This is a genomic window from Stutzerimonas chloritidismutans, assembly GCF_051486945.1.
Classification (GTDB): Bacteria; Pseudomonadota; Gammaproteobacteria; order Pseudomonadales; family Pseudomonadaceae; genus Stutzerimonas; species Stutzerimonas chloritidismutans_B.
This window is the reverse complement of sequence record NZ_JAHVDX010000002.1, coordinates 56427-507030: the sequence shown is the minus strand read 5'-3', so window position 1 is coordinate 507030 and position 450604 is coordinate 56427. Positions and strand designations below refer to the sequence as shown.

Here is a 450604-nt window from a genome sequence, read left to right as displayed (position 1 = left end):
CAGCAGCGCCTCGGGAATTGAGTGGGTGATGAACAGCACCGTCTTCGGGCGCTGGGTCCAGATGCGCAACAGCTCGAGGCTCAGCTCGTCGCGGGTCAGGGCGTCGAGCGCCGAGAAGGGCTCGTCCATCAGCAGGATTTCCGGGTCATGTAGCAGCGCACGGGCAATGGCAGCGCGTTGCTGCATGCCGCCGGACAGCTCGTCCGGGCGTTTACCGCCGAACTCCTGGAGCCCGACGGTTTCCAGCAGCTCTTCGGCGCGCAGGATTTCCTGCGCCGTCACGCGGCCGTACTTGTGACGCATGGGGAAGGTCAGGTTGTCGCGAATGTTCAACCAGGGCAGTAGGGTCGGCTTCTGGAACACGATGCCGATTTCATCGCGCGGACCGGTGACCGGCTTACCGTAGATGCTCACCTCGCCGTGGGTCGGTTTGACCAGCCCGGCCAGCACCCGCAGCAAGGTCGACTTGCCACAGCCGGACGGGCCGATGACGGCGATGAACTCATGCCGGCCGATGCCGAAGCTGGCGCTGTCCAGCGCCGTCACCTCGCTGCCGTCGGAGGAGGTGAAGACCTGGGTGACGCCATCGAAAACGATGCTCGGGTGGCTGGCTTGCAGGGCGGCGTTCATCGGGCTCACTCGGCAAAGCGCGCATCGATGGCCGTAGCCGGATCAAGGCTATCCAGCGCGAGCCCCTGGGCGCGGGCGACCCAGTCCCAAGTGGTTGCCAGGCGCTTGGCGTCGAAGCCCTGGCCTTCGGCGTCACGGATCTCGTTCTTCATCAAGGGTACGGAAGCGGCGAACTGTTCCTCGGCCTGCTGCTGATCAACGTCCGGCACCATTTTCTTCAGCGCAGCTGCCGCAGCAGCTGGGTCGGCGATGGCATTGGCGTTGGCCTGCAGGTAGGCCTTGACGAAACGCTTGGCCAGGTCCGGGTTGCTCTGCAGGAAGCGCTGCGAGGCGACCAGCGAGAGGCCATAGCCCTCGAACCCGTATTCGGACCAGGGCAGGATCTTCAGCTGCTTGTCCGCTTCCCCCAGCGCGCGCTCGAAGCCCGGCGCGACGGGGATCCAATTGATGGTGGCATCCACTTTGCCGGTGGCAAGCATGGGCGCGAGTGCCCCGGGGTCGAGCTTGAGCAGCTTGACGCTGTCCGCCGCGATGCCGTTGCGTTCTAGCAGCAGCGGCCAGACGACATTGGATGCGGAGAAGGTGGGGGTCGCGACCGTCTTGCCGACGATATCGCTGAAGCTTTCGATGCCTGCGCCTTCGGTGGTGAAGAAGGCGTCCGGCTGTTTGTTGTAGATCGGCGCGACGGCCACGACCGGCACGTCGCCTTGGGCCTTGGCCTGCAGCACCGAGGCCAGCCCGGCGGAGCCGAAGTCCGCGCTGGCCGTTGCCAGTTTGGTGACCACATCACTGCCGCCACGGGCGCTGGCAATCTCGACCTCGATCCCTTCGGCGGCGAACAACCCCTGCTCGACACCCAGGTAGATGGCGGCTTTGTCGCCTGCCGGCAACCAGTCGTTGAGCCAGCGAACCTTGTCTGCGGCCAGTGCGGATTGAGACAGCAATGCCAGCAGGGCGCTGGCGACGAGGGTGTGCTTGAGCATGCAGTGCATCCTTGAAGTCGGTTGGCTTCAAACCGTATGCAATAAGCGCGTCAGAATTGGCCTCGTCTCGTACACAAAATGTCGCTTCTCACTGCTAAGCCGCAGCGGGCGCGGTCTTCCGGCAGACTGCGGATAATTGCCGCAGCCGTGAAACGCTTCGGAATGAGGCCTGCTCTGCACCGTTTGAGAGCGGATTGAACCGGCCCTTGCGTTATCCGGGAGCAGGGGAGGCTAGCGGGCCTTGTCGTGCCCATCACGCGCTTCGATCTCGAAGGCGATGCTCCAGTTGTGCAGCGGATAGGGCTTGCCGACCAGCGCCTCGATGTTCGCTTCGGCGGGCATGCCCTGATCGGGCCGGTACTCGTAGTGGGCGTCCGCCAGGGTCGGATCGCTGTCGCGCAGCTCGCCGGCGCCGCCGGTTTCGTGGCTGGCGTAGCGAATCGTCGGTGCACCGTCCAAGTCGCGCGCCACAACCAGCCGGACCACCGTGTCCGCCACCGCCTTGATCGATTCCACCGGCACCTTGCCCTGCTTGTCGGTCAGCACGAAGCCGTAGTTCTCGATCATCCGTTGCTGGTGCGCGATGTAGGGTTCCTCGAACGCCAGGGGCGGATGCGGCACATGGAAATCGATGAACACTTCACGGCCTTCGACTGTCGCACCGATGGGCGACAGCGGCACCCAGCCGCGGCGTTCCACCACCACCTGGTGATAGACCTTACCGAGCATCTGGCCGACCCACCGGTAACCGTTGGCAGAGAGATGAGTGCCCTTGTCGACATAGGGGTAGACCGGCCCGGCGAGATACCAGCCCGGTTCCTCTTGCGCCAACTCCCACTGCGCCATGCCAATATCGAGGCTGCCATTGACGACCGATGTCTTGGCGTCGGTTTGGTAGCTGATGAATGCCGGCATACGTGGCTGGCCGATGGCTTTGGCGGTGTCTTCGTTCAGGTCCGCCCGAAGCTGGCGCGCCATCTTCTTGTAGGTAGCCTTGTCGTTGATACCGCCTTGCACCTCGGCATAGTCGTATTCGCCCTGCAGCCAGAAGAACGCGCTGAGCGCATAACGCCCGCCTTGGGCCTCGGCGACCTGCCGAGCCTGGTCGACGGCCTGCAGCACCCGGCGATATTCGTGTGTACCGCCCGTCTTCGACAGTTGCGCGATGGAGCGCCCCGACGTCGCTGCGTTGCTGGCGACAAGCACATGTTCCGGATCGGAATCGATGCCCTTGCCTTCGAGATAAAGCCGGCGCGCCAGATTCAGCGCGCCGACCTCGACCGATTCGCCTTCGTCCTGGGCGTGTTTGTCGAGCGCGGCCACCTCTTCTTCGGTCAGCAAAACCTTAGGGTCGCTCTTGCGTTGCACCACCGCCCGGAGCGGCTTGAACGTGGCGCCGCCGACGGGCACGAAGCGGTCCCCGCTATAGGTGGCCGAGCGGGTGGCATCGCCCAGCATCAGGTTGTCGTAGCGCGGCGTGGTGCTCAGGGCCGGCCAGCCCTCGGCTGCAGAGGCCAGTGACTGGCCAAACGTGATGACATGGTTGTAGGTCGCGCTCAGCGCGGGCGCGCGGTCGCTGCCGGCTTCGACGCGCTGCGCGGTGAGGCGCTTGTTGCGGGCGTCACGCTCGGCCAGGTCGTAACCGGCCAGTGCGGTCGTGGAAGCGAACAGCAGGGCGCCGAGCAAAGCGGCAGAACAGGAGCGAATCGGGTGCGCGAGGGGCATGGAAGGTCCTTCTGTCGAAACGGGCGAGCCGTGTAGGCCACTGGCTGGTGTTCGACGGCTCGCCTGGCCATGAGTTCGCCGCGCCTGCATGCCGATCAAGGGCGGCACGGCTGCGGCCCGCATGTGGCCTGGCCTGGGGGCGCCGGCACGCAACAGGTTGCAACCATTGCCCCTTGGATCCCCTGGCAAGCTGGCCCATGATCAGCCTTTGCCTGTCGCGGTGACCTCCATGGCCTCACGTCCATCGGCTTCCTCCCTTGGCCGCCTGCTGCGGCTGGGCGGCACTGGCGCGCGGATCGCCGGCAACCTTGCTTTTCAGCGCATCACCCCTGGCAAGGCGCGCATCGACTGGGAGCCGGTCGGCACCTTGCTCGGTGACACCCTCGGGCAGATGAAGGGTCCCGTCCTCAAGCTCGGCCAGCAGGCTTCGCAATGGCAGGACCTGTTGCCGCCACCCGTTAGTGCCGCGCTGGCGCGCTTGCAGAATCAGGTGCCATCGCTCCCTTACGACTCTCTCAAGCCCCACCTGCAAGGGCTCTATGCGGGCCAGCTCGACGCGCTTTTCGAGCACATCGAGCCGCAACCCGCTGCTGCCGCGTCGCTAGGGCAGGTGCACCGGGCACGCGACCGGCAGGGGCGGGCGCTGATTATGAAGATCCAGTACCCCGGCATTCGCGCAATTTGCGACGCCGACTTGCGCCAGCTACGACGGCTGATGCCACTGGGGCGCCTGTTCGGCACACCCGCGTCACGCCTGGAGGCGGTGTACACCGAGCTCAAACGCGCCATTGACGAGGAACTCCACTACGACGCCGAGCGCGCCCATCTCGATGCCTTTCGCGATCACTTCGCCGATTGGCCCAATCTTCGTCTCCCTTTCGCAGCCGCTGAACTGTGCCGCCCGGGTGTGCTGGTGCTGGAGGATGTACCAGGCCGCTCGATGGCCGACGTGGAACGGGCGCTGCCGGAGACTCGCCAGCGGCTGGCCGAAACCCTCTGCAACTGGTTGGCCGAGCAGGCGTTCGGGCTGCAACGGCTGCATGCCGACCCACATCCCGGCAACCTCGCCTGGACCGACGCCGGTGAGCTGGTGGTCTATGACTTCGGCAGCGTGGTGCGCCTGGAACCTCGCCTGCTGGCCGGCTACGTGCAGATATTCGAAGCATTGCGCGGCCCATCGAGCGAGGCGCTGGAGGCCGGCTTTCAGGCACTCGGCGGGCGGCAACCGGGCAGCCAGCCGCCGCACGGCCTGTACCGCCGTATTCATCTGTTGCTTCACCCACTGCTGCAACCGGGTGCGCAATGGGATTTTCGCGGCGCTGCGCTGCACCAGCGGCTGTCCGAACTCTTTCCGCTGATGATGTCCGCGCTGGGCAGCCTGCAACCGGCGTCCGGTACGCTGCTCGTCAACCGCACCCTCGAAGGGCATTACTGGAATCTCTATCGACTGGGTGCCTGCTTGCCCATCGCCGACCTGCTTGCCGAGCACATCACGCGCTGGGCCCGGACCTGACTGGAGACGATGAATGCGGATGGATTCCTTACCCAACGGCTTTCGCGCCCTGGTGATCGGCGCCTCTGGTGGAATCGGTGCTGCTCTGGTCGCGCAGTTGCAGGGCGATGCGCGCTGCGCTGAGGTGATTGCGCTCGGCCGTACCACCTCGCCCAGGCTGGATCTCACCGATCCGGCCAGCATCGAGCGGGCCGCGAGCGCGGTGGCCGGGCAGGGGCCGTTCCACCTGATCGTCCACGCCGCCGGCGTGCTCCATGGCGCTGACTTCATGCCGGAAAAGCGCCTCGCCGACCTCAACCAGGAGCAATTGCTCGCGACCTTCCAGGTCAACACCTTCGGCCCGGCGCTGGTGCTACGCCACTTTTGCCCGCTGCTCGACCGCCAGCGCGGCGTGCTCGCCATGCTCTCGGCCAAAGTCGGCAGCATTGGCGACAACCGCCTTGGCGGCTGGTACAGCTACCGCGCCTCCAAAGCCGCGTTGAACATGCTGATCAAAACCGCCGCCATCGAAGTGCGCCGCACCCAACCCAACGCCGTCCTCCTCGCCCTCCATCCCGGCACCGTCAACTCACGCCTCTCCCACCCTTTCCGCGGCGCCGAAATCGGCCGCCCAGCCACAGACGCGGCGCAGAACCTCCTGCGGGTTATCGATGGCTTGGGGCCGGAGGCGAGTGGTGGCTTCTATGCGTACAGCGGCGAGGGGTTGCCTTGGTAGGGAAGGGCGGTCGCGCTTGATGTTGTGTTTGCGTGGGAGATGTAAACGGGCAGCTTTCGGCCAGAAGCGGTCATTGAGCATTTACGAAACGAAGGAAGATTCCGACTTCCAACTCCATGGCGAATTGGATCTCGTTGGGGCTGACCATAAATGCAATGCGCGATGAAGATCACCGCAACGCTCTAATCCGTCCGCTACAGTGGCCTGCCGTGATCCAACGGATCCATTTCTGGACGAAACCACGAGAAGGACTCTCATGTCAGGCAAACCCGCAGCTCGCCTGAGCGACCCAACCTCCTGCCCGGTCCCCGGACATGGCACGCCGGCCATCACGTCCGGCTCCCCGGATGTGCTGTTCAATAACCTCCCCGCTGCGCGCCTTGGAGATGCTGCTGGCTGTGGCCAGGCCATATCCGGTGCTGTCTCTTCCACCGTATTTATCAACGGCAAGAATGCGGCGATGCTAGACAGCACGCTGAGCCATGGCGGAGTAATCATCGGCGGATCGGGTGATGTGCTGATTGGTGATACGGTTATCACGTCGCCCTTCACCGCCCCGCCACCTCTGGCGACCGACAAATGGATCAGCTTTCAGATTCCGGCAACTGAGTGCTACGCCGGCTGGAAGTGCATCGCCCACTTTGATGACGGATCTAGCCTTGATGGCGTCATCGGCAGCGACAACCGAGTAGCCTTTAGCAATCTCTCGGGGTCAATCTGCACCCGCGTTGAGATCCCCGTACCAGAGGCTGGCGAGCAGCCCGCCGTAACGGACAAGCTGCTCGCTATCATCTTTGAGAGTAGCCAGGTATGACGGAAAGCATTGAGGTACTTGGCCAATACCAGACTCAGAGCGCTCACACCCTGCCTGGCTCGCCACTCGACGAGGCCCTCGCCAGCATGGAAGGCGTGGCGACAAGATTCTCACTTGATGCCATTAGGGACGCGCAGACACGCGCCAGCTACGCCGCAAACATCAAGCGGATATCCGCTCAGGTACGGTCGGATGTGGCAGCAGGCAAGATAAGCAGCCAGGCAGGGGTCGAGTTCTGCCACGAGATGCGCAACAAAATCATGGCGGAGCACCGCAAGCTGACTTCGGCTACCGGGCTCGCCAAAGCACAGCAGCACAAGCAAACTCCACCAACCCTGCCTGAACTATTCGAAAAGTACGCCACCCGCAAGTTTGGTAAGCCCTACGAGGCGCTCACGATCGAGCAAAAGCGGCAGATCCACTATGAAGTCCTTGAATCCTCTGGCCGGGACAACGCCAAGTTTACAAAGGGCTCGGATCGCCTGCGCATCATGGGCAAGGTAGGCATCATGGTCACTGCGGCATTTGCAACATACGAGATCCTCAATGCTGATAACAAGGTAAAGGAGACTGCACGCCAAGGCATGATTATCGGCGCCGGCGCTGCTGGCGGGTTTCTCGCAGGCCTTGGCGTCTCGCTCGTCTGCGGCCCTGGCGCTCCTTTCTGTGCTATTGCCTTGGTACTTGCAGGCAGTGCAGCTGGCGGAGTTGCAGGCAGCCTGGCGGCCGATGCCCTAGATGACGAACTCGAGGAGCTCTCCAAGTGGGAAGTGTTTTGACACACGACGACAAAGTTCGTTTATGGTCGGCGCTTTCGGACGTCTTCATCGACAACGAGATCGATTATCCGGCAATAGCACGGGAGGTGGCAGGATACGACCGTGCTGCGGTAAAGGAAGCCTTCTTCGAGGAGGTGGCACCCGTCTGCTACTCGAACATGCAGGCACCTATACCACCGATATGGACGGCATTCGACAGCACCCGTCTTGCCGATACCATTGACAGCAACCAGCAGGCTCGTCGGACTTACAGATTCCACCGCATGCGCCACAAAGTTCTTGTCGCCTACCTGCGTTTTCGACTTCGTGGGGAGTGGAGTCGAATCGAGCGAGAGCTGGAAGGACATGATTTGCAAAGGACTAGCTGAGGTCTGTATGACTGCGCTGGCGTGCTGCGCATCGAGCCGACCCTGGCCGTCTCGCCCCCCGGGCGCTTTCATCGCTAACCCAAAGAGGTGATCACGAGAGCACTGGCCGCAACCGGCCAAGAGCGGCCGGTCAGCAGAAGATATATCTGTGAACAACGCGCGCAGCCGCGCCAGCTATCTGAAGTACTGGCTATAGCGCGAGGCCGCCGACAGCGACGGCAGGTTGTCGGCGGCGGCGCTTGCGACGATATAACTCTCTAGCCTACCGGCTGCAACTCGCTGAAGTCGGGCGCAACCAGTACCTTGTGCCCCGACGACCGCTGACGCATGCGCTGAAGATAGGCCGCGAGCCCTGGTCGCCCGGCCAACCATTCCCGCCTTGGCATGCGCGTCAGGTAGTCAAGCATCGGGGTCAGCAAGGCGTCAGCCAGGCTATAGCGGGGGCCACAGAAGAAGTCCCGTTTGCCGAGTTCGCCATCTAGCATAGCTAGGGTCCGGTCGACGGCCTGCTCTGCTTCAGCCAGCGCGGGGCCGGCGAGCGGTTTGGCAACGCGCGGGCCGAAGACTTGTAGCAGGTAGCGGCGAATGAGACAGGTATCCACCGTGGTGATCAGTGCGCTGGCCCACTGATCGACCAGGGTTTGGCTAGCGGCATCTTCCGGCTTCAACGAGCTGTCGGGAAATGTTCGGTCGAGATAGCCGCAGATCGCCAGGGTTTCGAAAACTCTGTTCCCGTCATGCAGGAGTACCGGCACCTGGCCGAAAGGATGCAAGGCGAAGTGCTCGGCGCTGCGCAGGGGCACAGGCAGGCCGTCGACGCTCATCCCGCTGCCGGCCGTTATTCCTTTTTCCAGGCAATACAGGCGCACGCTGCGTACCAGCGTGCTGAAAGCGGGGCCATAGATATGTAGAGCCATCGTAAAGCTTCCTTCTTCGGAGAGAGGCGTGCATGCTGCCAAGTCGCACTGTATGTTCAAGAACATAATTCGGAGGACTCTCGATGGCTTGGCCAGAAAACCGTTGCGATCAGACCAAGGAACGCATTCTCGACAGCGCAGCCCGGCTGTTCTCGCTGCGCGGCTTCGATGCGGTAGGGATCGACGAAATAATGGAAGACGCCGGTCTGACGCGCGGGGCGTTCTACCACCACTTCCGCAGCAAGGCGGAACTCTACGGCCAAGCCATCGCCCACGCTGCCCGAGTAGGCGCCGCGCACTTCGACACCTTGGGCGAACAAGGCCTGAGCAGGCTGGTGGACGGCTATCTACAGAACGACCACGCGCAAGGAGGCAACCCGCGCTGCCCTCTGGCGTTCATGGCCATCGACGTGGCGCTGCAGAAAGACCCCGTTCGGCAAAGCTACACGCGCACTTTCAGCGGCTTTGTCGAGCGCCTGCAAGCCGCATTGCCGGTGAGCGCCGGAAGCAGAGAACAGGCGCTGCAGCTGGCTGTGATGATGGTCGGCGGAGTGACACTGGCACGTGCGTTGGACGACGTGGAGCTCAGCGAGGAGTTACTCGCCGCGTGCCGCGGGCGCAGTCGGGCAATGCTAGAGAGACCTTCACAGTAGCGGCGTCCGACCGTGGCCAGGGCGACAGACCGAAATATTGGTCGAGATCTGCCGCCATGACCGGCCGCTTAGGGCGTTTCAGCCGAATTCGACAGGCTGCTCCTGGCCGATAGCTGACGGTCATGGCTATCAGCAAAAGCGCGGCGCAAATACATGCGGGGCAAACTCCCGGTCAGCTGTCATGGCGCTAATGCCAGCGTTCAGCGTTCAGCGTTCCGCAGCGTGCGACCGCAGCCGCGATAACCTTAGACATGAATCAACCGATCTAACCGGCGAAACCGAAGTACCAAACGGCCACCGGGACAGCGGACAACAACACAAGCGATGCAAGGATCAGCGCTCCGTCCCGCGTCAGCAGGCCGGCGGCAAACAGCGCGATCACGGCCGAGGCGATGGAGCCCGACGTCGGAATAATTTCCATGAACGGCATGAACAGCGTCAGACACAGCACCAGGATCAACGGCAACCAGAGCCATGGGCGCTGACTGAGGAAGGTCAGCCGCGCTTTCAGAAATCGTTCGACGAAATGCACCGGCTTGCGCAACCAGCCGATGCCTTTGCAGAGCTTCTGGCTGGACATCCGCCTGCGGGTGATGAAGCCCGGCAACCAGAGGCAGTTGCGCCCGGCAATCATCTGCACGACAAGGATGAAGACGACCGTAGCGACGACCGCTGTGATGCCCGGTATGGCGCTCGCCGGGGAGGTGGAGATGAGCGAAAACACAAGCATCAGCGAAGCAAAGGAGTGTTGCCCGAGCCGCTCGATCACTTCTGATACCGCTATGCTCTCGCCGTGGATCGAGCTCTCAAGTTGATCGAGAACGTCACTGAGGGCATGTGTTTCCTCTGCCATAAGTTACTCCGCCGAGTTGCATGAAATCGAAGGCCAGAACGACTGTGCTTTGGCGGAAGCCCGCCGCTGTCAGCGGCCGTGACCGCAGCGTTCCGCTATCGCCGAGGCTGATACAGAGGCCCGCAGGCGACAAAACCCTCGAACCCGATGGCAAGGGTTTGCGAAGCCGTTCGGAGCGAATGCGTTCTGTCGATGCCTTCCGAACCCCTTGGGCTGCATCCTGAGTGAGTGCCTCATTGGTATGTCTGATTACGCAACCGCTCAGGAATTCCGGCCCGAGGGCCTAAGTCCCACGGTAGAACCCGGAGCTGGGCGGGCCTTTCCGCTTTGTCTGCGCAACTGGGTTTTTCGAGCAGACGTTAGGACTCGGCCTAGGAACACGGATCCTTCGATTGGCCGCCTGGACCGGAACCAGCAATCGGTCAGGCGGTTTGGGCTGACTGGAGACAGCTGCCGAAGGCTGCTGCGGCCAAAGGCAGACACTCGTATCGAGGTCGGGCGCTTGGATTACTTCACTGATGACCCGGGTTAAGCCAATCCAGCGCTCATCAGTGTGATGACACAAAAGGCGACTGTGTCCGTGGAGCGGGCAACTCGTATGCTGCTTTCATCCACGTAACCTCGGCGAGGGGAGTGCGGCCAAAGAGGCGCTTGAAGTCGCGGCTGAATTGCGAGGCGCTTTCATAACCGACCAGAAATGCAGCCTTGGCTGCCGTGATGTCGTTACGCAGCATCAATAGCCGCGCTTGGTGCAGCCGTGTGGATTTGAGGTATTGAATGGGCGAGGAGTCGGTCACTTTGCGAAAGTGAAGGTGAAAGTTGGGCACGCTCATCTGCGCTTCTTGGGCCAGGGTTTCGACGTTCAAACGCTCCTGATAGCAGCAGTGGATCTTGTGAATGGCGCGCGTCACTTTGCCGAATTGGCCCTGCTGGGCGATGGCCGCGCGCAGGGTGCCGCCCTGGTCGCCGGTGAGAATGCGGTAATACAGTTCGCGCAGCATGGCCTGGCCGAGAATCTGCGCATCAGTGCTATCAGCCATCACCTGCAGGAAACGTAGGGTCGACTGGCGCAGTGGCTCATCCATGGGCGAGGCGTACATGCCCATCGGTTCGGCCATGGTGAAGCCACGCACCTCATCCACTTGCTGGATCAGCTCGGCGGCCAGGGTGAAGTCCAGCCGCAGGTAGACCGCCAGCATTGGCTCCGCTTCGCTGGCGTCCGTCTCCATGGTGAAGGGCACCGGTACCGATACGACCAGATAATGCTGGGCGTCGTAAACGTAAACCTCATCCCCTAGATAGCCGCGTTTCTGCCCCTGGCAGAGGATGACGATTCCGGGCTCGTAAAGCACCGGTGTGCGTGTCAATGGGCGGTTGGAGCGTAAAAAACGCACATCATCCAGCGGGCTCAGGTTGTAGCCCTCGAGCGGCGCCAGCCGGCTCATCAGCTGCACCATTTCAACGGTAATCGGGTCTTGGTTCTCGGCCATCGGCTGCCCTGTTTTTTCCCTTCAATGCTCAACCATCGATGGAACAGCTGAGCGCCTGCCATTGCTCAATACTCTCGGCCGAGCGCCGTAGCTTGTCACGCACCAGCGCCAGTGCATCACTGCCTAGCAGCAGGTGGGTCGGCGGGCTGGGGCTGGCGATAATCGCCAACATGGCGCGCGCGGCTTTCTGTGGGTCGCCCAATTGGTGGCCGCTCTTCTCCTCGCGGGCTTTGCGCACCGGGTTGAAGCTCGCATCGTAATCGCTGATGCTTCGCGGCGTGCGCTGCATCGAGCGCCCCGCCCAATCCGTACGAAACGAGCCTGGCGCTATGGCGGTGACGAAGATATTGAACGGCGCCAGCTCCTGGCTCAGGGTGTCGGAAATACCTTCCAGCGCGAATTTACTGCCGCAGTAATAGGCGATACCCGGCATGGTGATGTAGCCGCCCATGGAGGTGATATTGAGGATATGCCCCGACCGCCGCTGGCGAAAATAGGGCACGAAAGCTTTGGTAACCGCTACCGCGCCAAACACGTTCACGTCGAATTGCTGGCGCATCGCTTCAAGCGATGACTCTTCGAACACGCCTTCGTGACCATAGCCGGCATTATTGACCAGCACATCCACTGGGCCATGCTGGGCCTCCACCGTGGTGGCGACGGCATCGACCGCATCGAAGTGGGTCACGTCCAGCACCACGGCATGGGCCCGCTCCGGGCACAGTGCCTCGAAGGCCGCGCGGGCCGATTCACTGCGAACAGTGCCGATGACTCGGTGGCCCTGAGCGAGCGCCTCCTTGGCCAGGGCCTGACCGAAGCCGCTGCTGACGCCGGTGATAAACAGGGTTTTGACTGCACTCATGGGGCGGGCTCCTGAGAGATAGGGTGCAGCCATGCTAGGAAGGGGAGGTTTGTTGCGCTATGCCATATCGGCTCTAGTCATTGCCTATTCCTATCAGTAGGGTTCGGCACGCCGCGGATCGCTTGTTTAGGCAAACGCAGTACCTGGGCCGTTACGCCCACTCATAGCAATTCAGCCCTTTCCTTCCTCCCCACGCTCAACGACTGACCCGCGCAGTTCCGCCGAAAAGGCCTGCTGCTGGTCAGGCGCCTCGGCACCTCGCCCGAACCTCTGCGTTCGGCCGGGTTCAGTTTTAAGAGCAGTCACAGCTACGGCAATGAATCGCTGAGCTGAGCTTTAACGTACCCCGCGTGCAGTGCCACGCGCCGAACGAGGAGAGAGCTTTTGCAGAAGTCCCCGGGACGCACGGAGCCTCATGGAAACCAGCGACCCTCCTGTAGCAGCAGGCAAAGCACGATCAGAGGGTTCGATATCGATTTCTACGACGGGTCGAATGCCGAGCTCATCGACCATGTCATCACGGCGAGCGGGCGTGCGTTCAGCTATATCGTCACGCCGAACGTGAACCATGTGGTCCGGCTCGAAGACGACACTGAACTGCGCCGCGCCTATGCCGCGGCGAGCCACCGGATTTGCGACAGCCAAGTGTTGAAACGCTTGATGGCATTGCTGCGTACCCCGGTGCCGGAGGTAATCCCCGGCAGCAACCTGACCGGAGAATTGATGGACATTGCCGAGGCGAGGGCGTGGCGCGTGACGGTGATTGGCAGTGACGCCACGGAAATGCGAACGATGCGTCGGCGATACCCGAACGTGACGTTCTTGCATCACAACCCCCCGATGGGGTTCTTCGACCACCCGCAGGAGGTTCAGGCGTGCCTGGACTTCGTCATCGACCACCCCGCCGAGCTGGTGGTGCTTGCCGTCGGCTGCCCGCGGCAGGAAATCCTGGGGCATTTGATCCAGGAAGATGGGCGAGCACGAGGGGTTGGACTGTGTGTCGGAGCATCGATTGACTTCCTCTCCGGCAAGGTCAAGCGGGCGCCGAGATGGATGCAACGGATGTCACTCGAATGGCTGCACCGGATGTGTACCGAGCCGCGGCGGCTGGCAAAGCGCTACGCCAACGATGCGGTGCGCATGGTCCCCATTCTGTACCGGCAGTTTCGATGACCTGCCTGGACCTGGCGATTCGCTCATGACAGCGCGACGAGCGCCAGAGCGGGCCTCGCCTTGGCTATTGCTGTCGAGAGGCTAGCGAGGCTGGTTGCGGATTGGTCGATGGCCGTGGCCGCATGCGATTTTTCTCCCTCAACCCGGCCTCGGCACCCCCTTTTCCAGCCGTGGGCACAGCCATTCGACGAAGGCTCGCACCCGCGGCGACAGTTGTAAGGCGTGCGGGTAGACCAGCTGGATGGGCAGGTCGTCCGGTTCGTAGTCCTTCAGCACTCTCACCAGGCTGCCGTCGGCCAGTTCGTCGGCGACCTGGTAGTGCATCAGCCGCGTGATGCCCAGGCCTTGAACGCAGGCGAGGCTGGCGGTGCGGATCTGGTTAGTCGTCAGGCGTGGGGTGATTTCCTCGGGATGGTCCTTGCCGTCGAGACGGTAGTACCAATGGCGCCCCTGGGCAGCGAAGGCGATGCAGGGGTGCTGTCTCAGTTCAGCCGGGGTGTCGATGGCCGGGGCGGCGTTCAGGTAGGCGGGACTGGCGCATGTGACCAGCCGGGTGGTGCCAATCTGGCGCGCCACCATGGCCGAATCGGGCAGGCGGCCAATGCGCAGGGCGAGGTCTAGCCCTTCGTCAAGCAGCGGCACGATCACATCGTTCAGGCTCAACTCGACCCGCATCTGCGGATGCTCCATGAGGAAGGCGTTGACCAGCGGCGCGATGTAACGTTGGCCGAACTCCACCGGGGCAGTGAGGCGCAGCAGGCCGCGCACGGCGCCGTCGCTCGTCTCCAGCCGCTGCTCCATGTCGGCGAACTCGGCCAATATCCGCCGGCTCCAGGCCAGATACTCGGCGCCCTCGTCGGTAAGGGCCATGCGCCGGGTGCTGCGGTTCAGCAGGCGTATACCCAGCTGGCGTTCGAGCGCGGCGAGCGAGCGCACCACCGACGCCACAGATTGCCCACTGGCATCGGCGGCCGAACTCAGGCTGCCGTTATCGACGATGCGTACGAAGTTGGCCATTGCCTTGAGCTTGTCCATTGCCACCTGCGGATTTGTGCGATTGCTGCATAGATGTTGTCAGGTCGGCGGCATAGGTGAAACGCCCCCACCGGCTGACACTGTCAGGGCCCTATAGTCACTGGAGTGTCGCACATGACCCAATCATCCAGCCCCGCCCGGATCCTCGCCTACGACCACATCGGCATCCGGGTCAGCGATCGAAACCGCGTGATGGCCTTTTATCAGGCGCTGGGCTTCGTCGAAAGCGCGAGCTTTCCGCTGTTCGAAGCCAACGAAATGCTCAGCGCGGATGGCGTACGCATCAATTTGATCTTCAACGGCGCCCGGTCACCCGACGCGCACAACCCACTGCTGGATGCGCCGATAAAGCGGCCCGGCATGACCCACCCTGCGTTCATCGTCGATGACCTCGATGCGCTTCAGCACTGGCTGGGCGAGCGAGACATCGTCATCACCGAGGGGCCGCATGCCATTGGCCCGAGGCGCGTTGCGCTGTTCATCCGCGACCCGGATGGCAACGTCCTTGAATTCAATCAACTCGTTTGAGAGGTACACCATGAAACTCTATGACGTGGAAGCATCCGGCAACTGCTACAAAGTACGGATGTTCGCCTCGCTGGCGGATATTGGGCTCGATCTGGTGCCTGTGGATTTCGCCAGCGGCGCGCACAAAAAACCGCCACTGTCGGAACTCAACCCGCTGGAGCAAGTGCCCGTCCTCGAGGATGACGGCTACGTGATCCGCGATTCACAGGCCATTCTGGTCTACCTTGCCGCGACCTATGGCGGCCTGGCCTGGTGGCCGGACCACGGCCGTGGGCAAGCCGACATCGTGCAGTGGCTGTCCTTTGCCGCTAATGAGGTCCAGCACAGCCTTTGTGCCGCGCGGCTGGTGCAGAAGTTTGGCTATCCGCTTGACCAGGAGGCGGCGCTGGCGAAAGCGCCGGCTGTGCTCGAGCTGCTGGATGAGCATCTACAGCGCCACGACTGGCTGGCGATCAGCCGGCCGACTATCGCCGACTGCGCGGTCTACCCCTACGTCGTGCTGGCGCCGGAAGGCGATGTCGATCTTGCGCCGTATGCAAACGTCGCGCGCTGGATGGCCCGCATCGAGCGTCTGCCGGGCTACCTGCCCAAGCCTTGATTGCTCAGCGTCGTAAACAGCTCAGGGATGCCGAAGCTCGCGCTTGGCATCCCTGAGTGCTGCCGCTCGTTTACTCGTCGCGCAGGAACTTCAGCAGGTCCTGATTCAGTTGGTCCTTATGGGTGTCCGCCAGGCCATGTGGGGCGCCCTTGTAGATGATGAGCTTGGCGTCTTTGATGAGCGCCGCCGAGGCCTTGCCGGAGGTTTCGATCGGTACGATCTGGTCATCGTCGCCGTGGACCACCAGGGTAGGAACGTCGAACTTCGCGAGGTCCGGCCTGAAGTCCGTCGCGGAGAAGGCGGCGATGGAATCGTAGGTGTTCTTCGCGCCGGCCATCATGCCCTGCCGCCAGAACGACTGGATCCGGCCTTGCGAGGGTTCGGCGCCGGGGCGGTTGTAGCCGAAGAACGGCCCAGAGGCGATGTCCAGATACAGCTGGGAGCGGTCCTCGTTGGAAGCCTTGCGCAGCCCGTCGAAGACTGACAGGGGCAGCCCGTTCGGGTTGCTGTCTGTCTTCAGCATGATCGGTGGAACGGCGCTGATCAGCGCGGCTTTCTTGACCAGGCGAGTGCCATGCCTGCCGATGTAACGGGCCACCTCGCCACCGCCGGTGGAGAAGCCAACCAGGGTCACATCCTTCACGTTCAGCGCGTCAATCACCGCCGCGAGGTCGTCCGCGTAGTGGTCCATGTCGTTGCCATCCCAAGGCTGGCTGGAGCGGCCATGCCCGCGGCGGTCATGCGCAATGACGCGGTAGCCTTTGTCTGCCAGAAATTGCATCTGCGATTCCCAGCTGTCCGAGCTGAGCGGCCAGCCGTGGCTGAACATAACGACCTGACCGTTCTTGGGGCCCCAGTCCTTGTAGTACAGCTCCACCCCGTCTTGAGTGGTCACGGTACTGGCCGAGCGAGCGGCCTCGTTCAAGGAGTCAGCGGCCAGCGCCATGACGGGCAGGGCTGCGGTTGCGAATACTGCAAGGGCGTTGCGCGGGGATTTGTTCATGGTCTGTTCCTCTCGTTCAGCAAGGTTGTAGGTGGTGTTGCGTTGACGGGAGACAGTATCTAGGGCTATACGATACGGAAACTCGCTTTTTGTCCTTAATTCTTAACGGATCGTATTTGATGGTTGATCGATTGGCTGGCCTGCTGGGGCATTTCGCCGTCAGCGCCCGTACCTTCCAGGCGGGGCCTCTCTGTGGCATCAACACCCTGGATGGCGACCTTCCGTATGGGCAGTTGCACCTTTTGAAGCAGGGCAGGGCGGAGGTGTGGCATGGCAATGCGCGGGTGCATTGCCTCGATGGGCCTACATTGCTGTTTTATCCCCGGCCACATGCGCATCGGTTCGTGACCGACGCCGAACATGGCGCCGAGTTCGTGTGCGCCCATATCGCCTTTGAAGGCGACGCAGCCAACCCGCTCGCCAGGGCGTTGCCCACATGCGTGTGCCTTCCTCTTGCTGAGCTACCCGATAGCGTGCCGGTGCTGTCGTTGCTGTTCGCCGAGGCAGAGGCCAGCAATTGCGGGCGTCAGGCCATGCTGGATCGTCTGTTCGAGGTGCTATTGATCCAGCTGTTGAGGCAATTGATGGAGAACGGCAGCACACAGGTCGGTTTGCTCGCGGGCCTCGCTCACCAACAATTGCGGCGGGCGATCGCGGCGATCCACCAGGCGCCGGAACGGAACTGGTCCGTTGAAACGCTGGCGGCCGAGGCGGGGATGTCGCGAAGCGTGTTCGCGAATCGGTTTCGTGACGCGGTGGGCGAGACGCCGGCGAGCTATCTGCAGCGCTGGCGAATCGGGTTGGTTCAGAAGTGGTTGTTGAACGGCCAGCCCCTCCGCCTGATCGCCGATGAAGCGGGTTACAGCGGGGAGGCTGCGCTTTCGCGCGCGTTCAAATCCCAATGCGGGGTATCGCCCCGGGTATGGCTCAATCAGCAGCGGGCGGATGCGACGGGCAGGTGAATGTGCCCGGTATTGCGGTCCGATCCGCCGCCCCCCATCCGTCAGCGCTGGGTGACCGTTGCGGTGTTGAAGGCGCCGCTCTGTGAGATCACGGCCGTGTCGGTGCCCGTGCCGATGTTATAGGTGCCCGGGATCAGGAATGCGCGATTGCCGGTGCCGGTCTGGTCGATGATGCCGGGTATCGCCGATCGCCCAGGTGCTGCGCTGTGAGGCTTCGAACAGGCTGTTGGAGCTGGACTGGGCGATGTCGAGCAGGTTGGCGCTGCCGTCCCGGTGAATGTCGAAAAGAATTGCGCTCGCCGTTGGATTCGCCAGTCACGTAATCGCTGGGGCCGCCTTGCCCGGCAGCCGGTTGTCGTTGACGGTCATCTGCGGGCGCGTCGGTCTGTGCAAACCCTGACGCTTTCTGGTCTGATTGAAACCATCCGTTTCGGTACCCCTAGCCTCAAAGGTCGTCATGTCACTGGAAAAACTTACTCGACAAGCGCTTGAGGCTGAGGTGCTACATCTGCGTGCTGCGCTCGCCGAGCGTGAGCAGGAAATTGGCCCATCAGAATTCATTGATGCCGCTATACGCGGAACTGGCGGCCGGAGCGGGATCGAACCGGCGTACGTTTCGACTGACCGCGAAGGGAGCGTCACCTGTTGGAGCGCCGACGCTGAGCGTATTTTCGGCTGGCCCGCCGAACTGATTGTGGGGCACAGCGTTGAGCGAATCCTGACGCCAAACGACCGAGCCGAGCGCGTGGCCGAGTTTGAGATGCGAAAGGCATTGGAGACTGGACTCGCTGCAGGGCATCGCTATCTCCTGCGTAAGGATGGCGAGCGTCTGTGGGCGGCGATCGAGATTTCGCCCACGCGGGACGAGGACAGCCTACACACAGGCTTTCTCTGGATGCTGCATGAGCCTGCAGGCGCCCAGGCAGCCGGTTCGGATGCCGACGAGGCCCATGAACGTTACCGGTTGGCTACCAAAGCGACCAATGACGCGGTTTGGGACTGGGACCTGCATTCGAACCACGTCATCTGGAACGAGGCGTTAGGCACCGCCTACGGCCACCAGCTAAGTGAGGTTGGCAGCTCAGGGGAATGGTGGGTTGCGCATATCCACCCGGAAGATCGGGAGCGTATCCATTCCTCTATCCACGCTGTCATCCATGGCAGCGGAACGACATGGAGCGGTGAATATCGTTTCCTGCGCAGCGATGGTTCGTATGCGGACGTGTTGGATCGCGGCCAGGTTATACGGGATGTTAGCGGGCGGGCTGTCCGCATGATCGGGGCAATGCTCGATCTCACCCGTATGCGAGCTGCAGAGACAGCACTGCGTGATAGCGAAGAGCGATTCCGAACGATCCTGGAAACGATCGACGCGGCCTTTGCAATCGTTCAGGTGAAGTTCGATGATCTTGATCGCCCGGTCAACTATCGCTTCGTCGATGTGAACCCTGCCTTTGAACGGCAAGCCGGCGTCGACCTGCGTGGCAAATGGGTAACAGAGTTCGCGCCGGATCTTGAGCAGTTCTGGTTCGACACCTATGGGCGTGTCGCCAGGACTGGAGAGCCCGCAAATTTTGAAAACTACGCTCAAGCCTTTAGCCGATGGTTCGATGTCCGGGCGGTTCGCGTGGGCGACCCGGCGGACCGTCAGATTGCCATTCTGTTTAGCGATGTCACCCAGCGACGTAGCGCCGAAGAAAGGCTCAAAGTCAGCGAATCCATTGCTCGAGAGAACGTTCAACGGGTTCAGCTTGCGCTTGCAGCCGGTGCAATCATCGGTACCTGGAACTGGGATTTGCCAACCGATCGCTTCACGGTGGACGAAGGCTTCGCACGAGCCTTCGGTCTTGACCCTGCCTTGGGGCGGACAGGCCTGAGCCTTGAGCAAATCATCGCGACCGTACACCCGGAGGATCGGGACGGACTGATTACGGCGATCAACGGAGTTATTGCACGCGGAGGCGCCTATGCCCATCAGTACCGGGTTCGCCGCGCCAACGGTAAATACTACTGGATCGAAGCAAACGGACGTGTCGACCACGACGACAACGGCACGCCGCAAAATTTTCCCGGGGTCCTGATCGATGTAGAAGACAGGCGATCCATCGAGGCTGAGCGCGACCGGGCCACTGCTGCGCTGCGTGCTTTAAACGATACGCTGGAGCAGCGCGTAGCCGAGCGGACAGCAGAGCTGATCCAAGCGGAAGAAAAGCTGCGCCAGTCTCAGAAAATGGAGGCGGTCGGCCAACTGACCGGAGGGCTCGCGCATGACTTCAATAACCTGCTTGCCGGTATAACCGGTGCGCTTGAGCTGACCAGCCTGCGCATATCGCAGGGTCGAACAAACGAGGTCGACCGTTATCTGCACGCGGCGCAAGGGGCCGCGAGACGCGCCGCTGCGCTGACGCATCGGCTCCTGGCCTTCTCTCGACGCCAAACCCTGGACCCGCAGCCGATCGATGTGAATGTGCTGGTCGATGGAATGATCGAGCTTGTCCAGCGTAGTGTCGGGCCGAGCATTGTTGTGACGACAACAAGCGCTGCGGATCTATGGCCGGCTTTCGTGGATGCAAGTCAGCTGGAAAATGCAGTGCTGAATCTTTGCATCAACTCCCGCGACGCCATGCCGGACGGCGGACGCATCACCATCGAAACGGCCAATCACTGCCTCAATGCGGATGAGGCTAAGGCCTATGAGCTGCCTGAAGGTGAATACCTGTCGGTGAGCGTCACGGATATTGGCACCGGCATGACTCCCGAGCTCATAGCCAAGGCTTTTGATCCATTTTTCACAACGAAACCAATTGGCCAGGGCACCGGTCTTGGCCTCTCGATGATCTATGGGTTCGCCAAACAGTCTGGGGGCCAGGTGCGCGTGGACTCTCAGGTTGGAAAGGGAACCACGATGCGGATCTACCTACCGCGTTACCACGGCAGCGCCAGCACCAGCGTTGCGGGACCAGGTAAGTCGGTGAGCGCCCCGACACCGGCCTATGGAACCATACTGATCGTGGACGACGAGCCTACGGTTCGCCTGCTGCTCATGGATGCACTAGGAGACCTTGGTTACACACTTCTGGAAGCCTGCGACAGTGTATCGGGGTTGGAAATCCTGAGATCCGGGGTGAGCATCGACTTATTGATCACCGATGTAGGCTTGCCCGGTGGGATGAACGGCCGCCAGATGGCCGACGCCGGACGAGAAGTCCGGCCAGACTTGCGAACCCTCTTTATTACCGGCTACGCAGAAAACGCGGCACTCGGGGATAGCTCTATAGGGCCGGGGATGCAAGTGCTTACGAAGCCGTTTGCAATCGAGACGCTCGTTTCGCGGGTTCTGAAGCTATTGCGTTCCTAGGCACCGGTGGTATCGCAGAGGCGGAGTCGCTCGACCGGCAATCAATCGAACATGCCAGTCGGCCCTGATCATGGGTCAAATATCTGTATATCCATACAGATATTTCTTGCCTGCCGCTGCCTCGCTGCGCATGCTGTACGGCACGTAACGACTCAGTGAAGACCGATGCGGCTGTTTCTCTGCGAAAAACCCTCTCAGGCCAAGGACATTGCCAAGGTGCTGGGCGCCACGCGGCGTGGGGATGGGTGCTGGACCGGCGATGGCGTGACAGTGACCTGGTGCATCGGGCACCTGCTCGAAACCGCGCCGCCTGACAGCTACGACGCCCGCTACAAGCGCTGGGTGCTGACCGATCTGCCCATCGTGCCTGAGCGCTGGAAGATGGAGGTCAAGGCCAAGACCGCCAGCCAGTACAAGGCGGTCAAGCGCCTGCTCGGGCAGGCCAGTGAACTGGTTATCGCGACTGACGCCGACCGCGAGGGCGAAATGATCGCGCGGGAGCTGGTCGAGCACTGTCGCTACCGCGGGCCGGTCCAGCGCCTCTGGCTTTCGGCACTGGACGATGCCTCGATCCGTAAGGCGCTCGGCGCGCTCAAGCCGGGCGCCGAGACCTTCAACCTCTACCAGTCTGCATTGGGACGCTCGCGGGCCGACTGGCTCATTGGCATGAACATGAGCCGGCTGTTCACCCTGCTCGGTAGGCAGTCCGGCTATCAGGGTGTGCTGCCGGTGGGGCGCGTGCAGACGCCGACGCTGCGGCTGGTGGTCGACCGGGATCGGAGCATCGCCGATTTCGTCCCGCAGCCGTTCTGGACGATCGAGGTGCAGTTGCTCGGCGAGCAAGCCGAGCCTTTCACCGCGCAGTGGCGAGCGCCGGAGACGGCCTGTGATGAGCAGGGCCGCTGCCTCGATCCGCGCCTGGCCCGCAGCGCCGAAGAGGCCATGCGCGCGGTTGGCTCGGCGCACCTGGTCAAGCTCAAGACCGAACGCCTGCGCGAGCCGGCACCGCTGCCGTTCGATCTGGGCACGCTGCAGGAAATCTGTTCCAAGCGCCTGGGGCTGGGCGCTCAGGAGACGCTCGACATCGCCCAGACGTTGTACGAGACACACAAGCTGATCACCTACCCGCGCAGTGATTGCGGTTATCTGCCGGTGAGCCAGCACAGCGAGGCGCCGGCGATCCTGCGCGCATTGGCGCAGGCTGATCCGGGGCTGGCCGACCTGCAACCGCATCTTGAGCCCGGGCGGCGTTCACGCGCCTGGAACGATGCCAAGGTCGGTGCGCACCACGGCATCATTCCGACCGCGGCGGCGCGTGGTTTCGAGCGGCTGGTGGGCAAACCACGTGCGGTCTACGCGCTGATCCGCGCGCGTTACCTTGCACAGTTCTTACCCAATCACGAATTCGACCGCACCCAGGCGGATTTCGACTGCGCCGGCCAGGCACTGCGTGCGGTCGGCAAACAAATCGTCGAGCCGGGTTGGAAGCGGGCGATGCCTGAAGCCTTGGCGCGAGGCCGCGAAGCGCCTGAGCCACAGCGCTTGCCTGTTATGCGCGAAGGCATGTCGTGCCCGATCTTCGACATCCACCTGAAGGACCTCTGGACCCAGCCGCCCAAGCCATACACCGAAGGCGACTTGATCAAGGCCATGAAGAATGTCGCCAAGCTGGTGGACGACCCACGGCTCAAGCAAAAGCTCAAGGACACGACCGGTATCGGCACCGAAGCGACTCGGGCCGGCATTATCCAGGGCCTGCTCGACCGCGGTTACCTGATCAAGCAAGGCAAGGCGCTGAGCGCGACCCCAGCGGCTTTCAGCCTGATCGACGCGGTGCCGCGTGCGATCGCCGATCCGGGCACCACGGCTATTTGGGAACAGGCACTGGACATGGTCCAGAGCGGCGAGATGAGCCTGGATGAATTCGTCGCCAAGCAATCGGCGTGGATGAGCAAGCAGGTCGAGCGGTGCAAGGGCGTTCGCCTGACGATCAGTGGCCCGGCCATGCCGGCCGGTCGCGCCGCACCCTGGAAGAAGAAGCGCAAGGGTGGCAAGACGGGCGCCCGTAGCCGTCGCACGGCGAAGACAGCCAGCCCGGCCTGACGGCCCCGCTGCAGATGGCGGGGTTCGGGTTTAGAATGCGCGGCTTTTCCAAACGGCCTTTGCCATGAACCTCAATGCTCTTGCCACCCTCCGCGAACACCTGATCCAGGCGCTATCGCAGGTGCCGGACGAAGCCCGGCGACTCTTCCATGGCCGAGGGCGCTGCTGGGCGGGGCTGGAGCAGGTGACGGTCGATTGGTTGCAGGGCGTGGTGCTGGTCTCGTTGTTTCGTCAGCCGGCAGAGGCTGAACTCGAGGCGTTGATCCATATGCTGATCGCGCTCACCGAAGGCCAGCCGTGGCAGGCAAGTGGGGCGCATACCTTGCTGCTGCAGCATCGCTACCTGCCAGACAGCCACATGCAGCGGCTGGTCGGTGAGCCGGTCGAGGAGTGGGTGATCAACGAAGGCGGGCTACGCTTCAAGCTGGACCTTGGCATCAAGCAGAACAACGGCTTGTTTCTCGATATGCGCTACGGCCGGCGCTGGGTTCGTGAGCAGGCCCGTGGCAAACATGTGCTGAATTTGTTCGCTTATACCTGTGGCTTTTCCGTAGCGGCCATTGCCGGCGGCGCCGAGCGAGTGGTCAACCTGGACATGGCGCGAGCCGCGTTGAGCCGCGGGCGCGACAACCACCGCCTCAACGCGCATGACCTGGAGGAGGTCGCGTTCCTTGGGCACGAACTCTTCAGGTCGTGGGGTAAGGTCAAGAAGTTAGGCCCATACGACCTGGTAATCATCGACCCGCCATCGTTTCAAAAAGGCAGCTTCGCGCTAAGCCGGGACTACGCCAAAATTCTGCGGCGCCTGCCCGAGTTGCTGACCGCTACCGGCACCGTGCTCGCCTGCATCAACGACCCGGACACTGGGCCGGACTTTCTCGTCCAGGGCGTGGCCGCCGAAGCGCCAGAACTCCGGTTCGTCGAGCGGCTGGCCAACCCCCCGGAATTCCCCGATATCAGCGCTAACAGCGGTCTCAAGGCGCTGGTGTTCAGGCGCCAGCCCTGAGCCAGGCGACGACACCGCTCATGCCTCAGGCGGTGGCGTCAACCCGCAGCCCTTGAGAATGATGCGGATGAGGTTCTCGGTCGCCAGGGCATAGTCGCTGCGGGTCATGCGCTTGTTACCCGTAACGCGCTGGATCTGGTGGGAGAAGTCAGCGTAGTGCTGCGTGGCGCTCCAGATCAGAAAGATCAGGTGTGTCGGGTCCACCGGGTCCATCTTGCCGGCGGCGATCCAGGCCTCGAACACGGCAGCGCGGCCACGGAACCAGTTGCGGTAGTCCTGGTTGAAGTGCTCGGACAGGCATTCGCAACCACTGATGACCTCCATCGCGAAAATCTTCGAAGCCTCCGGGTTGCGTCGTGAAAACTCCATTTTGATGCGGATGTAGTCAGCCAGCGCTTGTGCCGGGTCGTCATCGACAGTCAGGTCATCGAAGGCCGTATCCCAGAGCTCAAGGATGTGGCGCATGACCTCGACGTATAGTCCGAGCTTGCTGGTGAAGTAGTAATGCAGATTGGCCTTCGGCAGCCCGGCACGCAGGGCGATGGCGCTCATGCTGGTGCCCTTGAAGCCGTGACGGGCGAACTCTTCCGCGGCGGCGGTGAGGATCGTCTCTTCGTTCTTCTGACGAATGCGTCCTGCGGGTTTTCCGGTGGAGGTATAGATCGGCAATGTCGCTTCGTTCTTGTTCATGGTCCCTTGCCCCTGAGCAGTGGCGTCCGGCCGCCACCGTGCTGATCAATGATGCCTGATGGGGAGGGGCGACGATAACCGGCTCGCTGCGGTCGCTGAGCCGAACCAACATAGATGCTTTGGCCTGACGACAGGCCGCCCACGAGAAGCTGAGTTGCGGCAAGCGGTGGGGGAGTCGCGCCCCGCGAGAGAGCCGGCCACCGGCCGGCCCGACTTCTGCGATGGCCGAGCTCAACGCTCGGCCGGCCCGCAGGCGCGCGTTTAGAAATGCGCCTTGACGATGAAGTTGGTCACGTTGTTATCGGTGTTGAAGGCGCTGCTGTCCTCGATGCCGTACTTGTTCGACCAGTAGTCGTACTCGACACCGACATAAAGCGTGCCGGGGGTATAGTCCAGCGCCTTGCCCAGGTCGTATTTCACTTGCGGGTTGAAGTGGAAGTTCTTGGCGAGGTAGTCGCCCTTGGACTTGGAACCGGCGTCGTTGACGACCCAGTCGATGTAACCGTCGATCAGGATGTCGGACTTGCCGACTGGGACGGTGATCGCCCAGGTCGGGGTGATCTGCCATTGGCCGCCCGGCTTGCCGGTGATGCCGTCGGGCTTGCGGTAATAGGTGTTGATCGCCAGGCGGTCGAAGCCGGGCACCTTCAGGTCGACGGCCGGGCCGAGCAGGTAGTTGCGGTTGCGGCCTTCGCCACGCTCGTAGGTGGCCGAGAGCAGAATGTCGGTCACCGGACCGAAGGAGAGGTCGGCCCCGGTGAGCTTGCCGAGCGACAGGCGCGGGCTGAATTCGCCGTAGTAGGTGTGGCCTTCGCCGCCGGACAGGCCGTTGTACCACTTGTTATCGACGAACAGGAACATGTCGCCCCAGGTCCAGCCACTGGCGTGTTCGAAGGTAATGGTCTGCTGGATTTCGCCGGCGTCTACGGCGAAATTCTTGCCGTACAGGTAGGTCAGGCTGTTGTTCTGCCACAACATCGGCGCGGCCATGGCGTGGCCGCTGAGGATCAACCCGGCCGCGAGCGCGGCGGTGGTGAGGCTGCGTTTCATCGTGTGCTCCTTGGGGTGCAGTTGAGACTGCTTGTAGTAGTTGTCCAAGCGGTCAGGCTTTGCTCGTAAAGCAATGCCCGCGCCAAGTGATAAGGCGCAGCGTAAATAACACAGAAGCCCTGATTTTTCATGGAATTAAGCAGGCGGCAACGCCGCAGGGCGGGGCCTGATGGGGCGTGAATTCCTGACCAATGCCTCAAATAAGCGGAGCGGGCCGTGGGGCTGCTCCGTTTTGGGGCGACGCTGAACGCGAGGAGGGGGGTAACCCGCCACCAGTGAAGGGCGACGGGCGGGTCAGTGCCTGATGGTCAGTGTTTGATCGTCAGGATCGGATGGTCAGAGCTTGGTAGGCATGCTGCGGTACTTGGCCAGCGCGTCCTTGACGGAGGGGGAGCTGTCGGCGGTTTGCCAGAGGCGGCGGTCCACGCCCTGCGCGATCAAGTGCGCGACGGCGGCCTCGATGGCCGACAGCACGCAGAGCTGAGCGGGCTCATTGGTGGTGTAGCCGGCTTCGGCCTCGAGCAGCTCCTTGAACTCGATGAACTTGTAAACGTTGGCGTTGCGTCCGATCGAGTAGATCGTCTTGGTGGTCATGACATTGGACAAGACCTGGCCGCTGCGCACGTCTACCGCTCGCAGGTTCACCGTGACCTGGTCGACCCGGTATTCCTGCGAGACACCAATGCCCAAGTAGCGCGCACCCTGGCCGCCACTGCGCACATTGGTTTCGTACGCGACGATGGCGCCTTCCATGATGATGTTCGCCGCCAGCAGCGATGGCAGCTCGTTCTGAATGTTCGGTGCTACGTCGGGCTTGGCCTGCGAGGCGCGGATGATCTTGCGCTCGGTAAGTACGTTCTGCAGCCCTTCGCGTTCCAGCACGATGAACCAGCCGCTGGCCTGCATGGCATCGACGAGCATGCTCGCCGCACCCTGCGTGACGGCAGTAGAGAACGAGCTGGCCGGGCTCGGCTTGTATTGCCCGGTCTGGTCCCGGAAGCCATACACAGCGGCGACCAGCGGACCCTTGGGGCGCGGTAATTCGAGCAGGTCTTGGTAAGTGGAGGTACGTGGGGTAAGGGTTGGGGTTTCCTGGTCGGCGGGCATCGGATCACGCACGGCACAACCTTGCAGCAGGGCCATCATCCCCATGGCGACAATTAGGCTTCTCATGGCCTTTAGTTGCTCCTAGTCAGTTCTGTCCGATCACGATCTCGGAGGTCTCGCCGGTCAAGCGGTCGGTAATGTTCACCACCAGATTGCCCAGGTCGTCGTTGATGATGCTGACGATGAAATCGTCGGTGGTGATCGAGCCGGTCTTGCCATCGCGCACGTCGCCGAGCAGGTCCGACAGCAGGCGCGACTCGAGCTGGCTGGTGAAGCGGTCCAGCGCCGAGGTGCCGGTCAGCGACGAGCGATCGAGCGCGTTCGGGTCCTTGGTGTCGTTCTGCGCCTGGGCGTTGCCGAGCAGCCAGGCGCCGTTGAGCGGGTTGCCGCCGAACGACGGGTTGACGGGGGAGTAGACCAGTTCGGTCGCGCCGACGCTGGTGCTGAGCAACAGGCAGGCCAGCAGGCCGGCGGGAGGGTGGAGCCGGGTCATGACAGGTCCTTCGCTAGGTCGGGGATGAGATCAAACGATGCTTGGACTTCTTTACGTTTTTTCGCACGCAACCAGTTGGCATGCTGCCGGCGTGCCCTGATGGCATTGAGCGTTGCGGCTTCGCGCGGGTTGCTGGCAATCGCCAGAGGCCTGCTGAACAGGCCCGCCCCCCGCGCGAGGGTCGTCAAGCCAGGGCCTCGGCAACGTGGCCGAGCACCAGGGATGCGCCCTGTGCACGGTTGGACGCCCCCAGTTTGCCAAGAGCGTTATGGATGTGGCTCTTGATGGTGTGGGTGCTCAGGTGCAGGCGCTCGGCAATTTCGGCGTTCGACAGGCCTTTGCCGGCGAGCGCGAGGATCTGCTTCTCGCGTTCGGACAGGTCGTCGATGGCGCGCGAGGCGCTGGTGAGTTCGCGGTAGCGGCCGAGCAGCTTCTCCATGAGAGCGCGGGGCAGCCAGTCGCCGCCTTCGAGGATGGTGGCGATGCCGCGCTGCAAGATGCTGCGGCTGGTCGAGGGATAGAACACGCCTCGGATCCAGGGGTGCCGGACGAGCAGGGTGCGGGCCTGATCCGGTTGCGCGTTGATCAGCGCGGTCGGCACGTCACGCAGCTGGCGCAGCAGGCGTTCGCACTCCGGGCCGGCGAAGCTGGCGACATCGATCAGCACCAGGTCCATGTCCGGCTGGCCACGCAGAACGGTACTGCGGTTCATGCGCAGTTGCGGCAGCTCGTGCAGGTATTGGCGCAGGGCGGTGTCCAGGACTTCGCTGTGGGACAACAGAGTGACTCGAGAGGGGGTGGATACGAGAGCGGAGCACGCTTTATCGATCATGAGCATTTCCTTTGCATGATGGGCACACCGGTGAAGCCGGTAATCCTTGCCGCGGTCGGTCGGCTCCGACAATTCTCCCCGAAACCTAGTTCAGTGTCGTGACAATAAAAAGTCGAAAATGAGAAGCTTCGCCAGTTTTCCGACGAGCTGCATGTGGATCCTCGACGGGCTTCGCCTGGTGGCTGGGATGAGAGCCGTCTAGAGTGGGAGTTTCCGGCGGGTTTTGTGGAGTGGGGCGGTCATGAGCGACGCAACGTATTGGTGGGTGTTCTTTTCGGCGGCGATAGCGTTGAACATCGCACCGGGGCCGGACCTAATGTTCGTACTGTCGCGTACGCTCAGTGGCGGCCGCCGCATCGGTGTGGCCTCGGCGTGCGGGGTGTGCAGCGGCGCGTTGGTGCATGTGGTCGCCGCGGCGCTGGGCCTCTCGGCAATCCTGGCGACCTCGGCCCTCGCCTTCACAGTCGTCAAATACGTGGGCGCTGCCTACTTGCTCTACCTGGGTATTCAGACGCTGCGTTCGGCTGGCGGCCAGTTCAGCCTGCGCCCAGCGCCGCGCACCAACGGCTGGCAGGCGTATCGGCAGGGTATTCTCGTCGACATCCTCAATCCCAAGGCGGCGATCTTCTTCATGGCGTTTCTGCCGCAGTTCGTGCGACCCGAGCAGGGCGCTGTCGCCACGCAGCTACTGGTGCTCGGCGTGCTGGTAGTGCTGGTGGCGATCGTCATCGAGTGTTCGCTGGTGCTGCTGGTGGCTCGGGCGAGTTCGGCGTTGCGGGGCAATCAGCGGCTCCGCCTCTGGCTGGATCGGGTGCTCGGCTCCGTGTTGGTCGGGTTGGGCATCCGGCTGGGGCTGAGCGAACGGGCCTGATCTTCTCGGCGTTTGCGGGGCGTTGGGCCTGTGAAAAGCTGTGAAATATGACAGTTCTGCGTTGAGCGGTGCGGATCACGTTGCTTCAATGACCCGACACCCGCGGACATGAGAGCTGTTCATGCCCGGCTTCGACTCGGACCGATCGATAAGGACGTCCACGGCGCAGATGACCCGCGTTTAGTTCGCTCTGATGACAGTGGCCAGGCTCGTCTCTCGAAGTTGTCATGCGCACCTCGTTCCACCCCCCGGGAGCCCCGCGCCATGAGCAAAACCGATCCAGTCGTCCCTAGCGAAACCCTGCCCAACACCCTCGTAAACCCGCTGCTCGGGGTCTTCGAAACCATCCTCAAGCGTGCCGACGAGAACAAGGGGCGCGATGAGCGGCGCGAAGAAATCCTCGAGGATCGCGGCCCCTATCTGGATAACAAACCGCCCCTGGCGGAAAACGACTTCACGCTCGACAAGGACGACATCGCTAATGTCGACGACCATTGGCAGGCGCGCACTGGTGATCGGCTGCTGCTCTGGGACGACATGCTCCTCGTCACCGATAAGGACGGGAAAGAGGTGCTGATCCATCCAGATCTGCACCCAGAGTTGCACAAGCAGGCCAAGGCCATGCTCGATGGCGGTGAGGTCGAGGGCGGGCCAGCCTGGGAAAAGGCCGGTTTATCGGAGGAACACAGCAAATGGTTGGGGCAATACGAGGCCCGTGGCTTCGAGGTGGTTGAGCCGGGTGATTCGCTTCCGGAGCTTGGTTCGCTGCGCTTCATCGGCCCTGGTTTTCTCGACATGGATGCGGCCGTGTACTTCGACACGGGCTTCAATTTGACCGTCGCGGAGGAAGGCGACGGCTTTCTCTTCGAGCATGGCACGGCGATGTTCGAGACAGCCGATGGCAAGCGTTACGCCGTCTCGAAGGAGTACAACGCCGAGGCCTACGAAGAGCTGAAGAAGATGGACGCTCAGCAAAAGGCGATCATGGAAAAGATCGACGACGAAGGCTTTACCGTCTTGCAGCCTGACCAAGACACCCCCGTCATTACCGGCGACTCGAAAGTCGAAACCTTGGCCGATGGCGTCAAGGCCATCGAGGTGCCGGGGCGCGGCAAGTTCATCGTGATCGAGAGCCTTACCCCGGAACAGTTCGCGACCCTGCATGGCGATCAGGTCGAGGGGCAGCAGTCCAGCGCAGACGACGTGTTCAAGGACAAAGACCTGCCGACGGCCGAGGAAACCGACCTGATGCGGGCCAAGACCACCGAAAAGGACAAGACGGTCGGCGAGCTCTACTACGAAAAGCTCAAGGAGGCCTACAAGGACGAGCCGGAAGATTCGGACAAGGCCAAATACCTGCGCTTGCTCGAAGCCCAGGCGACGCTCAGCGGTGGCTTCAAGTACCTGCCCTACACCACTAACCGCAATGCCTTCGGTACGGGAGACAACACCTCCTACCTGCCGGATCAGGTCGAAATGGATCCGGCCGACATGCGCGGCCTGATGGACGAGAACGCCCTGGGCGAGGAACTGCTGCGGCTGGCGAACGAGCCGGAGATCATCGAGGACAACGAGAAGTTCTTCAAAGAAGCGGTAGACAAGGTCAAGGACAAGGACGAGCTGCGCGACAAGATCGCCGACACCATGCGCGACCCCGAATACCAGGAGGCGCTCGAAGAGCTGAAGGCGGACGGCAAGGGCGAAGTCGCCGAGGCGCGTTACGCCAGTGACATGCAGTCGCTGCGCGCGCTCGACCCTGACCTGGCCGAACAGATCGATATCGAACTCAAGTTCGGCGTGCCTATCGAGCAACTCAACGAGATATTCGAAGACGGCGCCGAGGGCGTCGGATCCGAGAACATCGACAAGGCCACGAGCGACGTCGTCACCACCATGATCGCGACCACGATGTCGACAGTGTTCGGCTCCAAGCGCGGTTCGGACATTTTCAATTACTACTTCGGTGGCGGTAAGGAGAAGGGTCAGGAAAAGCTGGAGCTCAAGCCCAGCGAACAGAAAATGGTCGAGAACCTGACCAACGCCAGGCCGGCCATCGAGGAGGTCGTGCGCGACCGCGCCGTGGCCAACCTCAACGACCCCAGTGCCCAGCCCAAGCCCATCACCGGCGACGAGCTGAACAAGGCCATGGACAAGGCCAAGATTCCGCTGGATCAGCGCGGCGGTGTCGGTGGCGTGCTTGGCTCGCTGGCCAAGCATGGCGTGCTGAGTTCATCGGCCGGGATGCTGGGCATGGTCGCCGGTATCTACAAGATGTCTGATGGCGGGCTGAACTTCGGCGAAACCGCGGCGGAGCGGATCGAGGTAGCGCGCAACTTCCTGTCATTCGTTGGTGTGCTGGCGCCAACGGCCACCATGGTCACCGGCGCCTTCGACCAAATGTTCAAGAACGCCGGGCTTGCCGACGCGCTGGGCATCGGCAAGGACCTGCGCGAGACCGTGTGGGACAAACGCCACCCGCCGAAAAAGCCGGACCTCACCACCGACATCCCCCTGGAGATGCTCGACCCCACGCTGGGCTCGCCCGATAAGAAGCCACAGATCGAGAACCCCGACTTCGGCAAGCCCTTCACGCCAGAGAATTTCTGGGAGGCCTTCGATAACCGCCTGACCGCCTCGCGACCCGCGTTGGAAGACACCATCACCGCGTTACCGGATGACCAGCGTGATCGCGTCAGCAACCACGTCGATGCCATCAGCAACAACGCCCCGGATGCGGACTCGGTGCGCAAGAACCAGCGCATGCAGTGGATCGGCGGTGCGCTGTCGGCCATCGGCGGCATGGCCGACTCGGCCGGTGGCATCCTGGATATCGTGCTGGGCGGTATGGGGCTGGACAAGCTCATCAAGGAAGGCGGCACGCCCGAGGAATTCGCGGCCAAGGGCTTGCAGATCGGCGCCGGCGCGTTCGGCACCGGCATGGGCATTACCGGCATCGCGGCGGCCTTTGGCGTGGGCGGCGCGGCCATTGCGTCCTCGGTATTGGGTGCGGCGGGCTCGGTGATCGGCCTGATCGCCGCGATCATCGGCGGCGTAACGGCGATGAAACGCGACGAGAAGACAGCCGAAGGCGTGCGCGACTTCTTCCGCGGGCTGGAGAAGGACGGCGTGCTGGAAGAAGGTTGGGGGGACAAGCTCAACTACTTGATCCACGTGCGCTATGAGCACAACTACACCTTCCTGAAGAACAACGAGCAGTATCGCGAGTGGTTCCCCGACTCCATGCCCGTGTGGGAAGCGCAGCCCGAACACTTCAAGGAATTCACCGAGAAGGTCGAGAAGGACAAGCGCATTGGAGATGACTGGTTCCGAGACACCACCAAGGACCTGGTCGTGCACAGCAGCCGCTTCGACAAGGCGTTCTACGAGGAGCACAAGGACAAGATCGACCTCATCACCGACAGCTGGGATGACTGGGAAGGCAGCGACGATATCGTCAGCGACAAGGATTTCGAGAAGTTGCTCAGCGGCAAGCATGAGGCCACCGAGGAGCAACGTGAGGCCGTGCGTTTTCTGATGGAGCACTCAGAATTCTTCGAGTTTCTCGATACCATCCGGTATCACTCCAACAACACCAGGGAGGACGGCAAGATCAGCCGTCGCGATCTGGACAAGTGGCTCGATCAGGTGCGCTGAGCCATTCTGACGGCTCGAACGAACGCGGCGCCTGTACGGCACAGTGCGCCGCGATGACCACTCGCTCCGCTCGTTCGACCGCTTGCCCCTGCCGAGGAACGCCCTTCATCTCGTAAGGGTCATTGCAAAGGATTTCGCCTCGGTATGCCCGTCACCGTGAGAAAACGCCGCCTCCGACGCCTATTGCTGCCCGTGCTGGCCCTGCTGCTGGTGCTCGGCTGCGGTTACGTCACCTTCGTCATCGGCGAGCATGCGGGTATCGAGCGGCTAGCCGAAAGTGGCGAGCGCCAGTTGGAGTTGCACGCCCGCGCCGTCGAGAGCGAGATCAGCAAGTACATCTACCTGCCCAGCCTGCTGGAGCTGGATGAGGGGGTTCGGCAGCTGTTGCAGCAACCCGGCGACCGCGGGCGCCAGCGCGAGGTCAATCGCTACCTGCAGGGGTTGAACGAGCGGGGCGGTAGCCTGGCGGTGTACGTGCTCGACCGCACCGGCCATGTGGTCGCGACAAGCAACTGGCTCGCGCCGGACAGCTACATGGGCGAGGACCTGTCGTTTCGCCCCTACTACCAGGACGCCATCGCCGGCCTGCCCGGGCGCTTCTACGGCATCGGCAGCACTCGGGGCGAAGCTGGGTACTACCTCGCGCACGGGTTGGCCGACCCGCAAGGCAGCATCTACGGTGTGGCCGTGGTGAAGGTGCGGCTCGACACCCTGGAACAGCGCTGGAAACGTGCGCAGGTGGATGCATACATCAGCGACGAGAACGGCGTGATCATCCTGTCTAGCGACCCGGCGATGCGGCTCAAGTCGATCCGCCCGCTGAGCCTCGCGACCCGTGAGCGTCTGGCCAACAGCCTGCAGTATTCCTGGTGGCGGCTGGACGAACTGCGGCTGCGTGAGCGCGATTCGCTCGGCGACGGCCTGGAGCAGGTCCGCTACGACGACAGCCTGCACGATGCGGCGAGCGCCCCGCTGGACTACCTGTCGCAAAGCCTGCCGCTCGAGGACACGCCCTGGCACCTGACCCTGCTGGCGCCGCTTGAGGACGAGCGCCGCAATGCGCTGAGCAACGCCATGCTGGCCGCGGCCGGCTGTGCCTTGTTGATCGTGCTGTTGATCGTCTGGAACCAGCGCCGCAAGGTAATCAGCACCCGGCTCGATGCACGCGAAGCGCTCGAGCGTGCCAACCGCGAGCTGGAGCTGCGCATCGACGTGCGCACCGCCGACCTCTGTGCCACCAACGAACGCCTCAAGGCCGAGATTCGCGAGCGCCTGCAGGCCGAGCAGACCTTGCGCCTGGCGCAGGACGAATTGGTCCGCTCCGGCAAGCTGGCGGTCATTGGCCAGATGTCGACCAATCTCGCCCACGAGATCAACCAGCCGCTGGCGGCGCTGCGCACGCTCTCGGCCAACGCAGTGCGCTTTCTGCAGCGCGGCGCGATCGAAACGGCCAGTACCAATCTCGAATCCATCAGCGAGCTGGTCGACCGCATTGGCAAGATCACCGGCAGCCTGCGTTCATTCGCGCGCGGCACTGATGATACGGGCCATGCCCAGTTGCACACGGCGATCGAGGCGTCCCTGCTAATGCTGCACCCACGCCTCGAAGCGGTGCGCCCTGAGGTTACGCACGACTACGAGCCGGTGACGCTGCCCATCGACCAGACACGCCTGGAGCAGATCCTCGTCAACCTCATCGCCAACGCCCTCGATGCACTGCGCGGTCAGCCCGAGCCGCGGCTGTGGTTGACCGGCCGGGAGCAGGGCGACGAATACCTCGTCGAGGTGCGCGACAACGGCCCGGGCATCCCGCCGCAGGCGCGCGATCACTTGTTCGAACTCTTCTACACCACCAAGCCCGGCGATGCCGGCCTTGGGCTGGGGCTGACCTTGTCGGCGAGCCTCGCGGCCGCTGCCAACGGCACCCTGGCCGTCACTCATCCGCCAGGGGGAGGTGCCGCGTTCATTCTCACCCTGCCGCGGGTCACGCAATGCTCGAGCCCGGATAGCCGCGCCTCATGACCGAAACCCTCACCGTTCTGATCGTTGAAGACGACCCCCACGTACTGCTCGGCTGCCGCCAGGCGCTGGAGCTCGAAGACATCGCCTGTATCGGCGTCGGCAGCGCCGAAGAGGCGCTCAAGCGAGTCGGCCGCGACTTTCCCGGGATCGTCATCAGCGATATCCGGCTGCCACGCATGGATGGCCTGCAATTGCTCGAGCGCCTCCACCAGGATGATCCGACCCTGCCGGTGGTACTGATCACTGGCCACGGGGACATCGGCATGGCGGTCGGCGCGATGCGCAACGGCGCCTATGACTTCATCGAAAAACCGTTCTCGCCCGAGCGGCTGGTGGAGGTGGCACGTCGCGCGCTCGAACAGCGCGGGCTGGCCCGCGAAGTTTCGCAGTTGCGTCGACACCTCGCCGGCCGTCAGGCACTGGAGCAACGCATCATCGGTCGCTCGCCTGCCATCGAAGCACTGCGTGAACTCATTACCAACGTGGCCGACACCGATGCCAACGTGCTCATCGTCGGCGAGACCGGCACCGGCAAAGAGCTGATTGCCCGCTGCCTGCACGACAGCAGCGGACGGCGCGGGCGGCCTTACGTGGCGCTCAACTGCGGTGGCCTGCCGGAGAACCTGTTCGAGAGCGAAATCTTCGGTCATGAGGCCCACGCGTTCACCGGGGCGACCAAACGGCGCATCGGCAAGATGGAGTACGCCAACGGCGGCACCCTATTTCTCGACGAGATCGAGAGCATGCCGCTGAACCTGCAGATCAAGCTGCTGCGGGTGCTGCAGGAGCATTGCCTGGAACGGCTCGGCTCCAACGAATCCATCACGCTGGACTGCCGCATCATCGCCGCCACCAAGGCGGACCTCGCCGAGATGGGCCGCGCCGGGGAGTTTCGCAGCGACCTCTATTACCGACTCGACGTGGTCACCTTGGAGCTGCCGCCGCTGCGTGAGCGGCGCGAGGACATCGCGTTGCTGTTCGAGCATTTCCTTCAGCAATCGGCTCTAAGATTCGATCGCCAGGCGCCGGAGCTCGACCGGCCGACGCTGGCCGCGTTGTTGGCCCACGACTGGCCTGGCAACGTGCGTGAGTTGCGCAACGTTGCCGAACGTTTCGCCCTCGGATTGCCCATCTTCAAGAAGCCCGGTCAGCTCGGCGACGTGCCGGCGCCCGGTTTCAGCGAAGCCGTGGAAGCCTTCGAGCGCAGCCTGCTGGCGGCGGCGCTGGAGCGCCATGGCGGCAACCTCAGCCAGGCAAGTGTGGCGTTGCGGCTGGCCAAGACGACGCTCTTCGACAAGGTCAAGAAGTACGGCCTGCAATAGGCCGGCGCAGCTCGAGCGTAAGGCGGTTTATTGACGCCTGCGCAATCGGCCACGCTAAGTGATTGCTCGCAAAGGCATAGCTTCATGAGCTTTCACAACCTTTCACAACAGGCGGCCTGCGCCTGCTTCTAGGATGAAATCACTGCGGTAGATCAAGCCCGTCACGAGCGGGCGGCGACCTGCGGCGGTAACGCGATGCACCCGCATCACCTCATCTGCAAACGCCTTTCAAATTCTCAGGAGACACCGATGAGCACTACTCCCCCAGTGAGCAGCGGCAACACCGACGCAGCAATTGCCAAGATGGAAGCTGTGTTCGACATGGCAATTGAGAAGTCCGCCAAGATCACCGAGATCACCACGGCGAAAAAAGCTGAGCTCGACGCCACCAAGCAGCGTCCTCAGAACTGACCTGGGCGCGTGGGCGGTGCCTTGGCATCGCCTGCGCGTTTCTCGTCAACGGCTGCGGCGCGGCAGCTCGCCGCACGCAGCTTCAGGTTCCGCCCTCGCGTGTCGGCTCGACGCGCCTGGTTTCGATAGGTGATCCAGATGACAGCCATGGCTTCCATCCCGTCAGGTATCGACCACCATCACACCCCGACGCTCAACGTGCTCGAAGGGGTGCACCAGGGCGTATCGCTTCCGCTGGACATGGCGACCTGCAGCATCGGCGCGGGTCAACAATCGGATCTGGTACTCGGGGACGCGGGTGTCGCCGAGCTTCATGTGACGCTGCGGTTGACGGCGCGTCATGTCTCGGTGGAGGCGCTGGGCGGTGACGTCCGGGTCACCACCGCTAACGGCCGCAGTGTGGCGGTCGAGCAGGGCAGCGGGTACCGCGCCCAACTGCCACTGGAACTCAGCATTGGCGAAGCGCGGTTGAAGCTCGAGGCACCAGCCCGAGCCAGCGAAGCCGCCTCCACGCCGGCTTGGAATGGCACCCTGCAATGGGTGATGGCCATTTTGTTCATGACGCTCGGGGCCGGCGCGCTGGCCGTGTTGCGCGAAGACGCAGCGCCCCTCCAGGCTCACCTGGCCGTCGAATCGGCACTGACCACTCCCGCGGCGCAGCGCCCCTCGCTCGATCAGGTTCGCGACGAGCTCGAGCGCGACGCCCGTGCGGCGGGGCTCGACGCGCTGGACATCCGCCAGCAGGGCGGCCAGCTACGTGCTCAGGGCAGCCTGACGGCGGAACAGCACCAACGCTGGGCCGCACTGCAACGAGCCTTCGACGTTCGCCACGGCCGCCACGTGCCGCTGCATAGCGATATCAGCCTTCGCGAGCCGTTCAAGCGCCCCGAAGTGCGCTTCCAGGCCGTTTGGTTTGGTGACAACCCTTACGTAATCGACGCCACTGGCGGGCACCTGTACCCCGGCGCGGCGCTGGAAGGCGGCTGGACACTGCAATCGATCGACGCGGATCGGGTCGTGCTCGGCCGTGGCGATGAGCGTTTCGCCTTCACCTTGAACACCGAAGCGGACGAGGGTTGAGCATGAGGCTCGATCCCGCGCTGTCTACCGCGCCGGTTCGTCCGGCGGGTGAGCCGGCGCGCACCGACTCGGCCCGCCGCGCTGCCGATTTCGAGGCCTTGCTCAAGCACCGTGGCGCGGGCGACCGCTTTTCGCTGCAGCGTGACCTGCAACAACTGGGCGAGGTCGGTAGCCTCGATCCGTCGCTGTTTTCCGGCTCGCGTGCGCTCGAATTGCTCGAGCATGCACGTGAACACCTCCTGCCGGCCTTGCAGGCCGACCCGCAGACCCTCGCGCTAGCCGACGCGGTGATCGCACAGGAAATCGAATGGCGCCAGTTGCTCGATGGTTATCGGCAGGAGGAACTGGCGTGATGTCGAGCCGTGATCGTGAGGCCGCACGGCTGCTCCAGGGCCTGGGCGAAATCTACCAGCGCGGCGGCCAGCCGCAGAAGGCGCTGGTGATGTTCCTGCTGGCCAGCCAGGCGCTGTCGGACGATGCCGCCTTGCTGCGCAACCTGGTGATCGCCTTCACTGCGCAGGGTGACGGAACGCGCGCCTTGCGCGCGCTGGAGCGGTTGGTCGTGCTCGAAGGTGAGACGCCTGCGAGCCTGTTGCTGCGCAGCCGCGCCTGCTGGCATGCCGGCCAACAGGAAGAAGCCCGCGACTGTTTCCAGCACTACCTCAGGGAGCGCCAGCGTCAATGAACCTGACCGCCCGACTCAACGGCCTGGCCCGGCTCGCCGCGCAGCGCACAGATGTGGTCATCGCAGCCTTCATGCTGATGGCCGTGACCATGATGATCATCCCGCTGCCCACCTACCTGGTGGATCTGCTGATCGGGACCAACATCGCGCTGAGCATCCTCATCCTGATCGTGGCCTTCTACATCACCCGTGCGGTCGAGCTGTCCGCGCTGCCGCCGCTGATCCTGCTGAGCACGCTGTTCCGCCTGTCGCTGTCGATCACCACCACGCGCCTGATCCTGCTCGATGGCGATGCGGGCAACATCGTCAAGGCATTCGGCGACTTCGTCATCGCCGGCGAGGTGGTGGTCGGCCTGGTGATCTTCCTCATCATCACCGTGGCGCAATTCGTCGTCATCACCAAGGGCGCCGAGCGGGTGGCCGAGGTGGCAGCGCGCTTCACGCTCGACGCCATGCCGGGCAAGCAGATGAGCATCGATAACGACTTGCGCAACGGCGACATCGACCAGGCCACGGCACGCCAGCGTCGTTCGGACCTGGAGCGCGAAAGCCAGCTGTTCGGCGCGATGGACGGGGCGATGAAGTTCGTCAAGGGCGACGCCATCGCCGGCTTGGTGATCCTCGCGGTGAACCTGATCGGCGGGTTGCTGATCGGCATGCTCGATCGCGGCATGGCGTTTTCCGACGCCGTGCATACCTATTCGCTGCTCACCGTTGGTGACGGTCTGATTGCGCAGATTCCGGCGCTGCTGATTTCGGTAGCGGCGGGCACCGTGGTCACGCGGGTCAAAAACGAGGGCAGCGACCAGGACCTGGGCAGCGAGATTTTCCAGCAGCTTGGTTCTAGCGCCCGTGCGATGGGACTCACGGCCGCCATCCTCGCAGGCGTCAGCTTGCTGCCAGGTTTTCCGGCAGCGGTGTTTCTGGGCCTGGCGCTGATCCTGGGGTTGGCGTCCTACCGGTTGTCACGCCGGAGCGCTGCGGCAGCCGAGGCGGAACAACCCGAGACCTTGCCTGAACCCGTTCTGGCCGAGGCCGAGAGCGACGCGCAGCCACTTCCGGCGGCGATGCCGGACAGCCGAGTGCTGCTCACGCTGGGTACTGGGCTCGCTGTCAGGGTGCCGCTGCAACCCATGCAGCAGCGGATCGAAGCGCTGTGCAACGAGTTGCAGGCCGACCTTGGGATCACGTTTCCGGTGCCGGGGCTGTATGTGGAGATGGGCGGTGCGGAGCACCGTTTCAGCGTGGCGCTCGAAGGGGTACCAGTGGCTGAGGGCGAGGTTCCGGCCGGTAACGTGCTGCTGCAGGATGACCCGCTGCATCTCGATTTGCTGAACCTGCCGAGCCAGCAAGCCACGTCGCCACTGACCCGGCGCCCCGCGCACTGGGTCGCCAGCGAGCACGAGCCACAGCTGCAACAGGCCGGCATCGGTTACCTGCGTGCCGACGAATTGCTGCGCGAGGTGCTCGACCGCACCCTGCGCCGCTACGCCGGGGATTTCCTCGGCATCCAGGAGACCCGCCAGCTGCTCGAGCGCATCGAGCCGAGCTATGGCGAGCTGATCAAGGAAGCGTTGCGGCTGGTCTCGTTGCAGCGCATGGCCGAAGCGCTGCGCCTGTTGGTCGAGGAGGGCGTTTCGATCCGCAACCAGCGGGCCCTGCTCGAAGCGATGGTCGAATGGGGCGGGCGCGAGGGTGATGTGGTGCGGCTGGTCGAGCACCTGCGCTCAGCGCTGGCCCGCCAGATCAGCCATCAGCATGCTGATCGCAACCGCGTGATCGCGGCCTGGGTGCTGCAGCCCGAGTCCGAGGAGCGGCTGCGCGGCGCCATGCGCCGCCTCGATGCTGCTCGCGAGATGCTGCCCGAAGAGTTGGTGCGACCGCTCGCGGCCCAGCTCAAGCAAGCCTGTGTCGAGCTGCCGGCAGGCCAGCGTGGCGTGCTGGTGGTGCGCCCGGAACTGCGCCGCTGCATTCGCCGCCTGGCTCTGCGCGAGGACCTCGACGTGAGCGTACTCGCTTACCGTGAGCTGGCGCCGGAGTACAGCTTGCACGTACTCACCAGCCTGGCGCTGCCACAGCCTGTCAGGCCGGACGCTACGCCCCGCAAGACCACACGCCTCGCGAGCGCATCATGACGAACCTTCTACGCTACGCCGCGCTGGCGCTCGCCCTGTTGACCGCCGTTCCGCTGAGCGCGCAGACGATCGGCCGCGGCAGCACCGCAACCGTCGAGCTCGCCGCGGGTGAAGGGCGCGTACTGCGCTTCGACTCGCCGGTGGATTCGGTGCTGGTCGCCGAGCCCGGCATCGCCGACCTGCAGGTGGTCTCGGCCGGCACGATCTACGTGTTCGGCAAGCGTCCCGGGCAGACCAGCCTCATCGCATTGGACGGCCAGGAACGCGAAATTGCCTCGCTGAAACTGTCGGTCAATGCCAATGCGCAACCGGCGTCCCAGGCGATGCGCCAGCTCGCACCAAAGAGCGGCGTCACTGTCCAGGGCGCCGGTGGCCGGCTGATCGCTCGCGGGGAGGCGGGCAGCGTGGCCGAGGCGATCAGCCTCAATGCCCTGATGGACCCGGCCGGCGACGAGCCGGTCAACACCGCGACCGTCAACGGCTCCGCGCAGGTCAACATTCGAGTGCGCTTCGCCGAGGTGTCGCGTGAAGAGCTGCTGCGCTATGGCGTGAACTGGAGCGCGTTGTTCAACAACGGCACCTTTTCCTTTGGCCTGGTGACCAGCAGCGGCCTGACCGGTGCGGCCAATCTGATCAGCGCCGGGGTCAGCTCGGGCAACGTCAACATCGATGCGATGCTGGAGGCGCTGCAAAGCAATGGCGTGCTGGAAATCCTCGCCGAGCCGAACATCACCGCCATGACCGGCGAGACGGCCAGCTTCCTGGCCGGTGGCGAGGTGCCGATTCCGGTGCCGGTGAACAGCGAAATGATCGGCATCGAGTACAAGCCCTACGGTGTTTCGCTGTTGTTCAACCCGACGTTGCTGCCCAGCGGACGGATCGCCCTGCAGGTGCGTCCCGAGGTCAGCAGCCTGATGGGTACTAGCCCGGTGGACATCTCCGGCTTCCGCGTCCCGGCGTTTCGCGTGCGCCGCGCCGATACGCGGGTCGAGGTCGGCAGCGGCCAGACGTTCGCAATCGCCGGGCTGTTCCAGCGCGACAGCAGCCAGGACATCGAGAAGCTGCCGCTGCTCGGTGATATGCCGGTGCTGGGCAACCTGTTCCGCTCCAAGCGCTTCCAGCGCAACGAGACCGAGCTCGTCATCCTCATCACGCCGTATCTGGTCGACCCGGTCCGCCAGCCGTCGCTGGCCACGCCGCTCGATACCGCGCCCGCCATGTCCGGCGAGGTGACCCAGTTGTCTCGCGGCCCCTTCGGGTTCTACGTCCAATGAAGGCGCTGATGCGTGTTCCCGTACCGGCCCTGGTGCTTCTGGGCGCTGTAACTCTGGTGGGCTGCCAGACCCACCTGGAGCCGCGCGCCTATCCACAGGGCTACGCCGGGCTGACCACCGCCGAGGGGCAGCGGCTGCTGCTACCCCAGGCCTGCCTCGCGCCGGTGGTGCCCGATCAGCCGGGAGACGGCACGCCCGCGATGCTGCCGCCCGGCTGCGCGAACGGCCTGAATCTGCTGCAGATGGTGGAGCGTCGTGAGGACCTGCTCGAAGGTCGTGAGACCGGCACAGCCATGGCGGCACCGGTCGGCCGGGCCGCGCAGCTCTATCTGAACGGTGTGCAAACCGAAGAACAGCGGCGCCGGCAACAGGAGCAACAGAGCCAGACCGACACCCGCCGAGGTGCGCAATGAGCCGGTGGCTAGTCGGCCTGGATCAGGCCCAAAGCGCGTGCCTTGGCGGCGGGATCGCTGATCGCCGCGATGCGCTGCGCCTCGGCGATCAGGGCGTCACGCTCGGCGACGGTGGCGTTGTCCAGCGGCAGGCGCGCGGCGCGTTCGGCCTGGCCGCTAAGCACGAGAATCAACAGGGTGTTGCGCTGGTGGCGCGGCTGGATGCGTGGCGAGCGGTCAAGGCCATCGATGGTCGCGAGCGCCTGCTGCGGCTGCGCGTCGAGTGCCTGGGCGAGGGCCAGGTTGTAGCGGGCGTCGAGATCCTCCGGTTCGAGGGCGACCGCTCGGGTGAAGGCGACCTGGGCCGCGCCCGGCTGCCCGCGCAGCACCTCGGCCACGCCGAGCCTGCTGTAGGCGACAGGGCTCTCCAGGCGAGCGGCGGCACTGGCCAAGGTGGTCGCGGCGCGCTCCAGTTCACCCAGGTGCAACAACGCGGTGCCCAGCCCCAGTTGCAGCTCGGCATCGTCTGGCGTCAGTTCCAGCGCCTGCCGGTAGGCCCGTTCGGCGCCGCGTGCGTCGCCGCTGTCGAGGCGCGCCTTGGCCAGATGCTGCCAAGTCGCGGCCGTTGCGCCCGGTTGCTGGGTCGCCTGCTGGTACAGGGAGCTGGCGCTGGCCGGATCGCCGCGGCGCTCGACGTCCTGCGCCAGCTTCATCAAGCGGGCATGGCTGTCGTTGGTAGGCTGCGAGGCGCAGGCGCTGAGCAACAGGGCGAGCAACAACGGGCGGGCAGTATCGAGATTAGGCAAGCGCAGGGCTCCTCAAGTGGCGACGCGGGGGCTGCAGCAGCGGTCCGGGGCCGGATCGGGCGGTCATTGTACAAGCCGCGCCCGGCCAGGCCAGTGCCGCGGCGCCCATTGTTCGCCTCATTGGCCATCGCCGCCTGGCTTGTCGGCGGGCCAGTCGCCGCAGCACCTGAGCCCAGCTGGTACGAGCGACCGTACAACTATGTCGTGATCGACCAAAGCCTGCGCGATGCGCTGGAAGCCTTCGGCCGCAACCTCGGCCTTCCTGTGGTGATCGACAAGAAGGTCGGCGGCAAGGCACCCGGCAACCTGCGTGCCGACAGCGCGGGCGACTTTCTCGATGCGCTGAGTGCCCACGCCGGGCTGACCTGGTTCTACGACGGTGGTGTGCTGCACATCACCCGCGATGAAGACGTCGAGATTCGTCAGTTCACCACCGAGGGCTTCGCGGTCGGCGAACTCGAGCAGGCCCTCGATGACCTGGGTGCCGCCGGCAACCACCTCGCCATTCGCGGCGGTGCCGAGGGTGGCCTGGTGTTGGTGTCCGGCCCACCGCCCTACATGGCGATGGTCGAGCAATGGATCGAACGCCGCCGCCCGCCGCCTGACACGGCCGTGCAAGCGGTATCGCGCGAGCGCGGCGTGCGCGTGTTTCGCGGCAGCAGCAGCGAAGTGAGCAACCCACCGGGCACAGCCCAGACCCCCTGAAAGCGGAGGAAAGTCCATGGCCGTCAATCCAGTCGACAACAGCGTCACCACCCCCACCAGCCCCGAGGCGGAGTTCAACGCGGCGGTAGACAACGCCGAGACCGAGCTCACCGACGCCGAGTTCGAAGAGCAGATGATCGCCGGCGCCATCACCATCGGCGGTCAATTCATCCTCATGCCGATGGCGCAGAACATCCTCAACGAAGCCATGTCCGGCGAGGACGACGAGTAACGGAGGCCCAGCATGACAGCCAGCGCAGCGGGTGCGGCAATCAGTACGGCGACGGGGAGCGAGCAGGCGGTTCAGCAGGCCTCGCAGAACCTGTTCGAGCACATGGCGAGCCAGGCCCAGGGCATGCCCCATGGTGCGAGCCCGAACCAGATCGGCGAGAACCTGATGACCCGGCTCGATGGCTTCATCGACCGCTCGCGCAGCTTCGCCGAACGGGTCGAGGGCTCGATGCCCGGTTCGCCGCCGGTCACGCCGATGACGCCTGCCGAGGCGGCGAGCGTTCCTGCGCCCACCACGGTTGAGGGGCCGCAGGTCAACCAGCTGATGCATTCGCTGAGCCTGATGTTCGACTACTCCATCGAGACCCAGATGGTGGTGCGCGGCGCGACGCAGGTGTCCGGTTCGGCCAACACCCTGCTGCGAGGGCAATGAGATGAGCACGTCGCCCTGGCGCTATGTGCTGGTCGTTGTCCTGGCCCTGCTGCTGCAGGCCTGTGACACCGAGCTGTACACCAACCTCAGCGAACGCGAGGCCAACGGGATGCTGGCCACGCTGCTGCGCGAAGGCATCCCGGCCGAGCGCTCGGTGCGCGATGGGCAGATCACCCTCAGCGTACCGAAGGACCGCTTCGCCGAGGCCATGGCAGTGCTGGATCAGGCAGGGCTTCCGCAGCAGCGTTTTTCCAACATGGGTGAAGTGTTCAAGAACAACGGGCTAGTGGCCTCGCCGGTTCAGGAGCGCGCGCAGATGGTGTACGCGCTGAGCGAGGAGTTGTCGCACACGGTCTCGCAGATCGACGGTGTGGTGTCCGCGCGGGTGCACGTGGTGCTGCCGGACAACGACCTGCTCAAGCGCGTGATCGCACCGTCGTCGGCCTCGGTGCTGGTGCGCTACGAAGCGAGCACAGCGGTGGATCAACTGATCCCGCAGATCAAGACGCTGGTCGCCAACGGCATTTCCGGCCTCAGTTACGAGGGCGTTTCGGTGACCGCGGTCGAGGCGGCCGGGCGCGCGGCCCGGGACAGTCGCCCGCCGATGGTCTCGTTTCTCGGCATCTGGGTGCTGGAGGCGAACCTGGGGCGCGCGCGGTTGATCTTCGGCGTATTGCTGGCGCTGGTGCTCGCACTCGCCGGCGCGCTGGGCTGGCAGTTCTGGCGTGAACGCCAGGGCGGTGGCGTCTACCGCTTGAAGGTGAGCGAATGACGGTCGCCGCGCCGCCGTTGCGCGAACGGTTCATCGCTCCCGCCGCCTGGTTGCCGGCTGAGCGTCTGGCCGCGTGCTTCGCTGGCGCACTGCCTGCCGAGCAGGCATTGGATCTGGCCGCTCAGCCGCGCTTTCAGGCGCGCATGGGGCGGCTGCTTGCCGCGCATTTTCAACTGTCGCACCTGGAGCAGACCGCCGAGTGTGCCGGCGAGGATGACTTGCGGGTGTTGCTTCTGCCGGCCGACGCGTTGGCTCGGTTGCCGCGCTGGTGCGGCGCGGTGCTGCACGGCGCCACCCTGGCGCGGGAGATTCGGCGCGATCAGGTCAACCAGCTGCAGGCACGCCTGGGCCGCGAGCTGTTTACGCTGGCCGTGGCGCACCGGGCGGTCGGCCGCGCGACCCATCTGTTGCTAGATGCCGATGCGCTGGTCGGGGTGATCGACCGTGACGGCCAGGCCTGCGTAGCGTCCTGGCTGCAGTCCCTTGACCCGGCACTACAGGGCTGGGCGCGCCTGGTTCTACATGCGCCGGCTCGCGCCTCGACCGACGCCCAGGCCGGCCAGATCGTCCGCCTGGTCGCCTGGGCGCTCGCCGCTGAACGATCGACCGTCGATGCCTCGTCAACAGAAGCGCTGCCCGCCGGATCGCCAGCCGCCGATACTGACCGGAGCCAGCCATGAGCACACTGCCCACACGCCCGCCCCAGCGCATTCTGCGCAAGCAAGAAGCTGACGCCTGGACCGATGGGTTCGCGCTGCTAGAGGCCGCTCAGGCTCGTATGCGCGAGGTCGAGGCACAGTGCCGAGAGGCCTTGGACGCGGCGCGCCGCGAAGGCTATGCCGCCGGCCGTGCTGAAGGGCTGCAAGCCGCGGCGGAGCGGCTCGCGCGGACCCAGGCGGACATCGATGCCTACTTGGCTGGCCTTGAGCCCGCGCTGGCGGACCTCGCGCTGGACATCACCCGGCGTGTTCTGGGCGATTACCCGCTCGATGAGCGGCTGGCCCTTCTGGCGCGCGCGGCCCTGGCCGAGTTCCGTGATACCCAGGCGCTCGCCCTGGAGGTTCCGCCGACAGGGCTCGAGAGGATTCGTCAGCGACTGGACGAAGCGGGCCTGGCTGGCCTGGCGCTTGTTGCCGATCACACCCTGGCAGCGGGGCAGGCCCGGCTCGTCAGCCCGGCCGCCGCGGTCGAACTGGGTGTCGAGGCGCAATTGCAGGCGCTGCGTGATGCCTTGCTGTCGCAAGATGCAGCGGAGCCGCAGCCATGACCCCGGTGCTGAACGACCTGTTGCCGCGCCTGGCCCAACGCCTGGATCACGCCCAGCCGCGCCCACCGCGCGGGCGCATCCTGAGCATTCGCGGCACGCTGATCCAGGCCAGCGTCGCCTGCGTCAGCATCGGTGAGCTGTGTCACCTGCGCGATCCGCTGAGTGGCCACAGCCTGCAGGCCGAGGTGGTCGGCTTCGACGGGGAGTACGCCATCCTGGCACCGATCGGTTCGCTGGACGGGCTCTCGGGCCGCACGGAAGTTATCGCCAGCGGCGCACGTTTGAGCGTGACGGTGGGCGATGCCCTGCTCGGTCGAGTCGTCAGCCCGCTGGGCGAATGCCTGGACGGCGGCCCCTTGCCGTCGGCCGGGCTGTGCCGCTACCCGCTGCACGCCGAGCCGCCTGCGCCCTTCGCGCGGCAACCGATCGACCAGGCGATGCCGCTGGGCATTCGCGCCATCGACGGGCTGATGACGGTCGCCCGAGGCCAGCGGGTCGGGTTGTTCGGCGAGCCGGGGGTAGGCAAATCCTCGTTGCTGGCAAGCATCGTGAGAGGCTGCGAGGCCGAGGTGATCGTCATCGGTCTGATTGGCGAGCGCGGCCGCGAGGTGCGCGAATTGCTGGAGCTCGGGCTCGATGCCAAGGCGCGGGCGCGCAGCGTGGCGGTTGTCGCGACGTCTGACCGACCGGCGACCGAGCGGGTCAAGGCGGCCTATGTGGCTACCGCCATGGCCGAATACCACCGCGACAAGGGTCGTCACGTGCTGTTGCTGATGGACAGTCTCACGCGTTTTGCTCGCGCTCAACGCGAGATCGGCCTGGCCGTGGGCGAGCCGCCGACGCGCCGGGGCTATCCCCCTTCGTTTTTCTCTGCGCTGCCACGGTTGCTGGAACGTGCCGGGCCGGCTGCGCGCGGCAGCATCACCGCGCTGTACACGGTGCTCACCGAAGGCGAGGCGAGCCTGGACCCAGTCGCCGAGGAGGCCCGCTCGATCCTCGATGGCCACATCGTGCTCAGCGCCGCGCTGGCGCAGCGCGAGCATTTCCCGGCCATCGACGTGCTGCACAGCCGCAGCCGCCTGATGGAGCGAGTCGCCGCCCCGGAGCATCGGCGCATGGCCAGCCGCATCCGTGAGCTGTTGGCGCGTTTCGATGAAGTGGAGCTGCTGATGCGCATCGGTGAATACAGCGCTGGCAGCGACCTCCTGGCTGATGAAGCCATTGCCCGGCGCGCGGCGATCGAGGCCTTTTTGCGCCAGGCCAATGCGGGTTGTACCCAGCAGGACATGCTGCGCCAGATGCGCAAGGTGCTGGCATGACCCCGCGCGACCTGCAGCGCTTGCAGGCGGTGCGCCTGCATCGCGAACAAAAGGCGGCCGCGGCTTGCGCCTTGCAGCGGCAGGCCTGCCTGAAGGCAAATGCGGCACTCGTCGAAGCGCGCGAGCATGCCCAGGCTCGGCATGAGCGGCTCCTGGGCGACGCCGATGCGTTGAATGCCCGGGCTGCGGCCAGCGCGCTGCCGGTGCGCCAGTGGCTGGCGGCACAGGCGGAGGTAGACGCGCAACATGCGCATTACCTGGCTGCGCTGGAGGCGGTCGAGACGGCGCGCCAGGTGCGTTCGCAACACCGGGAACATCAGCTCGAACGGGCGCGTGAGCTGCGCCGCTGCCAACGTCGTGTGCAGGCCTGGGACAGCCTGGTCGACCGGATGCGACGCGAAGGTTTGCGCCTCGATGAGTGCCATGACGAGCAGGAGCAGGGCGAGCGACCCTGGTCATCTCAGGAGGTCATCCAATGATGCTGGCCGAACCCATTCCCGGCCTCGCCGTGCTGCCCTACGTGCCGCGCGATGGCGTCGAGGCGCGCGATCTGGATCTGCATAACCGTTTGCGCCGTCGCCGCCAGTGCGTGGGGCTGGCGTATCGCGGGGAGCCGCTGCACCTGCGATGGCCAGGCGTAGCCCAGCCGGATCAGCACACCGTCACCCTCACGTTGACGCTCGATGGCGAGCCGCTACGCCTGCGTCTGCCGGCCCGATTGCTGGACCTTCCCCCCGCCGTCCCGCCCGGATTGGCCCAGGCGTTGCTGGCCGAACAGGCGCTTCTGGAATTGCTCATGCCCCTCGAAGTGTCGCTCGGCGGCCGGCTCGAGGTGGCCGCGTTCGGCGAGGCGGACGGGCCGGCGCTGTCGCTGCGGCTGCCCATCGACGTGACGCTCGGCGACGCGCCGACCCAAGCTGTCGAATTGCAAATGGGCGCCGCCATGGCGGGCCGCCTGCTCGCCCAGTTCGAAGCCTGCACGGCGGTGCGTCAGGCCTTGGACGACCTGCCGCTGGTGCGCAGCGTCGAGGCGGGCTGGCAATGGTTGACGCTCGCCGAGTGGCGCAGCCTCGTCGCCGGTGACGTGGTCATGCTCGAACACCTCGGCGACGGCGCGCTGCGGCTGTGCATTCAGGCTCAACTGCAGGCGCGTTGCACGCGCAGGGCCGACGGCCTGCAGCTCCAAGAATTCCTACAATCGCCACTGGAGACCTCCATGAACAATCAAGCCGCCGTCGCCCCGGGAGCGGATGCCTCGCTGGATGACCTGCAATTGCAGCTGGTCTGCCAGCTGGGCAGCAGCCAACTGTCGCTCGCCGAATTGCGTGAGCTGGGGGAAGGCAGCGTGTTGCCGCTGGCGGCGCGCGAGCCGGATGCGGTTGACCTGACCGTCAACGGCTGCCGCGTCGGTCGTGGGCAACTGGTGCGCATCGGCGACGGCCTCGGCGTGCGCATCGTCAGTCTCGCGCGCCCATGACCGACTACCAGCCCAACCTCATCGAGATCATCCTGGTCGTCGCGACGATCGGGCTGATCCCGCTTGCGGTGGTGACGCTCACCGGCTTCCTGAAGATTTCGGTGGTGCTGTTCCTCATCCGCAACGCGCTGGGCGTGCAGCAGACGCCGCCCAACCTGGTGCTGTACGGCATCGCGCTGATCCTCTCGGTCTACGTCACCACGCCGCTGATCGGCGACATGTACCGCGCAGTGGAGGGGCGCTCGCTGAGTGTCGAGCGGGTCGATGATCTCAAGGCGCTCGGTGAAGCGGTGCGCGGACCACTGCAGGCGCACCTGTCGCGCTATGCCAACGAATCCGAGCGGCAGTTCTTCATGCAGGCGACCGAGACGATCTGGTCCGAGGAAGCACGAGCGGATCTGGCCGAAGACGACCTGCTGGTACTGATTCCCGCGTTCGTCAGCTCCGAACTGACGCGCGCGTTCGAAATCGGCTTTCTGCTGTACATCCCGTTTCTGGTGATCGATCTGCTGGTGTCCAACGTGCTGATGGCGATGGGGATGATGATGGTCTCGCCGACGCTGATCTCCATTCCCCTGAAAATCTTTCTGTTTGTGGCGTTGAGCGGCTGGTCGCGGCTCATGCACGGGCTGATCCTCAGTTACGGGTGACGCGATGGGCCAGGACGTCTTTCTCTCGGTAATGAACCAGGCGCTGATGACCGTGCTGCTGCTGTCGGCGCCCGCGCTGGGCCTGGCCATTGTCATCGGCCTGGGCGTGGGCCTGATTCAGGCGCTGACGCAGGTGCAGGACCAGACGCTGCCGCAGGCGGTCAAGCTCGTCGGGGTGCTCCTGCTGCTGATCTTCATCGGCCCGGTGCTGTCCGGGCAGGTGGTGGCGCTTGGCGACATGGTGCTGAACAACTTTGCCGCCTGGACTCGCTGACCCATGGATGCCGGCCTCGGTCTCAGCATCGTCGAGGTGGCCTATCCACTGATTTCGGCGGCGGCGCTCGCGGCGGCCCGCGCGCTGGGCGTGGTGATGATCACACCTGCCTTCAACCGCCTCGGGCTGACCGGCATGTTGCGCTCCTGCGTGGCGGTTGCGATCTCGGTACCGATGTTCCTGCCGGTGTTCGCTTCGCTCAGCAGCGGGCCGGAGCAGGGCGGCATGCTGCTTGTCGGCCTGTTGTTGAAGGAGCTGCTGATCGGGCTGACGGTCGGCCTGTTGTTTGGCATCCCTTTTTGGGCAGCAGAGGTCGCCGGCGAATTGATCGATTTGCAGCGGGGCTCGACCATGGCGCAACTGCTCGACCCGCTGTCGAGCGGTGAATCGGGTGTGTCGTCGACGTTGCTGACGGTGACCCTGATCACGCTGTTTTTCATGTCCGGCGGCTTCATCCTGATGGTCGACGGTTACTACCACAGCTACCGCTTCTGGCCGGTGACGTCTTTTACCCCGGTGATCGCCGCGCCTGCCCTGGAGGCCGTGCTGGCGATTCTCGATCAGGTGATGCGCATCGGCGTGCTGCTGGTCGCGCCGCTGATCATCGCGCTGTTGGTGGTCGACATGATGCTCGCCTACCTCGCCAGGATGGCGCCACAGCTGAACATCTTCGACCTGTCGCTGGCGGTGAAGAACCTCATCTTCGCCGTGCTGATGGTGCTGTACGTGGGCTTCTTGATCCCGCTGATGCTCGACCAGCTCAGCGAATTTCGCGGCACCATCGAGCTGCTCAAGACACTGGCAGGCGCCGATGGCTGAACCCAGTGAGGAGAAATCCCAACCGGCAACAGCGAAGAAGCTGCGCGATGCCCGGGATAAAGGCCAGGTCGCCAAAAGCCAGGACATCGTCTCGGCCATGTCGCTGCTGGGCTGCACGTTGTGCCTGGTGGTGCTGGTACCCCGGGCCGAAGCGCAACTGCGCGAGCTGATCGACCTGACCACGCAGATTTACCTCGAGCCGTTCGCCAGCGTCTGGCCGCGGCTGCTTGATGCTGCCGAGCACCTGGTGCTCTCGCTAACGCTGCCGTTGCTGGCCGTGACGGTGGGCATCAGCGTGCTGACCAATGTGATCGGCATGGGCGGCGCACTGTTCTCGGTAGAGCCCGTCAAACCGGACTTCAAGCGCATAAACCCGGTCGAGGGACTCAAGCGCATCTTCGCCATGCGCAACCTGGTGGAGTTTCTCAAGGGGCTGTTCAAGGTCGTCGCGCTGGCGAGCGCCTTTTACGTGATTGGGCGGTTGGCGCTACAGGCGCTGCTGACTTCTTCGCTATGCGGAGCGGGTTGCGTCGAGGGCACGTTCTACGCCTTCCTCACGCCGCTGGTGGTCACGGTGCTGCTGGCGTTTTTGCTGGTCGGTGGTTTCGATGTGCTGATGCAGCGCTGGCTCTTCGCACGCGATATGCGCATGACCCGTTCCGAGCACAAGCGCGAGCGCAAGGACCTGGACGGCGACCCGCTGATCAAGCGTGAGCGGCAGCGCCTGCGGCAGCAGATGCAGGCACTGGGTACGCGCAAGGTCGGGGTCGCACGCGCGACGCTGATGATCGGCAGCGCCGATGGCTGGTTGGTGGGCGTGCGTTACGTGCGGGGCGAGACACCCGTGCCGGTGGTGGTGTGCCGGGTGCAGGGTGGGCAGGCCGGGGCGTTGTTGGGGGAGGCGACGGCGCTGGGCATTGCGCAGGCGTTCAACCCGGCGTTGGGGGCTAGGATTGCCAAGCGGGCGATGGTGGGCGACCCGGTGCCGGATACGACATTTCAGGAGGTCGCGGACCTTTTGGTTGCGGCGAGGCTGATCTAGGAAAGCGTTCCTCATGGAAGCCGAAATGTCTGGACGACGGTTGGCGTTTCAGAGCAATTCGCGAGGTGCTTCGGAGCCTGGCACGCGCAATATACCCGTACTAGCAGGGTGAAACCGCCCCTCACCCCAGCCCTCTCCCAGCAGGGAGAGGGGCGATTCGGTCGGTGCTGAACGTGGTCGATCAGCCATTTGCGGCGCTGCTTAGCGCCCGTTCCGCAAACGGCGAGCGCAGCTGAAAACTAGCTTACCGACAGACGCAACACATCCAGATGCGGTTGCGCCCGTGCTCGCTCCCCCGCCTGCCGCGGGGCGGCCCCAGGGCGGGCCAGTTCGGTTTCCAGTACCTGTCCGGTCTCAGCCGCCAGCTGGCTACCGGCATCCTTCAAGAGGCGCATGTAGTGGTTGGCATAGCGCGCGCTGGCGGCCTTGGCTTCGCCGGCCGCTTCGAGCTTCTGCTGGGCGTAGGCGCGCGTGATTTCGCTCATGCAATAGCGTCGCGCGCTGGCCTGCTTGCGGATGTGCAGCAGTGACTTGTCTACCAGCTGCTCGATCAGCGAGAGCAGGTCGTCCTGCTCGTTGGCGCCCGCCACCACGGCCCGGACTTCACTCAGGGTGAAGGACGCGCGAAACACCGACACTTGGAGCAGCAAAGCCTGTTCGGCCGGTTGCAGTGCGTTGTACGACCAGTCGAGCAGGGCCGCCAGGCTGCCGTGGCGAGGGTCGGCCGTGCGGCGGCCCTTCATCTGCAGGTAACAGGGGCGGTCTAGCAGCTGCGGCAGGTCGCGAAGCCCGCAGGCGTGGACCCGCGCGGCGACGATGTCCAGCGCCAGCGGGTTGCCCTCGAGCTTGCGGCAGATGCGCAGCATGGGGTCGAGGTCGGTCTCCTGCAGGAGGAAGCCAGTGTCGTGAGCGGTCATGCGCTCCACCAGCAGGCGCACGGCGCTGTGGTCGAGCGCTTGTTCGAGGCTCAACGGCTGACCGGGGTCAGGGTAGGCCAGCGGCCCGACCCGACGGACCACTTCGCCTTCGACGTTCAGCGGCTCGCGGCTGGTGATCAGCAGGTGGCAGCCGGGCACCCAGCGCAACAGCATCTGTGCCGTGCTGGCCACCGCATCGAGGCGATGATCGCAGTTGTCCAGCAGCAGGAGGCTACGGGTGCCAGCAGCACGGTTCGCGGCAGATTGGGCAAGTGACTGGTCAGGGCTCAGCAGCGCGGCGATGCGCTCGGCCAGGCTGTCCTGCTCGCCGAGCCGCGAGGCGTCGAGGTAATGAAGCTGGTCGAAGCGTGCGGCGGCTTCGCCATTGAGCAGCGCCAGCGCGACGCTGCTCTTGCCAATGCCACCGGGGCCGGTGAGGGTCACCAGGCGGCGTTCGTGCAGGTCGCTGGCGAGGGTGTCGAGCATCGTCTGTCGACCAACCAATTCGCTGACCAGCGCGGGTACGCCGCTGCGTTCGGCTCGTGTGGTCGGTTCGCTGCTGCTGGCATCCTCGGGCATTACGAAGCGATAACCGCGACCGGGCACGGTGACGATGTAGTTGAAGCCGGTGTCATCGACGAGCACGCGCCGCAGGGCCACGATCTGCGCGCGCAGGTTGCACTCCTCGACGATCACCCGCGGCCAGGCGCGGGCCATGAGCTCTGTTTTCTCGACCAGCTCACCGGCGCGCTCCGTCAAGGCGACGAGCAGGTCCAGGGCGCGGCCGCCCAGCACGATGCGCGCGCCGTTCTTGAGTAGCAGATGTTGATTGGGTAGCAGCGTGAAGGGGCCGAAGCGATAGAAGGTTTCCTGTCCGCAAGTGGGCGGGAGGTCGAAAGTATTGCTCGGGGTCATGCGTACACCGTTTCAGGGTAGGAACACGGATCGGGCTCGAGCGCCACGTACTACGGACCGGATCGGTCACGTTGGCCCGGTGAGACGGCCTTGCTGCTGGCTGCGCCGGCTGGCGAAGCACCGCGAGGCGACGACCGTTCTCTTGTCTGTCTTATGGGGGATTCAAAGCAGAACGCGTGCCAGCCCTCGTGCAAAAACAACGTAATTTAAGTTGCTGATTTTCATGAATTTTGTTTTGGGGGTCGGGCTGCCTTGCCGGGCGGGTTCGCCTGGCCGAACGACGGGTGCGGCTGCGTTCGGAATTCCGAACCGCGTCGTGTCGTCGGGCGGTGCACGAGGCGTACGCGACGCCCCGTGACCGGGCAGCAGCGACGGCGATGCTGCGTCAGCTGTCGAGCTGAGTATCGAGGTTCGCACCGTCCCCCTTGTAGTCCTTGTGCTCGCCGTCCCAGTCGTCCCAGTAGATGCGGCCCTTCTCTTCGAAGAAGGCGTATTCCTCGCTTCGGTAATCGAAGATCGACTGGTCGTCCGGTGCGTCGCGCTGGCCGTATTGCTCGATGTACTCGTCGAGGAATTCGTAGCGCTTTCCGCCGTCGTCGGTCAGCAAGCCGTCGGCATCGAAATCCTTGAACAGGTCGGCCAGTGCGTCCTGGTTGTCCTTCAGGGCATTGTTGAGCTTGATGTCGTGATAGATCGAGAAGCCCAGGGTGACGAACGAGACGATGGCGCCAGCCCAGAAAAACGGCGCGGTCAGCGCGCGGGCCAGTGTCAGGCCGAGTGCATTGCCCAGGCTCGCGCCCGCACCGAGTGTGGTCAGCCCGCCCGCGGCAATGGTTAGCGAGGCTTCGGCGATCAGCGCCTTGTCGCCCTTGGCCTTGTCGAGCTTGAGCGCGCCGATTACCAGGTCCGCCACGCCCGAAAAGCCGTCGCCGATCAGGTTCAGCACCTTCAGTGCCGAGGTGAAGATGCGCGAATTGCGGGTTGCCTCGGGCAGGCCGGAAATGTAGCCGCCGGCTCCACCCTTGTAGCCCTTGAGTACCTCCTTCATCTGGTCCTCGGTGAGGTTGGCGCGGGAGCGCAGGTCCTCGGCGTCCGCCGGGTTGGCGTCGATGATGGCGCGCAGTTGCTCTTGGACTTTGGTACGCGGCGTGTCGGCAGTCTCGCCATCGGCCGGTACCCACTCCGGTGCCGGCGTGCTGCTGCCCGTCCAGATTTCCTGGAAGCTGCGGTCCAGGCCGAGCGTATCCAGTGCGCTCTTCACGGCCGATGAGTCGCGCCCACTGACGTTGTGGAACAGCGTGGTGAAATGCTGGCCCGCACCGATGAAGGAAACGAAATCCCGCGCGATGGAGACGCGCTCCTCGGGTGTATCGGCCAGGGTGCCGCCCTTGCCGGTGAGCTGATAGATGCCGGAGAAAAGCGAGATCATGCCGCCGGCCGATCCCAGCATGCCGACCTTGTTCAGCTGCGCCAGGGTGTTGAGCAGGCCGCCGTCGGTGGCCTTGTCCAGGGCGGTGTAGGTGGGGTTCGTCTTGACCAGCTCGCGCAGGTCGTTCTCGGTGAGGCTGCCGTTGCGGGCTCGATCGCCGAGCTCGACCAACAGCTTGTTCAGGGCGTCGGCGGTCTTGGAATCCTTGAGCAGCTCGTTGATGAACTTGTCGATGCTTTCGACCGTGCGCCGCGGGATGTCCACGCCGGCCTTCTTCAAGGCTGCGAAGAGTGTCTTGAGGGTGTCGGCGGCAGCGACCGAGAGGTTTTCCTGCGAGATGGAGCCGGGGTCGCTGAGGATGTTCGCCAGATCCAGCGTGACGGTATCGAGCTGCAGCTGCTGCAGGAAGGCGTCGGCCTTTTCCGGGTCGATGGCGTGTAGCGAGGCGTAGGTCTTGGCGATGTTGGCCTGGGCGACGTCATCCTTGTTATCGGCCTTGAGCAGCGCCAGGTGGCGCGCATAGTCGGGGCTCATCGCGTCGCGCTCGATGCGCTCGAACACCTCATCCTTGTTCGGCACCTCGTCCAACGCGGCCTTGCGCGCCTTGCCGTGGTCCTCGGTGACGGCTTCGGTCTTGAGCAGTTCCTCGATCCGGGCGTCGAGCTTGTCGCGGTCGATGATGTGTTCGAGGTCGGTTTTGCCGACGTGGGTCAGTGAGCGACCTGAACTGATATCCAGCGAGGTCATGTCGATGCCGCCTTCCAGCGCACCCTTGGCCTGCAGCGCGCGGACCAGTTTGGCGCGGTCGTCGTCGTGCTTGATCGTGCCGGCGTCGATGTCGGCCTTCCAGCTGTCGAGCAGGTTCTGCCAGGTCAGTTCGTCGACCGTCAGGGTGTTGCCGTCCTTGTCCTTCTTACCGGTTTCCAGGGCGCCGATATCGATACCGGTGAAATCGTCGCTGGTGGCCTTCTTGGCGTCGAGAACCTTGTCGTAGAGCGCCTTGTTGCTCAGTTCCGAGACGGCGAACTTGCCTTGCCCCTCGACTTTGAAGGTGACCACGCCGTCCTCGGGGAAGCCGACGTCGTGGATGTGCCCGGCGTCGAAATCCGCTGTGGCACCCGCCGAACCCCAGCCCTCGGCGTTGAGGTCGTTGAGCTTGAAATGGCTCTTGGCGATGGCTTCCACCCTGGCGTATAGCTCGGGCGTCATGAATTTGGAAACCACGACACGTTCGCCATCCTGCGTGGTGTAGGCGATGGCGCCGGTGCTGCCGAGCTCGTTCGTGTAGGCGAAGGTGGCGAAATCGAAGAAAGCGGGCGGATCACCCTCGCGTCTGGCCAGGGCATAGCCCTCGCCGAGGTAACCTTCCACGGCGTCACGCGCCTGTGGGTCTTCCATCAACGCCCGAAGGCGCGACAGGTAATCGAACAGCTCGGGGTTGTCGTGCTTGTGGACGACAACTTTCTCGCCGTCATGCTCGAAGCGAATCAAGTCCTGGCCGACTTCGTTCAACGGGCCGACGGTGGTCCCGCCGGCCGGCGGCCAGACTTCGTTATCGGTGGCGCGGCGGTAGCCGTCCTTTTCGCTCGCGCGGATGCCGTCGAGGATGTCCTTGTGGCCCATGACGTCCTCGAACATCGCGGGGTTGTCGCCCTTGGCCACCACGATCCAGTCGCCGCCCTGGGTCATGCGCAAGCGCACGACCTCGGGCGCGACCTGTTCGATGGCCAGGTAATCGTTGAGGCTGCCGGGGGCCAGGTCGTTGGCGCCGGCACGGCGATAGTCACCGGCAACCGCCTCCTTGACCGCTGTGAGGTTCTCGTAGTCGCGGCAGAGTTGCTCGTACAACTCAGGGCTGACGGCTTGCGACACCGCCACCTTTTCGCCGTCGCGGGTTTCGTAGCGAATGATCCCCGCACCGGTGGTATCCGGCGCTTCGATGTGTTCGTAGTCCTTGAAAGCAGGTGCCTTGTCGCCAGCCTTGGCTTGGTGGTACGGCGCATCGCCGTTGGTTTTTTGCCGCTGCATTGCGGCCTTGATGGCACGGCTGAAGGTGGTTACCGACCCGGAGGGCAGTTCGTCTGCAAGGGGCTGAGCGCGCTGTACGCCTTGGGTTTTCATTGGCCTTGTTTCCAGATCCAGAGGAGTGGATTCAAGCTAGACAGCTGCCGCTTTGTAACTCCGACACTAGCTCATGAAGCACCTTTTCGAGGTCGGCATACTGTGCGTGAAGGGCGTGACACGCGTATTGCAGCGAAGGCTCTGGGCCGGGCATTTGGCTACAGATGGCCGGCTCGGTGCGTGCCGGCCCGGCTGTCGCTCCTGGCCAAAACGCGGCCCCGCTGTTGAACGCAGCCGCGCGGATCGGCCACTAAGATGGTGGGGCGCTTTCGATGCGATGACGCGGCCCAGCCAGAGGAGGAATCATGTCCCTGTATAGCAAGAACACAACCTGCAACCTGATCCCCTGCCTGCGCTATCGCGACGTTCCGGCGGCGCTCCAATGGCTGTGCCGGGTGTTCGATTTCGAACAGCAGCGTGTCGTCGAGGATGTTGAGGTCGGCGTGATCCATGCACAGCTCACGTTCGGTAGCAGCATGCTGATGCTCGGCCCGGTCGCCGACTCGGCCTACGGGCGCCAGGTCCGCCAGCCCGACGAGGTGGGTGGTTACTCAACCCAGAGCACCTATGTCATCGTCAACAGCGCCGACGCGCTTTACACCAAGGCAAAGGCCGCCGGCGCCGAGATCGTCATCGAGCTGAAGGACGAAGACTACGGCGGACGTGGCTTTACCTGCCGCGATCCGGAGGGCCACCTCTGGTCCTTCGGCACCTACGACCCCTGGGCCGAACCTGTCGCCGAGCAGAATGCACCGCGGGGAGACTGCTGATGCGCAACCTGACGCTAGCCGACGGCACCCCGGTGCCGGTCATCGGCCAGGGCACGTGGCACATGGGCGAGGATCCAGCCGCGCGCAGCCGCGAAGTGGCGGCCCTGCGGCTTGGCATCGAGCTGGGCATGACCTTGATCGACACGGCCGAGATGTACGCCGAGGGCGGTGCCGAGGAGGTCGTCGGCCAGGCGATTGCCGGGTGCCGCGAGCAGGTTTTCCTGGTCAGCAAGGTGTACCCGCACAACGCCAGCCGCCAGGGCGTCGCGCAGGCGTGCGAGCGCAGCCTGCGGCGCCTCGGCACGGATTGCCTCGATCTCTACCTGCTGCATTGGCGAGGGCAGTACCCGCTCGCGGAAACGGTAGAGGCGTTCGGGCGGCTCAAGGCCGACGGCAAGATCCGTCGCTGGGGTGTCTCGAATTTCGACCTGGACGACATGCAGGAACTGGGCGAGCCCTGCTGTGCGACGAACCAGGTGCTCTACAACCCTGCCGAGCGCGGCATCGAGTTCGACTTGTTGCCTTGGTGCCAGGCGCAGCGGATGCCAGTCATGGCGTACTGCCCGCTGGGGCAGGGCGGCGACCTGTTGCGCCATCCAGCGATGACTCGCGTGGCGCAACGGCTCGGTGCGGAGCCGGCGCAGGTGGCGCTGGCCTGGGCGCTGCGCCAACCCGGCGTGCTCGTCATCCCAAAGGCATCCAGCGCCGAGCATCTTCGCGCCAATGCGAGGGCCGTCGAACTTCATCTGGCTAATTCGGACGTCGCCGAGCTGGACGCGGCATTCCCGCCGCCGCGTGGTCCTCAGCCGTTGCAGATGGTCTGAACCTGGCCCGCCCGACGAGGGAATGTTGCCTGGCCGGGGCGGTCAGCTATGAACGACAGCAAACCGGAGAGCGAGCATGAAACGATCGAGTCTCGAGGGCGCCTTGGTGGTCATCACCGGCGCTTCCAGCGGTATCGGCCGCGCGGCAGCGCAGGCCTTCGCACGTCAGCGCGCACGGGTAGTGTTGGCGGCGCGGGACGAGCAAGCGCTGCAAGACGCTACCGAGGAATGTCGCGCGCTGGGCGCCGAGGCGTTGGCGGTGCCGACCGACACGACCCTGAGCGACTCGGTCGAGCAGCTGGCCAGTGCCGCGGCCGAGTTCGGCGGCGGGCGCATCGACATCTGGGTCAACAATGCGGGCGTCGGTGCGGTGGGCGCCTTCGACGAAACGCCGCTCGATGCCCATGAACAAGTGGTGCAGACCGATCTGATCGGCTATCTGCGCGGCGCGCACGTGGTGCTGCCGTACTTCAAGCAACAGCGCGAGGGCACGCTGATCAATACGCAGTCGGTGGGTAGCTGGGTGCCGCAACCCTTTGCGGTGGCCTATTCGGCGAGCAAGTTTGGCCTGCGTGGGTTCTCGCATGCGCTGCGCGGCGAACTGGCGCAGTGGCCAGACATCCACGTCTGCGACGTTTATCCCTCGATGGTGGATACGCCCGGGTTCCGGGACGGCGGCAACTATGCCGGGCGCTCCCTGCAGCCGCCGCCACCGCTCTGCGACCCGCGGGAGGTGGCCGATGCGATGGTCGAGCTGGCGCTGCATCCGCGGCATACGACCACCGTGGGCGTGACGGCAATGGTGCTGCGTTTTGCGCATTTCCTCACGCCGGGCTTCGACCTACTGTCCGGCTTGATGACCGGTGCGGCGTTGCGCCGGGCCGATCGGGTGGCGCCTTCGTCGGGCAACCTCTTTCATCCGGCGTTGGGCCAGCGGCGCATCGATGGCGGTTGGCGGCGTGATACGGACCGCCAGCGCACGCTGCTGATCGCAGGTGGCATCGCCGCGGGGTTGGTCGGCCTGTTACTGGCGCGGCGCCGGCGCTGACGGCGGTCAGCGCGGGGGCAGGCAGTCCAGCGAGCTGAGGTCGTTGCGCAGATCCTGCAATTGCTTGTCGATGTGGCGCCGCTGCTCGGCGTTGGTCAGACGATAAAGGTCGACGAGCAGGTCGATGGCGGCCTTTTCCGCGGCGGGGAAGGCCGTGCGGTAGGCTGGCGTCCAGTAGGCTTCGCGGTCCTGCAGCAACCGTGCGATGCGCTCGCCGAAGCCAGGTTCATGCCGCCGGTCGAGCGCGTCACGCAGGGCTTGCTGCCATGCCGCGCGATTCTCCAACCACAAGCGCGTTTGCGGGCCGACCGCATGCGCCCACTGCAGGATGCGCTGGCGTTGGTGCGCATCGGTCGTGCCGGTCCAGCGTTCGACGCGTTCCTGCATGCGTTCGGCGCGCTCGCGGATCTGGTCGGCTTCCGATGGGCCCAGGTATTTTTCCTCGCGTTCGCGCCGGTCTTCTTCCAATGATTCGCTCAGGTCGCTCACCTGGCTGTCATCAAGGTCGGCGAGCAGCTGCACCGTGGTCGGCGTGATTTCCTTGGCGATGGCTTGTACTGCTTCGGTGGCATAGGCGTAGTGCTCGCGCAGTGCGGCTTCGTCGAGCTGCCCATCGCGGACTTGGCCCTGCAGGCGGGCCAGGGTGTCGAGGTAGCCCGGCAGCTGGGTCCGGCAGTGCCAGCCGAGGTGATCGCGCAGCTGCGTGCGAAAGCGCTTCTGCTGGTCGCCGGTCATGTCCAGGTAATCGTTCAGCGTCCAGGGGATCAGCAGGTCGAGGTTGCGGTAGGCCAGGTTCATGCGGCTGCAGCCCGTCAGGGCCAGCAGGGCCACTATCAGCCAGATTAGGGTCCTGCTCGTGGGCGTCTGGAACGGCATGTGCGTCCTCGTGCTGTTTGTGCGCGTGTCAGAGGGCAGTTTTGGATATCCAGTAGAGCCGAACGCCGCGCGGCAGTTCGGTAAAAAGCACTACGCGCTGTTTCGGCGAGTACATCGACAAATGCTGCGGTCCCACGCTTAGGGCCACCGCGCGTGGTGGCGTACTGGCAATTGCAGGAGGTGACCATGCAGACCCAAATTCGGCAACTGACTGGCGATGAAGTCCCGCAGGCCTGGCGTCCGACTTGGGCGACCTGTTGGGTCGTGGAGATGGATGGCCGCGCAATCGCCGGCCCCTATGCGAGCCAGGAGGAGGCGCAGGCCGTGCTCGACGGTGAGAAACCGCCGAAGGTGACCCAGACGCCTACGCCTCGTTAGTGCTCAGAAACACTGGTTTGGGCAGGGCATGAGCCGCTCGGCCATTGGCGGGGGCGGCTCGACAAGCTCGCTGACCAAGTCGACCGCCTTTAGGAAGTCGGGATAGCCGCTTTGTGCAACGTCCAGCCCGGCGTACTCCTCGCGATAGCGCTCGGCTTTGGCCGCATCCGCCTCGTCGATCAGGTAGGGCTCGCTGTAAATCTTGTAGAGCAGCGCTACAGCATGCGGATGGCCCTTGGCGCGGGCAGCCTCGAGTAGTTGCAGCACTTCGGTCGGCTGCGGACCCTGCCGGATCAGGAGCAGGGCCTGGTAGAACTCGATCTCGCCGCGTTCGTCCAGGCCGGCGCTGCGTTCGAGCAGCGCATCGGCCAGTTCATAGCCATCCTCGTCACCGATGGCTATCAGGAACTTGGCCTGGAGCAGGTCATTCTGGTAGAGCAATCGCTCGGATCGACAAGAGCCGCCCGGCTCGTCACAGGGCTGCGGTTGGGAGGCGCACCCGCCCAGTAGCATGAACAATCCGATCGCCAGTGCATTCTTCATTGCTGCCTTGGTCTCTCTGGTTATTAATCGTTGGTCAGCGCGTGTTCTGACTCGCCAGCTTCGCTTGTGTTCATCTGGATTCATTCGGTGACCGCCATAGGGTCCAGTCCGTAGTGGAAAACCAGGATTTGCCACTCCGGATTGCTCGGTAGCGCGTTGACGAACCAGCTGAGGTATTCCTTGACGCTGCTACTCAGTGAATCGGTCATGAGCAGGTGCCGAGAAAACTCATAGAGCGGCCGTGCCGAGACGTGCAGCCGGCCGAGGTCGTGCTGTTTGCGGTAATGGAGCAGCGAGGAGCGGGGGATCAGCAATGTGTGAATGCGCCCATTCAACAGCTTTTCGATATTTTGCAAATCGGAGCGTACGTCCTGACGCCTGACTGACCCATTGGCGACCGCATCCTCGAGCCCGGCGTAGCGATGCCCAAGCACACCGCCGACGGTTTTGCCCTGCAAGGATTCGATGCCCTCGTATTCGAACGCGGTGTCCGGCAATGAGACGAACTCTTGCCGATCGACCAGTAGCGGCTCGGACCAGCTCGCCCTGGCCGTCTGCGCTTCAGTGAAAAACTCGGGCGTCGCCCAGAGCAGCAAGCCCGGCCGGCCCTTCGCCAAGCGCGCATCGATGCGTTTTCGTGGCAGTTCGATCAGCTCGAAGCGGAAGCGACCTGCGTTGGCCGGGTCGTTGTTGAGCAGATCGACGAAGGCGTGTGACAAGCCTTGTTCATCCTTGAGGAGGAAAGGCGGCGATAGGTGATAGGTCCAGACTTCCACGCGTTGCTGCGCAATGCCAAGCAGTGGCAGCAGGCCGAGCGCGAGCAGCAGAGCGAGTCTGTGCATGGACATACCTCAGGCGTGGACGATGTACCAGCGGTGGCTGCCGCGGTGGTGTCATCCGCCGGGCAGCAAGACAAGCATAGGGTGGTATTGGACGTGGCGCGAACGAGGCGGGCGCGATTGTCGAACCGAGCGGTCAGAAACGCTCGTGCTCGCCCAGGTAGCGCCACTCGCCGATGGGCAGCTTCGCCATGGACAGGCGGCCAACGCGGATGCGCTTGCAGGCGCACATCTGCAGCCCCATGGCTTCGCACATCAGCTTCAGGTCACCCGGCTGGTGAGCCTTCACTACCAGGCGCAGCCGGTTTTCGCTTTGCCAGCTGGCCTTGGCCTGAAGTAAGCCATCGCGGTGGGTGATGCCCTTGCCTAAGCGTTCCAGCGCACCGGGTTTCGCGTCGCCGCTGACCTCGACGATGTATTCGTGCTCATGCGGGGTGCGCGTGGCGGTTAACGCGCGAATCACCTCGCGCTGCTGGCTAAAGACCAGCAGCCCGCTGGCTTCGCTCGCCAAGGGCAGGAGAAGAGTCTGCCGGGCGAAATGACGGTCGCGCACGGTCTGGCGCGCATCGTCGGCGCTCCAGCGCGGCGCCTTGGCCAGCTGTTGGTAGATCGGGCCCGCGTCGCTAGGGCAGGGCATGCCGGCTGGTTTGTGCCAAAGCAGTGTCACCGGCGGCACTTCGGCAGCGCTCGCGCCAGGTAGCAATTCGATGCGCTGGTCGAGCACCTTGAAGAACGGCGCCTCGACGATTTCCCCGTCCACGCTGACCCAGCCGCCTTCGATGTAGAGCTCGGCCTCGCGGCGTGAGCAGCCGAGCTGTTCGGCCAGGCGTTTGGACAGGCGGGTGGGTTCGGTCATGGCGGCTCGGCGGGATTGAATGACTGTGCAGCGGAGAAAACCGGGCGAGCCTACCGGGATGGGCTCGCCAGTGCGGTCTGGAGATGTGTCGTCTGGTGAAGAATTACTTGCGGCTGATGGTGATCTGGCGCGACGGGCCTTGAGTCTGGCCGCTAACGCCGGTAGGAATCTTCTGGACCTCGCCGCCGGCCTTGAGAAACGCCGCCATCTGCTCGGCGAGAGACTCGCTGGTTTCGCTGGCGGGTTCGGGTTTGCGTTTGGCGGAAGTGGTCTTGGTGGCCATTCGTTGGGTTCCTGGTGGTCGGTCGAACCGGCCATTATACAGATTTGGTCAATTATTGTTCGATTGTCTTCTCGAAATTGTCAGCGCCGCGCGTTCCCTTGCGGTCGCTCGGATGCCATGCGCTTCAGGGCATGGCGCAGCGACGGCTGCTGCTGAGCAGAAACTTTTGCATGGCGTCCGGGAGCATTCAGGGCGACGGCCGGTCAACAGAGGGTGATCGCCTGCGAGCGGTCGTTCATCCGGCTTGCCGGCAGCATCACGGCATGCCCATAACAAGAACAAGGGAGGAGTCGTGGCGGTCGTCATCAGCGCTGTGCTGTGCATCATTCTCGGTCTTGCGCTCGCCGTCGGCGGGTGGAAGGTCATTGCCCTGGGCGGGACCTGGTATTTCGCCGTGTTGGCGGTAGGCTTCCTGCTGACGGGCGGGTTGCTGCTGGCCAGGCGCCGTGCAGCGCTTTGGGTCTATGCGCTGGTCATGCTGGGCGCGCTGGGCTGGGCGTTGTACGAGGTCGGCTTCGATTGGTGGCAGCTCGCGCCACGCGGCAGCATCATCGTGCCATTCGGTCTCTGGTTGTTGATGCCCTGGGTTGCGCAGCGTCTGGGTTGGCTGCACTTCGGCGCGCGCGCCTGGGGCGGCAGCGCCATTCCGTTGATGATTGCGGTGGCGCTCTGGGGCGCCGCTGGCATCCAGGCGCTTGCCACCGATAGTCATGACTTCAAGGGGATGCTGCCGCCGCCCCTCGCACAGTCCCCGGCACGCGTAGATAAGGTGCCCGACGGAGACTGGCACGCCTATGGCCGAACCCAGCACGGCACGCGCTATTCGCCGCTGGATCAGTTGAATCCAGGCAATGTCGGCCGGCTCGAGAAAGTGTGGCAATTCAACACTGGCGACCAGCGCCGCCCCGGTGACCCGGAGGAGACCACCTACGAAGTCACGCCGCTGAAAGTCGACGACAGCCTGTACCTGTGCACGCCGCACAACCTGGTAATCGCACTCGATGCCGAAACCGGGCAGGAGCGCTGGCGCTTTGATCCCCAGGTGCCGCAATCGACCAACCGGCAGCACCAGACCTGCCGCGGCGTGGCCTATCACCTGGACGAGGCCGCCCCCGCCGAGCAGGTCTGCCGGCAGCGGCTCTACATGCCCACTGCGGATGCCCGCTTGATTGCACTCGACGCCGATACCGGCCAGGTCTGCGAAGGATTCGGCGAGAACGGCGCCATCAACCTTTGGGCGAACATGCCGCACGTCAAAGAGGGCTTTTACTATTCCACCTCGCCGCCGGTCGTGGCGCGCGGGCGGGTGATCATCGGCGGTGCGGTCAATGACAATGTGTCGGTCAACGAGCCGTCCGGCGTGATTCGCGCCTATGACGCCCTGACCGGCGAACTCCTTTGGAACTGGGACCCTGGCAACCCCGAGCGGACCGAGCCGATCCCGGAAAATGAAACGTACAGCGAAAGCACGCCGAACAACTGGAGCATTTCCAGTGCCGACGAAGCGCTCGGTCTGGTCTACGTTCCGCTGGGCAACCAGCTGCCGGACCAGTGGGGCGGTAATCGCAGCGAGAACACCGAACGATTCTCCTCGTCGATCGTGGCGCTGGACATCGAGACCGGAGCGCTGCGCTGGGTCTTCCAGACCGTGCATCACGATCTGTGGGACATGGACGTGCCGGCCCAACCGAGCCTGGTCGATATCGACACCGGTAGCGGTATGGTGCCGGCGCTGGTTGCGCCCACCAAGCAGGGCGACATCTACGTACTCGACCGGCGCACCGGCGAGCCCGTGTTGCCCGTCGAAGAGGTGCCGGCTCCGCAGGGAGCGGCCAAAGGTGACGAGGCCGCTGCGACGCAGCCGGTGTCCGCGCTCACTTACAAACCGCCGAGGCTCGAGGACAAGGACCTGTGGGGCGCGACCGTCATCGACCAGATGATGTGCCATATCCAGTTCAACGGCCTGCGCTACGAAGGGCGCTATACGCCACCTTCCACCCAGGGCACGTTGGTTCATCCGGGCAACTTCGGCGTATTCAATTGGGGCGGCGTAGCGGTCGATCCGGTGCGGCAGATGGTCTTCAGCACGCCAGCGTACCTGCCGTTCACCTCTACGCTGATTCCTCGTGAGAACGACGAGGCCACCTACGTCTCGGACAGTGAGCCTCACCTGAACGAAAACTTCGGCGCGCCCTTCGCGGTGGAGCTGAAACCCTTCGTCTCGCCCATCGGCTTGCCCTGCATCGCGCCGCCGTGGGGTTACGTGGCGGGTGCGGACCTGCGCACCGGGCGCACGCACTGGATGCGCAAGAACGGCACCGTGCGAGACCGCGCGCCTGTCCCGCTACCCTTCAAGATGGGCGTGCCGAGCCTTGGCGGGCCGATGCTGACAGCCGGTGGCGTGGCGTTCCTCAGCGGCACGCTGGACTACTACCTGCGCGCCTATGACGTCACCACCGGCAAGGAGCTCGCCAAGTGGAGGCTGCCCGCTGGCGGCCAGGCCACCCCCATGACCTACCTCAGCCGCACGGGTCGGCAGATGGTCGTGGTGGTGGCAGGCGGGCACGGCTCGCTCGGCACCAAGGCGGGCGATGCAGTGATCGCCTACGCACTGCCCCGATGAAGGACGGCGCCGCGCCCATCGAGGAACGGCGCCGATCACGGGCGCCCTGCTAGAATCGCCGGCTTCGATCAAAGGACCTTTCTTATGGCAGCCATCGGGCGCTTCAACAGCCTGCAAATCGTCAAGCACACCGGGTTTGGCCTCTACCTCGACGGTGGGCCGGATGGCGAAATCCTGTTGCCCAATCGCTACGTGCCGAAGAACCTGCCCACCGAAGTCGACGACTGGCTGAACGTGTTCGTCTACCTCGACAGCGACGACCGGATAATCGCCACGACCGAGAAGCCGAAGGTTCAGGTTGGCGAGTTCGCAAGCCTCAAGGTCAAGGAGATCAACCGGGTCGGGTTGTTTCTCGATTGGGGCCTGTCGAAGGACCTGCTGATGCCGCATTCGGAGGAAAAGCGCCCGCTGCGCGAAGGCGATTACTGCGTCGTATACGTCTACCTCGACAAGCACACGCGGCGCATCACGGCCACCGCGCGTCTGGATCGTTACCTCGATAAGACCCCGCCTCGCTACAGCGTCGGCGAGCCCGTCGACCTGCTCGTGGCCGAGGCGACCGAGCTGGGCCACAAGGCCATCATCAATGGCCGGCACTGGGGGCTGATCCATAAGAACGAAGCCTTCAAATTCCTGCGCAGCGGCATGAGCGAGCGCGGTTTCATCCGCGAAATACGGCCGGACGGCAAAATCAGTCTCAGCTTGCAGCCAGTAGGCAGTGAGGCGGGCGATGCGCTGCAGGCCCTGATTCTTCAGAGGCTGCAGGAAAGTGGCGGCACGCTGCCCTTTAGCGACAAGTCGCCTGCCGACGAGATCGCACGGCACTTCGGTGTCAGCAAAGGCAACTTCAAGAAGGCCATCGGCGGCCTCTACAAAGAGGGCCGCATCCTCATCCATCCAGACCGCATCGAGCGCCGCTGACAGCGTAGGTGCGGGTGGGCCTCCACCGATTCCAACAGACGAAACGCCTTGTTACACCTGCTTCAGGCCAGGCCTGGCGCGGGCTGTTTCGTCGTGTGCGGCTGTTATCGGGCGCCCGGCGCCACTCGCTGCGGAACTCCGCGATTGCATCCGGGTCCAGAAAGGGCGCCTGACCCTGTCTAGGGCGGCCCACGGGACGGATTGCGCATCGAGCGCCGGTGGTTTGGAGGCTACGCGAAAGCTGTGGATAGACATACCGAAACGCCCGATGGGTCCTGGTACCTATTGCAATGCAAACCGCGCCAGGACGGGCGTGCGCTGGAGCATCTGCAGCGCCAAGCGTTCGAGTGCTTCGCCCCGACCTTCACCGCGCAGCGTATGCGTGCGGGCCGGTTGAGGCTGCTTGAGCAGGCACTGTTTCCCGGCTATGTGTTCATCCGCATGGAGGAGGGCGACAACTGGATGCCGCTGCGCTCGACGCGTGGCGTCAATCGCGTGGTGTCCTTTTGCGGCCAGCCCTGCCGGGTGCAGCACGGGATCATCGAGCAACTGAAGGCACGCTGCGCAGGGGGCGAATCCGTGGCGGTGTTCAATCCAGGTGATGCGGTACAGGTCCGCATCGGCGGTGGTGCCGACCTGGATGCGATTTTTCTCTCCATGGATGGGGAAGAGCGAGTGATGTTGCTGTTGAACATGCTCAATCGAGAACAGCAGGTGCAGGTCAGTCTCGCCAACGTGCAGCCCGCTCTCCAGAAGCGGGGCACGGCTTTGCCTTTCTAATAAGAACGATACGAACGTTTCACCTGCCTGCGCCCCTGGGCGCTGTACGGGTGAGGTCTGTCATCGTTCCGGGATGGAAGCATTCATGCCACAGGGGCCGAATCCTGGGGCGGTAGCGTGCCTGAATCCATGGGGCCAGAGCGGATCAGTCGGAGCGATTAATCCCAATGCCACGCGTCGAGCAAAGAAACTGCAACTGTCGGGGATATTTGCGGTCTGTTGCGTGTCTATGCCACCTCACATCGGCCAGGCGTCGTGGTCAGGGTCGCAGGCATGAACAACAATCTATCTCCGAGAAGGGATTCCATATGAGGAACATCACGCTTCCAGGTGTATCGCTACTTTGCCTTGCCGCTGGAAACAGCTGGGCGGCAAACGATCCCCAGGACATTCGCATCGGTGGTTTCGAGTTCACTCCTACGCTGATCGTGCGCGAAAGCTATGACGACAATTTCCGCGGGCTCTCCGATAACGAGCAGTCCTCCTGGGTGACCGGGATCAACCCGACCTTCCTGCTGGGCACCGGTAACCGGAACAGCGAATACGAACTCGAGTATTCCTTCAACAGCGACATCTTCCATTCCGACTCGGATGCCAGTAACACCGACCACCACCTGCGGCTGCGCAGCGCTCTGGAGTTCACCTCGCGGCATCGACTCAGCTGGGGGCTCTCCTACCACCGCGTGGAGGAGACGGCGGACACTGAGATCGAGACCGAGAACGACAAGTACAGCCGCAAGATCGCCCAGGCGGCCTATCGTTTCGGCGCCCGTACCGCGCGCAACCAGCTTGAGTTCGGCGCCCACTACGACCAGTGGCGTTATCACAACAGTGGCAACATCAACGCTACCGAAGACCGCGACAGCCTGATGCTCAACTCCATCTGGTTCCATCGCCTGGGCGGCACGACGCGCTCACTGGTGGAAGTTCGCCACACCGACCATGACTACAAGCTCTCCAGTGCCCGCCGCGACAGCACCAACGTCGCGCTGCTCGGCGGTATGACCTGGGAAGCGACCTCCAAGACCTCCGGCAGCATCAAGCTGGGTGCCGAGCGCAAGAACTTCGACAGTAACGATCGCGAAGACTTCACCAGCCCGATGTGGGAAGTCGGTGTCACCTACAACCCGCGTACCTACTCCACGTTCAGGCTGAACACCCGCCGCGCCTTCGACGAAGGTGATGACGGCGCCAGCACCATCAATGACTGGACTACCGAAGCGATTTGGAACCACGAATGGACCTCGCGTATCGCCACCGAGCTGGAGTACCGCTTCCAAGATCGTGAGTACAAGGGGATCGGCCGGGACGACGACCGCAGTCGCTACCGCGCCGGCCTGATCTGGTCGCCGGATCGCTGGATCGACGTGACCCTCGCGTACATGCGGACCGAGAACGACTCGAGCTTCGCCAGCGAAACCTACGACCGCAACGTTTATCTGCTGAGTTTCGACCTGAGTCTCTGAACCAGGCAGGACGTCCACCAGGATCATGGAGAAGCCAAACATGTGTCATCGCAACCCGTTCAAATGCCTGTTCTTACTGTTGATGCTGGCGTTCACCGCTGGCGCCAACGCCGCCCAGTACCAGTTGGGCTCGGGGGACATCATTCGCGTCAGCGTGCATGGCGAGCCGGACCTGTCGTTCGAAGAAATTCGCCTGACCGACGCCGGCACCTTCACCTTCCCGTTCCTCGGTGAGGTGAATGCCAACGGCAAGACCCCCGGCCAGGTGCGAGACATCCTGGTACAGAAGCTCAAGGACGGCTACCTGATCGATCCGCGTGTCTCGGTCTCGGTCGTCAACTATCGCGAGTTCTACATCTCCGGCGAGGTCAAGAGCCCCGGCGGTTACCCCTATCAGCCCGGGCTCACGCTGGATCGCGCGATCGCACTGGCTGGTGGTCTCACCGAGCGCGCATCGACACGCCGCATGACCATCGTGCGCAGCGCCGAAGGCGGGCGTACGGCAGAGAAAGCAGACATGGACACCCCGGTTCGCCCCGGTGACACGATCAACATCGACGAAGGATTCTTCTGATGAACAGCCCAATCCGCCCGGATCGACCGTGGCAGCGCCCAGCAGGGGCCGCCGCTGACAGCGATTTCATCGATCTGAAAAAGATCTGGCATGCGATCTGGTCACGCAAGTGGGGCATCGTCCTGCTGGTGGCCGCGGTCGCCATCCTGGCCGCGGTCCTGGTCGCGCGCATGACGCCGATCTACAAATCCGTCGCCACGGTGTTGATCGAACACAAGGGGACGCCGGTGCTGTCGTTCCAGCCGACGCCTGACGCTCGCACCGAACTCAGCGAATACCTGCAGACGCAGCTGAGCCTGATGCAGAGCCGCGGCGTTGCCGCCAGGGTGGTGCGTGACCTCAACCTCACCGAGCACCCTGAGTTCGACCTGCGCCAGGTGTCCAAGCCGCTGGTGGATATCGGCGCGATCGTGCGCAGCATCACCGGCGAGGAAAAGGAGCCCTACACCGAAGCCCAGATCATGGATTACGCGACGCGCACGTTCATGGAGCGCACGTCGGTATGGGTCGAAGGCAAGAGCCAGCTGGTTTACCTGTCGGTATCCATGGCGGATCGCCTGACGGCCGCCCAGGCTACCAATCAGCTGGCACAGGCTTACATCGAAGCTCAGCTCGAAGCCAAGGTCGACATGTCGATGACTGCGGCGAGCTGGATGAATGATCGCCTGGTGTCCCTGCGTGAGAACCTGCAGGCTTCCGAGGATCGCCTGCAGGAATACCTGGATGCCGAGGGGCTGGTTGATCTCGAAGGTGTGAGCACCATCAGCGCCAACGAGCTGTCGTTGACCGGCGACCGCATGATCGACGCCCGTCGCCAGCGTGCCGAGGCCGAGAGCCAGTATCGCCAGGTCGAATCCATGCGCAGCCAGGGCTGGGAGCGTCTGGCCAGCGTGCCGGCTGTGCTCGGTCACCCGCTGATCCAGCAGTTCAAGGCAGACCAGGCACATGCCCGGTCACGTGTAGAGGATCTGTCGCGTCGTTATGGCGATCGCCACCCGGCAATGGTATCGGCTCGTTCCGACCTAAATGCCGCCACCGCCAGCTTGCGCCAGCAGGTCGAGCAGGTCGTTGCGAGCATCGAGCGCAACTATCAGCTCGCTGTCGCCAACGAGAATTCGCTGAAGGCGTCCTTCAACGAGAACAAGGGCCGCATCCAGGACATCTCCCGCAAGGAGTTCAAGGTGCGTGACCTGCAGCGCCAGGTCGAGAGCGACCGTGCCCTGTACGACACCTTCATGACCCGCTTGCAGGAAACCACTGCGACGTCCGACCTGAGCACTACCAATGCGCGGATCGTCGACGAAGCCATCCCGCCGGCCGAGCCTTCGGCGCCTAACGGCACGCTCATCATGGCGGTGGCGATCTTCCTGGCGCTTGTTCTGGGTATTGCCCAGGCGATCATCCGCGAGATTCTGGACAATACCTTCAAGAGCTCCGAAGAGGTCGAAGGCAAGCTGAATCTGCCGGTGATGGGCATCGTCCCGCAGGTACCGCGCAAGCTGCGCAAGGAGGTCAGCCATCTGTTCGAACGCAGCGGCGACAAACGCTTCTGCGAGGCCGTGCGGACCATTCGCACCAACCTGCTGCTGAGCGAAACCGGCCAGCCGCGCCAAGTGCTGGTGATCACCTCCACCGCGCCGGGCGAAGGCAAGAGCTCGGTGTCGGCCAACCTGGCCTTCGCGATGGGGCAGTTGCACCGCGTGCTGCTGATCGATGCGGACCTGCGCCGCGCCACACTGGACAAGTCCTTCGACTTCAAGCAGGGCACGCCCGGCCTGGTCAACCTCATTGGTGGCAACGCCAAGCTCGAAGATTGCATCCAGACCGTCGGTAATGTGGACATGATCGCTGCGGGCGCCGTGCCGTCCAACCCGTTGGAGCTCTTGTCCTCGCCGCGCTTTGCCAAACTCATCGAGGCCCTGAAGGCGCGCTACGACCGCATCATCATCGACTCGCCGCCGAGCCAGGCCGTGAGCGACGCCGCCGTTCTGTCCAAGCTGGCCGACGCGGTTATCTACGTGGTCAAGTCCGACAGCACGCTGATTCCGCACGTGCAGAAGGGCGTCAGCCAGCTGCAGAACAGCAGCGCTCCGATCACGGGCGTAGTGCTAAACCACGTGGACGTCGAAAAGGCCCGCAAGAACGGTCAGTTCCGTGGCTATTACGACCACTACGGCTACAGCGAGCAGACGGTCTAACCCGGCTCGCCAGAATCGCCAGGCCCGGTACCGCAACGCGGTCACCGAGGCCCGGCTTGATTGCTGCCTTCATCAACGATTTCTGCCAGCGGCCACCTTCGGGTCGAGCCCTGGCGCGCCCGTATCACGTCTGACTCGAGGAAAGTTGCTATGAACATTACCGTTGTTGGAACCGGCTACGTGGGTCTGGTGACCGGGGCCTGTATCGCCGAAATGGGCAACACGGTCTACTGCGTCGACGTCGACAAAACCAAGATCGAAAACCTGAAGCAGGGCATTCTGCCGATTTACGAGCCGGGCCTCGAAGACATCGTGGTCGAGAACCACTCCTCCGGTCGCCTGCACTTCACCACCTCGCTGGGCGAAGCGGTTGAGCAGTCCGAGGTTTTCTTCATTGCAGTGGGTACGCCCCCCGGTGAGGATGGCTCGGCTGACCTGCGCTACGTGCTCGAGGTGGCCCGGCAGATCGGCGACACCCTGACCGCGCCTGCCATCGTGGTGAACAAGTCCACCGTGCCGGTCGGTACCGCCGATTTGGTCCGCGAAGCAGTCGCCGAGCGACTTGCGGCGCGCGGGCTGGACATCGAATTTTCGGTCGTCTCCAACCCCGAGTTCCTCAAGGAAGGCGCGGCGGTCGACGATTTCATGCACCCGGATCGCATCGTCATCGGTGCCGATAACGACCATGCCCGCCAGGTCATGAGCGCACTCTACGCACCGTTCATCCGCAACCGCCCGCGGACCATGTTCATGGGCGTGCGCGATGCCGAGATGACCAAGTACGCGGCCAACGCCATGCTGGCGACCAAGATCTCCTTCATGAATGAGATCGCCAGCCTTTGCGAGCGCCTGGACGTGGACGTGGAGAACGTACGCCTGGGCATCGGTTCGGACGAACGTATCGGCTACCACTTCATCTACGCCGGCTGCGGCTACGGCGGCTCTTGCTTCCCGAAAGACGTCAAGGCGCTGATCAACATTGCGCACCAGAACGATTTCGAGCCCAAGCTTCTGCAGGCCGTGGAAGCGCGTAACGACCAGCAGAAGCATTCGCTGTTCAACAAGCTGTCCACCCACTTCACCGGTGACTTGGCAGGGCGCACCTTCGCGGTCTGGGGGCTGGCCTTCAAGCCGGGCACCGACGACATGCGCGAAGCACCGAGCGTGGTGCTGATCAACAGCTTGATCAATGCGGGCGCCAAGGTACGGGCCTTCGATCCGGTCGCCCGCGAGACCGCGCGCCGCGAGTTTCCGGAGAATTGGTTTGCCGAGGGCAAGCTGCAGATCGTCGAAGGTCAGTACGAAGCGGCCATCGACGCCGATGCGCTAGTGCTCGTGACCGAGTGGAAGCCGTTCCGCCGCCCGGATTTCCGAGCGCTCAAGCGTCTGCTCAATACGCCGTTGATCATCGATGGCCGTAACCAGTACGACCGCGACCAGGTGAAGCGTGAAGGCTTCAGCTACTACGGCGTCGGCCGTCAGCCGGTGCAGGCCTGAACGGAGCGCGCGTCCCGGTGAGCAGCCTCGACCAGACCAGCGGCCAGCAAAGCATGCCGATTTCACAGCGGCTCTCGGCTTTGCTGCAGGGCAGCCTGCGCAGCCGGCTGTTGCGCAACATCGTCACGGTAGTCAGCGGTACTGCGGGGGCGCAGGCGCTCACGCTGGCCTTCATGCCTGTGATCACGCGCATCTACGGTCCCGAGGCCTATGGCGTACTGGGCACGTTTCTCAGCGTAACCATGATGCTGATACCGGTCGCGGCGCTGACCTATCCGATCGCCATCGTGCTGCCCAAGCGCGACGGCGATGCCCGTGGTCTGGTCCGACTGTCGCTACTGGTCGCCACCTTGCTCACGCTGCTGGTTGCAGTGGTGCTGGGCCTGTTCGGCGATGAGATCGCGGCGCGGCTGGAGATCGGCATCATTCAGCCGTACCTGATGCTGATTCCGCTGGTGATGTTCAGCGCCGCGGCGCTGGAGATCTGCCAGCAATGGCTGTTCCGCACCCAGCGGTTCCGTATCACCGCAAGCGTGGCGGTTGGCCACTCGTTGCTGTTCAACACCCTGCGGACCGTCGCAGGGCTGGTTCAGTCGTCTGCTCTGGTGCTGGTCTGCACCACGGCGCTGCAACAAGCCCTGCATGCCGCCATGCTCGGCCTGACGCTGCTGCGTGCCAAGCCGCATAGCGACAATCACGCAGCGGCGGAAAGCGACAACCGTGCTTCGTTGCGCGAACTTGCGCGGCGGCATGGTGATTTTCCGCTCTATCGCGCGCCAGTAATGCTGATCAACGCGACATCGCAACACCTGCCGACGCTGGTGCTCGCTGCGTTCTTCGGCCCCGCCGTGGCCGGCTTCTTCGCCCTCTGCCGGCAAGCGTTGACCATGCCCACGAACATGATCGGCAAGTCGGTGGCTGACGTGTACTACCCGCGCATCACTCGTGCGATACACGACCGCGAGCCGGTCGCGGCGATGCTGGTCAAGGCGACGGCAGCGCTGGGGTTGGTCGGCCTGGTGCCGTTCTCGATCGTGGTGATCTTCGGCCCTTGGCTGTTCTCGTTCGTCTTCGGCGAGCAGTGGCATGTGGCTGGCGAGTTCGCCCGCTGGATGGCTCTGGCGGAGTATGTCGTGTTCATTTCCCGGCCCTGTGTGGTCGCGGTGCCGGCACTCTCGTTGCAGGGTCGTTTCCTGCTGTTCGAAGTGTTCAGTACCAGTCTGCGCCTGGTAGCGCTGTTTGGTGGTGCAGTGGTGGTCGGCCAGGCGCTGGCTACCGTTCAGGCCTTCGCCGCGGCGAGCATCGTGATTTACTCGTCTCTGGTGGCGATTGTCACGATTGCAGCGCGACGCTGGTACAGGCGCCTTGGAGAATCGGCCACTGCCGATTCGCAACCCGTTTAGTTCACGCGGTATGGATTTCTCAATGACAGCAAACCTGCCCACTATCGTCGTCATCGGCTACAACCGGCCCAAGAGCCTTTCTCGGCTGCTGGCATCGCTGAGCAAGGCGCATTACCCCGCCGGGGACATCCGGCTGGTGATCAGCCTGGATAACTCGGGCACGCTCGAACCCTTGCGTGTCGCCGAGGCTTACGACTGGCCACATGGTGAAAAACGCGTCATCCATCGCGAGAAGCGGATGGGGCTTCGTAATCACGTCCTGGCCTGCGGCGATCTCACCGAGGAGTACGGCGACGTACTGGTGCTCGAGGACGACCTTTTCGTGTCGCCGCACTTTTACGAGTACACGTCCAGGGCGCTGACCTTCTATGCTGATGAGCCACGCGTGGCCGGTATCAGCCTGTACAGCCAGCAGTTCAACCAGACCGCCAATCTGCCATTCACCCCGATCGACGATGGCGAGTCAGATGTGCATTTCATGCAGCTCGCGGCGTCCTGGGGTCAGGCTTGGTCGCGTTCGCATTGGCAGGGGTTCCGCCAGTGGCTCGAAGGCAATGGCACGGATATCACTCGCATCGACGGTATCCCTGGCGACATTCGCAGCTGGCCGGAGTCGTCTTGGCTGAAGCTGTATAACGCCTACATCATCAGCCGCGACCTGTATTTCGTTTACCCGTACCGTTCGCTGACGACCAACTTCGGTGACCCGGGCGAACATTTTTATATCGCCTCGTCGCGCTTCCAGGTACCGATTCAGCAGCAGCGTATCGACTACCAGTTTCCTCGCTTCGAAGCATCGCTGGCCGTCTATGACGCCTTTTGCGAGCTGTCGCCCGGCACGCTGAAGCGCCTGAACCCGAAGCTCGCCAACCATGACTTCACCGTCAATCTGTTCGGCTGCAAGCCTTGCCGCAGCGGCCTGCAATTGACGCGTACGACCAAGCCGGGACTGTGCAGCTTCAGCCTCTCGATGAAGCCCATGGAGCTGAGCGTGCTGCATGACGTAGCGGGCGAGGGCATCTCGCTGATCGACACGGCCGAGGTCGATCCCGCCACGCTGAGCGCGCCGCGGACGCAGTACGACACCTACCGCTTCTTCTACAAATTTCCCTCACTGCCGGTGATTTGCGTCGGCTTCATCGAGCGCCTCCAGATGGCAATTCGCAGCGTTCGGTCGAGCTGACCGCTGAATTTGATTTCCTCTCTCGACGACTAACATAGGTAGCAACATGGAACGAAAGAAAGCGTTGATCACGGGCATCACGGGGCAGGACGGTTCCTACCTCGCCGAGTTGCTGCTGGAAAAGGGCTACGAGGTGCACGGCATCAAGCGCCGCGCTTCGCTGTTCAATACCCAGCGGGTCGACCACATCTATCAGGATCGCCACGAGCAGAGCCAGGACTTCGTACTGCACTACGGCGACTTGACGGATTCGTCGAATCTGACGCGCATCATCCAGGAAGTCCAACCCGATGAGGTTTATAACCTGGGCGCGCAATCGCACGTTGCGGTGAGCTTCGAGTCGCCCGAGTACACCGCCGACGTCGACGGCATGGGCACGCTGCGCATCCTCGAGGCCATCCGCCTGTTGGGGCTGGAAAAGAAGACGCGCTTCTACCAGGCCTCCACCTCAGAGCTGTATGGCCTGGTGCAGGAGATTCCGCAGAAGGAAACCACGCCGTTCTACCCGCGCTCGCCATATGCCGTGGCCAAGCTGTACGCATACTGGATCACGGTGAACTACCGTGAGGCCTATGGCATGTACGCCTGCAACGGGATCCTGTTCAACCACGAATCGCCGCGCCGAGGCGAGACCTTCGTGACCCGCAAGATCACCCGTGGCCTGGCGAACATCGCCCAGGGTCTGGAGAAGCGCCTGTACATGGGCAACCTGGACGCGCTGCGTGACTGGGGCCACGCCAAGGATTACGTGCGCATGCAATGGATGATGCTGCAACAGGAGCAGGCCGAGGACTTCGTGATTGCCACGGGCGTGCAGTACTCGGTACGTGAATTCATCAAGTGGTCGGCGGCCGAGCTGGGTATCCAGCTGCGCTTCGAAGGTAGCGGCGTGGATGAGCGTGCCATCGTCGACAGTGTCGCGGGCGACATGGCGCCGGCACTCCGTCCGGGTGATGTGGTCGTCAGCGTCGATCCACGCTACTTCCGCCCCGCTGAGGTCGAGACGCTGCTCGGCGACCCGACCCGTGCGAAAGAAAAGCTTGGCTGGACACCGGAAATCAGCGTGCAGGAAATGTGCGCCGAGATGGTCCGCGAGGACCTGAAGGTGGCCCGGCGGCACGCCTTGCTCAAAGAGCACGGCTTCGAAATTCCAGTGACATTGGAGAATTGACATGAATCGTGACGCACGCATTTTCGTCGCGGGGCATCGCGGCATGGTGGGCTCGGCCATCGTCCGACGCCTCCAGGCCCTGGGCTACACCAATATCATCACGCGCGGCCGGGAAGAGCTCGATCTGGTCGACCAGGCGGCCGTGAACGCCTTCTTCGCCGAGACGCCGATCGATCAGGTCTACATGGCCTCGGCCAAGGTCGGCGGCATCTACGCGAACAACACTTATCCGGCCGAGTTCATCTATCAGAACCTCATGGTCGAGGCGAACATCATCCACGCCGCGCATTGCAACAATGTGCAGAAGTTGTTGTTCCTCGGCTCCTCGTGTATCTACCCGAAGTTCGCCGAGCAGCCGATGAAAGAAGAGGCCCTGGTCACGGGCGTGCTCGAGCCGACCAACGAGCCCTACGCGGTTGCCAAGATCGCCGGCATCAAGTTGTGCGAGAGCTACAACCGCCAGTACGGCCGTGACTACCGCAGCGTGATGCCGACCAACCTGTACGGGCCGAACGACAACTTCCACCCGGAAAACAGCCATGTCGTACCGGCACTGCTCAAGCGCTTCCATGAAGCCACCCAGCGTGGCGACGACGAAGTGGTGATCTGGGGCAGTGGCAAGCCGCAGCGCGAGTTCCTGCATGTGGATGACATGGCAGCCGCCTGCGTGCACGTGATGGAGCTGGATGACGAGACCTATCAGGCCCACACCCAGCCGATGCTCTCGCACATCAACGTTGGCACCGGCGTCGATTGCAGCATCCGGGAGCTGGCCGAAACCATCTCGCGCGTGACCGAGTATCAGGGCAAGCTGATCTTCGACAGCAGCAAACCCGACGGTACACCCCGCAAGCTCATGGATGTGTCGCGCCTCAAAGCGCTGGGTTGGCAATCGACCATCAGCCTGGAGGATGGGCTGCGCGACGCGTATCGCTGGTTCGTCGAGAACCAGGACAAGGCTCGTCACTGAGTCTCGAATCGGCGACGGTACGCGTTCAGTGTGTCGGTCGCCCGGTTCCGCCGGGCCTGGCGCTCTGACGCCAGATCACTCGGCTGGAAGTGGCGCTGACCGGGTCTTGGGAGCCAAAGCCAGCCATTGCGTGCATGGCGCATGGACCTTTTACGACTCGTTGTTGTCCATCCATGGCACGCGGACCCTGGCGCCAGGATTGCGCCCGGGCGGCACGCCTCGCGGTCGGTTCGCTGTTCGCTACGTCAACTTGGAAATTGGGGAAGCCGCTTGTTAAGGAAAGTGCTGGCGTACAAGAATTTGCTGTTCATCCTGCTCTTGCTGAATTCCGCCTGTTTCTTTTTGACGGACGACAAGCGGGCCGGTGTTCCCTACCTGCGTGAACTCTTCCTGTTGGTGGTGATCGGGGCGACTACCTGCCTCTTCGTCGTGTGGAAATGGGTCTACCAGTCCAGGACCAGCTTGTGGATCATCTGGATGGGCGTCTGCCTGCCGTTGCTGTCCGCCAGCTTGGCATACCTCAATTTTGGCCAGCCACTGGTCTATGGCTTGCTCGAGGAACGGCGATTCTTCGAGTATTTGGTGTTCTTCCCTGTGCTGTTTCTGTTGATCATGGCGAAGCCGACCGAGGAAGAGCTGGGCAAGTATTTCCTTTACGTGGCGCTAATCTGTGCCACGTTCGGCTTTTGTTATTACCTGGGCATCATCCCGCAGAACACGGTGGCCTCGTTCACTGTCGACGACTGGACCCAGTACGAAGATCTGCTACGTCCTGACCGCTATCGCATCGGCTCGGCGTTCGTCACCATCTCCGCGTTCATGCTTATGTACAACCTGCGTGAGCGCGTGACCACGACGAAGGTGTTGATCCTGCTATATCTGGTCGCCTACCTCTGGCTGGTGATGCAGACCCGCCAGACCATGCTGGTTTGGGGGATCGCCGGCCTGTGGATCTTCCGCAAGCGCATCGATTCGCTGATGAAGATGAGCATCCTTGGCATCGTGATGCTGGGTATTTCTTACTTCCTGGTACCTGAGTTCTATATCGCCCAGTACGAGCGTTTTCACGCCTTGCTGTTCGAAGCCACCTCCGGCCCGGGTGTCCGTGACCTAACGGTTGCAACCATCATCGATGCGATCCGGGAAAATAACTTCATCGGCATGGGTGCGTTATCGCTGCAGTGGCAAGGTGGCTTCTCGGCCGTCTACAACTCGCACTTCTATCTCTCGGATGTCGGCATCTTCGGCGTCTATTACCGCTATGGGTTCATGGCATTGGCCGTGCTGCTCATCTATTACTTCGGCTATCTCTGGCTTATGCGACAGGTGCCGAACAAGGGGGCGTTATTGTCCTCGGTCCAGATCGCCTTCGTGTTCGGCATGATGAATTTCATGCTGTCCAATGGCCTGACCTTCGCAGGCGATCTTTACGGCATGGCAGCGGCGTTCTTCGTTTATTACGCCAAGATGCAACGCGCGGATTCTTCTTTCACGTTAAACCCGGGGCAGGTGGATTATGGTCAGTTTCAGTATCGTAACTATAAACTGGAATAACCTGGAGGGCCTCAAGGACACTTACAAGAGCCTGGTCAACCAGACTTATCGCAACTTTCGCTGGATCGTTATCGATGGCGCTTCGAAAGACGGCAGTAGTGAATGGCTCCGTTCTTTGAACGATCCCCACGCCGAGATCACCATCGAACCCGATAAGGGTATTTACGATGCCATGAACAAGGGTCGGCTCCGTGCTGTAGAAACGCCGGGATATACCTTGTTCCTCAATAGTGGCGACTGCCTTGGCGGCCCAGACGTATTGGAACGAATCAATGCGGAACTCGAACGCGCACCCGTTGCGCCGAAGTTCATTTATGGGGATTTCAACCGTAAACATGCAGACGGCTCGCTTGAGCCGGTTACGGCGCGACCAATCGAGCGTGCTCCGCTGGGCCTACCCGCCAGCCATCAGACCATGTATTTCGAAAACGAGCGGTTGCGTGATTATTCCTTCCGCCTCGATTACAAGTTGTCCGCCGACTATTGCTTGTTGCTGGAATTCCTGCAGGGGCTAGACCTGCAGCGGGATGTCATGCAGTTGTCGTTTCCGCTGTGCATATTCGATACGACTGGCGTTTCACACAAACGCCGGTTCGAGGCGATCCGCGAGGACATGGATATCCGCAAGCGTTTCCTCAATTACTCGGCGCTGAATGCATTCGCGCTGTATGTGCTGCACTACGTGCATACCCATACCAAGATGTTGCGCGCCTCCTTGGGGCGCTGATGGGCAAGTCGGTTTTCTGCCTGGTGGGATCCAAACAAGAACAGGGCGCAGGAGCGTGTTCAATGAATTACCGAAGCCTTAGTCATCTGTCTCAGCTGACCAATGTCTATGCCGGCCGGATACCGGCGGACATCGACCTGGTGGTTGGCATTCCCCGAAGTGGCATGCTGGTCGCCAGCATCATTGCGTTGAAGCAGAACCTTCCGCTGACCGATCTTTATTCGTTCCTGCGCAACGATGATCTGAAACGGGGTACGACGCGTAGCTATAAGCACGCCACTCTGGCCAAACCGCAGGATGCGCGGAAGATTCTGCTCGTCGACGACAGTATTTCCTCGGCGAAGTCGATGAATGCTGCGTTGGCCCAAGTGAAGGCCATTTTCGAAAAAGACGTAGTGACGATGGCTGTATTCGCCGAGCGCCGCAACCAGCATCTCGTCGATGTTCACCTAGAGCTGGTTGAGCAACCGCGTGTGTTCGAGTGGAACATCATGCATCACGAGTTTCTGAAACACGCCTGCCTCGACATTGATGGTGTGCTCTGTGTCGATCCCGTCGAAGAGCAGAATGATGACGGCCCGAAATACCGCGAATTCCTTGCATGCACCCGGCCGCTGTTCATTCCCTCTGTGAAGGTAGCGCATCTCGTGACGAGTCGGCTGGAGCTCTATCGCGCCGAGACCGAGGAATGGCTCGCGCGCAATGGCGTGGAATACGGGACTTTGCATATGCTGGATCTGCCATCGGCAGAGGAGCGGCGTCGGCTTGGCATTCACGGCCGGTTCAAGGCCGAGGTGTACGCCAAGCATCCTGAGACCCGTTTGTTCGTCGAGAGCGAGGAGAAGCAGGCCGTCGAGATTATGAAGCTCAGCGGCAAGCCGGTTTATTGCTTGGAAACGAACGAGATGTACGTGCCTGGCCAGTTGCACAACCTAAAGTCCAGTGCGGTACGCAAGGGCTATAGCTTGAAGCGGCGGCTGGCGAGCAAGGTAAAGGCGATGATTGCCAAGTGGTTTCCGTTGTCCTCGGTGACCAAGATTTGAGCAGGCGGGAATCGGCCGATGAAGGTCGATTCCCGGTGAAATTCAGCCTGCATCAGGGCCGATTCTGCTGCAGTTGCCCTTGCCGACATACTTGCGAAGAACGTCCCATTGTGGGCGCTGAGTGCCATCTTTAGCGGGTTCGATAGAAAGCTTGTATTTACCCCATGCCGATCCCGCGGCCCAATAGGTCAAGGGGATACAGTTCTTCTGCAGGTGCGCAAGCAGGTTATCCATCGCTTCGAGCAGGCGCGGCTCATCCGCAGGAATGCCGAACTCACCGATATGGCCTCGTTTGCCGTTCTTCTTTAGCCATTCGATGAAAGGCGTAACGCGTTTGACGCCCAGCATTGTGTCGAAGTCGTCCTCGAGCGGTTCCTTATATTGGCCGTTGCCGTGCTTATCCAGATAAAGATGCGCGGAGAAGATCAAATTGTCGGAGGGGTCTTTCAATTGCAGCAACGGGTCGTTGAACTTGGACCATTTATAGGCACTGGACCAAAAGTTGCCTTCGATCAGCAAAGGGCGATGCGTGTCGTGTTGGCGAATGGCGTCGATGCCCGCTTGTGCGGCGGTTGGCCAATACTTATCCGCACCATGGGGCTCGTTCATGATGTCGTAGGCGTAAAGACCATCGTGATCCTTCCAGCGGTGCGCGACCCGTCCGAGAAAGTCACTGTAAGCCGAGATCGGTACTTCGGGTGTGCCAATGATCTTCTTGCGATACCGGCCATAGTTATGAATGTCCAGGATGACTTGCATGTCGTGCTGGGCGGCTTGATCGAGAAAGGTATCGATCAGTTTGGCGTAAGGTTCTTCCAGATCGCCATTCAGTTCGCTTTGCAGTCGCTCCCAGAGAATCGGGAAACGAACGGTTTCAATACCTTGGTCTTTCCACTTTTGAAGGTAGTTAGCCGAGGGGAAGAAATAGTTTGTATTGTATTTTCCTGGCAGGTGGCCGCTGGAGAATGCGGCTCCGCCTACATTCAGGCCGATCAGATCAATATTTTTTGCCTCGCTTGCGGCACCTCCGACGGTAAGCAAGAGTCCGAGGAGGGTCGTTATTGTCCGGTTCTTGGAATTGCCAGGTGACCTTGTCATTTCACATCCTTTTTTAACCCGTTGGGGAAGGGGTGCCATTTCCGCACTGCTTCGTTTGTCCTGAAGCGGCATGCATTGTTCCGCGGTGCTTTGGCAATTTCCCCGTAACGGTCCAGCGTCGGTCAGCCCGTTTGGCGGCCGACGACACCCTTTTGAAATGCAGACAGAGAAATCCTTATGAAAAAACCGCTTGCCAGAGGAATGGACCCTCTCATAGGGAAGCTGAAACTACTGGACGAGGTGGAGATCGCCGCGTTCATGGCCGAGCTTAAAGGACGTGAATCCCCGACCATCCTTGGTTTTCTCAACCAGCATGGCTACAACATCGCTCAGCGCAATCCAGCGGTGCTCAAGAGTTTCATGCAGGTCAACTATCTGCTGCGAGACGGGATCGGGGTCAAGTTGGCGTGCCAGTTCAACGGTGTCGACCCGAAAGCCAATCTCAACGGATCGGACTTCATCCCCGATCTCATCAACGAGCTGGTAGGTCGGTCAACGGATCAGTACGAACTGTTTGCCATGGGGACTCGCGAGCCTTGGCTCAGCGAGGGGGCGGAAGCGCTGTTCGGCGGAAGGCAATTTCATGCCATCGACGGGTTCCGGCATGCCGAGGATTATCTGAAGTTCTACCAGGCGCACCATGTGCCGGGTCGCTTTCCGATCATCGTGATGGCGATGGGAATGCCGAAGCAGGAACAGGTTGCGCTCTATTTGCAGCAGGCCATGGAAGGGCGTGCATTGCTGATCTGCGGTGGCGCCATCCTCGATTTCGCAGCCCAGCGCTTCCCGCGGGCACCGCTGTTCTTTCGCAAGTTCGGGCTGGAATGGGCGTTCCGGATGCTCATTGAGCCCCGCCGGCTGTTCAAGCGCTACGCGGTGGGGATCCCGGTGTTCTTCTTCTATCTGTTGCGCAATGCGCTGTCCGGTAATCGCCGCGTATCGGGTTGGAACGAACTCAAGCGCGAGCCCTGAGCGGCCGCGCGCATCGATCAGGCGAGGGCGATGGTCCTCGCGCGGTCAGTGCGCCTCGCGCGGTATCACACGTAACGCCATCACCAAGCTGAACAGGTAATGCATCGAGAGCAGTACCGAATAGATCAGCACCACCGATGTGATCGGCAGGTCGATCAGATGGGCAACCGAGAAGCAGGCGACCGTCAAAATCGATCGCTGCACGTTCAGCATGAGCAACAGGCGTTGGCGCTCGAACAGTGACAGCAGGTGCGACGCAGGTGCGTGGATGAACTGGAACAGCAGGTAGATCGCCAGGATCGCCGCCAGCTCTCCAGCCAATTCCCATTGGGCGCCAAATGCCAGGGTAAACAGCCGCTCTCCGAATACCAGTAGCACCAGGGTCGGTGCGATGGACAAGGCGAACAGCCGCTTGACGACTGACCGAGTCACGTTGCGTATGTCTGTCGGCCGCTTGCGGCCCAGCGACGCGATTTCCGCGTAGTACGCCTTGCTGGTGGTATAGCCAAGGAGTTGCATCGGTAGCGCCAATGTCATCAGGGCTAGGCCGAGCTGGCCGGTGGTGCTGGCGTCGTACAGCGCTGCGGTCAAAAGCAGCGGAGACTGGCTGGAGAAGGTCTGCAATAGCTGCGAAGGCAAGCGGTAGAACGGAAAGCTGCGATAGTGCCGAAGCATGGTGTATGCGCGTCGTGGCGTGACATGGCGCCAGTTGCGCCGCATGTCCGCGCTGAACGTACGGACCAGCGTAGTCAATCCCGCGCAGGCACCGGCAACCTGCCCAATTAGCAAGCCAATCGGCATCAGGCCCGCCAATCCCAACGCGATCTTGGCGATCGCGCCCACCACACTCTGCTGCAGTTGCGTGCGTGCAATGCGTGGGTAGGCGCGCCTGCGAACAGCCCATATCAGCAACACTTCATACAAGCCGGCCAGGAAGAGGGCGGCTACCAGCAAGCCTCGGTAGGGTGTGAGCACCTCCATCGAGGCCAGTGCCAGCAGGGAAGGGCCGGCCAGCCAGAGCACGGTCCCGATGAGAACCGTCATTGCCAGCAACAGGCCCATCGAAACCGCCATGAGGGTGACCGCAGCGCCGTCCTTGCTCGGCAGCGGGACGGCCAGCTCATAGCGCAATGTGACCAAGGGGGTCAGGATCAGAAGCAGGGCGGTGAAGACCGACAGGACGCCGAAGTGCTCGGGGCTGTATATCCGCGTGAGAACCTGAATCGAGAGCAGCGCAACGATCTTTGCCAGGCCGTTGCCGATTGCGAGGGTCGCCATGCCCTTGAACACGCGGCCGGACGATCCGCTCGTGAGGCGCTGCAGGGCGCTCGAGAGCCTAGTGTTTAAGTCGATGCTGAACATGAGCGCTCCTCCAACTGAGCCGGCACGCAATGCGTGTGCTGTTCCCTGCAAGCGAATCGTCAATCATTGCACTGCTGTCGTCACCGCACCGGATGGATGCTAAATCCGCTGCATAGGAAGCTGCCCGATCTGCAAAGTTCATCGAACTGCAACATATCGGCAGGCCGCACCCTTCTTTATTCCTTCCGCCCCGTTCCCCTCCGTTGAATGCAACCCAGCCTAGGAATGAATGACGCTTCATTCTGTTCGCGCGGTTGTCCCGCCACGCTTTAGCGGAACCCCTCTATCGGTATAGCTCAGTTCGCCATGGTCAAGCCGTGCGGGTGAGGTATAGGGATGCGGGGACAGGTGCCGCTCGTCCTGGATATGCAGCACCTCGATCCCCTTGAGCTTCAGCACGTCAGAGATCATCGAGCGGTGGCAGCGCCACCAGAGGACCTCCGCGCACATCATTGCGGTGCGGCGAGCCGTGGCCAGCGCCAAGAGCCGGTCCAGCGCGGCGGCGAACTCGGTACTGTCGAGATGCTCGGCGTAACCGCGAAACGACGCGTTGCGCCAGGTGCTGTCCGCCGAGGCGTGGCTGGCCCGGCGACGGCCGCCCAGGCCCTCGAGCCATTGATAGTCGATTGCCTGATCCGCTAGCGCCGTCTCGAGCGCAGCCGAGGTGAACTGCGGTAGCCGTCTCGAACCGGGAAAGCGCCGCACGTCTGCGATCGCCTCGATGCCGTACTGCTGCAGCAGGGCTATGAACGTTTCGACGCTGCGGGTCGAGTGGCCTACCGTCCAGATTCGATCAGGGAGCGTTGCGCTCACTTCACCCGCCCCAGTGCGCTCTCCTTGTGCATCGCGACATGGTCGGTCTTGTCGCTCTTGATCTCGTACTGCGGCTCTTCCGGGCTGGCGTGCCGTTTGTGCCCCATGAACTCCGTGTCTTGGGTATGCACCTTGGTGATATGCCCCGTTACGTGGCCGGCCTCGGAATTCCACCGTACGTGGTCGCCGATCTTGAATTTTTGAGTCGTCATCGTCCGCTCCTTATCAATTTTCACTAGCTGCCGAGGCGGAAAGATCGCTTCCGCTTCCTTCAGCCGACCGGAAAATCGAGCGTCATGCTTTGACCGTTCGTCGGGCTATTCCATAGATGGATCTGTGCTCCCTCACCGCGAAAATTCAAAAATCTGACGCCGGTAGGGAATTAACTAAACGGTTTAAAGGGGCTCGCTTGCTATTAGATGCAATATCAAAGTGCCAGGTATTAATAGCCTATTAATGGCTGGTCAATTTTGTGACGTAGAGTTGGCGATCGAAAGCCGTCAAAAAAATTTTGAGTTCTTTTTTAAACCTATTATAAAGGCGCCACGCAACGGATTGCCGGGTTCCCCACCATGGTAATCCGGCGTCCTTTGCCAAGCGGTTCGTCCGGTTGCGCATAGTCAGCACTCTGCCCAGTAAGCGCCTGAACGACTTAAACAAACCTCCCGCTACTTTTTTAAAGGCTCCGGCCTTTTGAAGTATTAAGTTCCGGAGAGACTCAATGTCTATCAAAGTATTTGCTGGTGCCCCGCGGGCACTCGTTCGTTCCATTGCCCTTGCAACAATCTTCAGCGGTGTGGCCGTTACCGGCCAGGTCACCGCGGCCGAAACGGCCACTACAGCGTCAGCTGCCGCCTTTACTTCCGGCATCAACAAGTTCAACAGCACTGATTTCCTTAACGGTGTATGGCGTCGCGTAGCAGCCGTTTCTGTTCCGGCTACTTCCGCCGCCGTAGCGGCCTTCAAGCCGGGCGTGCAAATCAAGTTCGCCGATGGCCAGGTGCGCAAAATCACCCGCGTCTATAAGGTTGGCGCCAACCTGAGCGTCTATGTCGATGGCGCGCTTCTCGACGGTGCTGTAGTTGGTGCTCCGCGCACCATCAGTACAGTTGTCGCGAGCACTGCTCCGGTTGCCACTGCACCCGTTGTTACCGCACCAGCCGTGACCGCGCCGAGCACATCGACGCCCAGCAACACCTACACCGCGTCGATGAACAGCTTCACCAACACCGACTGGGAAAACGGTATCTACCGCAAGTCGGCAGGTTTCTCGATTCCGGACACCACCTCCAACAAGTCTGCCTTTGTGGTTGGCGCCTCGGTCAAACTGGCTGATGGCCAGGTCCGTAAGGTTGCAGCTGTATATGATGTCGGCGCTCACCTGTCGGTCATGCTGAGCGGCGCTACCCTGTCGGCTGCCAGCGTCGGTTACCCGAAGACCATCAGTGTCGTCTCGGGCACCGCGACCAGCGCGCCGGTCGCTACCACGCCGACGCCTGCACCGACCCCGGCTCCGACACCCGCACCGGCTCCCGTCGTGACCGCACCTGTCGTCAGCGACGGCAGCGGCATCGATCTGGTAGGTGTGAACTTCGGCTCCGGCGTATTCGACCCAGCCAATGTTCCGGGTATCTACAACAAGGGCTACACCTACGCTGACGAGTCTTACTACAAGCGTCACGCAGGGCTTGGCTTCAAGCTCATTCGCCTGGGCTTCCTCTGGGAGCGTATCCAGCCCAAGCTCGGCACCGAGCTGGACGCTGCTGAGCTCGGTCGCATCAAGCAGTCGCTCGACTACGCGCAGAAGTACGGCATCAAGGTCATCCTTGATATGCACAACTACTACCGCTACTACGGCAAGGTCATCAACTCGCCGGAAGTACCCCGCGCGCAGTTCGCTGAAACCTGGCGCAAGATCGCGGTCGCGCTGGCCAAGCACCCGGCCCTGTATGGCTACGGCCTGATGAACGAGCCGTACAACACCGGCAATGGCCTATGGCCGCAGACCGCTCAGGCCGCTGGTCAAGCGATCCGCAAGATCGACCCGAGTACCTGGATCATGATCGCCGGCGACCGTTACTCCAGCGCGTTCCATTGGCAGAAGTACAACACTTCGCTGATCAACGATCCGTGGATGCGTGATCCGAAGAACAACCTAGTCTACGAAGCGCACCAGTACCTGGACTTCGATTACTCGGGCACTTACACCAAGCGTGCCGAAACCTTCGCCCCGATGTTGGGTGTCGAGCGGGTCAAGCCGTGGGTCGAGTGGTTGAAGAAGAACAAGCTGCGTGGCTACATCGGTGAGCACGGCATCCCTGACTTCTCTCCGTCCGCAGTGGTGGCGACCGACAACCTGCTGGCTTACCTCGCTGATAACTGCATCCCGAGCACCTACTGGGCTGCCGGTCCGCGTTGGGGTGAGAACATCATGGCCCTGGACGTGACCAGCGGTAAGCACCGTCCGCAGCTAGCGCCGCTGCAAAAGCACGCCGCTGCGAAGAAGACCTGCTCCACCATCGGTCCGCTGTAACAACAGGATCGAGAAAACAAAAACGGGCCTCTGGCCCGTTTTTTATGCGCCGGTTATTTATCGGTGACAGTCGCTTGTGCAGCTCGTCGGCTACGGTTCGCTTCGTTAAAAAGCCGATCGAGAAGTTGTTGCGATAGTTCGTTAGTTCTGCCGCGCACATTCACGTTTCGCTTGTTTAGTTGCCGCTCCGCTTAAAGCCAGTGATTACGCGGTTTGGCGCGAATCGCTAGGCACATCGCCAGCAAATACGGGGCTCACATGGCCCGTATCGATAACCCTAAAGTTCTGATTCCGAAGCATTTCGCGCCTTCAAAAAGTGTGGAACTCGAAAAAGACCCCCCGGTCACCTTATATGTGCGCACCGAAACTACACAGTTCGCGGTAATCGCAGTTCGCTGTGTTCAACGGACCGTGGTCTTCCGGCCAAGCCATATTAAAAGGTGAATCAAATGACGACACCCGACGAAGAAATTACCGGTTACGGTGGCATGCCCAAGACCGGCCCCGAAAATGCTAATTCGACCAGCACCGGCTCGACGACGTCCGCATCGGGCCACAGCACCTCATCATCGGCTTCAGGCTCCGCTGGCGCGAGTGGTGCCACCGAGGACGCCAAGGCTAAAGCCAGGCAGGTCGCCGATCAGGCTAAAGCCCAAGGTAAAAGCCAGCTCGATGGTTATCGGGAAACCGCAGCCAACGAGATCGAGCGGGTCGCCCAAGGCGCCAAAGCCGCGGCCGAGCAACTGGAGGGGGACGATCGCTTCGGGCTATCTGGCTATGTCTCCAACATGGCCCAGAGCATGGTCCAGCTGTCCGATGACCTGCGCGGCAAGAGCGTCGACGAATTGGTCCAGGACGTGAACCGCCTTGCTCGCAACAACCCTGCACTGTTCATCACCGGCAGCATCGCGCTGGGCTTCGGGCTGACCCGCTTCGCCCGCGCATCGAGCAAGCGCGCCGCGGAGGGGGACTATTCCAGCCATCGCTCGGGCATGTCGTCGTCCAGCCATCAAGGCCATGACAGTCATCATGAGTCGGGCCAGCACGAGCTCAACGACCGGTTGAATACTGGCGAGCCGGGCACCATCGGCAGCGTCAGCAATGCTGGTGTGTCGTCGGCAACCAGCACCTCGCGTGCCGGCGTCGGCACGGGAGCGGCCACCGGCGTTGGTAGCAGCTCGACCGGCAGTGGCGCCAACCTCAGCAACGGCCTGGGCGTGGGCTCCAACCCATCGTCCGGACTCGGTTCCACCACGAACCGCAACGGCAAGGGCACCGATGGAGGGCTATACCCATGAGCGAAGCACGCAAGACACCCCATGTGACGAGCACGCCGGAACCGGCCATGCGCACCGAAAACGATACGTCCGTCGGCGGGCTGCTGCGACAGCTGACCCAGGAAGTACCAGCCCTGATCACGAAAGAGCTGGCGCTGGCCAAGGCCGAAGTCAGCGAATCCATGCGGGCGACCAAAGCGGGCGCGGCGAGTGTCGCCACGGGTGGCGCGGTATTGCTCGGCGGCTTCATCGTGCTGTTGATGTCAGCGGTCTACGGCCTGAGCAAGGTCATGGAACCCTGGCTGGCGGCGCTGATCGTCGGCGGTGTGGTTGTGGTGATCGGGTTGATCATGGTGTCCGCTGGCAAGAAGAAGTTCCAGGCATCTTCGTTCAAGCCCGAGCGCACCATTCACTCGGTCAACAAGGATAAAGAGGCAGTTAGGGGGCATACATCATGAGCACACGTAATCAGATCGATGCCGAGGCGCAGAAAGATCCCGAACAGCTCGAGCGCGAAATCGACCAGAAGCGCGCCGACATCGGCAACATCGTTCATGCGCTAGAAAACAAGCTTTCCCCAGGCGAACTGATCGATACCGCCCTCGGCTACGTCAAGGGCGGCGGCGGAGAGTTCTTTTCCAACCTGAGCAATACCGTGAAGGCCAACCCAGTGCCCACGGTACTGACCTCGATCGGTCTCATCTGGATGATGGCGGGGCAAAACCGTCAACCGCATTCCAATGTGACGACCACCGGATATGCCGGCAGCACGTCGTCCACTGGGCCTTCGATGGGCGAGAAGCTTTCGGCCAAGACGCAGGGGTTGAAACAGCAGGGCGCCGGCATGAAAGAGAAGGCGTCGCAAATGAGCAACAGCGTCTCCGAATCGCTCGGTAATGCTCGGACTCGGGCCAGCGATTCCACCCGCCAGGCCTCGCAGAAGTTGCGGGGTGGGGCTGATCGGGCGCGCGGTGGTTTCAATCAGCTGTTGCAGGAGCAACCGCTGGCCCTCGGCGCGATCGGTATAGCCCTTGGCGCGCTAATGGCTGCCGCTGTACCGCCGACCCGTCGAGAAGACGAGATGCTGGGCGAGCACAGTGATCGCCTGACCGGCCAATTGCGCAGCAAGGCCGAGGAAGGCTACCAGCGCGTTTCGGCGAAAGGCGAAGAGGTTGCCGCGCAGGTCAAACAGGACATGAAAGGTGATAGCAATCGCTCCATGTCCAACTCGACAGCGACCGGAACCGGCTCGACCAGCGCTGGGCTCTAAGCGAGCCAAACGAAGCGACCGAGAATTCGGCTTCGCGGGCTTGAGTCCGCGAAGCCGAAATCCGATAATGCGCGGCGCCGTGCCGGTGTAGCTCAGTAGGTAGAGCAGCGCATTCGTAATGCGAAGGTCGCAGGTTCGACTCCTGTCTCCGGCACCACCGTTATCAAAGGCCTGCAGTGATGCAGGCCTTTTTTATTGGCAGCGATTCGCCTGGCTGAAGGTTGTGCTCGCGCTGTATCGCATCTTCAAGCCTGTCTTTACTGTTCCGACGGGCGGCAATCCTATGGCGCTGGTTTATTGACCTGTGTCAGCAGGCCACAACAAGCCGATCGCAGAATACGCACATCCCAGGAAGGGGCCGGTTGTGTGACTGTTCTCAGCACTGCCGGCAGGGTTACAGGCCCATCAGCCACAACGCTACTAGAACGACTCTGAACCGCTTCGCATCGGCCCGCTGCCGATGACCGAGGCGCGTACAAGTCATGCCTTCGTCACATCTGTAGCTCCGCCGTGCATTCGGAGCTGTGAGGTTCATCATGCTGAAAAATCTTTCTCTGAGCGCCAAGCTCATCCTTATTCTCGTTTTCCCGCTTCTCGGCTTTCTTTGGCTCGCCAGCGTTTATGTCGCTGACAGCTACGGCACGTTGCAGCAGATGGAAAATACCGTCGAGGCGAGTGAAGCGGCACAGACGGTCAGCCAGTTGATCACCGCGCTTCAACGTGAGCGTGGCGCAAGCGGGGTGTACCTCGGCAGCCAGGGTCGGACCATGGCGCAGCGGTTGCCGGGGATACGGCAGGCCACTGACCAGGCCCTTGAAACCGCACGGATACTGGCCGAACGCAACGGTGCGATGATTGGCAATGCCTTGGCCGCACTGGACGAGCTCCAGGCGACGCGTGCTCAGATCGATAAATTTTCCATCAATAACGTCGAGTCGGGCGCTCGGTTCACCGGGTTCATCAAAGCGTTGATCGGCTTTACCTACGCCGTGGAGCACAGCATCGAGGATGCCGCGCTCGCCCGCGCGTTGGGTGGGTTAAACCAGTTCATCGAAATGAAAGAGCGCGCCGGTCGCGAGCGCGCGATGCTTGGTGTGGTGTTCAACCAAGACCGTTTCGATGCGCCCTTGCTGGCGTCGTTCAGCCGCAACCTGGGTGAGTTTTCGGCCTACATGGATGGGTTCCGTCGTGCCGCTAACGAACGCTTTATCCGGGCCCTGGACGAGAAGCTGCAACAACCCAGCGCCCTGGAAGTCGCGCGTTTGCAACGGCTAGCCTTCGACGTCCCGATGGGGCAGAGCCTGGGTATCGACAGCGAGCGCTGGTTCGAGACAGCGACCAGCCGGATCGACCTGATGGGCGAGCTGGAGCAAGCGCTGGCGCAGGACGTCGGTTCGCTGGCCGCCCAGGCGCGAGACGAAGCGCAACGCGCATTGTGGTTCACGCTGGCTGCCGTCGTAGTCGCGTTGCTGGCCGTGGCGTGCCTGTCCTATCTCATCATCCGCAACATCAGGCTGGCCGTGCAGGACGTGAATCGCGCATTGCTCGCGCTCTCGGCGCGGGACCTGACGGCCAAGGCCAGCTACGAAGGCCGGGATGAGTTCGGCGAGATTTCCCGCAACCTCAACCTCATGGCGGTCGAGCTGAACCAAGTTGTCGGCGAGATCAGCAACGCCACCGCACAGGTGGCCACCGCCGCGGAGGAATCGTCCGCCGTGACGGTGCAAACGAGCCAGAGCATCGATCGGCAACGGCAGGGCACCGAGCTGGTGGTGACCGCGATCAATCAGATGAGCGCGACGGTGCGCGACGTGGCCCGAAGCACCAACGATGCGGCCGAGCTGTCGCAGCAGCTCAATACCAATACCGCTCAGGGGCGGGCGGAAGTCGAGACGACCATAGACCTCATCCGCCAGCTGTCGAGCCAGGCCGACCAGACTGCGGGCATCATCGCTGACCTCAAGCGCGAGAGCGATTCCATCTCCTCCGTGCTGGATGTGATCCGCGGCATCGCCGACCAGACGAACCTGCTCGCGCTCAACGCCGCAATCGAGGCCGCACGTGCTGGCGAGCATGGGCGAGGGTTTGCGGTAGTGGCGTCCGAGGTACGCACGCTTGCGCAGAAGACTCAGGAGTCGACCGGCAGCATTCAAGACATGATCGCGAACCTGCAAGGTGGCGCCGATCGCGCGGCGCGCTCGATGCAGGAAACCTTATCCAAGGCGCAGGCCGGCTCGAACAATATCGGGCGGGCTGGCGAATTGCTGGCCGAGATTGCAGACGGGGTCTCGGCCATCAGTGATCGCAACCTGCAGATTGCCACAGCTGCTGAAGAGCAGAGCGCGGTAGCGGAAGACATCAACCGCAACATCGTTGAGATCAATGATGTTGCGATCCAGGTGAGCGCGGGGGCTGAGCAGACTGCCATGACCAGCCTGGAACTGGCGCGGCTGGCTGAACAGCAGCAACAGTTGGTAGGGCGTTTCAAGGTCGCTTGATCGGCACCAGGCGCGAGCTTTCGGCGCCGTGCCCCTCGGCGGATGACGCGTGATTTTTTGTAAGGCGCGGAACGCCGCCCGCTATCGAAGGATGCGGGTGGCGTTTTGTTCAAATGAAGGCCTGCTGGCGGTTGCCTCTTGGCAAACGGTTGCGGCCGGGCAGTTGTGCCAGGCGCTGCTGCCACTCGGCTCGAGGCGACAGCGCGGCGGCGGCGCGTGCTGCTGCTTTGGTTGCGGTGGCGGCTTTCTCTGCCTTCGCCGCCGCCCTCAGCTCTGCCAGGCTCGGTGTCTTGCGTGCCGGTTCGCTCGCCACCTTCTCCGCCGACCGAAGACAAGATTTGCACGAAACCTGAGCCAGGTCCGGCGAGCCGTTCAGGCTCGCGCCGCTGCGCCCACATGCAACGGCATTCTGGGACGCGAGGTAGTGAATGACCACTGTGGTGTCTCCTGCTGCTTTTCGGGGCGCGGGATTCTACACAGTCGTTTGGCTTACGTGGGGATGAATATCCTGCCTGAACAGGTACTTGCAACCGGGCAGCGCAGGCGTGGCGCTGCTCATGCAGAGGCGATCAGCCGAACAGCCCCGCCCCGACATGCGCCGGGACGGATCGCTGGATGACCGGACCAGCCGTCCCTCTAGCCTGCGGTGACCGTTTCCTGCTTGGGTTGCTGGCTTCGGCTCGTTTCGCCACGCGCAGGCGCCTGGTCGTAGAGCGCGACCATGTGGTCAAGGTTAGCCCGCACCCGGGCTTTCATGGCCTCAACCACGGTGTCCAGCTCGGTCCGCTGGGTATCGCCGAAGCTGTTGATGAGGTTGGTGCCGATCTGGCTGATCTGTGGCACTTCGGCGAAGCCGCAAGCGGATTTTGGCACCCAGGTTTCGAGGAAGGCCGATAGCTTGATCACCCGTTGTGGAAGGAGGGCGATCTGCGGGACTGAGTAGGCGAGTGCCGTGATAGCGCCGTGCAGGCTGGTGCCGCAGTACAGCTTGCTGGTCGCGATGCAGCGGATGATGTCTTCAATCTTGCCACTGTCGACGCGGTAGGCGCGTTCGGCGCCGAGCAAGCTTTGCAACTTGTCCAGGGGCTCGTCATCGGAATGCCCAGGCGCCTTGCCAATGGTCAGCAGCGCGATCTTCAGCCCCGTGTTCACGTTCAGTTCGGTCAGCTGCTGAGCGATTGCCTCGATGCGACGCTTGGCATGGTGATCGGATATGTGGAACACGATATGCCCGGGCTCGGCGGCGTCTGCCTGTGGGGTAAAAATGTCGGAAATGAGGATGGCGCTGTCGGGCACCAGGTTGTGCTCGATACCCAGCTTGTCCAGTTCGGCCGAGGTCTCCCGATCCCGCACCGAGACGTAGGTGCAATCCTGCAGGTTGCGCTTGATGGCGGCATGAATCAGTGGCTTCTTGCGGCTGATCTCGTTGCCGCCGACGCTGTTGTACATGACCTTGTAGCCAGGCAGGTCGCGCTCGCCGAGTACCAGCGGAACGTCGGACGGGATGCGGGTGAACATACGGCTCAGGCGGATGAACGCCTTGTGCCCGATCAGGAAAGGGCTGGCCTTGATCGGGTAGTAAATCGCTTGCGGGGCCAGGTAGCCGATGATGCTTTCCCATTGGGCCGTCAAGCATTCGCCGCCGGCGACGATGAGCATCGTCTTCGGTTGGTGACGGGTGGCGTCCAGCGCCTTTTTCAGCGGGACGGTCGGCAGCGCGCCGTAGCTAGACAGGTTGGATTTCTTGGTGGCAGCGATCAGTACCTCGAAGCGGCCGTCCGCCTCCAGGTAGCGCTTGAGGACGATTGCGAAGAGCAGGTCGCCATAGTTGTGCCGGTCATAGGCTCCGTAAGCGATTACGTTTACCCGGTCAGTCATGGCGTCGGACTCCTTTCGATGTTCTTGAACTGCACGTAGAGCAGGGTGTTTTTCAGCGCCAGGGCGATGGCGGTGGCGAAGCACGCACCGTTCACGCCATAGCGCGGGATGAGGATCAGGTTAAGCGTGAGGTTGACCACGCAGGCCATGATGTTGTTGTGCATGTAGCGCCTGTGGTTGCCGGTCATGGTCATGAAGATGCCGAGCGGACCGGCTGCGAGCACGAAGAAATAGCCCAGCGCGAGGACCAGCAGCGGATAGACACCCTGCTCACGGTACTCGGGGCCGAACACGGCAAGGATGTATTCACGCAGCAGGCCGATGCCGGCCAGGATCAGCAGCGCCAGGACCAGCATGTAGCGCGAGTAACGGCGCACGATGCCGAACGCCGCCGAACGGTCGCCCTGGGCCCAGCGACGGGAGATGTCCGGGCCGATGGTGCCGTTGATGATGAACAGCAGGGTGGTCGACAGCGCGGCGATCTTGGCCGCGATGTAGTAGATGCTGACGTCGCTGGCCGAACGCAGCACGCCGAGCAGCAGCGTGTCGGACAGTTCGATCACGCTGTTCATCACGGCGATGAGCATCAGTGGAATGCAGAGCACCAGCATCTCGCGCCATCCCATGGGCGACTCGGCGCCGGTCTTCGGCAGAGTGGAGAGGGCGCGCCAGATGGACCCGGCAATTGCCAGGGCGAAGGCGATGGTGAAGCAGCCGACTACGGTGGTCAGCTCGCTGCCGCTGGCAGCAACGAGCACGAGCGTCAGGGCAGGCTGGAAGGCGGTTTGCCAGAACAGGCCCTCGCTGGTGCGATGCTTTGCCTTGAGGGTCTCGCTGGCAATGCTGAGCAGCGACAAACCCAGCGCGGTGACTGCAAAGAGCACGGCCGCGTGGCCAACATTGGCCTGGGTGGTTTCGGAGAAATAGACCACCGCAAAGCCGATCAGGAAGGTCGGTACGTTCATCGCCGCGGCCATCAACAGTGCGCGGCTGAAATAGCCGCGCTGCTGGCCCTCCGGCAGCGAAGCGATGTTTTTCAAGCAGGCGATGTCCAGGCCGAGGCGGGCGAGCAGGGACAGGAAGATGCCTAAGGCGACGCAAAAGAACACGGTGCCCGCCAGGTCGGGCACTAGCAGGCGTGCTAGGAGAATGTTGAGACCGAGCGAAGATGCCGCTCCGCTGCCCTTGGTGACGATCAGGCGGACGTATTTGAGCAGGTCGGATTTCATGGTTGGGCGTGGGGCATCCGTTGCGTAGGCCGTTTTCATCTGTGCTCCTGCAGTCGCGTCAGCGATGTACCACTCTGGCTTCTTCCCGTTGCCAGCGAGGCGGCGAACGACGAGCGCACCGCGATCTTCCAGTCGCAGCGACCGATTGCGGGACTCCATCAAGAGCCTTCAGACCCCGGAAAGTTCCTTCCTTATCGCCCTGCTCCATGCGGTACGGCGCCGGTTGTGCCGCAGCGCACCCTTGCGCGGCACCGGCGTGACGATCGGGCGCGAAGACGGCGAACTCTCGACACAACGGGCCGTCCCAATTTCATCAGTTGGATTTCTAAAAGGCGGGGGACATGCAATGGCGTTGCTGAATACGGGTGGGATCGGCGCATTCGAATTGCTCAAGCGCACCCTCAAGGATTTCAGCAAGGACGACATGACGACCTACGCGTCGGCGCTGGCCTACCGGGGTATTTTCTCGCTGTTCCCGTTCCTGCTCTTTTTCATCGCCATGCTCGGCATGCTCGACCTGCAGGACTTCTTCACCTGGTTGCGCGAGCAAGTGTCGCTGGTCCTGCCGCCGGACGCGCTGGACCTGGTCAACCCGGTGATCGACCAGTTGCAGAATCAGAAGAGTGGCGTGCTCTCGGTGGGTATCCTCGTCGCGCTCTGGTCGGCATCGATTGGCATCCGTTCGCTGATGAACGCGATGAACCGCGCCTACGACGTCGAGGAGGGCCGGCCGACCTGGAAGCTGATGCTTCTGGCAGTGGTGTACACCATCAGCCTGGCGATCATCCTGCTGTGCGCGGCAGCCCTGATGATCATCGGTCCGCAGGTCATGGCGTGGTTGGCCGACCAGGTCGGCTTGAAGGAAATCGTGGTCACGCTCTGGACCTGGCTGCGCTGGCCGGTGATCGTGTTCTTGATGATGCTGGTGGTTGCGGTGCTCTATTACGTTACGCCCGACGTAGAGCAACAGTTTCGTTTCATAACCCCGGGCTCGGTGGTCGCGGTCATCGTCTGGATTGGCGCGTCTGTCGGCTTCGGCATCTACGTGCAGAACTTCGGTAACTACGACGCCACCTACGGCAGCATCGGCGCGGTCATCGTGCTGCTTCTTTACTTCTATATTTCTGCGGCGGTATTGCTGTTTGGTGCCGAGATGAACGCGGTCATCGAGCATGCGTCCAGCGAAGGCAAGGACGACGGAGACAAGCGCGTCGACGACTGACTCATCGGCGGTGCGCGCGTGTAGAGCGCTGCGAACGACAGCGAATGCGGGCGGTCCATTGGATCATTGCAAAACCTTTCGGGATGGACCGGCAGGCAACGTCGGGTCTGGTCCCGCGTTGGCGGTTGCGTCTTTCCGAAAGTGCTGCATCAGGATCACGGAGACGCTCCATCTTGCACATCGCAGACATGACCATGTTCTATGCCCCTGCCAGCGGCGGGGTGCGTACCTATCTCGAGGCCAAGCATCGCCGCCTGCAACTCTATTCCGGGGTACGCCACAGCATCCTGGTGCCTGGTGACCGCCATCGGCACAGTGCAGGGATCTACCAGATTCCGGCGCCGGCGCTGCCGTTCGGCAAGGGCTATCGCTTCCCAGTGCGCCGCGCACCCTGGCGCAACCAGCTTCGCGTCCTGCATCCGGACGTCATCGAGGTCGGCGATCCCTACATGACCGCCTGGGCCGCACTGGACGCGGGCCGCCGGCTGGATGTGCCGGTGATTGGCTTCTATCACTCGGACCTGCCGCTGCTGGTGAGCAATCGCATCGGCCGGTGGCTGGGCGCTAACATGAACGGCTACGTGTCTCGGCTGTACCGCAGTTTCGACCGGGTTCTAGCGCCCAGCCGCGTGATGGCCGACAAGCTCAGGATGCTCGGTGTGCCGAACGTCTATGTGCAGCCGCTGGGCGTCGATCTGGATACCTTTCGCCCCGAGCGCCGCGACACGGGCATCCGGGGCGAGCTCGGGCTGGCCGATGACACCCGGCTGATGATCTTTGCGGGACGCGGGTCGCGGGAGAAGAACATCCCGGTATTGCTGGAAACCGCGCGCCAGCTAGGCAAGCCGTATCACTTGCTGCTGGTCGGGTCACGCATGCCGCAGCGCGTGCCGGGCAATGTCACGGTCGTCGATCAGTTCTGCCCGGCCAACGAAGTGGCGCGCTACATGGCCAGCTGCGACGTGCTCCTGCACGCCGGCAACCAGGAGACGTTCGGCCTGGTCGCGCTCGAGGCGATGGCCAGCGGTATTCCCGTCGTTGCCGCGCGCGCCGGCGCCCTCCCGGAACTGGTGCCGTTCCATACCGGTCGGCTGTGCCGCCCGCTGGATGCGACGGCCATGGCGCAGGCGGTACGTGAGTTGTTCGAGGATGATCCCCGCCTGATCGGTGCCCAGGCGCGACAGCACGTCGAGGCGCACCATGCTTGGGATGCGGTAGTGGCCGGCCTGCTTGCGCACTACCATGCCGTGCTCGGTACGGCCGAACTGCCGGTCGCCGTCCATGGCTGAGCGTAGCTTGATGCTGGTGCTGCACGATGTGGCGCCCGAGACCTGGCCGGACTATCGGCCCTTTGTCGAGGCGGTGGACCAGCTAGGCGATATCCCGATTTCCTGGCTGGTCGTGCCGGACTTCCATCGGCGTAACCCGCTCGAAGCCCATCCCGACTTCGTCCGGCTGCTGGATGGTCGTCTGGCTCGAGGCGATGAGCTGATCCTGCATGGCTATTTTCATGCCGACGAGGCGCCGCCGCCGCGCACGCCGCGGGATTGGTTCATGCGCCGGGTCTTTACGCATGAAGGCGAATTCTATCCGCTCGACGAAGGCGAGGCGTCGCGCCGGCTCGATGACGGAATGGCACTGTTTCGTCGGCTCGACTGGCCGCTGCACGGCTTCGTGCCGCCAGCCTGGCTGCTCGGTCCCGGTGCTCGTCGTGCACTGGCGCGTACTGGCCTTACCTACACCAGTGATCCTGGGCATTTTTACCGGCTGCCGGACTACCAGCGCATCGAGGCGCCGGGTTTGGTCTGGAGTGCCCGCAGTGCTTGGCGCCGTGGCGTCTCGCGCCTGGTCAGCGAGCGAGCGTTGCTGCGTCATCGGGATGCGCCGGTGCTGCGCCTCGGATTGCACCCGGTCGACATGCGGCATCGCTTCGCTCGTGAATACTGGCTGGAGGTGCTGGGCCGACTGCTGCGCGACGGGCGTCGACCCGTCACCAAGATTGACTGGCTGAACGGCCATTGGCGAGCCGCGAGTGCCGCCGCATGAATCGACGCTGGTGGTTGCTCGCTGGCGCCTTGCTGACGGCGGGGCTGGTTCCGCTGCTGCTAGGCGGCAGCGGGCTATTCGAGCGCCTGCGACGCTTCCCGGTGGATCTGCTCGCCGTCATGCTGGGCATGATCGTGGTCGGCTGGTTTCTCAACGCCTTGCGTTTGCGATTGTTGGTCGGATGGCGCCGGTTGAGCCAGCCGCGCGCCGTCGGAATCGTCATCGCCACCGAGTTCGCGATCTGCGCCACGCCCGGCGGCGCCGGCGGGCCGCTAACCATGATGGCGCTGCTCCATCGCCGGGGCATCGCGGCGGCAAAGGGCACCGCTACTTACGCCGTCGAGCAGCTCACGGATCTGTTGTTCTTCGCCTGCGCGCTGGTTGGCGTGCTGATCTATGCAGTTACGCATTCGCTCAACAGCTACATCGCGAGCCTGCTGGGCTTTAGTGCGGCGCTATTGGTCGGCCTGATCGTATTGCTCGCGTTGCTTGGGCGCTTCCATCGGCAGGTGTTTCGTTTCAACGGGTGGTTGATCGAGCGTGTCGGAGTAAAGGCGCATCGCAGGCTCGGCTGGGCGCGCAAGATGCTGAGTTTCCGTAATGCACTGCTCGAATGCTTCCGCTTGCCGCGGGCCATCCTACTCGCTGTATTTGTTCTCACGACCCTGCATTGGCTGCTGCGGTACAGCGTGCTCTACCTCACCCTGCAAGGCCTTGGTAGCCAACTCGCCTGGGCTTGGACGTTCATCGTGCAACTGCTTTCGTTGACCGCCGGCCAGCTCAGCCTGCTACCCGGCGGTGCCGGCAGTGCTGAATTGGCGTCAGCCGCCTTGCTTGCGCCCTTGGTGGGCAAGCCGACGGCCGCGGCGGCAATCCTGATCTGGCGGTTCGTGACTTATTACTTCTACCTGATTGCCGGTGCGCCGCTTTTTTTGCATCTGGCGGGCCGGCCCTTGCTGAGCCGGCTAGTCAGGGCAAGGAGCGGCTGAACCAGGGACGACCGTTCCTCGGTCAGGCGAAACTATCCACGCCCAGTTCTAGTCAACCGCATGCAACCCATAGACATAGAGGGAAACGCCATGAGCAGTACTGAAGACAAGATGAAAGGCAACCTCAACGAAGCGGCTGGCAAGGTCAAGCAGGGCGTCGGCGAAGCGACCGACAACGAGCGGATGAAGGGCGAAGGCCAGCGGCAGGAAATCAAAGGCGATGCTCAGCAGGTCAAGGGCGAAGCCAAGGACACCATCAAGAAAGGTGTCGATCGCACCTGACGATCACGCAAAAAAATGCCCGCTTCGGCGGGCATTTTTTTGAGTGGTGTTTTACCGCTCCAGGTATTGCAGCTTGTCTTTCACGCCGTCCCATTCCTCGGCATCCGGCAGCGAGTCTTTCTTCTCGGTGATGTTTGGCCAGATATCGGCCAGGTCGGCGTTCAGCTGAATGTATTCCTGCTGCTCGTCCGGCACTTCATCTTCGGAGAAGATCGCCTGGGCGGGGCATTCCGGCTCGCAGAGCGCGCAGTCGATGCACTCGTCCGGATGAATGACCAGAAAGTTCGGGCCTTCGTAAAAGCAGTCCACCGGACAGACTTCCACGCAGTCGGTGTATTTGCACTTGATGCAGTTGTCGGTGACGACGAAGGTCATTCTAGCTATCTCCTCAGGCGTGTCAGGTGGCGTTACGGTGACGCCCCTGTTCGGCAAGGGCTATGTCGGTACCAGGCAATACCGGCCATATCCAAAAAATGCGCGCGATTCTAGCAGCTTTTTCTGGCCGTCAGACGCGTGTTTTAAGGTTGTATAACAGCTCCAGCGCCTGACGCGGTGTCAGGTCATCGGGATTGATCCGCCCGAGCTCCTCGAGCACAGGATGCGGGAGGCTGGCGAACAGGTCGTTCTGCATCGGCGGTGCGGGCTGTCCGACCGCCATTTTCGGCGTTTCGTGCGGCAAGCTGGTGGTTTCCAGCCGCGACAGATGGTCGCGCGCACGCTGGATAACCGGACCGGGCACGCCGGCCAGTTGCGCGACGGCCAGCCCGTAGCTCTGGCTCGCCGGGCCCGGCAGCACGTGATGGAGGAAGACGATGCGCTCGTTGTGCTCGGTCGCCGAGAGATGCACGTTGGCAACCACGGGCTTGCTTTCCGGCAGCACGGTCAACTCGAAATAGTGCGTGGCAAACAGCGTGAAGGCGCGCAGCTCTGCCAGGTGCTCGGCGGCAGCCCATGCCAGGGACAGGCCGTCGAACGTGCTGGTGCCGCGACCCACTTCATCCATCAGTACCAGGCTGCGGTCGCTGGCGTTGTGCAGGATGTTGGCGGTCTCGCTCATTTCCACCATGAAGGTCGAGCGTCCACCTGCCAGGTCGTCCGAAGAGCCGATGCGGGTGAAGATGCGGTCGACCAGCGAGAGCTGACAGGCCTTGGCCGGCACGAAACTTCCAATCTGCGCAAGCAGGATGATCAGTGCGGTCTGGCGCATGTAGGTCGACTTACCCCCCATGTTTGGGCCAGTGATGACCAGCATGCGGGTGTCGTCGTCCAGCTGGAGGTCGTTGGCGACGAAGGGCGTTTGTAGCACCTGCTCGACGACGGGGTGCCGCCCTTGCTCGATCTGCAAGCAGGGATGCTCGACGAAGCGCGGGCGGTTGAGGTCCAGGTTCAGGGCGCGCTCGGCCAGGTTGCTCAGCACGTCCAGTTCGGCCAAGGCCGCGGCGCTTTCCTGCAGGGGCGCGAGGTGCTCGATCAGCCGTTCGAGCAATTCTTCATAGAGCTGCTTTTCACGCGCCAGCGCACGGCTTTTCGCTGAGAGGGCCTTGTCCTCGAATTCCTTGAGCTCCGGGGTGATGAAACGCTCAGCGCCCTTGAGCGTCTGCCGACGTATGTAGTCAGCCGGTGCCGACTCGGCTTGCTTGCTTGGCAGCTCGATGAAGTACCCGTGCACACGGTTGTAGCCGACCTTGAGGTTGGCCAAGCCGGTGCGGGCCTTTTCCCGGCTTTCCAGGTCCATCAGGTACTGGCCTGCGTTCTCCGACAAGGATTGGAGCTCGTCCAGTTCGGCGTCGTAGCCAGTCTTCAGCACGCCGCCGTCGCGGATCACCGCCGGTGGGTTGTCGATGATCGCGCGAGCCAGCAGTTCTGCCAGCTCAGGATAAGTGCGGATGGTCGCAGCCAGCTCGATCAGGTGCGGTGCGACGAGCTCGCGCATGCCGTCTTGCAGCAGCGGCAGCGCAGCGAGGGCATCACGCAGCCGGGCCAGATCACGCGGGCGAGCGTTGCGCAGGCCGATGCGCGCGAGGATCCGTTCGAGATCGCCGATTTCCTTGAGCTGAGGTTGGATCTGCTCGAAGCGATAGTGCTCGAGCAGACAGGTGATCGAGTCCTGACGAGCCTCGAGCAAGGCGCGATCGCGCAGCGGGCGGTTCAGCCAGCGGCTGAGCAGGCGGCTGCCCATGGCGGTCTGGCAACGATCGACCACCGATTGCAGCGTGTTGTCCCGGCCACCGCCGAGGTTGATGTCCAGCTCCAGGTTGCGCCGCGTCGCGCCGTCAAGGATCACGGTTTCGTCGAGGCGCTCGTGGCGCAGGCTGCGCAGATGGTGCAGGGCCGTGCGCTGGGTTTCCTTGGCATAAGCGAGCAAACAACCCGCGGCGCCCAGCGCAAGCGTTAGCTTTTCGCAACCGAAGCCCTTGAGATCCTGGGTGCCGAATTGCTGGCACAAGCTCTTGAATGCGGTGTCACGGTCGAAATCCCAGGGCGCCCGCCGGCGCACGCCACGCCGTTTTTCGAGGGGCAACCCAGTGGGCCAGTCGTCCGGAATCATCATCTCTGCCGGATTGAGCCGCTCGACCTCGGCCAGCAACGTTTCCCAGCCGCCGAACTCTTGCACGCTGAAGCGGCCGCTTGTGATGTCCAGCACGGACAGGCCGAACAGCTTCTCATCACCGACCACAGCGGCAAGCAGATTGTCACGGTGCTCATCGAGCAGCGCCTCGTCGCTAACCGTACCGGGCGTGATGATGCGTACAACCTGGCGTTCGACCGGGCCTTTGCTGGTTGCCGGGTCGCCGATCTGCTCGCAGATCACTACCGACTCGCCCAGCTTCACCAGCCGGCTGAGATAGCCTTCGGCCGAATGAAACGGAATGCCGGCCATAGGAATCGCGCTACCGCCGGACTGGCCGCGGGCGGTGAGGGTAATGTCCAGCAGCTTGGCCGCCTTCTTGGCGTCGTCATAGAACAGCTCGTAGAAGTCACCCATCCGGTAGAACATCAGCTGGTCCGGATGCTCGCGCTTGAGCTTCCAATATTGCTGCATCATGGGTGTGTGATGAGACAGGTCGTTTGACATAGGGCTCGATACTTGGAAATCGGGTGTGCTGGAAAAATGCAAGGGCAGCGTCGCTCAGCGTGGGTTGCGAGCGTTCGGCGGGCCATCCGCCGCCCGGGTGAACGAAACCGGCAAGGTTATCACGGGCCGCCGTCGGAACGCTTGGATAGGGCGCCTGGGCAGGGCAGGCCGCAGACCTGGCGGACAACGCTAGGGGGCGTGCGATAACAGGCGCGCAGCCTCGACCGGCCTGGTTCTGATACCTGACAGCCTTGTTTATGTTCCTTGAAATGCAGCGGCACTGGATGTGCGCTGCGGCTGACCGCATCCCGGAGCGGCTGCTAAGGTAGCGCCCTGGAAGACGATCCCGGAGCCTTCATGTCCCGCTTGACCGATCTAGCCGCCCAACTGGGGCAAGTCCTCGCGCAGCAAGCCGCGCAGGTCACCACTGCCGAGTCCTGTACGGGGGGCGGCATTGCCGAAGCGATCACCCGCATCGCCGGCAGTTCTGCTTGGTTCGAAGCGGGCTTCGTCACCTACTCGAACGAACAAAAGACCCGCCAACTGCAGGTCCCGCCCGCGTTGTTCAGTCGCGTAGGTGCGGTCAGTCACGAGGTGGTCGAGGCCATGATCGCCGGTGCTCAACAGGCCAGCGGAGCGCGTTATGCGGTGGCCGTCAGCGGTGTGGCGGGACCGGGAGGTGGCTCGCCGGAAAAACCTGTCGGTACGGTTTGGCTAGCGTGGGGGCGAGGAGAAGAGCGGTTCGCCCGCTGCTTTCGTTTCAATGGCGATCGCCAGGCCATCCGGGAGCAGAGCGTGGAAGCGGCACTCGTCGGATTGATCCGTCTGACGGCCGGAGAAATTCCGTACGAGGGCTAGGCGCTCGTTTTTGCCTATGCTCTAATACTGTCTACTTATACAGTTGTTGTGGCCTCTGGCCCTCTTGATCAAGTGAGGATTGTAATGGACGAGAACAAGAAGCGCGCCTTGGCTGCCGCCTTGGGCCAGATCGAAAAGCAGTTCGGCAAAGGCGCAGTCATGCGCATGGGCGATCACGATCGTCAGGCGATTCCCGCTATTTCCACCGGTTCGCTGGGGTTGGACATCGCGCTGGGTATTGGCGGCCTGCCCAAGGGCCGTATCGTCGAAATCTACGGTCCCGAGTCGTCTGGTAAGACCACGATGACCCTCTCGGTAATCGCCGAAGCACAGAAGGCAGGTGCCACCTGCGCTTTCGTCGACGCTGAACACGCATTGGACCCGGACTATGCCGGCAAGCTGGGCGTGAATGTCGACGACCTGCTGGTATCCCAGCCCGACACTGGCGAACAGGCCCTTGAAATCACTGACATGCTGGTTCGCTCCAACGCGGTCGATGTGATCATCGTTGACTCCGTTGCAGCCTTGGTGCCCAAGGCCGAGATCGAAGGTGAAATGGGCGATGCCCACGTCGGCCTCCAGGCTCGCCTGATGTCCCAGGCGCTGCGCAAGATTACCGGTAACATCAAGAACGCCAACTGCCTGGTGATTTTCATCAACCAGATCCGCATGAAAATTGGCGTGATGTTCGGTAGTCCCGAAACCACCACAGGTGGTAATGCACTGAAGTTCTACGCCTCCGTGCGCCTCGACATTCGCCGTACCGGTGCGGTGAAAGAGGGCGACGAGGTGGTCGGTAGCGAAACTCGCGTCAAGGTCGTCAAGAACAAGGTCGCGCCGCCGTTCCGCCAGGCCGAGTTCCAGATCCTTTATGGCAAAGGTATCTACCGCAACGGCGAGATCATTGACCTCGGCGTACAGCAAGGCTTGGTCGAGAAGTCGGGTGCCTGGTACGCCTATAAGGGCAACAAGATCGGTCAGGGCAAGGCAAACGCCGCCAAGTTCTTGGAAGAAAACCCGGAAATCGGTCGCGAGATCGAGCAGCAGATTCGCGACAAACTGCTGGTCGTATCGTCCGGCTCCAACGGCAAGACCAGCCCGGTCGCTGAAGATCTCGTCGAAGCCGATCTCTGACCGCCATGCCCGTCGTGCTCGATAGTCCCGCTGCGGTGCGGCGGGCCGCTATGGATCTGCTAGCGCGCCGTGAGCATGGGCGCGTCGAGTTGAGTCGCAAGCTTCGTTCTCGAGGCGCGCCGGAGGCGCTTGTCGAACCGGCGCTGGATAGGCTTGCCGAAGAAGGGCTGCTCAGCGAAGCGCGCTATTTGGAAAGCTTTGTGCGGATGCGGGCAAATGCGGGTTACGGCCCGCTGCGTATCCGGGAAGAGTTGGGACAGCGGGGGTTGGATCGACACGACATCGATCGTGCCCTGAGCGAAAGTGGCTTCGACTGGAACGAGCAATTGCAGGCTGTCTGGCAGCGGAAGTTTGGTGGCGCCCGGCCGGCGGACCAAAAAGAGCGCGCCAGGCAGGGCCGATTCCTCAGTTACCGCGGTTATCCGCTGGATTCGATCGGACGCTTGCTGCGCAACGGTTGAGGCTTGCTTTCGTGAGGCCGGGCCTCAAAGCGATGCATTCGGCTCGGCCCAGTTGCTCGCGTCGTTCAGATAGTCGGTGAGTTCGCGCAGCCGGCCATGGTCCCGTCCGTTGAAGACGAATGCGAGGCGGGGCAACCCCTGCAACTCTGGTTCGTCCCGTTCCGCTTCGCAGCTGCTTTGCTGCTCGAACCGGCCGTGTAGGCACAGATCGGCGAATTGCTCATTCACCTGCTCAAGAGCGGTGTCGCTGAGCAGGCGATTCATGCGCATCACGAACCGGTCTTTCAGCCAGCGGCTCGAATGGAAATTGCGATAGAAACGGTTTATTTCCTCGGCCGCCGCCTCGGCGCTGTCCACGAGGCGCATCAGTCGCATGTCGGTGGGAAGGATGTAACGGTTGCCTTCGAGCTGGTGGCGTATGAAGTGCAGCGCATCCTTCCAATAGGTGCCCCCAGGCTCGTCGAGCAGGACGATGGGCACCAGGGGGCTTTTGCCGGTCTGGACCAGAGTCAGCACCTCGAGCGCCTCATCCAGGGTGCCGAAACCGCCAGGAAAAAGCACGAGCGCGTCGGCTTCCTTGATAAAGAACAGTTTGCGGACGAAGAAGAAATGGAACGACAGCAGGTGATCGGTCCCGTCCACTGTGGCGTTGGCGTGCTGCTCGAACGGTAATGTGATGTTCAATCCCAGACTGTTGTCAGTGCCAGCGCCTTCGTGCGCGGCCGCCATAATGCCGCCCCCTGCTCCGGTGATTACCATCAGCCCATCGCGGGCAAGGACGGCGCCGAGCGACTTTGCCAAGGAATAGAGCGGATGCTCGACCGGCGTGCGCGCAGAGCCGAACACAGTCACCTTGCGGCGTCGCTTGAGTGGGTCGAGGCGGCCGAAGGCATGCTCCATCTCGCGCATCGTCTGCAGCAGAATCTTGGCATCCCAACGGCTACGGTCGGCCTGGGCCATGCGCACGACGGTCACCAGCATCTCGCGGTAGAGCTCTAGGTTCTGGCTTGACGGTGGTGCGGCCAGCGAGACCAGCTTGTCGATCGTTCTGGCTAGGTCGGCACCGCTCGTCTTGAAGTGGCGGGACAGATAATCGTCCGGTTCAAAAGCCATACGGCGGTGTCTCCCTTCAAGGATGTAGTGGTGCGCTGGCCGGTAGATCGGTCAAAGCCTCGAAACCGGGTGCCACGATACCCGCATCAGAGCGCGATGCGGTCCCCGGGTTCCGGGATGCGGGCCTGTAGGGATAGGCGCTCGGCTAGGGTGCGTTGCAACACCTGCATCTTCTCCGATTCACCATGCACGAGATAGAGCTCCGGTTTGGGATCGAAATGCGCGACCCAGTCGATTAGCTGCGTTTGCCCGGCGTGGGCTGAAAAGCCGCCAAGCGTGTGAACCCGTGCGTTCACTGCAATGCGTTGGTGCAGCAGCTTGACCGTTTTCGCGCCGTCTACGATGGCCCTGCCTAGCGTGCCGCGCGCTTGGAAGCCCGGGATGATCAGATGGCACTCCTTGCGCCACAGGTTGTGCTTGAAGTGATGCAGGATGCGCCCGCCACTGCACATGCCGCTCCCGGCGATAATGATCGCCCCGCTCTTGAAGCGGTTGATGGTCATCGATTCTTCGGGCGTCGGCGTCGGCTTGAGAATGGGCAACCACTTTTCCAGCCGTAGCTGGGTGCGGTGCTCAGAGCCTGCGATTTCTAATTGCTCTCGGAAGGACGAATAGATGGCGTTGGCGCGGATTGCCATGGGACTGTCGAGGAACACGGCTTGCTGGGGGACTCGGCCTTGCTGGTACAGCTGGCCAAGGTAATAGATGAGGTCTTGGGTGCGCCCGACAGCGAAGGATGGCATCAGGACGTTGCCACCGTCCCGATGTGCTTGTTGAAGAATGTCGGCCAGTTCCTCTAGGGTCGCTTCGTGGTCTCGATGATCGCGGTCGCCATAGGTCGATTCCATCAGGACCACGTCCGCCTCGCGCAATGGCGTCGGGGGGTGCATCAGGGGTGACGTATCGTTCCCCAGGTCGCCAGAAAAGACCAGGCGGCGCTGACGATCGAAGTCGAGCACATCAACCTGGACGATAGCCGAACCGAGAATGTGGCCGGCGTCGAACAGCGTAACGCTCACGCCTGGCGCTACCTCGAACGCTGCGCCGTATTCATGTGGCTCGCGTTGTAGCAGCATCCGCTCGCTGTCGGCGCGGGTGTACAGTGGTTTGATCGGCGGCTTGTTCAGGCGCGCCCGCCAGCGGTTCTCCCACTCGGCGTCCTTTTCCTGAAGCGTCGCCGAATCGAGCAGCATCAGCTCAAGCAGTTGGCAGGTTGCGGTCGTCGCATGGATGGGCCCTCTGTAACCCGACGCAACCAGCTTGGGCAGAAGGCCGCTATGGTCGATATGGGCATGCGAAACGACCACAGCGTCTAGGGTGGTGGGGTCGAAAGAGAACGCCATGCGATTGCCGGCTTCCTCCTCACGCCGGCCCTGGCGCAAGCCGCCGTCAAGCAAGACGCGTGCGCCGCCGTGGGTTTCGATCAAGTAACACGAACCGGTGACCTGCTGGATGGCGCCAAGAAAGCTGAGCAAAGCCATAGACACTCCTGTCTGTTGGGGTGTTGGCATCAGAATGCCCGCCGGCCTTTCGTTGCGTCTTGACGTATATCAGAGAGCTGCGCTGGGTCGCCGCCTAGACTACCTCAACCGCTAATCAACGGAGCGTGCCCATGACCCAGCTATTGCCCAGCCTTGCCGAACTGGATCGCCATGCCGACAGCCAGCCGGAATTCGCGCTTTGGCGGCAGGGCTACGGACCGTTCATGCATTCGCTGGAGACTCAGGCTGCGGTCTACCGGCTTGCGCACCAATTGGTTCAGGCTGACCTCCAACCCGAACTGGCTGACGTGTACCGCCTGTTGCAGGCGCTCGACCGCCTGGCTTCGGCCGGGCTTTGGCTGGTTGTGCACATGACCTATGCGCGGCGGGTCCGGCTGGACGGCGGCCCGCTCGAGGCCGAGGACTTCAAGCCCAACCCTGAAGGCCATACGGGCGGGTCGTTGAATATGGTGCCGGCCTATGCAGGCTATCTAGGCATCAACGCGCTGACAGGCACGACCCGGGGCTGGATGATGGGGCAGGGTCACTGTGTTGCGGCGATCGAAGCGTTGAATTTGCTGAGCGACAACTTGCAGCCCGAGCAGCAGAAGGCTTACGGGGCGGGTGAGGCCGGAATCGACCGGCTGCTCAATGACTTTTACGGCTATGAACTGGCGCCCGACGGTGTGCCTGCGGCCCCATTGGGCAGCCACGTCAATGCACACACGGGTGGCGGAATCGCCGAAGGGGGATATCTCGGCTTCGCTGAGCTTCAGTACGGCCACCTGCCGATGCCTGGCGAAACGCTGGTCGCCTTCCTGTCAGATGGCGCTGCTGAAGAGCAGCGCGGCAGCGACTGGATGCCACGCTGGTGGCGCGCCGAAGATTGTGGAATGGCCCTGCCGATCATGATTGCTAACGGCCGACGTATCGAGCAGCGCACGCAGCTCGGCACGCACGAGGGCCTGGAAGGCTTCCGTCAGCACCTGAGCCGCTGTGGTTTCGATCCGATTCCCTTCGATGGCCGTGACCCTGCCGCCTTCGTCTGCATGCTGTGGGAGATGGAGCAGCGCCTGAGTCGTCGGATCGACGAAAAAGGGCGCGGCATTCTCGCCTATCCGCTGCCCATTCCATATGGCATTGCCGAAACTGAAAAGGGATTCGGTTTTTACGGGGCGGGCAGCAATGCGGCTCATAACTTGCCTCTACCAGGCAATCCGCACCGCGACGAAACGTCACGCAGGCTGTTCAACGAACACGTCGCGCCGTTATTCGTTCCGGAGGACATGCTGCAGGGCGCGCGTGAGCGGCTGCGTCAGCATCGCCAAGGGCGACCGCTCGAACGTGACAACACCATGGCGCTGCGCAGGCCTTCCGAACCGCGGATGCCCCGGTTGGCCTACCGCGAGGAGGCCGGCTCACCAATGGCTGCGGTGGACGACTTCTTTGTCGAACTCACTCGCCTGAATCCTGAGCTGCGTGCGCGGGTCGGAAACCCCGACGAGTTGGCAAGCAACCGCCTTGGCGGCGTTCTGACCGCGCTCAGGCATCGCGTGGTGGAGCCGGAAAGCGACCTCGAAGCACTCGATGGAAAGGTCATCACAGCGCTCAACGAAGAGGCCGTGGTGTCGGCCTGCCTGGCTAACCAGGGCGGCCTCAACCTTGTCGCCAGCTATGAGGCGTTCTGCGTGAAGATGCTGGGCGCAGTGCGGCAAAGCCTGCTTTTCGCTCGGCAGCAGAAGGAGGTCGGTCGACCAGCCGGCTGGCTGGGTTGGCCGCTGGTTGCCACGTCCCATACCTGGGAAAACGGCAAGAACCAGCAGTCCCACCAAGACACGACCTTCTGCGAGGCCCTGCTCGGTGAAATGAACGACATGGCGCGGGTTTTGTTTCCTGCCGACTACAACAGCGCGCTGGCGCTGCTGCCTTCGATCTACCAGGCGCGCGGCACGCTTGCTTGCCTGGTCATGCCCAAGCGCGACCGGCCGATTCAATTCGATGCCTTGCAGGCAGAGCGTCTGGCGAACGAGGGGGCGATCATCGTCGACGAAACCCAGGGGTTTCAGCCTCTGCTGCTGATCGCCAACGGTAGCTATCAATTGACTGAAATGCAGCGGGCGGCAGCCCGGCTCCGGCAGGCCGACGTTGCCTATCGCCTTGTCTATCTGCAGGAGCCGGGTCGCTTCCGGGCGCCGCGGGATCGCTGGGAAATCGATGCGCTGGCCGCCGATGGCGTCGCTGAGCGACTGTTTCCCGAACGGATGCCGCTGAGGGTCTTGCTCACCCATATGCGGCCGGAAGTGGTGCGCGGGCATCTATGGCCAATCTTGCCCGATGCCCAGCGCAACTCGGTACTGGGCTACCGCAACCGCGGCGGTACGCTGGACGAAGCAGGCATGCAGTTCGCCAACCGGGCAACTTGGGCGAACGTTCTAGCGGCCTGTGCTCGTCTGCTTGACGTGCCCCGCACGGCGCTACTCAAACCGGATGAGGCGGCCGCCGTCGCCGGAAAGGGTGATCCACGCGTCCTTCGCTGACGCGTCGCCCGGTACAGCGGCAATTAGCAGTCGCTGGCGCGATAGCGTTCGGTAGTGATCGGCTTCTTGCTCTGGTACTCGCTGAACTCGAAGCGCAGCACCGCACCACGGTTCATCAACTCGCGCAGGCCGTTGTTGTTGCAAACGCTCGCGGCCAGCTGGGTCCGGACATCCTTGGGATTGTCGCGCATCTGCGCGGCATGACGAGGCTGCACGCTGAGGTGGTTGACCAGCTCGTTGCCATCGACGCTATAGCCTTCGTCCAGCAAGTCGGAATTGATGGCCCTGGGCGTACCGACACTGCTTTCTCGGGCAACCTGTTCGAGCAACTGGTTGAGCGCAGAGGCCTGTGCGGATGCCGTCGAGGCGAAGGGAAGGGCGAGGCAGAAGGCGAAAATCGTGGTCAGACGGTGCATGGGGTTCTCCTGATGACTGCCGTCGTTCGACCGGCCCCTGCTGGCGCGGTTCAGTGACTGCTGCTGGCGGTCACGGCGAGGCTGTTAGAATGCGTGCCCGATTCGATCGTGCAATCAGACCATGCCCCATGCCGTAGCTCGGCTTCGCGCCGTCCGCCAGGCCAGAGCCGCCAAGCCCTTCATTGCTCGAGGTTCGCGCACCGACCGCTGCGAGCGCTGCCGCGTCGCGCATAGCCACTGTCTATGCGCGCTACGCCCGACGGTCGAGGCGCGCAGCGGCATGTGCCTGATCATGCACGATATCGAACCGCTGAAACCGAGCAACACCGGCTGGCTGATTGCCGACGTGATCAGCGATACCCATGCGTTCGGCTGGCAGCGGACCGATGTTGACCCGGCGCTGACCAGATTGCTGTCCCATCCCGCTTATCAGCCGTACCTGGTGTTTCCGGGTGAATACGCCGAGGCCGGACGAGTCGTCGAGCATGTAGTGCCTGCTGCGGGCAAGCGCCCCTTGTTCGTATTGCTCGACGCGACCTGGACCGAGGCGCGCAAGATGTTCCGTAAGAGCCCCTACCTGGACGGTTTGCCCGTGCTCAGCCTGCAGGCCGAGGTGTTGTCACGCTACCGCCTGCGGCGCTCCAAACGCAGCGAACATCTGTGCACTGCAGAGGTCGCTGCGCTGTGCCTTGGCCTGGCTGGCGAGGCGACTGCCGCAGCGGCCCTGGATGCCTGGCTCGATGTTTTCACCGACCACTACCTGGGGGCCAAGCACCATCGCCTGCCTGACCTGGACGATGACGTGCATCGTGCACTGACGGGCTTCAACGGGCTGGGTCGTTGATGGGGGGCTGAGGCGCGGCCAGCACGGGCGCGGGCTTGCGCGGCCACAATTGAGCCGCGAGCATGCCGGCAAACATCAGGGCGCAGCCGAAATAGCCGCGCATCGTTAGGCTCTCGTCGAGAAATACCGCGCCGGCAGCAGCGGCAAAGACCGCCTCAAGCGACAGAATCACCGCCGCATGCGAGGCAATCGCATGTTTTTGAGCCACGACTTGCAGGGTGTAGCCGACCCCGACGGCAAACATGCCGCCGTAGACGAGCGCAGGCGCAGCGAGACGAATCTGCTCGAGGCTAGCCTCTTCGAACAGCGCTGCCAGAATCAGACTGACCACCGCACAGGTGACGAACTGCAGGAACGCGAGGCGGATGGCGTCATGCCGGCTGACAAAAAAACTCACCAGCAACACGTGGACTCCCCAGACAAAGGCGCCAGCCAGCTGAATCCAGTCACCCGACGCGACAGTGAAATTCTCGCCGATGCTGAGAAATGCCATCCCCACCACCGCCAGCAGCGCGCCAATCCAGGTGCCGAACCCGGTTCTCTGGCCGATGAAAAGCCCAAGCAGCGGCACGACGATGACGTAAAGGCCGGTAATGAAGCCGGAGTTGGTGACGCTGGTGAACAGGAGACCAACCTGCTGCAAATTGATGCCGGTGGTCAACGCCAGCCCCATGAACAACCCGCCCAGCAGCAGGCCGCGTTGAAAGAAGGGTTCATGCCGAGCGGCGCCGCGCCCCTGGTGCAGCATTAGCGGCAGCAGCACGATGGCGCCCAGTGCGAAACGCAAGCCGGTGAAGAGAAATGGGCCGATGTTGTCCATGCCGATGCGCTGAGCCACGAAGGCGCTGCCCCAGATCATGGCGGTAATGAGCATCAGGATATCGGCACGCAGGGCTTGGTTACGCATGAGGGGGCTCGTCGGCGGAAAAGGCGGCAAACTTTGCATCAAAAGCGGGCTGCTTGACCACCAATTCGCGGGTCGTCATGCTTGCGCCGCCGAATAAATGCCTCCCGATAATCGAATTTCGGGTGGTGGCGAGATATCATCACGCCGGTTCGTTATGACTGCTCCCTGTCGACGTTCGTCTACGCCCTTCGGAATCGGCCCTGGCCGGTGAAAGCGCCAATATAAAAACCATAGGTCTGCCATGGCTGCTTACGAAATCCTCATTGCCGATGATCACCCTCTCTTTCGCAGCGCACTTCAGCAAGCATTGACGCTTGGCCTGGGTGATGGCGTGCGCCTATCCGAAGCGGCCAGCATCGCCGAATTGGAAGCGCTGCTGAACCGCACGGCCGACTGGGACCTGGTGCTGCTGGACTTGAACATGCCCGGTGCCTACGGCTTTTCCGGCTTGGTCCTGCTGCGCGGGCAATACCCGCAGTTACCCGTCGTGATGATTTCCGCGCAGGAGGAGGCGGCCGTGGTCGCGCGATCGCGCGAATTCGGTGCCAGCGGCTTCATACCTAAATCCAGCTCGTTGGAAACTATTCAGCAGGCCGTTCGCGCCGTGCTCGACGGGGATGTCTGGTGGCCAAGCCAGATCGAAGACGTTGGCCATGTCAGCCCCGAGGCTAAAGCGGCCAGCGAAGGTCTGGCCAGCCTGACGCCGCAGCAATTCCGCGTGCTGACGATGGTGTGTGATGGCCTGCTGAACAAGCAGATCGCTTATGAACTGAGTGTCTCCGAAGCCACTATTAAGGCGCATGTAACGGCGATCTTCCGCAAGCTGGGCGTTCGCACCCGCACCCAGGCGGCCCTGTTGCTGCAGCAGATGGGATCGATCCCCAGCAATTGATCGCATCGTCCAAACGCCTGCTTCGTTCAGGCGATTGGCGGCAGAACAATCTCGTCGCTTCGCCGAATGCCAGCCGTGAGGGCCTGGCATTGGGCAATGAATTCACGCATAGCTGCGCTCTGATACTTCAGCGAGTGCCAGATAAAGTAGAACTGCCGCGCAAGATCCAGCTCCGGCGTTTCGAGCGCCACCAGGCTGCCGCGGCGAAAGGCGTCGCGCAGGGCGAGCCTGGAAATGCAGCCGATTCCCAAGCCGGATTCAACGGCACGTTTGATGGCCTCGGTGTGTTCCAGCTCCAGGCGGATGTTCAGCTTCGACGGATGATGACGGGTAGCCTGGTCGAAGGTCAGGCGTGTACCGGAGCCTTGTTCGCGTAGAATCCAGGCCTCGCGTGATAACTGATCGAGGCTGACCTTGCCGGTGCCAGCCAACGGGTGTTGCGGCGCGCAAAACACTACGAGTTCGTCCTCGACCCAGGGCAACACTTCGATGTCCGGGTGCTGGCAATCGCCTTCGATCAGGCCTAGATCAATTTCATGCTGTGCGACCTGGTGGACAATATGCGCGGTGTTTTGCACGTGAAGTTTTACGCGGCATTCGGGATGGCGTTGCATGAAGCTGCCGATCAAAAGCGTCGCCAGGTAGTTGCCTACCGTCAACGTCGCCCCGACGGTCAGCGAGCCAAAGCCGGTTTTCCCCGCGAGCAGGTCCTCGATTGCCTTGGCCTGGTCGAGCAGGCTGACCGCTTGCGGCAGCAGTTGATGGCCTAGCGCGTTGAGCCACAGGCGCTTTCCCGCACGGTCGAACAGTTGGCAACCCGTTTGCCGTTCAAGTTCGGCAAGCGAGGTGCTGGTGGCTGATTGCGACAGCGCGAGGGTTTCGGCCGCTCGGGAGACGCTCTCTTGGCGGGCAATGGCGACGAACACTTCAAGTTGACGCAACGTAAAATGCATATCTATATAACCGATAACCTATATCGTTAATATTCGTTTAACAGATAATAGCTGGCTCGATAGACTTCGATGAAATTTGCTGCGCTGTGGTGCGCTAGAGAGGAATTCGTACATGAGCAACCTGAACGTCGAACGTGTCCTGAGTGTTCATCACTGGAACGACACGCTGTTCAGTTTCAAAACCACCCGTAACCCGGGCCTTCGTTTCGAAAACGGTCAGTTCGTAATGATCGGCCTGGAGGTCGAAGGTCGGCCGCTGATGCGCGCCTACAGCATTGCCAGCCCGAACTACGAAGAACATCTCGAGTTTTTCAGCATCAAGGTTCCGGATGGCCCGCTGACGTCTCGCTTGCAGCATCTCAAGGAAGGGGACTCGCTGATGGTCAGCCGCAAGCCGACCGGTACCCTCGTGCTGGACGACCTGCTGCCAGGCAAGCACCTTTACCTACTCAGCACCGGTACGGGTTTGGCGCCGTTCATGAGCGTCATCCAGGACCCGGAAACCTACGAGCGGTTCGAAAAGGTCGTGTTGGTTCATGGCGTGCGCTACGTCAACGAAGTGGCATACCGCGAGTTCATCACCGAGCATTTACCGCAGAACGAATTCTTTGGCGAGGCGCTGAAGGAAAAGCTGATCTACTACCCGACCGTGACCCGCGAGCCGTTCGAAAATCAGGGCCGCCTGACCGATCTGATGCGCAACGGCAAGCTCTTCCAAGACATTGGCCTGCCGCCCATCAACCCGGAAGACGACCGCGCGATGATCTGCGGTAGTCCGAGCATGCTGGCCGAGACCAGCGAAGTACTCGACAGCTTCGGTCTGAAAGCGTCGCCGCGTATGGGCGATCCGGGCCACTACCTGATCGAGCGTGCATTCGTCGAGAAGTAAGCGTCAGCGAATGCGAAGGCCGGCCAGCATGCGCTCGCCGGCCTTTTTGCCGCTTGTTTAGAGGTAAGGCGCACAGCATTTCTTGAACTTCTGCCCGCTGCCGCAGGGGCAGGGATCGTTTCGGCCTGCGTGCAGCGGCACTGTGGAATCGATGAAATACCAGCGCCCATCGCGTTGCACGAAGGCGGAGCGCTCGTGTTGCGCGTGCTCGCCGGTACGGTCGTGCCAGCGTGCGGTGAAACTGACCCGTGCATGCTCCGGCTGGCCGCCAAGCACTTGGCTCTCTTCGACGTCCAGGCCTAACCAGGTGCTCGCCGCGCTCCACTCTCTCATCGCTTGAAGATCCAGCGATGATTGCTGGACGGGCAGGGTAGTGGCCTTGAGGTAGTCAACCAGGCCAAGCACGTAAGCACTGTAGCGTGACCGCATGAGCCGCTCGGCGCTTGGGGCCGGCAGGCCGGCGTGATAGCGCCCGCAGCAGTCGTCTAGTGCATCGCCGCTGCCGCACGGGCAGTTCGGAACCTTGTCGAGCGAGTCGGTCGAGATCATGCATTACCACCAATATTTGCCAAACATCTGAGGATTGGCCCAGAACTTCGCGTTCAACCAACTTGGAACCTGCTTGTAGTCAAGCAGGTCGTAGGTGAAGAGGGTCAAGGTCTGTCCGTCGCGCTCGAAGCAGGCATTCAGCTGTAACGCCAGGGCGAAGAAGTCGGTCGCCTGCCAGTCGCAAGCATTCAGATCAACCAGAACCGCCATGCGGCTGGCATTGAGGTTACGGATGCCCCCGAGCAGGTGCAGGCCGTCTCGCTTGGCAAGGTGTTCGAGGCAGTCCGCCACGATCGCCAGCTGGTAGCGCTGAGCGGTAATCGAGGCTGGCAGTGGCGCGCTTGTTGCGCGGTCTAGCTGAACGTCGGGTCGGCTGCCGCGATAGGCCTCGATGGCGGGTAGGTCGCTTTGGCCAACGTGTAGCAAACGATCTGGCGCGTGCCGTTCCAGCAGGGCGGCGAGGGCCTGTTGTGGGCTATGCGCTGAGTTAGATGCGATCAAGCCATGATCCTCCGGGTCAGGTGTCGACGGGTGCGGATACGCTGCTCGATGCGCCTGTCAAAGCGTCAAGACTAGCGCGGCGGCGCATGCCGGCCTAGTCTCGTTATAACTGGAGCTGCTTATGCCTGCCCGCATGGCGCTCTGGCCGATCCCATATCAGGAGGCTTTACCGATGAGTAGCGTACGGACAGCAGTACCCGTGATTGTAATGACCACCGTCCTGGCCGGCTGTGCAGGGGTGCAAAAAGAGGATTGGCCCACCTGTGCGGCTGTTGGCGGTGTAACCGGTGCCGCCCTTGGGGCCATCGAGAGCAGCACCTATACAGGGTACGGGGCCCTGATCGGCGGGGGCATGGCAGCAGCGTATTGCTGGGCTAACGGGACCGAGCAGGAAACGGTCGCAATGGTAGAAACCGTCCAGCCTGAACCCGCGCCTGTTGCTTCGGAACTGGAACCGGCTGCTGAGCCCGTTCGTGTCGAGCTGGACGTCAAGTTCGATTTCGACCGAGCCGAGGTCAAGCAAGACAGCATGGACGACATCCGTGACCTGGCTGACTTCATGAAGCAGTACGGGCAAACCACCACCGTCGTCGAAGGACACACCGACTCCGTTGGCACTGACGCGTACAACCAACGCCTGTCGGAGCGTCGCGCCAACGCCGTACGTGACGTTCTGGTGAACCAGTACGGATTGGAAGGCAGCCGGGTCGATTCGGTTGGCTATGGTGAGTCCCGCCCGGTAGCCGATAACGCTACCGAAGAAGGCCGCGCCATCAACCGTCGCGTAGAGGCGGAAGTCGAAGCGCGCCCCTGATAGCGGGAACGTCAGTTCGGGTGTGAGCATGTGCGGTACCGAGCGTCGCAGCCGGTATCGCACCGCTGGTCATGCCCGGCTTTGTATCGCTGAGCATTAGAACAGCGGCCGGGCGCTCGCCAGCGCCACGACGATAAACCCCAGCACTAGATTAACGGCGACCATTTGGCGAATGCGCCCTAGCGCCGCCCCGCCTTCAGACGACTTCTGCGCATCGATGGCGCGCTTAAGTTCCGGTAGCTGCAGCAGCTGGATGCGCAGGAACAGCGCCAGCATGACCAGGTACAGTCCTGCCATCACCTGTACATAACGCGGCGCGGCATCCAGGCTGGCGAAGCGCATGTGCCAGATGCCGAAACCGCTGATCGGCAATATCAGTACCGCGATCCATACCCAGACAAAAAATCGCCTGAACACGCCGGCCCAGAGTGTGAGCCGCTCAGGCGGTTGCAGGTGGGCGGCGGCGGCCGGTCGCAGCACCATCCACGCGAAGAACATTCCGCCTACCCAGATCATGGCGGTCAGGACGTGCAACGCATACAGCAGCGCGTATGGGGTCATGGAAAAAATCTCCGGTGGCGGTTGGGGGATGGCGCGTTATGATAGCCGCCCGATCAAAATACTGAAGATTTATACAGCCTCGCGCTCATGCTTAGTACCGAACTCAAGACCCAGATCCAGGGCGCCTACTCCCGATTCCTCGAGGCCAAGGGGCTGAAGCCTCGTTATGGTCAGCGCCTGATGATCGCGGAGGTCGCGAAAGTTTTGGGCGCCATCGCGACTGATGACGAGGGGCGCCGTGAGGGCGAACCTGCGGTCGTTGCGGTGGAGGCGGGCACCGGTACCGGTAAGACGGTTGCATATAGCCTGGCGGCGATTCCTACCGCCAAGGCGGCGGGCAAGCGCCTGGTGATCGCGACCGCGACAGTAGCGCTGCAAGAGCAGATCGTGCACAAGGATCTGCCTGACCTGATGCGCAACAGCGGGTTGGACTTCTCGTTTTCACTGGCCAAGGGGCGAGGTCGCTACCTTTGCCTGTCCAAGCTCGATGTACTGCTCCAGGAAGGTCAGGCACAAAGCGCCACCGCGCAGCTGTTCGAGGAAGAGGGCTTTCGCATCGACGTGGACGAGCGCAGCCAGAAGCTCTTCGGCAGCATGATCGAAAGGCTTGCCGGCAATCGCTGGGACGGCGATCGCGACACCTGGCCAGAAGAGTTGGCCGACACGGACTGGAGCCAGCTCACCACCGATCACAGCCAGTGCACCGGCCGCCATTGCCCCAACTTCCAGCAGTGCGCGTTCTACAAAGCGCGCGAAGGCATGACCAAGGTGGACGTGATCGTGACCAATCACGACATGGTGCTCGCTGATTTGGCGCTTGGCGGCGGTGCGGTGCTACCAGACCCGCGCGACACGCTCTATGTCTTCGACGAAGGGCACCACCTGCCCGACAAGGCCATCGGCCATTTCGCCCATTTCACCCGCCTGCGTTCGACCGCCGATTGGCTCGGGCAGGTCGAGAAGAACCTCACGAAACTGCTCGCTCAGCATCCCTTACCGGGCGACCTGGGGCGGCTGGTCGAGGCGGTCCCGGAAATTGCCCGTGAACTGCGCACCCAGCAACAGTTCATGTTCACTGCCTGCGAGCAGGTTGCCGACTTCCGCGCAGGGGAGGACATGGAAGGGCGTGAACGGCCTCGTCATCGCTTCGCCGGTGGCGTGGTTCCGGAGCATCTGGTGGAGCTTGGGCTTGAGTTGAAGAAAGGCTTCGCCAAGCTGACGGATCTGTTCACCCGGCTGGCTGAACTGCTCAAGGAAGCGATGGATGGTGAGGCGAGTGTCGGCATCGCCAGTCATCAAGCCGAGGAGTGGTACCCGCTCTTCGGCAGTCTGCTGACTCGCGCGCAGGGCAACTGGGAGCTGTGGACCGCCTTCACGGTCGACGACCCCGAGGGCAGCCCGCCCATGGCCCGTTGGCTGACGCTCGCCGACGGCGGTGCGCTATTCGACATCGAAGTCAATGCGAGCCCGATCCTTGCCGCCGAGACGTTGCGCCGCAACCTTTGGAACGTCTGCTACGGGGCGCTGGTGACTTCCGCAACCCTGACCGCGCTGAACAGCTTTGACCGCTACCGCATGCGCGCCGGCCTGCCTCGTAGTGCTGTCACAGCAGTGGTGCCGAGCCCGTTTCATCATGCTGACGCCGGCATATTGCAAGTGCCGGACCTGAAAGCCGACCCGCGCGATGCGGCGGCGCACACCGCTGCCATCGTCCGCGAGCTGCCCGCGCTGGTCGAAGGGTCTCGGGGGACGCTGGTGCTGTTTTCCTCACGCCGCCAGATGCAGGACGTCTTCGACGGCCTCGAGCGGGACTGGCGCCGTCGCGTGCTGATTCAAGGGAATCTGTCCAAGCAGGAAACGCTGAACAAGCACAAAGCGCGGGTGGACGACGGTGAATCTAGCGTGCTCTTCGGTTTGGCGAGCTTTGCCGAAGGCGTGGACCTACCGGGCCGTTATTGCGAGCACGTGGTGATTGCCAAGATTCCGTTCGCCGTTCCGGATGACCCGGTCGAAGCCGCGCTTGCCGAGTGGATCGAAGCGCGCGGTGGGAACCCATTCATGGAAATCGCCGTGCCGGACGCATCGTTGCGCCTCGTACAGGCTTGCGGCCGCCTACTGCGTACCGAAGAAGACCGCGGCACCATCACGTTGCTTGATCGCCGGGTCGTGACCCAGCGGTATGGCAAGGCGATCCTCAACGCATTGCCGCCCTTTCGACGAGAGATTCACTGAGCGTGAGGCGGCGCTAACAGGATCGAGGCCGGATTGATGGCAATCGACCATTCCATCCGGGCGTTAGGGCGACGACAATGGCCGGCGTTTCCATATTGATCGGGGTGCAGCGTGCAGATTCAAGGCTTTTTCGACCTTCGCTTCGAGGCAGTCCGAGACGCCTTCGATGCACTTTTTCATGAAGGGCAGCAGCGGGGCGCCGCGTTGTGCGTGAAGATTGGCGGGGAAACCGTCATCGACCTCTGGGCCGGTGTCGCGGATAACGCCGGCGAGCAAGCCTGGCAGAGCGATACCCTCGTCAATCTCTTCTCTTGCACCAAGACGTTCACTGCGGTGGCAGCCATGCAGCTGGTCGGTGAAGGCAAGCTGCAGCTCGATGAGCCTGTGGCTCGGCTATGGCCGGAGTTCGCCGCGAACGGCAAATCTGCAATTACCCTGCGCCAGTTGCTTTGCCATCAGGCAGGCCTCCCAGCGGTTCGGCGGTCGCTGCCGCCGGAGGCGTTGTATGAATGGGACACCATGACCTCAGCCCTTGCCGCTGAGCGCCCCTGGTGGACGCCTGGTGATGGGCATGGCTACGCGGCGATTACCTATGGTTGGTTGTTGGGTGATGTGATCCGTCGCGCCGATGGCCGCGAGCCGGGCGAAGCGATCGTAAACCGTACCGCCCGCCCGTTGGGGCTGGATTTCCATCTCGGACTGCCGGACGCCGAGTTTGAGCGCGTGGGTTACCTGACGCGGCAAAAGAACAACTTTGGCGATGCTGCGGCGCAGCGGCTTTTTCGCGCCATGACGGGTGACCCGCAAGCGCTGAGTGCCCGGGCGTTCGGCAATCCGCCTTCAATCATGACCAGCGGCAACAAGCCGGAATGGCGACGCATGAGCCAGCCCGCAGCCAATGGACACGGCAATGCCCGCGCTCTGGCAGGCTTCTACGACGGCCTGTTGCGTGGCGAGCTATTGGATGCCGCCTTGCTGACCGAGATGACGCGTGAGCATAGCGTGGGTGAGGATCGCACGTTGCTTACCCTGACGCGCTTTGCCCTCGGGTGCTGGCTGGACTTGCCGGGCGTCGCGAACGCTACCTTTGGCATGGGCGCGCGGGCTTTTGGTCACCCTGGCGCGGGCGGCAGCATCGGTTTTGCTGATCCTGATCGCGAATTGGCGTTCGGTTTCGTGACCAACACCATGGGGCCCTATGTATTGATGGACCCTCGTGCCCAGACGCTCGCCCGTACCGTCAGGGCGTGTCTGGGGTGAACCGCTCGTCTACTCGGCGCGCCGAGACTTTTCATAACAATGACCTGCGTCCACAATCTCAGACAAAACCTTGCATTAAGCTGCGTCTTACCCTTCGCGGCTTTGTATTCGCAAACCCCAATTCACGGAAGCTGGCACATGAATCTGCTGAAAAGCGCCTCGTTGATCCTTTGTCTGGTCGTTGCCGGCTGCAGTTCGGATAGCAAGAAACCGGCTGAAGAGGTCGCAGTTGTGCCTGAACCCGTGGTTGACCCCGCGTGGCTCGATGATTACGAACCCCGTCTCCGTGATGCCCTGAAGGAAAGCAGCTTCGAGGTCACCCGCCGCGATGGCATGCTGGTCGTCACCGCACCTGTGGACTCATCGTTCAACCCGGATCGGCCCGGCATGTTGCTGCCGGTGACGCTCGGGCCAATCACCCGCGTGGCGAAACTGGTCGAGGGTGACCAGAAGACGGCTGTGGTGGTGCTGGGCCACGCCGACAGCACAGGTTCGGCGGAAATTAATCGAGAGGTGAGCCGCAAGCGCGCCGGGGCAGTGGCGGCCATTTTTCGCCTCAGTGGTTTGAAGCATGACAGGCTACGTATTCGCGGGCTGGGTTCGGATCTGCCGCGCGCATCCAATGATGACGCCGCGGGGCGGGCACTGAACCGAAGGGTCGAGATGCTGCTTGCGCCACAGACCACACTATTGGCGCTGATCGCCCAGTACAACGAGCCGACTGCCGAGCCGACGCGCGTGGCAGCCGCAGAAGTGACCACGGCGAAGTGAGCCGGTAGCGTCGCGCCCTTATGTGTGGACTAGTGTTGCGTTGAATCAAGCGAGGCATGGCGGCAAACCCGATAAGCTTAGGTTTCGACCTGAACGAGGAGGCTTGCGATGACCCAGACCCTGGCCGATATGCGCCGTGACTACACCCGAGAGGGCCTCAGCGAAGCCCACGCGCCCGAAGACCCCTTCGCCCTGTTTCGTCAGTGGTTCGACGAAGCCGTCAAGACCGAACAGCTACCCGTTGAACCCAACGCCATGACGCTCGCTACCGTGGACGCCGAGGGCCGGCCGCATTGCCGCGTGCTGTTGCTCAAGGCGCTGGACGAACGAGGCTTCACCTTCTTCAGTAACTATGACAGCGCCAAGGCCGAACAGCTGGAGGCCTGTCCCTTCGCCGCCATGACCTTCTTCTGGCCTACGCTCGAGCGGCAGGTGCGTATTGAAGGTCGTGTGGAAAAAGTCAGCGCGGAAGAATCCAACGCCTATTTCCAGGTTCGCCCGTTAGGCAGCCGGCTCGGGGCCTGGGCATCGCCTCAGAGCCGTGTCATCCGTGATCGCGCCGAGCTGGAGCGGCTACTTGCCGAAACCGAGCGACGGTTTCTCAACGAAGCGCCATCCTGTCCGCCGCACTGGGGCGGCTATCGCCTGTTGCCGGAACGAATCGAATTTTGGCAGGGCCGGCCGAGTCGTTTGCACGACCGCCTGAACTATCGGCGCGTTGCTGCTAATTGGCGTCGCGAGCGGCTCGCCCCCTGATGTTTCATGCCTGGGGCGGGGGACTGGCCTCTGCCTGTTCCCTGCGGGTGTCGTAGCGCTCCAGTTCTCGCTCCAGCCAGGGCTGCAAGTCGCGTCGCTTGACGTTCGATTCTCGCGCCGCCGCCAGGCGCTGCAACGCCCATTCGCGACGGCCCGGGTCTTCGCCCGCTAACGCCAGCGCCAAGTCTCGATCAGCCCACCGCCGGAACCGCACGAACAGCCAAGCGTGGAACGCCAGGCCGGCGAGCGTGGTGACGGCAATGATGAAGTAGTCCAATTTGCGCAACCTCGCGTTGTCGACGGTCCATCCCGTGCACAGGCGCTTTGGGATAGGCTCGGGTAAAGTACGGTCCTATCCATGAATGCTCGGTCAGCTTGGGGCGAAAGCCAAGCGCTGTATCGCCGCAGTCATGACTTCAGACGCTCGGGATGAATTCGTTCCCCAGGAGACTAACCATGCGCAACTCGATTCTTGTCGCTTCCTTTGCAGCCGTAGCGTTGGTGCTTGGCGGCTGTACTTCCAATCTTACGGGCGATTCCTATTCGCGCGACGAAGCACGGCAGGTGCAGACCGTTCGCTACGGCACCATCGAGTCGTTGCGCCCGGTCAAGCTCGAAGGTACCAAGACACCCATTGGCACTGGCGCCGGCGCCGTGGTCGGCGGCATTGCCGGAAGCGGGGTGGGCGGTGGCCGCGGTAGCGCCGTGGCTGCGGTGATTGGCGCCGTGGCAGGTGGCATGCTTGGATCGGCGGCCGAGGAGGGAATTACCCGAGCCCAAGGGGTTGAGATCACTGTTCGCGAGGATGACGGCAACATGCGTGCCTACGTCCAGGAAGTCGAGCCGAATCAGGTGTTTCAGGTCGGCCAGCGTGTGCGGATCATGACGGTCAACGGGACGAGCCGCGTCGCCCCATAGCGACGGGGTTGCCACAGCGAGCATCCGGCAGCCGTTAGCGCCTGCCGGTCGGCTCGCTCGACGCGTAGGCGCTGGCGAACAGCGCTACTCCGGGTGCCGTCCGCCGCACCCAGCCGCGTGTTAGAGCGCGCCATTTGTTTTTCGAAATACATGAATCCATGACGATAGCGCCGTCGTTATGGATAATCGGCGCACATTGCCATGCCGCTTCGGGCTGAAGTCTGGTCGAGCTAGGGATATAAACGCCGTGCACTGACGCGGCATAAGGGGTCTTCGCACATGGCGCTCGCGCTTATCATCGCTCTGCCATTTCTCGGGATATGCCTGCCGCTGCTGTTCGAACGCTTCGGGCGCTCGGCTTGTGCGTTTGGCGCCGGGCTGGCACCGCTCGCGGCGCTCGTGCTGCTGCTTTCAAAGCGTGCCGAGGTGTTCGCTGGCGAGCCGCTGATGGTCTCGTTGCCCTGGTTGCCAGATCTCGGTCTCAACTTTAGCCTCCGGCTCGACGGCTTGGGGTTCCTGTTCGCGCTGCTGATCCTGGGCATTGGGCTCCTCGTCATCCTGTACGCGCGGTACTACCTCGGCAAACAAGAGCCCATCGGGCGGTTCTACGGTTACTTCCTGATGTTCATGGGGGCAATGCTCGGCGTGGTGTTGTCCGAGAACCTCCTGCTGATGCTCATGTTCTGGGAGTTGACCAGCCTGTCGTCGTTCCTGCTGATCGGCTTTTGGAGTCACCGCTCGGATGCACGCCAGGGCGCGCGCATGGCGCTCACGGTCACCGGCGGCGGCGGGCTCGCGCTGCTCGCTGGTATCCTGCTGATCGGTCATATAACCGGTAGCTTCGAGTTGACCACGGTGCTTGCGTCTGGTGATCAGATTCGCGCCCATGGGCTTTACCCTCTGACCTTGATCCTCGTGCTGCTGGGCGTCTTCACGAAGTCGGCGCAGTTCCCGTTCCACTTCTGGCTGCCACAGGCCATGGCGGCGCCGACCCCAGTCTCAGCCTTCCTGCACTCGGCCACTATGGTCAAGGCGGGCGTGTTTCTGCTGGCCCGCTTGTACCCAGCGCTATCGGATTCCGAGTGGTGGTTCTACCTGGTCAGCCTCACAGGCCTGGCGACGCTATTGATTGGCGCTGTGATGGCACTCTTCCAGCATGATCTCAAGGGCCTGCTAGCGTACTCGACGATCAGTCACCTGGGCCTGATCACTTTGCTGTTCGGCCTCGACTCCCCCATGGGGGCGGTGGCGGCGATCTTCCACATCATTAATCACGCAACGTTCAAGGCGTCCTTGTTCATGGCGGCGGGCATCATCGACCATGAAACCGGGACTCGCGACATGCGGCGCATCAACGGGATGCTTAAATACATGCCGCACACGGCAGCGCTGGCGATGGTGGCCTCGCTGGCGATGGCTGGCGTGCCGCTGCTCAACGGCTTCCTGAGCAAGGAAATGTTCTTCGCCGAAACGCTCGACCAGCATCTGCTGGGCAGTTTCTACTGGACCATTCCGGCCCTTGCGACCTTGGCAAGCGCGTTTTCGGTTGCATACTCGCTGCGATTCGTACATGACGTGTTCTTCAATGGTGAGCCGGTGGATCTGCCGAAGTATCCGCCGCATGAGCCGGCGCGCTATATGAAGATTCCCGTCGAGATTCTCGTACTGCTTTGCCTGCTGGTGGGCATGCTGCCTGCCTATACCGTCGCGCCGTTGCTTGCCGCTGCGGTTTCCGGAAGCTTGAACGGCAATGTGCCGGATTACAGCCTGGCGATTTGGCACGGCTTCAACCTGCCATTGGTGATGAGCTTCGTCGCCCTGGCTGGCGGCCTTCTGATCTACTCGATGCGTAAATGGGCGTTTCGCTGGTATGAAGGCCTGCCCCGCGTCGACTCGCTGCAGGTGTTCGCCGCCGTGGTCGACCGGATCGCCGGCACGGCTCGGTGGATCACCGGGCGGCTGGAAAACGGTTCGCTTCAGCGCTACCTGGCGCTGGTTCTGATCAGCTCGTTGGTGCTGGTGGTCTTCGCCCTGACGCCCCTGCAGGCGCTACGCGGCCCGATCGAAACGACGCCCCTGGACAGCCTCACCGTCGCCGGACTGGTCGTTCTGTCCTTGAGCTCGCTGCTGACCGTCATCTTCCATCGTCGACGTTTGATGGCATTGATCGTGCTCAGTGTGGTCGGCCTGATGGTGTCGCTGGCCTTCGCGCGTTATTCGGCGCCTGATCTGGCACTGACCCAGCTGTCCGTCGAGGTTGTGACAATCATCCTGCTGATTCTCGCGCTGTTCTTCATGCCCGACCGTACCCCGGTCGAGTCGAGCAGCCTGCGCAGTTTCCGTGACCTGATCCTGGCAGCCACCTTTGGCACCATGATCGCGTTACTGGCGTATGCGGTGCTGACGCGGCCCTATGAAAGTATCGCCTCCTTCTTCCTCGACAACAGCGTTTCTGGTGGCGGCGGAACCAACGTGGTCAACGTGATCCTGGTCGATTTCCGTGGTTTCGATACGCTCGGCGAGATCACCGTGCTAGCGATTGCTGCCGTCGGCATCTTCGGTCTGCTGCACAAGCTGCGGTTGCCGCATCCGGTGCGAGACTACGGCGGCAGGCTCTGGTCGACTGATCGCCACCCCATGGTGCTCGACACCCTGGCGCGAGCACTGCTGCCCATGGCCCTGTTGATTTCGGCGTTCATCTTCCTGCGCGGGCACAACCTCCCGGGCGGTGGTTTCATTGCCGGACTGATCACTGCGGTCGCGTTGATCCTACAATACATCTCGCATGGCGTGACCTGGGCGCAGCAGCGCCAGCCGCTCAGCTATCACGCCGTAGCGGGTGTCGGTGTGCTGATCGCTGGCCTTACAGGACTCGGTAGCTGGCTGTTCGGGCGTCCTTTCCTGACGTCCGCCTTTGGCCACTTCCATCTCCCGTTGGTAGGAGAGTTCGAGTTAGCGACGGCCATGCTTTTCGATCTTGGGGTCTACCTGACGGTTGTGGCCGCGACACTGCTGATCTTGTCGAACATCGGCCATGTCAGCCAGGACGAGTCTTGCAAGGAGGTGTGGTAATGGAAGCCGTACTGGCAATAACCCTCGGGGTGATGATGGCGAGCGGCGTCTACCTGCTGCTGCGGGCGCGTATCTTTCCGGTGGTGATGGGGCTGACGCTGATCTCTTATGCGGTGAACCTGTTCATCTTCGCCATGGGGCGCCTGGCGACCGGTGCGCCTGCGGTAATCGGGCGCAGCGCTGAATACGGCGATCCGCTGCCCCAGGCGCTCGTGCTTACCGCGATCGTGATCGGTTTTGCCATGACTGCTTTTGTGGTGGTTCTGGCGCTGCGCGGGCTGGGTGAGCTGCGCACTGACCATGTAGACGGGCGGGAGCCGCGCGAATGAACCATGCCTTGATCCTGCCGATCCTGGTGCCGCTGTTCGCCGGTTGCCTGCTGCTGGTCATGCACCGTGCCGGCACTCCTTTCAAGCGTGGCGTATCGCTGCTCGCCACCGGGTTGCTGGTGCCGCTTTCGCTCTGGTTGCTGGGCGTTGCCGATACCGGCGTGCTCCACGTTTACCAGCTCGGTAATTGGGCGCCTCCGTTCGGCATCATGCTGCTGCTGGATCGGTTAAGCGCGTTGATGCTACTGGTCACGGCACTGCTGGCTGGCTTTGCCATGCTCTACGCCTGTCGAGGTGACGACGAACGTGGGCCTAATTTCCATGCCTTGTTCCAGTTCCAGTTGATGGGTATCAATGGTGCGTTCTTGACGGGCGACCTGTTCAACCTGTTCGTATTCTTCGAAGTGCTGCTGATTTCGTCCTATGCGCTGTTGCTGCACGGGCAGGGCGCGCGGCGTGTTCAGGCGGGTATTCATTATGTCGTGCTCAACCTGCTGGGCTCCTCGCTGTTCCTGATCGGCGTCAGCATGCTCTATGGTCTGACCGGCACGCTGAACATGGCGGACCTAGCCATCCGCGTCGGGGCGGCGGACCCGGGCGACGCGCCGCTGCTTGCGGCAGCAGGCTATCTGTTACTCGTGGTGTTCGGGCTTAAGGGAGCTGTCCTGCCGCTGTACTTCTGGTTGCCTCGCGCTTACGCGTCCGCAACGGCGCCGGTCGCTGCGCTCTTCGCCATCATGACCAAGCTGGGCATCTACGCCATTGTGCGGGTATTCACGCTGGTCTACGGCAGTGAAGCTGGCTCGCTTGATGGCATGGTGCTTGACTGGCTGTGGCCGTTGTCGATGCTGACGCTTGTCGGCGGGGTGCTGGGTGCGCTGGCCGCACAGAATCTGCAGGGGATGCTCTCCTACCTGGTCGTGGTGTCAGTCGGTACATTGCTCGCTGGTGTGGCGCTCGGCTCGGAAGAGGGGATCGCCGCGGCGCTCTATTATTTGCTGCACAGCACCCTGATCTCGGGTGGTTTGTTCCTGCTGGCCGATCTGATCGCCCGCCAGCGCGGAGATGCCGCCGGCGAACTTGTATCCGCGCCGGCGGTGCGCCAACCGCTGATGCTAGGGGCGCTGTTTTTCGGGGCCGCCATTTCGATCGCCGGTTTGCCGCCATTTTCGGGTTTTGTCGGTAAGGTGATGCTGTTGCGTGCGGTCCCGCTCGGTATCGACGCTGCCTTCCTCTGGCCGGTCGTTCTGATTGGCGGGCTGGGCATGCTGATCGCGCTCAATCGCGCCGGTAGCATGTTGTTTTGGCGGGCCAGCGACGCCGCAACGGTAGCCGCGCCTGCCGACTCGGTCCGGGTCGTGGGGGCGTTCGGTTTGTTGCTCGGCAGCCTGGTGATGGTCTTCGCTGCTCAGCCTATCCAAGCATATACGCGGGCCGCCGCGGCCCAGTTGTTCGACTTGGCGCCTTATCTGCAGATCATTCACCAGGGAGGTGCCGCATGAGGTCGCGGTTTCTGCCGAATCCAGCACTGACGCTGCTGCTGGCGCTGCTGTGGCTGCTGCTCAATAACACCTTGAGCGTCGGGCATTTGCTGCTTGGCTTATTTCTTGGCTGGGCGATTCCGCTGCTGGTGAGCGGCTTTCTGATCCGTGTGCCACGTGTCAGGAGCCCGCTCAAGCTCTGCGGGTTCACGCTGAAGGTGTTCTATGACATTGCAGTGGCCAATGTCCACGTCGCGAAATTGGTTCTGGGGCCTCGTGGCAAGCTCCAACCGGCGTTCATCGAAGTGCCGATGGCCATCGAACATCCGTTCGTCCTAGCTGTGCTGACCAGCATCATTTCGCTGACGCCCGGTACCGTCTCGGCTTCGCTGCGCGCTGACCATAAGGTCCTGCTGATTCATGCGTTGGACGCACCAGATATCGAAACCCTGGTGGCGGATGTAAAAGATCGCTACGAAACCCCGTTGCTGGAGATATTCGAATGCTCGCGTTCGTAATTCCGCTGTGCATGGGCGTGATCGGCGCTGCCGCGGTGCTCAATCTGATCCGGTTGGTGCAGGGGCCGGATATGCCCGACCGGGTTCTGGCGCTGGACACGCTTTATATAAACGCGCTGGCCTTGATCGTATTGTTCGGCATTTGGCTGGCGTCTGACCTGTTCTTCGAGGCTGCGCTGCTGATCGCGGTGATGGGCTTCGTCAGTACCGTGGCGGTAGGCAAACACCTGCTGCACGGCGATATCATCGACTAAGGAGCCTGCGATGCCCTTTTGGATCGAACTGCTGGTATGCGTGTTTCTGCTGGTAGGCAGCGCATTTGCGTTGGTGGGAGCCATTGGTCTCTATCGCTTGCCAGATTTCTTTACCCGTCTGCACGGGCCGACGAAAGCCACGACGCTGGGTGTCGGGGGAATCGTGATCGGCTCGATGATCTTTTTCAGCCATCAGGGCGAGGGGCTGAGTTTTCACGAGGTCCTGATCACGCTATTTCTGTTCCTGACCGCGCCGGTTAGCGCCCATGTGCTGGCCAAGGCGGCCATGCAGCAAAAACTGCCGATAACCGCCAAGACCCGCGGCAAGCCCTGGGACTGATCGCCGGTCCGGCTTCAGATCACGATACTGCTGGGCGACGGTTGCCGCTCATTCTCCTGTGAGAGCTGCTTGATCATCGCCTGCTGCAGCTTGATGCACAGCTGCGGGTCCGACAGCGGCTGGTTGTCCGCATTGGTCACGAAGAACACGTCCTCTACCCGTTCGCCAAGGGTCGCAATTTTCGCGTTCTGCACCGACAGGTCGAAGTCGAGAAAGAGTTGGCCGATTCGTGCGAGCAGGCCGGGACGGTCGGGCGCAACGACTTCAATGATGGTCTGCGGGCGCTGCATGTCGTTGTGAATGGTCACCTGTGGCGGGAAGGCAAAATGCTTGAGCTGCCGCGGCACGCGCTTCTGGATGATGGTGAGGTAGTCGTCGGGGTTGCGGAGGGCGTCGATCAGACCTTGCCGGATTTCCTCGGTGCGTTTCGGGTCGTTGCCGATCGGGCTACCGTCGGCGTCGAGCACGATATAGGTGTCGAGGGTGAACTGGCTGCTCGAGGTAATGATTCTGGCGTCGTGGATGTTCAGATTGAGTTGGTCCATTGCCGCCACGGTCACGGCGAAGAAGTCGTGCTGATCGGGCGCGTAGATGAATATCTGCGTTCCTCCCTCGAATTCTCGCTGCGTAGTTTCCTTGATCAACACCAGCGGACCACCGTCGCTCGGGTGCTCGATGATCGCTTCGGTGTGCCAGGCGACGTCCGTGGAGCTGTGGCGCATGAAGTAGTCGTCGCCAAGCTGGGCCCAGAGCTGCTCTGCGTCGTCGGGATCAGTGCCGTTGCGCACCAGGTTGTCGAGCGCGGCACGCTGGGTCTGGCGGATCTGCTCTTCTCGGTCGAGCGGGTTTTCCAGGCCGCGGCGCAGGGCGCGCTTGGTCTCGGTGTACAACTGGCGCAGCAGACTGGCGCGCCACGAATTCCACAGCGTCGGGTTGGTCGCGTTGATATCGGCGACGGTGAGCACGTAGAGGTAGTCCAGGTGCGTTTCGTCACCTACCTGTTGCGCGAAGTCATTGATGACCTGTGGGTCAGACAGGTCCTTACGCTGGGCGGTGGTCGACATCGCCAGGTGATTCTCTACCAGCCAGACGACCAGGCGGGTATCCCAGGCGGGCAGCTTGTGGCGTGTGCAAAAGGCCTGGGCATCGACCGCGCCGAGTTCGGAGTGATCGCCGCCGCGCCCCTTGGCTATGTCGTGATAGAGGCCCGCAATGTAGATCAGTTCAGGCTTGGGCAGGCGCTCGACCAGCTTGCTCGCCAACGGGTACTTCTCTGCAACGCCGGGCTTGCTGAGTTTGCGCAGGTATTTGATGACGTTCAGCGTGTGGGCGTCGACCGTATAGATGTGGAACAGGTCGTGCTGCATCTGCCCGACAATGTGGCCGAATTCGGGCAGGTAGCGGCCGAGAATGCCGTAGCGGTTCATTCGGCGCAGGTTGCGATGGATGCCTTCCTTGCACTTGAACAATTCGATGAAAAGGCTGGTGTTGCGTATGTCGCTGCGGAAATCGTCGTCGATCAGATGCCGGTGGTCGCGCAGCAGGCGAATGGTTTCTGCGCGCACGCCTTGGATGTCCGGGTGCTGAGCGAGTAGCACGAAGGTCTCGAGGATGGCGAATGGGCGGCGCGTGAATACCGAGTCGTTGGCAACTTCGAGGTAGCCGTCACGTATCAGGAAGCGGCTATTGAGCGCCACAGCGGGGCCGGTATCTCCCTCCCAGAGAATCACCTCGGCAAAATGCTGGCCGACCAGGTCGCTGAGCTCGGAAATGCTCATCACCACGCGGTAGTACTTCTGCATGAAACGTTCGATGGCCAGCTTCGCGTCGCTGTCCTCGTAGCCAAGCATGGCGGCCAGGCTGCGTTGGTGGTCGAACAACAGGCGATCCTCAGCGCGTCCAGCGAGCATGTGCAGCCCATAGCGAACGCGCCAGATGAATTCCTGACTGGAAACCAACAGGGCATATTCACCCTCGGTGAGAAAGCCCTGGTCGACGATGGCGCTCAGGTTGAGGCTGCCGAACTGGCGCCGCGCGATCCAGAGAATCGTCTGAATGTCCCGCAGGCCTCCGGGCGAACCTTTGACGTTGGGCTCGAGGTTGTACTCGGTGTTGTTGTACTTGGCGTGACGCGCCGCCTGTTCCTCGCGTTTGGCAAGGAAGAACTCCTTGCTGGGCCACATCTCGCTCGGGCTGGTGACGCGAAGCATGTCTTGGCGCAGGCGCTCCGGGCCGGCAATCGTCCGGCTTTCCATCAGGTTGGTGACGACCGTTAGGTCAGCGCGTGCCTCTTCGGCGCATTCAGCGACCGAGCGCACGCTCTGGCCGACTTCGAGCCCAATGTCCCAGAGCAGGGTTAGGAAGCCTTCGATCGCGTCGCGAAAGATTTCGTGATCGCTGTCGTCGAGCAGAATCAGCAGGTCGATATCGGAATAGGGGTGCAGCTCGCCGCGCCCGTAGCCGCCGACCGCGACCAAGGCGATTTCAGCATCGGCGCTCCAGTCGAAGCGCTCCCATGCCGCGCGAAGAATCTGGTCGACGAACCAGGCGCGATCCTCGATCAGGCGGCGGATGTCGCGCCCCGCAACGAATCGCTGGTCAAGCACCTCGCGGGCCTGTCGAATCACCTTCTTGAAGGCCGCGATCGGGCTGGCCTTGAGCGCGAGCTCCGCTTGGAACTGGCTGCGGTCGAACAGTTCAGGGTCAACCTGAGGCATGGTCGTCTCCCTTCAGAAGGTGGTGATGGCTGCGTCAGGGTGCGGTATGCGCGATGGTGTCGTCGCTGCGCAGGGTTAGGATTTCGTAGCCGTTGGCAGTGACCACGATGGTGTGCTCCCACTGTGCGGAAAGCTTGCGGTCCTTGGTGATCGCGGTCCAGCCATCGCCCAGCAGCCGCGTCTCGGATCGGCCCTGGTTGATCATCGGTTCGATGGTGAAGGTCATGCCTTCCTTCAATTCGAGGCCGGTACCTGCGCGGCCATAGTGAAGCACCTGCGGTTCTTCGTGGAAAACCTTGCCGATGCCGTGGCCACAGTATTCGCGGACCACGGAAAAGCCGTTCTTCTCGGCATGCTTCTGGATCACTTCGCCGATATCGCCGAGACGCGCGCCTGGGCGGACGATCTCGATGCCTTTATAGAGGCACTCCTGAGTGATCTTGCACAGGCGCTCCGCCCATTCCGGCGCCTTGCCGACAATGAACATCTTGCTCGTGTCACCGTGGTAGCCGTCCTTGATGACCGTGATGTCGATATTAAGGATGTCGCCGTCCTTGAGCGGCTTGTCGTTTGGAATGCCATGGCAAACGACATGGTTGATCGACGTGCAGATCGACTTGGGATAGCCCTTGTAGTTCAGCGGTGCCGGTATCGCCTGCTGGACATTGACGATGTGGTCGTGGCATCGACGATCAAGCTCCTCGGTGGTGACGCCGGGTTTGACGTACTCGCCGATCATCTCCAGTACCTCGGCGGCGAGGCGGCCGGCGACGCGCATCTTTTCTATGTCTTCGGGGGTCTTGATCGAAACGGTCATGCAGTCCTCTTGGCGCCAAGAGGCGCAGGCGGAAAAACGAAGAGCCAGATGATAAACCAAAGCGCCGGGGCCCTGCAGGCTGCAGGACCCCGGCGGGGTGCGTTACCGGTTGTCGCGCCTCGATGGAATGCGCGCTAGCCCGGCCCGCCTCTTTGTGCTATAAAACGCGCCGCTCTGCGGGACTGCCCGCCTGAGCCTAACCCCACACACGTGTCGACACGGTATCCTGGGTGCTCGTAAGAGTTGGATATCGGGACGCGTGGAGGCCTAACCCGACTATCCGAGGAAGTCCCATGTCTCAAGTCACTATGCGCGATATGCTGAAGGCCGGTGTGCACTTCGGCCACCAGACCCGTTACTGGAACCCGAAAATGAACAAGTACATTTTCGGCGCGCGTAACAAGATCCATATCATCAACCTCGAGCAGACCCTGCCGATGTTCAACGACGCTCTGCGTTTCGTTGAAAAGCTGGCGGCCGGCAAGAACAAGATTCTGTTCGTGGGCACCAAGCGTTCTGCTGGCAAGGTCGTGCGCGAGGAAGCGGCTCGTTGCGGTTCGCCGTACGTCGACCATCGCTGGTTAGGCGGCATGCTGACCAACTACAAGACCATCCGTGCATCGATCAAGCGTCTGCGCGATCTGGAAGTCCAGTCGCAGGATGGCACCTTTGACAAGCTGACCAAGAAAGAAGCGCTGATGCGCAGCCGCGACCTCGAGAAGCTCGAGCGCAGCCTGGGTGGTATCAAGGATATGGGCGGCCTGCCTGATGCCATGTTCGTCATCGATGTTGATCACGAGCGCATCGCGATCTCTGAAGCCAACAAGCTGGGCATTCCGGTCATCGGCGTTGTCGATACCAACAGCAGCCCGGAAGGCGTCGACTACATCATTCCCGGTAATGATGACGCCATCCGTGCTGTGCAACTCTATCTGAGCTCTATGGCCGATGCAGTACTGCGTGGCCGTCAGAACACCGCTGGCGGTGCCGATGAGTTCGTCGAAGAGTCTGCAGCCGAGGCTGCTCAAGGCTAAGCGCTGCTGTCGCCTGGCTGATACCCGTTGAACAAGAAGGGGGCTATGCCCCCTTTTTGCCACTTCCGAATTGTTCGCCCCGAACTTGGGTGAAGATCGAATAACCAAATCGAGAGGATTTGCAAACATGGCAGAGATCACTGCAGCCCTGGTTAAAGAACTGCGCGAGCGCACCGGCCAAGGCATGATGGATTGCAAAAAGGCACTCACCGCCGCTGGTGGTGACATCGAGAAGGCCATTGATGACATGCGTGCCGCAGGCGCCATCAAGGCCGCCAAGAAGGCCGGCAACATTGCTGCCGAAGGTTCGATCGCCGTTAAGGTTTCCGACGACAACACGCGCGCCGTGATCATCGAAGTCAATTCGCAGACCGACTTCCTGGCTCTGCAGGATGACTTCAAGGCATTCGTGAATGCCAGCATCGAAAAGGCCTTCGCTGAAAACATGACCGAGGCCGCGCCGCTGATCGCCGCCCAGGAGTCGGATCGCGAAGCCCTGGTCGCCAAGTGCGGCGAGAATGTCAACATTCGTCGCCTGAGCAGCGTCCAGGCTGATCTGATCGGTTCCTACCTGCATGGTCATCGCATTGGTGTTCTGGTTGCGCTGAAGGGCGGCAACGTCGAGCTGGCCCGTGAGATCGCCATGCACGTTGCAGCGAGCAACCCGCAGTTCCTCGAGCCGTCGCAGGTTTCCGAAGAAGCGGTCGCCAAGGAGAAGGAAATCTTCATGGCGCTGAACGAAGATAAGATCAAGGGCAAGCCTGCCGAGATCGTCGAGAAGATGGTTGCTGGTCGTATCAGCAAGTTCCTGGCCGAGGCCAGCCTGGTCGAGCAGCCTTTCGTCAAGGATCCCGACGTGAAGGTCGGCGATCTCGCGAAGAAGGCCGGTGCTGAAATCGTCTCTTTCGTTCGTTTCGAAGTAGGTGAAGGCATCGAGCGTGCCGAAGTCGACTTCGCCGCCGAAGTTGCTGCGCAAGTCGCCGCCACCAAGCAGTAAGATCGCTCCGTTGTCCTCGAAGAGGCTGCCCGCTCACGCGCGCGGCCTCTTCGTCGAAATGGAGAAAGGAAAGTTTCGTCACGTTATCGTCATCGCGTGGCACCAAGCCTTGCTTGCGCTGTCATAGCGCAGATATTTTCTGGCGGGCCAATCGGGCCGCCATACAATCGCCGCAGGAGAGACAACGCCAATGGCTCAGCAGATGAGTGCACGCAACCCTCGCTATAAACGCATCCTGCTCAAATTGAGCGGCGAGGCACTGATGGGTTCGGAAGATTTCGGCATCGATCCGAAGGTGCTCGACCGCATGGCGCTGGAAGTGGGCCAACTGGTAGGGATCGGCGTCGAGGTAGGTCTCGTCATTGGGGGCGGCAACCTGTTCCGCGGCGCGGCGCTCTCAGCCGCGGGCATGGATCGCGTCACTGGCGACCACATGGGGATGCTGGCTACCGTCATGAATGCGCTGGCGATGCGCGATGCGCTGGAGCGCTCCAACATCCCAGCGCTGGTGATGTCGTCCATCTCCATGGTGGGCGTGACGGATCATTACGACCGTCGCAAGGCCATGCGGCACCTGAAAACCGGCGAGGTCGTGATCTTCTCCGCAGGAACCGGCAACCCCTTCTTTACCACCGATTCGGCTGCCTGCCTGCGGGCGATCGAGATCCACGCGGACGTCGTACTGAAGGCCACAAAGGTCGACGGTGTCTATACTGCCGACCCGTTCAAAGATCCCAATGCCGAAAAGTTCGAGCAGCTGAGCTACGACGAGGTGCTCGACCGCAAGCTCGGCGTGATGGATCTGACGGCGATCTGCCTGTGCCGCGATCACAATATGCCGTTGCGTGTATTCAACATGAACAAGCCCGGCGCACTGCTGAATATTGTGCTCGGCGGCGCCGAAGGCACCCTCATCGAGGAAGCGAACCAATGATCAATGAGATCAAGCAAGACGCGCAGGAGCGCATGAAGAAGTCCCTGGAGTCGCTGGGGCATGCCTTTGCCAAGATCCGCACTGGTCGTGCGCATCCAAGCATTCTGGATAACGTCATGGTGCCTTACTACGGGTCGGACACACCGCTTCGTCAGGTAGCCAACGTGACTGCCGAGGATTCCCGCACGCTGGCGCTGACCGTATTCGACCGCAGCATGATCCAGGCCGTCGAGAAGGCCATCATGACGTCCGACCTTGGTCTCAATCCCTCGACCGCGGGCACCACCATCCGGGTCCCGATGCCGGCATTGACCGAGGAGACGCGCAAGGGCTTCTCCAAGCAGGCACGCGCCGAAGCCGAGAACGCTCGAGTAGCGGTGCGCAATATCCGTCGCGACGCGCTGGCACAGTTGAAAGATCTGGTCAAAGAAAAGGAAATCAGCGAAGACGAGGAACGTCGTGCACAGGATGACGTTCAAAAGCTGACCGACAAGTATGTTGCTGAGATCGACAAGGCGTTAGAAGCCAAGGAAAACGACCTGATGGCGGTGTGAGCTGGTGTCGGGCCATCGTCCGTCCCGCTCATGTTGGCGCCTGCCGCTTCTGGCAGGCGAGGGGCTATCGAGTCCTATCCCCTGGGGCTGCCGCGTCAGTTCCTCCCTTTGTTCGCAGCGTGATTGAACGCAGGTAGAGTCGTTTCATGGATAAGGTCAGGCAGATTGCCAGGCGGAATGTGCCCCGTCATGTTGCAATCATCATGGATGGCAACAACCGCTGGGCCAAGAGGCGCTTGTTGCCCGGTGTCGCCGGACACAAGGCCGGTGTCGATGCGGTCAGGGCGGTGATCGAGGTCTGTGCTGAGGCGGGGGTTGAAGTCCTCACGCTATTCGCGTTTTCCAGTGAGAACTGGCAGCGCCCGGCCGACGAGGTCGGTGCACTCATGGAGCTGTTCCTCTCGGCGCTGAGGCGCGAGGCGCGCCGTCTCAACGACAACGACATTAGCCTGCGCATCATTGGTGACCGCAGCCGTTTCCATCCGGAACTGCAAGCCGCCATGCTCGAGGCCGAGGAAATGACTGCAGGGAGCGGGCGTTTCATTCTCCAGGTGGCGGCTAATTATGGTGGGCAATGGGACATCCTCCAAGCGGCGCAACTCATGGCTCGCGAAGCGCAGGCTGGTCGGCTCCAGCCTGAGGAGATAAGCCCGGCGCTTTTCCAGCGCTATCTCGCCACTGGTGATACGCCGGCGCCAGATTTGTGCATCCGTACCGGCGGGGAGCGACGTATCAGCAATTTCTTGCTGTGGCAGCTCGCCTATGCCGAACTCTATTTTTCAGACCTGTTCTGGCCGGACTTCAAGCACGACGCCATGCGGACCGCTCTCGCCGATTTTGCGACGCGCCAGCGACGTTTCGGCAAGACCGGCGACCAGGTCGAGACCGAGGCCCGAGCAGAATGTTGAAGCAGCGCATCATCACCGCCGCCGTGCTCGTACCGATCGCACTGATCGGATTCTTTCTTCTCGACGGTGCAGCTTTCGCGCTATTCATCGGCGCGGTGGTGACGCTAGGCGCCTGGGAATGGGCGCGGCTCGCAGGTTTCGAGGCGCAACCGGTGCGGACTGGCTACGCTACGCTGGTTGCTGTATTGCTGATCCTGCTTTATCAGTTTCCAGTCCTCGGTCCTTGGGTCTTGTCGGCAAGTGTGGTCTGGTGGCTTATCGCGACCTTTTTTGTACTGACCTATCCGGCTAGTCAGCGCCATTGGGGTGGCCGAGGCGGTAGCCTGGTAATCGGCTTGTTGATCCTGTTGCCCGCCTGGCAAGCCTTGCTGCTCCTCAAGCAATGGCCGCAAGGTAATTGGTTGATCGTGGCGGTCATGGTACTGGTTTGGGCTGCGGACATCGGCGCATACTTTTCTGGCAAGGCGCTCGGGCGTCGCAAACTGGCGCCCCAAGTCAGCCCTGGCAAGAGCTGGGAAGGGATGATCGGCGGATTGATTACCAGCCTGGTGATCACGCTGGTGGTAGGGTTCTATCGCGATTGGTTGGCGCGTGAGCTTGTCCTGGCTGTCATGGGGGCGGCAGTGGTCGTGGTGGTTTCGGTGGTTGGCGACCTTACCGAAAGCATGTTCAAACGCAGTTCGGGTATCAAGGACAGCAGTCAATTGCTGCCCGGACACGGAGGGGTCATGGATCGCATCGACAGCCTGACTGCGGCCGTGCCTGTGTTCACGGTCCTGTTATGGCTCGCAGGGTGGGGATCGTGGTGAATAGGCCGTTACAGGTCACTGTACTAGGCGCCACCGGTTCGATTGGGTTGAGTACCTTGGATGTCATTGGTCGGCATCCGGCTCGATATCAAGCCTTCGCATTGACCGCCTTCAATCGTATCGCCGAGTTGCGCACGCTCTGTACCAAGTATCGGCCGCGTTACGCCGTGGTCGCCGATGCCGAACGGGCCGCAGAACTGCAGCACCAGCTCGATGGCGATGGCGTCGCTACCCGAGTGCTCGTGGGCGAGGGCGGGCTCTGCGAAGTCGCCGCGCATCCGGAAACTGACGCAGTCATGGCAGCGATCGTCGGCGCGGCGGGGCTGCGACCGACGCTCTCGGCGGTAGAGGCGGGCAAGCGCGTACTGCTGGCCAATAAAGAGGCGCTGGTGATGTCTGGCGCCCTGTTCATGCAGGCGTTGAACCAGAGCGACGCGGTGTTGTTGCCTATCGACAGCGAGCACAACGCCATTTTCCAATGTTTGCCGGGTGGCTACCAAAAGGGGCTTGCCAGTGTCGGGGTTCGGCGGATTCTGCTGACTGCGTCTGGGGGGCCGTTTCGCGAGCTGCCGCTGAAACAGCTGGACGCTGTAACGGTTGCTCAGGCCTGCGCTCATCCGAACTGGTCTATGGGGCGCAAGATATCCGTCGACTCGGCGAGCATGATGAACAAGGGGCTGGAGCTGATAGAAGCCTGCTGGCTCTTCGATGCCCGTCCCGAACAGGTCGAGGTCGTGGTTCATCCCCAAAGCGTAATCCACTCGATGGTCGACTATGTGGACGGCTCGGTGCTGGCTCAGTTGGGTAACCCGGATATGCGTACGCCGATTGCGCATGCGCTGGCCTGGCCGGAGCGGATCGACTCGGGCGTGTCAGCGCTGGATCTACTACGCATCGGTCGGTTGGATTTCCAGGCGCCAGATGAAGAACGTTTTCCCTGCCTGCGCATCGCGCGCGTAGCTGCGGAGGTGGGTGGTACCGCGCCTGCGATGCTCAACGCGGCAAACGAGGTAGCGGTCGATGCCTTCCTTGATGGGCGGATTCGCTTCACCGAAATCGCGGGTATCATCCAGCGGGTACTAGATACCGAAGCGTCGGTGGCGGCTCGCAGCCTTGATGACATCCTGGCCGCCGACGCGCAAGCTCGCAGGCTGGCCCTGCGCTGGTTACATGATCGGGATCGCTAGGCACTGGCGCTTCTTTGTGGCGCACGACTGACGGGGCATGGCTTGCCGACATGGCAAGCCTCGTTCGACAAGCCTTCGGGCAGAGGATTTTATGGGCGCGCTGTACATGATCGTCGGCACCCTGATTGCATTGGGTGTTCTGGTTACCTTCCATGAATTCGGGCATTTTTGGGTAGCGCGGCGTTGCGGCGTGAAGGTGCTGCGTTTCTCGGTGGGCTTCGGTCGACCACTGCTGCGCTGGCATGATCGTCAGGGGACGGAGTTCGTGGTGGCGGCGATCCCGCTGGGCGGCTACGTAAAAATGCTGGACGAGCGAGAGGGTGAAGTGCCTGCTTCGTTGCTAGAGCAGGCGTTCAACCGCAAGCCGGTTCGCCAGCGCTTCGCGATCGTATCTGCAGGGCCAGCGGCCAATTTTCTGCTTGCACTGGTTTTCTTCTGGGCGCTGGCGATGCTTGGAAGCGAGCAGGTCAAGCCGGTGGTGGGGGCGGTTGAAGCGGGCAGTCTCGCAGAGCGCGGTGGATTGGTTGCCGGCCAGGAAATCGTTGAGGTGAATGGAAAGCCAACCTCAGGTTGGGCAGAGGTCAATCTTCAGCTTGTCCGTCGGATCGGCGAGAGCGGTACGCTAGAGATTAAGGTCCGTGATGTCGACGCCAGCCAGACTCAGCAATTGCAGTTGGAGTTGAAAGGTTGGCTGAAAGGCGTAGAAGAGCCCGATCCTATCGGCTCGCTTGGCATCCGCCCGTGGCGTCCGGCAATCGAGCCGGTGGTCGCTCAGCTTGATCCGGATGGGCCCGCACAGGCTGCAGGTGTGCGATTGGGTGATCGCCTAGTCAGTCTTGATGGCCAAATGCTTCAGGATTGGCAGCAGGTCATCGATCAGGTTCGGCAATTGCCTGGCGAGTCAGTCGAACTGGTCGTGGAGCGCAATGGTAAGCGCATCCCCTTACCTGTCACTTTGGTCGCTCGAGGTGAGAAAGAGGACCGCCGGGGCTATCTAGGTGCCGGTGTGGCGGGTGGAGAATGGCCAGCGGAGATGTTACGCACGGTCAGCTTCGGACCGGTCGAGGCGGTAGTTGAAGGCGCCCGCCGGACATGGACCATGAGCGTTCTGACGCTTGATTCCCTACGTAAAATGCTGTTTGGGGAGCTCTCGGTAAAAAACTTGAGCGGCCCGATAACCATTGCTAAAGTGGCGGGCGCTTCTGCGCAGTCGGGTCTGAGCGATTTTCTGAACTTTCTCGCCTACTTGAGCATAAGCCTTGGGGTACTCAATCTTTTGCCTATCCCCGTTCTGGATGGGGGGCACTTGCTGTTCTATCTGGTCGAGTGGGTCCGCGGGCGTCCACTGTCGGACAGGGTCCAAGGCTGGGGAGTTCAGATTGGCATCAGTCTGGTTGTCGGCGTGATGCTGCTTGCACTGGTCAATGACCTTGGCCGTCTTTAATTGCCATTTACCTTGATTCACCGCGCCTGGCGCCGGTCCATTGATCAGGTTTGAAAAGAAAGGACTTCATGAAACGTCTGCTTCTACCTGCGGTCATTTCCGCGCTGATGATTACCGAAGTTCACGCCGAGTCCTTCACTATTTCCGATATCCGCGTCAATGGACTTCAACGGGTCTCCGCCGGTAGCGTATTTGGCGCGTTGCCGTTGAATGTCGGGCAGTCTGCGGACGACAACCGTCTGGTCGATGCTACCCGGGCGTTGTTCCGGACCGGTTTCTTCGAAGACATCCAGCTCGGTCGTGAAGGCGATGTGTTGGTAATCAACGTAGTGGAGCGGCCATCGATCGCGAGCATCGAAATCGACGGCAACAAAGCGATCAAGACGGAAGATCTGCTGTCGGGTTTGCAGCAGTCGGGGCTGGCGGAAGGTGAGATCTTCCAGCGCGCCACGCTCGAGGGTGTGCGCAATGAGTTGCAGCGCCAGTACGTCGCTCAGGGGCGCTATTCAGCAACGATCGAGACCGAGGTCGTCCCGCAGCCGCGCAACCGCGTCGCCCTTAAGATCAATATTAATGAGGGTTCGGTCGCTGCGATCAAGCACATCAATGTGGTGGGTAACAGCGTCTTCCCTGAAGAGGACTTGACCGATCTGTTCGAACTCAAGACGTCGAACTGGCTGTCGTTTTTCCGAAATGACGACAAATATGCTCGCGAAAAGCTGTCCGGTGACCTTGAGCGCCTGCGCTCCTATTACCTTGATCGCGGCTATATCAATATGGATATCACCTCTACGCAGGTATCCATTACACCGGACAAGAAAGATGTCTACATCACCGTGAACATTGCCGAGGGCGATCGCTACACGGTCAGCGACGTCAAACTTAGCGGTGACCTGAAGGTACCCGAGGAAGAGCTGCAATCGCTGCTCTTGGCGAAGGAGGGCCAGGTCTTCTCGCGCAAGGTGATGACCACCACGTCCGAACTGCTCAGCCGTCGCCTCGGCAATGAGGGCTACACCTTTGCCAACGTGAACGGCGTGCCGGAGCCGAACGACGAAGATAATACCGTTGCGATCACTTTTGTGGTCGATCCCGGCAAGCGCGCCTACGTCAATCGCATCAACTTCCGCGGTAACACCAAGACCGAGGACGAAGTCTTGCGTCGCGAGATGCGGCAGATGGAAGGCGGTTGGGCCTCGACCTACCTGATCGACCAATCCAAGACTCGTCTCGAACGGCTCGGCTTCTTCAAAGAAGTCAACGTAGAGACTCCGCAGGTGCCTGGTACCGACGACCAGATCGACGTCAACTACAGCGTTGAAGAGCAACCTTCCGGCTCGATCATGGCAAGTATTGGCTTCGCGCAGAACGCGGGCCTGATCCTCGGCGGGTCGATCAGCCAGAACAATTTCCTGGGCACAGGCAATCGCGTGAGCGTCGGACTGACCCGCAGCGAATATCAGTCCCGATACAACTTCGGCTTCGTCGATCCCTACTGGACCGAGGATGGCGTCAGCCTCGGTTACAATGCGTTCTATCGGACGACTGATTATGACGAGCTCGATTACGATGTCTCCAGCTACTCCGTCGACAGCTTGGGGGCCGGGGTCAATATCGGCTATCCAATCAGTGAAACGGCTCGTCTTTCCTATGGCCTGTCGGCCCAGCAGGATTCGCTCGACATCGGCAACTATTCGGTGGATGAAATCCTTGCCTTCATCGAGAAGGAAGGCGATCGCTTCCTTAACTTCAAAGGCTCCGTGGGTTGGTCCGAATCGACGCTGAATAGGGGTGTCCTGGCGGATCGTGGCTATTCCCAGAGCCTGAACTTCGAGGCCACGTTACCGGGCAGCGACCTAGCGTTCTTCAAACTCGATTACCGTGGCCAAGTATTCGTACCGCTGACACAGGCCACGTCGCTGCGTTTTCACACCGAGCTTGGTTATGGTAGTGGTTACGGCTCGACCGATGGATTGCCCTTCTACGAGCATTACTACGCAGGTGGCTTCAACTCGGTACGCGGCTACGAAGACAGTTCCCTCGGCCCGCGCAGCACGCCTAGCGTGGCGCGCAATGCGGATGGTAGTGTCATCAGCACTAGCGAGGGCGCCGGTCCGGGATATGACGGGCGTTACACCGACGACCAGGATCCGGTGGCCTACGGTGGTAACGTGTTGATTCAGGGTGGCGTGGAATACCTGTTCCCGATGCCTTTCGTGAAGGACCAACGCTCGCTGCGTACTTCGGTCTTTTGGGATGTTGGTAATGTTTTCCTTACCGAATGCCCGTCGTCCAACGATCCGATCCTCAAGGCGAGCATGAACACCCAAAATTGCGGTGATATCGACCTCGGCAACCTGGCCAGTTCGGTCGGCGTGGGGTTGACTTGGATTACGGCTATGGGACCGTTGAGCTTCAGCCTGGCCATGCCGGTGATGAAGCCGGACGATGCCGATCCCCAGGTATTCCAGTTCTCGCTGGGGCAAACCTTCTAAACAGCTGGAGCCTGGTCTCCAGCGTCACATTCAAGAGTGGTATTCATTGTGCGTAAGTTGACTCAATTGCTTGTCGTTGCCGCTGCCCTGGTAGCTACTCCTGCGTTCGCAGAGATGAAGGTCGCGGTGCTGAACTACCAGATGGCGCTGCTCGAGTCTGACGCGGCGAAGCGTTACTCGGTCGATGCGGAAAAGAAGTTCGGCCCGCAGCTGACCAAGCTCCAGGGGCTGGAAAGCGAGGCTAAGCGTATCCAGGATCGCCTGGGCAAGGACGGCGACAAGATGCAGCAGGCCGAACGTGAGCGACTGGAGCTTGAGTTCAAGCAGAAGGCGCGGGATTTCCAGTTCCTCTCCAAGGAATTGAACGAATCCAAGGCGTCGGCTGACCGAGACATGCTCAAGCAGCTCAAGCCCAAACTGGACAAGGCGGTAGAAGAAGTCATCAAGAAGGGTGATTTTGATATGGTGCTCGAGCGCGGCGCCGTGGTCGATGTCAAGCCGCAGTACGACATCACCCGGCAGGTCATTGAGCGTATGAATCAACTGCGCTGATGGCCAATGTCGCTTATTCGCTCGGTGATTTGGCCGAGCGCCTCGGGGCAACCCTACGCGGTGAACCTACGAAGCTGATCTCGGGGCTGGCAACGTTGCAGGATGCCGGCCCCGAGCAGCTCAGCTTTCTCGCCAATGCGCAGTACCGCAAATTCCTGGCCGATTCGGCTGCGGGTGCGGTCCTGCTGACCGCCAAGGACGCGTCGGACTATAGGGGCGCGGCGTTGGTTGTCGACAACCCATATCTCGCCTATGCGCGCCTGTCGCACCTCTTCGAAACGCGGCCCCGGGTCCAGCCAGGAATACACCCAACTGCAGTCGTCGACCCCTCCGCGCATGTGGATCCGACGGCGTCCATCGCGCCCTATGTAGTGATTGAGGCGGAGGCCTGGATCGGGCCGGACGTCAACATCGGTGCGCAGTCGTTCGTGGGCGCCCGTAGCCGGATCGGCGCCGGCGGGCGGCTGGCGGCGCGCGTGACGCTTTGCCATGACGTCTTCATCGGCGAGCGGGTGGTTATTCAGCCGGGGGCGGTCATTGGCGGTGAGGGGTTCGGCTTTGCCAACCAGCAGGGTAGTTGGGAGAAAATCGCGCAGCTTGGCGGGGTCCGTATCGGCGATGATGTCGAAATTGGTGCGAACACGACAATCGATCGCGGTGCACTTTCCGACACGCTTATCGGCAATGGCGTGAAGCTCGACAACCAGATCATGATCGCGCACAACGTGCAGATCGGTGACAACACGGCAATGGCGGGTTGTTCGGGAATCTCCGGCAGTACAAAGATCGGCCGCAATTGCATGATTGCCGGTGGCGTCGGCCTCGTTGGCCATATTGAAGTCTGTGACAACGTGTTCATCACGGGCATGACGATGGTGACCAAGTCGATCACCGAGCCTGGCAGTTATTCCTCCGGTACGGCGATGCAGCCGGCTGCAGAGTGGCGCAAGAGCGTTGCTCGAATTCGCCAGCTCGACGACATGGCGCGACGTCTGCAGCACGTGGAAAAATGCCTGGCCGCAGTGACCCCGGAAGGGGATGCGTCTTCAGATGCCTGACCGTTTCATCTGTTCGTCCCGCTAACGGCCGATCGCCAGATGCTTGCGCTGTCCATGCGGCAGTGCAGCTACCACATTCATTACAGGCTTTTTTCCTCCATGATGGACATCAACGAGATTCGCGAATACCTCCCGCACCGCTACCCGTTTTTGCTGGTCGATCGCGTAGTGGAGCTGGACACGGACGCCAAGCGTGTTCGCGCCTACAAGAACGTCACCATCAACGAGCCCTTCTTCAACGGGCATTTCCCACAACATCCGATCATGCCGGGCGTTCTCATCATCGAAGCGATGGCCCAGGCCGCCGGGCTCCTGGGTTTCAAGATGATGGGCGTCAAGCCCGCTGACGGCACACTTTATTACTTCGTCGGCTCTGACAAGCTGCGCTTCCGCCAGCCCGTCGTTCCGGGCGATCAGCTGACACTCGAAGCTTCGTTCATCAGTGCCAAGCGAGGCATCTGGAAATTCGATTGCCGTGCCAGTGTCGACGGCAAGCCGGTATGCTCAGCTGAAATCATCTGTGCGGAACAGAAGATATGAGTTTGATCGACCCTCGCGCGATCATCGATCCTGCTGCCCGCCTGGCTGACGATGTCCAGGTTGGCCCGTGGTCGATCATCGGCCCGGATGTCGAGATCGGCGAGGGGTCGGTCATTGCTTCTCACGTCGTGGTCAAAGGGCCGACGCGCATTGGCCGGCACAACCGTATCTACCAATTTTCTTCGGTAGGTGAGGACACGCCTGACTTGAAGTACAAGGGCGAACCCACGCGCCTGGTTATTGGCGATCACAATGTCATCCGCGAGGGTGTGACGATCCATCGCGGTACGGTGCAAGATCGCAGCGAAACCACGATTGGTGACCATAACCTCGTCATGGCCTATGCACACATTGGCCATGACAGCGTCATTGGTAATCACTGCATTCTGGTCAACAACACCGCGCTGGCTGGCCATGTTCATGTGGGCGACTGGGCGATTCTTTCCGGCTATACACTGGTTCACCAGTATTGCCATATCGGTGCTTACAGTTTTTCTGGCATGGGTACGGCTATCGGCAAGGACGTGCCGGCCTTCGTCACCGTTTTCGGCAACCCGGCCGAAGCGCGCAGCATGAATTTCGAAGGTATGCGCCGCCGCGGCTTTAGCGCCGAAGCCATTCATGCGTTGCGTAATGCATATAAGGTTGTCTATCGCAAAGGGTTGACCGTCGAGGCAGCCCTTGCCGAGCTTGCAGTTGACGCGCAAGCCTTCCCGGAAGTCGCGCTGTTCCGAGATTCCATCCAGGCGTCGAACCGTGGCATCACCCGCTGAAGTGTCAATACCGCTTACCGTTGCACTCGTCGCGGGCGAGGCGTCGGGGGATATCCTCGGGGCCAGCCTGATGGAAGCGCTCATTGCGCTGAGGCCGGGTGTTCGCTTCGTGGGCGTCGGCGGCCCTCGGATGGAAGCGTTGGGCATGCAGTCCTACTTTCCACAAGAGCGCCTTGCCGTCATGGGGTTGGTGGAGGTTCTAGGACGGCTTCCCGAGCTGCTCGCGCGTCGCAAGCGCCTCGTGCAGCGTCTACTGGAGGTTCGCCCAGACGTCTTCATCGGTATCGATGCGCCGGATTTCAATCTCGATCTGGCCTTGAAGCTTCGCCGTGGGGGCCTACGCACCGTCCATTATGTGAGCCCCTCTGTGTGGGCCTGGCGCCAGAAGCGCGTCCTGAAAATCGGTGACGCCTGTGACCTGATGCTGACCCTGTTTCCGTTCGAAGCGCAGTTCTATGAAGCACACCAGGTCCCGGTACGCTTCGTCGGCCATCCTTTGGCCGATGCGATTCCGCTTGAGGCCGATCGCTCGGCGGCACGCAAGGCGTTGGGGCTATCCACCGAAGGCCGGGTCATTGCGCTGATGCCGGGCAGCCGCGGCGGCGAGGTAGGCCGTCTGGGCGAGTCGTTTCTCGAGGCTGCCGAGCGCTTGCGCGCCATGCGGCCGGGGATTGATTTTGTTCTGCCTTGCGCCAGCCCGCAGCGTCGCGAGCAAATCGAGCAACTGCTCGTCAATCGGGATTTGCCAGTGACGCTCGTCGATGGCCGCTCCCATGACGCACTGGCGGCTTGCGATGCCGTCTTGATTGCGTCGGGCACGGCCACGCTCGAAGCGTTGCTCTACAAACGGCCAATGGTCGTTGCCTACCGAGTCGCACCGCTGACCTATCGAATTCTCAAACGCATGGTCAAGAGTCCGTATATTTCCCTGCCTAACCTGCTTGCACAACGGCTGCTGGTCCCGGAACTCATCCAGGATGCGGCGACGCCGGAGGCCATGGCGCAGCAGCTGTCGTGCCTGCTCGATAGCGGTGACGCTCAAACGGAAGGGTTCGATGCCATTCACCGGACCCTGCGCCGCGATGCCTCCCGGCAGGCCGCCGAGGCGGTGTTGGGGCTGGCGGAGGCTGACTGATGCAGATCGGGCTGGATTTCAACCTCGTTGAGGATCTCGTCGCCGGTGTCGACGAGGTCGGGCGTGGGCCCCTCTGTGGTCCTGTAGTAACCGCAGCAGTCATCCTCGACCCCCGGCGGCCGATCGACGGCCTCAATGACTCGAAGAAGCTCAGTGAAGCCCGGCGGGAGGCCCTCTATGGCGAGATATGCGAGAAGGCGCTCGCCTGGTGCATCGCCCGGGCTGAGGTGCACGAAATCGATGAGCTGAACATCCTGCACGCGACCATGCTGGCCATGAAGCGCGCCGTTGAAGGGCTCAGCGTGACGCCGCGGCTCGCACTGATCGATGGAAATCGTTGCCCGCAACTGTCCGTGCCCAGCGCGCCCGTGATTCAGGGGGACGCCCAGGTGCCAGCGATCGCAGCAGCCTCGATACTCGCCAAGGTGAGCCGGGATCGGGAAATGTGCGCGCTCGATCTATGCTACCCAGGTTACGGCCTGTCGTCGCACAAGGGCTACCCCACGCCGAGCCACCTCGACGCCCTCCAGCGCCTTGGCCCGACGATCATTCATCGGCGATCCTTCGCGCCGGTGCGCACGCTGCTCGAGCGGGTCACGGTGACCGAGTCGATTGTCGTGGGCGATATCCTGCCGGTCTAGCGCCCGGCGTTAAGCATCGCTTCGACGTCCACATGCCTCCCCGGTCCTAAACGCCGGCTGCTTTCCGGTACAATCGCCGGCCAGTCGTTTCGCCAGTCCAGGTTTGTCCTCATGTCTGTGTCCTTCGTCCACCTCCGCCTGCACACTGAGTATTCCCTGGTTGATGGTCTGGTCAGGGTCAAGCCCTTGGTCAAGGCGGTCGCTGGAGCGGGCATGCCTGCTGTCGCGGTCACCGACCAGAACAACATGTGTTCGCTGGTCAAGTTCTACAAGGCGGCTCAAGGCGCCGGTATCAAGCCGATCTGTGGCGCCGATGTCTGGCTGGCTAGCCGTGATGAAGACGGACCGTTGAGCCGCATGACGCTGCTTGCGATGAACGGGCAGGGTTACCGCAACCTGACCGAGCTGATCTCCCGCGGGTGGATGGATGGCCAGCGCAACGACCAGATCATTATCGAGCGCGAATGGGTCAAGGAGGCAGCCGAGGGCTTGATCGCGTTGTCCGGCGCCAAAGAAGGTGATATTGGCCACGCGTTGCTCGAGGGGGACGAGCTGTCAGCCGAGACCCTGCTCGCGGAATGGCAAGGCGTATTTCCCCAGCGTTTCTACCTGGAGGTCCAACGGACCAGCCGAGTGCACGACGAGGAACATCTGCACGCAGCGGTCTCGCTCGCCCAACGTTTCGGCGCGCCGCTGGTGGCGACCAACGATGTCCGTTTCCTCAAACAGGATGATTTCGAAGCTCACGAAACACGCGTCTGCATCGGCGAGAGCCGCACACTCGACGACCCGCGGCGGCCACGTGCCTATTCCGACCAGCAGTATCTAAAGACTCCTGAAGAGATGTGGGAATTGTTCAGCGACTTGCCCGAGGCGCTGGAGAACACCGTCGAGATCGCCCGTCGCTGCAACATCGAGGTTCAGCTGGGCACATATTTCCTGCCCGATTTCCCGGTGCCGGCGGGTATGACAATGGAGGAGTACTTCCGTAAGGTTTCATTCGACGGCCTAGAAGAGCGCCTCGAAGTGCTCTTGCCCATGGACACGCCCGATTACGAGGCGAAGAAGCAGGTCTACATCGATCGGCTCAATTTCGAGCTCGACATCATTATCCAGATGGGCTTTCCCGGTTACTTCCTGATCGTCATGGATTTCATCCAGTGGGCGAAGAGCAACGGCGTTCCGGTGGGTCCGGGTCGTGGCTCGGGTGCGGGATCGCTGGTCGCTTATGTTCAAAAGATCACAGACCTCGACCCGCTGGCCTACGACCTGCTGTTCGAGCGCTTCCTGAACCCCGAGCGGGTATCGATGCCGGACTTCGACGTCGACTTCTGCATGGACGGCCGCGACCGGGTCATCGACTACGTGGCCGAGAAATACGGCCGCAATGCGGTGAGCCAGATCATCACATTCGGCACCATGGCGGCCAAGGCAGTGGTGCGCGACGTGGCGCGCGTACAGGGTAAGTCCTATGGCCTGGCTGACCGTCTGTCGAAGATGATTCCTTTCGAAGTCGGCATGACGCTCGAAAAAGCGTACGAGATGGAGGAGCCGCTGCGCGACTTCCTAGCCGTCGACGAGGATGCGCGCGAAATCTGGGACATGGCGCTCAAGCTCGAGGGAATCACGCGCGGCACCGGCAAGCACGCGGGCGGGGTGGTCATCGCGCCGACCAAATTGACTGACTTCGCGCCCATCGCCTGCGATGACGAGGGCGGCGGGCTCGTCACTCAGTTCGACAAGGACGACGTCGAGCAGGCGGGGCTGGTCAAGTTCGACTTCCTCGGCCTGCGCACCCTGACGATCATCAAATGGGCGCTCGAAACCATCAATCGCGACCAGGCGCGCAAGGGGCTCGAGCCGGTCAACATCGATTTCATCCCGCTGGACGACAAACCGACCTATTCGCTGCTGCAGAAAGCCGAAACCACGGCGGTGTTCCAGCTTGAATCGCGCGGCATGAAGGAGCTCATCAAGAAGCTCAAGCCGGACTGCCTGGAAGACCTGATTGCCCTGGTAGCACTGTTCCGCCCCGGCCCGTTGCAGTCCGGCATGGTGGACGATTTCATCAACCGCAAGCACGGCCGTGCGGAGATCTCCTACCCACACTCCGATTACCAGTACGAAGGCCTCAAGCCGGTGCTGGCGCCCACCTACGGCATCATCCTCTATCAAGAGCAAGTGATGCAGATCGCCCAGGTCATGGGCGGCTACACCCTTGGCCAGGCGGATATGCTGCGCCGCGCGATGGGCAAGAAAAAGCCCGAGGAGATGGCCAAGCAGCGCGGGGGCTTCATCGAAGGCTGTGCCAAAAACGGCATTGATGCTGACCTGGCGGGCAACATTTTCGATCTCGTGGAGAAATTTGCGGGGTACGGTTTTAACAAATCACACTCGGCTGCCTACGGTTTGGTGTCTTACCAGACGGCCTGGCTAAAGGCGCACCACCCGTCACCGTTCATGGCGGCGGTTCTCTCAGCGGACATGCACAACACCGACAAGGTGGTTACGCTGATCGAAGAGTGCCGCAGCATGAAACTGCGCATCGACGCGCCGGACGTGAACCACTCCGAGTTCAAATTCACGGTCAGCGAGGATGGCCGGATCATCTACGGCCTCGGTGCCATCAAAGGCGTCGGCGAAGGGCCGGTCGAGGCGATCTGCGAATGCCGCAGCGCAGGCGGGGCATTCAAGGATCTGTTCGATTTCTGTAGCCGCGTCGACCTCAAGCGGATCAACAAACGCACCCTGGAAGCGTTGATTCGCGCCGGAGCACTGGACCGGTTGGGGCCGCATTTCTCCGACGAGCCCAAGGCCTACCAAGCCAACATCGATCGCAACCGTGCTGTATTGCTGTCAGCCATGGAAGAGGCGATCCAAGCGGCCGAGCAGACGGCCCGCAGTCTCGATAGTGGTCATATGGATCTTTTCGGGGGGCTCTTCGCCGAGCCGGAGGCGGACGTGTATGTCAATCATCGTAAGGCCCGCGAATTGTCGCTCAAGGAGCGACTCAAGGGCGAAAAGGACACGCTCGGGCTCTATCTCACTGGCCATCCGATCGACGAGTACGAAGGCGAGGTGCGGCGATTCGCACGCCAGCGCATCGTCGATCTACGCCCTGCTCGCGGCGAGCAAACCATTGCCGGGTTGATCGTCAACCTGCGCGTGATGAAGAACAAGAAAGGCGACAAGATGGGCTTCATCACCCTAGATGACCGCTCCGGCCGCATCGAGGCGTCGCTGTTCGCCGAGGCGTTCAACTCGGCGCAGGCATTGCTGCAGACCGATGCATTGGTGGTGGTTGAGGGCGAGGTCAGCAACGATGACTTTTCCGGCGGCCTGCGCTTGCGTGCGAAGCGCGTGATGAGCCTCGAAGAAGCCCGGACAGGCCTGGCCGAGAGCCTCCGGGTCAAGGTGGCTGGAGACGCTTTGAAAGGCGATCGAGTACGTTGGTTGGCCGATGTCTGCGGCCGTCATCGCGGCGCTTGCCCGATCACGCTGGAGTACACCGGCCGCGACGCGCGCGCGCTGCTGCAGTTTGGTGAAAGCTGGCGTATCGATCCGGCGGATAACTTGATCCAGGCGTTGCGTGACCAGTTCGGACGCGACAACGTCTTCCTCCAATACCGATAGTTCTGGCTCAAGCGCCCAGAGGGGGAGCGGAGCGGGGCTTCGAATGGGCTCGATCATTGAATCGAGCCAGTTGTGAACTTTTTGTTCGACCTGAATGCGTCCGTCCCGTAAGGTAGGGCGCAAAAAAATAGCCTCCGGCCATCTGGCCGTCGACGCATGACGGATGCCTATGAACCCGAATTTTCTCGATTTCGAACAGCCGATCGCCGACCTGCAAGCCAAGATCGAAGAATTGCGCCTGGTTGGTAATGACAACTCGCTGAACATAAGCGATGAAATTGCCCGCCTGCAGGACAAGAGCGTATCGCTCACCGAGAGCATTTTCGGCAATTTGACCAGCTGGCAGATCGCCCGCTTGGCGCGCCACCCGCAGCGCCCGTACACCCTGGATTACATCAAGCACCTGTTCTCCGAATTCGAAGAGTTGCATGGCGACCGTCATTTCTCCGATGACGCAGCCATCGTGGGTGGCGCCGCGCGCCTTGATGGGAAGCCGGTGATGATCATCGGTCACCAAAAGGGCCGCGAAGTACGCGAGAAGGTGCGTCGGAATTTCGGCATGCCGCGTCCCGAAGGTTATCGCAAGGCCTGCCGCTTGATGGAGATGGCCGAGCGTTTCAAGATGCCGATCCTCACCTTCATCGACACGCCCGGCGCGTACCCGGGAATCGACGCCGAAGAGCGTAACCAGAGTGAGGCGATTGCCTGGAACCTGCGCGTGATGGCGCGCCTAAAGACGCCCATCATTTCCACGGTTATCGGTGAAGGCGGTTCGGGCGGCGCTTTGGCGATTGGTGTCTGCGATCAGCTGAACATGCTGCAATATTCGACCTACGCGGTGATCTCGCCAGAAGGCTGCGCCTCGATTCTCTGGCGTACCGCCGACAAGGCTCCCGAGGCAGCAGAGGCCATGGGTGTGACCGCTGAACGGCTGAAGAATCTCGGTATCGTCGACAAGGTCATCTCCGAGCCGCTGGGTGGCGCTCATCGGAATCCGGCGGCGACGGCTGCTTCGATACGCGACGAGCTGGTCGCTCAACTCGACATGCTCAGAGGTTTCGACACCGAAGCGCTGCTCAAGCGCCGTTATGATCGGCTCATGAGCTACGGCATCGCCTAAGCAGGCGAGAGCGATGACGGTACGGCGGGTTTGACCCGCCGTTTTCATTCCAGGCCCGTTGCTACCCCTCTTCTTGATCTATGCTGGCGGCGTTCGTCGTCAGGTCGCTCCGCATGTCCCTTGCATCTCGTCTGCTTACTATTCTCAAGCCGTGGAGCGCCGCCCCGCAGTGGCAGGTAGCTTTTTCAGGGGGGCTGGATTCGACCGTCCTGCTGCATGTGCTGGCGTCGCTCCGCGAGTCCGAGCCACTTCCTCCGGTCACGGCCGTGCATGTTCATCATGGTTTGCAGCCGGTGGCTGAAGGCTGGCCTGCTCATTGCCGGGCGATCTGTGATCGCCTCGGTGTACGTCTCGACGTGCTCCGCGTAGAGGTCGCCCAGGGTGCCAGCCTTGAAAACCAGGCCCGAGAAGCGCGTTATCGTGCGCTTGCCGGCCATGTGCCCATGAGTGGCGTCGTGCTGACTGCACAGCATCGGGATGATCAGGTGGAAACGTTGCTGTTTCGCCTGTTCCGAGGTGCCGGGGTGCTGGGGCTTTCGGGGATCCAGGCCCAGCGGCAATTGGGGCAGGGCGTTCTGCTTCGACCGCTGCTCGGCTTCGCTCGCGCCGAACTGGAGACTTATGCCCGCGAGCATCGGCTCGCGTGGGTGGAGGACCCCAGCAATAAGCACCTCGAACATTCACGCAACTACCTTCGTCATCGGGTGCTTCCGCCGATTCGTCAGCGCTGGCCGCAGGCCGATGCCAACATTGCCCGTGCGGTCGGGCATTGCGAAGAGGCCCAGTCGCTACTGGACGATCTCGCCTCACTGGACCTTCAAGCGGCTCGAGTGCCGTCACGGCTGACCTGGCTGCCCGTGCCCAGCTTGGATCTGACGGTAATCGCAGCGCTGCCTGAGCCTCGGCAACGCAACGCGCTGCGCTGGTGGCTGCGGACCTTTACGCCGTTGCCTGACAGTGCTCATTGGGCGGGTTGGCAAACCCTGCGGGATGCCGCACCTGATGCCAGTCCTGTTTGGCGGTTGAGCGCGGGCGAGCTGCATCGAGGCGACAGCCGCCTGTGGTGGCTCGCGGGGGCATGGCTCAGCGAGCCTGAAGCAACGTGCCTCCGAATCGGTCAGGTTCAGTGCACTCTGCCAGACAATGGGGTTGTAGGGCTGCTGGGTAATGGGTGCTCTGGTGAGTTGGAGGTGCGCTACCGGCAGGGCGGGGAGCGTATGCGGCTGCCAGAGCGCGGACACCGCGATCTCAAGCGTTTGCTCAACGAGGCGGGCATTCCCCGCTTCGTGCGGGGGCGTTTGCCGTTACTGTTCCAGAACGGGGAGCTGATCGCAGTGGCGAATCTGCCGCAGTACGATGCTTGCGGTCTCTCCTTGACCTGGGCGCCACCGACGATCCCAGGTTTGAGCTAACGGCTTTTTCGAGTAGACTACGCTCCCGTCCCAATTGAGCTTCTGCGGCTTTCCTCGAAAACCGCGGCAGCTTCGCTATTGCCGCCCTCGGCGCAGTGGCACCTTCGCTTTTCCCCGGCGGCGCTGACCGCTTAACGCAGACTTCTAGGGTTTTTCATGACGCGCTACATCTTCGTCACGGGTGGTGTTGTTTCTTCATTGGGGAAAGGCATCGCCTCGGCATCCTTGGCGGCCATCCTGGAGGCGCGGGGCCTGAAGGTCACGATGCTCAAGCTGGACCCTTACATTAACGTCGATCCGGGCACCATGAGCCCGTTCCAGCACGGTGAGGTATTCGTCACGCACGATGGCGCCGAGACCGACCTGGATCTGGGGCACTACGAGCGGTTCATCCGCACGACAATGACCAAGAGCAACAACTTCACGACCGGCCGCGTCTACGAAGACGTGCTGCGTCGGGAGCGCCGAGGCGATTATCTGGGCGCGACCATCCAGGTCATCCCGCATATCACCGACGAGATCAAGCGTCGCATCATCAAGGGCGCCGGCGATGCCGACGTTGCGCTGGTCGAGATCGGTGGCACGGTCGGCGACATCGAGTCGCAACCCTTCCTCGAGGCGATCCGCCAGCTGCGCGTCGAAGTTGGCGCCAAGCGCGCCATGCTCATGCACCTGACGCTGGTGCCCTACATTGCCACCGCTGGTGAAACCAAGACCAAGCCGACCCAGCATTCGGTCAAGGAACTGCGTTCGATCGGCCTGCAGCCGGACGTGCTGATTTGTCGTTCCGACCACCCGATCGACATGTCATCGCGTCGTAAGATCGCGCTGTTCACCAATGTGGAAGAGCGGGCGGTTATTGGGCTCGAAGATGTCGACACCATTTACAAAATCCCGGGCGTGCTGCATGCCCAGGGCCTCGATGACTTCGTCGTCGAGCGATTCGGGCTGGAGTGCGGCGGTGCCGATCTGTCTGAGTGGGATCGCGTCGTCGACGCCAAGCTGAACCCTGAGAAAGAAGTCACCATCGCCATGGTCGGCAAGTACATGGAACTTCTCGATGCGTACAAATCTCTGATCGAGGCAATGAGCCACGCTGGCATCCAGAGCCGTACCAAAGTGAACCTCCGCTATATCGACTCCGAAGACATCGAAAACCAGGGCACCGGCCTGCTCGAAGGCATGGATGCGATCCTGGTTCCAGGCGGTTTCGGTCTGCGCGGCGTGGAAGGCAAGATCGCCACGGTCAAGTACGCCCGCGAAAACAAGATTCCCTACCTCGGCATCTGCCTCGGCATGCAGGTCGCGGTGATCGAGTTCGCCCGTGACGTGCTCGGCTGGACCGACGCCAATTCCACTGAGTTCGACAAGAATAGCGGGCATCCGGTCGTTGGCCTGATCACCGAGTGGGAGGACGCCGCCGGAACCGTCGAGACCCGCAATGACGCGTCCGACCTCGGCGGTACCATGCGCCTCGGTGCGCAGGAGTGTGGGCTAGAGGCGGGTTCCAACGTCTATGCCTGCTATGGCAAGGAGCGCATCGTCGAGCGTCATCGCCATCGCTACGAGGTCAACAATCATCTACTGCCCCAGCTCGAGGCGGCAGGCTTGAAGATCACCGGCCGCTCCGGCGACGGCGCCCTGGTCGAAGTGGTCGAGGCGCCGGATCATCCGTGGTTCGTGGCGTGCCAGTTCCACCCTGAATTCACCTCCACACCGCGCGACGGCCACCCGCTGTTCAGCGGTTTCGTCAAGGCGGCATTGGACTACAAGGCGAGCAAGGCATGAGCCAGAAGACGATTCGCGTCGGCAACATCGAGATCGCCAACGACAAGCCCTTCGTGCTTTTCGGCGGGATGAATGTTCTGGAGTCGCGTGATCTGGCCATGCAGATCTGCGAAACCTACGTAAAGGCTACCGAGAAGCTCGGTATCCCCTACGTGTTCAAGGCCAGCTTCGACAAGGCCAACCGTTCCTCGATCCACTCCTTCCGCGGCCCGGGCCTGGAAGAGGGGGTGCGCATCTTCGAAGACGTGAAGAAGACCTTTGGCGTGCCGGTGATCACCGACGTGCACGAGCCGCACCAGGCCCAGCCGGTTGCGGAGGTCTGCGACATCATCCAGCTGCCAGCCTTCCTTTCCCGGCAAACCGATCTGGTCGTCGCCATGGCCAAGACCGGTGCGGTGATCAACATCAAGAAAGCGCAGTTCCTTGCACCCCAGGAAATGAAGCACATCCTCGCCAAGTGCGAAGAAGCCGGTAACGATCAGCTGATTCTCTGCGAGCGCGGATCGTCCTTTGGTTACAACAATCTGGTGGTCGACATGCTCGGCTTCGGCATCATGAAGCAGATGCAGTACCCGGTCATCTTCGACGTCACCCATGCCCTGCAAATGCCGGGTGGCCGTGCCGACTCGGCCGGCGGGCGTCGTGCTCAGGTCACCGATCTGGCCAAGGCGGGCCTCAGTCAGGGCTTGGCCGGCCTGTTTCTCGAAGCCCATCCCGATCCGGACAGTGCCAAGTGCGATGGCCCGTGCGCGCTGCGTCTGGACAAGCTCGAACCTTTCCTCACCCAGCTCAAGCAGCTGGATGATCTGATCAAGAGTTTTTCCCCTATCGAAACTGCTTGAAGCCTTGAAGCTATCTACGGAGTGTTAATAAAAATGGCAAAGATCGTCGACATCAAAGGGCGTGAGGTTCTCGACTCCCGGGGCAATCCCACCGTGGAAGCAGACGTTATCCTGGATAACGGTATCGTCGGCAGCGCCTGTGCGCCGTCGGGTGCTTCGACCGGTTCGCGGGAAGCGCTGGAACTACGCGATGGCGACAAGAGCCGTTACATGGGCAAGGGTGTGCTCAAGGCTGTCAGCAACATCAATGGCCCGATCCGTGACCTGCTGCTGGGCAAGGACCCGTTGGATCAACAGGCGCTGGACCGCGCCATGATCGAACTGGACGGCACCGACAACAAGGCCAAGCTCGGCGCCAACGCTATCCTGGCTGTGTCGCTGGCGAACGCCAAGGCGGCCGCACAGGATCAGGACCTGCCGCTTTACGCACACATTGCCAACCTCAACGGCACGCCCGGGCAGTACTCCATGCCAGTGCCGATGATGAACATCATCAACGGCGGCGAACACGCCGATAACAATGTCGACATTCAGGAATTCATGGTGCAGCCGGTCGGTGCCAAGACCTTTGCCGACGCGCTGCGCATGGGCGCTGAAATCTTCCACCACCTTAAAGCCGTGCTCAAGGCGCGCGGCCTGAGCACATCGGTCGGTGACGAAGGTGGTTTCGCACCGAACCTGGCGTCCAACGAAGATGCCCTCGCCGCCATCGCCGAGGCCGTCGCCAACGCAGGCTACAAGCTGGGCGACGATGTCACACTGGCACTTGACTGCGCGTCCAGTGAGTTCTTCGAGAGTGGCAAGTACGACCTGGCTGGTGAAGGCAAAGCCTTCGATGCGGCCGGTTTTGCCGATTACCTGGCTGGCCTGACCGAGCGTTTCCCGATCATCTCCATTGAAGACGGCATGGATGAGTCCGACTGGGACGGTTGGAAGGTCCTGACCGATAAGATCGGCAACAAGGTGCAACTGGTCGGCGACGACCTGTTCGTAACCAACACGAAGATCCTCAAGGAAGGTATCGAGAAGGGCATCGGCAATTCGATTCTGATCAAGTTCAACCAGATCGGCTCGCTGACCGAAACCCTGGAAGCCATCCAGATGGCCAAGGCTGCTGGCTACACCGCGGTGATTTCGCACCGTTCCGGCGAGACCGAGGATCACACCATCGCCGACCTGGCCGTGGGCACCGCGGCGGGCCAGATCAAGACTGGATCGCTGTGCCGGTCGGATCGTGTATCCAAGTACAACCAGCTGCTGCGCATCGAAGAGCAGCTTGGCGGGAAGGCGCCTTACAAGGGCCGGGCCGAGTTTCGCGGCTAACCCTGCCGGTAGGCGAGGGCGACGTTAGTCGCCCTTTTTTGTGGTTAGCGTTCAGCGCTGCTAAGGTCGCCGCTACAGGTGACCAGGCGCAGGCCGGCATAGGAAGGCTCAAGGCATGACGTCTATCACCGTCCCCACTTCTCTCAGTGAACCCAACCGAAATCGTTCGATGCCTCACATGCGCAGTCCCTATTGGTTGCTAGCTGTTTTGATCCTTCTACTCGTTGGTCTGCAGTATCGCCTGTGGGTGGGCGAGGGCAGCCTTGCGCAGGTCAGTGGGCTGAACAAGCAGATTGCCGAGCAGCAGGGTGAGAACCAGCGTCTGCTCGAGCGCAATCGCATTCTCGAGGCCGAAGTGAAGGAGCTCAAACAGGGTATGGAAACCGTGGAGGAACGGGCTCGCCACGAGTTGGGCATGGTCAAGAAGGGCGAAACCCTTTACCAGCTGACCGAATGAACAACTGCACCACGCCGCCATTCTGGGCGGTCATACCCGCAGCGGGTGTCGGCAGCCGTATGCGCGCCGATCGGCCCAAGCAATACCTGCCGCTAGCTGGCCGCACGCTCATCGAACACACCCTCGATCGTTTTCTCGACCATCCCGGCCTGTTGGGCCTGGTGGTTGCCCTAGGCGCTCAGGATCCTTATTGGCCAATGCTGGCCTGCGCAAGCGACCCGCGCATCCAGCGCGTCGATGGCGGAGCGGAGCGTGCGGACTCGGTGCTTGCCGGGCTTCGCCGGCTGCATACGCTCGGCGCAGCCGAAGACGACTGGGTGCTCGTTCATGATGCGGCTCGTCCGAACCTGGCCCGGGATGACCTCGAGCGACTTCTGTCCGAATTAGCCGATGACCCGGTGGGTGGGCTGCTAGCTGTGCCTGCACGCGATACGCTCAAGCGGGTGGGCACCGATGGGCGCGTGGCCGAAACCATCGATCGGAGTGTGATCTGGCAGGCCTATACGCCGCAGATGTTTCGCCTCGGCGCGCTGGCAGATGCGCTCAGTCGGGCGCTCGAGGCGGGGGCGGCAATTACGGACGAAGCATCGGCGATTGAATGGGCCGGTGATCGTCCGCGTTTAGTAGAAGGCCGGGCGGACAACCTGAAGGTGACCCGCCCGGAAGATCTGCAGTGGCTAGAGCAACGCTGGACGCACTAGCCGCTGCTCCAGGCTAGTAGCGGTAGATAGCCGCCGCGCCACTTTCGGTCGGCATGCGTTCTGTCGGGACGGCAATCACCTCGCCGCCTTGCTCCAGCGTCCAGATGGTCAACTCGTCGAGCAGGTCGGGTGTCGTGGCGGCTTCGCCCTCGGCGGCGATTGCCTTGCCTTCGTCCTTGTTGGCTACGCCGGGAATCTGCCGATCGGCTTCGACCAGCAGCGTCGCGACTCGTCCTGCCACCGTGGCCTGGCCGATCTGGTCCAGCTGATCGGTGGCCAGCCCCTGCCCATGCGATTCGCCGTATTGATCGATGAAGCCTTCGAGACGCTTGATATAGCGCGGCTGCTTGACCATCCAGCTCTTGTCACGCAGCTCATCCGCACTCAGCAGCGACACATCGTGCTCGATACCTTCCGGCAGGAGAAACTCGTTGTGGCTCAGCTTGCGGAAATGGAATTGATGTTCGGGCAGCGCTGCGAGGATCAGCGGCAGCCGAGATGTGCGGCTGTGATGTTCGAGGATGGCGCGATCCACTTCGCGGAAGAAGCGTTCCCGGTCCCTGTCGATCTCGTCTTGTCGGCCTGCGCCGCCGCTCTCCACCTGCATGGGGTCGCCGCGTTCGCTGGCGCGGCTGTAGCCCTGTGGAAAGCCAGTTTGTCCTTTCTCGGTCAGCTCCCGGCCGAGCGCCTCCTCGATGGTCTTCGGCACGCCCGCCGCCAGTTTCACTTCGTCAATGCCGTCGCGATTGCCTTCAAACAACCTGATCGAGTCAAGGTTGATCGCCAGTATCTGGTAACGGTCGGCAGACTGGGCGATGCGCAGCAGCGGCTTGAGATGCATGCGGTCGTTCGCGACCGCCAGTTCCGGAACGCTGCGTTGTAGGCGGAACACGTCGAAATAGTCAGCAGCAGCGAATACGGCCAGGCCGTCGCGGTTGCTGTTCCAAAAATCGGTATCGTCGAGCAATTCGTGGAAGGGCTTGAGCAGCGTCTTCGCGTGCTCGGCACGCCCTTGCTGCTTGAGCGAGTCTTGAAGCTGGCGGACCAGGTGCTTGAAGCGAATCGGGTCCTGCTGCCGCTCCGGAAAACTGCGGTGGGTGGGCTGGTACAGCGACAGGCAGGGAGCCTCGCGCTTCGCCAGCAATTGGGACAAGGTTTCACGATCGAGCAATCTGTTCATGAACGGCCTCTCTCGTTATCGGTGGTTCGGTCCCTCGTGGGTTTGGCCTGCTGCGGCAGGGCCTCTCGGTCTTCAGTGATGGTTCTGGCGCTTGTCGAGTGCATGAGCGAGCGCGTGGGCAAGTTTTTCGGCGGCGCCGTCAATCGCGAGCATCAGGGAGTCGGCCTTATGGCTCGTCGAGATCGGCTCGTGACCTTTCACTCTCGCCTCCATCTGGCAGCGCTTGTCCTGCGGCCCGCTCTTGCCGCTGTTCTCGTCGTTGAGATGAACTTCGACTCGGGTCAGCTGATCATCGAAACGCTCCAGTTCGCTCTCGACCGTCGCTCTCACGTGTTCTTCGAGTTGGCTGGTCACGTCGACGCTGTGATTGCTGTTCACCAGAATCTGCATGTTGTCCTCCTGATTGAATCGCCGGGTCGCTCCGGCGTACGCAGAGCGTCGGCTACAGAATTTTCGACGTGGGCGGGTGAGGCGGGTTCCGCCCTGGCAGGCGAGTCAGACGCGCGGTGCGGGTCACGAATCGTTCGCGTCTGTGCGGTATTCCGGACGCATGTATAGCCCGTCTCGCAGCGCCTGGATCAGCAGGCGCACCTTGGGCAGCGGATAGCGCCGCTGGGGATAGACTGCCCAGACGGCTGTGTTGGGTGGCTGGTTGGCTTCGAGCAGGGAGATCAACTCACCACGACGCAATGGCTCCTGGACGTAATAGTCCGGCAGCTGGCACAAGCCAAAACCTCTGAGCGCTGCATCCAATACCGCCTGGCCGCTGTTGCAGCGCCAGTTTCCAGTGGGTTTGAAGGGCTGCTCACGCCCATCGATCTGCAGCATCCAGGTGTCGCTCGTGCCGATCAGGCAGTTGTGTCGGGCCAGTTCCGACGGTGTGTGAGGGCGTCCATAACGTTCCAAATAAGCCGGCGCGGCGCAGAGGTACATCGCTCGAGGCGCGATGCGGGTGGCCACCAGACGAGACTCGCTCAGCCGACCGAGGCGTATGGCCAGGTCATACCCTTCCTGCACCAGGTCCAGGGTCCGGTTGGAGAGTTCGATCTCCACCCGCAACTGGGGGTGTTGCGCCATGAAGGCATTCACCAGCGGCACGATGAAGCGCTCGCCATAGGCGACGGCGGCCGTCATGCGGAGCAAGCCGGTCGGCGCGGCATGCAGGTCACTGATGGCGTGAAAGGCTTCATCACGCTCTTCGATCAGGCGCTGGCAGCGCGCAAGGAAGGTGTGCCCGGCTTCGGTCAGCGAGACGCGGCGTGTGGTTCGGTTGAGCAGGCGCGCCTGCAGCCGTTCTTCGAGCCGCGCAACCTGCCGGCTGACATGCGACGAAGACACGCGCAGGTGCTCGGCCGCGCGCAGGAAACTGGCGTGTTCGGCCACCGCTACGAATTCGTCGAGACCTTCCCAGCGATTCACTGCTTCGCTCCACGCGTAAAGGAACGTCAATTATCCCTGTGTGGCAACAATGTTTCCACATCGAGCCGATTAACCCGGAGCGTCGAGAAAACTACACTATGTTCATCTTCCAAGAGGTGAGAGTGAACTCCATGACCATCAAGTCCCGCGCCGCGGTCGCTTTTGCGCCGAACGAGCCCCTGAAGATCGTAGAAGTAGACGTCGAACCGCCGAAAGCTGGTGAAGTGCTGGTGCGCATCGTCGCCACCGGTGTTTGCCATACCGATGCCTACACGCTGTCCGGTGAGGATTCGGAAGGGGTGTTTCCCTGCATCCTTGGGCATGAGGGCGGTGGCATCGTCGAGGCGGTAGGAGAGGGCGTGACGTCCGTAGCGGTTGGTGATCACGTCATCCCGCTGTATACGGCCGAATGCCGCCAATGCAAATTCTGCAAGTCCGGCAAGACCAATCTGTGCAGCTCCGTGCGGGCGACACAGGGCAAGGGCTTGATGCCGGACGGCACGACCCGCTTCAGCTACAACGGCGAGCCGATCTACCACTATATGGGCACCTCCACTTTTTCCGAGTACACGGTACTGCCAGAAGTGTCGGTCGCGAAGATTCCCAAGGACGCGCCGCTGGACAAGGTGTGCCTGCTGGGGTGTGGCGTGACTACCGGCATCGGGGCGGTAATCAACACCGCCAAAGTAGAAGAGGGGGCGACCGTCGCGATCTTTGGCTTGGGCGGTATCGGCCTGGCGGCGATCATTGGCGCCAAGATGGCCAAGGCGAGCCGCATCATCGCCATTGACATCAACCCGGCCAAGTTCCCCATCGCCGAGGCGCTGGGCGCGACGGACTTCGTCAATCCTAAGGACCACGCCAAGCCGATCCAGGAAGTAGTCGTCGAAATGACCGATGGCGGCGTGGACTATTCCTTCGAGTGTGTCGGTAACGTACAGCTGATGCGCGCTGCGCTGGAGTGCGCGCACAAGGGGTGGGGCGAGTCGGTGATCATCGGCGTTGCGGGTGCGGGGCAGGAGATCAGCACCCGGCCGTTCCAACTGGTGACCGGTCGCGTTTGGCGCGGCAGCGCCTTTGGTGGCGTCAAGGGTCGTACCGAGCTGCCGAACTACGTGGAAAAAGCGCAGAACGGTGAGATTCCGCTGGACACCTTCATCACCCACAACATGGGGCTGGAGGAGATCAATTCCGCCTTCGACCTGATGCACGAAGGCAAGAGCATCCGGACCGTCATTCATTTCTAAAGTCACTCTGCGCTGGGGGGCGGGCGAGTCGCCTTTCGTTCGGCCTCCAGCGCGCCTGTCGACTATAGGAGGCATCATGGAAAACATTTCCTGCCAGAAGAGCTTCGGCGGCTGGCACAAGCGCTACCGGCACCGCTCGTCCACCTTGAACTGCGACATGGTGTTCGCCGTCTACCTGCCGCCGCAGGCCGAGCAGGACGAAAAGCTACCGGTGCTCTATTGGCTGTCGGGGTTGACGTGCACCGACGAGAATTTCATGCAAAAGGCTGGCGCGCAGCGCCTGGCCGCCGAACTGGGGCTGATCATCGTCGCGCCGGACACCAGTCCGCGCGGGGAGGGTGTGCCGGATGATCCGAATGCCGCCTATGACTTCGGCCTCGGCGCAGGTTTCTACGTCAACGCCACCCAGGAACCCTGGGCTCGCCACTACCGCATGTACGACTACGTGACCGAAGAGTTGCCCGCGCTGGTCGAGGCGAACTTCCCGGTATCGGAGCGGCGTGGCATCAGCGGCCATTCCATGGGCGGGCACGGTGCATTGGTTTGTGCACTGAAAAACCCGGGGCGCTATCAATCAGTGTCGGCCTTCGCGCCGATCGCCAATCCGGCCGATTGCCCCTGGGGCGAGAAGGCGTTTACCGGTTATCTGGGCAGCGACCGCTCACAGTGGCGCGAGTGGGACGCCTGTGCGCTGATCGGCAAGGCCGAAGAGCGGTTGCCGATCATCGTGGATCAGGGCGACCGCGACGATTTTATGGCGAACCAGCTGAAGCCCGACGCACTTGAGGCGGCTGCGAAGGCGGCGGACCATCCGCTGACGCTGCGCATCCAGCCCGGGTACGACCATAGCTACTACTTCATAGCCAGCTTTATTGACGACCACCTGCGCCACCATGCGAAGGCATTGAAGGGTTGACGGGCGCTGCTACCCGAGTGCTCAGCCGAAACTGACGGCTAGCTTGCAAGCAAGCTCGCGCCTGCAGAAGCTACAGGCCGCATCGTCAGTGCCTTTGCTTTCACAGGAGCGAGCTCGCGCGCGAAGCCACGTTTGCAGCAAGGTGCGATGCCGCGCTGCTGCAGCTGACTTCTGGGCGCCAGCAAGGTCTGGAAATCGATCAGGCAGAAAAAAGCCCGGTCGGTTTCCCGGCCGGGCTTCCCATCGCAAGGAGCTAGAGCGACGGGTAATCGGTATAGCCTTCCGCACCCTGGGCATAGAACAGCTCGGGGCGGGGTTCGTTGAGCGGGGCGTCCTGGCGCAGGCGTTCGGCCAGGTCCGGGTTGGCGATGTAGGGGATGCCGAAGGCCACGGCGTCGGCGTTGCCCTCCGCCAACCAGGCGTTGGCCTGTTCTTTCGTGAAGCGCTCGTTGGCGATGTAGACGCCACCGAAGATCGCTTTCAATTGCGGGCCGAGGCTGTCCTCTCCGGCTTTCTCGCGGGTGCAGATAAAGGCTACACCCCGCGTGCCTAGCTCGCGGGCAACATGTCCGAAGGTTTCGGCGCGGTTCGAGTCACCCATGTCATGCGCATCGGCACGCGGCGCCAGATGCACGCCAACACGCCCGGCGCCCCAGACATCAATCGCGGCATCAGCGACTTCCAGCAGCAGGCGCGCGCGATTCTCAATGGATCCGCCGTACTGATCGGTGCGCTGGTTGGTGCTGTCCTGCAGAAATTGGTCGAGCAGGTAGCCGTTGGCACCGTGGATCTCGACGCCGTCGAACCCGGCTTCCTTCGCGTTCTCCGCGCCCTTGCGGTAGGCCTCGACGATCTCGGCGATCTCGGCGGTCTCGAGCGCGCGTGGGGTCTCGTACTCTTTCATCGGGCGCACCAGGCTGACATGGCCGGCTGGCTTGAGCGCACTCGGTGCGACCGGCAACTGGCCGTCCAGGTAGATGGGATCGGAGATCCGCCCGACATGCCAGAGCTGCAGCACGATCTTGCCGCCCTTCGCGTGCACTGCGTCGGTGACCTTCTTCCAACCTTGAACCTGCTCGGCAGACCAGATACCGGGCGTGTCCGGATAGCCGACGCCCATTGGCGTGACCGAGGTGGCTTCGCTGATGATCAGGCCGGCGCCTGCGCGCTGTGCGTAGTACTCGGCGATCAGGTCGCCAGGTACGCGGCCGGGTTCGGCGCGGCAGCGGGTCAGCGGGGCCATGATGATGCGGTTGGCCAGTTCCAGGTCGCCGATCTTGATCGGGTCGAAAAGTGTTGGCATGACGATGCTGCTCCTCTTGCTTGGTTCGGATTAAGGCTCAGAGTTGATCGGTAAGGCGCGCTAGAAAGGCCTCGATGGCCGGCTCGTTGCGCTTGAAGAAGTGCCACTGGCCCACTTTGCGGTTGGTCACCAGACCGGCTCTCTGCAGGGTTGCCAGATGCGCCGATACGGTGGACTGGGATAGCCCGGCACGCTGGTCGATCTGGCCGGCGCAGACGCCGTTCTCCAGCGAGTGGTGCTGGTCCTGAAAATACCGCTCCGGCTCCTTCAGCCAGTGCAGGATGTCCCGCCGAAGCGGGTGGGCAATGGCCTTGAGAATGTCATCGAAATCGTCGGGCATGGCGCTGATCCGGTTCGGTATATCGCGATGGGCCGAAATATATATCGCCTCACGGCGATGCCGAATCGATTCGGTTGATGATGGTTATCGGCACTGTCGATCCGGCACGGACGGCGGCGGGTTCAATGGCTGGCCCGGTCCTGTAGAATCGCCGGCTGATCCTCTGCAGGTAACTCGGCTATGCGTATCGGTCACGGCTATGACGTCCACCGCTTCGGTGAAGGCGATTTCATCACGCTTGGCGGCGTGCGGATTCCACACCGCTGCGGTCTGCTGGCGCACTCGGATGGCGACGTCCTGCTGCATGCCCTGAGTGATGCGCTGCTCGGCGCAGCCGCGCTCGGCGACATCGGCAAGCACTTTCCCGATACCGATCCGGCCTACAAGGGCGCCGACAGCCGCGCATTGCTTCGCCATGTTCTCGCGCAGGTGAAGGCCAAGGGTTGGCAGGTCGGTAACGTCGACGCCACCATCGTCGCGCAGGCACCGAAGATGGCGCCTCACATCGAGCAGATGCGGCGCCTCATCGCCGAGGACCTGCAGGTCGAACTCGATCAGGTCAATGTCAAGGCAACCACCACTGAAAAGCTCGGTTTCACCGGGCGCGAAGAAGGCATCGCCGTGCATGCCGTCGCGCTGCTGGTCGGCGCATGACTGAAGATCAGTTGCTCGGCCCCCGTGCGCATGGCGGACCTTGCGGCAGCGCAGTGCTCAAGGCCGTCGCCGAGGATTTTCAGGTCGACGAGGTACTCGATATCCCAATGTCCGGTGCTGGCGAGCATCTCTGGCTGTGGATAGAGAAGCGCAACCTGAACACCGAAGAGGCGGCCCGTCGGCTTGCCCGGGCGGCAGGCGTGCCGCTGCGCAACGTCAGCTATGCCGGCCTGAAGGATCGCCAGGCGTTGACCCGCCAGTGGTTCAGCCTGCACCTGCCGGGCAAGGCCGATCCGTCATTGGAGAGGGTCGAGGACGATACCCTTAAGGTCCTCCGTGTCACGCGTCATCAGCGCAAGCTGCAACGTGGCGCGCATTCGGCGAATGGCTTCACCCTGCGCCTGACCGAACTGCAGGCCGATCGTGACCTGCTCGAGCAGCGCCTGAATCATATAAAGCAGCACGGCGTGCCCAATTATTTCGGCCTGCAACGATTTGGCTTCGACGGCGGCAACGTCGAGGCGGCGCGCTCGTTTGCCGAGCGTCAGGAGCTGCCGGTGCAGCGCAATCTTCGGTCGCGCCTGCTGTCAGCAGGGCGCAGCTACCTGTTCAATCGTGTGCTCGCCAAGCGGGTGGCCGATGGCACGTGGGGGCGGGCCTGCGTAGGCGACTTGCTGGCATTTACCGATAGCCGCAGCTTCTTCCCGGCCGGCGAGGCCGAATGCCATGACCCTCGTTTGCAGGTGCTCGATCTGCACCCCACCGGCCCGCTTTGGGGTGTCGAGCCGTCGCCTGCAAGCGGCGAAATACAAGTCCTGGAAGCGGCTATCGCAGCCTCCGAGCCGTCAATCGCCAAGTGGCTCGCAGAAGCCGGAATGAAGCACGAACGGCGCATTCTTCGCCTCCCCATTGGCGGCTTGTCATGGCATTATCCCGGGCCTGACATTCTGCAACTTGAATTCGTCCTGCCGACCGGATGCTTCGCCACGGCCGTGGTGCGTGAACTGGTCAGCCTGGCAGGGCAGACGGACATCTGATGCGTATTCTGATCGCCAACGACGACGGGGTGTATGCACCCGGGCTCGCCGCGCTTTACGACGCGCTGGCGGATTTTGCCGAGTGCAAAGTAGTCGCCCCTATCCAGGACATGAGCGGCGCCAGCAGTGCGCTGACGCTGGATCGCCCGCTTCACCCTGTGACCATGCCCAATGGATTCATCGGGGTGAACGGTACGCCCACCGATTGCGTCCATCTCGGCATCAACGGCTTGCTCGACGAGGCGCCTGATATGGTGGTGTCGGGGATTAACCTGGGCGCCAACCTCGGCGACGACGTTCTCTATTCAGGCACGGTTGCGGCTGCCATTGAGGGCCGCTTCACTGGCAAACCGGCTTTCGCCTTCTCTCTGGTATCAAGGGCAACCGACAACCTGCCAACCGCCGCGTATATCGCTCGCCGGTTAGTTGAGCAGCAGTGCAGGCTCGACCTGCCACCGCGCACCGTGCTCAGCGTCAATGTCCCCAACCTGCCGCTCGATCACATCCGCGGTATCCAGCTGACTCGTCTTGGGCACCGCCGCCGTGCCAAGCCGCCCGCCAAACAGGCTAATCCGCGCGGCAAGGATGGCTACTGGATCTCCGTGGCCGGCGATGTCGAGGATGGCGGGCCGGGTACCGATTTCCATGCGGTTATGCAGGGCTACGTATCCATTACCCCGTTGCAGCTCGACCGAACCTTCCACGAAGCCTTCGAGGGCCTCGGCAATTGGCTGGAGGATGTGTTGTGAACCACCGCGGACCTGAAGATCTCTTGCGGCACGGCACGGGCATGACCTCGCAGCGTACGCGCGACCGGCTGATCCAGCGGCTCTATGAAGAGGGCCTGTCCGACCCGCGCGTGCTCGAGGTCATTCGACGTACGCCACGCCATCTGTTCGTCGACGAAGCCCTGGCGCACCGCGCCTACGAGGACACGGCGCTTCCGATCGGGCATAACCAGACCATTTCCCAGCCCTTCATGGTGGCGCGCATGAGCGAGCTGTTGCTCGCCGATGGCCCGCTCGACAAGGTGCTTGAGATTGGTACCGGGTCCGGTTACCAGACCGCCGTGCTGGCTCAACTGGTGGAACGGGTGTTTTCAGTCGAGCGTATCCAGGCCCTGCAGGACCGAGCAAAAGAGCGGCTGGTCGAACTGAAACTGCGTAATGTGGTCTTTCGCTGGGGTGATGGTTGGGAAGGGTGGCCCGCGTTGGCGCCCTACAACGGCATCATCGTCACTGCGGCCGCGGCCGACGTACCACAGGCGTTGCTCGATCAACTGGCTCCTGGCGGCCGACTGGTGATTCCGGTCGGGGTTGGCGAGGTCCAGCAATTAATGCTGATCATTCGAGAAGAAGACGGATTCTCCCGTCACCTACTGGATACCGTTCGCTTCGTGCCGCTACTCAATGGACCTGTCGTTTGACCTCGGCGGAAGGAAGCATGAAAAACACGTTGTTGTTATATGCCAAGGGTATGGCCATGGGCGCGGCAGATGTCGTCCCGGGCGTTTCCGGGGGAACGGTCGCATTCATTACTGGCATCTATGATGAGCTGCTGCGTTCGATCGGCTCGGTGCCCAATGCCCTCGCGCCATTGCTGCGCGGGCGTGTCGCCGAAGCCTGGCGTGTCGCCAATGGCACTTTCCTGGCCGTGCTTTTCGCAGGGATCATCACCAGCATCCTGACCCTTGCCAAGCTCATCAGCTACTTGCTCGAGCACCATCCCATTCCGGTTTGGTCGTTCTTCTTCGGGCTTATCCTGGTTTCCGTCCATCTGGTCGGCAAAGAGGTTCGCCAGCGTGGGCTCGTGCAAATGATCAGCCTGTTGTTGGGTATTGCCTTCGCTTACTGGATTACTGTCGCCTCGCCAATGCAGTGGGGCACGGGCAGTCTGAGCCTGTTCTTCGCAGGTGCCATCGCGATTTGCGCGATGATTCTGCCGGGCATATCCGGGAGCTTCATTCTGGTTCTGCTTGGCCTCTACCCGGCGGTGCTCGGGGCGGTCAAAGCGCTGGACCTCGGCGTAATGCTGGTCTTTGCCTCCGGTTGTCTCGTCGGGCTGCTGAGCTTCGCCCGGTTGCTCAGCTTCGTGCTGGATCGCTGGCGCGACCTGACCTTGGCTTTCCTGACGGGGCTCATGCTGGGGTCGCTCAACAAGGTATGGCCTTGGAAGGAAACACTGACCTGGCGCATCGATTCTCATGGTGAGCGGGTTGCCGTGCTCGAGCGCAACCTGTCGCCCGCCGGCTTTGGCGACCTGACCGGGCAGGATCCGCAGTTGCTCCTGGCAATCACCTTGGCGATCGCCGGCATTGCGCTGGTGCTGGGCCTCGAGTGGTTTGCCGGGCGTCGCCAGCCTATGGCAGAAAGCGTCTGAACCGATCGTCGATCAAAGGGAGCGGGTATTGAAGTTCGTATCTCGCATGCGCTGTGCAGACAGGCCTGCCATTCGCCTTGCGTTTGTCACGCTGTTGGCCGCTTCGCTACTAGCCGGTTGCGCGAGCCCCCCGTCAGGTGGGGTCAGCGTGGTTGACCGCAACAGTCGCGACCGCGTGACCAGCGGCCAATACCTCGTCAAGCGTGGCGATACCCTGTGGTCGATCGCGTTCCGCTTTGGCTGGGACTGGCGTGACCTCGCGCGGGTCAACAACATCCAGCCTCCACACGTGATCTACCCAGGGCAGACCATCCGATTCAGCGGCCAGGCGCCTCGCACCGCGACCGCTCGTCCGGCTCCTGCGCCGTCGCGGCAACCCCAGGCACCCGCGGCCCCTGTCGCGACTCCGGTGCCCAGTCAGCCACCGCTGATCAAACCCTCCGTTCCCGCCCCCAGCAAGCCAATGGCGAGCACGCCCGTGCAGCCCGTGACGCGGTCGGCGAGCGGCTGGGCGTGGCCCGCGCAAGGCACGTTGATTGGGCGTTTTTCCTCAAACGGCAGTTTGAATAAAGGCATTGATATCGCCGGGGAATTAGGACAGCCTGTTTTAGCTGCTTCTGATGGGGCTGTTGTGTACGCCGGCAGTGGTTTACGGGGCTACGGCGAACTTGTGATCATCAAGCACAGCGATACCTATGTCAGTGCCTACGGTCACAACCGCAGGCTGCTGGTTCAGGAGGGTCAACAAGTCAAGGCTGGGCAGACCATTGCCGAGATGGGATCGACCGGGACCGACCGGGTGAAGCTGCATTTCGAGATTCGCCGCCAGGGCAAACCGGTAGACCCGTTGCAATACCTTCCTAAGCGTTGATTTGATACGTCCTGTTCCGGCCCTAGGAGGGGCTTGAGCGATACCAAGGATCGGGTGCCGCCCAAGCCTGTTGTCGAACTCAGAACAGGAAAACAATAATGGCTCTCAAACAAGAAGTGCCGGAGTTTGACGTAGACGATGCCGTTCTACTCATGGAACCGTCCGCAGAAACAGATCCGGTTACCGAGATCTCCCGCGTCGGTTCGGTTGGCACCAAGTCAAAGACCGCAACGTCCAAGGCCGCAACGGTCAAGCAACACAAGTTCATCGACTACACTCGCGCGCTCGACGCCACCCAGCTCTACCTGAACGAAATTGGATTTTCCCCACTGCTGACGCCCGAGCAAGAGGTGCATTTTGCACGCCTTGCGCAGAAGGGTGACCCAGCGGGCCGCAAGCGGATGATCGAAAGCAACCTGCGCCTGGTTGTGAAGATCGCGCGGCGCTACGTTAATCGAGGGCTCTCCCTGCTGGATTTGGTGGAAGAGGGCAATCTTGGACTCATCCGCGCCGTCGAAAAATTCGACCCTGAGCGAGGCTTCCGCTTCTCTACCTACGCGACCTGGTGGATCCGGCAGACTATCGAGCGGGCGATCATGAATCAGACCCGCACCATCCGGCTGCCGATTCATGTGGTCAAGGAACTCAACGTCTACCTGCGCGCCGCGCGGGAGCTGACGCAGAAGCTTGACCACGAACCGAGTCCCGAAGAGATTGCCAACCTGCTTGAGAAGCCCGTTGCGGAGGTCAAGCGCATGCTGGGCCTCAATGAGCGGGTAACCTCGGTCGATGTGTCGCTCGGCCCGGACACTGACAAGACTCTGCTCGATACCCTCACGGATGATCGACCTTCCGACCCCTGCGAACTGCTGCTCGATGACGATCTGTCAGAGAGCATTGACCAATGGCTGTCTGACCTTACCGAGAAGCAGCGCGAAGTCGTCATCCGCCGCTTCGGTCTGCGCGGCCATGAAAGCTGCACGCTCGAGGAAGTAGGGCAGGAGATCGGTCTGACCCGAGAGCGGGTGCGGCAAATTCAGGTCGAAGCGCTCAAGCGTCTACGGGAGATCCTCGAGCGTAACGGCTTGTCCAGCGAGTCGTTGTTCCGCTGAGGTCGATCGAGCCCTCACCGTCCGCCTGCAGCGTTAAACCTGCCCCTTCGCAAGGCCGCCCTATCGGGCGGCCTTGCGATATTGATTAAGCCGAGCGAACACGGCTTCTGATTCAACGAGTCCGCTTGTAAGCCTTTACTTACAGATGCTGTAAGCAAAGCCTGTGATGCATCGCGCGAAGACGCCGTGAAGCATTTTTTTACATTTCCAAGTTATTGATTTAAAAGACAATTTTAAATTTTTAGAATAATGGCATCCGTGCCATCAGGCATTTTCGTCAGTTGCCGTTGTCGAGGGATGCCTTAATATTGCGCCTGTGCTCAGGGACAAGCACAGCCGGCAAGGAAGTCGGTAGGAACCTCCGCAGGACGCGGATTCATCAGGACGATGAGCAGGAAATAAAAGGAAGCATGGAAGGAGGCGGGCGGGGGTTTAAACCCCCGCCCCTTTTTTTGCGTGTCGCTTTTTACCCGGCGCTCAACTGCCTTTGAACGACTCGTCTTCAAACTAGCCTAAGCACTCGGAACCCTCATCTGGAGTGCACCATGACCGCCACCGACCCGAACGAGCTCGACAAGCCTGAAGATCAGGATGATCGCCCTGGACGATCGCGGGAAGAGGCCGACGAAGAGCAACTCGACGAAGCGTTGGAAGAAACGTTTCCAGCAAGCGATCCCATCTCGCCCTGACGATCAGAATGCTGTGACAGCGAGCCGTTTTCTCAGCACCGGCAATATACGGTCGCGCAAGAGGGGAGCAAGCGGTCCGTATGGTGGTGCGAGCGGATCGATCCACTGTAACGCCTCGATTTCCGCCTGAGCGCGGATCTGGCCTTCTCGGATCGCCCGAGTCAGAGGTACCACGAACACATCGGCTCTGACCCAGTGGTCGGGCTCGTTCGCCGCGCGTGCCTCGAACAGCCCTAGAAGCTCAAGGTGCTCGCCCTCAAGCATCAACCCAAGCTCCTCGGCAACTTCTCGCAGGACCGTCGCGTGTGGCGTTTCACCCGGCTCGGCCTTGCCGCCCGGCAGCATGAAATGCAGCGTGCCGCGCTTGCGCACCGTCAGCAGTCGGCCGGTTTCATCGACCAGGCAAGCCGTTGCGATGGTCAGGATCTTCATAGACATCGGTGATTACCTTCAATACTCAGCGCAACCAGCGGTTTGTGCTGGCTGTAGCGCTCGAATTTCATCGATAGGGTAGGGGGCAACGACGTGACCTGACCAAAGCCCAGCTGACCGTAAAAGTTGGTCAATGTGGGATGGCAGAACAACCACGTTGGGCCCGAACGGCTGGCCAGCGCGGCGGTGACGACACGCCTCGCCAGTCCCTGATGGCGCTGGGCCGGGTCGACGAGCAGGCCCGTCAGCCACCAGCCATGCGCGGTTGCAGTCAGGCATAGCCCCGCGACTATCGGCGTGCCTAATGCCCAACATTCTGCACCTGCCGGCACGCGCATCCGGCTGTTATGCAACCGGTAGAACTTGTACAGAAGGGGCCGGCAATCGGCGGCCAGCAGGCGAGGTTCTGGAGGGAGCATGGCTGGGCGATCAGGTTTGTTTTTGGCCGCTTGATTCTGTCATGGCGAGGCCTGGGTTGGGGTGTTCGAAGCAATCCCGCTCCGTTCATCAGGACGCTGAATTTTTCACCCGCGCTCAGGTTCTCAAACAGAACAGCCCTCCAACAAAGGACATAACAAGATGTTGGATTTAGCGATTGTGGTGGCGTTCATTCTCTACGGCCTTGGCTCGGGGCTTCGTGCGCGTGGCAAGGCATCCCAAAGCCTCGATGAATATTTTCTCGCGGGTAAGACGATCAAGGGCTGGCGAGCGGGATTCTCCATGGGCGCCACGCAGTTCGCGGCGGACACGCCGTTGCTGGTGACCGGGCTGGTTGCCACGGCCGGGATTTTCGCGCTCTGGCGCCTGTGGATCTACGGCCTTGCGTTCCTGCTGATGGCCTTCGTCTTTGCCGTCGGTTGGCGCCGAGCCGGCGTACTGACGGATGCCGAGTTAACCCGCGTGCGCTATAGCGGTAAGGGCGTGACACCGTTGCGCCTACTCAAGGCCATTTACTACGGCACGGTGATCAACTGCGTCGTCCTTGCCATGGTGTTGGTCGCGGCGATTCGCATCGCCGAGGTATTCCTGCCCTGGCATTTATGGCTACCAGCGGGACTCTATGAGCCGGTGGTCAGCTTCGTAGGAAGCATCGGATTGCAGCTAGGTGACAGCATTACGGGGCTGGAGCCCGAGGTGCTAACGGCGAACAACCTGATCTCGATCCTGCTTATCCTGCTATTCACCGCGATGTATTCGATTACCGGCGGCTTGCGTGCCGTGGTCCAGACCGACGTGGTGCAGTTCAGTCTGGCGATGGTCGGTACCGCGCTCTACGCCTGGTTCGTGATCGACGCCGCGGGCGGGCTCGGTGGCCTGACCGACCGCATCGTTGAGCTCTACGGTAGCGACATGGCCAGCAAGATGCTGTCGTTCTCGCCGCCGGCCAATGCGGGTGAAGCGCTGATGCCCTTTCTGGTCATCGTCGGGCTGCAATGGTTCTTCCAGATGAATTCCGACGGCACGGGTTATCTGGCACAGCGCAGCATGGCCTGCCCGACGGACCGTGACGCGCGCATCGCCGGGCTGGTCTTTTCCTGGTTGCAGATCTTCCTCCGCAGCTTGTTCTGGCTGGCCATTGCCGTCGGGCTGCTGGTGCTCTTTCCATTCACGCCGGGCGAGGCGTCCGGCGATGGGTTCACCGCGGCGCGCGAGGCCCTGTTCGTGCAAGGGATCGAGGAGCTGCTGCCGCCAGGCGTCCGTGGCCTGATGTTGGTCGGGCTACTGGCGGCGCTGGCTTCGACCGTCGATACCCATCTGAACTGGGGGGCGTCTTACTGGAGTAATGACGTGTACGGCGGCGTGATCGCTCCACACGTGCTCAAGCGCAAACCGCGTGACCGCGAGTTGGTCGTCGTAGCCCGGCTGTCGAATGTGCTGATCCTGGTCATCGCCATGATCATCATGGCCAACCTGGGTTCGATTCAGACAGCGTGGTTCATTTCGCTCCTGTTCGGCGCGGGCATGGGGTCTGTGCTGGTGCTGCGTTGGTTGTGGGAGCGCATCAATCTTTACTCGGAGCTGACGGCAATGGCCGTGTCCCTGATCACCGCGCCGTTGCTGCTGTATTACCTCGGAACCGATCCCGAGCAGGAGTGGATCCGCCTCGGCATCATGGCGTTGACCACCACAACGGCCGCGATTCTGGTGACGTTCATTACGCCGGCCACAGATGACGCCACGCTCAAGCGCTTCTACCGTCGTGTGCGCCCGTTCGGGTTCTGGGGTCATGCCGCCATGCTCAACGGTGTTGGGCCGAGTGCGTCGGTCAAGGCACTCGGCTCACGGTTGTTCGCCGTGGCGGTGACGGCAATCTCCTTGTTCTCGCTGCTGGTTGGTGTGGGGCGCCTGATGTTTCCGGCGCCAGACACCAGCCCCGTGCTCAGCTGGGTATGTATTGGAGTGGGGCTGGTGCTGATCCCCGTATGGTTGCGAATGGCAATGGGTCGTGAATTCGATTCCGATCCTGGCGACGAAATGCTGGAGGAGAGTACGAGCGTTCATTCGCGGCAAACTACCTGAATCTTTTCTAGCCTGATTTGGCCCCGGACGATTACATCGTTCGGGTTTTTTTTTGTTGGGTCTTCTGTGAATACCCGTTGCGTTTCGTTTTGCTTGTTATTGTGGTGAGGCAATTAGGTGTATATACAAGCGAGGCGGATAGAAAATAAAAGTGCTTATATTTCGAGCGGTTGCAGTCGATTCTTAATTTAAAGTGAACGGTGGTGATTGGCTTGGGTCACTTAATTGCGCGTCGCGAGAGCGATATTGCGTGTCCAGCCAATGCAGAACAAGAGGTGTTGTCATGAATCGGCTATTCAAAACGTCCATCCTGGTTGCAGCCATGGTTCCCGCCGTTGCACTTGCCGCTCCGCAGGCCGGTGATCGAGAAGTTACGCTCAGCGGCGCGGGAAGCAGTGACAAGAGTTTCGATGATACGGTCTTCTCTGTTCAGGGGAGTTGGGGTCAATACTTGGACGAGTCCTCGATGTGGGGTATTCGTCAGACAGTCAATGCACGCGATTCGGAAGGTGAGAGCGTCCAATTCGACGGCTCGACCCGCGTGTTTTATGACTACCACTTTGGCAGCGGGAAGACTCGTCCATTCGTGGGTGTGAGCCTCGGCGGGCTCTATGGTGAAGAGGTCGACGAGACCTTCATGGGTGGGCCTGAAGTCGGGTTGAAGTATTGGGTGCAGGACAAGACATTCATTACCGCGATGGCTGAATATCAGTTCCTGTTCAAGAGTGGAAGCGATGCGCGTGATCGCTACGATGACGGCGCGTTCTTCTACAGTGTCGGTCTGGGTTACAACTTCTGATCGCGTGTGAAGTGCGGTGTCTTGTGACGCCGCACTTGCGTTTCGCTTGTTAAGCGGTGGCGCTTAACCCTCAACGAGCAACTTCAAAAAGTTGCGGAGTGCAAATCCAGGTTCGTCGTCCTCCGATGTAATCATGCGGATTCCCCATTGGCTGAGTATCTCCTCCTGCACCGGATTCGGCTTATGGGAGAACACATAGGATATTGGGCGGACGCCAAGCGTTTCATGTTCGTTCCACATCTTCGATAGTTTGTAGAACAAGAGCCGGATATTGGTATCCGACAAGCTATAGCCGATGAAGAGCACCGCCTTGCTCAGCGTGTCCGCCCTCAGTTTTATATCCAGCGGTGTTTCGAACTGCAGACGTTCGTAGTAGCTGGTTTCGTCCAGTACGATGGAATCGTCATCATCGAAGTCGCCATGAAACTTCACGATCTGCCGCACCCCGTCGCGCGCTTTCACCAGGTCGCTGGCGTTGGCGATCTTGATGTAACCGACGCCGTGGGCATCGTGGGCGTTTTCAAGCCAGCGGTCATAGTTGGTCGTGTAGATCGCCGGGAAGCGGCCCTGGACGATCAGGCGGTGAATTTCCGAGTCACGAATCTCGATGTTGCGGTGCCATTCGCGGTCCATCCAGCTACGCAGCGGGCCAATGTTGCCTTTCTTGATGCGGTAGTACTCGGCGAGCGAAAGGAAATTGCCGTAGGTGTCGAATACATCAGGGTCGTAGTCGAGTTGCTGGGCGATCTCGTCGATCAGGTCGCGCCAGGGGGGCAGGCCAATATTGGCCGACACCCCGGAGCCGACGAATAGAATCAGACGGTTCTGCTGATAGGCCTCGACTAGCTGTTGCATCAAAATTCCTCTAATGCCCACGCAGGTGCCTGGCCAGCGCTTCTAACGCGCGTTTGCGCATGGACAGGTCGTTATGGCCGGTGCCCAACTCGGCGAAGGTACGGTCGTATCCGTCCGGGATAAACACGTTGTCCCATTCGAAACCGGTGTCGCTGGACGGCTGCGGTGCGATTCGCCCCGCAACCTCGCCTCGGAAGAAGTGCCGCTTGCGGCCGTCGCAATAGCCGATGAGCGTGCGTGCGACGGCAGAGGCATCTTCCAGATTGCCGATCAGCTCGGAGAAGCGCACCGCGTGAAGGCGGTTCCAGAAGGTTTGCGTGAGGCCGCCAGGGAAGCCGTTGAGGCTGTTGATGAATAACCCGGAGTGTTCGACGAACACTGGTTTGCCAATCAGCTTGAACGCAGTAAGTAATTTGTCGCTGACCAGCTGCTGCAAGTCTTCGGTCTGGGTTTCAAGCACCCGAACCGGGTAGTCGATGATCTCGATGCCGCTCTGCCCCAGGAAATCCCGGGCTTCCTGGATTTTCCGTGGGTTGACAGAGGCAAAGCGGATTTTCATCGGGACCCCTCGGTAGCATGCCGGGCAAATGCCCTTCCAAGAGGTATGACGCGTCAGGGCTGCGAGGGTTCTTGCAGCGTGGCGAGCGGGCAGCTTGGGCGACCCGCCTGAACGATGCGTTCAGCGGGTACGCGCATTTGGGCGAGCAGGTACTCGGCGAACGCCGGTGAATAGTCCTGAAGGGCGATCGCTTCGGCCATACAGGCGAGCCATGCCTGGCGCTCGGTTTCGCCGATCGGCCAGCGGGTATGAAAGCGCGGAATGTTGATGCTGCCGTAGCGCTCGGCATAACGTCGGGGGCCACCTAGCCAACCGCATAGAAACGCCGTGAGACGCGCACGCGGCTCTTCGAGGTCTGCTGGGTAGAGCCGGCGAGCGTGCTGCCCGAGGCTCGACTGGTCCATGATCCGGTAGAAATCGTCGACCAGGCGTTGCAACCCGGCTTCGCCGCCGGCGGCCTGGAAGGACGTATCGGCGAAGCCGAACGGAGGGGTTTGGGAGATGCTCATGCTGTGCTCTCGAGAAATGCTGAAGGTGTAGCGGACGTTGCGCTGGTTCAACGGAAGTGCATGCATCCCGCCAACCCTGAAGGGCGCTTGCTATCCTCAATGCAGACACCCGACAGGAGAACGACCATGCGTAACATACTGTTGGCCTACGACGGTTCGGACAACGCTAAGCGGGCGCTGCAATACATCATCGATTTCGCCCGGGATGCGCCCAAGCCGCTCCAGGTTCAGCTCTTCAATGCGCAGCCAGAGCCTGTCATTTATGGCGAATATGTCACCAGCGCCATGGTTGAGGAGCTCAACGCCAGCCTGTTGAAGAAATCGCGGGAGTTACTAGACGAGGCCGGCATGCAGCTCGCTGCAGCGGGCATCGCCCACCAGACCCATACCGCCATAGGCCATGTGGCCGAAGAGGTCAACGAGGCCGTCAAGCGCCTCGGTTGTGACACGGTGGTGATGGGCACGCGTGGCCTGGGCAGTTTTGCCGGCATGCTGCTGGGATCGGTCGCCAACCGCGTCATTCATGAAGTCTCGGTGCCGGTGCTGCTGGTCAAGTGACGCTCCAGGCAGGCCGGGTGATCAGTCCGGCTTGCCCTTCTTGAGCAGGTCGCCGAGATTGGCGAAGGCTTTGAATGTTTCCTTCGGGCCCAGGTCGCTACCCGGCCTGGCCTCGGCCTGGTACTGGTTGTCGGTATAACGCGAGTGCTCGTTGTCGTGGCAGTAGAGGCAGAGCAACTCCCAGTTCGACCCATCCTCGGGGTTGTTATCGTGGTTGTGGTCCTTGTGATGGACCGTCAGTTCGCTGAGGCGCTTGCCCGAAAACTCACGGGCGCAACGCCCACAAACCCACGGATACATTTTCAGCGCTTTCTCGCGGTAGCCCTGTTCTCGCTGGGCATAGGGCGTATTGGGTTTGCTCGTGCTCATCGGTCGGCCTGCTCGTGGATCGCTGTTTGCGCAGTTTGGTACGGCTAGGGTCAGCCAGCCAGCCCGACGTACACGTTCTGCACATCGTCATGGGCGTCGATCGCAGCGAGAAAGGCTTCGACTTCCTCAAGCTGTGCCTCGGTCAGCGTGCTGACGGGGTTCTTTGGCCGGTAACCGAGATGGGCCGACTGCACAACGAAACCCTGATCGGGCAGTGCACGGCAGACCACGTCCATGTCGGTGGGGTCGCTGATGAACAGTGTCGCGCCTTCATCGGCGGCTTCGAAATCCTGCGCGCCGGCCTCGATGGCGGCCAGTTCAGGGTCCGCGTCGGCAGTGGCCGGCGCCGCTTCGATGAGCCCGCAATGATCGAAATCCCAGGCAACCGAGCCGGACGCGCCGAGTTGGCCCTTACGGAATAGAACGCGGATCTCAGCCACGGTACGGTTAACGTTGTCCGTCAGGCACTCGACGATCACCGGGACCTGATGCGGGGCGAAGCCCTCGTAGGTAGTACGTTCGTAGTTGACGCTCTCACCCAGCAATCCGGCACCTTTCTTGATAGCGCGCTCCAGCGTTTCACGCGGCATCGAGGCCTTCTTGGCCTGCTCGACCACCAGGCGCAGGCGGGGGTTCATGTCAGGATCGGCACCGCTGCGGGCGGCGATCATGATTTCCTTCGACAGCTTGCCAAAGGTGCGCCCCTTGGCATTGGCTGCCGCTTCTTTGTGTTTCGCTTTCCACTGTGCGCCCATGCGTGTTCCCGTTTCGCTGCTATGAGGAGAAGGCCGTTCTGCGACGGCGGATTCTATCTGGTGCGACGGCAACAGGCACGGCCCGCGAGACGGGACCATAGCCGCTGCGACAGTCGGCTGCGCGACTGTATGGCCGAATTGCCCGACGGCTGTACGTGTTCGGCAGCAGGTCACAGGTTTCTAATGGCGTGCCCAGCCCTGGAGAACTGCTGATGTCGCCCAAGGACTTGCTGCTGGCCCTGGTCGTGATTCTGGTCTGGGGCATGAACTTCGTCGTGATCAAGGTTGGCCTGGATAACATTCCGCCCATGCTGCTCGGCTCGCTGCGCTTCATGCTTGCGGCCTTTCCCGCCATCCTTTTCATCAAGCGGCCACAGATGCCGCTGCGCTGGTTGCTGGCCTACGGCGCGACCATCTCGCTCGGGCAATTCGCCTTCCTGTTCTCAGCCATGAAGGTCGGCATGCCGGCTGGGCTGGCGTCGCTGGTGCTGCAATCGCAAGCCTTTTTCACACTGTTCTTCGCCGTTCTCTTTCTCGGCGAGCGGTTGCGCATGGCCAACCTGGTAGGGCTGGTAATCGCCGCTTCCGGACTGGTGCTGATCGGCGCGCAGGGCGAGCTGGGCATGACACTGGCAGGCTTTCTGCTCACGATCTGTGCGGCGTCCATGTGGGCGCTGGGAAACATCGTCACGCGCAGAGTGGGCAAGGTGAACCTGGTCGGCCTGGTGGTATGGGGCAGCCTGATCCCGCCGCTACCGTTCCTTGGGCTGTCTTTTTGGCTGGAGGGGCCACAGGTAATCGAGGCGGCGCTGCGCGGTTTCAGCCTGGATTCGCTTCTGGTCCTGGTCTATCTGGCGTTTGGCGCGACCATCTTGGGCTATGGCCTGTGGAGCCGATTGCTGTCGCGCTATCCGGCCAATACGGTGGCACCTTTCTCGTTGCTGGTCCCTGTGGTCGGCCTGACCTCCGCCGCGCTGCTGCTGGACGAGCATCTCGGGCCTTTGCAGGCAGTCGGCGCGCTGCTGGTCATGCTCGGGTTGCTGGTCAACGTTGGCGGTGGCTGGCTGGTTGGTCGCCTGCGTACAGCGTTCGGCGGGGCGTCGGTCTGACAGCGCAACACCCGCACCGAGGCTCAGGTGGAGCATTGCTGCTGTACACCTTCAGCAGGGCGCGTGACGGCTAAAACAGCGGCGCAGCGCCCCGCGCAATGGCCCTCGCGGTCAGACCCGGAAGCGGCCGATCATCGCTTGCAGCTCGCCACCCAGCCGTGCCAGTTCCGCCGTCGACGCCGCGGTTTCACGCGCTGCTTCGGCGGAATGGTCGGCGACATCGCGTACGCTCAGGACGCTGCGGTTGATTTCCTCGGCCACCGAGCTCTGCTGCTCGGCGGCGGTAGGGATCTGCTGATTCATCGCCTGAATGACAGAAACCGTCTCGCTGATCGCTTGCAATTCCTGGCCGACATCGCGTGCCAGCGCCACAGTCTCGACAGCCAGGCCGCTGCTGCTGTCCATCATTCCAGATGCGGTACGGGCGCCTTGTTGCAGTGTGCCGATCAAGGCTTCGATCTGTGCCGTCGATTGTTGTGTGCGCTGGGCCAGCCCGCGTACCTCATCGGCTACCACGGCGAAACCGCGTCCCGCGTCGCCGGCGCGTGCGGCTTCGATAGCGGCATTCAGGGCCAGCAGGTTGGTCTGCTCGGCGATCCCGTTGATCACGGTCAGCACCGTGCTGATATTGTCGGTCTCCTGGTTCAGCTGGCTCATGGCCTGAGCCGACAGCGTGACCTCGTTGGACAACCGATCGATTTGCGCCAGGGCGCGCTGGACCACGGTGTTGCCTTTAGCCGCCTGGGTGTCGGCGCGCTGCGCCGCGATCGAGGCTTCTTCCGCGCTGCGTGCTACTTCCTGCACAGTCGCGGTCATCTGATGCATGGCGGTAGCGACCTGATCGGTTTCCTGGCGCTGGCTGTTGACCCCGGCACTGGTCTGTTCGGTCACCGCCGACAACTCCTCGGATGCCGTAGCCAGCTGGGTGGTGATCGCGCCGATGCGCCCAATCAGCGTTCGCAGGTTGCCGCGGGTCTTGCCTAGCGCCTGCAGTAACTGGCCGAACTCATCGCGGCGTTCGTTCACGTCCTGGCCGGTCATGTCACCGGCGCCGATGCGCTCGGCCATCTGCACCGCCTGGTTCAGCGGCTGGGCGATCTGCCGGACGATCAGCACGCTGACCAGCACGCCGAGGAGGATAGCGAGCAGGGTTACCCCCATGACTTGCAGCTTCTTGCTGTGCGCTTCCTCGCTGCGTTTCTCGGTCTGGCTGGCGATGATTCCCTGGGCCTGCTCATAGAGCGTGGCGAAGATGGCCTCCATTTCCTGGCGTGCCTGTTGCTGCTCGGCTACCAGCGGCGGCAGCTTCTTGACCAGCTCGACGTACTCGGTGGCGCTGGCCTTTAGAATCTTCAAGCTCGCGGCTTGCGGCCCGATGAGCTGTTCTTCCAGCGGTGCGATGGCCGCGTTGAGCGCGTCGAACTGGGCATTCAACGCCTGCAGCGCCGGCTCGGATTCCTCCATCAAGTAGCCGCGCACGGTGAAGCGCAACAGGCGGTTCTGCTTGGACAGGGCGGTGGTGAGCAGGGCGATATCGGCGATGTCTCCGGTAGGATGCAGCACCGGATTGCCGGGTACGCCGTGCCAACGGCGCTCCAGGTCGGCGATCAGCTTGTCGGTGGTGTTGCCGGCGTCGACCCAGTTGGCTCGGGTTTGTAACTTGAGTTCACGCAGCGCAGCGAGCCTGTCGAAGGCGCTCTGGTAGCGGCGGGCCTGTTCGGCAATGGACTGCAAGTACTGGCGGTTCTGGGCCTCAACGAAGCCGTCCTGCTTGCGGTCGACAGTGGTGACGATGTCCTTGACCGCGTCGGCGACCTGGCTGACGTAGCGAGCGTCGCCGCGCTCTTCGAAGCGCACCTGGGCGTAGCGGATCTGGTTGGCGTTGTTGAGCAAACGCTGTGCGGTTTCCGCCTTGTTGCTGCGTGACACCAGCGCATCCATGCTGAACACGCCAATGGCGGCTACCAAGACGGTCAGGAGCAGCACGGCTGTGAAGCCGAGTGCCAGCTTGTAGCTGACCTTGAGATTTTTCATTGTTGTTCCTCAAGCGGACAGGAAAGTGGAGTTGTAGTACCACATCGGCTGATTGGTCCGTAAATTGAGTATGTTGTCTGATGACATACCTGCGGTGTCGTGCACATTTGCGGCAGCTCGAACACCAACTGGGTGCCGCCGCGGCCAATCTAGAACAGGTTGCCCTGATCGTGGTGACGCCGTTTCGCGTCCAGACGTGCGCGCAGTCGTGTGCGGTATTCGGTCGCCAGGGCCGGCAGCGCCTGAAGCCAGTCCAGCGCATCGTGTGCGGCCGACTCGTCGAGGTAGATTCGCCAGACGCGTCTTACTGTGGCGTCCGGCCAGGGGCGGTCGATCAGCTGCAAGGTCGCACCGGGAGCGACCCAACCGGGTTCAAGCGTACGGTATAGCCACCCGGTTCGGCCGCTGTGTGCTAGCTGCCGCGCCAGCCCACGAGCAGCATGGCGCCGGTCCAGGTTGGCGCAGGGTGAGCGCGGCTGGCTGAGCTCGATGACCGCATCGCCCAGCCGGTAGCGGTCGCCGATGCACACCTGCTCCTCGCTCAGACCGAACGTCGCGAGATTCTCGCCGAAAGCACCGGGTGCCAGCCGCTGTAGGCCTGGGTAGATACGTTGCCAATGACGATAGTGCTCGGCGGGGTAGTGGCACAGGCTGCGATCGGGTCCGCCATGGAAGCGGCGGTCCGCGACCCGGTCGCCATGCAGGCCCTCTCGGTCGAGCCAGACCGTCTCATCGGCCCGCTGCTTGTCCATCGCCGACGGCTTGCCGGTGACGGGCAGTGCCAGGAGTGCGTCGCGCCTAAAGGGGCCGTCGATCGGCCAGCTGAGGTCCGGTGTAGTCTGGCTCATGGAGCGTCCAGGTCCGCCAGCGCGCGGCGCACCATGGCAGCGTATTCGGGCGGGCTTAGCTGATACAGCTCAGTTGCGACCCAAGCCAGCCAGTGCGGGCCGAGCGCCTTCTTGCGCTCGAGCAGGCGTCGGGCTTCGTCTGTCGCACGGGCAGCGTGCTGTTGGTGGAAATCCTGGCGGCTCATCGAGGCTTTATCCGATAGCGGGGTAGCGATTCTAAACGAGTCGTTACGCGCCGGCCGCTTGGTAAAGCAGAGGCGGCGCGCTAGGCTCGCGGTTCCTTCAACAGGAGCAAGCCATGCCGGAGCCCGTCAACTTCAAGAACAAGATTTCGCGCCAGCGACCCTACGGGCGTACCGAGCCTGGACTGATGGCAGCGCAAGACGATCTTTCCTTGGTAGTCGACCAGCTGGAAAGCGACCGGGGGCGCATCATCAATTCAGCTGCTATTCGCCGCCTGCAACAGAAGACGCAGGTGTTTCCACTGGAGCGCAACGCCGCGGTGCGCAGCCGGCTAACGCATTCATTGGAAGTCCAGCAGACTGGGCGCTTCATCGTGCGGACACTGTATAAGCAGCTCGGCGGGGATGCGGCGTGCTACGGCCTGGATGGACTGGAGAGCGCGCTTGAAAGCCTGGTGGAGATGACCTGCCTGATGCACGACATCGGCAACCCACCGTTCGGCCATTTCGGTGAGTTCGCTATCGGTGAGTGGTTCGCTGGGCATCTCGGGCCGCTGTTCGATCATGCGGTGCCGGGGCTGGACACCCCCGACGGGCTGAAAGCGACCATGCTGCGTGATCTCGAACGCTTCGAAGGCAATGCTCAGGCGATTCGTTTGGTGGTGTCGCTGCTGCGGCTGAACTTGACCTATACCCAAACGGCGGGCCTGCTGAAATATGTGCGCGCCGCCCATGCACCGCGGCCGGAGAAGGGCACGCCGGGCGCTTATCTGCACAAGAAGCCGGGCTTCTATCTGTCTGAAGCCGCGTTCGTCAGTGATCTGCAGAGCGCCCTGGGGCTGGAGCCCGGCACACGCCATCCGATCGCCTACATCATGGAGGCGGCGGATGACATCGCTTACTGCCTGGCCGACATCGAGGATTCGGTCGAAAAAGGCATATTCAGCATCGACCAGCTGGTTCACTTGCTGATCGAGAAATTCGGCGAGCACGGCTCACCGGAGGCAGCGATCAGCGGTGGTCGCAGCTTTCGCGACATGGTCGAGTATGCGCAAACGCGGGCGCAGAAGGAGCCAATCAACAAGGTCGGCGAGTTCTTCATCTGGCTTCGCGTCAATCTGGTGCACCCGCTGGTCCAGCACGCAGCGCAGCAATTCATCGAGCACATTGGGGCCATATATCACGGCACTCTGGACCGCGCGCTGCTGGAAGATGCCAGCCTCGCCAATGCCATTGTGCAGACCTTCAAGGACGTAGCGATGGATCGCGTGTTCTGTCACCGCGAGGTCGAAACCCTGCAACTGCAGGGTTACCGGATCCTCCAGGGCCTGTTGGATGCCTATGCACCATTGCTGAGCGTTACGCCCGAGGTCTTCATCGCTTTGACAGAAGGCAGCTGCCGCAGCGAGCCGCACCTGCAGATGCTCGCGCGACGTGTGCCGAGCCAATTGGTCAAGGCTTACCACGAGGCCATGAAGGCTCATGATTTATCTGCTGACGAGGGGCGACTGTGGGAGTTTTATTACCGCTGCCGGATGCTGCAGGACCTCGTCAGTGGCATGACTGACCAGCTGGCTCAGGATGAATACCGCACCTTGTCGGCGCTATGACTCTCGCCGCTACGCCTCACGGTGGCTCACTTCCGCTTCGCTGGTACGCGTATTGCTTCGCCACGGTGCGACCGGTTCGTTACTAGCCCTTAAATAGCGCATGGAATGAGCCGGTCGCGTCGTGGGGTGGTCCGGTGTGCGCTTTACCAGGGCGGGATCTGGTTTACGTCAAGCGCGGGATTGCTCCTCGACAAGAGAGATGGCAAGCGGCTATGCCTGCGTGATGCATTCTGGTGCGTTCAAAGGGTTCCGCTTGCTGTTTTGGTGCGAATTTCCTTGTAGGACCCAGTCGATGGACAACCCAAGCAGTGCAGTCGAAGTACTGGTACACGGCGCCAATACGCTGTTTATCTTGATGGGCGCGGTGATGGTACTGGCGATGCACGCCGGCTTCGCCTTTCTGGAGGTTGGAACGGTGCGCCTGAAGAATCAGGTCAACGCGCTTTCCAAGATCATCGCCGACTTCGCGGTCTCGACCCTGGCGTATTTCTTCATCGGTTATTGGGTCGCCTACGGCGTGACATTCATCCAACCCGCCGACCAAATGATCGCGGATAACGGTTACTCGCTGGTCAAGTTCTTCTTTCTGTTGACCTTCGCGGCGGCCATACCGGCGATCATTTCTGGCGGCATTGCCGAGCGGGCGAAGTTTGGGCCTCAGCTGTGCGCGACGCTGCTCATCGTCGCGTTCATCTACCCCTTCTTCGAAGGCCTGGTATGGAATGGGAATTTCGGAATGCAGGCATGGTTGGAGTCAGCCTTCGGTGCGCCTTTCCATGACTTCGCCGGTTCGGTAGTGGTGCATGGGATGGGCGGCTGGCTGGCCTTCGGCGCGGTCTTGCTGTTGGGGCGGCGCAACGGCCGCTACCGCGATGGTCGCCTGGTGGCTTTCGCGCCCTCGAACATTCCGTTCCTTGCGCTGGGTTCGTGGATTCTCATCGTCGGTTGGTTCGGCTTCAACGTAATGAGCGCGCAAACGCTCGAAGCGGTCAGCGGGCTGGTTGCACTGAACTCACTGATGGCGATGGTCGGCGGTACCGCGGCCGCCTGGTTGGTCGGCCGCAACGATCCCGGCTTCCTGCACAACGGGCCGCTCGCTGGCTTGGTTGCCGTCTGCGCCGGCTCCGATCTGATGCACCCGATTGGTGCGTTGGCGACGGGGTTGGTCGCCGGCGCCCTGTTTGTCTGGACATTCACCGCGGCGCAGGCCAAGTGGAAGATCGACGACGTCCTTGGCGTCTGGCCGCTGCACGGCCTGTGTGGGGTCTGGGGCGGTATCGCCTGCGGCATTTTCGGTCAACACGCGCTGGGTGGGCTCGGTGGCGTCAGCCTTCTCAGTCAGCTCGCCGGCTCGGCACTGGGTGTGCTCGTTGCCCTGGCTGGCGGTTTCGCCGTATACGGTTTGCTCAGGTCGACAATCGGCATTCGCCTGAGTCAGGAAGAAGAGTTCAACGGAGCGGACCTGTCGATCCACCGGATCGGCGCGCTGAGCCACGACTGAACCCAGGCGGTGGCGTCTCGTTAGGCGGGTTCGCCACGCCTGCCGTAGGCGCGCAGGAACATCGCGACTACCTCACGCACGTGCTGCTCGGCCTCGGCTGCAGAGGGCTCCCCGCTGTAGCCGATCATCAAGCGGAAATGCGCGCCGCCTTTGACCAATGCGCAGAAATGCTCGGCCGCGTTCAGCGGCTCGGGTGTGACTAACAGCCCACGGCGGTCGGCCACGGCGAACATGCCTTCCAGATCCGAGAGCAACCGCAGGGGGCCGGCGTCGAAGAACATACGCGACAGCGTCGGGTTCTGCGTCGCCATCGCCACCATCACCCGATGCAAGCCGATGGATTCCGGGCTGTTGACCAGCGCATGGAAGGCGCGGCCGATCTCCAGAAGCACCTCTTCAATGGTGCGTTGCGGTTCAAGCATGAACAGGCTGCGCGGCAGTCGTGTCTCGCAGATGCTTTTCACCGCGTCGCAGAACAAGGCTTCCTTGTCGCCGAAATGGCTGTATAGCGTCAGTTTGGAGACGCCGGCCTCGGCGGCGATGGCTTCCATGCTGCTGCCTTCGTAGCCCTTGGCGAGGAACAATACCTGCGCAGCAGCCAAGATGGCTTCGCGCTTGGCGGGGTCTTTCGGGCGGCCTGGGCCGGCGGCGACGGGGCGTTCTGACATGCGCGTTTTAATACTGGACTGGTCGGTACGGGATTTTTACTATACCGGCCGGTACAACTATTACAAACCCGCCTTTCGACAGAGAGAGTCACAACGTGATCCGTCCGCCGCTTCCCTTGCTCGGTGTGCTAGCCCTCGTCTTCCTTGCCGGTTGCAGCGAAGAGGCGGCCGAGCAACTCCCGCCGCGACCGGTGATGGTCGTCCAGCCGCAGCCGGCAAGCGAGTCGGTGGAAAACTACCCGGGTGAGGTTCACGCACGCTACGAGCCTGAGTTGGCGTTCCGCATCCCGGGCAAGGTTGTCGAGCGGCTGGTGGAGGCGGGTGACCGAGTCCGCAAGGACCAGCCCCTCGCCAGCCTGGACCCTCAGGACGTTCGTCTGCAGTTGGAAGGCATCCGCGCTCAGGTTGCGGCAGCCGAGGCCAACCTGCGAGCGGCGCGCGCCGAGCACGAGCGCTACAAGACCCTGCTCGGGCGGCAATTGGTTAGCCGCTCTCAGTTCGATGCATCGGAAAATGCCTTCCGTTCGGCACAGGCGCGTCTTCAGCAGGCCAAGGCAGAGTTCGAAGTTGCCGACAACCAGGTTGGCTACGCGGTCTTGCGTGCTACGCGTGATGGCGTCATCGCCCAGCGCCATATCGAGGTCGGCCAAGTGGTCGCTGCCGGTCAGACGGCCTTTGTGCTTGCCGCCGACGGCGAGCGCGAGGTGGCAATCAGTCTTCCGGAGCAGGCCTTCGAGCGGCATTCAGTTGGCCAGCAGGTGGCGGTAGAGCTCTGGTCGCAGCCTGGCCAGCAATACCCGGGACGTATTCGCGAGCTTTCGCCTGCTGCAGACCAACAATCGCGCACCTACTCGGCGCGTGTCGCGTTCAGTGACGAGGATGTGCCTGCCGAGCTAGGTCAGAGCGCCCGGGTGTCGATCCAGATCGACGCAGAGGCGCCGCTAGCCGTGCCGCTGTCGGCCGTCACGGCAGAACAGGGTGCCGCCTTCGTCTGGCGTGTAAGGGACGATGCCACGCTGGAGCGCGTAAGGGTTCGGACGGGCCCGTTCGGCGAAACCCTCGTGCCGGTGCTCGAAGGCTTGCAACCTGACGACTGGATCGTGCTCGCCGGTGTGCAGATGTTGCACGAGGGGCAGCAGGTGCGACCCGTGGACCGGGACAATCGCGCCGTCGTGTTGGCTGCCCAGGAGTAATCGCATGCGCTTCAACCTTTCCGCCTGGGCGCTCGGTAACCGGCAGATCGTCGTTTATCTCATGCTCTTGCTCGCTGCCGTCGGCGCGCTGTCTTACAGCAAGCTCGGGCAGAGCGAAGACCCACCGTTCACCTTCAAGGCCATGGTTATCCAGACCCAGTGGCCGGGTGCGACTGCCGAGGAGGTCTCGCGGCAGGTTACCGAACGGATCGAGAAGAAGCTGATGGAGACGGGCAAATACGAGCGCGTCGTGTCCTTCTCGCGCCCGGGCGAGTCCAACATCACCTTCATGGCCCGCGACTCGATGCACTCCGACGAGATTCCGGAGTTGTGGTATCAGATTCGCAAAAAGATCGGTGACATCCGCCACACACTGCCGGCCGGGGTTCAGGGCCCGTTCTTCAACGACGAGTTCGGCACCACCTTCGGCAACATCTACGCGCTGACCGGCAAGGGTTTCGACTACGCCGTGCTCAAGGACTACGCCGACCGTATCCAGCTACAGCTTCAGCGTGTGCGCAACGTCGGCAAGGTCGAGTTGATCGGTCTGCAAGATGAAAAGATCTGGATCGAGCTCTCCAACGTCAAGCTGGCGAATCTTGGCGTGCCTCTGGACGCGGTGCGGCAGGCTTTGCAAGCGCAGAACACGGTCATGTCGGCGGGCTTTGTCGAAACACCGAGCGACCGGGTACAACTTCGTGTCACCGGTAGCTTCGAGACGGTCAAGCAAATCCGTGACTTCCCGATTCGCGTCGGCAACGACACCTTTCGCATTGGCGATGTAGCCGACGTGCATCGTGGCTTCAGCGACCCGCCGGCGCCGCGTATGCGCTTCATGGGCGAGCCGGCGATCGGGCTGGCGGTGTCGATGAAGGAGGGCGGTGACATCCTCATGCTGGGCGAAGCGCTCGAGCGCGAATTTGCACGTCTACAGCAAGATCTGCCGGCGGGAATGGCCTTGAGCAAGGTGTCGGATCAGCCCGCGGCCGTTAAGACTGGCGTTGGCGAGTTCGTGAAGGTGCTGGTTGAGGCCCTGGTGATCGTGTTGCTGGTGAGCTTCTTTTCGCTTGGCGTGCGCACCGGGTTAGTGGTCGCGCTATCGATTCCGCTAGTACTGGCGATGACCTTTGCCGCCATGCACTACTTCGACATTGGCCTGCACAAGATCTCGCTTGGCGCGCTGGTGCTCGCGCTCGGCCTGCTGGTCGATGACGCGATCATTGCGGTGGAAATGATGGCGATCAAGATGGAGCAGGGCTTCGACCGCCTCAAGGCGGCTAGCTATGCCTGGTCCAGCACGGCATTCCCGATGCTGACCGGCACGCTGATCACCGCGGCCGGCTTCCTGCCGATCGCCACAGCGCAGTCCAGCACGGGTGAATACACACGCTCGATCTTTCAGGTAGTGACCATCGCATTGATCGCTTCCTGGATTGCGGCGGTCATGTTCGTCCCGCTACTCGGGGAAAAATTGCTACCGGACCTGGCACGTCGGCACGCCGAAAAGCATGGCGCAGGCGCGCATGATCCCTATGCGACGCCGTTCTACCAGCGGGTGCGGAAGGTCATTCAGTACTGCGTCAGCCATCGCGCCCTGGTGATCCTGCTGACACTGGCGCTGTTCGTCGGCTCGATTGCGCTGTTTCGCATCGTTCCGCAACAGTTCTTCCCGGCTTCGAGCCGCCTGGAGCTGATGGTCGACCTCAAGCTCGCCGAGGGTGCGTCGTTGAAGGCGACCGAGGCCGAGGTGCGGCGTCTGGAAGCGATGCTTGCTGAGCGTCCGGGAATCGATAACTACGTGGCTTATGTCGGCAACGGCTCGCCGCGCTTCTACTTGCCGCTGGATCAACAACTGCCGGCAACCAGCTTTGCCCAGTTCGTCGTGCTGGCCGAGGACATCGAGCAACGCGAGGCCCTGCGCAGCTGGTTGATCGAACGTCTGCGCGAAGATTTCCCAACCTTGCGCGGGCGTGTCAGTCGGCTGGAAAACGGGCCGCCGGTCGGCTACCCGGTGCAGTTCCGCGTCATGGGCGAGCACATCGACGTCGCCCGCGCGCTGGCTCGCCAGGTGGCTGCCAAGGTGCGTGAGAACCCGCATGTCGCCAATGTCCACCTGGATTGGCAGGAACCAAGCAAAGTCGTCTGGCTGCACATCGACCAGGAGCGGGCCCGCGCGCTTGGGGTGACGACGGCCGAGCTGTCTCAATTCCTCAACCGCACCTTCAACGGCGCTTCGGCCAGCCAGTACCGTGAGGACAACGAGCTGATCGAGATCGTTCTGCGCGGGACGGAACAAGAGCGCGCATCCCTGTCGATGCTGCCGAGCCTGGCAATCCCCACCGCCAATGGGCGTAGCGTGCCGCTGTCGCAAGTTGCGACTCTGGAATACGGCTTCGAAGAGGGCGTGATCTGGCACCGCGAGCGCCTCCCGACAGTGACCGTCCGGGCGGACATCTACGGCGATCAGCAACCGGCTACGATCGTTCAGCAGATTGAACCGAGCCTCGCCGACATCCGCGCCTCGCTGCCGAGCGGTTACTTGTTGCAGGTCGGCGGCACGGTGGAGGATTCCAGCCGTGGTCAGGCCTCGGTTAACGCCGGGATGCCGTTGTTCATCATCGTCGTGCTGAGCTTGCTGATGCTACAGCTCAAGAGCTTTTCGCGTTCAGCCATGGTGTTCCTGACCGCACCGCTGGGGTTGATTGGCGTGGCGCTGTTCCTATTGCTACTGAACAAGCCGTTCGGCTTCGTCGCCATGCTGGGCACCATCGCGCTGTCAGGAATGATCATGCGCAACTCGGTGATCCTCGTGGACCAGATCGAGCAGGACATCGCCGCGGGGCAAGACCGCCTCACCGCGATAGTCGACGCCACCGTGCGACGCTTCCGGCCTATCGTGCTCACGGCGTTGGCCTCGGTGCTGGCAATGATTCCGCTGTCGCGCAGCGTCTTCTTCGGCCCGATGGCGGTAGCGATCATGGGCGGCCTGATCGTGGCGACGGCCTTGACGCTTCTATTCTTGCCGGCGCTCTATGCCGCCTGGTTCAAAGTGAAGCCCAGCACTTCGGCCTGAGCCAATCTAGACGGCCGGCCCCGCTCAGAGGCCGGCCGTTTGGAGCAGCTGCTCGGCGGCGGCCTTAGCCAGCTTGGCCTGATCGGCCGGGCCTTCGATATGGGCCATGCTCAGCGCACCCTCGATTAGGAACTGCAGCTGACGGGCCAGCCGTTCAGGCTGCTCGGCTTTCATATCCTCCAACAGCGCCAGCAGGTGCCCTTTGAACCGGGCCTTGTGTAAGGCGGCGCGCTGATGGATCGGGTGGTCACGGTCCTGATATTCGGCCGCAGCATTGATGAACAGGCAGCCGCAAAACGCCGTGGGGCTGTGAATCATCGCGTCCAGACCGTCGAACACACCCAACAGCGCCTCGCGTGGTGGCCGCTTGTCGCGCGCCGCCGCGAGCCGCTCCAGCATTGGCTGGTGGCGCGCATCGAGCACCGCGAGGATCAGCTCGTCTTTCGACTTGAAGTGTTTGTAGAGGGTCATCTTCGCCACGCCCGACTCGCTCAGGATCCGGTCGATGCCGGTGGCGTGGTAGCCCTCTGTATAGAACAGCCGCTCGGCAGTGCCGAGCAGCAGGTCGCGTTTGTTCGTAGCCATTTAGATCTCCTCGGGCCGTCATTATGCGGGAGGCAGCGGCCCTGTTGGGGAGGGGCAGCAAATTGCGCTTGTACTATACAGACAGGTCTGTCTATTATCGAGTCCGCCCCTAACGTACAAGGAACGACCCGATGAAACTCCATGACTTCACCCTCTCCGGTAATTGCTACAAGGCTCGCCTGTTTCTCGGGCTGATCGGCCAGCCAGCAGAAATCGTATCCGTCGACTTGCGTAACGGCGAGCACAAGCGTCTGGCGTTTCTGGCACTCAATCCACGCGGCCAAGTGCCGGTACTCGAAGACGGCGAGACCCGGGTGAGTGACTCCCAAGCCATTCTTGTGTACTTGGCGCTGCGTCATGCCGATGCCGGTTGGTATCCGCAGGATGTGCTGACACAGGCGCGGATTGCGAGCTGGCTGAGCTTCGCCGCCAACGAGATGCACCACGGTCCGGCCACGGCGCGCTTCGGGCGGGTATTCAGGATGCCTGTCGATCAGGCCTTGGCAGAGAGCCGTGCGCGAGCGGCGCTGGCGCTATTGGAACAACACCTTTCAACGCATACGTGGCTTGCAGAAACCACCGCCCCGACCATCGCCGACATTGCGGTGTACCCCTATGCCGCGCTAGCCGGCGAAGGCGGGCTGGACCTTGCGCCATATCCGGCGCTGCGAGCTTGGTTTGCCCGCATCCGTGAGCTGCCGGGCTATGTCGGCATGCCCGGCCTGGAATAGGGGAACGTCCATGGGCACGCCTTTTCATGACGGTGAGCGCTGGATGCAGGCCCGAGTGGGCGTGCGCGAAAAAATGGAGCAGATCGGCGAACGGATGATCCTGCCGTTCATGCCGGACCCGCACCGGCAGTTCTTCACGCAACTGCCGACACTGTTGCTCGGAGCGGTAGACGAACAGGGCCAGCCGCATGCCTCGATCCTCTGGGGCGCACCCGGATTTGCCTGGTCACCACACCCGCAAGTGCTCAGCATTGCCGCGCAGCCCGAACCGGACGATCCAATCGCCAACTGTCTGCGGCCCTTGGCGGCGATTGGTGTGTTGGGGCTTGAGTGGCATAGCCGGCGGCGCAACCGCATGAACGGGCGCATCGTGGAGTGCGATGAAGCTGGCCTTAGCGTTGCCGTGGCGCAGGCATTCGGCAATTGCCCCAAGTACATCCAGGCGCGGCGGTGGCAGCCGGTTATCAGAGAGCCGAGCGTAAGCCTTTCCGGCATCGGCATCGATTCGGCTTGGCGCGAGCGGGTGGCGCAGGCCGATACCCTTTTTATAGCCAGCAGCAGCCCCAACCCCGAGGGCGGCGGCGTAGACATCTCGCACCGTGGCGGGCCGCCGGGCCTGCTGCGGTTCGGTGAAGACGGTCGCCTGTGGCTGCCTGACTACAGCGGCAACAGGCTGTTTAACACCCTCGGTAACCTGATTTCCGAGCCGCGCTGCGGCTTGCTGTTCATCGACTTCGAGCGGGGCGATCTGCTCCAGTTGGAAGCGCGCGCCGAACTGGTCTGGCCCGAGCAGTACGCGGAGTTCGGTATCGTCCCGCCAGTTGGCGCCGAGCGGATGCTAGCGTTCACGCCGGGGCGCTGGACGTGGCGACAGGGTCGTCTTCCACTGGCGTTCGCGACGCCCGAGCCCTCGCCGTTTCTACCGCTCGGGGAGGGTTAAGCCATGCGTCGCCAATGGATAGTCGCTGTGTGCCTGTTGGTCGCGGGTGCCGTGCAGGCTGCTGAAATTCGTTTCAGCCTGGTGCGTACCGGCCAGGGGGTTGCGAGCACCGAATACCGCTGGCGAGACGGCGCCTGGGTCGTGCAGGCGCCGGTCGATTACCTCGCCGTACTGATCGAGCATCAGGGTCAACGGCTGCTTTTCGGCACGGGGTTAGGCCGGCAGGTCGACGCACAGCTCGACAGTGTGCTGCCGTGGCGTAATAAGCCCTACGGGGAGGTTTGGCCTGTGCGCGACCAGCTAGATGCGGACGGCGTTCGGGTCGATCAGGTGCTAATGGCCTGCGCACGCTGGGGCTATGCCTCGGGCCTGGCCGACTTCGCCGAGGTACCCGTGCTCGCCAGTGCAGAAGGCATCGACTATGTTCGCGAGGCAACGCCGCCTGCGGTCATTCCGGCGCAGTTCGCGCATGGGGTGCAATGGCGCCCGCTGACCTTCGAGCGGCGTCCCTATCTGGGCTTCGAGGAGAGCCTCGACCTGCTTGGCGACGAACGGCTAGTGCTGGTCAAGCGTCCCGGGCACGGTGCGCTAGGCTTGTTCCTGCGGCTTGACGATGGGCGCCGGTTCTTTTTCGATGGCGACCCAGCCGAGCCTCATGCGGGTCGCACCCCGCTGCCGGCGGGCATCCTGCCGGTTCGGGCTCACGAGGTGCAGGCGCAACTAGGCTTTTATCCACGCTGGATCGAGTAACCAGTGGCGGATTTGAAGGGGTGGAAAAGCCGGCTGGAACTGTCCGACCGGTGCCGCTCCGTTCGTCTACTGAAACTCGCCTGATAAGCGCCGCCAGCTAAGCTTAAGCCTATGATTCCTCAAGGAAGCCAGGCCAAAGAAGATGGGCGCAGTATGGCAATCCGACACATCCCGGGCGGGTAGGGGTAAACGCCAGCCGAGCCCGGGTAGTCCCCCTAAAAAACGCAGCAGCGGCAGCCGCCTCGCTCGGCGGATGAGTCTGTTGCTCGGCGTATCGCTGTTGGCCGGTGGCGGATATGCCGCCTGGCATGAGATGCACACCTCCAAGTTGCAGGCGCTGTGGCTGAGCCGCTACGCCGACAAGCTCGACTATCGCCTCGAAGCGGGGGCCAGTGACCGTATCCTCTTTCCCGAAGCGGGTCCTTTCGACCGCCGCCTGGGCTATTCCGCTTTGCCGGAGTTTCTCCAGCGGCTGACCGCTCGCGGTTTCGATATTCAGGAACAGGTGCGTTTTTCGCCCGCGCTGGCCAGCTATGCAGACCGCGGTTTCTTCGTGCCTTACCCGGAGAAGTCGCAGGCGGGCCTTACCATCGACGATTGCCGCGGCGAGCCGCTGTACGAAAACAGCTACCCGCACCAGTACTACGAAACGTTCGACGACGTTCCGCCGCTGGTGGCGATGAGCCTGATGTTCATCGAGGATCGGGGCCTGCTCAATCCTGGCCGTCCCAAGGCCAACCCGGCGGTGGACTGGCCACGCTTCACCCTGGCCGCCGTCAGCCAGGTCGAGAAGAAACTCGGCCTGCCGGTCCAGGCAGCGGGTGGCAGTACCTTGGCCACACAGGTGGAGAAGTACCGGCATTCGCCGGAAGGGCGTACCGGCAACGCTGAGGAAAAGCTCCGGCAAATGGTATCGGCGAGCGTGCGGACCTACCGCGAAGGCCAGATGACCATGGTCACTCGCCAGCGCATCGTGCGTGACTACCTCAACAGCGTGCCACTTTCCGCCGCCTACGGGCATGGCGAGGTGCATGGCATTGCCGATGGCCTGCGCCTGTGGTTCGGCGCGGATTTCGCCGAGGTCAACCGTGTGCTCGATTCGCGCCGCAATGCCGGCACCAGCTACGAGGCACAGGGCCTGGCGCTGCGTCAGGTGCTTTCCCTGCTGATTGCCCAGCGGCGCCCGTCCTATTACCTCGGTGCCGGGCGCGAGGACATGGCTGCGCTCACCGACAGTCATATCCGCCTATTGGCGAACGGTGGAGTGATCAGCACTCGGCTGCGCAATGCCGCGCTGCTGCAGAAGGTCAGCTATCGTGACTTGCGCCGTGAGCCCGGCATTCGCGAAGTACCCTCGAGCAAGGGCATCACCGCTGCGCGCATGCGGCTGAGCAGCCTGCTGGGCGTGTCGCTGTATGAGCTGGACCGGCTTGATCTGGCCGCCACCACGCCGCTGCACGGTGAGTTGCAGCGCCGCGTAAGCGACTATTTGCATCAACTGGCCGACCCTGAGTTCGCCGGTGAGGTCGGGCTATTTGGCGAACGCATGCTGTCACCGGAACGCACGGGCGATGTGCGCTACAGCTTCACGCTGTTCGAGCGCGGCGAGCAGGGCTTCCGTGTGCGGGTGCAGACGGACAATACCAACCAGCCCTTCGACATCAACGAGGGCAGCAAGCTGGAACTTGGCTCGACTGCCAAGTTGCGGGTCTTGACCACTTACCTGGAAGTCATCGCCGAGCTGCATGAGCGCTACGCCAGTCGTGAGGTCGCCGCGCTGCGCAAGGCCGAGGCGGTCGACCCGCTGACGCGTTGGGCGCTGGGCTACCTGATTCAGAATGAGGACCGCAGCCTGCCGGCCATGCTCGATGCCGCGTTGGAACGCCGCTACTCCGCGAGCCCTGCCGAGCGCTTCTTCACAGGCGCGGGCATGCACCGTTTCGGCAACTTCCGACACGAGGACGATGGCCGCCTGCCCAGCATGCGCGAGGCGCTGCAGGAATCGATCAACCTTCCGTTCGTGCGGCTGATGCGCGATCTGGTCAGCTACAGCACCTACCAGACGGCCAATGGCGTCGAATTGCTGAAAAACGATGACAACCCTGAGCGCCTTGAATATCTGCGGCGCTTCGCCGACCGCGAAGGCTCGGTGTTTCTGCAGCGATTCTGGAAGAAATACCGCGGCAAGACGACCAACGAACGTATCGAGGTACTGCTCGACGGCATGCGTGCCACGCCGTCCCGCCTGGCCGCGGTGCATCGCTATCTGATGCCCGAGGCTGATCGCGCCAGCTTCGACCGCTTCCTGCATGAGCGGCTGCCGGACGTGGATCTGGGCGAGAAACTGCTCGACTCCCTCTATACGCGCTACGCGCCTGGCGCCTACAGCCTGCCGGACCAAGGCTATATCGCACGCGTCCACCCGCTGGACCTGTGGTTGCTCGGCTATCTGACCAAACACCCGGAAGCGGGTATCACCGAAGTCATCGCCGCCAGTAGTGCGGAGCGTCAGGAAGTTTACGGCTGGCTGTTCCGCAGTCGGCACAAGAGCGCGCGCGACAGCCGCATCCGCATCATGCTCGAGGTCGAAGCATTCACCGATATCCACCGTCGCTGGCAACGGTTGGGTTATCCGTTCGACCACCTGGTGCCGTCACTGGCAACTGCGCTGGGTAGCTCCGGCGATCGTCCAGCCGCCCTGGCGGAACTGATGGGCATCATCGTCAATGATGGCGTGCGGCTGCCCAGCGTGCGCATCGACAGCCTGCACTTCGCCAGCGCTACGCCTTATGAGACCCGGTTGGGCATCGCTCCGGATCGCGGTGAGCGGGTTCTTCCCAGCGAGGTTGCCGCGGCGCTGCGCGATGCATTGGGTAGCGTGGTCGAGGGCGGCACCGCACGGCGCTTGCGCGGCAGCTTTCTGCAGGCCGACGGCGAGCCGTTACGCGTGGGTGGCAAGACTGGCACCGGCGACAACCGCATCCAAACCGTCGGCGCCGGCGGGCGGCTCATCAGCTCGCTGGCGCTCAACCGCACCGCGACCTTCGTGTTCTACCTGGGCCCTAATCACTTCGGCACCCTGACCGCCTATGTACCGGGGCGTGGCGCGGACAGCTTCCGTTTTACCTCGGCGCTGCCGGTGCAGGTGCTCAAGGGCATGGCACCCATCCTTCAGCCCTACCTCCAGCCCGGTGCGCATACTCAGTGCCAGCCGGCGGCACCTGCGGAGCCGATAAAGCCGACCTTGACAGCGAGCAGCCGCCCGGGCGTCTGACCCGCGGGTAAAGCGCCTGGCGCTGTTGCCGGCCGCGCCGGCTGCGGCGACACTGCGGCGTCGCATGCCGGCCGGCGAGCATGCATATGCACGGAGCAAAGGATGAAACTGCCCATCTTCCAGGTCGACGCCTTCACAGACGAAGCGTTCAAGGGGAATCCGGCGGCGGTCGTGCCGCTGGAGAACTGGCTGAGCGACGCGCAAATGCAGGCCATCGCGCTGGAAAACAACCTGTCGGAGACGGCGTTTGTGGTGCGTGAGGGCGACGGTGCGTTCGCGATCCGCTGGTTCTCGCCCATGACGGAGATAGATTTTTGCGGTCATGCCACGCTGGCCAGCGCGTTCGTTCTGCTGGAGCAGCGCCTGGCGACACCACCCTTGACCTTCCGCGCCGCCGCGGTCGGCGATATTCAGGTTCAACAGGTCGAGGATGGGCTGCTGGAAATGGACTTCCCCAACCGCGCGCCAAAACCGGTGGAACACCCGCCAGCCGAACTGCTTAAAGGGCTCGGATTGGCGCCGCAAGCGGTGTTGTGCAGCGGTCAGGCCTGGTTCGCCGTGTATGAGCACGAGGACCAGGTGCGCCAGATTTCACCGGATCTGGCGGCGCTGAAAGCGCTGGCGCCGCTCGACGTGGTGGTCACCGCGCCGGGCGTCGCCCACGATTTTGTCTCGCGTTACTTCTGGCCCGCCAACGGCGGCGACGAAGATCCGGTCACCGGCTCGATTCATGCCGGGCTCGCGCCGTATTGGAGCGACCGCCTGGGCAAAACTTCGTTACGGGCGCATCAGGCGTCGCGGCGTGGCGGCGAGCTGCGGTGTCGTGTCGACGGCGATCGGGTCCGCGTGGCCGGCCATGCCGTGCTCTACCTGCAGGGCAGCATTCATATCTAGCGGCGCACCGGCGCACCGGCGCACCGGCGGCTCAGGGGCGAAAGGATTGGATCATTCGCCCCAGCGATGCCATGGCCTGCTCGCAGCGCGCGTCCCATGGATGCCCATGATTCAGTCGGGCGCAGTTGCCGAAGCGCCGCGTCGCCGAGAAGATCGGCCCCGGCGCCAGGCTGATGCCTTCGGCCAGCGCCATCTGCAGCAGGTGTAGCGAGTCGACCGCTTCGGGAAATTCGAACCATAGAAAGTACCCACCGCTGGGCCGGGTAACGCGGGTGGTGGCCGGGAAATGCCGCGCTGCGGAGGCGAGCATTTCACCCTGCTGACGCTCCAGTGCGTGGCGCAGCCGGCGCAGGTGGCGGTCGTAACCGCCGTGTTGCAGGTAGTCGGCGATGGCGGCCTGGGCCGGCACTGAAGGTGAGAGGGTGGTCATGAGTTTCAGCCGGCTGATGCGGTCGGCGTAGCGGCCACCGGCCACCCAGCCGATCCGGTAGCCCGGCGCCAGGCTCTTGGAAAACGAGCCGCAGTGCATCACCAGCCCGTCGCGGTCATGGCTCTTTACCGGCTTCGGCGGCTCGCGGGTGAAGTACAACTCGGCGTAGACGTCATCCTCAATCAGCGGCACCTGATGCCGCTGGCTCAGCGCATAGAGGCGCTCCTTCTTTGCCTCGCCCATGCTCGCGCCAAGCGGGTTCTGCAGGCTGCTCATGAACCAGCAGGCCTTGATCGGCAGGCTCGCCAGGCTGCTTGCCAGCACGTCCAGATCGATGCCATCTCGCGGGTGGACGGGGATCTCCACGGCCTTGAGCTTGAGGCGTTCCAATACTTGCAGGGTGGCATAGAAGGCCGGCGCCTCGATGGCGACCAGGTCGCCCGGCTCGGTGACCACCTGCAGACAGAGGTTCAGCGCCTCCATCGCGCCGGTGGTGATGACCAGTTCATCCATCGTCAGCACGACGCCGCTGAGCCGGCAACGCAGCGCGATCTGGCGACGCAGGTCGGGGTGGCCGCTGGTCATCTCCGCCACCACCTCGCGCGCCGGCATCTGCCGGACGGTGTGTGCCATCGAGCGTGCCAGGCGCTGCAGCGGGAACAGGTCCGGGCTGGGGAAGGCGGAGCCGAAGGGCACGGTGTCCGGGTCGCGTAGCGAGGCGAGCACGGAGAACACCAGTTCACTGACATCGACTTCGGTGGTCTCGCTCAGGCGCGGGCTGATCTCCGGTTCATGCAGCGGCCGCTTGGCGTGTTCGCGGACGAAATATCCCGAGCGCGGTCGCGCCTGGATCAGGCCGCGATCCTCCAGCAGGTAGTACGCCTGAAATACGGTCGAAGGGCTGACGCCATGGGTACGGCTGGCGTGGCGGACCGAGGGCACGCGCTCACCGGGCGCCAGCACGCCGCTGCGTATCAGCTCGGCGATTTCGTCGGCGAATCGTTCGTAGCGCTTCATTCAGCCGTCTCGCTCGTTCATGTCATGGGGTGCGTGCCGCCCCAGCGATGCTAGGCGGGCACGCGGTGAAGCGATACCCCGTGCTGGCGTGCGTTAGCGGATTCGCGGCGCAATGAAGGTGCTCGGTGCGCTCACATGGCTATTCGGGTCGCCGGCATCGTTGACCTCGAATCGCAGCTCGCCGAGTGGCGTGGCCCGGTCGAGCAGCGCGACGCTCACCGGCACGTCGACGATCTCTCCCGGCGCCAACTTCAGCTCGCGTGGGCCGTTCAATTCGAAGTGACCGTCATCGAGCGCGACCTGATAGCGGCGCGCCTGCTGGGTTTTGTTGATGACCTTGAGGCTGTACATGTTCTCGATCTGGCCGAGCGTATTTTCGCGATACAGCGTGCGGTCGCGCGTCACGTCCAGCGACAGCATCGGTCGAGCCGACAACGCCCAGATGAAGCCGCTGATCATCAAGAGCAGCGCGGCGGCGTAGCCGACCAGCCGGGGGCGCAGCAGGCGGGTGCGGCCGCCGGCCATCGCGCGTTCGGAGCTATAACGAACCAGCCCTCGGGCGTAACCCATCTTGTCCATCACGCTGTCGCACACGTCGATACAGGCACCGCAGCTCAGGCAGTCGAGCTGGAGCCCGTCGCGGATATCGATGCCGGTAGGGCAGACCTGGACGCACAGGGTGCAATCGATACAGTCGCCGAGTCCCTGCGTGCGCGGGTCGCTGTCCTTGCGTCGCGCCCCTCGATTTTCACCGCGGGCGGCGTCGTAGCTGACGATCAGGGTATCCGGGTCGAACATCACGCTCTGGAAGCGCGAATAAGGGCACATGTGGAGGCACACCTTCTCGCGCAGCCAGCCGGCGTTGAGGTAGGTCGCGGCGGTTAAGAAGAACAGCCAGAACGCCTCGGCGGACCCCAGCCGCAGGCTGAACAGATCGACGACCAGCGAGCGCACCGGGGTGAAGTAACCCACGAATGCGAGGGCTGTTGCCAGGCTCACCGCCAGCCAGATGCCGTGCTTGGCGCTGCGCCGCGCGAGTTTCACGAGGGACCAGGGCGCGGCATCGAGCTTGATCCGCTGGTGACGGTCGCCTTCGGTGACGCGTTCGGCCCACATGAAGATCCAGGTCCAGACGCTCTGTGGGCAGGTATAGCCGCACCAGACGCGCCCGGCCAACACTGTGATGAAGAACAGGCCGAAGGCCGCGATGATCAGCAGGGCCGACAACAGAATGAAGTCCTGCGGCCAGAAGGTTGCGCCAAAGATATGAAATTGCTGGCGGCCGAGATCCCAGAGCACGGCTTGCCGGCCGTTCCAGGTGAGCCACTGGGTCGCGAAGAACAGCACCAGCAGGAGCCCGGCGCCTATCCGGCGCAGGTCGCGATAGCGGCCGGTGAAAAACCGTGTGTGGATGGGCCCGCCCGCCTGGGCCGGCGTGAGGCGGATGGGCGAGCGCGCATTGAGCGTGTCGATGAGCGTGGCTGGAATACGATCGTTCATGGGTGGCCCCGTCAGGCAAGTCAGGCGGCCGGGATGATCGGGTGCGAGCCGGTTGCATAACAGGCTCAGGTAACGCGGAAAAATACGGATCAGATGGGCCGGGAGCCAGACGGAACGGGGCTTCTACATCGCCAAGGCCCGGCCCAGCGGGGCGGATGCAGGCGCGCTGTGCAGCCCGTGACTGCACGCTGCGACCTCAGGTCGCGGCGGTCTGAAGGACTGATCCGCTTTTTCCAGCGCGACCTGCGCCTGTTTCGCTGCCCCGGCGCCGGGTAATAGTCCGGGCGTGCCGTCCGGCGCCTGGCGCGGCATGATGGCCGCTTCGATTCATCCGCTGAAGGATTCGTTCATGATTCTCAAAGGGCTGACCTGGCTAGTCGTGCTGCAGCTGCTTGGCAGTGCCATCAATATTTCCGTACTGCCGGCCCTGCCGGGGCCCATCATCGGTATGGTGCTGCTGTTCGTCCTGCTGCTGTTGCGCCGAGGCATTCCCGAGCCGCTGGAAAAGACCGCCGCACTGCTATTGCAATACCTGCCGCTGCTGCTGATCGTCCCGGCCGCTGGAATCATGACCAGCGGCGACGCCTTGTTTGCCGACCTTCCCGCCATTGCCGCCGGGCTGGTGCTGTCGCTGGTAGTGACCGTCCCTTTCTGCGGCTGGCTGATGCAGAAGCTGATCAATCGCATGGACCGTAAAGCGGAGGACCGGGCATGAGCGAAGTCGACTGGCGCAGCGTCTGGGCCATGACGCTGGATCATCCGCTGTTTTCCGTGGCGTTGACGCTCATCGCATTCCAGCTGGCGCTGGCTCTGTATCGGCGCAGCGGCTGGCTGGTGTTGCAACCGGTGCTGGTCGGCATGCTACTGGTGGTCGGCACGCTTTACCTGTGCGGCATCGATTACGCGAGCTACCGGGCCGATGCCTCGATGATCGCAATCTTGGTCGGGCCGGCGACCGTAGCGCTGGCGGTGCCGTTGTACCGGCATATTCGCCGCATCCAGCAGCTGTTCTGGCCGATTGTCATCACGCTGCTTAGCGGCGGAGTCATTGGCGTCGTACTGACGCTGGTAATCGCCCGTGCGCTGGGCGCGGACCTGACGGTGCTGATGAGCCTGTCACCCAAGGCCGCCACCATGCCGATCGCCATGCTGGTGGCCGAGCAGTTGGGTGGCCTGGCATCGCTGGCCGCCGTGTTCGTCATGCTCACCGGCGTCATCGGCACCGCCCTGGGGCCGCTCTTGCTGGGCTGGGCAGGTGTCGATCATCCGGCGGCGCGAGGCTTGAGTTACGGCATCAACGCACACGCCATCGGCACGGCCCGGGCGCTGGAGGAGGGCGACGAATGTGGCGCCTTCGCCGCGCTGGGCATGAGCTTGCTGGGCATTCTGATCGCACTGTTCTTGCCGCTGGCGCTGGGTTGATCAGTCGCTGACCGTTGCGCTTAGTGAATCTGCGCCTAGGCTTAGGATTCATCTCTGAGGAGTGGTCCGATGTTCGAGCAATTCCAGCGCGGCGAATGCGACGTCAACGGCGTGCGGATCAACTATCGCAAGGGAGGCACCGGTCCGCCGCTGCTCCTGCTGCATGGCTACCCGCAAACCCATGTGATCTGGCATCGCATGGCCGACCAGCTGGCGGAGCGTTACACCGTGGTCGCTGCCGATTTGCGAGGCTACGGCGACAGCAGCAAACCGGACGGTGGCGACAACCATGTCGCCTACAGCAAACGCGAGATGGCGCGCGACCAGGTCGAATTGATGCGCCGGCTGGGTTTCGAGCGGTTCGACATTCTCGCGCATGACCGCGGCGCCCGCGTCAGCCATCGCCTGGCCATGGATCACCCAGCGGTAGTTCGGCGGCTGATCCTGCTGGACATTGCGCCGACACTGGCGATGTACAACCAGACCGATGAGACCTTCGCCCGCGCCTACTGGCACTGGTTCTTCCTGATCCGCCCGGCGCCGCTGCCCGAGCGGCTGCTCGAGGCGGACCCGGAGCTTATCCTGCAGACCGCCGTGGCCACGCGCCCGGACCATGCGCATCCCTTCAGTGAGGCCGCCTACGCCGAATATCTGCGTTGCCTGAAGCTGCCCGGTACCGCGCATGCCTTCTGTGAGGATTACCGCGCCAGCGCCGGCATCGACCTTGAGCACGACCGGGAGGACCGCGCTGCGGGCCGGCTAATCGAGGCGCCGTTGCTGGTGCTCTGGGGTTCGCGCGGCGTCATCGAGCGGTGTTTCGATCCCCTGGCCGAGTGGCGTGCCGTGGCGCGGGACGTTCGCGGCCGAGCATTGCCGGCTGGGCACTACCTACCTGAAGAGGTCCCCGACGAAGTATTGGCCGAGACGTTCCAATTCCTTGCGTGACGGCTGATATATCGAGCGAGTAGATATTTTCTAGCGGATAAATGCGCACATATAGCGATCAAGTGAATGGAAGATGGCCGCATTCCGTTACCGGGCGTCGCCCGGCGGCCACACTGGAAACCTGCTCATGATCGAGATTCGTCCTTATGCGTCGCTCGGCACCGCCCACCACGGCTGGCTCGATGCGCACCATCACTTTTCCTTTGCCGATTATCACGACCCGGCGCGCATGCGCTGGGGACGGCTGCGGGTTTGGAACGATGACGTCATCGCACCGCAGTCGGGCTTCCCGACCCACCCGCACCGCGACATGGAGATCATCACCTATGTGCGCAAGGGTGCTATCACGCATGAGGACAGCCTGGGCAATCGCGGCCGCACGGAGGCTGGCGACGTGCAGGTCATGAGTGCCGGCACCGGCATCGCTCACAGCGAGTACAACCTCGAGGACGAAGCCACCGAGATCTTCCAGATATGGATTCACCCGGACCGCGCCGGCCTGCCACCCGCATGGGGCACGCGACCGTTTCCGGAAGGTGAGCGGGCCGGCAGCTTCGTGACCCTTGCCAGCGGCATGCCGGATGACGATGACGCGCTGCCAATACGCGCCGATGCGCGTCTGGTCGCCGCGACACTTCTGGCTGGCCAGGTTGCCGAATACGCGATCGGCACGGATCGCAAGGTTTATCTGGTGCCCGCCAGCGGGCGCATCGAGATTGGCGGGCAGGTCGCGGCGGCGCGCGACGGTGTCGCCGTGCGGGACGAAGAAAGGCTGACGATCAAAGCATTGGAAGACAGCGAAATCGTTTTGGTGGATATCCGCTGAGCGAAACGAACAGATCAATCACAACCAGGAAGAGGAAAGCGAAATGGCGAAAGTTCTCGTGCTGTATCACTCGATGTACGGCCACATCGAAACCATGGCCAATGCGGTAGCCGAAGGTGCGCGCCGCGTGCAGGGTGCCGACGTGACCATCAAGCGTGTGCCCGAAACCATGCCAGCGGAGGCGTTCAAGAATGCTGGCGGCAAGGTCGATCAGCAGGCGCCGGTCGCGAGCCCGGCGGAGCTGGCCGACTACGACGCGATCATCGTCGGCACGCCCACGCGCTTCGGCAACATGTCCAGCCAGATGCGCACCTTCTTCGACCAGACCGGTGGCCTCTGGGCGAAAGGCGCGCTGCACGGCAAGGTGGGGAGCGTGTTCACTTCCACCGGCACCGGTGGCGGCCAGGAGATGACCATCACTTCGACCTGGACCACGCTGGCACATCACGGGATGGTGATCGTGCCGACCGGATACGGCATCAGCGAGTTCTTCGATATCTCCGAGGTCAATGGCGGCACGCCTTACGGTGCCTCGACCATCGCCGGCGGCGACGGCTCGCGGCAGCCGTCGGAAAAGGAGCTGGCCATCGCCCGTTTCCAAGGCGAACACGTCGCAAAGCTGACCACCAAGCTGCTGGGCTGAGTGGGGGGCGACGGCGTACCCCGGTGGCGCGCCGTTGCCCTCAGGGCTTCTCGAACAGCAGCCCGTACATCAATTCATCCACATATCCAGGCTCTAGTGCCCGCTTGTAGGCGGCGCGCTGGGTGCCTTCGTGCTTGAACCCAAACTTTTCATAGAAGGCAATGGCGCGAGCATTGTCCGCCTCGACCGTCAATTCGACGCGGCGTATGCCGGTGCTGCGCAGCCGGGTCAGCACGTCGGTCATCATCGCCTTGGCTATACCGCTTCCGTGCGCGTTCGGGGCGACGGCCAGGGTACCTAGGTAGGCCACGTGCGCGGCGCGCCCGCGGTGCCGTTGCACTTGATAAAAGCCCTGCACCACACCGTCGATCTCGTACACGTAAAAACAGCCGCTTTCAAAAAGCGGATCGAACACTGTGGCGAAGGACTCTCGCGGCATAGAGTCGAAGCCCAAGTACCTCACGACGGGTTCGGCCATGTAAATGTCGTAGACGCGATCGAAATCAGCAGGTGTGACGAGTCGGCGCATATCCATCTCCGTGGGAAGCGATTGCCCTGGAGCAACCGCCGGGCGTGGCAGTGGATAATAATGCGCACCTTGTCGACGCGTCAGACCCTGGCCTCGGGCCGCAAAGGAGGAAACAGCCGGATGGTGATATTCGAGATCGAACCGATGAACCCCGAGCGCTATCGCCAGCAGACGCGGCGCAGCAGCCTCGCTGTCATTGCCACCTTCGCGATAACGGCGATGGGTTTCGCCATGCTGGCTGTGGCCGCGTTTGGGGGACCAGGCGGCGACAACCTTCGCTACAACATCGCGGGTGTGGTGGCAGGATTTCTGGTGACGGCCGCACTGGTGCGCCTGGTCTACGCGCGGCAGCGCTGGATGGCCTGCGCCGTTTATGGCTGGCGCCTCAAGCGCAGCCTGATGCGCATCACCAACCAGATGCACCAGGTCAAGGCTGGGGTAACGGCGGGCGACAGGGACGCGATGCAAGTGCTGCGGTTCTATCACCTCGGGCTGGCACAGATGCACGATCTGGATGGCAACTCCGGTGCGTTGGCTGAGCAGCAAGCCGAGATCGAACAGCATCGCCAGGCCATGCTTGCGCATGGAATCGATATTGAGCAGACGCGGTTGGACGACGTCTGGCTGGCGCATGTCAAAGGATTCCAGGCGTCGCGTTAGGCGGATTAGAGCGGTTTCGACCGTGCGCAACCTGCTGTTTCGATTCCTTTACACCCCGTTGGGAATCATTTGCCATTCCGACAGACCAAAGAGGGCAATCGCTGGCGGTTCACGACCAGCGGCATTCGTGGTCATTCAGGAGGCAAGGTGGCACGGATCATTATGAAATCTGGTAAAGGAGCGCTCGCCACAGCGTTCAGCTTGTCGATGCTGCTGTTGAGCAGCACGGCATGGGCATTTGGCATCGATGACGTGGCGGCAAAAGCCGAAAAGCTCGCGAAGGAAAGCTTCGTCGCGCCACGCAGTAATCTGCAGCCTGTCTTTCGCGACATGAAATACGGCGACTACGAGCAGCTGCGGTTTCGCAACGACAAGGCGCTTTGGCACGACGCCGAGACGCCGTTCGAAGTGCAGTTCTACCATCAGGGCATGCATTTCGACGTTCCGGTGAAGATCAACGAGATCACCGCCAGCGGCGTCAAGGAAGTCACCTACGACCCGGCGATGTTCGATTTCGGCAACGTCGAGGTCGACCCCCAGTCGCTCGAAGGCCTCGGTTTCGCCGGCTTCAAGGTGCTCTATCCGCTAAACGAGAAAGACAAGGCCGACGAGCTGATTTCGATGCTGGGCGCCAGCTACTTCCGTGTGGTCGGCAAGGGCCAGGTCTATGGCCTGTCGGCCCGAGGCCTGGCGATCGATACCGCCTTGCCGGGCGGCGAAGAGTTTCCCTGGTTTCGCGAGTTCTGGCTGGAGCGCCCGCAGGCCGACCGCCGCAACCTCGTCATCTATGCGTTGCTCGATTCGCCGCGCGCTACGGGTGCCTACCGGCTGGTGGTCACGCCCGGCAAGGACAGCACTGTTGATGTCCAGGCACGCGTATTCCTTCGCCAGCCAGTGGAAAAACTTGGCATCGGCGCACTGACCAGCATGTATTTGTTCGGCTCGAACCAGCCCAGCCCGCAGCTTAACTATCGGCCGCAACTGCACGATTCCGACGGCCTTGCGGTGCATAACGGCAACGGAGAATGGATCTGGCGACCGCTGAACAATCCCAAGCGACTGTCGGTCAGCAGCTTCCAGGCGGAGAATCCGCGCGGCTTCGGTCTGCTGCAGCGCACCCGCGACTTTTCCCGTTACGAGGATCTGGACGATCGGTACGAACTGCGCCCGAGCGGCTGGATCGAGCCACGGGGCGACTGGGGCAAGGGCCATGTCGAGCTGATCGAGATTCCCACACCGGATGAGACCAACGACAACATCGTCGCCTTCTGGGTGCCGGACGAGCAGCCTCAGCCGGGCGAGCCGCTGGACTTTGGCTACCTGCTGCACTTCAGCATGAACGAGCCGGGGCTACATGACCCGGAACTCGCCTGGGTCAAGCAGACGCGGTTGTCGACAGGTGACGTCAAGCAATCGAACCTGATCCGCCAGCCAGACGGCACCACCGCGCTGATCGTCGACTTTGTTGGCCCTAACCTGGCCAAGCTGCCAGCCGATGCAATGGTCAGCACGCGGGTGAGCGTCGATGACAATGCCGAGTTGGTGGAAAACAATCTGCGGCACAACCCGGTCACCGGGGGCTGGCGCCTGACGCTGCGCCTGCACGTGCGTGACGCGGCGCGGCCGGTAGAACTGCGTGCGGCACTGGTCGAAGGCGAGAACACGCTTTCGGAAACCTGGACCTACCAGATCCCTGCCAATGAATGACGTCGCCACACCGCCCATCGTCGGCGGCTACCTCGAACAGATGCCAATGACCGCCGAGCAGCGTCGTGCCTTGGCGCAGCAGGCGGAGCAGGGTGGTGCCGCACTGGATGACCTGCATCGGCTGCTGGCAGGCGGCCAGGAGCAGAGTGGTACGGCTGTGGATGCGCCGATGGCAAGCGTCCCGGCGCGCCTGCGGCTCGGCTGGCACGACACCCTGGAGCGTGCAGGCGCGCTCGGGCCGGATCATCAGGGCCGCACATGCATACGTTCGACGCCGCCAATCGTGCGCACGCGCATGGTCCCGGAGCCGTGGCACACCAGCATCCTGCAGCTCCGCTGGTGGCGGCTGCTGTTGCGAAAGAACCGCACCGTCGCCGATGCGCCGGTTGTCGAGCGCACCGGCTGGCGACGGGTCGCGGCCGTGCGCCGGAGCATCCTTCTGCTGCTGATGCTGGTTCAGACGGCGGTCGCCACCTGGCACATGAAGTCGGTATTGCCGTACCAGGGCTGGGCGCTGGTCGACCTGCAGGAGGTCTACCAGCAACCGCTTCAGGAATCGGCGCGGCAGATCCTCCCCTACGTGGTGCAGACCAGCATCTTGCTGCTGTTCGCCTTGCTCTTCTGTTGGGTGTCGGTCGGCTTCTGGACGGCGTTGATGGGCTTCATCCAGCTACTGAAGGGGCGTGACCGCTACAACATCTCAGCCAGCACCCTGGGCGATGAGCCGATCCCGCGCGAGGCCCGCACGGCGCTGGTGATGCCGATCGCCAACGAGGATGTGCCACGGGTGTTCGCCGGCCTGCGCGCCACTTACGAATCGCTCAAGGCTACCGGGCAGATCGCCCATTTCGACATCTTCGTACTCAGTGACAGCAACGACCCGGATACCTGCGTGGCCGAGCAGAAGGCCTGGCTCGAACTCTGCCGGGACGTCGAAGGGTTCGGCCATATCTTCTACCGCCGCCGCCGGCGCCGGGTGAAGCGCAAGAGCGGCAATATCGATGACTTCTGCCGGCGCTGGGGCAGCAGCTATCGCTACATGGTGGTGCTTGACGCGGACAGCGTCATGAGCGGCAACTGCCTGACCAGCCTGGTTCGGTTGATGGAAGCCAACCCGGGCGCCGGCATCATCCAGACCGCACCAAAGGCATCGGGCATGGACACTCTCTATGCGCGCATGCAGCAATTCGCCACGCGCGTCTATGGGCCGCTGTTTACCGCTGGGCTCAACTTCTGGCAGCTCGGGGAATCGCACTACTGGGGCCACAACGCGATCATCCGGGTGAAACCCTTCATCGAGCATTGCGCCTTGGCGCCGTTGCCGGGCAAGGGCTCGTTCGCTGGGGACATTCTTTCGCACGATTTCGTCGAGGCGGCGCTGATGCGCCGTGCCGGCTGGGGAGTCTGGATCGCCTACGACCTGCCGGGCAGCTACGAGGAACTGCCGCCCAACCTGCTCGACGAGCTCAAACGTGACCGCCGCTGGTGCCATGGCAACCTGATGAACTTCCGTCTGTTCCTGGTCAAGGGCATGCACACGGTGCATCGCTTCGTGTTCCTCACTGGGGTGATGTCCTACCTGTCGGCGCCGCTGTGGTTCACCTTTCTCGCGCTCTCGACCGGGTTGCTGGCGATCCACACCCTGATGGTTCCGGAGTATTTCCTGCAGCCCAACCAGCTCTACCCGCTTTGGCCGCGGTGGCATCCACAGGAAGCGATCGCGCTGTTCTCGGCGACGCTGACGTTGCTGTTCCTGCCCAAGCTGCTGAGCGTGCTGCTGATCTGGATTCAGGGCGCCGACGAGTTCGGTGGACGCATCCGCGTGCTCCTGTCGATGCTGCTCGAGACGCTGTTCTCCATGCTCGCCGCGCCAGTGCGGATGCTTTTTCACACGGTGTTCGTGACCGCCGCCTTCCTCGGCTGGTCGGTGCAGTGGAAGTCTCCACAACGTGCCGACAACGCCACGCATTGGGGCGAGGCGCTGCGTCGGCATGGGCCGCAAATGCTGCTCGGTGCGCTCTGGACGGGATTGGTCGCCTGGCTTGATCCAGCGTTTCTCTGGTGGCTGGCCCCCATCGTGGTGTCGCTGCTGCTGTCGGCGCCAGTGTCAGTCCTGACCAGCCGCACCACGCCCGGCCTGGCCACTCGGCGGATGAAACTGTTTCTGATCCCCGAGGAACACCAGCCGCCAACAGAGCTGGCCGCGACGGATCGATACACGGTGCAGAACAACGATGAGGCTCTGCGTGACGGCTTCGTCGCGGCGGCAGTCAACCCAATCTACAACGCGCTGGTCTGCGCCATGGCGCGGGCTCGCCATGCCAAGGCCGTGGCCGCGGCGGATCGCTTGCGCGAGGCGCGCTTGAAGGAAGTGCTGGAGGCGGGGCCGCGCGGTGCCGCTGAAGCGACGCGTTGGCGGTTGCTCAACGACCCGGAGGGTATGTCGCGGCTGCACCGGCGCGTGTGGGAAGACCCGCGCTACAGCAACTGGCGCGAGGCCTATGCAGACGGAGCAGGAACGCGCTGAGCGTCAATGAGCGTGCTCGCTGCCATCGGCATGGTGGTGAGCATCGCTCTCGCCTGCCTCAGCAGGCGTTGCAGAGGGAGCGGCCGGCGCGTGGTGGGTGTTGCCTTCATGACCACTGGTGCCGTGCATGTCGCTTTCGCCGCCGCCGTGCTGATGCCCGCCACTGGTGTCGACCAGCGCTTGGTATTCCTGCGGCGTAAGTGACGGCAACTGCTCGATGAAGGCAACCAGCCCCCAGATGTAGTGATCTTCCATGAACCTTCCCCAGGCCGGCATGCCGGTGGATTTAAGGCCATGTTTGATGACCCAGAAGGTCGCCGCTGGGTCGAACTCATCGGTCGCTTCAGCCAGATTCGGCGGTGCAGGGTAGAGACCCTGGCTCAACTCGTTCGGCGCTACGCCCGGTGCCAGGTGGCAACCGACGCACATGGCAGCGTAGTTGCCTGCACCTGAGCGGATCAGCTCGGTGGTGCCCAACTCCGGAACCTCAAGCTCTGCCGCGCGAACGGCGATGGATCGCTCGCGTGCCATCTCCAGCACCGCGTGAACCGGGGCGGAGTGCGGGGTATCCGCGCCGACGTCATTCACTCCGAAATACACCACCGCGCTGCCCGCGATTGCCACGGCCAATGCGCCCAACGTCAGTGTCAGGATGGCATTCATGTGTCGAGCCTCAGAACCAGAAACGGATACCTGCGAGCAGGCGTGCTTCGCGGGTGTCTTCGTCGTCGGCCCGCTGGAGGTCGGCAGTATTGCCGTAGTAGCGGTTCCAAGTCACGCCGACGTAAGGGGCAAACTGCCGCGAGATTTCGTAGCGCAGGCGCAGCCCGACGCTGGCTTCGGCCAGGCCTGATCCCACGTTACGGGTCTCGTCGTTGCGCCCGTAGAAATTGGCCTCGGCGGTAGGCTGCAGTACCCAGCGCTGGGTCAGCAAAAGATCGTAATCGGCTTCCAGGCGCAGGGCGCTTTGACCGCCTTCGCCAACAAAGGCCGTGGCCTCGGTTTCCAGACCGTACAGCGGCGTGCCTTGAACGCCGAAGGCGGCCCAGGTCTGTGGGGATCCAGGCTTGAAGTCCTGTCGCACGCCTGCGACGGTCTCCCACCATGGGCCGATGGCATGGCTCCAGAGCAGCTGCAGTTCGGCTTCCTCGGTATGCCCATCGGTGCGCTCACCTTCGGAACGAAAGGCCAGGCGGTCGATGTCGCCGCCGTACCACCCGGAAAGATCCCAGGCGAGCGCATTGCCGCCGTCGGCGTCCTGCCACTCCAACTGATCGGCAACAAACAAGAAATGCGCGCCGCCCTGGTGCATGGCATGGGGCGCGAGGTCGGGAAAGGCAGCGCGGCGGTCCGCGTCAGTAATCGTTGGGATGGGCGAATGCACGGCCTCGCCGGGCGGTACGCCGGTGGCTGGCGGCGGGTTGTGGGAGTGGGCGGAATGCCCGCCCGTACTAGCGTTGTGATGATGGCCGTGCCGGCCGTGTTCCATGCCCTGCTGAGCGAGGCTCAGCGGCGCGGTCAGGCTGAGGGCGATCAGTGCCGCGATCCTAATGGTCATGCTGATGCTCCTGCGAAGGCGCCGGGTTGAGGTGAGCCGCTTCTTCGACACGGACCTCGCGAAACATCCCCAGGTCCATGTGCATCAGCATGTGGCAGTGATAAGCCCAGCGGCCGAGCGCATCGGCGGTGACCCGGTAGCTGCGTCGTGACCCCGGCGGCATGTCGATAGTGTGCTTGCGCACCTGGAAGCAGCCGTGCTCATCCTCGAGGTCGCTCCACAATCCGTGAAGGTGGATGGGGTGGTGCATCATCGTGTCGTTGACCAGCACGAAGCGCACGCGCTCGCCGTAGCTCAGCTGGATCGGCTCGGCATTGGCGAACGGGATACCGTCGAATGACCAGGAGAAGCGCTCCATGTGGCCGGTCAGGTGCAACTCGATGGTTCGCGTCGGTGCGCGGCCGTCCGGGTCGGGGAAGCGGCTGCGCAGGTCGGCGTAGGTCAGCACATGGCGGCCGTTGTTGCGCAGGCCAATGCCGGGGTCGTCCAGCTTGGCGACGGGCATCATGGTCTGCATGTCGACCAGCGGGTTGTCTGTCTCGCTGGCTGGGTGCGCTTGCATCTGCCGGTTGCCGTGTGGTGCCGCCGCGTGCGGCATACCCGCATGGTGCATGCCGGCGTGAGGCCCACCCAAATCCGTCTGCCCATGCTCATGCCCATGCCCAGTCGCGCCGTGGCTGCGCTGCTTGTCGCCGTGAGCCATCGCCGGCTGGTTGCCGTGTGAAGTCTTCTCGGAGCCGTGCGCGCCGTGGCCGCCGTGACCCATGTCATCCATGCTTAGCTCTGGGCGTGGGTCGGGCGCAGGCACCGGAGCCTGCAGGCCTCGACGCAAGGCCAACGTGCCGCGCGCGTAGCCGCTGCGATCCATCGATTGGGCAAACAGGGTGTAGGCTTCCTGGCGGCCATCCGGCTCGACGATCACATCGAGGGTTTCGGCGACCGCAAGGCGCACCTCATCGACGGTCACCGGCTCGACATATTGCCCGTCGGCGGCGACCACAGTGAGCTTGAGGCCGGGAATGCGGAAGTCGAAATAGGTCATCGCCGAGCCGTTGATCAGGCGCAGCCGGACGCGCTCACCCGGCTCGAACAGGCCAGTCCAATTACCGTCCGGGGCCTGCCCATTGAGCAGGTAGGTGTAGGTGGCGCCGCTGATGTCGGCAAGATCAGTGGGCGTCATGCGCATCCGCGCCCAGGCCCAGCGCTCGCTCAGGCTGTCGCGCCAGCCCTGCTCGGCCACGTCGCCGATAAAGTCGCCGAGGGTGCGTCGGCCACGGTTGTAGTAGTCGGACTGTTTCTTCAGCGTGTCGAGCACCCGGGCGGGGCTTTCGTCTGTCCAGTCGCTGAGCATGACCACGTAGTCGCGGTCGTATTCGAAGGGCTCAGGTTCGAGCGGGTCGATCACCAGAGGGCCGTAGACGCCCAGCTGCTCCTGGAAAGCCGAGTGGCTGTGATACCAGTAGGTGCCGCTCTGCTTCACCCTGAAGCGGTATTCATACAGGCCGCCCGGGGCGATGCCAGCGAAGCTGAATCCGGGTACGCCGTCCATGTTGGCCGGCAGCAGGATGCCGTGCCAGTGGATGGAAGTGTCCTGAGGGAGGCGGTTGCGCACGCGCAGCGTCACCTCATCGCCTTCTCGCCAACGCAGCAACGGCCCGGGAATACTGCCGTTAATCGCCATCGCGGTGCGCGCACGCCCGCTGAAGTCGACTTCGAGCGAGTCGATGGTCAGGTCGAACTGAGTACCCGCGAGTACGCCCTGTTCGCCGGGCTGGCCGGGGCGCGCCACGGCCCAAGCAGGCTGGCGCCAGATGCCGAGGCCCGCGATGACGCCGCCTGCGGCCAAGCGTTTAATAAAGGTTCTGCGAGAGGCGTGGCTGGGCATTGGCGGCCTGTCTGATCCTGTTGAAGAAAAGCTGCGCCGTCCGTTGCCCTGAAAGCGGCGCTGGACGGCCTTGTTTACTTGGCCGGGTAATCGGCGAGCACGACGTCTTTCCCGGCGTGGGTCAATCCGATGACCTGGTAGGCCTGGGCTGGCTGACCGTAGTCCATCCCCGGCGAGCCGGCCGGCATGCCCGGCGCGGCAACGCCGATGAGATCCTCCCGCTGCTGCAGTTCCATGATCTGCGCTACCGGGACATGGCCTTCTACGAACTTGCCGTCGATCACGCCGGTGTGGCAGGAGCCCAGCCGGGGGGCCACGCCGAGGCGCTGCTTGACCGCGCTCATGTCCTGCTCGACATGGTCACGCACCTCGAAGCCATTGGCTTGCAAGTACTTGATCCAGTCCTTGCAGCAGCCGCAGTTGGCGTCGCGGTGGACGTCAATGACCTCGGCTGCCTGTACGCTGCCAGCCATCAGCAGCGCGGTGATGAGTGCAAACTTCGATGTTTTCGATCGCATGAGAGGTACTCCAATTGAATCAATCAGCGACAACCACAACCCCCGCCGCAACCGCCCTTGCGCGGAGCACCGAAGGTCGCGCCGCTGGCGAGCTGGGCCGGGTAGCCAGCCTCGGTCAGGGTCTCGAGTAGCAGGGCGACGTCGGGGTTGCCGTCGACCTTCACCTGCGCGCCCTCAAGGTCCACGCTCACCGACTCGACGCCAGCCAACGGCGTCAGCGCCTGTGTAACGTGACGAACGCAAGAACCGCAGGTCATGCCTTGAACCTGAAGCACTGTGGTGGTGTTCATAAAAACCTCCGCGAAGCACGCCGGCACATTCCGGCTGGCCAGCATCTTCAACCTTGCCAATATGGCAAGGTCAAGTGCCGTCATGCCTGGCTCTCCAATGGCCCGACGATAGCGCGACGAGGCTTTCGGAAAGCTGAGCGGAAGATTACTTTTCTGTCAGTTTGTGGTTCGCCGATCCTGATCGCGGCACACTTCGGGCCTGGGCAGGGAGGACGATGCGATGAAACTGCTGGTCGCCGAAGACGAGCCGAAAACCGGGATGTACCTGCAGCAAGGCTTGAGCGAAGCCGGGTTTACCGTCGACCGTGTCACCAGTGGCACCGACGCGCTGCAGCTGGTGCTGAGCACGCCGTATGACCTGCTGATACTCGATGTGATGATGCCGGGCCTCGACGGCTGGGAAGTGCTGCGCCTGCTGCGCGCAGCCGGACATGAGTTGCCCGTGCTGTTTCTCACTGCGCGTGACCGTGTGGAAGATCGCGTGCGCGGCCTCGAACTTGGCGCGGACGATTATCTGGTCAAGCCCTTTGCCTTCTCCGAACTGTTGGCACGCGTGCGCACCTTGCTCCGGCGCGGCAACGCTGCCGCCTTGCAGACGCAGTTGAAAATCGCCGATCTGGAGGTCGACCTGCTCAAGCGCCGTGCCATCCGCGCCGGCCAGCGCATCGACCTGACGGCCAAGGAGTTTGCTTTGCTGGAGCTCTTGTTGCGCCGTCGCGGCGAGGTACTGCCCAAGTCGCTGATCGCCTCCCAAGTCTGGGACATGAATTTTGACAGCGACACCAACGTCATCGAGGTCGCGATCCGCCGGCTGCGCGCAAAGATCGATGACGGCTTCGAGCCAAAGCTGATCCACACCGCACGTGGCATGGGCTATCTGCTCGATGACCCGGATGCGGCATGAAGCGGCTGTCGCTTACGGCTCGGCTCAGCCTGATGTTCATGCTGGCGGTGTCCGGCGTGCTGGGCGCGGCGGGCGTCTTTTTCCAGCAGTTGAGCCAGCACCACTTCGACGAACTCGACCGGCAGACGCTTGAAGAAAAGGTCCAGGCCAGCCGCGAAATGCTGCACTCGCTGGACGATCTGGCCGGGTTCGACCGACTGCGCCCGCAACTGCAGGCCTTGCTTGGCGGCCATAGCGACCTGGCGGTGCGCATTCTCGATGCCGATGGCCAGGTGCGCTTTGCGGCCGGAGGTGACGCGGTTTCTGCCAGCGGCCACGGGCACGGCGCGGCGGCGACTGACGATGCGAGCCGGGTCTGGCGCCGTCGGGCCGCGGTGGTCGAGGTGGCAGGCCAGCCGGTGCGTATCGAACTGGCGCTGGACGTCACCACGCACCGGCTGTTCTTCCATACCCTGATGGGCTGGCTGTGGACGGCGCTCGCGATCAGTGCGCTGCTCAGTGGCCTGCTCGGATGGTTGCTGGCGCGACGCGGCCTGCGCCCGCTGCAGGAGGTCACCCAGGTGGCGGCCTCGGTATCGGCCAAGTCGTTGACCGAGCGCATCCCCGCTGAGTCGGCCCCTGCGGAGCTGCAACCCCTGGTTCAAGCCTTCAACGCGATGCTGGCGCGCCTGGAAGATGCCTTCGTCCGGCTCTCGAATTTTTCAGCGGATATCGCTCATGAGTTGCGCACGCCTCTGTCCAACCTGATGACCCACACCGAAGTCGTGCTGACCCGCGCCCGCAGCGCTGACGACTACCAGGACAATCTGCATTCGAACCTTGAAGAACTCCGGCGGATGGCTCGCATGATCGACGACATGCTGTTTCTCGCCAAAGCCGACAACGGGTTGATCATTCCACAGGCCCGCCCAGTCGATCTCGGGAGGCTGTGCGAACAGCTGATCGAGTTCTATCAGATGACTGCAGACGACCGTGGCGTACAGATACGGCTGTCCGGTGCGGCAACCATTCAGGGGGACGCGGGAATGTTGCACCGGGCGCTGTCGAACCTGCTGTCCAACGCGCTGCGCTACACGCCAGACGGCGGGGTGATCCGTGTCGTCATCGAGGCGAAAAGCGCTGGCGTGGCGCTGAGTATCGGCAACCCGGGGGCAACCATCGCGGCGCAGCACATCCCGCGGTTGTTCGATCGCTTCTACCGGGTAGACCCAGCACGCCGGGAAGGCGGCCCGAACAACGCCGGGCTGGGGCTGGCGATCACGCGCTCGATCATCGAGGCGCACCGCGGAGAGATCAGATGCGACAGCCAGGACGGATGGACCGAGTTCAGCCTGCTGTTCCGTCCCGGCGCTTGAAGATCGGCCTCAATTCTTGCCTTCGAGCTCCTCGATCAGCTGCTTCATTTCGGCGATTTCCTCGCGCTGGGTCTGGATGATCCCGTCGGCCAGTTCACGCACGCGAGGGTCGCGGATGGTGGCGCGTTCGCTGGTCATGATGGCGATCGAGTGGTGTGGAATCATCGCCTTCATATAGGACACCTGGTCGACCGTTTGCTGGCTGCGCACCAGCCAGAGCGCGCCGGCAAAAACCACTGCGCTGCCCAGGAAGATGCCAAGGTTCACGCCGCGTTTTTGATACATGCCGAGCATGAAGGCCAGCATGACGATAGCCATGCTCGCACCCATGACCACGGCCATGTAGGCGCGCGTTTCGCTGAAGAAGATGTGGTCCAGGGCGTAGGTGTTCAGGTACATCAGGCCGAACATGACCAGCGTGGAGGTGGCGATCATCGCGCCGAAGCGGGCGTAGTTGTTCATCGTTCATCCTCGTTGTCGGTTGGTAACAAAACATTGCGTGCCTTGTTTTAAACCTGACCAGGATGATCCTCGGTCGTTCCCCGCCTGCGCGCCAGTAACGGCGCGGCTTTTGCTGTCAGCGAGCTTACGAAAATGTCAGCTTTTATCGGTCCGGTGGAGGTGGCCGACTCTCCCCGGATCATGCACCCGGCTCATGATCGTAATGGCTAAACCACATAGCGCAGGATGGTCACGAAGTGCAGCAGGCTGCCGGCGATGACGAACAGATGCCAGATGCCGTGCCAGTGGCGAAAACGCTGGTCATAGGCGAAGAAAAGTATCCCGGCGGTGTACGCCACGCCACCGCTGACCAGCCAGGCGACGCCGGATGTGCCGAGCGCGGCGAGTAGCGGCTTGACTGCGACGATGACGATCCACCCCATCACCGCGTAAATGACGATCGACAGCACCCGCGCTTCAGAGCGCGGCTTGATCTCTTGCAACATGCCGACCACGGCAAGCGTCCAGACGCCACCGAACAGCCACCAGCCCCAACTACCGCGCAGGGTGACGAGACAGAAGGGCGTGTAGCTGCCGGCGATCAGCAGGTAGATCGACAGGTGGTCGAGCTTCTGCATGACCACCTTCGCCCGGCCGCGCACGCTGTGATAGAGCGTGGATGTGCTGTAAAGCAGCACCAGTGTGAAGCCGTAGATCGCCATGCTGACGATCTTGGTCGGGTCACCGTCCTGCGCCGCGAGAACCAGTAGCCAGACCGTTCCGATCAAGGCCAGCACGCCTCCGGCCAGATGCGTCCAGGCGTTGAATTTCTCTCCGTGGTACATCCCGACTCGGAACCTCTCAGTTACCCATGAGCGCGCCGAAGACCTTTTTCGCCATGTTGGTGGCGGCCTGTGCAGGGTTCTGGCGAATGCTGGCTTCCTGCTCGGCAATCACAGTGAACAGCCCGTCCAGCGCTTGCTCGGTGACGTAACCTTCGACGCTGCTGTAGCGCGGGTCCACCGCGCCGAGCCCCGAGGCGTTGCTCGCGAGCGCGTTGTACTGCTGGGCCACACCGACCTTGTCGGTGGCCTGCTTGATGATTGGCAGGAACTTGGCGCGGATTTGCTCGCGGCTGGTGCGGTTCAGGTACTGCGTTGCCGAGTCGTCGCCGCCCGCCAGGATGGCCTTGGCATCGGATACGGTCATCTTGCTCACCGCGTCGAGCAGCAGCGCCTGCGCCTGCGGCACGGCGGCCTCGGCGGCTTTGTTCATACCGGTCTCGAGTTCCTCGACCTGCGCGCCCATACCCATCATCTTGAGCATGCGCGAAGCCTTGCCGATGTTGCCCGGTAGCTCGATGCGCACGGCCGGGTCGTTACTGAACCCGCCCGGCCGGCCGAGCTGCTGTACCGCGACCTTAGTGCCCTGGCTCAAGGCATCTTTCAAGGCCTTGGACGCATCGCCCTGACTGAGTTCGGAGAGGGAAAGGGCGAAGCTGCTGGCGGACATCAGCAGGGCGGCGATGAGCGTTGAGAAGCGAAGCATGGGGATACCTTTGGAAGTGGGCGTTTGGGTAAGCGACGGCAAGCGCCGCGCACGATGCTAAAGGATTTATGCGGCGCTTCGCATGCTCGTAGACCTTAGCGGCTTGACGTGTCGCCACTTTCTGCCGCCGTCTGGCCAGCGTGATTTGGCCCAGCCAGCGCCGTGGTGTTCATCAAAGCAGCTCAGAGTCGAACCGCCTCGATGGCGTTCGGCGGCTAAGCAACTGGTGCAGTGTCGGTCTCGTCATGATGAGGTTCCAGCGCCACCTGACGGATCGACAACCGGATCTCGGCGGGGAGTACGCGTTTGGCGACGCCCTCGGCCAATTCGCCGAGCTTCTCGTGATAGCCGAGCTTGCCATTGGCGTCCTGGCGCAGCACGTCCTGTTCCAGCAGTGTTTTGATGAAGTGGCGGAACAGGCTCTTGTCGAAAAACTCCGGGGCATTCAATCCATGAAGGATCGACAGGCGCTGTGCCATGACCGTACAGAGCGTTTCCAGCTCCTCGGCGTTGAGGCTGTGCTGACCGCTGTTCAGCAACAACGAGATGGCCATGTAGAAGCGTTGCAGTGTCTGCACGATCGCCCGCGCCAGCAGCGTCAACAATACGAACTGGCGTGAGCTTGGCGCCGGCCGGGTGTAGACGTCACCGTCGACCTTGAGCAGGCCTTGTTCGACAAAGGCGTAGAGCCACTGATCGACCACTGAACCCAGCTCTTCGAGTTCCCAGCGAATGAACAGCTCGGCACGCAGATAGGGATACAGCGCCTCCGTGTAGCTCAGAATCTGCTCGCGGCTGATGCGCGAACTGCTCTGGAAGAAGCTCGCAAGCAGCGCCGGCAGGGCAAAGATGTGCATGACATTGTTGCGGTAGTAAGTCATCAGGACGGCATTCTGCTCGTCCAGGTAGAGAATGTTGCCGAGCGCGTCTTTCTGTTCGGCCAGCAGGTCCAGGTCTTTGACGTAGCTGATCAGCGCTTCGCCGTTGCCTTCCGGCAGGGTGGTATGCGGCGAGTAGGGCACGGCGCGCAGTAGGTTCTGGTAGAGGTCGAGGATGCGCGCCAGCGCGCGCCGGTCGAGCGCCTGGCGGCTGGTCGAGAGCATCGCCAGGGCCATGAGGTTAACCGGATTGACCGCCGCCGCCTCGTTGAGGCGCTGAGCGATGCGTTCGGCCAGCCGGTTGGTCGTTTCGTTGAGCCACTCCGGGCGGAAGCTGGGAGCCAGGTTCTGCTGGCGCCATCCCGGTTGTTCCTGTTCGAGGAACTCGTTGAGCTTCAGCGGCTCGCCGAAGTTGACCCAGACCTGTCCGAAACGCTGCTTCAGCGCGCCGATCACTTTGAAAATGTCGAAGATCGATTCTTTCTTCTTCGCTGCACCCCGCAGTTCGCCCAGGTAGGTGCGCCCCTCCAGCACGCGTTCGTAACCGATGTAGACGGGCACGAACAATATCGGCAGCCGCGACGAGCGCAGGTAGCTGCGCAGCGTGATCGCGAGCATGCCGGTCTTCGGTTGCAGCATGCGGCCGGTGCGCGAACGGCCGCCCTCGACGAAGTACTCGACCGGAAAACCGCGGCTGAACAGGGTGTGCAGGTATTCGTTGAACACCGAGGTGTAAAGCGGGTTGCCCTTGAACGAGCGCCGCATGAAAAAGGCGCCGCCGCGGCGCAGCAGGCTGCCGATCACCGGCATGTTGAGGTTGATTCCGGCGGCGATGTGCGGAGGCGTCAAACCGTTGCGAAACAGCAGGTAGGACAGCAGCAGGTAGTCGATATGGCTGCGATGGCAGGGCACATAGATCACCTCGTGACCTTGAACCGCGTCCTGCAGCGGTTCCAGGTGATTGACCCGGATGCCGTCATAAATCTTGTTCCAGAACCACGACAGGACCACTTCGAGGAAACGCACCGCGGTGTAGGCGTAGTCCGATGCGATTTCATTGCCGTAGCGAAGCGCACGCGCCTCGGCCTTTTCTATCGAAATGCCCTCGCGCTCGGCTTCGTCGCGGATGGCTTGGCGGACCTGGGGCGCATGCACCAGACCCTTCACCAGGTTTCGCCGGTGCGACAGGTCTGGCCCGATCACGGCTGTTTTCTGGTGACGGAAATGCACCCGCAGCATGCGATGGGCCATGCGCAGGGTCCGCTCGTGTCCCTTGTTTTGGGCGACCAGCTCGTTGAGCTGGATGGGCGTGGAAAACTGCACACGCGTCTTGCGTCCGAGCATCAGGATGCTGAGCAGCTTGCGCAGCCGCCCGGTAACGGCCCAGCTGTCGGCGAACAGCAATTTCCAGGCGCTGGTTTCGCGATCCGGGGAGCGACCCCAGAAGACGCTGACCGGGATGATCTGGGCGTTGTTCACCGCGTTCTGTTCCAGCGCGCCGACCAGGCGGATCAGCGGCTCAGGCGTGACGGTGCGCGAGCGTGTGCCGAACCAGCTGGCCGCCGGGTTGAGAAACATAAAGGCGGCGGGTTCAAGGTGATTGCCGACCGCGACTTCGCTCACCGGACGCGGCAGGCCCGCCTTGGTGCATTCATGGTCGAGTACCGCGAGATCACTCAATGAGGCGCGCTGCAGGACATAGAACACCGGCTGGCTGCGGTCCAGCTTGAGGGTGAAAGCGGACTGGTTGATGGTCTCCGAGCGCACCCACAGGTACAGGAGGCGGCGCACGACGGAAAAGATCAAACGGCGGATCGGCGAACGGGTCATACAGGGGCTTCGCTCTGCAAGGGATCAGGCCCTCGAAGGGCGCAAGTGTGCCGCAAGCCCGGCACGGGCAAAAGGGCTTGTACCCGCCGATGACAGAGTGATCTGCCGTCGAGGGTAGGTTCGGCACAGGCAGCCGCAGCGCGGCGCGTGTGGGTTGGGTCGGCCGAACCCTATGGCGCGCAAGCATCTTATCCCGCGGCTGTAGATGGAGGCCCTGAACCAGCCGGCCGCCAGGCATGTCTCGAGGCGATGATGACCATGAGTAAGCTCGGCATTGCAACCATCGAGGCGGCATATCAGGGCGCGGCGCGATAGCGGGTCGCGACGGGTGATCCGCCGATGCGGCAAGCGGCTGGATGCCAATTAAGTCGCCTGGCCAGCCGGCCAAAAAAAACTCGGAGACGAGAATTTTTCCTGTTTATACTCAGCCGGCATCAGGCCTGAAACACGGCTGTCATCGCTGCTCCGGTACATTGCCAGGCAGGCCGGGACAGCTCGGGCCTGAACGATCACGCCCCGTGCGGGGAATAATAAGAAGCGAGTTGGAGAAGTAGGATGGCTGAGCGCGAAACCGGAACCGTCAAGTGGTTCAACGATGCCAAGGGTTATGGATTCATCCAGCGGGGGAGTGGCCCGGATGTGTTTGTGCACTACCAGGCGATTCGTGGCCAAGGCCACCGCTCTCTGGCTGAAGGTCAGCAGGTGGAGTTCTCGGTGATTCAAGGCCAGAAAGGCCTGCAGGCCGAGGATGTCGCCGGGCTCTGAACCCGCGCTGGAAAGAAGGCCCGTCGATGCACTGCACGACGGGCCTTTTTCATGCCTGTGGTTGTGGCTGCTCCACCCGCTCAGCCGGTGCGCCAGATGATCTCGCGCTCACCCTCTTCACTAACGCAGACCCAACGGTCGGCGTCATCCTCGGCTTCGTCCTCGCTCCACCCGCCAGGTGCGCAGCGTATCTCGACGCCCAGCGCCTGATGCGCAGCATGGGCACAGGCGACGTCGTCGGCCCAGGGCGTCGCGTCGCTCTCCAGCAACAGGCAATGCCATTTTCCAACGGCGTTGGGCAGCCAGGTGACGGGTATCTCGCCGGCGCGGCACTTGAAGGTCTGGCCGCGCGGCTGCCAGGCCGAGCAGGGCCCCAGGGCGCTGGTCAGCCAGTCGTTGACCGCCTGCTGGCTGGCGTCCCTGAGGTAAATCTCGATATCGGGTTGGCGCATGGGCGATTGCCTTGTGTGAGTTAGCGCGGCTCGCGCTGAATCCAGTCGTAACGTATCGCAACCCGGACTTCCAACGGCGCATCGACCACCGCGGCGCGGCGTTCGGCGCTGGCTCGCCAGCCATGTGGCGTCATCGCCAGCAGGTCGGCGCGGGCCTGGGGATCGTCGAGCCGCATCCGGTAGGTCAGCGTCTCGCTGTGGGCGAGGCGCATGCCTTCAGGAATCAGCGACAGGTGCTTCTCGTCATCGTAATCACGTATTTCGTCATACAGCAGCTCGCGCAGTTCCCACAGGTGTTCTCGAGTCGGGCCCATGCGCAGCAGCCCGCCACCGGGCGCGAGCAGTCGCCGCGCCTCGTGCCAGTCCAGCGGGCTGAACACGCTGGCGAGCAGGTCGCAGCTCGAATCAGTCAACGGTACGCGCGCCATGCTTGCGACCAGCCACTCCAGTTGCGGCGCGCGTTTGCAAGCGCGCTTGACGGCTTCCCGGGATATGTCGAGCGCATAGCCTTCGGCCTCGGGCAGCGCCCCGGCGAGCTGTGCGGTGTAGTAGCCCTCACCGCAGCCAATATCGAGCCATCGCGCGGGAGACTGCTGGGCAGCCAGTTCAGCCAGCCGTGCCGCCAGTGGCGCGTAATGGCCGGCCTCGAGGAAGCGCCGCCGCGCCTCGACCATGGCCTGGTTATCGCCCGGGTCGCGGCTGTTTTTGTGTTGAACGGGCAGCAGGTTGAGATAGCCCTGGCGGGCGCGGTCGAACCGGTGGTTGGCCGGGCAGGCCACACCGTTTTCAACGGCGCCGAGCGGCGCCTGGCAGAGCGGGCAAGTCAGCATGCGAGCAGGTTGACCAGGGTCTGGTAGTAGATGTCGGTGAGCAGGTCGAGGTCGCTGGCCAGCACATGTTCGTCAACCTGGTGAATGGTGGCATTGACCGGGCCGAGTTCGACGACCTGCGTGCCCAGGGTGGCGATGAAGCGGCCATCCGACGTGCCTCCGCTGGTTGAAGCTTGCGTTTCGCGGCCGGTCACGCTGCGGATAGCGCGGGCGACACCATCCAGCAGCTCGCCGGGCTCGGTCAGGAACGGCAGGCCCGACAGGGCCCAATCGACGCTCCAGTCCAGGCCGTGCTTGTCGAGGATGGCGGCGGTGCGCTGCTTGAGCCCATCCACGGTCGACTCGGTGGAAAAACGGAAGTTGAACACCGCCTCGAGCGTACCGGGAATGACGTTCGTCGCGCCGGTGCCAGCGTTTAGGTTTGAAATCTGGAAGCTGGTTGGCGGGAAGAACGCATTGCCGTCATCCCAGTGCTCGGCCGCCAGTTCGGCGAGCGCCGGCGCCGCCAGGTGAATGGGGTTCCGCGCCAGGTGCGGATAGGCCACGTGCCCCTGCTGCCCGCGAACCGTGAGCGTGCCTCCGAGTGAGCCGCGCCGGCCGTTCTTGACTATATCTCCGACCAGCGCCGTGCTCGATGGCTCGCCAACGATGCACCAGTCCAGCCGCTGGCCGCGCGCGCGCAAGCGTTCCACGACGGCTTTGGTGCCGTGATGCGCCGGGCCTTCTTCGTCGCTGGTGATGAGAAATGCAATCTGGCCCTTGTGGTCCGGGTGGCTGGCGGTGAAGCGTTCGACCGCTACGATCATGGCTGCCAGGCTGCCCTTCATGTCCGCCGCGCCACGCCCACGCAGCATGCCGGCTTCGTCGATGCGGGCGGTGAATGGAGGCGTCTGCCAGGCCTGCTCGGGGCCGGTCGGCACCACGTCGGTATGCCCGGCAAAGCAGAGCACTGGACCTTCGCTGCCGCGAATCGCCCAGAAATTGTCGACGTCCTCGATCCGCATTGGCTCAACCTGAAAGCCGCACGCGGCTAGGCGCGCGCCCATCAATTGTTGGCAGCCCTCATCCACCGGTGTCACCGAAGGCCGATTGATCAGCTCGCAGGCCAATTCGAGAGTAGGGGTGAGGGCAGCGGCGGTCATCACGGCTCCGGACAGGGAAGGGGAAAGGCCGCAATTCTAAAGCAAATCATCCGGCGACGGCTTTTGCGATGTGAGCCGGCTCCGCCTGGGCGGCGGAGCCGGCTGGATCACTGCATCCCGGCGGGTTCGCCCAGCGCCTCGGCACTCGGCTTTGGCAGCGAAGACAGCAGCGCCATGATCAACGCTGCGAGGTAGGGCAGCGACTGAACCAGCAAGACGACGACCCAGAAGGTTACGTCCAGACCGGGCTGCTTTTGCGAGAGGCAAATGCCAAGCGCGGCGCCCCACAGCAGGATCATCACGAAGGCTTCCTCGCGCGCTTCGGCCAGTGCGACCAGTAGGCCATGGCTGCTACGCAGCTTGGGCGTGCGGAAGAAGGGAATGCTGCGTGTCACCAACCCGAACAGCACGGCCTTGGCAATGGTGTGCGACAAGGCAAGGCCCGCCACGGCGGCGGACATCGCGTCGCGCATGTTCACGCCCACGGCCCGACGGTAGAGGAACAGGATCTTGCCAAGCTTGAACACGAACAGCGCCAGCGGCGGTAGTGCGAAGATCAGCAGCGGTGGGTCGACCCGGTTGGGCACGATGATCATCGCCGCGGACCAGAGCAGTGCGCCAAGCGTGAAGAACACGTTGAGCCCATCGGCCACCCAGGGCAACCAGCCGGCGAGGAAGTGATAGCGCTGGCCGCGGGTCAGGTCGCTGCCGCGGCCCAGCAGCAGACTGGCCAGGTGATGTTTGCAGATCTGCATGGCGCCGTAGGCCCAGCGGAACCGCTGCTTTTTAAAGTCGATGAAGGTGTCGGGCATCAGGCCCTTGCCGAAGCTGTGCTCCGAGTAGGCGGCCGATAGGCCTTTCTGGAACACCCGCAGGCCCAGTTCGGCGTCTTCGGTGATGCACCACTCGGCCCACTTCAGTTCATCCAGTACGGACTTGCGCGTCATGGTCATGGTGCCGTGCTGGATGATCGCGTCGCGGTCGTTGCGCGTCACCATGCCAATGTGGAAGAAGCCCTTGTATTCGGCGTAGCAGAGTTTCTTGAACAGTGACTCGTGCTCGTCGCGGTAGTCCTGTGGGGATTGCACCACAGCGATCCGCGGATCGGCGAAGTGCGGCACCATCTGCTTCAGCCAGTTGGGGCTGACGCAGTAGTCCGAGTCGATGACGGCGATGATCTCGGCGTCTGGACTGGTGTGCTGCATCGCGTAGTTCAGCGCGCCGCCCTTGAAACCGGCCAGCGGCGCGACGTGGAAGAAGCGGAATCGCGCGCCGAGCACCTCGCAGTGAGCTTGCACGGGTTCCCAGATCGCCGGGTCCCGGGTGTTGTTGTCGATCACCAGCACTTCGAAGTGCGCGTAATCCAGGCGGGCCAGCGCATTGAGCGTCTGCTTCACCATCTCAGGCGGTTCGTTGTAGCAGGGCACGTGCACAGAGACCATCGGGCGGTAGCTGCTATCCGCCGTCACCGGCAGGAACGGGCGTACGCGTTGCCGTTTCCAGACGGTCTCGGCGAGCTCGTGTGCTTCGGTGAGCAGCACGATCATCACACCGAGCGCACCGAGCGCCAGCAGCACGCCAACGGTAATGCCGAACCAGGTGCTGTATTGCTGGCTGAAGTCATAGGCAATCCAGACCAGCATCGTGGCCACGACAAAGGCGACCATCGTCAGGAAGGTTCGGCCACGCTGGCGCAGCGCGCTGCCGTCGATCAGCAATAGGGCCAGGGCCAGCAGGGCCAGAACCCCAGATGCGCTGGCCAGCAGATGCCATTGAGGAATTTCCACGACCGGGCCGGTCAGCGGGAACTTGGGCTGGCGCTCGGCGTTGAACACCCCCCAATAGGCGCCCACCGCGCCTTCTTCACCCGCTTTCCAAGGCTGATCGAAAGCCTCGATAACGAAATAAGCGTAGCCGTTGGCGTTGAGCGCATTGACCAGTTCGCGCAGGTACAAAGCTTGCTCGGCCTGGTCCGCGACGGCGCCGCCACGGGTACGGCCGTTGCTCGGCCAGCCCACTTCCGCCAGCAGCAGCGGTTTTTTCGGGAAGGCTTTCTTCAGCTCACGCGCGCGGTCGAGCACGAAGGTGACCGAGTCCTCGCGCGGCACGAATTCCCAGTAGGGCAGCACGTGGGCCGCCACCAGATCGACGTGCTTGGCTAGCTCCGGGTACTTCTCCCAGATGTGCCACTGCTCGGCCGTCGTGACCGGCACCTTCAAGGCCGAGCGGACACGGTCCAGGTAGCCGATCATCTGCTCGACCGTGACTTCCTCTCGGAACAGCGCTTCGTTGCCGACAATGACGCGGATTACGCTGCGCTCGCGCTTGGCGATCTCGATACCGCGCGCGATCTGTGCCTCGTTGGCCGCGAGGTCGTTGCTCAGCCAGATCCCGAGCGTCACACGCAGCCCCGCTTCCTGCGCCAGGCGCGGGATTTCACCGAGCACATCGTCCACCGAATAGGTGCGGATGTTGTCGGTCTGGCTCGTCAGGAGTTCAAGATCGGCGCGGATCTCGTCTTCGCTGGGGTAGGTGCCATCCTGCGGGTCTTGCTGCAGGCGGAACGGCGAAAAGGAATAGCCGGCGATCTGGTCGGGCCAGTCGGGTGCTTCCTGCGGTTGGTTGAACCAGGCCCAGAGGCCGGTAAACAGCGAAGCCACGGCCACGACCATGACTAGGTTGAGACCCATTTTGCGAGCTGACATCGGTGCGAAGGTTCCAGGAGGAGGAACAGCGGGAAGTCCGGCGAACGCCGGCTGGCGCGCATCCTACTCTCGGCCCGAATGCCTGTACAGTGGGCGGCCGAGCTGTTTTTGCAGCGCCCTGCACACCTATAATCGGCGCTGTTTTCAGCGGGGGTATCGAGATGCCAATCGACGATCAGCGTTTCGGCGGCATTGCCCGCCTGTACGGCTCCGAAGGGCTCGAACGACTGGCTGCGGCGCATGTCGCGGTGGTCGGCATCGGCGGGGTCGGATCGTGGGCGGCGGAGGCGCTGGCGCGTAGCGGTGTCGGGGAAATCAGCCTGTTCGACCTCGATGACGTGTGCATCACCAACACCAACCGTCAGGTGCATGCGCTTGACGGCGCGGTAGGCAAACCAAAGGTGGATGAGATGGCGGCGCGGATACGGGCGATCAACCCGAAGTGCGTCGTGCACGCCATCGCTGACTTCGTCACCCGAGACACCATGGCCGAGTACATCACCGAGCAACTCGACTGCGTCATCGACTGCATCGACAGCGTGCCGGCGAAGGCGGCGCTGATCGCCTGGTGCAAACGCCGCAAAATCCAGATCATTGCTACCGGCGGTGCCGGCGGCCAGGTCGACCCGACGCAAATCCAGGTCACTGATCTGAACAAGACATTTAACGATCCACTCGCGGCCAAGGTCCGCTCCTTGCTGCGGCGGGAGTACAACTTTTCGCGCACTCCTGGCCGCACCTATAGCGTGCCCTGCGTTTTTTCGACCGAGCAGCTGCGCTATCCGAAGCCCGACGGTGGCGTCTGCCAGAGCAAGAGCTTCGTCGGCGAGGGGGTCAAGTTGGACTGTACCGGTGGTTTCGGCGCGGCGATGATGGTTACGGCCAGCTTTGGCTTGGTGGCTGCTGCTCGAGCGGTGGATAAGCTGGTCGCGGGGGCGCGTCGCCCAGCCGAGCGCGCGAAGGGCTAGCTCAGCCTTGCGCCGCCAACGCGCGCATACGCGCAATGACTGCATTCATTCCGTTGGCGCGAGACGGTGACAGCTGTCGCGACAAGCCCAGTTGGCCAAACCACTCGGCCGCGTCCAGTGCTTGCAATTCGTTGGTGTTCAAGCCGTTGACCCTTACCAGCAATGCAGCGAGCAGGCCGCGTAGGAGCCGCGCCTCGCTGGTCCCGCGGAATCGCCAGCCATTCTCGTGGCGCTCGCCTGCCAGCCAGAGCCGGCTCTCGCAGCCGGCCACGAGGTGCGCGTCGTCTCGCTCATCGTCGGCCAGCGGCTCGAGATGGTCGCCTAGCTGCATCAGCAGCCGTGCGCGCTGCTCCCAGCCCGCCGCTTGTTCGAAGCGTTGCAGCGTTTGGGCCGCAGCGGGGGGCAGCTCGCTCATCGCAGCATCTCCAAAGCCTGGTCCAATGCGCCGAAGAATCGCTCGAGGTCGGTGCCATCGTTATAGAGCCCGAGGGAAACACGGATGGCCCCTTCGATGCCCAGGCTTTTCAGCAGCGGTTGCGCGCAATGCGTGCCGCTGCGAATGGCAATGCCTTGTTCGGTGAGCAAGTGCGCGAGGTCGCTATGGTGAATCCCGTCGACAGTGAAACTGGCCAGGGCAATGCGTGGCTCGCCTAGCAGACGGACCCCGTCGCGGACCGCGAGCCCGGCGAGCAGCTTCATGTGCAGCGCCTGTTCGTGGCCGCTGACCAGCGCCTCGTTGAGCCGGGACAGGTAGTCCAACGTGGCGCCCAGGCCGATCACGCCGCCGATCGGTGGGGTGCCGGCCTCGAAACCCAGCGGGGCGCTGTGAAAGTCGGCGCTGTGGAAGTCGGCGATACGGACCATTTCGCCGCCGAATTGCCAGTGCTTGAGCTTGAGCAGCGATTCGCCGCGGCCATAGAGCGCGCCAACACCCTCCGGGCCGTACAGCTTGTGGCTTGAAAGCACGTAGAAGTCGCAGTCCAGGGCCTGCATGTCATGGCGCCCGTGCACGACGCCTTGCGCACCGTCGACGATGCTGAGCGCGCCTTGTTTCCGGGCCAGGGGTAGCAGCTCAGCCAGGGGCTGCCAGGCGCCCAGAACGTTGGACAGCTGGCTTACCGCTAGCAGGCGAGTCCGCGGGCCGATCAGTTCTGCCGCGGCGCTTAGGTCGATCAGCCCGCGGGCATCGAGCGGCAGGACCACTAGCTTGGCTTCACGGCGCCGCGCTAGTTGCTGCCAGGGCAGCAGGTTGGCGTGATGCTCGAGCGCACTAACGACGATCTCGTCACCCGGTTCGATCAGATGTTCGAGACCGTAGGCGAGCAGGTTCAAGGCCTCGGTAGCGCCACGGGTGAAGACGATCTCAGTCGGGCAGGCAGCGTTCAGCCAGTGCGCGACCTTGATTCGTGCGTCTTCGAAGGCTCGGGTGGCGCGCTCGGCGGGCTGGTGCTGGGCACGGTGCACGTTGGCGGTGCCGCAGGTGTAATAGCCGGTGAGGGCATCGATCAGCGCCTGCGGCTTCTGGGAGGTTGCGGCACTGTCGAGATAGGTCTGGCCCTGGGTTTCGAGTACGGCCAGGGCAGGGAAGTCGGCACGCCAGGGGGAGACAAGCGACATTGTTTTCGTCCTTTGGCTCTGTGCCCCGAAGCGGCCGGAGGCGGGACGGGCTAACGCCCATGCGTCCAGCTGGCCTCCAGCGCTTCGATCGGTCTTTCTGCTTAGTTGTGCGCGTGCAGCGCCTCGTTCAGCTCGATTGCGGACTTGTGCGTCTTGCACTCGACCGCGCCGGTCTGGGAATTGCGGCGGAACAGCAGGTCGCTCTGGCCAGCCAATTCGCGTGCTTTGACGACTTTGACCAGCTCACCTTGCTCATCGAGCAGGTTGACCTTGGTGCCAGCGGTGACATACAGGCCGGATTCGACGGTGTTGCGGTCGCCCAGCGGAATGCCGATGCCGGCGTTGGCGCCGATCAGGCAGCCTTCGCCGACCGAGATCACGATGTTGCCGCCGCCAGACAGGGTGCCCATGGTCGAGCAGCCGCCGCCGAGGTCCGAGCCTTTGCCGACGAAAACGCCCGCCGAAACGCGACCTTCGATCATGCCCGGGCCTTCGGTGCCGGCGTTGAAGTTGATGAAACCCTCGTGCATTACGGTGGTGCCTTCTCCCACGTATGCGCCCAGGCGAATCCGTGCGCTGTCGGCGATGCGTACGCCGGCGGGGACAACGTAGTCCGTCATCTTCGGAAACTTGTCGACCGAGACGACTTCCAGCAGGTAACCCTTCAGGCGGGCTTCGAGCTGACGCTCCGCGAGCTCGGCCAGGTCAACGGCGCCCTGGTTGGTCCAGGCGACGTTTGGCAGCAGCGGGAAGATGCCGGCCAGGCTCACGCCGTGCGGCTTGACCAGGCGATGAGAAATCAGGTGCAGCTTGAGGTAGGCCTCGGGTGTGGAGGTCAGCGCGCTGTCGTCGGCCAGCAGCGTCGCCACCAGCGGGCGTTGGCTTTCGGCCAGGCGGGTCAGCAGGGCGTGCTGGACGGGATCGATCGACTTCAGCGCGTCGGCCAGCTGCGCGGCCTGCGCAGTGGTGATCGTTATCGCCTGATTGCCGCCCTCGTAGCCGAGCAGTGGGGCGACGGCGTCAACCAGCTCTCCGGCTGGTTTCAGCAGCGGTTGTGCGTAGAAGACTTCCAGCCAGTTGCCCTGGCGGTTCTGGGTGCCGACGCCGAACGCCAGGCTGAAAAGGGAGGTGCTCATGGGAAATCCTTATGTCATCGCGCTCGCGGGCGAGCGGGTGTTTAGTGCTTGGCCGCGACTTCGGCGGCGTAGATGTCAGGCTTGAAACCAACCAGCGTCCTGTCACCGAGATCGAGCACCGGGCGCTTGATCATCGACGGCTGGGCCAGCATCAGCTCGATCGCCTTGGCCTGGTCAAGATCGGCCTTCTGCGCGTCGTCCAGCTTGCGGAACGTGGTGCCGGCACGGTTGAGGAGGGTCTGCCAGCCGTGCTCGTCGCACCAGGCCTGCAGATGGGCGCGGTCGATGCCGGCGCTCTTGTAATCATGGAACTGGTACTCCAGTCCGTGCGCATCGAGCCAGGTGCGGGCCTTTTTCATGGTGTCGCACGCCTTGATGCCGTACAGGCACAACGCATTTTTCGAATCAGGCATAACTGGGCTCCGTCTACTCCGGCCAGGCTGGGCCGCGGATTATGCCATGCCAGGACGAAGCCTGCCGCCCGTAAGCGGGTGGCTATCCAGTCCTGTCCGAGTTGAGCAGGGCCTCGATGGGTTGCTCGCTGGTAGGGCGCACTACGCGGCCTAGTTCCTCACCCTGGCGCATCAGAATCAACGTCGGCCACAGCTTGACCCGAAAGGATCGGCCAAGCGCGCGACCCGGGCCGTCCTCGATCTTGAGGTGACGCAGGTCATGTTCGGACAGCGCGCGCGCCAAGGGTGCCTGGGCTGCTCGGCAATGCCCGCACCAGTCGGTGCCGAATTCGAGCAGGGTGAGTCCGTCCAAGGCATCGACCTCCGCGCGTGTCGGGGCGCTGGCGCTGTAATGCTCGGTCATCTGCATAGCGTGGATCTCCTCTGGCTGTCCTCGATTGAGTCGCTGGCGCGACGACGGTTCAGCGAATGCAACGCGGCCGCGGCGATCATTTGCCCGTCTCGCGTTGTCCACAAGAGACCATCGCTACGACGAGGAGTCTCCATGGCACGCAAGCATTTTGAACACTACGAAGCGATTTCGTCGGCGGTTCCCGTCGAGGAGGCCTTCGAGGCGGTCATTGCAGTGAAACGACGCGGCAGCGACGAAAACACGCAGGTTTTCCGGGTTGCCAACGGGCGTCGCTACGACCTCGCTTCAGAGGCCGATGTCGCAGCCGAGGCGGCGCTGACCAAGGTGCGCGAGGTTAGCGACACCGGGGAGCTGATCTGGGAAGAACATGCGATTTGACGGAGGTGCAGAATGAACGAATCCGAGCGCAAGCCTGAGAGGCCGCCGCGGGACACGCGGGATAACACCAACCAGGCGGACATTCCGGAACACATGAAGCCTGAGAATCTGGAAAAACTACGCGACTACGGCAAGGACATGATCCCGCCCGGCGTGGCCTGATGCAGCCGGTCGCATGTGCGGCCGGCCGTTGTTTCAACGCGTTTCGATGAATGCGCGGATGCGTTGTGCCGCTTCGATGCATTCGCCCAGTGGTGCAACGAGCGCCATCCGTACGCGCCCGGCACCCGGGTTGAAGCCATCAACCTCCCGTGACAGGTAAGAACCCGGCACGACAGTGACGTGCTCGCTGGCGAACAGTTCGCGGGTGAAACGCGCATCGTCCATCGGCGTTTTCGGCCACAGATAGAAGCCGCCGTCTGGGCGCTGCACGTCCATGACCGGCGCGAGGATATCGAGCACCGCATCGAATTTTTCACGATACAGCTCGCGGTTGGCCTGCACATGCGCTTCATCGTTCCACGCGGCGATGCTGGCCAGTTGAGTCTGCACCGGCATCGCACAGCCGTGATAGGTGCGGTAGAGCAGGAACGCCTTGAGGATTTCGGCGTCTCCGGCGACGAACCCTGAGCGCAGCCCTGGGAGGTTCGATCGCTTGGAGAGGCTGTGGAAGACCACGCAGCGACGGAAATCGTCTCGGCCCAGCGCCGCGCAAGCCGTGAGCAGGCCGGCTGGGGGGTTCGCCTCGTCGAAGTACAGCTCGCTGTAACACTCGTCGGCCGCAATCACGAAGTCATGTTCGTCGGCCAGCGCGATCAGACGCTTGAGCGTTTCCAGCGGGACGAGCGCGCCGGTTGGATTGCCCGGCGAGCAGAGGAAAAGGATTTGCGTCCGCTGCCAGACGTCCGCCGGCACCGCATCGAAGTCGGGGTTGAAACCGTTCGATTCGGTGCAGGGCAGGTAATGCGGCGTCGCCCCGGCCAGCAGCGCCGCGCCTTCGTAGATCTGATAGAAGGGGTTTGGGCTCAAGACCAGTGCACCCGGCTCCCGGTTGACCACGGCCTGGGTGAAGGCGAATAGCGCTTCGCGTGTGCCATTGACGGGCAGCACGTGGCGAGCGGGGTCGAGCGTGCCAGCCGCCACGCCGAAGCGGCGCTCGCACCAGCGGGCAATGGATTCGCGCAGCGCGGGTATCCCAAGGGTGGTGGGGTAGACGGCAAGCTGGTCGAGGTTGTCGGCCAGGGCCTGGGCAACGAACGCCGGTGAACGGTGCTTCGGCTCGCCAATCGAAAGGGAGATTGGACGCTTGTCGGCCGAGGGCGTGGCATCGGCGAGCAATACGCGGAGCTTTTCGAACGGGTAGGGCTGCAGCTGAGTCAGGGCGTCATTCATCGTTAAAGTCTTCGACACGTAGGGAAGCGCCAGGCGCTTCGATAGGGTCAATCGCTGCGAGCGCCGCCGTAATAGGCGCAGCCGCGCAAGGTTTGATCGTCAAGACGTAGCTCGGCGGTGAGGTGGGTCACGGCGCCGCTGGCGCTGTCCACGCACCGTTGCGGCGCGACCCAAAGATCGATGCGCTGCGCATTGGCCTCGCTACTGAAATTGGTCTGCCCGTCCGGTAGCTGTTCCTCGAGGTAGGGCACAGCCATCGGCGCTTCGCCGATGCGGTTCAGAAGCATGCCGGCCTTGGTGATCACCACGTTCCAACCAGGCTCGTTGCCGCTCGCGCGTAGCAGCGTCAGCGGCAGGTCCGGGTCGTTGCAACCGGGGCCTTCAGCCTGCAAACGGTACACGCGGGTGAGCTCGAGCCGGCCAGTGGCTGCGGTGCCGCCAGCGAGGCGCCCGCGCACATCGGCGAATACCGGCTGGCCGGCGGGCAACGCGACCACGTCGTCAGGGAGGCCGGTTTTGCCGCTGTCGACCAGCTCGAGCGTGCGTTGAGGCATGCAGGTGGTGAGCAGCAACTGCCCGTCCACCTGTTCGACGGTGCCACGCAGGCGTTCGGTCGGCGCCGTCGGCTGGTCGCCGGAGAGTGTCTGGCAGCCGGCGAAAAGTGGAAGCAGGGCGAACAGAAACGCGCGGCACTGTGCTGTCATTGAAAGGTCCGGCAGTGAATGGAAGGAGCCGCGCCGACGTAGCGGCGCGGCTATGAATCAATTGCCCTTGACGGTACGGCCGTCCACGGTGCCTTCCTGCAGCATGATCTGATATTCCTTGCCGTCCTTTTCGATCTGATGGAGGCGAACCAGCAGGAAATCCCAATCCTTGGCGAACCAGAGGATGGTTTGGCGCTTGCTCTGGGTCGGATCGCGGACACGCTCCACCTTGATTGCGTCGACCCGGCCGGCCTTGGTGCTGACTGCTTCCTCACCGAGCACGCGGAAATCATAGGTCTCGACTTCGTCGCCATCGACGACTTGGTAGCTCATGCTTTTTTCGCCAGCAGCCACGGCATGCTGAAGCGCTATCTGGTAGGTGGATTTGTCGAGCAGGCCGGTATTGAGCGGGAGCTCGACCGCATCGCCGCGGTCTTCGCCGATCACTTTCTTGGCCTGCCAGTCGAAGTCGTGCTTGATGGTCTTGCCTTTGCCCAATCCGCTGCGCTTGAGGCGATAGCTTTGCGGGACGAAACGGTCTCCCTCGACCTTGAAAGTACTGCGCTCGTTGAAGCTGGCCACCAGCATGGACGCTTCGAAATCGAGCCGCCAGGTATCGTTATCGACCTTCTCGAGGCTTCGCTCGGCAGTGCCGCTGACAGGGACCTGTTTCCAATCGGCGGTGTAGCTGGCCGAGAAGGGCTTGAGCTCCAATGCCTGGACTGGCAGGGCCAGGACGGCGAGGGCGAGCAACAAGGCGCGACGCATAAAGTCTCCTAGATTCGTACGAGGTGGCCGCTGGGTGGCAGCAAGCTGCCGTCAAGCATCGCGCCTTGGTCGGCGAGGCGCAAGCGGCTTTCAGCGAACCAGCGGACGGCCAGCGGATAGATGATGTGTTCAGCGGCATGGACGCGCGCCGTCAAGGTATCGAGCGTGTCGCCAGGCAGGATCGCAAGCTGTGCCTGGAGCGCGACGGGGCCGCCGTCAAGCTCTTCGGTAACGAAGTGCACGCTGCAGCCGTGTTCCGTATCCCCCGCCTCGATCGCGCGGCGATGCGTGTCCAGTCCTTTATATCTCGGGAGCAGCGACGGGTGGATGTTCAGTAGTCGGCCCTGGTAGTGACGGACGAATCCGGCCGTCAGGATACGCATGAACCCGGCAAGCACCACCAGGTCGGGTTGGTGCTCGTCGATGATCGCCATCAGCGCGGCATCGAAGGCTTCGCGGTCGGCGAAATCCTTGTGCCGCACCAGGTGGGTGGGGATGCCCGCCGTTTGGGCGCGTTGCAGACCCAGCGCATCTTCACGGTTGCACACAACCGCGCGGATGCGGGTCGGGTTGCCTGCGCCCAGGCTGTCGATGAGTGCCTGAAGGTTGCTACCCGACCCCGAGATCAACACGACGACATTGCAGGTTGCAGGCATCAGTGGGTTTTCAGATTGTTCAGGACGACACGCTCGGCGCCTTCGCTGGCCGTTGCGATTTGGCCAATGACCCACGGGGCTTCGCCGGCGGCACGCAGGCTGGCGAGGGCCGCCTCGACTTGGTCCTGCGCCACGCAGATCACCATGCCCACGCCGCAGTTCAACACGCGATGCATCTCGTGCTCATCGACGTTGCCCTGCTGCTGCAGCCAGTCGAACACGGCGGGACGCTGCCAGCTGGCGACATCGATAACGGCCTGGCTGCCATCGGGAAGGACACGCGGAATGTTGTCAAGCAGTCCGCCGCCAGTGATATGAGCCATGGCCTTGACTGCACCGGTGCTCTTGATCAGTTGCAGCAGTGGCTTGACGTAGATGCGGGTCGGCGCCATGAGCAAATCAGCCAGCGGCATGCCGCTCAGCTGCACCCGTTCGATGTCGACACCGGCCACTTCAATGATCTTACGAATCAGGGAGTAACCATTGGAGTGCGGGCCGGAAGAGGGCAGCGCGATCAGGGCGTCGCCAGCCTGCACCTTGGAGCCGTCGATGATTTCGCTTTTTTCCACCACGCCGACGCAGAAGCCGGCAAGGTCGTAATCTTCGCCTTCGTACATGCCTGGCATCTCGGCAGTTTCGCCGCCGACCAGTGAGCAGCCCGCCAGTTCGCAGCCAGCACCGATGCCGGTCACGACGGTAGCCGCCACGTCGACATTGAGCTTGCCGGTCGCGTAGTAGTCGAGGAAGAACAGCGGTTCGGCACCACAGACCACCAGGTCGTTTACGCACATAGCGACGAGATCCTGGCCGATGCTGTCGTGTTTGTTCAGATTCAATGCCAAGCGCAGTTTGGTGCCGACACCGTCGGTACCGGAGACCAGTACAGGCTGCTTGTAGCCGGCAGGAATCTCGCACAGGGCGCCAAAGCCGCCCAGACCGCCCATGACTTCGGGACGCGCGGTGCGCTTGGCTACGCCTTTGATGCGTTCGACCAGCGCTTCGCCTGCATCGATGTCGACGCCGGCGTCCTTGTAGCTGATGGAGGGTTGCTTGCTCATAGAATCCGGACCTGTGAAGGGAGTGCGAAGCGACCGGGCCGGAACGAGGCGGCTGCTGGCGCACAGAGTGCCAGGTCCGGTCTGCGGAAAGCGCGCGATTTTATCAGGCTTGCCGCACAGCGGCCATCCCGCAGCGCGCCTGAGCGCCCGGTTGGCCTTCACCCTGAATGCGGTTGCGCAGCGGTTCATGCGCAGAGTTGCCGCGGTTGCTCCGATCCAGAGCGCTGTTTAAGGTAGCGCCTGTTAGCCGTGCCCGGTCTTATCGCTCAGCGATGACGGGCTCCTCATGAACGGTCGCCAGCGAGATTTCCATGCGCCTTGTTTCCTGTCTGATTGCCCTCTGCTGCGCGCTCGTCTCCCTGCCGAGCATCGCGGTTCCGCTTCCCGACCTTTATAAGGTGCGCCAGCCCGTTGCGAGCCAGCAGCCGGCCGAGCGCGAACAGGCGCTTCGTCAGGCCTTCGATACGTTGTTGTTGCGTTTGACGGGTGAAGAGAACGTCGAGCAGGCCTCGATCGACGCCTTGCGTCAGGACCCGCAGCAGTTGATCAGCCGCTACGCCTACGAAGAGGACGCGGTCGTGGTCGATTTCGACCCGCAAACGACCGAGCGTGCGCTGCGTTCGGCCGGGCTCTCTCTCTGGGGAGGCGATCGCCCGAGCATCATGACCTGGTGGTTGACCGAGTCACCATCGGGTGCTCAGTTGGTGGGGGATGCCCAGGACGGTTCCAGGTCGCTCCAAGCGGCGGCTCAGCACCGCGGTTTGCCGTTGCGCCTACCGCTGGCCGACCTTGGTGAGCAACTGGCCGCCACGGCTGAGGTGCTGAAGGCCAACGATCCGCAGGGATTGAGAGACGCGTCTGAGCGTTACGATGCCGACGGGTTGCTCGCCGTGGTCGCCCGCCAATCCGGCGATGGCGAAGCCTGGGAAGCCGATTGGCAATTCTGGCTGGCGGACAAGCGAACTCAGGGCCAGGCCAACGGGAATAGCCGTGAAGCACTGGCCGATCAGGTGATGCTGGCCGTCGGCCGTTTCCTGGCGCCGCACTACCGGGTTGCGCCCGGTGCGACCGAGGAAATCACCTTGCAGATCATGGGCGCCGACGTGGCGCGTTTCGCCGAAATCGATCGGCTGCTCGAACCGTTCGACGGGCGGCTGCAGCGTGTCGAAAGCGACCGGTTGGTATACCGGCTCCGGGCGAGCCCTGAGCAGCTTCGCGCACAGCTCGCGCTGGCGCGTTTGCAGGAGGTTTCGGAAGAAGAATGGCAGGCCGCACAGCCCATCGATGCCCAGGCGCCGCTCACCGAGCCTGACCAGCCAGCGGAGCAGACCGAACAAGGTCAAGAGGTCGAGCAGACACAAACGCCCGAACCTGCGCCGCAAGAGCCTACGGGTACGGTGATGCGTTATCGCTGGTGACAACTGGATCACGGAATTGCCTGCTTATCCAGTGGGCTAAGCAGGCAGTCGCGGCTAACTACAAAGGATGTTTCGAACATGACGCTAGACCGAACGGGCCGCTGGCTGCCGCTGGTGGTTCTGCTATTGCTTGGCGCGCTGCTGTATCAACTCTCGCCGATTCTGTCGCCGTTCCTGGTGGGCATTCTCCTGGCCTACCTCGGTGATCCGCTGGTCGATCGCCTGGAGCGCTGGGGGGCATCCCGCACCTGGGGGGTGATACTCGTGTTCGCCCTGTTCAGCCTGATACTGCTGTTGCTGCTGGGCGTGTTGGTACCGATGCTTGGCCGGCAGTTGATGCACCTTTATGAGCTGGCTCCGCTGGCGCTCGACTGGTTGCAAGTAACGGGGCTGCCCTGGATTCAAGCGCAGTTCGGGCTGAGCCAGGAATTCTGGCGGTTCGACCAGATCAAGAGTGCCTTCTCGGCGAACCTGGGCAGCACCAAGGACATCGTCACCGTGATCCTCAGCCAGGCGACGGCCTCGAGCCTGGCGCTGCTGGCCTTCCTGGCCAACCTGCTGCTGGTTCCGGTGGTCTGTTTCTACCTGTTGCGCGATTGGGATCTGATCATGGCCAAGCTACGCGGCTTGTTGCCCCGGCGTCGCGAAGACACCGTGATGAGCCTGATGCGTGAGTGTCATGAGGTCATCGGTGCGTTCCTGCGCGGGCAGTTGCTGGTGATGCTGGCGCTCGCCGCGGTGTATTCGATTGGCCTGATGCTGGTTGGTGTAGACCTGGGCCTGCTCATCGGCGTGCTGGCGGGCCTCGCGAGCATCGTGCCCTACATGGGCTTCGTGGTCGGCATTGGTGCGGCGATCATTGCCGTCTTGTTCCAGTTCGGCTTCGAGCTATACCCGCTGCTGGGGGTAGCGGCCGTCTTTACCGTTGGGCAGATGCTCGAAGGCATGCTGCTGACGCCGTTGCTGGTCGGTGACCGCATCGGCCTGCATCCGGTGGCGGTCATTTTCGCTGTACTGGCCGGCGGGCAGTTGTTCGGTTTCGCGGGTGTCCTGCTGGCGCTCCCGGTGGCGGCTGTGATCATGGTGCTGCTGCGCCACGTGCACGATCTCTATAAACTCTCCGACCTTTACGCAGAGCCGCCAGGCCCAGGCATACCGGTCGAACCTCCCAAGCAATGAAACCCATCCAGCTCCCCTTGGGGATCCGTCTGCGCGACGACGCTACCTTCGCTAACTTCTACCCGGGCGCCAATGCCGCGGCGTTGGGCTATGTCGAGCGTATCTGCTCCCCCGAAGCCGATTGGTCGGACGAACTCATCTACCTGTGGGGGCACATGGGTGTCGGCCGTAGCCACCTTCTCCAGGCCGCGTGCCTGCGTGTCGAGCAGCGCGGCGAGATGGCGGTTTACCTGCCGTTGGCAGAAGTTGCCGAATACGGGACGGCCCTGCTGGATAACCTCGAGCAGAGCGAGCTGGTGTGCCTCGATGATCTCGATGCTGTCGCCGGTGACCCGGTTTGGGAAGAGGCGCTGTTCCATCTGTTCAACCGGCTGCGCGACAGTGGCCGTCGGCTACTGCTCGCAGCAGATCACTCGCCTCGGGAGATTGCCGTCGCGCTGCCGGATCTTAAATCACGGCTGAGCCTGGCTTTGGTGTTTCAGCTTCAGTCGCTGTCGGACGAGGACAAGCTGCGCGCACTGCAGTTGCGTGCCTCACGTCGAGGCCTGAACCTGCCCGACGACGTCGGCAAGTTCATTCTGACCCGAGGAACGCGCAGCATGAGCGCCCTGTTCGAACTGCTCGATCAACTGGATCAGGCATCGTTGCAGGCGCAGCGTAAGCTGACCATACCGTTCCTTAAGGAAACGCTCGGCTGGTAGCTGACGTCGATCAGTTTTCGCCGGCCCGCTTGCGTTCGTACTGGTAGGCCCAGCGGGTATAAAGCAAGGCGCTGATGAACAGTGCCAGGCTGACCAATGCTTCCAGCCAGCCATAGATCATCCGGCCTGGATCGATGGCCGCCAGTACACCCTGGATGAAGTAAAGATTGACGATGAAGCAGGTCCAGGCGTGCGCGCGCGGGCTGCCCGTGAGCATGCCCGGTGCGACCAGCAACAAGGGGATCAGCTGAATACCCACCACGACCCACGTGCGTGCGCCGTGCAAATCGGCGAAGGCCAGGTTCCAGACCAGCAGAAGCAACGCCAGGCCGATGAAGCTGGCCAGCGCACAGGCACGGCTGAAGCGGACCCGAGGTTCAAGCCAATCCAGTGAAGGCAGGGGTTTTGGCGTTCTAGCCACGGCCTTTCTCCAAACTTGTTGCGGTTCGTGCGAGGCGCGCGCCAAGGGCACGGCATAGTGCGATTTCATGCTCATCCAACGAGCGCTTGCCATCGGCGCCGGCATGGTGGCTGGCGCCATATGGCGTGCCGCCGCCGCGGGTCTCCAATAAAGCGTTCTCGCTGTACGGCAGGCCGAGCACCAGCATGCCGTGGTGAAGCAGCGGCAACAGCATGGTCAACAAGGTCGTCTCCTGGCCGCCATGCAGGCTGGAGGTGGAGGTGAATACGCCGGCGGGCTTGCCAACCAGCTCGCCGGTGAGCCAGAGGCCGCTCGTGCCGTCGAGGAAATACTTCATCGGCGCTGCCATGTTGCCGAACCGGGTCGGACTACCGAGGGCCAGCGCGGCGCAGTGCTTGAGATCTTCTGGGGTGGCATAGATGGCGCCATCCGCTGGGATGGTTGGCGAGACCGCTTCGCACTCGGTGGAGACAGACGGCACTGTACGCACCCGAGCTTCCAGGCCGGCTTGCTCGACACCGCGGGCGATCTGTCGCGCCATTTCAGCGGTAGCGCCATGCCGGCTGTAATACAGCACCAGAACATAGGGCGCGGTCATGGCAGCAACTCCAGGACGTTCTCCGGCGGCCGGCCAATGACTGCCCGATCACCTGCGACAAGGATGGGGCGCTCGATCAGGCGAGGGTGCGCCGCCATGGCAGCGATTAACGCTTGGTCGTCGAGGTTCGGGTCGTCCAGACCGAGGCTTCGGTATTCCTCCTCGCCGGTGCGCAACAACTCCCTGGCGCTGAGGCCAAGCAGGGCGAGAAGGTTCGTCAGCTGCGCGGCGTCTGGTGGTGTATCCAAATAGCGAACAATGGTGGGCTGGTGGCCGCGCGCCTCGAGCAACTCCAGCGCGCTGCGCGATTTCGAGCAACGCGGGTTGTGATAAAGCGTGAGATTGGTCATTCAGGGTTGCTTCCCGGCAAGTAAGTTGGCCATTCTAACCCTCAATCCCGTTTGGCCTGAAACGCCGCTCCGCCGCGTTGCGGGCGCCTTGATCCGCCAGCGTCCATTGGCTTGCGTACCGGAACGAAGTGGTTTGTCTCGAGGAGAAGGAATGCACCATCGGCTCCATGACATGATCGACTTCGTCCGTTTCCTGGTGAAACGATTCCTGGCTGACCGCGGTCCCCACAGCGCGGCGGCGTTGACCTACACCACGCTGTTCGCCGTTGTGCCGATGATGACGGTGACCTTCGCCATGCTGGCCGCGATTCCCGCATTCCAGGGGGTTGGCGAGCAGATCCAGGGCTATGTGTTCAACAACTTCATCCCCTCGACCGGCGCAACGATCCAGGAATATCTGGTGGCGTTCACAGACCAGGCGCGGCAATTGACCTGGTTTGGTGTCGGCTTTCTGATGGCGACGGCATTGATGATGCTGCTGACCATCGAAAAAGCATTCAACGTGATCTGGCGCGTCCGACAGCCGCGGCGGGGCATGTCCAGCTTTCTGCTGTATTGGGCAATCCTCAGTCTCGGCCCCCTGTTGCTTGGCGCCGGTTTCGCGATGAGCACCTACATCACCTCGCTGTCGCTCATTTCAGGGCCGCACGCCCTGATCGGCGCGGGCACGGTGCTCAAGGTGATGCCGCTGGTATTCAGCGTCGCGGCCTTCACGCTGATCTATGCCGCCGTTCCCAACACCCGCGTTCCGCTCAGGCACGCGGCGATCGGGGGGCTGTTCACCGCGGTCCTGTTCGAAGCGGCCAAACAGGCGTTCGGCCTGTATGTCAGCTATTTTCCGAGCTATCAGCTGATCTACGGCGCTTTCGCCGCCGTGCCGTTATTTTTGCTGTGGGTCTATCTGTCCTGGATGATCGTGCTGTTTGGTGCGGAGTTGGTTTGCGGTCTGTCATCGTCCCAGCAGTGGCGGCGGCGCGCGCTACCCAGATTGATCGTCATGCTCGGGCTGTTGCGGGTGCTTTACGAAGGACATCAGGCGGGGCGGGAGGTGCGCCTGCGCGATGCCCATCGCAAGGGCTGGCAACTGCCCGAGGATGAGTGGGATGAGATTTTCGAGTTCTTCGAACGCGAGCGGCTCGTCTGTCGAACCGGTACGTCCGCCTGGGTGCTGTGCCGCGACCTCAATAGCTACAGTTTCGATCAGCTGCTGCGCAACAGCCCCTGGCCGCTCTCGGCTACCCGGAATTTGCCCGAGCGGCTCGACGAGCCCTGGTATCCGCCACTGCGCCAAGCGCTCGAGTTGCTGCGCCAGGAGCAGGCCAATCTCTTCGGCGGCAGCATCGCTGATTGGCTGCAGGCGGAGCGAACCTGACCTTTCGATGACCGAAGGAATGTGATGATGTGGAAATGGCTTGGCCTGCTGGCCTGTGTGCTATTGGCTGGATGCAGCGAGAGTTGGGGCCCGGATTCGCATGGCAAAGAGATCACCGGGCGGGAACTGGAAGGGCAGTGGGTATTGATCAATTACTGGGCCGAGTGGTGTGGGCCCTGTCGTACGGAGGTACCTGAGCTCAATGCCATCGACGAGGCGAATGGCGAGGTGACCGTGCTGGGCGTCAATTTCGACGAACTGCAAGGGCAGGACCTCGTTGAGGCGGCCCAGGCTCTCGGCATTCGCTTCAGGGTGCTCGGTACCGATCCGGCCGAGCGACTTGAACTCAGCCGCGCCGCGGTGCTCCCGGTAACGGTCATCGTCGATCCTGATGGCCGGGTGCGTGAAAGCCTGGTCGGAGAGCAGACAAAGGAAGGGTTGCTTGCGCGCATCGACAGCTTGCGTAAGCGTTAGCGGCAACGTCGCTGGACCGTCTGACAGGGGGGAAGGGCTGGCCCGCGGACGCTGGGCTGCCGAACCGTTGCATCGTTGGGCTGACAGGCTGTGGCGATTCCTAGGGCCGTACGTACCAGAAGTCCTGCCAGAAACCCAGCACCTTGGCTGGGTAATGCGGCTTACCCAAGCTGCCGTTGTACCGCGCGAGGGCGCGCTGGATGTTTCCGTTTTCTTTTTTTAGGTAATAGCTGAGGATCGTGCAGCCGTAGCGCAGATTGGTTGCGTTGTCCGTCAGGTTATCTTGCGGCCGGCCCAGTTCGGCCTTCCAGAAGGGCATCACCTGCATCATCCCCTGAGCGCCCACGCTGGAAATGGCGAAGCGGTCGAAATGACTCTCGGCATGTATCAATGCCAAGACCCACTCCGGCTTGAGCCCCGCCTTGCTGGCTTCCTGATGCACCAGGCGAAGCAGCGTGAGTCGTTCTTCCGGGTTGGGCACGTAACGCTTGAGGCGGGTGGACATGTCGAGCAACCAGACCTCCGCGTCGAAGCGGTCCTGGAAGCTGCCGGCTTCGGCCACGGTGCGCTGCATCAGGTCGCGAAGCTCGGGTTCGGGCGCCTGGCGAACCGAGGCAGCCACAGGCAACGCGAGCGCAAGGCACAGCATTAATAACCCGTGCAGCGGCTTCATGAGCTCAGCCGTCTTCGCCTGGATCGGTGACCTGGCGACCGGCGTCCTGCATCAGGGTTCGCAGAAACTCCTGCTGTAGGTCTGGATCGTTACGAGTGAGCTCGATCAGGCTCTGCTCCAGTTCACTGGCTTCCTCTTCAAGGCCCAGCTCCGAGAGCCGCTTGACGCGATGCACCCACTGGTCGACGTCATCGCCCTCGAGATCGTTGAAGATGAGGTCGTGCGCTTCCAGCAGCTTGCCCCGCAGGTTGCGGCTGACCAGTAATACCGCATCGGCCTGAGTACCGTCCTCTGGATCGCGCACCTGCAGCAGTAGTCGTCCGACCTGGCTGATGTCCTGATCAGGGAAGGGCCCATCGAGCAAATTCAGCCGAAGCACGCCATTGCGATCGGTGCTGAGTTCGTGCGTTTCGTTACCGGCGGTCACCCTGACCGGGCGCTCGGCCCATGGCAGGCTCGTGTATTCCAGCCGGGCATCACGCCGCTGCTCATCAAGGTGAGCTAGGTTCTGCTGCGAGCGGCCGTTCGATTCGGTGTTCAGAAAAGGGTTGAGACCGGCGAATCCGTAACTGATCCAGTCACGCGTGGCGCTTTCTGGAAGGTTACCGAGCAGCACCACGTTGAGCACATTGGCGCCTATACCCGCTACAACAGCGACAGCGCCAAGTGGGATTTCATACAGCTCGCGCCAGGGTTGGTACGGGGTGTAGCGATCATAGCGGCGCGTGACTTCGAAGTCGGTGACCTCGAATGTCTTCTGGTCGAAGATACGCACCCGGCGTTGTGGCAGCTCCAGAACGGGTTCGCCGACCTCGATGCGCAAGCTGTGATCGAGGAGCTTGCGCTCGGTGCGGGCTTCGTTCTCGCTGCGTTGCGGCAGGTGATTGGCGCAGCCAGTGAGCAGAAGCGCCACGCAGAGCGTGGCGAAAGTTGAAGCAGAGACACTTCGGTTGAGCATGATTTCCGTCAGCGTTTGATACGCGAATTGATGAACTCGAGGATGTCGGCGGCCGGAATGGCTTGGGGCTCCGCATCGCGGCGGTGCTTGTACTCCAGCGTGCCCTCGGCAAGTCCGCGATCGCCGATCACGATGCGATGCGGAATGCCGACCAGTTCCATGTCGGCGAATTTGACGCCTGGACTGGTCTTCTTGTCACGGTCGTCCAGCAGAACCTCGAATCCAGCCCCACACAGTTGCTCGTAAAGCGCATCGGTCGCCTGGCGAACGGTCTCGTTCTCGTACTTCATCGGCACGAGTGCAATCTGGAAGGGCGCCAAGGCGTCTGGCCAGAGAATGCCTCTGTCGTCATAGTTCTGCTCGATGGCTGCGGCCACTACTCGCGAAACGCCGATGCCATAGCAACCCATGACCAGGGTGACCGGCTTGCCGTTCTCGCCCATGACGCTGCAGTTCATCGCCTGGCTGTACTTGGTACCGAGCTGGAAAATATGACCCACCTCGATGCCGCGCTTGATCACGAGCGTGCCCTGGCCGTCCGGGCTCGGGTCGCCGGCGACCACGTTGCGCAGGTCGGCTACCTCTGGCAGCGGAAGGTCGCGTTCCCAGTTGATGCCGAAATAGTGCTTGCCCTCGTCATTAGCACCAGCGGCGAAGTCGCTCATGAGCGCTACCGAGCGGTCGATGACGCAGGGAATTGGCAGGTTCAGCGGACCGAGAGAACCCGGGCCGGCTCCTATGGCTGCTCGGATTTCCTCTTCCGAGGCGAAAACCAGCGGGCTCTCGACCTGCGCCAGGTTAGCTGCCTTGATTTCGTTCAGTTCATGATCGCCGCGTACCACGAGGGCGACCAACTGGCCTTCCTCTACACCGCGGACCACCAGTGTCTTGACGGTCTTCTCGACAGGCAGCTCGAACTGCTCGACCAGCGCGGCAATCGTTTTGCAATCTGGCGTGTCGACCAGACGCAGCTCTTCAGTGGCGGCGCCACGCTCGGTCTCACGCGGGATGGCTTCGGCTTTCTCGATATTGGCGGCGTAGTCGGAGCTGTCGCTAAACGCTATGTCGTCTTCGCCGGATTCGGCCAGTACGTGAAATTCATGCGAGCCGGTCCCGCCGATGGATCCGGTATCGGCCTGGACGGGACGATAGTCGAGGCCCAGGCGCGTGAAAATGTTGCAGTAGGCCTGATGCATGCGGTCGTAGGTCTGCTGCAGCGAGTCCTGATCCAGATGGAAGGAATAGGCGTCTTTCATCAGGAATTCGCGCCCGCGCATCAGGCCGAAGCGGGGGCGAATCTCGTCCCGGAACTTGGTCTGGATTTGATAGAAGTTGATCGGCAACTGCTTGTAACTGTTGAGCTCGTTGCGGGCGAGGTCGGTGATGACTTCTTCATGGGTCGGGCCGACGCAAAACTCGCGGTCGTGGCGGTCCTTCAGGCGAAGCAGTTCAGGCCCGTACTGTTCCCAGCGGCCCGATTCCTGCCATAGCTCGGCAGGCTGCACTGCCGGCATCAGCACTTCGAGCGCGCCGGCCTTGTTCATTTCGTCGCGCACGATTGCTTCCGCCTTGCGCAGCGCACGCAGCCCCATCGGCATCCAAGTGTAGAGTCCCGAGGCGAGCTTGCGGATCATGCCGGCACGCAGCATCAGTTGATGGCTGATCACCACCGCATCGGACGGTGTTTCTTTGAGGGTCGAGAGCAGGAACTGACTGGTGCGCATGTGGCCGTTGTGTCCTTGCAAAGCTGGGAATTTGGCCCGGCATTGTACGGTGGCGACAGGGTCGCGTACAGAATCGTCCCGTCGCGGCGGATGAAACGAAGAAGCCCGGCGGGTGCCGGGCTTCGGGTGTTGCATGAGTAACGATGCGGAGCGGTGTTACAGGATGCTCAGCGGATACTCGACGATCAGGCGGGTGTCGCTCAGGTCATTATCCAGACCATTGGTGGCGTTATAGAACGCCTGGCGAACGCGCAGGGATAGATCCTTGGCAGGACCTTCCTGGAACACATACTTAGCTTCCATATCCCATTCGCGCTCTTCAGCGTCCGAGTTGCCAGCGCCCATGTTGATGTTGCTACCGCTCACGTAGCGAGTCATGAAGCTGAGGCCCGATACACCGTAGGCTGCCATGTCGAGGTCATAGCGGACCTGCCAGGACTGCTCGTCTTCGTAGTAGAAGTCGGAGTACTGAACGGAGTTGCCCAGCCATACCGTGCCGCCACCGTCGATGCCGTAGATATAGCCGTTGGTGTTAAAGCCGCCGTGAGACTTCTGATACGCAACCGTGAAGCCATGGGCTCCAAGCGAGTAGGTGGTTGCCAAGCTCCAGATGGTGTTGTCTTCATCACTGCCAGTGCCAGTGATTTCGGAGTCGTATTCACTCTTGTAGATGTTGAAGTCGAACGCCAACGATTGGTCGTCAGCAAGCGCCATGTTGTAGTTGGCGTTGCCGTAGATCTTTTCGAACGCGTCCTTCACGTCGGAATAGTAAAGCGACGTGCTGAAGTTATCGGTAAAGGAATAAGTGCCACCAACGAAATTGATCTCGTCGAGCCCTTCGGAGTCATGATCGGATTGTGCTTTGCCGCTCAACGAGGTGAAGCGACCTGCGTTCAGTTCAAGACCTTCGATTTCGCTGCTGGTCAGCAACGCGCCCCGTGCGGTTTCTGGCAGCAGGCGAGCATCGTCTGTCGAGAACACCGGAAGAGCGACGAACTGAGTGCCGTATTTCAATACGGTGTCGGAAAGGCGGAATTTGACCGCAGCGCCTGCATGTGAATAGTCGTCCTGGGGCCGACCCTCGCTGTCGCGCGGGAAGACATCAGGCCAGGCGCGATCGGTGCCGCTATCAAGCTTGACGCCGAGCAGGCCGATGGCATCGATACCGACGCCGATGGTGCCCTGAGTGAAGCCGGACTCGAAGGTGCCGATGAAGCCGTGGCCCCAGGCTTCGCGGTAGCTCTGACCGTTTTCGGTCTCATCGCCACCGGCGCCGTAGTCACGGAAGTCACGGTTCATATACAGGTTACGGTTCAGGATGGTCAGGCTGCTGCCTTCGACGAAGCCTTCCGATTCGGATTGGCTGGACGCCAGGGCCATTTGCGACGTGCCGGCCGCAACGGCCATGGCGATAACACTCCACTTCATCACTTTCATGCGTGATTGCTCCTTTGGTTTCAAATTGGTGCTTGCTTTCCTGCGTGCGCCGGAAAGAGGCATCTTATTGGTCGTATCACAAGCTCAATTCAATCCATGTCTGCCTAGCTGGTCGTAAACCTGCAGCAAGCCTAGGAATGTATTTCCGAGAATTACTGTGTAGCTGGGTAAACTTGCGACGGCAAGCTTAACGCAGTCTTTAAGGATTTTCTCCCCCCTGAAATCGTGCCCTGTAGGAGGGATAGCAATAACCGTGCACAAACGCTCAAAGACGTCTCATCACCGTTTCGCTGCGCTAGCGTGACAGCCTGTCGCGCCAATACCGGGCCGAAAGCGATTCGCTACGCCCTGTTCCGGTGCATGTCTTCGGGCTGTAAGGCGGAGGGCTGCAACGCTATCCTTCGGCTAGTTGCACATCTTCGATATGCATCACTCGATAGAGGAACGGACGCGTTATGTTTGAACTGGACTCTCGTCTGGAAAACGATACGGTGACGATCGGGGACTATCCCCTGTGTCGTCTTTTATTGATGAATGACTCGAACTATCCATGGTTCATCCTGGTGCCGCGTCGCGGCGAAGTCAGCGAGTTGTTCCAGCTGGATGTTGCGGACCAGGAACAGCTATGGCGCGAGGCAACCTCGTTTGCCGAAATCGTCAAGGACACCTTTCGCGCGGACAAGATGAATGTCGCGACGCTGGGTAATGTCGTCAACCAGCTGCATCTGCATGTCATCGCTCGGCGGCGGGACGACCTGGCCTGGCCGGCTCCGGTCTGGGGGCGCCAACCTGCGCAGCCCTATGCGGCCGACCAGGTCGCGGGGATCAGGCGCAAGCTCGAGCTGGTCTTGACTGGTGAATTTAGGTTCGTGGAGTAGACGATGGATACCGATCAACGTATCGCTGATCTGGAAACACGGCTCGCCTTCCAGGACGACACTATCCAGGCGTTGAATGACGTGCTGGTTGGACAGCAGAAGGTGATCGAGCGTCTGCAGGCTCAATTCGAGCTGCTTGCCCGACGGCAGGCGGAACTGCAAAGCAGTCTCGGTGGGGAACCGGACGAGGCACCGCCGCCGCACTATTGAACGAGTGCGGGCGGCGGCGAGCGTTCAGGCCGTGGCGACCACGTCTTCGGCTTGTAGGCCCTTGTCGCGCATCATGATGGTGAATTCGACTCGCTGACCTTCGATCAGGACGCGGTGGCCCTCGCCGCGGATGGCGCGAAAGTGGACGAATACATCGTCACCGCTGTCGCGCGAGATGAACCCGAATCCCTTGGATGTGTTGAACCATTTGACCGTCCCGGTCTCGCGCCCGGTTGCCGGCGCGCTGGCCCGAGCGCGAGGCTTGTTAGGTGCCGAGGCGGTTGCCGGGCGAGCTGTCGGCTCGTTTCGGGATTGGGTGGTGGCGAGGTTCAGCAGGACGGCCACCAGCGAGAGCACAACGCTAGCCAGGGTGGCCGGTTGGCCTGCAATCAGGCCTATCGGGGCAAGCAGCACGAGCGTCTGGATGCCGGCGGCGACGATCAATAACGCGGATGCGGCAAGTGAGATGGGGTGAGATCGACGATTCGTCGGGTGAGTAGAGGCAGCGAATTGGGCATTGAGCAGGCCGATGAACAGCAGCGACAGGGCATCGGTAAAGGTCAAGGGCGACGGACCGCCCATCAGGCTCGGGGCAAACGAGAGCAGAAGCGCGGCGGCGCCAATCAAGACATGGACAACTTTAAGCATTGATGAAAACTCACGGTTAAATAACGAGGAGAAGGCAACCGCTGCGGGCAATGAGTTCGGCAGATGAAAATGACTGCGCGGTAATGGCTGTCCCGATAGCGGCGCGGGCGTATTTAACAGTAAAGAGGGTTGCTGCTCAAACTGCCGAGGCGAGGATGCGAAGTGCGCTCAATGAGTGCCGAGGAAGGGCGGAGCGGGCTATGCCCGGCTCCGCAATGGGCGAGCGGGCGGCGCTACGCGGCGAGCAGGCTGCGAAGCATCCACGCGGTTTTCTCGTGGATCTGCATGCGCTGGGTGAGCAGGTCGGCGGTCGGCTCGTCGCTAACTTTCTCCAGGAGCGGAAAGATCCCACGTGCAGTGCGGACTACGGCCTCCTGGCCTTCGACCAGCAGCTTGATCATCTCATCCGCGGATGGAATGCCTTCCTGTTCTTTGATCGAGGACAGCCGTGCATAGGCCGAGTAAGTGCCAGGCGCAGGGAAGCCGAGTGCGCGAATGCGCTCTGCGATGTCATCGACTGCCGTGGCGAGCTCGGTGTATTGAGTTTCGAACATGGTATGCAGGGTGTTGAACATAGGCCCTGTCACGTTCCAGTGAAAATTATGAGTCTTCAGGTACAGGGTGTATGTGTCGGCCAGCAAGCGGGACAAGCCCTCGGCAATAGCGGCGCGGTCCTGTTCGGTAATACCGATGTCGATTTCCATGGTTATCTCCCGTTGATAAGTTGGCTAACAGTTATGCCAGAAAAATGGCTCAAGTGGTAAGCGGTGCGCTTATGCCGCACCACGTTGGCTTCTTTCGAATCCGCTGAGCGCCCGTGGTTCCCAGGTATGAGGCTATTAGAGTAATACGTCGCGCCTATAGACCCGGCTGCTTTGGCCTGATTATCGGGATATACTCCCGCGCTTGTGTCACGCGGTGTTGCGTTCGCTGGCGTCGGGCTTTTGCCGGTAACCAGGTTCGAATGCAATCTTGACCGCCATATCGCGAACCGCGCGATCCACCGAATTCCAAAGTTACGAGAAGCGAACCTCACCATGATGCGCAGCCACTATTGCGGCCAGTTGAACGAAAGCCTGGACGGCCAGGAAATCACTCTATGCGGCTGGGTTCATCGCCGCCGGGACCACGGCGGGGTGATCTTCCTCGATATTCGCGATCGTGAGGGGCTGGCCCAGGTCGTATTCGACCCGGATCGCGCCGAAACCTTTGCCGCGGCAGACAAGGTGCGTAGCGAATACGTCGTCAAGATCACCGGCAAGGTTCGCCTGCGTCCGGCTGGGGCGGTCAACCCGAACATGGCGTCCGGCGCCATCGAAGTGCTGGGCTACGAGCTCGAAGTGCTGAACGAGGCGGAAACCCCGCCGTTCCCGCTGAATGAATACAGCGACGTCGGCGAGGAAACCCGTCTGCGCTATCGCTTCATCGACTTGCGCCGCCCGGAAATGGCGGAGAAGCTCAAGCTGCGTTCGCGCATCACCACCAGCATCCGTCGCTACCTGGACGAAAATGGCTTCCTCGACGTTGAGACGCCGATTCTTACCCGTGCTACGCCGGAGGGCGCGCGTGACTACCTGGTGCCCAGTCGCACCCATCCCGGCAGCTTCTTCGCGCTGCCCCAGTCACCCCAGCTGTTCAAGCAACTGCTGATGGTTGCCGGCTTTGATCGCTACTACCAGATCGCCAAGTGCTTCCGCGACGAAGATCTGCGCGCCGACCGCCAGCCGGAATTCACCCAGATCGACATCGAGACCAGCTTCCTCAACGAGTCCGACATCATCGGCATCACCGAAGGCATGGTGCGCAAGTTGTTCAAGGAAGTACTGGGCGTCGAGTTCGGTGAGTTCCTGCACATGCCGTTCGAGGAGGCCATGCGTCGCTACGGCTCGGACAAGCCGGACCTGCGCATCCCGCTGGAGTTGGTCGATGTTGCCGACCAACTGCAGGAAGTCGAGTTCAAGGTCTTCGCAGGCCCAGCCAATGATCCCAAGTGCCGCGTTGCTGCGCTGCGGGTGCCGGGTGGGGCGAGCATGCCGCGCAAGCAGATCGACGACTACACCAAGTTCGTCGGCATCTACGGTGCCAAGGGCCTGGCCTACATCAAGGTCAACGAGCGCGCCAAGGGCGTCGAGGGCCTGCAGTCGCCGATCGTCAAGAACATTCCGGAAGACAAGCTGAACGTCATCCTCGATCGCGTCGGTGCGGTTGATGGCGACATCGTCTTCTTCGGCGCCGACAAGGCCAAGATTGTCTCCGAGGCGCTCGGCGCGCTGCGCATCAAGCTGGGCCATGACCTCAACCTCCTCACGTGCGAGTGGGCCCCGATGTGGGTCGTCGACTTCCCGATGTTCGAGGAGAACGATGACGGTTCGCTCAGCGCGCTGCACCATCCGTTCACCGCGCCCAAGTGCACACCCGAAGAGCTTGAGGCCAATCCTGCCGCAGCGCTGTCGCGTGCGTACGACATGGTGCTCAACGGTACCGAGCTGGGCGGTGGTTCCATTCGTATCCACCGCAAGGACATGCAGCAGACCGTCTTCCGCATTCTCGGCATCGACGAAGCGGAGCAGAACGAAAAGTTCGGCTTCCTGCTCGATGCGCTGAAGTTTGGCGCGCCACCGCACGGCGGCCTGGCGTTCGGTCTTGATCGCCTGGTGATGCTGATGACTGGCGCGCAGTCGATCCGCGAAGTCATCGCCTTCCCGAAAACTCAGAGCGCTGCTGACGTCATGACCCAGGCGCCGGGTGCCGTGGACGCTAAGGCACTGCGCGAACTGCACATTCGCCTGCGCGAGCAGCCGAAAGCCGAATGATGATGGCCGGAGCCCAGGGGAACCTGGGCTCTTGGTTTAAGCAGATTGAAAAGTTGATCACAAAGGGAGGCAGTTAATGGCTGGGCATTCCAAATGGGCCAACATCAAGCATCGCAAAGGGCGTCAGGACGCCAAGCGCGGCAAGATTTTCACCAAGCTGATTCGCGAGCTGACCGTCGCCGCTAAGAGCGGGGCGATTCCTGCCGATAATCCGCGTCTGCGCCTGGCCGTGGACAAAGCCTTGGTCGCCAACATGTCGCGCGATGTGATCGATCGCGCCATCGCTCGCGGTGCCGGCAACAACGAAGCCGACAACGTCGTCGAACTGACCTACGAAGGTTATGCGCCAAGTGGTGTTGCGATCATCGTCGAAGCCATGACCGACAACCGCAACCGTACGGCGGCAGAAGTGCGCCATGCTTTCAGCAAACACGGCGGCAACCTGGGCACCGACGGTTCGGTGGCCTACATGTTCGATCGCAAGGGCCAAATCAGCTTCGCCACGGGAGTGGACGAGGATGCACTGATGGAAGCCGCTCTCGAGGCGGGTGCCGACGACGTGGAAATGGGTGAGGATGGCTCGGCGCTGGTGTCCACCAGCTTTACCGATTTTCATGCGGTCAACGAGGCGCTGGGCGCGGCCGGCTTCAAAAGTGATGAAGCGGATATCGCCATGATTCCGTCGATCGCCGCCCCGGTGGCCGATCTGGAGACCGCACAGAAGGTGTTGCGTCTGATCGATGCCTTGGAAGATCTGGATGACGTGCAGAACGTCTACCACAACGCCGAGATTCCAGACGAAATCATGGAACAGCTGGACTGACGACCACTATCGGTTTTCTAGCCGGAAGCCACCTTCGGGTGCTTCCGGCTTTTTGTTATAGGTCGAAAGTGCTCACGCCGGTGGCTGGCCGCGTCAAGGTCATCTCCTTATACTGGCGCCTGGATAAATAGACAGTACGGCGGCGGCATGACGCTCATCCTTGGCATCGATCCTGGCTCGCGCATAACGGGCTATGGCGTGGTGCGTGACAATGGTCGGTCTTGTGAATACGTGGCGTCCGGCTGCATTCGCACCGGTGGTGGTTTGCTCGCCGAGCGCCTTCAGGCGGTGTTCGTGGGCGTTAGTGAAATCATTCGCCTGCATGGCCCCGTCACCATGGGCATTGAGCAAGTCTTCATGGCGCGCAATGCCGACTCTGCACTGAAGCTGGGCCAGGCACGGGGTGCTGCTATCGTCGCTGCGGCGCAACAGGGCCTGCAGATTGCTGAATACACCGCTACCCAGGTCAAGCAGGCGATCGCCGGTACGGGAGGCGCCGACAAGCAGCAGGTGCAGCTGATGGTGATGCATCTGCTGAAACTGACCCAGAAACCACAGATCGATGCGTCCGACGCGCTGGCCATCGCGCTGTGCCACGCCCACCATAGGCAGAGCCTGATTCCGCACGGGCTGGCCAATGCTAAGCGGCGTGCCGGTCGCCTCCGGTTGTAAGTTCGGATTCGCGTGCACGCCGCCATGGCAGTGAATAGACAGGCAGGCATGGCTCTGCCGAATGAGGATGAATGAGTGTGATTGGACGTTTGCGCGGCACCCTGGCGGAAAAACAGCCGCCTCACCTGATACTTGATGTCAACGGCGTCGGCTATGAGCTCGAAGTGCCTATGACGACACTCTACCGATTGCCGGCAGTTGGCGAACCGGTGACCCTGCACACCCATCTGGTTGTCCGTGAGGACGCCCACTTGCTCTATGGTTTTGCAGATAAGCGGGATCGTGAGCTGTTCCGCGAGCTGATTCGGCTCAATGGTGTTGGCCCCAAGCTAGCATTGGCCCTCATGTCTGGCCTGGAAGTAGACGAGCTGGTGCAATGCGTACAAGCGCAGGACACTTCTGTGTTGGTGAAGATACCGGGCGTCGGCAAGAAGACGGCCGAGCGTCTATTGGTCGAACTGAAAGACCGTTTCAAGGCGTGGGAAACCATGCCGTCCATCGCTACGTTGGTGGTGGAACCCCGCGGAAATGTGGCAGTCTCAAGCGCCGAGACCGACGCCGTCAGCGCATTGATTTCCCTTGGCTTCAAGCCGCAAGAGGCGAGCCGTGCCGTAGCCGCCGTACAGGAAGAAGATTTGAGCAGTGAAGATCTGATTCGCCGTGCCCTCAAGGGAATGGTTTAGCGTGGACGTGCTTCACATCGTTTTTGAGCGAACGTCGCAACCTCTGGATGGCGAGACGGTGAGAGGTGTCGCGCCATGATCGAAGCTGATCGTCTCGTGACGGCCGGTGGTCGTGACCGTGAGGAGCAGTTCGATCGGGCCATTCGCCCCGTCAGCCTGGGCGACTATGTTGGGCAACCCGTTGTGCGTGAGCAGATGGACTTGTTCATCAAGGCTGCACGCGGACGCAACGAGGCGCTCGACCATACCTTGATCTTCGGCCCGCCCGGCCTGGGCAAGACCACGCTTGCCAACATCATCGCCCAGGAAATGGGTGTTTCGATAAAGAGTACTTCGGGTCCCGTGCTGGAGCGCCCGGGCGACCTCGCTGCGCTGCTGACCAATCTCGAAGAAGGCGACGTCCTGTTCGTCGACGAGATTCATCGCCTGTCGCCTATTGTTGAAGAAGTGCTTTATCCCGCGATGGAGGACTTTCAGCTCGACATCATGATTGGTGAAGGGCCAGCGGCGCGTTCGATCAAGCTCGATTTGCCAGCTTTCACTCTCGTCGGCGCTACCACCCGCGCTGGGATGCTCACCAATCCGCTGCGCGATCGTTTCGGAATCGTCCAGCGGCTCGAGTTCTACTCGACACAGGACCTGGCCACCATCGTCACTCGGTCGGCCGGTATTCTTGGCCTGGCGATCGAAGCCGAGGGTGCGTTCGAGATTGCTCGGCGGGCACGCGGTACGCCGCGCATCGCCAATCGATTGCTTCGGCGGGTCCGCGATTTTGCCCAGGTACGCAGCGATGGCCAGATTACCCGCGCCACGGCCGATCAGGCACTGAACATGCTTGATGTAGACGAGCGCGGCCTCGACCATCAGGATCGTCGCTTGCTGCTCACGCTCATCGAGAAGTTCGATGGGGGCCCGGTCGGCATCGAAAGCTTGGCCGCGGCGATCAGCGAAGAGCGCCACACCATCGAAGACGTGCTCGAGCCGTACCTGATACAGCAGGGCTATATCATGCGCACGCCGCGCGGGCGGGTGGTGACCCGTCATGCCTATTTGCACTTCGGCTTGAAACTGCCGCGCAGCATGGGTGATTCGCCGGTGCCGGACCTCTTCGATGGCGACACAAGGTGACAAAAATATTGTTCTCCGACCCAATTGGCATTTACAGAGCCTGGCACTAGTATGCGCGCGGAATCACAAGCTCAATCGTTTAGCCATCGCTGCCGTGTCTACTACGAGGACACCGATGCGGGCGGCATCGTCTACTACGTCAATTACCTCAAGTTCATGGAGCGGGCCCGTACCGAACGGTTGCGCAGCCTGGGTTTTGCCCAGTCGCAGCTTGTCGGCGAAGACCTGCTTTTCGTCGTGCATTCGAGCGAGGCGCGCTATCTGTCGCCAGCGCGGCTGGATGACGAGCTACTGGTGAGCGCGGACGTGATCGAGATGAAGCGCGCTAGCCTGCGCTTCAGGCAACAGGTGAGGCGAGCCTGCGATGGCGAGCTGCTCTGCGAGGGGCGGTTTCTGATTGCCTGTGTGCGTGCTGAGAGTTTGAAACCCCGTCCCCTTCCCGAATTGCTGCGAGCGGCGTTCGTCGAGTCGGGTCTACCCCCTGCAGGAGAGTAAGCGTGGAAGCCAACGTCGATCACATGTCCATGTGGAGCCTTATCAGTAACGCCAGTTTCGTGGTGCAACTGGTGATGTTGATCCTGGTGGGCGCCTCGGTGACTTCATGGATCCTGATTTTCCAGCGCACCAACATGCTGCGTGCCGCGAAGCGTGCACTGGACGCGTTCGAGGAACGTTTCTGGTCTGGCATCGACCTGTCCAAGCTTTATCGTCAGGCCGGCAGCAACCCGGACCCGGACTCCGGCGTCGAGCAGATCTTTCGTGCTGGCTTCAAGGAGTTTTCCCGCCTGCGCCAGCAGCAGGGCGTAGATCCAGACGCGGTGATGGATGGTGTCAACCGCGCCATGCGGGTCGCGATTTCTCGAGAGGAAGAAAAGCTTGAGCAGAGCCTTCCGTTCCTTGCCACCGTCGGCTCGACCAGTCCCTATATCGGCCTGTTCGGCACCGTATGGGGCATCATGAACTCCTTCCGTGGGTTAGCGCAGGTCCAGCAGGCGACCCTCGCAACCGTTGCGCCGGGTATTGCTGAGGCCTTGATTGCCACCGCGATTGGCCTGTTCGCAGCGATTCCAGCGGTCATTGCCTACAACCGTTTCTCGGCGCGCGGCGAGCTGCTGATCGGGCGTTACTACACCTTCGCTGACGAGTTCCAGGCGATCCTGCATCGCAAAGTACACACCACCGAAGATTGAGGCCCGCTGGCCATGGCAAGAATTCGCAACAGACGCAAGCCCGTCGCCGAGATGAACGTGGTGCCTTACATCGACGTGATGTTAGTCCTGCTCGTCATCTTTATGGTGACCGCGCCAATGCTCAACCAGGGGGTCAAGGTCGATCTGCCGAAGGTCAGCAGTGAGGCGCTTCCACAGGACAACAACTCGCGCGTGCTGACCATCTCGATCAAGGCCGACAAGAGCTACTACTGGAACATCGGCAGTGAGGTCGACACCGATACGGTTCAGGACAAGGCTCTGACGCTCGATGAGATGACCAAGGCAGTAACCGCGATCATGAACCAGAACCGCAGCCAGGGGCAGCAGGTCCAGGTGTTCGTACGCGGAGACAAGGCGGTTGATTACGGCTCGGTGATGGCGGCCATGGGTGGGCTGCAGGAAGCGGGTGTCGGTAACGTCGGTCTGATCACCGAGGCGCCTTGATGCAGCAGCTGGAACGTTCGCGCTCTGAGAGCTATTACTGGCCGACCATCCTGGCGGTCGGGTTGCATGTCATCATTTTTGGCATGCTGTTCGTCAGCTTCGCCATGACTCCGGAGCTACCTCCGTCGAAGCCGATCGTCCAAGCCACGCTTTACCAGCTTAAGTCGCAAAGCCAGGCCAAGACCCAGACGAACCAGAAAATTGCTGGCGAGGCGCAGAAGACTTCTGCCAAGCAATACGAAACCGAGCAGATGGAGCAGCGCAAGGTCGAGCAACAGCGGCAGGCGGCTGCCAAGGCCGCGGAACAAAAGAAGGCAGATGAGGCTCGAAAGGCCGAAGCGGCCAAAGCGCAGGCGGAAAAGGCGGCCGAAGCGAAAAAGGCTGAAGACGCCAAGAAAGCCGCAGACCTGAAGGCGGCTGAGCAGAAGAAGCAAGCCGATATCGCTAAGAAGAAGGCGGAAGACGCGAAAAAGAAGGCCGAGGAAGAGGCTAAGAAAAAGGCTGCCGCCGAAGCCGCGAAGAAAAAAGCGGCGGAGGAAGCTAAGAAGAAAGCCGCAGCCGAGGCAGCCAAGAAGAAAGCGGCTGGCGAAGCGAAGAAAAAAGCAGCCGCCGAAGCAGCACGCAAGGCCGCCGAGGACAAGAAGGCTCAGGCGCTTGCCGAGCTGCTGTCCGAGGATACCCAGCGGCAACAGGCCATGGCCGATACTCAGGGCGACCAGGTTGCTGGCGATTTCGACGACCTGATTCGCATGCGCGCTGCCGAGGGGTGGACGCGCCCGCCATCGGCACGTAACAACATGTCGGTATCGCTGCGAGTGAACATGCTACCGGACGGTACGATTACCGCCGTGAGCGTATCCCGCTCCAGTGGCGATGCTCCGTTCGATAATTCCGCGGTTGCCGCGGTGAAGAACATCGGTCGGCTGACTGAAATGCAGGGGCTCTCTCCGCAGGAATTTCAGCCTTACCGCTCGTTCACGATGACATTCACGCCTGAGGATCTTGCGTTGTGATCAATTACCTTCGAAGTTTCGTCGTTCTACTTGCGTTCGCGCTGGGTACCGCGTCTGCGCAGGAAAAGAACATCGTAGTTACCAGCGGCTCCGACCGCGCAATCCCGATCGCTGTCGTGCCGTTCGGCTGGCAAGGCGGAAGCGTCCTGCCGGACGACATGGCCGAAATCATCGGCAACGACATGCGCAACACGGGTATTTTCCAACCGGTACCGAAACAGAACATGATCAGTTTGCCGACCCGCGGCAGTGAGATCATTTTTCGTGACTGGAAGGCGCTCGGTGCGCAGTACGTCATGGTTGGGAACATCGAGCCTTCTGGCGGCAAGCTGCAGGTTCGCTATGAGGTGTTCAACGTCAACACCGAACAGCAAGTCATGAACGGCAGTGTCGGCGGCAGCCCCGACCAGCTTCGTGACATGGCGCATTACGCCGCCGATCAGTCTTTCGAAAAGCTCACCGGCATCAAGGGGGCCTTTTCCACGCGGCTGCTTTACGTCACCGCCGAACGCCTAGGTGGCGCCAACACCCGTTATACGCTCCAGCGATCTGATTACGATGGTGCTCGCGCAGTGACACTGTTGCAATCGCGCGAGCCGATCCTGTCGCCGCGGTACTCGCCCGATGGGCGCCGTATTGCCTATGTGTCGTTCGAGCAGAAACGCCCGCGCATTTTCATTCAGCACGTCGACACCGGTCGGCGCGAGCAAATCACCAACTTCGAAGGTTTGAACGGGGCGCCAGCGTTCTCTCCAGATGGCAACCGCCTTGCGTTCGTGCTCTCGAAGGATGGCAATCCGGAAGTCTATGTCATGGACCTGGGATCACGACAGCTTCAGCGTCTGACCAACCACTATGCCATCGATACCGAGCCGTTCTGGGGCGCGGACGGGCAGACGATCTATTTCACCTCCGACCGTGCTGGCAAGCCGCAGATCTACAAGCAGCGGCTGGGCAGTAACAATGCCGAGCGTGTCACGTTCGTCGGCAACTACAACGCCAACCCGAAACTATCGGCCGATGAAAAGACTCTTGTGATGATCCATCGTCAGGAGGGCTACACCAACTTCAAGGTCGCTGCCCAGGATCTTCAGCGTGGCAATCTGAGGCTGCTGTCGGACACCAGTTTAGATGAGTCGCCCACTGTTGCGCCTAATGGCACCATGCTAATCTACGCGACCCGCCAGCAGGGCCGGGGAGTCTTGATGCTCGTATCCATCAATGGTCGAGTTAGGCTCCCGCTTCCTACTGCTCAAGGCGAAGTCCGTGAGCCATCGTGGTCCCCTTACCTGAACTGATGCGGTATCAACGCTTTACTTAACCAAAAACACACCTGGGGTTGTTACACATGGAAATGCTGAAATTCGGTAAGTTCGCTGCGCTGGCTCTGGCTATGGCCGTGGCTGTTGGTTGTTCGTCCAAGGGCGGCGACGATTCCGGCGAAGGCTCCACCGCCGTGGATCCGAATGCCGGTTACGGCGCTGACAGCGGTGCCGTTGACGGCAGCATGAGCGAAGAAGCCGCTCTGCGTGCCATCACCACCTTCTATTTCGAGTACGACAGTTCCGACCTGAAGCCGGAAGCCATGCGCGCGCTGGATGTTCATGCCAAGGATCTGAAGTCCGCTGGTAACCGTGTCGTTCTGGAAGGCCACACCGATGAGCGTGGTACTCGCGAGTACAACATGGCTCTGGGTGAGCGCCGCTCCAAGGCCGTACAGCGTTACCTGGTTCTGCAGGGCGTATCGCCCGCTCAGCTGGAACTGGTTTCCTACGGTGAAGAGCGTCCGGTCGCCATGGGTAACGACGAGCAGTCGTGGGCCCAGAACCGTCGCGTAGAGCTGCGTAAGTAATAGCCATGCTCAAGCATCGTCATCATCTGCTGATTCTGGCCCTTGGTTTGCCGCTCGTTGCGGCAGCCCAGGCTCCGGTTGTGGAATACGACTCGCAGCCTTCTGCTGGCTCCTCGTCGGGTTACGCTTCCGGGGCGGATAATGGCGGTGCCTACGCTGGGGGCGGAGCGGTTGCTCCGTCTTCGGCGCAGGGGATGCTCTTCGTGCAACTGCAGCAGATGCAGGAAGAGATCGCGCAACTGCGCGGCATGCTGGAAGTGCAGGAAAACGAGATTCAGCGCCTCAAGCAGGAAGGGCTGGAGCGTTATCAGGATCTGGACAGTCGCTTGTCGGGTTTGTCGACAGGTGGAGGTTCCGGCCAGAATGTTTCATCTGCCGGTAGTGCTGCCGGTAGTGGCGCGCAGACATCGAGCGATGCTGCGGCCCAAGGTACGGGTTCAAGCGAATCTGCTGACCCGGAAAAGGAAAAGCTTTACTACGATGCGGCGTTCGATCTGATCAAGGCCAAGGATTTCGACAAGGCCAGCCAGGCCTTTGCCGCGTTTCTTCGCAAGTACCCGAGCAGCCCTTATGCGGGCAATGCGCAGTATTGGCTGGGTGAGGTTAACTTGGCGAAGGGTGACTTGCCGGCTGCTGGCCAAGCGTTCGCCCGTGTCAGTCAGACCTATCCTCAACACAATAAGGTGCCTGACTCGCTGTACAAGCTGGCGGACGTCGAGCTCCGATTGGGTAATCGTGACAAGGCCAGCGGCATTCTTCGTCAGGTGATTGCAGACTACCCCAATAGTTCGGCGGCCCAATTGGCCCAGCGTCAACTTAATCGCTGATCAGCCAGTCTAGTTTTTGAATAAAACCCGCCCCTCGGCGGGTTTTTTCGTTAAAATCGCGCCCCCTTTCCCGCAACGGAGGCGGATGGCCTGTTTAGCCGTCACGCCCGTGGCTGATATGTACCCAACCCTGCGAATATCCGAGATTTTCTACTCGCTGCAGGGGGAGACGCGCACCAGTGGCCTTCCCACCGTGTTCGTTCGCCTAACCGGCTGTCCCCTGCGCTGTCAGTATTGCGATACGGCCTACGCCTTTAGTGGCGGGGAGCTGATTGCTATCGATGCGATCCTCGAGCGGGTCGCGTCTTACAATCCCCGCTACGTCTGCGTAACGGGCGGCGAGCCGCTCGCGCAGCCGAATTGCGCTGAATTGTTGCGCCGCTTGTGCGATGCCGGCTACGAGGTGTCGCTTGAAACCAGTGGGGCGCTGGACATAGCAGTTGCGGATGTTCGAGTGAGTCGCGTGGTAGACCTGAAGACTCCGGGGTCAGCAGAAGCGCATCGCAACCGCTACGAAAACATTGCGCTGCTGACGCCCAATGATCAGGTCAAGTTCGTAATCTGCTCTCGCGATGATTACGACTGGTCTGTTTCCAAGCTGATCGAGTACGGGCTGCAAGCGCGGGCCAGCGAGGTGTTGTTCTCGCCGAGCCACGGTCAGGTCGATGCACGTGATCTCGCTGACTGGATCGTGCAGGACAACCTGCCGGTCAGGCTGCAGCTTCAGCTGCACAAAGTGCTTTGGAATGATGCGCGTGGGCGTTGACGTCTGCGCCAACCGCCCGACCGTTATCGATATTCGACGAGGTAGACAATGAACGAAAAGAAAGCGGTCATCCTGCTCTCTGGTGGACTTGATTCGGCCACCGTCGTCGCGATGGCGCGAGCCGAGGGTTACGCCTGCTACACCATGAGTTTCGATTACGGCCAGCGCCACCGTGCCGAGCTGCAGGCTGCCGAGCGAGTTGCCCAGCAGTTGGGCGTCGTCGAGCACAAGGTGATTGGCATGAACCTCAACGGTATCGGTGGCTCCGCGCTTACTGACACCTCGATTGCGGTACCAGAACAGGTGGAAGAAGGGATTCCGGTGACGTACGTGCCGGCGCGCAACACGGTATTCCTTTCGCTCGCGCTAGGCTGGGCTGAGGTGCTGGGTGCGCAGGATATCTTCATCGGCGTCAACGCTGTCGACTATTCCGGCTATCCCGATTGCCGCCCCGAATTCGTCGAGGCGTTCGAGCGGCTTGCCAATCTCGCCACCCGGGAGGGAGTGGAAGGGCAGGGGTTCCGTATCCGCGCGCCGTTACAAAATATGAGCAAGGCTGAAATTGTGCAGGCGGGTACGCGCCTGGGCGTCAACTATGGGATGACCGTGTCGTGTTATCAGGCAGATGACGATGGCCGCGCCTGCGGTAAATGCGACAGCTGCCGCCTGCGTGCCATAGGCTTCTCCGAAGCTGGGCTGGCGGATCCAACACGCTACGCCTAATTTCAAAAAAGAGTTGAATTACTCAATCAAATCAGTATCATGCGCCCCGCATCGGGTCGTTAGCTCAGTTGGTAGAGCAGTTGGCTTTTAACCAATTGGTCGTAGGTTCGAATCCTACACGACCCACCAGAACAATCCCTACGGGGAAGGAAAGCCGGAGGCCGCAAGGTTGTCCGGCTTTTTTGCGTCTGTAGGTTCGTAGTCAGGAATACGAATAGATGCCAGTCCGATCAAGGCCTGTTTGTCTACGACCTTGGTATGTGACCCGCGCACGGGTAAACGTACTAGACTGCGACCTTCCGATTTCACCGTGGTTCGAGGCTCAAATGTATTCTGATCGCATCCGCTTGTCCTCCCTGCATAGCAAGGTCATGAGCGCCGACGAGGCTGCTACCCATGTACTCGACGGCATGACCGTCGGCATGAGCGGGTTCACCCGTGCCGGCGAAGCCAAGGCAGTCCCGATGGCGCTGATCAAGCGCGCCAAGGACAATCCGCTGAAAATCAGTCTCATCACCGGCGCCAGCCTTGGTAACGATCTCGACGGCATGATGGCCGAGGCCGGGCTGCTCGCCCGCCGCATGCCGTTCCAGGCGGACGCCTCACTGCGCAAGGCGATCAACCAGGGTGAGGTCATGTTTATCGATCAGCACCTGTCGCATACCGTCGAGCAGATGCGCAACCACCAGATCAAGAAGCCGGACCTGGCCATCATTGAAGCGGTTGCGATCACCGAGCAGGGGCATATCGTCCCGACTACGTCAGTGGGTAACTCGGCTAACCTCGCGTTGTTCGCCGACAAGGTCATTGTCGAGCTGAACCTGGCTCACAACCCGAACCTGGAAGGGTTGCACGACATCTACATTCCGGGCGAGCGCCCGAACCGTCAGCCAATCCCGCTGATGAAAGTCGACGACCGTATCGGTGTCGGTGCCATTCCGGTGGATCCGGCCAAGATCGCCGCGATCGTCATCACCGATCAGCCGGATTCCTACTCGACCGTCACGCCGCCGGACGACGAAACCCAGGCAATTGCCAACCACCTGATCCATTTCTTCAAGAAGGAAGTCGATGCCGGCCGCCTGAGCAATAGCCTTGGTCCGCTGCAGGCTGGTATCGGTAACATCGCCAACGCCGTGATGTGCGGTCTGATCGACTCGCCGTTCGAGAACCTGGTGATGTATTCCGAAGTGCTACAGGACTCCACCTTCGAGCTGATCGACGCCGGCAAGATGGTCTTCGCTTCGGGTTGCTCCATTACCCTGTCGCAGCGCTGCAACGACCGCGTCTTCGGCAACCTTGAGAAATACAAGGACAAGCTGGTACTGCGCCCGCAGGAAATCTCCAATCATCCGGAGCTGGTCCGCCGTATCGGCATCATTGGTATCAACACTGCCCTCGAGTTCGACATTTACGGCAACGTGAATTCCACGCACGTCGGCGGCACCAAGATGATGAATGGCATCGGCGGTTCGGGTGACTTCGCCCGTAACGCACACATGGCTATCTTCGTGACCAAATCGATCGCCAAGGGTGGCGCGATTTCTAGTGTCGTTCCGATGGTCGCCCACGTCGATCATACCGAGCACGACGTCAGCATCCTGGTGACCGAGCAGGGTTTGGCAGACCTGCGTGGCCTGGCGCCGCGTGAGCGTGCTCGCGTGATCATCGACAATTGCGTGCATCCGTCCTACCGCGACGCACTCAACGCCTACTTCGAAGCGGCGTGCAAGAAGGGTGGGCAGACGCCGCATCTGCTGCATGATGCGATGGACTGGCACACCAACCTCGAAGAGCGCGGTCACATGCTCAAGGGCAAGTGATCCAGAGCCCGCCGGCGCAAACCGGCGGGCTTTTTCCTTTCAGGGCGTCAGTTGCCCTCGTTTCTTGCCTGCTTCCCAACGCCCGAACGCTTCGGCTAGTATTCCGTCCCCTTGAATCGGCCGGGCGGGCGTTCGTCCTTTGCTCGGTCCTTCCTTTCGCAACGTCCGACAGGCTGCCTCAGTAGCACAGTCGGCGACCACGCATCACGTGTGCTTGCAGGAAATCGCGACATGACGCAGATACCCGAACGTGTTCTCGTACAGGCCCATCTGGCCGCGAAGCAGCCGCAGCCGTTGTCGCCCGAACAGGAAGCGCAGCTGCGTCGCGACATCGCGGTCGAGCTGAAAAAGCAGAACGCAGTGCTCGTCGCGCATTACTACACGGACCCGGTCATCCAGGCGCTGGCTGAAGAAACGGGCGGATGTGTTTCCGATTCGCTGGAAATGGCGCGCTTCGGCAATGAGCATTCTGCGCAGACGGTGCTCGTCGCGGGCGTCAGGTTCATGGGGGAAACGGCCAAGATCCTGAACCCCGAGAAGCGCGTGTTGATGCCCACGTTGGAGGCAACCTGTTCGTTAGACCTCGGCTGCCCGGCGGAGGAGTTTTCCCGTTTTTGCGATCAGCATCCAGAGCGGACGGTGGTGGTCTACGCCAATACCTCAGCGGCTGTGAAAGCGCGCGCCGATTGGGTGGTGACGTCCAGCTGCGCGCTTGAAATTGTCGAAAGCCTGATGGACAACGGCGAGAAAATCATCTGGGCACCGGACAGGCACCTAGGCAGCTACGTACAGCGTGAAACGGGCGCCGACATGCTGCTCTGGGACGGGGCCTGCATCGTTCACGAAGAGTTCAAGGCCAAACAGCTCGAGGATATGAAGGTGCTGTATCCGGATGCAGCCGTTCTGGTGCATCCCGAGTCACCCGAGGCGGTGATCGCGCTGGCCGATGCGGTGGGTTCTACGAGCCAGTTGATCAAAGCGGCGCAGACGCTGCCCAATCCAAGTTTCATCGTGGCGACTGACCGAGGCATCTTCTACAAAATGCAGCAGTTGTGCCCGGACAAGCAGTTCATCGAGGCGCCGACCGCAGGCAGCGGGGCGACTTGCCGTAGCTGCGCGCATTGCCCATGGATGGCGATGAATACGTTGGAGCGTATTCTGGAGTGCCTGCGTAGGGGTAAGGACGAAATTTTCGTCGATCCGGCGCTGATCCCGCGCGCAGTGCGGCCGCTCAAGCGAATGTTGGATTTCACCCAGGCGGCACGCCTGAAGCAAGCAGGCAACGCCTGACGGGACCGTGGGCCAGGCGCTTGGCCCCGGAAGACCTCAAGCCTTAGCGCAGCATTTCCTCAACCATGCGCTTCTCTTCCATCAGCTGCTGCTGACGTGCATCGATGCGTGCGGCCGTCTGGAAGTTGCTCGAGCGGCGCTTGGCGAAATCCAGTTGTTCAATGGCTTGGTCGTAGTCGCCAACCAGCGCGAAGTACTCGGCGCGCCCCTCGTGAAGCCCGACGATATTGCCGGTCAGGCCGCGGATCTCCGCCACCTGATACCAGATATCCGGGTCTTTCGGTCGTGCTTCGACGAGCCTGTCGAGTTCGCGCTCGGCGTCCTGTTGCTTGCCTTCCTTCATGAGTAGATCGATATGCGTCTGGCGCACCGGGTAGCTTCCCGGGTACAGCTCTAGCAGGCGCTGCGTGCGCTGGCGCGCGGCCGCCAGCCGGTTTGCAGTGATATCGAGTTCGATCTGCGCGAGGTTGTAGGCGGCCTCGTCCGGCTCCTTGGCGAGTAGCGTCTGCAGATTGGCTCCGGCGTCTTCCAGTTGGCCGCTTTTGATCTGAGCCAGGGCCAGGCCATAGCGTGCCGCATCTAGGGTCCCGTCGTCATTGAGCATGGCGCGGAAGCGCTTGGCGCTCACGCCTGGCGTGTTCTCGAACTTGAGGTCGGTTCGGGCGCGCATGAGCTGGTAGCGCAGGCTATCTTCGACGCCGTTGTTGGCATATTGCTCAGCGCGGTTGCGGGTATCGGCAATACGGGATTCGGTGACCGGGTGGGTCAGCAGGAATTCCGGCGGCTTCTGATCGTAGCGATACTGGCGCATCAGGCGACTGAACATGTCCGGCATGGCGCGCGGGTCGTAACCGGCACGCTCGAGGTTGAGGATGCCAATGCGGTCCGCCTCCTGCTCGTTCTGGCGAGAGAAGCGACGCTGCGCCTGGATGGCAGCTGCCTGGCTCGACACGATCGCGGCGATGCCGGCATCCCCCGCACCGGCTGCGGCCGCGACCACTCCGGCTAGCATGGCGGCCATCAGTGGCAGTTGCATGCGTTTCTGTGCTTCAAGCCCTCGCGCGAAGTGGCGTTGCGATAGGTGGGCCAGTTCGTGAGCCAGGACGGAGGCGTACTCAGCCTCCGTCTGTGCGTGCAGGAAGAGCCCGCCGTTTACGCCGATGATGCCGCCCGGCGCGGCGAATGCGTTCAGCTCCTTGCTGTCGAGCAGCACGAACTCCAGACGGCGATCTTGCAGCTGGCTGGTTTCGGCCAGCCGGTACACGCTGCGCTCGAGAAAATCCTTGAGCTGCGGGTCGGAGAGCTGCGGCACCTGACCACGCAGCAGGCTCAGCCAGGCGCGGCCTAACTGATGTTCCTGTTCTGGCGAGACGATGCCGGAACTGGAATCACCCAGTGAGGGAAGGTCGTTGGCCATGGCCGGCTGGCCGAGCAGGCAAGCCAATGTCAGCAGGGTAGGGCGCAGCAATTTCATCCAGACTGGCTCATCGAGGCGGGATCGCTACTGTAGCCTTGTGCTCGGGTAACTGGCCAGAGTCGGGCGCGGCTCGGTATCCTGTCGGGCTTTCAAGGAGGCGACGATGAACGACGCACAACCCAAAGGGCCTGCCTGCGATGCCGAGCTCGATGCGACCGGCCTGGAGTGCCCGATGCCGTTGCTCAAGGCCAAGCTCGCGCTCAACCAACTCGCCAGTGGCAATGTGCTCAAGGTGACCGCGACCGATCCGGGCTCGCAGCGCGACTTCCGCAGCTTTGCCAAGTTGGCTGGACATGCTTTGGTACACGAAGAGCTGGTCAATGGCGTATTTCGCTACTGGCTGCGCAAAGCCTGAAGGCGATTAAGGACGAACGATGCTCAACGTGTTGCGTGGCTGGGTCCATCGCTATTTTTCCGATGAAGAAGCTGTCGTTCCTGCCGTTCTGTTGGTGGTGGCCTTTGCCATCGTTCTGACGCTCGGCAGGATGCTCGCGCCGGTAATTGCCGGGCTGGTGCTGGCTTATCTCATGCAAGGACTGGTCGGCGCGCTCGAGCGCAAGCGGGTGCCTCACCTGATTGCTGTCTGGCTGGTATTTCTCATGTTCGTGGGCGCGCTTACGGTGTGCTTGCTGTTCCTGGTGCCGTTGGTCTGGCAGCAGGTGCTGACGTTGTTCAACGAGCTGCCGCGCATGCTGGTCGAGTGGCAATCGTTGCTGCTCCTGCTGCCAGAGCGGTATCCGCAGCTGCTTACCGAGGAGCAGGTCTTGCGCGGCATCGACTTCATGCGCGGCGAAATCGGCCGTTACGGCCAGGTCGTATTGACGTCCTCGTTGTCGAGTCTGCCGCTGCTGATCAGTTTGCTGATCTACCTCATCCTGGTGCCGATCCTGGTGTTCTTCTTTCTTAAAGACCGGCAGCAGATCAGTGATTGGCTCAGCGGCTATCTGCCTCGCGAACGCACACTGATCACCCAGGTGTCGCAGGAAATGAACCTGCAGATTGCCAATTACATTCGCGGCAAGGCGATTGAGATCCTGATCTGCGGTGCGGTGTCCTACGTCGTGTTCGCGGCGTTAGAGCTGAACTACGCCGCGCTGCTTGCATTGTTGGTGGGCGTTTCGGTTGTGGTGCCTTACATCGGCGCGACGCTGGTCACCATACCGATCGCGTTGATCGGTCTGTTCCAGTGGGGCGTGGGTGACCAGTTCATCTATCTGATGGTGGCCTACGCCATCATCCAGGCGCTCGACGGCAATGTGCTGGTGCCACTGTTGTTCTCTGAGGCCGTGAATCTGCACCCCGTGGCAATCATTTGCGCGGTGTTGCTATTTGGCGGGCTGTGGGGGTTCTGGGGCGTGTTCTTTGCCATCCCGCTGGCGACCCTGTTCAAGGCCGTACTCTACGCATGGCCCCGCAAGACTGTTGCGCCGCCCATCGTAGAAGAGGTGGGTTGAAGAGTCGGCCGTGACGCAAGCCCCGCCGAGCCTGATGAGCGCGGCGGGGCGGGCCGGATCAACGCTGGCTGAGTGCCTGGGCGGCCTGCAGCACGGCTTCGACGTGGCCAGGCACCTTCACGCCGCGCCACGCCTGGCGAAGCACGCCGGTTTCGTCGATCAGGAAGGTGCTGCGGTCGACGCCGAGGTATTCCTTCCCGTAGAGCTTCTTCAGCTTGATCACGTCGAACAGCTGGCAGAGCGCTTCGTCCTTGTCACTGATGAGTTCGAAGGGGAAAGCTTGCTTGGCTTTGAAGTTCTCGTGCGTCTTCAGGCTGTCTCGGGAGACGCCGAACACCTGGGTGTTGGCAGCCAGGAACGCGTCATGCAGGTCCCGGAAGCCTTGGCCTTGGGTGGTGCAGCCTGGTGTATTGTCCTTCGGGTAGAAGTAGAGGACCGTCTGTTTGCCGTTCAGGCTTTCGCGCGTCACCTGCGTCTCGCTGGTAGCTTGGGCCACGAACGGGGGGATGGGTTGGTCGATCTCAACGGCCATGGGCGTGGTTCCTTCTCAGGGGTTCTGCGGACGCCAAGGCTCGATCAGGGCGTCCAGGTTCAGTGCATCGGCGAAATCCAGGAACTGGTCGCGAAGCCAGCTGATCTGGGTGCCGGCAGGCAGGGTCAGGGTCAGGGTCGCGTTGAGCATGGTTCCGCCAGTCTGCGGCGCCTGGTAGGTATCGCACGTGAGGTTCTCCAGTTCGACACGGTGATCGATGAAGAACTGGCAGAGCTCGTTGAGGATGTCCGGGCGGTACACGGAACTGACGTAGGCGACATAGGGCAGCGCCTGCGGGCGGGTTTCCAGCGATTCGCTACGCACCACGGTAGGGACGAAGTCATGTTTCTTCGCCAGGCCGGGCAAGGCGGCCTCCATCCGTGCAAGCGCGTCCCAGGTGCCGGTGATCTCAAGCACGAGGGCGCTGCACTCGCCATGACGGGTCAGGCGAGTGCTGACCACGGCGCAGCGGTTCTCGTGACTGGCTTTGCAGAGCACATTGGTGAGCTCCATCGGGCTTTTGCCCAAGGCGCTGATGACGAGAAACTGTTCGCGGGGTACGGGGGGGAGGGACATGCAGCGTTCCTGGCAAAGATGAATCGGGCGGCCAGCCAAGCCGAAAACGGCTAAGAGTAGCGGAAAGCGCCTCGCGAAGGAATGCGCGTCCGCCAGGCTGCGGCGTGATTCGCCTCCCGCCAGTCGTCGCTGCGGATGCATCCAGCGTACTCGCAAAGCGCAATGGAGCCTTGTACCATTACGCGTCTCTTTTTCCGGCAGGAGTGGTTGCATGATCGCGGGCAGTATGGTGGCGCTTGTCACTCCCATGGATGCGCAAGGCGATCTCGATTGGGAGAGCCTGGCCAAACTGGTCGACTTCCATCTACAGGAAGGTACTAACGCAATCGTTGCCGTCGGGACCACTGGCGAGTCCGCAACGCTCGAGGTGCCCGAGCATATCGAGGTGATCCGTCGTGTAGTGGATCAGGTCAATGGCCGTATCCCCGTCATCGCCGGCACGGGCGCCAATTCGACCCGCGAGGCGGTGGAGCTGACCGAGAATGCCAAGGCCGCTGGTGCAGACGCCTGCCTGCTGGTCACGCCGTACTACAACAAGCCGACCCAGGAAGGGCTGTACCAGCATTTCCGGCACGTCGCCGAAGCTGTCGCCATTCCCCAGATTCTTTATAACGTGCCTGGCCGCACCGCATGCGACATGCTGCCCGAGACGGTCGAGCGCCTATCGAAGGTGCCCAATATCATCGGCATCAAGGAAGCGACTGGCGACCTCAAGCGCGGACGCGAAGTGCTCGACCGGGTCGGTCAGGATTTCCTCGTCTATTCCGGTGACGACGCCACCGCGGTCGAACTTATGCTCATGGGTGGCAAAGGCAATATTTCCGTCACCGCCAATGTCGCACCGCGTGCGATGAGCGAATTGTGCGCCGCCGCGATCGCCGGTGACGCTGACAAGGCACGGGCAATCAATGCTTTGCTGATGCCGCTTCACCAGACCTTGTTCATCGAGGCCAACCCGATTCCGGTCAAGTGGGCTCTGCATGAGATGGGTCTAATGCCCGAGGGCATCCGCCTGCCATTGACCTGGCTCAGCCAGCATTGCCAGGAGCCGCTGCGCCAGGCCATGCGCCAGTCTGGTGTGCTGGCCTGAACGACCTCCGGTGTACCGGTTTAACAATGAAGGAACACGCATGAAGCGACTGGCCGGACTCTCCACTCTTACCCTGATCATCTCCACCACCAGCGGTTGCGGCTGGCTATGGGGTGACGACGGATATTTCCGTGACCGTGGGAGCGACTACCTGCAGGCGCAGCAGGTGCCGCCGATGCAGGTGCCGTCTGACGCCAACCTGCGCCCAATCGAACCCTTGCTGCCGATCCCGCAACAGGTGGCCGACAGCCGGGCCAGCGAAGATTACGAAGTGCCCCGTCCGCAGCGCCTGATCGTTGCCGAGACCGCCAGCGATTTCAGCCTGCAGACGTCCGAGGATGCGCGTTGGCTGGTTGCGCTGCGTTCCCCATCCGAGACCTGGACGGCGGTTCGCCAGTTCTTCACCGATAATGGCTTCCAGATCGAGGAGGAGCGTCCGCAGACTGGCGAGTTCGTCACGGCCTGGCAGACGCGCGACCAACTCTCGCCAGGTCTCGTGCGCAACCTGGGGCTTGGGCAAGGCCAGACGCGCGTTCGCGTCAGGATCGAGCCGGGCGTGCAGCGCCAGACCAGCGAAGTGTCGCTGCTGACCGTCCAGCGTCCGGCAGACAGCAGCGCCGATGTGGCCTGGCCTGAGCGCACCGCCAACGCCGAACTGGACCGTGTCCTGCTCGACGAGTTGCAGACTGCCCTGGTCAGCCGCGCGGACCAGGGTGGCTCGACCTCCTTGCTGGCCGAGCGCGAATTCGATGCGCCCAGCCGTGTAACCCTTAGCGAAGCGGGCAGCGGCAGCCCCGTGCTGCAGCTCGATACCGACTTCAATCGTGCCTGGTCGAGCGTCGGTCGTGCACTGAGTGCCAGTGACATCCTGGTCGAGGATTTGGACCGCAGCCTCGGCGTCTATTACATCAACCTGTCCGAAGGGGCAGCCAAGCCGGATGACAAGCCGGGCTTCTTTGCCCGGCTGTTCGGCACGGCGCCAGATCGCGAAGAGATCGAGGCGCGTGCCGAGCGCTACCAGGTTCGGTTGACCTCCGTCGCCGACGGGGTCCAGGTGTCGCTGGACAAGGACCTCAACACGGTCGCGCCTGAGGACGTCGCACGTCGCGTGCTTACGCTGCTGCGGGACAATCTCGGCTAAGGCCGGACCAAACGCGAGACCAATCCAGGCGAAGCCATCCGGTTTCGCCTGTTTTGTTTAACGACAGGCCCGACAGCCGCACTGGCGGCCTCAGGGTTCGCCAGACGCGAGACCACCATGACTACCGCTAACGCCCTCAGCCTGAAGAAGATTTACTCCGGCAAGGTCCGTGACCTCTACGAAATCGACGACAAGCGCATGCTGATGGTCGCTACTGATCGCCTCTCGGCGTTCGATGTGATCCTTGACGAGCCGATCCCGGAGAAAGGCAAGATCCTCACTGCGATCTCCAATTTCTGGTTCGCCAAGCTGGCCGACGTGGTGCCCAACCATTTCACCGGTGACCGTGTCGAAGACGTCGTCCCGGCTGCCGAGTTGCCTCTGGTCGAAGGGCGTGCCGTAGTTGCCAAGCGCCTGAAACCCGTTGCCGTAGAAGCCATCGTGCGCGGCTACCTGGTCGGCTCCGGCTGGAAGGAGTATCAAAGGAGCGGCACCGTGTGCGGCATCGCTCTGCCGAAAGGCCTGCAGGAAGCAGCCAAGCTGCCGCAGCCGATCTTCACCCCCTCGACCAAGGCCGCCGTCGGCGACCACGACGAGAACATCTCCTTCGAACAATGCGAAGCCATCATCGGCAAGGAGCTGGCGGCGCAGGTCCGTGACACCTCGATCGCACTGTACAGCAAGGCGGTTGAATACGCGGCCACGCGCGGCATCATCATTGCGGATACTAAATTCGAATTCGGATTAGACGAGACCGGCACCTTGACGTTGATGGACGAGGCATTGACCCCGGACTCCAGCCGCTTCTGGCCCGCCGATAGCTACCGCGTCGGCACCAATCCGCCGAGTTTCGACAAGCAGTTCGTGCGCGACTGGCTCGAGTCGACCGGCTGGAACAAGGAGCCGCCTGCGCCGCCGGTGCCGGCAGAGGTCGCGCAGAAAACGGCAGATAAATACCGTGAGGCGCTAACCCGGCTAACTGCCTGATCCGCTGCGGCAATCAGATTGGTTAAACGCAACAGCCTGAAAATCGTGAAAAAAGCGCGCAGCCGGGGTTCGACAAACGCGTCCGAGCTGCTATGATGCGCGCCGCTGGAGAGATGCCGGAGTGGCCGAACGGGACGGATTCGAAATCCGTTGTACCCTCGCGGGTACCTAGGGTTCAAATCCCTATCTCTCCGCCATTATTGAAAAGCCCCGCAACACCTCGCGTGTCGCGGGGCTTTTGCGTTTCTGGCCGCACTGCATGATCTGCACGCGCGGTGGTTTCAGCTTTGGTCAGTCGAGCGTTTCGAGAATCTCATACGCAAGCCGGACCCGCGCCTCGTTCGGGTAGAACCGGTTGGCCAGGATAACGATCCCAGTTGTCGGGCCGGGATGAAGGCCAGATAGGCGCCGAAGCCATTGGTGGAACCGGTCTTGTTAATCCACGCGTCCGCTTGCGGTGCCAGTGGCGGCTCGATGGCCGTAGCGGGATGGGATTCAAGCGCCATCTGGCTGCTGTTGCCCTCCAATAGCGGTTGCAGTGCGGTTGGGTAGCCGTACTGCTCCCAGACCAAACCTTGCGTCATGGGGCCGACCTGGTAATAGCCGGTTCGGGTAGTTGCCATGGCCTGGCGAAGTTCATCAGTGACGTTAACGGCGCCGAGCTGGACCTGGACGAAGCGCAGCATGTCCCTGGCGGATGACTTCAAGCCGTAGGCCTCATTGGCCAGCGGTGCAGGGTTTAGGCGGACGGGCTGGTCGTCGCGGTTGTAGCCCTGGGCGTAGCGGTCGGCTGCGCTGGTAGGCACGTCGAGGTAGGTGTGGGTCATGCCAAGCTCCGACAGCATGCCGGAGAGTGCGCTGGCATAGGGTTGGCCAAGGCTTTTCGCGGTCGTGAGGCCAAGCAGGCCAATGCTCGGGTTGGCATAGGTGCGCTGCGTGCCGGCGGGGTAACTGGGTGTCCAATCGCGGAAATACGCGGTCAACTGCTTCGGTTCGTGGACTTGCCCGGGCAGCTGCAGCGGGAACCCGCCGGCCGTGTGCGTTGCCAGGTGACGGAGCGTCACGCCATCGAGCGCACTGCCGGCAAGCGCTGGCAAGTGTCGGCTCGGTGAGTCGTCCAGCGCCAGCGTGCCGCGTACTTCGGCCAGGGCGGCGAGGGTCGCCGTCAGCGTCTTGCTGACAGAGCCGAGCTCGAACAGGGTATCCGGATCGACAGGCTGCCTCGTCTGCTTCGAGGCGACACCGTAGGCGTGGATTTGCGCGTCTTTACCTTGTGCGATCGCAACGACCATGCCGGGAATTCCATGTGTGCGCATGACTGCTTGCACCGCACTATCGATCGTCGAAGTCGCTGCCGAAAGCGGGCTCGCCGCGATGGCGCTTATAGACAAAAGGGCGGTAAGGCTCAGCAGCCTTTGCACAGCATGGCAGCGCATGGGTCTTTCCTGATTGAAGAGGGGCGCTCACGCTACCACGGTCGCTGAGCAGTCTCGATGAGGGCGCCGACGGTCGCTCTACGGGCGGGCGGATACCCAATGAAGTGTCGTTATGCCATCATTCGGCTTCCTCGAATTTGGCAGGTGATGATCATGGGTACGGCGATGCTGCTGGTGGGCTTGGCGACGACGTTGTTCTTCAGCATCTATTTTATGCGCAAGGCCCTGCGTACTCTGCCGACAGGCCAGCAGCAGGGCGCTTCGGAGCAGGGCGAGAAGCCCGTCGTCATACGGAAAATCGCCTCGTTCTGATCGCCTGGCGCGTGGCGCTCGGGCTGAAACTGCCCGGCGGGCGGCACGCTGGCAAACAGGTGCGGTCCTAGCTGTTCGGCAACCCTTGAGGGCTCTCAATGATCGAATGGCTTGAACGAAACCATCAACTCATCTCCCTGGCGATCAGTGCCTGCACGCTGTTGGTGTGGTTGTTTTATGCCCAGCTGCTGCTGCTCAACTTCAAGCGCCAGCGCAAGCCCAGTCTCATCATCAATCGCGGCGCGGGCAAAGGGCTCGGGTCGCTCTGCCTGATTTCCAACATGAGCGCCGAGCCGGTGTTCATCAACCAGTTGATGGTGCTGATTCACACCTCCAAAGGTCCGTTGGAAGTAGATGTCACCGATATCCGCCACGGTATCGAAGACGACGCCACGCCTGACCTGGCCATCAATCAGATCACCCACCAGGGCCCGCTACGCACGGGCGACTTCGTTCATATCGGCACCTTTCAAGGCATGTTGCGGCAGGCCTGCGAGGTGCATGGAATCGAGCTGAAGGGTCTTTGCCCGACCGGCGACTGGACCTTCCACGCGATGGAAGTGCGGGCGGCAGCCTTCTATGGGTCTGAACGGCATCCTCTCGGGATCACGCGACGGTTTCGCCTCGGCAACTTGAGCGACCCGGAATGCGCGCTGATCCCTGAGAGCCCTCTGACGGAACAGCTCATTTCGCGCCGTGACCGCCGCAAGGTGCGCGAGTGGATCAACGCCAACCTTTGACTCGCTACGGCTTCTGGTCGTCGTGCTGCGTGTCGCCTTTTTCGGTTTCTTCAGTCTCGCTGTTGGGATGCTCACTCATGCGCGGGTCCGGATCGCTCCCTTCCGGGTTCTGATAGCCGTGCGCCCCGTCATGCTCATCTGCAGATTGTGTGGACTGCTGCTCGGCCGGTTTCTCGGTGGGGACGAGCTGTTCAGCAACGGCTGCGGTTGTCAGCAGGCCGGAAAATAGGGCGGCAGTTATTTGCGTGCAGGTCATGGAACACCTCATTGGTGGAAGACGTGACACCAAATCGGACCCCTGCGTGTCGTTGCCGGTTCGAGCCAGGCGGTGCGCCGAAGCGTGTGACGCTGTCGGCAGGAACCGCGCGTCTTGGCTGAAGTCTGCTGCGAAGGGCTCGACGGACCATCGTCCAGCCATGAACGTTTGCGCGGGGATCAGACATGCGTGTTGCCGTCTTCAGTACGAAGCCCTACGACCGGATATTCCTCGACCGCGCCAACGAACGTCATCGGCATGAATTGACGTACCTCGATGCACGGCTGACGGCCGAAACCGCGCCCCTTGCGGAGGGATTCGATGCCGTCTGCGCCTTCGTCAACGACCGCGTCGATACCGAGGTGCTGCGCCTGCTGCAGATGCGTGGGATTCGGCTCGTCGCGCTCCGCTCTGCCGGCTTCAACAATGTCGACCTGCCCGAGGCGCAGCGACTGGGTATCACGGTCGCACGGGTACCGGCGTACTCCCCACACGCCGTGGCCGAACATGCGGTGGCACTGGTGCTGAGTCTCAACCGAATGACGCACCGCGCCTACAACCGCGTTCGGGAGGGCAACTTTTCGCTCGACGGACTCCTTGGCTTCGACCTGCATGGCAAGACAGTCGGCGTGGTCGGCACCGGCCAGATCGGCCTGATCTTCGCCGACATCATGCATGGCTTCGGTTGCCGCATAGTGGCGAGCGACCCTTTGCCGAACCCCGACGCCAAGGCGTTCGTCGAATACGTCTCGCTGGAGCGACTGCTCGCCGAAGCGGACATCGTCTCGCTGCACTGCCCGCTGACGCCCGAGACCGATCACCTCATCGATGCGGAAGCCATTGCTCGGATGAAGGACGGCGTCATGCTGATCAACTCGGGGCGGGGCAGGGTCGTCGATACCCGGGCGGTCATCGATGGGCTGAAAAGCGGCAAGATCGGGCGCCTCGGGCTGGATGTCTACGAAGAAGAGGAGCAGCTGTTTTTTCAGGACCTCTCGCAGCGTGTCATCGCGGACGACCTCTTCATGCGCCTGACCACTTTTCCGAATGTGTTAATTACTGGGCACCAGGCCTTCTTTACGGCCGAGGCGCTGACCAACATCGCCGACACCACCCTTGCCAACATCAGCGCTTTCGAAAGCGGTGCAGGGACTCTGCACCGAGTCATGCCACCCAAAACGGGCTAAGTGCATCGTTGCGGCACGCTTTGACGGAACTCAAGCCGGCCGCTGTGGTCTCGTACAACTGGTCGACGGCCCGCTCGGGGCGACCAACGCGCTACGCAGCGGACATATCCCTGACCTTTTCAGGTGGTATGACAGCTCGAGTATTGATGAAGCTGTAGAGGGAAGTAGAGCGTGGAAATCAACCGCGTAAGCGCAAGGGACATAGCCAAGGAACACTACGAGCTAGTCGTGATCGGTTCTGGGTTTGGCTCCAGTTTTTTTCTAAACGAGGCGCTGAAGCATATCAGCGGTCGTGCCCTGATCATCGAATGGGGCGATTTTCACCCCTGGGATTGGCAAATCCAGAACCAGGCGAGCTCAATGATCCTGCCCGAATCGACGTACAACAACCGCGGTGAGAAGCCGTGGAACACCACTATCGCGCTCGGCGGAGGCATGAACTGCTGGTATTCGCAGACTCCCCGACTGCACCCCAGCGACTTTGCCACCAAGACGCGCTATGGCGTGGCCAACGACTGGCCGATCAGCTACGACGAGCTCGAACCCTTCTACTGCCAGGCCGAGCAGATCATGTCGATTGCAGGTGACCCCGACATGGCGCAGGTACTGCCACGCAGCCAGCCGTTTCCGCAGCCTCCGCACAAGGGCTCCTCGATCGACATGTTGATGAAGGAAGCGATGCCTGATCGCCACTTCATCATGCCGACCGGGCGCGCGCGTGTAGCGACCGGTACGCGCGGCGTGTGCTGCGCCAATGCCAGCTGCAACCTGTGCCCGGTGAACGCCAAGTTCACCGCACAGAATGGCCTGCCGCACCTGTTCAGCGATCCCAAGGTCGACGTTCTGCTAAAGACCGAGGTGAGAACGCTCGAGTACGAAGGCAACGTGATCAAGGCCGCAACCATTCGCAGCGCTGACGGCGAGTTCAAGGTGTCCGGCGACCTGTTCGTGTTGGGCGCCAACGCCATTCAGAGCCCGGCGATCCTGCTGCGTTCGGATATCGACTACGGCGATACCGGGCGCGGCCTGCATGAGCAGGTGGGTGCCAACGTCGAGGTCTATCTGGACGGCCTCGGCAACTTCGATGGCAGCACGATCACCACCGGCCTCAACTATGCGTTGTATGACGGCGAGTTCCGCAAGGATCACTCGGCGTGCCTGGTCTATTTCGAAAACCGCTGGCCCTACGGCCTGCGGCCGGAAATCGGTCGCTGGAACCAGCTATTGCCACTGATGTTGGTCAGCGAGGACCTGCCAAACCCGGACAACCGCGTCACCATAGACCCCAAGACAGGCGACGCGGTGATCGACTACCGCGGTGAGTCGGACTACGGCCTCAAGGGCGTGCAGTATGGTCTCGACAATCTGGAAAAGCTGCTGTCGCCGTTACCGGTGGAGTCCATCCACTTCCGCGAGTGGCGCCTGACCGAATCCCATGTTCAGGGCACGCTTCGTATGGGGCAGGCGGATGACGGCTCGGTCGTCGACAGCGGCATGCTGCACCATCGTATGCGCAACCTCGTAGTCGTCGGCACGGCGACCTATCCGACTTGCTCGCCTGCTAATCCCAGCCTCACCGCCGCGGCCCTGTCGCTACGCGCCGCCAACCTGCTGTTCAGCTGAGGATCGCTTTGATGAAACGTCGCACTTTCATGATGTCCTCCGCAGCCACCCTCGGGCTGGTGGCGGTAGGCGCTGGCGCCTGGGTCTATGAAGACCGCCAGGTGTTCATCCCGCACCTACTGCACCGCCTGGTTGGCGACTTTGACATGGACGAGGACAACCAACGGCAGTTCGTCGATGCCATGGCCACGCACTACGGTTCCGAAAAGCTCACGGCGTTGATGGGGCTGTACAAGATCCGCCAGGAGACGGGGCTGGGCAGCGCCTACACCGACGTGCGTGTCGACAAATTCGAGCGGCGTCTGCTGACCGACTTCATGGTATCGACTGATTTTCTGCGTCAGCAGGGGCAAGCCAAGCCCAAGGTCAGCTTCCTCGGCTACCGATTGCCCTGCAGCAACCCCTACGCCCGGTTCGAACGCGTGGTTTGATCATGCGTTAGCGACGGGCCGGGAACACCGTGCCGGCCCGAGGGGCTCACTCCCGCGGGCACGCGGAGGCTAGTCGAACAGCTGCCGCAGGCCGCTCGGCGCCAAGCCCGTCCAGCGCTTGAACGAGCGGCGGAAGTTGGTGGTGTCGTTGAAACGCAGATAGCTCGCCACTTCCTCGTTGCTGTAGCCCTTCATCTGGTAGAGCACCAGCGCGACATGCTTGCGTACCAAGTCCAGCTGATCCTGAAACCCGGTACCGTGCTTGTGCAGCTTGCGCTTGAGGGAGGCCGGGCTCATCTCGAATGCGTGGGCAACGCGCTCCAGGTTCAGCGGCTCGCGGATATTCGCTTCCAGATAGTCATATAGCCGATCGATGAAGCTGCATGGCGCGCCTAACGCGGCCAGTTGCGTCTGGCTTGCCTGCAATGCGACCTGGCGGGCGGTGGCCGAGGCGCTTGGCCAGGGCCGGTGAAGATAGTCCAGCGGCAAGCTCATCATCGTCATTTGGCTGTCGAAGGTGACCTCCTCACCGAGATGAACCCAGTACTGTTCTACGTGCCGCGGCTGTGCATAGGCCAGCCGAAAGCGCCAGGGCAGTCGCACACCGGAGAAACGCCGACCCAGGGCAACGACCGCGGTCAGGCTCGCCTCGGTGATGAAGCGCAGCTGCTCACCGGCGCCGCAGCTGTCGGTCCAGTAGAGGTGTACCTGTCGCTCGTCTTGCAACAGGCGTGGAGTCAGCAGCGGTGACAGTAAGGCGCGGTAGTCCTGCAGCACATCCAGCGCCTGGAGTAGCGACGCCGAGTGGCTCAGAGCGTGGCTTACTTCGCCGTAATGCCCAGGCAGCAAGCCCTGGCCGACGAGGAACCCACTGTCGTCGGCGTCGAGCAGTCGTTGCGCGTTGGCAATGAGCGCGAACGTCTGCGCCGGGCTGACCCGCGCCCGGCCGGTGGCAATGTCCTCATAGAACAACCCACTGCCACGCAGCAGCTGATGGCTGTCGATGCCGCGTGATAGCGCGAGGTCAATCAGTACCGCCGGCTGGTGGTGCGCGGCGATGAAGCGGGTGTCGCGCTCATAGGCGGTCATGGATGAGCTCAGGCGCAATGCGGCAGGCGAGGCTTGGCTTTGGCGAGTGCCAGGTTGAGTCGCTTGAGCAGTCCCTCCGGGTCGTCGCCGATAGCCATGACCGCGGCGGCAGTGGCGTGAAGATGCAAGCGCTCGCCGTGCTGTTCAGTGCGATGGGCAAGGCTGGCGACGGCCTGCTCGAGCTCCCTGGCGATCAGCTGCGCCTGGGCTTGCCCGGTGTTCGGCAGCACCGCTACGAAGCGGTCCCCGGCCAGGCGGCAGAGCAGGTCCTGACGGCGCAGGTTGAGCAGCAGCAGATGCGCCACGGCCTGCAATACCGCGTCGCCCTCCGCCTGGCCGTAACGCTGGTTGATGGCGCTGAAGTCATCCAGATCCACGACGACCAGCGACAGTGGCTGAGCCTGTTCGGCCGCTTCGGCAAGTGCATGTTGGAGCTGCTGACGCAGGTATTCCGCTGCGCCCAAGGGCGTCAGCTTGTCGAATAGTCGATGTTCACGAAACAGCTTCTCTCGCTTGCTCATTTGCCGAGCAATGGCGCGCTGTTCTTGATTGAGGTGGAAGATGCCGAACGTCAGCAGAACCAGGCCGATAGGCATTGGTGCGGTTTCCAACCAGTTATCCCACACGACGTTTTCTGGCAGATGAATGAATTCGTCCAGCGTGTCCATCCACCATGAGAAGAATACGAACGCCAGCCCAAGCGTTAGTAGCCGAGTGACGCGGCCAGCCGGGCGGCTATGCAGCAAGAGGATCAGCCAGACCAGCGCGAGCACCGCCGAGCCGCCTTCGCCGGCGACGTCCATCCAGTTGATCTCGGCCAAGGTCTTGATTTGGCCGGTGGCCAGGTAGACCTGCAGGCCGAAGTTAGCGGCGAAGGCGAGGCCGAGCAGGGTGAGTGTGTGGAGCTTGAGCAGGGATTTCATCGGGTCTCCGTGGCGAGGTGCGCGCCAGTGCGTGAGGGCACGGAAACAGATGAATGTGACAGTGGGATGAATGGGGTGGGGGTTGAATTGGCTCAGGTTTTTTTTGGGGGGGGGCTAATTGAGGAGCTGGATCGTTTTGGTTGTAAGGCCTGTTTGGGAGTTGGTTGAAGCATCGGTTTCGCCCTGCTGGGCGACTCACTTTTTCCAGACGCGGAAAAAGTAAGCAAAAACGCTTGCCCCTGCATCCGGGTCTCGCTTCGCTCGACTTCCCTCATTCCATCGCTGCTCCGAGGGTCGCCGCGCAAGGGCCATCCATGGCCCTTCACGGCTCTCGCGGCATCCATGCCGCTCGCCCCTCTATGCAGCGATTCCATTCGGCCTCCTGATGGGGCGTCCGGCTGTGTCTGATGGTTCGCTTGTCAGTAAAGAAGCAAAGCAACCCGCGTCTCGTAGGATGGGCTTCGCCCATCCTACGTTGTGAAACCCACCCAATAATGATCTCTCCAGACCAACAGACGACACCGAAGGCCCCATCAGAAGGGTGAGCGGAATCGTTGCGTAAGGGGTTGAGCCGCATGGATGCGGCGAGAGGCTTAAAGGGCCATGGATGGCCCTTGTAAGCCGACCCCTGAAGCAACGATGGAGCGAACGAACCCGAAGCGAAGCGCAGGGCCGGATGCAGGGGCAAGACCTTTTGGTTCCTTTTGGGGCAACTGCCAAAAGGGACTCGCCCAGCAGGGCGAAACCAGCGTATCAGCACGCACCGATACCAGCCGCGGCCCCGACCTGCTACCCATTCGAAAGAGCACCTCCCAGGTCATATCAGCTCAACTCCTCCCCAAAACTCCCCCAATAAGCCCCCGCTGGCGCCCCAGCACCACCCGCTGTCACAGAACCGCCATATCCCAACCCTACCGTCCGCTCCAGTTCCGGGATGGACCCGGTAATCAGCGTTCGGGGGATTGTTCATGAGCACACACCGCAGCGGCATCCGCCATGCAGGGTTCCGCATCAGCCTGCTGGCCCTGGCCGTCAGCGCCGGTTCGGCCTGGGCCGAGGAGCCGCTTGTCATGGAACACGTCGAAGTGATCGGCCAGGCCGTCAGCATCGACGAAGCATTGAAGGAACAACGCAACTCCGACAGCGTGAAGAGCGTGGTCCACGCCGACGGCATCGGTCAGTTGCCCGACGACAACGCCGCCGAAGCCTTGCAGCGCATCCCTGGCCTTTCGGTCGAGCGCGACCAGGGTGAAGGCCGCTTCGTCAGCGTGCGCGGCATTGCGCCGGACCTGAACAGCGTCACCATCAACGGCACCCTGGTGCCCTCGCCGGAAAGCGGCCGTCGCGCCGTGGCGCTGGACGTGCTGCCCTCGGAGCTGGTGCAGTCGCTCTCGGTGGTCAAGACGCTGACCCCGGACATGGACGCCAACTCCCTCGGCGGCACCATCGAGGTGGAAAGCCTGTCGGCGTTCGACCATGACGGGCTGTTCTACAGCCTCAGCACCGAAGGCAGCTACGACGAGAACGTCGGCAAGACCAGCCCGAAATTCTCCGGCGCCTTCAGCAATCGCTTCAGCCTGGGCGATGGCGTCGACAACTTCGGTGTCGCCGCTGCGCTGAGCTGGCAGGAGCGCGACTTCGGCTCCGACAACGTGGAAACCGGTGGCGTCTGGGATTTCGAAGACGGCGCGCGGCTGGAGGAATTCGAGCAGCGTGACTACGAGATCACCCGCGAGCGCGCGGGCCTCGGCCTGAACTTCGACTATCGGCCCGACGATTTCAGCAGCTACTACCTACGCACGCTCTACAGCCGCTTCAAGGACACCGAGACCCGCAACGCCGCTGGCGTCGAGTTCGCCGATGCGCAGCTGGCCGGCGAGCTGGGCGATGCCGAAGGCTGGCGCGAGCTCAAGTCCCGCGAGGAAACCCAGACCATCCAGTCCTACGTGTTCGGTGGTGAACGCATGATGGGCCTGTGGACCCTCAGCGGTCAGGTCGGCTACAGCCAGGCGCGCGAGCGCAACCCGGGCGGCATTTCTGGCGCGACCTTCGAAGGCGACTTTTCCGAGGTCGGTTTCTACAGCACGGGCAAGCCGCGGTTGGTCGTCGACCCGTCCTTCTACGACCCGTCCAGCTTCGAGCTGGACGAGGTGGAGTGGGAAGAGAGCGACGCACGCGACAAGGAAAAGAACATCCGCCTGGATCTTGCCCGCGACTACGACATCCAGGGCTATGCCGCGCAGTTCAAGTTCGGCGGCAAGCTCAGCCGGCGCGACAAGACCAACGACGTCGATATCTGGGCCTATGACGATTTCGACGACCTGACCCTGGCCGACTTTCAGGCCGGCAACGTCGACTACGCCCTGGGCCGCTTTGGCTCGGGCATCAGCGCCGGCGCGCTGGAAGGGCTGATCGGCGGGCTGGATCCGAGCGCGTTTTACGATGAGGAGGAGTCGCGCATCGGCGATTTCGACATGAGCGAGGACATCAATGCCGCTTACTTCATGAACACCCTGGACCTGGACAAGTGGCGTTTCATCGCCGGCCTGCGTTACGAAGGCACCGAGTTCAGCGCCAAGGGCACCGGCCTGCGCGACGGGGAGTTCGAAGCCGTATCCAGCGACAACCGTTACGATCACTGGCTGCCGGGTTTGCATGCGCGTTATGAGCTGACGCCTGATACCTTCGTTCGCGCGGCCTGGACCAACACTGTGGTGCGCCCGACTTTCGAGCAGCTGGCGCCCGGCTTCGTCATCGATGGCGAGGATGCGGAGTTCGGCAACCCGGACCTCAAGCCGCTGGAATCGATGAACTATGACCTTGGCATCGAGCATTACATGGGCCGCGCAGGCGCCGTGTCGGCCTACCTGTTCTACAAGGACATCGACAACTTCATCTACAACACCGACCTCGCCGGTACGGGCGACTGGGCGGCCTTCGACGAGGCGCTGAGCTTCGAGAACGGCAGCAGTGCCAAGCTCTACGGTGTCGAGCTGTCCTACTCGCAGAAGCTCGACTGGCTACCGGCGCCCTGGAACGGCGTATTGCTCGGTGCCAACGCCACCTTCAGCAAGTCCGACGCCGAGATCGAAGGGCAGGGCAGCCGTCGCAGCATCGACCTGCCGAACCACTCCGACACCGTCGGCAACCTGATGGTCGGCTGGGAAAACGACGTCTTCAACATGCGGCTGGCAGCCAACTACAAGTCCGAATACCTGGCGGAAGTGGCCGGCATCGACGACGAGGCCCACGACCTCTACGCCGACGAGCAGCTGTTTCTCGACTTCAAGGCCGGCTACTTCATCACGCCGAACCTGCAGCTGACGGTCGAGGCGCTGAACCTCACCGACGAGTCTTACTTCGTCTACACCGGGCGCAGCCATTACAACGCCCAGTACGAGGAATACGGCCCGACCTACAAGCTCGGTCTGACCTTGACGCACTTCTGATTCCGACCCTTACCGACACTTTTTCGCCGCCCCGACGCCGTTCCGTTCCCCTTCGGACCGGTGCCGGTCAGCGGCTGCTGAATGGAAAAACCATGGACGTAACTTCTTTTAAACCCCTCTGGCTGAGCCTTTGCGTTGCGCTGGCGGCCTGTCAGTCTGGAGCCGGACAGCCAGCTGCCAACCAGGCCGCACTGCACCTGAGCACAGCGAGCTCCGCACCCTTGAAGGCTGAAAGCGCGCAGCTGATCGGTACCGATAAGTTCTGGCCCGGCGCTTCGCAGCTGCTGGTTCGCCCGGATTCGCGCGGCGTGGAGTTGCTGGACGCGCGGGGTGCGCGACTCAGTGGCGTCGAAGGCCGCTTCGAGGGGCTGGATCACCGTGTCGGCAAGGACGGCCTGCTGGTCGCCACCCTCGATCGCAAGCGTCAGCAGGCCGTGCTGCTCGGGCTCGATCGCCAGCACCAGTGGAGCCAGTCGCTATACGTGCCGAAGACCCGCTTCGCCATCGAAGGGCTGTGCCTGTACCGCGACGCCGGGCGCAACGGCTACCTGTTCCTGGTCGGTGAGGAAGGCATCGGCGAGCAGTGGCTGGTAGCCGCGGGGCAGCGGTTACTGGCGACGCCAAAGCGCGTACGGGGCCTGAGCCTGCCACCGGAAAGCAGCTACTGCCAGGTGGACGATCGGACCGGCGAGTTGGTGGTGAACGAGGAAAAAGTCGGCTTCTGGCGTTATGCCGCCGATGCCGAAGCCCCGTTGCTGCGCCAACCCGTGGACATCGTGCAGCCGTTCGGCGGCATCGCCGAAGCCGCTGCCGGCATGGCGCTGGTGCCGGGCGGCATGTTGGCGCTGGACCCGGAGGCGGGCGCATTGCACCTGTACGGGCGTGACGGCGATGCCTGGCGCAATCATGCGGTGATTCCGCTGGAGGGGTTCGACGAGCCGGAACAGATCAGCGCGCGACTGGGCGGGCAGGGGCTCGACCTGCTGCTGACCGACGAACGCGGGGCGCATCTTGCGCGCCTAGACTGGCAGCCAGAAGCGCCGGCCGCTACGCCGGTGATTCCGATGCTGCCGGCGATGGTGCAGACCGATCCGGTGCCGCACCTGGGCGATGCGGCGGATGATCCGGCGATCTGGGTCAACGCGGCGGACCCGTCCAGCAGTCGTGTGCTCGGAACCGACAAGAAAGGCGGGCTGGCGGTTTACGACCTGTCGGGCAAGCAGCTGCAGTACCTGCCGGTGGGCCGGCTGAACAACGTCGATGTGCGCACCGGCTTTGCCCTAGGTGGCAAGCGGGTCGACCTGGCCGTGGCGAGCAATCGCGATCACAACAGCCTGCACCTATTCGCCATCGAGCCGCGCAGCGGCCAGGTCAGCGGCATCGGAGAGATCGACACACCGTTCCGTGAGATCTACGGCCTGTGCCTGTTCAAGGATCCTCAGGGCGCGATCCATGCCATTGCCAACGACAAGGACGGCACCTTCCGGCAGTACCGCCTCGACGGTTCGAGCAGTTCGCCGCGCGGCGAGCAGGTGCGCGAATTCAAGCTGAGCAGCCAGCCCGAAGGCTGCGTCGCCGATGACCGCAACCAGCGCCTGTTCGTGGGCGAGGAAGACGCCGCGGTGTGGACGCTGGATCTGCGCCGCGACGCGGCGGCGCTGGAAAAGGTCATCGACGTGGGCGGTCCGCTGCACGCCGACGTGGAGGGCATGGCCATCTACAGCGGTACGGCCGGTGATTACCTGGTGGTGTCCAGCCAGGGTAACGACAGCTACCTGGTGCTCGATGCGCACGCGCCCTATGCCGTGCGCGGCGCCTTCCGCGTCGGCCTGAATGCCGAGCGGGGCATCGACGGCGCCTCGGAAACCGATGGCCTGGAAGTCACCTCGGCCAACCTCGGCGGCATCTGGAGTCGCGGCATGCTGGTGGTGCAAGACGGCCGCAAGCGCATGCCCGAGGGCGCCCAGAACTACAAGTACGTGCCGTGGACGGCGATCGCCGAAGCGCTGGGGCTGGACTGACCCTGGCGTGAACCTGTCGGGTTACGCCGCGCTGTCATTGAAACGTAACCCCAATGCAATCCAATGAGCGCCGTTGCATGGGACGGCCGGAGGAATACAGATGCAAAGCGAACACATGTCGGTCTTGGGCCTGATCAGCGAAGCCAGCCTGGTGGTGCAGCTGGTGATGGCGACCCTGGTGTTGGCGTCCGTCGCCAGCTGGTACCTGATCATCCAACGCGGCGCCGCGCTGCGCCGCAGCGAACGGCTGCTGAAAAGCTTCCTGCAGCGCTTTCGTAGCGGCGGCGAACTGACCCAGCTCTATCGCGAGGGCAACGAGCAGTCGCTCCCCCGTGAAGCGGCGTTGCAGCGCATCTTTCTCGCCGGCTATCAGGAGTTCAGTCAGCTGCAGCGTCAGCCCGGCATCGCTCCCGATGCGGTGATCGATGGAGTGGAACGCAGCCTCTATGTGGCCATCGCCGAGCAGGAAGAACGGCTGGAAAGCGGCCTGCAGTTCCTCGCCACCGTCGGTTCGGTCAGCCCCTACATCGGCCTGTTCGGCACCGTCTGGGGGATCATGAACTCCTTCCTCGGGCTGTCCATGGTGCAGCAGGCGACGCTGTCCACCGTCGCGCCGGGCATCGCCGAAGCATTGATCGCCACGGCCATCGGCCTATTCGCCGCGATCCCGGCGGTGATGGCCTACAACCGCTTCTCGGCCCGCGGCCAGACGCTCAGCGCGCGTTACTACAGCTTCGCCAACGAACTGCAGGCGCGGCTGCATCGCCGGCTGCATGCCAGCTCGCCCAGTATCGCCGCAGCCGCCTGAAGGGAGCCTCGCCATGCTGGTCAAACCGCAGCGCAAACATAGCCCCAAGGCCGAAATGAACGTGGTGCCCTACATCGACGTGATGCTGGTGCTGCTGGTGATCTTCATGGTCACCGCGCCGATGCTGGTGCAGGGCGTGAAGATCGAGCTGCCCAAGGTCGCCGCCGAGGCGATGCCCACCGAGAACGAGTGGCAGATCCTCACGCTCTCGGTCAAGGCCGATGGCGGCTTCTACTGGAACTTGGGCAGCGAGCTGAACGCCGAGGACCAGACCGACAGCGCCATCGACCTCGAGGAGATGCGCGAGAAGGTCGCGGCGATCATCGCCGAGCGCGGCGACACCCAGGTTTATGTGCGCGCCGATGAGGCGGCGGACTACGGCCGCGTGGTGGCCGGCATCGCCGAGCTGCAACGTGGCGGCGTGGTCAATCTCGGCCTGATCACCGAGGCGCCGGCCGGGCAGCCCGCACCATGAGCAGCTTGAGCATGCCCCTGCCCAACAGCCTGCCCGAGGTTCGACCACAATGGCGCAGCCATGCCGGCGCGGCGGTAGCGACCTTCGCGCTGCATGCCGTGGTGATCGGCCTGCTGCTGCACGGCTGGACGCCCGAGCTGACGTCACCCAGCCCGACCCAGGTGATCAAGACGCAGCTGATAAGCCTGCCCACGCCGCAGCCGACACTCGAGGCGCCCGTCGAACCGGAGCCGGTGCCCGAGCCGGTCGAGGCAGCCATCGAGCCGGTGCTGGAGGAACCGCAGGTGGATCCGCGAATCGAACAGCATCGGCTCGAACAGGCCGAGCTGGCGTACAAGCGAACCGAGCAGAAAAAGCAGGAAGAGGCGGCGCGCCGGGAGCAGCAACGTCTACGCGACGAGCAGCACGCGCAACAACGCCAGCGTGAGCGGCAGGAACGGCTCGAAGCCGAGCGTCGCGAGCAGCTGGCGCGCGAGGCGCAGCAGCGCGAACAGGCGGCTCGGGCCGAAGCAGCTGCCGCCGCCGAACGCGCGCGACAGGCCGAGGCCGCCCCGGCTGCCAGCCGCCAGTACCTGCCGATCGCCAAGGACGCGCCGGACTATCCGCAGCGTGCGCTAGACAAGGGCATTGAAGGCAGCTGCACGGTGAGTTACTCGGTCAACCCGCAGGGGCGGATCGAGAACCCGAAGGCCCTAGAGGATTGCCACCCGCTGTTCATCCGGCCCTCGCTGACGGCTGCGAAAAGCTTTCGCTATCAGCCGCGGATCGTCGACGGCCGCGCCGTGGCCGTTCCCGAAGTAAAGAACACCTTTCATTACCGCATCCAGTGATGCGCAGCAGACCCATTTGCCAGACGAGCCAGTGAATGAAACAGGATTTTCAGAGTTTCCACGCCAACCTTTCCGCCCTCGACGATCAGGCCATCAACCCCAGCGACAATCCCTCGCTCGGGCAGCTGGTCGATCAGGGCCGGCGCAACCTGCTCAGGGGCGGCATGGGCCTCGCCGCGCTGGGCTTTCTAGGTGGCGCGCTGAGTGCCTGCCGTAGCGCCGGGCAGTCCGATTCGCTGATCGGCTTCAGCGGGATTCCCACCCAGCTCGACCCGACATTCGACCGCGTGCAGGTCGCACCCGGCTACAGCGCGCGCACCTTCTTTTCCTGGGGTGATGCCGTGCTGGCCGACGCGCCAGCGTGGAACCCGGATGCCAGCGACGACTGGCAGGCCCAGCTCAAGCAGGCGGGTGACAACCACGACGGCATGCACTTCTTCCCGTTCCCCGATGCGCCTGACAGCCATGGTTTGCTGGTGATGAACCACGAATACGTCAATCCGCCGCTGCACCCCAACGGCATGACCTTCGTCGACGGCAAGCGCCCGCTGGACGAGGTACGCAAGGAGCAGGCGGCCCACGGCCTGAGCATCATCGAGGTGAAGAAGGACGCCGAGGGGCAGTGGCAGCGGGTCATGCCGTCACGCTACAACCGTCGCCTCTCGGCGATGACGCCCATGGCGGTAGGGGGGCCGCTGGCCGGCCACGAGGCGCTGAAGACCGTTGCCGACCCGAGCGGGCAAGAGATCATCGGTACGGTCAACAACTGCTCGAGCGGCTTCACGCCCTGGGGCACTTACCTGATGTGTGAAGAGAACTGGCACAACTACTTCGTCAACCACGACTCAGCTGATCTGGCCAAGCGTGTATCGCACAAGCGCTACGGCATCGCTGGCGAAGGCCTGAGCAAGCTCTACGGTTGGGAAACCGCCGACCCGCGCTTCAACGCCACACCGGATCCGTCGCAACCCCACGGCGGCTACGTGAACGAACCGAATCGCTTCGGTTGGGTGGTCGAAGTCGATCCGTTCGACCCGCAGAGCAAGCCGGTCAAGCGCACCGCCTTCGGCCGCTACTGCCGCGAATGCTCGGTGCTTTCGCTGGGCGAGGACGGCCGCATGGCGTTCTACTCGGGCGACGACACAAAGGGCGAGTACGTCTACAAGTTCGTCCCCGCCGGCCGCTACGTGCCGGGCGCTGATGAGGCCAACCGCCAGCTGCTCGATAGCGGCACGCTCTATGTGGCGCGTTTCAATGCCGACGGCAGCGGCGAGTGGCTGGCACTGGTCCATGGCCAGAACGGGCTCACGGTGGAGAACGGTTTCGCCGATCAGGCCGAGGTATTGCTCAACGCACGCGCCGCTGCGGACCGGGCAGGCGCGACGCCGATGGATCGCCCCGAGTGGGTTGCAGTGCATCCGCGCAGCCGCGAGGTCTACGTGACCCTCACCAACAATGATGGCCGCGGCGCGAAGTGGCCGACCGACAAGGCCAACCCGCGGCCGAACAACCTGCACGGGCAAATCCTGCGCTGGAACGAGGAAGACGCTGATCCGACCGCTACCGCCTTTACCTGGGAAGTCTTTCTGCTCGCGGGCGAACAACCGGGTGCCAAGGGTGCCAACGGCCAACCGGTACCACCCAACCTCACTGGCACCATCAATGGCGATATCTTTTCCTCGCCCGACGGCTTGGCGTTCGACGGGGCAGGCCGGCTGTGGATCGAGACCGACTACGGCGACAACGAGCCTGCGATGCAGGCCATGGGCACCAACCAGCTACTGTGCGCCGATCCGCGGACGCGTGAGGTCCGGCGCTTCCTGGTCGGCCCGCGCGGGTGCGAGATCACCGGCATCACTTGGAGTCCGGACTACCGCGCCATGTGGATCAACGTCCAGCATCCGGAGTTGAGCTTCCCGGCCAGCGACGGCAAGACGCGCCCACGCTCTTCCACCGTGCTCATCACAAAAAATGACGGGGGCGTTATCGGCAGCTAACGCTTAGCCTCGCCGAAGGAGCGGGAACTGACGGGCTCCTGCTCCGATCCGTCGTGAACGTTTCGTCTTGGCGGCCGCTCTAACCTCCTGATACATACTTCTTTGCATGTAACCAAGGAGCAGGGCCATGTCCATATCGCAACGGCACACTCGACTGACGCTGGCGGTCGCTCTTTCCTGCTTGCCTCTGGCGAGCCAGGCCGATCTGTATTCGCTGAAGATCGAGAACGACATCATTTCGTCAGGCAGCGATGGTCACTACACCAATGGCTTCGAACTGATGCGCTCGTTCAAGCCCGACGCCGATCATTGGTCGCGGCGGTTCGCCGAGGCCATGCCTGGTTGGGAAGCCGATGAAGTGGACAACATGGCCTATCGCCTCGGCCACCAGCTCTACACGCCGGATAACATCCGCCGCGCCGAACTGATCGAGGACGACCGGCCCTACGCCGCGCTGCTCTTCGCGGGCATGTCGATCTTCTCGGATGACCGACACGATGGCTGGCGCGACACCAGCGGCCTGCACCTCGATATCGGCATCGTAGGGCCGGCCGCCGGCGGCGAAAAATTTCAACGGCGCGTGCATGAGATAACGGACAGCGACGAGCCGCGCGGCTGGGACAACCAGCTGCGCAACGAGCCCTTCGTCAATCTGGCCTACCAGCACCGCTGGTGGCTGCAGCAGCGCCTCGCTGGGCTGGAATTCGAGTACGGCCCTAGCGCCGGCTTTGCCCTGGGCAACCTCTACACTTACGGATCAGCGGGTTTCGGCGTGCGCGTCGGCCAGCGCCTCGCACGCAGCTTCAGCATCCCGGCTGTTGCGCCCGCGCAAAGCGGAAGCCTGTTTTTCGATCAGGGTGGCGGTTTCGCCTGGAGCCTGTTCGCCGATGTAGAAGGGCGTTACATGGCGCAGAACATGCTCCTGGAGGGCAACACCTTCAAAAGCAGCCATTCGGTAGATCCAAATGAGTGGGTGGGTGATGCGAAGGCCGGCATCGCACTGACGTGGAACAGCTGGCAGCTGGCGTTCGCCAGCGTGTGGCGCACGCGAGAATTTCGCGGCCAGGATGAGCACGATCAATTCGGCTCGCTAACGGTTTCAACCTGGTTCTAACGGCAGGAACCGCAGACTAGAGCGTGCCGCGACCCCAAACCGATGAAACAAAATGTTTCGTCGGGCGGTCCCTTGAATACCCTGGTGAAGTCAACGGGCATTTCTAACCCATCTGCCACTTATATCGCCGGGGCTGAGTGCATGGCCAGTTCGGTCTGCACCCTACCTCAAGGGAGTCCGCATGAGTGGCGACATCCGCCCCGGCCTGACCCGCCGCCAACTGATCTTCTCGTCCATGACCGGCCTGGCCGTTGGGGCTGCGGCCTCCGCCAAGGCCGCGACACTAACCGGAATTCCGCCCTGGCAGCCCTTCGACCACAACGGCCCGATGCACTACGACTCACCCGGGTGGCGCTTTTTTAGTGACGCTGAGGTGCGCGAGGTGACGGCAATCGTCGACCGCCTGATCCCCGCCGACGACCTCAGCGTCAGCGGCAGCGAGGCCGGTTGCGTGGTGTTCATGGATCGTCAGCTGGCCAGCAACTACGGCGATGCCAGCCGCCTGTACATGCAGGGGCCGTTTCGCGAGGGCACGCCGGAGCAGGGCGACCAGTCGCCGCTCACCCCGCGCGACCGTGTGCGTCGTGGCCTCGCCGGGCTGGAGAAACTCTGCCAGGAGCGCCATAGCCAGTCCTTTAGCGGCCTCAGCGCGGAACAGCAGGACGCCTTGTTGGATGAACTGGAGAAGGGGAGTGTCGACCTAGATGGCATGGACTCGAAGCTGTTTTTCGAGCAGGTGTTGGGCAACACCATGGAGGGTTTTTTCGGCGGTCCCATCTACGGCGGCAACCGCGACATGGTGTCCTGGAAGATGATCGGCTTTCCCGGCGCGCGCTACGACTATCGCCCCTACATCGAATTGCACAACCAGAAGCTGGATCTGGTGCCCCTGTCGATCATTGGCGGCGAGTCCTGGAAAGCGAGGGCGTCGAAATGACCAAGAAGCTTCCTGCTACTGACGTCGTGGTCATCGGGCTGGGCTGGGCCGGGTCGATCATCGCCAACGAATTGGCCGACGAAGGCCTCGAGGTCATCGGCCTCGAACGCGGCCCGTGGCGCGACACCGCACGTGACTTCAACATCGCCTCGGTGACCGACGAGCTGCGCTACCTGCGCCGCCAGGAGTTGATGTTACGGCCGATGCAGAACGCCGTGACGGTGCGCAACAACCCATCGCAGACGGCGCTGCCCATGCGCGAGTGGGGCTCGTTCCACCCGGGCAACGGCGTCGGCGGGGCGGGCAATCACTGGAACCGCGGCGCTTATCTGGTCCAGGGGCTCGGCCACTGTGGCAGCTGCCATTCACCGAAGAACCTGATCGGCGGCGACTAGGATGGCGAGTTTCTAACCGGCAGCGCCTTGCAAGGCTGGATGGCGCCGGACATCACTGGCAATGCGCATGCGGGCCTTGGGCGCTGGAGCGAGGATGAAATCGTCCGTTACCTGAAAACCGGCGCCAACCGCTTCGACATGGCCTCCGGGCCCATGGCCGAGGCGGTCGAGCATTCGACTCAGCACTGGAAAGACGCCGACCTCGCGGCTGTCGCCGTCTACCTGAAAAGCCTCGGCGACCCGGAGCAGCAGGCACCTGAACCGTTGGACGAAAGCGACGAGCGTCTGCGCACCGGCGCGCTTATCTACGAGGACCAGTGCTCGGCCTGCCACACGCCGGACGGCGAGGGCATCACGCATCTGTTTCCGAAGCTCGCCGGCGCGCCTTTGGTCAACAGCCGCGATGCCACCTCGCTGATTCGCGTCGTGCTGGCTGGCAGCCGGGCGGTGGGCACCGATGCGGCGCCAACCGCCCCGGCGATGCCGTCCTTCGCGTGGAACATGTCCGATGAGTATGTTGCCGACGTGCTGACCTTTGTGCGCAACAGCTGGGGCAACGCAGCCGAGCCGGTTTCGGCGGAGGAGGTGAAGGCGGTACGCGAGGAGATGAAGCCCTAGAGGGATTCGGGACGGCTCGGGCAGGGCCGTCCCGGTCGGGATTTATTTGCGAACCCAGCTGCCGTTGAGCTGGATAAGCTGGCCGGAAGGCGTCTTCTCGATGGCCTTTTTGCCGGCGATGGCTTCGACGTCGCTGACGCTGATGCCGTTCTTCTGTGCCAAACGATGGTATTCAGCGCGGCGCGCCTGGTTGATCTGGCTGGCGATTTCCGCGGCCTCGCCGCTGCCCTGGACCACGCCCAGGTAACCGTCCGGCTTTTCGCCGAGCTGCCCGCTGGCCTTGGCCTGGCCCAGCGCGGCCATCGCTTCGTTGAGGGACATGGCCGCGGCCGGCAGCGCCATGCACAGCGCCATGAGCAGAGTGCCGAGTTTCAGGTAGCTTTTCATGGGAGTCCTCAGAAGAGACCGCTGTCTTCGTTGATGATCGAATCGAGCTGCTTGTCGACCTTGATGTAGATCTCGTGCTCGATCTTAACGTTGAGGTTGATGTTGATTGGCTCGTTGGGCACGGCCAGCTCCACACGTGGAGTACAGGCGCTGGCCAGCAGGGCCAGGGCCAGAAGGCTGATCGAGTGACGCAACCGCATGGCGGGTTCTCCTGTTCGGTTACGCGCTACCTTGCCTCAAGAGGCTGGCGAAAAACCACCGCTTCGAATGCCGCGGCATCCGAAATGCCTTGCGGTGCTCATTTACGCTCCTGGCCGAGCCGCTCCTGCACACGCCGCTGGATGGTCTCGCTGACACGGTCGGACAGTTGCAGGCTGGTCAGCAGGGCGGGGATGTCTTCTTCCAGGTTGATCGAGAAGTTGATCGGCCGGCCGCCCTCGAGCGCAGGGTTTCGACCATGCAGCTTGAGCCCCAGGGTCAGCGCGCCGCTAGCTGCGTAATGCACGTCGCCGGTGAGCAGGTCGTAGTGAAAGTCGTCGAGCGCCTCGGTCACCAGCCGCATCGCCGGGTTCGATTGGCCGAGTGCCTGGATTTTCGCCGAGCGGAACTGCAGCGCGCCGCCCGGTTCCCGCGCGTTCAGCGAGCCCTGTTCGATGCTGATGCCCGCGTCGCTGCGCTGGAGTTGCAGCTCGCCGTCGATCACGCCGGTGCCTGTCAGGCCTTCTGCTGGATAAGCCTCGAGCAGCGCAGGGAGTTGCAGCCCACGTAGGTGCGCATCGATCCGCTGCGTCGCAGCAGCGAGATCCGCTACGCCCGGCTCCAGCCAGAGCCGGCCACCCAGCAGCATGAGTTCGGCGAGACGCCAGCTCACGCGGCCTTGGGCAAGGTTTTCGAGCGGGCCGCTGAAGCTGCCATCGAGGCGCAATGGGCCGAAGGTGAAGCCTGGGTTGGCTTCGCGCAATGTCAGTTCGGGCAGGTCGACGCGCAGCACGTCGTTGCTGAGCGTCAGCGTCGCCTGGGCATCCAGCCCGCTGAGCTCGGTTCGGTCATAGATGCCGCCGACGCCTTTCGCGCTAAACGTGGCCGTGGCGGCTGGCGTGCGGCCGGGCGCTGTTTGCAGCGTCACCTGGCCTTGCAGGCGGCCTGTGCCAAGGGTCAGTACGGATGGCCAGTCGGCTAGCGTTGTCGACAGCGGATTGCCGGCGCGCAAGAACAGTTCGGGCAGGCGCGCGTCCAGTTGCGTCGCCCCCGCAGCGAGGTCGTGCGTCAGGGTCAGCGGCAAGGTAAGCCCGGCGTCGTTGGCAAGGGGGCCAGCGAGCGCGATGCGGTTGTTGTTGCCTTCGAGCGTGCCATTCCATCGCCAACCCTGTGTGCGCAAGTTGGGGTGCTTCAGCTCGCTCAGGGTAATGGCGGGCTTGCCGGTCAGGCTGAATGGCGACGCCGCGCCGCCCGCGAAAGTGGCGTCAAACGTTGTTCCGGCGAGGTCGAGCGCAACGGCGCTGGCGCTGAGCTCGGCACTGGCCGCTCGCAGGTTGCCCACCGTCACGCGCGATCCCTTGCCGAGCTGGATCGCCGCGGTTTCCGGAGTCAGGCTGCCGCCGAGTCTCAGATCTGCGGCAACGGCGTTGAGGTCGATATCCGGCCCTTGCACCGAGGGGCTGCGCAAGACCAGGCGCAGGGCGTCGAACGAGGCGGTATAGGGTGCCGCCGTCTGCAAGGTAACGCGGCCATCGAGCGAGAACGGCGCCGGCCCGCTGGCGGCCAGCTGCAGGTCGAGAGGGAGGGCGGCTGCTGCGTTCGGTGACGCCGGGGTGATCTTCAGGCTGAGCGCCGCCGGGCGCAGCGCCGGCGGCAATATGGCGGTGTGCGCGGCATCCGGCCGCAGCGAGAGGTCGGCGGCGAGATCAAGCGGTAACCAGGTGCCATCGGCAGCCGTTGCGCTGAGGTCCAGTTGGCCTTGAACCTGCCCGAGGCCAAGCACCGGCCACGGGGTTGGGAGGTTCGCCGACAGCCGAAGGTTGCCGTTCACGGCCGTCCTGTCCTGAAGCAGGGTGTCGTGGTCGAGCACGACGTCCCAGCCGGCACCGACACGCATCTGTTCCGGCAGCGTGGGCAGTGGGGGCGGCGGCTCGGGTAACCAGTCGCCGAGCCAGGTCAGCAGCCAGGGCGCCTCGGGTAGCTCGGTCAGGCTCAGCGAGCCGAGCCAGCGCGTTTTGCCGGACTGCGGCTCGAAGCGATTCTGCATCGTCAGGCGGGGTTGCCCGTCGAATTGCAGTTCGAGATCGAGCAGGGTGTCGTGGGATGGGGCTGATGCATCGGCCCGGGCCTGGGCGACGAGGCCAAGCTGGTTATCGCCGCGTTCGAGCACGAGCTGCAGGGATGCCGGTAGTCCGTCGCTGCCAGCATGTTGCCAGTCGAGCCGACCATGCTCCTGGCATCTGCCACTTGGGCAGGGCAGCTCGACCTGTAGCCGGTCGATGCGGCCCTCACGCGGAATCCAGGCCACCATGCGTCGCCAGGCGTCCGGTTCGGGTAGCGCGGGTGGGTCGGCGGTCTCGGGTGGCTGCGTGGGAGGTTGCCAGGCGATGCGCGCGGATGCGATGACCAAAGACTGAAGTGGGAGCGGTCGCCACTGCGCTGCGAGGCCTACCCGCACATCATCCAGTTCTAGCTGCAGACGGGCGCCGTCGGGGCGCGCCTGGACCAGGACAAGTTGTCGCAGGGCGATACCGTTCGTCGAAAGACGCAAGCCATCCAGTTCCAGCGTCTCGATGTGCTCGGCCCGCTGGAATGCAGCCCAGCGATGCTGTGCATAGAGCGCAGCAAGCACAAGCGCCAAGGCCACACCGAATGCGCTGAATAGCAGGTTGCGCCTTAGCCGGGACATCGGGTCGCTCCGTGAAATCGGTCGCCCAGCATAAGGGGCTTGGCGTCGTTGGCGAAGTGCACCATGGCGATGCGAGTCGACGACCGGCTGCGTTCAGAAAGGTTCCCGCTGATGCCTGAAAAATCGCCCGAAACCCGCTTGTTACGGCTGTTGCAGGGCAGTTGCGCCAAACTTGTGCACATTCGGGCGCAGCCCTTGTCAAGCGCTTATGACAAAGGGCGTTCAATGTACAAGCGGTATAGATCGATATTTAAGTATATGAAAAATAAAGATATTTTTCGATGGTGAAAAAATCGCCAGTTTAACCGAAGCCCCCGAATCATCGGCGTTCGGCGAGGTTGTCATCCGCTTGTCCACTGAGTTATCCACAGCTTCTGTGGATTAAATAACCTGTGACAGAGATCGCGTTTCGCCAGATTTTGCAAGTCTTTAACTCTGAAAAAAAAAGAGTAGAGTGCGCGCCCTTGTTCCCCCGAAGCTTTCGGTGATCATGAGAACCCGTCCTCTCGCTTCGACTCCGGTCGACAGCACCTCCAGCACGACACGCCTGCCGATGCGCATGGCATTGTGGCTGCTCAACAGCCAGCACTTGGGACAGACCAAAAGTGTTAAACGCATTGCCGGCCGGATGCTCAAGCAGCCGGCGCTGGAAGGCGTAGTGGAAGCGCAGAGCCGCTTGGGACGGCTGCTCTGCCACGATTGCGACAGCCAGCGTGACCGCCGTATCGGCTTCGAGCTGCTGCGCCAGGCGGCCCGTGCGGGTGATCGCCAGGCCCAACTTGAGCTCGGGCAGCTGTACTGCCAGCCCCAACACCGCGAACTCGCCAAGGCCCGCCATTGGCTCGAGCAGGCCGCGGCCCAGGGATCGACCGAGGCGTCGCGTATGCTTCAGCGTCTGCCCGGCAAGCGCCAGGGCGGCAGCGCCGCCTGACCACGCGGGGCGCGGTGGCTATACTGCGCGGCAATTCAGCCGGAGTAGCCCATGCCCCTCGATCCTCTTTATCTGTTGACCGGGCTCGGTGGCCTTTGCCTGGCGCTGGCCGCCGTGGCATTCACGCTGCAACGGCGCCTGGCCGAGCGGCAGGCGCAGCTGTCGCTTCTCGACGAACGCCTGAGCCAGGCGGCGATGGCCCAGGAGGGGCTTAGTGCTCAGCTCGAATCGAGCCGCCTAGAACAGGCCGATCTGCAGGCCGCACGCGCTGCGCTCCAGGCCGAAGTGGCAGTGCTGCGCCGGGAAACCGAGTGGTTGCAGGCGCAGCGAATGGAAGCCCGGGAAACCCTCGACGACCTTCAAGCCGAGCGCGACGCGCAGCAGGCTGAGCTGCGCGCACTCAGCGCCTCTCACGCCGCCCTCAAAGCCGAGCTCAGCGAGCAACAGAAGACCCACGAACAACGCCTGGAAGACCTCCAGGGTGCGCGCGACGAGCTGCGGGCCCAGTTTGCAGAACTCGCCGGCAAGATCTTCGAGGAGCGCGAGCAGCGTTTCGCCGAAGCCAGCCAGGCACGCCTCGGGCAGTTGCTCGATCCGCTGAAGGAGCGCATCCAGCACTTCGAGAAGCGCGTCGAGGAAAGCTACCAGCACGAGGCCCGCGAGCGCTTTTCCCTGGCCCGTGAGCTGGAGCGGCTGCAGCAGCTCAACCAGCGCCTGGGCGATGAGGCGACCAACCTTACCCGAGCCCTTCAGGGGCAGAAGACGCAGGGCAACTGGGGCGAGCTGATCCTCGAACGCGTGCTCGAACATGCCGGGCTTGAGAAAGGCCGCGAATACCACACCCAAGTGAGCCTGCGCAGCGCCGATGGCGAGCGTTTCCAGCCAGACGTGCTGATTCAGCTGCCGGGCGACAAGCAGGTGGTGGTCGACGCCAAAGTCAGCCTCACCGCCTATCAGGCCCTGACCTGTGCCGAGGCCGAGGGCGACCGCGCGCTCGCACTCAAACAGCACGTGTTGTCGCTGCGCAATCACCTGAAGGGCTTGTCGATCAAGGACTACCAACGTCTAGAAGGGCTGCAGAGCCTGGATTTCGTGTTGCTCTTCGTGCCCATAGAGGCAGCCTTCGCCGCCGCGCTGCAGGCCGATCCTGAGCTGTTCCAGGAGGCCTACGCACGGCATATCGTGATCGTCAGCCCGACCACGTTGCTGGCAACGCTGCGCGTGATCGACAGCCTTTGGCGGCAGGAGCGGCAAAGCCAGAATGCACGGGAGATCGCCGAGCGGGCCGGTGCGCTCTATGACAAATTTGTCGCCTTCATTGCCGACCTCGACGAGATCGGCAGCCGCCTGCAGCAGTTGGACAAGGCGTTCGTCGGCGCGCGTAACAAGCTCACCGATGGGCGCGGCAACCTGGTCGGCCGTACCGAGCAGTTGAAGCTGCTCGGCGCTCGAGCCAGCAAGCGCCTGCCCGCCGACTGGCTCGAGCGCGCGGGCGCGGATACGCCGGTCGAAACCAGCGAAGAGCTTTGATCCGCCGAAATCAGGCTAACCAGAGCACCGTGAGCCCCGCAAGCAGGCCGCCCAGCATGAACGGCAGCGTACGCACTGCCAGCGCCGGCCCGCCGATGAACAGCACCAATCCGGCCTTGACAAGGCTGTTGCTCAGCGCCGCCAGGAAGATGCCGCGCACTGCAACCCCCTCGCTGAGGTCGGCGCGCGCACTGTTGGAGAGCGACAGCGTGATCGCATCCACGTCGGTCAGGCCCGACAGCAGCGATACCAGATAGACACCCGCATCGCCCAGCCAATGCTGGGCGCCCTCGACGAGCAGAAGGATCAAGACCAGCAGGCCGGCGAAGCGCAGCGCTGGCCCAAGCTCGAAGGGGTTCTTCAGCGGCGGTTCTGCAGGGCTTTCCGGTTGCTGGGCCGCACGCAGGTAGTGAAAGAGCGCGCCGAGGGCGTAAATCGCGCCGGCGGTGGCCATGGGCGCCAGCAGCTGCGGTAGCAGCGCCGGGTTGATCACCCCGACTTCCAGCAGCACCCTGGGAAACATCAGCGCGGACGTCGCCAACAGGCCGGCCGCCAGCGCCGGGCGCAGCCGGTCCGCATCCAGGCGGGCAAGGGTGATGGTCATCGCCGTGGAGGACACGATACCGCCCAGCAACGCAGTGACCATCAGCCCATGGCGCGTACCGAGCAGGCGGATGGCGACATAGGCGGCAAAACCAATCCCGGCGATCAGCACCACCATCCACCAGGTGGTGTACGGATTGAACGCCTGCCAGGGGCCGTAGCCCTGGTCTGGCAGTGCCGGCAGTAGCACCACGGAGATGAAGAGCAATTTCAGCGCGCCGCTCAGCTCATTCTCATTAAGGCGGTTCAGCGCGCCATGCAGGCGTGCCTTGAGGCTGAGCAGAAGGGCGACGACGATAGCCACGGCAGCGGCCAAGAGGCGGCTTTCGGTCATCGCCAGGCTGCCGAGCAGGAAGGTCAGCAGCAGCGCGACTTCGGTGGTCATGCCGTGGTCAGCGCTATAGCGGGACTCGACCAGATAACCGGCCACCACCAACAGCGCCAGGGCGAGAAAGAGTGCGATCCAGGCCCATTCGCCGAACGCGCCCGCCGCCAGCACCGCGAGCCCACCGAACAGCCCGGCGAGGCCGAAGGTGCGAAGCCCGGCCAGTTCTTCATCGCGGCTCTCACGGCTGCTCCAACTGCGCTCGGTGCCGATCAGCAAGCCGACACCCAGGGCCGTGGCGAGGTCGAGCAGGGTGTCTAGGGTCATCAGAGAGGCCGCCGGTTTACCGTGATGGCATCAGTCTAGCCGGTGCGCTGAGGCGGCGGCTTGCGCTGGAGCAAGCGCACCCGGCTCAGTGCAGCGGAACGTGGCGACTCATCAGCGCGCGCAGCGCCGCGGGCTTGACCGGCTTGGCGAGGAAATCCAGCCCGGTGGCGTGGATCGCGGCAATCAGCTCTGGCCGGCCATCAGCGCTGATCACCACGCCCGGGATGGGTTCACCCAAGCGCGTGCGCAACCAGGCCATGAGGTCGGAACCGGTCTCGCCATGGTCGAGGTGATAATCGACCAGCACCAGTTGCGGCCGCACATCCTCGCGCAGCAGCGCCTCGCATTCGGCGCGGTTACTCGCCGTCCAGACCTGGCATCCCCAGCGCGAGAGCAGGCTGTTCATGCCGACCAGGATGCTGTCCTCGTTGTCGATGCACAGCACCTGCACACCCGTAAGCGCCGTAGGTTGCGTGTCCTGGCCACCGTTCTTGGCGACGGGGCGGACCAGCTGCTGAGCGACGGGTACGGTCACGCTGAACACGCTGCCCTTACCCGGCCAGGAGCGCACCGCCAGTGGATGGCTGAGCACCTGGCAGAAGCCGTCGGCGATCGCCAGGCCCAGGCCGAGCCCTTTCTCGGCGCGCGTCTGGTGGCTGTCCAGGCGCTTGAACTCCTCGAAGATGACACGCAGTTTGTCCTCGGCAATGCCCGGGCCTCGATCCCAGACTTCCAGGCGCAGCGAATCACCCTGGCGCCTGACACCAAGTACCACTCGGCCCTTGGCGTAGCGGAAGGCGTTGGTGAGGAAGTTCTGCAGCACACGGCGCAGCAGGCGGATGTCGCTGTCGACCCGCAGCCGGCTGCCGTGCACACGGAACTGCACGCCCTGTTCGGCGGCCAGCACGGTGAATTCGGTGGTCAGGGTGTCGAACAGGTTCGACAGAGGGAAGGGGTTGCGCTCCGGTGTGATGCGGCCATTTTCCAGTCTTGAGATGTCCAGCAGGTCAGAGATCAAGTCCTCGGCCGAACGCAGCGAGCTGTCCAGATGGCGGACCAGGTCCTGCGCTTCGCGCGGCAGCGCATCGTGCTGGTGCGACAGCGCGGCAGAGAACAGACGTGCGGCGTTGAGCGGCTGCATCAGGTCATGGCTGACCGCAGCGAGAAAGCGCGTCTTCGACTGGTTGGCTGCCTCGGCGGTACTCTTGGCCGCACTCAGTGCCTTGTTCAGTTCGGACAGCTCCTGGGTGCGCTCGCTGACACGCTGTTCCAGGCTTTCGTTGGCGTCTTTCAACGCCCGCTCGGCTTCGCGGTAGGCGGTGATGTCACTGAAACTCATGACGAAACCGCCGCCTGGCATCGGGTTGCCGATCAGCTCGACCACTCGGCCGTTGGGGAAGGTCCTCTCGGACGTGTGTGCACGGCCCTGACGCATCCAGTACAGGCGCTTGGCGACGTGGGTGTCGGCGTTGCCCGGGCCGCAGAGGCCGCGTTCAGCGTTGTAGCGGATGATGTCGGCGATGGGGCGACCAATGTAGACCAACCCCTCGGGGTACTCGAACATTTCCAGGTAACGGTGATTCCAGGCCACCAGGCGCAGGGACTGATCGACCACGCTGATGCCCTGGGTAATGTTCTCGATGGCGCCTTGCAACAGCGCCCGGTTGAACTGGAGCACCTCCGAGGCTTCGCCGACGATGCGCACTACGTCGTCAACCTGCATGTCGCGGCCTTCCAGCGCCGCCTTGACGACCGCACGAGTGGACGAGGCCCCGAGCACGCCGGCGAGCAGGCGCTCGGTATGGGCGATCCACTGGCCATCGGCCTGCTGCTTGGGCGAGTAGTCGTGACCGTGACGACGGGCGAAGCGCTGAAAACTCAACTCGGCGCGCTCGGCGCCAACGAAGCGAGAGGCCAGCGACAGCAGGTCCTCGACTTGCACCGCAAGCAGGCGACGGTTACCTGCGGTTGAATGGATTTCCTGGCCAATGAAGCGGCTGGCCTGCCAGTGCTCCGCGACGCGCGTCTGCGACAGGATCGAAACCCAGAAGAACAGCGTCGCGTTGCCCACCAACGAGAGGGTGACGCCGAGCGTTAGGGCGCTGGTGTTGAAGGGCAGGTCGGCGGTGTACATCCACTGCAGCCCTGGAAACATCTCCAGCGGCCAGCCGAGCAGCGGAAGTATCAAGGTGTACATCCAGATCAGCGCGCCGGCGGTCAGGCCAGCAAATACGCCTCGGCGATTGGCCTGCTTCCAGTACAGCGCGCCGACCATCGCCGGGGCCAGCTGAGTAAGGGCGGCAAATGCGATCTGGCCGATGGTCGCCAGGCTCGCACTGGAGCCGAGCAGGCGATAGCTGACGTACGCCAGCAGCAGGATCGCGACAATGCTGATCCGGCGTACCGACAGCATCCAGTGGCGAAACACCTCGAATGGCTGCTCGGCTTCCTTGCGGCGCAGCAGCCAGGGCAACAGCATGTCGTTCGACACCATGGTCGAGAGTGCGACGCTAGCGACGATGACCATGCCGGTCGCCGCCGAGGCGCCGCCGATGAACGCGAGCATCGCCAGCGCCGGGTGCGACTCGGCGAGTGGCAGGCTGATCACGAACGAGTCAGGGCTGATGCCGCTGGGCAGCAGCATCTGACCGGCCAGTGCGATCGGGATGACGAACACGGCGGCCAGCACCAGATAGAGCGGAAAGACCCAGCGCGCCAGGCGGAAGTCGCGCGGCTCGATGTTCTCCACCACGGTGACGTGGAACTGTCTCGGCAGGCAGACGATCGCCATCAGCGCAACGGTCGTCTGTACCAACATGGCCGGCCAATTGACCGTCTCCTCCCAGAACGAGGCCAGCTCCGAGGAATCGTGGGCGCGATTGAACAGGTCGCCGAAGCCGTCATAAAGGCCGAACGTGACGAAGGCACCGACCGCGAGAAAGGCGAACAGCTTGACCAGGGACTCGAAGGCAATGGCCAGCACCATGCCGCGGTGATGCTCGGTCACGTCCAGGTTGCGAGTGCCGAACAGCACGGTGAACAGCGCCAGCACCATGGAGACGATCAGCGCCGTGTCCTGTGCCCCGGACCCGGCGGCGGCTTCGCTGTGATTGCCGATCAGCAGGTTGACGCCCAGCACGATGCCCTTGAGCTGCAGGGCGATGTAGGGCAGCACGCCGACCAGGCAGATCAGTGTCACCACCACCGCAAGCAACTGTGATTTGCCATAACGGGCGGCGATGAAGTCGGCGATGGAGGTGATGTTCTCCTGCTTGCTGATCATGATCATCTTTTGGATGACCTGCGGCGCCAGCAGCATCAGCAGGATAGGCCCGAGGTAGATGGGCAAAAACGACCATAGCTGCTCCGCGGCCTGACCTACCGCGCCAAAGAAAGTCCAGCTGGTGCAGTAGACCGCCAGCGACAGGCTGTAGACCCATGCGCGCATGCGCGGCGACAATTCGCTGCGCTGGCGATCGCCATAGAAGGCGATGGCGAACAGGACGGCCATGTAAGTGAGGGCGACGAATGCGATCAGCCCGCCGGACAACGACATGCGAACTCCAACGACAGAAACAAAGGAGCGACAGAGCCGGGCCTTCGAACGCGAGCCGCCCATCGAGCCGGCCTGCATGGCTGACGCAGGCAGCCGGTGCCAGGGCACGGTCGTGAGAGTTGGGCGTGGCGCGGCTACGAAGGGTCCGGCACTGGGCGCTGCCGTAATTAGTAGATGACTGCGCGGAGTTTCGCAGCAAAACGGCCCGCCGTGTCGGGGCTGCGACCATCGTCGCATGAGGCTGGTCGTCGCGGCCCTGCTGGGCGAAAGTGCCGCCGTAGACCGCTCCGACTCGCCATGGGCAGCGCTGGCTGCGCTCGCTGGTCAGCTCGGGCCGCCCGGCGGCGGATCGACGGCACGCCGCGGTGGGCACTTTCGGCCGACACCGGCGATCACAACAGCCATACCCACCTTGTTGCCTGGAGAGAAACGATGTTCACGCCGCGCCCGGTCGCCCTGCAGCGAGGAGCCTTGCGTCTGGACCCGCTCATGGAGGCCGACATTCCGAGCCTGGTCGAACTGGCCGACCGGAATCGCGACGAACTCATCTACCTGAACGGCCCGTTGCGGCCGGATTGGTATCGCACCGCGCTGGCCGAGCAGCGTGAGGATCGCGCCGTAGTGTTCACGCTAAGGGTTGCCGATCGCATCGTCGGCACTACGCGCTTTGCCGACTTCCACCCTGAGCTACCGTCTGCCGAACTGGGGTGGACCTGGCTGGACAAGGCCGAGCACGGCAGCGGCCTCAACGCCTCGATCAAGTTTCTTCTGCTCAAGCACGCCTTCGAGGATTGGCAGCTGGTGCGTCTGCAGCTCAAGACCGCCAGCAGCAACCTGCGCTCGCAATGCGCGATCGAAAAGCTCGGTGCGCAGCGAGAAGGGCTGTTGCGCAACCACCGCCGGCTCGCTGATGGGCGCTTGGACGATACCGTGCTCTACAGCATCACGGACCGCGACTGGCCGGCCATCAAGGCTGCGCTGGAGGCCGGCACCATCGCCTGATGCGATCCGCGATCGGGCGCACGTCCGGGCATCGCCCGTACACCCCGGATTGAGGTAATGTCTGACGCTCTTTTTCCACGCATTCCGCTTGCGCCGGCGCCATCCGCGCGCGACGGTTTCGCTGCGCAGCAAAGCCCAAGGAGCCTCGATGTCCCGCTCGCAGGAGTTCATGCACGGTTGCCGCGATATCTTGCCGCTGATCGTCGGTGCGGTGCCCTTCGGCATTATCTTCGGCACCCTGGCGGTCGGCGCCGGATTGTCCGGCTGGCAGGCGATGGGCATGTCCGCGCTGGTGTTCGCCGGGTCGGCGCAATTCATTGCCGTCACGCTGATCAGCGGTGGGGTCGGTGCCGCAGTGGTACTGCTGACTACCTTTATCGTCAACCTTCGCCACGCGCTCTACAGCGCCTCGATGCAACCCTTTGTGCGCCATCTGCCGAGCCGCTGGCGGGTGCCGCTGGCCTTCTGGCTCACCGACGAGGCCTTCGCCGTGATCCAGCATCGCTATGCGCGAGACGACAGTTCTCCCGACAAACACTGGTTCTTCTTCGGTGCCGCGCTGACCATGTACCTGAGCTGGCAACTGGCAACGCTGGCGGGCATCGCCTTTGGCCAGGCGGTGCCGAACGTGGCGAGCTGGGGCCTGGACTTCGCCATGATCGCGACCTTTATCGGCATCGCCGTGCCGATGATGCGGACCCGTCCGCAGGTGGTCTCGGCACTGGTTGCCGCAGCCGTCGCGCTGATGACATGGTCGCTGCCCTACAAGCTCGGACTTGTCGCCGCGGCGCTGGCGGGCATCGTCGTCGGCGTCTGGCTGGAGCGCCGCGAAGAGCAGCGTGTAGTCGGGGAGGCGTGCTGATGCAGACCTGGTTGCTGATCCTTGGCATGCTGGCGATCACCTTCGCCACCCGCTACAGCTTTTTCGCCTGGCCGAACCTGCGCTTCCCGCGGCTGATCGAGCAAGGCTTGCATTACGTACCGGTGGCCGTGCTGACTGCCATCGTCGTGCCCGGCATGCTGATGCCCGAGGGTGAGTGGGCATTGGACTGGCGAAACGCCTACCTGCTGGCCGGGGTGCTGTCGATCGCCATCGCCGCGCTGACTCGCAACCTGCTCGCCACCATCGCCGGCGGCTTGTTGGGCTTTTTCCTGCTGCGCTGGGCGTTTGGGCAGCTGCCGCTGTAACGCGCCACCGATAGCCTCGCGCGACGCAACCACACCTTCTTTTCCATGGAACCGGATCGATGAACACTCCCCACTCGCAGTTCACCTTGTTCGGCAAGCGGCGGTTTCTACCGTTCTTTCTTACCCAGCTGTCGGGTGCGTTCAACGACAACCTGTTCAAACAGGCGTTGATCCTGGCGATTCTCTACCGCATCGGTTCGAGTGCCGATTCCAGCCTGCTGATCAACCTCTGCGCCTTGTTGTTCATCCTGCCGTTCTTCCTGTTCTCGGCGCTGGGTGGGCAGCTCGGTGAGAAGTTCGCCAAGGAGCGTCTGATCCGGGCGATCAAGGCGGGTGAGATCGTCATCATGCTGGCCGGTGGGGCAGGGATGCTATTAGGGAACCTGCCGCTGCTGCTTGCGGTGCTGTTTTGCATGGGTACGCAATCGGCGCTGTTTGGGCCGGTGAAGTACTCGGTCCTGCCCAAGCTGCTCGAAGACCACGAGTTGGTCGGCGGCAATGCGCTGGTGGAAATGGGCACCTTCCTTGCCATCCTCGCCGGCACCATCACCGCTGGCGTGATGATGGCCAGCGAGGCCTATGCCGAGCTCGTCGCGACCGGCGTGGTGCTGGTGGCGGTGCTGGGCTATCTGGCCAGCCGCGGCGTGCCGGCTACCGGGGCGTCGCTGCCAACGCTGCGGCTGGACTGGAACCTGTTTCGCCAGACGGGCGCCATCATGCGCTTGGGGTTGGGCCAACGCCTTTCGGTGTCGCGCTCGCTGGTCGGCAATTCCTGGTTCTGGTTTCTCGGTGCGACCTACCTGACGCAGATTCCGGCCTATTCGAAAGTGCTGCTTCACGGCGACGAGACGGTGGTGACACTGATCCTGACGGTGTTCTCGGTGGGCATCGCCCTCGGCTCGCTGCTCTGCGAACGGCTCTCGGGGCATAAGGTCGAGATCGGCCTGGTGCCGTTCGGCTCCTTTGGACTGACCCTGTTCGGCCTGTTGCTGTGGTGGCATTCGGGGGGCTTTCCCGTCCCCGACGCGCCGTATGACTGGCTCGGCCTGCTCGCCATCGGCCAGGCCTGGTGGATACTGCTGTCGGTGTTGGGCCTCGGCATGTTCGGCGGGCTTTACATCGTGCCGCTGTACGCGCTGATCCAGTCGCGCACCGCCGAGCACGAGCGCGCGCGGGTGGTGGCGGCGAACAACATTCTCAACGCCTTGTTCATGGTGGGCTCGGCGCTGATCGCCATCTTGCTGCTGAGCGTGGCCGGGCTGTCGATACCGCAGCTGTTCCTCGTGGCCTCGCTGATGAACGTGGCGGTCAGCGCCTACATCTTCAGCATCGTGCCCGAGTTCAGCATGCGCTTTCTGGTCTGGCTGCTCGGGCATTCGATGTATCGGGTGCGCCAGCAGGGGCTCGATGCGATTCCCGAGGAAGGTCCCGCCGTGCTGGTCTGCAACCATGTGTCCTTCGTCGATGCACTGCTGATCGCGGGCGCGGTGCGGCGGCCAGTGCGTTTCGTCATGTACTACAAGATCTTCAACCTGCCGGTGCTGAACTTCATCTTCCGTACGGCCGGCGCTGTACCGATCGCCGCGCGCCACGAGGACGAGGCGACCTTCGAGCGCGCATTCGAGCGCATCAGCCATTACCTGCAGAACGGCGAGGTGGTGTGCATCTTTCCCGAGGGCAAGCTGACCGCCGACGGCGAAATCAACGAATTCAAGGCTGGCGTCGAACGCATCCTGAAACGCGATCCAGTGCCGGTGGTGCCGATGGCGCTGCGCGGCCTGTGGGGCAGTTTCTTCAGCCGTGCCCCGCACAAGGGCTTTTTTCGCCGCATCTGGTCCCGCGTCGAACTCATCGCCAGCTCGCCCATCCCCGCCGCCGAGGCCAGCCGTCAGCGGCTTCAGGGCGAAGTCGGCAGGCTTCGTGGGGACGGGCGCTAGCGGCGCTCATTTGATCTCGATGCGTTCGAGCAGATAGGCCCGGGCACTCGGGTCGCCAGTTCGCACGGCTTCGTCGGCCAGACGCAGGGCGCGCTCGATATCACGGCTGGCCAGCGCGGCGTCGATGCCCTGGCGATAGTACGCGCGCGTTTCGGGCAACACGTCCGGCCGTGGTTCGCTGGCCACTTCCACCCCCATCTCGCGACCCGTGCTGTATGGCGGCACGTAATGGCCGGCCGCCTTGGCGGCGTCGCGGTCGGCGACCAACACCATGCGCACCATCCCGACCGGCGCATGCTGAGCTACCGGGTCGGCGATGTTCGGCGGCTGGTTGCCCAGCGCACGGGCGTAGGCCTTGGCCGGGTGCTGCATCGACGTCTGGCCGCGCATCTGCTCGTTGTCGGTATAGAGCACAAGGTAACGTTCGCTGGCCGGGTTGTCCGGGTAGCGGCGATCAATGCGCAGGCGTGTGTCCAGGCTGTCGCCCTTGAAACCGCTGGCTGGCGCGTAAGTAAAGTCGTCAGCATCGAGCAAGCGGGTGATGCGAAAGCGGCTGTCGAGCAGCATCGCCCGTGGCGCGAGCACGGTTGCGCCGGCCTGGCTGTACAGGCGCAGCTCGAACGATCGGTCGCCCGCTGGCAGCTGGAACGCCCGCAGGAAGCTCTTGCCCGTGTCGAAAGCAAAGGCGGGCGCGCCGGTATCGATGGGGACGTCGCCAGCGAAATCCAACGCCACGGGCTGGTACGGCAACTCGCGCAGGCTGGTGCAGCACACCGGTGCGGCATCGAGCGCGGCATGGGCGTGGTCGATGGGCATGTCGAGTGGGGCGGAGCTTTGGGTCAGCGCATCGACCCGGCGCAGGGGATCGCTGGCGCAACCGGCCAGTAGGCCGAGGCCGATCAGCCAGGCGGCGATTCGGTAAGCGTGCATGGGACACCTCAATCAAAAAGGGCCTCTGCCGGGAGCTGCGACGCGCTGCGCTGCAGCCCTGCCGACCGAGGCCAAGTCCGCTGGAGCGGCGGAAGGAGCACTCAATCAGACGCCCGGGAGTGGGCGCCATCGGTCACTGCCACCAGGCCTCGACCTGCACGCCGAAGGTCAGGCCGTCGTCGTCACCGGCATCGATGGACTCACTGGCGGCGTTGTAGCGGTCGCCGTCCCACATGGCGTAGGTGGCGAAGGCACGAATCTGCGGCCGTGCCCAGAAGCTGCGCCCGGCCGACCACTGTTGAGCCAGGGTGATCTTCTTCAGGTCACGCGTGCGTTCGCCGTCAGCCTGCGGGTCGATACGGTCGTAGCCGAACTCCAAGGCCGTGCTCATTACGTCGCTCCACTTGTAGACGGGACGCACACCAAAGGAGAGCCATGTCTGCCCGGCGTCGTTGTCCAGGTCGCGGTCCTCGTAGATCTGCGCGTACATCATCTCGATGTCATCGGTGACCGCGACCACGCCGCTATTGACCACCCGCAACATGGTGCCGTCACTGTTGCCGGTGCTGTTGCGCCCGCTGCTGCCGATGATGCCGTCGGTGCCGTATTGCACCGCCAGCTTGTTATAGCCGCCGAACCAACCACTCTGCTCGTGCTGCACGGTGACCAGGTGGCCCTTCTGATCGGTGTAGCCCGGGTCGCGCTCTTGCTCGTCGGTGAGGTTGGCCTTGCCGTAGTCATAGCCGAACTCCAGCTTGCCGCCCGGGTTGAAGGCCACGTCGGACAGGCGCAGATCCACGGTGTCGTTGGCGATATTGGTTCCGGTGCCGCTGCCCTGGTAGGTCCAGTCGCCATCGGTGTTGCGCATCCAGGCGATGTGCGCCTTGCCGAAGCCGAGGTCAATGTCCTCGATGCCAGCGCCGGGGCCGGATACGTCCCAGTAGTAGTAGTCGTTGATGTGTACGTCGTTGCGCCGGTAGTAGCGCTTGCCGGCCCAGAGCGTCGCGCCGGGCAGGGCGTCGATGACGTTCTCACCAAGCACATGGAATTGGCGGATCGAGGTGGTGCCCGCTTCGTCGAAGGGATTGTTGGCGCCGGCGTCTGTGTCGGTGCCGCTGGCTTCCCAGTCGTTACCCTGGTCAGAGCGGTAGGCAATCATGCTGTCAACGTAAAAGCGCTTTCCGCCCTCGTTGTACAGCTCCTGGCCCAGACCGATCTCGGCGTAGGTCTCGCATTCATTACCGAGCCGATACTTGGCCGGCGCGCCCGGCACCTGGAAACAGGCCTGGTCGCCGCCACCGGCCGTGGTACCGACGCCCGAGCGCAGGTAGCCATGGAAATCCACGGCATGTGAGGGCATGGCCGCCAGCAAGGCGGCGCAGAGCAGGGTGGGTCGAAATAGGCGCATGGAGGCTTGCGGGTTCATCGCGATAGTCCTTTTTTGTTGTTGTCAGGTACTGCCAGCGTGTCGCCAGCTCGCCGTTGGTAGGCGAATGGCGTGAGCGAAAGCCTGCGGATCGGCAAGGATGGCGACATCCTCCCGGCGGGTTTTTTTCCAGGCGGAGCGGCGGGGCGTAGCAGCGGACGAGGGGCGATGAACGAGCGCTAAATCGGGGCGGAACGAAAAAGCCCGGCGTGAGGCGCCGGGCTCTTTGGGTGAAGCGGTGCGGTCAGGGTTTGGGAATATCGAGCGTTTCCGGGGAGACCTTGCTGGCGCCGGCTTCATACAGCGACCAAGTGGTGACCGACTGCCAGCGATCGAGGAACTGCTTGGCCTCGTCGCCCTTGAGGTTCAGCGGCTGTGCGCCCAGGTTCTTCAGGAAGCTCTGAAACTCCTCGCTCCCGACGGCCTTGGCAAAGGCATCGCTGAGCTTCTGCTTGACGTCGTCAGGCGTCTCCTTGCGGACCCAGATCCCCCAGAACGGGCCCCAGGGCAGGTAGCTCTCCATCTTTGGCAGCGCCTTGGTGATCGGCTCGACGCCAGGCAGTTGCGGCAGTGGCTCGGTAGCGACCACGGCCAGACCCTTGATCTTGCCGGAGGTGATCATCTCGCGCGCCGCGATCAGGCTGAGCGGCATGAAGTCGATGTGCCCGCCCAACATCGCCGTGATACCCGGGCCGTCGCCGGCGAAGGTCACTTCGCGAACCGGCAGATCGCCGACCGCCTCGATCATCGCGTGGACGGACCCCGGCAGGCCGCCAGCGCCGGTCACGCCCATGCGCAGGGTGTTCGGGTCGGCTTTGGCAGCGGCGAGCACGTCGGCCATGGAGTTGTAGGGGCTGTCGGCCGGCGCTGCGATGACAGCGATGTTCTGGCCGATGATGTTGATTGTCTCGAAGGCGTCGTAGTCGAATTCCGCCAGGCCGAGCAAGGGGTACAGCTGGGCATTCTCGGCGGCCATCAGCACGGTGTAGCCATCCGGGCGCGCCTGCAGTACAGAATTGCTGCCGATCACCCCGGTCCCGCCGGTGCGGTTGTTGATGATGAACTTGCCGCCCAGTTCTTTTTCAACGTACGGCGTCAGGCTGCGCATGACGATGTCGGTGGCGCCGCCCGCACCCCAGGGCACCACGCCCTGGATGTTGCGCTCCGGATAAGCCGCGAACGTGGGCAGGGAGAGCGCAGCGGCGGCTGCGGTCAGTGTTGCAGTTGCGATCAGTTTCCTAAGCATTGCAGTGACTCCATTGTTGTTGTTCTAGCAGGGTGGTTTCAGACCGGCGCAGCAGCCTTGCGGCGCTTGAGCAGGCCCATCAGGGGTGTATTGCCGAGCAGGATCAGCACCAGGCCGGCGGTTAGGATCAGCGACAGTGGGTTGGTCACCAGCTCGCTGAGGAACGCGACGGGGTTGTCACCGACCGAGGACATTGCCTGGCGATACGAGGTGTCCATGAGCGGGCCGAGGATCACGCCGAGGATTACCGGACCCATCTGGAAGCCAAAGGTCTTGAGGAAGTAGCCGAGCAGGCCGAAGCCGAGCATCCAGTACACCTCGGTCATGCTGCTGTTGATCGAGTAGGTGCCGACCGTGCACAGCACCAGAATCAACGGGACCAACACGGGCTTTGGAATCTCCACCATCTTGGCAAACAGCTTGATGCCGGCCAGGCCGAAGATCAGCAGGAAGATGTTGGCCAGCGCCAGGTTGCCCACGGTGAACCAGAAGATATGCGGGTTCTCGACCATCAGCATGGGGCCGGGGTTAAGGCCATGGATCACCAGCGCGCCGATGATCACCGCGGTGACGGCGTCGCCGGGCATGCCGAGGGTCAGCATCGGCACATAAGCACCGCCGACGGCCGCGCTGTTGGCGGTTTCCGGCGCCACCAGGCCCTCGTAGGCACCTTCGCCGAAGGGGCGGGTGGGCTTCTTGACGCTGCGTTTGGCGTGGTCATAGGCCATCAGGGCGGCGATGTCACCGCCAACGCCGGGCAGCACACCAACCACCACGCCGATGATCGAGGTCCGGATCGACAGTGGCAGAAACTTCAGCACCATCGCCAGCGAAGGGACGATCTTGTCGACCTTCTGCCGCACGGGCGCCGTGTCCAGGTTGTGCATCATGGAGAAGGCTTCGGCGACGCCGAACAGGCCAATCATCACCACAACGTAATGGATGCCGCCCATCAGCTCGATACGGCCCAGGGTAAAACGACCTTCCGCGGTGACCGGGTCCATGCCGACCATGCCGATGATGGCACCCAAGGCCGCGGCGAAAATGCCCTTGGCCAGCGAGCCTTTGGCGAGGCTGCCGACCAGCAGCAAGCCGATGCCGGCAATCAGGAAGTAATCTCGCGGCGCGAACTTGAGGGCAAGTTCGCCGATCAGCGGAGCGGCGGTGGCCAGCAGCAGCGTGCCGACAAGCCCGCCAATCACTGACATCACGGTGCTCAAACCAATGGCCTGGCCGGCCTCGCCACGCTTTGCCAGTGGGTAGCCATCGAAGGCCGTCGCGACTGAAGAAGGTGCGCCCGGAATGTTCAGCAGGATGGCGCTGCGCGAGCCGCCATACACACCGCCGATGAAGATGCCGACGATCAGCGACAGCGCCTGGTTGACCTCCCAGCCGAAGGTGAAGGAGACCAGGATCGACACCGCCATCGTCACCGAAAGGCCGGGAATTGCGCCGATGTAGATACCGGCGAAGGTGCCGAGCGCGGTGAGCATCAGCAGGCCGGGATCGAACCAGGCCATGGTGAAGTAGGTGAGGGCTTCGCTCATGACATCGGCCTCAGGGCAGGTAGACGCTGAACACGAGTGTGAACAGCAGGTAAATGACGGCTAGGGCAAGCGTGCTGACGCCCAGCGCCAGCAACACGCCGCCTCTGCGCAGATAGACGATGCAGGCGGTGGTGAAGACGAAGGTTGCGACGTAGAAGCTGACCCAGTCCATCAGCATCAGGTAGGCGACCGCCATCCCTAGAAACACCACCACCCGGACCGGCAGATGCTCGCGGCAGAACTGCTTCAGCGCGGCCATGCCTTTGACGGTGGCCGGCTTGCTGAGCAGCGACTCGCCCAGGCACCAGAGCGCCGAGGCGACCATGACGAAGCTGATGCCCAGCGGGAAGGCCCCTGCGGAATTGAGCGATGAGAAACCGGATATGCCGTAGGCCAGATAGGCAATGACGAGGCTCAGCGCCAGCAACAGCAGGCCGAAGGCGAGTTCGCCGACCAGGCGGGTTTTAGGTGCTTTCATAGCGTGCTCCGTCGTCGATTCGCCCGGGCTTTGGGCAGTAGGGGAGCTGCAAGCGTAGCGGGTCGGCGCTGCGGCCGGACTGACGGAGCTGCGTGCCGAGCCTGGAGCCGGGGCTTGGTGATGCGGCTGGCTCGTGAGCTGGCCGAACGATGCGGGGCTGTTCATGGGCAAGGCACTCTTATTATTGGTAGCAAGCGGTCGTGGCCGCCGTCGTGTTTGGACGCATAGTGCGAGCAGCGTGAGCGTGGCGCAATTTGGTTTGGCCGATTACCGAACGAAAACTAACCGGTTCGAACATATTGGACAAGGCGCAGCTACTCCGGGGTTTGCGGGCCGCGGCGCGTAGCGCTCGGTGAGCGACGCTTTTACGCCAACCAATGTATGCGCTGCCCGAGAACTACACCGAAATGCGCGCACACCGCGTTCCCGCGAATTACAAAAACAGCGTTCGATTATCGAACGATAAAACTCACCGGTTAGTACATTTGGTTTGCCTGGGCAGCGTGTGCGCGCGAAGATCGGAGGCACAGTCGGGCACGGCCCGGCGCCCTATGGACGAGGCGACCGCTAGACGGCGCCTGCCTCGCCATCGACCAGGAGCCAAGCGCATGCACCGTTCGATCGCTACCGTCTCGTTGAGTGGCACACTCCCCGAAAAGCTCGAAGCCATCGCCGCGGCCGGTTTCGACGGCGTCGAGATCTTCGAGAACGACCTGCTCTATTACTCGGGCAGCCCGCGGGACATCCGCCGCCTGTGTCAGGACCTGGGCATCGAAATCACCCTGTTCCAGCCGTTCCGGGATTTTGAAGGCTGCCCGCGCGAGCGCCTGCAACGCAACGTCGACCGCGCCGAGCGCAAGTTCGACCTGATGCAAGAGCTGGGCACGGATCTGGTGCTGGTGTGCAGTAACGTCCAGCCCGACGCGTTGGGCGATGAGCGCATCCTGGCCGACGACCTGGCGCTGCTCGCCGAGCGGGCCGGTGCACGGCAATTGCGGATCGGCTACGAGGCGTTGGCTTGGGGCCGTCACGTCAACACTTACCAGCAGGTTTGGAACCTGGTACGCCAGGTCGATCATCGCGCGCTCGGTGCCATTCTCGACAGCTTCCACACCCTGTCGCTCAAGGGCGATCCCAGCGCCATCGCCGACATCCCGGCGGAAAAGATCTTCTTCGTGCAGATGGCCGACGCGCCGGTCCTGGCGATGGACGTGTTGGAATGGAGCCGCCACTTCCGCTGCTTCCCAGGGCAGGGCGAGTTCGACCTGCCGAACTTCCTCGCGCCCATCATGCGCACTGGCTACACCGGGCCCCTGTCTCTGGAGATCTTCAACGACGGGTTCCGCGCCGCGCCGCCGCGCAGCAACGCTGCCGATGGCTTGCGTTCGCTGCTCTACCTCGAAGAGAAGACTCGCCAGGTGCTGGAAAAGGGGCCCGCCGATACCGCACGGCTCGATACGCTGTTCGAGCCTGCGCAAGCCAGCCGTTACGAAGGGGTCGAATTCCTCGAGTTCGCCGTCGACGAACCCTGCGCGGCCAAACTGACCGGCTGGCTGGAACGCCTGGGCTTCGCCCGCGCCGGAAAACACCGCTCGAAGGCGGTCAGCCTGATGCGCCAGGGCGATATCAACATCGTGCTCAACGCCGAGCCCTATTCGTTCGGGCACAACTTCTTCGAAGCCCATGGACCGTCCCTTTGCGCCACGGCGCTTCGCGTGCGTGACGCTGCCGCCGCGTTGGACCGTGCTGTCGCCTTCAAGGCGCAGCCCTACCGCGGACTGGTTGGCCCGAACGAGACGGAAATTCCCGCAGTGCGGGCGCCGGACGGCAGCCTGATTTACCTGGTCGAGCATCGCGAGCCGGGCGCGACCATCTACGACAAAGATTTCATCCTCGATGAGGCCGCGACCCCTACCGGCCGGATGCAGCGCATCGACCACATGGCGATGGCGCTGCCGGCCGATGGGCTGGATTCATGGGTGCTGTTCTACAAGACCTCGCTGGATTTCCAGGCCGACGACGAAGTGGTGCTGCCCGACCCCTACGGGCTGGTCAAGAGTCGCGCCATCCGCAGCCGCTGCAGCAGCATTCGCCTGCCGCTGAACATCTCGGAGAACCGCAACACGGCGATTTCGCATGCTGTATCAAGCTACCGCGGCTCGGGCGTGCACCACATCGCCTTCGATTGTCAGGACATTTTCACCGAGGTGAACCGCGCGAAAGACGCGGGTGTGCCGCTGCTGGATATCCCTCTGAACTACTACGACGATCTCGCGGCGCGCTTCGATTTCGACGATGAGTTCCTGAGCGAGCTGGCCTACTACAACGTGCTCTACGACCGCGATGCACAGGGTGGCGAGCTTTTTCACGTCTACACCGAACCCTTCGAAGACCGGTTTTTCTTCGAGATCCTGCAGCGCAAGAACGGCTACGCCGGCTATGGCGCGGCCAACGTGGCGGTACGTCTGGCCGCCATGGCCAAGGCGCGCAGCGGCCCGTCGGCGGCGCCGCGGGTTTAGCCCATGCCGGTACATCAACGACGCGGCGCGGTGCATAATCCTCCGCGAGCCCTGGCCTGACAGATATAACAATGAAGCAAGCTGCCAACGCCCCGGAAACCGGCAACGACGCCGAGAAGGCGCCCCGTATCGGGCGCAAGAACAATCCCGAGAAGACCCGTCGCGACATCCTCGAGGCCGCCATTGCCGAGTTCGTCCAGCAGGGGCTTTCCGGTGCCCGGGTGGACGCCATTGCCGAACGCACCCGTACCTCCAAGCGGATGATCTATTACTACTTCGGCAACAAGGAGCAGCTCTACCTGCGGGTGCTCGAACGGCTCTACGGTGACATACGCAACAACGAGCGCACGCTTCAGCTCGCCGAGTTCGAGCCCCGCGAGGCGATGCGCCGTCTTGTCGAATTCACCTTCGATGATCACGAGCGCAACCCGGGTTTCATCCGCATCGTTTGCGTCGAGAACATTCACCACGGCGAGTACGTGAAACGGTCCGAGGCCATCCGCTCGATGAGCAATACGGCGCTGGAACTGCTCGATCAGATCCTTCAGCGTGGCGAGGCGGAGGGGGTCTTCCGGCCGGGCCTGCAGGCGCTCGACGTGCACCTGCTGATCAACTCCTTCTGTTTCTACCGCAACTCCAACCGGCATACCTTCGGCCACATTTTTCAGATCAAGCTGCACGATGCACCCGTGCGGGCGCGACACCGCGAGATGATCAGCGACGCGGTGTTGCGATACCTGCAGGCCTGATCACATCGCCAAGAAGTCGGCCTGCATGCGTTCGGCATTCGCCTCGACGCCGGTGAACAGCTCGAACGCCTTGACTGCCTGAAAGATCGCCATGGTGCCGCCGTCCAGCGTGCGGCAGCCCAGCGAACGGGCGTGGCGCAGCAGTTCGGTTTCCAGCGGGAAGTAGATGATCTCCGCGACCCAATGCCGGGCGTTCAGCAGTTCGACTGGCAGCGGTGTGCCCGGCAGCTTGGCCATGCCGACGGGCGTGGTATTGACGAGCCCGTCGGCGTCGGCCATGGCCCCCGCCAGGTCAAGCCCCACTTCCGCGCGGCCCGGGCCAAAGGTTGCGTTGAGATTGTCGACCAGTCCTTGCGCCCGCGCCGGTTCCACGTCGAAGAGACTCAACCGCTGCACACCCTCGACGAGTAGCGCATGGGCGACAGCGGCGCCGGCACCACCGGCGCCCATCTGCACCACATGCTCCCGTGCGACATCTGGCAGGCCGCGGCGCAGCCCCTCGCCGAAGCCAAGCGCGTCGGTATTGTGGCCGACGCGCTTGCCATCCTTGAGGACGACGGTGTTGACGGCGCCAATGCCGCGGGCCTCGTCCGAGAGTTCGTCGAGCAGCGGAATCACCGCCTGCTTCGCCGGAAAGGTGATATTCAGCCCGGTGAAGCCCATGCGCTCGGCTGCGGTGAGGAGATCCGGCAGGGCACTAGTATCCAGGCCGAGTTTGTCCAGGTCGATCAGGCGGTACAGGTAGCGGATGCCCTGCGCATCGCCTTCATGCTCGTGCAGCGCCGGGGTGCGCGAAGCCTGGATACCAGCGCCGATCAGACCGGCCAATACGGAGCGGGTTGGGGAGGGGGTCATGGGCGGGTCTCGAGCAGGTTGGCGAAATATTCCAGGCCAAGGCGATAACCCTGGCTGCCCAGCCCGCAGATCACGCCGATGGCAACGGGCGAAACGTAGGAGTGATGACGGAAGGGCTCGCGCTTGTGCACGTTGGACAGGTGGACCTCGACCACTGGCAGCTCGACGGCGGCCAGCGCGTCGCGAATGGCGAAGGAGGTGTGGGTCCAGGCGGCCGGGTTGATCAGAATGCCGGCGTACTGGCCGCGAGCGGCGTGGATACGCTCGATCAGCGCGCCTTCGTGGGTGGTCTGGAAGAAGTCGATGGCCAGGCCGTTGGCTTCACCGGTACGGCGGCACAGCTCGGCGATATCGGTCAGGGTTTCGTGGCCATAGGTGGCCGGCTCGCGGGTGCCCAACAGGTTCAGGTTAGGGCCGTTGAGTACGAGGATCGTCTGGGGCATCTGTTGTTATGCTCAAAATGTACCATCTGGTTAATACACACCTTACCAAAGACGCTTGGAGTGTGAGATGCATACATTTTGAAGCTGGGCGGTAATCGAACGCTTCGATCAAATTTTGTCGACCTGCCAACCCGCGGCCAGGTGGTGCGCTTTTCGCAAATAGGCCCCTATCTGTTCTGCCGGGGCGAGTGATGTCACCGCCTGCAAATCGCGGTAGCGATGCTCGATGACGTGTTTCAGCCAGCCAATACGCGCCAGGGTCGATGGGGTGCAGGTCTGACCGTGAAGGTCGTCCTTCAAATCTAGCCAATGCGAACGCCAGGCCTCCTTCAGGTACAGCGCTTCGAGACCGGCTCCTAGGGCGCTGCGCCATTCACGGATGATCGCATCGAGCCAGTGCAGCACCTCGCTGCTGGCACCGCGACGACGGAGCGCTTCACGCAGTCCCCGGTAGGCCGCGACGGCGATGCGCTTTTCCTGCTCGAAATCGGCCAGGGCGAGGGTTTCGCTCCGGTGCTCCAATGTCATGAGGTGCGCAAAAAACTGGCGGGTTTCGAAACGCTCGATGGCATGAAATTCGGGCGTTGCGGTTCCGTTGCTGTTGAAATCACGCAGTGGATCGAAGCGGTACATATAGCCAAGGTCGAACAGCCGTACCCGTCCGTCATCGAGGGTATTGCCGGGGGACAGGTCCCATTCGAACAGGCCCGCCAGCAGCAAGGCGACCAAGGTGTCGAACAGCTGCGTGAGCTGACGCTCGCCCCAGCATTCGATTGGCGTTCCGTCGACCCACGGCGACAGCAACACACCTTGGCGATAGCTGGCGTATCGGGTCTGCACGACCGCCTGAATGGGGTCGGTGTCTGGGCGGTCGCGCTGCACTTCACGCAGTTCTGAACGCCGCTGCAGCTCGTTGAGGAAGCTGGTCTGCCCATCCACGTTTTCGACCCTGCACCGGCTGCGAGCGCGTTTGAGTGCCCATTGCCGGCCATCGGCATTGAGTCGGTAGACGACCCCCGTGAGCCCTGCCTCGTGGCGCTCCTGCACGCAGGGTTCGTCACCGCGGATAGCGAGCAGTTGTTCAAGCGGCAAGGGGCAGTCGGCCGGGGTCCCGATCTGTAGCTCGGCGCCGCTGGCAATGAAGGCCCGCTGGTGGGCGTGGCGTTGCTGTTCGGATGTCATGACCATGCGGATCAGCGTCCCTGGACCACGATGACCTTGTCCTCGCCGTGCTCACGCGCAAACGCGTAGGGCGCTTCGGACAGTTGCCGGTGGCTTCCGGCGCCGATTGCCGGGTGTCGCGCGCGGAACTGACCAAGACGCTGCCAATGGCTGATCAGGGAGCTGATTTCGGGACGCGCGTGGTCAGCCCAGTTCATGTCCGAACGGGTGCCCTGGAACGGGTCCGAGCCGGTCGGGCCGAACGGCCGTGCGCTTTCGTCACCATAGAACAGCTGCACGGCGCCGGGGCTTAGCAGTAGGGCATTGGCGAGGCCGCGCTGGCGCTGCAGGTCGCCATCGTGCCGGGCGCTGAACAGGCGAGTGTCGTGCGACGAGGCGTAGCTCATCAGGTTGTGGCCGGGGTGGTCTGCAAGGAGGCCGGCGTATTGCCGATACCCCGGTTCGGCCAGGCGCAGGCAGTCGCTGGCGAGGTCGGCAATTTCGTCCTGGAAGGCGAAGTTGATCAGCGCGTCGAAGCCGTTGGCCTGATAGTCGCTGGGTTGCGGGCCGTGTCCGAAGACTTCGCCGACCATCCAGAACGGCTGGCCCGCCATCGGGTCGTGCGGGTTGGCGGCGGCCCAGTCGCGGCGGGCCTGGTCGGCCTGCTGACGCAGGTAGGCCCAGCTCGAAGGTTCGACATGCTTGACCGTATCGGCACGAAACCCATCGACGCCGAATTCGCGCACCCAGCGCGTCAGCCACTCGGCCAGGTAGTCGCGCACCCGATAGCCGTCTCGCTCGATGGCGCCCGTCGGCTGTTTGTGCGTGAGGAAGCCTGGCAGACCAACCGTTTCGTCGCGTTCGGTGCGAAAGTCTGGAAGGAAGGCCAGCGAGCCCTTTAGTGGATCGACCAGGGCGCTGGGTGGTGTCGGGTAGTTGGCGATGCCGGCGCGAACCCAATCCTTGCCCCACCAGTGCGACCAGGCCGGGTGCTCGTAGTCGACCAGGTTGTGGTACGCGTGCAGGTTCTCGTGTGGCTCGGGTCGCCAGTTGCTCCAACGTGCGGGCAGGTACTGCGCCATGCCGTCTCGCAGGCCACCAAAGCCGAAGGTTTGCATGTCGGCCAGGGTGGAATAACCGGCATGGTTGAGCACAACGTCGAACAGCACACGGATGCCGCGTGCGTGCGCCTGGCGGATCAGCTCGTGCAGGTCGCCCTCCTCGCCCATGTTGGCGTCCAGTTCGGTGTAATCCAGCACGTAATAGCCGTGGTAGGCGTAATGGCGGAAGTCGCCCCTGTCGCCGCCGCCGACCCAACCGTGGATCTGTTCGTATGGCGCACTGATCCAGAGTGCGTCGATGCCCAGTTCGGCAAGGTAGTCGAGCTTGCCGGTCAGCCCCTTGAGGTCACCGCCGTGGAAGGTGCCGATCTCCTCCTCGCCATCGGGCGCGCGGCCGTAGCTGTGATCGTTGCCCGGCTCGCCATTGGCGAAGCGGTCGGTGAGCACGAAATAGACAGTCGCGTTGCGCCAGTCATGCGGGTGGCTGATAGGCGCATCCACCGCCTCGATCAGCAGCAAGCCATCACTGTCCGCGGCAGGCGCGAGCCTGACCTGGCCGTCGCGTACCGGTGCGCTGTCGCCGCCGTAAGCGTCACGCAGCAGTTGGCCCTCGGCGAATACACCGTTGACCTCTACCGTCATCGGCTCGCCGTTCCATGGCTTGCAGCTCGGCTGCGCCGGCGTTTTAGCCTCCTTTCGGACCGGCAGCAGGCGCAGGTGCGGGTCGTCACCGGTCTGCACCAAGAGGCGATAGTGCCCGGGCTGCGTCACGACGAAATCAAACCGGCTGCGGGCGTCCAGGTCATGCCGCTGGTAGGGCTTGAGCGGCTGCGCATCGCCTGAGTCGTCCCCCAGGCGCAGGTGCCCCTTGGGCAGTTCCAGTTCGGCCGCGAAACGGCCGTCCGTCAATGTTTGCCATGCCGGTTGCAGCCGCTGACCATCGAGTCGTATCGGGACTTCCGGCGCTCCGTACGTGATGGGTGCGAGCCCACCGAAACAAAGGGCTAGGATTAAGGGACTAAGGGGCGTCAGGTGGCGCATGTCCGGCTCCGGCTTGGCGGGTTCATGGCTCATTCAAGCCTGTTTTGACCGGCAAGTGCAGGCGCAGACGGGCGGCGCGCGGCGGTGAACTACGCCCCGCTTCTACGCCCCTCATCCGCTGTGCGGGGAGGATGCCGCGTGGTGCGAACGGGGCGACTATGACGGAACTGCGGGACCGCCCTGGCGGCCGGCAGCAGATGTGGATCAACAATAAGAAGCCACGAGGGAATACCCAATGAACAAAACGCTGTTTGCAGCGGCCGTCGTCGGCCTCTCTGCAACCCTGAGCCTGCCCCTGTCTGTTCAGGCGGCCATCGAGGAAGGCAAGCTCGTCGTCTGGATCAATGGCGACAAGGGCTACAAAGGGCTGGCCAAGGTGGGCGAGCGCTTCACCGAGGAAACCGGCATTCCCGTGGAGGTGGCGCATCCCGACGGTGCCACGGACAAATTTCAGCAGGCCGCCGCTACCGGTAACGGCCCCGACATCTTCATCTGGGCTCACGACCGCCTCGGTGAGTGGGCGCAAAGTGGCCTGCTCACCCCGGTAACGCCCAGCAGCGAGGCGAAGGATGCCATTGCCGATTTCGCCTGGGACGCCGTCCGCTATGACGGCAAGCTGTGGGGCTATCCCATGGCGGTCGAGGCGCCCGCGCTGATCTACAACAAAGCCCTTGTGCCGACGCCGCCGAAGACCTTCGAGGAGGTTCTGGCGATGCATAAGGACCTCGCTGCGGACGGCAAGCGCGCCATTCTCTGGGACTACAACAACACCTACTTCACCTGGGCGCTGCTGGCCGCGAATGGCGGCTATGCGTTCAAGGACACCGAAACCGGTTATGACGTCAGCCAGACCGGTGTCAACAACGCTGGCGCCAAGCAGGGTGCGGCGATGCTCAAGCGGCTGGTAGACGAAGGCGTCATGCCCAAGGGCGCCGACTACAGCGCGGCCGAAGCGGCTTTCAACAAAGGCGAGTCGGCAATGTTCATCAGCGGCCCCTGGGCCTGGTCGAACATTCGCAAGAGCGGCATCGACTTCGGTGTCGCGCCGATTCCTGCCGTAGGCGAGGGCGCCAGCAAACCCTTCTCCGGCGTGATGGCCGCGACCCTGAACGCCGCCAGCCCCAACCAGGCGCTCGCCGTCGAGTTCCTGGAGAACTACCTGCTGCAACCCGAGGGCCTGAAGACGGTTAACGCGGACGTGCCGCTCGGTGCGGTCGTCAACGAGGCGTACATGGCTGAGTTGGCGGATGACCCGCTGATCAAGGCCACGTTCGACAGCGCCGAGCAGGGTCGCCCGATGCCGAATATTCCGCAGATGGGTGTGTTCTGGTCGGCCATGGAAGCGGCGCTGACCAACATCACCTCCGGTCGTCAAACCGTGGATGCCGCCCTGGATGACGCCGCCAAACGCATCGTCAAATAACTCGTCCCGCAACGAACCGCAGCCGTCGACGCCTGCGTCCGCGGCTGCGCGCCCTGAGGCTCAGATTCCGATGTCCGTCGTGAATGTTTCCGCCGAGGTGCCCGGCCGCGCCGTGCCCAGGCTTTCCCTACCACGCTTGCCTGCCATGATGCGCTGGGGCCTGTGGCTGCTCTGCAACGCCTTTGCGCTGTACCTGATCGTCGCGCTCTATGCGCAAGGCCAGACGGTATTCGCGCTGCTCGGGCTGGTGGTCGCGGGGATTGCCAGTTTCGTCTTCATCAGCCGCCGGGCCTATGCCCATCGCTACATTTTTCCCTCCGTGGCGGGGATGCTGATCTTCGTGATCTTTCCGCTGCTCTACACCGTGGGCATCGGCTTTACTAACTACAGCGGCACCAACTTGCTGAGCTTCGAGCAGGCGCAGCGTTATCACCTCGGCCAGACCTACGTAGCCGGCGAGCGCCACGCCTTCAGCCTGCACCAGAACGACGGCGGCGAGATGCGCCTGCGCGTGGATCGCGGCGAGCGGGGGCTGTGGGTGTCCGCACCGCTGGCCGGCGAGCCGGTGGAGGGCGAACCGCTGCCGATGAGCCCGGAAACGGAGGTCGCCGATTTGGGCGAGGCCTTGCCACTGCGCGACGTTATTCGCCAGCGCAAGGCACTCGAACAGTGGGTGATGCGTGCTGATGACGGCCAATTACTGCGCCTGTATGGCCTGCGCGAAGTCGCTGCGGTCGAACCGCTGTACCGCCTGCAGGACGACGGTTCGCTGATCAATAACCAGACCGGCGAACGCCTGACCGCGAACGACGAGATCGGCTTCTACATCGACGCGGACGGCCAGCCGGTCGCACCGGGTTACACCGTCTACGCTGGCTGGAGCAATTTCGCCAAGGTACTGACCGATCCGAAGATCCGCGGTCCGTTTCTGCAGATCTTTGTCTGGACGGTCTGCTTCGCCGGGTTGACGGTGGTTTTCACGCTGGCCGTCGGGCTGGTGCTTGCCAGTCTGCTGCAGTGGGAGATGGTGCGCGGCAAAGCCTTCTACCGGCTGATGCTGATCCTGCCGTACGCCGTGCCGGCGTTTATCTCGATCCTGGTGTTCAAGGGGCTGTTCAACCAGAGCTTCGGCGAGATAAACCTGATGCTCGACAGCCTGTTCGGTGTACGGCCCGACTGGTTCAGTGACCCGACGCTGGCACGCACCATGGTGCTCATCGTCAATACCTGGCTGGGTTACCCCTACATGCTGCTGCTGTGCATGGGCTTGCTGCAGGCGATCCCGCGTGATCTTTACGAAGCCTCGGCCATGGACGGCGCGACGCCGCTGGACAACCTGCTGCAGATCACGCTGCCGTTGCTGATCAAACCCCTGGCGCCGCTGCTGATCGCAAGCTTCGCCTTCAACTTCAATAACTTTGTACTGATCACGCTGCTGACCCGCGGTGGCCCGGACATCCTTGGCACCACCACGCCAGCGGGCACCACCGACCTGTTGGTAAGCTACACCTACCGCATCGCGTTCCAGGATTCGGGGCAGAACTTCGCCCTGGCCGCCGCCATCGCCACGCTGATTTTCATCGTCGTCGGTGCCATGGCCTGGCTGAACCTGAAACTCTCGAAAGTGAACGTGTGAGGACGCCTGCATGGCCATGGTCCAACCAAAATCCGTCAAGTACCGCATCTGGCTGACCCATGCCGGGCTGCTGACGTTCGTTGCGCTGATCCTGTTCCCGTTGCTGATGGTGGTCTCGATCTCGTTCCGCGAAGGCAATTTCGCCACCGGCAGCTTGCTGCCGGACAACCCCACGCTGGAGCACTGGTCGCTGGCGCTGGGCATTCCCTATGAGCAGGAAAACGGGACGGTCAGCAATCCGCCGTTCCCGGTCCTCACCTGGCTGTGGAATTCGATCAAGATCGCGCTCATCAGCTCGCTGCTGATCCTGATGCTTTCAACCACCAGCGCCTATGCCTTCGCGCGGCTGCGCTTCGGCGGGAAGGCGCCGATCCTAAAAGGCATGCTGATCTTTCAGATGTTTCCGCCGGTGCTCACACTGGTGGCGATCTATGCGCTGTTCGACCAGCTCGGCAAACATGTCGGCTGGCTGGGCATCAATACCCACGGCGCGGTCATCGTCGCCTCGCTGGGCGGCATGGCGCTGCACATCTGGACGATCAAGGGTTACTTCGAAAGCATCGACCGGTCGCTGGAGGAAGCCGCCATCGTCGATGGCGCAACCACGTGGCAGGCCTTCGTGCATATCCTCCTGCCGATGAGTGTGCCGATTCTCGCCGTAGTGTTCATCCTCGCGTTCATCGCCAGCATCACCGAGTACCCGATTGCCTCCGTCCTGCTGATGGATGTAGACAAGCTCACGCTGTCGGTCGGCGCGCAGCAATACCTGTACGACCAGAACTACCTCTGGGGCGACTTTGCCGCGGCGGCGGTGCTGTCCGGCTTGCCGATCACGCTGGTGTTTCTCTACTGCCAGCGTTGGATCGTCGGTGGGCTGACCGCAGGCGGCGTCAAGGGCTGAGGAGCCTCGAACGATCAAGGAAGAGGAGACAGGATCATGAACGCCATACGGCCCGCCCCCTTGCCGTTGATACCGGCCAGGTTGAAAGCCCCTTCGCTGCCGCGCGGTCTGCTGGCGCGCCCGCGGCTGGACGAGTGGTTTTTGCTCCTGGGCGAGGTACGCCTGGCGGTGTTGCAGGCGCCCAGTGGCTTCGGCAAGACCACCCTGGCCTGCCAGTGGGCGCAGGCGTTCGACGGGCGCGTCGCCTGGTTGCAGTTGCACCCGGCGGATAACGATCCGCAGCAGCTGGGCCGTTATCTGCTGCACGCGCTGGACGCGCGACTCGAGCACGGTTGCCCGCGCAGCCTTTTGCTCGCGGGGCAGGGCAGCCTGCCTTTCGAAACGCTGCTGACGCACCTACTGGCCGAGTTGCCGACCGAGCACGAACCGCTGCTGCTGGTGCTGGATGATTTCGAGGCGCTGCACGATGCATCGGTGATTGGCGCGTTGCGTTTCTTTCTTCGCCACATGCCCGGCTGGCTAACGCTGTTGGTATGCAGCCGCGGCCAGCCGGGCCTGGGTCTCGCAGACTTGCGCGTCAAGCACCAGTTGCTGGTGGTCGATGCTCAACAGATGGCGTTCGAGACGGATGAAGTGCAGGCGCTGCTCGACCTCGGCCTGCCGGTACCGATCAACCGTGAGCAGGTCGAACGCCTCAACCGGCGCATCGGTGGCTGGCCCTGTGCGCTGCAGCTGGCCTTGCAGGAAGTGCAGACCGGCCGCGGTATGGACCTGTTTCTCGAACACCTGCAATTGGGTCATCCCCATGTGCGCGACTACATGCGAGAACAGGTCGTCGCCGAGTTGGCGCCCGAAACGTTGGAGTTCCTTCAGGCGACCTGCCTGCTGGAGCGCTTCAACGCGCCGCTGGCCGATCGCCTGACCCAGGGTTGCAATGCCCGCGAGATGCTCGAGCAACTGGAGCGTGACGGGTTGTTCGTCCAGCCGCAGGACGGCCTGCACCAGTGGTATGCCTACCACCCATTGTTCGCGACGTTTTTGCAGGGCGAGCTGCGCATGCGTCAGCCGCAGCGGTTGTCCGAACTGCATCAGCGCGCCGCCGAGGCGCTGATGGCCGAGAACCTGCCGGAGGAGGCCGCACGCCATGCGGTGCTGGCGGGCTGCCCGAGCCGCGTCGGCGAGGTGCTCGAGCGGCACGGTCGGCAGTTCTACCGTCAAGGTCGCCTGGGGTTGCTGCAGCAATGCCTGGAAACACTCCCCGAGGCGGTCATCGCCGGTTCGCCGCTGCTGACCTTGCTGCAAGCCTGGGTTTCTCAGAATTCCTACCAGTACGATCAGGTCGAGCGTTGGTTCGAGGCCAGCGAGCGAACCCTCCAGCACAGCTGTTCAGACGAGGATTGGGCGCGCATCGTTGGCGAATTCAATGCCGTGCGTGCGCAAGTGGCGATGAACCGGGGCGACGAGCAGCAAGCCATCGCCCTGGCCCGCGAGGCGCTGGCGCGCGAGCCGTTGATCATGCGGACCTCGAAGGTCGCGGCACTGTCCGGGATGGCCGAGGCGCATTTCGTCCAGGGCCTGTTGCCGCAGGCGCAGAAGCAATACGAGGAAGCTGAACGGCGCGCGCGCGAGATACGCGCCTCGCACCTGGTGGTCTGGAACCTCGGCCAGCTGTCCGAGATCGCCATCGCGCAAGGCTATCTGCAGAAGGCTTACTCGCTGCAGGAACGTGCGATCCAGTATGTCGAGCAGGCTGAGCTGCGGGCCACGCCAATCATGGAATTCATCTACCGCGTGCGCGGGCAGGTGCTGCTCGAATGGCATCATCTGGACGCTGCCGAACAGTGCGCGCTGCAGGGTATCCAGATTCTCGAGGACGTCGGCGAGCGCTGGCGCCTGCAGTGCTACGCGCTACTCGCTGGCATCGCCCACGCCCGCGGCCAGCAGAGCGCCTGTGCCGACTACATTGGCAAGCTTCAGAGCATGCTCGCTGATGACCGCTACCACGTCGACTGGCTCGCCAACGCCCATGCCGCCATGCTCAGCTACTGGGATTCGACGCAGGACAAAGCGGCCATTCAGCAGTGGCTGCTCACTGCACCTGCGCTGGAGCGGGGCCGCAACCATTTCGCCCAGTACAACGCGCGTAACCATGCGCGGGCCTATCTGTCGCTGAAACAGCCGGACAAGGCGCTGCCAATCCTGCGTCAGCTGCAGGTCGATGCCGAGCAGCATGGCCTGGTGATGGACCTCAACCGCAACCACATTCTGCTGGCTCATCTGCACTGGCTGCGCGAAGAGCGTCAGCAGGCGCTCGATCACCTGCAATTGGCGCTCACCCTGGCCAGCAGCACGGGGGCGATCGGCAGTTTCCTGCGCGTCGGCAAACTGCTCATCGCCATGCTCAAGGCATTGCAGCACGAACGCAGGCTCGACGAGCTCGAGGCGCAGCGGGCCGACCGCCTGATCCAACTGGCGCAGCAGCAGCGCGATTTCAGCCGGGCGATCCGTATCACACTCGACGAAGCCGTGATCCAGGACATCATCAACCGCCCGGACGTGCCTGAACTGATCCGCCATTCACCCCTCACGCGGCGTGAGTGGCAGGTGCTGAGCCTGATCCACGCGGGGCAGTCCAACGAGCAGATCGCCGAGCACCTCAACGTGGCGCCGACCACCATCAAGACGCACATCCGCAGCCTTTATCAAAAGCTCAACATCACTCACCGCAACGAGGCCGTGCAATTGGCGCGTAGCCTGTTGAGCAAGATTCAGGGTGAATGAGCGGGCCCGAGCGATATCGCCGCTAGGGTCAAAACCTGAACCATCCGCCCACCGGAGTCCGCGATGACCTTGACCGAGAAACAAAAGATGCTGGCCGGCGAGCTGTACCGCCCGGGTGACCCCGAGCTGCAGGCCGACCAGGCCCATGCGAAGGCCTGGATGGTGCGCTACAACGCGGCGCTCGCGGAAACGCCTGCGGTTCGCCGGGGACTGCTGGCCGAGCTGTTCGGCAGCGTGGGGCAGGGCGCCGTGATCCGCCCGCCGTTTCACTGCGACTACGGCTACAACATTCATCTGGGCGACGAGGTGTTCCTCAACTTCAACTGCGTCATCCTCGACGTGGCCGAGGTTCGCATTGGGGCTGGCACTCAGATTGGGCCAGCCGTGCAGATATACGCCGCGGATCATCCACGCGATGCCGAGGGGCGGCGCAGCGGGCTGGAATTTGGTCGCCCGGTGCTGATCGGCGAGCACGTGTGGATTGGCGGCGGCGCGATCATCCTGCCGGGTGTGACCGTCGGCGATGGCGCCGTGATCGGGGCGGGTAGTGTGGTAACGCGAGACGTCGCGGCAGGCGCGACCGTGATGGGCAACCCGGCACGTAGCCGCTAGCTGGCGTGCGAGTCGTGCGTTAGAGAGGGAAGCGGCAGCCGGCGCAGGGCCGGCTGCCGGTGCTGCTTACTGCTGAGTCACGGTGGCGAGGTTGCCCGAGCCCATCTGCGAAACGATGGCCGAGTTGCCCATGCCGCTCTGGTCGAGCACGGCCCGGTTGGCGTCGCCGCCCTGGAGCACCTGTGCTAGCTGGCCTTCGCCGCTTTGCATCAGGCTGACTTCGTTGTTCGACCCATAGATCTGCTGGATGTCGGCAACGTTGAGATCGCCGTTCTGCACGACGTCGACCAGGTTGTTGTCGCCGTAGCTCGAACCGCTGAGCTCGTTGCCGTTGCCGGTCTGCTGGGCGGTGAGCAGGTTGTCGCTTCCATCCTGCAGGAAGTCGACGCTTTGCCTGGTGCCTTCCTGTGTTACGTAGGCTTCGTTGTACTGTCCGGCCTGCTCCAGCGTAGCGCTGTTCTGGCTACCTGCGAGTTGGTCGACAACGACGTAGTTGTTGTCGCCGGCTTGGTTGATGGAGGCGCTGTTGCTATCCCCTGCCTGGAACACGTCGGCGCTGTTGGAGGTGCCGTCCTGGTAAATCGAGGCGGTCTGCAGCGAGCCGCTCTGGTCGATATAGGCCTCGTTGGACAGGCCGTTCGACTCGATGGTGGCGGTGTGTTCGGAGCCTTCCTGGCTGATCGAAGCGACCTGCGAATCGCCCTGCTGGGTGATATTGGCGCTCGAATCGAAGGCGCCCACCTGGTAGATGGTCGCGTCGTTGAAGTTGCCCTGCTGGTCGACCAATGCGTCGTTGCGGGCGCCACCGTCCTGCCAGACCAGCGAGACGTTCTCGTCACCCGTTTGGCGCTGCTCGGATACGCTGGATTCGGTGTTCTCCTGGATGGATTCGGCGAAGTTGCCGTTGCCAGCCTGGTCGATGACCGTGCTGCTGAGGTCCGCCGCGGTCTGCTCGGTCAGCGCCAGGTTGTTATTGCCATCCTGGTACTGGGCTGCGCTGGCGCCGAACGAGTCGTTCTGCACGATGCTCGCGTCGTTTTCGTCGCCGTACTGTTCCTGGATTGCCTCGCTCTGCTGCGTGCCGGTCTGGACGAGATCGGCCAGGTTCCCGGTGCCCGCCTGGGTCTGGAGCGCGTCGGACAGGTTCGCGTTGGTCTGGGTGACCATACCGTCATTGTTGGCACCGATCTGCGACTGGTAGGACAGGTTGTCCTGGCCGCCGGTTTGGGTCACTTCGGCCACGTTGTCGGCGCCCGACTGGTTCTGTTCTGCGCTGTTGTCGTCGGCGTACGCCTGGGTAGCCATGATCGCGATGATGGCGGCTGCGAGGGGCTTGCACTTGAACATGTCGTCTCTCCATGGAAGGTGGGTGCGGTGTCGCTCCTGACTGGCTGCACCGGGTCGAGCAGGGCGGCAGCTACTTCGGGGATCAGTCTTGGAACGCAACCGATCCTATAACCGCTGCGTGACAGATAAGTGTCGGTGCGCTTGCGGGGTGACGTTTCCATGGCGTATCGCCTGCCGTTCATCGGCGGTCTCCGCTGAGTAGCGAGCACGATCGCTGCTACGCCTTACTGGATGAGCAGGTTCTGCGTGCAATCACTCCAGCGACCACACCGCCACGGCGTGCAGCCAGCCGTACTACGCCCCGGCCAAGTGGCTCGGCTACGCCCGCCAGATACGCCTCGGCTAAGTCGGGTCGGGAGGATGTTGCGACCGGCTGCCACGCCTAGAGTGGCGGCCTGTTGTTCCCACGAACCCAAGGGGTGGTCTATGAATCGCAACGACTGGTGGCGCGGTGGCGTCATCTACCAGGTCTATCCGCGCAGCTTTTACGACAGCAACGGCGACGGCGTTGGTGACCTGCGCGGCGTGGTCGAGAAGATCGACTACATCGCCAGCCTTAATGTCGATGCCATCTGGCTATCCCCGTTCTTCACCTCGCCGATGAAGGACTTCGGTTACGACGTGGCGGACTACCGCGGCGTCGACCCGCTGTTCGGCACGCTCGATGACTTCAAGCACCTGATCGAGACTGCTCACGCGCGTGGCATGCGCATCCTCATCGACCAGGTGCTCAACCATTCCTCCGACCAACACGCCTGGTTCAAGGAAAGCCGGTCGAGCCGCGACAACCCGAAGGCGGATTGGTATGTCTGGGCCGACCCAAAGGAGGACGGCACGGTGCCGAACAACTGGCTGTCGGTGTTCGGCGGCCCGGCGTGGACCTGGGACAGCCGGCGCAAGCAGTATTACCTGCACAATTTCCTCTCCAGCCAACCGGACCTGAATTTCCACTGCGAAGCCGTGCAGCAACAGCTACTCGACGACATGGAGTTCTGGTTGCAGCTCGGTGTAGACGGCTTTCGGCTGGATGCCGCGAATTTCTACTTCCATGACCAGGCGCTGCGTGACAACCCGCCCAACCATGACATTCGCGAAGGCAGCATCGGGGTGCGTGCCGACAACCCCTATGCGTTCCAGAAGCATCTCTACGACAAGACGCAACCGGAGAACCTGGGCTTCTTGCGGCGAATCCGGCAGTTGCTGGAGCGCTACCCCGGCAGCGCCACGGTGGCGGAAATCGGCTGCGATCACTCGTTGCGCACCATGGCCGCCTATACCGGAGGCAGCGAGGCGCTGCACATGGCTTATTCGTTCGACCTGCTCACCGAGCAATGCAGCCCGGCGTTCCTGCGCCACACCATCGATTGCGTCGAGCGTGAGCTGGCCGAGGGCTGGCCGTGCTGGTCGATTGGCAATCACGACGTCGTCCGGGTGATGAGTCGGTGGGCGCTGGGCAACCAGCCCGATCACGCCCGTGGTCGCATGTTCATGGCGATGCTGCTGAGCATGCGCGGCAGCGTGTGCCTTTATCAGGGCGAGGAGCTGGGGCTGGACGAGGCCGAGCTGCAATTCGAGCAATTGGTCGATCCCTACGGCATTCGCTTCTGGCCCGAATTCAAGGGCCGTGACGGCTGCCGCACGCCCATGCCGTGGCACGACGCGGACCCGCACGGCGGCTTCAGCCGCGAGCAGCCCTGGTTGCCGCTGGCGGACCGGCACCTCGCGCTGTCGGTCGCGGCCCAGGATCCGGTTCCAGATTCAATGCTGAACATCTATCGACGTTTTCTCGCATGGCGTCAGGATCAGCCCTTGCTGATCGAGGGCAGCATGCGCACCCTGTACCACGATGAAACCTTGCTCATGTACGAGCGGCGGCTGGGTGACGAGGCCTGGATCTGCTTGTTCAACATGGGCGACAGCGTGCGGCACTTTGATCTGTCGGCGCCGGTCGAAGGCCTCGATGTGCCCTCGTCCTCAGCCGTGTTCGAGGGGCAGGCCGTGCAGCTCCCGGCGCACGGCTTCGGCTTCGCCCGCCGACTTGGGTGAGCTGCCCGATTTTTTCGAGGCCAGCCTGGCCACCGCGCTCGCCGCGGTGGCCATTTGAAGGAGAACAACAAGAATGGCCAGCGTTACCCTGCGAAACATCTGCAAGAGCTACGACGGTGTACCCATCACCCGGGGCATCGATCTGGATATCGCCGACGGTGAGTTCGTCGTTTTCGTCGGCCCTTCAGGGTGCGGCAAGTCGACCTTGCTGCGGTTGATCGCCGGCCTGGAGGACATCACCGACGGCGAGCTGAAGATCGATGGCGAGCGCGTCAACGAGCGCCCGCCGATGGAGCGCTCGGTGGGGATGGTGTTTCAGTCCTACGCCCTGTACCCGCATATGAATGTCGCCGAGAACATGGCCTTTGGCCTGAAGTTGGCGAAGATCGACAAGGCGGAGATACGCCGGCGGGTCGACGCGGCGGCGAAGATCCTGCAACTCGACCAGATGCTCGAACGCAAGCCGAAGGACCTGTCTGGCGGCCAGCGCCAGCGTGTCGCCATCGGCCGCACCATGGTCCGCGAGCCGAAAGTGTTTCTGTTCGACGAGCCGCTATCCAATCTCGACGCCTTTCTCCGTGTGCAGATGCGCATCGAAATCTCGCGGCTGCACCAGCGTCTCAAGGCAACGATGATTTATGTTACGCACGACCAGGTCGAAGCCATGACCCTGGCCGACAAGATCGTCGTGCTCAACGCTGGCCGCATCGCTCAGGTCGGCCCACCGCTGGAGCTGTATCACTATCCGGACAACCAATTCGTGGCGGGCTTCATCGGGTCGCCGCAGATGAACTTCCTGACGGTGACGGTGGCAACGGCCAGTGCCGAATCGGTCGAAGTGAACCTGCCAGGTGGTAGCCGCCTGCAGGTGCCTGTCGATGGCGCGGGGCTGGATGCGTGCGAGACGCTTACGCTGGGCATTCGCCCGGAACACTTCGTCGATCCGGAGCAGGCGGATTTTATCTTCAACGGTGAAGTGGCCGTTGCCGAGCGGCTGGGCGATCACAACCTCTTGCACCTGAACCTCGAAGGCGTCGATGGCATGGTCGCCGTCGCGAGCGATGGCAACCGGCGCGTCGCCGAAGGCCAGGCGTATGCAACTGGCCTTCAGGCGAACAAGTGCCATCTGTTCCGGGCTGATGGCCAAGCCTGCGCCAGGCACTACCGGGAGCCAGCGCTATTCGGCTGACCGCCAGAGCGACGTGCCGGTTAGTGGCTGAGCTTCAGGCCAAGCATTCCGATGCACACAAGCAGCACGCTGCCCAGGCGCAACAGGCTCGCCGATTCGCCGAACAGGACGATGCCGGCAATCACCGTGCCTACCGCGCCGACCCCCGTCCAGATGGCGTAGGCGGTGCCGAGCGGCAGTTCCTTCATCGCCATGCCAAGCAGGCCCAGGCTTGCCAGCATGGCAGTGATCGTGAGCGCGGACGCGAGTGGGCGAGTGAACCCATCGGTGTACTTCAGACCGACGGCCCAGCCTATTTCAAACAGGCCGGCAAGTAGGAGGATGAGCCACGACATTCTTGTCTCCAGGGACGACGGGTGGGGTCGTCCCCGTGATTGGGTGCAAGCCTGGGGTCGTCCCCAGCGCCGCTATTTTGCATGCGCGGCAGCTGGGAGCAAACCCGGGCGTTGCGCGGATCAGCCGGTGTGGCTTTCGTCTTTCATGCGGCGGTAGATCGTTGCCAACAGCGCGCCGGAAAGGTTGTGCCAGACGCTGAACAATGCGCTGGGTACCGCCGCTAGCGGTGAGAAATGCGCGCTGGCCAGGGCGGCGCCCAGCCCCGAGTTCTGCATACCGACCTCGATCGACAGGGTCTTGCGTTGCGCCAGCGGCAGGCCGAACAGCCGCCCCGCCAGGTAACCAATGCCGAGCCCGAGACCGTTATGCAGGATCACCACCGCCATGATCAGCAAGCCGGATTCGGCGATTTTCGCCTGGCTGGCCGCCACCACGGCAGCGACGATGATCACGATGCTGACCACTGACACCAGCGGCAGCACGTCGACAACATGGTGTACCCGGTTGCCCAGCAGGCGACGCACGATCAAGCCGAGGCCGATCGGCAGCAACACGATCTGCACTATTGAAGTAAACAGCGCTGCAAAATTCACCGGCAGCCACTCCGAAGCCAGCAGCCAGATCAGCGCGGGCGTTGCCAGCGGGGCGAGCAGGGTAGTCACCGCCGTGATCGCGACGGACAGCGCGACATCGCCGCGCGAGAACCAGGCAATGACGTTGGACGCCGTGCCGCCAGGGCAGCAGCCGACCAGGATCACGCCGACGGCGATCTCCGCAGGCAGGCCGAGCACCTGGCACAGTAGCCAGGCAAGCGCAGGCATGATCAGGAACTGCGCACCCACGCCCAGCGCCACCCACAGCGGCCGGCGTGCTACTTCGGCAAAATCCGCCGCTTTCAGCGTCAGGCCCATGCCGAACATGATCAGCCCCAGCAACGGAACGATCCAGGCGGTGGCAGGCAGGAACCAGGCGGGTTGGTAGAAGGCCAGAACGGCAAACAGCAGGACCCAGAGGGCGAAGGTGTTGCCGACGAAGCGGCTGAAGGCGGCGAGGGCACGCATCGGATTTACCTTGTCATTATGAAAGGGCGCGGCGGCCGGCCCTAGGTTGACCCGGCCGCCATCGCATCAGTGAAGACCATTGTGCCGGGCCGGGCTTCGCTAAGTGCCGTCCGGCGCCTCAGAGCCCCTGCGGGACGTCCTCGCCGCCGAGCGCCTCGAACAAGGCCGGCAGGAAGTCCTTGAAGGTCAACATCATCAGCACGAAGCTGGCGTCCTGCTGGCTAAGGTCGTCTTCGCCGCCGTCTTGCTCGGCCTGCTCTTGCAGCAATTCTTCGAAGCGCAGGCGCTTGATCACCATTTTGTCGTCCAGCACGAACGACAGTTTGTCCTGCCAGCCCAGCGACAACTGGGTGACCTGTTTGCCGACCTCCAGATGCTGCTGGATCTCGTCGCTGGTCAGATCTTGGCGCTTGCAGCGCACCACGCCGCCATCTTCGTGGGTGTCGCGCAATTCGCATTCATCGAGCACGAAGAAGTCGTCCGCGGCTTTCTGCGTCTTGACCCAGTCGGTCATGGTTGCGGTTGGCGCGATCTTCACCGTCAGCGGACGCACCGGCAGCGAGCCGATCACTTCGCGCAAGGTGGACAGCAGGTCTTCGGCGCGCTTGGGGCTGGCCGAGTTCACGAGGATCAGGCCCTGCTCAGGCGCAATGGCGGCAAAGGTGCCCGACTTGCGAATGAAGGCGCGCGGCAGGAAGGACTGGATGATGTCGTCCTTGATCTGGTCTCGCTCCTTCTTATAGACCTTGCGCATCTGCTCGTTTTCGATCTCCTCGACCTTTTCCTTGACCGCGTCTTTCACCACGCTGCCGGGCAGGATGCGCTCTTCCTTGCGCGTGGAAATGAGCAGGAAGCCCTGGCTCGAATGAACCAGTGGCGCATCTTCGCCCTTGCCGAACGGTGCGACGAAGCCGTAGGTACTGAGCTCCTGGCTGGCGCAAGGACGGGCGGGCTTGGCGGCCAATGCAGCTTCAAGTGTCTCGACATCGAAGGGGACGTTCTGGGTGAGACGGTAGACGAGCAGGTTGCGAAACCACATGGCGATCTGAAACTCCGGTAGAAGCAAAGCGCGCATTATTCCTGCCGCGCCAACGCAGGCCAACCCTGGCCGTCCGCATTGCCGATCGAAACCACGTTTTTGCCAATAAACCGAGGGCTTTCCTAAGTCTTTGTAAGTTCTTCAATTTTTTTTTCAAAAGGGGGTTGCCAAGGTGGGGAACCCTCTCTAGAATGCGCCCCACTTCGAGAGCAAACGGGTGATTAGCTCAGCTGGGAGAGCATCTGCCTTACAAGCAGAGGGTCGGCGGTTCGATCCCGTCATCACCCACCACTCGAGGTTAAGCGCAGCGGTAGTTCAGTCGGTTAGAATACCGGCCTGTCACGCCGGGGGTCGCGGGTTCGAGTCCCGTCCGCTGCGCCATATTGGCTAGCAAGGAATACTGAACGCCTTGCCAGCACGAAAAAGCGACCTAAAGGTCGCTTTTTTTTCGCCTCCAGAAAAGTCGCTCTGTTCTGCCTGTTTCGTGCGGGCGTCCTCTCTTTGCATTCTATTTACATGTTGGCCGGGTAGGTCCGGTAGCCTACGGGCGAGGGTGGCTGCTAAGCTCCGGCAACTGTTTTGCTACACAACCCAAGTGCGTAATTAAGGATACAGAATGAGACATCATCGTTTGGCGTCTGCGATTGCCCTGGTCGGCCTGGTTCTGGCGGGCTGTGATTCGGAGACCAGCGCCAAGCTGGAAACCCCGGCGCAAAAGGCCTCCTATGGCATCGGCCTGAACATGGGCAAAAGCCTGGCGCAGGAAGGCATGGAGGACCTCGATTCAGCGGCCGTCGCTCAGGGCATCGACGATGCCATTGGCAAGAAAGAGCAGAAGCTGACCGACGAAGAGCTGATGGAAGCTTTCTCCTATCTGCAGACTCGCGCCGAAGAGCGCCTGACCGAGATGAACAAGAAGGCTGTCGAGGACGGCAAGAAGTTTCTCGAGGAAAATGCCAAGCGTGACGGTGTGAAGACCACCGAGTCCGGCCTGCAGTATGAAGTTATCAAGGAAGCCGATGGCGCTCAGCCGGGCCCGGACGATGTCGTTACCGTCCACTACGAAGGCAGCTTGACCGATGGCACCGTCTTCGACAGCTCGATCAAGCGTGGCACCCCGATCGACCTGCCGGTGGGCGGCGTGATCCCGGGCTGGGTCGAAGGCCTGCAACTGATGCACGTTGGCGAGAAGTACAAGCTCTACATCCCGAGCGAACTGGCCTACGGCGAGCAGAGCCCGAGCCCGTTGATCCCGGCCAATTCTGTCCTGGTCTTCGATCTTGAACTGCTGGGCATCAAGGGCGACGAGAACGAAGCCGCTCCGGCTGCTGAAGCCGAGCCTGAGGCTGCCGCTGAAGAAGCCGAGCAGCAGTAATAGATAAAAGCGGTCCGAACGCCCTGCCAATGCAGGGCGTTTTCGTTTCTGCTGGCGTATGGTTCCGCCTTCGTTGACTTCCGGAGGTGAGGGCTGACGCGACCGGGGAGCGGGCGGGGCAACTGCACGCAGCGTCGGCGCTGCATGAATCGCATCGAGTGGTTGTGTAGCGTCAGCTTGCTGCCGAATTGGGGGTGCGTAGGCCTTCGGTGCTTACGGGGCGCTTGAGCGATTGGTCGCAAAAAGCAGAGCCTACAAGGGCTTGTATAAACTCGGGGCTCCGCGACCTGGGCTCGATTGCGCAGCAGAACACGCTTTAGCGCGGCCGCGAAGGGGTGAGAAGCGAATCACCTGGGACAAAGTCCTGGGGCCACAAAAAAGCCCCAGGTTTTCACCTGAGGCTTTCAAATTTGGCTCCGCGACCTAGACTCGACTGCGCAGCAGAACGCGCTTCAGCGCGGCCCCGAAGGGGTGAGCGAAGCGAATAACCTGGGACAGAGTCCCTGGTGAGAGTCTCGGGGCCACAAAAAAGCCCCAGGTTTTCACCTGAGGCTTTCAATTGGCTCCGCGACCTGGACTCGACTGCGCAGCAGAACGCGCTTTAGCGCGGCCCCGAAGGGGTGAGCGAAGCGAATAACCTGGGACAGAGTCCCTGGTAGAGTCTTGGGGCCACAAAAAAGCCCCGGACTAACCGAGGCTTTCAAATTTGGCTCCGCGACCTGGACTCGAACCAGGGACCCAATGATTAACAGTCATTTGCTCTACCGACTGAGCTATCGCGGAACAGCGGTGCGTATCCTACTGTTTGATAAGGAGAAGTCAACCCCTTACCCGATCAGAGCACCTGCACGATAGCGTCAGTGACGTGGTCCAGGTTGCGGGTGTTCAGCGCGGCGGCGCAGATGCGGCCAGTGCTGATCGCGTAGACGCCGAACTCGACGCGCAGGCGTTCGACCTGTGCCGCGGTCAGGCCTGAGTAGGAGAACATCCCACGCTGCTGGGCGACGAAGCTGAAGTCCTGCTTGGCGCCTTTCTCAGCGAGTTGGCGAACCATCGCCAGGCGCATGTCGCGGATGCGGGTGCGCATCTCGGCCAGTTCGGTTTCCCACATGGCGCGCAACTCCTGGCTGTTGAGTACAGCCGAGACGACCGTTGCGCCGTGGGTCGGCGGGTTGGAGTAGTTGGTGCGGATGACGCGCTTGACCTGCGAGAGAACGCGTGCCGATTCATCTCGGCTCTGGGTGACGATCGACAGGGCGCCGACGCGCTCGCCGTACAGCGAGAATGACTTGGAGAAGGAGCTGGAAACGAAGAAGCTCATGCCCGACTCGGCGAACAGGCGCACGGCGGCGGCGTCTTCCTTGATGCTGTCACCGAAGCCCTGGTAGGCGATGTCGATGAACGGGACGTGATCGTTCGCGCGCAGGACTTCGAGAATCTGTTTCCAGTCCTCGGGTTGCAGGTCAACGCCGGTCGGGTTGTGGCAGCAGGCGTGCAGTACGACGATGGAGCGGGGCGGCAGGTTCTTCAGGTCCTCGAGCATGCCGGCGCGGTCGATGCCGTGGCTGGCGGCGTCGTAGTAACGATAGTTTTGCACCGGGAAATCGGCGGATTCGAACAGCGCGCGGTGGTTTTCCCAGCTCGGATCGGTGATGGCGACCACGGCGTCGGGAAGCATGCGCTTGAGGAAGTCGGCGCCGACCTTCAGGGCGCCAGTACCGCCGAGCGCCTGGCTGGTGACTACCCGGCCATCGGCGACCAGTGCCGAGTCGGCACCGAACAGCAGGCCCTGCACGGCCATGTCATAGCTGGCGATGCCGTCGATCGGCAGGTAGCCGCGTGGGGCATTCAACTCGAGCCGTGCCATCTCGGCTGCAGCAACGGCGCGCAGCAGCGGAATTCGACCTTCTTCGTTGTAGTAGACGCCCACGCCCAGATTGACCTTGTTCTGCCGCGTGTCGGCATTGAAGGCTTCGTTGAGGCCAAGGATTGGATCGCGCGGCGCCAGTTCGACAGCGGAGAACAAACTCATGATGGGGAGGCTCGAAAGAGAAGGGAGTGACAGGTGCAACACCCCTCGCTTCGCGCGCGGGGCGGTGCGCAAACGGGGCAAGAGTATAGCGGGCCCAGCCCCTCGTCGCGATATGCTAGGCCGGTTTTTCTGCCTGTAATGGGCCTGTTCGGGGACCGATCGTCCAGAAGCTGCGCGGCGCTCTTGAGATCGAGAAGGTCGGGCCGCATCAAGGGTCTGCGCGCGTCGGTCCGTTGCCCTGGTCAAGTCTGACGGGCTGGTCCGGCTGACGCACGCCGCCGTCGGGCGCATCGCAATCAAGAGAGGTCGATATGTCGCAGTTCGAATTGGTCACGCGTTTCAAGCCTGCCGGCGACCAGCCCGAGGCCATTCGCCAGATGATTGAAGGCATCGAGGCCGGGCTGTCGCACCAGACGCTGCTCGGCGTGACCGGTTCGGGCAAGACCTTCAGCATCGCCAACGTCATCGCCCACGTGCAGCGCCCGACCCTGGTGCTGGCACCGAACAAGACGCTGGCCGCGCAGCTCTACGGCGAATTCAAAGCGTTCTTTCCGAACAATGCGGTGGAGTATTTCGTTTCCTATTACGACTACTACCAGCCGGAAGCCTACGTGCCGTCGTCCGACACCTTCATCGAGAAGGATGCTTCGATCAACGACCACATCGAGCAGATGCGCCTGTCGGCGACCAAGGCGCTGCTGGAGCGATCGGACGCCATCATCGTGACCACGGTTTCCTGTATCTACGGTCTCGGCGACCCGCAGTCTTACCTCAAGATGGTGCTACACCTCGACCGCGGCGACCGGATCGGCCAGCGCGAGCTGTTGCGCCGGCTGACGGGGCTGCAGTACACCCGCAACGACATGGATTTTGCCCGTGCGACCTTCCGCGTGCGTGGCGATGTGATCGACGTGTTCCCGGCCGAATCGGACCTCGAGGCGGTGCGCATCGAATTGTTCGACGACGAGGTCGAGAGCCTGTCGGCCTTCGATCCGCTGACCGGCGAGGTGATTCGCAAGCTGCCGCGCTTCACCTTTTACCCCAAGAGCCATTACGTGACCCCGCGCGAGACGCTGCTCGACGCTATCGAGAACATCAAGGTCGAGCTCAAGGACCGTCTCGATTATCTGCGCAGCAACAACAAGCTGGTCGAGGCCCAGCGCCTGGAACAACGCACCCGGTTCGATCTCGAGATGATCATGGAGCTCGGCTACTGCAACGGCATCGAGAACTACTCGCGCTACCTCTCGGGCCGTGCATCCGGCGAGGCGCCGCCGACCCTCTATGACTATTTGCCGGCCAACGCGCTGCTGGTTATCGACGAATCGCACGTCAGCGTTCCGCAGGTGGGCGCGATGTACAAAGGCGACCGGTCGCGCAAGGAGACGCTGGTCGAGTACGGCTTCCGCCTGCCGTCCGCACTGGACAACCGCCCCATGCGGTTCGACGAATGGGAGGCCGTCAGCCCCCAGACCATTTTCGTCTCGGCGACACCCGGCCCCTACGAGGCCGAGCATGCCGGGCGGGTGATCGAGCAGGTGGTGCGCCCGACCGGCCTGGTGGACCCGCTGCTCGAGGTTCGTCCGGCGCTGACGCAGGTCGACGACCTGCTGTCGGAAATCAACAAGTGCGTGGCCAAGGAGGAGCGTGTGCTGGTGACCACGCTGACCAAGCGCATGGCCGAGGATCTGACCGACTACCTGGGTGATCACAACGTGCGCGTGCGCTACCTGCACTCGGACATCGACACGGTGGAGCGCGTCGAGATCATTCGCGACCTCCGCCTGGGCGTGTTCGACGTGCTGGTGGGCATCAACTTGCTGCGCGAGGGATTGGACATGCCGGAGGTGTCCCTGGTGGCGATTCTCGATGCCGACAAGGAGGGCTTCCTGCGCTCGGAACGCTCGCTCATCCAGACCATCGGCCGCGCGGCGCGCAACCTCAACGGGCGAGCGATTCTCTATGCCGACAACATGACCGGCTCCATGGAGCGGGCCATCGGCGAGACCGAACGCCGCCGTACCAAGCAGATCGCGTTCAACGAGGCCAATGGCATCGTTCCACAGGGGGTGTTCAAGGACGTCAAGGATATCCTCGAAGGCGCCACGGTCCCCGGCTCGCGCAGCAAGAAGCGCCGCGGCGAAGCCAAGGCAGCGGAAGAGGCGGCGCGCTACGAAAACGAGCTCCGCTCGCCGAGCGAAATCACCAAGCGCATTCGCCAACTCGAGGAAAAAATGCTCGCCTACGCACGCGACCTCGAGTTCGAGGCCGCCGCCCAGACACGGGACGAAATCCAGAAACTGCGTGAGCGACTGCTGCAGGTGTAGCGGCCGGAAGGGGTGGCTTGCACACCTTTGTCGGAGCAGGCTCTGCCTGCGACCCATGTGACCGGGGTGGAGGTCTCGGTCGCAGGTAGAACCTGCTCCTACATGGAGCGGTGCGTGCGGGCGTCTGGTGTTGGCCTGCTTGCTGCTGTAGGAGCAGGCTCTGCCTGCGACCAACGTAACGCAAGACTGACAGGCGCGCGGTTGCGGGTAGCTGTATTTATAGGCGGAGCCAGGAAGGCAAAAAGGAGCAATGGATATGCAAAATGCCCGGCCGGGCGCCAGCAGCCTGCGGCGTGGACGATTTTCGGAGCCAGGGCGGATCTACCTCGTCACGGCGGTGACCCAGGCGCGTGAACCACGCTTCGCGGATTGGCGTCTCGGTCGCCTGGTGGTTGAGCAAATGCGCGCAGCGGACGCCACTTGCGGACTCCGTTCGCTCGCCTTCGTCGTGATGCCCGATCATTTTCATTGGCTGTTCGAACTCAGTGACCAACCACTCCACGCGGCTGTAATGCGCATGAAGTCACTCAGCGCCAAGGCCGTCAACGCGGCGTTGGGCCGGAGCGGGCAGGTCTGGCAGCGAGGCTTTCACGATCGGGCTATCCGCCGAGAAGACGATATTCGCGCCGTTGCGCGTTATGTCATTGCCAACCCATTGCGCGCGGGCTTGGTCCAGCGGGTGGGTGAATACCCGCTATGGGATGCGGTCTGGCTCTGATGCGCTCGTCGTTTCGGTTGATCCTGTAGGAGCAGGCTCTGCCTGCGGCCAGGGTGCCGAGCTGTGGCTTGGTCGCAGGTAGAACCTGCTCCTACATGGAGCCGGGCGCAGTGACTAGCTGGAGGCTGCACGAATCTGTAGGAGCAGGCTCTGCCTGCGATGAGTGTTCCGGGCCGCGGCTTGTCGCAGGTAGAACCTGCTCCTACATGAAGCGAGGCGTGCGGGCGCCTGGCAGGTGCGCGGCGCTCAGTGTCCCCCCGCGCCGGCCTGGACGTCCTGCGGCAGGGGGCGGGTGAGCAGTACGGCGACCATGCTCACGGCGAGGGCGATGCCGACGAAGTGAAAGGCGTCGTTATAGGCCATGATTATCGCCTGCTGATGGGTGATCTCACTGAGCCGGCCCAGCGCGGCCTGTTCGCTGCCCAGTTGCGCTGTCAAGGTGGCGAGCCGCTCGGCGACCGCTGGGTTACCCGGCACAACCGATTCGCGCAGATAGTCGAAATACACTTTGCCTCGGCTGTCGAGCAGGGTCGCGAGTAACGCGATACCGATGGCGCCGCCAAGGTTGCGCAGAATGTTGAACAGGCTGGAGGCGGAGCCGGCGTCCTGTGGCTGCACGTAGGCCGTGGCGATCAACGAGATGGTAACCATGATCATCGGCTGGCCCAGTGCGCGGACGATCTGGAGGGGGTGGAACTGCTCACCGGCGAAGTCCGGATTGAGCGCGCCCGAGGCGAAGCTGGAAAGTCCGAACAACAGAAATCCCGCCGCGCAGAGCAGCTTCGGCGCGATCACCTTCATCAACTTGGGCACCAGCGGGATCAAGAATAGCTGCGGGATGCCCATCCACATGATTACCTGGCCGATCTGCAGCGCGTTGTAGTTCTGAATCTGCGCCAGGTAGAGCGGCAGCAGGTAGATCGAGCCATAGAGGCCCAGCCCCATACCCAGGCTGGCGATGCTGGTGAGGCCAAAGTTGCGTTCGCGCAGGATGCCGAGGTTGATCAGTGGGTTAGGTCGCGAAAACTGCAAGATCACGAACAGGATCAAGCTGACGAGTGCCACCGACCCGAGCTGGACGATCAGCGAGGACTCAAGCCAATCCTCGCGATGCCCCTCCTCGAGAAATACCTGCAGACAGCCGAGCCCGAGGGCCAGGGTGACGATCCCTGCATAGTCGGTGCGCTTGAGCAGCTCCCAGTGCGGCGGCTTTCGCTCCAGGCCATAGAGCAGGCCGGCGATCATCAGCAGGCCGGGTGGAATGTTGATGTAGAAGATGTATTCCCAGCCCCAGTTTTCGGTCAGCCAGCCGCCGAGGGTCGGGCCAATCGAGGGCGCGAAGGTCGCCGTGATAGCGAACAGCGCCATGCCTTTGGCGCGATGATGCTCCGGGAGTTTGATCAGCGTCAGGGTGAAGGCCAGGGGGATCAGCGCGCCGCCCGTGAAGCCCTGCAGAGCGCGGAAAACGATCATGCTCTCCAGGTTCCAGGCGAAGGAGCAGAGTAATGACGAGGCGAGAAATCCGACCGATACCCAGACCGCTAATCGCCGCGCGGACAGCAGCTGAACGAGCCAGGCGGTCAGCGGAATCATGATGATCTCGGCGACCAGGTAGGACGTTGAAATCCAGGAGCCTTCCTCCAGCGTCGCGGATAGCGCGCCTTGGATGTCTTTCAGGGAGGAATTGGTGATCTGAATATCCAGCACCGCCATGAACGCGCCCAGCATGGCGCTCATGACGGCAATCCAGTCGCGTCGGCTGGGTTCACCGACCGGCCGGACGAGTGCGTCAGCGGTCACGGAGATCGACCTCGACGTCCACCGACATCCCCGGACGAATGCGGCCCGCAAGCGGCGAGTCGGACGCGAAGGTCAGCTTGATTGGAATGCGCTGCACCACCTTGGTGAAGTTGCCGGTGGCGTTGTCCGGCGGCAGTAGGCTGAACTGAGCACCCGAGGCAGGGAAGAGGCTCTCGATACGGCCCTCGATCGGCGTGTCTGGATAGCTGTCGAACGTCAGTTCGGCGCGCTGGCCAACCCGCATGCGACCGATCTGGGTTTCCTTGAAGTTGGCCTGCACCCAGATCGCCTCGTCCGGCACAACGGACATCAGGTAGGCGCCCACGGCGACATACTGGCCGGTACGGGCCGAGCGCTGGCCAACGACGCCACTGATCGGCGAGCGGATCTCCGTACGACCCAGATTCAATCGAGCTTGCTCGACCTCGGCGCGGGCGGCGTCGATCTGCGCTTCGAGACGCTTGACGTCTGCCTCCAGGGCATCGACCTGCTGGCGCTGCGCAGAGAGGTCGGCCTCGGCCTTCTGCCGCTGCGACCGGGCGACACGAGCGTCCGCTGAGAGCGTAGTAACACGCTCTTCGGACACGAACCCGGGTTTGCGCAGCGCTTCGACACGCGACAGGTCCAATTGGCTACGCGCGAGGTTCGCCTGGGCGGCGCTGACGGCTGCCTGGCTGGCAGCGATCAGGCTTGACTGCTGTGCTAGCCGGCTGCGCGCCTGGGCGAGCTCGGCTTCGCGGATCGCCAGGTTGGCGTGGGCCTGTTGCTCGGCGAGGCGGAAGTCGCCCGGCTCTAGGGTGACCAACAGGTCGCCTGGCGATACGTGCTGATTATCCTGAATGTGCACCTGCTCGATACGGGCTGCGAGCTGGCTGGACACGCGAGTGATCTCGCCTTGCACGTAGGCGTTGTCGGTATGCTCGACGTAACGCCCTGTGAAGTACCACTGCGCGAGAAAAGCCGCGGCAACCAGCAGCACCAATGCGATGAAAATGGAAAGTCGGCGTTGCAGCGTGGCAGGCATGGCGTCGCTCACAGGCATCAATCGAGCCGGACAATCTAGCAGCGTTCCCTTCGAGTAATAAGTCGTTACACTTGCGAAACTTTGTTGCGCACAGGGAACAATGTATGGGCCTGGACGACGCGTTGATCTTCACTCGGGTAGTGGAATGTCACAGTTTCACCGGCGCGGCGACGAGCCTTAGTATGCAGAAGTCGACCGTCAGTCGACGCATCGTTCAGCTGGAAGAGCGGCTCGGTGTGCGCCTGCTCAACCGAACCACACGGCGGCTGCGTATGACCGAGGTCGGCCAGGCCTACTACGAGCGGTGCCGGCAGATCATGCTCGATTTCGCCGAGGCCGAGCAGGCCGTGATGCAGTTGCAACAAGCGCCGGCTGGCCTGTTGCGCATAGCCGCACCGATCGAGTTCGGGCAGTGGGTGCTGGGTCGGGTCATCGGCGAGTTCGTACGCCTGCATCCGGATATCGTCGTGGAGGTAGAGTTGGCTTCGCGTGCTGTCGACCCGCTGGAGGAGGGCGTCGACATCGCGATCGTCGTCGGTCAGCCGGAAGATTCGTCGCTGGTCGCTCGCAAGCTGTTCGAAGCCCGTCGCCGCCTGTGCGCCAGCCCCGCCTATCTGGCCAGACATGGGACCCCCGGCTGTGCGCTCGATCTTTCCGAACACCGCGCTATCGGCCTGTCGCACGACTCGGTGCGCCACTGGCCGCTCACTGAACTGCACGTTGCAAGCCGCCGGGTGCTGACCTGCAACAACATCACGCTGGCGCGCGAGGCTGCGCTTGCTGGTGCCGGCATCGCCGCCTTGCCCTGCATGATTACCGACGCTGAAGTCCGCAGCGGCCGCCTGGTCGAGCTGTTGCCGGACGTAGAATTGCCGACCGGCGAACTCTATGCGGTTTATCCGTCACGGCGCTTCCAGGCGATGAAGGTCAAGGCCTTCCTCGACTTCCTGGTGGCTGCGCTGCCCGTAGAAGGCGGGCAGTTGGTGGAGCCGGTCGATGCACGCCTGTTAACATCGCCACTTTATCCGCGCTGAGCCGGCTAAGCCGGTCACCAGCCCCTTTGCAGTCTTCCCTGTACCTTGAATTCCGAGTACACCATGACCACCGTTCGCACCCGCATCGCCCCGTCTCCCACCGGTGATCCACACGTCGGCACCGCCTACATCGCGCTGTTCAACCTATGCTTCGCTCGCCAGCACGGCGGCCAGTTCATCCTGCGCATCGAGGACACCGACCAATTGCGGTCTACGCGCGAGTCCGAACAACAGATCTACGATGCACTTCGTTGGCTGGGGATCGAGTGGGACGAAGGCCCGGACGTAGGCGGTCCGCATGGCCCTTACCGTCAAAGTGAGCGCGGTGAGATCTACAAGAAATACGCCGACGAGCTGGTCGCCAATGGGCACGCCTTCCCGTGCTTCTGCAGCGCTGAGCGGCTCGACCAGGTGCGGGCCGAGCAGATGGCCAACAAGGAAACGCCGCGCTACGACGGCCACTGCATGCACATCCCCGCCGAGACCGCGCAACAGCGCATCGTTGCCGGTGAATCGCACGTAATCCGCATGAAGGTGCCGAGCGAAGGCGTCTGTCAGGTCGAAGACATGCTGCGGGGTACTGTCGAGATCGGCTGGGACCGCATGGACATGCAGGTACTGATGAAGGCCGATGGGCTGCCGACCTATTTCCTGGCTAATGTCGTCGACGACCATCTGATGGGCATCACCCACGTGCTGCGTGGCGAGGAGTGGCTGCCATCAGCGCCTAAGTTGATCAAACTCTACGAATATTTCGGCTGGGAGCAGCCCAAGCTCTGCTACATGCCGCTGCTGCGCAATCCGGACAAGAGCAAACTGTCCAAGCGCAAGAATCCGACGTCCGTGACCTTCTACGAGCGCATGGGATACCTGCCGGAGGCGATGCTCAATTACCTCGGGCGCATGGGCTGGTCGATGCCTGACGAGCGCGAGAAATTCACGCTGGCGGAGATGATCGAGCATTTCGACATTAACCGCGTCTCGCTGGGCGGGCCGATTTTTGACGTCGAGAAGCTGTCCTGGCTCAACGGGCAATGGTTGCGCGAGCTTCCGGTTGAGCAGTTTGCGGCTGAGGTGCAGAAGTGGGCGTTTAATCCTGAGTACATGATGAAGATTGCGCCGCACGTACAGCAGCGGGTCGAGACCTTCAGCCAGATCGCGCCGTTGGCCGGCTTCTTCTTCGCTGGCGCCCTGAACCTGGACCCTGCTCTGTTTGAGCACAAGAAGCTCGACGCTACTCAGGTGCGTCAGGTTCTGCAGCTGACCCTATGGAAGCTCGAAGCCCTGCGCCAATGGGAGAAGGAGCGAATCACCGATGGTATCCAGGCCGTTGCGACTCATCTTGAGTTAAAACTGCGTGACGTGATGCCGTTGATGTTCGCCTCGATCACCGGCCACGCGAGCTCCGTCTCGGTGCTTGACGCAATGGAAATCCTCGGCCCGGACCTGACACGCTTCCGCCTGCGCCAGGCGCTCGAACTGCTCGGCGGTGCGTCGAAGAAAGAAACGAAGGATTGGGAAAAGCTGTTCGCCGCGATGGGCTGATGACCTGCCACCACTCGTCGGCGATAAGTATTTGTTCCTGCTGCTGAAAATCTTCGCTCAGGGACGAAAATTTCGTTGACACTGCGCAGGGCCGCACCTAATATGCGCCCCGTCCTCGAGACGGGGCTATAGCTCAGCTGGGAGAGCGCTTGCATGGCATGCAAGAGGTCGACGGTTCGATCCCGTCTAGCTCCACCAATCTCGATTGCCACACCGGTTAACGCCGGTTGCCTTTGAAGGGCTTGCGTCCCCTTCGTCTAGTGGCCTAGGACACCGCCCTTTCACGGCGGTAACAGGGGTTCGAGTCCCCTAGGGGACGCCATTATTCAGATTGCGCTGCTCAGGCATCGCAAGTCGGGAGACGTTAAATCCGGGGCTATAGCTCAGCTGGGAGAGCGCTTGCATGGCATGCAAGAGGTCGACGGTTCGATCCCGTCTAGCTCCACCATCCACGATGGACCGCAGCGGTTTTGCGATCTGTTTCGCGAAGGTTTCGTCCCCTTCGTCTAGTGGCCTAGGACACCGCCCTTTCACGGCGGTAACAGGGGTTCGAGTCCCCTAGGGGACGCCATTTTATTGCCCGGTTTGGGCACCAAAGGGTCATTTCTCACGGAATGGCCCTTTTTGTTTTGCGCGTCGTTCAGCTATCAAGCTTTCGTCATGGTGCAGTTGCACGCTGCTGAATGTTCCGTCATAGACCTATTGCGCAACCGTGGCAGGTAGGATGGGTCGGCAAGCGCAATCACAGCCAAACATGAGGGGTGTCCATGATCTGGGATCAGGTCGAGGGGTACGTCATCGACATCGAGGTCGATGCGTCACATATCGATGAGCTGGGGCATGCGAACAATGCGGTCTACGTGACCTGGCTGGAAAGCTGCGCCTGGCGCCATTCGCAGAGCCTGGGGCTTGGTCTTGATGACTATCGGCGCCTCGACCGGGCGATGGCGGTGCTGCGGCACGAGATCGACTATCTGGCGGCGGCGTATGAGGGGGATCGTCTGCAATTGGCGACCTGGATCGTCGAATCGGACCAGCGCCTCAAGATGAAGCGAAACTTCCAGTTGGTTCGGCCGGCGGACAATACGACGCTGCTGCGCGCGCAGACTACGTTCGTGTGCATCCAGTTATCCAATGGCAAGCCCAAACGGATGCCGGTGGAGTTTGTGGAAGGGTACGGTCAGGCCCTGATTGAACCCTATCCGCTGGAACTCTGACTGACACCCGGAGCCGCCATCCGACGTTGAATGGGCGGCTCCGGCCCGAGTCAACGCTGTTCAGGCTTGCTGACGTCCGCGTCGCGGCGCTCCTTGGCGTCCTCTCGCCAATCGTCCTGTACTTCATTCTTCATCTTCTCGTCCATGGTCTTGCCGCTGGTATTGACGTTGGCAGTGTTGTCGCGCTGGTGGTTTTCGTTCATGGCGCTGCCCTGGGTGTGCGCAGCGCCATGGGTGTCGTGCTTCATGTCGTCCTGGTTGGCCAGCGCGCCGCCGGCGAACAAGAGCGAGGTGAATGCGAGTGCGAGGGTTGAATGTGTCATCGGGACCTCCCGTAGCATTGAAAAAACTTCGATTCTCCTGACGTCCGACCTGATGGCTTGGTCAGTGTTCGGTTTCTGGTCAGGTCGGAACCGTCCACAGAGCGGCTTCATTGTCCGCAGCCGCTCTGGCTGGGTGCGGAAAGGGGAGTGGTGGCTAAGGCCGTTCGTCGGACAGCCCTTTAAGCCAGTCGATGCGCAACCAGGCATTGCATGGCCTGGCTGAGGGGCTTCGGCGATAATGCGCGCGGCTTGGCTCCAGCTGGCCTTAGGTTGAACACGAGGCGATCACCGTTAACGCAACCCGAAAAATCATCCATGTCGACTGCGATTGCTTCTATGCCGCGATCGAAATGCGAGACGACCCCAGCCTCGCCAATCGTCCGATCGCAGTAGGTGGGCTGGCAGATCGTCGCGGCGTGATCGCGACCTGTAACTACGAGGCGCGTGCGTACGGTGTCCGATCGGCCATGGCGTCCGGCCATGCGCTCAAGCTGTGCCCCGACCTCCTGATCCTTCACCCACGGATGGACGCCTACAAGGAAGCATCCCGTGAGATCCACGGGATATTTCGCACCTACACGGACCTAATCGAGCCGCTGTCGCTCGATGAAGCCTACCTGGATGTGACCCGCACCGAGCATTTCGCCGGCAGCGCCACGCGCATTGCGCAGGACATTCGGCGGCGCGTCTGGCAGCAGCTGCGAATCACGGTATCGGCGGGTGTCGCGCCCAATAAATTCCTCGCCAAGATTGCCAGTGACTGGAACAAGCCCGATGGGCTCTTCGTGATCACGCCGGATCAGGTTGACGATTTCGTACTGGCGTTACCGGTGACCAAGCTGCACGGGGTCGGGCGCGTGACTGCCGAGAAGCTCAAGCGTATGGGCATCCAGACCTGTGCCGACCTGCGGACATGGAAACGACTGGAGCTGGTCCGCGAATTTGGCTCGTTTGGCGAGCGGCTGTGGGGGCTGGCTCATGGCGTCGATGAGCGCGAGGTACAGGTCGAAAGCCGCCGGCAATCGGTGAGTGTCGAAAACACCTACGATCGGGACTTGCCTGATCTTGCCGCTTGCCTGGAACAGTTGCCCGAGCTGTTGGAGCAGTTGACCAAGCGGATGGCGCGGCTCGATGACGGTTACCGGCCGAGCAAGCCCTTCGTGAAGCTCAAGTTTCATGATTTCACCCAGACTACCCTTGAGCAGGCCGGCGCTGGCTTAGAACTGGACGACTACGCCGATCTCCTCGCCGGAGCCTTCGCACGGGGGAAGCGCCCGGTGCGGTTGATTGGGGTCGGCGTGAGGTTGGTCGATCTTCGGGGTGGTTTCGAGCAACTGCGCCTGTTCTAGCGGTTGCCGAACACCAAGGCCGCGCTATGAGCGGCCTTGGCGGTTTTGCGGATAAAAGAGGGGAATTCCCGGCCTGCCTGTACCGAGGTCCCCGAAACTGGCTTCAGAGCTATTGCATCTGGCGTGCCAGTTTCCAACGTTGCAGAACGAATGCCTTTCCGACTGCGCTGTAGCCCGCGATTTCCGTGGTCCCAATGCGGCTAGGTGAGGTCGGCGTCTGCGAGCCGTCGTCGCTGGTGGATTCTACGGGAGGACGTAAACGATACGGGCGGTGCCTGTCGCCAGTGCATGGGGCCCGCTCGTTGCTCAGGTTTGGCGCAGATCAGTTCTGCTCGGGCCAAGCACGGATCGCGGCGCCATCGACAGGCCAAAGGCGCAGCTGGTCGATGTTGGATACGTCCCAGCGTTCGACCTGCGAGAGCCGTTCTAGGAAGTGCCGCTCCTGCCGCATGAGGTGCTCGGCACAGGCCTTACGGGTACTGCCGATGCTGTCGAAGTGCAATTGCTGGCCTTCGAGCTGATAACCAGCAAACCAGTGGTTGCAGCCTGCGTTGCCGTAGGCGCGGTCATCGCTGAAGGTAATGGAGATGGGGTTGCGCCCAACCACTGGTTCTTCGCCAACCCATTCGACGATGTACGTCACCTCACGCTCGAGTGACAACGGCTCGACGGCGCACCCGGCCAGCGCAGCGCCGGCCACGGCAATAAGCAGGGACGTCCTCATGGCTGGGTACCTCCGCAGGCAGGACACAGGTGGCGCCCTGCATCGTTGCGCCAGCCCAGTTCGGTGATTCGCGCCTCGGCGGCGGGCGCGCGTGCCGGCTCGCCTTTCGCTGCATCGACTGCAAACTCGAAGTCGAGCTGCTTGCCGCAGCCGTCGCAGCTGACTTTCCAATTGAGGATTTCAAGTTCGCGGAACACCGGCCCGCTGGCGACTGCCGTCCACTGTCCAGGCGGGTTGATGAGGTGACGAACTTTCTCGACCGTGAGCCGTTGAAACAGATCGCGGCTGCCCTTGAGGGTCACGATCAGGGTGTCACCGATGCGGACATTGCCGCCGTTGCCGGTGACCTGGTAGCGCCCGGGAGCGAGCGCGCGGCATTCGGTCAGCGTATGGGCGGGATTCAGGAGGTTGTAGCGGAAATCGTGTTCGGCCATGACTCGCGGATAGGGCAGTTTGCAGGGCGGCCATGCTAGCACGGCGGGCCGCCTCGGGCGGGCCGTCTCGATGCCTGAAGCATTCGCTATCGGTGTGCGGATGCTTCAGGTTCGGTGGAGGCAGCCGGTCAGTTGCCCTCGGCGAAGGTTTTTTCGAGGAAGCGCTGCATGTCGCTCCAGGATTGCTCGTCGGCTGCCTTGTCATAGGCGACGTCGACGCCTTTTTCCTGGAAGCGGTCGGCGTCGGGGTTGGTGAAGCCATGCTTGGCGCCGGGCAGGTTGACGAGCTGGAAATCCGCCCCGGCCTTGACCATCTCGGCACTGAGCGCCGCTACGTCGTCGCTGCTGACCATGCTGTCGGCGCTGCCGTGCTCGACCAGCACGCGGGCCTTGACGCTGCCTGGCACGGCGCGGGTCTGGGTCGCGAGCGCACCATGAAAACTCACCACGCCGTCCAGCGGGACGCCCTGGCGCGCCATGTCCAGCACGACCTTGCCGCCAAAGCAGTAGCCGACGGCGGCGAGCTTGTCAGCGTCGGTCTGTTGCTGCTGCTTGAGTAGGTCCATGCCGGCATTGAAGCGCGCCTTGGCGGCATCGGCATCTTTCAGCGCAGCTTGCATGAAGCTCATGGCGTCCTTCGGGTGCTCGGTATTCTTGCCTTCGCCATACATATCGACAGCCAGCGCGCTGTAGCCCAGCTCGGCGAGATCGCGTGCGCGGCGCTTTGCGTAATCGTTGAGGCCCCACCATTCGTGAACCACCACGACCCCGGGGCGCTTGCCTTCGACGGCATCGTCATAGGCGTAGTAGCCCACCAGCTTGGTGCCGTCGGCGGCGGTGTAGGGGATTTCCTGGGTTTGGATTTCAGCGTGGGCCAGCGCGCTCGCGGCCATCAGTGCGCCAAGCAGGCAAATGCGCATGGTAGGACTCCTTGTTCTCGAGGTTTGTCGGTCAGGCAGACTGGATAGCCGTAGTTCGACTCGAGCGCAAGGGCGTGGTTCAGAGAGGGGGGTGAAGGGCGGATTGAAACGTCCCGACCACCACCGTAGTTCGCCGGTGGTCGTCGGGACGGGGTGGGTCACCAGCCGGGCACGCCGTGCATATCCGGCAAACGGTGAGCGATCCCCTTGTGGCAATCGATGCAAGTGGCTTCGCCTTTCGCCAGCGCCGTCGAGTGGAATTGTGCGGCCCGCGGCGATTGCTTGGTGAAGTCCATGTAATCGAAGTTGTGGCAGTTGCGGCACTCCAGCGAGTCGTTCGCCTTCAGCCGGCGCCACTCTCGCTCGGCCATCTCGCGGCGCATACCGAGGAATTTCTCGCGAGTATTGATGGTGCCGAAGATCTTGCCCCAGACCTCCTTGGAGGCTTGCATCTTGCGCGCGATCTTATCTGTCCATTCGTGCGGCACGTGGCAGTCGGGGCACGTCGCACGCACACCGGAGCGATTGGTGTAGTGGATGGTGTCCTTGATCTCCATGTACACGTTGTTTTCCATCTCGTGGCAGGAAATACAGAAGGTCTCGGTGTTGGTCGCCTCCAGCGCGGTGTTGAAGCCGCCCCAGAAGACGATCCCGGCGATGAACCCGCCCAGCGTCAGTACGCCCAGGCTGTAATGCACGCTAGGGCGGCGTAAGACCGTCCAGTACCGCTTGAGAAACGACAGTATCGACTTCATCCGGCGCCCCTTACTCTTCGGCCTGTTCGGTTTCGCGATACAGCAGCTCGTCGATGTTCTCGAAGTCGTTCTGCACCAGCGGTTTGACGTCGTGTTGCACCACATGACACTGCGTGCAGAAGTAACGCCGGGGCGCGACGGTCCCAAGCGTCTGGCTGTCGCGATCGGTGAAATGGGTGATGCTGATCATCGGGGCCTGGGTGCGCGCGCTGTTGGCGCGACTGTGGCAGGCCAGGCAGCGGTTGCCGTTGGCGTCGACCTGGTAGCCGCGAATGGTATGCGGGATGGTGGGCGGCTGCTCCGGATAGTTGCGCTCGCGGCGCAGGTCTTTGTTCTCCTCGTCCTTTAGCGGCGGGGGCGTGAACTCCTGCGTAATGGTCCCGCCCGGGCGGCGGCCGTCCGGAGCGGGGGCGTCGAGCGGGTAGTTTGGCTCTGCGGCCACGGCGAGGCCGATCACCGCGAGGAGCGTCAAAGGCAGTAGGCGGACTTTCATGGTGACTCTCCTCAGGCGATGCTGACCACTTCGATTTTCACGGCACACTTCTTGTAATCGGTCTGCTTCGAGATCGGGTCGGTGGCGTCGAGGGTGACCTTGTTGATCAGTTTGTTGGCATCGAAGAAGGGCACGAAGATCAGCCCCTTTGGCGGTTTGTTGCGCCCGCGCGTTTCGATACGGGCCTGCATTTCACCGCGCCGGCTGATGACCTTCACCACGCTGCCGCGGCGGGCCTTCAGGTCACGGGCGTCGTCTGGGTGCATGTACACCAGGGCGTCTGGCACCGCACGATGCAGCTCGTCGACCCGCTGAGTCATGCTGCCGGTGTGCCAATGCTCGAGGACACGACCAGTGCTTAGCCAGAACGGGTATTCCTCGTCGGGAATCTCGGCCGGGACTTCGTAGGGCAGGGCAAAAATGATCGCCTTGTTATCGGGGTAACCGTAGAACTGAACACCGGCCCCTTTCTCTACATAGGTGTCGTAGCCCTCGCGGTAACGCCAGCGGGTTTCCTTGCCGTCGACCACCGGCCAGCGCAGGCCGCGCTCCTTATGGTAGAGATCGAATGGCCCGAGGTCGTGACCATGACCACGCCCAAACTCGGCGTACTCTTCGAATAATCCCTTCTGCACGTAGAAGCCGAAGTGCTCGGCTTCGTGGTTGCGGTAGCCCTCTTCGATATCGGAGCTGGGGAAGCGGTCGACCTGGCCATTCTTGAACAGCACGTCAAACAGCGTCTTGCCCTTGAGGTCCGGCGCTTTGGCAAGCAAATCGGCTGGCCACACCTCGTCGGTCGTGAAACGCTTGGAAAACTCCATCAGCTGCCAAAGGTCGGAGCGTGCTTCGCCGGGCGCGCTGACGAGCTGATGCCAGAAGTGCGTGCGGCGCTCGGCATTGCCATAGGCGCCTTCCTTTTCCACCCACATCGCCGCAGGCAGGATGAGGTCCGCGGCCTGGGCCGAGACGGTCGGGTAGACGTCCGAGACGACGACGAATGTTTCGGGGTTGCGCCAGCCCGGCAGCACTTCCTGCATGATGTTGGGGCCAGCCTGCATGTTGTTGGTGGCCTGGGTCCAGTACACCTTGAGGCCACCGTCCTTGAGCTCCCGGCTCTGCTGGACGGCATGGAAGCCGGGTTTTTCCTGGATGGTGCCTTCAGGCAATTTCCAGATTTTTTCGGTGACGGCGCGATGCTTTGGGTTGGTGACCACCATGTCCGCAGGCAAGCGGTGCGAGAACGTGCCGACCTCGCGCGCGGTGCCGCAGGCCGATGGCTGTCCGGTGAGCGAGAAGGGGCTGTTGCCCGGCTCGCTGATCTTCCCGGTAAGCAGGTGAATGTTGTAGATCATGTTGTTCGCCCAGACCCCACGGGTGTGCTGGTTGAATCCCATGGTCCAGAACGACATCACCTTTACTTTCGGATCCGCGTATAGCTCGGCCAGCGCTTTGAGGCGTTCAGCAGGAACGCCGGATTCATGCGCGGCGTGCTCGAGGGTGTAGGGCTTGAGGAATTCGGCATAGTCCTCGAAGTTGATGTCGGTCCAGCTACCGGCGACGGCGGCGTTTTCGGCCTTGAGTTCCCGCGGGTCGGTCGGGCGCAGCCCGTAGCCGATGTTGGTCGCACCCTTGGCGAAGCGGGTGTGGTTCTTGATGAATTCCTCATTGACCGCGCCGCTCTTGATGATGTGGTTGGCGATGTAGTTGAGGATCACCAGGTCCGTCTGCGGATTGAACACCATCGGGATGTCGGCGAGGTCGAAGCTGCGATGTTCGAAGGTTGACATCACCGCGACCTTCACATGTGGCGCGCTCAGGCGCCGGTCGGTCACGCGCGTCCAGAGCACCGGGTGCATTTCCGCCATGTTCGAGCCCCAGAGCACAAATGCGTCGGCCGCCTCGATGTCGTCATAGCAACCCATCGGCTCGTCCATGCCAAAGGTACGCATGAAGCCGACCGCGGCCGAAGCCATGCAGTGGCGCGCATTCGGGTCGAGGTTGTTGGAGCGGAAGCCCGCCTTCATCAGCTTGTTCGCGGCGTAGCCTTCCCAGACGGTCCACTGGCCCGAGCCGAACATGCCCACCGCGCTCGGACCACTTTCCTTCAGTGCCGTCTTGTACTTCTCTTCCATCACATCGAAGGCTTGCTCCCAGCTCACTGGCTGGAACTCGCCCTGCTTGTCGTATTTGCCATCTTTCATGCGCAGCAATGGCTGGGTCAGCCGGTCGGTGCCGTACATGATCTTCGACAGAAAGTAGCCCTTGACGCAGTTAATGCCGCGATTGACCTCGGCCTTCACGTCGCCGTGAGTCGCGACGACGCGGTCACCGGAGGTGGCGACCATGACGCCGCAGCCGGTACCGCAGAAGCGGCAGGGTGCCTTGTGCCACTTGAGTTGGGCGGCCTCGGGATCGGTAACCAGGTTGGACGCGCTGGTGGCGATCGGCAGGCCTGCTACTGAGGCAGCGATGGCCGCCGCGTTGGCTTTGGCGAATTGACGACGGGTGAGGCTCATTCAGACTCTCCTTCGTGTGTGAGGAGTTCGTGATAGATCAGGGCGGCGTTCAGCACGCCGGGTATCTGTTGGATTCGGTCGATGGTTTCGAGGATGCGGCGTTCATGTTCAGCTTCGATGACGACCACGATCTTTCCGGCCGGGCTCGTTTGGTGCAGTTCGATATCGGGGAGCAGGCTCAGGTTGCCCTTCACCGCGTCGATCAGTTCTGGGCGGCAATGGACGAGCAGGCTCGCGATATGCAAAACGTTATTCATAGGCGGCAGCGTGCTTTAGTGAACGGGGGAGAGCGGTCGATTCGTCAGCTAGGAGGGCCGGGGGGACCGAAGACGACCAGCTGGCTGATCCAGACGATGAAGCCGTAACCGGCAACGGTCACGACGCTCAAGAGAGGAAATAGAAACACCAGTAGAAAGATGAAAAGCTTGGTTTCCTGGGCTTTTCCAGCGGGGGCTGGGTCGGACTGAGTGGCCACTGCGTTCACCTTTGTCACTGCGACTGTCATGGCAGGAGTCTAGGTAAAGGGAATCGGCCTTTCAAAGCCATTCGTCCACAAAGCATAAGGTTATTGCTGTTAATTCCACTTTTCTTGATCCAGCGCAAGCGAACCCGCCTACACCAAGCGTTTCGGATGAGCGGCAGGCGCGCCAGCCCGGTCCACGGCTGTGTTTTGCGCGTGATAGGCTTCGAACCCCTTCGCTTCATGCTCGCTGCTCGACTGCCAACATGCCCCTTGAATCCGCATCCGCCGCGCACCTCAAACGCGGCACATCCGGCTATCGCCGGGCCACGCTGGCGCTGTTTTGTGCTGGCTTTGCCACCTTCGCCATGCTGTATTGCGTGCAACCGCTGCTGCCGCTTCTGGCTGAACACTTCAGGGTGTCGGCAGCGACCAGCAGCCTTGCGCTCTCGCTGACTACGTTATCGCTGGCGGTGTGCCTGTTGCTCTCGGGTGCGCTGGCCGAGAGCTGGGGGCGTAAGCCGGTGATGGTGGGTGCACTCGCCACGGCCTGCCTGCTGGGCCTGGCCTGTGTCTGGGTCGATTCCTGGCATGCGTTGCTGATACTGCGGGCATCGCTGGGCTTGGCGCTCAGCGGACTGCCGGCGTTGGCAATGGCCTACGTCGGTGAGGAGTTCGACCCCGAGTCCCTGCCTGCGGCCATGGGGCTGTATATCGGCGGTACCGCGTTGGGCGGGCTGCTAGGGCGCCTGTTATCGGGCCTGCTGAGCGATCTCGGCGGATGGCAACTGGCGCTTGGCGGCATCGCAGCGCTTGGGTTGGCAGCGCTCGGCTTGTTCATCTGGTTGCTGCCCCCGTCACGCCATTTCACCGCGCAGGCGCTTTCGCTTCCCGGCTTGCTCGACAACTTCGCCCGGCATATGCGCAATCCGGTGCTGAGAAACCTGTTCATGCAAGGCTTCCTGCTGATGGGTGGTTTCGTGGCGCTGTTCAACTACATCGGCTTCCGTCTGGCCGCAGAGCCGTTCGGTTTGTCGTCCACGGTGATCGGCTTGTTGTTCGTCGTCTACCTGGCTGGGATCTTCAGTGCCGGCTGGGCGGGGCGTTTGGTACCGCGCTTCGGTGCTCGTGCGGTGCTGCAAGGCGGGGTGGCATTGATGCTCGTTGGCGTCGCGATGTGTTCGACATCCTGGCTGGTGGCGATCATTCCCGGCCTGGCACTGTTCACGCTAGGGTTCTTCGCCGCGCATGCGGTCGCCAGCGGGCAGGTCGGCAAGCATGCGGCGGGCGCCAAGGCCCAGGCGTCGGCGCTCTATCTGTGTGCTTACTATCTAGGGTCGAGCGTGATTGGCTACGCCGGCGGGTACGTTTGGGAGCACAGCGGCTGGCTGCCGTTGACCGGGGTCCTGGCGGTGCTCTTTGTGGTGGCCGGTTGGCGTGCGCGGGGACTTTAGCCGGGTCGATATCACTCCAATCGCTGCTCGCCACTGAACACAAGTGTCGCCCGGCAGCGCCGGCAGAAATAGCGCCGGCCCCTGCTGACCAAAGCATGGCGCTGGGCTGTGAAGGAGAAATCCTGACCCTCGCAGCGGCACCGGTAGATGAAACGATTAACCGGGCGACGAGCAATTTCGTAGGTATGGCAGCGATCCGGCGTCAGCTCGTACACACCGCGCATGATCAGCTGCCATTCCTCGCCGTGCGGGCGGATGCGCCCGCCGAACATCTGGTGCGCGACCAGATGGGCAACCTCATGGGCGACCGTCTGCCTGAGGAAATGCTCGCGGTTCTGCTGATAAAGCACCGAGTTGAAGCGCAGCAGGTTCTGGTCGAGGTGCGCGACTCCAGCCTTTTGGCCTCTTAGCTTGAGGCTCACCTGCGGACGCTCGAAGCGTCGGTTGAAGAACGCCTCGGCCTGCAGGTAGCAGGCCTCGACGCGTGCATGAAGCTGGTCGGGCATCTTGGCCTCCGAAGAAGGCCCGGGATTATGCCCAAATGGCTGCCGTGGGCAACCGTTCAGAGACCGCCGGGCTCCTCTTGGGGCCGCTCTTCAGTGGTATAGCCCTGGTTTTCCACGGTGTTGCGCTCGTAGGTAGGCTCCAGCCGCAGATGCCAGAACAGGATCATGCTGACCATTACCGTGACAAGCACCAAAAGCGCGACACCCCAGATTGAACTGGCGTAGAGAAAGCTTTGCGAGTTGCGCTGGCGCATGAACGCCGGCAAGCCGGTGAACAGCAAGTACGTCGAATAGACAGCCGCTATCAACAACACAATCGCTGCGAACCATCGATTTGGATACAAGCCGGTAACGCCGGCCAGCAGGAACGGTGTGATTACATAGGCAACGAAGCCGATGCACTGGTTGACGCTCGGCCGTACCTCAAACGCTTTCGCCATCCACCGAACGAACAGGCCCATTACCAGCGTGCCGATGAGAATCGTCAGGTACAGCAGCAGGCAAAGCTGGAAGGCGCTGCCGGTATCGAGCCGCACGCGCTCGTCTTCGACCAGGCTCCAGCCGACAACGGTCACGCCGATGAACAGGCACACCGCAGGGATCAGCGCTAACACCAGAAGGTGCATCAGGTAGTGCAGGCTGTTGGCGTCTTCCTTCTGGCGAATCGATTCCCACGCACGGTCCGGGCGGGTAAACAAGCTGATGAATTCTGGGGTCATGGAGCCTCCTGATGCCTGGGCTTGAGCGTCGCTGTTGCGGTTTAGACGCTCAAGGCCGGCAGGGATTCCAAAACCATGACGAGTCTTCCAGGGCGAGGGGGGCAGGCGAAGCGATGCGGCCAACCGGGCACATGCCCAGGTCAGCCGCATGGGTTGGCTTTACCGAACGTAGATCGGGCCGATGCCCATGCCCCACATGACCACCGACAGGGCAATGATGGCGACCAGCACCACGAGCCCGACTGCGAGCACTGAGCTTGAAAACAGGAAACCTTCGTCGGATGGGATGTTCATGAACGTCGGTAAGCCGACATAGAGCAGGTAGGCGGTATAGCAGATGGCCGCAGTGCCGACGATCATGCCCAGCCAGATATGCGGATAGAGCGCAGCCAGGCCGCCCACGAACAGTGGCGTCGCGGTGTAGGCCGCAAACACGATGCATTGCACTAGGGTCGGGTTCGCATCATAGGTACGCGACATCCAGTGGATGAACCCGCCCATAACCGCCACACCCGCAAGCATTGCCAGGTAAGAAAGCGCCGTCAGTAGCAAGGCGCTGCTCTCGGTGAGCTTTACCGCTTCGCCGCCATTAATGCTCCAACCCACCTGGGTGGTCCCGATGAACGCCGAGATGGCCGGGATGGCAGCCAGCACCGCTACTTCACCGAGATGAAGCTTGCCGACTTCGCGCTCCTCGCCGGTAATTTCCTGCCACTCCTGACCGGGGTGGGCGAACAGTCCCCAAACATGATTGATCATGCCAGCGTCTCCTCTGTTTTGGAGGGCCGCTCCGCCTGGCGTTCCGTCAGTTGGACGGGCGTGCGACCTTAAGTCGCAGTATAGGAATGCAGCGTGACGCCGTATCGAGCTGGTTAGAGCGTTTGGAAGCTATGCCGCTAGCGGTAATGCCGTTGCAGTATTTCCATTGCCAGGTTGATGGACTGAATGCGCGTCGTGCTGCCGCCGCGGTCCGGGTGGTGAATACTTACCAGCTGCCGGTAGCGTCGCTTGATGGCCGCCATGTCCAGCCGCGGCTCGCTGTCCAGTTCGAACAGCTCCAGCGCGGCGCGCTTCTGTTCCGGGTCCCAGTCGCCGCTGCGGTCGATATGGTCCCCCCGCATGCGCGACCAGAAGCTGGCCAACAGACGTTCGACCTCCGCCTCGTCTGTATCGCGCAGGTTGGTCATGTCCAGGTAGTAATCGCGAAGCGGATCCTGGGCAGCGATACCGCTGGTCCCTGGTACGTAGATCTGTAGCTGAACGCAGAGAGGGGAAATCTGCAGGTGATGGCTGCACTCGCCCCAAAGCTGATCGCGTAAGCGGTACAGCGCGTTGAAGACAAGAAAATGCGTGCGAAACAGCACCAGCTTGTCGATCAGCGGCAGGTGCGGAATATGCGTGCTGTGCCGGGCCTTGAGCTGCTGGATCAACTCGTATTCGCTGCAACCGTCGGGCTGTTCACGCAGCAGCAGAAGGATCTGTTCGGCTAGGTCCTGCTCGAGTTCGAGGTCGTCGTTCATGCGGCAAGCCTAGCACAGCGCCAGTATCGGAACGCTGGATGGATGGGGTAGGGCAGGGACCATTTTTGCGCGTAAAATGCGCGCCTTTCGCATCTCACCCGGACACCTGAAATGGGCAATCTCTCGGTCAATCAGAACAAATTGCAGAAGCGTCTGCGCCGTCTCGCCGGCGAGGCGGTCACCGATTTCAACATGATCGAGGATGGCGACAAGGTGATGGTCTGCCTGTCTGGTGGCAAGGACAGCTACACCATGCTCGACGTGCTGCTCTATCTGCAGAAGGTTGCGCCAATCAAATTCGAGATCGTCGCCGTCAACATGGACCAGAAACAGCCTGGTTTTCCGGAGCACGTGCTGCCCGAATACCTGGCCTCCATCGGGGTCGAATATCACATCGTTGAAAAGGACACGTACTCGGTCGTCAAGCAGAAAATCCCTGAAGGGAAGACCACTTGCTCGCTGTGTTCCCGCCTGCGACGGGGCACGCTGTACACCTTCGCCGACGAGATCGGCGCGACCAAGATGGCGCTCGGTCATCACCGCGACGACATCCTGGAAACCTTCTTCCTTAATATGTTCTACGGCGGCACGCTCAAGGCGATGCCGCCCAAGCTGCTTTCCGATGATGGCCGCAACGTGGTGATCCGACCGCTGGCGTACTGCAGCGAAGCGGATATCGAGGCCTACTCCCAGATGAAGGCTTTCCCGATCATCCCGTGCAATCTGTGTGGCTCGCAGGAGAATCTGCAGCGCCAGGTCGTCAAGGAGATGCTGCAGGAGTGGGAGCGCAAGTCGCCGGGCCGTGTGGAGATCATGTTCCGCGCACTGCAAAACGTCGTGCCATCGCAACTGGCCGACCGTAACCTGTTCGATTTCAGGAGCCTGCGCATCGATGACGCGGCGACACCGCGCTTCCTTGATGTGATGAGCCTGTAAGCGCCGGCCGCGGCCAGGCGCCTCGACGCCCCGCTTGCCAGGCCGCGAAGTGCTGAAGTAAGGTTCAGCAATCGTTTTGGAGTTTTCCCATGCCGCTCGACCTCAATGTGCTGTTCTCGCTCAATGCCGGTGCCGCTAGCGCCGCGCGGGCTGTTGTGCAGCCATTGCTGGCTTCGGCGTATTACTTCTTTGGGTATTGGTTTAGCCATAGGCGCGCCTGATACCCCACAGGCGGCCTGATAACCAGGGTCGCCACCAGAGACGTTTGAAAAAACCCCCGGTCGGCAACCCGACCGGGGGTTTTGTTTTTTTCGGCCCAACGTTGGCCACAGCGCGAGGAACCACAGATGAACAGCTACCGCAACGCTTACCGCAACGACCGCTACGACTGGCGATTTAGCGGCCTGACTGCTGCCTCCATACCTCCAGAACGAACAATCCGATAGCGCCGCCGCGGCATGGGCCGCGCCGGCAGGGAACTGCCAGATCATGACTGCATCCGCCACTGCTCAACTCATTTCCACCCCCGTTTCCACCCTCGCGCCCGCTGCCCGTCGTAGCGCCCAGCCGTTGCCCAGCCCCGCCTTGTTGCGCCAGCGATTGCCGCTTTCGGACGCGCTTGCTCAACGTATCGCCGCAGACCGTGACGCCATTCGCGCGGTGCTTGATGGCCGCGACTCGAGGTTGCTGGTTGTCGTCGGCCCCTGTTCGCTGCACGACCCCAAGGCTGCGCTGGAATACGCTGATCGTCTCGCCGGGCTGGCTCCGCAGGTTGCGGACCAGCTACTGCTGGTCATGCGGGCCTATGTCGAAAAGCCACGGACGACTGTGGGCTGGAAAGGCCTGGCATACGACCCGCACCTGAACGGCAGTGATGACATAGCAGAAGGGCTCAGCGTAGCGCGGCGTCTGATGCTGGCCATTATCGAGCGAGGCCTGCCGGTCGCGACTGAATTGCTGCAGCCCTTGGTCGCAGGTTATCTAGACGACCTGTTGGCCTGGGCTGCAATCGGTGCGCGCACCAGCGAGTCGCAGATTCATCGTGAGCTGGTAAGTGGCCTGGGCATGCCGGTCGGCTTCAAGAATGGTACGGATGGCAGCCTGGGTATCGCCTGTGACGCCATGCGCTCCGCCGCCCATCCGCACAGCCATTTCGGTATCGATGACTTGGGTCACCCGGCCGTGGTGAGCACCTGCGGTAATCCCGATACCCATCTGGTCTTGCGGGGAGGGCATGCCGGGCCCAACCATGACGCCGCCAGCGTTGCCGAAGCGCGGTCGGCGCTGCAGCGGCAGGGTATCGAGCCGCGCATCCTGGTCGATTGCAGCCATGCCAACAGCGGCAAGGACCCGCTGCGACAGCCCGAGGTGCTCAAGGCAGTGCTCGAGCAGCGCCTGACGGGAGACGACAGCCTGCGAGGCGTGATGTTGGAAAGTCATCTGTTCGACGGCTGCCAGGCCCTCGGCACTGCGCTTCGCTACGGCGTCTCCATCACCGATGGTTGCCTGGGTTGGGCGTTGACCGAGCGGACGCTGCTCGATGCGGCCGACCGGCTGCGTGGCTAGGCCTGTTCAATGGGCGGTGGGCTTGCGGGCTCGATCCGAGGCGGGCAACCTGTGCCGCGATCTGAATTGAGCCTTGGATACCGCATGCGTGATTACAAATGGCTGCACGAGTACTGCCTCAATCGATTCGGCTCTGCCGCCGCGCTGGAGGCTCGATTGCCGCAGCCGAGCACTGCGGATGAGCTGCGTGCCGTCTCGGATGATCGCTACCTCTCACTGATCAGCCTGCGAATATTCCGGGCTGGTTTGAAGCACAGCCTGGTCGACGCGAAATGGCCTGCCTTCGAGGAGGTGTTCTTTCGCTTCGATCCGGAAAAATTGGTGCTGATGGGCGGCGAGCACATCGAGCGGCTAATGCAGGATGCGCGCATTATCCGGCATCTAGGCAAGCTCAAGAGCGTGCCACGCAACGCGCAGTTCGTCCTAGACGTCGCCGCGAGCCATGGCAGTTTCGGTAATTTCCTGGCTGGTTGGCCAATCAACGATATCGTCGGCCTGTGGCGCTACCTGGCCAAGCATGGTTGCCAGCTTGGCGGGCTGTCCGCCCCTCGTCTGCTGCGCATGGCAGGCAAGGACACATTCATTCCCAGCAATGACGTCGTCGCGGCACTGAAGGCTCAGCAGGTGGTGGATCGTGTACCCAGCAGCCAGCGCGACCAGGCGCTGGTCCAAGAGGTCTTCAACCGCTGGCATGGCGAAAGCGGCCGCCCGCTCTGCCAGCTTTCGGCAATGCTGGCGTTTACGGTCAATCATTAACCGGGCAGTGCAGAGCTGGCGTGGTTGCTGCATTGGTCGAGGAGCCGCCAGTTTTCCGTCAGCCGCAGGAGCATTCGGATGAAGATGATTACCTTACTCGCTGCCTTCTTGGTCCTTGGAGGCTGCATGAAGGTTAGCGATATGGCCGAGGGCACGCGCGACCAGCTCCGCGATGCCGGCATTCTCGATCACAGCCATACACAGCGCTCGGCGTCCTGGCGGTTACAGGCCGACTCCTCCATCTATATCGCCCAAGGCCACTTCGTGCCCCCGGGGAACGGCTATCCACGGCCGAACGTCGTGGCGGAGGAAGCGTTCAAGGGCTTCGTCGAGTACTTTCCCATGGTTCGCCGTGCGCCAGACCCGGTCGGTCTGGATGAGGCGTTGAACCAGGCAGTGGCCTCAGGTGCCCATTACTTGCTGTACACGCGATTTGCCACGGCCGACGATCGAATCGGCAGTTTCGATGAGTTGAACGATCAGCGTGCGCTCGACCGGCTCGGTGTCGATACCAGCGTGATTCAACTGATGCTCATCGAGACGGGCAGCCGCTATCTGGTCGATACGGCACGGATACGCAGCCGTGGCGGGCTGCTCAATATCTATGATGCGACGCCACAGGTCTTGCTGGGCCCGCCTCTAAGGGACTATGCCCGCAGCCTGATTGGCCTCAGCCGATAGGAACAAACATGAACGATGCGGGCAAGGCTGCGGATCTGCTGGGGCAGATCCCAAAACAAGAGAAGAAGGAGCTGCCACCGGTGCATCTGTGGAATCCACCGTTCTGCGGGGATCTGGACATGCGCATCGCGCGAGACGGCAGCTGGTATTACATGGGCACGCCAATTGGCCGGCCCGCCATGGTGCGATTGTTCTCAACCGTGATTCGCCGCGATGGCGATCGCTACTTTCTCGTCACGCCGGTGGAAAAAGTCGGCATACAAGTCGATGACGCCCCTTTCGTAGCGGTGCGATTGGCGGTTGAGGGAGAGGGCGAAACGCAGCGCTTGCGCTTTACCACCAACGTCGACGACGAGGTGGAAGTGGGCGCCGAGCATGCGTTACGTGTCGTCATCGATCCGCAGACACAGGAGCCCGCGCCCTACGTCCATGTGCGTGCAAATCTCAAGGCTCTGGTTCATCGCAACGTGTTTTACGAGCTCGTGGAGCTGGCGATACCCGGGGTAGTCGACGGTGAGAACTGGCTAGGCGTGTGGAGCGGTGGGGTGTTCTTTCCAATCGGCCGGGCTGAATAGCGGCGGTTGTACGCGGCCTTCGCCGGTACATGAAAAAGGCTCCCGAGGGAGCCTTTTTTGCTTGCTTACATGTTGGGGTAGTTAGGCCCACCCGTGCCTTCCGGTGCGACCCAGGTGATGTTCTGGGACGGGTCCTTGATGTCGCACGTCTTGCAGTGGACGCAGTTCTGCGCGTTGATTTGGAAACGCTTGCTGCCGTCGTCGTTGTCTACCACCTCATAGACGCCAGCGGGGCAGTAACGCTGGGCGGGCTCGTCATACAGCGGCAGGTTCTTCTCGATCGGGATCGACGGGTCGGTGAGCTTGAGGTGAACGGGCTGTTCTTCCTCGTGGTTCGTGTTGGACAGGAAGACGGAGCTGAGTTTGTCGAAGCTGAGCTTGCCATCCGGCTTCGGATAGTCGATTCGCTTCGACTGCGCGGCGAGCTTCATGCACGCATAGTCCGGTTTGGTGTCGTGCAGGGTGAACGGGATCTTGCCGCCAAAGATGTTCTGGTCGACGAAGTTGAACGCGCCGCCCTTGACCGCTCCCCACTTATGGATCGCCGCGCCAAAGTTACGACTCTTGTAGAGCTCCTCGTACAGCCAGCTCGCCTTGAAGCCTTCCTCGTAGCCCGTCAGCTCGTCGCCACCCTCGCGTCCGGCGAACAGCGCGTCGGCCGCAGCTTCGGCCGCCAACATGCCGGACTTCATCGCGGTGTGGCTGCCCTTGATCTTGGCAAAGTTCAGGGTACCGGCGTCGCAGCCGATCAGGGCGCCGCCGTTGAAGACCATTTTCGGCAACGAGTTGATGCCGCCCTTGGCTATGGCCCGCGCGCCGTAAGACACACGCTTGCCACCTTCGAGGTACTGCTTGATGACTGGATGATGCTTGTAGCGCTGGAATTCGTCGAACGGCGAGAGGAACGGGTTGCTGTAGGACAAATCGACGATCAGACCGACCACCACCTGATTGTTCTCCAGGTGATAGAGGAACGAACCGCCGGTGTTGTCATCATCCAGCGGCCAGCCAGCGGTATGAACCACCAGGCCCGGCTCGTGCTTGGCGGGGTCGATGTCCCACAGTTCCTTGATACCGATCCCGTAGTGCTGCGGATCGACGTTGGCGTTCAGCTGGTAGCGGCTGATCAGTTGCTTGCCGATATGCCCACGGCAACCTTCGGCGAACAGCGTGTACTTGGCACGCAGCTCCATGCCGGGCGTATACATGCCTTCCTTCGGATTGCCCTCGCGGTCCACGCCCAGGTCACCGGTTATGATGCCGCGCACCACGCCTTGCTCGTCGATCAGCGCTTCCTGCGCAGCGAAGCCGGGATAGATTTCGACACCGAGGTTTTCGGCCTGCTGAGCCAACCAGCGGCACAAGTTACCCAGCGAAATGATGTAGTTGCCCTCGTTGTGCATGGTTTTGGGTACCAATGCGTTGGGCAGTTTGCGTGAGGTTTCGGCGCTCTTGAGCAGGTAGATGTCGTCGCGCGTGACGGGGGTATTCAGCGGGGCCTCAAGCTCCTTCCAGTTCGGAAAGAGCTCATTGAGCGCACGGGGCTCGAATACCGCACCGGACAGAATATGGGCGCCGACTTCGGAACCTTTCTCGACGACACAGACACTGATCTCCTTGCCAGCGTCTGCAGCCCTTTGCTTCAGTCGGCAGGCAGCGGACAGGCCCGCGGGGCCGGCGCCGACGATGACTACGTCGAATTCCATGTATTCGCGTTCCATTGGCTATCTCCTACTCAAGGCTTTGATTTTTTGTGTGATCGTAAGGGCTGGATCGTTTTCCCTGACCAGGCCGAGCTGCCGCATTATATAGATGTGCCGAAACGGGTCCAATACAAACGTTTGTTTGAATTTTCTGCAAGGCTGTTAGAATCGCGAATCTGCCGGTTATAGCGGGGTATATGCGTTGTTGACCCCAGCCGTGACCAGCGGTCAAGATACGGGCAGTTTTGCGCGCGCCGAACGGGTTCCGCGGTTGCATTGACGCCCGGTTCTTCGAGCAGTGGCTCGATTCGCCTCGGCGACATTCCTATTCACCGGAGAGTAGAGGAATCCATGAAGATTCTTGTAGCTGTCAAACGAGTGGTCGATTACAACGTCAAGGTTCGTGTCAAGGCGGACAACTCCGGCGTCGACCTCGCCAACGTCAAGATGTCGATGAACCCCTTCTGTGAGATCGCCGTGGAAGAGGCCGTTCGCCTGAAAGAGAAGGGCGTCGCCAGCGAGATCGTTGTGGTGTCCATCGGCCCGACTGCCGCACAGGAGCAGCTGCGTACGGCTTTGGCGCTGGGCGCCGATCGCGGTGTGCTTGTTGAATCGACGGAAGACCTGAGCTCCCTGGCTGTGGCCAAGCTGCTCAAGGCAGTGGTCAACAAGGAGCAGCCTCAACTGGTCATCCTCGGCAAGCAGGCCATCGACAGCGACAACAACCAGACCGGCCAGATGCTTGGCGCCCTCACTGGTTTTGCCCAGGGCACTTTTGCCTCGAAGGTCGAGGTGGAAGGCGACAAGGTCAAGGTCGAGCGCGAGATCGACGGCGGCGCGCAGACCGTAGCCCTGAACCTACCGGCCATCGTGACGACCGACCTGCGTCTGAACGAGCCGCGCTACGCATCGCTGCCGAACATCATGAAAGCCAAGAAGAAGCCTCTGGAGGTTCTCACGCCGGACGCGCTGGGCGTGACCGTCACCTCGACCGTCAAGACGCTGAAGGTCGAGGCACCCGCTGCGCGTAGCGCCGGTATCAAAGTCAAGTCCGTGGCTGAACTGGTCGAGAAACTGAAGAACGAGGCGAAGGTAATCTAAATGACTATCCTGGTTATCGCTGAACACAACAATGCCGTCCTGGCCGCTGCGACCCTGAATACCGTTGCTGCCGCCAAAGCGATCGGTGGCGATATTCATGTGCTGGTGGCAGGCGCTGGTTGCGCCGCTATCGGCGAAGCTGCCGCGAAGATCGACGGTGTCTCGAAGGTGCTGGTTGCCGACGATGCCGCCTACGCCAACCAACTGCCGGAAAACGTCGCTCCGCTGATTGCTGGTCTCGCCAGCAGTTACAGCCACGTCCTGGCTGCGGCCACCACCAATGGCAAGAATTTCATGCCGCGCGTGGCTGCCCAGCTCGATGTCGACCAGATCTCCGAGATCATCGCCGTCGAAAGCGCCGACACCTTCAAACGGCCTATCTACGCGGGCAACGCCATTGCTACCGTGCAGTCCAGCGCCCCGATCAAGGTCATTACCGTGCGCAGCACCGGTTTCGACCCGGTCAATGCCGAGGGCGGCTCGGCAAGCGTCGAGCAGGTTTCCGGTTCCGGTGATGCAGGTGTGTCCGCCTTCGTCGGTGAAGAGTTGGCCAAGTCCGACCGTCCCGAGCTGACCGCAGCCAAGATCGTCGTTTCTGGCGGTCGCGGCATGCAGAACGGCGAAAACTTCAAGCATCTGTACTCCCTGGCGGACAAGCTGGGCGCTGCCGTGGGTGCCTCGCGCGCCGCAGTCGATGCCGGCTTCGTGCCCAACGACATGCAGGTCGGCCAGACCGGCAAGATCGTCGCACCGCAGCTGTACATCGCGGTCGGCATCTCCGGTGCCATCCAGCACCTGGCGGGGATGAAGGACTCCAAGGTGATCGTCGCGATCAACAAGGACGAAGAGGCACCGATCTTCCAGGTTGCCGACTACGGCCTGGTCGGTGATCTGTTCGAGATCCTGCCGGCGCTCGAAGAGCTCGTCTGACGCGCGTCGCTGACTAAAAAACCCGCTCCTGTAGCGGGTTTTTTCATGGGCGCCTCGGGCTCGTGGCCGATGGTAAGATGCGCAGCCAGGCCTGTCCGAATCCCCGACACGAGGTAATCCATGCGCTGTGCCGTTCGGCTGAAAACTGCCCTGATCACCTTGCTGCTCGCCGCGCCCCTCGCCGCCACGGCGGCAGGCGGCAAATGCGACCGGCTGATCGCAACGGGCGGAGCGGACAACCCACCTTTCCTCTGGCGTGATCCGCAGAATCCCAAGCGTTTGGTGGGAGCCAATGCGGACCTCTTGAAGCGCATCGCTGACTCGCTCGAACTCAAGCTGGATTTACTCTACACCGGTGATTCTGCCAAGGCATCGGATGAGGTTAGAAGTGGTCGCGTCGACCTGCTTGCCGACGCCACCCTGAGCGTCTCGGAATTGAAGCGAATGGATTTCGTGCATCCCTCAATCACCGGGTTGCAGGTCGCCGCCTGGGTGCGAAACGAACCGGGTTTCTTCTACGCCAGCCGCGAGGATCTGGCCGGGCATGCGGGCACTCGGGTGTCGGGCAAGCATTGGGGCAGCGTATTCGAGGGTTATGCGTCGAAATCGCTGAAGCTTGAGACTGCCCCCAGCCTTGCCGAAGCGATGCAGCGTCTACTCGTCGGCAAAACGGATTACGTACTGCACGAGCGCTATAGCGCAGTGGCGCTGGCCGGCCCGCTGGGGCTGCTGGACGATGTGCAGCGCTTGCAGCCGCCAGTACTGAGCCATGGTATGCATTTAGCGGTGTCCCATGACTCGGCCTGTAACTCGCCATGGCTGCGTGGTCAGCTGGCGGTGAAGATGACCGAACTTCGCGCCGCCGGCGTTCCCGAGCAGCTACTGGCCGATAACCTCGAGCGCTGGAAGCAACAGCAGCTAGCGCCAACAAGCAATTCCCAACGCTAGGATCGAACCCGTTGAAAATTCAATCCTTATGCCTGAGCGTGCTCGTGCTGCTGCAAGGCTGCGCCAGTGACCCCGCACCGACCGAGCAGCTTCGCCTGACGGAGCAGGCCATCGTCCAGGCGCGTGCCGTCGGCGCCAGCGAGCAGACACCTGAATTACAGCAGGCCGAGGCCAAGCTGGCTATGGCCGTCGCTGCAATGAAGGACCGTAACTACCGCCACGCCCGCTTGCAGGCCGAGCAGGCCGAGCTGGATGCACGTTTCGCCGAGGCCAAGGTGCTTCATGACAAGAGCGAATTGCAGCTCGCCGAGCTGAACCGGCGTATTGCGCGATTGCGCGAACAGTTGGGAGATCTCCGGTGAATTCAATCCGCCTCGCTCCGCTCTTTCTCCTTGCCGCCGGCCTCTACGGTTGCACGTCGCCCGCTCTGGATCAGCAGCTGCGCGATGCCACCCAAGCCTACGAAAAGGTAAGCCAGGACCCCCAGGTGATGCACGATGCGCCCAAGGACGTATCGCGCGCCGGCGACTCGCTCGAGCGCGCCATGCGCTTCGCCAGCTACCTCGGCAATGCTGAGGATGCCGAGCACTACGCCTTCCTCAGCCTGCGCTACAGCGATATTGCCCGCTATCACAGCGCCTTGCTGCGTAACCAGGCGCGCGCGACGCAATTGGCGATGGAGCAGGAACGCCTGCGCCAGACCTTGCAGGAGGCCAGGCTGCTGGATGTCCATCAGCAGGACCGCTGGCTGGACGAGCAAATGATCAGCCTGGCAGCCGCCGAGACCGACCGAGGGCTGGTGATGACGCTTGGCGACGTTCTGTTCAAGCCGGCCAGCGCCGAGCTTGGCAATTCAGCCAATCGCACCCTGCTCAAGCTCGCGCATTTTCTCCAGCTCAATCCGGGGCGACGTATCCGTGTCGAGGGGTATACCGATAACCGGGGCGACGCGACGGAAAATCTCGAACTGTCACGCGCCCGCGCCCAGGCGGTGGCCGACTTTCTGGTCGACCTTGGCATCGAGTCCAGGCGCATGGATGTGGTCGGCTACGGCGAGCAATTTCGGGTAACCGAAAACGCGTCCGCGCGTGGTCGGGCGCAGAACAGGCGGGTCGAGATCCTGTTTTCGGATGAAGGGGGCCAGCTCGCGCCTGCGCGTTGAAGGTGTCACGGTTAAGCAAACGTAACGGACTGTTTCGGCGAGTTAGTCGATAACTGTATTGGTCGGCTGATAGTGGGCTGTACTACTGTTATGGTCCAGTTCGCGGAGACGGGCCAAATGACCAATCTGTTGCTCTACCAGCGCATCGCGCATCAGCTGGCCGAAGACATTCGGCGAGGTGTCTACCGGCCCGGAGAGCGGGTGCCGTCGGTCCGCAAGATGAGCATGCAGCTCAGTGTCAGCCATGCCACCGTACTGCAGGCCTACGCGAACCTGGAAGACCAGGGCATGATCCGCGCGCGGCCGCAATCGGGGTTCTATGTGCACCACACACCGGCGCTGACTGCGCCGACGCCAGACATCGCCCAGGTCGAGCGGCCCACACTCGTCACCCGCAGCAGCATCATCAACCAAGTACTCAGTGAATCGCGACGTGATGGGCTCATACCCCTGGGCGCGGCGGTGCCACACGTCGACTACCTGCCGGTACGTGCGTTGCACCAGCAGCTTGCCAAGGTCACACGGTTCCAGAGCCAACGGGCGTTCAGTTACATGTTCAGCCCGGGTTACGAGCCGCTGCGCCGGCAAGTGGCGATCCGCATGCGCGATGCCGGCGTGGTGGTCGGCCCGGATGAAGCGGTGATCACCCACGGTTGCGTCGACGCGCTGCAGATGTCGCTGCGCGTGTTGACCAAACCGGGCGACCTGATCGCTGCTGAATCACCCAGCTACTACGGCCTGCTGCAACTGGCCGACCTGCTGGGGCTTAAAGTCATCGAGATTCCCTGTGATCCAGACACCGGGCTGAGCCTTGAGGCGTTGCAGCTGGCGGCGAGCCAGTGGCCGATCAAGGCGCTGGTCCTGACCGCGCGGCTGAGTAACCCCCTGGGCGGTAGCATGCCGGACGCTCGCCAAAAACAATTGCTCAAGCTCGCCGCGAATTTCGACATTCAGATTGTCGAAGACGATATCTATGGCGAGCTCATGTTCGACGCCGGTTCGATCAAGGCGCTCAAGTCCAACGACAGCGATGGCCGGGTGATCTACTGCTCAAGCTTTTCCAAGACCCTGTCACCGGGCGTGCGGATTGGCTGGATTTTGCCGGGCCGGTATCGCGAGGACGTGCATCGTTTGCAGACCTTCAGCACCCATTCGGCCTGCAGCGTGACCCAGATGGCTGTTGCCGCCTATCTGGAGAACGGCGGCTACGACCGGCACCTGCGTTACATCCGGCACGAGTACCGCAGCAACCTCAGCGCATTTCAGTTGGCGGTGCAGCGTTACTTTCCGGAAGGTACGCAGATGACGCGGCCCACCGGCGGCTTCATCCTCTGGGTGAGCCTACCGGCCCGGGTGAATACCAAGGAGCTGCACGTACAGGCGCTCAAGCGGGGAATCAGCATTGCCCCGGGGCTGATCTTCAGCAATACCGAGCAGTTCAACCACTGCATTCGGCTCAATTGCGCGCTGCCCTGGACCGCAGAGGTCGAGCGGGCACTGAGTACTTTGGGGACATTGGCGGAGGAGCTCTGCCGGCAAGTGAATTAGTGGGAGGTGCAGTCGTGGCGGTCAAGGCGTTTTGGTGGATGATGGCGTTGCTGTTTCTCGGTGCCTGTGACGGCGACAACACGCCAGAAGCGCCGGGCGCCCCCTCGACGCCCCCGGCTCGAACCGGTGCTGCATTGGGTGAGCCCATCGCGCCGACGCCGGATCACGCCCCTCGTCTCGATGACGCACCGGACGAGGTTCCGCCGCCGATCCGCATTGAGTTGCCGGACATCGCCAACGAAGACACCGGCAGCGAACCACCTGCCAACGAGGGGGGCGAGGCGCCACCACCCATCAAAGTAGCGCCTGCCGCCCCCAGGTCGCCCGAGGCGAAGCCTGAGCGGCGACAGGCGGCGGTCGAGCCGCTGAAACAACCTGAGTTGGACCTTAGCCTGCCGGAAGACTGGACTGAGGAACTCGATGCCAGCCAGGACGAAGCCTCGCTAGACCTGCTGCCACCGTTGTTCGAAACCGCTCCGTCCAGCCGTGCCCTGCAGATGAGCGGCCGCCTGCTGCAGGACGACAACGGTGACGACGACTTCGGTGGCGCCGAGATCAATTTCGAGCTCAGGCGCTGATCGTCCGGATGTCAGCTCGGGCTGGTGTCGGTGGGCTGGGCTTTGCCGAGAACGCTGCTCTCGAACAGCGCGTGGAGTTCGCTGGCGCGTAGCGGGCGGCTCATGTGGAAGCCTTGCATTTCCCGGCAACCATCTGCCAGAAGCAGGTCCAGTTGCTCTGAGGTCTCGACGCCTTCGGCCGTCACACGAATGCGCAGCCCGCGGCCCAGGTCGATCAATGCCTTGACGATCGAATGATCCTCGGCCGAATGCTGCATGCCTGCGACGAAGCTGCCATCGATCTTGATCATGTCGAACGGGTAGAGGCGCAGGTTGCTGAGCGAAGAGTAGCCGGTGCCGAAATCATCCATCGCCAGCCGAAGGCCGAGCGTTTTGAGGCGAGTAAGCACGTCCAGCGTGCTTTGATTCTCCTCGAGCAATGCGCTTTCGGTGATCTCCAGTTCAAGCCGCGCCGCGGGCAAGCCGCTGTCGGTCAAAGCACTGCGGATCACTTCGAACAGGTCGTTGTTACGCAGCTGCAACGGCGAAAGGTTCACCGAGACCACGGGTTCGTCGTTCCAGCTCGCCGCCTCGTGGCAGGCCTGGCGCAGTACCCATTCGCCGAGAGGGACGATCAGGCCGGTTTCCTCGGCCAGTGGCACGAACTGCTCGGGCAGAAGCAGGCCGCGTGTAGGGTGGTGCCAGCGCACCAGCGCCTCTGCGCCGTTGATGCGCATGCCTTCGCTGAAGTAGCGCGGCTGGTAGTAGAGCTCGAATTGCTCTTCGACCAAGGCCAGGCGCAGTTCGTCTTCCTGACGGCGACGTTCGTGCAACCGCTTGTCCATTTCACTGCCGTAGAAACACCAGGTTCCGCGCCCGTTGGCCTTGGCCTGGTACAGCGCGATGTCCGCGCACCGCAGCAGGTCGGCGGACTGTACGGCGTCGGTCGGCGCCACCGCGATGCCGATGCTCGCACCGATATGGATCAGGTGTTCCTCGTAGTGGAAGGGCTCGCTGAGGCTGGTCACGACGCGCGAGCATAGGCCTTCGATATCGTCGCTACCTTGCAGGCGCCCAAGAACCATGACGAATTCGTCGCCACCCAGGCGCGCGACAAGGTCATCGGCGCGAACGCACTGCTTGAGGCGGTTGGACACGCCGACAAGGATCTCGTCGCCGGCTCCGTGCCCCAGTGTGTCGTTGACGGGCTTGAACCGGTCGAGGTCGATGTAGAGCACCGCCACACTCGACAAGCTGGTCACCGTGGCGAGCCGGTTCTCGAGGTATTCGCGTAGGCGGTTGCGGTTGGGCAGGCCCGTCAGCGCATCATGCTGCGAGAGGTACTGCACACGGGCCTGAGCCTTTGTTTCCTCGGTGATGTCGCTGGCGGTGCCCCGATATCCGATGAGTTCGCCGTTGCGCCGTATGGCCCGTGCCGACAACCGGCAATGCCGCTCACAGCCGTTAGCGGCGCGATAGCTGCAGCGCAGGGGCGCGCGCCGGGAACTGGCCAGCCAGTCTTGCAGGGCAGCCTTGTCGCTGATGAGCAGGTCGAGCAAGGGGCGCCCGATCCACTCGCTCGGTGCATGGCCGGTGATTTCCTCGAAGCGGCTGGACAGATAGATCAGGCGGGCCTGCTGGTCGGTTTCCCAGATCCAGTCGGAGGCCGCTTCGGCGACGTCCCGGAAACGTTCCTCGCTGGCCGCTAATGCTGCCCGGCTCGCCGCGAGCCGCTCGTAGCTGGCGTCCATGATCCGCAGGTTCTTTAGCGCTTGGCGCAGTAATAGCCAGGCAAGCAGGCCCAAGCCGAGCGTTACGCCGCCCAGCACGGGCATGGTAATCCACAAGAGGTATTCACCTGGCTGGGACACCGTCCAGGTCATGCTCAACGGCGAGCCGTCCAGGTAGCCCAGCTCGAACCGCGCATCGGTCTCCTGGTCGCTTCTAGGGGCAACGCGCAGGCCGTCGATAGCGTAGGCCGCGCCCAGTTCGCGTAGGCGGGCCGGGTCGAGAAGGTCGACGAACAAGAGCGTCGACGCGGGCCCTGGGGTGGGTTCGATATCGCTGCCACCGGTGGTCATCACCGCAGCGGCGGCCATGGCCGGGTGCCCCTCGGCTGTTAGCAGGCCAGTCGTGGTCTCCTCGTTGTCGAGGGCGACGCGCGCATCGTCCAGTAGCGTAGACAACCCCTGACCCAGCCATTGCTTCGCATCGACGTCGCTAAGCTCGCCACGGATGACTGAATACGTGGTGCGGCCGTTCGCATCGACGACGAACACTGCTTCGTAGCCGAAATCTTCATACAGCGAAGGCCCGAGATTCTCCTGCTCGTACGCCCAATCGAGATTGGTCTGGCTGCTCAGGTTGGCGTAGGCATCACCCCAGAAAGCGTTGTCGGCGATGTGACGGTTCATCCCTTCCTGGTGCGTCTCGAATGCTCTTTGGGCAAGAAAGCCTTCGCGTACCAGGGCGTCTCGGTCGATGGTGCCGGCAATGTGTATGACGGCCACAGCGGCCGCTAGCAGCGCGAGGGCAAGCAGGCATGCAATGCCAGGCAGAATGCGCCGGGCAAAGGCCGCCTGGGCCTTGGGTCGGATATCACCGAGCGGAGAGGGGACTGCTGACATGGTTCATCCTTATGAAGGACAGCAATGATCGCCCGAGGCCAGGCAAAAGGCCATCACTGACCGTTCGGTCCGAACATCCCGTGAAGTCTGAGGCAAAGAGCGAGTGATGGAGGGGCGGCTAGCGGTTGCGGGTATCCTCGGCATCCGCTTCGGCGTTGCGCTGGGCGATGCGCTGTTTTTGCTCTTCGGTCAGGGGGATCTTGCGGGCGCCGGCCTTCAGCAGGATCAGCCCGCCGATGATCGAGCCGAGCACCACGGCAAGCAGCAACCAGATGTACCAGGGCATGTTCGACTCCCGAAAGCTGTGATGCAGCCACCTTACGCTGTGGCGCTGGGCGATGCCATCCCGGCAGGCGGAAAGTCGCCACGCGGTGGGGCTCCGCCGGTGCGCCGTATTCTGCGACAATGCGCGCCGAAATTTGCTGAGGACGCCCCATGCCCTGCCAGACCCCCCTCATCGTTGCGCTCGATTTTCCTTCCCGTGATGCTGCGCTGACACTGGCCGAACGGCTGGATCCAGCGCTTTGCCGCGTCAAGGTCGGCAAGGAACTGTTCACCCGCTGCGGTCCGCAGATCGTCGAGGCGCTGCACGCCAAGGGCTTCGACGTGTTCCTCGATTTGAAATTTCACGATATTCCCAATACCACGGCGATGGCAGTGAAGGCTGCGGCGGAGCTCGGCGTATGGATGGTAAATGTCCACTGCTCCGGCGGGTTGCGGATGATGACGGCCTGCCGCGAGACGCTGGACGGGCTCAACGGGCCCAAGCCACTGCTGATTGGTGTTACGGTGCTGACCAGCATGGAACAGCAAGATCTCGCCGGCATCGGCCTGAATCTGGCGCCGCAACAGCAGGTGCTGCGCTTGGCAGGACTGGCAGCCCAGGCCGGGCTCGATGGCCTGGTCTGTTCGGCGCAGGAAGCTCAGCCGCTCAAGGCGCAGTTTCCTTCGCTCAAGCTGGTGACGCCGGGGATTCGCCCAGCAGGCGCGGCAGCGGATGATCAGCGTCGCATCCTGACCCCGGCCGAAGCGATGCAGGCGGGGTCGGACTACCTCGTGATGGGCCGGCCGATTGCGCAAGCCACCGATCCGGCGAAAGCCTTGGCGGATGTCGTCGCGCAATTGGCCTGAAGGCCTAGCCGGCTGCCAGGCGGCAGCCGGCCTGCAATGGCTTAGCTGACTTTCAGCACCAGCTTGCCGAAGTTACCGCCGGTAAAGAGCTTCATGAGCGTATCGGGGAAGGTATCCAGCCCTTCGACTATGTCTTCCTTGCTTTTGAGCTGCCCGCTTTGCATCCAGCCGGCCATGTCTTTCATCGCTTCGGGATAGCGCGAGACATAGTCGATCACCACCATGCCCTGCATGCGTGCCCGATTCACCAGCAGCGACAGGTAATTAGCCGGGCCCTTCACTGCATCGGTGTTGTTGTACTGGCTGATCGCGCCGCAGATCACGATGCGAGCCCCGACGGTTATGCGGGTGAGCACCGTGTCGAGGATCTCGCCGCCGACGTTGTCGAAAAACACATCCACGCCCTTCGGGCACGTGCGCTTCAGACCCGCGCCGACCTCTTCGCTCTTATAGTCGATGGCGGCATCGAAGCCGAGCTCGTCGGTTAGAAAGCGGCACTTGTCCGCACCGCCGGCGATCCCGACCACTCGGCAACCTTTGATCTTGGCAATTTGCCCGACGACGCTGCCCACCGCGCCAGCCGCACCAGAAATCACCACGGTTTCACCCGCCTTGGGTTCGCCGACCGCCAGCAGACCGAAATAGGCAGTCATGCCGGTCATCCCCAGCGCGGAGAGGTAGCGGGGCAGCGGCGCCTGGTTCGGATCGACCTTGTAGAAGCCTTTGGGCTCGCCGAGGAAGTAGTCCTGGACGCCTAGTGCACCGTTGACGTAGTCACCCTCCGCGAAACCGGGGTGCTGCGACGCGACGACCTTGCCGACGCCTAGCGCGCGCATCACTTCGCCAATACCAACCGGCGGAATGTAGGACTTGGCATCGTTCATCCAGCCACGCATGGCAGGGTCCAGCGACAGGTATTCCACTTTCACTAGGATCTGCCCTGGTCCCGGCTCGCCAAGAGGTGTTTCGACGAGATCGAAGGTGTCGCGACTCGGCGCACCGATCGGGCGCTTGGCCAGCAGGAATTGGCGATTGGTCTTGTCCATGGGAGCCTCTGGTCAGGAAAACCTTTGGTTTAGTCGCTCGGACCCGCCGCTGCAAGCAAAGCGGAACTCTGAAATGCATGGGCATCGGCGCGAGTGATATCCGGCGAACGGCTTATGACGATTCAGGCGTTGGCGGTATAACGGTGACCAATTCGCGAGCCTCGGTCACAGCGGGGCGGTGCTTCATCTATCAGAACAAGGGAAATCCGCATGAGCATGTCATTCGCCGGAAAGGTTGCGCTGGTTACTGGCGCCGCAGCTGGCATCGGTCGCGCTACGGCGCTGGCGTTCGCCCGGCAAGGATTGAAGGTGGTCGTCGCCGACCTCGACGAAACCGGCGGCCAGGCCTGTGTCGAGGCCATCCTGGAGGCGGGCGGCGAGGCGCTCTTCGTGCGTTGTGACGTGACACGCGATGACCAGGTCCGCGGCATGCTCGAGCAAACAATCGAGGCGTACAGCCGGCTGGATTACGCCTTCAACAATGCTGGGATCGAGATCGAGCAGGGCAAGCTGGCCGAGGGAAGCGAGGCGGAGTTCGATGCCATCATGGGCGTCAACGTCAAGGGTGTCTGGCTGTGCATGAAGCATCAATTGCCGGCAATGCTTGCCCAGGGCGGCGGGGTGATCGTCAACACCGCATCGGTGGCGGGCCTCGGCGCTGCGCCGAAGATGAGCATTTATTCGGCGTCCAAGCATGCGGTGATCGGGCTGACCAAGTCAGCGGCCATCGAATATGCGAAAAAAGGCATCAGAGTCAACGCGGTCTGCCCAGCAGTGATCGACACCGACATGTTCCGCCGGGCCTATGAGGCCGATCCACGCAAGGCCGAATTTGCCGCGGCGATGCATCCGGTCGGGCGCATCGGCAAGGTAGAAGAGATCGCGGCAGCGGTGCTCTATCTCTGCAGCGATGAAGCAGCCTTCACGACGGGCCACGCATTGGCGGTGGACGGTGGCGCGACAGCCATCTAAGTCGTTGCTCTCAAGTCGTGCCGCCTGCCAGCGTGACTTGTTACCCCGGGGGGGGGGTAAGTCGGATTTGGCCGGCGGCATACTGCCGCCCATCTCACCTGCGACCGTTGAGAATCACCAACGTCAGCACCCCTGCAATCAAGCCCCACAACGCGGCGCCAATGCCGAACAGCGTCAGCCCTGACGCCGTCACCATAAAGGTGATCAACGCTGCCTCCCGCTCGTTCGGCTGTTGCATCGCTTGGGTCAGCCCCGACCCAATAGAGCCCAGCAGCGCCAGTGCGGCGACCGACAAGACCAGTGCGGTAGGGAAGGCGGCGAACAATGCGGCTAGCGTCGCGCCAAAAATACCGGCGATGCCATAGAACACGCCGCACCAGGCGGCGGCGGTGTAGCGCTTGGTTCGGTCGGCATGTGCCTCTGGCCCGGCGCAGATGGCCATCGTGATGGCTGCCAGATGGATGCCGTGCGAGCCGAAAGGCGCCAGTAGCAGCGAGGCGATGCCGGTCACCGAGATCAACGGCGACGCCGGCGTGTCGTACCCCTCGGCACGCAGCACCGCCAGGCCGGGCATGTTCTGCGAGGCCATGGCGATGACGAACAAAGGAATGCCGATGCTGAAGATCGCCGCGATGGACAGCGAAGGCGTAGTCCACGCCGGCACCGCTACTCGCAGGCTCAGGCGCTGAAAGTCCAGCAGCCCAGAGAAGCCAGCAATCAGGCAGCCGACTAGCAACGCGCCAAGCACGGCGTAGCGAGGCTGCACGCGCTTGGCTACCAGATAGCTGAAGAACATGCCGAGCACCAGCAAGGGCTGTACTTCTACCGCGCGGAAAATCTCTATGCCGATGTTGAACAGCACGCCAGCCAACAGTGCCGCCGCCAGCGAGGCGGGGACGCGGCGCATCAGGCGCTCGAAGCTGCCGGTCAGCCCGCACAGCGCGATCAGTGCGGAGGCAAAGATGAACGCGCCGATGGCCTCTCCGTACGGAACGCCGGGAAGACTGGTGATGAGCAGCGCGGCGCCGGGCGTCGACCACGCGATGACCACCGGTGCGCGGTAGCGCAGCGACAGGCCGATGCTGCAGATCGCCATGCCGATCGACAACGCCCAGATCCACGACGAGATCTGGCCTTCGCTCAGCCCTGCCGCCTGGCCTGCCTGGAACATGAGCACCAGCGAGCTGGTGTAGCCGGTGAGCATGGCGATGAAACCGGCGACGACGCTGGAGGCCGAGGTGTCGGCAAGCGGGCGAGGCATTGAGCGAGTGGCGTCCGTCATGGTGATTCCTTTGAGTCCGGCTGCTTAGCCTAGGGCGCCCCGCCGCGGCCGTCACGGTACAGCCGGCATGGCGATGAGCGGAACAGCCAGTGGAATGGGGTGCGCTCAAGGCTGGAGGGCGCCGGCGGGGAGGCCATCTCCCAAGCGGAAGATTCCTGGCAGCGCTCGTGACGCAGCAGCACGACATTCAGGCTGTGGTCGGGCCTCCACCTTCAGGCCGTTCTGGCATCGATGTTGCTATTACCCCTGTGCCCGCTGCGAAGCGTCAAAAAACCCGCAGCTGATGGAGGACCAATGAGCCAGGGTATCGAATTCAACCGCTTGATGCTGGAAATGCGCGCCATGCAGACCGATGCAATGGCGCGTTCCAAGCCCGTGTCTGCGCCCCAGGAAGTGGGCGCGCCGAGCTTCTCCGACATGCTCGGCCAGGCCGTCAACAAGGTGAACGAAACCCAGCAGGCCTCCAGCCAATTGGCTAGCGCGTTCGAAATGGGCCAGGGCGGCGTCGATCTGACCGACGTGATGATCGCCTCGCAGAAGGCCAGCGTTTCTTTTCAGGCCATGACCCAGGTGCGTAACAAGCTGGTCCAGGCGTATCAAGACATCATGCAGATGCCGGTCTAAGGCGGGGTTTGATCAATGGCTGAAGTGCTTAGCAAAGTTCCCGCCACGGTCGATTCGGATGCTCCGAAGAAGCCGCTGTTTGGCCTGTCTTTTCTCGAGAACCTCTCCGAGATGTCGATGCTGCGGCAGATCGGCCTGCTGGTTGGCCTTGCCGCGAGCGTCGCGATCGGCTTTGCCGTGGTGCTCTGGTCGCAGCAGCCGGACTACCGGCCGCTGCTCGGTAGCCTCGCCGGGATGGACGCCAATCAGGTCATGGAGACCCTGACCGCAGCCGATATCGCCTACACCGTCGAGCCCAATTCCGGCGCGCTGCTGGTCAAGGCGGACGACCTGGCCCGTGCGCGCCTGAAGCTTGCCGGCGCCGGCATTGGGCAGACGGACAGCAACATCGGTTTCGAAATTCTCGACAAGGAGCAGGGGCTCGGCACTAGCCAGTTCATGGAAGCCACTCGCTACCGTCGCGGTCTGGAAGGCGAACTGGGGCGCACCATCTCCAGCCTGAACAACGTCAAGGGCGCGCGCGTCCACCTGGCGATCCCGAAGAGTTCGGTGTTCGTGCGTGACGAGCGTAAGCCGAGCGCGTCGGTACTGGTCGAGCTCTATCCGGGCCGCACACTGGAGCCGAGCCAGGTGATGGCGATCATCAACCTGGTCGCCACCAGCGTGCCGGAACTGACCAAGTCGCAGATCACTGTCGTCGACCAGAAGGGCAACCTGCTGTCCGACCAACAAGAGCTGACCGAGCTGAGCATGGCCGGCAAGCAGTTCGATTACAGCCGCCGCATGGAAAGCCTCTACACCCAGCGCGTGCACAACATCCTGCAGCCGGTGCTGGGCAACGGTCGCTACAAGGCGGAAGTGTCGGCTGACGTGGATTTCAGCGCGGTCGAATCGACGTCCGAGACGTTCAACCCGGACCAGCCCGCCCTGCGCAGCGAGCAGAGCGTCAACGAACAGCGTCAAAGCAGCCTCGGCCCGCAAGGCGTGCCGGGTGCCCTGAGCAACCAGCCGCCGGGCCCGGCGGCTGCGCCTGAGAATGCGGTTGCTGGTGCGGCTCCTGCCGGCGCCATCGCCTCCGGCCAGCCGCTGCTCGACGCCAACGGTCAGCAGGTCATGGACCCGGCGACCGGCCAGCCGATGCTGGCACCGTACCCAGCCGACAAGCGTGAGCAGTCGACCCGCAACTATGAGCTGGACCGCTCTATCAGTTACACCAAGCAGCAGCAGGGTCGCCTGCGTCGGCTTTCCGTCGCGGTGGTGCTGGACGATCAGGTTGTGGTTTCGGCTGATGGCCAGACCACCCGGGCGCCTCGCAGTGCCGAAGAATTGGCGCGTTTCACTCGCCTGGTGCAGGACGCCGTTGGCTTCGATGCCAGCCGTGGAGACAGCGTCAGCGTGATCAATGCGCCGTTCGCCAGCGACTCGATGGATGAGACGTTCGTCGACAGCCCGTTCTACACGCAACCCTGGTTCTGGGACATCGTCAAACAAGTGTTGGGTGTACTGTTCATCCTGGTGCTGGTGTTCGGCGTGCTGCGTCCGGTACTGAACAACCTGACCAATGCCGGCAAGGGCAAGGAACTGGCACCGGTCGCCGCAGGCGATGCCGAGCTGGGCGACATGGAAGGCATCGAGGGTTCGCTGGCCAGTGATCGGGTCAGCCTGAGCGGGCCGCAGAGCATCATGCTGCCGAGCCCGACCGAGGGGTACGATGCGCAACTGAATGCCATCAAGAATCTGGTAGCTGACGATCCGGGCCGGGTGGCGCAGGTCGTCAAAGAATGGATCAACGCAGATGAGTGACGCACGGGTTCCCGCCAAGATGAACAAGGTCGACAAGGCTGCGATTCTCCTGCTCTCGCTCGGCGAGGCTGATGCCGCACAAGTGCTGCGCCACCTCGGGCCGAAGGAAGTGCAGAAGGTCGGCACGGCGATGGCGCAGCTGCGCAACGTCCAAAAGAACCAGATCGAGTCGGTCATGAGCGAGTTCGTCGAGATCGTCGGCGACCAGACCAGCCTCGGCGTCGGCTCGGACGGCTACATCCGCAAGATGCTCACCCAGGCGCTGGGTGAGGACAAGGCCGGTGGCCTGATCGACCGCATCCTGCTGGGCGGCAACACCAGCGGTCTGGACAGCCTGAAGTGGATGGAGCCGCGCGCGGTGGCCGACGTCATTCGCTACGAGCACCCGCAGATCCAGGCAATCGTGGTGGCCTACCTCGACCCGGATCAAGCGGGTGAGGTGCTCTCGCATTTCGACCACAAGGTGCGCCTGGATATCGTGCTGCGTGTTTCTTCGCTCAATACCGTGCAACCGGCGGCGCTGAAGGAGCTGAACCTGATTCTGGAGAAGCAGTTCTCCGGAAACTCGAACACCACGCGGGCGAACCTGGGCGGCGTCAAGCGCGCCGCGGACATCATGAATTACCTCGACAGCTCGGTCGAAGGCCAGCTGATGGACGCGATTCGCGAAGTCGACGAGGACCTGTCTTCGCAGATCGAAGACCTGATGTTCGTATTCGACAACCTGGCCGATGTCGACGACCGGGGCATTCAGGTACTGCTGCGCGAAGTATCCTCCGACGTGCTCGTGGTGGCGCTCAAGGGCGCCGACGAAGCGATCAAGGAAAAGGTGTTCAAGAACATGTCCAAGCGCGCTGGCGAGTTGCTGCGCGACGACCTCGAAGCCAAGGGCCCGGTGCGCATCAGCGAAGTGGAAGGCGCGCAGAAGGAAATTCTTACCATCGCCCGTCGCATGGCCGAAGCCGGAGAAATCGTGCTCGGCGGCAAAGGCGGCGAAGAAATGATCTGACTAGCAGGACTCTGTCTCGATGTCGAAGGAAAACCCCAGCGACGTGATCCGCGCGAAGGACATCAATGTCTTCGATCGCTGGGCCTTGCCGAGCTTCGATCCGCACGGCGAGCCATCCGAGCCGGAGGTGCCCGAGCCGGCTGTCGAGGAGGCCGAGCTGGCCCACAGCGAGGACGTTCCGGTCGAGGAAGTCAAACCGCTGACGCTCGACGAGCTCGAGGCAATCCGTCAGGAGGCCTATAACGAGGGCTTCAGCACCGGCGAGAAGGACGGCTTCCATGCCGGCCAGCTGAAAGCGCGCCAAGAGGCCGACGCCGCCCTGGCGCCGAAGCTGCGCAACCTCGAAACCTTGATGGGCCAGCTGCTCGAGCCCATCGCCGACCAGGACCGCAACCTCGAACATGCCATGGTGACGCTTGTCAGCCAGCTGGCGCGCGAGGTTATCCAGCGCGACCTGCTGATCGACTCCAGCCAGATTCGTCAGGTTCTGCGCGAGGCGCTCAAACTGCTGCCCATGGGCGCTAGCAACGTGCGCATCCACATCAATCCGCAGGACTTCGAACTGGTGAAAGCGCTGCGCGAACGCCACGAGGAAACCTGGCGGATCATCGAGGACAGCGACTTGATGCCAGGCGGCTGCCGTGTCGAGACCGAGCAGAGCCGGATCGATGCGAGCGTGGAAACCCGTCTGGCGCAGGCAATTGCCCAGTTGTTCGACCAGCAGCGGGAGAACGCCACCAGCCCGCCGGAAGCCGACCTGCATATCGATCTGGACGCGGAGCCATCCGATGCGCCTTGAACGTACCAGTTTCGCCAGGCGCTTCGAAGCCTACGGCGAGGCCATCAAACTGCCCGCCCAGCCGATCCTCGAGGGGCGCCTGCTGCGCATGGTCGGCCTCACGCTGGAGGCCGAGGGGCTGCGCGCCGCAGTCGGCAGCCGTTGCCTGGTTATCAACGAAGACAGCTACCACCCGACGCAGGTCGAGGCGGAAGTCATGGGCTTCGCCAGCGGCAAGCTCTACCTGATGCCCGTCGGCAGTCTCGCCGGTATCGCGCCGGGGGCCCGCGTCGTGCCGTTACCCAATACCGGGCGGCTGCCCATGGGCACCTCGATGCTCGGCCGCGTGCTCGACGGAGCAGGCCGCGCCCTGGACGGTAAGGGCGGTATGAAGGCCGAGGACTGGGTGCCTATGGACGGCCCCGTGATCAACCCGCTCAAGCGCCATCCGATCAGCGAGCCGCTGGATGTGGGCATTCGTTGTATCAACGGCCTGCTCACGGTGGGGCGCGGCCAGCGCCTTGGCCTGTTCGCCGGCACCGGTGTCGGTAAATCCGTGCTGCTCGGCATGATGACGCGGTTCACCGAGGCGGACATCATCGTGGTTGGCTTGATCGGCGAACGTGGCCGCGAGGTAAAGGAGTTCATCGAACATATCCTCACCGAGGAAAGCATCAAGCGCTCGGTGGTCGTCGCGTCGCCCGCCGACGATGCCCCCCTGATGCGGCTGCGCGCGGCGCAGTATTGCACGCGCATCGCCGAGTATTTCCGCGACAAGGGCAAGAACGTACTGCTACTGATGGATTCGCTGACCCGCTATGCGCAGGCCCAGCGGGAAATCGCCCTGGCCATCGGCGAACCCCCGGCGACCAAGGGCTATCCGCCCTCGGTTTTCGCCAAGCTGCCGAGCCTGGTCGAGCGTGCCGGTAATGCGGAAAAAGGCGGTGGCTCGATTACCGCGTTCTACACCGTGCTCTCCGAGGGTGATGACCAGCAGGATCCAATCGCAGATGCCGCACGTGGGGTACTCGACGGTCACATTGTACTGTCGCGCCGGCTGGCAGAAGAGGGGCATTACCCCGCGATCGATATCGAGGCGTCCATCAGCCGCGTGATGCCGGCGGTGGTCAGCCAAGAGCATCTGCGCGGCTCGCAGCGCTTCAAGCAACTCTGGTCGCGCTATCAGCAGAGCCGCGACCTCATCAGCGTGGGCGCCTACGTGCCCGGCGGCGACCCCGAGACGGACCTGGCCATTGCCCGCCAGGCCGAGATGGTGCGCTACCTCAGGCAGGGCCTGAACGAGTCCGAGGGGCTGGCGCAAAGTGAAGTCTCGTTGAGCAACGTCTTCAACCCGAAAGCGGCGAACTAAGCCTTGTCGGCGAGCCGTGCAGCGCGCCTGGCGCCCGTGATCGATATGGCCGAGCGGGCCGAGCGCGACGCCGCGCGCTTGTTCGGCCAGGGGCAGACGCAGGTCGCCCAGGCCGAGGCGAAGCTCGGGGAGCTACGCCAATATTTCACCGACTACCAACAGCAGTGGCTCAATCAGGGCAGCCAGGGCGTCTCGGGTCAGTGGTTGATGAACTACCAACGCTTCCTTTCGCAACTCGAGTCGGCCATCGCCCAGCAGCAACGCAGTCTGGACTGGCACCGCAATAATCTCGACAAGCTGCGCGAGCAATGGCAGCAACGCCGCGCGCGCCTCGACGGGCTGCGCAAACTGGTCGAGCGTTATTTGCAGGAAGCACGTACCGCAGCGGACAAGCGCGAGCAGAAACTGCTCGACGAGTTCGCCCAGCGCCTCGCAGGTCGGCCAAAACAGGAATGAGCTTGCTGCGCGTAGGTTTGGGTGCTAAATCTTCACGTGCTTCTTTGCAACAGCACGGCTGGACATTGAAGCCGCAGGCGCTGGCAGAAAATAGGCGCTACCGGCGGTGCCAGCGCCAATCCAGCAACACACGACAGCCGCGGCGAAGGGTTGCGACCTCGTTAGGATTAGGAGTGCTACATGACCATCAGTTCACAGCTATCGGCAGATGGACAAGAGCTGACGATTACCATCCAGGGGCGTTTCGATTTCAATGCCCATCAGGCCTTCCGCGACGCCTATCAGCGCGTCGATTGCACTCCCAAGCGTTACGTGGTCGACCTTGGCGGTGCGACCTATCTCGACAGTTCCGCGCTCGGCATGCTCCTGCTGCTGCGTGATCACGCCGGCGGCGACAGAGCTGATATCCGCCTGATCAACTGCAACCCAGACGTGCGTAAGGTCCTCTCGGTTTCCAACTTCGAACAATTGTTCGCCATCGCCTGAATGCCTCGCAGGCTATCCATACTCATCGCCGAAGACGGCGCGGCTGACCGCATGCTGCTGGCCGCGATCGTCGCGCGGCAGGGGCATCGGGTGATGACTGCCATCAACGGTGCCGAGGCTGTCGACATCTTCGAACGCGAGCGGCCGCAACTGGTGCTCATGGATGCGCTGATGCCGGTGATGGACGGTTTCGAAGCGGCCGAGCGGATCAAGCGACTGGCCGGCAACGAGCTGGTACCCATCATTTTTCTTACATCGCTGACCGAGAACGAGGCGCTGGTGCGCTGCCTGGAGGCGGGCGGCGACGACTTCATCGCCAAGCCGTACAACCCGATCATCCTCGAAGCCAAGATCCAGGCCATGCACCGGCTGCGGCGTTTGCAGGCCACGGTGCTGGAGCAGCGTGATCTGATTGCACGGCGCAACCAGCAGCTGCTCGACGAGCAACGCGCGGCCAAGGCGATTTTCGACAAAGTGGCCCACGCGGGTTGCCTCAACGCGCCGAATATCCGGTTCCACCAGTCACCGCGCGCCCTGTTCAACGGTGACCTGCTGCTGGCCGCGCATGCGCCGGCCGAGCGGATGTTCGTGCTGCTGGGCGATTTCACCGGCCATGGCCTGCCCGCGGCGATAGGCGCCATGCCACTGGCCGAAACCTTCTACGGCATGACAGCGAAGGGCTACTCCAGTAGCGAAATCCTGCGTGAAATCAACGCCAAGCTGAAACTGATCTTGCCGGTGGAAATGTTCTGCTGCGCGACCTTTCTCGACATCAACTTCAGTCAGGGCAGCCTGCGTTTCTGGAATGGCGGTCTGCCCGATGGTTACCTGCTCAGAGCCGGCCAGGAGGGGCGAGTCGCGTTGACCTCTCGTCACCTGCCGCTGGGAGTGTTGGACAGCGCCGCGTTCGATGACCGTTTCGAAACGCTGCCGCTGGCCGTTGGCGACCGATTGCTGCTGATGTCCGATGGCGTACTCGACAGTTGCAACGCTGATGACGAGCTCTTTGGCGAGGCGCGCCTGCTCGCCGCCCTCGATGCCAACCGCGACCCGGCGCAGCTGTTCGACGAAATCCAGCAGGCACTGAGTGCCTTCCACGGCCAGATGCTCGACGACCTGAGCCTCGTGGAGGTCAGCATGCTGGATGCCCAGGCGGTGGCGCCCGGCAATCCGTTTGGCCAGTTCCCGCTCGGTGCACGACCCATGCGGCCAATGGACTGGTCCACTGGTATCGAGCTGCGGCCTGATAGCCTGCGCACGGCCAATCCGCTGCCGATGTTGATGCAGATGCTGCTGCAGATACCGCCGTTGCGTCAGCGCGCTGGCACCGTCTATACCGTGGTGACCGAGCTCTACTCGAATGCACTCGAGCACGGCGTGCTGCTGTTGGATTCTTCAATGAAGTGCGATGCCGCTGGATTTGCACGCTACTACGACGAACGCCAGCGGCGCTTGGAGCAGCTGCGCGAGGGTAGCGTCACCCTTCAACTGACGGTGCGATCCGAGGGCGCGCGGGGCTGGCTGAGAATCTGCGTCAGCGACAGCGGGCCCGGGTTCGACGTGGCGGAGGTGCTGAGCAAGCAGTACTGCCCCGAAAGCCTCGGCGGGCGAGGGCTGCGGATGATTCGTCAGCTGACTGAGCGGTTCAGCTGGGACGCCGAGGGCAAAGTGCTCAGCGTGGAGTTCCATTGGGGGGCTCATGCATAATTCAGGCTTCTTGCCAGGAGTACAGCTGTGGTCGATCACCTCGACAATCGAGTGTTGATGACGCTTCAGGAGGTTATGGAGGCGGAGTATCCAGTCTTGCTGGACACCTTCCTGGTTGACTCCGAAGAGCGGCTGCGCCTGCTGCAGCGCGCCGTTGATGCCGGCGAGGCGGAAGCGTTGCGCCAGGCCGCGCACAGCTTCAAAGGCAGCTGCAGCAACATGGGGGCCGCCTTGCTTGCCGAACTCTGTCGCGAACTCGAGGAAACCGCGCGGCGCGAACAGCTTGCCGTCGCGCCGGCACTCATCGAGCGTATCGAACGCGAATTCGCCATCGTGCGCATCCTGTACCGTGCCGAGCGGCAACGATTCAGCGGTCGCGCTTGATCCTGTTCGTGCTGGCCCGGAGTTTGCTTTCCCTGCTGTGAAGTCATCACCCTGAGCGGAAAGCCCATGGCCGTTTCCCCCGATCTGCTACTCAATATCAAGGCTCCGACTGCCGCGCCGAAAGCGCCCACCGCCGCAGCTAAATCAAATGCCCAGCCCAGCCGTGACGAGGCCTCCAGCTTCGCCAACGTCTATGCCAAGGAGCGCCAGGCCAAGCCCGTCGAGCGTCATGAGGCCAGCGCAAAACCGACGCGGGACAAAGCCGTTGCTGAAAAACCGAGTCAGGAAACCGCCGCGGCAAGCGGCAGCGAGAAGCCGGCCGTTGACGAATGCGGCAATGAATTGCCTGCCACTGCCGAGGCAACTGCAGAGGACACCGAGTCGCTCGACGACGCTGAGGGGGCCGTGGACCCTTTGCTCCTGCTTGGTCTCGGTGGCCCGGCTGCCGAAACGCCTGCCGACACGGCGCCTACGCTACCGACTGGCAGCGAATTCCTGACGGGCGTGCTGCAGGCGCAACCTGCGTCCGCCGAAGGCGACATGCCGGCTACAGAGGACATGCTCCTAGGCCAGCGTACGCCGCTGGAAGGCCAGACTGGCGCGCCAAAAGGCCAACTGCCGACGACGCTGACCGGCGAGCCGTTGCAGGCTCAGGAGCAGGCCGAGCTCGTCGCGCCGCTCCAGATGGCCGAGGAGAGCACCGAGGATTTGGCTGAGCCCTCGCTGGAAGAAGGCTTCGCCGAATTGCTCGAACAGCTGGATTCGCCAAAGGAAACCCGCAGCGCGGCTGCTGAATCTGCCATCAACCGCTTGAACCCGCTGGCCCAGGCGGTTGGTCAGCAGCCGCCGCAGGTTCAACGGGCAGCGCCATTGGTGCCCGGGCAGCCGGTACAGGTCCAGCAGTCCGGCTGGAGCGAGGCGGTGGTCGACCGCGTGATGTGGATGTCGAGCCAGAATCTAAAGTCCGCCGAGATTCAGCTGGACCCGGCGGAGCTCGGGCGTATGGAAGTGCGCATCGACATGAACAAGGATCAGGCCCAGGTCACCTTCCTTAGCCCGCACGCTGGCGTCCGGGATGCCCTCGAAGGCCAGATGCAACGCCTGCGCGACATGTTTACCCAGCAGGGGATGACAATGGACGTCAACGTTTCCGACCAGTCGTTGGCGCGTGGCTGGCAGGGCCAGGGGCAGGGCGGCGATGAGTCCCGCGGCGGTCGCGGCATGGCCGGTTTCGGCGGCGGGGACGAAGAAGACGTTGTGCAGGGCATGACCGAAATCCGCAGCAATCGGGGTGGCAACGACCGCGGGCTGGTGGATTACTACGCGTGAACCGGCCGGGCGATGAGCCCGGCTTTCCATCCAGCGGCGGGTGAGCAGTGCCCTCTGGCATTTACTGCCGCCTGCCACTGGCCGATACTCTGGCACAGCAGTTGCTCCTAACCCCTTGAACTCAGAGCAATCACACGTGATGACGGATATTTGGCATGGCTAAGAAACAGGGACCACCCGACGTTGCGGCACCTGGTGCGGCAACGGCCGGTGGTAAGAGCAAGCTCAAGCTGATCATCCTCATCGTGGTCGGATTGCTGCTGGCGGTCGGCCTGTCGGTCGGCGCCACGCTGTTCTTCATGGGCAAGAGCGAACCGGAGGCGCCTGCCGAGGACGCTGCCAAGGCGGAGGCCGCCGCGCCTCAGCGTCAGCCAGCCGTTTACGAGGTGCTTGCACCCTCATTCGTGGTGAATTTCAGCAATACCGGTGGCCGGCCCCGCTACATGCAGGTCGGTGTCGCCCTTATGTCGCGTGACCAGGCCGCACTGGACGCCTTGAAGGAACACATGCCGTTGTTGCGCAATCAACTGGTCATGCTGTTTTCCAGCCAGGATTTCGCCGCGCTGGCGACGCCGGTGGGCCAGGAGATGCTGCGCCAGCAGGCGACCGTGAGCGTGCAGGAGCTGGCCCAGAAGGAAATCGGCAAGCTTGCCATCGAGCAAGTGCTGTTCACCAACTTCGTATTGCAATAGGGGGCCGTTCCAGTGGCTGTTCAAGACCTGCTCTCGCAAGACGAGATCGACGCGCTGCTGCACGGCGTGGACGACGGTCTGGTCGATACCGAAAGCGACGCCGAACCGGGCAGCATCAAGAGTTACGACCTCACCAGCCAGGACCGCATCGTCCGTGGCCGCATGCCGACCCTGGAGATGGTCAACGAGCGTTTCGCACGCTACACCCGCATTAGCATGTTCAACCTGTTGCGCCGCTCGGCTGACGTGTCCGTCGGTGGCGTCCAGGTCATGAAGTTCGGCGAATACGTGCATTCGCTGTATGTGCCGACCAGCCTCAATCTGGTCAAGATCAAGCCGTTGCGTGGCACCTCGCTGTTCATCCTCGATGCCAAGCTGGTGTTCAAGCTGGTCGATAATTTCTTCGGCGGCGACGGGCGTCACGCCAAGATCGAGGGCCGGGAATTCACCCCGACGGAACTGCGCGTGGTGCGCATGGTGCTGGATCAGGCGTTCGTCGATCTCAAGGAAGCCTGGCATGCCGTGCTCGACGTCAATTTCGAATACGTGCACTCCGAAGTGAATCCGGCGCTGGCCAACATCGTCAGCCCGAGCGAAGTGGTGGTGGTGTCGACCTTCCATATCGAACTCGACAGCGGCGGTGGCGATTTCCACGTGACCATGCCGTATTCGATGATCGAGCCGATTCGCGAGATGCTCGACGCGGGCTTCCAGTCCGACGTCAGCGACCAGGACGAGCGCTGGATCAATGCCCTGCGCGAGGACATTCTCGACGTGCATGTGCCGCTCAGTGCGACGGTTGTCCGGCGCCAGCTCAAGCTGCGCGACATCCTGAACATGCAGCCGGGCGACGTGATCCCGGTGGAAATGCCCGAAGACATGATCATGCGCGCCAACGGCATGCCAGCCTTCAAGGTCAAGCTAGGCGCGCACAAGGGCAACCTGGCCCTGCAGGTACTCGACTCCGTGCTGCGCCCACGGTGATCGAGCCCTCATTACCTCTCTCAAGCCGGTCGAGGAATCGCAATGGCAGATGAATTTGAAAACACATCCCCTGAAGAGCAGGCGCTGGCCGACGAGTGGGCCGCGGCGCTCGCCGAGGCGGGCGACGCAAGCCAGGACGACATCGATGCGCTGATGAATCAAGGGCCGGCTGCGGCCCCTGCGCCACCGCGAGCACCGCTCGAGGAATTCGGCGCTGCGCCTAAGCACCTCGGCAACCCCGCAGGGCTCGAGGGCCCGAACCTGGATGTCATCCTCGATATTCCGGTGTCCATCTCAATGGAAGTCGGCAGTACCGAGATCAGCATCCGCAACCTGCTCCAGCTCAATCAGGGGTCGGTGGTGGAGCTTGACCGGCTGGCTGGCGAGCCGCTGGACGTCCTGGTCAACGGTACGCTCATCGCTCATGGTGAGGTCGTGGTGGTCAACGAAAAGTTCGGCATTCGCCTGACTGACGTGATCAGCCCGAGCGAACGCATCAAGAAGCTGCGCTGATGAACAGACTCGGTTTTTTCGCATGGGCACTGACGTTGCCGGCGGTGGCTGCGGAGCCGGCCGCCACGGCTGCTTCGGGTGGAATGGGCGCGCAGATGACCAAGCTGCTGCTCGGCCTGTTGCTGGTCATCGGATTGATATTCGCCTTGGCGTGGGCCTTGCGTCGCATGCAACAACTCAACCCGCGCAGCAACCAGGCGATCAAGCTGATTTCCACCCAGGCGCTTGGCCCGCGTGAGCGGCTGGTGCTGGTGCAGGTCGGCACCGAGCAAGTGCTGGTTGGCCTGAGCGCCGGCCGCATCACGCCGCTGCATGTGTTGAAGGAACCGGTGCATCTGCCGGACGCCGAGCCGGCTAATCCGGAGTTTGCCCAGCGGCTGATGGAGTTGCTCGGGCGAGATCAAAAGGACAAGCCTTGATGCTGCGACTGCTGTTGACGCTGCTGCTGGCGGTCGCCGCGCCGCTGGCGATGGGGCAGGACGCAGGCTCGCTGATCGGCCAGGGTGACAACCCGTTGTCGATCCCCGCGATCACGTTGAGCACTGACGCCGAAGGCCAGCAGGAATACTCGGTCAGCCTGCAGATCCTGTTGATCATGACGGCGCTGAGCTTCATCCCGGCGTTTGTCATGCTGATGACCAGCTTTACGCGGATCATCATTGTCTTCTCGATCTTGCGCCAGGCGCTGGGCCTGCAGCAGACGCCGTCGAACCAGATCCTGGTCGGCCTGACGATCTTCCTTACGCTGTTCATCATGGCGCCGGTGTTCGAACGGATAAACAACGAGGCGGTCCAGCCTTACCTCAATGAGCAACTGTCCGCGCAGGACGCGCTGGCCAGGGCCGAGGTGCCGCTGAAGAACTTCATGCTGGCGCAGACCCGAGAGAGCGATCTCGAGCTGTTCATGCGCCTGTCGCGCCGCACCGATATTCCGTCGCCGGATGCCGCGCCGCTGACCATTCTGGTTCCTGCGTTCGTCACCTCCGAGCTGAAGACAGCGTTTCAGATCGGTTTCATGATCTTCATTCCGTTCCTGATCATCGACATGGTGGTCGCCAGCGTGCTGATGGCGATGGGGATGATGATGCTCTCGCCGCTGATCATCTCGCTGCCGTTCAAGATCATGCTCTTCGTGCTGGTCGATGGATGGGGGCTGATCATCGGCACGCTTGCCAGCAGTTTCGGCACGCTCTAGCAGCCAGGGGAGACACGCATGACACCCGAAGTCGCGGTTGACCTGTTTCGCGAAGCCTTGTGGATGACCGCCATGATCGTCGGTGTGCTGGTCGTGCCGAGTCTGCTGGTCGGCCTGGTGGTGGCCATGTTCCAGGCGGCCACTCAGATCAACGAACAAACCCTGAGCTTCCTGCCGCGCCTGCTGGTCATGCTGGTGACGCTGATTTGGGCGGGGCCCTGGCTGGTTCGCGAGCTGATGGAGTACACGCAGGGGCTCGTCCAGAACATTCCGCTGATCATCGGGTGATGGTGGTGCTGGCGTTGAGCGGGGCCCACCGCGGTGCTTGAACTCAGCGATGCGCAGATCGGCGCCTGGGTCGGCCAGTTTCTGTTGCCCATGTTTCGCATCGCCGCACTGCTGATGAGCATGCCGATCATCGGCTCCCAGCTCGTGCCGATGCGCATTCGCCTCTACCTCGCGCTGGCCATTTCGGTGGTGTTGGTGCCGACGCTGCCTGCGGTACCGGTCGTCGAAGCGCTCAGTGGCGAGGCGTTGGTGCTCATTGCCGAACAAATCCTGATCGGGGTCATGCTGGGCTTTACCCTGCAGCTGTTCTTCCATGTATTCATCGTGTCTGGCCAGCTCTTGGCCATGCAGATGGGCCTGGGTTTCGCCTCGATGGTGGACCCGGCCAATGGCATCTCGGTGCCGGTGATCGGCCAGTTTTTCAACATGCTGGTGATCTTGATGTTTTTCGCCATGAACGGTCACCTGGTGGTCCTGGAGATCCTTTCGGAGAGTTTCGTAACCTTACCCATTGGCGGCTGGCTGGTCGGGACCAACCATTTCTGGGAAGTGGCCGGCAAGCTGGGATGGGTGCTGGGGGCGGGGCTCTTGCTGGTCCTGCCAGCAATCACGGCATTGCTGGTGGTGAACCTGGCGTTCGGACTGATGACACGCGCCGCGCCCCAGTTGAACATCTTTTCGATTGGCTTCCCTTTGACCCTGGTGCTCGGCCTGATCCTCGTCTGGATCGGCATGGCCGACATCCTGGCGCAATACCAGACGTTCGCAAGCGAGGCTCTGGCGATGCTTCGCGAATTGATCGGGCTGCGCTGATGCGCTTGACCGTCCACACACGACCGGCGGAGATCCAGCATGGCTGAGAGCGAAAGCGGCGCCGACAAAAGCGAGGAACCCACAGAGAAACGCCTCCGTGAGTCTCGCGAAAAAGGCCAGATCGCGCGCTCACGCGAGCTGAGCACGGTCGCGGTCACAGTGGGGGGAATCGGCGGATTATTGGCGTCCGGGGGAAGCCTTGCCGGTAGTTTGATGGCTGTCATGCAAGGCAGCTTCGAACTCAGCCGGGAAACGTTGCTGGATGAGGGGGCTATGGTTCGCCTGCTGATGAGTAGCGGCATGATTGCGCTCGACGCCATCATGCCGCTGCTGATCGTGCTCATGATCGTTTCGGTCTTGGGGCCAATCTCGCTCGGCGGCTGGCTTTTCTCGGGTTCGATGATGGCGCCGAAGTTCAGCCGCATGAATCCGGGACCTGGACTCAAACGAATGTTCTCCACCAAGGCGCTGGTCGAGCTGCTGAAAGCGCTGGCGAAGTTCATCGTCGTGTTGCTGGTGGCGCTGGCGGTACTGGGCGCCTATGAGGACGATCTGCTGTCCATCGCCAAGCAGCCGTTGGACCTGGCCATCATGCATAGCGTCGAGGTGGTGGGCTGGTGTGCGCTGTGGATGGCTTGCGGCTTGATCCTCATCGCCGCGGTCGACGTGCCATTCCAGCTCTGGGACAACAAGCAGAAGCTGATGATGACCAAGCAGGAAGTCCGCGACGAATACAAGGACAGCGAAGGCAAGCCGGAGGTCAAATCGCGGATTCGCCAGCTGCAGCGGGATGCAGCGCAGCGGCGGATGATGCAGGCGGTGCCGGACGCCGACGTGATCATCACCAACCCAACGCACTTCGCGGTCGCGCTCAAGTACGACGGCGACAAGAGTTCGGCGCCCAGGCTGGTGGCCAAGGGCGGCGACTTCGTAGCGCTGAAGATTCGGGAAATCGCTCGGGAGCACGAGGTAACCGTTCTCGAATCACCCGCATTGGCGCGGGCGGTCTACTACTCCACGGAACTCGACCACGAAATTCCCGCCGGCTTGTATTTGGCCGTCGCCCAAGTGCTCGCCTACGTCTACCAGTTGCGCCAGTACCGCTCGGGCAAAGGCAAACGGCCGGATCCGCTGGGTAACCTGCCGATTCCCCCTGATCTGCGAAGGGATGAATAAGGACGGGCGGCCAGGAAACGTGATGGCTGGACTTCACACTGAGGCGTGAATGCCGCAGGCGTTTCCGGTGTGGGGGCGATAGGCGAGGACGGCAGCGTTTGGAGAGGCTGGAAGCGAGCACGCTTCCAGCCTTGGGCGGTTTTTATTCGATCAATCCACAGGCTACGCGGGCACCGCCACCGCCAAGAGGCTCGGGATGGTCGGAGTGGTTGTCGCCACCCTTGTGAACCATCAGCGCCAGGCCCTTGATGTCACCGAGGCTTTTCAGGCGCGGGGCGAGAACCGGCTGGTTGGCCTTGCCGTCGCTACCGACCATCAGCGCCGGGAGGTCGCCCATATGACCTTCACCCCAGGGTTCGCCGTGTTTGCCGGTGTTTTTCGGGTCCCAGTGACCACCAGCAGCGCCAGCGGGAACGGGTTTACCGTCTTTCTCTTCAGGCTGGCAGCTGCCTTTGGCATGGATATGGAAACCGTGAGTCCCCGGCTCTAGCCCGGACAGTTCAGGGCGAAAGACCAGCCCGTATTCGTTGGTCTCAATCTTGACCGTGCCGACCGATTCGCCGACTCCCTGAGCGTTTACCGATTTGACATCGACATTGAGCGTCTCGGCGCTGGCGCCGAGCGCAGTGCAGCCTGCGATGGCCGCGATGATCCACTGTTTCATTGCAAACTCCTGTTCCTGTCAGGGGCGGCCGCGGCCGCCTTGGGGAGCCGTCGCGCAGCGGGCAACGCGACGGCGCTTCCAGTGAGACTGTGACGGTCGCCAGCGGTTCGCAATCGACCCGTCGGTCGTGTCTGGCATCGAGCTTGGCGCCTGTCCTACCGAAGTTGGACCCCTTCTTGCTATCAACCCGAGCAGGGCGCGTCGAGCGTCAATTCTTTGTTCTGTCTTGTCGGGGTCTACGTGGATCGCACGCAACTCATCAACATTCGCAACGGCCTGGCGGGCGCGGGGCGCGGCAACCTGGGGGTGCCGCTGCTGCTGCTCGTGATGATGGGCATGATGATGCTGTCGGTGCCGCCGTTCCTGCTGGACCTGCTGTTCACCTTCAACATCGCGCTGTCGATCGTTGTGTTGCTGGTCAGCGTCTACGCCTTGCGGCCGCTGGACTTCGCGGTGTTTCCGACGATCTTGCTGGTAGCGACCCTGATGCGCCTGGCGTTGAACGTCGCTTCGACCCGCGTCGTATTGATCAACGGCCACGAAGGGGGCTCGGCGGCGGGCCACGTGATCGAAGCCTTCGGTAATGTGGTGATCGGCGGTAATTACGTCGTGGGTATCGTCGTCTTCGCGATCCTCATGATCATCAACTTCGTGGTCGTTACCAAGGGTGCCGGCCGTATCTCCGAGGTGAGCGCACGCTTCACCCTCGATGCCATGCCCGGCAAGCAGATGGCGATCGATGCCGACCTCAATGCAGGCCTGATCGATCAGGCCGAGGCGAAGAAGCGTCGCGTCGAGGTGGCATCCGAGGCGGATTTCTACGGCTCGATGGATGGTGCCAGCAAGTTCGTACGCGGTGACGCCATCGCCGGCCTTCTGATTCTCTTCATCAACCTGATCGGTGGTGTCGGTATCGGCATGGCACAGCACGGTATGACCTTCGCTGAGGCGGGCCAGGTCTACGCGTTGCTGACCATCGGTGACGGTCTCGTGGCGCAAATTCCGTCGCTTCTGCTCTCGACCGCTGCCGCGATCATGGTGACCCGCGTTACCAGCGCTGAGGACATGGGTCAGCAAGTTAACCGGCAGATGTTCGCCTCGCCTAAAGCGCTGGCGGTCTCGGCCGGCATTATGATCGCCATGGGTCTGGTGCCTGGCATGCCGCACATGTCCTTTCTCGGGCTGGGTGCGGCCTCTGCCGGTGGTGCTTACTGGATCTGGCATCGCCAGAAGCAGGCCAAGCAGCAAGCTGAGCAAGAGGTACAGAAGCAACAGGAAACCCTGCCGGCGCAGCGCGCTGCGGAGACCAAGGAGCTGGGGTGGGATGACGTGACGCCCGTTGACATGGTCGGCCTCGAAGTAGGTTATCGCCTGATTCCGCTGGTCGATCGTAACCAGGGCGGCCAGCTGCTGGCCCGTATCAAGGGCGTGCGCAAGAAGTTGTCTCAGGATCTGGGCTTCCTGATGCCTTCCGTACATATCCGCGACAACCTCGATCTGCTGCCCAACGCCTATCGTCTGACACTGATGGGGGTGAGCCTTGCAGAGGCCGAGGTTTACCCTGACCGCGAGCTGGCGATTAACCCCGGTCAGGTGTTCGGTCCGCTCAATGGGATTGCCGCCAAGGACCCGGCGTTCGGCCTGGAAGCGGTCTGGATCGAAGCCAGCCAGCGTGATCAGGCGCAGTCGCTCGGGTACACCGTTGTCGATGCCAGCACCGTGGTTGCGACCCACCTCAACCAGGTCCTGCACAAGCACGCCCATGAGCTGCTCGGCCACGAAGAAGTGCAGCAACTGATGCAGCTACTGGCCAAGAGCTCGCCGAAGCTCGCCGAGGAACTGGTGCCAGGCATGATTTCGCTCTCGACCTTGCTCAAGGTGCTGCAGTCGCTGCTGATGGAGCAGGTGCCGGTTCGCGACATCCGCACCATCGCAGAAGCCATCGCGAACGTTGCGACCAAGAGTCAAGATCCCGCCGCGATGGTGGCGGCTGTGCGGGTCGCGTTGTCCCGCGCAATCGTGCAAAACGTTGTCGGGCTTGAGCCGCAGCTGCCTGTGATCACCCTTGAGCCCAGGTTGGAACAGATATTGCTCAATAGCCTGCAGAAGGCCGGACAAGGCTCGGAAGACGGCATTCTTCTCGAGCCAGGAATGGCAGAAAAGTTGCAACGGTCTCTGGTAGATGCGGCACAGCGTCAAGAAATGATGGGTAAGCCAGCGATTCTGCTGGTAGCCGGCCCGGTCCGCGCGATGCTCTCGCGATTCGCCCGGCTGGCAGTCCCCAACATTCATGTCCTGGCCTATCAGGAAATACCGGATAACAAGCAGGTCACCATCGTTTCGACGGTGGGTCAGAATTAACCGAGGGTACAGGCCATGCAGGTCAAACGTTTCTTCGCAGCCGACATGCGTATCGCCATGAAGATGATTCGTGACGAGCTGGGTGCCGACGCCGTGATCACCGGCAACCGCCGTGTCGCTGGCGGCGTCGAGCTGACAGCCGTGCTCGATTATCCGATGGAAGCAGTCGCGCCGAAGCAGCCGAATCCGGCGCTCGAGGCCGAGCTGCGCAAGACCCAGACCCGCATCGCCGATGCCCATGCCGAGTTGAGCGCGCCTCGCTCGCAGCCCGCTCGGGACCGTCAGTTGCTTGACGAGAAGCCGGCCGTAGCCGCCAAACCTGCTGCAGCGCCGGTAGCCGCGCCGGCTCCGGCATTCGACTCGCGTGCCGTCGAGGCAATGCAGACCGAATTGCAAGGCCTGCGCGAGCTGATCGAGGTGCAACTCGGCTCATTGGCCTGGGGCCACGAGCAGAACCGTCGCCCGCTGCAGGCTGGCCTCTGGCGTCGCTTGCAGCGCCTCGGTCTGCCGGCTGATCTGTCGCGTGGGCTGTTGGAAAAGGTGGCCTCGATCAGTGATCAGCGTCAGGCCTGGCGCATGCTGCTGGCGCACCTGGCTCAGTCCATCAAAGTGACCAAGCACGAGCCGCTGGAAGAGGGCGGTGTCATTGCTCTTGTCGGCCCGGCCGGCGCCGGCAAGACCACGACCCTGGCCAAGCTCGCTGCACGCCATGTTCTCAAGCACGGCGCGCAGAGCATCGCCCTGGCGAGCATGGACAACTACCGTATCGGCGCGCAGGAGCAGCTCAAGACCTTGGGTCGTATCCTCAACGTGCCGGTGATCCAGATCGACCCGAGTCAGCCGCTGAGCAAGAGCCTGGAGCCGGTTGCACGCAAGCGATTGATTCTGCTCGACACCGCTGGCCTGCCGGCAGGCGATCCGATGATGCGCCTGCAGCTGCAGGCGCTGGCCGACCGTGGCGTACGTTCGAAGAACTATCTGGTGCTCGCGGCGACCAGCCAGAGCCAAGTCCTGAAAGCGGCGTGGCATCACTACCGGCCCTGCGGGCTGGCAGGGTGCATCCTGACTAAACTTGATGAGGCAGGTACTCTGGGCGACGTGCTCGGGCTGACCATCAGTCAGCATCTGCCGATTGCCTACCTTGCCGACGGCCCGCGGATTCCCGAGGACCTCCAGTTGCCGCGCACGCATCAACTGGTCAGCCGCGCGGTGAGCCTGCAATCCGAAGAGTCGCCCAGCGAGGAAACGATGGCCGACATGTTTTCCGGCCTGTACAACGGTTCCTCACGGAGGGCGGGATGAACAGAGCGCTGCGTGAGAGAGAAACAGTAGACGCGTTCAGGTTGAACGCATCGATGGCCTTCGGGCCCCAGCAAGATATAGGCGTTTGATGATGGGTATTCATCCCGTACAGGTTATTGCTGTGACCGGCGGCAAGGGTGGCGTCGGCAAGACCAACGTATCGGTCAACCTTTCCCTGGCGTTGGCTGATCTCGGTCGGCGTGTGGTGCTGCTCGACGCCGACCTCGGTCTGGCCAACGTTGACGTGCTGCTAGGCCTGACCGCCAAGCGCACCCTGGCGGATGTGATCGCCGGTGAATGCGATCTGCGCGACGTCATGATCCCGGGCCCTGGCGGCGTACGGATCGTGCCTGCCGCGTCGGGTACGCAAAGCATGGTGCAGCTATCACCGATGCAGCATTCCGGCCTGATCCAGGCCTTCAGCGAGATCGGCCACGACATCGACGTGCTGATCATCGACACCGCGGCCGGTATTGGCGATGGCGTGGTGAGCTTCGTTCGCGCGGCGCAGGAGGTCCTGCTCGTGGTCACCGATGAGCCCACCTCGATTACCGATGCTTACGCGCTAATCAAGTTGCTCAACCGCGACTACGGCATCAGCCGCTTCCGGGTGCTGGCGAACATGGCGCACGCGCCGCAGGAAGGACGCAATCTTTTCGCTAAGCTGACCAAGGTGACTGAACGTTTCCTTGATGTCGCCCTGCAGTACGTCGGTGCGGTTCCCTACGACGAGGCGGTACGCAAGGCCGTTCAGAAGCAACGCGCGGTCTACGAGGCCTACCCGCGAGCCAAGTGCTCGCTGGCCTTCAAGGCCATAGCGCAGAAAATCGACACCTGGCCGCTGCCGGCAAACCCGCGTGGCCACCTTGAGTTTTTTGTGGAGCGCCTGGTCAGGCCCACCGCAAACGCACACGACTGACAGCGGCGGGAATCGGTTATGTACAACACCAAAGTGGCTAAAGACTCCCAGTACCAGCTCATCGAGCAGTACGCCCCGTTGGTCAAGCGCATCGCTTACCACTTGCTGGCGCGCCTGCCAGCCAGCGTGCAGGTCGATGATCTGATGCAGGCCGGCATGATCGGCCTGCTCGAAGCCTCCAAGAAGTACGACTCCGGCAAGGGGGCAAGCTTCGAAACTTATGCCGGTATCCGCATTCGTGGCGCGATGCTTGACGAGGTTCGCAAGGGCGACTGGGCGCCACGGTCGGTGCACCGCAATTCGCGCATGGTCAGCGAGGCCATTCGCGCCATCGAAGCAAGAACGGGGCGCGACGCTAAAGATCAAGAAGTTGCGGCCGAACTTAAATTGAGTCTCGATGAGTACTACGGCATTCTGGGCGACACCCTGGGCAGCCGCCTGTTCAGCTTCGATGATCTGCTGACGGAAGGCGAGCACGGGGAGTTCGGTGAAGACGCCGCCAGCGCCCACCCGGAACCGTCTCGCGATCTTGAGGACGAGCGCTTCCAGCAGGCCCTGGCTGATGCGATTGCCAGTCTGCCCGAGCGTGAAAAGCTGGTGCTGTCGCTGTACTACGACGAAGAGTTGAATTTGAAGGAAATCGGCCAGGTGCTGGGCGTCAGCGAGTCACGGGTCAGCCAGTTGCACAGTCAGTGCGCGGCGCGCCTGCGGGCTCGTCTCGGCGAGTGGCGCGCGCGATAGGGCCGGTTCTCAGGAACGCGAATCAAGGTTGCTCTAACGAGCTTCATTCACGAAGCCCGCAACAGACCGTGAGCAGGCTCCGGGATTTCGGGATTTACGGAGGTGTACTTGGACAAGAACATGAAAATCCTCATCGTCGACGACTTTTCGACGATGAGACGGATCATCAAGAACCTCTTGCGTGATCTGGGCTTCACCAACACCGCCGAGGCGGATGATGGCACCACCGCACTGCCGATGCTCAAGAGCGGCAGCTTCGACTTTCTCGTCACCGACTGGAACATGCCCGGCATGACCGGCATCGACCTGCTGCGCGCCGTGCGTGCGGACGACCGTCTCAAGCACCTGCCGGTGCTCATGGTGACGGCCGAGGCCAAGCGTGACCAGATCATCGAGGCCGCGCAGGCCGGTGTTAACGGGTACGTGGTCAAGCCGTTCACGGCGCAGGTACTCAAAGAGAAAATCGAGAAGATCTTCGAGCGCGTCAACGGCTGAAGTAACGCCGCGAGGGCACTATGACGCAAGCAGACCAAAGCCTGGCGGAGTTCGAAACGACGCTCAAGGCTCACGCACCCCAACTTATCGAAAGTCTCCAGCAGGGCCGCTTCGACGAAGCGGCGCAGATGTTTAACGAGCTCAGTCAGGCTCGTAACCAGGGACTTTATCAAGAAGTCGGCAAACTTACCCGCGAGCTGCACAACGCCATCGTCAAGCTGGAGATGGACACCTGCGCGACCGGGGGCGATCCGTCACCGATCACTGACGCCACGGACCGTCTGTCCTATGTCGTCGAGATGACCGAGAAGGCCGCCAACCGCACCATGGACCTCGTCGAGGAATCCGCGCCGCTGGTCAACTACGTCAGTTATGAGGCGCAGAGCTTGACGGCTGATTGGCAGCGCTTCATGCGCCGCGACATGAATGCCGAACAGTTCCGCGACCTGGTCAAACGGCTAGATCAGTTTCTGCAGCGGACCATGAACGATGGCAGCCAGCTGTCGCAGAACCTCAGTGAAATCATGCTCGCCCAGGACTTCCAAGACCTGACCGGCCAGGTGATCAAGCGGGTCACGCGGCTGATCACTGAACTCGAAAGCAACCTGCTCAACCTGGTGCTGATGGCCGGTCAGGTCGACCGCGTCGCAGGCATCAAGCACGACCGCGAAGAGCTGCGCGCCGAGCAGGAACGAAAAAAACAAGAAAAAGGCCCTTCCCATGGTGAAGGTCCGCAGATGCATGCCGATATACGTGAGGATGTCGTATCCGGGCAGGACGATGTCGACGATCTGCTTTCGAGCCTGGGCTTTTAGGGGAAGTGAAATATGAGCTTCGACGCCGATGAAGAAATCCTCCAGGATTTCCTGGTTGAGGCCGGCGAGATTCTCGAACTATTGTCAGAGCAGCTGGTGGAGCTGGAGAGCAGCCCCGATGACGCAGCATTGCTCAATGCGATTTTTCGCGGTTTCCATACGGTAAAAGGTGGTGCGGGTTTCCTCCAGCTGCATGAGCTGGTCGAGTGTTGCCACATCGCCGAAAACGTCTTCGACATCCTGCGCAAGGGTGAGCGTCGCGTCGACTCGGAATTGATGGACGTTGTCCTGCAAGCGCTGGACGCCGTCAACGAAATGTTCGGCCAGGTCCGTGAGCGTACGGCCGTTACCCCGGCCACGCCCGAGCTGCTGGCAGCCCTGTCGCGCCTGGCCGAACCAGCCTCCAGCGAGCCGGCTGTCGCCGAACCGGTCACGCCGGTCGGCTCGGCCGAGCCTGAGCCCGTTCCAGCCAGTGCCGACACTGAATTCGAACAGTTCCTTGGCGCGCTGGACGAGGCGGCCGAGGCTCCGGCTGCGGCGTCAGCTGACGAGATTACCGACGAAGAGTTCGAATCGCTGCTCGACCAGCTTCACGGCAAGGGCCAGTTCGCCCCGGCTACGGGTGCCGATTCTGTGGTCGTGCCTGAACAGGCCGCCGCACAGCCGGCCGGCGACGAGATTACCGACGATGAATTCGAGGCGCTGCTCGATCAGCTGCACGGTAAAGGCCAGTTCAGCGAAGTAAGCCCGGCACCGTCTGCACCGGTCGCGGCCGAAGCACCCGCGCCAGCGGGCGACAACATCACCGACGACGAATTCGAAGCGCTGCTTGACCAATTGCACGGCAAGGGCAAGTTCGAACCGGAAGCGGCGAGTGCTGCTGCACCGACACCGCCGGCCAAGCCTGCGGCCGCGCCAGCCAAGGCGGTGGAGAAGGCCGCACCGGCCAAGCCCGCTGCGCCTGCGGCCAGCAAACCGGCTGCCCCGGCTGCCGCTACGGCCAAGCCTGCTGCTCCCGCTGCGCCTGAAAAGCCGGCCAGCGAAGCGGAAACTACCGTTCGCGTCGACACTGCGCGGCTCGACGAGATCATGAACATGGTCGGTGAGCTGGTGTTGGTGCGTAACCGCCTGGTGCGGCTCGGCTCCAACAGTGGCGACGAGGCCATGTCCAAGGCCGTTTCCAATCTGGATGTCGTCACTGCCGATCTGCAGAGCGCGGTCATGAAGACCCGCATGCAGCCGATCAAGAAGGTATTCGGACGCTTCCCTCGCCTGGTCCGCGACCTGGCGCGCAGCCTGAAGAAAGAAATCAACCTGGAGTTGGTGGGCGAAGAGACAGATCTCGACAAGAACCTCGTCGAGGCGCTCGCCGACCCGCTCGTGCACTTGGTGCGCAACGCGGTCGACCATGGGGTCGAGACCCCCGAAGAGCGCGAGGCCGCCGGCAAGCCGCGCACCGGTCGTGTGGTGCTGTCCGCCGAGCAGGAAGGGGACCACATCCTCTTGCAGATCACCGACGACGGTAAGGGCATGGATGCGAACATCCTGCGCGCCAAGGCGGTAGAGAAGGGCATGCTCGACAAAGATGCCGGTGATCGTCTGAGCGACCTGGAGTGCTACAACCTGATCTTCGCGCCGGGCTTTTCGACCAAGTCGGAAATCTCGGACGTGTCCGGCCGTGGTGTAGGCATGGACGTGGTCAAGACCAAGATTTCCCAGCTCAACGGCACGGTCAACGTGTTCTCGAACAAGGGCCAGGGCTCTCGCGTGGTGATCAAGGTCCCGCTGACGCTGGCGATCATGCCGACGCTGATGGTCATGCTGGGCAATCAGGCATTCGCCTTCCCGCTGGTGAACGTCAACGAGATTTTCCATCTCGACCTGTCTCGCACCAACGTGGTCGACGGCCAGGAAGTGGTAATCGTGCGAGACAAGGCGCTGCCGCTGTTCTACCTCAAACGCTGGCTGGTTCAAGGTGCCGAGCACGAGGAGCAGCGCGAGGGGCATGTGGTGATCCTCAGCGTAGGCAATCAGAGCATTGGCTTCGTCGTCGACCAACTGGTCGGCCAGGAGGAAGTTGTCATCAAGCCTCTGGGCAAGATGCTGCAGGGCACCCCCGGCATGTCGGGCGCGACCATCACGGGTGACGGCCGCATCGCGTTGATCCTCGACGTTCCCAGCATGCTCAAGCGCTACGCGCGCCGCGGCTGATTCATCCCGGGCGGCGGCCTAATGTAGGCCGCTGTCGCTAGGAGTGTTTTATGGCAGTCAAGGTCCTGGTCGTCGACGACTCCGGCTTCTTCCGGCGCCGGGTGTCGGAAATTCTCTCGGCAGACCCGAATATCCAGGTCATCGGCACCGCGACCAACGGCCGCGAGGCGATCGACCAGGCGCAGGCGCTCAAGCCTGACGTCATTACCATGGATTACGAGATGCCGATGATGGACGGCATCACCGCGGTGCGGCAGATCATGCAGCGCTGCCCGACGCCGGTCCTGATGTTCTCGTCGCTGACGCACGAAGGTGCCCGGGTAACGTTGGACGCCCTTGATGCCGGTGCCGTGGATTTCCTGCCGAAGATCTTCGAGGACATCTCGCGCCACCCGGCCAAGGTCAAGCAGCTGCTGTGCGAGAAGATCCGTACCATCGCGCGCAGCAATCGCCGCTACGGCAGTTACAGTCCGCCTGCGTCCGCGCCGACGCCAGCTGCGTCACTCACCAGCCGCAGTGCGCCGGCGGTGCCTCGCCATGCCGCGAGTACTCCGTTGTCACCCGCTCAGACGCAGCCGCACGTGGCGCCCGCACTTAGCTCACCGGCCCCGCGCCGCAAGGCCTATCGCCTGGTCGCCATTGGCACTTCCACGGGCGGGCCCGTCGCACTTCAGCGGGTGCTGACTCAGCTCCCGGCCAGCTTTCCGTCGCCCATCGTACTCATTCAGCACATGCCGGCGGCGTTTACCAAGGCATTCGCCGAGCGCCTGGACAAGCTTTGCAAGATCAACGTCAAGGAAGCCGAGGACGGCGACGTCCTGCGCCCGGGGCTTGCCCTGCTGGCTCCAGGCGGCAAGCAGATGATGGTCGACGGCCGTGGTACGGTGCGCATCCTGCCGGGTGACGAGCGCCTCAATTATCGCCCCTGTGTCGACGTGACCTTCGGCTCCGCAGCCAAGGCCTACAACGACAAGGTGTTGGCGGTCGTACTTACCGGTATGGGTGCCGACGGCCGTGAAGGGGCGCGCATGCTCAAGCAGTGCGGCAGCCAGGTGTGGACGCAGGATGAAGCCAGTTGCGTCATTTACGGGATGCCCATGGCAGTGGCCAAGGCGAATCTGAGCGACGCCGTGTACAGCCTTGACGAGATCGGCCGCCACCTGAGCGAGGCGTGCATCTGATGAAAGGCCGCCGTTGATGGACATCCTCAGCCTTATCGGGCTGGTCCTGGCATTCGTCGCTATCGTCGGGGGCAACTTCCTGGAAGGCGGCCATGCCGCGGCTCTGCTCAATGGCCCCGCGGCGCTGATCGTGCTTGGCGGAACGCTCGGCGCCGTCCTGCTGCAGACGCCCATGGCAGTGTTCATGCGCGCCATGTCCATTGTCCGCTGGATATTCTTCCCGCCGCGCATCGACATGCTTGGCGGTATCAGCCTTGTCACTGGTTGGAGTGGCACCGCACGTAAGGAAGGGCTGCTGGGCCTGGAGCCTATCGCCGAAGCCGAGCCGGACCCCTATGCACGCAAGGGGTTGCAGTTGCTGGTCGATGGGGCCGAGCCGGAGGTGATCCGCAGCATCCTGGAAGTCGATCTCTATACCCAGGAGACACGTGACCTGCGGGCGGCCAAGGTGTTCGAGAGCATGGGCGGCTATTCGCCCACGGTCGGCATCATCGGAGCGGTGATGGGCCTGATTCACGTCATGGGCAATTTGGCCGATCCCAGCCAACTCGGCAGCGGGATTGCCGTGGCGTTCGTCGCCACTATTTACGGCGTAGCGTTTGCGAACCTGCTGGTGCTGCCGATTGGCAACAAGCTCAAGGCCGTGGTCCAGAAGCAGACCAGCTATCGCGAGATGCTGCTTGAAGGCGTGCTGTCCATTGCTGAGGGCGAGAATCCGCGATCGATCGAGATGAAGCTGCAAGGCTTCATGGACTGAGCGGGCGGCAGGGAAACCATGATGCAGCGAATTCAGACCTACGATCAGAACGCCATGCGGGGCACACCCGTACCTGCGCCCGCTGATTTGTACCTGCTGAGGGGCGCTTGAGATGGCGCGCCGTCGATCGCACGAAGAGCCGGAAAATCACGAGCGCTGGCTGGTTTCCTACGCTGACTTCATCACGCTGCTGTTCGCGTTCTTCGTGGTGATGTACTCCATTTCCTCGCTCAACGAAGGCAAGTACAAGATCCTGTCGGACTCGCTGGTGGGTGTGTTCAACCAGCCCGACCGTTCAATCATGCCCATTCCGGTGGGCGAGGAGCGCCCCCGCGCAAGCCAGGACGCCGCCGCCTCGGTGACTGACCCGGCGGCTGAGCCGGTGGACCCGCTCGACAGTATTGCGCGCAGCATGCGCAGCGCTTTCGCCGACTTGATCGCCAACAACCAGCTGACCGTTCGTGGCACCGAGACGTGGGTCGAAATCGAGTTCAATTCCAGCCTGCTCTTCCCCAGTGGCGATGCGCTGCCGAATGACCGGGCGTTCGGCATGCTGGAAACGGTCGCCGGCATTCTGGCGCCGTTCGGCAACCCGGTGCGTGTCGAAGGGTTCACGGACAACCTGCCGATTAGCACCGCGGCGTATCCGACCAACTGGGAGCTTTCGGCTGCCCGCGCTGGCAGCGTGGTGCGGATGCTGGCCGCGGGTGGCGTCGATCCGTCGCGGATGGCGGCGGTGGGCTATGGTGAATTCCAACCGGTCGCGGACAACGCTACGGCCGAAGGGCGGGCGCGAAATCGGCGTGTGATTCTCGTGATCTCGCGCGACCTCGACGTCCGGCGCGGCGTATCGGAAATGAGGCGCGGCGAGGCCGGGCCTGGCATGCAAAGTGCACCGCCCGTTATTCAATAGGTGCCGCGAGTCGGTAACGTCAATTCCCCGTCGCCGGCTGCTCCGGTGCGGCAGCGGCCGGCCTGGTGCTATCCGGATGGAAATAAGCGTATGAGAGTCTGGGCTGTAGCCAATCAGAAAGGTGGGGTGGGCAAGACGACCACGTCGGTTTCGCTCGCCGGATTGCTGGCCGATTCCGGCAAGCGCGTCGTGGTTCTGGATCTTGACCCGCATGGTTCGATGACCAGCTATTTCGGGCAGGACCCGGATAACATCGAGCGCAGCGTGTTCGACCTGTTCCAGCATCAGGGGGCCGTACCCGAGGGCCTGCCGTGGGAGCTGTTGGTTCCGACGAGCCACGAGCGCATCTCCTTGCTGCCGTCGAGCACCGTGTTGGCCACACTGGAACGCCAGTCGCCCGGCCAGAATGGTCTCGGGCTTGTGGTCGCCAAGAGCCTGTCGCAGCTCTGGCAGGATTTCGACTACGCCATCATCGACAGCCCGCCGTTGCTAGGCGTGCTCATGGTTAACGCGCTTGCCGCGAGCCAGCGGCTGGTAATACCGGTACAGACCGAATTCCTCGCGCTGAAGGGGCTGGAGCGGATGGTCAGCACCCTGACGATGATCAATCGCTCGCGGCGTCAGGCTCTGCCGTACACCATCGTGCCGACGATGTTCGACCGGCGTACGCAAGCCTCGATGAACACGCTCAAGCTGCTGCGCAATGGTTATCAGGACCACCTCTGGCAGGCGTTCATTCCGATCGATACGCGGCTGCGCGATGCGAGCCTGGCGGGGGTGGTGCCGTCCCAGTACGATCCGAACAGTCGCGCGGTGATTGCCTACCGTGCACTGCTCAAGACCTTGCTTGCTGCGCAGGAGACGACTCAGGTCGCTTGAGTCGACGTACGGGCTTATCGCGCCTCAAGTTCGGGGCCGATGCAGCCGATAGCCTATCCAGTTGGTACTCACGAGTTGGTTTCATGAGCCGTACCCTTCTTAAAGAAAGCCGATCGCAGCAGACCTTGCAGTCGTATCTCGACGCCTTGTTGCAGGACGCCATGGAACTGGCCGAGTCGGTCAGCCAGGACGAGTTCCAGGCTGCGGTGCTCGAGGAGCAGCGTCGCGATACGCATCGGGTAGTGCCGTTGCGCGAGGTTGCGCCTCCGGCTGCACCGGTCGAATCGACCCGGCCGGCGCCGGTGATCGTGCCTGTCGAGACGCCAAAACCAGAGCCGGTGCTCCATGTGGTGCCGATGCCCGAACCGACGAAGGTCGAAGCGGAGCCGGTCGCGTTGCTCGAGCTCGAGCCGGAAGTGCCTGCCAAGGCACCGGCCGCGTTGGTCGAGCCGATTGCCCAGTTCGATGCGATGCGCCAAGGCCCGGGTGGGCCAACTGAAGCTGACCCGGGCCAGCCGGAGTGGGGCGAGGAGCCCTTCGAGTGCCTGTTGTTCGATGTTGCCGGCCTGACTCTGGCGGTGCCGCTGGTCAGCCTCGGCTCCATTTACCCGCTGGCCGGGCAGGACCTGACGCCGCTGTTTGGTCAGCCTAGCTGGTTCCTCGGTATCCTGCCGAGCCAGGCTGGCAATCTGAAGGTGCTGGATACGGCGCGCTGGGTGATGGCCGACCGGTACCGTGACGATTTCCGCGAAGGCTTGCAGTACGTGATATCCGTGCAAGGCTACGAGTGGGGGCTAGCAGTGCATCAAGTGAGCCGGTCGATCCGTCTCGACCCCAAGGAGGTCAAGTGGCGCTCGCAGCGTACGCAGCGGCCTTGGCTAGCCGGAACGGTAATTGACCATATGTGTGCGCTCGTGGATGTGGCGGCCCTTGCCGAACTCATCGCCAGCGGTGCGACTCGACACCTCAAGGGCATACCGTCCTGAGACCTGACAATCAGAGGGCCTGCGCATGCAGGTCCCGTTACCGATAGAATCAACCGCCGCAGCGGTATTTAGAGAGGGTGGGCTATGAAGATGACTTCCGCGCAGGGTTCCGACGATCCAGTCCTGCAATGGGTGACCTTTCGTCTGGATAACGAGACCTATGGCATCAACGTGATGCAGGTCCAGGAAGTGCTGCGTTACACCGAGATCGCACCGGTGCCGGGTGCGCCCAGTTACGTGCTGGGCATCATCAACCTGCGCGGTAACGTGGTGACGGTAATCGATACCCGCCAGCGTTTCGGCCTCGATACGGCGCCGGTCTCCGACAACACGCGGATCGTGATCATCGAGGCGGACCGCCAGGTGATTGGCATCATGGTCGATAGCGTGGCCGAAGTGGTTTATCTGCGCCAGTCCGAGATCGAAACCGCCCCGAACGTCGGCAATGACGAGTCGGCGAAGTTCATCCAGGGCGTGTGCAACAAGAACAACGAACTGCTGATTCTGGTCGAGCTCGACAAGATGATGACCGAAGAAGAGTGGGCGGAACTGGAGAGCATCTGACCCATGCTGATCGCGTCTCTGGTCGCGCTTGCCCTGTGCTGCCTTGGGCTGCTCTGTTTCAGCCTCTGGCTGTTGCGTCGCCAAAGGCAACTGCAGCTGGAACAGGCGCGGCGGGACGAGGCGCGTGACCGGCGCCTCAAAGAGCTTGGCGCGCGCCTCGACACCTATCTCGAAGGTAGCGTGAGAATGGGCCAGGAGCTTCGTGAGTTAACACGAACCCTGGCACCGCTGCCCGAGCGTATAACCCAGCTCGAACAGCGCGATATCGATACCTTCACCTATTCCCAAGCCGCGAAACTGGTCGGCATGGGCGCGAGCGTCGAAGACCTGACCCAATCCTGCGGGCTGTCCCAGTCCGAAGCGGAACTGGTCAGCAAGCTGCACCAGATGCGTCGCAAGCCGGGCTAGGCTTGCCCGATCGTCGCCCCGCGCCTGGCTGGGGAACGATGAGCTTAATCCTCTCTCCAAACTGAACAGGGCCCCGCTTCCCTAGCGCGGCCGGCTGCCCGGCGTTGCCGAGGAGGATGTGATGCTACGCATTCTTATGCTGTGCCTGCTGGTGGGGAGTTCAACGGCGCTTCATGCCACCGAAGCGCCTCCCGAGATCGAAGGCGCCATGACGGTAAACGTGTTCCAGGCGAAGCGACTACACGAACTGGGCGCTGTGTTCATTGACGTGCGCGGCGGCCAGGAGTGGGCGTGGGGGCATGTCGAAGGGGCTGTTCACCTGAACCTTGCGAGCGATTTCTTCGGCCTGGCGAGCCCGTCCTGGCCGCGAAACATGCCCTTGGTCGTTTATTGCGATAGCGAGGTGTGCCCAGCAAGTGCCGAAGCGGTGCGGATGGCCGTCGAATGGGGTTACGCGCACGTCTTCTATTTCCGGCAGGGCTACTTCGCCTGGATGCTTCATGACTTCCCACAGGAGAAGGCCCGTTTCGGGCAGATGACCACGCTCAACGCTCAGGCGCATTGAGCCGGGGCAGGTCCTGGGTCGGGGCTGAGGGCGAAAAGCCGGGTGGGCACTTTCCTTTCAGGTACCAGGCAAACGCGATGATTTCGGCGATGGTGCGATACAGCGCCTCAGGAATCGTGTCGCCAAGCTCCAGCCGCGCCAGCAGTTTAACCAGCTCTGCATTTTCGTAGATCGGCACTTCATGTTCACGCGCGATTGCCAGGATTGCTTCAGCCAGCTCGTCGTCACCCTTCGCCGACAGGATGGGCGCATCGACACCGTCGTAGGTCAGCGCGATTGCCTGGCGCGGGGTGTCGGTGCTCATGCGGTTTCGTCCACGAAGCGTTGATCGAGCGAGGTCCGTGGACCCTGCGGTGGCGTGCCTCTGGAGCAGGCGAGTTCGCCAACGTTCAGCCCAGCTGCGAGCAGGCGCTGGCGCAAATGGTCCAGTTCGGCGTTGATCAGGTCAGCCGTGCCGCTGCGCTCGGCCCATATTTGGCTCGACAGGCTGCCCCGCAGCAACTGGGCCTGAACCTGCAGCGGGCCAAGCGGTGGCACATCGAAGGCCAGTTCTACCTTCCAGAGTGTCTCTGGTTTTTCCTTGCGGGCTTGGTTCGGCTCGTCTTCGCGCTGCATCTTGATTTGCAGTGGAACGATGCTGGCCTGGTCGCGCATCGGAATTTCGGTCTGCCAGGTGGTGACCTGGGTGCCGTCCGGCAGGGTCTGGGTTTGTGCGAGGCTTGATAACTGGTGTGTCTGCAGACGCGATACCGCGGCGGCCGCTAGCTTGAGTAGCGCTTCCAGGTCGTCCTCATCTTCCAGCCCTGGCGGCAGGCGGCTGGGAAGCGGAAAGCTCTGTGCCATTTGTCTGGCACTGGGTTGTGCCAGTGCGCCAAGCGAATTGCGGGCGAAGGCGGGCAGGGCCTGGCCGAGCGTGGCGGTCGCCTGGGCCGCACCGAGCGTCCCGGCGCCAGGCAGGCCGGGCAATTGCGCCACCAGGCGCAACAATGCGGCTTTCATATCGGTCGGCAGCGGCTCCGCCTCGCCGCCCAGCAGCGACGACTCCATGAATACGCCGCTTCTCGCCAGCGCCTGGGCCAGCGCCTTTGGATCGCCCAGCTGTTGCATCTGCGGGACGAGGCCAAGCAGGCGTTCAGCTGCACTACGTACTGACGCAGGCAGTTCACTCGGCGAGAGTGCGTTGAGCAAGGCATCCAGTGAGCCCTGGCGGCTGCCTTGGGCGCCCAGTTGCTGGCCCAGGACGAGCTGGTCCAGCCGACCACTCAAGGGTACGAATGCCAGCGATTGGTCACCCTGGACCCGGGCCGTCAACAAGCTACCCAGCGGCAGTGGGCGCGTGGATTCCAAGCTCAGCGTTTGTCCGGCCATTGGCGAATTCAGCAGGGCGATGACTACTCGGAACACCGGTTGGCCGCCCTGCAGGCTCTGTTGGCTGGCTGTGACCTTGCCCTGGATGAGGGTGCCGACGGGCATCTGCGCTAGGTCAATGCTCCCTTGTGGCTGACGGCTGGCCGGTTGCAACGCCGCCATCAGGCGCGTATCGGACAGCGCGGTGACGACCATGACCGCACCCGGTGAGGCGGCTCGCGGGGCGGTCGTCTCCAAGGTCGCCTGCCGTCCATTGGCCAGCGTTAGGCGCAAGGTGACTTGGAAGGTCTGTAGTGCTTCTTTGACGCTGACCACCTCAGCCTCGGCGCTTTCCCCAGCCGCGAGCAGCCCCTGCAGCGGTTGCAGCAGTTTGAGGGCCATATCGGCGGCCGTCGTCACCGGGCGGGACGCGCCGGGGTTCGCGATAGGCTGGCTAGGCTTGATCTCGGTCATCTTTACTCAAATGCTCTTACAACCTTTCAGCTTGGTGAGCTTTGGCGCCGGAGTCCGGCATGTATAATTCCGGCCGCCCGGGGCTGCCCATGAGTGTAGCGGCCATGCCCCCTTCATCTTGAGGTGTGTAGCGTGTCCAGTCCCTTTCTCGAAGCTGTAGCGCTGTCATGCGAGCGGGACTGGCGGCTGTTGTTCGAACGGCTGGATCTGCAGGTTGCTCCAGGCGACATGTTGCAGATCGCCGGACCGAACGGCAGCGGGAAGACCAGTTTGCTGCGCCTACTCAGCGGGCTGATGCAGCCAACCGCCGGGGAGGTGCGCCTCAACGGGCGAAGCCTCGACAGCCAGCGTGGCGAACTGGCCCGCAATCTCGTGTGGATCGGCCATGCGGCGGGCATCAAGGGCCTGCTCACTGCCGAAGAAAATCTCACCTGGCTGTGCGCGCTGCACCAGCCTGCGACGCGTGAAGCGATCTGGCAAGCCCTTGAAGCGGTTGGCCTGCGCGGCTTCGAAGACGTTCCCTGTCATACCCTTTCTGCTGGTCAGCAGCGCCGCGTTGGCCTGGCGCGCCTTTATCTGTCGCCGCCCCCCTTGTGGATTCTCGACGAGCCCTTCACGGCCCTCGACAAGCACGGCGTGGCTCAGCTGGAGCGGCACCTGGCGGCACACTGCGCGTGCGGCGGCATGGTCGTGCTGACGACCCACCATACGCTGAGCGAGACGCCCGCCGGCTATCGCGAACTGGATCTGGGGCAGCGCGCCGCATGAGCAATGTTTTTACCCTGTTGCTGGCTCGCGAAACCCGGCTGTTGTTTCGTCGTCCGGCGGAGCTGGCGAACCCGCTGGTGTTCTTCTCGATCGTGATCGCGCTGTTCCCGCTGGCGGTCGGTCCCGAGAGTCAGCTGCTGCAAACGCTATCGCCCGGGCTCATCTGGGTCGCGGCACTCTTGGCCGTGCTGCTCTCGTTGGACGGCCTTTTTCGCAGTGATTTCGAAGACGGCTCGCTTGAACAGTGGGTCGTTTCGCCGCACCCCTTGGCGCTGTTGGTGCTCGCCAAAGTGCTGGCACACTGGGCGTTTTCCGGTTTGGCGCTGGTTTTGCTCGCGCCGTTACTGGCCCTGATGCTGGGGATGCCGTTCGATGCGTTGCCGGTACTGCTTGTATCGCTTTTGCTGGGTACGCCAGTGCTGAGCCTTCTGGGAGCAGTGGGCGCCGCCCTGACGGTCGGGCTCAAGCGTGGCGGCCTGTTGCTCGCCTTGCTGATCCTGCCGCTCTACATTCCGGTCCTGATCTTGGGTAGCGGGGCACTGCAGGCTGCTCTGCAGGGGTTGCCGGCGGCAGGGCATCTGTTGTGGTTGGCCAGCCTGACGGCGCTGACCGTGACCCTGACACCTTTTGCAGTAGCCGCCGGCTTGAAGATCAGCGTTGGCGAATGATGGAAGGGTTGCCTTTAAGGCTGCGACGTCTGCGCGGACGTTGACAGACGGGGCGCTCAAGTGACGGTTTTACTGATCCGCAACAACCAGCTTCCCCGGGGTCCCGGGGCACAATTGGCACGCTTGGTGGGTTCGAGGCAGGTTCTATGAACTGGACATGGTTCCACAAACTGGGTTCGCCCAAATGGTTCTACGAGATCAGCAGCCGCTGGATGCCTTGGCTCGGCTGGGCCGCTGCGCTGCTGATCACCGTGGGCGTGGTCTGGGGGCTGGCCTTCGCGCCGCAGGATTACCAGCAGGGCAACAGCTTTCGCATCATTTATATCCATGTGCCCGCCGCCTTCCTGGCGCAATCGATCTACGTAATGCTGGCGGTTGCCGGCATCGTCGGCCTCGTGTGGAAGATGAAGCTTGCTGACGTGGCCCTGCAGCAGGCCGCCCCCATCGGCGCTTGGATGACCTTCGTTGCGTTGCTCACCGGGGCGGTCTGGGGCAAGCCGACGTGGGGTGCCTGGTGGGTCTGGGACGCCCGGCTTACCTCCATGCTCATCCTCCTGTTCCTGTACTTCGGCATCATTGCGCTGGGCCAGGCGATCAGCAATCGTGACAGCGCGGCCAAGGCCTGCGCGGTGCTGGCGATCGTCGGGGTGGTGAACATCCCGATCATCAAATACTCGGTGGAGTGGTGGAACACGCTTCACCAGCCTGCGACCTTCACCGTGACCGAAAAGCCCGCAATGCCCGTCGAGATGTGGCTGCCGCTGTTGGTCATGGTGCTGGGCTTTTACTGCTTTTTTACCTTGGTGCTGCTGATGCGCATGCGTCTGGAAGTGCTGCGTCGCGAATCGCGCAGCAGTTGGGTCAAGGCTGAGGTGAAGGCTCTGGTGAGCAAAACATCATGAATTTCTCATCCTTTTCCGAGTTCATCGCCATGGGTAACCATGGGCTGTACGTCTGGTCGTCCTACGGCATCAGCCTGGCCGTCCTGATTCTCAACGTGGCATTGCCGTTGCTGGCGCGCCGGCGTTACCTGCAAGACGAGGCGCGTCGTATGCGCCGGGAGGATATGAAGTGAATCCTGTGCGCAAGAAGCGTCTGTTCATCGTGTTGGCCATCCTGGCTGGCGTCGGTATTGCCGTGGCGCTGGCCCTGACGGCCCTGCAAGAAAACATCAACCTGTTCTACACGCCGACGCAGATCGCCGCCGGCGAGGCGCCGGAAGGCACGCGGATACGCGCCGGTGGGTTAGTCGAAGCCGGCTCGGTATCGCGCAGCAATGATTCGCTAACGGTGGCTTTTCGCGTAACCGACAACAACGCCACGGTCACCGTCCGCTATCAGGGCATCCTCCCGGATCTGTTCCGTGAAGGGCAGGGCATCGTCGCCCTGGGCCGGGTGAACGGCGAAGGTGTGCTGGTTGCCGATGAGGTGCTGGCCAAGCACGACGAAAACTACATGCCGCCGGAAGTCAGCCAGGCGCTCGAAAAGAGCGGAATGATGAAGCATTACGAAGGTGGCAAGGAGGAGTACGCGAAATGATTCCCGAGCTCGGCCATTTGGCAATGATCCTCGCGCTGTGCCTGGCAGTGGTCCAGGGCACGCTTCCGCTAATTGGCGCCTGGCGGGGCGATCGCCAGTGGATGGGGTTGGCGCAGCCGGCGGCATGGGGCCAGTTCTGTTTCCTCGCGTTTTCTTTCATCTGCCTGACCTACGCCTTCATGGTCGACGATTTCTCCGTCGCGTACGTCGCGCAAAATTCCAACAGCGCGCTGCCCTGGTACTACAAATTCAGCGCCGTCTGGGGGGCGCACGAGGGGTCGCTCCTGTTATGGGCCTTCATTCTCGCTGGCTGGACGTTCGCCGTTTCGATCTTCTCGCGCCAGCTTCCCGAAGACATGCTTGCCCGTGTGCTCGGTGTCATGGGCTTGATCAGTATCGGTTTCCTGCTGTTCCTGATCATCACGTCTAACCCCTTCGATCGTCTGCTGCCTCAGGCGCCGATGGACGGGCGCGATCTCAATCCGCTGCTCCAGGATTTCGGCTTGGTCGTTCATCCACCCATGCTCTATATGGGCTACGTCGGCTTCTCGGTCGCCTTCGCCTTCGCCATCGCTGCGCTGCTCGGCGGGCGGCTCGATGCAGCCTGGGCGCGCTGGTCCCGCCCCTGGACACTCGTCGCTTGGGCCTTTCTCGGCGTGGGCATCGCGCTGGGCTCCTGGTGGGCCTACTACGAGCTCGGCTGGGGCGGCTGGTGGTTTTGGGACCCGGTCGAGAATGCATCCTTCATGCCTTGGCTCGTCGGCACGGCGTTGATCCACTCGCTCGCAGTGACGGAGAAACGTGGTGTGTTCAAGAGCTGGACGGTACTGCTGGCCATCGCGGCGTTCTCGTTGAGCCTGCTGGGCACCTTCCTGGTTCGCTCCGGTGTGTTGACGTCGGTCCATGCGTTTGCCACCGACCCGGCGCGAGGCGTCTTTATCCTGATATTTCTGCTGATGGTCGTTGGCGGCTCGCTGACGCTGTTCGCCCTGCGTGCGCCAGTCGTCAAGAGTCAGATCGGTTTCGGTCTGTGGTCACGCGAAACGCTGTTGCTGGTCAACAACCTGTTGCTGGTGGTCGCTACCTCGATGATCCTGCTCGGCACCCTGTATCCGCTGCTGCTCGACGCGCTGTCTGGCGCCAAGCTCTCGGTCGGCCCGCCATACTTCAATGCGATGTTCCTGCCGCTGATTGGCTTACTGATGGTGGCGCTCGGTGTGGGCGTGCTGGTGCGCTGGAAGGACACACCGGTGCGCTGGCTGGCGGGAATGCTGGCACCCGTGCTGGTCACCAGCGCAGTGATCGGCGGCCTGGGTTCGATGGTCTTCGGTGACTTCCATTGGGCTGTGCTCGCGGTTTGCCTGCTGGGTGCCTGGGTGGTGCTCGCCGGCATACGCGACATTCTCGACAAGACACGCCATAAGGGCTTGCTCAAGGGTATCCGCAGTTTGACCCGCAGCTATTGGGGTATGCAGGTCGGGCATCTCGGTCTGGTCATCTGCGCGATGGGCGTTGTGCTGACCAGCCTGCAAAGCGATGAGCGCGACCTGCGTATGGCGCCGGGGGATTCGCTCGAACTGGGCGGCTACACCTTCGTTTTCGAGGGGGCGAGCCATTTCGAAGGCCCGAACTTCACCTCTGACCGCGCGACCATGCGCGTCTTCCAGGACGGCGATCAGGTCGCCACCCTGCATCCGGAAAAGCGCCTGTATACCGTGCAGCAAATGCCCATGACCGAGGCGGGGATCGATCCAGGCTTTACCCGTGACCTCTATGTCGCCCTCGGCGAACCGCTGGGGGAGGGCGCCTGGGCGGTGCGCGTGCACATCAAGGCGTTCGTGCGCTGGATCTGGTTGGGTGGGCTGGTGATGTGCCTGGGTGGCGTGCTTTCAGCCTGCGATCGCCGCTATCGCGTCAAGGTCAAGATGCGCGTGCGCGAAGCGCTCGGCCTCGCCCAGCAAGGAGCCTGAAATGAAACGACTACTGATGTTGTTGCCACTGGCGATTTTTCTGGTGGTCGCGGTGTTTCTGTACCGTGGTCTGTTCCTCGATCCGACGGAGCTGCCGTCCGCGCTGATCGGCAAGCCGCTCCCAGCGTTCTCGCTGCCTTCGGTCGAGGACCCGCAGCGGCTGGTCAGCGCCGAGGACATCAAGGGTCGGCCTGCGCTGGTCAATGTCTGGGCGACCTGGTGCGTCGCCTGCAAGGTCGAGCATCCCGTGCTTAACAAGCTCGCGCAGCAGGGCGTTGTCATCCACGGCGTGAACTACAAGGACGACAACGCCGCGGCGCAAAAATGGCTGCGCGACTTTCACGACCCTTACCAACTCAACATCCGTGACGAGCAAGGCAGCCTTGGGCTGGATCTCGGCGTATACGGGGCGCCTGAGACGTTCCTTGTCGACAAGCATGGGATCATCCGACACAAGTATGTCGGTGTGATCGATGAGCGCGTCTGGCGTGAGCAACTGGCGGCGTTGTATCAGGAGCTGGTTGACGAATGAAAATGTTCTTTCACGCCCTGCTGTTGGCCGTCGCGATGATTGGCAGCGCCCACGCGGCAATCGATGCTTATGAGTTCAAGTCGGAAGCCGAGCGCGAGCGCTATCGCACGCTGGTCGAGGAGCTCCGCTGCCCGAAGTGCCAGAACCAGAATATCGCTGACTCCAACGCGCCGATCGCCATGGACCTGCGGCGGGAGATCTACCGCATGCTCGAAGAAGGGCAGAGCAACGAGCAGATCGTCGAGTATCTCGTAGATCGCTATGGCGACTTCGTTCGCTACAAGCCGCCGGTCAACGCCAAGACGCTGGTGCTATGGTATGGACCCGTTGTGCTGCTGGTGATCGGGTTCGTCGTACTCGGGCTGATCCTGGTTCGCCGCCGGCGGGCGAGTGGCTCCGGCGCATCGCACACTCTTTCCGAGGCCGAACGCGAACGCCTCGCCCTGTTGCTGGATAAAAAAGACCCATGATCGATTTCTGGATTGCGGCCGGCATTCTGCTGCTGGCTGCCCTGGCTTTCCTATTGCTGCCCTTGTTGAAAGGCCGCAGGGCGCAAGCCGAAGAGGACCGCACCGCGCTCAATGTGGCGCTTTACGAAGAGCGTCTCGCCGAACTCGCGGGCCAGCGCGACGCCGGCACGCTCGATGCTGAGCAGTACGAGGCGGCACGCGACGATGCGGCGCGCGAACTGCTCGAGGACACCGCTCCGGGCGAGGCTCGTCGCAGCAGCCGGCTCGGGCGTGCGGTGCCTCTCGTGGCTGCGTTTCTGGTTCCGCTGATCGGCTACGGCTTCTACCTGCATTGGGGCGCCAGCGATAAGCTCCAACTGGCTCGTGAGTTCGCTGAGCAACCCCGGAGCATGGCCGAGATGACTGCCCGCCTGGAGCGGGCCGTTAAAGCGCAGCCGGATTCGACTGAAGCCTGGTATTTCCTTGCGAGGACGTACATGAGCCAGGAGCGTGCAGCCGATGCCGTTCCGGCGTATCAACGCGTCGCCGAACTCGCCGGCCGCCAGCCCGATATCCTGGGTCAATGGGCACAGGCGCTGTATTTCGCAGGTGATCGTCAATGGTCGGAGCAGATCGAAGCCTTGACCTCCGAGGCCTTGCAGGCGGACCCGCACGAGGTGACCAGCCTCGGCTTGCTGGGCATTGCAGCTTTTGAGCAGGAACGGTTCGCCGACGCGATTCAATATTGGGAGCGCCTGGTTGCGACCTTGCCGGCTGAAGATCCATCACGCGAGGCGATCCAGGGTGGCATTGAGCGGGCCCGCGAACAGCTTGGCGCAACTGGTGAGGCCCAAACAGCGCAAGCCGGTGCTGCTGAAACGGCGCCGAAGGAAGCGGGTCTTACCGTCAAGGTGAGCCTGGATGACTCTCTGGCTCAGGGCGTTCGGCCTGAAGATGCTGTGTTCGTCTTCGCGCGTGCGGTGTCTGGTCCGCCAATGCCGCTCGCGGTCAAGCGCCTGACAGTTGCCGATCTACCAGCCACCGTCACGCTCGGCGATGCCGATGCGATGACCCCGCAGCTTCGCTTGTCCAACTTCGATCAGGTCAGGCTGTTCGCGCGGATATCCAGGGACGGCAACGCGACCCGCGGCGAGTGGAAGGGCGACAGCCAGCCGCTAAGCCCGGCGAGTCAAGGTGATGCGGTAGAGCTGACGATCGACCAACCAGACACGCCCTGACGATCTTGTAGGGCAGCGAGGCGATAGATGACGGCCAATGATTCGTTCGACAACCAGTCCCTGATGCGCGTCCTGAGGGCGTCATCGGTTATCTTCCTTGCATCGCTGTTGGCAGCCTGTGCGGGTAATCCCTACGAGACGTCAGAACCGCGCCCGGTTCCGCCGGCGCCAGTGCCGGATGCCCGGGAGCCAGTCCGCACACCGCCCCCTGTGCGGACGCCTCCTGCACCGCGTCCGCCGGCGGTTCAGAAGAGCCATCCGCGCTACGCACCGCCTCCCCATGCCGCTGCGCACTGGGATAACCGGCTCGGCGTCTATGTCGTGGAGGGTCGCGATCTCTACTACCGGGAGCGCCTGTACTACCGTTGGGATGGCGATTGGTATTCGTCGGGTCGTCTGGAAGGGCCCTGGGATCCGGTCGCCCAGCCAAGCGTACCGCCGGGATTGCGGGGACTTCATTGAGTGGATGCGAAGCAAAAGATTGCCCTAAAGCACGGCGCACCGTGGCCGATATCTTGTCTGGCGGGGCGCACAGGCCCCGGGCATTGCATTAGGCGAAATGGTTTGGAGCGGCGGCATATGAGTGCATCAGTCAAGCGTCTTGAAGAAACCGGCAGCGCATTACGCGACGCGTTGGTTCAGCAGGACTGGGCCGCCATCAGCGTGCTGGATTTGCAATGCCGGCAGGTCGTCGAAGCCGCGATGAACGAGCCTCGTCTGGAGGATCCTGCCATTCGGGAGCGAATGCAGGAACTGGTCGATCTGTATCGGGAACTGGTTGCCAGTTGCCAAGCGGAGCAAAAGCGAATCGCCGGCGAGTTGATCCAGCTCAATCAATCGCAGAACGGTGCCAAAGTTTATAAGTTATTCGAGTAGTCACACCCTTGCCGCTCCGCTCGTTTAAACCGCTCGTCGGTTTAAATGGCCCAACGCAATCTCGAAAAGGCTATTTATCGTTGCGGTAGCCATTAGCAGATCGTCGTATTTCCGTTGTTGTCATCTCTTTGACATGCCCGCGATATCGGCATGCTTTAGGTATTGCCATACCTATTCTTCGATATCTCTCTCGTTCTTTGCAAATCAGCCGAACTGCTTTGAGCTTATGGCGGTATGTGAATCGTCCCCAAGCCGATTCTTATCTCGACCTGCTGACTTGCTGCGCCTAAGTGGCCTGAAAAAAATCACGTCATAAATTTGACTGAGCTCTAGTTTTTGACTTTTACTAGTGGCTATCTGCCGGTGAAGTTCGCTTCTCAAGTTCGATTCGTTCTCGGCGTTTCATTCAGCTTCCAGAGCCTATAAACAAGATGTGGCGTGAAACCAAAATTTTGTTGATAGACGATGACAGTGAGCGCCGACGTGATTTGGCCGTCATCCTTAATTTCCTGAGCGAAGACCATCTGGCTTGTTCGAGCAACGATTGGCAGCGTGTCGTTGACTCACTTGAGTCCAGCCGAAATGTGTTGGGCGTCATGCTGGGCGACGTCTCGAACGGCAACGCGGCCGAGTTTCTCAAGCAGCTCGGTAAGTGGGACGAGAACCTGCCGGTGCTGCTGATCGGTGAGCCGCCTCGCAGCGACTGGCCGGACGATGTTCGCCGTCGCGTGCTGGCCAGCCTCGAAATGCCGCCGAGCTACAACAAGCTGCTCGACTCATTGCACCGCGCGCAGGTCTATCGGGAGATGTACGACCAGGCCAAGTCGCGCGGGCGCCAGCGTGAGCCCAATCTGTTCCGCAGCCTGGTAGGCACCAGTCGTGCCGTCCAGCATGTTCGGCAGATGATGCAGCAGGTCGCCGACACCGAAGCTAGCGTGCTGATTCTCGGTGAATCCGGGACGGGCAAGGAGGTGGTCGCGCGCAATCTGCACTACCACTCCAAACGACGCAACGGGCCTTTCGTTCCGGTGAACTGCGGCGCCATTCCCGCCGAGCTGCTCGAAAGCGAACTGTTCGGGCACGAGAAAGGCGCGTTCACCGGCGCCATCACCGCACGTGCCGGTCGCTTCGAGCTGGCCGAAGGCGGCACCTTGTTCCTCGACGAAATTGGCGACATGCCCCTGCCGATGCAGGTCAAGCTATTGCGCGTCCTGCAGGAGCGCACCTTCGAGCGCGTCGGCAGCAACCGCACGCAGAACGCTGACGTACGCATCATCGCCGCGACTCATAAAGATCTCGAGAAGATGATCGTGGACGGTGGTTTCCGCGAGGACCTTTACTACCGCCTGAACGTTTTCCCTATCGAGATGGCCCCACTGCGCGAGCGCATCGAAGATATCCCGCTGTTGATGAACGAGCTGATCTCGCGCATGGAACATGAAAAGCGCGGTTCGATTCGCTTCAACTCCGCTGCCATCATGTCGCTGTGCCGCCATGACTGGCCGGGCAACGTACGCGAGCTGGCGAACCTGGTCGAACGCATGGCGATCATGCATCCCTATGGCGTTATTGGCGTAATGGAATTGCCCAAGAAGTTCCGCCACGTCGATGACGACGACGAGCAGTATGCCAGCGGCATCCACGACGAGATGGAGGAGCGGGCGGCGATCAGCGCGCCCATGATCGCTGCCGATGCGCATGCGATGTTGCCGGCTGAGGGTCTGGACCTGAAGGATTACCTAGGCAATCTCGAACAAGGGCTCATCCAGCAGGCGCTGGATGACGCGGGTGGGGTGGTCGCCCGGGCCGCGGAGCGACTGCGAATTCGCCGTACCACGCTTGTAGAGAAGATGCGCAAGTATGGTATGAACCGGCGCGACGACGATCTGGACGAATGATCGCCGCCCCTAACGACTGACGCTCGCTCCTCGTGCCTGTACCCTGCAGGCACGATCCTTGCTCCGAAGCACTTCGTGACCATCTTTTGACGGCAGCGAGTGCACCCGTGACCACAGCTCTTTCATCGCCTCGGGCTTCTGCCCGCCCGGACAGCATCGATACCGCTGGTTTGGAACGGTCCGTCGACCAGTTCGCGCGTATGGCCGGTCAGCTGGGTGAGTCGCAGAGCCTCTTGCAAGCGCGCGTGAATACACTTAACGACCAGCTTGCCGAGGCCAGTGCCCAGCGGCTATGCGAACTCGGCGAGAAGGAGCGCCTGGCCAATCGTCTGCAAAGTTTGCTTGACCTGCTGCCCGGCGGTGTCATCGTCATCGATGGTCAGGGCGTGATTCGGGAAGCCAATCCCGTGGCGATCGACCTGCTGGGCGAGCCGCTGGAAGGCGCGCTCTGGCGCGATGTGATTGCCCGGAGTTTCGCTCCACGTCGTGATGATGGACATGAGATTTCGCTGCGTGACGGTCGCCGCGTTTCCATCGCGACACGCTCGCTCAATGGCGAGCCGGGGCAACTGGTTCTACTGACCGATCTCACCGAGACGCGCCGCCTGCAAGAGCAGCTGGCGCGCCATGAGCGCCTGTCTTCGCTCGGCCGCATGATGGCATCCCTTGCCCATCAGATCCGTACCCCGCTTTCGACCGCGCTGCTCTATGCCAGCCACCTCGAGCAGGGCGGGCTGTCAGGCGAGCAGCAGCTGCGTTTCGCTGGCCGCTTGAAGGATCGTCTCAACGAACTTGAGCATCAGGTGCGCGACATGCTGGTGTTCGCCCGAGGCGATCTGCCGCTGTGTGATCGCTTGGCGCCGGCTGAACTAATGTGTGCCCTTCGCGGTGCCGCTGAAGCGCGAATCGAAAATGTGAGCGTACGCTGGCAGTGCGATGCACGAGCTGGCGCTTTGCTTTGCAATCGCGACACGCTGGTCGGCGCGCTGTTGAACCTCATTGAGAACGCGCGCCAGTCCGGCGCCGATCCGCTGCGCCTGAAAGTCCACTTTTACCAGCGGGACGATCGGCTGCTGATTACCGTGAGCGACAATGGTCACGGCATTGAGCCGGCGACGCTTCAGCGCCTTGGCGAGCCGTTTTTCACCACCAAGACTAACGGCACCGGCCTCGGGCTCGCGCTGGTCAAGTCGGTTGCGCGAGCCCACTCCGGTGCGTTTCGGCTGCGCTCACGGCTAGGGCGTGGCACCTGCGCCACGCTGAGCCTGCCCTTGCTCGACCAGCCCGCCGCTGCCATGGGGAACCAATGATGAACGCTCGGATTCTGCTCGTCGAAGATGACCCATCGCTCCGCCAGGCGCTCAGTGACACCCTGGAACTTGGTGGCTATCGCCATCGCGCTGTGGATAGTGCTGAATCGGCGCTGGTAGCGCTGCAGGACGAAAGCTTCGCCCTGCTGATCAGTGACGTGAACATGCCGGGCATGGACGGACACGCGCTTCTGGGACTGGTTCGGCAGCGTTATCCGCACATGCCGGTGTTGCTGATGACGGCGTTCGCAGCGGTCGAGCGCGCCGTCGATGCCATTCGGCACGGGGCGATCGACTACCTCGTCAAGCCGTTCGAGCCGCAGGTTCTGTTGCAACTCGTGGCGCGCCACGCCTGCGGTCGGCTGGACGAACCGGGTCAGGGTCCGATCGCGGTCGAGGCCACCAGCCAGCAATTGCTCGCGCTGGCTGCGCGGGTCGCGCAAAGCGACTCCACGGTACTCATTTCTGGCGAGTCCGGGACAGGCAAGGAGGTTCTGGCACGCTATATCCACCAACAGTCGCCGCGTGCTGCCAAGCCATTCATCGCGATCAACTGCGCCGCGATTCCGGACAACATGCTCGAGGCGACGCTTTTCGGGCACGAGAAGGGCGCGTTCACCGGTGCAATCGCCAGCCAGCCAGGCAAGTTCGAATTGGCCGAAGGCGGCACGCTGCTGCTCGATGAAATATCGGAGATGCCGCTCGGGCTGCAGGCTAAGTTGCTGCGCGTACTGCAGGAGCGAGAGGTAGAGCGCGTGGGTGGTCGCAAGCCGATCTCGTTGGATATTCGCATCATCGCTACTACCAATCGCGACCTCGGCGCGGAGGTGCGGGAAGGGCGCTTCCGTGAAGACCTGTTCTACCGGCTTTCTGTCTTCCCGCTGGCGTGGGCCGCGCTGCGAGACAGGCCGGCCGATATTCTGCCTTTGGCTGAGCGGCTACTGTCGACCCATGCGGCCAAGATGCGTCAGGCAGTGCCTCGTTTCAGTGTCGAGGCCCGTCACAGCCTGCAGGTGCATGGTTGGCCTGGCAATGTCCGCGAACTCGACAACGCCGTTCAGCGTGCCCTGATTCTTCAGCAGGGTGGCGTCATCCATCCGCAGGACTTGTGCCTGGAAGGCATGGCGGCCGCGATGACGCCCGCTCGGCCTGTTGTGGTCGTAACGGGCGGAGCAGTTGACGCTCGGCCTGCAGATACTGCTGGTGTCCTTGGTGAAGACCTACGGCGCCGCGAGTTCGAACTCATCCTGGACACGCTGCGCGCCGAGCGTGGCAAGCGCAAGGAAACGGCCGATCGGCTGGGCATCAGCGCCCGGACCTTGCGTTACAAGCTTGCCCAGATGCGCGATGCGGGGATGGATCCCGAAACGCTCGCATCGTGACCCGCTAAGCGTTCGTTCGCTCTGCTAGGCTTCGTCCATCTCGACGAAGGAGCAGAACGTGGAAGCAGGATTCTGGCATCGGCGCTGGTCGCGCAACGAAATTGGTTTCCACCTGGGTGAAGTCAACCCCTACCTGCAGCATCACTGGCCTTGCCTGCAGCTCCCGCCGGGTGCGCGGGTGCTGGTGCCGCTATGTGGCAAAAGCTTGGACATGGCCTGGCTCGCCGCGCAGGGTTTCGATGTTCTCGGCGTAGAGCTGAGCGAAAAGGCCGCGGCTGATTTCTTTGTCGAGCAAGGGCTGCAACCGGAAATCGTCCCTTTGGGTGAGTTCCTGCGGTATCAGGCCGGGCGCGTTGAAATTCTCTGCGGCGATTTCTTTTCCCTTACGCCGGCCCAGGTTGCCGGCTGTGTCGCGTTGTATGACCGCGCTGCTCTGATCGCGCTTCCGCCACAGATGCGCCAGCGTTATGTGGCGCATCTCGCTCAGCTCTTCGAGGCGGGCTGTGAGGGGTTGCTGGTAACGCTGGACTATGAGCAGCCGGAGATGGACGGGCCACCCTTCGCCGTGAGCGACGTGGAGGTCAGGCAAACGCTTTCGCCTGCCTGGGCGATCGAGTTGTTCGAAGAAGTGGACGTACTGAACGGCAACTGGAAGTTTCTCCAGCGTGGCCTAACGCGGTTAGAAGAGCGCTGCTACCGGCTCGTTCGGCGGACGGACTAGCCGCGGGGGCCTGGCAGCGCCACGTTGAAACGAAAACCCCGCCGAGAGGCGGGGTCGTTGTAACTTGCAAGCCGGCCGTATCAGCCTCGCTGGCGCAGGGCTTCGATACGATCGTCCAGCGACGGATGGGTCATTAGCAGGCCCGCCAGGCCGTTGCGCAGCGCGCCGTTGATGCTGAACGCTTTGAGGCTGTCCGGCATGTCGACCGGCACGCCCTGTTCAGCCTGCAGGCGCCGCAGTGCTCCAATCATCGCACCGGTGCCGGCCAGCTGGGCGCCGGCTTCGTCAGCCCTGAACTCGCGCTGGCGAGAGAACCACATGACGATGATGCTGGCCAGAATGCCGAGTACCAACTCCGCGAAAATGGTCGCGATGAAATAGCCCATGCCGTGACCATCTTCATTCTTGAAGATGGCGCGGTCGACGAAGCTGCCGAAGATACGTGCGAAGAACATCACGAAGGTGTTCACCACGCCCTGAATCAGGCTGAGCGTGACCATGTCACCGTTGGCCACGTGGCCGATCTCATGAGCCAGCACGGCCTTCACTTCTTCCGGCGAGAATCGCTCGAGCAGGCCTTGGCTGACGGCGACCAGGGCGTCGTTCTTGTTCCAGCCGGTGGCGAAGGCGTTGGCCTCGTAGGCCGGAAAGATGCCGACTTCCGGCATGCGGATGCCGGCTTCGCGCGACAGCTGCTCGACCGTCTGCAGCAGCCACTGCTCGTGCCGTGTGCGGGGCTGGGTGATGATCTCGGTCCGAGTGCTCATCTTCGCCATCCATTTGGAGATGAACAGCGAGACCAGCGAGCCGGCAAAGCCAAATACGGCGCAGAACGCGAGCAGGCTGCCGTAGTTCTGGCCGGTGTAGCGATCGACCCCAAGCAGCTTGAGGGTGATACTGGCGACGACCAGGACGGCCAGGTTAGTGGCCAGGAACAAGAAAATGCGCATCATGTTTGCGGCAGACTCCGGAGGAGAACAATTAAGAACGTAGGCTATATAAGGGGCGGGTTGGCGCGATTCAACCAAGCGACTATTTCAAGCTATGTCGCTTGTGCAAGCGTCAGGCTCAGGCCTTTGCTTCAAAGTTGCTCGTAAAGAGCTGGCGGGCCAGTAGGGCGAGGCGCTCGCTGTCGCCATCGCGAAGTGCAACACGGAGGGAATTGGCAAGGCTGCCTTGGACGCGTCGAACGCTCAGGGGCACCGGATCGGTGACGGAAACGGATTCCATGCTGAAAGCCGTTAGCTGGACAAAGGACTTTTCTGTCAGCACAGCCTGTTCGATGGCCTGGAATTGAAGGGTGTTCTCGTAACGCAGGTAGCCTTCCTCGGCTAGCCAGATCAGCGTGCTCAGGCAGCCCTGGTGCCGCTTGCTCGGCAGGCCGAACTCATCGGGCTCCTCGAAACCGATGAGGTCCTCCACATACAGCGTGATCTTGCGCGGGAACGCCTGATACAGCGCCAGCAGGCCGGCCGCGGCGTCCCGGTAGAAATCGTCGATTTGCAAGTCCATTGGTTACTGGCTGTAGGACTTGAGGAAGTTACCGATGCGGCCGATCGCCTGTTCGAGGTCATCCACGCGCGGCAGCGTGACCACGCGAAAGTGGTCTGGCCAGGGCCAGTTGAACGCGGTGCCTTGAACGATCAGCAGCTTTTCCGAGAGCAGCAGGTCGAGCACGAACTTTTCATCGTTGTGGATCGGGCAGATCTTCGGGTCGATCCGCGGGAAGGCGTAGAGCGCGCCCATGGGCTTCACGCAACTGACGCCGGGAATATCGTTGAGCAGTTCCCAGGTGCGGTTGCGCTGCTCGAGCAGGCGGCCGGGTGGAAGGACCAGGTCATTGATGCTCTGGTAGCCCCCCAGTGCGGTCTGGATGGCGTGTTGCGAGGGTACGTTGGCACACAACCGCATGTTGGCCAGGATGTCGATGCCTTCGATGTAACTCTGGGCCTTGTGCTTGGGCCCGGTAATCACCACCCAGCCAGAGCGGAAGCCAGCGACGCGGTAGGATTTGGACAGGCCGTTGAAGGTCAGGCAAAGGACGTCCGGTGCCAGCGAGGCGGTGCAGACGTGCACGGCGTCGTCGTACAGGATCTTGTCGTAGATTTCATCGGAGAACAGCACCAGCTTGTGCTGACGCGCCAGCTCCACCATGCCTTCGAGCACTTCGCGCGGATACACGGCGCCGGTCGGGTTGTTCGGGTTGATCAGTACCAGCGCCTTGGTATTCGGCGTGATCTTGGCCTTGATATCGGCCAAGTCGGGCCACCAGTTGGCCTGTTCGTCGCAGAGATAGTGCACCGGCTTGCCACCGGCCAGGCTCACCGCGGCAGTCCACAGCGGGTAATCCGGGGCTGGGATAAGCACCTCATCGCCGTTGTTGAGTAGTGCCTGCATCGACATCACGATCAACTCGGAAACGCCATTGCCGAGGTAGATATCTTCGATCGTCACGCCGTCCACCTGCTTCTGCTGGTAGTACTGCATGATGGCCTTGCGCGCGCTGAACAGGCCCTTCGAGTCGCTGTAACCCTGCGCGGTCGGCAGGTTGCGAATCACGTCCTGAAGGATTTCCTCAGGGGCTTCGAAACCGAACGGCGCCGGGTTGCCAATATTCAGCTTGAGGATGCGATGGCCTTCCTCTTCCAGGCGTTTGGCGTGCTTGAGCACGGGCCCGCGGATGTCGTAGCAGACATTGGCGAGCTTGTTCGATTTGCTGACCTGCATGATCCTGTGTGTCCCGAAGTGATGACGCGCCTGCATGGCTGGACGGCAGGCGGCGTGCGGCGTGAACCCGGGCGCCTTGGCAGCTTGCAATCCCACTGCCAGACTAGGCGTCTTGAGAGCCCCGCATCATACGTGCGGCCCGATCACCGGAAAAGGTACAGCGTTGCCTTTTTACGAGCCCGAGGTGTACCGATGGAAAAGCTTGAGAAACCGCTGGAAACCTGGCGTGAGGAGCTGTCCGACGAGCAGTTTCAGGTCTGTCGTCTGGGCGCGACAGAGCGCCCTTACACCGGCAAGTACAACGATACCAAGACACCCGGCATCTACCATTGCGTCTGCTGTGACGCACCGCTGTTCGACTCAGGCGCAAAGTTCGATTCCGGTTGCGGCTGGCCCAGCTATTTCCAGCCCGTCAGCGATACCGCCATTGCCAGCCTCGATGATTTCAGCCATGGCATGCATCGAATAGAGGTTCGCTGCGCCCGTTGCGAGGCGCACCTTGGGCATGTCTTTCCGGACGGTCCAGCGCCCACCGGACTTCGTTACTGCATCAACTCCGCCTCGCTCGACCTCAAACCGCGCGATGCCTGAATGTTCCCGCCAGGCAGGATTCGTCCATGCATGACCCATTGCTCGATATTCTCTGCACCACTATCGAAGGGCGAACGACGTCCCTCGGTGAGTTCGCAGGCACGCTTTACCTTGTGGTGAACACTGCCAGCGAGTGCGGATTCACGCCTCAATACAAGGGGCTCGAGGCACTGTGGACACAATACCGCGAGCATGGTCTGGTCGTGCTTGGCTTCCCCTGCGACCAGTTTGGCGGTCAGGAGCCTGGCGGCGAAGCCGAAATTGCGGCCTTCTGTGAGCGGAACTACGGCGTCAGCTTTCCACTGTTCGCCAAGGTGAAGGTCAACGGCGGCGACGCGCATCCTTTGTTCGTCGAGCTGAAGAAGCGTGCCCCGGGTGTGCTCGGCAGCAAGGCGATCAAGTGGAATTTCACTAAGTTTCTCGTTTCGGCGGACGGGCGCTCGGTCGAGCGTTTCGCCACGCGCACCAAGCCTGAAGCGCTGCGCGCGCGAATCGAGGCCCATCTTTAGACCCGGCCGTTCGGTCATTCTCAGTACCAGGTCCAACCTTCCATGGATAACGATTTGAAAGCCTTTCTGCAGCGCGCCGAGATGCTGATGACGCGCCTCGAACCGCTGCTGCCGGCGCCACGTACGGCCATCGATTGGTCTCGCAGCCTGGCTGCGCGTTGGCACCGCGATGGTCAGGGCGGCTATCTACAGCCGCTGACGGTGTCGCTGGATATTCGCTTGGACGACCTCATCGGCATCGACCGCCAGCGTGAGCTGCTGGCGAGTAATACCCGGCAGTTCGTCTCCGATCTGCCGGCCAACCATGTGCTGTTGTGGGGTTCGCGCGGCACAGGAAAATCCTCGCTGATCCGAGCGCTACTTGCCGAACATGCGCCGGCCGGCCTGCGCCTGATCGAAATCGAACGTGACCATTTGGCCGACCTGCCTCGGGTAGTCGAGCAACTGATCGGCTTGTCGCAGCATTTCGTAGTGTTTTGCGACGACCTGTCTTTTGAGGCGGGGGAGGGCGATTACCGGGTTCTGAAAAGCGTACTCGACGGTTCGCTCGAACGCGCGCCGGAAAACGTGCTGCTTTACGCGACATCCAATCGTCGTCATCTGGTTCCGGAGCGGCAGAGTGACAACGAGAACTGGCAAATGGTGGATGGCGAGCTGCATCCGAACGAGGCGGTCGAAGACAAAATCGCATTATCGGACCGCTTTGGTCTATGGCTGTCGTTCTATCCCTTCAGTCAGGAGCATTACCTGGACGTAGTGCGGCATTGGGTGGCCGCGCTGGGTGACCAGTCCGGCCTGAGCTGGAGTTGGGATGAGGAAGTTGAAAAAGAGGCGATTCGCTGGGCGACCGCCCGAGGCAATCGCAACGGCCGTTGCGCCTATCAATTCGCGCGCCAGTGGGTTGGCAAGCGGCTGTTATGAGTCCAGGGGCACGGCTGTCGCTTCAGTTACCGGCTGGCTGAGCCTTCCCCATGTCCACGAGCTTGGCGGTCATACGCTGTTCCGAGGCCCAGAAACTCTGGGTGGATGCCAGGCTTCTGATTCGGTCATAGTGGGCAGCGAGCGATGGCCAGCGTGCTGCATCGAGCGACTCGCCTCCATGCTCCATGTTCAAGAGTTGCGACGCCACCGCCAGGTCGGCAATCGATAGCTGATCGCCGAGGAAATAGGCGCGCTCACCCAGCTGTTTCTCCAGATAGTCGAAGTGGGGTGGCAACTTTTCTGTCAGTGCGGCCTGAACGCTGTCTTCGTTGCAGGGATGACCGTTGCTGGGCTTGAGGATGCGGTTTCGAAACACCGTGAAGGTGGTAAGCGGTGCCAGTTCATAGTCCGCATACTTCTCGAGCCACCGGACCTGGGCGCGCTGGGCTGCATCGTTGCCATATAGCCGGGCGGTGTCCGGGTAGGCATCTTCCAGGTACTGGCAGATCACGCTGGAGTCGGCAATGGTCAGGTCGCCATCCTTGAACGCGGGGATGCGGCCTAGCGGGTTGAGCTGCAGATACCACTCGGGTGGCGAAAAGGGCATGACCATCTCGAGCTGGTAGTCGAGCCCTTTTTCCTGCAAACACAGACGTACCTTGCGAACGAATGGAGATAGCGGGGCGCCATAAAGTGTCATGGACATGAGGTTTCTCCCAGTACCGGGTCGCGGGCTGGCCGGTATCAATAGATGTTGTTCTTTTTCCAGTCGTCGTCCGTTTCGAATGCCTTGAGCCCTTCGCTCAGCTCGCTGGGCGCTTCGAGGTCGGGTTTATGTTGCGTCTGTTCGAGTTGGTTGGCATAGGCATAGTTCGCTTCAAGCTGCTTGCGCTGCACCTGGTAATCGGCCTGGTTCGCCTGCTTGCGAACGTATTGCAGGCCGCGTTCGAACGCCAGACGAGCCTTGTGCGGATTACCCTGTTGCAACGCCAGCTTGCCGGCATTTGTGAAGTATTCAACATGAAGGGAGACCAGCATTCGCTGAATCTCCGCCAGCCAGTGCTTGGCTTGTGCGGCTGCGAGCAGTTGTTGCTTGGCTGCCCATATCACCAGGGCCTGCAGGTCGTCGAGCAGCAGGCGGACCTCTTTCGCCTGGGCTTCGGTAATGATCTTCGTGGGCGCGTTGGTGACCGGGATGCCGTCGCCCATGGCCGACTCGTTACGCAAGGTCTCGATGCGCGCAGCCAGCGAGGCGTTCTTCTTGTCCAGAGATTGCAGCTGTTGCGCAAGATTCAGCTCGAGGCGGCTGAGCATGAGTTTGAGCGCGGGCGTCATCATTTGCCCAGGGAAGCCATCCGAAAGGGCAGCGCAGCGACGAATCCGATCCGCCAATTCCGCTCGCCTGCGCGCTTTTTCAAGGTTGCCCTTCTCTACGAGCTGGTTGATGTACCCAATTGCAATCAGAACGAACAGGCCGGCGATGACCAATCCAGCTATCAGGGCAGAGGACACTGCGTACACCTCTCTACAGTGGGGGCGATTTTTCGTACCGAGTGTAGAGGGTTGGATGGCAAGCTGATAGCTCGTTAGCGCGAGGAGGTCGATCGCTAATTTTTTTCGACACGATGCTTGACGACCCTTGGATCGCTCCATAGAATGCGCGCCACTTGCAGCGTAAGCCCAACAGCAGACACTGCAAGCCGGAATGAAGCTGGAGTTTCCGGGCAGCGTCCCCTTCGTCTAGTGGCCTAGGACACCGCCCTTTCACGGCGGTAACAGGGGTTCGAGTCCCCTAGGGGACGCCATATTTGCGGGAATAGCTCAGTTGGTAGAGCACGACCTTGCCAAGGTCGGGGTCGCGAGTTCGAGTCTCGTTTCCCGCTCCAAATTCGCTTCTTAGGTTCATCTGTAGAAGCCACGAAAAAGCGACCTTAGGGTCGCTTTTTTTGTGCCCGTAGGTTTCGGTCTCGGTCGCCGCGCTGGCTGGCGCGCGGCGTAGGCGTGCTTGCCCTTGACCTAGGCTTTGGGCGTCCGCCCTCTCTTGCCGTGAAAACTCGTCACGCTACGCACGGTCCAACCCATTGGCGACGCGTTGAACCCGTTCAGGGTGCCAAGCAATAGCATGTTGCGTGTCAGCCGATTTCGATTGGTCGGGGGTGTCAATGGCAGTTGGTCAAAGCGCCGCAGCGACGCTGCGTTCCGCATGGTTCGCTCATGCCCGGGCGAAACCCTTCATTACCATGGGGCTGGGGGCGACCATGCTGGTGGTCCTCGCGCTGCTCCTGGCGAGTGCCTATAGCGCCATTCATAACGGCGATCAGAGCCATCTGCGCTATGCGCTCCTGGGCGGCACGGCAGGGTTTGCCGCCACTGCTCTCGGTGCGCTGCTGGCCATGGCTTTGCGCAATATCTCTACCAAGACGCAGGACAGCATGCTGGGCTTTGCCGCCGGCATGATGCTCGCCGCCAGTTCCTTTTCCTTGATTCTCCCCGGCTTGGCCGCAGCGCGCGATCAGCTTGGAAGCGGCCCGGCGGCCGCCGCTACGGTTGTCGTCGGGCTTGGGCTGGGTGTGCTGCTCATGCTCGGATTGGATTACTTCACCCCCCATGAACACGAAAGCGCCGGGGCGTTCGGCCCCGAGCACGAGCGCATGAGCCGGGTGTGGCTGTTCGTCTTTGCGATCATCCTTCATAACATCCCTGAGGGTATGGCGATCGGCGTGAGCTTCGCCGATGGCGACATGCATGTTGGGTTGCCGCTAACGACAGCCATTGCCATTCAGGACATTCCAGAAGGCCTGGCGGTAGCGTTGGCATTGCGTACGACCGGTTTATCTGCCGGCAGGGCTGTATTGGTCGCGGCGGCATCTGGGTTGATGGAGCCGCTCGGTGCGGTGGTCGGGCTGGGGATGTCGAGCGGGCTGGCGATTGCCTATCCGGTTAGCCTTGGGCTCGCCGCTGGCGCAATGATTTTCGTGGTCTCCCACGAAGTGATCCCGGAAACGCACCGCAACGGCCATCAGACCGCTGCAACGGTGGGTTTGATGGGTGGCTTCGCTGTGATGATGTTTCTCGACACGGCCTTGGGCTGAAAGGCCCCTCCGCTGAAGCGTGGCGGGCAAAAGTGTTCTGCAGCCATTTGCCCGCGGCTTTTAAAGTTCCTGCTGGCCGAGCAGGCGTCTCGCGGCCTCCTGCCCGCTAAGCCAGGCACCTTCGACGCGCCCCGACAGGCACCAGTCTCCACAGGCATATAGCCCCAGACCTGCGTCGGCCAATGCGCCCCACTCATGGCTCTGCGCTGGGCGCGCATATAGCCAGCGATGGGCAAGGGTAAAGGCCGTTTCCGGCACAACACAATCGATGAGCTCGGCGAACGCGCCGAGTAGCTGTTCGATGATCGCCTCCTTGGGCTGATCTAAATGTTGACGGCTCCAGGCGCTGGTGCCGTGCAGGATCCAGGTGTCCAGCGTGTCGTCGCGCCCTGGCTTGCTGCGATGGCGGGCCAGCCAATCGAGCGCGTCGTCCTGTACGAAGCAGGCTTCGACTCGTGTGTCGAGAGGAGAATTAAAAGCCACGGCGACAGACCAGGTAGGCTCCATCGAAACGCTTGCAGCAACCGCGGCCAGCTTGGGTGCCGAAGCTAACAGGGCGCTGGCTTGCGGGGCGGGCAGCGCAATGACCACCTGGCTGAACGGGCCATGGTTGCCGCCGTCCGCATCGATTAGCGTCCAAAACGCCTCGCCCCGAAACACTTCTGTAATGCGGCACCCATAGACTGCGGGTATTTCGCCGATCAGCCCGCGGGCGATGGCACTCATACGGGATGTGCCTACCCAGCGAACCTGTTCATCGGTTGAGGGGGAAAGCTGCCCGTTGCGGGCCTGGTAGAGGTTGGGCGACCAGGCGTCGACCCACCCCTGCACCTGCCAGTGCTGGACGGCTTCGCTGAAGCGACGGTCCCGCGCGGTGAAATATTGCGCACCCATATCGAGGCTTCCAACCTCGCTGCGCTTGCTGGACATGCGCCCGCCCGGTCCTCGGCTCTTGTCGAACAGTTGCACGCGCTGGCCGGCAGCCTGCAGCGCCTGCGCCGCCGATAGCCCGGCGATACCGGCGCCAATAATGGCGATGGGAGCTTCGTTCATGCTTACCTCTTCGATAGCGCCGTGCGCCTCCGCGCACTACCACCGCGCCGTTTCGTTCGATAGGGCAACCGTCGATCCGGCGACGGTGTTTGCTGATTCGCTCCTTATCCTTAAACAGACCTGGGCGTTTGCCTAGGGGTTCGTTGTGCCAATTCATGAACGGCTGCGCCTTTGCGGGTTTGGCTGACGGGCGGCACAGCGTCGTCCGCGGGTCCGCTCTACAGCGCATACATCAAGGGTGGCGGCGGCGCGCGTGAAATCGAGGCGTTGCGCGCAGCACGCTATATAAGGGCGGGTTGTAACTTGGGAATAAGCGGGTACAATGGCGCCGCTCGCCGCCAGGCGGGTGTCGTCATGGTGGTCCTATCGGTCCCCTCGCAACGATCAGCCGTGAACCCGGTCAGGTCCGGAAGGAAGCAGCCGCAGCGGTGACATTGTGTGCCGGGGTGTGGCTGGTAGGGCTGCCTCCATGACGAAATGCGTTATCCTGCTTTTATATAGTCCCTCCTAATTTCTTGTTCCGCATGCCGAGCCTTCCGCTAGGGCAGCTGATGCCGTTTGCATGCGCGATGGTGTGGAGACGGTGCCCGTCGTTTCTATGCTACGCCGGTGTGCCCACCGTCCATCTCCAATAGCCGGGAGAACCCCTTTGTCGAGCAGCACCCGTTGGGACATTTTCTGTGTCGTGGTGGATAACTACGGCGACATTGGCGTGACGTGGCGCCTGGCTCGCCAGTTGGTCGCCGAGTACGGCCAGCAGGTTCGCCTGTGGGTGGATGACCTGCATACCTTTGCCCAATTGTGCCCGGGCACGAGCGCATCGGCCGAGCAACAGTGGCATGAGGGTGTCGACGTCCGCCATTGGCCCAGCACCTGGCCGGGTGCCGAGCCGGCAGAGATCGTCATCGAAGCGTTCGCCTGCCAGTTACCTGAGCCGTACATCCATGCAATGAGCCAGAGCGGCCACCGGATTCTCTGGCTCAACCTGGAATACCTCAGTGCCGAAGATTGGGTCGTCGGCTGCCATGCGTTGCCGTCGATGCAGGCCGATGCCCTGCAGAAGTACTTCTTCTTTCCAGGGTTCGAGCAGGGAACCGGCGGGCTGATTCGCGAGGGCGACCTAATGGCGCGGCGCGAGGCCTTTCAGCACGATCGGTTCCTGCGAGACGCCTTCCTGCAGAGTGTGGATGTAGACCCGGTGCCAGGGGCGCGGCTGGTGTCGCTGTTTGCGTATGAGAACGAGGCGGTCGCTGGATGGCTTGACGCACTAGCAGCCGACTCGCGGTCGACCCTGTTGCTGGTGCCGGAGGGGCGGGTGCTGGGCGAGATCGCGGGTTGGCTGCGTCTCGAACGAATTCAGGCAGGCGATCGGTTTGAGCGGGGCGCCCTGCAGCTTGCTGTGCTGCCATTCCTGACGCAAAACCAGTACGACTTGCTGCTTTGGAGTTGCGACTTCAATGCGGTACGTGGCGAGGAATCCTTCATTCGCGCGCAATGGGCTGGCCGCCCGCTGGTCTGGCATATCTATCCGCAGGAAGAAGACGCACATTGGGACAAGCTCAACGCGTTTCTCGACCTCTATCTGCGGGACCTCGCGTCGGAGCCCGCCACAGCGTTGCGCGCGTTCTGGCAGGCATGGAACGACGGAGCGGGCAGCGGCGACGCCTGGCGGGCGTTGCTCGAGCACGAGGCAGCGCTGCGCGTACATGCCGAGCGCTGGACGCATCAGCAAGTCGCCAATGGTGATCTGGCTGGGAAATTAATGTTGTTTCATGCCAACTGGTTGTCCGCGGCTCCGGTCTAGCGAGCTTGGCGGGATTCGTTTCGCCGGCAACCGAGGCTGCTCACCACTGGCGACGGCATGCGGCCATCGCGGCTTGCGACGATACGCGATCAGCCCCTATGATACGCGCCTGTTTTTTGTCCCCAATTCCATTCGGATATTCGTATGAAAACCGCACAAGAGTTCCGTGCCGGCCAGGTGGCCATCATCAACGGCGCACCCTGGGTCATCCAGAAAGCCGAGTTCAACAAGTCCGGTCGTAACAGTGCCGTGGTCAAGATGAAGTTGAAGAACCTGCTCAACGGTTCGGCGACCGAGACCGTGTACAAGGCCGATGACAAACTCGAGCCGGTCATTCTTGAGCGCAAGGAAGTGACCTATTCCTACTTTGCCGATCCGCTGTATGTTTTCATGGACAGCGAGTTCAACCAGTACGAAATTGAAAAGGACGATCTCGAAGGCGTGATGACCTTCATCGAAGACGGCATGACCGACGTCTGCGAAGCCGTCTTTTACAACGACAAGGTGATCTCCGTCGAGCTGCCGACCACCATCGTCCGTGAAATCGTCTACACCGAACCGTCCGTCCGTGGCGACACGTCCGGCAAGGTGATGAAGACTGCCCGCCTGAAGAACGGTGCCGAACTGCAGGTTTCCGCCTTCTGCGAAATCGGGGACTCGATCGAAATCGATACCCGCACCGGCGAATACAAGTCCCGCGTCAAGGCTTGATCTCTCAGCCTTAGTAGGACAGAAAAGCCCAGCTCAATGCTGGGCTTTTTCGTTTCGGTAGGCTTCAACCTGCCCAAATCCAGCCAACCAGCAGATAGCAGACCAGCGTCACCAGCAAGACGCCGAACAGGTTGAGGACGAAACCGGCCTTGATCATCGCCTGTATTGGCAGCTGGCCGGTGCCGAAGACGATGGCATTCGGCGGCGTTGCGACCGGCATCATGAAGGCGCAGCTAGCCGCGACAGCAGCCGGTATCGCCAGCATTTCCGGCTCGAGCCCTTGGGCGACGGCCAGAGCGCCGAGTAGCGGCAGGAAGGCGGCTGCGGTGGCGGTGTTGGAGGTAATCTCGGTCAAGAAGATGATCACTGCCACGACCAGCCCGATCATCAGCACCAGCGGCAGCGCGCCGAAGCCGCCAAGGCTTTCGGCGATCCACTCGGCCAGACCCGAGGCGCCTATTACCCCCGCGAGCGAAAGGCCGCCACCAAAGAGCAGCAATACACCCCATGGGGCCTTGTTCGCCTGCGCCCAGTCCAGCAGGAAAATGCGCTCACGCAGGTTAACCGGAATCAGGAAAAGCGTGATCGCCGCTGCCATGGCAATGCTGGTGTCGTTCAGCCCTTCCACGTACTCGGCAAGAAATGGCTGGAATATCCACGCGAGCGCCGCCAGCACGAAGACCACGCCAACGAGCTTTTCTGCGCGGGCCATCGGCCCCAGTTCTGACAGTTCCCGCTCCAGCAACGCTTGCGTATCGCCACCAGCCAGCTTGAAGCCGCGACGGGTCAGCGACCACCAGATAAACACCAGCATGCCGATGCTCAAGGGCAGGCCTAGCAGCATCCACTGACCGAACCCGATCTCGACGTCGTAGTTCTCCCTCATGAAAGCTGCGAGCAACGCGTTGGGCGGCGTGCCGATCAGCGTGGCGATACCGCCGACGCTTGCGGCGTAGGCGATGCCCAGAAGTAGCGCAATGGCGAAGCGGCCACCCTCGCGCTCGTCGCTGCCCGCCACGAGCAAGCCAATTACCGACAGGCCGATTGGCAACATCATGATGCTGGTGGCGGTGTTGCTCACCCACATGCTGATGAATGCGGTCGCGATCATGAACCCGGCGATTTGGCGGCTGGGCTGATTACCCACCGCAAGCAATGTCGCCAACGCGATGCGTCGGTGGAGATTCCAGCGTTGCATGGCCAGGCCAAGCAGGAAGCCACCCAGGAACAGGAATATCGTTGGATTGGCATAGGGGGCGGTGGCTTTGGCCAGGGTGTCGATCCCCAGCAGCGGGATGAGCAAGATTGGCAGCAGCGAGGTCGCTGGAATGGGTATGGCTTCAGTCGACCACCAGACTGCCATCAGCGCCGCAAGCCCAACCGTCAGCCAGGCCTTTTGCGACAGGCCCGCCGGCGGGTCGGTTAGCAGGCATATGAGCAGCAGAAGCGGGCCCAGGGCCAGCCCGATCCAGGCAGCGAGCGTAGCGCCTTTGCTTTGCGAAGATGAATCGGTCATGCGGGCCTCCTCGAGCGGCGCGAAACGACGCTGTTCCTATCAGGGGGACAGGAGCGGCGCGGTTTCGTTTCGTTCAGAAGGCCGGCTACGAATCAGTCCGGGCGAACCTGCTTGAGCGTCTCGGCAATCATGAAGGCCAGTTCCAGCGACTGGTCGGCGTTCAGGCGCGGATCGCAGTGGGTGTGGTATCGATCAGAAAGGCCATCCTCGGTAATCGGGCGGGCGCCGCCAATGCATTCGGTGACATTCTGCCCGGTCATCTCGATGTGGATGCCGCCCGGATAGCTCCCTTCTGCACGATGTACCTCGAAGAATTGACGGACCTCGGCGAGCACCTTTGCGAAGTCGCGCGTCTTGTAGCCGCTGGACGCCTTCATGGTGTTGCCATGCATCGGATCCGAGCTCCACAGCACCTCGCGGCCTTCGGCCTGTACGGTGCGGATGAGGCGCGGCAGACCCGCTTCGACCTTGTCCGCTCCCATGCGCACGATGAGGTTCAGGCGGCCCGGGTCATTGTCGGGGTTAAGGATGTCGATCAGTCGGATCAGCTCCTCGTCTTGCATGCTCGGGCCGACCTTGACGCCAATCGGGTTGCCGACGCCGCGCAGAAATTCCACATGCGCGCCGTCGAGCTGACGGGTCCGGTCGCCGATCCAGAGCATATGCGCCGAGCAGTCGTACCAGCCACCGCTGAGGCTGTCTTGGCGAACGAACGCCTGTTCATAGTTGAGCAACAGCGCTTCGTGCGCCGTGAAGAAGCTGGTCTCGCGCACTTGTGCCGCATTGTCCATTCCGCAGGCACGCATGAAGCGCAGCGCCTGGTCGATGCGCTCGCCAAGCTGGTGATACTTTTCAGCCATTTGCGAGTTGGCGATGAAATCCAGGTTCCACTGATGGACTTGGTGCAAATCGGCGAAACCGCCTTGGGCGAACGCGCGTAACAGGTTCAGGCTTGCAGTCGACTGGTGGTACGCCTGCAGCAAGCGTTCCGGGTCAGGGACACGGCTTTTCTCGTCAAAACCGATGCCGTTGACGATATCGCCGCGGTATGCGGGCAGGGTGACACCATCAATGGTCTCGTTGCCGGACGAGCGTGGCTTGGCGAACTGTCCGGCCATTCGACCGACCTTGACCACTGGGCAGCCGGCGGCAAACGTCATCACCACGGCCATCTGGAGCAGCACCTTGAACGTATCGCGGATCTTTGGTGCAGAGAATTCAGCAAAGCTTTCCGCGCAGTCACCGCCTTGCAGCAAGAAGGCTCGACGCTGGGTCACCTCGGCGAACTGGCGGCGCAGCTCACGTGCTTCCCCAGCAAACACCAGTGGTGGGAGGCCCGCCAAGGTCGTTTCGATTCGCCCAAGGTGGTCCGCGTCCGGGTAGACCGGTTGCTGCTCGATGGGCTTGCTTCTCCAGCTCGAAGGGCTCCAGGCCTGGCTCATTCGTTCGTTTCCGTGCGCATTGAAGTGGCGCGAATTTTACCTGATGCGCTGGGGTGCCGCTGATAGTCCTTGCCAATCGGCTGTTAAGATGCCGCCAAGCCCTGAGAGAGTGTGTATGGAAAAGCAGGAAGTAGTGCTAGCCGAGGTGAGCGATGCGTTCGGCCTGATCCGGGTGTTGGAAGTCGGTGACTACCGCTTTCTGGAATTCGGTGCGGCGGTAGAGCAGAGCTGCGTCTTTACCCGCGATCCCAGCTGGCTGGAATATGACTATACCCGCGCCATGCTGATGGGCGGCTTGTTGCACGAGGCGCCCGAAACGGCGCTGTTCCTCGGGCTTGGTGCCGGTACCCTGACCCAAGCCTGCCTCGAATTCCTGCCCCTCGAAGACGTTGAAGCCATCGAGCTGCGGCCCGACGTGCCTGAGCTCGCCATGCGCTATTTGGGCCTGCAGGACGATCCGCGGCTGTTCATCCGCATAGGGGACGCGGTTGATCTGCTCGGATCGGCCGAGCCCGCGGACCTTATTTTCGTTGACCTCTACACCGATACCGGGCCAGCACCGGCCCATCTTGCCTGGCAGTTTCTCGAGTGCTGCCAGCAGAAACTCAATCCTGGCGGCTGGCTGGTGATCAACCAATGGGGGACCGATCAGGACAAACCGCTGGGAGCCGCGCTACTGCGTGGGCTGTTCCATCGGCACTACTGGGAATGCCCGGTGAAGGAGGGCAATGTCGTACTGTTCGTGCCTGCCGACCTGGATCAGGGGTTAGACCTCGTTGCCCTGCGCCAGCGCGCCGCCAACCTTGCCCCGCGCCTGGGCTATACATTGGACTCGCTCATCGAGGCGATTCGCCCAGCGAGCTGATTAGCGAGCGGCGCCAAAGCGAGCGGCTTCTACCGACAAGGGCTTGCGGCAAAGCGGCGATATGAGGCGAATCGGCTTTGTTTCCTCCACGCCTTGTGCCAGAGCGGCTGCAAACCTAACCCTCAAGACAAAATGCGCGCACAGCTTCACAGTTTCCGGTATAGTACGCGCCGGCTGAAACCCAGCCTGCGTTCAGGTACTGCAACACACGAAGCGCTGCTTCGGCTGCTGTCCGCTTCTCGCGGCTGTCCTAGACGATTCATCATTCATTACGTTTTCGCAAACCCCGCCGACCAGGCTGCCAGGGTGACCTTCGGGTTTTGCATGGCATGCGCAGCTTCGGAACATGGGTCTTTGCGGAGCATCAGGAAAAGACCCATGTCCCAGGAAATCGGCGGCTTTGCCGCACTCGGTATTCATCCATCCGTTCTTGCTGCCGTAACGGCGGTGGGCTACGAAGAGCCTTCGGCGATCCAGAGCCAGGCTATCCCGGTCATCCTCGGCGGCCACGACATGATCGGCCAGGCCCAGACCGGCACCGGCAAGACCGCAGCCTTTGCGCTGCCCATCCTCTCGAAGATCGACCCGTCCAAGCGCGAGCCGCAGGCGCTGATCCTTGCACCGACCCGCGAACTCGCCCTGCAGGTCGCCACCGCGTTTGAAACCTATTCCAAGCAGATGCCTGGCGTGGGCGTGGTGGCCGTCTATGGTGGCGCGCCGATGGGCCCGCAGCTCAAGGCCATCCGCCAGGGCGCGCAGATCATCGTCGCCACCCCAGGCCGACTGGTCGACCACCTGAGCCGTAACAGCGCGCTGCTGTCGACCATCCAGTTCCTGGTACTCGACGAAGCCGACGAGATGCTCAAGCTGGGCTTCATGGATGATCTCGAAGTGATCTTCGAAGCCATGCCGGAGAGCCGTCAGAGCGTGCTGTTCTCTGCGACCCTGCCGCACTCCATTCGCGCCATTGCCGAAAAGCACCTGCGCGAGCCGCAGCACATCAAGATCGCCGCCAAGACCCAGACCGTTGCTCGCATCGAGCAGGCGCACCTGATGGTTCATGCCGACCAGAAGATCCCGGCCGTGCTGCGTCTGCTTGAAGTCGAAGACTTCGATGCACTGATCGCCTTCGTACGTACCAAGCAGGCCACTCTTGATCTGGCCGCTGCGTTGGAAGCCAAGGGCTACAAGGCCGCTGCGCTGAACGGCGACATCGCTCAGAACCAGCGTGAGCGCGTCATCGAATCGCTCAAGGACGGCCGTCTGGACATCGTCGTTGCTACTGACGTTGCCGCTCGCGGTCTCGACGTGGCGCGCATCACCCATGTATTCAACGTGGACATGCCCTACGATCCGGAGTCCTACGTTCACCGTATCGGCCGTACTGGTCGTGCAGGCCGGGAAGGGCGCGCGCTGCTGCTGGTCACCCCGCGTGAACGCCGCATGCTGCAAGTCATCGAGCGCGTCACCAACCAGAAGGTTGCCGAAGCCCGTCTGCCCAACGCCCAGCAGGTGTTGGATGCGCGCATCAAGAAGCTCACCAACAGCCTGTCGCCGCTGGTAGCCGATGCCGAAGCCAGCCATGGCGAACTGCTCGACAAGCTGGTTGCCGATATCGGTTGCAGCCCGCGTGCACTGGCCGCTGCGCTGCTGCGCAAGGCTACCAATGGTCAGGCGCTGAGCCTGGCTGAAGTGGAAAAAGAGCAGCCGCTGGTCCCGACCAGCGCTCCTCGCGAACGCTCCGATCGTCCAGAGCGTAGCGGTGATCGCGAACGCCGTGCCCCGATTCCGCTGGCCGAAGGCCGCGCCCGCTGCCGTACGCCGCTGGGCGCACGTGACGGCATCGCCGCCCGCAACCTGCTCGGCGCCATCCTCAACGAAGGCGGCCTGGCCCGCGAAGCCATCGGCCGTATCCAGGTGCGTGACAGCTTCAGCTTGGTCGAACTGCCGGAAGAGGGTCTCGAACGCCTACTCGGCAAACTCAAGGACACACGTGTCGGCGGCAAACAGCTCAAGCTGCGTCGCTATCGCGAGGATTGATCGTCCGGGCGTTTGATCTAAAAAGGTGGGCTCAGGCCCACCTTTTTTGTTTCCCAAAGCGCCATTCGCCCCGAGGCCGGGGCTCCCACAAAACCACTTCAGTCCGCTTTTGTCGCAGGCGTTGCGCCCTTGCGGCGAATGCAGGCAGTAATACCCCCCACCACTGCAAGCCCTCACCGCACCGCTTCTGTAGGAGCCGCGCCCCGCGGCGAATGCAGGCCAAAGGCCTGCCTCAGCATCCTCCCAACCATCGTAAGCCCTCACCGCACCGCTTCTGTGGGAGCCGCGCCCCCGCGGCGAATGGAGGCCGAAGGCCGCCGCAGCTTCAACCTACAACCAAGCCGCATCCCAGTGCGGATAGTCACCAATCTGTTCTACCAGCCCGGCCCTCAGTGGGTTAGCTACGATGTATCGCGCCACCGCCTTTAGGTCATCTTCACCCCGTAGCGCACGATCATGAAACCCGGCCTGCCAGATTGAACGCCCTATCTGCCTGGCTGAGATCGATTTAACTCGCCCAACGAGCTGCGGCAACGTGCCTTTGCTCAACTGGACCAGCCAGTGAAGATGGTCAGGCATTACGACAAAGGCTCATGTCCTGCTCATACCCCTTCCTTCATCGGATTGCAGGGTGCGAATCAGTACCCGTGCCGCGTCCATATCACGGAAAACAGGCTGTCGATTTTGAGCGACAGTTGTCACCAGATAGATCTGGTCATGAACGGAATAGCGGCCTTTGCGAAGCCGGCTGGATGCGAAATAAGCGTCCATGCTCTTCATCTCTTGCTCATTATTCGGGCAGCTTAACGTTGGTGCTTACACACATTGGCGATCCATTCCCCATGATTCGACACTGGCCAACGGAGAAGCGCTTCGCCCCGAGGTCGGGGCTCCTACGAAAGCCTATCCGCTCGCTTGTGGGAGCCGCGCCCCCGCGGCGAATGCAGGCCACAGGCCTGCCGCTTCAAAAAGCTTCGGCCCGAGGTCGGGCCTCCCACAAAACAGCCCTACTGCACGAAACCTGGCGACCTCACGCTTCGCCGCTTCGGAAAACCTGACCCAAACGTCCAGGCTGTTCAAACTCTGAACAACATGCTACAAACGAACGCAACCCAAATGATCTAGCCGCTTGAAAACGAAGGGAAAACCATGACCAAGTCGGAGTTGATCGAGCGTATCGTCACCCAACAAGGGCTGCTTTCGTCCAAGGATGTGGAACTGGCAATCAAGACCATGCTCGAGCAAATGGCTCAAGCATTGGCAACCGGAGACCGTATCGAAATCCGAGGCTTCGGCAGTTTCTCTCTCCATTACCGCGCCCCGCGCGTCGGTCGTAACCCCAAAACCGGCCAATCCGTCCCCCTCGATGGCAAGTTCGTCCCGCATTTCAAGCCGGGGAAAGAACTGCGCGATCGGGTGAACGAAGAAGAATAACGAGCGCAGTCGCACTCATAATCTCTCTCTTAGAAGCGCAAAGTTATCAGCGTGGGCGAACTTTCCCGCTTAACCGTGCACTAATCCCGGTTCGCCTGCTTTGCATTGAAGCGCATTTATAACAAGGAGTTGGGATGACCGTGCAGTACCAAACCTCCACATCCGAAGAAATAGACCTGGTCGAGTTGTTTCGGGCGCTTTGGCGTCAGAAGCTCCTGATTCTCGGGATAACGGCCGTCGTTACGCTTATCGCAGCCGCTTACGCTTTCCTCGCGACTCCTTATTACCAGACCAAAACATATCTACGCCCCGTCCCTCAGAGCAGTCTGGATCAGCTTAACGAGACCGGTATTTACAAGCTCACACCGGAAGAGGCTATTAATAGAGTGGCTGGTGCGCTGTCATCCTATGACAACCGGCTCGATTTCTTTCTGAACAACCAAGAGCTTTTGCAGCAAATCGAAAAGCGCGGCGACTCGCTTGAGCAGGCCTTTGCTAATTTCAACGAAGACGCCTTCGAAATGCTCTTTCCTGATCCCAAGCGCACGGATAACCGAAGCGCCTTCGTCGGGCTCAGGCTGACCTACCCTGAAGGAATGGACGGTGCTGCGGTGGTCAATGGCTTCGTTGCGCATGTGCTGGAGCTTGAGCGTCGCGAAATCACGGAGGATCTTGAAAGCCTGATCAATAACCGCTTGGCCAGCCTGGATATGAATATGGAGGCTCAGCGCGCGAATTACTCAGCGACCAAAGAGGCGAAGATTGCCGCGCTGCTGGAGGAGGATGCCTTGAAGCGCGCCGAGCTACAGGACGAACTCACTGCGTTGCGTGCAGAACTCAAGACTCGTAGAACAAACCGTATTCAGGAGCTTAACGAGGCAATCTCTATTGCTGATTCGCTGGGAATCCGGAACCCAACAAGCCCCTCAGCCATGACAGCGTCGCCCCCCAGCGGCACTCAGGTCATTCGCACCGAGGTCACCAATCAGAAAGCACCACTGTACTTCATGGGTACCGAGGCGCTAACCGCCGAACGCGATGCGCTTGTTGCGCGAACTTCAGACGACTTCATAGAGCCCCGCATCGCTGAAATCCAGTCGGAGCTGGCGATGCTTGAACACAATCGGGAGGTGGAGATATTGAAGGAGCGAGAGGGCGAAGATCTTTATTTGACCAACCTCGCCGAGCTACGTGAAGAAGCCGCTCGCCTGAAAGGCATCAAGCTAGACACGGAACGGTTGAGACTGGTGCGATTGGATCAGCTAGCTTTGCAATCCCTCAACCCCATCAAACCCAAAAAAGCCATGATTCTTGCCTTGGGTCTTGTGCTTGGTGG

General features: G+C 62.5%; 436 protein-coding genes, 12 tRNA genes, 1 other RNA gene and 1 pseudogene (2 of these 450 only partly in view). 296 read left to right on the top strand and 154 right to left on the bottom strand.

Translation table 11 applies throughout. From position 1 onward, the window contains the following. From KXR72_RS09445 to KXR72_RS09435, 3 genes are all read right to left on the bottom strand, one after another. A protein-coding gene (locus KXR72_RS09445; protein WP_437420855.1) for an ABC transporter ATP-binding protein crosses the window boundary here: on the bottom strand, window positions 1-630 show its 5' portion. Its footprint begins 168 nt before the window's first position; the window shows 630 of its 798 coding nt (coding positions 1-630); it begins with the start codon at window positions 628-630; its stop codon lies off the left edge, out of view. A gap of 5 nt (window positions 631-635) precedes the next feature. Next, entirely contained in the window at window positions 636-1613 is a 978-nt protein-coding gene (locus KXR72_RS09440) for an ABC transporter substrate-binding protein (protein WP_437420854.1), read from the bottom strand. A gap of 231 nt (window positions 1614-1844) precedes the next feature. Further along, complete coding sequence (locus KXR72_RS09435; protein ID WP_437420853.1) at window positions 1845-3338, bottom strand: phosphate ABC transporter substrate-binding protein; 1494 nt, start codon at window positions 3336-3338, stop codon at window positions 1845-1847. A gap of 229 nt (window positions 3339-3567) precedes the next feature. On the opposite strand from KXR72_RS09435, the gene KXR72_RS09430 reads away from it, so the two are divergent. The 5 genes from KXR72_RS09430 (at window position 3568) to KXR72_RS09410 (ending at window position 7527) form a co-directional block, all read left to right on the top strand. Next, window positions 3568-4851 carry an ABC1 kinase family protein gene (locus KXR72_RS09430; protein ID WP_437420852.1) on the top strand — a complete coding sequence of 428 codons (1284 nt, stop codon included), beginning with the start codon at window positions 3568-3570 and terminating at the stop codon, window positions 4849-4851. A 13-nt stretch (window positions 4852-4864) separates the two neighbouring features. Beyond that, complete coding sequence (locus tag KXR72_RS09425; RefSeq protein ID WP_437420851.1) at window positions 4865-5566, top strand: SDR family NAD(P)-dependent oxidoreductase; 702 nt, start codon at window positions 4865-4867, stop codon at window positions 5564-5566. 256 nt (window positions 5567-5822) lie between these two features. After that, window positions 5823-6380 carry a PAAR domain-containing protein gene (locus KXR72_RS09420; RefSeq protein WP_437420850.1) on the top strand — a complete coding sequence of 186 codons (558 nt, stop codon included), beginning with the start codon at window positions 5823-5825 and terminating at the stop codon, window positions 6378-6380. Then, complete coding sequence (locus KXR72_RS09415) at window positions 6377-7159, top strand: hypothetical protein (RefSeq protein ID WP_437420849.1); 783 nt, start codon at window positions 6377-6379, stop codon at window positions 7157-7159. Before KXR72_RS09420 ends, KXR72_RS09415 begins: the two co-directional genes overlap by 4 nt. Continuing rightward, window positions 7144-7527 (top strand): DUF7079 family protein, encoded by a 384-nt coding sequence (locus KXR72_RS09410; RefSeq protein WP_437420848.1) that lies wholly within the window; start codon window positions 7144-7146, stop codon window positions 7525-7527. Before KXR72_RS09415 ends, KXR72_RS09410 begins: the two co-directional genes overlap by 16 nt. 257 nt (window positions 7528-7784) lie before the next feature. Here KXR72_RS09410 and KXR72_RS09405 read toward each other — a convergent pair whose 3' ends face one another. Continuing rightward, complete coding sequence (locus KXR72_RS09405) at window positions 7785-8444, bottom strand: glutathione S-transferase family protein (protein ID WP_437420847.1); 660 nt, start codon at window positions 8442-8444, stop codon at window positions 7785-7787. Between the two features lie 83 nt (window positions 8445-8527). On the opposite strand from KXR72_RS09405, the gene KXR72_RS09400 reads away from it, so the two are divergent. Beyond that, the gene (locus KXR72_RS09400) at window positions 8528-9097 is read left to right on the top strand and encodes a TetR/AcrR family transcriptional regulator (protein WP_437420846.1); all 570 of its coding nucleotides are present in this window, start codon (window positions 8528-8530) and stop codon (window positions 9095-9097) included. 265 nt (window positions 9098-9362) lie between these two features. Here the strand turns inward: KXR72_RS09400 and KXR72_RS09395 are convergent, their stop codons facing one another. From KXR72_RS09395 to KXR72_RS09385, 3 genes are all read right to left on the bottom strand, one after another. Beyond that, window positions 9363-9950, bottom strand: coding sequence for an exopolysaccharide biosynthesis protein (locus KXR72_RS09395; protein WP_437420845.1), 588 nt, complete (start codon window positions 9948-9950; stop codon window positions 9363-9365). A gap of 548 nt (window positions 9951-10498) precedes the next feature. Continuing rightward, the gene (locus KXR72_RS09390) at window positions 10499-11440 is read right to left on the bottom strand and encodes an AraC family transcriptional regulator (RefSeq protein ID WP_437420844.1); all 942 of its coding nucleotides are present in this window, start codon (window positions 11438-11440) and stop codon (window positions 10499-10501) included. Between the two features lie 28 nt (window positions 11441-11468). After that, window positions 11469-12302, bottom strand: a complete 834-nt coding sequence (locus KXR72_RS09385) for an oxidoreductase (RefSeq protein ID WP_437420843.1) — start codon at window positions 12300-12302, stop codon at window positions 11469-11471. Window positions 12303-12686: 384 nt separating this feature from the next. Here KXR72_RS09385 and KXR72_RS09380 point away from each other — a divergent pair, with 384 nt between their 5' ends. Then, window positions 12687-13475, top strand: coding sequence for a WecB/TagA/CpsF family glycosyltransferase (locus KXR72_RS09380; RefSeq protein ID WP_437420842.1), 789 nt, complete (start codon window positions 12687-12689; stop codon window positions 13473-13475). A 138-nt stretch (window positions 13476-13613) separates the two neighbouring features. Here the strand turns inward: KXR72_RS09380 and KXR72_RS09375 are convergent, their stop codons facing one another. Continuing rightward, entirely contained in the window at window positions 13614-14510 is an 897-nt protein-coding gene (locus tag KXR72_RS09375) for a LysR family transcriptional regulator (protein ID WP_437420841.1), read from the bottom strand. Window positions 14511-14624: 114 nt separating this feature from the next. Between KXR72_RS09375 and KXR72_RS09370 the strand changes: the two genes are divergently transcribed. After that, on the top strand, window positions 14625-15038 hold the full coding sequence (locus KXR72_RS09370; protein ID WP_437420840.1) for a VOC family protein: 414 nt from the start codon (window positions 14625-14627) through the stop codon (window positions 15036-15038). Window positions 15039-15048: 10 nt separating this feature from the next. Then, window positions 15049-15636 carry a glutathione S-transferase family protein gene (locus tag KXR72_RS09365; RefSeq protein ID WP_437420839.1) on the top strand — a complete coding sequence of 196 codons (588 nt, stop codon included), beginning with the start codon at window positions 15049-15051 and terminating at the stop codon, window positions 15634-15636. Window positions 15637-15706: 70 nt separating this feature from the next. On the opposite strand, the gene KXR72_RS09360 is transcribed toward KXR72_RS09365, so the two are convergent. Next, window positions 15707-16639 carry an alpha/beta fold hydrolase gene (locus KXR72_RS09360; protein ID WP_437420838.1) on the bottom strand — a complete coding sequence of 311 codons (933 nt, stop codon included), beginning with the start codon at window positions 16637-16639 and terminating at the stop codon, window positions 15707-15709. 119 nt (window positions 16640-16758) lie between these two features. Between KXR72_RS09360 and KXR72_RS09355 the strand changes: the two genes are divergently transcribed. From KXR72_RS09355 to KXR72_RS09340, 4 genes are all read left to right on the top strand, one after another. Beyond that, window positions 16759-17601 (top strand): cupin domain-containing protein, encoded by an 843-nt coding sequence (locus tag KXR72_RS09355; protein WP_437420837.1) that lies wholly within the window; start codon window positions 16759-16761, stop codon window positions 17599-17601. Between the two features lie 457 nt (window positions 17602-18058). Then, window positions 18059-20959 carry a PAS domain-containing protein gene (locus tag KXR72_RS09350; RefSeq protein WP_437420836.1) on the top strand — a complete coding sequence of 967 codons (2901 nt, stop codon included), beginning with the start codon at window positions 18059-18061 and terminating at the stop codon, window positions 20957-20959. 165 nt (window positions 20960-21124) lie between these two features. After that, entirely contained in the window at window positions 21125-23062 is a 1938-nt protein-coding gene (locus tag KXR72_RS09345) for a DNA topoisomerase III (protein ID WP_437420835.1), read from the top strand. Window positions 23063-23126: 64 nt separating this feature from the next. After that, the gene (locus KXR72_RS09340; RefSeq protein WP_437420834.1) at window positions 23127-24068 is read left to right on the top strand and encodes a class I SAM-dependent methyltransferase; all 942 of its coding nucleotides are present in this window, start codon (window positions 23127-23129) and stop codon (window positions 24066-24068) included. A gap of 18 nt (window positions 24069-24086) precedes the next feature. Here the strand turns inward: KXR72_RS09340 and KXR72_RS09335 are convergent, their stop codons facing one another. From KXR72_RS09335 to KXR72_RS09310, 6 genes are all read right to left on the bottom strand, one after another. Continuing rightward, window positions 24087-24758 carry a TetR/AcrR family transcriptional regulator gene (locus KXR72_RS09335; RefSeq protein WP_437420833.1) on the bottom strand — a complete coding sequence of 224 codons (672 nt, stop codon included), beginning with the start codon at window positions 24756-24758 and terminating at the stop codon, window positions 24087-24089. 261 nt (window positions 24759-25019) lie between these two features. Then, window positions 25020-25808 (bottom strand): outer membrane protein OmpK, encoded by a 789-nt coding sequence (locus KXR72_RS09330; RefSeq protein ID WP_437420832.1) that lies wholly within the window; start codon window positions 25806-25808, stop codon window positions 25020-25022. Window positions 25809-26144: 336 nt separating this feature from the next. Continuing rightward, complete coding sequence (locus KXR72_RS09325) at window positions 26145-26981, bottom strand: CsgG/HfaB family protein (RefSeq protein ID WP_437420831.1); 837 nt, start codon at window positions 26979-26981, stop codon at window positions 26145-26147. A 19-nt stretch (window positions 26982-27000) separates the two neighbouring features. Further along, a complete protein-coding gene (locus KXR72_RS09320) occupies window positions 27001-27408 on the bottom strand; it encodes a curli assembly protein CsgF (protein ID WP_437420830.1) in 408 nt (135 codons plus the stop codon). Continuing rightward, window positions 27405-27596, bottom strand: a complete 192-nt coding sequence (locus KXR72_RS09315) for a hypothetical protein (protein WP_437420829.1) — start codon at window positions 27594-27596, stop codon at window positions 27405-27407. Before KXR72_RS09315 ends, KXR72_RS09320 begins: the two co-directional genes overlap by 4 nt. Continuing rightward, window positions 27593-28240 carry a LuxR C-terminal-related transcriptional regulator gene (locus tag KXR72_RS09310; protein WP_437420828.1) on the bottom strand — a complete coding sequence of 216 codons (648 nt, stop codon included), beginning with the start codon at window positions 28238-28240 and terminating at the stop codon, window positions 27593-27595. Before KXR72_RS09310 ends, KXR72_RS09315 begins: the two co-directional genes overlap by 4 nt. 241 nt (window positions 28241-28481) lie before the next feature. On the opposite strand from KXR72_RS09310, the gene KXR72_RS09305 reads away from it, so the two are divergent. From KXR72_RS09305 to KXR72_RS09255, 11 genes are all read left to right on the top strand, one after another. Continuing rightward, entirely contained in the window at window positions 28482-29111 is a 630-nt protein-coding gene (locus tag KXR72_RS09305) for a LysE family translocator (RefSeq protein WP_437420827.1), read from the top strand. 264 nt (window positions 29112-29375) lie between these two features. Next, window positions 29376-32765, top strand: coding sequence for a hypothetical protein (locus tag KXR72_RS09300; protein WP_437420826.1), 3390 nt, complete (start codon window positions 29376-29378; stop codon window positions 32763-32765). A gap of 144 nt (window positions 32766-32909) precedes the next feature. Continuing rightward, window positions 32910-34787 carry a sensor histidine kinase gene (locus KXR72_RS09295; protein ID WP_437420825.1) on the top strand — a complete coding sequence of 626 codons (1878 nt, stop codon included), beginning with the start codon at window positions 32910-32912 and terminating at the stop codon, window positions 34785-34787. After that, the gene (locus KXR72_RS09290) at window positions 34784-36109 is read left to right on the top strand and encodes a sigma-54-dependent transcriptional regulator (RefSeq protein WP_437420824.1); all 1326 of its coding nucleotides are present in this window, start codon (window positions 34784-34786) and stop codon (window positions 36107-36109) included. Before KXR72_RS09295 ends, KXR72_RS09290 begins: the two co-directional genes overlap by 4 nt. Window positions 36110-36358: 249 nt before the next feature. After that, window positions 36359-36520: a hypothetical protein gene (locus KXR72_RS09285; RefSeq protein ID WP_174236515.1), complete on the top strand. Its 162-nt coding sequence runs from the start codon at window positions 36359-36361 to the stop codon at window positions 36518-36520. Between the two features lie 138 nt (window positions 36521-36658). Continuing rightward, entirely contained in the window at window positions 36659-37600 is a 942-nt protein-coding gene (locus KXR72_RS09280) for a SctD/MshK family protein (RefSeq protein WP_437420823.1), read from the top strand. A 2-nt stretch (window positions 37601-37602) separates the two neighbouring features. Then, entirely contained in the window at window positions 37603-37953 is a 351-nt protein-coding gene (locus tag KXR72_RS09275) for a hypothetical protein (RefSeq protein ID WP_437420822.1), read from the top strand. Further along, window positions 37953-38285: a tetratricopeptide repeat protein gene (locus tag KXR72_RS09270; RefSeq protein ID WP_437420821.1), complete on the top strand. Its 333-nt coding sequence runs from the start codon at window positions 37953-37955 to the stop codon at window positions 38283-38285. Before KXR72_RS09275 ends, KXR72_RS09270 begins: the two co-directional genes overlap by 1 nt. Continuing rightward, window positions 38282-40420 carry a type III secretion system export apparatus subunit SctV gene (gene sctV, locus KXR72_RS09265; protein WP_437420820.1) on the top strand — a complete coding sequence of 713 codons (2139 nt, stop codon included), beginning with the start codon at window positions 38282-38284 and terminating at the stop codon, window positions 40418-40420. The genes KXR72_RS09270 and sctV overlap by 4 nt, the downstream gene beginning before the upstream one ends. Beyond that, entirely contained in the window at window positions 40417-41694 is a 1278-nt protein-coding gene (locus KXR72_RS09260; RefSeq protein WP_437420819.1) for a type II and III secretion system protein family protein, read from the top strand. The genes sctV and KXR72_RS09260 overlap by 4 nt, the downstream gene beginning before the upstream one ends. 8 nt (window positions 41695-41702) lie before the next feature. Further along, window positions 41703-42107, top strand: coding sequence for a hypothetical protein (locus KXR72_RS09255; protein WP_437420818.1), 405 nt, complete (start codon window positions 41703-41705; stop codon window positions 42105-42107). 8 nt (window positions 42108-42115) lie between these two features. Here the strand turns inward: KXR72_RS09255 and KXR72_RS09250 are convergent, their stop codons facing one another. Continuing rightward, window positions 42116-42892 carry a tetratricopeptide repeat protein gene (locus tag KXR72_RS09250; protein ID WP_437420817.1) on the bottom strand — a complete coding sequence of 259 codons (777 nt, stop codon included), beginning with the start codon at window positions 42890-42892 and terminating at the stop codon, window positions 42116-42118. Window positions 42893-42958: 66 nt separating this feature from the next. On the opposite strand from KXR72_RS09250, the gene KXR72_RS09245 reads away from it, so the two are divergent. The 13 genes from KXR72_RS09245 to KXR72_RS09185 are packed head-to-tail and all read left to right on the top strand — an operon-like array spanning window position 42959 to window position 51881. Beyond that, complete coding sequence (locus KXR72_RS09245) at window positions 42959-43597, top strand: type III secretion protein (protein WP_437420816.1); 639 nt, start codon at window positions 42959-42961, stop codon at window positions 43595-43597. 16 nt (window positions 43598-43613) lie between these two features. Then, window positions 43614-43829, top strand: coding sequence for a hypothetical protein (locus KXR72_RS09240; RefSeq protein ID WP_437420815.1), 216 nt, complete (start codon window positions 43614-43616; stop codon window positions 43827-43829). A 12-nt stretch (window positions 43830-43841) separates the two neighbouring features. Then, window positions 43842-44261, top strand: a complete 420-nt coding sequence (locus KXR72_RS09235) for a hypothetical protein (protein ID WP_437420814.1) — start codon at window positions 43842-43844, stop codon at window positions 44259-44261. A gap of 1 nt (window position 44262) precedes the next feature. Then, complete coding sequence (gene sctJ / locus KXR72_RS09230) at window positions 44263-45033, top strand: type III secretion system inner membrane ring lipoprotein SctJ (RefSeq protein WP_437420813.1); 771 nt, start codon at window positions 44263-44265, stop codon at window positions 45031-45033. Continuing rightward, a complete protein-coding gene (locus KXR72_RS09225) occupies window positions 45030-45713 on the top strand; it encodes a type III secretion protein (protein WP_437420812.1) in 684 nt (227 codons plus the stop codon). Before sctJ ends, KXR72_RS09225 begins: the two co-directional genes overlap by 4 nt. Continuing rightward, the gene (gene sctL / locus KXR72_RS09220; RefSeq protein WP_437420811.1) at window positions 45710-46300 is read left to right on the top strand and encodes a type III secretion system stator protein SctL; all 591 of its coding nucleotides are present in this window, start codon (window positions 45710-45712) and stop codon (window positions 46298-46300) included. Before KXR72_RS09225 ends, sctL begins: the two co-directional genes overlap by 4 nt. Beyond that, window positions 46297-47619, top strand: coding sequence for a FliI/YscN family ATPase (locus KXR72_RS09215; protein ID WP_437420810.1), 1323 nt, complete (start codon window positions 46297-46299; stop codon window positions 47617-47619). The genes sctL and KXR72_RS09215 overlap by 4 nt, the downstream gene beginning before the upstream one ends. Further along, window positions 47616-48098, top strand: a complete 483-nt coding sequence (locus KXR72_RS09210) for a hypothetical protein (RefSeq protein WP_437420809.1) — start codon at window positions 47616-47618, stop codon at window positions 48096-48098. Before KXR72_RS09215 ends, KXR72_RS09210 begins: the two co-directional genes overlap by 4 nt. Then, window positions 48095-49096: a FliM/FliN family flagellar motor switch protein gene (locus tag KXR72_RS09205; protein ID WP_437420808.1), complete on the top strand. Its 1002-nt coding sequence runs from the start codon at window positions 48095-48097 to the stop codon at window positions 49094-49096. The genes KXR72_RS09210 and KXR72_RS09205 overlap by 4 nt, the downstream gene beginning before the upstream one ends. Next, entirely contained in the window at window positions 49093-49746 is a 654-nt protein-coding gene (gene sctR / locus KXR72_RS09200) for a type III secretion system export apparatus subunit SctR (protein WP_437420807.1), read from the top strand. The genes KXR72_RS09205 and sctR overlap by 4 nt, the downstream gene beginning before the upstream one ends. A 4-nt stretch (window positions 49747-49750) precedes the next feature. After that, on the top strand, window positions 49751-50020 hold the full coding sequence (locus KXR72_RS09195; protein ID WP_437420806.1) for an EscS/YscS/HrcS family type III secretion system export apparatus protein: 270 nt from the start codon (window positions 49751-49753) through the stop codon (window positions 50018-50020). A gap of 3 nt (window positions 50021-50023) precedes the next feature. After that, window positions 50024-50839 carry a type III secretion system export apparatus subunit SctT gene (sctT, locus tag KXR72_RS09190; protein ID WP_437420805.1) on the top strand — a complete coding sequence of 272 codons (816 nt, stop codon included), beginning with the start codon at window positions 50024-50026 and terminating at the stop codon, window positions 50837-50839. Then, window positions 50832-51881 (top strand): EscU/YscU/HrcU family type III secretion system export apparatus switch protein, encoded by a 1050-nt coding sequence (locus tag KXR72_RS09185; RefSeq protein ID WP_437420804.1) that lies wholly within the window; start codon window positions 50832-50834, stop codon window positions 51879-51881. The genes sctT and KXR72_RS09185 overlap by 8 nt, the downstream gene beginning before the upstream one ends. A 239-nt stretch (window positions 51882-52120) precedes the next feature. On the opposite strand, the gene KXR72_RS09180 is transcribed toward KXR72_RS09185, so the two are convergent. Together KXR72_RS09180 and KXR72_RS09175 are read right to left on the bottom strand one after the other, a co-directional pair. After that, window positions 52121-53713, bottom strand: coding sequence for an ATP-binding protein (locus KXR72_RS09180; RefSeq protein ID WP_437420803.1), 1593 nt, complete (start codon window positions 53711-53713; stop codon window positions 52121-52123). 385 nt (window positions 53714-54098) lie between these two features. Beyond that, window positions 54099-57263: a hypothetical protein gene (locus KXR72_RS09175; RefSeq protein WP_437420802.1), complete on the bottom strand. Its 3165-nt coding sequence runs from the start codon at window positions 57261-57263 to the stop codon at window positions 54099-54101. 305 nt (window positions 57264-57568) lie between these two features. On the opposite strand from KXR72_RS09175, the gene KXR72_RS09170 reads away from it, so the two are divergent. The 3 genes from KXR72_RS09170 to KXR72_RS09160 all read left to right on the top strand — a co-directional run bounded on the left by KXR72_RS09170 (window position 57569) and on the right by KXR72_RS09160 (window position 59905). After that, entirely contained in the window at window positions 57569-58033 is a 465-nt protein-coding gene (locus KXR72_RS09170; protein ID WP_437420801.1) for a VOC family protein, read from the top strand. Next, window positions 58033-58857, top strand: a complete 825-nt coding sequence (locus tag KXR72_RS09165; protein WP_437420800.1) for an aldo/keto reductase — start codon at window positions 58033-58035, stop codon at window positions 58855-58857. The genes KXR72_RS09170 and KXR72_RS09165 overlap by 1 nt, the downstream gene beginning before the upstream one ends. 76 nt (window positions 58858-58933) lie before the next feature. Beyond that, window positions 58934-59905, top strand: coding sequence for an SDR family oxidoreductase (locus KXR72_RS09160; RefSeq protein ID WP_437420799.1), 972 nt, complete (start codon window positions 58934-58936; stop codon window positions 59903-59905). A gap of 6 nt (window positions 59906-59911) precedes the next feature. Here KXR72_RS09160 and KXR72_RS09155 read toward each other — a convergent pair whose 3' ends face one another. Beyond that, window positions 59912-60781, bottom strand: coding sequence for a DUF6279 family lipoprotein (locus tag KXR72_RS09155; protein ID WP_437420798.1), 870 nt, complete (start codon window positions 60779-60781; stop codon window positions 59912-59914). Between the two features lie 186 nt (window positions 60782-60967). Between KXR72_RS09155 and KXR72_RS09150 the strand changes: the two genes are divergently transcribed. After that, window positions 60968-61159, top strand: a complete 192-nt coding sequence (locus KXR72_RS09150) for a hypothetical protein (RefSeq protein WP_437420797.1) — start codon at window positions 60968-60970, stop codon at window positions 61157-61159. A gap of 3 nt (window positions 61160-61162) precedes the next feature. On the opposite strand, the gene KXR72_RS09145 is transcribed toward KXR72_RS09150, so the two are convergent. The 4 genes from KXR72_RS09145 to KXR72_RS09130 form a co-directional block, all read right to left on the bottom strand. After that, window positions 61163-61702 (bottom strand): hypothetical protein, encoded by a 540-nt coding sequence (locus KXR72_RS09145; RefSeq protein WP_437420796.1) that lies wholly within the window; start codon window positions 61700-61702, stop codon window positions 61163-61165. An 80-nt stretch (window positions 61703-61782) separates the two neighbouring features. Continuing rightward, window positions 61783-62544 (bottom strand): substrate-binding periplasmic protein, encoded by a 762-nt coding sequence (locus KXR72_RS09140; protein WP_437420795.1) that lies wholly within the window; start codon window positions 62542-62544, stop codon window positions 61783-61785. Window positions 62545-62677: 133 nt separating this feature from the next. Further along, on the bottom strand, window positions 62678-63397 hold the full coding sequence (locus KXR72_RS09135; protein ID WP_437420794.1) for an RNA pseudouridine synthase: 720 nt from the start codon (window positions 63395-63397) through the stop codon (window positions 62678-62680). 103 nt (window positions 63398-63500) lie between these two features. Continuing rightward, entirely contained in the window at window positions 63501-63680 is a 180-nt protein-coding gene (locus KXR72_RS09130; protein WP_437420793.1) for a hypothetical protein, read from the bottom strand. Between the two features lie 292 nt (window positions 63681-63972). Between KXR72_RS09130 and KXR72_RS09125 the strand changes: the two genes are divergently transcribed. The 14 genes from KXR72_RS09125 to KXR72_RS09060 all read left to right on the top strand — a co-directional run bounded on the left by KXR72_RS09125 (window position 63973) and on the right by KXR72_RS09060 (window position 81790). Continuing rightward, complete coding sequence (locus KXR72_RS09125; RefSeq protein ID WP_437420792.1) at window positions 63973-66303, top strand: glucose/quinate/shikimate family membrane-bound PQQ-dependent dehydrogenase; 2331 nt, start codon at window positions 63973-63975, stop codon at window positions 66301-66303. A gap of 84 nt (window positions 66304-66387) precedes the next feature. Continuing rightward, entirely contained in the window at window positions 66388-67224 is an 837-nt protein-coding gene (locus KXR72_RS09120; protein WP_437420791.1) for a CvfB family protein, read from the top strand. Between the two features lie 243 nt (window positions 67225-67467). Beyond that, window positions 67468-68004 (top strand): transcription/translation regulatory transformer protein RfaH, encoded by a 537-nt coding sequence (gene rfaH / locus KXR72_RS09115; protein ID WP_437420790.1) that lies wholly within the window; start codon window positions 67468-67470, stop codon window positions 68002-68004. A gap of 308 nt (window positions 68005-68312) precedes the next feature. Next, window positions 68313-69470, top strand: a complete 1158-nt coding sequence (locus tag KXR72_RS09110) for an outer membrane beta-barrel protein (RefSeq protein ID WP_437420789.1) — start codon at window positions 68313-68315, stop codon at window positions 69468-69470. 40 nt (window positions 69471-69510) lie between these two features. Further along, the gene (locus KXR72_RS09105) at window positions 69511-70044 is read left to right on the top strand and encodes a polysaccharide biosynthesis/export family protein (protein WP_437420788.1); all 534 of its coding nucleotides are present in this window, start codon (window positions 69511-69513) and stop codon (window positions 70042-70044) included. After that, complete coding sequence (locus KXR72_RS09100; protein ID WP_437420787.1) at window positions 70044-72242, top strand: GumC family protein; 2199 nt, start codon at window positions 70044-70046, stop codon at window positions 72240-72242. Before KXR72_RS09105 ends, KXR72_RS09100 begins: the two co-directional genes overlap by 1 nt. Before the next feature lie 150 nt (window positions 72243-72392). Next, entirely contained in the window at window positions 72393-73739 is a 1347-nt protein-coding gene (locus KXR72_RS09095) for a UDP-glucose dehydrogenase family protein (RefSeq protein WP_437420786.1), read from the top strand. A gap of 17 nt (window positions 73740-73756) precedes the next feature. Then, window positions 73757-75142 carry a lipopolysaccharide biosynthesis protein gene (locus KXR72_RS09090; protein WP_437420785.1) on the top strand — a complete coding sequence of 462 codons (1386 nt, stop codon included), beginning with the start codon at window positions 73757-73759 and terminating at the stop codon, window positions 75140-75142. 22 nt (window positions 75143-75164) lie between these two features. Next, complete coding sequence (locus tag KXR72_RS09085) at window positions 75165-76325, top strand: glycosyltransferase (protein ID WP_437420784.1); 1161 nt, start codon at window positions 75165-75167, stop codon at window positions 76323-76325. 46 nt (window positions 76326-76371) lie between these two features. After that, window positions 76372-77496 carry a GDP-mannose 4,6-dehydratase gene (gmd, locus tag KXR72_RS09080; protein ID WP_437420783.1) on the top strand — a complete coding sequence of 375 codons (1125 nt, stop codon included), beginning with the start codon at window positions 76372-76374 and terminating at the stop codon, window positions 77494-77496. A gap of 1 nt (window position 77497) precedes the next feature. Beyond that, the gene (fcl, locus tag KXR72_RS09075; protein WP_437420782.1) at window positions 77498-78466 is read left to right on the top strand and encodes a GDP-L-fucose synthase; all 969 of its coding nucleotides are present in this window, start codon (window positions 77498-77500) and stop codon (window positions 78464-78466) included. Window positions 78467-78736: 270 nt separating this feature from the next. After that, window positions 78737-80020, top strand: a complete 1284-nt coding sequence (locus tag KXR72_RS09070; RefSeq protein WP_437420781.1) for a hypothetical protein — start codon at window positions 78737-78739, stop codon at window positions 80018-80020. Further along, entirely contained in the window at window positions 79983-80747 is a 765-nt protein-coding gene (locus KXR72_RS09065; RefSeq protein ID WP_437420780.1) for a glycosyltransferase, read from the top strand. Before KXR72_RS09070 ends, KXR72_RS09065 begins: the two co-directional genes overlap by 38 nt. Then, complete coding sequence (locus tag KXR72_RS09060) at window positions 80747-81790, top strand: phosphoribosyltransferase family protein (RefSeq protein WP_437420779.1); 1044 nt, start codon at window positions 80747-80749, stop codon at window positions 81788-81790. Before KXR72_RS09065 ends, KXR72_RS09060 begins: the two co-directional genes overlap by 1 nt. Before the next feature lie 42 nt (window positions 81791-81832). Here the strand turns inward: KXR72_RS09060 and KXR72_RS09055 are convergent, their stop codons facing one another. Next, window positions 81833-82960 (bottom strand): glycoside hydrolase family 5 protein, encoded by a 1128-nt coding sequence (locus KXR72_RS09055; RefSeq protein WP_437420778.1) that lies wholly within the window; start codon window positions 82958-82960, stop codon window positions 81833-81835. A gap of 105 nt (window positions 82961-83065) precedes the next feature. Between KXR72_RS09055 and KXR72_RS09050 the strand changes: the two genes are divergently transcribed. Beyond that, the gene (locus KXR72_RS09050; protein ID WP_437420777.1) at window positions 83066-83860 is read left to right on the top strand and encodes a WecB/TagA/CpsF family glycosyltransferase; all 795 of its coding nucleotides are present in this window, start codon (window positions 83066-83068) and stop codon (window positions 83858-83860) included. Window positions 83861-83905: 45 nt separating this feature from the next. On the opposite strand, the gene KXR72_RS09045 is transcribed toward KXR72_RS09050, so the two are convergent. The 3 genes from KXR72_RS09045 to KXR72_RS09035 form a co-directional block, all read right to left on the bottom strand. Next, on the bottom strand, window positions 83906-85222 hold the full coding sequence (locus tag KXR72_RS09045; RefSeq protein ID WP_437420776.1) for a lipopolysaccharide biosynthesis protein: 1317 nt from the start codon (window positions 85220-85222) through the stop codon (window positions 83906-83908). Between the two features lie 237 nt (window positions 85223-85459). Then, on the bottom strand, window positions 85460-86035 hold the full coding sequence (locus KXR72_RS09040; protein WP_437420775.1) for a DUF488 domain-containing protein: 576 nt from the start codon (window positions 86033-86035) through the stop codon (window positions 85460-85462). Beyond that, window positions 86032-86247: a DUF2945 domain-containing protein gene (locus KXR72_RS09035; protein ID WP_437420774.1), complete on the bottom strand. Its 216-nt coding sequence runs from the start codon at window positions 86245-86247 to the stop codon at window positions 86032-86034. The genes KXR72_RS09040 and KXR72_RS09035 overlap by 4 nt, the downstream gene beginning before the upstream one ends. 509 nt (window positions 86248-86756) lie before the next feature. On the opposite strand from KXR72_RS09035, the gene KXR72_RS09030 reads away from it, so the two are divergent. From KXR72_RS09030 to KXR72_RS09005, 6 genes are all read left to right on the top strand, one after another. Continuing rightward, window positions 86757-88568: a glycoside hydrolase family 5 protein gene (locus KXR72_RS09030; RefSeq protein ID WP_437420773.1), complete on the top strand. Its 1812-nt coding sequence runs from the start codon at window positions 86757-86759 to the stop codon at window positions 88566-88568. A 449-nt stretch (window positions 88569-89017) separates the two neighbouring features. Continuing rightward, entirely contained in the window at window positions 89018-89866 is an 849-nt protein-coding gene (locus tag KXR72_RS09025; RefSeq protein WP_437420772.1) for a hypothetical protein, read from the top strand. Then, a complete protein-coding gene (locus KXR72_RS09020; protein ID WP_437420771.1) occupies window positions 89863-90303 on the top strand; it encodes a phage holin family protein in 441 nt (146 codons plus the stop codon). Before KXR72_RS09025 ends, KXR72_RS09020 begins: the two co-directional genes overlap by 4 nt. Further along, complete coding sequence (locus KXR72_RS09015; RefSeq protein WP_437420770.1) at window positions 90300-91115, top strand: DUF3618 domain-containing protein; 816 nt, start codon at window positions 90300-90302, stop codon at window positions 91113-91115. Before KXR72_RS09020 ends, KXR72_RS09015 begins: the two co-directional genes overlap by 4 nt. An 81-nt stretch (window positions 91116-91196) precedes the next feature. Next, a tRNA-Thr gene (locus KXR72_RS09010) sits at window positions 91197-91272 on the top strand. Between the two features lie 379 nt (window positions 91273-91651). Next, window positions 91652-93613, top strand: a complete 1962-nt coding sequence (locus tag KXR72_RS09005) for a methyl-accepting chemotaxis protein (RefSeq protein ID WP_437420769.1) — start codon at window positions 91652-91654, stop codon at window positions 93611-93613. A 109-nt stretch (window positions 93614-93722) separates the two neighbouring features. Here the strand turns inward: KXR72_RS09005 and KXR72_RS09000 are convergent, their stop codons facing one another. From KXR72_RS09000 to KXR72_RS08990, 3 genes are all read right to left on the bottom strand, one after another. Continuing rightward, window positions 93723-94049 (bottom strand): hypothetical protein, encoded by a 327-nt coding sequence (locus KXR72_RS09000; protein WP_437420768.1) that lies wholly within the window; start codon window positions 94047-94049, stop codon window positions 93723-93725. A gap of 200 nt (window positions 94050-94249) precedes the next feature. Next, window positions 94250-95491, bottom strand: a complete 1242-nt coding sequence (locus tag KXR72_RS08995) for a polysaccharide pyruvyl transferase family protein (RefSeq protein ID WP_437420767.1) — start codon at window positions 95489-95491, stop codon at window positions 94250-94252. Continuing rightward, window positions 95488-96759 (bottom strand): oligosaccharide flippase family protein, encoded by a 1272-nt coding sequence (locus KXR72_RS08990; RefSeq protein WP_437420766.1) that lies wholly within the window; start codon window positions 96757-96759, stop codon window positions 95488-95490. Before KXR72_RS08990 ends, KXR72_RS08995 begins: the two co-directional genes overlap by 4 nt. A gap of 307 nt (window positions 96760-97066) precedes the next feature. Here KXR72_RS08990 and KXR72_RS08985 point away from each other — a divergent pair, with 307 nt between their 5' ends. From KXR72_RS08985 to KXR72_RS08965, 5 genes are all read left to right on the top strand, one after another. After that, a complete protein-coding gene (locus tag KXR72_RS08985; protein ID WP_437420765.1) occupies window positions 97067-97942 on the top strand; it encodes a YihY/virulence factor BrkB family protein in 876 nt (291 codons plus the stop codon). Window positions 97943-98115: 173 nt separating this feature from the next. Continuing rightward, complete coding sequence (locus KXR72_RS08980) at window positions 98116-99231, top strand: glycosyltransferase family 4 protein (RefSeq protein WP_437420764.1); 1116 nt, start codon at window positions 98116-98118, stop codon at window positions 99229-99231. Then, window positions 99224-99988, top strand: a complete 765-nt coding sequence (locus KXR72_RS08975; protein ID WP_437420763.1) for a DUF2334 domain-containing protein — start codon at window positions 99224-99226, stop codon at window positions 99986-99988. The genes KXR72_RS08980 and KXR72_RS08975 overlap by 8 nt, the downstream gene beginning before the upstream one ends. Next, entirely contained in the window at window positions 99985-100977 is a 993-nt protein-coding gene (locus KXR72_RS08970; RefSeq protein WP_437420762.1) for a lysylphosphatidylglycerol synthase transmembrane domain-containing protein, read from the top strand. The genes KXR72_RS08975 and KXR72_RS08970 overlap by 4 nt, the downstream gene beginning before the upstream one ends. Before the next feature lie 90 nt (window positions 100978-101067). Next, on the top strand, window positions 101068-101259 hold the full coding sequence (locus KXR72_RS08965; RefSeq protein WP_437420761.1) for a CsbD family protein: 192 nt from the start codon (window positions 101068-101070) through the stop codon (window positions 101257-101259). 51 nt (window positions 101260-101310) lie between these two features. On the opposite strand, the gene fdxA is transcribed toward KXR72_RS08965, so the two are convergent. Next, window positions 101311-101634 carry a ferredoxin FdxA gene (gene fdxA, locus KXR72_RS08960; RefSeq protein ID WP_437420760.1) on the bottom strand — a complete coding sequence of 108 codons (324 nt, stop codon included), beginning with the start codon at window positions 101632-101634 and terminating at the stop codon, window positions 101311-101313. Window positions 101635-101764: 130 nt separating this feature from the next. Next, window positions 101765-104335 (bottom strand): DNA mismatch repair protein MutS, encoded by a 2571-nt coding sequence (mutS, locus tag KXR72_RS08955; protein ID WP_437420759.1) that lies wholly within the window; start codon window positions 104333-104335, stop codon window positions 101765-101767. A 357-nt stretch (window positions 104336-104692) separates the two neighbouring features. Between mutS and KXR72_RS08950 the strand changes: the two genes are divergently transcribed. From KXR72_RS08950 to recX, 3 genes are all read left to right on the top strand, one after another. Further along, on the top strand, window positions 104693-105193 hold the full coding sequence (locus tag KXR72_RS08950) for a CinA family protein (RefSeq protein WP_437420758.1): 501 nt from the start codon (window positions 104693-104695) through the stop codon (window positions 105191-105193). Between the two features lie 84 nt (window positions 105194-105277). Beyond that, entirely contained in the window at window positions 105278-106327 is a 1050-nt protein-coding gene (gene recA, locus KXR72_RS08945; RefSeq protein WP_437420757.1) for a recombinase RecA, read from the top strand. 5 nt (window positions 106328-106332) lie between these two features. Beyond that, window positions 106333-106788, top strand: coding sequence for a recombination regulator RecX (gene recX / locus KXR72_RS08940; RefSeq protein ID WP_437420756.1), 456 nt, complete (start codon window positions 106333-106335; stop codon window positions 106786-106788). Window positions 106789-106812: 24 nt separating this feature from the next. Here recX and KXR72_RS08935 read toward each other — a convergent pair whose 3' ends face one another. Next, entirely contained in the window at window positions 106813-107901 is a 1089-nt protein-coding gene (locus KXR72_RS08935; protein ID WP_437420755.1) for a TIGR00730 family Rossman fold protein, read from the bottom strand. A gap of 86 nt (window positions 107902-107987) precedes the next feature. Beyond that, window positions 107988-109382 (bottom strand): MBL fold metallo-hydrolase RNA specificity domain-containing protein, encoded by a 1395-nt coding sequence (locus tag KXR72_RS08930; protein WP_437420754.1) that lies wholly within the window; start codon window positions 109380-109382, stop codon window positions 107988-107990. A gap of 131 nt (window positions 109383-109513) precedes the next feature. On the opposite strand from KXR72_RS08930, the gene KXR72_RS08925 reads away from it, so the two are divergent. Beyond that, window positions 109514-111919 (top strand): xylulose 5-phosphate 3-epimerase, encoded by a 2406-nt coding sequence (locus KXR72_RS08925; protein ID WP_437420753.1) that lies wholly within the window; start codon window positions 109514-109516, stop codon window positions 111917-111919. A 23-nt stretch (window positions 111920-111942) separates the two neighbouring features. Here the strand turns inward: KXR72_RS08925 and KXR72_RS08920 are convergent, their stop codons facing one another. Further along, window positions 111943-112335: a PA3611 family quorum-sensing-regulated virulence factor gene (locus tag KXR72_RS08920; RefSeq protein ID WP_437420752.1), complete on the bottom strand. Its 393-nt coding sequence runs from the start codon at window positions 112333-112335 to the stop codon at window positions 111943-111945. Window positions 112336-112456: 121 nt separating this feature from the next. Here KXR72_RS08920 and KXR72_RS08915 point away from each other — a divergent pair, with 121 nt between their 5' ends. Continuing rightward, window positions 112457-113179 carry a tRNA-uridine aminocarboxypropyltransferase gene (locus KXR72_RS08915; protein ID WP_437420751.1) on the top strand — a complete coding sequence of 241 codons (723 nt, stop codon included), beginning with the start codon at window positions 112457-112459 and terminating at the stop codon, window positions 113177-113179. Here KXR72_RS08915 and KXR72_RS08910 read toward each other — a convergent pair. After that, window positions 113160-114086, bottom strand: a complete 927-nt coding sequence (locus tag KXR72_RS08910) for a DMT family transporter (protein WP_437420750.1) — start codon at window positions 114084-114086, stop codon at window positions 113160-113162. The genes KXR72_RS08915 and KXR72_RS08910 overlap by 20 nt on opposite strands. 241 nt (window positions 114087-114327) lie before the next feature. Here KXR72_RS08910 and erdR point away from each other — a divergent pair, with 241 nt between their 5' ends. Continuing rightward, window positions 114328-114978 (top strand): response regulator transcription factor ErdR, encoded by a 651-nt coding sequence (gene erdR / locus KXR72_RS08905; protein ID WP_437420749.1) that lies wholly within the window; start codon window positions 114328-114330, stop codon window positions 114976-114978. 26 nt (window positions 114979-115004) lie between these two features. On the opposite strand, the gene KXR72_RS08900 is transcribed toward erdR, so the two are convergent. Next, window positions 115005-115931, bottom strand: coding sequence for a LysR family transcriptional regulator (locus KXR72_RS08900; protein WP_437420748.1), 927 nt, complete (start codon window positions 115929-115931; stop codon window positions 115005-115007). A 112-nt stretch (window positions 115932-116043) separates the two neighbouring features. Between KXR72_RS08900 and fpr the strand changes: the two genes are divergently transcribed. Next, window positions 116044-116820, top strand: coding sequence for a ferredoxin-NADP reductase (gene fpr, locus KXR72_RS08895; RefSeq protein ID WP_437420747.1), 777 nt, complete (start codon window positions 116044-116046; stop codon window positions 116818-116820). Between the two features lie 57 nt (window positions 116821-116877). Here fpr and KXR72_RS08890 read toward each other — a convergent pair whose 3' ends face one another. Then, entirely contained in the window at window positions 116878-117369 is a 492-nt protein-coding gene (locus KXR72_RS08890; RefSeq protein WP_437420746.1) for a YchJ family protein, read from the bottom strand. Between the two features lie 3 nt (window positions 117370-117372). Further along, the gene (locus tag KXR72_RS08885) at window positions 117373-117870 is read right to left on the bottom strand and encodes a DUF6231 family protein (RefSeq protein WP_437420745.1); all 498 of its coding nucleotides are present in this window, start codon (window positions 117868-117870) and stop codon (window positions 117373-117375) included. Between the two features lie 208 nt (window positions 117871-118078). On the opposite strand from KXR72_RS08885, the gene KXR72_RS08880 reads away from it, so the two are divergent. Continuing rightward, complete coding sequence (locus KXR72_RS08880) at window positions 118079-118684, top strand: OmpA family protein (RefSeq protein ID WP_437420744.1); 606 nt, start codon at window positions 118079-118081, stop codon at window positions 118682-118684. Window positions 118685-118780: 96 nt separating this feature from the next. Here KXR72_RS08880 and KXR72_RS08875 read toward each other — a convergent pair whose 3' ends face one another. Continuing rightward, window positions 118781-119245, bottom strand: a complete 465-nt coding sequence (locus KXR72_RS08875) for a CopD family protein (RefSeq protein WP_437420743.1) — start codon at window positions 119243-119245, stop codon at window positions 118781-118783. Between the two features lie 87 nt (window positions 119246-119332). Between KXR72_RS08875 and dinG the strand changes: the two genes are divergently transcribed. From dinG to pdxH, 4 genes are all read left to right on the top strand, one after another. After that, the gene (dinG, locus tag KXR72_RS08870; protein ID WP_437420742.1) at window positions 119333-121477 is read left to right on the top strand and encodes an ATP-dependent DNA helicase DinG; all 2145 of its coding nucleotides are present in this window, start codon (window positions 119333-119335) and stop codon (window positions 121475-121477) included. Between the two features lie 111 nt (window positions 121478-121588). Continuing rightward, entirely contained in the window at window positions 121589-122737 is a 1149-nt protein-coding gene (locus KXR72_RS08865) for a serine hydrolase domain-containing protein (RefSeq protein WP_437420741.1), read from the top strand. A 138-nt stretch (window positions 122738-122875) separates the two neighbouring features. Beyond that, on the top strand, window positions 122876-123508 hold the full coding sequence (locus KXR72_RS08860; RefSeq protein WP_437420740.1) for an OmpA family protein: 633 nt from the start codon (window positions 122876-122878) through the stop codon (window positions 123506-123508). A gap of 108 nt (window positions 123509-123616) precedes the next feature. After that, complete coding sequence (gene pdxH / locus KXR72_RS08855; RefSeq protein WP_437420739.1) at window positions 123617-124264, top strand: pyridoxamine 5'-phosphate oxidase; 648 nt, start codon at window positions 123617-123619, stop codon at window positions 124262-124264. 4 nt (window positions 124265-124268) lie between these two features. Here pdxH and KXR72_RS08850 read toward each other — a convergent pair whose 3' ends face one another. Then, the gene (locus tag KXR72_RS08850; protein WP_437420738.1) at window positions 124269-124541 is read right to left on the bottom strand and encodes a hypothetical protein; all 273 of its coding nucleotides are present in this window, start codon (window positions 124539-124541) and stop codon (window positions 124269-124271) included. A gap of 179 nt (window positions 124542-124720) precedes the next feature. Here KXR72_RS08850 and KXR72_RS08845 point away from each other — a divergent pair, with 179 nt between their 5' ends. From KXR72_RS08845 to KXR72_RS08815, 7 genes are all read left to right on the top strand, one after another. Beyond that, entirely contained in the window at window positions 124721-125182 is a 462-nt protein-coding gene (locus tag KXR72_RS08845; RefSeq protein WP_437420737.1) for a glycine zipper 2TM domain-containing protein, read from the top strand. 279 nt (window positions 125183-125461) lie between these two features. After that, window positions 125462-128254, top strand: coding sequence for a monovalent cation/H+ antiporter subunit A (locus KXR72_RS08840; protein ID WP_437420736.1), 2793 nt, complete (start codon window positions 125462-125464; stop codon window positions 128252-128254). Then, a complete protein-coding gene (locus tag KXR72_RS08835; protein ID WP_437420735.1) occupies window positions 128254-128583 on the top strand; it encodes a Na+/H+ antiporter subunit C in 330 nt (109 codons plus the stop codon). The genes KXR72_RS08840 and KXR72_RS08835 overlap by 1 nt, the downstream gene beginning before the upstream one ends. Continuing rightward, window positions 128580-130085 (top strand): monovalent cation/H+ antiporter subunit D, encoded by a 1506-nt coding sequence (locus tag KXR72_RS08830; protein ID WP_437420734.1) that lies wholly within the window; start codon window positions 128580-128582, stop codon window positions 130083-130085. The genes KXR72_RS08835 and KXR72_RS08830 overlap by 4 nt, the downstream gene beginning before the upstream one ends. After that, the gene (locus KXR72_RS08825) at window positions 130082-130582 is read left to right on the top strand and encodes a Na+/H+ antiporter subunit E (RefSeq protein ID WP_437420733.1); all 501 of its coding nucleotides are present in this window, start codon (window positions 130082-130084) and stop codon (window positions 130580-130582) included. The genes KXR72_RS08830 and KXR72_RS08825 overlap by 4 nt, the downstream gene beginning before the upstream one ends. Further along, window positions 130567-130836 (top strand): K+/H+ antiporter subunit F, encoded by a 270-nt coding sequence (locus KXR72_RS08820; RefSeq protein WP_437420732.1) that lies wholly within the window; start codon window positions 130567-130569, stop codon window positions 130834-130836. The genes KXR72_RS08825 and KXR72_RS08820 overlap by 16 nt, the downstream gene beginning before the upstream one ends. Window positions 130837-130846: 10 nt before the next feature. Further along, window positions 130847-131176, top strand: coding sequence for a Na+/H+ antiporter subunit G (locus KXR72_RS08815; protein ID WP_437420731.1), 330 nt, complete (start codon window positions 130847-130849; stop codon window positions 131174-131176). Window positions 131177-131190: 14 nt separating this feature from the next. Here KXR72_RS08815 and KXR72_RS08810 read toward each other — a convergent pair whose 3' ends face one another. Together KXR72_RS08810 and map are read right to left on the bottom strand one after the other, a co-directional pair. Next, the gene (locus KXR72_RS08810; protein ID WP_437420730.1) at window positions 131191-133893 is read right to left on the bottom strand and encodes a [protein-PII] uridylyltransferase; all 2703 of its coding nucleotides are present in this window, start codon (window positions 133891-133893) and stop codon (window positions 131191-131193) included. Window positions 133894-133927: 34 nt separating this feature from the next. Further along, window positions 133928-134710, bottom strand: coding sequence for a type I methionyl aminopeptidase (gene map, locus KXR72_RS08805; RefSeq protein ID WP_437420729.1), 783 nt, complete (start codon window positions 134708-134710; stop codon window positions 133928-133930). Window positions 134711-135003: 293 nt separating this feature from the next. Between map and rpsB the strand changes: the two genes are divergently transcribed. The 23 genes from rpsB (at window position 135004) to ispD (ending at window position 161047) form a co-directional block, all read left to right on the top strand. Next, entirely contained in the window at window positions 135004-135744 is a 741-nt protein-coding gene (gene rpsB / locus KXR72_RS08800; protein WP_437420728.1) for a 30S ribosomal protein S2, read from the top strand. A 127-nt stretch (window positions 135745-135871) separates the two neighbouring features. Next, window positions 135872-136741, top strand: coding sequence for a translation elongation factor Ts (tsf, locus tag KXR72_RS08795; RefSeq protein ID WP_437420727.1), 870 nt, complete (start codon window positions 135872-135874; stop codon window positions 136739-136741). Between the two features lie 190 nt (window positions 136742-136931). Next, window positions 136932-137675 (top strand): UMP kinase, encoded by a 744-nt coding sequence (gene pyrH / locus KXR72_RS08790; RefSeq protein ID WP_437420726.1) that lies wholly within the window; start codon window positions 136932-136934, stop codon window positions 137673-137675. Further along, on the top strand, window positions 137672-138229 hold the full coding sequence (gene frr, locus KXR72_RS08785) for a ribosome recycling factor (RefSeq protein ID WP_437420725.1): 558 nt from the start codon (window positions 137672-137674) through the stop codon (window positions 138227-138229). The genes pyrH and frr overlap by 4 nt, the downstream gene beginning before the upstream one ends. A 146-nt stretch (window positions 138230-138375) precedes the next feature. Continuing rightward, window positions 138376-139137 carry a polyprenyl diphosphate synthase gene (uppS, locus tag KXR72_RS08780; RefSeq protein ID WP_437420724.1) on the top strand — a complete coding sequence of 254 codons (762 nt, stop codon included), beginning with the start codon at window positions 138376-138378 and terminating at the stop codon, window positions 139135-139137. Then, complete coding sequence (locus tag KXR72_RS08775) at window positions 139131-139946, top strand: phosphatidate cytidylyltransferase (protein WP_437420723.1); 816 nt, start codon at window positions 139131-139133, stop codon at window positions 139944-139946. Before uppS ends, KXR72_RS08775 begins: the two co-directional genes overlap by 7 nt. Further along, window positions 139943-141133 (top strand): 1-deoxy-D-xylulose-5-phosphate reductoisomerase, encoded by a 1191-nt coding sequence (ispC, locus tag KXR72_RS08770; protein ID WP_437420722.1) that lies wholly within the window; start codon window positions 139943-139945, stop codon window positions 141131-141133. Before KXR72_RS08775 ends, ispC begins: the two co-directional genes overlap by 4 nt. Before the next feature lie 91 nt (window positions 141134-141224). After that, a complete protein-coding gene (gene rseP / locus KXR72_RS08765) occupies window positions 141225-142577 on the top strand; it encodes an RIP metalloprotease RseP (RefSeq protein WP_437420721.1) in 1353 nt (450 codons plus the stop codon). A 68-nt stretch (window positions 142578-142645) separates the two neighbouring features. After that, the gene (gene bamA / locus KXR72_RS08760; protein WP_437420720.1) at window positions 142646-145072 is read left to right on the top strand and encodes an outer membrane protein assembly factor BamA; all 2427 of its coding nucleotides are present in this window, start codon (window positions 142646-142648) and stop codon (window positions 145070-145072) included. Between the two features lie 48 nt (window positions 145073-145120). Continuing rightward, entirely contained in the window at window positions 145121-145624 is a 504-nt protein-coding gene (locus KXR72_RS08755) for an OmpH family outer membrane protein (RefSeq protein WP_437420719.1), read from the top strand. Further along, window positions 145624-146682 carry a UDP-3-O-(3-hydroxymyristoyl)glucosamine N-acyltransferase gene (lpxD, locus tag KXR72_RS08750; RefSeq protein WP_437420718.1) on the top strand — a complete coding sequence of 353 codons (1059 nt, stop codon included), beginning with the start codon at window positions 145624-145626 and terminating at the stop codon, window positions 146680-146682. The genes KXR72_RS08755 and lpxD overlap by 1 nt, the downstream gene beginning before the upstream one ends. Window positions 146683-146781: 99 nt before the next feature. Beyond that, complete coding sequence (gene fabZ, locus KXR72_RS08745) at window positions 146782-147222, top strand: 3-hydroxyacyl-ACP dehydratase FabZ (protein ID WP_437421328.1); 441 nt, start codon at window positions 146782-146784, stop codon at window positions 147220-147222. Continuing rightward, the gene (gene lpxA, locus KXR72_RS08740; RefSeq protein WP_437420717.1) at window positions 147219-147995 is read left to right on the top strand and encodes an acyl-ACP--UDP-N-acetylglucosamine O-acyltransferase; all 777 of its coding nucleotides are present in this window, start codon (window positions 147219-147221) and stop codon (window positions 147993-147995) included. Before fabZ ends, lpxA begins: the two co-directional genes overlap by 4 nt. Before the next feature lies 1 nt (window position 147996). Beyond that, complete coding sequence (gene lpxB, locus KXR72_RS08735) at window positions 147997-149130, top strand: lipid-A-disaccharide synthase (protein ID WP_437421327.1); 1134 nt, start codon at window positions 147997-147999, stop codon at window positions 149128-149130. Continuing rightward, a complete protein-coding gene (gene rnhB / locus KXR72_RS08730; protein ID WP_437420716.1) occupies window positions 149130-149771 on the top strand; it encodes a ribonuclease HII in 642 nt (213 codons plus the stop codon). Before lpxB ends, rnhB begins: the two co-directional genes overlap by 1 nt. 111 nt (window positions 149772-149882) lie before the next feature. Continuing rightward, on the top strand, window positions 149883-153404 hold the full coding sequence (gene dnaE, locus KXR72_RS08725) for a DNA polymerase III subunit alpha (protein WP_437420715.1): 3522 nt from the start codon (window positions 149883-149885) through the stop codon (window positions 153402-153404). 169 nt (window positions 153405-153573) lie between these two features. After that, on the top strand, window positions 153574-154524 hold the full coding sequence (locus KXR72_RS08720; protein ID WP_437420714.1) for an acetyl-CoA carboxylase carboxyltransferase subunit alpha: 951 nt from the start codon (window positions 153574-153576) through the stop codon (window positions 154522-154524). 113 nt (window positions 154525-154637) lie between these two features. Then, a complete protein-coding gene (tilS, locus tag KXR72_RS08715) occupies window positions 154638-155936 on the top strand; it encodes a tRNA lysidine(34) synthetase TilS (protein WP_437420713.1) in 1299 nt (432 codons plus the stop codon). Window positions 155937-156092: 156 nt separating this feature from the next. After that, window positions 156093-157724 carry a CTP synthase gene (locus KXR72_RS08710; protein WP_437420712.1) on the top strand — a complete coding sequence of 544 codons (1632 nt, stop codon included), beginning with the start codon at window positions 156093-156095 and terminating at the stop codon, window positions 157722-157724. Next, window positions 157721-158566 (top strand): 3-deoxy-8-phosphooctulonate synthase, encoded by an 846-nt coding sequence (gene kdsA / locus KXR72_RS08705; protein ID WP_437420711.1) that lies wholly within the window; start codon window positions 157721-157723, stop codon window positions 158564-158566. The genes KXR72_RS08710 and kdsA overlap by 4 nt, the downstream gene beginning before the upstream one ends. 33 nt (window positions 158567-158599) lie before the next feature. Continuing rightward, entirely contained in the window at window positions 158600-159889 is a 1290-nt protein-coding gene (gene eno / locus KXR72_RS08700; protein ID WP_437420710.1) for a phosphopyruvate hydratase, read from the top strand. Window positions 159890-160067: 178 nt separating this feature from the next. Next, on the top strand, window positions 160068-160346 hold the full coding sequence (gene ftsB, locus KXR72_RS08695; RefSeq protein ID WP_437420709.1) for a cell division protein FtsB: 279 nt from the start codon (window positions 160068-160070) through the stop codon (window positions 160344-160346). After that, window positions 160343-161047 (top strand): 2-C-methyl-D-erythritol 4-phosphate cytidylyltransferase, encoded by a 705-nt coding sequence (ispD, locus tag KXR72_RS08690; RefSeq protein ID WP_437420708.1) that lies wholly within the window; start codon window positions 160343-160345, stop codon window positions 161045-161047. The genes ftsB and ispD overlap by 4 nt, the downstream gene beginning before the upstream one ends. Before the next feature lie 13 nt (window positions 161048-161060). On the opposite strand, the gene KXR72_RS08685 is transcribed toward ispD, so the two are convergent. From KXR72_RS08685 to KXR72_RS08675, 3 genes are all read right to left on the bottom strand, one after another. Continuing rightward, window positions 161061-162227, bottom strand: a complete 1167-nt coding sequence (locus KXR72_RS08685; protein ID WP_437420707.1) for a baeRF3 domain-containing protein — start codon at window positions 162225-162227, stop codon at window positions 161061-161063. A gap of 72 nt (window positions 162228-162299) precedes the next feature. Next, window positions 162300-162617, bottom strand: coding sequence for a ribosome hibernation-promoting factor, HPF/YfiA family (gene hpf / locus KXR72_RS08680; protein WP_437420706.1), 318 nt, complete (start codon window positions 162615-162617; stop codon window positions 162300-162302). 123 nt (window positions 162618-162740) lie between these two features. After that, window positions 162741-163646 carry a LysR substrate-binding domain-containing protein gene (locus KXR72_RS08675; RefSeq protein ID WP_437420705.1) on the bottom strand — a complete coding sequence of 302 codons (906 nt, stop codon included), beginning with the start codon at window positions 163644-163646 and terminating at the stop codon, window positions 162741-162743. Between the two features lie 131 nt (window positions 163647-163777). Between KXR72_RS08675 and KXR72_RS08670 the strand changes: the two genes are divergently transcribed. Together KXR72_RS08670 and fghA are read left to right on the top strand one after the other, a co-directional pair. After that, window positions 163778-164893, top strand: a complete 1116-nt coding sequence (locus KXR72_RS08670; protein ID WP_437420704.1) for an S-(hydroxymethyl)glutathione dehydrogenase/class III alcohol dehydrogenase — start codon at window positions 163778-163780, stop codon at window positions 164891-164893. A gap of 76 nt (window positions 164894-164969) precedes the next feature. Further along, window positions 164970-165809, top strand: coding sequence for an S-formylglutathione hydrolase (fghA, locus tag KXR72_RS08665; RefSeq protein WP_437420703.1), 840 nt, complete (start codon window positions 164970-164972; stop codon window positions 165807-165809). 253 nt (window positions 165810-166062) lie between these two features. On the opposite strand, the gene KXR72_RS08660 is transcribed toward fghA, so the two are convergent. Both KXR72_RS08660 and KXR72_RS08655 read right to left on the bottom strand, forming a co-directional pair. After that, window positions 166063-167112, bottom strand: a complete 1050-nt coding sequence (locus KXR72_RS08660) for an alkene reductase (RefSeq protein ID WP_437420702.1) — start codon at window positions 167110-167112, stop codon at window positions 166063-166065. A gap of 37 nt (window positions 167113-167149) precedes the next feature. Then, entirely contained in the window at window positions 167150-167452 is a 303-nt protein-coding gene (locus KXR72_RS08655; protein ID WP_437420701.1) for an ArsR/SmtB family transcription factor, read from the bottom strand. 180 nt (window positions 167453-167632) lie between these two features. Here KXR72_RS08655 and ispF point away from each other — a divergent pair, with 180 nt between their 5' ends. The 8 genes from ispF to KXR72_RS08615 all read left to right on the top strand — a co-directional run bounded on the left by ispF (window position 167633) and on the right by KXR72_RS08615 (window position 174194). Continuing rightward, entirely contained in the window at window positions 167633-168106 is a 474-nt protein-coding gene (gene ispF, locus KXR72_RS08650) for a 2-C-methyl-D-erythritol 2,4-cyclodiphosphate synthase (protein WP_437420700.1), read from the top strand. Continuing rightward, a complete protein-coding gene (gene truD, locus KXR72_RS08645; protein WP_437420699.1) occupies window positions 168103-169143 on the top strand; it encodes a tRNA pseudouridine(13) synthase TruD in 1041 nt (346 codons plus the stop codon). The genes ispF and truD overlap by 4 nt, the downstream gene beginning before the upstream one ends. After that, complete coding sequence (surE, locus tag KXR72_RS08640; protein ID WP_437420698.1) at window positions 169143-169892, top strand: 5'/3'-nucleotidase SurE; 750 nt, start codon at window positions 169143-169145, stop codon at window positions 169890-169892. The genes truD and surE overlap by 1 nt, the downstream gene beginning before the upstream one ends. Before the next feature lie 41 nt (window positions 169893-169933). Continuing rightward, a complete protein-coding gene (locus tag KXR72_RS08635) occupies window positions 169934-170569 on the top strand; it encodes a protein-L-isoaspartate(D-aspartate) O-methyltransferase (RefSeq protein WP_158190168.1) in 636 nt (211 codons plus the stop codon). A 17-nt stretch (window positions 170570-170586) separates the two neighbouring features. Further along, entirely contained in the window at window positions 170587-171522 is a 936-nt protein-coding gene (locus tag KXR72_RS08630) for a DUF368 domain-containing protein (RefSeq protein WP_437420697.1), read from the top strand. Window positions 171523-171568: 46 nt separating this feature from the next. Further along, complete coding sequence (locus tag KXR72_RS08625) at window positions 171569-172393, top strand: peptidoglycan DD-metalloendopeptidase family protein (RefSeq protein ID WP_437421326.1); 825 nt, start codon at window positions 171569-171571, stop codon at window positions 172391-172393. A gap of 98 nt (window positions 172394-172491) precedes the next feature. After that, window positions 172492-173505 carry an RNA polymerase sigma factor RpoS gene (gene rpoS, locus KXR72_RS08620; protein ID WP_437420696.1) on the top strand — a complete coding sequence of 338 codons (1014 nt, stop codon included), beginning with the start codon at window positions 172492-172494 and terminating at the stop codon, window positions 173503-173505. Between the two features lie 545 nt (window positions 173506-174050). Next, on the top strand, window positions 174051-174194 hold the full coding sequence (locus KXR72_RS08615) for a hypothetical protein (protein ID WP_437420695.1): 144 nt from the start codon (window positions 174051-174053) through the stop codon (window positions 174192-174194). A gap of 3 nt (window positions 174195-174197) precedes the next feature. On the opposite strand, the gene KXR72_RS08610 is transcribed toward KXR72_RS08615, so the two are convergent. After that, the gene (locus KXR72_RS08610; RefSeq protein ID WP_437420694.1) at window positions 174198-174626 is read right to left on the bottom strand and encodes an NUDIX hydrolase; all 429 of its coding nucleotides are present in this window, start codon (window positions 174624-174626) and stop codon (window positions 174198-174200) included. Then, a complete protein-coding gene (locus tag KXR72_RS08605; RefSeq protein WP_437420693.1) occupies window positions 174623-175045 on the bottom strand; it encodes a GNAT family N-acetyltransferase in 423 nt (140 codons plus the stop codon). The genes KXR72_RS08610 and KXR72_RS08605 overlap by 4 nt, the downstream gene beginning before the upstream one ends. 160 nt (window positions 175046-175205) lie before the next feature. Between KXR72_RS08605 and KXR72_RS08600 the strand changes: the two genes are divergently transcribed. Both KXR72_RS08600 and KXR72_RS08595 read left to right on the top strand, forming a co-directional pair. Continuing rightward, window positions 175206-177146, top strand: coding sequence for a sodium:solute symporter family protein (locus KXR72_RS08600; RefSeq protein ID WP_437420692.1), 1941 nt, complete (start codon window positions 175206-175208; stop codon window positions 177144-177146). 283 nt (window positions 177147-177429) lie between these two features. Then, entirely contained in the window at window positions 177430-177945 is a 516-nt protein-coding gene (locus KXR72_RS08595; RefSeq protein WP_437420691.1) for a hypothetical protein, read from the top strand. A 63-nt stretch (window positions 177946-178008) separates the two neighbouring features. Here the strand turns inward: KXR72_RS08595 and KXR72_RS08590 are convergent, their stop codons facing one another. From KXR72_RS08590 to KXR72_RS08580, 3 genes are read right to left on the bottom strand one after another with little or no spacing between them, the layout of a single operon-like run. Next, window positions 178009-178800 carry an SIR2 family protein gene (locus KXR72_RS08590; RefSeq protein WP_437420690.1) on the bottom strand — a complete coding sequence of 264 codons (792 nt, stop codon included), beginning with the start codon at window positions 178798-178800 and terminating at the stop codon, window positions 178009-178011. Window positions 178801-178810: 10 nt separating this feature from the next. After that, window positions 178811-179359, bottom strand: a complete 549-nt coding sequence (locus KXR72_RS08585; RefSeq protein ID WP_437420689.1) for a non-canonical purine NTP pyrophosphatase — start codon at window positions 179357-179359, stop codon at window positions 178811-178813. Window positions 179360-179412: 53 nt separating this feature from the next. Next, window positions 179413-179868 carry a group II truncated hemoglobin gene (locus KXR72_RS08580; protein ID WP_437420688.1) on the bottom strand — a complete coding sequence of 152 codons (456 nt, stop codon included), beginning with the start codon at window positions 179866-179868 and terminating at the stop codon, window positions 179413-179415. Window positions 179869-179994: 126 nt separating this feature from the next. On the opposite strand from KXR72_RS08580, the gene KXR72_RS08575 reads away from it, so the two are divergent. Next, the gene (locus KXR72_RS08575) at window positions 179995-180426 is read left to right on the top strand and encodes a universal stress protein (RefSeq protein WP_437420687.1); all 432 of its coding nucleotides are present in this window, start codon (window positions 179995-179997) and stop codon (window positions 180424-180426) included. Window positions 180427-180447: 21 nt separating this feature from the next. Here the strand turns inward: KXR72_RS08575 and KXR72_RS08570 are convergent, their stop codons facing one another. Beyond that, on the bottom strand, window positions 180448-180795 hold the full coding sequence (locus tag KXR72_RS08570) for a YajD family HNH nuclease (protein ID WP_437420686.1): 348 nt from the start codon (window positions 180793-180795) through the stop codon (window positions 180448-180450). Between the two features lie 50 nt (window positions 180796-180845). After that, on the bottom strand, window positions 180846-181550 hold the full coding sequence (locus tag KXR72_RS08565; protein WP_437420685.1) for a YebC/PmpR family DNA-binding transcriptional regulator: 705 nt from the start codon (window positions 181548-181550) through the stop codon (window positions 180846-180848). A 212-nt stretch (window positions 181551-181762) separates the two neighbouring features. Between KXR72_RS08565 and KXR72_RS08560 the strand changes: the two genes are divergently transcribed. After that, complete coding sequence (locus KXR72_RS08560; protein ID WP_437420684.1) at window positions 181763-182659, top strand: EamA family transporter; 897 nt, start codon at window positions 181763-181765, stop codon at window positions 182657-182659. A 111-nt stretch (window positions 182660-182770) separates the two neighbouring features. Here the strand turns inward: KXR72_RS08560 and KXR72_RS08555 are convergent, their stop codons facing one another. From KXR72_RS08555 to KXR72_RS08545, 3 genes are all read right to left on the bottom strand, one after another. Beyond that, a complete protein-coding gene (locus tag KXR72_RS08555; protein WP_437420683.1) occupies window positions 182771-184693 on the bottom strand; it encodes a methyl-accepting chemotaxis protein in 1923 nt (640 codons plus the stop codon). A gap of 149 nt (window positions 184694-184842) precedes the next feature. After that, window positions 184843-185541, bottom strand: a complete 699-nt coding sequence (locus KXR72_RS08550) for an MOSC domain-containing protein (RefSeq protein ID WP_437420682.1) — start codon at window positions 185539-185541, stop codon at window positions 184843-184845. Beyond that, the gene (locus tag KXR72_RS08545; protein WP_437420681.1) at window positions 185538-185726 is read right to left on the bottom strand and encodes a hypothetical protein; all 189 of its coding nucleotides are present in this window, start codon (window positions 185724-185726) and stop codon (window positions 185538-185540) included. Before KXR72_RS08545 ends, KXR72_RS08550 begins: the two co-directional genes overlap by 4 nt. Window positions 185727-185839: 113 nt before the next feature. Here KXR72_RS08545 and dgt point away from each other — a divergent pair, with 113 nt between their 5' ends. Then, complete coding sequence (gene dgt / locus KXR72_RS08540; protein WP_437420680.1) at window positions 185840-187333, top strand: dGTPase; 1494 nt, start codon at window positions 185840-185842, stop codon at window positions 187331-187333. Between the two features lie 292 nt (window positions 187334-187625). After that, window positions 187626-188834: an ammonium transporter gene (locus KXR72_RS08535; protein WP_437420679.1), complete on the top strand. Its 1209-nt coding sequence runs from the start codon at window positions 187626-187628 to the stop codon at window positions 188832-188834. 20 nt (window positions 188835-188854) lie between these two features. On the opposite strand, the gene KXR72_RS08530 is transcribed toward KXR72_RS08535, so the two are convergent. Then, window positions 188855-189502, bottom strand: coding sequence for a TetR/AcrR family transcriptional regulator (locus KXR72_RS08530; RefSeq protein ID WP_437420678.1), 648 nt, complete (start codon window positions 189500-189502; stop codon window positions 188855-188857). Between the two features lie 95 nt (window positions 189503-189597). Here KXR72_RS08530 and KXR72_RS08525 point away from each other — a divergent pair, with 95 nt between their 5' ends. Next, window positions 189598-190695, top strand: a complete 1098-nt coding sequence (locus tag KXR72_RS08525; protein WP_437420677.1) for an efflux RND transporter periplasmic adaptor subunit — start codon at window positions 189598-189600, stop codon at window positions 190693-190695. A 4-nt stretch (window positions 190696-190699) separates the two neighbouring features. After that, window positions 190700-193768, top strand: a complete 3069-nt coding sequence (locus KXR72_RS08520) for an efflux RND transporter permease subunit (protein WP_437420676.1) — start codon at window positions 190700-190702, stop codon at window positions 193766-193768. Between the two features lie 24 nt (window positions 193769-193792). Here KXR72_RS08520 and KXR72_RS08515 read toward each other — a convergent pair whose 3' ends face one another. Further along, window positions 193793-194353, bottom strand: coding sequence for a TetR/AcrR family transcriptional regulator (locus tag KXR72_RS08515; RefSeq protein ID WP_437420675.1), 561 nt, complete (start codon window positions 194351-194353; stop codon window positions 193793-193795). A gap of 131 nt (window positions 194354-194484) precedes the next feature. Here KXR72_RS08515 and KXR72_RS08510 point away from each other — a divergent pair, with 131 nt between their 5' ends. From KXR72_RS08510 to KXR72_RS08490, 5 genes are all read left to right on the top strand, one after another. Further along, window positions 194485-195084 carry a glutathione S-transferase family protein gene (locus tag KXR72_RS08510; protein ID WP_437420674.1) on the top strand — a complete coding sequence of 200 codons (600 nt, stop codon included), beginning with the start codon at window positions 194485-194487 and terminating at the stop codon, window positions 195082-195084. Between the two features lie 10 nt (window positions 195085-195094). Further along, complete coding sequence (locus KXR72_RS08505; protein WP_437420673.1) at window positions 195095-196024, top strand: pyridoxamine 5'-phosphate oxidase family protein; 930 nt, start codon at window positions 195095-195097, stop codon at window positions 196022-196024. 3 nt (window positions 196025-196027) lie between these two features. Then, the gene (locus KXR72_RS08500) at window positions 196028-196774 is read left to right on the top strand and encodes a Zn-dependent hydrolase (protein ID WP_437420672.1); all 747 of its coding nucleotides are present in this window, start codon (window positions 196028-196030) and stop codon (window positions 196772-196774) included. 142 nt (window positions 196775-196916) lie between these two features. Beyond that, on the top strand, window positions 196917-200048 hold the full coding sequence (locus KXR72_RS08495) for a transglycosylase domain-containing protein (protein ID WP_437420671.1): 3132 nt from the start codon (window positions 196917-196919) through the stop codon (window positions 200046-200048). A gap of 114 nt (window positions 200049-200162) precedes the next feature. After that, the gene (locus tag KXR72_RS08490; RefSeq protein WP_437421325.1) at window positions 200163-200942 is read left to right on the top strand and encodes a PhzF family phenazine biosynthesis protein; all 780 of its coding nucleotides are present in this window, start codon (window positions 200163-200165) and stop codon (window positions 200940-200942) included. 31 nt (window positions 200943-200973) lie between these two features. On the opposite strand, the gene mapR is transcribed toward KXR72_RS08490, so the two are convergent. Together mapR and ccoG are read right to left on the bottom strand one after the other, a co-directional pair. Next, entirely contained in the window at window positions 200974-202389 is a 1416-nt protein-coding gene (gene mapR, locus KXR72_RS08485; protein ID WP_437420670.1) for a GntR family transcriptional regulator MpaR, read from the bottom strand. Window positions 202390-202482: 93 nt separating this feature from the next. Beyond that, window positions 202483-203889 (bottom strand): cytochrome c oxidase accessory protein CcoG, encoded by a 1407-nt coding sequence (gene ccoG / locus KXR72_RS08480; RefSeq protein WP_437420669.1) that lies wholly within the window; start codon window positions 203887-203889, stop codon window positions 202483-202485. Between the two features lie 349 nt (window positions 203890-204238). On the opposite strand from ccoG, the gene KXR72_RS08475 reads away from it, so the two are divergent. The 5 genes from KXR72_RS08475 to wrbA (KXR72_RS08455) all read left to right on the top strand — a co-directional run bounded on the left by KXR72_RS08475 (window position 204239) and on the right by wrbA (KXR72_RS08455) (window position 207725). Next, a complete protein-coding gene (locus tag KXR72_RS08475) occupies window positions 204239-204604 on the top strand; it encodes a CidA/LrgA family protein (protein ID WP_437420668.1) in 366 nt (121 codons plus the stop codon). After that, window positions 204601-205311: an LrgB family protein gene (locus KXR72_RS08470; RefSeq protein WP_437420667.1), complete on the top strand. Its 711-nt coding sequence runs from the start codon at window positions 204601-204603 to the stop codon at window positions 205309-205311. The genes KXR72_RS08475 and KXR72_RS08470 overlap by 4 nt, the downstream gene beginning before the upstream one ends. Before the next feature lie 69 nt (window positions 205312-205380). Further along, window positions 205381-206256, top strand: a complete 876-nt coding sequence (locus KXR72_RS08465; protein WP_437420666.1) for an alpha/beta fold hydrolase — start codon at window positions 205381-205383, stop codon at window positions 206254-206256. A gap of 127 nt (window positions 206257-206383) precedes the next feature. After that, entirely contained in the window at window positions 206384-207082 is a 699-nt protein-coding gene (locus KXR72_RS08460; RefSeq protein WP_437420665.1) for a pirin family protein, read from the top strand. 43 nt (window positions 207083-207125) lie between these two features. Next, a complete protein-coding gene (gene wrbA, locus KXR72_RS08455) occupies window positions 207126-207725 on the top strand; it encodes an NAD(P)H:quinone oxidoreductase (RefSeq protein ID WP_437420664.1) in 600 nt (199 codons plus the stop codon). A 40-nt stretch (window positions 207726-207765) separates the two neighbouring features. Here wrbA (KXR72_RS08455) and KXR72_RS08450 read toward each other — a convergent pair whose 3' ends face one another. Continuing rightward, the gene (locus tag KXR72_RS08450; RefSeq protein WP_437420663.1) at window positions 207766-208254 is read right to left on the bottom strand and encodes an N-acetyltransferase family protein; all 489 of its coding nucleotides are present in this window, start codon (window positions 208252-208254) and stop codon (window positions 207766-207768) included. A 120-nt stretch (window positions 208255-208374) separates the two neighbouring features. Between KXR72_RS08450 and KXR72_RS08445 the strand changes: the two genes are divergently transcribed. The 3 genes from KXR72_RS08445 to mdoH all read left to right on the top strand — a co-directional run bounded on the left by KXR72_RS08445 (window position 208375) and on the right by mdoH (window position 213148). Then, on the top strand, window positions 208375-208914 hold the full coding sequence (locus KXR72_RS08445) for a DUF3087 domain-containing protein (protein WP_437420662.1): 540 nt from the start codon (window positions 208375-208377) through the stop codon (window positions 208912-208914). Window positions 208915-209121: 207 nt separating this feature from the next. Beyond that, complete coding sequence (locus tag KXR72_RS08440; protein WP_437421324.1) at window positions 209122-210621, top strand: glucan biosynthesis protein G; 1500 nt, start codon at window positions 209122-209124, stop codon at window positions 210619-210621. Further along, a complete protein-coding gene (mdoH, locus tag KXR72_RS08435) occupies window positions 210614-213148 on the top strand; it encodes a glucans biosynthesis glucosyltransferase MdoH (RefSeq protein WP_437420661.1) in 2535 nt (844 codons plus the stop codon). The genes KXR72_RS08440 and mdoH overlap by 8 nt, the downstream gene beginning before the upstream one ends. A gap of 3 nt (window positions 213149-213151) precedes the next feature. Here mdoH and KXR72_RS08430 read toward each other — a convergent pair whose 3' ends face one another. The 5 genes from KXR72_RS08430 to KXR72_RS08410 all read right to left on the bottom strand — a co-directional run bounded on the left by KXR72_RS08430 (window position 213152) and on the right by KXR72_RS08410 (window position 217399). Next, window positions 213152-213811, bottom strand: a complete 660-nt coding sequence (locus tag KXR72_RS08430; protein WP_437420660.1) for a c-type cytochrome — start codon at window positions 213809-213811, stop codon at window positions 213152-213154. Between the two features lie 10 nt (window positions 213812-213821). Then, window positions 213822-214706, bottom strand: coding sequence for a copper resistance protein B (locus KXR72_RS08425; RefSeq protein WP_437420659.1), 885 nt, complete (start codon window positions 214704-214706; stop codon window positions 213822-213824). Then, window positions 214696-216591: a copper resistance system multicopper oxidase gene (locus KXR72_RS08420; protein ID WP_437420658.1), complete on the bottom strand. Its 1896-nt coding sequence runs from the start codon at window positions 216589-216591 to the stop codon at window positions 214696-214698. The genes KXR72_RS08425 and KXR72_RS08420 overlap by 11 nt, the downstream gene beginning before the upstream one ends. 74 nt (window positions 216592-216665) lie before the next feature. After that, complete coding sequence (locus KXR72_RS08415; protein WP_437420657.1) at window positions 216666-217109, bottom strand: DUF411 domain-containing protein; 444 nt, start codon at window positions 217107-217109, stop codon at window positions 216666-216668. Window positions 217110-217132: 23 nt separating this feature from the next. Continuing rightward, window positions 217133-217399 (bottom strand): heavy-metal-associated domain-containing protein, encoded by a 267-nt coding sequence (locus KXR72_RS08410; RefSeq protein ID WP_437420656.1) that lies wholly within the window; start codon window positions 217397-217399, stop codon window positions 217133-217135. A gap of 220 nt (window positions 217400-217619) precedes the next feature. Here KXR72_RS08410 and KXR72_RS08405 point away from each other — a divergent pair, with 220 nt between their 5' ends. Together KXR72_RS08405 and KXR72_RS08400 are read left to right on the top strand one after the other, a co-directional pair. Continuing rightward, window positions 217620-218303, top strand: a complete 684-nt coding sequence (locus tag KXR72_RS08405; RefSeq protein ID WP_437420655.1) for a heavy metal response regulator transcription factor — start codon at window positions 217620-217622, stop codon at window positions 218301-218303. Further along, window positions 218300-219658 carry a heavy metal sensor histidine kinase gene (locus tag KXR72_RS08400; protein WP_437420654.1) on the top strand — a complete coding sequence of 453 codons (1359 nt, stop codon included), beginning with the start codon at window positions 218300-218302 and terminating at the stop codon, window positions 219656-219658. Before KXR72_RS08405 ends, KXR72_RS08400 begins: the two co-directional genes overlap by 4 nt. A gap of 9 nt (window positions 219659-219667) precedes the next feature. Here KXR72_RS08400 and KXR72_RS08395 read toward each other — a convergent pair whose 3' ends face one another. The 4 genes from KXR72_RS08395 to plsB all read right to left on the bottom strand — a co-directional run bounded on the left by KXR72_RS08395 (window position 219668) and on the right by plsB (window position 224355). Further along, window positions 219668-220120, bottom strand: a complete 453-nt coding sequence (locus tag KXR72_RS08395; RefSeq protein WP_437420653.1) for a DUF305 domain-containing protein — start codon at window positions 220118-220120, stop codon at window positions 219668-219670. Window positions 220121-220326: 206 nt separating this feature from the next. Continuing rightward, window positions 220327-220944: a PAQR family membrane homeostasis protein TrhA gene (gene trhA, locus KXR72_RS08390; protein WP_437420652.1), complete on the bottom strand. Its 618-nt coding sequence runs from the start codon at window positions 220942-220944 to the stop codon at window positions 220327-220329. A 16-nt stretch (window positions 220945-220960) separates the two neighbouring features. Beyond that, on the bottom strand, window positions 220961-221647 hold the full coding sequence (locus tag KXR72_RS08385; protein WP_437420651.1) for a DUF4197 domain-containing protein: 687 nt from the start codon (window positions 221645-221647) through the stop codon (window positions 220961-220963). A gap of 215 nt (window positions 221648-221862) precedes the next feature. Next, the gene (gene plsB, locus KXR72_RS08380; RefSeq protein ID WP_437420650.1) at window positions 221863-224355 is read right to left on the bottom strand and encodes a glycerol-3-phosphate 1-O-acyltransferase PlsB; all 2493 of its coding nucleotides are present in this window, start codon (window positions 224353-224355) and stop codon (window positions 221863-221865) included. Between the two features lie 555 nt (window positions 224356-224910). Between plsB and KXR72_RS08375 the strand changes: the two genes are divergently transcribed. After that, a complete protein-coding gene (locus KXR72_RS08375) occupies window positions 224911-225120 on the top strand; it encodes a cold-shock protein (protein ID WP_437420649.1) in 210 nt (69 codons plus the stop codon). An 80-nt stretch (window positions 225121-225200) separates the two neighbouring features. On the opposite strand, the gene KXR72_RS08370 is transcribed toward KXR72_RS08375, so the two are convergent. The 4 genes from KXR72_RS08370 to KXR72_RS08355 form a co-directional block, all read right to left on the bottom strand. Beyond that, the gene (locus tag KXR72_RS08370) at window positions 225201-225572 is read right to left on the bottom strand and encodes a hypothetical protein (RefSeq protein ID WP_437420648.1); all 372 of its coding nucleotides are present in this window, start codon (window positions 225570-225572) and stop codon (window positions 225201-225203) included. A gap of 20 nt (window positions 225573-225592) precedes the next feature. Continuing rightward, window positions 225593-226402: a putative RNA methyltransferase gene (locus KXR72_RS08365; protein ID WP_437420647.1), complete on the bottom strand. Its 810-nt coding sequence runs from the start codon at window positions 226400-226402 to the stop codon at window positions 225593-225595. Beyond that, complete coding sequence (dapE, locus tag KXR72_RS08360; RefSeq protein ID WP_437420646.1) at window positions 226396-227544, bottom strand: succinyl-diaminopimelate desuccinylase; 1149 nt, start codon at window positions 227542-227544, stop codon at window positions 226396-226398. Before dapE ends, KXR72_RS08365 begins: the two co-directional genes overlap by 7 nt. A 107-nt stretch (window positions 227545-227651) precedes the next feature. After that, window positions 227652-230249 carry a glycosyltransferase gene (locus tag KXR72_RS08355; protein WP_437420645.1) on the bottom strand — a complete coding sequence of 866 codons (2598 nt, stop codon included), beginning with the start codon at window positions 230247-230249 and terminating at the stop codon, window positions 227652-227654. 161 nt (window positions 230250-230410) lie between these two features. Between KXR72_RS08355 and tcdA the strand changes: the two genes are divergently transcribed. Beyond that, window positions 230411-231217 (top strand): tRNA cyclic N6-threonylcarbamoyladenosine(37) synthase TcdA, encoded by an 807-nt coding sequence (gene tcdA, locus KXR72_RS08350; protein ID WP_437420644.1) that lies wholly within the window; start codon window positions 230411-230413, stop codon window positions 231215-231217. A gap of 1 nt (window position 231218) precedes the next feature. Here the strand turns inward: tcdA and KXR72_RS08345 are convergent, their stop codons facing one another. The 5 genes from KXR72_RS08345 to KXR72_RS08325 all read right to left on the bottom strand — a co-directional run bounded on the left by KXR72_RS08345 (window position 231219) and on the right by KXR72_RS08325 (window position 234792). Next, window positions 231219-231632, bottom strand: coding sequence for a SufE family protein (locus KXR72_RS08345; RefSeq protein WP_437420643.1), 414 nt, complete (start codon window positions 231630-231632; stop codon window positions 231219-231221). After that, entirely contained in the window at window positions 231629-232834 is a 1206-nt protein-coding gene (locus KXR72_RS08340) for an aminotransferase class V-fold PLP-dependent enzyme (RefSeq protein WP_437420642.1), read from the bottom strand. Before KXR72_RS08340 ends, KXR72_RS08345 begins: the two co-directional genes overlap by 4 nt. Window positions 232835-232935: 101 nt before the next feature. Further along, window positions 232936-233970 carry a 2,3,4,5-tetrahydropyridine-2,6-dicarboxylate N-succinyltransferase gene (gene dapD / locus KXR72_RS08335; RefSeq protein ID WP_437420641.1) on the bottom strand — a complete coding sequence of 345 codons (1035 nt, stop codon included), beginning with the start codon at window positions 233968-233970 and terminating at the stop codon, window positions 232936-232938. Window positions 233971-234011: 41 nt separating this feature from the next. After that, window positions 234012-234383 carry an ArsC family reductase gene (locus KXR72_RS08330; protein ID WP_437420640.1) on the bottom strand — a complete coding sequence of 124 codons (372 nt, stop codon included), beginning with the start codon at window positions 234381-234383 and terminating at the stop codon, window positions 234012-234014. A gap of 82 nt (window positions 234384-234465) precedes the next feature. Beyond that, a complete protein-coding gene (locus tag KXR72_RS08325; protein WP_437420639.1) occupies window positions 234466-234792 on the bottom strand; it encodes a thioredoxin family protein in 327 nt (108 codons plus the stop codon). 135 nt (window positions 234793-234927) lie between these two features. Between KXR72_RS08325 and KXR72_RS08320 the strand changes: the two genes are divergently transcribed. Both KXR72_RS08320 and KXR72_RS08315 read left to right on the top strand, forming a co-directional pair. Beyond that, entirely contained in the window at window positions 234928-235173 is a 246-nt protein-coding gene (locus tag KXR72_RS08320) for a hypothetical protein (RefSeq protein WP_437420638.1), read from the top strand. A 12-nt stretch (window positions 235174-235185) separates the two neighbouring features. Then, entirely contained in the window at window positions 235186-235335 is a 150-nt protein-coding gene (locus KXR72_RS08315; protein WP_437420637.1) for a hypothetical protein, read from the top strand. A gap of 33 nt (window positions 235336-235368) precedes the next feature. On the opposite strand, the gene dapC is transcribed toward KXR72_RS08315, so the two are convergent. The 5 genes from dapC to purM are packed head-to-tail and all read right to left on the bottom strand — an operon-like array spanning window position 235369 to window position 239751. Then, the gene (gene dapC / locus KXR72_RS08310) at window positions 235369-236565 is read right to left on the bottom strand and encodes a succinyldiaminopimelate transaminase (protein ID WP_437420636.1); all 1197 of its coding nucleotides are present in this window, start codon (window positions 236563-236565) and stop codon (window positions 235369-235371) included. Between the two features lie 47 nt (window positions 236566-236612). Then, window positions 236613-237269, bottom strand: coding sequence for a COG3650 family protein (locus KXR72_RS08305; protein WP_437420635.1), 657 nt, complete (start codon window positions 237267-237269; stop codon window positions 236613-236615). A 57-nt stretch (window positions 237270-237326) separates the two neighbouring features. Beyond that, complete coding sequence (locus KXR72_RS08300; RefSeq protein WP_437420634.1) at window positions 237327-238037, bottom strand: DUF3108 domain-containing protein; 711 nt, start codon at window positions 238035-238037, stop codon at window positions 237327-237329. 8 nt (window positions 238038-238045) lie between these two features. Continuing rightward, on the bottom strand, window positions 238046-238693 hold the full coding sequence (gene purN, locus KXR72_RS08295) for a phosphoribosylglycinamide formyltransferase (RefSeq protein WP_437420633.1): 648 nt from the start codon (window positions 238691-238693) through the stop codon (window positions 238046-238048). After that, window positions 238693-239751, bottom strand: a complete 1059-nt coding sequence (gene purM, locus KXR72_RS08290; protein WP_437420632.1) for a phosphoribosylformylglycinamidine cyclo-ligase — start codon at window positions 239749-239751, stop codon at window positions 238693-238695. Before purM ends, purN begins: the two co-directional genes overlap by 1 nt. Window positions 239752-240062: 311 nt before the next feature. Here purM and KXR72_RS08285 point away from each other — a divergent pair, with 311 nt between their 5' ends. The 3 genes from KXR72_RS08285 (at window position 240063) to hda (ending at window position 243049) form a co-directional block, all read left to right on the top strand. After that, entirely contained in the window at window positions 240063-241169 is a 1107-nt protein-coding gene (locus KXR72_RS08285; protein WP_437420631.1) for a DUF2066 domain-containing protein, read from the top strand. Window positions 241170-241247: 78 nt separating this feature from the next. Further along, window positions 241248-242348, top strand: a complete 1101-nt coding sequence (locus KXR72_RS08280; protein ID WP_437420630.1) for an AI-2E family transporter — start codon at window positions 241248-241250, stop codon at window positions 242346-242348. Then, complete coding sequence (gene hda / locus KXR72_RS08275) at window positions 242345-243049, top strand: DnaA regulatory inactivator Hda (protein ID WP_437420629.1); 705 nt, start codon at window positions 242345-242347, stop codon at window positions 243047-243049. The genes KXR72_RS08280 and hda overlap by 4 nt, the downstream gene beginning before the upstream one ends. A gap of 10 nt (window positions 243050-243059) precedes the next feature. On the opposite strand, the gene KXR72_RS08270 is transcribed toward hda, so the two are convergent. From KXR72_RS08270 to arsC, 3 genes are read right to left on the bottom strand one after another with little or no spacing between them, the layout of a single operon-like run. Beyond that, window positions 243060-243470, bottom strand: coding sequence for a DUF2069 domain-containing protein (locus KXR72_RS08270; protein ID WP_437420628.1), 411 nt, complete (start codon window positions 243468-243470; stop codon window positions 243060-243062). After that, window positions 243463-244068 carry an NAD(P)H:quinone oxidoreductase gene (gene wrbA / locus KXR72_RS08265; RefSeq protein WP_437420627.1) on the bottom strand — a complete coding sequence of 202 codons (606 nt, stop codon included), beginning with the start codon at window positions 244066-244068 and terminating at the stop codon, window positions 243463-243465. Before wrbA (KXR72_RS08265) ends, KXR72_RS08270 begins: the two co-directional genes overlap by 8 nt. Then, a complete protein-coding gene (arsC, locus tag KXR72_RS08260; protein ID WP_437420626.1) occupies window positions 244065-244418 on the bottom strand; it encodes an arsenate reductase (glutaredoxin) in 354 nt (117 codons plus the stop codon). Before arsC ends, wrbA (KXR72_RS08265) begins: the two co-directional genes overlap by 4 nt. 151 nt (window positions 244419-244569) lie before the next feature. Between arsC and KXR72_RS08255 the strand changes: the two genes are divergently transcribed. Both KXR72_RS08255 and KXR72_RS08250 read left to right on the top strand, forming a co-directional pair. Next, window positions 244570-245790: a virulence factor BrkB family protein gene (locus KXR72_RS08255; RefSeq protein ID WP_437420625.1), complete on the top strand. Its 1221-nt coding sequence runs from the start codon at window positions 244570-244572 to the stop codon at window positions 245788-245790. A 27-nt stretch (window positions 245791-245817) separates the two neighbouring features. Then, a complete protein-coding gene (locus KXR72_RS08250; RefSeq protein ID WP_437420624.1) occupies window positions 245818-246264 on the top strand; it encodes a TlpA family protein disulfide reductase in 447 nt (148 codons plus the stop codon). A gap of 100 nt (window positions 246265-246364) precedes the next feature. Here KXR72_RS08250 and KXR72_RS08245 read toward each other — a convergent pair whose 3' ends face one another. From KXR72_RS08245 to KXR72_RS08230, 4 genes are all read right to left on the bottom strand, one after another. Further along, the gene (locus tag KXR72_RS08245) at window positions 246365-246937 is read right to left on the bottom strand and encodes a lytic transglycosylase domain-containing protein (protein WP_437420623.1); all 573 of its coding nucleotides are present in this window, start codon (window positions 246935-246937) and stop codon (window positions 246365-246367) included. A 4-nt stretch (window positions 246938-246941) separates the two neighbouring features. Continuing rightward, window positions 246942-247895, bottom strand: coding sequence for a hypothetical protein (locus tag KXR72_RS08240; protein WP_437420622.1), 954 nt, complete (start codon window positions 247893-247895; stop codon window positions 246942-246944). Between the two features lie 8 nt (window positions 247896-247903). Continuing rightward, a complete protein-coding gene (locus tag KXR72_RS08235) occupies window positions 247904-249619 on the bottom strand; it encodes a proline--tRNA ligase (protein ID WP_437420621.1) in 1716 nt (571 codons plus the stop codon). 156 nt (window positions 249620-249775) lie between these two features. Next, window positions 249776-251056 carry an OprD family porin gene (locus KXR72_RS08230; RefSeq protein ID WP_437420620.1) on the bottom strand — a complete coding sequence of 427 codons (1281 nt, stop codon included), beginning with the start codon at window positions 251054-251056 and terminating at the stop codon, window positions 249776-249778. Window positions 251057-251511: 455 nt separating this feature from the next. Here KXR72_RS08230 and KXR72_RS08225 point away from each other — a divergent pair, with 455 nt between their 5' ends. Continuing rightward, window positions 251512-251934 carry an HIT family protein gene (locus tag KXR72_RS08225; RefSeq protein WP_437420619.1) on the top strand — a complete coding sequence of 141 codons (423 nt, stop codon included), beginning with the start codon at window positions 251512-251514 and terminating at the stop codon, window positions 251932-251934. A gap of 3 nt (window positions 251935-251937) precedes the next feature. Then, on the top strand, window positions 251938-252144 hold the full coding sequence (locus KXR72_RS08220; protein ID WP_437420618.1) for a SlyX family protein: 207 nt from the start codon (window positions 251938-251940) through the stop codon (window positions 252142-252144). Between the two features lie 24 nt (window positions 252145-252168). On the opposite strand, the gene KXR72_RS08215 is transcribed toward KXR72_RS08220, so the two are convergent. Further along, entirely contained in the window at window positions 252169-252792 is a 624-nt protein-coding gene (locus KXR72_RS08215) for a cold shock domain-containing protein membrane protein (protein WP_437420617.1), read from the bottom strand. A gap of 233 nt (window positions 252793-253025) precedes the next feature. After that, on the bottom strand, window positions 253026-253496 hold the full coding sequence (locus tag KXR72_RS08210; RefSeq protein ID WP_437420616.1) for a Dps family protein: 471 nt from the start codon (window positions 253494-253496) through the stop codon (window positions 253026-253028). Between the two features lie 333 nt (window positions 253497-253829). Here KXR72_RS08210 and aspS point away from each other — a divergent pair, with 333 nt between their 5' ends. The 17 genes from aspS to nadA all read left to right on the top strand — a co-directional run bounded on the left by aspS (window position 253830) and on the right by nadA (window position 268860). Continuing rightward, the gene (gene aspS, locus KXR72_RS08205) at window positions 253830-255605 is read left to right on the top strand and encodes an aspartate--tRNA ligase (RefSeq protein WP_437420615.1); all 1776 of its coding nucleotides are present in this window, start codon (window positions 253830-253832) and stop codon (window positions 255603-255605) included. A 76-nt stretch (window positions 255606-255681) separates the two neighbouring features. Beyond that, window positions 255682-256428 (top strand): YebC/PmpR family DNA-binding transcriptional regulator, encoded by a 747-nt coding sequence (locus tag KXR72_RS08200; protein ID WP_437420614.1) that lies wholly within the window; start codon window positions 255682-255684, stop codon window positions 256426-256428. A 147-nt stretch (window positions 256429-256575) separates the two neighbouring features. After that, window positions 256576-257100: a crossover junction endodeoxyribonuclease RuvC gene (gene ruvC, locus KXR72_RS08195; protein WP_437420613.1), complete on the top strand. Its 525-nt coding sequence runs from the start codon at window positions 256576-256578 to the stop codon at window positions 257098-257100. A gap of 77 nt (window positions 257101-257177) precedes the next feature. Then, window positions 257178-257783 (top strand): Holliday junction branch migration protein RuvA, encoded by a 606-nt coding sequence (ruvA, locus tag KXR72_RS08190; protein ID WP_437421323.1) that lies wholly within the window; start codon window positions 257178-257180, stop codon window positions 257781-257783. Between the two features lie 75 nt (window positions 257784-257858). Further along, window positions 257859-258911 carry a Holliday junction branch migration DNA helicase RuvB gene (gene ruvB, locus KXR72_RS08185; RefSeq protein ID WP_437420612.1) on the top strand — a complete coding sequence of 351 codons (1053 nt, stop codon included), beginning with the start codon at window positions 257859-257861 and terminating at the stop codon, window positions 258909-258911. 51 nt (window positions 258912-258962) lie between these two features. After that, on the top strand, window positions 258963-259406 hold the full coding sequence (ybgC, locus tag KXR72_RS08180; RefSeq protein ID WP_437420611.1) for a tol-pal system-associated acyl-CoA thioesterase: 444 nt from the start codon (window positions 258963-258965) through the stop codon (window positions 259404-259406). Window positions 259407-259408: 2 nt separating this feature from the next. Further along, a complete protein-coding gene (tolQ, locus tag KXR72_RS08175; RefSeq protein ID WP_437420610.1) occupies window positions 259409-260101 on the top strand; it encodes a protein TolQ in 693 nt (230 codons plus the stop codon). A 12-nt stretch (window positions 260102-260113) separates the two neighbouring features. Further along, entirely contained in the window at window positions 260114-260566 is a 453-nt protein-coding gene (gene tolR / locus KXR72_RS08170; protein ID WP_437420609.1) for a protein TolR, read from the top strand. Then, window positions 260566-261579, top strand: a complete 1014-nt coding sequence (gene tolA, locus KXR72_RS08165) for a cell envelope integrity protein TolA (protein WP_437420608.1) — start codon at window positions 260566-260568, stop codon at window positions 261577-261579. Before tolR (KXR72_RS08170) ends, tolA begins: the two co-directional genes overlap by 1 nt. Next, on the top strand, window positions 261576-262877 hold the full coding sequence (gene tolB, locus KXR72_RS08160; protein WP_437420607.1) for a Tol-Pal system beta propeller repeat protein TolB: 1302 nt from the start codon (window positions 261576-261578) through the stop codon (window positions 262875-262877). The genes tolA and tolB overlap by 4 nt, the downstream gene beginning before the upstream one ends. 50 nt (window positions 262878-262927) lie before the next feature. Then, window positions 262928-263431 carry a peptidoglycan-associated lipoprotein Pal gene (gene pal, locus KXR72_RS08155; RefSeq protein ID WP_243604819.1) on the top strand — a complete coding sequence of 168 codons (504 nt, stop codon included), beginning with the start codon at window positions 262928-262930 and terminating at the stop codon, window positions 263429-263431. 5 nt (window positions 263432-263436) lie between these two features. Then, window positions 263437-264258 (top strand): tol-pal system protein YbgF, encoded by an 822-nt coding sequence (ybgF, locus tag KXR72_RS08150; RefSeq protein WP_437420606.1) that lies wholly within the window; start codon window positions 263437-263439, stop codon window positions 264256-264258. A gap of 118 nt (window positions 264259-264376) precedes the next feature. After that, window positions 264377-265024, top strand: coding sequence for a 7-carboxy-7-deazaguanine synthase QueE (gene queE / locus KXR72_RS08145; protein ID WP_437421322.1), 648 nt, complete (start codon window positions 264377-264379; stop codon window positions 265022-265024). A 48-nt stretch (window positions 265025-265072) separates the two neighbouring features. Further along, window positions 265073-265747 carry a 7-cyano-7-deazaguanine synthase QueC gene (gene queC / locus KXR72_RS08140; protein WP_437420605.1) on the top strand — a complete coding sequence of 225 codons (675 nt, stop codon included), beginning with the start codon at window positions 265073-265075 and terminating at the stop codon, window positions 265745-265747. A 53-nt stretch (window positions 265748-265800) separates the two neighbouring features. Beyond that, window positions 265801-265876 (top strand) — tRNA-Lys (locus KXR72_RS08135). Between the two features lie 197 nt (window positions 265877-266073). Then, window positions 266074-267570 (top strand): acetyl-CoA hydrolase/transferase family protein, encoded by a 1497-nt coding sequence (locus tag KXR72_RS08130; protein WP_437420604.1) that lies wholly within the window; start codon window positions 266074-266076, stop codon window positions 267568-267570. A 231-nt stretch (window positions 267571-267801) separates the two neighbouring features. Beyond that, window positions 267802-268860 (top strand): quinolinate synthase NadA, encoded by a 1059-nt coding sequence (gene nadA, locus KXR72_RS08125; protein WP_437420603.1) that lies wholly within the window; start codon window positions 267802-267804, stop codon window positions 268858-268860. A 43-nt stretch (window positions 268861-268903) separates the two neighbouring features. On the opposite strand, the gene KXR72_RS08120 is transcribed toward nadA, so the two are convergent. Then, window positions 268904-270334, bottom strand: a complete 1431-nt coding sequence (locus tag KXR72_RS08120; RefSeq protein ID WP_437420602.1) for a M48 family metalloprotease — start codon at window positions 270332-270334, stop codon at window positions 268904-268906. Between the two features lie 106 nt (window positions 270335-270440). Here KXR72_RS08120 and KXR72_RS08115 point away from each other — a divergent pair, with 106 nt between their 5' ends. Both KXR72_RS08115 and KXR72_RS08110 read left to right on the top strand, forming a co-directional pair. After that, window positions 270441-270692, top strand: a complete 252-nt coding sequence (locus KXR72_RS08115) for a sulfurtransferase TusA family protein (protein ID WP_437420601.1) — start codon at window positions 270441-270443, stop codon at window positions 270690-270692. Window positions 270693-270711: 19 nt separating this feature from the next. Then, entirely contained in the window at window positions 270712-271791 is a 1080-nt protein-coding gene (locus KXR72_RS08110; protein ID WP_437420600.1) for an AI-2E family transporter, read from the top strand. A 58-nt stretch (window positions 271792-271849) separates the two neighbouring features. On the opposite strand, the gene KXR72_RS08105 is transcribed toward KXR72_RS08110, so the two are convergent. Together KXR72_RS08105 and KXR72_RS08100 are read right to left on the bottom strand one after the other, a co-directional pair. Then, window positions 271850-272323 carry a peroxiredoxin gene (locus tag KXR72_RS08105; RefSeq protein WP_437420599.1) on the bottom strand — a complete coding sequence of 158 codons (474 nt, stop codon included), beginning with the start codon at window positions 272321-272323 and terminating at the stop codon, window positions 271850-271852. Between the two features lie 15 nt (window positions 272324-272338). After that, complete coding sequence (locus KXR72_RS08100) at window positions 272339-272899, bottom strand: glycine cleavage system protein R (RefSeq protein WP_437420598.1); 561 nt, start codon at window positions 272897-272899, stop codon at window positions 272339-272341. Window positions 272900-273110: 211 nt separating this feature from the next. Between KXR72_RS08100 and dapA the strand changes: the two genes are divergently transcribed. The 4 genes from dapA to KXR72_RS08080 all read left to right on the top strand — a co-directional run bounded on the left by dapA (window position 273111) and on the right by KXR72_RS08080 (window position 276314). Continuing rightward, window positions 273111-273989 carry a 4-hydroxy-tetrahydrodipicolinate synthase gene (gene dapA / locus KXR72_RS08095; RefSeq protein WP_437420597.1) on the top strand — a complete coding sequence of 293 codons (879 nt, stop codon included), beginning with the start codon at window positions 273111-273113 and terminating at the stop codon, window positions 273987-273989. A gap of 40 nt (window positions 273990-274029) precedes the next feature. After that, complete coding sequence (bamC, locus tag KXR72_RS08090; RefSeq protein ID WP_437420596.1) at window positions 274030-275130, top strand: outer membrane protein assembly factor BamC; 1101 nt, start codon at window positions 274030-274032, stop codon at window positions 275128-275130. Between the two features lie 117 nt (window positions 275131-275247). Then, window positions 275248-276117, top strand: a complete 870-nt coding sequence (locus KXR72_RS08085; protein ID WP_437420595.1) for a phosphoribosylaminoimidazolesuccinocarboxamide synthase — start codon at window positions 275248-275250, stop codon at window positions 276115-276117. 107 nt (window positions 276118-276224) lie between these two features. After that, window positions 276225-276314, top strand: a tRNA-Ser gene (locus KXR72_RS08080). A gap of 84 nt (window positions 276315-276398) precedes the next feature. Here the strand turns inward: KXR72_RS08080 and ampC are convergent. Further along, entirely contained in the window at window positions 276399-277433 is a 1035-nt protein-coding gene (gene ampC / locus KXR72_RS08075; RefSeq protein WP_437420594.1) for a class C beta-lactamase, read from the bottom strand. 273 nt (window positions 277434-277706) lie between these two features. Between ampC and KXR72_RS08070 the strand changes: the two genes are divergently transcribed. Together KXR72_RS08070 and KXR72_RS08065 are read left to right on the top strand one after the other, a co-directional pair. Beyond that, window positions 277707-277865, top strand: a complete 159-nt coding sequence (locus tag KXR72_RS08070; RefSeq protein WP_437420593.1) for a hypothetical protein — start codon at window positions 277707-277709, stop codon at window positions 277863-277865. Between the two features lie 98 nt (window positions 277866-277963). Then, complete coding sequence (locus KXR72_RS08065; RefSeq protein WP_437420592.1) at window positions 277964-278605, top strand: hypothetical protein; 642 nt, start codon at window positions 277964-277966, stop codon at window positions 278603-278605. A gap of 4 nt (window positions 278606-278609) precedes the next feature. Here the strand turns inward: KXR72_RS08065 and KXR72_RS08060 are convergent, their stop codons facing one another. Continuing rightward, window positions 278610-278861 (bottom strand): hypothetical protein, encoded by a 252-nt coding sequence (locus KXR72_RS08060; protein ID WP_437420591.1) that lies wholly within the window; start codon window positions 278859-278861, stop codon window positions 278610-278612. A gap of 185 nt (window positions 278862-279046) precedes the next feature. On the opposite strand from KXR72_RS08060, the gene KXR72_RS08055 reads away from it, so the two are divergent. The 3 genes from KXR72_RS08055 (at window position 279047) to KXR72_RS08045 (ending at window position 282102) form a co-directional block, all read left to right on the top strand. Continuing rightward, on the top strand, window positions 279047-280048 hold the full coding sequence (locus tag KXR72_RS08055; protein ID WP_437420590.1) for a 2-hydroxyacid dehydrogenase: 1002 nt from the start codon (window positions 279047-279049) through the stop codon (window positions 280046-280048). A 171-nt stretch (window positions 280049-280219) separates the two neighbouring features. After that, window positions 280220-281671 (top strand): GMC oxidoreductase, encoded by a 1452-nt coding sequence (locus KXR72_RS08050; RefSeq protein ID WP_437420589.1) that lies wholly within the window; start codon window positions 280220-280222, stop codon window positions 281669-281671. An 11-nt stretch (window positions 281672-281682) separates the two neighbouring features. Next, entirely contained in the window at window positions 281683-282102 is a 420-nt protein-coding gene (locus tag KXR72_RS08045) for a hypothetical protein (RefSeq protein WP_437420588.1), read from the top strand. A 69-nt stretch (window positions 282103-282171) separates the two neighbouring features. Here the strand turns inward: KXR72_RS08045 and KXR72_RS08040 are convergent, their stop codons facing one another. Both KXR72_RS08040 and KXR72_RS08035 read right to left on the bottom strand, forming a co-directional pair. Further along, window positions 282172-283191, bottom strand: coding sequence for an AraC family transcriptional regulator ligand-binding domain-containing protein (locus KXR72_RS08040; RefSeq protein WP_437420587.1), 1020 nt, complete (start codon window positions 283189-283191; stop codon window positions 282172-282174). An 8-nt stretch (window positions 283192-283199) separates the two neighbouring features. Beyond that, window positions 283200-284114: a GGDEF domain-containing protein gene (locus KXR72_RS08035; RefSeq protein WP_437420586.1), complete on the bottom strand. Its 915-nt coding sequence runs from the start codon at window positions 284112-284114 to the stop codon at window positions 283200-283202. A gap of 968 nt (window positions 284115-285082) precedes the next feature. On the opposite strand from KXR72_RS08035, the gene KXR72_RS08030 reads away from it, so the two are divergent. The 10 genes from KXR72_RS08030 (at window position 285083) to KXR72_RS07985 (ending at window position 296758) form a co-directional block, all read left to right on the top strand. Next, window positions 285083-287563, top strand: coding sequence for a TonB-dependent receptor (locus tag KXR72_RS08030; RefSeq protein WP_437420585.1), 2481 nt, complete (start codon window positions 285083-285085; stop codon window positions 287561-287563). A 92-nt stretch (window positions 287564-287655) separates the two neighbouring features. Next, a complete protein-coding gene (locus KXR72_RS08025) occupies window positions 287656-289584 on the top strand; it encodes a phytase (RefSeq protein WP_437420584.1) in 1929 nt (642 codons plus the stop codon). 94 nt (window positions 289585-289678) lie between these two features. Further along, complete coding sequence (tolQ, locus tag KXR72_RS08020) at window positions 289679-290392, top strand: protein TolQ (RefSeq protein WP_437421321.1); 714 nt, start codon at window positions 289679-289681, stop codon at window positions 290390-290392. 13 nt (window positions 290393-290405) lie between these two features. After that, a complete protein-coding gene (gene tolR / locus KXR72_RS08015) occupies window positions 290406-290867 on the top strand; it encodes a protein TolR (RefSeq protein ID WP_437420583.1) in 462 nt (153 codons plus the stop codon). After that, on the top strand, window positions 290864-291697 hold the full coding sequence (locus tag KXR72_RS08010) for a TonB family protein (RefSeq protein ID WP_437420582.1): 834 nt from the start codon (window positions 290864-290866) through the stop codon (window positions 291695-291697). The genes tolR (KXR72_RS08015) and KXR72_RS08010 overlap by 4 nt, the downstream gene beginning before the upstream one ends. Window positions 291698-291732: 35 nt before the next feature. Next, on the top strand, window positions 291733-293694 hold the full coding sequence (locus KXR72_RS08005) for a PhoX family protein (RefSeq protein WP_437420581.1): 1962 nt from the start codon (window positions 291733-291735) through the stop codon (window positions 293692-293694). Between the two features lie 127 nt (window positions 293695-293821). Further along, window positions 293822-294808 carry a lipid A deacylase LpxR family protein gene (locus tag KXR72_RS08000; protein ID WP_437420580.1) on the top strand — a complete coding sequence of 329 codons (987 nt, stop codon included), beginning with the start codon at window positions 293822-293824 and terminating at the stop codon, window positions 294806-294808. A 181-nt stretch (window positions 294809-294989) separates the two neighbouring features. Further along, complete coding sequence (locus tag KXR72_RS07995; protein ID WP_437420579.1) at window positions 294990-295745, top strand: gluconate 2-dehydrogenase subunit 3 family protein; 756 nt, start codon at window positions 294990-294992, stop codon at window positions 295743-295745. Beyond that, on the top strand, window positions 295742-296140 hold the full coding sequence (locus KXR72_RS07990; protein WP_437420578.1) for a hypothetical protein: 399 nt from the start codon (window positions 295742-295744) through the stop codon (window positions 296138-296140). The genes KXR72_RS07995 and KXR72_RS07990 overlap by 4 nt, the downstream gene beginning before the upstream one ends. Before the next feature lie 27 nt (window positions 296141-296167). Beyond that, on the top strand, window positions 296168-296758 hold the full coding sequence (locus KXR72_RS07985; protein ID WP_437420577.1) for a c-type cytochrome: 591 nt from the start codon (window positions 296168-296170) through the stop codon (window positions 296756-296758). A 42-nt stretch (window positions 296759-296800) separates the two neighbouring features. Here the strand turns inward: KXR72_RS07985 and KXR72_RS07980 are convergent, their stop codons facing one another. The 3 genes from KXR72_RS07980 to KXR72_RS07970 all read right to left on the bottom strand — a co-directional run bounded on the left by KXR72_RS07980 (window position 296801) and on the right by KXR72_RS07970 (window position 300032). Further along, window positions 296801-297145 carry a YdbL family protein gene (locus tag KXR72_RS07980; protein ID WP_437420576.1) on the bottom strand — a complete coding sequence of 115 codons (345 nt, stop codon included), beginning with the start codon at window positions 297143-297145 and terminating at the stop codon, window positions 296801-296803. 8 nt (window positions 297146-297153) lie between these two features. Further along, the gene (locus KXR72_RS07975; protein ID WP_437420575.1) at window positions 297154-297345 is read right to left on the bottom strand and encodes a YnbE family lipoprotein; all 192 of its coding nucleotides are present in this window, start codon (window positions 297343-297345) and stop codon (window positions 297154-297156) included. 98 nt (window positions 297346-297443) lie between these two features. Next, window positions 297444-300032 (bottom strand): intermembrane phospholipid transport protein YdbH family protein, encoded by a 2589-nt coding sequence (locus KXR72_RS07970; RefSeq protein ID WP_437420574.1) that lies wholly within the window; start codon window positions 300030-300032, stop codon window positions 297444-297446. A gap of 559 nt (window positions 300033-300591) precedes the next feature. Between KXR72_RS07970 and KXR72_RS07965 the strand changes: the two genes are divergently transcribed. Next, window positions 300592-300963, top strand: coding sequence for a tetratricopeptide repeat protein (locus KXR72_RS07965; protein ID WP_437421320.1), 372 nt, complete (start codon window positions 300592-300594; stop codon window positions 300961-300963). A gap of 51 nt (window positions 300964-301014) precedes the next feature. Then, window positions 301015-302493 (top strand): DNA recombination protein RmuC, encoded by a 1479-nt coding sequence (gene rmuC, locus KXR72_RS07960; RefSeq protein WP_437420573.1) that lies wholly within the window; start codon window positions 301015-301017, stop codon window positions 302491-302493. A gap of 10 nt (window positions 302494-302503) precedes the next feature. On the opposite strand, the gene KXR72_RS07955 is transcribed toward rmuC, so the two are convergent. Then, a complete protein-coding gene (locus KXR72_RS07955; protein WP_437420572.1) occupies window positions 302504-303748 on the bottom strand; it encodes an MgtC/SapB family protein in 1245 nt (414 codons plus the stop codon). 85 nt (window positions 303749-303833) lie between these two features. Next, complete coding sequence (locus KXR72_RS07950) at window positions 303834-307304, bottom strand: hybrid sensor histidine kinase/response regulator (RefSeq protein ID WP_437420571.1); 3471 nt, start codon at window positions 307302-307304, stop codon at window positions 303834-303836. A gap of 432 nt (window positions 307305-307736) precedes the next feature. Between KXR72_RS07950 and KXR72_RS07945 the strand changes: the two genes are divergently transcribed. The 4 genes from KXR72_RS07945 (at window position 307737) to KXR72_RS07930 (ending at window position 311431) form a co-directional block, all read left to right on the top strand. Continuing rightward, window positions 307737-308306, top strand: coding sequence for a GNAT family N-acetyltransferase (locus tag KXR72_RS07945; protein ID WP_437420570.1), 570 nt, complete (start codon window positions 307737-307739; stop codon window positions 308304-308306). A 148-nt stretch (window positions 308307-308454) separates the two neighbouring features. After that, window positions 308455-309168, top strand: a complete 714-nt coding sequence (locus KXR72_RS07940) for an AzlC family ABC transporter permease (protein ID WP_437420569.1) — start codon at window positions 308455-308457, stop codon at window positions 309166-309168. Continuing rightward, window positions 309168-309494 carry an AzlD domain-containing protein gene (locus KXR72_RS07935; RefSeq protein WP_437420568.1) on the top strand — a complete coding sequence of 109 codons (327 nt, stop codon included), beginning with the start codon at window positions 309168-309170 and terminating at the stop codon, window positions 309492-309494. The genes KXR72_RS07940 and KXR72_RS07935 overlap by 1 nt, the downstream gene beginning before the upstream one ends. Before the next feature lie 59 nt (window positions 309495-309553). Beyond that, window positions 309554-311431, top strand: coding sequence for an MFS transporter (locus tag KXR72_RS07930; RefSeq protein ID WP_437420567.1), 1878 nt, complete (start codon window positions 309554-309556; stop codon window positions 311429-311431). A 6-nt stretch (window positions 311432-311437) separates the two neighbouring features. Here KXR72_RS07930 and KXR72_RS07925 read toward each other — a convergent pair whose 3' ends face one another. The 5 genes from KXR72_RS07925 to KXR72_RS07905 all read right to left on the bottom strand — a co-directional run bounded on the left by KXR72_RS07925 (window position 311438) and on the right by KXR72_RS07905 (window position 317058). Further along, window positions 311438-312361, bottom strand: coding sequence for a MalM family protein (locus KXR72_RS07925; RefSeq protein ID WP_437420566.1), 924 nt, complete (start codon window positions 312359-312361; stop codon window positions 311438-311440). Between the two features lie 133 nt (window positions 312362-312494). Next, window positions 312495-313787 (bottom strand): maltoporin, encoded by a 1293-nt coding sequence (locus KXR72_RS07920; protein ID WP_437420565.1) that lies wholly within the window; start codon window positions 313785-313787, stop codon window positions 312495-312497. Between the two features lie 244 nt (window positions 313788-314031). Further along, window positions 314032-315033 (bottom strand): tripartite tricarboxylate transporter substrate binding protein, encoded by a 1002-nt coding sequence (locus KXR72_RS07915; RefSeq protein ID WP_437420564.1) that lies wholly within the window; start codon window positions 315031-315033, stop codon window positions 314032-314034. Between the two features lie 38 nt (window positions 315034-315071). Continuing rightward, window positions 315072-316580: a tripartite tricarboxylate transporter permease gene (locus KXR72_RS07910; RefSeq protein WP_437420563.1), complete on the bottom strand. Its 1509-nt coding sequence runs from the start codon at window positions 316578-316580 to the stop codon at window positions 315072-315074. 10 nt (window positions 316581-316590) lie between these two features. Continuing rightward, on the bottom strand, window positions 316591-317058 hold the full coding sequence (locus tag KXR72_RS07905; RefSeq protein ID WP_437420562.1) for a tripartite tricarboxylate transporter TctB family protein: 468 nt from the start codon (window positions 317056-317058) through the stop codon (window positions 316591-316593). A 608-nt stretch (window positions 317059-317666) separates the two neighbouring features. Here KXR72_RS07905 and quiC point away from each other — a divergent pair. Then, complete coding sequence (gene quiC, locus KXR72_RS07900; protein WP_437420561.1) at window positions 317667-319577, top strand: 3-dehydroshikimate dehydratase QuiC; 1911 nt, start codon at window positions 317667-317669, stop codon at window positions 319575-319577. Window positions 319578-319648: 71 nt separating this feature from the next. Further along, window positions 319649-320326, top strand: a complete 678-nt coding sequence (locus tag KXR72_RS07895) for a TetR/AcrR family transcriptional regulator (protein ID WP_437420560.1) — start codon at window positions 319649-319651, stop codon at window positions 320324-320326. Here KXR72_RS07895 and KXR72_RS07890 read toward each other — a convergent pair whose 3' ends face one another. From KXR72_RS07890 to KXR72_RS07875, 4 genes are all read right to left on the bottom strand, one after another. Further along, window positions 320327-321181, bottom strand: coding sequence for a shikimate dehydrogenase (locus KXR72_RS07890; RefSeq protein ID WP_437420559.1), 855 nt, complete (start codon window positions 321179-321181; stop codon window positions 320327-320329). Beyond that, window positions 321178-321624 (bottom strand): type II 3-dehydroquinate dehydratase, encoded by a 447-nt coding sequence (gene aroQ / locus KXR72_RS07885; protein WP_437420558.1) that lies wholly within the window; start codon window positions 321622-321624, stop codon window positions 321178-321180. Before aroQ ends, KXR72_RS07890 begins: the two co-directional genes overlap by 4 nt. 108 nt (window positions 321625-321732) lie before the next feature. Continuing rightward, window positions 321733-322806 (bottom strand): hypothetical protein, encoded by a 1074-nt coding sequence (locus KXR72_RS07880; RefSeq protein WP_437421319.1) that lies wholly within the window; start codon window positions 322804-322806, stop codon window positions 321733-321735. An 11-nt stretch (window positions 322807-322817) separates the two neighbouring features. After that, the gene (locus KXR72_RS07875; RefSeq protein WP_437421318.1) at window positions 322818-324887 is read right to left on the bottom strand and encodes an alpha-amylase; all 2070 of its coding nucleotides are present in this window, start codon (window positions 324885-324887) and stop codon (window positions 322818-322820) included. Window positions 324888-325122: 235 nt separating this feature from the next. On the opposite strand from KXR72_RS07875, the gene malE reads away from it, so the two are divergent. The 5 genes from malE (at window position 325123) to KXR72_RS07850 (ending at window position 332240) form a co-directional block, all read left to right on the top strand. Then, a complete protein-coding gene (malE, locus tag KXR72_RS07870; RefSeq protein ID WP_437420557.1) occupies window positions 325123-326310 on the top strand; it encodes a maltose/maltodextrin ABC transporter substrate-binding protein MalE in 1188 nt (395 codons plus the stop codon). Between the two features lie 70 nt (window positions 326311-326380). Next, window positions 326381-327946 carry a maltose ABC transporter permease MalF gene (malF, locus tag KXR72_RS07865; protein ID WP_437420556.1) on the top strand — a complete coding sequence of 522 codons (1566 nt, stop codon included), beginning with the start codon at window positions 326381-326383 and terminating at the stop codon, window positions 327944-327946. Between the two features lie 10 nt (window positions 327947-327956). Beyond that, entirely contained in the window at window positions 327957-328847 is an 891-nt protein-coding gene (gene malG, locus KXR72_RS07860; RefSeq protein WP_437420555.1) for a maltose ABC transporter permease MalG, read from the top strand. Window positions 328848-328883: 36 nt separating this feature from the next. Then, window positions 328884-331628 (top strand): HTH-type transcriptional regulator MalT, encoded by a 2745-nt coding sequence (gene malT / locus KXR72_RS07855; RefSeq protein WP_437420554.1) that lies wholly within the window; start codon window positions 328884-328886, stop codon window positions 331626-331628. A 63-nt stretch (window positions 331629-331691) separates the two neighbouring features. After that, window positions 331692-332240, top strand: a complete 549-nt coding sequence (locus tag KXR72_RS07850) for a sugar O-acetyltransferase (RefSeq protein ID WP_437420553.1) — start codon at window positions 331692-331694, stop codon at window positions 332238-332240. A gap of 66 nt (window positions 332241-332306) precedes the next feature. Here the strand turns inward: KXR72_RS07850 and KXR72_RS07845 are convergent, their stop codons facing one another. Then, the gene (locus KXR72_RS07845) at window positions 332307-333587 is read right to left on the bottom strand and encodes a hypothetical protein (protein ID WP_437420552.1); all 1281 of its coding nucleotides are present in this window, start codon (window positions 333585-333587) and stop codon (window positions 332307-332309) included. A 426-nt stretch (window positions 333588-334013) separates the two neighbouring features. Between KXR72_RS07845 and KXR72_RS07840 the strand changes: the two genes are divergently transcribed. Further along, on the top strand, window positions 334014-335633 hold the full coding sequence (locus tag KXR72_RS07840; RefSeq protein ID WP_437420551.1) for an alpha-glucosidase: 1620 nt from the start codon (window positions 334014-334016) through the stop codon (window positions 335631-335633). Between the two features lie 73 nt (window positions 335634-335706). Next, window positions 335707-336822 carry a maltose/maltodextrin ABC transporter ATP-binding protein MalK gene (gene malK / locus KXR72_RS07835; RefSeq protein ID WP_437420550.1) on the top strand — a complete coding sequence of 372 codons (1116 nt, stop codon included), beginning with the start codon at window positions 335707-335709 and terminating at the stop codon, window positions 336820-336822. 20 nt (window positions 336823-336842) lie between these two features. Here the strand turns inward: malK and sugE are convergent, their stop codons facing one another. The 3 genes from sugE to rdgC form a co-directional block, all read right to left on the bottom strand. Continuing rightward, window positions 336843-337157 carry a quaternary ammonium compound efflux SMR transporter SugE gene (gene sugE / locus KXR72_RS07830; RefSeq protein ID WP_437420549.1) on the bottom strand — a complete coding sequence of 105 codons (315 nt, stop codon included), beginning with the start codon at window positions 337155-337157 and terminating at the stop codon, window positions 336843-336845. A gap of 120 nt (window positions 337158-337277) precedes the next feature. Continuing rightward, on the bottom strand, window positions 337278-338219 hold the full coding sequence (locus KXR72_RS07825) for a bile acid:sodium symporter family protein (protein WP_437420548.1): 942 nt from the start codon (window positions 338217-338219) through the stop codon (window positions 337278-337280). A 118-nt stretch (window positions 338220-338337) separates the two neighbouring features. Continuing rightward, window positions 338338-339258: a recombination-associated protein RdgC gene (rdgC, locus tag KXR72_RS07820; protein ID WP_437421317.1), complete on the bottom strand. Its 921-nt coding sequence runs from the start codon at window positions 339256-339258 to the stop codon at window positions 338338-338340. Between the two features lie 215 nt (window positions 339259-339473). On the opposite strand from rdgC, the gene KXR72_RS07815 reads away from it, so the two are divergent. From KXR72_RS07815 to KXR72_RS07805, 3 genes are all read left to right on the top strand, one after another. After that, window positions 339474-339549 (top strand) — tRNA-Val (locus KXR72_RS07815). 13 nt (window positions 339550-339562) lie between these two features. Further along, a tRNA-Asp gene (locus tag KXR72_RS07810) sits at window positions 339563-339639 on the top strand. 235 nt (window positions 339640-339874) lie between these two features. Continuing rightward, window positions 339875-340633: an FKBP-type peptidyl-prolyl cis-trans isomerase gene (locus KXR72_RS07805; RefSeq protein ID WP_437420547.1), complete on the top strand. Its 759-nt coding sequence runs from the start codon at window positions 339875-339877 to the stop codon at window positions 340631-340633. A gap of 707 nt (window positions 340634-341340) precedes the next feature. Here the strand turns inward: KXR72_RS07805 and KXR72_RS07800 are convergent. Together KXR72_RS07800 and KXR72_RS07795 are read right to left on the bottom strand one after the other, a co-directional pair. Next, a tRNA-Asn gene (locus tag KXR72_RS07800) sits at window positions 341341-341416 on the bottom strand. Between the two features lie 52 nt (window positions 341417-341468). Further along, complete coding sequence (locus tag KXR72_RS07795) at window positions 341469-342665, bottom strand: amino acid aminotransferase (RefSeq protein WP_437420546.1); 1197 nt, start codon at window positions 342663-342665, stop codon at window positions 341469-341471. 311 nt (window positions 342666-342976) lie between these two features. Here KXR72_RS07795 and uvrB point away from each other — a divergent pair, with 311 nt between their 5' ends. Beyond that, window positions 342977-344992 (top strand): excinuclease ABC subunit UvrB, encoded by a 2016-nt coding sequence (gene uvrB, locus KXR72_RS07790; RefSeq protein WP_437420545.1) that lies wholly within the window; start codon window positions 342977-342979, stop codon window positions 344990-344992. A gap of 256 nt (window positions 344993-345248) precedes the next feature. Then, window positions 345249-345710: an REP-associated tyrosine transposase gene (locus tag KXR72_RS07785; RefSeq protein WP_437420544.1), complete on the top strand. Its 462-nt coding sequence runs from the start codon at window positions 345249-345251 to the stop codon at window positions 345708-345710. A gap of 246 nt (window positions 345711-345956) precedes the next feature. Here KXR72_RS07785 and KXR72_RS07780 read toward each other — a convergent pair whose 3' ends face one another. Beyond that, entirely contained in the window at window positions 345957-347510 is a 1554-nt protein-coding gene (locus KXR72_RS07780; protein WP_437420543.1) for an MDR family MFS transporter, read from the bottom strand. Then, the gene (locus KXR72_RS07775; protein ID WP_437420542.1) at window positions 347500-348534 is read right to left on the bottom strand and encodes an HlyD family secretion protein; all 1035 of its coding nucleotides are present in this window, start codon (window positions 348532-348534) and stop codon (window positions 347500-347502) included. The genes KXR72_RS07780 and KXR72_RS07775 overlap by 11 nt, the downstream gene beginning before the upstream one ends. Before the next feature lie 104 nt (window positions 348535-348638). On the opposite strand from KXR72_RS07775, the gene KXR72_RS07770 reads away from it, so the two are divergent. From KXR72_RS07770 to KXR72_RS07740, 7 genes are all read left to right on the top strand, one after another. After that, window positions 348639-349568 carry a LysR family transcriptional regulator gene (locus KXR72_RS07770; protein ID WP_437420541.1) on the top strand — a complete coding sequence of 310 codons (930 nt, stop codon included), beginning with the start codon at window positions 348639-348641 and terminating at the stop codon, window positions 349566-349568. Between the two features lie 63 nt (window positions 349569-349631). Next, on the top strand, window positions 349632-351113 hold the full coding sequence (gltX, locus tag KXR72_RS07765) for a glutamate--tRNA ligase (protein ID WP_437420540.1): 1482 nt from the start codon (window positions 349632-349634) through the stop codon (window positions 351111-351113). Between the two features lie 122 nt (window positions 351114-351235). After that, window positions 351236-351311, top strand: a tRNA-Ala gene (locus KXR72_RS07760). Window positions 351312-351359: 48 nt separating this feature from the next. Next, a tRNA-Glu gene (locus KXR72_RS07755) sits at window positions 351360-351435 on the top strand. 50 nt (window positions 351436-351485) lie between these two features. After that, window positions 351486-351561, top strand: a tRNA-Ala gene (locus KXR72_RS07750). Between the two features lie 47 nt (window positions 351562-351608). Then, a tRNA-Glu gene (locus tag KXR72_RS07745) sits at window positions 351609-351684 on the top strand. A gap of 196 nt (window positions 351685-351880) precedes the next feature. Next, window positions 351881-352330: an acyl-CoA thioesterase gene (locus KXR72_RS07740; protein ID WP_437420539.1), complete on the top strand. Its 450-nt coding sequence runs from the start codon at window positions 351881-351883 to the stop codon at window positions 352328-352330. A gap of 50 nt (window positions 352331-352380) precedes the next feature. On the opposite strand, the gene KXR72_RS07735 is transcribed toward KXR72_RS07740, so the two are convergent. Next, on the bottom strand, window positions 352381-352653 hold the full coding sequence (locus KXR72_RS07735; RefSeq protein WP_437420538.1) for a hypothetical protein: 273 nt from the start codon (window positions 352651-352653) through the stop codon (window positions 352381-352383). A gap of 284 nt (window positions 352654-352937) precedes the next feature. On the opposite strand from KXR72_RS07735, the gene dinB reads away from it, so the two are divergent. Continuing rightward, window positions 352938-354002, top strand: a complete 1065-nt coding sequence (gene dinB / locus KXR72_RS07730; protein WP_437421316.1) for a DNA polymerase IV — start codon at window positions 352938-352940, stop codon at window positions 354000-354002. Between the two features lie 322 nt (window positions 354003-354324). On the opposite strand, the gene KXR72_RS07725 is transcribed toward dinB, so the two are convergent. From KXR72_RS07725 to KXR72_RS07690, 8 genes are all read right to left on the bottom strand, one after another. Then, window positions 354325-354726 carry an META domain-containing protein gene (locus KXR72_RS07725; RefSeq protein ID WP_437420537.1) on the bottom strand — a complete coding sequence of 134 codons (402 nt, stop codon included), beginning with the start codon at window positions 354724-354726 and terminating at the stop codon, window positions 354325-354327. Then, window positions 354723-355160 carry a hypothetical protein gene (locus KXR72_RS07720; RefSeq protein ID WP_437421315.1) on the bottom strand — a complete coding sequence of 146 codons (438 nt, stop codon included), beginning with the start codon at window positions 355158-355160 and terminating at the stop codon, window positions 354723-354725. The genes KXR72_RS07725 and KXR72_RS07720 overlap by 4 nt, the downstream gene beginning before the upstream one ends. Window positions 355161-355288: 128 nt before the next feature. Beyond that, window positions 355289-356080: a dienelactone hydrolase family protein gene (locus KXR72_RS07715; protein WP_437420536.1), complete on the bottom strand. Its 792-nt coding sequence runs from the start codon at window positions 356078-356080 to the stop codon at window positions 355289-355291. Window positions 356081-356238: 158 nt separating this feature from the next. Next, window positions 356239-356835, bottom strand: coding sequence for a cytochrome c3 family protein (locus tag KXR72_RS07710; protein WP_437420535.1), 597 nt, complete (start codon window positions 356833-356835; stop codon window positions 356239-356241). Window positions 356836-356845: 10 nt separating this feature from the next. Then, window positions 356846-357328 carry a nitrate reductase cytochrome c-type subunit gene (locus KXR72_RS07705; RefSeq protein ID WP_437420534.1) on the bottom strand — a complete coding sequence of 161 codons (483 nt, stop codon included), beginning with the start codon at window positions 357326-357328 and terminating at the stop codon, window positions 356846-356848. A gap of 11 nt (window positions 357329-357339) precedes the next feature. Further along, window positions 357340-359844: a nitrate reductase catalytic subunit NapA gene (gene napA, locus KXR72_RS07700; protein WP_437420533.1), complete on the bottom strand. Its 2505-nt coding sequence runs from the start codon at window positions 359842-359844 to the stop codon at window positions 357340-357342. Next, window positions 359841-360101: a chaperone NapD gene (locus tag KXR72_RS07695; protein ID WP_437420532.1), complete on the bottom strand. Its 261-nt coding sequence runs from the start codon at window positions 360099-360101 to the stop codon at window positions 359841-359843. Before KXR72_RS07695 ends, napA begins: the two co-directional genes overlap by 4 nt. Before the next feature lie 44 nt (window positions 360102-360145). Continuing rightward, on the bottom strand, window positions 360146-360349 hold the full coding sequence (locus tag KXR72_RS07690) for a nitrate reductase (protein ID WP_437420531.1): 204 nt from the start codon (window positions 360347-360349) through the stop codon (window positions 360146-360148). A gap of 221 nt (window positions 360350-360570) precedes the next feature. Here KXR72_RS07690 and KXR72_RS07685 point away from each other — a divergent pair, with 221 nt between their 5' ends. Beyond that, the gene (locus KXR72_RS07685; RefSeq protein WP_437420530.1) at window positions 360571-361758 is read left to right on the top strand and encodes an MFS transporter; all 1188 of its coding nucleotides are present in this window, start codon (window positions 360571-360573) and stop codon (window positions 361756-361758) included. Window positions 361759-361769: 11 nt separating this feature from the next. Here KXR72_RS07685 and KXR72_RS07680 read toward each other — a convergent pair whose 3' ends face one another. The 4 genes from KXR72_RS07680 to KXR72_RS07665 form a co-directional block, all read right to left on the bottom strand. After that, window positions 361770-362264: a SprT family zinc-dependent metalloprotease gene (locus KXR72_RS07680; RefSeq protein WP_437420529.1), complete on the bottom strand. Its 495-nt coding sequence runs from the start codon at window positions 362262-362264 to the stop codon at window positions 361770-361772. 56 nt (window positions 362265-362320) lie between these two features. Continuing rightward, the gene (locus tag KXR72_RS07675; protein WP_437420528.1) at window positions 362321-362983 is read right to left on the bottom strand and encodes a Yip1 family protein; all 663 of its coding nucleotides are present in this window, start codon (window positions 362981-362983) and stop codon (window positions 362321-362323) included. Between the two features lie 159 nt (window positions 362984-363142). Then, on the bottom strand, window positions 363143-363742 hold the full coding sequence (locus KXR72_RS07670; RefSeq protein ID WP_437420527.1) for a Yip1 family protein: 600 nt from the start codon (window positions 363740-363742) through the stop codon (window positions 363143-363145). 137 nt (window positions 363743-363879) lie between these two features. Further along, window positions 363880-364503 (bottom strand): DNA-J related domain-containing protein, encoded by a 624-nt coding sequence (locus KXR72_RS07665; RefSeq protein ID WP_437420526.1) that lies wholly within the window; start codon window positions 364501-364503, stop codon window positions 363880-363882. Window positions 364504-364614: 111 nt separating this feature from the next. Between KXR72_RS07665 and ttcA the strand changes: the two genes are divergently transcribed. The 6 genes from ttcA to KXR72_RS07635 all read left to right on the top strand — a co-directional run bounded on the left by ttcA (window position 364615) and on the right by KXR72_RS07635 (window position 369017). Next, window positions 364615-365439 carry a tRNA 2-thiocytidine(32) synthetase TtcA gene (gene ttcA, locus KXR72_RS07660; protein WP_437420525.1) on the top strand — a complete coding sequence of 275 codons (825 nt, stop codon included), beginning with the start codon at window positions 364615-364617 and terminating at the stop codon, window positions 365437-365439. Window positions 365440-365528: 89 nt separating this feature from the next. Beyond that, on the top strand, window positions 365529-365660 hold the full coding sequence (locus KXR72_RS07655; protein WP_437420524.1) for a hypothetical protein: 132 nt from the start codon (window positions 365529-365531) through the stop codon (window positions 365658-365660). A gap of 268 nt (window positions 365661-365928) precedes the next feature. After that, entirely contained in the window at window positions 365929-367005 is a 1077-nt protein-coding gene (locus KXR72_RS07650; protein ID WP_437420523.1) for a 3-deoxy-7-phosphoheptulonate synthase, read from the top strand. An 84-nt stretch (window positions 367006-367089) separates the two neighbouring features. Continuing rightward, window positions 367090-367761 carry a DNA-3-methyladenine glycosylase I gene (locus KXR72_RS07645; RefSeq protein WP_437420522.1) on the top strand — a complete coding sequence of 224 codons (672 nt, stop codon included), beginning with the start codon at window positions 367090-367092 and terminating at the stop codon, window positions 367759-367761. A gap of 78 nt (window positions 367762-367839) precedes the next feature. After that, on the top strand, window positions 367840-368442 hold the full coding sequence (locus KXR72_RS07640; RefSeq protein ID WP_437420521.1) for a DUF4823 domain-containing protein: 603 nt from the start codon (window positions 367840-367842) through the stop codon (window positions 368440-368442). 8 nt (window positions 368443-368450) lie between these two features. After that, complete coding sequence (locus KXR72_RS07635) at window positions 368451-369017, top strand: DUF1285 domain-containing protein (protein WP_437420520.1); 567 nt, start codon at window positions 368451-368453, stop codon at window positions 369015-369017. A gap of 65 nt (window positions 369018-369082) precedes the next feature. On the opposite strand, the gene KXR72_RS07630 is transcribed toward KXR72_RS07635, so the two are convergent. Continuing rightward, window positions 369083-370738, bottom strand: a complete 1656-nt coding sequence (locus KXR72_RS07630; RefSeq protein ID WP_437420519.1) for an electron transfer flavoprotein-ubiquinone oxidoreductase — start codon at window positions 370736-370738, stop codon at window positions 369083-369085. A gap of 333 nt (window positions 370739-371071) precedes the next feature. On the opposite strand from KXR72_RS07630, the gene KXR72_RS07625 reads away from it, so the two are divergent. From KXR72_RS07625 to KXR72_RS07595, 7 genes are all read left to right on the top strand, one after another. Then, on the top strand, window positions 371072-371821 hold the full coding sequence (locus KXR72_RS07625) for an electron transfer flavoprotein subunit beta/FixA family protein (protein ID WP_437420518.1): 750 nt from the start codon (window positions 371072-371074) through the stop codon (window positions 371819-371821). Beyond that, on the top strand, window positions 371822-372751 hold the full coding sequence (locus KXR72_RS07620; RefSeq protein ID WP_437420517.1) for an electron transfer flavoprotein subunit alpha/FixB family protein: 930 nt from the start codon (window positions 371822-371824) through the stop codon (window positions 372749-372751). A gap of 120 nt (window positions 372752-372871) precedes the next feature. Then, window positions 372872-373699: a substrate-binding periplasmic protein gene (locus KXR72_RS07615; RefSeq protein WP_437420516.1), complete on the top strand. Its 828-nt coding sequence runs from the start codon at window positions 372872-372874 to the stop codon at window positions 373697-373699. A gap of 11 nt (window positions 373700-373710) precedes the next feature. After that, on the top strand, window positions 373711-374061 hold the full coding sequence (locus KXR72_RS07610; RefSeq protein ID WP_437420515.1) for a DUF4398 domain-containing protein: 351 nt from the start codon (window positions 373711-373713) through the stop codon (window positions 374059-374061). Further along, window positions 374058-374861: an OmpA family protein gene (locus tag KXR72_RS07605; RefSeq protein ID WP_437420514.1), complete on the top strand. Its 804-nt coding sequence runs from the start codon at window positions 374058-374060 to the stop codon at window positions 374859-374861. Before KXR72_RS07610 ends, KXR72_RS07605 begins: the two co-directional genes overlap by 4 nt. A gap of 117 nt (window positions 374862-374978) precedes the next feature. Then, window positions 374979-376409, top strand: a complete 1431-nt coding sequence (locus tag KXR72_RS07600) for a PLP-dependent aminotransferase family protein (RefSeq protein ID WP_437420513.1) — start codon at window positions 374979-374981, stop codon at window positions 376407-376409. After that, window positions 376409-376987: a hypothetical protein gene (locus tag KXR72_RS07595; protein ID WP_437420512.1), complete on the top strand. Its 579-nt coding sequence runs from the start codon at window positions 376409-376411 to the stop codon at window positions 376985-376987. Before KXR72_RS07600 ends, KXR72_RS07595 begins: the two co-directional genes overlap by 1 nt. An 11-nt stretch (window positions 376988-376998) precedes the next feature. On the opposite strand, the gene KXR72_RS07590 is transcribed toward KXR72_RS07595, so the two are convergent. Together KXR72_RS07590 and KXR72_RS07585 are read right to left on the bottom strand one after the other, a co-directional pair. Next, window positions 376999-379593 carry a bifunctional diguanylate cyclase/phosphodiesterase gene (locus KXR72_RS07590; RefSeq protein ID WP_437420511.1) on the bottom strand — a complete coding sequence of 865 codons (2595 nt, stop codon included), beginning with the start codon at window positions 379591-379593 and terminating at the stop codon, window positions 376999-377001. A 118-nt stretch (window positions 379594-379711) separates the two neighbouring features. Beyond that, window positions 379712-379879 carry a DUF2897 family protein gene (locus tag KXR72_RS07585; RefSeq protein ID WP_437420510.1) on the bottom strand — a complete coding sequence of 56 codons (168 nt, stop codon included), beginning with the start codon at window positions 379877-379879 and terminating at the stop codon, window positions 379712-379714. Between the two features lie 149 nt (window positions 379880-380028). Between KXR72_RS07585 and pyrF the strand changes: the two genes are divergently transcribed. Further along, entirely contained in the window at window positions 380029-380724 is a 696-nt protein-coding gene (pyrF, locus tag KXR72_RS07580) for an orotidine-5'-phosphate decarboxylase (RefSeq protein WP_437420509.1), read from the top strand. A 41-nt stretch (window positions 380725-380765) separates the two neighbouring features. Here pyrF and KXR72_RS07575 read toward each other — a convergent pair whose 3' ends face one another. Continuing rightward, entirely contained in the window at window positions 380766-381770 is a 1005-nt protein-coding gene (locus KXR72_RS07575; RefSeq protein WP_437420508.1) for an NADP-dependent oxidoreductase, read from the bottom strand. Between the two features lie 210 nt (window positions 381771-381980). Between KXR72_RS07575 and KXR72_RS07570 the strand changes: the two genes are divergently transcribed. Next, the gene (locus tag KXR72_RS07570; RefSeq protein ID WP_437420507.1) at window positions 381981-382742 is read left to right on the top strand and encodes an SDR family oxidoreductase; all 762 of its coding nucleotides are present in this window, start codon (window positions 381981-381983) and stop codon (window positions 382740-382742) included. Window positions 382743-382836: 94 nt separating this feature from the next. Here the strand turns inward: KXR72_RS07570 and KXR72_RS07565 are convergent, their stop codons facing one another. Continuing rightward, a complete protein-coding gene (locus tag KXR72_RS07565) occupies window positions 382837-384024 on the bottom strand; it encodes a benzoate/H(+) symporter BenE family transporter (RefSeq protein WP_437420506.1) in 1188 nt (395 codons plus the stop codon). Window positions 384025-384318: 294 nt separating this feature from the next. On the opposite strand from KXR72_RS07565, the gene fliE reads away from it, so the two are divergent. The 18 genes from fliE to flhB all read left to right on the top strand — a co-directional run bounded on the left by fliE (window position 384319) and on the right by flhB (window position 399630). After that, a complete protein-coding gene (gene fliE / locus KXR72_RS07560; protein ID WP_437420505.1) occupies window positions 384319-384648 on the top strand; it encodes a flagellar hook-basal body complex protein FliE in 330 nt (109 codons plus the stop codon). 15 nt (window positions 384649-384663) lie between these two features. After that, window positions 384664-386451: a flagellar basal-body MS-ring/collar protein FliF gene (fliF, locus tag KXR72_RS07555; RefSeq protein WP_437420504.1), complete on the top strand. Its 1788-nt coding sequence runs from the start codon at window positions 384664-384666 to the stop codon at window positions 386449-386451. After that, window positions 386444-387460 (top strand): flagellar motor switch protein FliG, encoded by a 1017-nt coding sequence (fliG, locus tag KXR72_RS07550; protein ID WP_437420503.1) that lies wholly within the window; start codon window positions 386444-386446, stop codon window positions 387458-387460. The genes fliF and fliG overlap by 8 nt, the downstream gene beginning before the upstream one ends. 19 nt (window positions 387461-387479) lie before the next feature. After that, a complete protein-coding gene (fliH, locus tag KXR72_RS07545; protein ID WP_437420502.1) occupies window positions 387480-388259 on the top strand; it encodes a flagellar assembly protein FliH in 780 nt (259 codons plus the stop codon). Next, entirely contained in the window at window positions 388249-389607 is a 1359-nt protein-coding gene (gene fliI / locus KXR72_RS07540; protein ID WP_437420501.1) for a flagellar protein export ATPase FliI, read from the top strand. Before fliH ends, fliI begins: the two co-directional genes overlap by 11 nt. A gap of 3 nt (window positions 389608-389610) precedes the next feature. Next, window positions 389611-390063 (top strand): flagellar export protein FliJ, encoded by a 453-nt coding sequence (fliJ, locus tag KXR72_RS07535; protein WP_437420500.1) that lies wholly within the window; start codon window positions 389611-389613, stop codon window positions 390061-390063. 180 nt (window positions 390064-390243) lie between these two features. Beyond that, window positions 390244-390549 (top strand): STAS domain-containing protein, encoded by a 306-nt coding sequence (locus tag KXR72_RS07530; RefSeq protein WP_437420499.1) that lies wholly within the window; start codon window positions 390244-390246, stop codon window positions 390547-390549. Continuing rightward, complete coding sequence (locus KXR72_RS07525) at window positions 390550-392256, top strand: ATP-binding SpoIIE family protein phosphatase (RefSeq protein ID WP_437420498.1); 1707 nt, start codon at window positions 390550-390552, stop codon at window positions 392254-392256. 57 nt (window positions 392257-392313) lie between these two features. Then, the gene (locus tag KXR72_RS07520; RefSeq protein WP_437421314.1) at window positions 392314-392640 is read left to right on the top strand and encodes an Hpt domain-containing protein; all 327 of its coding nucleotides are present in this window, start codon (window positions 392314-392316) and stop codon (window positions 392638-392640) included. Between the two features lie 66 nt (window positions 392641-392706). After that, entirely contained in the window at window positions 392707-393969 is a 1263-nt protein-coding gene (locus tag KXR72_RS07515; RefSeq protein WP_437420497.1) for a flagellar hook-length control protein FliK, read from the top strand. 155 nt (window positions 393970-394124) lie between these two features. Beyond that, complete coding sequence (gene fliL, locus KXR72_RS07510; RefSeq protein WP_437420496.1) at window positions 394125-394661, top strand: flagellar basal body-associated protein FliL; 537 nt, start codon at window positions 394125-394127, stop codon at window positions 394659-394661. Between the two features lie 12 nt (window positions 394662-394673). Next, on the top strand, window positions 394674-395645 hold the full coding sequence (gene fliM / locus KXR72_RS07505; RefSeq protein ID WP_437420495.1) for a flagellar motor switch protein FliM: 972 nt from the start codon (window positions 394674-394676) through the stop codon (window positions 395643-395645). A gap of 42 nt (window positions 395646-395687) precedes the next feature. Beyond that, window positions 395688-396158 (top strand): flagellar motor switch protein FliN, encoded by a 471-nt coding sequence (gene fliN / locus KXR72_RS07500; protein ID WP_437420494.1) that lies wholly within the window; start codon window positions 395688-395690, stop codon window positions 396156-396158. Further along, window positions 396158-396577 (top strand): flagellar biosynthetic protein FliO, encoded by a 420-nt coding sequence (gene fliO, locus KXR72_RS07495; RefSeq protein ID WP_437420493.1) that lies wholly within the window; start codon window positions 396158-396160, stop codon window positions 396575-396577. The genes fliN and fliO overlap by 1 nt, the downstream gene beginning before the upstream one ends. After that, entirely contained in the window at window positions 396577-397353 is a 777-nt protein-coding gene (fliP, locus tag KXR72_RS07490; RefSeq protein WP_437420492.1) for a flagellar type III secretion system pore protein FliP, read from the top strand. Before fliO ends, fliP begins: the two co-directional genes overlap by 1 nt. Window positions 397354-397371: 18 nt before the next feature. Further along, window positions 397372-397641, top strand: a complete 270-nt coding sequence (fliQ, locus tag KXR72_RS07485; RefSeq protein ID WP_407291396.1) for a flagellar biosynthesis protein FliQ — start codon at window positions 397372-397374, stop codon at window positions 397639-397641. A gap of 33 nt (window positions 397642-397674) precedes the next feature. Beyond that, on the top strand, window positions 397675-398454 hold the full coding sequence (gene fliR / locus KXR72_RS07480; protein ID WP_437420491.1) for a flagellar biosynthetic protein FliR: 780 nt from the start codon (window positions 397675-397677) through the stop codon (window positions 398452-398454). A 39-nt stretch (window positions 398455-398493) separates the two neighbouring features. After that, a complete protein-coding gene (gene flhB, locus KXR72_RS07475) occupies window positions 398494-399630 on the top strand; it encodes a flagellar biosynthesis protein FlhB (protein WP_437420490.1) in 1137 nt (378 codons plus the stop codon). A gap of 142 nt (window positions 399631-399772) precedes the next feature. On the opposite strand, the gene sodC is transcribed toward flhB, so the two are convergent. After that, window positions 399773-400294 carry a superoxide dismutase [Cu-Zn] SodC gene (gene sodC, locus KXR72_RS07470; protein WP_437420489.1) on the bottom strand — a complete coding sequence of 174 codons (522 nt, stop codon included), beginning with the start codon at window positions 400292-400294 and terminating at the stop codon, window positions 399773-399775. Between the two features lie 240 nt (window positions 400295-400534). Here sodC and flhA point away from each other — a divergent pair, with 240 nt between their 5' ends. From flhA to KXR72_RS07395, 15 genes are all read left to right on the top strand, one after another. After that, a complete protein-coding gene (gene flhA, locus KXR72_RS07465) occupies window positions 400535-402655 on the top strand; it encodes a flagellar biosynthesis protein FlhA (RefSeq protein WP_437420488.1) in 2121 nt (706 codons plus the stop codon). A 15-nt stretch (window positions 402656-402670) separates the two neighbouring features. Further along, a complete protein-coding gene (flhF, locus tag KXR72_RS07460; RefSeq protein WP_437420487.1) occupies window positions 402671-403957 on the top strand; it encodes a flagellar biosynthesis protein FlhF in 1287 nt (428 codons plus the stop codon). Window positions 403958-404048: 91 nt separating this feature from the next. Next, the gene (fleN, locus tag KXR72_RS07455) at window positions 404049-404876 is read left to right on the top strand and encodes a flagellar synthesis regulator FleN (RefSeq protein WP_437420486.1); all 828 of its coding nucleotides are present in this window, start codon (window positions 404049-404051) and stop codon (window positions 404874-404876) included. A gap of 18 nt (window positions 404877-404894) precedes the next feature. Further along, entirely contained in the window at window positions 404895-405617 is a 723-nt protein-coding gene (gene fliA / locus KXR72_RS07450) for an RNA polymerase sigma factor FliA (protein ID WP_437420485.1), read from the top strand. A 120-nt stretch (window positions 405618-405737) separates the two neighbouring features. Beyond that, window positions 405738-406112, top strand: a complete 375-nt coding sequence (locus tag KXR72_RS07445) for a chemotaxis response regulator CheY (protein ID WP_437420484.1) — start codon at window positions 405738-405740, stop codon at window positions 406110-406112. Window positions 406113-406132: 20 nt separating this feature from the next. Further along, on the top strand, window positions 406133-406927 hold the full coding sequence (locus KXR72_RS07440) for a protein phosphatase CheZ (protein ID WP_437420483.1): 795 nt from the start codon (window positions 406133-406135) through the stop codon (window positions 406925-406927). Window positions 406928-406939: 12 nt separating this feature from the next. Continuing rightward, window positions 406940-409138, top strand: a complete 2199-nt coding sequence (locus KXR72_RS07435) for a chemotaxis protein CheA (protein WP_437420482.1) — start codon at window positions 406940-406942, stop codon at window positions 409136-409138. A 50-nt stretch (window positions 409139-409188) separates the two neighbouring features. Then, window positions 409189-410319, top strand: a complete 1131-nt coding sequence (locus KXR72_RS07430; RefSeq protein ID WP_437420481.1) for a protein-glutamate methylesterase/protein-glutamine glutaminase — start codon at window positions 409189-409191, stop codon at window positions 410317-410319. A 16-nt stretch (window positions 410320-410335) separates the two neighbouring features. Next, window positions 410336-411076, top strand: coding sequence for a flagellar motor protein (locus tag KXR72_RS07425; RefSeq protein ID WP_437420480.1), 741 nt, complete (start codon window positions 410336-410338; stop codon window positions 411074-411076). A 112-nt stretch (window positions 411077-411188) separates the two neighbouring features. Continuing rightward, the gene (motD, locus tag KXR72_RS07420) at window positions 411189-411989 is read left to right on the top strand and encodes a flagellar motor protein MotD (protein WP_437420479.1); all 801 of its coding nucleotides are present in this window, start codon (window positions 411189-411191) and stop codon (window positions 411987-411989) included. A gap of 90 nt (window positions 411990-412079) precedes the next feature. Next, complete coding sequence (locus KXR72_RS07415) at window positions 412080-412868, top strand: ParA family protein (protein WP_437420478.1); 789 nt, start codon at window positions 412080-412082, stop codon at window positions 412866-412868. 83 nt (window positions 412869-412951) lie between these two features. Then, the gene (locus KXR72_RS07410; RefSeq protein WP_437420477.1) at window positions 412952-413854 is read left to right on the top strand and encodes a chemotaxis protein CheW; all 903 of its coding nucleotides are present in this window, start codon (window positions 412952-412954) and stop codon (window positions 413852-413854) included. 84 nt (window positions 413855-413938) lie between these two features. Further along, window positions 413939-414418 carry a chemotaxis protein CheW gene (locus KXR72_RS07405; protein WP_243604693.1) on the top strand — a complete coding sequence of 160 codons (480 nt, stop codon included), beginning with the start codon at window positions 413939-413941 and terminating at the stop codon, window positions 414416-414418. A gap of 3 nt (window positions 414419-414421) precedes the next feature. Further along, window positions 414422-414826, top strand: coding sequence for a DUF2802 domain-containing protein (locus KXR72_RS07400; protein ID WP_437420476.1), 405 nt, complete (start codon window positions 414422-414424; stop codon window positions 414824-414826). A 121-nt stretch (window positions 414827-414947) separates the two neighbouring features. Beyond that, window positions 414948-415391 carry a rhodanese-like domain-containing protein gene (locus KXR72_RS07395; RefSeq protein ID WP_437420475.1) on the top strand — a complete coding sequence of 148 codons (444 nt, stop codon included), beginning with the start codon at window positions 414948-414950 and terminating at the stop codon, window positions 415389-415391. Here the strand turns inward: KXR72_RS07395 and KXR72_RS07390 are convergent. After that, a complete protein-coding gene (locus KXR72_RS07390) occupies window positions 415372-415695 on the bottom strand; it encodes an EscU/YscU/HrcU family type III secretion system export apparatus switch protein (protein WP_437420474.1) in 324 nt (107 codons plus the stop codon). The genes KXR72_RS07395 and KXR72_RS07390 overlap by 20 nt on opposite strands. Continuing rightward, a complete protein-coding gene (locus KXR72_RS07385) occupies window positions 415692-417212 on the bottom strand; it encodes a flagellar hook-length control protein FliK (RefSeq protein ID WP_437420473.1) in 1521 nt (506 codons plus the stop codon). The genes KXR72_RS07390 and KXR72_RS07385 overlap by 4 nt, the downstream gene beginning before the upstream one ends. A 132-nt stretch (window positions 417213-417344) precedes the next feature. On the opposite strand from KXR72_RS07385, the gene ccmA reads away from it, so the two are divergent. The 15 genes from ccmA (at window position 417345) to KXR72_RS07310 (ending at window position 430563) form a co-directional block, all read left to right on the top strand. Further along, window positions 417345-417980, top strand: coding sequence for a cytochrome c biogenesis heme-transporting ATPase CcmA (gene ccmA / locus KXR72_RS07380; RefSeq protein WP_437420472.1), 636 nt, complete (start codon window positions 417345-417347; stop codon window positions 417978-417980). Beyond that, window positions 417977-418648, top strand: a complete 672-nt coding sequence (gene ccmB / locus KXR72_RS07375) for a heme exporter protein CcmB (RefSeq protein ID WP_437420471.1) — start codon at window positions 417977-417979, stop codon at window positions 418646-418648. Before ccmA ends, ccmB begins: the two co-directional genes overlap by 4 nt. 146 nt (window positions 418649-418794) lie before the next feature. Beyond that, window positions 418795-419550, top strand: a complete 756-nt coding sequence (locus tag KXR72_RS07370) for a heme ABC transporter permease (RefSeq protein WP_437420470.1) — start codon at window positions 418795-418797, stop codon at window positions 419548-419550. Next, window positions 419547-419723 (top strand): heme exporter protein CcmD, encoded by a 177-nt coding sequence (gene ccmD, locus KXR72_RS07365; protein WP_437420469.1) that lies wholly within the window; start codon window positions 419547-419549, stop codon window positions 419721-419723. Before KXR72_RS07370 ends, ccmD begins: the two co-directional genes overlap by 4 nt. Further along, window positions 419720-420187: a cytochrome c maturation protein CcmE gene (gene ccmE, locus KXR72_RS07360; RefSeq protein WP_437420468.1), complete on the top strand. Its 468-nt coding sequence runs from the start codon at window positions 419720-419722 to the stop codon at window positions 420185-420187. The genes ccmD and ccmE overlap by 4 nt, the downstream gene beginning before the upstream one ends. Further along, window positions 420184-422157, top strand: coding sequence for a heme lyase CcmF/NrfE family subunit (locus tag KXR72_RS07355; protein ID WP_437420467.1), 1974 nt, complete (start codon window positions 420184-420186; stop codon window positions 422155-422157). The genes ccmE and KXR72_RS07355 overlap by 4 nt, the downstream gene beginning before the upstream one ends. 1 nt (window position 422158) lies before the next feature. After that, window positions 422159-422689, top strand: a complete 531-nt coding sequence (locus KXR72_RS07350) for a DsbE family thiol:disulfide interchange protein (protein WP_437420466.1) — start codon at window positions 422159-422161, stop codon at window positions 422687-422689. Further along, complete coding sequence (locus tag KXR72_RS07345; RefSeq protein ID WP_437420465.1) at window positions 422686-423159, top strand: cytochrome c-type biogenesis protein; 474 nt, start codon at window positions 422686-422688, stop codon at window positions 423157-423159. The genes KXR72_RS07350 and KXR72_RS07345 overlap by 4 nt, the downstream gene beginning before the upstream one ends. Further along, window positions 423156-424376 (top strand): c-type cytochrome biogenesis protein CcmI, encoded by a 1221-nt coding sequence (gene ccmI / locus KXR72_RS07340; RefSeq protein ID WP_437420464.1) that lies wholly within the window; start codon window positions 423156-423158, stop codon window positions 424374-424376. Before KXR72_RS07345 ends, ccmI begins: the two co-directional genes overlap by 4 nt. 63 nt (window positions 424377-424439) lie before the next feature. Continuing rightward, window positions 424440-424838, top strand: coding sequence for a hypothetical protein (locus KXR72_RS07335; RefSeq protein WP_437420463.1), 399 nt, complete (start codon window positions 424440-424442; stop codon window positions 424836-424838). Between the two features lie 117 nt (window positions 424839-424955). Beyond that, window positions 424956-425252 (top strand): flagellar protein FliT, encoded by a 297-nt coding sequence (locus KXR72_RS07330; protein ID WP_437420462.1) that lies wholly within the window; start codon window positions 424956-424958, stop codon window positions 425250-425252. A 431-nt stretch (window positions 425253-425683) separates the two neighbouring features. Beyond that, window positions 425684-427150, top strand: coding sequence for a sigma-54 dependent transcriptional regulator (locus tag KXR72_RS07325; protein WP_437420461.1), 1467 nt, complete (start codon window positions 425684-425686; stop codon window positions 427148-427150). A gap of 200 nt (window positions 427151-427350) precedes the next feature. Continuing rightward, entirely contained in the window at window positions 427351-428460 is a 1110-nt protein-coding gene (locus KXR72_RS07320; protein WP_437421313.1) for a sensor histidine kinase, read from the top strand. Continuing rightward, entirely contained in the window at window positions 428460-429842 is a 1383-nt protein-coding gene (locus KXR72_RS07315; RefSeq protein ID WP_437420460.1) for a sigma-54-dependent transcriptional regulator, read from the top strand. The genes KXR72_RS07320 and KXR72_RS07315 overlap by 1 nt, the downstream gene beginning before the upstream one ends. 58 nt (window positions 429843-429900) lie before the next feature. Continuing rightward, complete coding sequence (locus tag KXR72_RS07310) at window positions 429901-430563, top strand: thiopurine S-methyltransferase (RefSeq protein ID WP_437420459.1); 663 nt, start codon at window positions 429901-429903, stop codon at window positions 430561-430563. A gap of 80 nt (window positions 430564-430643) precedes the next feature. Here KXR72_RS07310 and htpX read toward each other — a convergent pair whose 3' ends face one another. From htpX to KXR72_RS07295, 3 genes are all read right to left on the bottom strand, one after another. Next, window positions 430644-431516 (bottom strand): protease HtpX, encoded by an 873-nt coding sequence (gene htpX, locus KXR72_RS07305; protein WP_437420458.1) that lies wholly within the window; start codon window positions 431514-431516, stop codon window positions 430644-430646. A 115-nt stretch (window positions 431517-431631) separates the two neighbouring features. Further along, window positions 431632-432075 carry a hypothetical protein gene (locus tag KXR72_RS07300; protein WP_437420457.1) on the bottom strand — a complete coding sequence of 148 codons (444 nt, stop codon included), beginning with the start codon at window positions 432073-432075 and terminating at the stop codon, window positions 431632-431634. A gap of 3 nt (window positions 432076-432078) precedes the next feature. Continuing rightward, window positions 432079-433290, bottom strand: coding sequence for a pyridoxal phosphate-dependent aminotransferase (locus KXR72_RS07295; protein ID WP_437420456.1), 1212 nt, complete (start codon window positions 433288-433290; stop codon window positions 432079-432081). Between the two features lie 192 nt (window positions 433291-433482). Between KXR72_RS07295 and msrB the strand changes: the two genes are divergently transcribed. From msrB to KXR72_RS07280, 3 genes are read left to right on the top strand one after another with little or no spacing between them, the layout of a single operon-like run. Continuing rightward, window positions 433483-433881 carry a peptide-methionine (R)-S-oxide reductase MsrB gene (gene msrB, locus KXR72_RS07290; RefSeq protein ID WP_437420455.1) on the top strand — a complete coding sequence of 133 codons (399 nt, stop codon included), beginning with the start codon at window positions 433483-433485 and terminating at the stop codon, window positions 433879-433881. A gap of 26 nt (window positions 433882-433907) precedes the next feature. Continuing rightward, on the top strand, window positions 433908-434390 hold the full coding sequence (locus KXR72_RS07285) for a glutathione peroxidase (RefSeq protein WP_437420454.1): 483 nt from the start codon (window positions 433908-433910) through the stop codon (window positions 434388-434390). Between the two features lie 42 nt (window positions 434391-434432). Next, window positions 434433-435311: an ATP-binding protein gene (locus KXR72_RS07280; RefSeq protein ID WP_437420453.1), complete on the top strand. Its 879-nt coding sequence runs from the start codon at window positions 434433-434435 to the stop codon at window positions 435309-435311. Between the two features lie 22 nt (window positions 435312-435333). Here the strand turns inward: KXR72_RS07280 and KXR72_RS07275 are convergent, their stop codons facing one another. Then, window positions 435334-436017, bottom strand: a complete 684-nt coding sequence (locus KXR72_RS07275) for a glutathione S-transferase family protein (RefSeq protein ID WP_437420452.1) — start codon at window positions 436015-436017, stop codon at window positions 435334-435336. A gap of 38 nt (window positions 436018-436055) precedes the next feature. Then, window positions 436056-436823 carry a hypothetical protein gene (locus KXR72_RS07270; RefSeq protein WP_437420451.1) on the bottom strand — a complete coding sequence of 256 codons (768 nt, stop codon included), beginning with the start codon at window positions 436821-436823 and terminating at the stop codon, window positions 436056-436058. A 217-nt stretch (window positions 436824-437040) separates the two neighbouring features. On the opposite strand from KXR72_RS07270, the gene KXR72_RS07265 reads away from it, so the two are divergent. From KXR72_RS07265 to KXR72_RS07255, 3 genes are all read left to right on the top strand, one after another. Beyond that, a tRNA-Glu gene (locus KXR72_RS07265) sits at window positions 437041-437116 on the top strand. A 5-nt stretch (window positions 437117-437121) separates the two neighbouring features. Next, window positions 437122-437197 (top strand) — tRNA-Gly (locus KXR72_RS07260). Between the two features lie 270 nt (window positions 437198-437467). Next, a complete protein-coding gene (locus KXR72_RS07255; RefSeq protein WP_437420450.1) occupies window positions 437468-438403 on the top strand; it encodes a ZIP family metal transporter in 936 nt (311 codons plus the stop codon). Window positions 438404-438463: 60 nt separating this feature from the next. Here the strand turns inward: KXR72_RS07255 and KXR72_RS07250 are convergent, their stop codons facing one another. Continuing rightward, entirely contained in the window at window positions 438464-439456 is a 993-nt protein-coding gene (locus KXR72_RS07250) for an NAD(P)/FAD-dependent oxidoreductase (protein ID WP_437420449.1), read from the bottom strand. A gap of 364 nt (window positions 439457-439820) precedes the next feature. Here KXR72_RS07250 and ffs point away from each other — a divergent pair. The 3 genes from ffs to efp all read left to right on the top strand — a co-directional run bounded on the left by ffs (window position 439821) and on the right by efp (window position 441971). Beyond that, window positions 439821-439917, top strand: an RNA gene (gene ffs, locus KXR72_RS07245) — signal recognition particle sRNA small type. Window positions 439918-440105: 188 nt separating this feature from the next. Next, window positions 440106-441260, top strand: a complete 1155-nt coding sequence (earP, locus tag KXR72_RS07240) for an elongation factor P maturation arginine rhamnosyltransferase EarP (protein WP_437420448.1) — start codon at window positions 440106-440108, stop codon at window positions 441258-441260. A gap of 144 nt (window positions 441261-441404) precedes the next feature. Then, on the top strand, window positions 441405-441971 hold the full coding sequence (efp, locus tag KXR72_RS07235) for an elongation factor P (RefSeq protein ID WP_120995165.1): 567 nt from the start codon (window positions 441405-441407) through the stop codon (window positions 441969-441971). Window positions 441972-442035: 64 nt separating this feature from the next. Here efp and KXR72_RS07230 read toward each other — a convergent pair whose 3' ends face one another. Next, window positions 442036-443487, bottom strand: a complete 1452-nt coding sequence (locus tag KXR72_RS07230) for an SLC13 family permease (protein ID WP_437420447.1) — start codon at window positions 443485-443487, stop codon at window positions 442036-442038. Window positions 443488-443579: 92 nt separating this feature from the next. Then, entirely contained in the window at window positions 443580-444929 is a 1350-nt protein-coding gene (locus KXR72_RS07225) for a class II 3-deoxy-7-phosphoheptulonate synthase (RefSeq protein WP_437420446.1), read from the bottom strand. A 115-nt stretch (window positions 444930-445044) separates the two neighbouring features. Between KXR72_RS07225 and KXR72_RS07220 the strand changes: the two genes are divergently transcribed. Both KXR72_RS07220 and KXR72_RS07215 read left to right on the top strand, forming a co-directional pair. Next, on the top strand, window positions 445045-445794 hold the full coding sequence (locus tag KXR72_RS07220; RefSeq protein WP_437420445.1) for a spermidine synthase: 750 nt from the start codon (window positions 445045-445047) through the stop codon (window positions 445792-445794). Between the two features lie 378 nt (window positions 445795-446172). After that, window positions 446173-447834 (top strand): DEAD/DEAH box helicase, encoded by a 1662-nt coding sequence (locus KXR72_RS07215; protein WP_437420444.1) that lies wholly within the window; start codon window positions 446173-446175, stop codon window positions 447832-447834. 330 nt (window positions 447835-448164) lie between these two features. On the opposite strand, the pseudogene KXR72_RS07210 reads toward KXR72_RS07215, so the two are convergent. After that, window positions 448165-448605 (bottom strand): annotated as a pseudogene (locus KXR72_RS07210) (REP-associated tyrosine transposase). Window positions 448606-448983: 378 nt separating this feature from the next. Here KXR72_RS07210 and ihfB point away from each other — a divergent pair. Together ihfB and KXR72_RS07200 are read left to right on the top strand one after the other, a co-directional pair. Further along, a complete protein-coding gene (gene ihfB / locus KXR72_RS07205; RefSeq protein WP_045164450.1) occupies window positions 448984-449268 on the top strand; it encodes an integration host factor subunit beta in 285 nt (94 codons plus the stop codon). A gap of 134 nt (window positions 449269-449402) precedes the next feature. Further along, window positions 449403-450604 carry the 5' portion of a Wzz/FepE/Etk N-terminal domain-containing protein gene (locus tag KXR72_RS07200; protein ID WP_437420443.1) on the top strand. Its footprint extends 76 nt past the window's final position, so the window shows 1202 of its 1278 coding nt (coding positions 1-1202); the start codon lies at window positions 449403-449405; its stop codon lies beyond the right edge, outside the window.

What these genes read in the sequence shown, in the direction of transcription:
- arsC (WP_437420626.1), bottom strand. Translation starts at nt 244,418, where the DNA reads ATGACCAATCTCACGCTTTATCACAACCCGCGTTGCTCGAAATCGCGC.
- KXR72_RS09060 (WP_437420779.1), top strand. Translation starts at nt 80,747, where the DNA reads ATGGGCAAGTCGGTTTTCTGCCTGGTGGGATCCAAACAAGAACAGGGC.
- KXR72_RS08510 (WP_437420674.1), top strand. Translation starts at nt 194,485, where the DNA reads ATGAAACTCCATGACTTCACCCTCTCCGGTAATTGCTACAAGGCTCGC.
- tsf (WP_437420727.1), top strand. Translation starts at nt 135,872, where the DNA reads ATGGCAGAGATCACTGCAGCCCTGGTTAAAGAACTGCGCGAGCGCACC.
- queE (WP_437421322.1), top strand. Translation starts at nt 264,377, where the DNA reads ATGTACCCAACCCTGCGAATATCCGAGATTTTCTACTCGCTGCAGGGG.
- recX (WP_437420756.1), top strand. Translation starts at nt 106,333, where the DNA reads ATGCCCGTCGTGCTCGATAGTCCCGCTGCGGTGCGGCGGGCCGCTATG.
- KXR72_RS08550 (WP_437420682.1), bottom strand. Translation starts at nt 185,541, where the DNA reads ATGAGCCAGACTACACCGGACCTCAGCTGGCCGATCGACGGCCCCTTT.
- KXR72_RS07965 (WP_437421320.1), top strand. Translation starts at nt 300,592, where the DNA reads ATGGCATTGTGGCTGCTCAACAGCCAGCACTTGGGACAGACCAAAAGT.
- KXR72_RS07770 (WP_437420541.1), top strand. Translation starts at nt 348,639, where the DNA reads ATGGGCCTGGACGACGCGTTGATCTTCACTCGGGTAGTGGAATGTCAC.
- KXR72_RS08590 (WP_437420690.1), bottom strand. Translation starts at nt 178,800, where the DNA reads ATGCAACAGCTAGTCGAGGCCTATCAGCAGAACCGTCTGATTCTATTC.
- fliA (WP_437420485.1), top strand. Translation starts at nt 404,895, where the DNA reads ATGTACAACACCAAAGTGGCTAAAGACTCCCAGTACCAGCTCATCGAG.
- frr (WP_437420725.1), top strand. Translation starts at nt 137,672, where the DNA reads ATGATCAATGAGATCAAGCAAGACGCGCAGGAGCGCATGAAGAAGTCC.
- KXR72_RS08860 (WP_437420740.1), top strand. Translation starts at nt 122,876, where the DNA reads ATGAATCTGCTGAAAAGCGCCTCGTTGATCCTTTGTCTGGTCGTTGCC.
- KXR72_RS07415 (WP_437420478.1), top strand. Translation starts at nt 412,080, where the DNA reads ATGAGAGTCTGGGCTGTAGCCAATCAGAAAGGTGGGGTGGGCAAGACG.
- KXR72_RS08910 (WP_437420750.1), bottom strand. Translation starts at nt 114,086, where the DNA reads ATGCGTAACCAAGCCCTGCGTGCCGATATCCTGATGCTCATTACCGCC.
- KXR72_RS08040 (WP_437420587.1), bottom strand. Translation starts at nt 283,191, where the DNA reads ATGACCGCCTATGAGCGCGACACCCGCTTCATCGCCGCGCACCACCAG.
- KXR72_RS07850 (WP_437420553.1), top strand. Translation starts at nt 331,692, where the DNA reads ATGACCTTGACCGAGAAACAAAAGATGCTGGCCGGCGAGCTGTACCGC.
- fabZ (WP_437421328.1), top strand. Translation starts at nt 146,782, where the DNA reads ATGATGGACATCAACGAGATTCGCGAATACCTCCCGCACCGCTACCCG.
- KXR72_RS09440 (WP_437420854.1), bottom strand. Translation starts at nt 1,613, where the DNA reads ATGCTCAAGCACACCCTCGTCGCCAGCGCCCTGCTGGCATTGCTGTCT.
- KXR72_RS09215 (WP_437420810.1), top strand. Translation starts at nt 46,297, where the DNA reads ATGACCCCGGTGCTGAACGACCTGTTGCCGCGCCTGGCCCAACGCCTG.
- KXR72_RS09375 (WP_437420841.1), bottom strand. Translation starts at nt 14,510, where the DNA reads ATGGACAAGCTCAAGGCAATGGCCAACTTCGTACGCATCGTCGATAAC.
- KXR72_RS09435 (WP_437420853.1), bottom strand. Translation starts at nt 3,338, where the DNA reads ATGCCCCTCGCGCACCCGATTCGCTCCTGTTCTGCCGCTTTGCTCGGC.
- KXR72_RS08305 (WP_437420635.1), bottom strand. Translation starts at nt 237,269, where the DNA reads ATGACAGCACAGTGCCGCGCGTTTCTGTTCGCCCTGCTTCCACTTTTC.
- KXR72_RS09100 (WP_437420787.1), top strand. Translation starts at nt 70,044, where the DNA reads ATGAACAGCCCAATCCGCCCGGATCGACCGTGGCAGCGCCCAGCAGGG.
- KXR72_RS08055 (WP_437420590.1), top strand. Translation starts at nt 279,047, where the DNA reads ATGCGTGTTGCCGTCTTCAGTACGAAGCCCTACGACCGGATATTCCTC.
- KXR72_RS08395 (WP_437420653.1), bottom strand. Translation starts at nt 220,120, where the DNA reads ATGAACAACTACGCCCGCTTCGGCGCGATGATCGCCACCTCCACGCTG.
- KXR72_RS09005 (WP_437420769.1), top strand. Translation starts at nt 91,652, where the DNA reads ATGCTGAAAAATCTTTCTCTGAGCGCCAAGCTCATCCTTATTCTCGTT.
- KXR72_RS07925 (WP_437420566.1), bottom strand. Translation starts at nt 312,361, where the DNA reads ATGCACGCTTACCGAATCGCCGCCTGGCTGATCGGCCTCGGCCTACTG.
- KXR72_RS08200 (WP_437420614.1), top strand. Translation starts at nt 255,682, where the DNA reads ATGGCTGGGCATTCCAAATGGGCCAACATCAAGCATCGCAAAGGGCGT.
- hpf (WP_437420706.1), bottom strand. Translation starts at nt 162,617, where the DNA reads ATGCAGATTCTGGTGAACAGCAATCACAGCGTCGACGTGACCAGCCAA.
- KXR72_RS07665 (WP_437420526.1), bottom strand. Translation starts at nt 364,503, where the DNA reads ATGAACGACGACCTCGAACTCGAGCAGGACCTAGCCGAACAGATCCTT.
- KXR72_RS08105 (WP_437420599.1), bottom strand. Translation starts at nt 272,323, where the DNA reads ATGGCCGTTGAGATCGACCAACCCATCCCCCCGTTCGTGGCCCAAGCT.
- KXR72_RS09105 (WP_437420788.1), top strand. Translation starts at nt 69,511, where the DNA reads ATGTGTCATCGCAACCCGTTCAAATGCCTGTTCTTACTGTTGATGCTG.
- KXR72_RS09335 (WP_437420833.1), bottom strand. Translation starts at nt 24,758, where the DNA reads ATGAACAAGAACGAAGCGACATTGCCGATCTATACCTCCACCGGAAAA.
- KXR72_RS07950 (WP_437420571.1), bottom strand. Translation starts at nt 307,304, where the DNA reads ATGTCGTTGTCCGGCGGGCTGATCGCATTCGTCGCCCTCACTTACATG.
- KXR72_RS08315 (WP_437420637.1), top strand. Translation starts at nt 235,186, where the DNA reads ATGAACGAATCCGAGCGCAAGCCTGAGAGGCCGCCGCGGGACACGCGG.
- KXR72_RS08245 (WP_437420623.1), bottom strand. Translation starts at nt 246,937, where the DNA reads ATGAAGCCGCTGCACGGGTTATTAATGCTGTGCCTTGCGCTCGCGTTG.
- KXR72_RS09225 (WP_437420812.1), top strand. Translation starts at nt 45,030, where the DNA reads ATGACGGTCGCCGCGCCGCCGTTGCGCGAACGGTTCATCGCTCCCGCC.
- KXR72_RS08035 (WP_437420586.1), bottom strand. Translation starts at nt 284,114, where the DNA reads ATGAAATCCCTGCTCAAGCTCCACACACTCACCCTGCTCGGCCTCGCC.
- KXR72_RS08240 (WP_437420622.1), bottom strand. Translation starts at nt 247,895, where the DNA reads ATGCTCAACCGAAGTGTCTCTGCTTCAACTTTCGCCACGCTCTGCGTG.
- KXR72_RS08450 (WP_437420663.1), bottom strand. Translation starts at nt 208,254, where the DNA reads ATGCGCCGACTCGTCACACCTGCTGATTTCGATCGCGTCTACGACATT.
- KXR72_RS07640 (WP_437420521.1), top strand. Translation starts at nt 367,840, where the DNA reads ATGAAGATGATTACCTTACTCGCTGCCTTCTTGGTCCTTGGAGGCTGC.
- KXR72_RS09120 (WP_437420791.1), top strand. Translation starts at nt 66,388, where the DNA reads ATGGCAGCCATCGGGCGCTTCAACAGCCTGCAAATCGTCAAGCACACC.
- wrbA (WP_437420627.1), bottom strand. Translation starts at nt 244,068, where the DNA reads ATGACCGCGCCCTATGTTCTGGTGCTGTATTACAGCCGGCATGGCGCT.
- ccoG (WP_437420669.1), bottom strand. Translation starts at nt 203,889, where the DNA reads ATGAACGATCGTATTCCAGCCACGCTCATCGACACGCTCAATGCGCGC.
- trhA (WP_437420652.1), bottom strand. Translation starts at nt 220,944, where the DNA reads ATGTACCACGGAGAGAAATTCAACGCCTGGACGCATCTGGCCGGAGGC.
- KXR72_RS09430 (WP_437420852.1), top strand. Translation starts at nt 3,568, where the DNA reads ATGGCCTCACGTCCATCGGCTTCCTCCCTTGGCCGCCTGCTGCGGCTG.
- KXR72_RS08385 (WP_437420651.1), bottom strand. Translation starts at nt 221,647, where the DNA reads ATGCTTCGCTTCTCAACGCTCATCGCCGCCCTGCTGATGTCCGCCAGC.
- KXR72_RS07325 (WP_437420461.1), top strand. Translation starts at nt 425,684, where the DNA reads ATGTGGCGTGAAACCAAAATTTTGTTGATAGACGATGACAGTGAGCGC.
- KXR72_RS09020 (WP_437420771.1), top strand. Translation starts at nt 89,863, where the DNA reads ATGAGCGAAGCACGCAAGACACCCCATGTGACGAGCACGCCGGAACCG.
- KXR72_RS09085 (WP_437420784.1), top strand. Translation starts at nt 75,165, where the DNA reads ATGACAGCAAACCTGCCCACTATCGTCGTCATCGGCTACAACCGGCCC.
- sctT (WP_437420805.1), top strand. Translation starts at nt 50,024, where the DNA reads ATGGATGCCGGCCTCGGTCTCAGCATCGTCGAGGTGGCCTATCCACTG.
- KXR72_RS09130 (WP_437420793.1), bottom strand. Translation starts at nt 63,680, where the DNA reads ATGGCCACCAAGACCACTTCCGCCAAACGCAAACCCGAACCCGCCAGC.
- KXR72_RS07575 (WP_437420508.1), bottom strand. Translation starts at nt 381,770, where the DNA reads ATGGACAAGACCAATCGCCAATTCCTGCTGGCCAAGCGCCCGATCGGT.
- KXR72_RS08565 (WP_437420685.1), bottom strand. Translation starts at nt 181,550, where the DNA reads ATGGGCGCACAGTGGAAAGCGAAACACAAAGAAGCGGCAGCCAATGCC.
- KXR72_RS09050 (WP_437420777.1), top strand. Translation starts at nt 83,066, where the DNA reads ATGAAAAAACCGCTTGCCAGAGGAATGGACCCTCTCATAGGGAAGCTG.
- KXR72_RS07330 (WP_437420462.1), top strand. Translation starts at nt 424,956, where the DNA reads ATGAGTGCATCAGTCAAGCGTCTTGAAGAAACCGGCAGCGCATTACGC.
- KXR72_RS08610 (WP_437420694.1), bottom strand. Translation starts at nt 174,626, where the DNA reads ATGAAGATCCTGACCATCGCAACGGCTTGCCTGGTCGATGAAACCGGC.
- ccmD (WP_437420469.1), top strand. Translation starts at nt 419,547, where the DNA reads ATGAATTTCTCATCCTTTTCCGAGTTCATCGCCATGGGTAACCATGGG.
- KXR72_RS09345 (WP_437420835.1), top strand. Translation starts at nt 21,125, where the DNA reads ATGCGGCTGTTTCTCTGCGAAAAACCCTCTCAGGCCAAGGACATTGCC.
- htpX (WP_437420458.1), bottom strand. Translation starts at nt 431,516, where the DNA reads ATGATGCGCATTTTCTTGTTCCTGGCCACTAACCTGGCCGTCCTGGTC.
- KXR72_RS07715 (WP_437420536.1), bottom strand. Translation starts at nt 356,080, where the DNA reads ATGCGCATTTGCCTGCTTGGCGCACTGATGGCCGCGAGCGCGCTGGCC.
- KXR72_RS07710 (WP_437420535.1), bottom strand. Translation starts at nt 356,835, where the DNA reads ATGAAGTCGATACTGTCGTTTCTCAAGCGGTACTGGACGGTCTTACGC.
- KXR72_RS08400 (WP_437420654.1), top strand. Translation starts at nt 218,300, where the DNA reads ATGAAGCGGCTGTCGCTTACGGCTCGGCTCAGCCTGATGTTCATGCTG.
- flhB (WP_437420490.1), top strand. Translation starts at nt 398,494, where the DNA reads ATGGCTGAGAGCGAAAGCGGCGCCGACAAAAGCGAGGAACCCACAGAG.
- KXR72_RS08365 (WP_437420647.1), bottom strand. Translation starts at nt 226,402, where the DNA reads ATGCTGACTTGCCCGCTCTGCCAGGCGCCGCTCGGCGCCGTTGAAAAC.
- KXR72_RS07675 (WP_437420528.1), bottom strand. Translation starts at nt 362,983, where the DNA reads ATGACCCCAGAATTCATCAGCTTGTTTACCCGCCCGGACCGTGCGTGG.
- fliN (WP_437420494.1), top strand. Translation starts at nt 395,688, where the DNA reads ATGGCAGATGAATTTGAAAACACATCCCCTGAAGAGCAGGCGCTGGCC.
- rpoS (WP_437420696.1), top strand. Translation starts at nt 172,492, where the DNA reads ATGGCTCTCAAACAAGAAGTGCCGGAGTTTGACGTAGACGATGCCGTT.
- KXR72_RS07430 (WP_437420481.1), top strand. Translation starts at nt 409,189, where the DNA reads ATGGCAGTCAAGGTCCTGGTCGTCGACGACTCCGGCTTCTTCCGGCGC.
- fliG (WP_437420503.1), top strand. Translation starts at nt 386,444, where the DNA reads ATGAGTGACGCACGGGTTCCCGCCAAGATGAACAAGGTCGACAAGGCT.
- KXR72_RS07585 (WP_437420510.1), bottom strand. Translation starts at nt 379,879, where the DNA reads ATGCCCTGGTACATCTGGTTGCTGCTTGCCGTGGTGCTCGGCTCGATC.
- gmd (WP_437420783.1), top strand. Translation starts at nt 76,372, where the DNA reads ATGGAACGAAAGAAAGCGTTGATCACGGGCATCACGGGGCAGGACGGT.
- KXR72_RS07335 (WP_437420463.1), top strand. Translation starts at nt 424,440, where the DNA reads ATGCGCGTCCTGAGGGCGTCATCGGTTATCTTCCTTGCATCGCTGTTG.
- KXR72_RS08375 (WP_437420649.1), top strand. Translation starts at nt 224,911, where the DNA reads ATGGCTGAGCGCGAAACCGGAACCGTCAAGTGGTTCAACGATGCCAAG.
- KXR72_RS07735 (WP_437420538.1), bottom strand. Translation starts at nt 352,653, where the DNA reads ATGACACATTCAACCCTCGCACTCGCATTCACCTCGCTCTTGTTCGCC.
- KXR72_RS07920 (WP_437420565.1), bottom strand. Translation starts at nt 313,787, where the DNA reads ATGAACCCGCAAGCCTCCATGCGCCTATTTCGACCCACCCTGCTCTGC.
- KXR72_RS08500 (WP_437420672.1), top strand. Translation starts at nt 196,028, where the DNA reads ATGCGTCGCCAATGGATAGTCGCTGTGTGCCTGTTGGTCGCGGGTGCC.
- KXR72_RS08535 (WP_437420679.1), top strand. Translation starts at nt 187,626, where the DNA reads ATGGACAACCCAAGCAGTGCAGTCGAAGTACTGGTACACGGCGCCAAT.
- KXR72_RS07935 (WP_437420568.1), top strand. Translation starts at nt 309,168, where the DNA reads ATGCAGACCTGGTTGCTGATCCTTGGCATGCTGGCGATCACCTTCGCC.
- tolA (WP_437420608.1), top strand. Translation starts at nt 260,566, where the DNA reads ATGCAGCAGCTGGAACGTTCGCGCTCTGAGAGCTATTACTGGCCGACC.
- lpxA (WP_437420717.1), top strand. Translation starts at nt 147,219, where the DNA reads ATGAGTTTGATCGACCCTCGCGCGATCATCGATCCTGCTGCCCGCCTG.
- fliL (WP_437420496.1), top strand. Translation starts at nt 394,125, where the DNA reads ATGGCTAAGAAACAGGGACCACCCGACGTTGCGGCACCTGGTGCGGCA.
- KXR72_RS07620 (WP_437420517.1), top strand. Translation starts at nt 371,822, where the DNA reads ATGACTATCCTGGTTATCGCTGAACACAACAATGCCGTCCTGGCCGCT.
- ihfB (WP_045164450.1), top strand. Translation starts at nt 448,984, where the DNA reads ATGACCAAGTCGGAGTTGATCGAGCGTATCGTCACCCAACAAGGGCTG.
- KXR72_RS09135 (WP_437420794.1), bottom strand. Translation starts at nt 63,397, where the DNA reads ATGACCGAACCCACCCGCCTGTCCAAACGCCTGGCCGAACAGCTCGGC.
- KXR72_RS09285 (WP_174236515.1), top strand. Translation starts at nt 36,359, where the DNA reads ATGAGCACTACTCCCCCAGTGAGCAGCGGCAACACCGACGCAGCAATT.
- KXR72_RS07520 (WP_437421314.1), top strand. Translation starts at nt 392,314, where the DNA reads ATGACGCTTCAGGAGGTTATGGAGGCGGAGTATCCAGTCTTGCTGGAC.
- fliF (WP_437420504.1), top strand. Translation starts at nt 384,664, where the DNA reads ATGGCTGAAGTGCTTAGCAAAGTTCCCGCCACGGTCGATTCGGATGCT.
- KXR72_RS09405 (WP_437420847.1), bottom strand. Translation starts at nt 8,444, where the DNA reads ATGGCTCTACATATCTATGGCCCCGCTTTCAGCACGCTGGTACGCAGC.
- KXR72_RS07805 (WP_437420547.1), top strand. Translation starts at nt 339,875, where the DNA reads ATGAGACATCATCGTTTGGCGTCTGCGATTGCCCTGGTCGGCCTGGTT.
- KXR72_RS09205 (WP_437420808.1), top strand. Translation starts at nt 48,095, where the DNA reads ATGATGCTGGCCGAACCCATTCCCGGCCTCGCCGTGCTGCCCTACGTG.
- fliP (WP_437420492.1), top strand. Translation starts at nt 396,577, where the DNA reads ATGCTGCGACTGCTGTTGACGCTGCTGCTGGCGGTCGCCGCGCCGCTG.
- KXR72_RS07410 (WP_437420477.1), top strand. Translation starts at nt 412,952, where the DNA reads ATGAGCCGTACCCTTCTTAAAGAAAGCCGATCGCAGCAGACCTTGCAG.
- KXR72_RS08985 (WP_437420765.1), top strand. Translation starts at nt 97,067, where the DNA reads ATGGCGTTGCTGAATACGGGTGGGATCGGCGCATTCGAATTGCTCAAG.
- ccmI (WP_437420464.1), top strand. Translation starts at nt 423,156, where the DNA reads ATGATCGATTTCTGGATTGCGGCCGGCATTCTGCTGCTGGCTGCCCTG.
- KXR72_RS09320 (WP_437420830.1), bottom strand. Translation starts at nt 27,408, where the DNA reads ATGACCCGGCTCCACCCTCCCGCCGGCCTGCTGGCCTGCCTGTTGCTC.
- KXR72_RS07845 (WP_437420552.1), bottom strand. Translation starts at nt 333,587, where the DNA reads ATGTTCAAGTGCAAGCCCCTCGCAGCCGCCATCATCGCGATCATGGCT.
- KXR72_RS07995 (WP_437420579.1), top strand. Translation starts at nt 294,990, where the DNA reads ATGAGTGGCGACATCCGCCCCGGCCTGACCCGCCGCCAACTGATCTTC.
- malF (WP_437420556.1), top strand. Translation starts at nt 326,381, where the DNA reads ATGTCCGTCGTGAATGTTTCCGCCGAGGTGCCCGGCCGCGCCGTGCCC.
- KXR72_RS07685 (WP_437420530.1), top strand. Translation starts at nt 360,571, where the DNA reads ATGCCCCTTGAATCCGCATCCGCCGCGCACCTCAAACGCGGCACATCC.
- KXR72_RS08835 (WP_437420735.1), top strand. Translation starts at nt 128,254, where the DNA reads ATGGAAGCCGTACTGGCAATAACCCTCGGGGTGATGATGGCGAGCGGC.
- gltX (WP_437420540.1), top strand. Translation starts at nt 349,632, where the DNA reads ATGACCACCGTTCGCACCCGCATCGCCCCGTCTCCCACCGGTGATCCA.
- KXR72_RS09280 (WP_437420823.1), top strand. Translation starts at nt 36,659, where the DNA reads ATGACAGCCATGGCTTCCATCCCGTCAGGTATCGACCACCATCACACC.
- KXR72_RS08935 (WP_437420755.1), bottom strand. Translation starts at nt 107,901, where the DNA reads ATGGCTTTTGAACCGGACGATTATCTGTCCCGCCACTTCAAGACGAGC.
- KXR72_RS08130 (WP_437420604.1), top strand. Translation starts at nt 266,074, where the DNA reads ATGTATTCTGATCGCATCCGCTTGTCCTCCCTGCATAGCAAGGTCATG.
- KXR72_RS09195 (WP_437420806.1), top strand. Translation starts at nt 49,751, where the DNA reads ATGGGCCAGGACGTCTTTCTCTCGGTAATGAACCAGGCGCTGATGACC.
- ccmB (WP_437420471.1), top strand. Translation starts at nt 417,977, where the DNA reads ATGAGCAATGTTTTTACCCTGTTGCTGGCTCGCGAAACCCGGCTGTTG.
- ispF (WP_437420700.1), top strand. Translation starts at nt 167,633, where the DNA reads ATGCGTATCGGTCACGGCTATGACGTCCACCGCTTCGGTGAAGGCGAT.
- fliE (WP_437420505.1), top strand. Translation starts at nt 384,319, where the DNA reads ATGAGCCAGGGTATCGAATTCAACCGCTTGATGCTGGAAATGCGCGCC.
- ispD (WP_437420708.1), top strand. Translation starts at nt 160,343, where the DNA reads ATGAACAACTGCACCACGCCGCCATTCTGGGCGGTCATACCCGCAGCG.
- KXR72_RS08925 (WP_437420753.1), top strand. Translation starts at nt 109,514, where the DNA reads ATGACCCAGCTATTGCCCAGCCTTGCCGAACTGGATCGCCATGCCGAC.
- rpsB (WP_437420728.1), top strand. Translation starts at nt 135,004, where the DNA reads ATGTCTCAAGTCACTATGCGCGATATGCTGAAGGCCGGTGTGCACTTC.
- fliO (WP_437420493.1), top strand. Translation starts at nt 396,158, where the DNA reads ATGAACAGACTCGGTTTTTTCGCATGGGCACTGACGTTGCCGGCGGTG.
- tolR (WP_437420609.1), top strand. Translation starts at nt 260,114, where the DNA reads ATGGCAAGAATTCGCAACAGACGCAAGCCCGTCGCCGAGATGAACGTG.
- mdoH (WP_437420661.1), top strand. Translation starts at nt 210,614, where the DNA reads ATGAATGACGTCGCCACACCGCCCATCGTCGGCGGCTACCTCGAACAG.
- pal (WP_243604819.1), top strand. Translation starts at nt 262,928, where the DNA reads ATGGAAATGCTGAAATTCGGTAAGTTCGCTGCGCTGGCTCTGGCTATG.
- KXR72_RS08330 (WP_437420640.1), bottom strand. Translation starts at nt 234,383, where the DNA reads ATGCCTGATTCGAAAAATGCGTTGTGCCTGTACGGCATCAAGGCGTGC.
- eno (WP_437420710.1), top strand. Translation starts at nt 158,600, where the DNA reads ATGGCAAAGATCGTCGACATCAAAGGGCGTGAGGTTCTCGACTCCCGG.
- KXR72_RS07975 (WP_437420575.1), bottom strand. Translation starts at nt 297,345, where the DNA reads ATGCGGTTGCGTCACTCGATCAGCCTTCTGGCCCTGGCCCTGCTGGCC.
- KXR72_RS09170 (WP_437420801.1), top strand. Translation starts at nt 57,569, where the DNA reads ATGTCCCTGTATAGCAAGAACACAACCTGCAACCTGATCCCCTGCCTG.
- KXR72_RS07400 (WP_437420476.1), top strand. Translation starts at nt 414,422, where the DNA reads ATGCTGATCGCGTCTCTGGTCGCGCTTGCCCTGTGCTGCCTTGGGCTG.
- KXR72_RS07385 (WP_437420473.1), bottom strand. Translation starts at nt 417,212, where the DNA reads ATGACCGAGATCAAGCCTAGCCAGCCTATCGCGAACCCCGGCGCGTCC.
- fdxA (WP_437420760.1), bottom strand. Translation starts at nt 101,634, where the DNA reads ATGACCTTCGTCGTCACCGACAACTGCATCAAGTGCAAATACACCGAC.
- KXR72_RS08975 (WP_437420763.1), top strand. Translation starts at nt 99,224, where the DNA reads ATGGCTGAGCGTAGCTTGATGCTGGTGCTGCACGATGTGGCGCCCGAG.
- KXR72_RS07390 (WP_437420474.1), bottom strand. Translation starts at nt 415,695, where the DNA reads ATGAGCACCGACACCCCGCGCCAGGCAATCGCGCTGACCTACGACGGT.
- ybgC (WP_437420611.1), top strand. Translation starts at nt 258,963, where the DNA reads ATGCGCGCGGAATCACAAGCTCAATCGTTTAGCCATCGCTGCCGTGTC.
- KXR72_RS08685 (WP_437420707.1), bottom strand. Translation starts at nt 162,227, where the DNA reads ATGAACAGATTGCTCGATCGTGAAACCTTGTCCCAATTGCTGGCGAAG.
- KXR72_RS07825 (WP_437420548.1), bottom strand. Translation starts at nt 338,219, where the DNA reads ATGCGTGCCCTCGCCGCCTTCAGCCGCTTCGTCGGCAACACCTTCGCC.
- KXR72_RS09340 (WP_437420834.1), top strand. Translation starts at nt 23,127, where the DNA reads ATGAACCTCAATGCTCTTGCCACCCTCCGCGAACACCTGATCCAGGCG.
- KXR72_RS08545 (WP_437420681.1), bottom strand. Translation starts at nt 185,726, where the DNA reads ATGAGCCGCCAGGATTTCCACCAACAGCACGCTGCCCGTGCGACAGAC.
- KXR72_RS09030 (WP_437420773.1), top strand. Translation starts at nt 86,757, where the DNA reads ATGTCTATCAAAGTATTTGCTGGTGCCCCGCGGGCACTCGTTCGTTCC.
- malE (WP_437420557.1), top strand. Translation starts at nt 325,123, where the DNA reads ATGAACAAAACGCTGTTTGCAGCGGCCGTCGTCGGCCTCTCTGCAACC.
- KXR72_RS07910 (WP_437420563.1), bottom strand. Translation starts at nt 316,580, where the DNA reads ATGAGCGAAGCCCTCACCTACTTCACCATGGCCTGGTTCGATCCCGGC.
- sugE (WP_437420549.1), bottom strand. Translation starts at nt 337,157, where the DNA reads ATGTCGTGGCTCATCCTCCTACTTGCCGGCCTGTTTGAAATAGGCTGG.
- pdxH (WP_437420739.1), top strand. Translation starts at nt 123,617, where the DNA reads ATGACCCAGACCCTGGCCGATATGCGCCGTGACTACACCCGAGAGGGC.
- KXR72_RS08440 (WP_437421324.1), top strand. Translation starts at nt 209,122, where the DNA reads ATGCTGCTGTTGAGCAGCACGGCATGGGCATTTGGCATCGATGACGTG.
- dgt (WP_437420680.1), top strand. Translation starts at nt 185,840, where the DNA reads ATGCCGGAGCCCGTCAACTTCAAGAACAAGATTTCGCGCCAGCGACCC.
- KXR72_RS07650 (WP_437420523.1), top strand. Translation starts at nt 365,929, where the DNA reads ATGACTGCATCCGCCACTGCTCAACTCATTTCCACCCCCGTTTCCACC.
- KXR72_RS09290 (WP_437420824.1), top strand. Translation starts at nt 34,784, where the DNA reads ATGACCGAAACCCTCACCGTTCTGATCGTTGAAGACGACCCCCACGTA.
- KXR72_RS09300 (WP_437420826.1), top strand. Translation starts at nt 29,376, where the DNA reads ATGAGCAAAACCGATCCAGTCGTCCCTAGCGAAACCCTGCCCAACACC.
- KXR72_RS09185 (WP_437420804.1), top strand. Translation starts at nt 50,832, where the DNA reads ATGGCTGAACCCAGTGAGGAGAAATCCCAACCGGCAACAGCGAAGAAG.
- KXR72_RS07955 (WP_437420572.1), bottom strand. Translation starts at nt 303,748, where the DNA reads ATGACCCTAGACACCCTGCTCGACCTCGCCACGGCCCTGGGTGTCGGC.
- malK (WP_437420550.1), top strand. Translation starts at nt 335,707, where the DNA reads ATGGCCAGCGTTACCCTGCGAAACATCTGCAAGAGCTACGACGGTGTA.
- KXR72_RS08710 (WP_437420712.1), top strand. Translation starts at nt 156,093, where the DNA reads ATGACGCGCTACATCTTCGTCACGGGTGGTGTTGTTTCTTCATTGGGG.
- KXR72_RS07980 (WP_437420576.1), bottom strand. Translation starts at nt 297,145, where the DNA reads ATGAAAAGCTACCTGAAACTCGGCACTCTGCTCATGGCGCTGTGCATG.
- KXR72_RS07890 (WP_437420559.1), bottom strand. Translation starts at nt 321,181, where the DNA reads ATGACCCCCTCCCCAACCCGCTCCGTATTGGCCGGTCTGATCGGCGCT.
- KXR72_RS09045 (WP_437420776.1), bottom strand. Translation starts at nt 85,222, where the DNA reads ATGTTCAGCATCGACTTAAACACTAGGCTCTCGAGCGCCCTGCAGCGC.
- KXR72_RS08820 (WP_437420732.1), top strand. Translation starts at nt 130,567, where the DNA reads ATGCTCGCGTTCGTAATTCCGCTGTGCATGGGCGTGATCGGCGCTGCC.
- KXR72_RS09180 (WP_437420803.1), bottom strand. Translation starts at nt 53,713, where the DNA reads ATGACCCCGAGCAATACTTTCGACCTCCCGCCCACTTGCGGACAGGAA.
- KXR72_RS08530 (WP_437420678.1), bottom strand. Translation starts at nt 189,502, where the DNA reads ATGTCAGAACGCCCCGTCGCCGCCGGCCCAGGCCGCCCGAAAGACCCC.
- KXR72_RS08995 (WP_437420767.1), bottom strand. Translation starts at nt 95,491, where the DNA reads ATGACTGACCGGGTAAACGTAATCGCTTACGGAGCCTATGACCGGCAC.
- sctR (WP_437420807.1), top strand. Translation starts at nt 49,093, where the DNA reads ATGACCGACTACCAGCCCAACCTCATCGAGATCATCCTGGTCGTCGCG.
- KXR72_RS07285 (WP_437420454.1), top strand. Translation starts at nt 433,908, where the DNA reads ATGCATGACCCATTGCTCGATATTCTCTGCACCACTATCGAAGGGCGA.
- KXR72_RS07440 (WP_437420483.1), top strand. Translation starts at nt 406,133, where the DNA reads ATGACGCAAGCAGACCAAAGCCTGGCGGAGTTCGAAACGACGCTCAAG.
- KXR72_RS09015 (WP_437420770.1), top strand. Translation starts at nt 90,300, where the DNA reads ATGAGCACACGTAATCAGATCGATGCCGAGGCGCAGAAAGATCCCGAA.
- KXR72_RS08505 (WP_437420673.1), top strand. Translation starts at nt 195,095, where the DNA reads ATGGGCACGCCTTTTCATGACGGTGAGCGCTGGATGCAGGCCCGAGTG.
- KXR72_RS07275 (WP_437420452.1), bottom strand. Translation starts at nt 436,017, where the DNA reads ATGTCCATGACACTTTATGGCGCCCCGCTATCTCCATTCGTTCGCAAG.
- KXR72_RS08470 (WP_437420667.1), top strand. Translation starts at nt 204,601, where the DNA reads ATGAGCGAAGTCGACTGGCGCAGCGTCTGGGCCATGACGCTGGATCAT.
- KXR72_RS09165 (WP_437420800.1), top strand. Translation starts at nt 58,033, where the DNA reads ATGCGCAACCTGACGCTAGCCGACGGCACCCCGGTGCCGGTCATCGGC.
- KXR72_RS08460 (WP_437420665.1), top strand. Translation starts at nt 206,384, where the DNA reads ATGATCGAGATTCGTCCTTATGCGTCGCTCGGCACCGCCCACCACGGC.
- KXR72_RS09385 (WP_437420843.1), bottom strand. Translation starts at nt 12,302, where the DNA reads ATGAGTGCAGTCAAAACCCTGTTTATCACCGGCGTCAGCAGCGGCTTC.
- tolR (WP_437420583.1), top strand. Translation starts at nt 290,406, where the DNA reads ATGCTGGTCAAACCGCAGCGCAAACATAGCCCCAAGGCCGAAATGAAC.
- KXR72_RS07625 (WP_437420518.1), top strand. Translation starts at nt 371,072, where the DNA reads ATGAAGATTCTTGTAGCTGTCAAACGAGTGGTCGATTACAACGTCAAG.
- uppS (WP_437420724.1), top strand. Translation starts at nt 138,376, where the DNA reads ATGGATAAGGTCAGGCAGATTGCCAGGCGGAATGTGCCCCGTCATGTT.
- napA (WP_437420533.1), bottom strand. Translation starts at nt 359,844, where the DNA reads ATGAGCCTCACCCGTCGTCAATTCGCCAAAGCCAACGCGGCGGCCATC.
- KXR72_RS07345 (WP_437420465.1), top strand. Translation starts at nt 422,686, where the DNA reads ATGAAAATGTTCTTTCACGCCCTGCTGTTGGCCGTCGCGATGATTGGC.
- sctJ (WP_437420813.1), top strand. Translation starts at nt 44,263, where the DNA reads ATGAGCACGTCGCCCTGGCGCTATGTGCTGGTCGTTGTCCTGGCCCTG.
- KXR72_RS08630 (WP_437420697.1), top strand. Translation starts at nt 170,587, where the DNA reads ATGAAAAACACGTTGTTGTTATATGCCAAGGGTATGGCCATGGGCGCG.
- KXR72_RS08445 (WP_437420662.1), top strand. Translation starts at nt 208,375, where the DNA reads ATGGTGATATTCGAGATCGAACCGATGAACCCCGAGCGCTATCGCCAG.
- KXR72_RS08815 (WP_437420731.1), top strand. Translation starts at nt 130,847, where the DNA reads ATGCCCTTTTGGATCGAACTGCTGGTATGCGTGTTTCTGCTGGTAGGC.
- erdR (WP_437420749.1), top strand. Translation starts at nt 114,328, where the DNA reads ATGGCTGCTTACGAAATCCTCATTGCCGATGATCACCCTCTCTTTCGC.
- KXR72_RS08965 (WP_437420761.1), top strand. Translation starts at nt 101,068, where the DNA reads ATGAGCAGTACTGAAGACAAGATGAAAGGCAACCTCAACGAAGCGGCT.
- KXR72_RS08280 (WP_437420630.1), top strand. Translation starts at nt 241,248, where the DNA reads ATGACGCTAGACCGAACGGGCCGCTGGCTGCCGCTGGTGGTTCTGCTA.
- KXR72_RS08655 (WP_437420701.1), bottom strand. Translation starts at nt 167,452, where the DNA reads ATGCCCGACGATTTCGATGACATTCTCAAGGCCATTGCCCACCCGCTT.
- KXR72_RS07795 (WP_437420546.1), bottom strand. Translation starts at nt 342,665, where the DNA reads ATGAGTTTGTTCTCCGCTGTCGAACTGGCGCCGCGCGATCCAATCCTT.
- KXR72_RS08670 (WP_437420704.1), top strand. Translation starts at nt 163,778, where the DNA reads ATGACCATCAAGTCCCGCGCCGCGGTCGCTTTTGCGCCGAACGAGCCC.
- KXR72_RS07930 (WP_437420567.1), top strand. Translation starts at nt 309,554, where the DNA reads ATGAACACTCCCCACTCGCAGTTCACCTTGTTCGGCAAGCGGCGGTTT.
- motD (WP_437420479.1), top strand. Translation starts at nt 411,189, where the DNA reads ATGGCGCGCCGTCGATCGCACGAAGAGCCGGAAAATCACGAGCGCTGG.
- KXR72_RS08515 (WP_437420675.1), bottom strand. Translation starts at nt 194,353, where the DNA reads ATGGCTACGAACAAACGCGACCTGCTGCTCGGCACTGCCGAGCGGCTG.
- dnaE (WP_437420715.1), top strand. Translation starts at nt 149,883, where the DNA reads ATGTCTGTGTCCTTCGTCCACCTCCGCCTGCACACTGAGTATTCCCTG.
- fcl (WP_437420782.1), top strand. Translation starts at nt 77,498, where the DNA reads ATGAATCGTGACGCACGCATTTTCGTCGCGGGGCATCGCGGCATGGTG.
- KXR72_RS08255 (WP_437420625.1), top strand. Translation starts at nt 244,570, where the DNA reads ATGCACCATCGGCTCCATGACATGATCGACTTCGTCCGTTTCCTGGTG.
- wrbA (WP_437420664.1), top strand. Translation starts at nt 207,126, where the DNA reads ATGGCGAAAGTTCTCGTGCTGTATCACTCGATGTACGGCCACATCGAA.
- KXR72_RS08085 (WP_437420595.1), top strand. Translation starts at nt 275,248, where the DNA reads ATGACTACCGCTAACGCCCTCAGCCTGAAGAAGATTTACTCCGGCAAG.
- KXR72_RS09390 (WP_437420844.1), bottom strand. Translation starts at nt 11,440, where the DNA reads ATGGCCGAGAACCAAGACCCGATTACCGTTGAAATGGTGCAGCTGATG.
- KXR72_RS08950 (WP_437420758.1), top strand. Translation starts at nt 104,693, where the DNA reads ATGTCCCGCTTGACCGATCTAGCCGCCCAACTGGGGCAAGTCCTCGCG.
- KXR72_RS07445 (WP_437420484.1), top strand. Translation starts at nt 405,738, where the DNA reads ATGAAAATCCTCATCGTCGACGACTTTTCGACGATGAGACGGATCATC.
- KXR72_RS08475 (WP_437420668.1), top strand. Translation starts at nt 204,239, where the DNA reads ATGATTCTCAAAGGGCTGACCTGGCTAGTCGTGCTGCAGCTGCTTGGC.
- dinG (WP_437420742.1), top strand. Translation starts at nt 119,333, where the DNA reads ATGCTTAGTACCGAACTCAAGACCCAGATCCAGGGCGCCTACTCCCGA.
- dapA (WP_437420597.1), top strand. Translation starts at nt 273,111, where the DNA reads ATGATCGCGGGCAGTATGGTGGCGCTTGTCACTCCCATGGATGCGCAA.
- KXR72_RS09355 (WP_437420837.1), top strand. Translation starts at nt 16,759, where the DNA reads ATGGTTGATCGATTGGCTGGCCTGCTGGGGCATTTCGCCGTCAGCGCC.
- KXR72_RS08625 (WP_437421326.1), top strand. Translation starts at nt 171,569, where the DNA reads ATGCGCTGTGCAGACAGGCCTGCCATTCGCCTTGCGTTTGTCACGCTG.
- KXR72_RS09260 (WP_437420819.1), top strand. Translation starts at nt 40,417, where the DNA reads ATGACGAACCTTCTACGCTACGCCGCGCTGGCGCTCGCCCTGTTGACC.
- bamC (WP_437420596.1), top strand. Translation starts at nt 274,030, where the DNA reads ATGAAGCGACTGGCCGGACTCTCCACTCTTACCCTGATCATCTCCACC.
- KXR72_RS08355 (WP_437420645.1), bottom strand. Translation starts at nt 230,249, where the DNA reads ATGTCAGCTCGCAAAATGGGTCTCAACCTAGTCATGGTCGTGGCCGTG.
- KXR72_RS07785 (WP_437420544.1), top strand. Translation starts at nt 345,249, where the DNA reads ATGCAAAATGCCCGGCCGGGCGCCAGCAGCCTGCGGCGTGGACGATTT.
- KXR72_RS09360 (WP_437420838.1), bottom strand. Translation starts at nt 16,639, where the DNA reads ATGAACAAATCCCCGCGCAACGCCCTTGCAGTATTCGCAACCGCAGCC.
- KXR72_RS08425 (WP_437420659.1), bottom strand. Translation starts at nt 214,706, where the DNA reads ATGACCATTAGGATCGCGGCACTGATCGCCCTCAGCCTGACCGCGCCG.
- KXR72_RS07565 (WP_437420506.1), bottom strand. Translation starts at nt 384,024, where the DNA reads ATGACGGACGCCACTCGCTCAATGCCTCGCCCGCTTGCCGACACCTCG.
- KXR72_RS08875 (WP_437420743.1), bottom strand. Translation starts at nt 119,245, where the DNA reads ATGACCCCATACGCGCTGCTGTATGCGTTGCACGTCCTGACCGCCATG.
- KXR72_RS09400 (WP_437420846.1), top strand. Translation starts at nt 8,528, where the DNA reads ATGGCTTGGCCAGAAAACCGTTGCGATCAGACCAAGGAACGCATTCTC.
- KXR72_RS08325 (WP_437420639.1), bottom strand. Translation starts at nt 234,792, where the DNA reads ATGCAGATGACCGAGCATTACAGCGCCAGCGCCCCGACACGCGCGGAG.
- fghA (WP_437420703.1), top strand. Translation starts at nt 164,970, where the DNA reads ATGGAAAACATTTCCTGCCAGAAGAGCTTCGGCGGCTGGCACAAGCGC.
- KXR72_RS08340 (WP_437420642.1), bottom strand. Translation starts at nt 232,834, where the DNA reads ATGTCGCTTGTCTCCCCCTGGCGTGCCGACTTCCCTGCCCTGGCCGTA.
- KXR72_RS09270 (WP_437420821.1), top strand. Translation starts at nt 37,953, where the DNA reads ATGTCGAGCCGTGATCGTGAGGCCGCACGGCTGCTCCAGGGCCTGGGC.
- ybgF (WP_437420606.1), top strand. Translation starts at nt 263,437, where the DNA reads ATGCTCAAGCATCGTCATCATCTGCTGATTCTGGCCCTTGGTTTGCCG.
- KXR72_RS08520 (WP_437420676.1), top strand. Translation starts at nt 190,700, where the DNA reads ATGCGCTTCAACCTTTCCGCCTGGGCGCTCGGTAACCGGCAGATCGTC.
- KXR72_RS08220 (WP_437420618.1), top strand. Translation starts at nt 251,938, where the DNA reads ATGGATACCGATCAACGTATCGCTGATCTGGAAACACGGCTCGCCTTC.
- KXR72_RS09255 (WP_437420818.1), top strand. Translation starts at nt 41,703, where the DNA reads ATGCGTGTTCCCGTACCGGCCCTGGTGCTTCTGGGCGCTGTAACTCTG.
- KXR72_RS07670 (WP_437420527.1), bottom strand. Translation starts at nt 363,742, where the DNA reads ATGATCAATCATGTTTGGGGACTGTTCGCCCACCCCGGTCAGGAGTGG.
- KXR72_RS08600 (WP_437420692.1), top strand. Translation starts at nt 175,206, where the DNA reads ATGTTGGATTTAGCGATTGTGGTGGCGTTCATTCTCTACGGCCTTGGC.
- KXR72_RS09140 (WP_437420795.1), bottom strand. Translation starts at nt 62,544, where the DNA reads ATGCACAGACTCGCTCTGCTGCTCGCGCTCGGCCTGCTGCCACTGCTT.
- KXR72_RS09155 (WP_437420798.1), bottom strand. Translation starts at nt 60,781, where the DNA reads ATGCCGTTCCAGACGCCCACGAGCAGGACCCTAATCTGGCTGATAGTG.
- fliQ (WP_407291396.1), top strand. Translation starts at nt 397,372, where the DNA reads ATGACACCCGAAGTCGCGGTTGACCTGTTTCGCGAAGCCTTGTGGATG.
- KXR72_RS08880 (WP_437420744.1), top strand. Translation starts at nt 118,079, where the DNA reads ATGACCACCGTCCTGGCCGGCTGTGCAGGGGTGCAAAAAGAGGATTGG.
- KXR72_RS07635 (WP_437420520.1), top strand. Translation starts at nt 368,451, where the DNA reads ATGAACGATGCGGGCAAGGCTGCGGATCTGCTGGGGCAGATCCCAAAA.
- KXR72_RS08465 (WP_437420666.1), top strand. Translation starts at nt 205,381, where the DNA reads ATGTTCGAGCAATTCCAGCGCGGCGAATGCGACGTCAACGGCGTGCGG.
- KXR72_RS07515 (WP_437420497.1), top strand. Translation starts at nt 392,707, where the DNA reads ATGGCCGTTTCCCCCGATCTGCTACTCAATATCAAGGCTCCGACTGCC.
- tcdA (WP_437420644.1), top strand. Translation starts at nt 230,411, where the DNA reads ATGCCAATCGACGATCAGCGTTTCGGCGGCATTGCCCGCCTGTACGGC.
- KXR72_RS07705 (WP_437420534.1), bottom strand. Translation starts at nt 357,328, where the DNA reads ATGAAAGTCCGCCTACTGCCTTTGACGCTCCTCGCGGTGATCGGCCTC.
- fliH (WP_437420502.1), top strand. Translation starts at nt 387,480, where the DNA reads ATGTCGAAGGAAAACCCCAGCGACGTGATCCGCGCGAAGGACATCAAT.
- KXR72_RS08410 (WP_437420656.1), bottom strand. Translation starts at nt 217,399, where the DNA reads ATGAACACCACCACAGTGCTTCAGGTTCAAGGCATGACCTGCGGTTCT.
- efp (WP_120995165.1), top strand. Translation starts at nt 441,405, where the DNA reads ATGAAAACCGCACAAGAGTTCCGTGCCGGCCAGGTGGCCATCATCAAC.
- purN (WP_437420633.1), bottom strand. Translation starts at nt 238,693, where the DNA reads ATGCCTGCAACCTGCAATGTCGTCGTGTTGATCTCGGGGTCGGGTAGC.
- sodC (WP_437420489.1), bottom strand. Translation starts at nt 400,294, where the DNA reads ATGAAACAGTGGATCATCGCGGCCATCGCAGGCTGCACTGCGCTCGGC.
- rdgC (WP_437421317.1), bottom strand. Translation starts at nt 339,258, where the DNA reads ATGTGGTTTCGCAACCTGCTCGTCTACCGTCTCACCCAGAACGTCCCC.
- msrB (WP_437420455.1), top strand. Translation starts at nt 433,483, where the DNA reads ATGGAAAAGCTTGAGAAACCGCTGGAAACCTGGCGTGAGGAGCTGTCC.
- KXR72_RS08775 (WP_437420723.1), top strand. Translation starts at nt 139,131, where the DNA reads ATGTTGAAGCAGCGCATCATCACCGCCGCCGTGCTCGTACCGATCGCA.
- KXR72_RS08930 (WP_437420754.1), bottom strand. Translation starts at nt 109,382, where the DNA reads ATGGCTTTGCTCAGCTTTCTTGGCGCCATCCAGCAGGTCACCGGTTCG.
- KXR72_RS07840 (WP_437420551.1), top strand. Translation starts at nt 334,014, where the DNA reads ATGAATCGCAACGACTGGTGGCGCGGTGGCGTCATCTACCAGGTCTAT.
- KXR72_RS08830 (WP_437420734.1), top strand. Translation starts at nt 128,580, where the DNA reads ATGAACCATGCCTTGATCCTGCCGATCCTGGTGCCGCTGTTCGCCGGT.
- KXR72_RS09350 (WP_437420836.1), top strand. Translation starts at nt 18,059, where the DNA reads ATGTCACTGGAAAAACTTACTCGACAAGCGCTTGAGGCTGAGGTGCTA.
- KXR72_RS08250 (WP_437420624.1), top strand. Translation starts at nt 245,818, where the DNA reads ATGTGGAAATGGCTTGGCCTGCTGGCCTGTGTGCTATTGGCTGGATGC.
- uvrB (WP_437420545.1), top strand. Translation starts at nt 342,977, where the DNA reads ATGTCGCAGTTCGAATTGGTCACGCGTTTCAAGCCTGCCGGCGACCAG.
- KXR72_RS07590 (WP_437420511.1), bottom strand. Translation starts at nt 379,593, where the DNA reads ATGTCAGCAGTCCCCTCTCCGCTCGGTGATATCCGACCCAAGGCCCAG.
- KXR72_RS09055 (WP_437420778.1), bottom strand. Translation starts at nt 82,960, where the DNA reads ATGCCGCTTCAGGACAAACGAAGCAGTGCGGAAATGGCACCCCTTCCC.
- KXR72_RS09035 (WP_437420774.1), bottom strand. Translation starts at nt 86,247, where the DNA reads ATGACGACTCAAAAATTCAAGATCGGCGACCACGTACGGTGGAATTCC.
- ampC (WP_437420594.1), bottom strand. Translation starts at nt 277,433, where the DNA reads ATGCGCACACATGGAATTCCCGGCATGGTCGTTGCGATCGCACAAGGT.
- truD (WP_437420699.1), top strand. Translation starts at nt 168,103, where the DNA reads ATGACTGAAGATCAGTTGCTCGGCCCCCGTGCGCATGGCGGACCTTGC.
- dapC (WP_437420636.1), bottom strand. Translation starts at nt 236,565, where the DNA reads ATGAATGACGCCCTGACTCAGCTGCAGCCCTACCCGTTCGAAAAGCTC.
- fleN (WP_437420486.1), top strand. Translation starts at nt 404,049, where the DNA reads ATGGGTATTCATCCCGTACAGGTTATTGCTGTGACCGGCGGCAAGGGT.
- rnhB (WP_437420716.1), top strand. Translation starts at nt 149,130, where the DNA reads ATGCAGATCGGGCTGGATTTCAACCTCGTTGAGGATCTCGTCGCCGGT.
- KXR72_RS08420 (WP_437420658.1), bottom strand. Translation starts at nt 216,591, where the DNA reads ATGCCCAGCCACGCCTCTCGCAGAACCTTTATTAAACGCTTGGCCGCA.
- KXR72_RS08230 (WP_437420620.1), bottom strand. Translation starts at nt 251,056, where the DNA reads ATGAAAGTGATGAAGTGGAGTGTTATCGCCATGGCCGTTGCGGCCGGC.
- KXR72_RS08110 (WP_437420600.1), top strand. Translation starts at nt 270,712, where the DNA reads ATGCTCAACGTGTTGCGTGGCTGGGTCCATCGCTATTTTTCCGATGAA.
- KXR72_RS09420 (WP_437420850.1), top strand. Translation starts at nt 5,823, where the DNA reads ATGTCAGGCAAACCCGCAGCTCGCCTGAGCGACCCAACCTCCTGCCCG.
- rmuC (WP_437420573.1), top strand. Translation starts at nt 301,015, where the DNA reads ATGCCCCTCGATCCTCTTTATCTGTTGACCGGGCTCGGTGGCCTTTGC.
- KXR72_RS09425 (WP_437420851.1), top strand. Translation starts at nt 4,865, where the DNA reads ATGCGGATGGATTCCTTACCCAACGGCTTTCGCGCCCTGGTGATCGGC.
- KXR72_RS07875 (WP_437421318.1), bottom strand. Translation starts at nt 324,887, where the DNA reads ATGCGCCACCTGACGCCCCTTAGTCCCTTAATCCTAGCCCTTTGTTTC.
- KXR72_RS08840 (WP_437420736.1), top strand. Translation starts at nt 125,462, where the DNA reads ATGGCGCTCGCGCTTATCATCGCTCTGCCATTTCTCGGGATATGCCTG.
- KXR72_RS08405 (WP_437420655.1), top strand. Translation starts at nt 217,620, where the DNA reads ATGAAACTGCTGGTCGCCGAAGACGAGCCGAAAACCGGGATGTACCTG.
- sctV (WP_437420820.1), top strand. Translation starts at nt 38,282, where the DNA reads ATGAACCTGACCGCCCGACTCAACGGCCTGGCCCGGCTCGCCGCGCAG.
- KXR72_RS08635 (WP_158190168.1), top strand. Translation starts at nt 169,934, where the DNA reads ATGACCTCGCAGCGTACGCGCGACCGGCTGATCCAGCGGCTCTATGAA.
- KXR72_RS09210 (WP_437420809.1), top strand. Translation starts at nt 47,616, where the DNA reads ATGACCCCGCGCGACCTGCAGCGCTTGCAGGCGGTGCGCCTGCATCGC.
- KXR72_RS07940 (WP_437420569.1), top strand. Translation starts at nt 308,455, where the DNA reads ATGTCCCGCTCGCAGGAGTTCATGCACGGTTGCCGCGATATCTTGCCG.
- KXR72_RS07350 (WP_437420466.1), top strand. Translation starts at nt 422,159, where the DNA reads ATGAAACGACTACTGATGTTGTTGCCACTGGCGATTTTTCTGGTGGTC.
- KXR72_RS09235 (WP_437420814.1), top strand. Translation starts at nt 43,842, where the DNA reads ATGACAGCCAGCGCAGCGGGTGCGGCAATCAGTACGGCGACGGGGAGC.
- KXR72_RS07250 (WP_437420449.1), bottom strand. Translation starts at nt 439,456, where the DNA reads ATGAACGAAGCTCCCATCGCCATTATTGGCGCCGGTATCGCCGGGCTA.
- aroQ (WP_437420558.1), bottom strand. Translation starts at nt 321,624, where the DNA reads ATGCCCCAGACGATCCTCGTACTCAACGGCCCTAACCTGAACCTGTTG.
- KXR72_RS07970 (WP_437420574.1), bottom strand. Translation starts at nt 300,032, where the DNA reads ATGTCCCGGCTAAGGCGCAACCTGCTATTCAGCGCATTCGGTGTGGCC.
- kdsA (WP_437420711.1), top strand. Translation starts at nt 157,721, where the DNA reads ATGAGCCAGAAGACGATTCGCGTCGGCAACATCGAGATCGCCAACGAC.
- bamA (WP_437420720.1), top strand. Translation starts at nt 142,646, where the DNA reads ATGAAACGTCTGCTTCTACCTGCGGTCATTTCCGCGCTGATGATTACC.
- KXR72_RS07600 (WP_437420513.1), top strand. Translation starts at nt 374,979, where the DNA reads ATGACCAATCTGTTGCTCTACCAGCGCATCGCGCATCAGCTGGCCGAA.
- ftsB (WP_437420709.1), top strand. Translation starts at nt 160,068, where the DNA reads ATGCGCAGTCCCTATTGGTTGCTAGCTGTTTTGATCCTTCTACTCGTT.
- KXR72_RS08370 (WP_437420648.1), bottom strand. Translation starts at nt 225,572, where the DNA reads ATGCGCCAACCCGATATCGAGATTTACCTCAGGGACGCCAGCCAGCAG.
- KXR72_RS09095 (WP_437420786.1), top strand. Translation starts at nt 72,393, where the DNA reads ATGAACATTACCGTTGTTGGAACCGGCTACGTGGGTCTGGTGACCGGG.
- KXR72_RS07435 (WP_437420482.1), top strand. Translation starts at nt 406,940, where the DNA reads ATGAGCTTCGACGCCGATGAAGAAATCCTCCAGGATTTCCTGGTTGAG.
- KXR72_RS07355 (WP_437420467.1), top strand. Translation starts at nt 420,184, where the DNA reads ATGATTCCCGAGCTCGGCCATTTGGCAATGATCCTCGCGCTGTGCCTG.
- lpxD (WP_437420718.1), top strand. Translation starts at nt 145,624, where the DNA reads ATGGCCAATGTCGCTTATTCGCTCGGTGATTTGGCCGAGCGCCTCGGG.
- KXR72_RS08970 (WP_437420762.1), top strand. Translation starts at nt 99,985, where the DNA reads ATGAATCGACGCTGGTGGTTGCTCGCTGGCGCCTTGCTGACGGCGGGG.
- KXR72_RS08300 (WP_437420634.1), bottom strand. Translation starts at nt 238,037, where the DNA reads ATGCGTCGCGCCTTGTTGCTCGCCCTCGCCGTCCTGGCCCTGCCAGTC.
- KXR72_RS07680 (WP_437420529.1), bottom strand. Translation starts at nt 362,264, where the DNA reads ATGCCCGACCAGCTTCATGCACGCGTCGAGGCCTGCTACCTGCAGGCC.
- KXR72_RS07570 (WP_437420507.1), top strand. Translation starts at nt 381,981, where the DNA reads ATGAGCATGTCATTCGCCGGAAAGGTTGCGCTGGTTACTGGCGCCGCA.
- KXR72_RS07295 (WP_437420456.1), bottom strand. Translation starts at nt 433,290, where the DNA reads ATGCAGGTCAGCAAATCGAACAAGCTCGCCAATGTCTGCTACGACATC.
- aspS (WP_437420615.1), top strand. Translation starts at nt 253,830, where the DNA reads ATGATGCGCAGCCACTATTGCGGCCAGTTGAACGAAAGCCTGGACGGC.
- KXR72_RS08225 (WP_437420619.1), top strand. Translation starts at nt 251,512, where the DNA reads ATGTTTGAACTGGACTCTCGTCTGGAAAACGATACGGTGACGATCGGG.
- KXR72_RS08100 (WP_437420598.1), bottom strand. Translation starts at nt 272,899, where the DNA reads ATGTCCCTCCCCCCCGTACCCCGCGAACAGTTTCTCGTCATCAGCGCC.
- KXR72_RS08585 (WP_437420689.1), bottom strand. Translation starts at nt 179,359, where the DNA reads ATGAAAATCCGCTTTGCCTCTGTCAACCCACGGAAAATCCAGGAAGCC.
- mapR (WP_437420670.1), bottom strand. Translation starts at nt 202,389, where the DNA reads ATGAAGCGCTACGAACGATTCGCCGACGAAATCGCCGAGCTGATACGC.
- KXR72_RS08320 (WP_437420638.1), top strand. Translation starts at nt 234,928, where the DNA reads ATGGCACGCAAGCATTTTGAACACTACGAAGCGATTTCGTCGGCGGTT.
- KXR72_RS08215 (WP_437420617.1), bottom strand. Translation starts at nt 252,792, where the DNA reads ATGCTTAAAGTTGTCCATGTCTTGATTGGCGCCGCCGCGCTTCTGCTC.
- KXR72_RS09025 (WP_437420772.1), top strand. Translation starts at nt 89,018, where the DNA reads ATGACGACACCCGACGAAGAAATTACCGGTTACGGTGGCATGCCCAAG.
- KXR72_RS08615 (WP_437420695.1), top strand. Translation starts at nt 174,051, where the DNA reads ATGACCGCCACCGACCCGAACGAGCTCGACAAGCCTGAAGATCAGGAT.
- ttcA (WP_437420525.1), top strand. Translation starts at nt 364,615, where the DNA reads ATGGGCAATCTCTCGGTCAATCAGAACAAATTGCAGAAGCGTCTGCGC.
- KXR72_RS08000 (WP_437420580.1), top strand. Translation starts at nt 293,822, where the DNA reads ATGTCCATATCGCAACGGCACACTCGACTGACGCTGGCGGTCGCTCTT.
- recA (WP_437420757.1), top strand. Translation starts at nt 105,278, where the DNA reads ATGGACGAGAACAAGAAGCGCGCCTTGGCTGCCGCCTTGGGCCAGATC.
- KXR72_RS08570 (WP_437420686.1), bottom strand. Translation starts at nt 180,795, where the DNA reads ATGAGCACGAGCAAACCCAATACGCCCTATGCCCAGCGAGAACAGGGC.
- KXR72_RS07695 (WP_437420532.1), bottom strand. Translation starts at nt 360,101, where the DNA reads ATGAATAACGTTTTGCATATCGCGAGCCTGCTCGTCCATTGCCGCCCA.
- KXR72_RS07740 (WP_437420539.1), top strand. Translation starts at nt 351,881, where the DNA reads ATGATCTGGGATCAGGTCGAGGGGTACGTCATCGACATCGAGGTCGAT.
- KXR72_RS08990 (WP_437420766.1), bottom strand. Translation starts at nt 96,759, where the DNA reads ATGAAAACGGCCTACGCAACGGATGCCCCACGCCCAACCATGAAATCC.
- KXR72_RS07225 (WP_437420446.1), bottom strand. Translation starts at nt 444,929, where the DNA reads ATGAGCCAGGCCTGGAGCCCTTCGAGCTGGAGAAGCAAGCCCATCGAG.
- ruvB (WP_437420612.1), top strand. Translation starts at nt 257,859, where the DNA reads ATGATCGAAGCTGATCGTCTCGTGACGGCCGGTGGTCGTGACCGTGAG.
- KXR72_RS08920 (WP_437420752.1), bottom strand. Translation starts at nt 112,335, where the DNA reads ATGCACCGTCTGACCACGATTTTCGCCTTCTGCCTCGCCCTTCCCTTC.
- KXR72_RS08495 (WP_437420671.1), top strand. Translation starts at nt 196,917, where the DNA reads ATGGGCGCAGTATGGCAATCCGACACATCCCGGGCGGGTAGGGGTAAA.
- rseP (WP_437420721.1), top strand. Translation starts at nt 141,225, where the DNA reads ATGGGCGCGCTGTACATGATCGTCGGCACCCTGATTGCATTGGGTGTT.
- KXR72_RS09330 (WP_437420832.1), bottom strand. Translation starts at nt 25,808, where the DNA reads ATGAAACGCAGCCTCACCACCGCCGCGCTCGCGGCCGGGTTGATCCTC.
- KXR72_RS08660 (WP_437420702.1), bottom strand. Translation starts at nt 167,112, where the DNA reads ATGCCAACACTTTTCGACCCGATCAAGATCGGCGACCTGGAACTGGCC.
- KXR72_RS08005 (WP_437420581.1), top strand. Translation starts at nt 291,733, where the DNA reads ATGAAACAGGATTTTCAGAGTTTCCACGCCAACCTTTCCGCCCTCGAC.
- KXR72_RS08810 (WP_437420730.1), bottom strand. Translation starts at nt 133,893, where the DNA reads ATGCCTCAGGTTGACCCTGAACTGTTCGACCGCAGCCAGTTCCAAGCG.
- malG (WP_437420555.1), top strand. Translation starts at nt 327,957, where the DNA reads ATGGCCATGGTCCAACCAAAATCCGTCAAGTACCGCATCTGGCTGACC.
- KXR72_RS09145 (WP_437420796.1), bottom strand. Translation starts at nt 61,702, where the DNA reads ATGAAGAATGCACTGGCGATCGGATTGTTCATGCTACTGGGCGGGTGC.
- KXR72_RS07395 (WP_437420475.1), top strand. Translation starts at nt 414,948, where the DNA reads ATGCTACGCATTCTTATGCTGTGCCTGCTGGTGGGGAGTTCAACGGCG.
- KXR72_RS08210 (WP_437420616.1), bottom strand. Translation starts at nt 253,496, where the DNA reads ATGGAAATCGACATCGGTATTACCGAACAGGACCGCGCCGCTATTGCC.
- KXR72_RS09240 (WP_437420815.1), top strand. Translation starts at nt 43,614, where the DNA reads ATGGCCGTCAATCCAGTCGACAACAGCGTCACCACCCCCACCAGCCCC.
- KXR72_RS07530 (WP_437420499.1), top strand. Translation starts at nt 390,244, where the DNA reads ATGACCATCAGTTCACAGCTATCGGCAGATGGACAAGAGCTGACGATT.
- KXR72_RS08580 (WP_437420688.1), bottom strand. Translation starts at nt 179,868, where the DNA reads ATGAGCATCTCCCAAACCCCTCCGTTCGGCTTCGCCGATACGTCCTTC.
- KXR72_RS08595 (WP_437420691.1), top strand. Translation starts at nt 177,430, where the DNA reads ATGAATCGGCTATTCAAAACGTCCATCCTGGTTGCAGCCATGGTTCCC.
- KXR72_RS08575 (WP_437420687.1), top strand. Translation starts at nt 179,995, where the DNA reads ATGCGTAACATACTGTTGGCCTACGACGGTTCGGACAACGCTAAGCGG.
- KXR72_RS09275 (WP_437420822.1), top strand. Translation starts at nt 37,603, where the DNA reads ATGAGGCTCGATCCCGCGCTGTCTACCGCGCCGGTTCGTCCGGCGGGT.
- dapE (WP_437420646.1), bottom strand. Translation starts at nt 227,544, where the DNA reads ATGACCGCCGCTGCCCTCACCCCTACTCTCGAATTGGCCTGCGAGCTG.
- KXR72_RS09395 (WP_437420845.1), bottom strand. Translation starts at nt 9,950, where the DNA reads ATGGCAGAGGAAACACATGCCCTCAGTGACGTTCTCGATCAACTTGAG.
- pyrF (WP_437420509.1), top strand. Translation starts at nt 380,029, where the DNA reads ATGCCCTGCCAGACCCCCCTCATCGTTGCGCTCGATTTTCCTTCCCGT.
- KXR72_RS07905 (WP_437420562.1), bottom strand. Translation starts at nt 317,058, where the DNA reads ATGAAAGCACCTAAAACCCGCCTGGTCGGCGAACTCGCCTTCGGCCTG.
- KXR72_RS07915 (WP_437420564.1), bottom strand. Translation starts at nt 315,033, where the DNA reads ATGCTTAGGAAACTGATCGCAACTGCAACACTGACCGCAGCCGCCGCT.
- dapD (WP_437420641.1), bottom strand. Translation starts at nt 233,970, where the DNA reads ATGAGCACCTCCCTTTTCAGCCTGGCGTTCGGCGTCGGCACCCAGAAC.
- KXR72_RS08070 (WP_437420593.1), top strand. Translation starts at nt 277,707, where the DNA reads ATGGGTACGGCGATGCTGCTGGTGGGCTTGGCGACGACGTTGTTCTTC.
- KXR72_RS08345 (WP_437420643.1), bottom strand. Translation starts at nt 231,632, where the DNA reads ATGAGCGAGCTGCCCCCCGCTGCGGCCCAAACGCTGCAACGCTTCGAA.
- KXR72_RS07215 (WP_437420444.1), top strand. Translation starts at nt 446,173, where the DNA reads ATGTCCCAGGAAATCGGCGGCTTTGCCGCACTCGGTATTCATCCATCC.
- KXR72_RS07880 (WP_437421319.1), bottom strand. Translation starts at nt 322,806, where the DNA reads ATGACATCCGAACAGCAACGCCACGCCCACCAGCGGGCCTTCATTGCC.
- KXR72_RS08845 (WP_437420737.1), top strand. Translation starts at nt 124,721, where the DNA reads ATGCGCAACTCGATTCTTGTCGCTTCCTTTGCAGCCGTAGCGTTGGTG.
- KXR72_RS09415 (WP_437420849.1), top strand. Translation starts at nt 6,377, where the DNA reads ATGACGGAAAGCATTGAGGTACTTGGCCAATACCAGACTCAGAGCGCT.
- KXR72_RS07525 (WP_437420498.1), top strand. Translation starts at nt 390,550, where the DNA reads ATGCCTCGCAGGCTATCCATACTCATCGCCGAAGACGGCGCGGCTGAC.
- KXR72_RS08890 (WP_437420746.1), bottom strand. Translation starts at nt 117,369, where the DNA reads ATGATCTCGACCGACTCGCTCGACAAGGTTCCGAACTGCCCGTGCGGC.
- tilS (WP_437420713.1), top strand. Translation starts at nt 154,638, where the DNA reads ATGTCCCTTGCATCTCGTCTGCTTACTATTCTCAAGCCGTGGAGCGCC.
- KXR72_RS09370 (WP_437420840.1), top strand. Translation starts at nt 14,625, where the DNA reads ATGACCCAATCATCCAGCCCCGCCCGGATCCTCGCCTACGACCACATC.
- KXR72_RS09175 (WP_437420802.1), bottom strand. Translation starts at nt 57,263, where the DNA reads ATGAAAACCCAAGGCGTACAGCGCGCTCAGCCCCTTGCAGACGAACTG.
- KXR72_RS08285 (WP_437420631.1), top strand. Translation starts at nt 240,063, where the DNA reads ATGCGCCTTGTTTCCTGTCTGATTGCCCTCTGCTGCGCGCTCGTCTCC.
- KXR72_RS08030 (WP_437420585.1), top strand. Translation starts at nt 285,083, where the DNA reads ATGAGCACACACCGCAGCGGCATCCGCCATGCAGGGTTCCGCATCAGC.
- KXR72_RS09110 (WP_437420789.1), top strand. Translation starts at nt 68,313, where the DNA reads ATGAGGAACATCACGCTTCCAGGTGTATCGCTACTTTGCCTTGCCGCT.
- hda (WP_437420629.1), top strand. Translation starts at nt 242,345, where the DNA reads ATGAAACCCATCCAGCTCCCCTTGGGGATCCGTCTGCGCGACGACGCT.
- KXR72_RS07370 (WP_437420470.1), top strand. Translation starts at nt 418,795, where the DNA reads ATGAACTGGACATGGTTCCACAAACTGGGTTCGCCCAAATGGTTCTAC.
- KXR72_RS07775 (WP_437420542.1), bottom strand. Translation starts at nt 348,534, where the DNA reads ATGCCTGCCACGCTGCAACGCCGACTTTCCATTTTCATCGCATTGGTG.
- KXR72_RS08605 (WP_437420693.1), bottom strand. Translation starts at nt 175,045, where the DNA reads ATGCTCCCTCCAGAACCTCGCCTGCTGGCCGCCGATTGCCGGCCCCTT.
- KXR72_RS08010 (WP_437420582.1), top strand. Translation starts at nt 290,864, where the DNA reads ATGAGCAGCTTGAGCATGCCCCTGCCCAACAGCCTGCCCGAGGTTCGA.
- malT (WP_437420554.1), top strand. Translation starts at nt 328,884, where the DNA reads ATGAACGCCATACGGCCCGCCCCCTTGCCGTTGATACCGGCCAGGTTG.
- KXR72_RS07655 (WP_437420524.1), top strand. Translation starts at nt 365,529, where the DNA reads ATGCCGCTCGACCTCAATGTGCTGTTCTCGCTCAATGCCGGTGCCGCT.
- fliI (WP_437420501.1), top strand. Translation starts at nt 388,249, where the DNA reads ATGCGCCTTGAACGTACCAGTTTCGCCAGGCGCTTCGAAGCCTACGGC.
- KXR72_RS08060 (WP_437420591.1), bottom strand. Translation starts at nt 278,861, where the DNA reads ATGACCTGCACGCAAATAACTGCCGCCCTATTTTCCGGCCTGCTGACA.
- KXR72_RS07300 (WP_437420457.1), bottom strand. Translation starts at nt 432,075, where the DNA reads ATGGACTTGCAAATCGACGATTTCTACCGGGACGCCGCGGCCGGCCTG.
- KXR72_RS09065 (WP_437420780.1), top strand. Translation starts at nt 79,983, where the DNA reads ATGGTCAGTTTCAGTATCGTAACTATAAACTGGAATAACCTGGAGGGC.
- KXR72_RS07615 (WP_437420516.1), top strand. Translation starts at nt 372,872, where the DNA reads ATGCGCTGTGCCGTTCGGCTGAAAACTGCCCTGATCACCTTGCTGCTC.
- purM (WP_437420632.1), bottom strand. Translation starts at nt 239,751, where the DNA reads ATGAGCAAGCAACCCTCCATCAGCTACAAGGACGCCGGCGTCGACATC.
- ruvC (WP_437420613.1), top strand. Translation starts at nt 256,576, where the DNA reads ATGACGCTCATCCTTGGCATCGATCCTGGCTCGCGCATAACGGGCTAT.
- plsB (WP_437420650.1), bottom strand. Translation starts at nt 224,355, where the DNA reads ATGACCCGTTCGCCGATCCGCCGTTTGATCTTTTCCGTCGTGCGCCGC.
- pyrH (WP_437420726.1), top strand. Translation starts at nt 136,932, where the DNA reads ATGGCTCAGCAGATGAGTGCACGCAACCCTCGCTATAAACGCATCCTG.
- KXR72_RS07315 (WP_437420460.1), top strand. Translation starts at nt 428,460, where the DNA reads ATGAACGCTCGGATTCTGCTCGTCGAAGATGACCCATCGCTCCGCCAG.
- sctL (WP_437420811.1), top strand. Translation starts at nt 45,710, where the DNA reads ATGAGCACACTGCCCACACGCCCGCCCCAGCGCATTCTGCGCAAGCAA.
- KXR72_RS07425 (WP_437420480.1), top strand. Translation starts at nt 410,336, where the DNA reads ATGGACATCCTCAGCCTTATCGGGCTGGTCCTGGCATTCGTCGCTATC.
- KXR72_RS07405 (WP_243604693.1), top strand. Translation starts at nt 413,939, where the DNA reads ATGAAGATGACTTCCGCGCAGGGTTCCGACGATCCAGTCCTGCAATGG.
- KXR72_RS08065 (WP_437420592.1), top strand. Translation starts at nt 277,964, where the DNA reads ATGATCGAATGGCTTGAACGAAACCATCAACTCATCTCCCTGGCGATC.
- KXR72_RS08415 (WP_437420657.1), bottom strand. Translation starts at nt 217,109, where the DNA reads ATGCGATCGAAAACATCGAAGTTTGCACTCATCACCGCGCTGCTGATG.
- KXR72_RS07720 (WP_437421315.1), bottom strand. Translation starts at nt 355,160, where the DNA reads ATGGCCGAACACGATTTCCGCTACAACCTCCTGAATCCCGCCCATACG.
- KXR72_RS08235 (WP_437420621.1), bottom strand. Translation starts at nt 249,619, where the DNA reads ATGCGCACCAGTCAGTTCCTGCTCTCGACCCTCAAAGAAACACCGTCC.
- KXR72_RS08120 (WP_437420602.1), bottom strand. Translation starts at nt 270,334, where the DNA reads ATGAAATTGCTGCGCCCTACCCTGCTGACATTGGCTTGCCTGCTCGGC.
- KXR72_RS08825 (WP_437420733.1), top strand. Translation starts at nt 130,082, where the DNA reads ATGAGGTCGCGGTTTCTGCCGAATCCAGCACTGACGCTGCTGCTGGCG.
- KXR72_RS09310 (WP_437420828.1), bottom strand. Translation starts at nt 28,240, where the DNA reads ATGATCGATAAAGCGTGCTCCGCTCTCGTATCCACCCCCTCTCGAGTC.
- KXR72_RS07230 (WP_437420447.1), bottom strand. Translation starts at nt 443,487, where the DNA reads ATGACCGATTCATCTTCGCAAAGCAAAGGCGCTACGCTCGCTGCCTGG.
- KXR72_RS08560 (WP_437420684.1), top strand. Translation starts at nt 181,763, where the DNA reads ATGTCGCCCAAGGACTTGCTGCTGGCCCTGGTCGTGATTCTGGTCTGG.
- KXR72_RS08720 (WP_437420714.1), top strand. Translation starts at nt 153,574, where the DNA reads ATGAACCCGAATTTTCTCGATTTCGAACAGCCGATCGCCGACCTGCAA.
- map (WP_437420729.1), bottom strand. Translation starts at nt 134,710, where the DNA reads ATGACCGTTTCGATCAAGACCCCCGAAGACATAGAAAAGATGCGCGTC.
- KXR72_RS08915 (WP_437420751.1), top strand. Translation starts at nt 112,457, where the DNA reads ATGCCCCATGCCGTAGCTCGGCTTCGCGCCGTCCGCCAGGCCAGAGCC.
- KXR72_RS09325 (WP_437420831.1), bottom strand. Translation starts at nt 26,981, where the DNA reads ATGAGAAGCCTAATTGTCGCCATGGGGATGATGGCCCTGCTGCAAGGT.
- KXR72_RS07630 (WP_437420519.1), bottom strand. Translation starts at nt 370,738, where the DNA reads ATGGAACGCGAATACATGGAATTCGACGTAGTCATCGTCGGCGCCGGC.
- KXR72_RS07220 (WP_437420445.1), top strand. Translation starts at nt 445,045, where the DNA reads ATGGAAAAGCAGGAAGTAGTGCTAGCCGAGGTGAGCGATGCGTTCGGC.
- KXR72_RS08115 (WP_437420601.1), top strand. Translation starts at nt 270,441, where the DNA reads ATGAACGACGCACAACCCAAAGGGCCTGCCTGCGATGCCGAGCTCGAT.
- KXR72_RS08025 (WP_437420584.1), top strand. Translation starts at nt 287,656, where the DNA reads ATGGACGTAACTTCTTTTAAACCCCTCTGGCTGAGCCTTTGCGTTGCG.
- KXR72_RS07725 (WP_437420537.1), bottom strand. Translation starts at nt 354,726, where the DNA reads ATGAGGACGTCCCTGCTTATTGCCGTGGCCGGCGCTGCGCTGGCCGGG.
- KXR72_RS07645 (WP_437420522.1), top strand. Translation starts at nt 367,090, where the DNA reads ATGCGTGATTACAAATGGCTGCACGAGTACTGCCTCAATCGATTCGGC.
- fpr (WP_437420747.1), top strand. Translation starts at nt 116,044, where the DNA reads ATGAGCAACCTGAACGTCGAACGTGTCCTGAGTGTTCATCACTGGAAC.
- KXR72_RS07895 (WP_437420560.1), top strand. Translation starts at nt 319,649, where the DNA reads ATGAAGCAAGCTGCCAACGCCCCGGAAACCGGCAACGACGCCGAGAAG.
- flhF (WP_437420487.1), top strand. Translation starts at nt 402,671, where the DNA reads ATGCAGGTCAAACGTTTCTTCGCAGCCGACATGCGTATCGCCATGAAG.
- KXR72_RS09160 (WP_437420799.1), top strand. Translation starts at nt 58,934, where the DNA reads ATGAAACGATCGAGTCTCGAGGGCGCCTTGGTGGTCATCACCGGCGCT.
- KXR72_RS07945 (WP_437420570.1), top strand. Translation starts at nt 307,737, where the DNA reads ATGTTCACGCCGCGCCCGGTCGCCCTGCAGCGAGGAGCCTTGCGTCTG.
- queC (WP_437420605.1), top strand. Translation starts at nt 265,073, where the DNA reads ATGAACGAAAAGAAAGCGGTCATCCTGCTCTCTGGTGGACTTGATTCG.
- KXR72_RS07320 (WP_437421313.1), top strand. Translation starts at nt 427,351, where the DNA reads ATGGCCGGTCAGCTGGGTGAGTCGCAGAGCCTCTTGCAAGCGCGCGTG.
- KXR72_RS08555 (WP_437420683.1), bottom strand. Translation starts at nt 184,693, where the DNA reads ATGAAAAATCTCAAGGTCAGCTACAAGCTGGCACTCGGCTTCACAGCC.
- KXR72_RS09365 (WP_437420839.1), top strand. Translation starts at nt 15,049, where the DNA reads ATGAAACTCTATGACGTGGAAGCATCCGGCAACTGCTACAAAGTACGG.
- KXR72_RS08430 (WP_437420660.1), bottom strand. Translation starts at nt 213,811, where the DNA reads ATGAATGCCATCCTGACACTGACGTTGGGCGCATTGGCCGTGGCAATC.
- surE (WP_437420698.1), top strand. Translation starts at nt 169,143, where the DNA reads ATGCGTATTCTGATCGCCAACGACGACGGGGTGTATGCACCCGGGCTC.
- KXR72_RS07690 (WP_437420531.1), bottom strand. Translation starts at nt 360,349, where the DNA reads ATGACAGTCGCAGTGACAAAGGTGAACGCAGTGGCCACTCAGTCCGAC.
- KXR72_RS07280 (WP_437420453.1), top strand. Translation starts at nt 434,433, where the DNA reads ATGGATAACGATTTGAAAGCCTTTCTGCAGCGCGCCGAGATGCTGATG.
- KXR72_RS08045 (WP_437420588.1), top strand. Translation starts at nt 281,683, where the DNA reads ATGAAACGTCGCACTTTCATGATGTCCTCCGCAGCCACCCTCGGGCTG.
- KXR72_RS09295 (WP_437420825.1), top strand. Translation starts at nt 32,910, where the DNA reads ATGCCCGTCACCGTGAGAAAACGCCGCCTCCGACGCCTATTGCTGCCC.
- KXR72_RS09305 (WP_437420827.1), top strand. Translation starts at nt 28,482, where the DNA reads ATGAGCGACGCAACGTATTGGTGGGTGTTCTTTTCGGCGGCGATAGCG.
- KXR72_RS08900 (WP_437420748.1), bottom strand. Translation starts at nt 115,931, where the DNA reads ATGCATTTTACGTTGCGTCAACTTGAAGTGTTCGTCGCCATTGCCCGC.
- quiC (WP_437420561.1), top strand. Translation starts at nt 317,667, where the DNA reads ATGCACCGTTCGATCGCTACCGTCTCGTTGAGTGGCACACTCCCCGAA.
- mutS (WP_437420759.1), bottom strand. Translation starts at nt 104,335, where the DNA reads ATGTCAAACGACCTGTCTCATCACACACCCATGATGCAGCAATATTGG.
- KXR72_RS09150 (WP_437420797.1), top strand. Translation starts at nt 60,968, where the DNA reads ATGCAGACCCAAATTCGGCAACTGACTGGCGATGAAGTCCCGCAGGCC.
- KXR72_RS07990 (WP_437420578.1), top strand. Translation starts at nt 295,742, where the DNA reads ATGACCAAGAAGCTTCCTGCTACTGACGTCGTGGTCATCGGGCTGGGC.
- nadA (WP_437420603.1), top strand. Translation starts at nt 267,802, where the DNA reads ATGACGCAGATACCCGAACGTGTTCTCGTACAGGCCCATCTGGCCGCG.